Here is a 458136-nt window from a genome sequence, read left to right on the forward strand (position 1 = left end):
TGGCGCAGGTGTCGGACTTCTTCCTGCTGCTGATCCACAGCCTGCATGAGGTGGTGTCGGATGTGCGCTCCTTTGCGTTCTCCGGCAACCTGATCGAAGTCAGCGCCGTGCTGGAGAACAACAAGCCGGAAGAGGCGATGAAGCAGATCATGTCCTCCGTGGGCTATGGCTCATCGGACTATGGCCGTTCCTTCGCCGATTTCGAAAAGGATTTTATGAGCGCGGTGACGCCGCAGACCACGGTGATCGTGCTTGGCGACGCCCGCAGCAACAATCTCGATCCGCGCGCCGATATCCTGAAACGGATCGGCGAGCGCTCGAAGCGGCTGGTCTGGCTCAATCCCGAAGGGCGCGTGAGCTGGGGCTTTGGCGATTCCGAGATGCCGCGCTATGCGACCTTCTGCAATGTGGTGCGCCAATGTGCGACGGCGCAGCAGCTGGAGCGCGCGGTGGCGGATATCGTGGCGACCTATCAGTAACTCAATTGTCGTCGCCCGGCTTGACCGGGCGATCCAGTACACACCGACGATAGTGATCATCGCGGGTGCCTGTGTCTACTGGACCACCCGCTTTCGCGGGTGGTGACAGTCCAAGTTTCCGGAGAGAGCTTCACATGACCGCCATCGACACACTCTTCACATCCGCAAAATTCGCTGACGGCACATTGCACGACATCGCCGTCACCGCCGGCCGCATCAGTGCGATTACGCCGAGCGGCAGCGCTTCAGCAGCAGCCGAGACCATCGATCTCGCCGGCACCCTTGTCATCCCGTCCTTTGTCGAGGGCCACATCCATCTCGACACAAGTTTTTATGGCGATGTCTGGCGCCCGCATGTGCCGTATTCCAACGGTTTCAACGTGCAGGAACGCGTCGCCATCCAGGCCGACAACATGGCGAAGGCTGCACCAATGGCAGAGCGGGCAAAAAGCCAGCTCGAGCTCTGCCTCGGCCACGGCAGCACGCGGATGCGCAGCCATGTGATGGTGGATGGATCGGTGGGGCTCAAGTCCCTCGAAACCATCCTCGCCGTGCGCGAGGCACATCGCGATGTCATCGACATCCAGCTCGTTGCCTTCCCGCAGAGCGGCATCCTGCGCAGCCCCGGCACGCCCGATCTGCTCGATGCTGCCTTCGATCTCGGCGCGGATGTCATTGGCGGTCTCGATCCTGGCGGTTTTGATCGCGATGTCGAAAAGCACCTCGATGTCGTGTTCGGTATCGCCGGGCGCCGCGGCGTCGATGTGGATATCCATCTGCATGATCCCTCCATGCTCGGCATTTTCGAGATCGAACAGCTCTGCGCGCGGACGCAGGCGCTGGGCATGCAGGGGCATGTGGCCATCAGCCACGCCTATTCGCTCGGCGATGTCGCGGCGGATGTGGTGCAGCGGACGGCGGCATTGCTGGCGGAGAGCGGCGTCGCCATCATGACCAATGCGCCGGGTGCGCGGCCGTTTCCGCCGGTGAAGCTTCTGCGCGCGGCCGGCGTTACGGTGTTCGGCGGCTGCGACAATATTCGTGACTCCTGGTGGCCTTACGGCGATGGCGACATGCTCGGCCGCGCGATGATGATCGGCTATCGCTCGGGCTTCAACACCGACGAGGACCTGACGCTGGCCTTCGATATCGTGACGGCCGGCGGCGCCAAAGCGCTGCGGCTGGATGATCACGGCCTGCGCGTCGGTGCCAGGGCCGATTTCGTCGCCATCGACGCGCCACATGTGCCGCAGGCGGTGGTCGATTTGCCGAAGCGCCGCGCCGTCTACAAGAACGGCCGGCTGGTGGCGCGGGACGGGGTGATTCTCTGATGTCGTCACCCGGCTTGACCGGGTGACCCAGTAAGCTCTCACGTGAGTGATACGCACAGGCAGCGGTGTCTACTGGGCCACCCGCTTTCGCGGGTGGCGACATGCGAGTGAGAAGGCTTGAATCATCGGCCAGACGCGCTAGGACTGCGGCCGAGAATTTGCTGGCATGCCAGAGACGTTGGAGACCCAAAATGCTTGAAACACCGCGCGCGCGCCGGGGCATGGTGACCTCGCCGCATCATCTGGCGTCGCAGGCCGGCCTCGATGTGCTTAAGGACGGCGGCACCGCCGTGGAAGCCGCGATTGCCACGGCGGCGGCGCTGGCGGTGGTCTATCCGCATATGACCGGTATCGGCGGTGATGGCTTCTGGCTGATCGCCGAGCCCGGCAAGGCGCCGGTGACGGTGGATGCCTGTGGCCGCGCCGGTGCGGCCGTGGATCTCGCTTATTATGCAAAGCACGGTGTTGCGACGATCCCGTTCCGCGGGCCGCTGGCCGCCAACACCGTGGCTGGCACGGTCTCCGGCTGGCAGAAGGCGCTGGATGTCTCAAAACACTGGCAGACGCCGCTGTCGCGTGAGCGCCTGCTGGAAAGCGCGATCTATTATGCGGAAAGTGGCATCGTCGTCACGCGCAGCCAGGCCGAGCTGACCGCCGAGAAATCCGCGGAGCTGAAAGGCCAGCCGAATTTTGCGGCCACCTTCATGCCGAATGGCCTGGCGCCTGCCGAAGGTGATGTGCTGAAACTGCCGGCGCTCGGCGCCACGCTGAAGCGGCTCGCCGCCGATGGGTTCGAGAGCTTCTACAAGGGCAAGTTGGCGGACAGCATTGCCGCCGATCTGGCCAAGGTTGAGTCGCCAGTGACGGCTGCCGATCTGCAGAACCATGAGGCCAGCGAACGCCCGCCGCTGACCACCACCGTGCGCGGCGCGCAGCTGTTCAACATGGCGCCGCCGACCCAAGGTCTGTCTTCGCTGATGATTCTTGCGATGTTCGATCGTCTCGGCGTGACGCAAGCCGAGGGTTTCGATCACATCCACGGCCTCGTGGAGGCCACCAAGCAGGCCTTCATCGTGCGTGACGAGCATGTCGGCGACCCCGATCACATGACCGTCGATCCCGCGACCTTCCTCGATGATGCCAAGCTCGATGAGTTGGCGCGCCACATCGATCGCAAACGCGCCCTGCCATGGCCGCATATCCGCAAGCCTGGCGACACGATCTGGCTCGGTGTCATCGACGGGCAAGGGCGTTCGGTGTCGTTTATCCAGTCGGTCTATTTCGAATTCGGCTCCGGCGTGGTGCTGCCGGAAACCGGCATCTGCTGGCAGAATCGCGGCGCCTCGTTCCGTCTTGCCGAGAGCGGCTGGAATGCACTGAAGCCCGGCCGCAAGCCGTTCCACACGCTCAATCCGGCGATGGCGATTTTCGATGATGGTCGCCGCATGGTGTACGGCAATATGGGCGGCGAGGGGCAGCCGCAGACCCAGTCGGCGGTGTTCTCGCGCTATGGCATGTTCGGCATGCCGCTGCAGCAGGCGGTGACGGCGCCGCGCTGGCTGCTCGGCAAGACCTGGGGTGATGAGAGCGTCACGCTGAAGGTGGAGGATCGCTTCGATCCCGCGCTGATCCAGCAGCTCCGCGATGCCGGCCACGTGGTCGAGGTGCTCGGCAGCTATACCGGCACCATGGGCCATGCCGGCGCCATCGTGCTGCACGAGAACGGCGTGCTCGAAGGCGCGACGGATCCAAGGTCGGATGGCGCGGTGGCGGCGTGGTAAGGTCTGTCGTTGCCCGGCTTGACCGGGCGACCCAGTAGACACGGACCTATCAGATCATCACAGGCGCCTGCGTTTACTTGATCACCCGCTTTCGCGGGTGATGACAAGTGAGCGCGAGGTGCGCTTCGTCCGTCTTAAATGACCATCATCTTCCGCAGCTCCGTCTTGAGGATCTTGCCATTGGCATTCCTCGGCAGCGGCTCCGTCAGAAACGTGATGCTGTCCGGCACCTTGTAGTCGGACAGCCGCTCCGCGCAGTAGCTCCTGATCGCTGCCTCGTCGCCGCCATCGGGACTATAGGCGAACGCATGGACGCGCTCGCCCAGCACCGGATCGGGCTTGCCCACCACCGCGCTCTCGACGATCGCGGGATGATGCGACATCACATTCTCGACTTCGGTGCAGTAGATCTTGAAGCCGGCACGGTTGATCATGTCCTTCTTGCGATCGACCACGCTGACATAGCCCTCCGCATCCATGCGGCCGATATCGCCGGAACGCCAATAGCCTGCGACGAAGCCTGATCGCGTCGCATCGGGATTGTCCCAATAGCCGGGCACGACCATCGCGCCGGCAATCAGCAATTCGCCGTCCTGTCCGCGTGGCACTTCGCGGCCGTCATCATCGGCGATGATGATATGCGCGCCGGTTACGGGGCGGCCGACAGTGTTGATCTTGCCGGCGGGCGAGCCTGGCGGAAACATCGTCGCGGGGGATGTGGTTTCGGTCGATCCATAGGCATTGCAGAGATTGAGTTTTGGCAGCGCCTGAGCGAGACGCTCGATGGTCGCTTCCGGCATCGGCGCGCCGCCGAATCCGGCGATGCGCCAGGCCGACAGGTCGTGGCGCTCGAAATCCGGCTGCAGCAGGCACAGATTATACATCGCCGGCACCATCAGCGTGTAGGTCATGCGCTCGCGCGCCGCGATGGCAAGAAACTCCGGTGCCTTGAAGGCGGGCAGGATCACCAGCGTCCCGGCGACATTGATGGTCGCCAGGATCAGCGCCACGAGGCCGGTGACATGCGAGGCCGGCACCGCCAGCATCGTGACGTCGCCATCGCGCAGGCTGTAGCCATGCTGGAAGTTCAGCACCGAATGGATGATGCTCGCATGGGTCAGCATCGCGCCTTTCGGGTGTCCCGTCGTGCCGGAGGTGTAGAGCAGATAGGCGGTGTCGGCCTGATCAAGCGCGGGAAAGGCCGCGGGAGACGCGTCATTCGTCAGTTCGGTGAATGACGCAGCACGACCGGTTCCGACGACCCATTGCTTGCGCAGATCGGCGCGCGGTGCGGGCAGGTTCACCTCGCAATCACCGTCATAGACCAGCGCCGATGCGCCGCATTGCTGCAGCACATAGTCGATCTCCGGCGCGCGTTGCCGCGTATTGAGCGGGACGACGATCATGCCGGCGCGGGTAGCACCGAGCGCGCAGAAGACGAATTCCAGGCAGTTGCCGAGCAGCATCGCGATGCGCTCGCCTTTTTGGAAACCGGTGGCGATCAAGTTGCGTGCGATGTTGTCAGCGGTGCGATCCAGCTCGGCATAGCTGATACGGCGTGTGCCGAGCACCAGTGCCATGCCGTCCGGCTTGCGCGCGACGGCGGCGCGCAGCATCGCATCGAGATTTGGCGGACGATCGGCGAAGCAACCGACGACGCGGTCGCCATACAGCACCTCATGGCGGATCACGGGTGCGATGTGTTCTGGCATATCCATTCCCTGACATTCTTCTTCCGCCATTATGCTGGCGGTGGAGAGGTCAGGTTAATCAGGCATCAGCCCGTTGCCAACAGCCGGAAGCGCCTAGCGGGCTTCCACCGTCACATGCTGCAATTCATGCACGGCGGCGAGGCGCTGGCGCACCGTTTCGGCGCTTGCAGCGCCGGCAAAGGCGACGATTGCGGCATGCGCGCCGGGGCCGACGCGCCAGACATGCAGGTCGAAAATGCGGGCATCGCCGGGGCGCTCCACCTCGTCGCGGATCTCCTGCTCGAGATGCGGGTCGGAGGTGTCGAGCAGCACGCTGGCGGTGTCGCGCAGCAGATTCCACGACCAGACGGCGATCACGATGCCGCCGACAATGCCCATGACCGGATCGAGCCAGACCCAGCCGAGCATGCTGCCCGCGAGCAGGGCGGCGATGGCCAGCACCGAGGTCAGCGCATCCGCCAGCACATGCATGAAGGCCGAGCGCATATTGTTGTCGTGGTGATGCGCGCCATGGTGATGGTCGTGACCATGTCCGTGGTCATGATGCCCGTGATGGTGGCCACCGCTGAGCAGGATCGCGCTGGCGATGTTCACGATCAGGCCGATGACCGCGATGACCGTCGCTTCACCGAAAGCAACGGTGGATGGATTGAACAGCCGCTGTATGGATTCCCAGGCGATGCCGATGGCGATGATTGCCAGAACGAGCGCCGAGGCAAAGCCGGCGAGGTCACCGACCTTGCCGGTGCCGAAGGTGAAGCGGCGATTATGCGCATTGCGCCGGGCAAAGGCATAGGCGCCGGCGGCCACGGCGAGGGCCACGGCATGGGTCGCCATATGGAAGCCGTCGGCCAGCAGCGCCATGGAGTTGAAGATGGTGCCGGCAACAATCTCGCCGACCATCATCAAAGCCGTGAGCCCCACGACCCACAGCGTGCGGCGCGCATTGGCATCGTGATCGTCGCCCAGGAACACGTGGTCATGGGCGAGGGCGTCGATGTCGCGGGGCATGGTCATGACGGGTCCAGTCGAACAGAATTATAAAATAACCCCCTACCCTATATTGGGGTCAACCGAAAGCCCCCACCCGGACAGAGCCGGGCGGGGAAGTTTACGGGAGAGGCGGAATGGCGATCAGGCCGCAGCGGCCATCACGCGGGGATGGACGATGTGCTCCTTGAGCACCGAACCCGTGGCATCGACCTCGGTGAGCGACACGTCATAGCTCCAGAGATCGGCGAGATGCTGCAACACGCGCTTCGCATCGGCTTCGTTCAGCAGGGCGCCGTTGAGCACCGAATGTTTCAGCATCAGCCGCCGGTCGCCGGCGAGATCGACATCCATCACCTCGATATTGGCGTCGATCAGGCCGACATCATATTGCCGCGACAGCGCGCGGCGCACGCTGCGATAGCCGCGCTCGTTATGGATCGCCTCGACCAGGATGCCGGACGTGTCGGCAGGATCGTCGTGCAGATGGAACATGCGCATCTGGCGCATCAGGCGTGGCGACAGAAACTGGCTGATAAAACTCTCGTCACGGTAATTGGCCCAGACGTCGCGCAGCACGCCCATGACGTCGCCCTTGCCGGCAATGTCCGGAAACCACTCGCGATCCTCGTCCTCGGGCGAGGTCACGATGCGCTCAATATCCTGCATCATGGCGAAGCCGAGGGCGTAGGGGTTGAAGCCCGAAAAATACTTGCTGTCGAAATCGGGCTGGAACACCACATTGGTGTGCGAGCCGAGGAATTCGAGGAAATTGCCGTCGGTGATCTGGCCACGTTCGTGCAGCGCGGTCATGATGCGATAGTGCACGTAGGTCGCGGTGCCCTCGTTCATCACCTTGGTCTGGCCCTGCGGATAGAAATACTGCGCGATGTTGCGGACGATGCGCAGCAATTCACGCTGCCAGGTCTGCAGGCGCGGGGCAGCCTTTTCGAGGAAATAGAGCAGGTTCTCCTGCGGCAGGCCGAGCAGCGCGCGGCGGCGTTCGGCGCTGAGCTCCGTGCGGTTCTTCGAGGGGCCGGTGGGCACCGTGCGCCAGAGATCGTTGAAGGTGGCCTGTTCGTGTTCACGGCGCTCTCGCGCGCGCTTCTCCTCGGCGCGCAGGTCGAGCGACCGCTTGCCGGGATAGCGATCGACGCCATGGGACATCAGGGCGTGCGCCGCATCCAACGTCTGCTCGACGGCGATGCGGCCATGCTTCTCCTCGCATTGCGCCACATAGGATTTGGCGAAATCGAGATAATCCAGGATGCCGTCGGCATCGGTCCACTGCTTGAACAGGTAGTTGTTCTTGAAGAAGTGATTATGGCCGAAGGCCGCATGCGCAATCACCAGCGTCTGCATGGTCGCCGTGTTCTCCTCCATCAGATAGGAGATGCAGGGCGACGAATTGATCACGATCTCGTAGGCCAGCCCCATCAGGCCCTTGCGATAGGACGCTTCCTGATGCGCGAACTGTTTGCCGAACGACCAGTGCTTGTAATAGAGCGGCATGCCGACGGAGGAATAGGCGTCCAGCATCTGCTCGGCTGTGATCACCTCGATCTGGTTCGGATAGACACTGAGGCCGAGATCCTTGAGTGCGATGTCTTCGCAGGCATCATGGATGCGCTGGATTGTCGTGAAGTCCCAGTCGGCGCCCTCGAATAGTCGTTCACTCGCTTTTGAGGAAGTCATGGTGCCACCTCCTTGCCGGTGCGGCGCTGGAACAGATCGTGGAAGACCGGGAAAATCTCGCTGCGGTCGTTCACCTTGCGCATGGAGAGCGGCTCGCCCTCGTTGCGCAGGCGCTGATACAGGGTCCAGAGCGAGGATTCCGACATTTCGAACGGATGGCCGCCGCTCTCGCCGACTTCGAGATAGGCGAAGAATTGCGACGCCGGCAGGATCGCGTCCCGCAGCAGCGCGCCGGTGCGGTCGCTGTCCGCATAGGAGTTGTCACCGTCCGAGGCCTGTGCGGCATAGATGTTCCAGTCGGCCGGACGGAAGCGCGATTGCACGATCTCGTGCATGGTCTCCAGCGCGCTCGACACCAGCGTGCCGCCGGAGGCCGGGCCGTGGAAGAATGTCTGTTCGTCCACTTCCTCGGCACGGTCGGTGTGGCGGATGAAGACGATTTCCACCTTCTTGTAGCGCCGGGTGAGGAAGACATAGAGCAGCATGTAGAATCGCTTGGCGAGATCCTTCATGTGTTCGGACATCGAGCCCGACACGTCCATCAGGCAGAACATGACCGCCTGCGCCACCGGCTTCGGCACCGTCTCGAAGCGGCGATAGCGGATGTCGATGGGATCGATGAACGGGATGCGCTTGATCTTGGATTGAAGCCGCTCGATCTCCGCCAGCAAAACGGAACGGCGCTCGTCGCTGCAGTGTTCGAGTTCGGCCTCCAGCTCGGCGATCGCCTCCGGCCGCGGCCGCTGCAGCGCCACGCGCCGTGCCATGGCGCGGCGCACCGTGCGGCTGACGGAGATGTTCGCCGGCGAGCCCGATGTGGTGTAGCCGGCGCGGCGCAGGCCTTCGTTCTCGACTTCGGCCAGCTTGCGCTTGGAGAGATCGGGCAGTTCGAGATCGTCGAGAAAGATATCGACGAATTCATCGCGGCTGAGCACGAAGCGGAAGGCATCCTCGCCGTCGCCTTCGCCGGCCCCGTTGCCGCCGCCGCCCTTCGATTGCGGCCGCTGCAGGATATCGCCTTCGACGAATTTCTTGTTGCCGGGGAGGACCCGGTCGCGCACGCCGCCTTCGGTGTGGAAACGTGGCTCATTCATGCCGTCGAGCGGGATGGAGACTTCGCCACCTTCCAGGACATCCTTGATGTCGCGGTCCTGGGAGGCTTTCTTCACCGCACCCTGCACCAAATTCTTGGCTCGCCGCAAAAACCGTTGCCGGTTTTCCAGGCTCTTGCCTTGTGGGTTCAGGCGCCGATCGACGATATGCATGGCCGCGTGGGTCCTTGTGTATCCTTCAGTCGATTTCCGTCATTGCGAGCGCAGCGAAGCAATCCAGTCTTCCTTCACTTCTGGCCTTCTGGATTGCTTCGTCGCTACGCTCCTCGCAATGACGGAGTTACGTTGTCACTAGCCCGCCTGTTTCACCCGCATGTACCATTCGACGAGACGGCGCACCTGGCGTTCGGTGTAGCCGCGATCGACCATGCGGGCGACGAAGTCGTCATGCTTCTTCTCGGTCTCGCCATCCTTCTTCGATCCGAACGAGATCACCGGCAAGAGATCCTCGACCTGCGAGAAGATGCGCTTCTCGATGACTTCGCGGATCTTCTCGTAAGAGGTCCAGGTCGGGTTCTTGCCGCCGTTATGCGCCCGCGAGCGCAGCGAGAACTTGACGACCTCGTTGCGGAAGTCCTTCGGGTTCGCGATCCCCGCAGGCTTCTCGATCTTGCTCAGTTCCTGATTGAGCAGGTCGCGATCCATCATCTGGCCGGTGTCGGGATCCTTGAAGTCCTGATCCTCGATCCAGGCATCGGCATAATCGACATAACGGTCGAACAGGTTCTGGCCGTAATCGGCGTAGGATTCGAGATAGGCCTTCTGGATCTCGTGGCCGATGAATTCGGCATAACGCGGCACCAGCTCGGCCTTGATGAATTCGAGATAGCGCTTCTCGACTTCGTCGGGCAGCTGTTCGCGCCGGATCGCCTGTTCCAGCGTGTACATCAGATGCACGGGATCGGCACCGACCTCCAGCGTGTCATGGTTGAAGGTCGCGGCCAGGATCTTGAACGCGAAGCGCGTCGAGATGCCGTCCATGCCTTCGTCAACACCGGCGGCGTCCTTGTATTCCTGGACGCTGCGCGCTTTCGGATCGCTTTCCTTCAGGCTTTCGCCGTCATAGACGCGCATCTTCGCAAAGGTGGTCGAGTTCTCGTGCTTGCGCAGGCGCGACATCACCGAGAAGCGAGCGAGCGTTTCCAAGGTTGCCGGCGCGCAAGGCGCGGTGGCGAGTTCGGAGCTCGAGATCAGCTTCTCGTAGATCTTCTGTTCTTCCGCGACGCGCAGGCAATACGGCACCTTGATCACGCAGATGCGGTCGATGAAGGCTTCGTTGTTCTTGTTGGTCTTGAAACTCTGCCACTCGGATTCATTCGAGTGGGCGAGGATCACGCCCGTGAACGGGATCGCGCCGATATTTTCGGTGCCGATATAGTTGCCTTCCTGCGTCGCCGTGAGCAGCGGATGCAGCATCTTGATCGGCGCCTTGAACATTTCGACGAATTCGAGCACGCCCTGATTGGCGCGGTTGAGGCCGCCGGAATAGGAATAGGCGTCGGGATCGTTCTGGGCATAGGTCTCGAGCTTGCGGATATCCACCTTGCCAACCAGCGAGGAGATGTCCTGGTTGTTCTCGTCACCCGGTTCAGTCTTGGCGATGCCGATCTGACGCAACCGCGACGGCTGGATGCGCGCGACACGGAATTGCGAGATGTCGCCGCCGTAAGCCTCCAGGCGCTTGTAGCACCACGGGCTCATCAGGCCGGTGAGACGCCGGCGCGGAATGCCGTATTTCTCTTCGATCATCGGGCCGAGCTGATCGGGATCGAACAGCGCGAGCGGGCTTTCGAAGACGGGCGAGAGTTCATCGCCGGCCTTCAGCACATAGATGGGATGCACTTCCATCAGCTGCTTCAGGCGTTCGGCGAGCGACGACTTGCCGCCGCCGACCGGGCCGAGCAGATAGAGGATCTGCTTGCGCTCTTCGAGGCCCTGCGCCGCATGGCGGAAGAAGGCGACGATACGCTCGATCGTGTCTTCCATGCCATGGAAGCCGGCAAAGGCCGGATATGACCTAATGGTACGGTTCAAAAAAATACGGCCAAGGCGGGAGTCCTTGGCCGTGTCGATCATCTCAGGCTCACCGATCGCAGCAAGTAATCGCTCGGCTGCGTTCGCGTATTTCATGGGGTCGCCGCGGCAGGACTCCAGATATTCGGACATCGACATGTCCGTCTGGCTCCGGGCCTCGAAGGTTCGAGCGAACGCATTGAACAGAGAATCGTTATACATTGATCCCTCTCTCCTTTGGTCGTCGGCCGTCCTGTTGTTCGCGATCCTATTTCGTGGTAACGGGACGCGTCTCGTGATCGCGACTCAACATCAGCACTATCAGTCTCAAGGACACATCCTGGTCCGAGATCGTGCAATGCAATCGGCGTGCAAAGCGCGACTCATCTTCAGGCACATGCTTATAAGTTAGGCGAGATTCGCTGGCTCTCAAGGCCCGCGCAAGCATTTGTGCGCGCTGTGACTCGAACGACACAAAACGGTCGCAAGTCGAAAATGCTTCTGATGACGTGCGAAGGCGCGCGATATTCGCCGCGTAATGAAGCGTTAATGTAGATGAACGCGGTTAGTTCCGGTCGCCGGGCAGCACCGGAATCGGCGCAACCTCGATGCCCTCATCGATCAGAGAGCGCGCTTCTTCCAGCGAGGCCTCGCCATAGATCGGCCGATGCTCCTTGTCACCATAATGCATGGCGCGCGCTTCGGTCGGAAAGCTTTCGCCGACATTGTCGGCATTGCTGGTGATGTGGTCGCGCAATTCCTTGAGCTTGGCGCGCAGTTCGACTTCCTGCGGCGCCATCATCAAAGGCGCATTATCGGCTGGCGCCGCCGGTGCCACGACCTCCTGCTGCCGCTGGTTACGCTTGCGGCCGATCTGCGGGGCCATGATGGCCTTCTCGACCTTCGCCGAGCCACATTGCGGGCAGGTCACCAGCTTGCGCTTCACCTGGGAATCGTAAGCGCCGGAGCTCTGGAACCAGCTTTCAAAAGCGTGGCCCTTGTCGCAGCGCAGATTGTAACGGATCATGTCGCGTCACGCACCAGATGCAGATGGGCGGGGCCGGCCTTGGCATCATGGATGCCGAAGCGGCGGCCATGCTGCAGCGACGGCACGGTGTTGCGTGCCTCGGCGACCTTTGCGGGATCGATCTCGGCGATGATGAAGCCGGGATCGGTGCCCTTGGCTTCGGCGATCACCACGCCCCAGGGATCGACGATCAGCGAATGGCCATAGGTCGAGCGCTTGTTCTCATGCGTGCCACCCTGGGCGGCTGCGAAGACGTAAGCGCCGTTCTCGATGGCGCGGGCGCGCAGCAGCGTGTGCCAATGCGCTTCGCCTGTCTTCTGCGTGAAGGCCGAAGGCACGGTGAGAAATATCGCGCCGGATTCCGCTAGCGCACGATAAAGCGCAGGGAAACGAACGTCGTAGCAGATGGTAATGCCGATGCGGCCCCAGGGCAGATCGGAGATCACGGCCGTTTCGCCCGGCTGGTAGTTGGCGGATTCACGATAGGTCTCGCCGTTCGGCAAATCGATGTCGAACATGTGAATCTTGTCGTAGGTGGCGAGGATGCTGCCATCGGGCGCGATGAAGAACGCGCGGTTGGCGGCGCGCTCGGGCGTCGCCTGCACGGCCATGGAGCCGATATGCAGATAGATGCCGAGTTCGGCAGCCAGTGCGCGATACGCCTTCAGCGACTCGTCATCGTCTTGCGTGCGCAGATGCTCGAACAGGCCGGCGCGGCCGGTCTGCATCATGTTGGTGACTTCGGGCGTCTGCACGTAATTCGCGCCGGCAAGGGCGGCTTCGCGGATCAGGTGGCGGCCCTGTTCGAGGCTTTCGCGCGGCACGAGGCCGGTGCGCATTTGCACCATGGCGGCGACGAATGTCTGCTTTTGCTCGCTCATGCGCTTGCTCCTTCGCCTGCGATCATGCCGTCCAGCTTGCCTTCGCGGTCGAGGGCATAGAGGTCGTCACAGCCGCCCACATGCGTGCCGCCGATGAAGATCTGCGGGAAGGTCGCGCCGGGGCGGGTGCGGTCGAACATCTCCTGCCGCAGGTTCGGATCGGTCGCGGTGTCGAAATGGGTGAACTCGACCTTCTTGCGCTGGAGCAGCGAGATGGCGGCGCTGCAATAGCCACAGCCGGGGCGGGTATAGATCTCGATGGCAGCGGCCATGCCAGGCACTCCAGGGCTTCACAGAAAGACGGCGTCACAGAATTGTGTCACAAGATTATATGGGACCGGCATGGGCCTCCACAACCCGGGCGAAGACCAGCAGGTCCACCTGGGACGCCTTGGCCCGCAGCAGCGCGCGGGCGCAGGCGTCGGACGTGGCACCCGAGGTCAGGACGTCATCGATCAGGACGACCCGGCGGCCCTGGACCTGATGCCGGCGCTCCGGCGGCACCTTGAACGCGCCTTGCACATTGGTCGCGCGCTGGGCGCGTGACAGGCCGATCTGGTGCTCGGTGGGGCGAACACGGCGCAGGGCATCTTTTGCCACAGGCACGCCGCTGGCGCGGCCGATCGCCTGCGCCAGCGCGCCGGACTGGTTGAAACGTCTGCTGAAGGCGCGGCGCCAGTGCAGCGGGACCGGTACGATCACATCGGCTTGATCGAGCAGCTCATGACCGGCGCGCGCCATCCAGCGGCCCATGGTGGGGGCGAGATCGGTGCGGTCGTGATATTTCAGATGATGCACGAGGGTGCGCGCCACCTCGTCATAGCGCACAGCGGCGCGCGCGCGAAAATAGGCCGGCGGCGCGGCGATCGCCTGCATGGACAGGATGTCGGGTCCGGGATCGTAGACGAAGGGAATGCCGAGCCGGCTGCAAAAGGGTGGCGCGATGAAGGAAAGCTGACTCCAGCACGCCGCACAGACACCGTCGCCGGCGACCGGTTCCCGGCAGGCCACGCATTGCATGGGGAGCGCGATGTCGAGCGCAAGGCGGGCGGATCGGGTGATGGCGCGCTGGCAATAGTGAAGCGCGCCGCGCAGGCGCGCGGGCAGGGACCACGGTGCTGATGCTTCGCTGTCCATGGATGGAGGTTATTTCGGCTTTTTCCTTTGCTCAAGCACTCCTCCGTCCCTCATCCTGAGGAGCCGCGAAGCGGCGTCTCGAAGGATGGCCGCAAGCTCGAGCCAGGCCAGCTCATGGTTCGAGACGCGCGCAGGCGCGCTCCTCACAATGAGGGGCGGGAGTGTGGGATTGCCCCTCATGCCGCCAGAGCGTACCAAGCGCGCCATGAACCAGCCGCACGCCGCCCCGATCCTGTTTGACCGCACGCTTCTGCGCGCACGGCAGGCGCGCGCGTTGAGGCAGGGCGCCGAGACCTTCCTGCTCGATCGTGTCACCGAGGACATGAGCGATCGCCTGCAGGCGGTGTTGCGGCAGTTCAGCAACGGTGCCGATATCGCGACACCTGGCTACGGGCTTGCTGATGCGCTCAAGGATCGCGTCGCTTCGCTCGCGCATGTCGATGTGCCCGACGATGAAAGCCGTGGCCTCGGCCTCGCGCCGGCCTCGCTCGATCTCGCGGTGTCCGCGCTCGGTCTGCATCTCGTTAATGATCTGCCCGGCGTGATGGCGCAGGTGCGGCGCGCGTTGAAGCCCGACGGCTTCTGGCTCGCAGCGCTGCTCGGCGGCGATACGCTGACTGAATTGCGGCAATCCTTCGCGGCGGCCGAGGCCGAGCTCGACGACGGCATCTCGCCGCGTATCGCGCCGATGGCCGATCTGCGCGATGTCGGTGCGCTGTTGCAGCGGACCGGCTTCGCGCTCCCTGTCACCGATGTCGATCGTGTGGTGGTACGCTACAGCAGCGCCTTCGCGCTGATGCAGGATCTCCGCCGCATGGGCGCGACCAATATCCTCAACGAGCGCCGCCGCACGCCGCTGCGCCGCGCGACGCTGCTGCGCATGGCGCAGATTTACAGCGAGCGCTTTGCCGATCCCGATGGGCGCATCCGCGCGACCTTCGATATCATCTGGCTGTCCGGCTGGGCGCCGCATGAAAGCCAGCAGAAGCCGCTGAAGCCGGGATCGGCAAAAGCGAGTCTGGCGGATGCGGTGAGGGGGATGAAGCCGTAGGTGCGTCGTAGGATGGGTTGAGCGCAGGCGCGTTAGCGCCGGAGCGATAACCCATCAGCGGAGCCTGCCGCGCCCGCGGAACAGCATGGGTTTTCGCTTCGCTCAACCCATCCTACAAGCGCCTACAGCAACCCCGTCAAATGCGGGATCAGCGGAATATCCGCGGCCGGCATCGGATAGTCGCGCAGCTGGTTCGGCCGCACCCATTTGAGGTTCTGGCCTTCCTTCGAGATTGCAAGGCCTTCCCAGCGCCGGCAGATATAAAGCGGCATCAGCAGATGAAAGTCGTCATAGGCATGGCTGGCGAAGGTGAGTGGCGCCAGGCACGCTTCCTTCACCGTGATGCCGAGTTCTTCGTGCAGTTCGCGGATCAGCGCCGCTTCCGGCCGTTCGCCGGGCTCCAGCTTGCCGCCGGGAAATTCCCAGAGGCCAGCCAGCGTCTTGCCTTCCGGCCGCTGTGCGATGAGCACGCGGCCGTCGGCATCGATCAATGCGGCGGCGACGACGAGGACGAGCTTCACGACCGGTAGTCGCCATTGATGGCGATGTATTCCTTGGTGAGATCGCAGGTCAGCACGCGGTCGCGGGCCTTGCCGAGACCGAGGGCGACCTTGATCTGGATCTTGTCGTTCTTCATCGCATTCGACACTTCGGTCTCGTCATAGGACGGATCGCGCGCACCGGATTTGGCGACGCGGATGCCGTTGAACGAGATCGACAGCTTGTCGCGATCGGCGCGCTCGCCCGCCTTGCCGACGGCCATCACCACGCGGCCCCAATTGGCGTCTTCGCCGGCGACCGCCGTCTTCACCAGCGGCGAATTGGCGATGGACATGGCGATTTTCCGCGCAGCGACCTTGGTGGTGGCGCCTTCGACGACGACCTCGATCAGCTTGCGAGCGCCTTCGCCGTCACGCGCGGTCTGCTCGGCGAGATCGGCCAGCAGCGTCTGCAGCGCCTTCACGAACGGTTTCAGCCGGATATCGCTGGCCTTGGTGATCTTTGGCGCGCCCTGGGCGGCCGCCGCGCCGGTGGCGAACATCATCAGCGTGTCGGAGGTCGAGGTATCGCCATCGACGGTGATGGCGTTGAACGTATCGGTGACGCCAGCCTTCAGCAGTGCCTGCAAGGCCGGCGCGGCGATCGGCGCATCGGTGAAGACGAAGGACAGCATCGTCGCCATGTCCGGCGCAATCATGCCGGAGCCCTTGGCGATGCCATTGATGGTGACCTTCGCCTTGCCGAGCTTCACCGTGGCGGTGGCGACCTTCGGGTAGGTGTCGGTGGTCATGATCGCCTTGGCGGCGTCCATCCATGCGTCCGGCGTCGCCGTCTCGGCGAGGTCAGCCAGCACGCCGTTGAACTTGGTGGCGTCGAGCGGTTCGCCGATCACGCCGGTGGAAGCGAGGAAGATCTCGTTCGGCTTGCAGCCGACGGCTTTCGCCGCGATGTCGCCGGTGAGTTTTGTCGAGGTCTTGCCGGTCTTGCCGGTGAAGGCATTGGCGTTGCCGGAATTCACCACCAGCGCTTGCGCCTTGCCGCCCTTCAGCACCGCACGGCACCATTCCACCGGGGCCGACGGGCACTTCGATGTGGTGAACACGCCGGCCGCCGTCGTGCCCTTGTCCATCACTGCCAGCAGCACATCGGTGCGGCCCTTGTAGCGGATGCCAGCGGCAGCGGTGCCGAGGCGAACGCCTGCGATCGGCGGCAGCGTCGGAACATGGGTGGGAGCAAGGGGCGAAACGGGGGACGGTTTGGCCATGGGCGCTTTCAGCTTTCAGTCAAAGATGACGCGCTCTCTATCATCTCTCGTACGCACGTGGGAGAGGCGATTGCCGTCATCTCCCTGTCATCTTGCATCGGGCGTTTGAGCGCTATGGATAGTGCTCGGCCTGCATGGTTCGAGACGCCCGCGTTGCGCGCTTCTCACCATGAGGGTCTTCTATCGCATCACTCTCTGCCCTCATCCTGAGGAGCGCGTATTGAAGGATGACCGAGGCATGCACGTGCTCAGCCCGGGCCGAATTTGAAGCGGCCATCGTCTTCGAGGAACGGGCCGCTGCGCATATAGAGCTGGCCGTTTTCGCCGATGAAGAACAGCGTGTTCTTTGGCACCTTCTTCGCACCCTTGAGCAGGAACTTGGCGTTGTTGGTGCCCATGCGATAGGCGAAGGTCTTGCCGGTGGCGTCATAGCCATAGCCCATGTCCGGCGTCAGCACCCAGGGCACTGCGCCCGAGGCCGGCGCTTGTGCGTGGGCAGGCACGGTGAAAGCTGCGGCTGCGATCATGGCAATGGCGAGCAAGGTGGAAGCGCGCGCAGACATCCGAAATCTCCATTGAAAGAGCTGGCAGGTCTCATCGATGCATCCTGCAGCTGTGCTCTGAACAAATCACGAACGCATGCGCGTCGTCAACAAGGCGCGTGATCTGGATCAATTTGCCATTTCGCGCGCGCTGCGACACGACTATCTTTCACCACAAGGCGATGCCGGTGCGATGGCCGCGGCGATGGGGATGATTCGAATGCGTGGTGTCTGCAAAGGAATGTTTGTCGCTGGCCTGATGGCGCTCGCGCCCGGGATCGCGCAGGCCGACGAGTTCAAGCTCAGCCAGAACCAGCGCATTTCCTGCGGCCGCGGGCTTGCGCCGGGCAAGCTCTCGACGGCGACGTGCCGTTCCTATGCGTATCTGTTCAATGCCACCACGTCGGAATATTTCCGCTGCAGCGTCTCGCTGTCGATGACCCGCGATGCCAAGGAAGTCATCAACGTCCAGACCGATGGCAGCTGCAGCAAGAAGGCGCGGATCTTCGATACGGATGGCGCCTATTCCTTCGATGTCGCGGAAACCGAGCCGCCGAACACGAATTCGTTTTTTGGCACCGGCGGCGTGGCGCTGTGGGTCAGCGACGACAAGGCGCGGAAACTGCGCGGCTGCGTGACGATCCCGTCGGGTATTGGTCCCGACGTGTCACGCTGCGTGGATATGAAGCTGGACTAGCCGGCGCGATTGCGCCGGCCATCCGGGTCACGGTTACTCCGGCTTGATGCCGGCGAACTGGGCGACCTTGGTCCATTTCTCGATTTCCGACTGGATGAACGCATCCATCTCGGCCGGCGTGCCACCGACCGGATCGGCACCGAGCTTGATCATGCGGGCCTTGCCATCGTCCGACTTGACGAACTTGTCGATCGAGGCACTGAGCTTTCCAACGATCTCCTTCGATGTCTTGGCAGGTGCTGCGACGGTGAACCAGGAGGCTGCGTCGTAGCCCGGGACGCCGGCTTCGGCGATCGACGGAAGGTCCTTCATCGGCTCCCAGCGCTTGGCGGTGGAGACGGCCAGTGCGCGGATCTGGTTGCCTTCTGCAAAGGTCTGCGCGGCGGGCAGGTTGTCGATCATCACATGGACGCGGCCGCCGATCAGGTCGGTCAGGGCCGGCGCGCTGCCCTTGTACGGCACATGGGTCAGCTTGACGCCCGTCATCGACTTGAACAATTCGGTGGCGAGATGCGCGGTGGTGCCGAGACCCGGCGAGGCATAGAAATATTCGTCCGGCTTGGCCTTGGCCAGGTCGATGAATTCCTTCACCGACTTCGCCGGCATCGAATTGGTCACCGACATCAGGTTCGGCACCTTGGCCAGCACGGATACCGATGCGAGGTCCTTGCCCGGATCGAACGGCATGTTCTTGAACACGAGCTTGTTGGTCGCGTGCACGCCAGGCGCACCGACCAGGAATGTGTAGCCGTCGCCTTCCGCCTTGGCGACGAAGTCGGCTGCGATATTGCCGCCGGCACCGGCCTTGTTCTCGACGATGAATTGCTGGCCGTATTCTTCGCTCAGCTTCTGCGCAACGACGCGTGCGAGAATGTCGGTGGTGCCGCCAGCGGCGAAGGTGACGACGAACTTGACCGGTTTGGTCGGCCATTCGGCTGCGCTGGCACGACGGCCGATCAGCGGCAGGGTGCCGAGAGCGGCAGCGCCGCCGAGAATGACGGAACGGCGGGACGGAAAGCGGGTCGGCGAAGTCATTTCAAAGTCCTCTGCATGGACGGACTGGCACATGCGTCAGCGTGCCATCCGGAAGGCGATGTGGTGATGCTGGGTGTCAACAGCCGGCGATCGGTAGTCATCCGGCGATGGGATGTGGCTGCGAAGCGCAGTTGATGCCCTGAAAGTCTGCCGAACGCGCAGGCCCTGTCTTAACTCCCGATCATGTGCTCGTTCTTTGCAGAACGCGTTGCAGCAAAGGTAATCCGCTGCACGGAATGTTACCAGTGCAATGCAACACCATCCTTAAGCAATTGGCACTACACGCGCGTGACTGCGTCCGAAGGTCGCGTTCTCAGTGTCCGCTGGACGAACGTGCTGCGTGGACATGACATTTGGATAGTCGTCAGCGCGGAAACACGATCACCGGCTTGCCGACATTGCCGCGCGTCATCAGCTGCTCGAGCACCCATGGGGCTTCGTCGAGCGGGTAGGTCGCTGTCGGCCGCGGGGTGATCTTGCCGCTGCTCACGAGGTCGGCCAGACGCTGCATCACGGGTGCTGCATCGGCGGGGTTGTTGCGCACATAGCCGCCCCAGTCGACGCCGACGATGGACGACCGCTTCAACAGCGGCAGGTTCAGCGGAATGCGCGGGATCTCGCCGCCGGCAAAGCCGACCACGAGGTGGCGGCCGCCGGGGGAGAGGCAGCGGAACGCCGTCTCCGACCAGGCGCCGCCGACGGGATCGTAGATGACGGTGAGCGGGCGCCCGGCCAGTTCAGTTTCGAGGGTCTTGCGCCAGTCAGGCTGGCTGTAATTGACGGTGAGATCGGCGCCGCGTGCGCGGCAGGAGGCGAGCTTGTCGTCGGATGATGCCGCAGCGGCGACGGTCGCACCGAGCCCCTTGGCGATGTCGATCGCCGCGAGGCCGACGCCGCCGGATGCGCCGAGCACAAGCACCGTCTCGCCTGCGCGCAACTGGCCGCAAGTCTCCAGCCCGTAGAGGCCGGTGCAGTAGTTGAGCAATGCCGACGCGGCGGCGTCCGAGCTGAAGCCATCGGGCAGCTGCATGCAGGACGTCGCCGGCACGGCGATCTGCTCCGCCAGTCCGCCGTTCGGCGACAATGCGGTGACACGCTGTCCCATGAGTTCTGGTGAGACGTCGCTGCCGATCGCGATGATCAATCCGGCGACCTCGCTGCCGGGAATGAACGGCAGCGGCTTCTTGACCTGATAGCCGCCACGCACATGCAGCGCATCGACATAGCCGAGGCCGGCGGCCTCGACCTGAATGATCACCTCGCCGGCACTAGCGCTCGGCGCCGGCACATCGGTCAGGACCAGATCGCGGGGATCGCCATAGGCATTGCAGACGATCGCCCGCATGCCGTCACTCCGGCTTGATGCCGGCGAACTGGGCGACCTTGCCCCACTTCTCGGTTTCCGACTGCACGAAGGCATCCATCTCGGCCGGCGAGCCGCCGACGGGATCAGCACCGAGCTTGATCAGGCGCGCCTTGCCGTCTTCCGACTTGATGTATTTGTCGGTGGAGGCATTGAGCTTGGCGACGATGTCCTTCGGCGTCTTGGCCGGAGAGGTGATCGTGAACCACGACGCCGCGTCGTAACCGGGAACGCCGGCTTCGGCGATGGTCGGGATGTCCTTCATCGGCTCCCAGCGCTTGGCGGTGGAGACGGCGAGCGGGCGGATCTGGTTGCCCTCGGCGAAAGGCTGCGCGGCCGGCAGGTTGTCGATCATCACATGGACGCGGCCGCCGATCAGGTCGGTCAGCGCGGGCGCACTGCCGCGGAACGGCACATGCGTGAGCTTCACGCCGGTCATCGACTTGAACAGTTCGGTGGACAGATGCGCGGTCGAGCCGAGGCCCGGTGTGCCGTAGAAATATTCGTCGGGTTTTGCTTTCGCGAGCGCGATGAATTCCTGCACCGATTTGGCGGGCAGCGAATTGGTCACCGACATCAGGTTCGGCACCTTCGCGATGATGATGACCGACGAGAAGTCCTTCACCTGATCATAGGTCATGTTCTTGAACACGAACTTGTTGATCGCATGCGTGCCCGGCGTGCCGACCAGGAATGTGTAGCCGTCGCCCTCGGCCTTGGCGACGAAGTCCGCGGCAATGTTGCCGCCGGCGCCGGTCTTGTTCTCGACGATGAACTGCTGGCCATATTCTTCAGACATCTTCTGCGCGACGAGGCGCGCGAGAATGTCGGTGGTGCCGCCGGCGGAAAACGGCACGATGAATTTCACGGGCTTGGTGGGCCATTCGGCCGCACTGGCGCGACGGCTGACCAGTGGCAGGGTGCCGAGAGCAGCAGCGCCGCCGATAATGACAGAGCGGCGGGACGGAAAGCGAATCGAAGACGACATGTCCAACAGTCCTTTGCGATCGAGTCCCTGCGGGACGATTTGCGCGCAAGCTACGCTGCAGTCCCACAGGTTGCTACAGTAATAGCGTACCATCCTTAAGCATTAGGTACTAACGCGGATGACCTGCGCCGTTCGGCCGCGTCTCCGGCATCAGCATGATGAACAGCACGAGCCCAATCGCTGCGACGCCGGCGAGCGTGAGGAATGCAGCGCTATAGCCTGCAACGACGATGATGACACCTGCGACGAAAGTACTAAGCGCGCCACCGAGTCCTGCGGCCGTGGCGATGGCGCCCTGGCTGACATTGAAATGGCCGGTGCCTTGCGTGAGATCGGCGACGATCAGCGGAAACAGCGCGCCATAGATTCCGGCGCCGACGCCGTCGAGCAATTGCACACCGACCAGCCAGTAGGGATTGTCGCTGAGCGGATAGAGCGCGCCGCGCAGGATCAGCACGGCAAGCGCGCAGGCAAACATCGGCTTGCGCCCCCAATTGTCCGCCTGGCGGCCAACCACGATGGCGACCGGGACCATCACGAGCTGCGCCGCGACGATGCAGATCGACATCAGCGTCGTGCCGAGTTCGTTGTTCACCAGCGCGAGTTTCTGTCCGACCAGCGGCAGCATCGCAGCATTCGAGAAATGAAACAGCACGGTGGCGGCGGCGAAGACCAGCAACGGCTTGCAGGTGAGCAGCACGCGAAAGCCTGATGGCTGATCGTCGCTCGGAGCGTCCGGCGGTTCGAGGTCGTGCAGGCCGCGGGCGACCTGATGGTCGATGGCATCGGCAGGGATCGCCAGCATCGCAGCAACGCTGGCCAGGGCCATCGCCGCCATCAGCCAGAACACGACGACTGGGCCGAAGAAGTAAGCCAGGCCCCCGGCCAATGCGGCAGCGACGGCATTGCCCGCATGGTTGAACGCCTCGTTGCGGCCGATGCGCCGGGCAAAGGCGCGGGGGCCGACGATGCCGAGCGTGATCGCCGCCAGCGCCGGTGCGAAAATCGCAGCCGCAATGCCGGTCAATGCCTGGGTGGTCGCGACGAAAAGGAAGCCGGGATAGAGCGGCAGCACCACGGAGCCGATCGTGACGATGATGGCTGCGATGATCACGGCGGCGCGCTTGGCCGTCGTCTTGTCAATGAACGCGCCTGCCGGTGTCTGCGCCAAGATACCGGCGATGGCCGCCACGGACATCACGGCACCGATCGAGGCTTCATCCCATTTCTGCACGGTAAGCAGATAGATCGCGAGATAGGGGCCGAGTCCGTCGCGGACATCGGCGAGGAAGAAGTTGAGTGCGTCGAGCGGATGCTTGGTCGTCTCGTTGGCGGAATGCACGGGATGGCCTCACGGCACATGAGGTGCCCGGCAGGAAACATGGCGGTGGGGATTCTGGTTCCGCGGTAAAACGAACTCAACCGTCATTGCGAGGAGCGCAGCGACGAAGCAATCCAGAAAGCCAAGAGAAGGAAGAGCTGGATTGCTTCGCTTCGCTCGTAATGACGGTTGAGCCAACCTGTAAGCCAAAACAAAAGCCGCGATGTTTTCACATCGCGGCTTCCAGTCAGGTCGTACGAGCCAGTCTTACTTGCCGATGCCCTTTTCCTTGAAATATTTCAGGGCACCTGGATGGAACGGCACCGGCGAGCGCTCCTGGATCTGGTTGTCGAGCGAGAAGCTCTCGGCTTCCTTGTGCACGGCGACGATGTCGGCCTTCTTTTCCACCAGCGTCTTGACGATGTTGTAGGCGTCGTCGTCCTTCATCTTGTCGTTGGTGACGATGATGTTCCAGACTTCGGTATTGGCGTTGTCCTTCTCCATGCCGGGATAGATGCTCTTGCTGATCGTTGAAGCCGAATACAGCTTGCCATATTTAGCGTTCATCTTGTCGGCGAGTTCGGCGTGGTCGATCATCTTGATCTTCATGCCCGGCGTCGCGGCAAGGTCGGTCACCGCTGCTGTCGGCACGCCGCCGACCCAGAAGAAGGCGTCGATCTTGCGGTCCTTGATGGCGTTGACGCTTTCGGCGACGCCAAGACGCTCGCGCTTCAGGTCCTTGTCCTTGTCGAGGCCGCCGGCCTCGATGACGCGGAACGCCATCACTTCGGTGGCGCTGCCGGGCGAGCCCGTGGAGACGCGCTTGCCCTTGAGGTCCGAGAATTTCTCGATGCCGGTACCTTCCACCGTCACCACATGCATGCGGTTCGGATAGACGACGAGCAGGGTCTGCAACGGCACCTTGCCGCTCTTGAACTTGTCCTCACCCTTGAAGGCGTCGAGCGCGGCATCCGCCATGCTGAAGCCGAGTTCGCTCTGGCCCGAGGCGATCAGCTTGAGGTTATCGACGGAACCGCCGGTGACTTCCGCCGTGGCCTGGGTGTTCGGCAGGGCCTTCGACAGCACATTGGCGATGGCGCCGCCGAGCGGATAATAGACGCCGCCGGTACCGCCGGTGCCGATGGCAATGGTCTTCTGCTGGGCGATGGCTGCACCCGCGAGACCTGCGGTGGCGACCAGGGCCACGGCGATGGTCGATTTCTTGAAACGCTTGAACATGATTTTTCCTCTCCTCCAGTTTTTCATGATGTCGCGGTGATCACTTCACCGCGCCGACTTCCTTGAGATATTTGAGCGTGCCGGGATGATACGGCGCCGGCGACTCCGCGGCCGTCTGCGTGGCGAGATTGATGTTCTCGGCTTCTTTATGGACGGCGACGAGATCGGCCTTGTTCTCGAAGATCGCCTTGGTGATCGCATAGGCCGTCTCGTCCGACATCTTGTCGGTGGCCATGATCTGGTTCCAGGCGGCAAAGCCCTTGCTGTCGGTGGTCTGGCCGGGATAGCTGCCGGCCTTGATCACGCTCGGTGCAAAGATCTGCCCGTATTTCTTGACGATCGGCTCCAGCAGATAGTCGATGTCGATCAGCTTGATATGAACGCCCGGCGTGGCTGCGAGATCGACCACCGCGGCGGTCGGCACGCCGCCGCCCCAGAAGAAGGCGTCGATCTTGCGGTCTTTCAACGCTGCAGCGGATTCCGCGACGGACAGGCGCTCGCGCTTGACGTCCTTGTCCTTGTCGAGGCCGGCCGCTTCCAGCAGGCGGAAAGTCTGCGCCTCTGACGCCGAACCCGGCGCGCCGCCGGAGATGCGCTTGCCCTTGAGGTCGGCGAATGTCTCGATCCCGGTGCCGGCGATGGTCACCACATGCACGGGGCTGGAATAGACGGCGACGATGGTGCGCAGCGGCACCGGCTTCTTGAATTTCTGCTCGCCCTTGATGGCGTCGGAGGCGACATCGCCGGTCATGAAGCCGAGATCGGCTTGTCCGCTTTCCAGCAGCTTGATGTTATCGACGCTGCCGCCCGTCACTTCGCCGGTGGCCTGGGTGTGCGGGAGTTTCTTGGACAGCAGGTTCGCAAGGCCGCCGCCGAGCGGATAGAAGATGCCGCCGGTGCCGCCGGTCGCAATCGCGATGGTCTTTTCTTGCGCCGTTGCAGGATTCGCTATGCTGGCGATGCCGAGCAGAGCGAATCCGAGAGCCGTCCATTTCATCGTTGCACTCCCAGAAGTTGGCGGCGCTGCTTATCTGCAGCGTCCGCTGGTCTTGTTTTTCTTGTCGTCTCCTATGCCGTCACTGGCTGGGTGCGCGTGCGCATCTGCCAGAGCAGGACGCCGAGACCGATGATCAGGCCTGGCAAGAATGTGTAGCTGATGTCGCGGCCGATGATGCTTTCGATGATCGCCTCGATCAGGCTCGGAAACACCAGCAGCAATCCCGATAGCAGAAGCAACCCGCGCTCGATCGGCGTATTTTGTCGCAGACCCCAGTTCTGCGCGCAGGCCGCGAGCGCCAGCAGGCCGCAGGTGGTCTTGAAGGTGATCTCGACGATGTCCACCCACGAGCCGCCCTTGGGGATCGACAGCAGCAGGCCGACGCCCTGGGGATCGCAGACGAAGACGAATGGCACCAGGAAGGCCGGCAGCGTGTACTTCCAGGATTGCAGCGTGGTGCGATAGGGGTCGCCGCCGGTAATTGCGGCGGCTGCGAAAGGCGACAATGCGGTCGGCGGCGAGACTTCCGACAGCACGGCGTAATAGAAGATGAACATGTGCGCGGCGTAATCGGGCACGCCGAGCTTGATCAGCGCAGGGGCCGCGATCACGGCGCAGATGATGTAGGACGCGGTCACCGGCACCGCGAGGCCGATGATCCAGACGATCAGCGCCGTATACAGCGCCGTCAGTAACAGGCTGCCGCCGGCATAGGCGATGACGATGGAGGAGAATTTCAGGCCAAGCCCGGTGAGCGTGACGACGCCGACCACGATGCCGGCGCAGGCGCAGGTCGTGGCGGCGTTCAGCGCGCCGATCGAGCCTTCCGACAGCGCCTTCACCAGCTTCTTCGGCATCAGAGCCGTGTCCTTGCGCAGGAAGCTCAAGGCAAAGGTGACGACGATTGCGTAAAACACCGACAGCGCGGGCGAGAAGCCGATCACCATGAAGACGACGACGGCCAGCAGCGAGATGAAGTGGAAGCCGTAGCGCTTGGTCATGGTGCCGAGGCCAAGCTCGGGCGTGATATTGACGTTCTTCGCGCCAAAGCGCTTGGCGTCGATCTCCACCATGATCAGCAGCGACAGGTAGTAGAGAATGGTCGGGATGGTCGCCATCCAGATCACGTCGAGATAGCTGATCTTGAGGAATTCAGCGATCAGGAACGCGGCAGCGCCCAGCACCGGCGGCGACAGGATGGCGCCAAGACCACCGGCCGCGAGCAGGCCGCCCGCGGCATTCTTCTCGAAACCAGCCTTTTTCAGCATCGGCGCGGCCACGGTGCCGATCATGACGGTGGTGGCGACGCCGGAGCCCGACGGGCCGCCGAGCAGGAACGACGACAGCACCACGGTGCGGCCTGCCGCATTGGGCTTGTTGCCCATCAGCGCCAGCGAGAAATCGATGAAGAACTTTCCGGCGCCGGATTGCGCGAGGAACGCGCCATAGATCGTGAACAGGATGATCAGCGTCGCCGAGACGTCCACCGCAACGCCAAAAATGCCTTCCAGCGTGATGAAGAGATGGCCGACCAGGCGCGGCAGGTCATAGCCGCGATGGGTCCAGGGCGCCGGCAGATGCGGGCCGAGCATGGCATAGGCGATGAAGAAGATGGAGACGACCGGCATGATCCAGCCGGTGGTGCGGCGCGTCGCTTCCAGCAGCAGCAGGATGAAGACGACGCCGACGATCACGTCCATCCGGTCGGGCAGGGTGGCGCGGTCGGTAAAATCCTCGCCGCCCCACAGCGCATAGACGATGGTGGCAATGGCGATGATGCCGGGCAGGATGTCCCACCAGCGCAGACGGTCACGGAACCGCTTGGCGACGGGGAACAGCAGGAAGGCGAGGATCAGCGTGAAGGCGACATGGATGTAGCGCAATTCCTGCGTCGGCACGATCGCATAGGCGGCATAGAGGTGGAACAGGCTCATGCTCACGGCGATGCCGGTGCAGATCAGGCCGGCCCAGCCGACCAGCCGGTTGGCCGCGCCTTCCTCGGCTTCGATCAGCTCCTCGACCTTCTGCATCGTCGCGTCGGAGACAATCTCCGCCTCGACGATTTTGTTGACATCGGTCGCGTGCGCTTTGTCGTCAGCCATGTTTCTTCCCTCGGGATTTTCCCGCGAGCCGGATTTGCCGGCCTTATTAGTTTTAATGCGCCGCATTCATGCCGTTTTGACCGGCTGGCGCAAGGGCTTACCGCTGAAACTTTCGTCGGCTTGCGGGGCCTCGCGTGCGTTGCGGCGATGTGCGGATTGACCACTCGTTGTGCACGGTCCACCCTTTGAACGATGACATATCGAACCACAGGAAACCGACGCTGCATTGCAGCGCTAGCGGTTATGTTCGCCCTGTGGGCAGCGCCGGCGCGCGCCGAGCCGATCGCCGTGCTCACCGGCGGCAGTTCGGGCGTCTACTATCCGCTCGGTGTCAGCATCGCGATGGTCTATGCGGATATCCCTGGCGCCAAGGTGCTGGTGGAGACAACCGATGGTTCGGTCGAGAACCTGATGCGGCTGCAGCAGGGCACTGGCCAAGTCGCCTTCGCGCTCGGCGACGCGCTGATGTCCGGCTGGCGCGGCGATGCCGAGGCGGGTTTTGCCGGCAAGCTGGATCGCCTGCGCGTCATCGGCGCGCTCTATCCGAACTACATCCAGATTGTCGCGACCAAGGCGAGCGGCATTCGGTCGCTCGCGGACCTGAAGGACAAGAGCCTGGCCGTCGGGGCGGAGAAATCGGGCACCGAGCTTGAGGCCCGCGCGATCTTCAAGGCGGCAGGCATGAGTTTCAAATTGCTCAAGCGTGTCGAGACGATCCCCTTTGCGGAATCCACCAAACAGATGATCGAGAACAAGCTCGATGCCTCGCTGCAATCCGCCGGCCTCGGGGTCACATCGATCAAGGAACTGACTGACAACAGCGACACGGTGCTGGTACCGGTCCCGTCATCGGTGGTGAGAAAACTCGGCGCGCCGTTTCGCTCTGCCACCATTCCGGCGGACACCTATCGCGGTCAGACAAAGCCGGTGCCGACTGCGTCGGTGATGAACTATCTGGTGACCAGCACGGCTGTGAGCGATGAACTCGCCTATCAGATGACGAAAGGCCTGTTCGATGCGGTGGATGAACTTGCCGTTGCCCATCGTGCCGGCCATGAGATCAAGCTCGCCACGGCGGTGAGCCGCAGCCCGGTGCCGCTGCATCCGGGCGCGCTGCGCTATTATCGCGAGAAGGGCCTGATCAAGTAATGCGACTGCCGATCTATTTTATTGCTGCCATCTATCTGCTCAGCTCATTCAATGCCAATGCGGCTGTCGATACCGATCCGGAGACGCCGCCGGTGCCGAAGGTCGATACGGCGCCATGCTTCGCGGCGATCGCGGCCGTCGATGACGACAGGATCATTGCCATTTGTGGTGACCTAATCAGCAACGAGAAAGTGGCAATGGCCGACCGCCTGAAGGCAGCGAGTGCACGTGGCGCCGCCTATGCGCGCAAGGATCAGCTCGACCCGGCCATCGCCGATTACGATTCGGCGCTGAAGATCGATCTGTCACGGCCCGACCTGCTCAATGCCCGCGGCGAATTGCTGCGCAAGAAGGGGGACCGCCCGCGCGCCATCCGCGATTTTGGCGCGGCGATGAAATTGGATCCGCAGAATGAGGCGGTGCGCGCCAATTACAAGGCGCTGGCGCAGGAAATCGAGCGCATGGGCGCGAAGATGTCGGTGCAGCCACAACCAAAGGCGCCCTTGAAATAGCTGCGCATCGCGTGACAATCAGGAGGCAATAACCCCGGTATCGATAACGGGGACGGGAGAGACGCCATGACGACCAGCCGCTATCACGAGGTGCACGCCCAGTCGCTGTCCGATCCGGAGCGCTTCTGGGGCGAGGCCGCCCAGGCGATCGACTGGATCAAGCCGGCGGATAAGGTGTTTGACCCCACGCAGGGCCTCTATGGCCGCTGGTTCGCCGGTGGCGTGCTGAACACCTGCTATAATGCCCTGGATCGCCACATCCCGGACCGCGCCGATCAGGTCGCGCTGATCCACGATTCGCCGCTGACCGGCGAGATCCGCAAATTCACCTATGCCGAGTTGCTGCACGAGACCCAGGTGCTCGGTGCGATCCTGCAGGAGCACGGTGTCGGCAAGGGCGATCGCGTCATTCTCTATATGCCGATGGTGCCGGAAGCCGTGGTCGCCATGCTGGCCTGCGCGCGCATCGGCGCGGTGCATTCGGTGGTGTTCGGCGGCTTTGCGGCCAAGGAACTCGCGACACGCATCGACGATGCGCGGCCAAAACTGATCCTCTCGGCGAGCTGCGGCATCGAGCCCGGTCGCATCGTGCAGTACAAGCCGCTGCTCGATGAAGCGATTGCGCTCTCCAGCGCGAAGCCGGGCGGCTGCATCATCCTGCAGCGGCCGCAGCAGCGCTGCGATCTTGTCGCGGGTCGCGATCACGATTGGACGGAGCTGCGCGAGAAGGCGATCGCTGCGAAAAAATCGGCCGATTGCGTGCCGGTGCAGGCCACCGATCCGCTCTATATCCTCTACACGTCAGGTACGACCGGGAAACCGAAAGGCGTCGTGCGCGACAATGGCGGACATGCGGTCGCACTCGCCTGGTCGATGCAGAATCTCTACGGCGTGAAACCCGGCGAGGTCTGGTGGTGCGGCTCCGATATCGGCTGGGTGGTCGGCCACAGCTACATCATCTATGCGCCTCTGTTTCATGGCGCGACCTCGATCATTTATGAGGGCAAGCCGGTGGGCACGCCCGATGCCGGTGCGTTCTGGCGTGTCATCTCCGAGCACAAGGCCGTCGCCTTCTTCACGGCGCCGACCGCCTTCCGCGCCATCCGCAAGGACGATCCCGACGGCGCTTTCATCCGCAAATACGATCTGTCGCATTTCCGCACGCTGTTCCTCGCCGGCGAACGCGCCGATCCGCCGACGGTGGACTGGGCCGAGAAGCAGCTGAAAGTGCCGGTGATCGATCACTGGTGGCAGACCGAGACCGGCTGGTGCATCGCCGGCAATCCGGTCGGCCTGGGTCAGCTGCCGGTCAAGCACGGCTCGCCGACGGTGCCGATGCCCGGCTACAAGATCGAGGTGGTGGATGAAGCCGCAAAGCCGGTGCCTGCGGGCACCATGGGCTCCATCGTCATCAAGCTGCCGATGCCGCCGGCCTGTTTGCCCACGCTGTGGGAGCAGGATGCGCGCTGCAAGGAAGCCTATTTCAACGAATTCCCCGGCTACTACAAAACCTCGGATGCCGGTTATCTCGATGAGGACGGCTATGTCTATGTGATGGGCCGCACCGACGACATCATCAATGTCGCGGGGCATCGGCTTTCCACCGGCGGCATGGAAGAGATTCTCGCCTCGCATCCCGACGTTGCCGAATGCGCGGTGCTGGGCATCAAGGACAACATCAAGGGCGAGGTGCCCTGTGGTTTCCTGGTGCTGAAGGCCGGCGTCGATCGCTCCAATGCCGAGATCGAAAAGGAAGTCGTGGCCCTGGTGCGCGACAAGCTCGGCCCCGTCGCCGCCTTCAAGCTCGCCATCGCGGTGACGCGTCTGCCGAAGACGCGGTCCGGAAAAATCCTGCGCGGCACCATCAAGAAGATCGCAGATGGCGAGACCTGGACCATGCCGGCGACCATCGAGGATCCCAAGGCGCTGGACGAGATCGGCGTAGCGCTCGCTGGTAGGATGGGTTGAGCGAAGCGATACCCATCGCCCCGAATGCCTGAGCGTGCGGTAATGGGTATCACTCCGGCGCTTCGCGCCTCCGCTCAACCCATCCTACGGCCCCACCTTACAATCCCCGCATTTCGCGCTAAACAGGCGCCACATTGCCGACAGGATTTTTGCATGCGCCTCGCTCCGACATCCCTCATCGCCCTGACGCTCGCCGCAACCCTGCTTGGCGCCTGCGCGCGACGCTCCGATGTGCCGATGTCGAGCATGGGCGATGATGACGATGCGGTCTGCCGCGCCAATGGCGTCGCCGTTGGCTCGCCGGAATATTCGGCCTGCCGCAAGGATCGCGACGTCCAGCGCAGCAACGCCATCGCCCGCGCCGATCGCAAGCAGCGCGATCTCGGCGAATACATGCTGAACAATCCGAACCGGCCGTGACGCTCTCCCCCTCATCCTGAGGAGCGGCCGCAGGCCGCGTCTCGAAGGATGGCATCGAGCTCCGACAGCTCATGGTTCGAGACGGCGCCGAAGAGGCGCCTCCTCACCATGAGGGCGGAGTAGGGCAACTGCTCCTTGATATCCCTCAATTCCGTGTGTCCCTCCTGCAACGCCTCCGCGCGCAGTCGCTGAGCTGCGCCGTTGCTTTGAGCGACATCAACGTCTGCATCAGCCAGGTGTCGTCTTTCGCGTAGACCGACGGTGGGATCATTCACCCGAGTCAATTCGAAAGTTGGGGCGCTCTGCCATGAAGACGATCTGGACCACGATGTCGCTGCTGCTGGCGGCGACGGCCATCACCGGCATTTCCACAGCCAGCCACGCAGCCGATCTGGCCGCCGTGAAGCCGATCTACAAGGCGCCGGTGGTGGAAGCCTGGAATCCCTGGATGATCCGCCTGCGCGTGCTCGGCGTGATCCCGGAAAATGGCGGTCACGTCAATCAGGTCGCCGGCTCCAGCCTGAAGACCTCGGATCAGGTCATCCCCGAGCTCGACATCACCTATTTCTTCACCAAGAATCTCGCCGCCGAAATCATCCTTGGCGTCACCAAGCACAGCGTGTCAGGCTCCGATGCACTGGCCGGCGTCGATGTGGGCAAGTCCTGGCTGCTGCCGCCGACCCTCACCTTCCAGTATCACTTCACCGAACTCGGCACGTTCAAGCCCTATATCGGCGCCGGTGTGAACTACACCTGGTTCTTCAGCCAGTCGGCTGCCGGCGGCACGGTGATCGAGAGCCACCTGAAGGATTCGGCAGCGCCCGTCCTGCAATTCGGCTTCGACTACATGATCGACAAGCACTGGGGCTGGAACGTCGACGTCAAGAAGCTGTGGCTGCGCCCGAACTGGGAAGGCACGCTGGCTAACGGCACGCCCATCACCGGCCAGGTCAAGCTCGATCCATGGCTGATCGGCACCGGCATCACCTACAAGTTCTGATTTTTCGTTCTCTGTGTGACTGAAGGGCCGACGCAAGTCGGCCCTTCGTTTTGTGGCTGACATGGTTGCTTTCCGCGCCCGCATCCTGTTGGGTCGCCGCCAATACTATCGCACCATCAGGAAGAGATTATGGATATCAAGGTCAGGGATTCGAACGGCGCGCTGCTCGCGGAAGGCGACACCGTCACGCTCATCAAGGACCTCAAGCTGAAAGGCTCGTCCACGGTGCTGAAGCGCGGCACGGTGATCAAGAACATTCACTTGACGGACAACGAAGACGAAATCGAAGGCCGCACCGACAAGGTGAAGGGCCTGGTGCTGCGCGTGGAGTTTTTGAAGAAGGCGTGAGAAGCGCGTCTTTTCCCTCCCCCAAGCCGCGAAGCGGCGCAGCGGGGAGGGTGGCGCGAGCGAAGCGAGTGACGGGTGGGGTGCCCCACGTGAGGTTCTTTGTGGTGAGAGACCCCACCCGTCTCGAAGCTCGCTGAACGCTCGCATCGATCCACCCTCCCCGCTGCGCTGCTTTGCGGCTTGGGGGAGGGATAAGAAAGCGCTGCGCCGACAATCATCCAACAAAAAACGCGGCGAGTTTCCCCGCCGCGTTCTGCATTCCCAGCAATCGCTTGCACTTATTCTTCGTCGTCCGCGCGCTTGCCGCCGCCGATGCCCTTCAGCTTGGCGAACACGGCATCCACATTGAGGTCGTCGTCGCCGCGTTCGGCGCCTTCGTACTCTTCCTTGCGGGTGGTTTCCGAGGCCGGCAGCAGCGTGGCGCCGCCATAGGCCTGCTGGTCCAGCGGCTTTTCCTTGGCCGCGCGCTGCACTTCGAAGTCGAGTTCGATCTGCGAGCACAGGCCGAGGGTCACCGGATCCATCGGGGTCAGGGTCTGCGCGTTCCAGTGGGTGCGGTCGCGGATCGAGGCGATCGTCGTCTTGGTGGTGCCGACAAGGCGCATGATCTGGGCGTCCTTGAGTTCCGGATGGTTGCGGACCAGCCACAGGATGGCGCTCGGGCGCTCGTGGCGGCGCGACACCGGGGTATAGCGCGGGCCCTTCTTCTTGGCGGCCGGCGGCAGCACCACCTTGCTCTCTTCGAGCTTCAGGCGGTAATTCGCGTCGCCTTCGCCGCGCTCGATCTCGTCGCGGGTCAGCTGGCCGTTCGAAATCGGATCCATGCCCTTGATGCCCTGGGCGGCGTCGCCATCGGCAATGGCGCGGACTTCGAGCACATGCATCTTGGTGAAATCGGCGACCTGTTCGAAGGTCAGCGCGGTGTTGTCCACCAGCCACACGGCCGTCGCCTTTGGCATCAGCGGGGCATTGCTCATGGCAAATCTCCTTTGCGCTTCGCCCACCTCTTTGGGAGGCGAAGCCGTCTGGTCATCGGTGATGACGGGGAATTAGCCTTCTATATAAGCTGCGCCGGGCCGACCGCGCAATGGCGGACGTTTCGGCCTTGACAGCGCCGTAAACCGGCCCCAAGTCCTTATGCAGACAAGCTCTTTGGCTGATTTTCGTCAATTTGACTGCGCGCGCCTGTTTTCAGGCGCCCAATTCTCCAAATCAAGGCACATGGATCGCCCCGATATGACCAAACCGGCCCTGAAAATCGTTCTTTGCTCGCCGCGCGGCTTCTGCGCCGGTGTGGTGCGGGCAATCGATACGGTGGAACGCGCATTGGCCATCCATGGTGCGCCGGTCTATGTCCGCCACGAGATCGTGCATAACAAATATGTCGTGGACAGCCTGAAGACCAAGGGCGCCATTTTCGTCGAGGAACTCGCCGAGATTCCGGACAATACTACCGCTCCAGTCGTGTTCTCCGCCCATGGCGTGCCGAAGTCGGTTCCCGAGGATGCCCGCCAGCGCAATTTCTTCTCGCTCGATGCGACCTGCCCGCTGGTGACCAAGGTGCACCGCGAGGCCGCCATCCACTTCAAGCGCGGCCGCGAGATCCTGCTGATCGGTCATTCGCATCACCCGGAGGTGGTCGGCACCGTCGGCCAGCTGCCGCCGGGCGCTGTCGAGCTGATCGAGACCGCCGAGGATGCCCAGACCTTCCAGCCGAAGAATCCGGACAATCTGGCTTTCGTCACCCAGACCACGCTGTCGATCGACGACACCGCCGAAATCGTGGCCGTGCTCAAGGAGCGCTTCCCGAACATCAACGGCCCGCACAAGGAAGACATCTGCTACGCCACCACCAACCGCCAGCTCGCGGTGAAGAAGGTGGCGCCGGTGGTGGACGCCCTGATCGTGGTCGGCGCGCCGAACTCGTCGAATTCCCAGCGGCTGCGCGAAGTCGCCGAACGCGAAGGCTGCCGCGTGTCGGTGCTGGCGCAGCGCGCCAGCGATCTCGACTGGAGCATGTTCGAAGGCATCACCAGCCTCGGCATCACCGCGGGCGCTTCGGCGCCGGAAGTGATCGTCGAGGAAATCATGGACGCCTTCGCGCAGCGCTACACGCTGAATGTGGAGACGGTGTCGGCTGCCGAGGAGAACGAGTTCTTCCCGCTGCCGCGCTCGCTGCGTCCCGAAGCCGCCGCTTGATGCGATGGCGGTTTACACCGACGTCGCCAATGACGATCTCGCAGACTTCCTGAAGCAATACGACATCGGCGACCTGCTCTCCTACAAGGGCATCGCCGAAGGCGTCGAGAATTCCAACTACCTGCTGCACACCTCGAAGGGCGCGTATATCCTCACGCTCTATGAGAAGCGCGTGGCGCTGGACGACCTGCCGTATTTCCTCGGCCTGATGGCGCATCTGTGCGCGCGCGGCGTCAACTGCCCGCAACCGCAGGAGACCCATGATGGCGCGGTGTATTCATCGCTGGCGGGCCGTCCAGCCGCGATCATCAACTTCCTCGAAGGCATGTGGCCGCGCCGGCCGACGGCGGTGCATTGCGCCGGTGTCGGCGATGCGCTGGCCCGCATGCATGTGGCGGGGGCTGATTTCCCGCTCAGGCGCGCGAATAATCTCTCGGTGGAAGGCTGGCGGCATCTGCTCGATCTCGCAGCCCCACGCGCCGATACGGTGCAGCCGGGTCTGCGCGCCTTTCTCGAGACCGAGCTTGCCGATCTCGCCGCGCAGTGGCCGAGCGATCTGCCGGACGGCGTGATCCATGCCGACCTGTTTCCGGACAATGTCTTCTTCCTCGGCGACAATCTGTCGGGCCTGATCGACTTCCCGTTCTCCTGCAACGACATGCTGGCTTACGACGTGGCGATCTGCCTGAACGCCTGGTGCTTCGAGCCGGACCTGTCCTTCAATGCCACCAAGGCCCGCGCATTGCTGAATGCCTATAACAAGGTGCGCCCGCTCACGGATGCCGAGCAGGCGGCCTTCCCGCTGCTCGCGCGCGGCTCGGCGATCCGCTTCCTGCTGACGCGGCTGGTGGATTTCCTCAACGTGCCGGAAGGCGCCTTCGTGAAGCCGAAGGATCCGCTGGAATATGTCCGCAAGCTGCGTTTTCATCAGGCGGTGAAGAGCATGGCCGATTACGGCCTTGAGACTGCGGGACAGCCTGCGTGAGCACACAGCCGGTTACGATCTATACGGACGGCGCCTGTTCAGGAAATCCCGGCCCCGGCGGCTGGGGCGCGATCCTGCGTTTCGGCGATGCGGAGAAAGAGCTGAAGGGCGGCGAGGCGCATACGACCAATAATCGGATGGAGCTGATGGCGGCCATTTCCGCGCTGGAAGCGCTGAAGAAACCTTGCAGCGTCGATCTCCACACCGACAGCCAGTATCTGCGCAACGGCATCATGAGCTGGATTCACGGCTGGAAGCGCAATGGCTGGAAGACCGCCGACAAGAAGCCGGTGAAGAATGTCGATCTCTGGCAGCGGCTGGATGCAGCGCTGCATACGCATGAGATCCGCTGGCACTGGGTCAAGGGCCATGCCGGCCATGCCGAGAACGAACGCGCGGATCAACTGGCGCGGGATGGCCTGGCGGAAGCTCGGACGAAGAAGTGAGTTTGGGGCGCTCACGCGCCCGTTACTCCGATCATCACCGGCACTCTAACTGTCATCGCCCGCGAAAGCGGGCGATCCAGTAAACGCAATCGTCACAGATTATCACTGCCGCCGGTGTCTACTGGGTCACCCGGTCAAGCCGGGTGACGACAGTCAATGCGTTGCTGTGAACCTCAGCTTACAGCTGCCCCAGCAGCGTATCGCCGCCCGAGACTTCGACCTTGCCCGGTGCCGGCTCGAGATTGAGCTTGGTCACCTTGCCGTCTTCCACCAGCATCGAATAGCGCTTGGAGCGGATGCCGAGGCCGTTGCCGGAAGCGTCGAGGTCGAGGCCGATGGCCTTGGCGAATTCGGCATTGCCGTCGGCCAGGAACACGGCTTCGTCGCGGAGATCCGTGTCCTTCTTCCAGGCATTCATCACGAACGCATCGTTCACCGAGGTGATGGCGATGGTGTCGACGCCCTTGCCCTTGATGGCATAGGCATTGAGGAAGATGCTTGGCAGATGCATCTTGTGGCAGGTGCCGGTATAGGCGCCGGGCACCGCGAACAGCGCCACTTTCTTGCCCTTGAAGATGTCGTCGGTGGATTTCACCACCGGACCTTCCTCGGTCATCACGCGAAACTTGGTCTCGGGCAGCTTGTCGCCGACTTGAATGCTCATGGTCGTTGTCTCCGGATGTGGAGAGGGATGTTTAGACCGGGCGGATGACGCGGGCAATATGAGGGCGCTGCTCAACCATACTCCGCCCTCATCCTGAGGAGCCGCGCAGCGGCGTCTCGAAGGATGGCGGCAGCCTCCGCGCCAGGCCATTCATGGTTCGAGACGGCGCTACGCGCCTCCTCACCATGAGGGCTGAGTTTGGTGGCCGCCCGCCAATTACCCCTTGAACCCGCCCGCATCGAGAAACGCCTCCTCCTCGGCCGTCGTTTTGCGCCCGAGCACCGCATTCCGATGCGGGAAACGCCCGAACCTGCGGATGATGTCCGCATGGATATCCGCGAATTTCAGATTGTCGGCCTCGCCGCTGGCCCGGAAGAGGGCGCAGCAATGCTCCTGGTCGGCGAGGTCCTCCGAATGCATCAGCGGCATATAGACGAACTGGCGCAGCAAGGGATCGACGCGATCGCCGACGCCGCGCGCGATGGCACGCTTGGCCAGGGCACAGGCCGCCGCATCGGTGGCGAAGGCGCGGGGATCGTTGCGGAAGAGATTGCGGGGGAACTGGTCGAGCACGATGATCAGCGCCAGCGTGCCGTTGTCGCTGTCTTCCCAGGAGGCGAGCGCACCATCGCGGGCGGCTTCATAGGTGGCAAGGAAGCGCGTCCTGATCTCGGCGTCGAAGGCGTCGTTTTTCGTGTACCAGCGGTCCCAGCCGGCGTCGGTCCAGAAGGTGATGATGTCGGCGGGAGAGGTCATGCAAAACTCGAAGCGTAGGATGGGTTGAGCGTCTTCGCGATACCCATCACCGCCTGCGCGAGGGGTGATGGGTATCGCTTCGCTCAACCCATCCTACAATCTTGTCAAGCCGCAGCCTCCTGCTTCTTCTCGTCGCGGAGTTCGCGGCGCAGGATCTTGCCGACATTGGTCTTGGGCAGCGCGTCGCGGAATTCGATCTGCTTCGGCACCTTGTAGTTGGTGAGCTGCGTGCCGCAGAACTTGATGAGCTCCTCGGCGGTCAGCTTCGGATCCTTCTTCACCACGAAGGCCTTCACGGCTTCGGTGGTCTTCGCATCCGCCACGCCGATGACGGCACATTCCATCACGCCGGGATGGCTGGCGATCACGTCCTCGACCTCGTTCGGATAGACGTTGAAGCCGGAGACCAGCACCATGTCCTTCTTGCGGTCGATGATCTTGGTAAAGCCATCGGCATCCATGATGCCGATATCGCCGGTGCGGAAATAGCCGTCGGCGGTCATCACCTTGGCGGTCTCGTCCGGCCTGTTCCAGTAGCCGATCATCACCTGCGGGCCCTTGGCGCAGATCTCGCCGGGTTCGCCGAGCGGCACGGCGTTGCCGTCATCGTCGCGGATCGAGATATAGGTCGAGGACACCGGCAGGCCGATGGTGCCGGTGAACTGGTCGATGTCGGCGGGGTTGCAGGTCAGCGTCGGTGAGGTCTCGGAGAGACCATAGCCTTCGGCCACCAGGCAGCCGGTCATCTTCTGCCACTTCTCGGCCACCGCGCGCTGTACGGCCATGCCGCCGCCGTTGGAGATCTTCAGCTTGGAGAAATCCACTTCGTCGAAGCCCGGTGAATTCAGCAGGCCGTTATAGAGCGTGTTGACGGCCGGGAAGCTGTTGACCTGATACTTCTTCAATTCCTTGATGAAGCCCGGCATGTCGCGCGGATTGGGGATCAGGAGGTTGACACCGCCGGCGCGCACCGCGAGCAGGAAGCAGGCCGTCAGCGCGAAGATATGATAGAGCGGCAGCGCGCAAACGATGAAGAGCTGGTCCACATGCGGCGGCTTGCGGATCGCCGGCTGCAGCCAGGCGTCGTTCTGCAGCATGTTGGCGATGATGTTGCGATGGAGCAGCGTTGCACCCTTGGAGACGCCGGTGGTGCCGCCGGTATATTGCAGGAAGGCGACATCGTCCGGGCCCAGCGTCGGCTTGCTCAGCTTCATGCTGCGGCCGGCCGAGACCGCATCGTTGAAAGCGACCGCGCCGGGCAGGCTGAAAGCCGGCACCATCTTCTTGACGCGGCGGACCACCAGATTCACGATCATGCCCTTGAAGCCGAGCATGTCGCCCATGCTGGCGACGATCACATGCTTGACCTGGGTCTTCGCGATCACCTGCTGCACGACGGAGGCAAAATTCTCCAGCACGATAATGGCTTCAGCGCCGCTGTCCTTCAGCTGGTGCTCGAGCTCGCGCGGCGTATAGAGCGGGTTCACATTGACGGCGGCATAGCCGGCGCGCAGCACGGCGCAGGTGGCCACCGGATAGTTCAAGACATTGGGCATCATCAGCGCGACGCGGGCGCCCTTGGGCATGCCCTTGCTCTGCAGATAGGCGCCGAGCGCCACCGAATGCTCGTCGAGCTCACCATAGGTGATCGACTTGTCCATGCAGATGAAAGCCTTGCGGTCGCGGAATTTCGCAAAGCTTTCTTCCAGCAGCGCCACCAGCGACGGATATTGCGCGGTGTCGATATCGGCAGGCACGCCGGCCGGATAGTGCTTGAGCCAGATGCGCTCCATGACATTCCCCCTCGAACATTTGTTGGTTGCGCGAAGTATTGAGCAGATCACGCAGCCAAGGCAAGTCGCGTTGCAGCACGGATGCGCAAGGCATCGCGCGCCGGGGGATCAACGCACGGGAGTGGTTAAAGTTAGTGCTACGAAAGTATCGAATTCGCCCCATGCTGATCCTCATCCCGAGGAGCCGCGCAGCGGCGTCTCGAAGGATGGCTGCGGACGCAGGAGCTTCACTAGCTCATGGTTCGAGACGGCGCTGCGCGCCTCCTCACCATGAGGGACGGTGTGTGCCTCAGCTGCGCGGTGTTGTCGCAGCGGGCTTGGCTTCGCCGGTGGTGGCGGGCTTCGGTGCTGGCTTGGCCGCGGCCGGCTTCGGCTTGGCGGGGGCAGTTGCCGCAGCTGAGGCCGGCTTGGCTGCGGGCTTCGCAGCCGGCTTTGGCGCAGCTGCATCAGGCTTGGCTGCCGCCTGCTTCGGTGCAGCCGGCTTCGCCGCAGGTTTTGCAGCGGCTGCAGCCGTCGGCTTGGCGTCCTTCTCGGCCGCGGCATCCGGCTTCTTGGCCGCAGTCTTGGTGCCCTTCTTCGGCTTGGCCTTCGGGGTCTGCTTGGCTTCTTCCACCGCATTGGCGGCGATCAGGTCGGCGCCGGTTTTCTTCGGTCCGGTATAGACGATGACCGGCTCGGCTGGCGCCGCCGCGGCGGACACCATGTCTTCGGGGCGCAGCGTCGGCGGCTGCAGGCCGCCAGCGAAGAACGACAGCGCGGCGGAGCTCGAGGCTTCGCTGCTCGCCACGGCATCCTCGTCGCTGATCGGGCCCTGGCGCTTGCGCTTCGGGCCGCACATCTCGTCGCGCAGGTTCGGCGGCGCGGCATCGATCGGCGCCATGGCATCGACGGTTCCGAGCGCAGGCTTCAGCCAGGTCAGGCCGCCATTGCTGGTGCCGAAGCCGGCTTCCAGCAGTTGGGCTGCCTTCACGGCGCGGGCATGGCCCGACGTCGAGCCGAGCACGACGGCGATCAGGCGCTTGTTGCCGCGGGTGGCGGAGGCCACGAGATTATAGCCGGAGGCGCAGATGAAGCCGGTCTTGAAACCGTCGGCACCGGGATAACGGCCGATCAGCTTGTTGAAATTCGGCGTGACGCGGCGGCCGAACTTCATCGCCGGGATATGCATGAAGTATTCGTATTCCGGCAGGTCGCGGATCACGGCACGGGCGAGGATCACGAGGTCGCGCGCCGAGGTCACCTGTTCGTCGGCGGGCAGGCCGTTCGGATTGACGTAGTGGGTCTGCGTCATGCCGAGGCGCTGGGCATTGGAATTCATCATGCCGGAGAAGCCGTCGATAGAGCCGCCGACGCCTTCGGCCAGCACGACGGCCATGTCATTGGCCGACTTCACCATCATCATGGTGAGCGCATTCTCGACGGTCACCTGCGTGCCGGCCTTGAAGCCCATCTTGGAAGGGGACTCGGCGGCAGCGACCGGCGACACGGTGAGTACGGAGTCGAGACGAAGACGTCCCTCCTTCACGGCCTTCAGCGTCACATAGGCGGTCATGATCTTGGTGACGGATGCGGGATGCCACGGATAGGTGGCGTTCTCGGCCTGCAGCACCTTGCCGCTGTCGACTTCCACCACCAGCGTCGCTTCGGCGCTCGCCGTGCGCGGCGTTGCGATGGGCGCGGCAAGTACCACCGCGAGGGCGAGACATTTAAACGCGCGGGGCGCTGCGAAGGAAAACTGCACTATCCGGTTCCGGTCCTTGGCGGCCGCCTGCCGTGCCAGAGCACCGCGCGCAGCAAGTTTTGGAGGTGAGGGACGTTCGACAATCAGTTGGCCGTCACGCAGTGATGACAGCAAACCTATACCGGCCAGACGCATCAGAACAGTGGCGAGGAGGTTAAATCCGTGAGGAAGTGGGCCAAATTGGGGAGCGCACTCCTGTCGTCACCCGGCCGTGCGCGCAATTGCGCGCTAGGACCGGGTGACCCAGTAAACACCGCCGTCTGTGTCTACTGGGTCGCCCGGTCAAGCCGGGCGACGACAATCGTTGCGCCTATTACAGCCCCGCATCGGCTTTCGCCTGCTCCTGCACCATGAACTGCGCCTTCGCCAGCGAGGCAAAATATCCGTCCTGCGCCACCAGTTCATCGAAAGTTCCCGCTTCGGTCACGCGGCCGTTCTCGAATACCAGAATGCGCGTGGCATTGCGGATGGTCGACAGCCGATGCGCGATCACGAAGGTGGTGCGGCCCTTCATCACTTCATCGAGAGCGAGATTGAGTTTCGCCTCGGTCACCGCATCCAGCGCCGATGTCGCCTCGTCCAGGATCAGGATAGGCGGGTCCTTCAGCAATGCCCGCGCGATCGAGAGCCGCTGGCGTTCGCCGCCGGACAGCATGCGGCCGCGTTCGCCGGCATTGGTGTCAAAGCCGTTGTCGCTGCGGGTGATGAAGTCCAGCGCCTGGGCGCGTTCGGCGGCGATCCGCAGTTCCTCGTCGGTGGCATCCGGCTTGCCGACGCGCAGGTTCTCCGCGATCGAGCGGTTGAACAGCAGCGCTTCCTGAAACACCACGCCTATGTTCCGGCGCAGGCCTGAGAGCGTCAGCGCCCGCACATCCATGCCATCAATGCTGATGATGCCGGATTGCGGATCAAAGGCGCGATGCAGCAGCGCAATCGCCGTCGACTTGCCGGCGCCGGTGGAGCCGACCAGCGCGATGGTCTGGCCGGGGAGGGCGGTGAAGGAGAGATCGGCGATCGCCGGTCGCTTGCCGTCATAGGAGAACGACACATCCTTGAATTCGACCAGCCCCTGCAGGCGACCGGGATCCATGGCATCGATGCGGTCGCGCACGGCAGGCACGGCGTCGAGCACATTCATGAATTCGCGCAGGCGCGGCGCTTCCATGAACACGCTGTTGATGAAGGCCACCACCTGTTCGAGGCGCTGGATCAGCATGGTCGCGAAGGACACGAACATCACGATCTCGCCGACGGTGGTGAGGCCCTGCTGATGCAGCGCGATGCCGACGGTGAAAATCGCCAGCACGGTGATCGTCGTTGACGCACGCGTCATCACCGAGACGATGGCCCACCATGACAGCACGGGCATCTGGGCGGCGAGGAGCTGGCTGGAGACACCGCGCAGGCTCGAGACCTCCGCTTCGATGCGGGTAAAACTTTGCACCAAAGCGACATTGCTTAACGAATCCGAGGCACGGGCGGAGAGGTCGCCATAATGCTCCTCGACCTCGGTCTGCATGCCCGATGTCTTGCGCACCACCAATGTGGTGAGGATGGTGAACACCACGCATAGGATCATCAGCAGCGCAGCCAGCCGCCAGTTTAGATAGACCGACAACGGCAGCAGCACCACGAGCGAGACGATCGATGCAAAATGCTCGCGGAAGAAGCTGAGCCAGACGCGCCATAGCGCGTCGGTGCCGGCCAGCATCACTTTCATCAGGCGGCCGGAATGGGTGCCGGTGTGGAAGGTGAGCGGCAGTTGCATGATGTGTTCGAAATAATCGGTCAGCACCGCCTGGCGCTGCCGATGCGCGAGCCGATCGGCATGCAGTGCGACGATGGCGCCGCAGAGAATGGTGAACAGGCCAAAGCCGACCCAGGCGGCAAGCAGCGGCCATGGGGAGTTCTGCGCCGAGGCGGGCTCCGAGCTCTTGGTCAGCACATCGATGATGCGGCCGAACAATACAGGTTCTGCAAATTGCGCGCAGGCCAGCAGCAGATTGGCGACGGCCAGAAACCAGGCCAGGCGTTTTTCCTTGCCGAGCAGGTCCAGCACGCGGATGTAGATTTTGATCATGGAGGTCCAGTAGGATGGGTATCGCTGCGCTCAACCCATCTTACGGCTTTGTCATCACCCGCGAAAGCGGGTGATCCAGTAAACACCGTCGTGCGTGATTATCGCAGGCGACAATGTTTACTGGATCGCCCGGTCAAGCCGGGCGATGACAAGCAGCGCCTGTTCAATCGACCTTGCGCCCGTCCGCATCCGGCAGAAACGCCGTATCGAACACATCCGCCGCCGTCGGCCGCTTGCGGAACGTAAAATCTTCCGCAATTGCACTCAGCGAGGCGTCGAAACGCGCGGCATCGATGCCGCCGAGGCCGTCGCGCTTCACGTCGTCGGTGAGGATGTTGTCGCCAATGGCGATCTTCAGCCGAAGCAGTTCGAGCTCGCGCGTGCCGCCATCCATCTGGGTCATCACCGCGTCGATCGCCCTGTCTGGCTCGCGGATCGTCTGTCGCGTGCCTTCGGTGATGGCGCGGACGAAGCGCTTCACCACATCCGGTCGTGCTGCCGCGAATTTCGGATTGACGATCACCGCGAGGCCGTAAGCGGCGCAGCCGAATTCGGCGAAGCGAAACACCGCGAGATCATCGGCCGGCACGCCGCGGTCGCGCAGGTTGACGGCGGAGAGATAGGAGAAGCCGGTCACGGCGTCGACCTGGCCGGCGGAGAGCATCGGCTCGCGCACCGCGGGGCTTATCTTCTCCTGCTTCACCGCCGACAGCTTGATGCCATTTCTCTTGGCCAGCGACGGCCACAGCCGGATCGTCAGATCGCCTTCGGCAACACCGAGCGTGCGACCTTCCAGGCTGCCGAGCGAAATCACGCCGCGGCTTTTGCGCGCGACCACGGCATAGGGCGCGCGGTTGAGCAGCACGAAGGCAGCCTTGATCGGCAGCGCATCGGGATCGGCGCGATAGCGGATCAGCGCATTGAAATCGGCAACCGCGATGTCGGTGGTGCCGGCAGCGACGCGCGTGATCGTGTCCTTGGAGCCGGTTGCGACCTGGAGTGCGACATTGAGATTCTCGGCGCGATAGAGGCCTCGCGTCGCGGCCAGCACGAAGGGCGCGGCGATCGCGTCAACGGGGCGATCCAGCGTGAACTGGATGGTCGCATTGGGGGCTTCTTCAGCCGCATGCAGGAAAGGTGCGTGAAAAGCCGTAACGCCGAGCGCACCTATCCCCTGAATGAGAGTCCGGCGGGAGATGGGCACTGATCTGGGCATCGGCATATCGAACTAACAATACGGAAGGGCAGTTCATCCACCCGGTATGTTCGCTTGAAGGCACCAGGCTGCGACATCTTGCGCCTCTAAAAGACGCTTCACAACCTGAATGGGAGATGAGCGCCTTTATTTGGACACTGGTCGTTCAGCTCCCGTTGGGGTTGGGGAACTCAATATGCCCAGCGTGGTTGATGATGCAGCGGCCCAAGGGGCCAGAGACCACGGAGGTCATTCAGATGCTCGCACGTCGTTCACTCAAGACTACCGGTCGCACCATCGCACTCGCGGCCGCTGCTGCCATGACGATTTCAGCTGTCGCGCCGACCGGCGCATTCGCGGCACCGGCGAATAATACGCCGGCCAAGGCCACCACCCATCACGGCTCCAGCGATGCGACCGAGTTCAGTTCGCGTCGTCGTCACTATCGCGGCGGCGGCAATGCTGCCGGCCTCGCGGCTTTCGGCGCCGTCGTCGGTACCATTGGTGCGATCGCGGCGGCCAATAGCGGCCCGCGCTACTATGACAGCTACGGCTATGGTGGCGGCCCCGTCTATTATAGCAGCCCCGGCTATGGTTACGGCGGCGGCTATTATGGCGGCCCGTATCGCGGCTATGGCGGCGGTCACGGCTACGACAATTCGCGCCGCATGACCTGGTAAAACGGTCGCATCCCGAACTCATAATCGCCGGTCGCCTTACGCGGCCGGCGATTTGCGTTAACTCAACTGTTGCAGCTTTTCGCTAGTTTAGTTGCATGAGTGATTCGCTCGACCGGCTTTATCAGTCTGTCCTCGCGGCCAGGGATCTCGACCCTGCGACATCGCGTACGGCAAAGCTGTTTCAGCAGGGACGGGAGAAGATCGCGAAGAAGCTGGCCGAGGAGGCTGTCGAAGTCGTGATCGACGCCGTGGCTGGCCGGCCGGATGCGGTGATCCGCGAAAGTGCCGATCTCCTCTACAATCTGACCGTTCTCTGGGCTGCTGCTGGTGTGCGTCCTGAACAGGTCTGGTTCGAAATGACCCGCCGTGAGCGTATGATGGGCATCGCCGAGAAATTGCCGAAGCCGCCCAAAGCGGCAAAATCGCGCAGCGGCAGCCGGCGACCGATTGACGCGCTGGAAGATCGCATCCGCAAACTCGGCTGATCGCGCGCGGGTTCCTGTCGCAGGGCCGTCATCAATCAAGCATGGACAAATCGTCGTCGGGGTGGTTCATCGCGGACCATGCTCAGACGTATGTATGATTGGTGCATCGACGCCGCTCACAAGCCCTATGCCCTCTGGATTCTGGGCATCGTGTCGTTCGCGGAAAGTTCGTTCTTTCCGGTGCCGCCCGATGTGATGCTGATCCCGATGGCACTGGCGCGGCCGAACAAGGCCTGGCTCTATGCCGGCATCTGCACGATCACGTCTGTGGCCGGTGGTGTGGTCGGATATCTGATCGGTCATCTGCTCTATGACAGCGTCGGCCAGTGGGTGATCCAGTTCTACGGCTATGGCGACAAGGTCGAAGCCTTCCGCGCTGGTTACGCCGAATATGGCGCCTGGATCATTCTGCTGAAGGGCCTGACCCCGATCCCCTACAAGCTGGTGACGATCACCTCGGGCTTCGCCAATTACAACATCTGGATGTTCATCGGCCTGTCGATCATCGCCCGCGGTGCGCGCTTCTACGTGGTCGCGATCCTGATGAATCGCTACGGCGTCTGGATCCGCGAAACCATCGAGAAGCGCCTCGGCCTCTGGGTCGGCCTCGCGGTCGGTCTCGTCGTGCTCGGCTTCATCGTCGCTTTCCGCTTGTTCTAATCCGCGATGGACTTCCCCCGGCAAGGGTGCCGGGGTACGTTTCCGGACATGTCCATGCCTGCGAATCCGCTGCGGTCCGATTTGCGCGTCGCCATCGTGGCGATGACGCTGGTTTTGCTACCGGCTTCGGCCTGGTCGCAAGCCATGCAGCAGCAGACCTTGCCGCAGCAGAAATCCATCGTCATCCAGGTCGCGCCGGCCCCGGCAACCCAGGCGCCGCCACCTCCGGCAGCCCTCTCGCCGGCCCCGATGGCCCAGCAGGCCCCGCCGCCTGCACCGGTGGAGCGGGAAAACCCCGGTCTTTTCAACGAGATCAACAAGCTCTTCAAAGATACGCCGTCGCTGGTCCCGTCCTGGTCGCTGCCCTCGCTCGGGACCAACAACCTCAATACGGTGGTGAAAGGCCGCGTGGTCTGTCCGCTGGCCGCCAATGGCGCGCCGGATTGCAAGGCGGCCTCCGACAAGCTCTGCCAGAGCAAGGGCTATAAAGAAGGCAAGAGCCTCGATACCGACGCTGCGCAGACCTGTTCGCCGAAAGCGATGATCCCCGGCCGGCAGCCAGAGCCGGGCGATTGCCGGACCGATAATTACGTCACTCAGGCCATGTGCCAGTAGGCTTATTCCGCCACATGGTGCCGCAAGTCTGCCTCCGTGTTGCCTCAACAGATTTGCCTTGTCGGCGTCCTTTCTGGCATGTTTGCGCTGCATCACCGGCCCCGTTTTGCGGGCCGTTTTCATAAGAAACGTGTTCGAGGAATTCTCCCCAATGTCCATGCCGGCTTTGTTCAAGAACCGCCTGTCGCTGCCCGTGATCGGCTCCCCGCTGTTCATCATTTCGGGGCCCGATCTCGTGATCGCGCAGTGCAAGGCCGGCATCGTCGGCTCGTTTCCCGCGCTGAATGCGCGCCCGGCAGCGCTGCTCGACGAATGGCTGCACCGGATCAAGGAAGAACTCGCCGCCCACGACAAGGCAAATCCGGATCGCCCGTCGGCGCCGTTCGCGGTCAATCAGATCGTCCACAAGTCCAACAACCGCCTCGATCAGGATCTGGCGCTGTGCGAGAAGCACAAGGTGCCGATGATCATCACATCGCTCGGCGCGCGTGAAGAGCTGAACCAGGCGGCCCATGGCTGGGGCGGCATCGTGTTTCACGACGTCATCAACCAGCGCTTCGCGCACAAGGCCATCGAGAAGGGGGCCGATGGCCTCATCCTCGTCGCTGCCGGCGCAGGCGGACATGCCGGCGAACTCTCGCCGCTCGCTTTCGTTGCCGAAACGCGCGCGTGGTTCGATGGCCCGATCGCGCTTTCGGGCGCCATCGGCAATGGCCGTGCCGTCAAGGCGGCGCGCGTGCTGGGGGCCGACTTCGCCTATATCGGCTCGGCCTTCATCGCCACCGAAGAAGCCAATGCGGTGCAGGGCTACAAGGACATGATCGCGGGCTCGGCTGCGGAAGACATCGTCTATTCCAACCTCTTTACCGGCGTGCATGGCAACTATCTGAAGCCGTCCATCGTCGCCGCCGGCATGGACCCGGACAATCTGCCGGTCTCCGACCCCTCCGCGATGAATTTCGGCACGGATGCGTCGGGTGAGCGCGCGAAGCCGAAGGCCTGGAAGGAAATCTGGGGCAGCGGCCAGGGCATCGGCAGCGTCAAGAAGGTCGTGCCGGTGGCCGAGCTCGTGGCGCGCCTGAAGAAGGAATATGACGAAGCGATCGATCCGGCACTGTGAGCCTGGGGCTTGTAGGGTGGGCAAAGCGCAGCGTGCCCACCATCGCGCGCTGATCATTTGATGGTGGGCACGGCGCAAGGGCGCCTTTGCCCACCCTGCGGGAAATCCCATGGACGCCATCTACCGTATTGACGGCAATCACGTCATCTCCAGCCCACATGCCGCCGGCCCGTGGAATCCGCATATGCAGCACGGCTCGGCGCCATCGGCGCTGGTGACGTGGCTCGCGGAGCAGTTGCCGACGTCATCGCCGATGGCGGTGTCGCGCGTCACCATCGACCTGATGCGGCCGGTCCCGGTGGCACCGCTCACTTACGAGATCGAGGTGCTGCGCGAGGGTCGCAAGATCCAGCTCGTCGGCATCCGCCTGCTGTCGAACGGCACCGTGGTCACCAATGCGACGGTGCTCAAGGTGCGCGTGGACGAACAGCCTCTGCCGGCTGATATCCAGGACGCACCGCTCACGGTGCCGCTCCCGGACGCACCTGGCCTGTCAGAGCCGAAAGACCACAGCAGCGCCTTCGTCTCCGGGATGAGCATCCGCGCCGTCCATGGCGGCTTCCTCAAGCTCGGGCCGGGCGCGATCTGGTATCGCGCCAACCGGGCGATCGTCGAGGGACAGCCGATCTCGCAGGCCATGCGCGCGGTCATCGCGTCGGATTTCAGCAATGGCTCGTCCTCGGTACTCAGCTTCAAGGACTGGATGTTCATGAATGCCGATCTCACGGTGTCGCTGGCGCGACAGCCGGTCGGCGACTGGATCCTGCTGGATTCCGAAAGCTGGATCGGTCCGGACGGCAGCGGCCTGGCTGCGTCCAAGCTGGCCGATAAAAATGGCTACTTCGGTAGGGCGGTACAGACGCTCGTGATCGAACGCCGTTAGGGTGACGCAACCTGCTTGCGTGTTACAGTCGCGCAATTGGAACCCGGCTGATCCAGCCGGGTTATTATTCGTTGCGCTGACGTATGGGTAATCATGATGGTTGATAGGGCGAAAACCGGCATCTGGGGATTGGACGACATCCTCAGCGGTGGTCTTTCCAAAGGACACATATTCCTGCTGGAAGGCGCTCCCGGTACCGGTAAGACCACCGTGGCGCTGCAATTTTTGCTTGAAGGCGCGCGGAACGGCGAAAAGGGGCTCTACATCACCCTGTCCGAGACCGAAGAGGAATTGCGCGATGGCGCTGCCTCCCATGGCTGGGATATCGACGGCAAGATCGACGTGTTCGAATTGCTGCCGCCGGAAAGCCTGCTCGATGAAGAGCAGCAGCAAAGCCTTCTATATTCATCTGATCTCGAGCTTGGCGAAACCACCCGGCAAATCTTCGACGCCGTGGAGCGCCTGAAGCCTGCACGGCTTGTGCTCGACAGTCTGTCGGAAATCCGACTCCTGGCACAGAGTTCGCTGCGCTATCGACGCCAGATCCTGGCCATCAAACATTACTTTGCGCGCTATGCCACGACTGTGATGTTGCTGGACGACCTGACGGCTGAAGTCGCCGACAAAACCGTTCACAGCGTTGCCCATGGTGTGTTTCGGTTGGAAGAACTCGCGCCGGACTATGGCGCCGAACGCCGCCGGGTGCGTGTGATCAAATATCGCGGTTCGAAATTTCGCGGCGGCTTCCACGATGCGACGATTACGCATGGCGGCTTGAACGTCTTTCCGCGACTTGTTGCATCCGAGCATAAAATCGGGCTCGTGCGCGTCACGCAATCGACGGGAAATCATGAACTCGACTCTCTGCTCGGTGGCGGTATCGAGAACGGATCGAGTACACTCGTGCTTGGCCCGGCCGGCACAGGCAAGTCGTTGCTGACCATCGTCAATATGCTGGAGGCGATCAAGCGCGGCGGGAAGGCGGCTTTCTTTGCCTTCGACGAAGAGCTTGGCCTGTTGTTCAATCGCATGCTGAAAATGGGCATCGATCTCGCGGCGCTGCAGAAAAGCGGGCAGCTCATCATCGAGCAGGTCGATGCGGCCGAACTGTCGCCAGGCGAATTTGCGCATCGTGTGCGCAGGCAGGTCGATGAGAAGGATATCAAGACGGTCGTGATCGACAGCCTCAACGGCTACCAGGCGGCCATGCCGCACGAGAACTCGCTGGTTCTCCATATCCATGAGCTTCTGCAATATCTGAACCGCCGCGGCGCATCGACCTTTGTGACGGTCGCGCAGCATGGTCTGGTCGGCGACATGAAGGCGCCGGTTGATGTCACTTATCTCGCCGATACCGTCATCCTGCTGCGCTACTTCGAGGCATTCGGCTCCGTGCGTCGCGCCATTTCCATTATCAAGAAGCGCACCGGCTCGCATGAAGCGACCATTCGCGAATATCGGATCGATAATCGTGGGCTCACCATCGGAGAGCCGTTGACGTCATTCCATGGGGTGCTGCGCGGCGTGCCGAGTTATTCCGGCAATACGCTGATGATGGAAGAAGAGAAGTCGTGAAGCCCGGCCGTTCATCCGAACGAGCGGTCATTCTGGCGCCAAATGGAAGAGACGCGACCGTTGCGGAAGCTCTAATCCGCGAGGCCGGCTATTTCGCGACGGTGTGTGCTGACTTTGCCCAGCTCGTCAGTGAGGTTGAGTCCGGTGCGGGCATCGCCGTCATTGCCGATGAAGCGATCAAGAGCGTCAATCTGCGCGACCTCGATCGCTGGCTGCACAATCAGCCGGTCTGGTCCGACTTTCCGATCGTGCTGCTGACGCGGCAGGGCGGAGGGCCCGAGCGCAATCCGGATGCGGCCCGGCTGCGCCAGGTGTTCGGTAATGTCACTTTTCTCGAACGACCGTTTCATCCGACCACGCTGATCAGCCTGGTCGGCTCTGCCGTGCGCGGGCGTCGTCGCCAGTACCAGACGCGCGAAATCCTTGAAGATCTGAGCGACAGCCAGGCGCAGTTGCAGACCGCACTCGATGCGGGGCGCCTCGGCACGCTTGAACTTCATTTGCCCGAATTGCGCCTCGAAGTCTCGGAGACCACCAAAGCCTGCTTTGGCAGGCAGCCGCATGACAGTTTCACATTCGCCGAGTTGCAGGCCTCCATCCATCCGGAAGATCGCGCGCAGCGTCAGCGCGCACTCGACGCAACGCTGACGGATGGTGTCGATTACAATGTCGAATATCGCTGCGTCTGGGCCGATGGATCGGTACATTGGGTGGAGACGCGGGCGCGCATCGTGCGCGGGCCGGATGGTCGGCCGAAAACGCTGGTTGGCGTGTCCGTGGACATCACCACCCGCAAGACCGCGGATATCGAGCGTGACAAGCTCTTCAATCAGCTCACCTTCGAGCGCGCCGCACTGGCCGAACTGACCGCGACGCTGGAACAGCGCGTCGAGGAACGCACTGTCGAGCTGGTGAAGGAATCCGCAGCACGCGAACGTGCGCAGGAACAGCTGCGCCAGGCGCAGAAGATGGAGACCATCGGCCAGCTCACCGGCGGCGTGGCCCATGACTTCAACAATCTGCTGATGGCTGTGATGGGCAATCTCGAATTGCTGCGCAAGCGAATGCCGGATGATCCGCGCCTGAAGCGTCTGGTGGATGGGGCCATGCAAGGCGCCGAACGCGGCGCTTCGCTGACGCAACGCCTGCTCGCTTTCGCGCGCCAGCAGGATCTGCGTGCAGAAGCTGTTGATCTCGGTACGCTGGTGCGTGGCATGAGCGATCTGCTCGACCGTTCGCTTGGGCCGCGCATTGCGCTTGAATTCGATATTCCGGAAGGCCTGCCGCCCGCGCGGATCGACGCCAATCAGCTCGAACTGGCGATCCTCAATCTCGTCATCAATGCACGTGATGCGATGGAAGATGGCGGCGCCATCGCCATCAAGCTCGCCAGCCACTCCATCAAGCGCGGTGTCGGCGCCTTGAAAGCGGGTGACTATCTCAAGGTCTCGATCATCGACAATGGCGAAGGCATGTCGCCGGAGACGTTGAAAAAGGCCATCGAGCCATTCTTCTCGACCAAGCCGGTCGGCAAGGGCACCGGGCTCGGCCTGTCGATGGTGCACGGCCTCGCCGAGCAACTCGGCGGCACGCTCGAACTCACCAGCAAGGTCGGGCAGGGCACCACGGCCACGCTGATCGTGCCGGCCACGACGGCCGCGCCTGTCATCACCGAGGAAGTCGAGCCGGAACGGCAGGAAGCACGGTCGGCCGTGATCCTGTTCGTCGACGACGATCCGCTGATCGCCATGTCCACGGCAGAAATGCTGGAGGATCTCGGGCACAAGGTCATTCCCGCCAATTCCGGCCGCGATGCGCTGGACATCCTGCGCAGCGCGCAGCCGATCGACCTGATGATGACCGATCACATGATGCCGGGCATGACCGGGATCGAACTCGCGGCGCAATCGCGTGAAGTGCGACCGATGCTGCCGATCCTGCTGGCGACCGGCTATGCCGATCTGCCAGAAGGCGCCCATCTCGATCTGCCGCGGCTGGCGAAGCCCTATCATCAGGACCAGTTGCGAGATCGGCTGGAGCAATTGCTGGGCTGATCGGGAGCAAGGACGGATTGTGCATAGTCAGCTTCGCACAATCCCCGTCGGCATATCCTGACTATGCCAGCCCGGTGTCTGCTCCCTCCGGGAATCGTTAATCGCAATTGCAGCAGATTAACGTTCCGCTAACTGGCGTTAACGCACCATTGGGAGCAGCTGATTCGACCCAATTGCGGGACCGACCATGAATAGCGATATCCGTTTGCCCCGGACTCCGTCCACGCTCGACGACATTCGCGCCCGCGTCGCCACGGCTTTCAGCCGCAGTTTTCTCTGCCGCGGCGTCCAGTTCGACGTGATCTCGACGCCACGCCTCGGCCAGGGTGCCAACTGGACCATCAGCATGCAGCAGGTGGGGCCGGATGCGCTGTGGGAAGCTTCCGAGATCGTGTCCGATATTCAGGACGCCTATTACCTCCTGGACAAATACAGCATTCTGTCACACGCCGCCTGAACCGGTGGTCGGCCGTCTTCGGGCGGTATGGTTAGGCCTTAATTAATCTCCATTTGTGAGGAGGATGGCCACGGGGGCTGGCACACGCCTCCGGGACATCGCGAACGGAGACTGGCTTGACGCGCACGCTGACCTTTCTGGTCCTGGGCTGCCTGTTGCTGACCGGCGTCGCCGTGGCCAGCATTCTGGGCCGCGACAGCGTGCCGGTGTTGTCGTCATCCGATGTCGCGCAGAGCACGGTGCCGGTATCACGCGGGCCCGTCGCCAATCGCGAGGGCAAGAAGGATCGGCTGCCCGCTGCGATGATGGCATCGCTGGCGCCCGCCGACGCGGGGCCGGCCGCGGACCAGTTGCGCCAGGCCTTCGCCACCGAAGGAACGGTCGACCTGCCGCAGAATGCGACCACCTTGCCGCCGATCGTGGTGCCGCAGCCGAATCCACGGGCCAAGGCGGCTGCAGCCAAGAATGCCGGCCACAAGAACTACACGCTGCTCAGCGATGCGCAGATTGCAGCGATCAAGGGCCGTCTTAACCTGACGGCGTCGCAGGAGCCGCATTGGCCGGATATCGAGATCGCGCTGCGGGCCATCGCCCGGAAGATGCATGACAGCAAGCCTGCCGCCGGCAATGCGCCGCCGATCGACCCGGACAGCACCGAAGTTCAGCAGTTGAAGGCTGCCGCAATGCCGTTGCTGTTCAAGCTGCGTGAAGACCAGAAGCGCGAAGTGCGTGCGCTGGCCCGGATCATCGGGCTGGAAAAGGTCGCGGCGGCCATCTAGGCGCTACCAAATTACCAATTACATGTGCGCTTCGGTCGCGACATGACAGATTGTCGCGGATGTCATCCGCGCTTCGCACACGGCATGCAGAACTTAACGCCTGTTAACTGCAGGGGCGTTGCATGACCGATTTCACACTCAACCAACCTATTTCAGGATCCGGTTCAATCGAGCCGGCATCGCGGCCCAATCTCGACAAGGGCTTCAATCCGCTCGCCCTGATCCTGTTTCTGGGTGTTCTGGCCGGCGGCCTGCTGTTCGTTGCCTACAGCATCTATGCGGATGTCTCGGCGACCGGCACGCGCGTCACCAGCTATCTGCCCTACATCCTGCTGTTCGTGGCACTGCTGATCGCGCTCGGCTTCGAATTCGTCAACGGCTTTCACGACACCGCCAATGCGGTGGCGACGGTGATCTACACCCATTCGCTGAAGCCCGAGATCGCGGTGGTCTGGTCGGGCTTCTTCAACTTCCTCGGCGTGCTGTTCTCCTCGGGGGCGGTGGCGTTCGGCATCGTCTCGCTGCTGCCGGTCGAGCTCATTCTGCAGGTTGGCTCATCCGCCGGCTTCGCGATGGTGTTCGCTCTGCTCATTGCCGCGATCATCTGGAATCTTGGCACCTGGTATCTCGGCTTGCCGGCATCCTCCTCGCATACGCTGATCGGTTCGATCATCGGCGTCGGCATTGCCAATGCGCTGATGCGTGGCCGCGATGGTACGTCGGGCGTGGACTGGAGCAAGGCGACCGAAATCGGCTACGCGCTGCTGCTGTCGCCGCTATTTGGCTTCGCCTGTGCCGCGATCCTGTTGCTGGTGCTGAAATTCCTGGTGCGCAACAAGGCGCTTTACGAAGCGCCGGAAGGCAACAAGGCGCCGCCGCTGTGGATCCGCGGCATCCTGATCGCCACCTGTACCGGCGTGTCCTTCGCGCATGGTTCGAATGACGGCCAGAAGGGCATGGGCCTGATCATGCTGGTGCTGATCGGCACCGTGCCGACCGCCTATGCGCTGAACCGGGCGCTGCCGGAATCGCGCATCGAGCAATTCCAGCAGACATCGCTGAAGGCGTCGCAGGTGATCGCCGCCAAGGGCGCCGGCCACAGCGTGATCGGCGATCCGCGCCCGGCCGTGACGCAATATGTGGCTGCTCGCAAGATCACCGAGGGTACCTATCCATCGCTGGCGGTGCTGGTGAAAGATGTCGGCGATCAGGTCCGCACCTATGGCACCCTCGACAAGGTGCCGGCGGAGAAGGTCGGCAACACCCGCAACGACATGTATCTGACTTCGGAAGCGATCCGCTTCCTGATGAAGGACAAGGAGAACGACCTCAGCAAGGACGATGTCGCAACTCTCAATGCCTATAAAGGCTCGCTGGATGCAGCGACAAAATTCATCCCGGACTGGGTGAAGATCGCCGTCGCCATCGCTCTTGGCCTTGGCACCATGGTGGGCTGGAAGCGCATCGTCGTCACCGTCGGCGAAAAGATTGGCAAGACGCATCTCACCTATGCGCAGGGTGCGTCCGCCGAACTCGTGGCCGCTGCGACCATTGGTGCGGCCGATGTGTTCGGTCTGCCGGTCTCGACCACGCATGTGCTGTCGTCGGGCGTTGCCGGCACCATGGCGGCCAATGGCTCGGGCCTGCAGATGGCGACCATCCGCAACCTGCTGATGGCCTGGGTGCTGACGCTGCCTTGCGCCATCGCGCTGTCGGCGGCGCTGTATTTCATCTTCGCCCACATCTTCTGAGCCGTGCGTGCGGATGCGTCGCCTTGTGGCGGCGCATCCGCGCATGACGCGGGATCGCTGTCATCCGGCCTTCAAATCCGTCATGCAGAGATCGGCGTCCTTTCACTCGCAATTTGTTGATTCATCGATGTCGTTAGACACGTCCATTTTCGCGACCCAGACGGGCGCCCCGGCGCCGGACGATGCCATTCCCGGACTTGTCTGGGCTTTTCGCATCCATGCGGATGGCCGGCCCGAGGCGCTGCCGATCGATCGGGGCATCGACGTCACCCGCGACGGGCTGCTCTGGCTGCATTTCAATCTCGCCGATGCGCGTGCCTTGCAGTGGATCGCGCACGCGCCGCTGCAGGCGCCGGACGCAGCGCGCGCCTTGCTGTTGTCGAAGGACAGTTTTCAGCAACTGCATACGGCCGATGACACCGTCTATGGCGTCATCTCGGACCTGCTGCGCGAGATCCATGATGTCGATGACGACACCGGTTATCTGCGCTTCGCCATGACCGAGCACCTGCTGATCAGCGGTCGGCATCATGCGCTGTGTGCGGTGGATGCCACGCGGCGCTCGCTCGAACAGGGCCTGAAGATCGACAGCATGGCGGCGCTGTTCGAGACCATCATCGAGAATGTCGCCGATACCATGGACGGCGTCGCCGATAAGCTTGCACTTGCGCTCGACGAAGTCGAGGAACAGGTCGTGTCCGGCGAGTCCCGCCACCTGCTGCAAACGCTCGGCCGGCAGCGCCGCACCTGCGTGCGTCTGCATCGTCAGCTGTCGGGCCTGCGACTTGTCTTCCAGCGCTTCGAGCAAAAGGGGGGCGTCGATCTCAAACCGACGCTGCAGCTGCGTGCGGGCAAGCTGGCACAGCGCCTGGACGGTCTCGATCGCATTATCGTCGAACTGCGCGAGCGCAGCCGGTTGCTGCAGGAAGAGCTGCATCTGCAGATCGCCGAAAGCGGCAATGAAGCACTGCGGGTGCTGTCCGTGCTCACGGCCCTGCTGATGCCGCCGACGCTGGCGGCCGGCATCTTCGGCATGAACATTAAGGCAATGCCGCTGGTCGATGGCGACAATGGCTTCATCTGGGTGTGTGCAATTCTGATGCTGTCCTCGGCGACCGCCTATTTCATCATGAAGCGCATCGGCATCATCAGGTAAGCGTCATGCTCAGCGTGTTGCGAAGCTGGATGCCGCGCGTTGTGAAAGCCGTCGCTGGCCTTGCGGTCTGCTGCAGCATGCAGCTGTCCTCCGCGCATGGCGGCGACTGGCGCGATGGCGGGCTCAAAGCGCTCAACGAACGCCTTGATGACTGGGGCGTGGCATTCTCTGCGGCCTATATCGGCGAGACGCTGGGGAATGCGTCGGGCGGCATCCGGCGCGGTACCATTTATGACGGGCGCCTCGATCTCGGCGTGGATGTCGATCTCGACCGCGCTGTGGGCTGGCAGGGCGCGACCTTCCACGGCAACGTTTTCCAGATTCACGGTCAGGGCCTGTCGCGCGACTATATCGGCAATCTCATGCTGGTCAGCGGCATCGAGGCGCTGCCATCGACGCGGCTCTACGAATTCTGGATCGAGCAGTCGCTGCTCGGCGGACGACTCTTCGTGAAGGTCGGCCAGCAACCGTCGGACACGGAATTCATCGACAGCAAATATGATGACATCTTCGTCAATTCCGCCCTCGGCTGGCCCGGCATCACCGGCGTGATCCTGCCGGCGGGCGGACCGTCCCCGCCGCTCGCGGTGCCGGGCGTGCGCGTGAAGGCACTGTTGTCCGATGCCTTCACCGCCTATCTCGCGGTGTTCAATGGCAGCGCGGGCGCGCCGGGGCCGGACGATCCGCAGCGGACCAATCCGAACGGTCTCGCTTTTCGCGTCAATGATCCGCCATGGGTAATCGGGCAGCTGCGTTACAATTATCGCATCGGCGCATCCGGCTTGCCCGGCGCGATCACTGGTGGCGGCTGGTATCATTTCGATGAGTTCGACGACGAGCGCTGGACGGCGCAGGGCCTCTCCCAGGCCGATCCGCTGGGGTCAGGCGAGCCGCTGATGCGGCGTGGCAATCGCGGCATCTTCGCTGTCTACGAACAGCGGCTCGCTTTCAGCGACCTCGGCCGCGACAAGGGGATCGGTTTCTTCGCGCGGGCGTCGTTCAGCCCGTCGGATCGCAACCTGATCAGCTTCTATCTCGATGGTGGCATCCAGGTCTCGGGCTTCTCGGCCGCGCGCCCCGATGACCGTTTCGGCATCGCCATGACCTATGGACGGATCTCGGACGGCGCCCGCGGGTTCGATCGCGATGTGCAGCGCTTTACTGGCATTCAAACGCCGATCCGCGATTTCGAAGCCGTGTTCGAGGCGACCTACATCGCCATGGCAGCGCCGGGCGTCGCGGTGCAGCCGGTGTTTCAATATGTGATCCATCCCGGCGGCGGTGTCGTGAATCCGAACGATCCGACACAGACGCAACGAATCAAGGACGCTGCAGTGTTTGGCGTCCGCACGACGATCACATTCTAGCGCAGAGCCCCCTCACCCGGATCGCAAGGGCGATCCGACCTCTCCCCGGTGGGGAGAGGTGATCTGAGCGTCGATGCGACTATCAAACACTGGGTTTAATTTGACGCTCGATCTTCACCTCTCCCCACCGGGGAGAGGTCGCCGCGTCTTCGCGGCGGGTGAGGGGGCTCTTACTTCACGCCACCGCTGCAGGCGCTTCGACGAGGCCAGCGGCCGCCTCCGCAATCATTCGATACGACTTCAGCCGCTTCGGATGCTCATAGACGTCCGACACGATCATCAACTCGTCCGCCTTCGTCTCTTCCACCAGCGCCGCGATGCCTGCGCGGACCGTCTCCTTCGAGCCGATGATGGCACGCCGCAGCATGCCCATGGCCTGCATCTTCTCGGCCGGCGACCAATAGGTCTCGATATCGTCGATGGGCGGCTGGCTCAGGCCGCGGGTGCCGCGGAACATGTTGGTGAAGGACATCTGCTGCGTGGTCCACAGTCGCTTGGCCTCCGCATCGGTATCGGCCGCGATGATGTTCACGCCGACCATCGTGTGCGGTTTGGCCAACTGCTCCGACGGCTCGAAATGCGTGCGATAGATCTCGAGCGCCTGTAGCAGCATCTCGGGCGCAAAATGCGAGGCAAACGCATAGGGCAGGCCGAGCACGGCGGCGAGCTGGGCGCCATAATTGCTGGAGCCGAGAATCCACAGCGGCACATTGGTGCCGGCGGCGGGCACGGCTTGCAGTCGCTGGTTGGGGCCGGCCTCTGCAAAATAGGCCTGCAGCTCCTGCACATCCTGCGGGAAATTGTCGGAATTCTGCAGCGAGCGGCGCAGCGCCCGCATGGTCATCTGGTCGGTGCCGGGGGCGCGGCCGAGGCCGAGATCGATACGGCCGGGGAACAGCCGATCCAGGGTGCCGAACTGCTCGGCGATCACGATCGGCGCATGGTTCGGCAGCATGATGCCGCCGGCGCCGACACGGATTGTCGTCGTCCCTGCCGCGATATGGGCGATGACCACCGATGTGGCGGCAGAGGCAATGCCGATCATGTTGTGATGCTCGGCCACCCAGAAACGCTGGTAGCCCCACTGCTCCGCATGACCGGCCAGATCCCTCGAATTGTCCAGCGCGCCGCGCGCATTGGTGTCTTCGGTAACGCGGACGAGATCGAGGATCGACAAGGCGGTCATGGGCAGGCTCCAGTTGGACCCGACATCTATGCATTCGCATCTATTTGCGCCACCGCGCAGGACGCAGGACCGCCTTGACAAAGCGATCGTCAGATATGTAATGTTATAACATAACATAATCGACGGCGCTCATGGAAATCGACACACCCCACTGCTTCGCCGCCCTCAACAGGCTGTTTGATCTCGATGCGAAAACTCCCCGTCACAGTGCTGTCCGGCTTCCTCGGGGCTGGAAAAACCACTTTGCTCAATCACATCCTGAACAATCGCCACGAGCTGAAAGTGGCAGTGATTGTGAACGACATGAGCGAAGTGAACATCGATGCGGATCTGGTGAGGGATGGCGGTGCCAATCTTTCGCGGACGGATGAGAAACTGGTCGAGATGACCAACGGCTGCATCTGCTGCACGCTGCGCGATGACCTGCTGAAGGAAGTGCGCGCGCTGGCCGAAGGCGGACGCTACGACTACCTGCTGATCGAATCCACGGGCATCGCCGAGCCGCTGCCAGTGGCGGCGACCTTCGATTTTCGTGACGAGAACGGCGACAGTCTCTCCGATGTGGCGAAGCTCGACACCATGGTGACCGTGGTCGATGCCGTGAATCTGCTGAAGGACTATTCGTCGACGGATTTCCTCGAGGATCGCGGCGAAGCGCTCGACAATGATCAGCGACGGTTAGTCGATCTGCTGGTGGAGCAGATCGAGTTTGCGGATGTCGTCGTGCTCAACAAGGTCAATGACGCGACCCCCGCCCAATGCGATGCCGCGCGAAAGATTATCTGCGCACTGAATCCGGAAGCGGAGATCGTCGAGGCGCAATTTGCCGATGTGCCGTTCGATCGCGTGCTCGATACCGGGTTGTTCGACTTCGAGCGGGCGCAACAGCATCCGCTCTGGTACAAGGAGCTCTATGGCTTTGCCGATCATGTGCCGGAGACCGAAGAATACGGCGTCAGCAATTTCGTCTATCGCGCAAGGCAGCCGTTCGATCCCGCGAAGTTCCAGGCGTTCCTGCGCGAGAGCTGGGGCGGGGTAATCCGCAGCAAGGGCCATTTCTGGCTGGCGACGCGACCGCAATGGGTCGGCGAACTCAGCCAGGCCGGCGCCATCGTGCGCACCGAAGGCATGGGCTTCTGGTGGGCCAATATCCCGGCGGAGCGCTGGCCGAACGATCCCACCTGGCGGCAGTCGCTGAAGAAGAACTGGAACGATATCTATGGCGATCGCCGCCAGGAGATCGTCTTCATCGGCACAGGAATGGACGAAGCTGGTCTACGCAGCCGACTCGATGCGTGCCTGGTGGACGGCAAGCCCGGCATGGAGATCAACGAATGGGCCAAGCTGCCTGATCCGTTTCCGACGTGGAAACGTGCAGACGAGATGGAACTGGCGTGAGACTTGTCGGGCGCGCGAAGCGCGCCCGATGATAAACTCAGCGTAATCCGCCGCGGAGTTTCGGCTATGAACCTCGGCCGGCGGATTACGGCTTCGGCTCATCCGCCCGACGATCAAAGCCCGGCGTGAAAGTTGCGCACGATCGCTGCGCATTCTTCCGGTTTTTCCATCTGCATGAAATGCGATGCGTCATCGATGGTTGCGAAGTCGAAGCCGCCATCGCGCGCAAAAGCGCTTTCGATCGCGATGAACGGGCTGGTGCCGGTCATCGGTTGCCCGGCCACGAGCTGCACGGGGATCTCGATCTTGCACATCCGCTCCCACGCGCCTTGAAGATCCTGCATCGCGAAAATGCTCGCTTCGAATTCGCGTGCACAGGCGAGTTCATAGAGCTGCTTGTCAGCGTTCCAGCGCAGCGTCGATGCCGCGAGCGCCTGCAGGCCTGCATCGTCCACGCCGGCGAAAGCCGAGCTGCGGCGATAGGAGTTGAACAGCTCTTCGACGGCGTTGAACTCGAAGCGGCGTTTGATGGTGCGATCGGCCAGCCGGTTGTTGTCCGCACGAAAGAGCTGGAACTCGGGATAGTGGCTGGGCGGTGTGGCCGGCGGCTCGAAGCCCACGATGCCGATCCAGGGCGAGTCATATTCGGAGGCGTGCAGCAGCGTCGTCAGTGCGCTCATGGAGTGAAAGGCGCCGAGGCTCGGAGCTGCGCCGATCTCGCGCGTGATGCCCTGCATGATCGCATCATAGTCGCGGACCAGTTGGCGCCAGACGTTTGCAACCGGCTTGGTGAACGGGCTGCTGCGGCCGTGATGGCGGAAGTCGAACACGACCGTCTCGTAATCCGGAATGAATAGCCGCCAGAAACTCTGGAAAGCGTCCGCCGCAAGGCCGTTGCCGTGGCTGCTGATCACGCGCGGGTTGTTGCCGGATTTTTGGCCATAGACACGGACGCTGGCGGTGGCGCCATCTTCGAGCTGAACGTCGAATGCATGCTTCGCGGCGGGGAGGGCCGGGGCCGTTGGCGCGTCAGTCATTTACCGGAGAGTCCGTCATTTCGGGGAGAGACGGGCCGTCTTACCTAGCGCGGCAGTGCGGTTCAAGCCGTCGGGCGCAGGATGGCGACACGGCCATCGAGCGGGATCGTGGCAATGCCATTCGTCACCGGTATGCGCTGCGAACCATTGCCGTCATTGGGGCGGTTGAGAACAAGCGAGGCGATGCGGCTATCGACGGCAATTTCCACCGGGAGCATCGGAACATTGATGTCTTCCGCCGCGGCGACATCCCAGCAGCGCACCGCGCGCCAGACCACGAGGATCGGCCGCCCCTGGGCATCCTGAAGTGCGAGATGTTTCAGTTCGAGCGAGCGCGTCGCCACGCGCAGAAGCTGGCTGTCATTGGTGCGCCGTGCGCCCTGCAGGGCAATCAGCAGGCTGCGGATCGCGTAATAGCTCGGCTTCGGCGTGCCGTCATTGCGGAGCAGCCCCCAGTGATGCTCGCCTTCATTGGGATCGGTGCCGCCGTCCCAGAATTCGTAGATGAAGGTGCGTAGAATACCGAGACGGAAATTGTTGAGCAGCATGCGCGGAAAATAGATGCCCGCGGCGACCTCACCGACACCGGCACTGCCGGGCTTCACCACATTGCAATAGCCGATTTCGGTGACGAGCGCAGGCGCGCCGGCCTTGAAGGCGTCGCGCATGTTCTGAAGATACCAGGAGACGGCGGCGTAGTCGTCGGTGGTCTCCGGCTCCTGTGCCTTCTGCACATAGGAGTGGATCGCGACGGCATCGCTATATTGCGCAGCGCCGCGTATCAGCGCCACATCTGCGGGCTTCCAGTTCAGCACGCTCGGCGATATCAGCGGCAATTGCTCGGCGCTGTAGCGTGAACGCAGCGCGCGATGCACCTCGCGCTGATAGTCGACGACGACATTGCTCCAGCCGGGCTTTGCCAGCGGCAGCGACATGAACCACGGGCTGTCGCCTTCGTTCTGTCCCTCGATGCTGGTGATGCGCTGGATGCCGAGCGCATCGATATAGGCCATCATCTCCGGCACCGTGTTGGTGGCGGGCGATACCAGAATATTGAACAGGATATTCGAGCGCTCGTTCAGCAGCCGCCAGCGGGCGAGGTCATTGCTCGGCCGCAATTCGTCGCGGAGATGGCGGATGCCTGATGTCGCCAGCAGATCGTGAAAGCGATCGAAATTGGAAGCGTAGGGCTCGCTGCTGATATGGACATTGACACCTACGCTGTCGGTAAACAGATCCGATGGTCCGGGAAGCGGTGCGGCGGCGGCCGACCATGGCTGCAGCAGCACGGCCGCAGCACCATTTGCAAGAAATGCTCGCCGATCGAGCATGGTCATCTCGGCCTCCCGATGGGTCGGTCTCGTCGGGCCAACGCATCAGAAACGGGCAGTGCAATCAAGGCGTGGTAGGGATTGCTGTTAACGGCGGGACGCGCGATGCGCTGCCTGCCGTGAATTGGTACCCTTGGCTGGCGCGTCTCGCTCCCTGCGGAACCGCTCGCCTTTGATTTGACCGCTTTTTCGCCGCCATGCTAGGCGCCATCAGCACAATCCGCGCGGTTTAAGCCGCTTTCGACCTCCCCGGCAGCGATTATGCATTTGCTTAATCGCAAACGCGTGATAACGCTGATCCCAGTTCAAAGGGAAACTGAAGATGGCTATCGGCACAGTTAAGTGGTTCAACAGCACCAAGGGTTTCGGCTTCATCGCACCGGATGAAGGTGGTGCTGACGTATTCGTTCACATCAGCGCAGTTGAACGCGCTGGCCTCGGTACGCTGAACGAAAACCAGAAGATCAGCTACGAAATCGTCGCCGACCGCCGTTCGGGCAAGTCGTCTGCCGATAATCTCCGCGCGATGTAAGCGGACGAAGCTACGAAGCATACAAACGGCTGCACCGTTTTATGAAAGCCCGCCTTAACTGGCGGGTTTTTCTTTTGCCGGCGCAAGCGCTGAACAGACATGCGTGTAGGCCACCACGTCGTGGATTGTGCAGGGCCGCACGATTGAAATGACGATAGCCGCAGACATTCAGGGGCTTGCAAGCCTGAATTGGTGCGCCACTCAGAACAAATCTGCGAACACTTATGTGATTGAAATTACTGTTTAATTTTGTATCGAAACTTATTGCTGGCTGACTGTCACCTTCGGTCGGAAATTAGTAGGTTTTGAGCACAGACGCCGCGGAATTAATAGAGAGCGCGCAAGGATGCTCGTGCGTCAGCTTTAGGATCGCATGGATTGATGCTATAGTGGGCGCTGTGTGGACGTCATAAGTTAGCCAAACCGAAGCAGATGGATCTGTTACGTTTGGGCCGAAATGGACCGCCGACCAAAGCACTCGGTTAGGAAGGCGTCGAGCATGACGTGAGCCCGGATCATCAATTGGCAATCATGCGCGACATCGCGCGTTGAAAGCGATAGGAGATCGTATCCCGTGAAACGTGCCGTCCCGCTTTGACGACCTTACGCCCGCCGACCCAGACATCTTCCGCCCGGGCCCTGGCGGCGAATATCCACGAGTCTAGGAGTGTATCGCCGTCGAGGTCGAGGTTGTCCGCAGAAGCCAGATGAACGAGGTCGGCGGCTTGGCCGACATCGATCCCTGCTTCAACACCCAGCGCTCTTGCTCCGCCCGAAAGAGCTTCTCCGAACAGGGCTGCCGCGGTAGATTTCCCGGGGTCGGTCAGCACATTTCGCGATCGTCTCGTTAGACGTTGCGAATACTCGAGTTGCCGCAATTCATCACCGATACCGATGAGTACATTAGAGTCCGATCCCACTCCAAAAGTTCCGCCAGCGGCTCGATAGTCGGCGGCGGGGAAGAAGCCGTCTCCCAGATTTGCTTCTGTTACCGGGCAGAGCCCTGCAACGGCTCCACTGGATGCGAGGGCGCTGGTCTCGTCCGGTGTCATGTGAGTCGCGTGGATCAAGCACCAGCGTCTATCCACGGGGACGTGCTCGAACAACCATGAGATCGGTCGCCGCCCGGACCACGCGACGCAGTCCTCGATTTCCTTGACCTGTTCTGCGATGTGCATGTGGATCGGTCCTGTCTCGGCAAGGGCTATCACGGCCGCAAGTTCCTCCGGAGTCACCGCTCGGAGGCTGTGTGGGGCAACGCCAAGGGTAGCTCCTGGCAAATTTCGCATTATAGCGCGACATCGATCGAACAGATTCGCGAAGTCGTCGATCGAGTTGACGAAACGTCTTTGCCCCTCAGTCGGGGCGGTGCCGCCGAAGTTTGCATGAGCGTAGAAGACGGGGAGCAATGTTAAAGCTATACCTGTGCGTTCCGCTGCCGCTCCGATCCGATCGGCCATCTCCGCGAGATCGTCATATCGGTGACCGTTTTTATCGTGATGAAGATAGTGGAATTCGCCAACGCGCGTAAAGCCCGCCTCAAGCATTTCCATATAAAGTTGCGCAGCAACACTTTCCGCATCGTCCGGCGTCATTCGCAAAGCGAAGTGATACATCACCTGGCGCCAACTCCAGAATGTGTCTTCAGCGGGGCCACGGATTTCGGCAAGGCCTGCCATGCCTCTCTGAAATGCGTGGCTATGAACGTTCGACATGCCAGGGATTAGATAGCCCACACGGTCATCGTTCGCGTCAGGGGGCGCACCGGTCGAAACGGAAGAGATCCTTCCTGAATCGAACGTCAACCTCACGTCCCTGACCCAGCCGCTTCGAAGTAAGGCTTGCTTTGCGTGTATGGAAGTCGGCACGAGAATTCCTTCGCTGTTGCTTCAGGTCTAATATGTCTATACATACTGTCGGTGCCTCTGTATAGCTCACTCAGGGGCTTAGGGAGATTTTTGATGTCTCAAGGAAGCGAAGCGTCATCCGACATCCGAGTCTGGCACAACGCAACGGTTGCAACGTTGGCAGAGGGTGGTCGTGGAATCGGCATGATTGCCAACGCGGCTGTGGCGGTGCGGGCAGGGCGCATTACCTTCGTCGGTGAAGCCGACGTGCTGCCTGGGTGCTTCGACGAGGTTGAGCGGATCGATTGCGGTGGTCGGCTGATTACGCCAGGTCTTATCGACTGCCATACTCACTTAGTCTACGGCGGGGATAGATCCCATGAGTTTGAACTCCGGTTGGCGGGAGCTTCTTACGAGGAGGTTTCCCGTGCAGGCGGAGGGATCATGTCGTCCGTGACAGCGTTGCGGGCTGCGTCGGAGGATCAGCTCGTCGAGCAGACGCTGCCGAGGGTCGATGCCTTGCTCGCCGAGGGGGTGACAACGATCGAGATCAAGTCTGGCTATGGCCTCGACGTCGCGAACGAGGTGAAGGCGCTTCGTGCGGCGCGTAAAATCGGCGGTCAGCGCGACGTTACGATTCGTACGACGTTCCTGGGCGCGCATGCGTTGCCATTGGAAATGAATGGCGACAAAGCCGCTTATGTCGCCAAGGTGGTCAACGAGATGTTGCCCGCCGTTGCTTCCGAGAATCTTGCCGATGCGGTGGACGGTTTTTGCGAAAGCATTGCTTTCTCCCCAGAGGAGATTGCGAGGGTTTTCGATGCTGCCAAAGCTTGCGGTTTGCCGGTGAAGTTGCACGCGGATCAGCTTTCGAATCTGGGAGGCGCTGCGCTTGCGGCTTCCTACGGAGCCCTCTCGGCCGATCATCTTGAATATACTGACGAGATTGGCGCCTCGAAGATGGCGCGTGCAGGCACGGTGGCGGTCCTCTTGCCGGGTGCATTCTACTTTATTCGCGAAACCAAAAAGCCTCCGATCGAGACCTTCCGGCGCCATGGCGTTCGGCTTGCGCTGGCAACGGACAGCAATCCCGGCACGTCACCGCTAACCTCTCTACTGCTGACTATGAACTTGGCTGCAACACTCTTTGAAATGACGGTGGATGAATGTTTGGCAGGTGTTACGCGCGAAGCGGCGAGGGCTCTGGGAATGCTTTCGTCCGTAGGTACGATCGAGGTCGGGAAATGGGCTGATCTCGCGATCTGGAACGTCAACCGTCCAGCCGAACTCGTTTATCGTATGGGTTTCAACCCGTTGCATGCACGGGTGCGTCGCGGCGAGTTTTCACCGATCATCGTCAAATGAAATAGGAAATCAGATCAGTGTCTGTCGTCGAGACCGTGCAGGGGGCGTCTCCAGTCATTCTTGGATTTCCTCACACCGGAACAGAGATCCCCGCAGAAATCTATGCGCGCCTCAACGAGACGGGGCGTATGTTAGCCGATACAGATTGGCACATCCACAAGCTCTATGCCAATCTGCTACCGGGGGCGTCGACCGTGCGAGCGACGTTCCATCGATACGTGATCGATGCAAACCGCGATCCCGACGGGACGAGCCTATATCCTGGTCAAAATACGACCGGTCTCGTTCCGCTCACGGATTTCGATGGAAATGCAATCTGGATTTCCGGGCAGGAGCCTGGGGCGCGGGATATCACGCAGCGCCTGAACAACTATCACGCTCCATACCATCGTGCCCTGTCCGAGGAGGTCGCACGTGTGCATGCGAAGCATGGCATCGCGGTGTTGTACGATTGCCATTCTATCCGATCACGCATTCCCTTCCTGTTCGACGGGTGCCTCCCGGATTTTAATGTTGGCACAGACAGCGGAAGGTCCTGCTTTAAGGAGTTGGAGGTGGCGGTTTGCTCCGTCACAAATCTCACAGAGGAACTCACCAGCACGTTGAATGGGCGTTTCAAAGGTGGATGGACGACGCGCCGATATGGGCGCCCTGCCGATGGCATTCATGCCATCCAGATGGAACTCTCTCAAATCAGCCATTTGAAATCAGAAGCTGCGCCCTTCGCGCTTGACGCGTTGAAGGTCGAGCGTCTGCGTGTCCCTCTCAAGGCTATCCTTGAGAAGATCGAACAACTCGCACTTGCTGCCGTATCAAAGTCCAAGGAGTGAAACCCAATGATTGATCCTCGTCACAACACTCGCGATGTTCGCGCTCCGACAGGAACGGAATTGACAGCCAAGAGCTGGCTCACCGAGGCTCCTCTGCGGATGCTCATGAATAATCTGGATAGAGACGTCGCTGAGAACCCTAACGAGCTCGTCGTATACGGGGGCATTGGCCGAGCTGCACGGACCTGGGACGATTTCGACCGTATTGTCGCATCACTGCGGTCATTGGATGAAGATCAAACCCTACTCGTTCAGTCGGGCAGGCCCGTGGGCGTATTTCGCACGCATAAAGATGCACCGCGGGTACTGATAGCAAACTCAAATCTTGTCCCGCACTGGGCAACCTGGGAACATTTCAACGAGTTAGACCGAAAGGGGCTCATGATGTACGGTCAGATGACCGCTGGATCATGGATCTATATTGGTAGTCAGGGGATTGTGCAGGGGACCTACGAGACGTTCGTAGAGGCCGGTCGACGACACTATGGCGGTGATCTCAAGGGACGCTGGGTGCTCACCGGAGGCTTAGGCGGAATGGGCGGCGCGCAGCCTCTCGCTGCCGTGATGGCGGGGGCATCCTGCCTCGCCGTCGAATGCAATCCGGAATCGATCGATTTTCGTTTGCGTACCCGATATCTCGATGAGAAGGCATCTACGCTGGACGAAGCGATGGACATCATCGCTCGATGGACCAGTAGAGGTGAGGCGAAATCTGTCGGTCTTCTCGGAAACTGCGCGGACGTATTTCCGGAAATGGTGCGGCGTGGCATCCGGCCGAGCATGGTGACTGACCAGACATCCGCTCATGATCCGGTAAACGGGTATCTGCCTAAGGGGTGGAGCCTTAACGAATGGCGCGAAAAGAGAGTGACGCATCCGAAGGATGTCGAACGCGCGGCGCGAGCATCAATGCGCGATCAAGTCGAGGCGATGCTTTCATTCCACGCCCAGGGCGTGCCGACATTCGACTATGGAAACAACATTCGCCAAGTCGCGAAGGAAGAAGGACTTGAGGGAGCGTTCTCGTTTCCCGGCTTCGTACCAGCCTACATTCGTCCGCTCTTCTGTCGCGGAATCGGTCCTTTTCGATGGGCCGCGCTTTCGGGCGATCCCGAGGACATCTACAAGACGGATGCAAAGGTAAAGGAGTTGCTGCCTGACCATAAGCATCTCCATAATTGGCTCGACATGGCCCGGGAGCGCATCGCGTTCCAGGGGTTGCCAGCGCGGATCTGCTGGGTCGGTCTTGGTGATCGCCATCGTCTCGGCTTGGCGTTCAACGAGATGGTCCGAAACGGGGAGCTGAAGGCCCCGGTCGTTATCGGCCGCGATCATTTGGACTCCGGGTCCGTTGCATCTCCCAACCGGGAAACAGAAGCCATGAAGGATGGTTCGGATGCGGTTTCAGACTGGCCCTTGCTGAACGCTCTCCTTAACACAGCTTCTGGAGCTACCTGGGTTTCGCTTCATCATGGCGGCGGCGTCGGTATGGGATTCTCGCAACACTCGGGCGTTGTGATCTGTGCCGACGGCACTGACGATGCTGCGGCTCGCCTTGAGCGTGTTCTTTGGAATGATCCGGCTACCGGCGTTATGAGACATGCAGACGCAGGATACGAAACAGCGATCGACTGCGCGAGGGAGCAGGATTTGCGACTTCCATCGGTGTTCAGAAGCTAGTTCTTCGCTTCGCTAAGCATTCTTCGAGGATGCGATGCTCTAAAATGGGCGGCACGTTCGAGGGAACGCGCTGCCCATTTGCTGCGTAAAACATCAAGCGAAAAGTTGCGGGCAGAGGGTGCGCGTCATCGAATAAGTATTGTTTTGGCTTGCTGCCAATACAGCTAGCGATCGTCGCATCGCCTGAGAACCGCCGAAGCTGCGAAAACTTTAGCCAGTAAGCGCCTCCTTTTTGTACTGCACTGCAGTAGATAACGTCTCTTGGAGAACGATCCGACGAAAATATTCGCTTGAATTCTCAGAGTGACCGTACGAGCATGTCTATACATATTAGAAAAACGGATTCCTGGGATCACGAATGAAGAAGGAAGGAAATGTCATGGGAAACCTCGACAGAGCGTGTGATCACACGTTCTTTCAACAGAACGGTCTAACGGTCCAATGCAGATACTGATATCCGGATTGGCGATCGGCTGTGTTTATGCGCTGATCGCGCTTGCTCTCGTCTTGGTTTACAAGGCGACCGATGTGGTGAACTTCGCGCAGGGCGAGATCGCCATGTTCGGAGCCTTCATCGCATGGATGCTTTGCACCCGCTTCGGCCTCTCCGTTTGGCTCGTTCTAGCCCTTGCTCTTCCGATCGGCGCAGTCATTGGCATCGTTACTGAGCGAGTGGCAATTCGTCCGCTTGCGAAATCGTCGCCCTTGACGGCCTTGATCGCTACGATCGGTCTTTGGATGATCTTTCACTACGGCGCGGGCTGGCTCTGGGGATTCGACCCGTTCCGATTTCCTTCGTTGCTCAGCGACACTCCAATGCAGATCGCAGGGGCGCGGCTAAGCGGAAACAGCGTTGCTATCGCAGCAGTCACCATCGTTCTGCTTGTTGTGCTCTACATTTTCTTTGAACATTCACGCGAGGGCATCGCAATGCGTGCCGCAAGCATGAATCAGCGCGCGGCACGACTGATGGGTGTGAAGACCAAGAATGTTTCGGCTTGGTCGTGGGGAATGGCAGGCGCGATCGGTATGATCGCCGGAATCCTGTTGGCGCCGATCACTTTCGTCGATGTTGATATGATGTCTCAGGCATTGATCAAGGCGATTGCAGGTGCGGTTCTCGGGGGAATGACATCGTTGCCCGGGGCGGCCATCGGTGGGCTGACGATCGGGATCATTGAAACCATCGGCGGTGCCTACGTGTCGTCCGAGTTCAAGGATGTTTTCGCATTCTTTGTGATCATCGCGGTCTTGATGGTCAGACCCGAAGGGCTTTTCGGAAAGCCCGCAATCAAGAAGGTCTGATATGAATCGCTCTAGTATTATCGCCATTGCAATATTGGCTTTCGCTGCCGTCCTGCCACTTTTTGGGAAATCGTACATCGCCTTCGTTCTCGGTAGCGCGGCGCTCTACTTCATCGTTGCGGTATCGCTCAACGTGCTCGTTGGCTTGAGCGGGCAGGTTTCGATCGGACATGCGGCTTTTTGGGCTTTGGGGGCCTATGGTTCCGCGTTGGTCGTGACCAAGTTGGGACTGCCATTCTGGATCGGAATCGCGGCGGGCACGCTGATATCGACGATCTTCGGAATTGCAGTCGCGATACCTGCGCTCCGTATTCAAGGACACTATCTGGCAATTGCCACGCTGGCTTTCGCGCTCTTCATCGAGAAAGTCCTTCATGAATGGGAGGGATTAACGGGAGGCCGCGCCGGCATCTTCGTTCCGAGACCGTCGCTATTCGGATATCAACTCTCCAGCGATCGCGACTATTACTGGCTTCTGCTGATTGTCTGTGCGTTAGTCGCGTTTATTGCTAGTAACCTTCAACGCTCCCAAACGGGTCGCGCCTTGCAGGCCCTGCGCATGAGCCCCACGGCCGCACAGTCTTGTGGCATCGATCGACGAAGGGCGATGATTGTCGTCTTCGGCATCAGCGCGGCATTGTGTGGTTTGTCGGGGGCGCTCTATGCCCATTTCATCGGATACCTGAGCGCGTCGACGTTCTCGTTGGAGACTTCCCTTTCATTCATCACGATGGTCGTGATCGGTGGGACCGGAAGCATCGCAGGGGCTCTCATGGCGGGACTGTTTTTGGCCATTGCGCCGGAAGTTTTGCGAGGATTCGGTACGTTGCAGATGGTGATCTACGGTGTGCTGCTGCTTCTTTGCGTGATCTTTTTGCCGCGCGGTCTGGCGAGTCTACCTTCCGTGATACGGGCGCGACTGCGGTCAAAGCAGCTCAATAAGGCAGTGCGATGACTAGTCTTCGACTTGAAAAACTGTCCATCATGTTTGGCGGATTGCCAGCGCTGCAAGATGTCTCCCTGACGGTCGATGCAGGCCAGATCGTTGGTCTCATCGGCCCGAATGGAGCCGGTAAAAGCACGCTTTTGAACGCTACTTGCGGAATCTATAAGCCGACGTCTGGGACTGCCTCCTTCGGAGATCGTGATCTCTCAAGAGTTGCTCCGCACGAACTCCCTGAACTAGGCATCGCGCGAACTTTCCAGAATCTCGAACTCTTTGGTGAGTTAACGGCACGAGAGAATGTGCAGGTTGGCTGTGACTTCCGTTTCAAGAGTTCGCTTTTATCGGATCTCTTTGGCGTGGCGTCGAAAAGCCCAACAACATCCGACGCATCGCGGGTCGTGGACGAGATGCTTGCCCGGTTTGATCTAACGGACGTGGCCAGCGAGCCCGCTGCTACACTTTCATACGGGATACAGAAGCGTATAGAAATGGCCCGGGCGCTTGTGGCGCAACCCAAGCTGATACTTCTGGATGAGCCCGCCGCGGGTGCAAACCCAACTGAGAGCAAAGTCCTGGGAGAACAAATCAAGCGATTGCGTGAAGAGATGGGAATCTCGGTCCTGCTAATCGAGCATGACATGCCGCTCGTCATGGGCGTTTGCGATCATGTGGTTGTCCTTGATCATGGGACCAAGATCTTTGAAGGCAGTCCTTCTGAGGTCGCCAAGGCTCCTGCTGTTGTTGAAGCCTATCTCGGAGAGGAGCCGGACAATGCTGGCCATTGAGGGTCTTTCCGTACGATACGGTGGCGTTTCGGCACTTCGAGATGTCAGCTTCAAAATCGAAGCTGGAACCATTTCGTGCCTACTCGGCTCAAATGGTGCCGGCAAGACGACGCTCCTTAATGCCGTCATGGGAGTGGCAGATCAGCAAGCCGGCAAACTCGTCTGGGAAGGCAAGCCTATCGAAAGACTCCCGACGGAGAAAATCGTGTCGTCCGGAATAGCGCTCGTGCCGGAAGGTCGCCAGTTGTTCGGCGATCTGACTGTTGGCGAGAATCTCAGGATGGGGGCGTTCCTGCGAAGAGACGTCTCGCCTAAGGACTACGACGAGATATTCGATCTGTTTCCACGTCTCGCGGAGAGACGAAGTCAACTCGCCAAAACGTTGTCTGGTGGTGAACAGCAGATGGTCGCAATTGGGAGGGCGTTGATGTCCAAGCCTCGTCTGTTGCTGCTCGACGAGCCTTCGCTCGGGCTGGCTCCGATCCTCGTGCGTGAAGTAATGCGCCTGATCACAACCATTCATGCCCGAGGCGTGACTGTATTCGTGGTCGAGCAAAATGCCAGGCAAGCTCTGGCAATTTCTAGTGTCGCGCATGTTTTGGAGAAGGGGCGCCTTGTGGCGTCGGGGCTTGCAGCCGACATCGCAAACAATCCCGCAGTCAGAACGGCCTATCTCGGCGCGAACGCTCACTAGACGTAACCTCGAAAGGAACGAGCACTATGAAGATGACTAGAATCGCCTTGGGCTTGATCGGTGCGGTTGGGCTTTGTTCGCCGGCTTTGGCAGAGAATGGAGTAACCAAGGACGAGATTGTGATCGGCGCGTTCTTGCCGCTTCAAAGCGGTCTGGCGGCAGGCGCAGCTCAGGTGCGTGATGGTGCTTTGGCATATGCTCAGCACATCAACGACCAGGGTGGTATAAACGGCCGCAAGATTAAGTGGCTCACCGAAAACGACTCCTACAACCCACAGCAGGCGGTTGCGGCGACGCGCAAGCTCGTTGACCGCGACGAAATCTTTGCAGTTGTCTCGCCGCTCGGGACCGTAACGGCTATGGCGGTGCTTCCCTATCTCGTCCAGAAGAATATTCCCATGATCGGCCCCGTCGTCGGCAGCCCTAAGCTATTGGAGCCGACTGACCGTGTTGTCTTCGGGGTTCTGCCGAGTGGCGTCACTCGCGGCAAGGCAGTTGCCCAGCATGCGGTCGAGGAAATGAAAGGTAAGTCGATAGCTGTGTTCTCGCAGAACGATGACTTTGGAAAAGATGTCCGTGATGGGGCCGTCGAGTATTTGAAATCCAAGGGAATGTCGATCGCAGCAGAGGCAAGCTACGCTCCAAATGATGCCGACATGAGCAGTCAGGTCGCAAAGCTTCGGGCAGCGAATCCCGACGTCGTGGTTCTTGCAGGCATTCCCAAGCCGCTCTCGCTATTCATCAACGAGGCAGCAAAGCAAGGCTGGAAGCCAAAGTATGTTGGCCCATCCCAACTCACAGACCCGCTTATGGTTGAGCTATCCGGCGATAATGTAAACGGTACCGAGATCATTTATGATGTCGCGCTTCAGAATAGCCCTGCGGCCAGTGAAGCTAACGCCATTCTGGCAAAATACGCGCCACAGACACGGCCAGGATACTTTGCGTATAACGGCATGATCGGGATGATGCTGTTCGCAGAAGCCGTGAAACGCGCAGGCACAGAGCCGACTCGGGAAAAGGTGATAACCGAATTGGAGAAGCTTCAGCAATTCAAGAGCGGTATTTTCCCTCCTATCTCTTATGCTCCCAATAACCACGCAGGCGTGAAGACGTTCGGCGTTGCCAAATGGGAAAACGGCAAGTTGGAGATGGTGAAGGGCTGGTGAGCCGAGCGACGTATTGACGGGAGCGGGGCGGCGCTCGTTGCGCTGCCCCTGATCTTGGCTGAATCTTACTGTTGTGGCGCGCTTTCCGCTTCTAGTACCTGCTAGATGCGGCGGTGATGCTGTGGCGGATGTCTTCGCCTGTATCTCGTATTGACGCGCCGGTTCATCGGTTCGCGGCAAACCTTTCCAATCCTTTATGTTGGTATACTTTCACGGCGAAGGATCTCCGCGCGAACTAACCTCGCACGATCGATACCATCTTCAGTTTCAAGTTACGCGTTCTCAGGTCGATGATAGCTTCATCGTAGGACGACCATATCGACATTCCTGAGATCCGCCGGACCGCGCTCATGCGCTAGAGCGATCACACGGTCATGGCAGGTATATTCGATATGTGTATGCCGAGTGTGGCCGGTGAGGTTTCGCCACTTTCAATGCGGAAGTTATGGCGCGTTGTATGACCGCGGAGCTGAAAGCATGCCACATTCTCTAAGGGATTTATCGAATAGAGTGGTTCTTAGCGGGGTGTGACGGCTCGGCGGATCGTCTGAGAGGCGCTGGCAATCTGAGCGCCGACCTGATCGTTCTTACTGCTTAAAACCGCCGATGCGCCCCGCGAGCCACGCTTGCGCCGATGAGATCAGAGCTTTTGGCATCAAAACTTGGTGGAGATACTCGCGCTCACGGTTAGGGCTCTGGACTTCGACGCTTCCGTGCAGCATTTTCGAACGGATAGACCTCAGGGCGCATGCTACCAGCTGCCTGTATTTGAATGAAAGCAAGGATATTCTAGATGGCCCCCAGGCGTACTGCGGCAGCAGGAAAGACGCATTCGCGGTCGTCCACAGGGGTTCTCCTCTATCAGCGGATCCGGCGTGACATCGAATCCAAGATACTGTCCGGGGATTGGCGGCCCGGATACAAGATCCCCTTCGAAAAGGACCTGATGGCGAAGTACGATTGTTCGCGCATGACCGTGAACAAGGTGCTTGCGGGGCTGGCGGCAGAGGGGCTGATCGAGCGGCGGCGCCGTGCAGGAAGTTTCGTTGCCCGACCACGGGTTCAGTCTGCCGTTCTGGAAATTCCCGACCTTAGGGAGGTTGTCGAGCTGCGTGGCGAGAAATATCGATACAGTCTTGCAGACGTCAAAAAGCGGGTCGCCAGTCGCGCCGACCGGACATGGCTCGGCGTTACTGTGAAGGCACCCGTGCTTCAGGTCACGTGCCGGCACGAAGCTGGCGAACAACCTTTTGCGTTCGAAGATCGTCTGATCAATCTCGTTGCCGTACCCGAGGCTTCGAACGAGGATTTCTCGCTGGTCCCGCCCAGCGCGTGGCTGGTAAGCCACGTTCCATGGACGCAGGCAGAACATCGAATCTCCGCAGTCAATGCCGATGCGGCCATGGCGAGCGAACTCAATGTCCCGGTTGGTTCCGCATGCTTGGTGATAGAGAGATGGACATGGCGAAACGGAGAGCCGATCACAGCTGTTCGTTTGACGCATCCCGGCAATCTGTTCGACCTCGTTGCGCGTTTTACGCCCTCAAGTGTCGATCGACGTAAGGCTGCAGCATAGTTCGACTTTCTGTGCCTGATGCAGGGAGGTCGCCATCCTCGGATCTTTGCGAGTGCGAGAACGTGGGTCTTGAGACCTCAGGTTCCTTCTTGCACGCTTTTCCTCAGGTAGCGGATTCTAAGCCCTCGCGGGCTTGGTGGCTTTGGAACTAGGCTGCCATTTTCAGGGGCCGGACAAGTTGACGTATTACCTGGCGGGTTGGCTCCAGAGCGGGCACCTATCGCCCCACTGTGTCGCGGGCGAAATCAACAAGGTAGTCGTTTAGCTTAATAGAGAACTTTTCGGCAGCGGCGGTGTCTTGGTCGATAATCGCATGCAATATCGCCATATGTAGCCGCCGGCCGGCGTCGATCTCTTTCCGCTCATCGACCACATGGCTGATCCAGAAGCGCCGTGAGAGACCCTGCAACGGTCCCATCGCGGCTGCAAGATAGTCATTTCGCGCCCCTTTGACGATAAGATCGTGCGTGCCCTGAACCGTCTCGATATAGGCCCTCATTGCAAAGCTACCCTCTGTGAGGAGGGCCTTCATCTCGACCATACTGCGTCGGTCAGCCTCGGTTGCGCGTCGGCAAGCCAACTGCACGGCGAGGGCTTCCAAGACCCGCCTTGTCTCAAGCAGGCGAAACTGCGCTTCGACAGAAATCGGAGGTACAAGGACGCCCTTATTTGGATGGATCTCGACCATCCTATTGCGGGAGAGTTGCTGTAACGCTTCTCGAATAGGCGTTCGGCCCAACCCTATCTGGTCCATCAGCATAGCTTCGGACACGAGCGAGCCGGGTGCGATCTCGCCGAACAGGATCATGTCCTCAATTGCCCGATACGCACGGGCCGTTTTTCCGATCTCAGTCATCTTTGAGTTTCCGACTCACCCCACTGGTTGGCGCGCCGCATCTTGTAGCCGAACGGACGCGCAATGCCTCTGATCTTGACAACCGATATATCGATTGCATATCGATATATCGGTTGGTTCGAATTTGCACTGATAGCCGTCGGATCAAAATGACAATGTACAGCGGACCCGATAGGCGCCGCGTAGTGGAGATGGTTCGATGAAGTATTGCCCCGGGTCGGATAAGTCACCGCTGCCGTTCAGCCCGTTCAAGAGCTGCACGGTGCCGCGACCCATCGGCTGGCTTTCCAGCATTAGTCCGGAAGGAGAGGAGAATTTGGCGCCTTATAGCCAGTGGCAGAACCTCACCTTCGATCCGCCCATGGTCATGTTCTCTGCGAACCAATATCCCGACGGGCGGCGCAAGGACACTGTTCTCAATGCTGAACGGACCGGTTGGTTCGTGTGGAATATGGCGACTTGGGCGTTACGTGAGGCAGTAAACCGTAGTGCGATGGCTTTGCCACCGCATGAGAGCGAGTTCGACGTCGCTGGGGTTACGAAGAAGTATGCGGACTTGGCGCGGGTCCCGATGGTGGCCGAGAGCCCCGTGCATTTCGAGTGTCGCTATTTGAGTACGCACCGACTGGCGGGCAACTCGAATGTCGGGACTATCGACATCGTCTTTGCGCGCGTTGAGAAAATTCACATCGACGATAACTTTATCACAGCGGACGGTCGTCTTGACATCCCCGCCATCCAGCCGATCGCGAGGTTGGGATATTTCGATTACACTGTTGTCCGCGAGGTGTTCGAGATGCGTGTGCCGGAGGCCGATGGTGACGCGCAAGCCGGATTAGAAGGTCGCGCGGGCTGATTTTTCGTTTCATAAGCTTCTAAAATGGAGGAATGATCGATGGACCAGCGTTATTTACGCCCCGCTAGACCGAACGTTTGAGGTCTATGTTGGCGTCAGGGGGGCGTCCCGGGCGTTGTTGTCTTGGCCACGGATATTCACGACAATTTCTATGAAGGTGCGGCTGGGCGGCGTTCAATTAACGCGGCGCAGCCCATGAAACAATGACCGGCGTTGCCGCGTGTTCACTTTCCGGACAACCTATTTCACCTACCTCAAGATCACTGACTATGGTTGGTCGTAACCGTCGATGGTGCTGGATAATTTGTCGCGCTACATAGCAGCATGGAGCCTGGCCCCACCATGTGTGCGTTCGACGTAACGGCCAAATTGGATCAAACCCTGGCAGCATCGGCCTGCATTGCGCCGCCGTTGTGCCTCGACCGAGGCTGCTGAGCGACAATGACGCATCGTATGTTGAAAGTGGTCCGGCTGACTGGCTGAAGGACCAGGGCAGACGGCATGTTCGGGGAGCACCGTATCACCCGCAAACTCAAGGTAAGATCGAGCAGCAGTACCAAATCCTGAAGAGCCGAATCTTGCTCGAAAACTGCTAATAACCCTGAGGTCTCGAACGAGAGATCGTATCCTTCGTCGAGCATTACAATCACGACCACTATCATGTGAGCATTGAGAACGCCAAACCGGCCGACTTCTACTTCGACAGAGCCGAGGCGATCCTCATAAAACGCCTGTGGATCGCACTACCTGCCATCGCAAACTGGCGCCTGCAGACCGCTTAAGCTCCACCCCGCGATCCGTAGCGATAACAAAATCGCTGTTTTCAGATAGCCTTTGCAGCGAGGGCTTACGAGGATGTGTAGTGTGCCGGGAAATTCTGACGGCAGACGTTGGCCAGCCAACGAGTCGGGGAGATCAATTTTGAATCAGTATATCCCTTACGCCTAATCATATCCGAAACACGCGCAACCGTTGCTTTCCCTTTGCCGGTACTTTTCGTCCACTCGCTGAATCAATTTTAATTAAACCGTAAGCATTACAGATGCACAGGTGTGCCAAATTTTAAGTGGATCTTTTTGTGGTACTTGTTCTGGCCCTGTATGGTACTCTTGTGTATACGCCTTAAGGGCGTGTTCTTGAAAGTTGCCCGTCTTGACGGCACAGGCAATTCGCATGTTGCGAAACAGACGTGCGGTGTTGCTTTATCGTGACGGGCGGGGAGACGACTACGGGAAGGATGCGGCTACTTGCGCTAATGCTAAGTAATATCAGAGCACCTGACATCCTGCCAACAAGCCCTGACTTCGCACATGCGAGATCTGAACGAGTGGCCGATCGGTTAATCACCGCCTAGGGAGCTTTGTGGCGGCGGTACATCCCGTACGCCAAACCGGCGGCATGCGACGCCAGCTATTCGGCTGTCGCCCTTCCGTACCGCATAATCAAGGTTGAGCCTGAACGGACGCTGCCATATCGCTTATCCCAAGTGCCAGTGCAACAGACTGCTTCTGATGTGGTATGGACGATGGGCTGCGCAGAATCAGCGGAAGCTGCACTGCTGGGGACCGCATGAGATCATCGAAGCAAAAGTCGGAACCGGATATTTCCAAGGAGCAGGTCGCCGCGGCTGAGGCCGAAATTTTGGAACAGTCCAAAAGAATCGACTTCTATTTAACCGAGTATTCCATCGAGATACTTGCTCAAAAGATGCGCGACGGGGAGTACGTGGTCCCGAATTACCAGCGTGAATACACGTGGGAGGCAGACCGAAAGTCTCGTTTCATTGAGTCGGTGTTGATGGGACTACCGATCCCGTTTCTATTCTTTTGGGAAATGCCAGATGGGAGGCTTGAAGTCGTGGACGGGTCGCAACGGCTCCGTACACTGGCCGAATTCGTTCTTGAAGGATTGAGGCTTGGGGATCTGGAATCATTGCCAGCTGTTTCTCAATTCAAATTCGAAGATCTTCCCGAGTCACGTCAGCGTAAAATCAAGAACCGATCGATCCGAGGCATCGTTCTCAACGAGCTGGCCGATGAGCAAGCCAGGTTCGACATGTTCGAGCGAATCAACACCGGAAGTAAAGTCGCGAATAAAGCAGAGGTTCGAAGGGGCGCTCTCGCAGGCCCGTTCATGAAGCTCGTCATTGAACTTGCGAGCTTGCAGGAGTTCGCCGCACTCGCTCCAATGTCGGCCAAGTTGAAGGCTGAGCGCGAGAACGAGGAGCTCGTCGTGCGTTTCTTCGCCTACGGCGATGGTCTCGAAGGTTACAAGGACCGGCCATCCGAATTCCTCTTCAAGTATGCCAAGAAGATGAATGCTGCCTTCGCGGCCGACGACGGTCTTGCGGATATCTATAGGCAGCGATTTATCGAGATGCTGAAATTCGTGAAAGCTACTTTTCCGTTTGGCTTTCGACGCATCGAAAAAGGAACTGCTACGCCGCGCGCCCGTTTCGAGGCCATCGCGCTTGGAAGTCACCTTGCCATCAACGCGGCCCCTAATCTCCGAACGAATCCACCGGACACCAGCGGGTGGCTCGGCGAGAAGGAATTTTCCGACATTACTGGTGGCGACGGCGCCAACGCCAAAGGTCGGCTGGAGCGACGAATGACTTTCGTGCGCGACCGATTGCTTGGAGTCGAGTGATGGAAGAGCTTGGCGCCGCTTTCACGGAACGACATAGGGAAATCGAGGCCTATCTCGAACTCTTGGAGAATATAGAAAAAGAAGCTCAGTCTGGGCCCCCTCGTTTAGGGGAGGCTGGCGCCCTGATCACCACTCAACAACAACGAATTCTCTACTCTGGCGTATTTCTGCAGTTGTACAATCTCGTCGAAGCTACGATCGTGAAATGTCTAGATGGCGTTACCGATGCTGCTCTGAAGCAAGGCTCTTGGAAACCTGGGGACCTGACTATCGAACTTCGAAAAGAATGGGTCCGTGTCCTAGCTCGAACGCACGTAGATCTGAACTATGAGCATCGCTTAGAGAGCGCCCTCATTCTTTGCGACCACCTCGTAAGCGCACTGCCGGTCCCAGGCTTCGAAGTCGAAAAAGGCGGTGGGGGCAATTGGGACGATCAGGCAATCGAGCAGATAGCCAAGCGATTAGGATTCGCTCTGCAGGTGCGACCCGAGGTCTACAGCGCAGTTAAGCGCAAGTTTCGTGACGATCTCGGTTGCCTTCAGTTAGTCAAGAAATTCCGAAATCAGTTGGCCCATGGAAGCATCTCATTCGCCGAGTGCGGCGAGAATGTCACTGTCAGCGAATTGCGAGACATGACCAATCGAACGGTAGCCTACCTGAGCGACGTAGTGCAGACTTTTCGGGCCTTCATCGCCGACCATGGCTATGTCATCGAAGCCCGACGGCCGCAGGCAGTCACCGCATGACGAACAAATCGAAGTCTCCCTCGGTGTCATCGATCACGGCCGTTGACCTGTTCTGCGGCGCCGGTGGCCTTACGCACGGCCTCATGAAGGGTGGAATCAAGGTCGTCGCGGGCATTGATGTCGATAAGTCGTGCCGCTACCCCTACGAAAAAAACAATATGGCACGCTTTCTAGAGCGAGACATCAAGTCGTTACCCGGGACCGAAATTATCGAGCTGTTCGCGGGAGCTACGACCACCCTCTTGGCAGGATGTGCTCCTTGCCAACCTTTTTCGACGTATAGCCGCAGCGGCCGGAAGCACGGCGACGACTCTCAGTGGGCCCTCGTTGCCTCTTTCGGTCGCTTGATACGCGAGGTTCGGCCAGACCTTGTCACCATGGAGAATGTGCCATCCTTGGAAGCTCACCCGGTTTTCCAGCAGTTTCTTCGTAATCTGAAGGGCTACCAAGTCTCCTACGCGACCGTCGAATGCTCTAAAATTGGGATACCGCAAACACGAAAGCGGTTTGTCCTCGTTGCATCGAAACTCGACGGTCCCGAGCTGTCCATTCCAGTGAACGATCGACGCAAGACAGTCACCGTCCGGAAGGCCATTTCAAGCCTTCCGGCATTGGCTGCTGGCGAAGCAGATAGCCGCGACCCACTGCATGTTGCCTGCCGGCTCAGCAACTTGAATTTGAAGCGCATTAGAGCATCGAAACCGGGCGGTACTTGGCGCGATTGGCAGCCTTCACTGCGAGCTGCGTGTCACCGCAAATCTTCTGGTGAGACTTATCCGAGCGTGTATGGCCGCATGGAGTGGGACGAACCGGCGCCGACGATGACGACGCAGTGCTTTGGATATGGGAATGGCAGATTTGGACACCCGGAACAGGATCGCGCCATCACGCTGCGCGAGGCAGCGATGTTGCAGACTTTTCCGCGCGAGTACGTTTTTGCCCCCCCTGGACGAAAAGTCTCCTTTAGTCACATGGGCCGATTGATAGGCAACGCGGTCCCCGTCCGTCTTGGAGAACTCATCGCTAGGGCCTTCGTAGAACACGTCGGTGGCGTTGGGCTATAGAGTGGCGAGCCGACAGCCTGTCCGAGAAGCAATCGCTCCGGCCCGTTCGGAGCTCATGTCTCGAGTCCGTGGCAAGAACACGAAGCCTGAAATAGTTGTCAGGCAGACTGCGCACCGGCTCGGTTTCAGATTCCGATTGCATCGCCGAGATCTGCCTGGTTCACCAGATCTCGTCTTCCCAAGCCGAAAGAAGGTGATCTTCGTTCACGGGTGCTTTTGGCACCGGCACTCGGGATGTTCGAAAGCTTCCACTCCTAAGACACGAACCGATTTTTGGATCACAAAATTCGAAGCAAACGTTCGGAGAGATTCGCGCTCGATTGAGGCACTCGAAGCCCTTGGTTGGAAAGTTTGCGTCATTTGGGAATGCGAAACCTCAGACTATCACTTGCTTGAGTTCAAGTTGAAGGCGTTTCTTGGCAAAAGTTCATCTTGCAGAACTTCGAGCAATCAAAAAACTCTCGGACATCGAAATAAAACTCTCGGACATCGAAATAGAGGCTTGTAAACGCAACCTTTGCTCAATCCCGTCGATCATGTCACCACACTCGCATCCGGCTTCCCAGCTGTCAGAGCATTGATCCAGGCGAGGCAAAGGTCACGACTGCGATAGCTGCCCCACTGCTCGGTTTCTTCCTTTTCGACAATCGGAAAGGTTGAGTAAATGTACGCAATGTCTTCACGACTTCGCGTCGGATGGGCAGGATCGAATACGCCGTAGAGTATAAAGTACAGCGCATCAAGTTTGGCGCGCAGTGTCAGGCGGCGTTCTTCGTCCCAGCCAAACGGAGATTTCACTTTGCCAGCAGTATCGACATAGCCGAGATCGCGTGCAAACGGAGCCAAATCGTCAGCCGTGTAACTCAGTTCCAGAACCGACTCGCGGACAATCTCGGCGGCCGATTTGGCGCCGAACGTTCGGTCGTAAGCAGGTAACGGAACCACGGGAAGCTGCTCCAGAAGATACCACGCCAGGTGATTGCCGTGAACCTTCTGCCGCGCCAGATAGTCGAGAACAACGCAGTTGAGATTCGCGAGCATTAACGGAGCGAGCTCAACATATGCGGGGGCGACACTCCCTTTGGCGGGAAATAATACAGGCAATGTGTGGCCTGCACCAAAGCGAGGGATGATGGTGCTGATCGTGGTGCGAGCGTTCGTCACAGAGGTAACGTCCTTGAGTGACAGACACCAGTCGGTTGGCGCATCCCACCCTGTTTCCGATGATCGGACCCAATAGCGCGGAGTGGGTTGCCGTGCTGGGTCGCGGTGATCCTCAACGCTCAGGTCTGCTCCCTGCCCAGATCGAAAAATGTTCGCTTCAGCTAAGACAATATCTGACGCCCGATGGTCGAACGCTTGCACCATCTTGCCTTCGTAGAGTGGCACCCACTCTCCTGTCGCCGATTGAAAACGATTGCCGCCAACAAGCCACGCGCCTTCGTCGCCTTCGAGTTCGCCTCGCGTCCGAAACCGTCCGCTATCGTTAGCCATATCTAGCATCCGGACATAACGAACCGGCCAAACGGCATCAGTGGCCTCACGATTCGCCAAGACGGGTACCCGTGCATAAATTTGCGAAGTGATCTCCTTATCGCGCCGCGAGCGGAATATTGGGGCCGTTCCGCTGTTCGGATTGATCCTACCAATCTCCTCGGCGGTGACTGGAAATACGCGATCATCATTATTAATTTCGGCCAAGTCTCGGATGAAAAATCCAAAGGAAGCGCTCTCGAAGCGCTTGTTTGCACCCCCAGCAACATATGCGCAGAACTTGAAGCGGTAGTAGACGTCAGGGAAGAATAGGCTGCCGTCATAACGACGGTTGAAAAAATCAATGATGCAATGCAACTGCTTATCGTTCGTTACTTTACGAAAAAAGGCGGACGAGCTCTGATCTGATGCGAGACCTGATGGGATTAACAGCCCAACCATTCCGCCTGACTTTACCAGTGCATGGGCGCGCTCGACGAAAAGCGAATTGAGATTGGTGTCGCCTCCGGACAGCAACGGGTAGTGGCCCGATTTTCTTGCCATCCGCGCGGTATCAGACGCACGCGCATCAGCATGAGTGAAATCGTCCCACAGTGGGTCGCAATCTGTTTTGAGCCTTGCAATCAGCTTTTGTCGATCCGACGCTCGCGGAGCTAATGCGATTTCGGGCCGGCGTGCCGCGAACCATTCCACTTGTTGTAGCTTGATCCGATCCCACGGTGGATTACCGACGACGGCGTCAAATCCGCCATCGCGTTCCTTGTCTGACCAGTTGCTCCAAACGCCGGGAAAGCTGATCTGCCAATTCAGGAACCGTTCCTCGGCAATCAAGGCACGAGCGCGGTTCCAGATTGTAGTGAATGCCGTAACTTCCTCAGGTTTTGCGAGGCCTGGCTCAGGAGCCTTACGGCCGCGTGCTATGGGGATTGGATCGCCGAATCGCCCGTCGAGCCACAGGCGGACAAGCGCTTTGTCTTCTTTGGACTTCAGGCCGAGCCAATCCAGGGCGTGAATGAAGTTGACGAATCCGTCGAGTTCACCGGTCATCAACTCGACGTCGGCATACATGGCTGCCGACCGATGCGCCTCGGCGATCTCAACGTCGGTCAGCGCTTCGATAGTTTTCATTGCTTCCGCTGAACGCTGCGCGTTTCTGAGCGCCTCGTTATAAAAAAGCTCGCCTCCAGAGGCGGCTTTGTCGATGGCGTCGCGGACCCACAGGCCAAACAAGCTGTCGCCCGCATGGAGATGATGATCGATGAATGAAAGCGGAGCACCGACTGTAAAGGTGTGCAGCCATAGAGCGACCTTGGCGAGTTCGACTGCCATCGGGTTCTTGTCTACACCGTAGACACAGCGTTTGAGCACCATGCGCCGGACGATATGGCGGTCATCGAGTTGTTGCTCGTCGATTGTCCATTTCGCCGCTCGCGCGTTTTTCAGAATGGTGGTCCGAATATCCTCGATCTTATCCGCGAGAGGTGAGACGTAATGTATGTCAACGCCGAGCGCGGCGGCTTCGGCCATTGCATCAAGCACCTGATCGGCCAACATATCGACCAGAGTTACAAGGAAGTGCCCCGAGCCCATTGCTGGATCGCAGACACGAAGCGAGAGGACAGCATTAGCCGGATCGACGTCGCGTAATGTCCGCCGTCGATAATCCTCAGAATCCGCAGGATCGAGACCGCCTAGTGCTAACCGGAATGCGTCACGGCGTTCCGAGACTAGAGGCAGAAGCGTCTTATCGAGGATGAATCCAACTAATTCATCAGGCGTGTAGTAACTTCCTGTATTTTTCCGCGCGAACAGATTGGGGCGTACGACGAGAGAGCCTGCCGGGTCCCGAACCAATTCAAATTCTAGCAAGCGCTCGTAAATTGAGCCGAGTTGCTGAACCGAGAGGTCTCGGTAGTTGATATAGCGGCGCTCTCCCGAAGATCGTTCATAAGACAAAGCATCAAGAGCTGGTGCCATAACGCTATCGGGAACACGCGCATTTGTAAGCAGTGGCGTACTTGCTGTGGCAAACAAGCCGCCATTGTAGGGCGGAATTCCAACGGAACTATCGCCTTTGTCAATAATCCGAGACAGATCGGAAATATGAGACCAGACGCGCGCTGCCGAAGTGGAGAACGGATCGCCATTCGTGACACGCTGGCCAATCTCAGATCGCAAGGGACGCAAAGCATAGTCGTCGTATCGTGTATCGCTAACTGGGAGAAGGTCACGGTCCTCTGCATAAAGCAAGAATAGCAAGCGATAGAGCAGTACCAACGCAGCGTCTCGGACCTCCCCCAAAGAAGCATCTGGAGTAGAATTGGCGATGGCGGTAGCCAAGCTAGGGAAGACGGATTCAAATACCAATTTCGATAGACTGGCGGCAACACGTTCTTCGTAAAATGCGGCTTCGGCACGCGCTCGATCGTGGAAGGAATGCTGATCGGACCCCTCACGCAGAAATGCCTCGCGCCCAAAGATAACGGCGAAGACCCGAAGCCAATGATCGCGAACTTCGGCATCAGCGGAGAGATCGCCGTCCTCCAATCCCAGCACTCGACCGAGATCTATCTCGAGAAACTCTTCGGATATTGACCGCGCACCAGCCCAATACAACCGCCAACGTGTGCCATTTGTCAGAATGCCCCAGCGCAACGCACCAGCGGAAAGGTCGTCGATCCGACGCAAGTAACGCAACATCTGGGTGGAAGGCGCAGTCGTTTCATCTCGGCCGGATGCACGATCAAGAGGACGTGACCAGCGCTTGCTCTCGACTACCGCTAGGCCGTGAGCGTAACGTCGCCATTGTTCGCCTTGAGTATTGGCGACCGCCTTTGCCGCAGCGTCGGCAAACAGCAAGCCGTCGGGAACATCGTCCCGGCCCGAAACGGTGAGATTCTGTTGACGGAGAGAGTCGGTCCAACCGAGTAGCCTCAAGACAGGCCAGATGAAATCGTCCTCTGTCTGGCTTTCGTTTGTCTTGTGGCTTTTTGGAAATGCAACCGCAATCTCATCGAGCCGAGCGCGCAATCCGGCAACGTCCACGGCACGATATGATGGCGTCGCACTAATCGCTTCGACAAGATAGTCGACGGTAAACAGCGAACCCGAAATAAAAACAGTCGAATCAGTCAATTGCCACCCCCGGCGATGGCAATCCGATCACCGATCGGACCATCCATAAACGCTATCTCCGATGCGACCAGTATAAGATTCCGTCACGAGTTTCAGCCAGAAACCGAGTTACTCACGATTTCCGTTCATGCGCTAGATTGGGGCCGCTGATGCCCTCCGACGAGGTATTTTGGGCTGACTTTTGGATCTTTGAAATAAAATTTCACAAGTGCGCGGTGGTTTGTGCCCCTCATGAAGGTGCTTGGATTATTGGTCACGACGCAGATGCCCGTCCTCCGCAACGCGCTTGAAAAACGCTCTGCCCTGTTGCGCGCATGGAGGGCCATCCGCAAGCTTTCAGCAATGATCATCCGAGACCGCATCTAGGATGCGCCGCAATCTTCCCTCGTGTCCCGCGGGCACGTCTTCGGTAGTTTTCCGACACATGTGGGAGGTGCTACCAACGTCTTCTCGAACGGTCATGGAGACCTGCACGGCATTATCGCGGTAGATGGCCGGCTCAGGAGCCGAGCACTGGACGCCGCGGAGCAGACGGCTGACGAAGGCAGCGCCAATACGTCGAGTCGCGCGCCCGCCTCATCGCGAAGGCCCCCACACCGCGCTGCCGAAGTCGCCGCTACCGATATTGCTTGACGAGGCCAGGGGCATCAGCTCGTTTGACTAGTGCGCCGATCTTGGCCCCGGCCTCGTTAGGGGACCGCATGTCGAGCATACACCGCGTCGCGCAATGATCGTTGACAACCCTCAGCTTATTCAGACCGCCCGACGCCTCGTCACGGGCTAAAGACGACCGCTAAAATTCAGCGTCGTAAAACGCCGGCCGTGCTATGGGCTGCGTCGCGGCGGGCAGATATTCTGACAAGAAGATTTCTTTTCTTTCGTTCAGGTTGTCTGGCCAAGTAAAGTTTGGATGATTTATCTCTTCCAAGACGATTTCAAGCAGTGCGACAAGCTGCTTGCAGTTCTCTTTATTCAGGTCTCGTTCGGCCAATCCACTCCATGGAACCATCCGCATTAGAGCCGCCACCTCGTGGAATCTATCGACGAGGCCAACGTATGGTTCAGAGGCTATGTCAGCGACTTCCTTATTCCAGAGCGGCTGAATTACTTCCGTGCCATCCTCTTTCTGCGCAGATGGGTACGCCGCATCCAGAATTTGAAACATGATAAGATGTCCAGCGCGATTCAATCGTGGATCGCCGTAGAACTCGATGCGCAGCAGCATGTTGACGAGCGTGCTGCCCTGCAGTTCGGTCTGCTCTTCCCGAAATTCTTCCAAACTAGCGCCGAAAAAGGAGCGCTCATAGGCAGACATTGTTTCAGACGCAGCTGCGAGCAACGGGGGCGCTAGACGACAGAAGACGTCGTCACGGAGCAACTTTTTCGTCACGATCTTTTCTATCAGCGCTGCGCACGTTTTATACGTTCCAATTGAAGATGCTTCGCTCAAAAACTCCTTTTTGAGAAGTTCAACGAGAATCTCCTGCGCGCGGCGAGGCAACAGATTATTCCGGTGCAATTCACATTGCTGTTCGATGACGACACCGAGTTCAGAGTAAATCTCCGACCTCAACGGACGTCTGTCACCCTCGATACGTTCAACGAATTTTTGTAACGCGATCATCGTCGTCTATCCCCCACGCTCACAGCCGCCATGTCTAAGAAGCAGTTCTCACCAATTGATCTGTCGGTCAGATAAAATATTAATTATCTCAAAAATGACTGCTTGACCTGCTGCCATCGAACCGCGTCAATCCCGAATAATGAAATCACCTCAAAAGGTGGACCGCGCTATATTATCCTCTAATTGGCTTCAAGTTTTTGTCGCTCTTCGCGTTTCTCTGGCTGCATCTGCAGAGGTTTAATTCGGTCGAGATCGTGTAATGCCGAATTCATCTATATCAATGTCGTGATTTGGGGCTTTGTCTGCTGATTGCGTTTCATTTCGGACCGATGTGTATATTGTTGTCATGAGAATCGATCTCAAACGTTTGCGCGGTGATGCGAAGCGGCTGCAGGCTGCGCGCGTCGCCTCGCCCCAAGGGAGGGGCAAGACTGGCGCAACTCAAATCATCCGGGACAACTTCGACGAACTTGAGCGCCTTCACAATTTGGAAGGGGTCACTTGGGCTGAACTTGCAAGCTGCCTTGCAGCACAGGGGGTGACCCAGGGAGAAGGCCAGCCATTGACGGGCAGGCGGCTGACCGCCTTGATGCATAACATCAGAGTCCGGGCGACAAAGCTGAATGTAAAGAAGTCGTCCCAAGATCAGGCAGATAATTCGCCCGAAAGTTTGCGAAGGGGCAGTCGTTCTGTCCAAAAATCGGTGTCCTTAAGCCCGGAAATGGCTAGGGCGACCGGAATGCGAACGCCTGACCCAGTCATCAGCGAAGATGAAATTCGCCGGGCAGAATTGGCCAAGCACGCTCATCTCCTCCGAAAGCGCTGACTCTACGCCGTGGCGTTTCGGCAATTGGTCTGCAATCTGGCAGGCTCCTCCCCTGTAAAGCTCCTCCTCGCCTGACGGACCGCCCAATGGTTGCGCGTATTCGTTCAGTTGCCCAGGAGGATCTCATATGCCACGCCTTTTGCTCGTTGCCCAAGAAACTGGCGGTGTCGGTAAATCGACCCTGACCCGCGGTGTTGCGGAAGCCGTCCCCGACGCTCCGATCCTCGAACTTGAGTCTTCACCGCGGATCCTCGAATACGACCACGGCAAGACCAAGGGCGTGAAGCGCGTGTCGCATTTCCCGGTTCGGGCTGACCGCGCATCCATCGACCGGACAGGCGGCCAGGCCGCCCGAGCTGAGTTCGATGCGCCGATCAACGCCATGGTCGCGGCTGAGTTGCCGACGATCATCGACGTTGGGGCGAATACCGCTTCGTCTCTGTTGGCGTCGTTCGATGACGAGTTCGTCGCGAGCATCGCGGATACCGGGCTCGAGATGGCGCTCGTCGTCGTGGTCACCGCCAATGCCTCCGCGTTGACCGATGGCGCCAAACTGCTGGCTTCGTCGAAGCGGTGGGCCAAGGCACGCTTCGTGGTCGAGAATAAGCTGCGCGGCGACGTCGATCAGGCAATGCTGAAGCGCGTCGCGGATGGTGCTGGGGTGACGGTGTTGCCGAAGTTCGAATTCGAACCGCGCACGCTGGCCTTCTTGCAGGCTACGGGGCTGTACGCCATCCCGCAACTCAAGACGGCCGATTTCCAGAAGGAGTACGGCTTCAACCAGGCGCGTCGCATGGTCAATGACCTGAAGGGCTTCCGCCTGTCCGTCATGGAAGCGGTCCGGCCTGCAGCAACTTGGCTCGCGTCATGAGCCAGCGTCTTGCAACCTTGCGCACGCGATTTCGGGAAGCGAAGGCTGATGCCGACGCCTCCAGTCGCGCGGTCCGCCGGGCAAGCGCCGCAAAGCTCGCTGAGCTTCTGGCTTTGCCCGACGCGGAAGCGCGTCTGGCCGGTCTTAAGGATCCAGCGTTGCTTCCTTACGATCGCAAGGTTCTGGAGAACGCCATCGCGGACGTGCTGCCGCGACGGCGTATCCAGCTGCCTCGCTCGGCAAGGCAATTCATCCGATCCGGCCTCCGCCATGTCTGTTACCGGTGGCAAGGCTTGGTGATTTGCGCCCTGATCGCAATCCCTCTCACCGTGATCGGCAGCTCTGCTGTTCGGAACACCGGCGTCGCGAAGGTGTACTTCGATCGCCCATTCGACTTCGAATGGACCTTTCCCGACGGTCATTCGCAAGTTTACCGCCTGCCGGTTGGCACCGCCGTTCTCGTAATGGGCCGGAACGCCGCGGGAGATGTCCGCCTTCGATTTTGGTCCGCCAAGGACGGGCATGGCGAGACCGTTATGCCGGCCGCCGTCTACGCTCAATTCGCAATATCCAACGCAGAGTAACTCAGATGTTCTGGAAAGTCTTCGTGCCGTTGACCATCGCGGCCTTCGTTTTTGGTTTCCCCATCGCAGAATTCATGGTGCATGGCTTCAACGCTTCGTTGTGGCCGAATACCATACATTCTCCTTCGGTCTGGTTCAGCGCGATGGTGCAAAGCTATGGCTTGGATTGCCTCCTGGCTTATCGCGACATGGCGATCGGCCAGACCAAAGCTTTGGGGCCGTACGGCCGGATTGCCTTTGCGAGCATATTCGCAGGACCGGCCGTGGCGCTCGTCACCTGCTTTATCCCGAATTACGGACCGCGTCGCGATCCCTACGGCACCTATGGCAATGCCCGGTGGGCAACCCGCCAGGAACGGCGCCAGATGAACATCGGAGTGGAGCTCGGGCTCGACCCGGTGACTACGCGGCCGATCCGGGTTACGACCGAGAGCCACATCGTGACCATAGCGCCGCCGCGCACCGGCAAGACGTCGGGTCTGCTGATTCCTAACCTCGTCGTTCCTGACAATAACGGTTGGAACGGTCCCGCCATCGTCATCGATCCGAAGGGAGAAGCCTACCGTGCCGTCGTCGCGCGTCGCAAAGCGCTCGGACGGACGGTGCGCTGCCTCGATCCCATCGGCATCGTCGGCGGCACGGATAGCTGGAATCCGCTTGCGAACATGAATCCGAAGAATATTCTGCATTTGCAGCGCATCGCCCGAGCTCTGCTGCCCGAATACGTCGCGGGTGAATCGGTTTATTTCCAGAACCGCGCGGTCGCTGTGATCGTCGGTGCGTTTCTCGTGGCGCATTCCAGAAACCGCGCCAATCCGGCGACGGCTGGCTGGCTGCTGGCGAATCTTACGGTCTTCGAGAAGTATCTCAAACCCTTGAAAGGAGACGCAGCGGCGGCCGCGAGGTCCGTGCTTGAAATGGATCCGAAAGGCCGGGACTCGATCGTATCAACGGCCGCCCAGGCGTTCAGTTGGTGTACCGATCCTCGGCTGCAACGCCTCACCCATACCAGCACGTTCTCGATGTCGGACATCACGGCCGGGGACATGGACCTGTTCATCACGTTGCCCGCCGAGGATATGAAGACTCTTACTCCGCTCATGCGATGGCTGCTCTGTGAGCTTTTCACCGCTGTCCGGCGTCACCGTGCACGCGAGCCGATCATGTGTTTCATCGACGAAGCTGCGACGCTCGGCCGATTCGAGGAACTGCTGATCGCTGCTGGCGAACTGCCCGGCCAGAATCTGCGGCTGTGGACGTTCTGGCAAAGCCGGAGTCAGATCATCGAGGTCAACGGAACGGAAGGTGCCAAAACTCTTCTCAATACCGCAGAGTTCACCACATATTCCGATCTGCCATTGATCGATCCGGACGAGCGTGAACTTCTTTCGCGGTCGATCGGAAATTACACGCTGATGGAGGCAACCGAAACCACGGAGAATAACGCCGGCACGACAACCCGCGCCTTCCAGCCAAAGGGGGTACGCCTCTTGACAGACGATGGGGTTGGTCAGCTTCCGTCGACAGATCTTATCGTGTTCCCGAACAGCAAGCGATACGTCAAGCGCCCCATGATCATCCGCAAAACCAGACATGATGACACGCGGCTGATGGGATATGTCGTGTCTCAGCGACGGTAACGTCTGGCACGCGTCCGTACGTTGGCCAATCGCTGGGACCATATAAGTCGCGTACAGCATCGAAGAGGTGTCTAGACGCGGTTCTATATAATCAATTCCGCCCAACCTTACAGCTTCGAGCGGACAAAGCGTTTGCGCGAAGAGGGGTTTAGCCACGGTTCACATGGATCGAATTTATTCAGCGGGATGGCCGGGGTGGCAGGTCCGCGCGAGCTTCGGGCCTGATCGCCGCCGGATTTTATCCGTAGCTTGCCCTAACGGTCATCTTTTTGAGGGGCATCATCGAATAAATCCTTCATGCGACACCCGAGCGCCTTCGCCATAGCGTCCAGGAGGAGAAGGCTCGGATTGGCCCGTGCATTCTCGATGAGGGAAACAGCACTCTGCTCGACGTCGAGATGCGCTGCCAAATCATCCTGCGTCAAACCGCGGCGTTTCCGCGTACGTTTTACGTTCAAAGCAAGAAGTTTCGCGGCTGGAGCGTCGCGCTGGGGGAATCGGTCTTTGAAAGTCGTTCGCGGCATCGCCGGAAAATCCAGGCAACGTCCAATTTGAACCATCGGATTAATCCGATATTTATGCAGGTCTCCTATTGTCTCCTGAGCCACAGGGGGAAAACATGGGTCTCTACCGGTTCTCCGGCACGATCACGCGGCTTGGACAGTGCGAATTCACGAACGACTACGAAATCTACGCCTATGTAGAGATTGCCACCTCAAGCGGTGGCCGCCAGATGATCAAGAAAGTCGCAGTTTTCGCGGACATCGCGGCGTGTCTCTTTCAAGGTCTGGAAGGGGATTTCTACTTTGACGATGTCTTCGTTCCGGGGCGCCGGGCGCACTGTCAGTTGTGGGGGATAAGAAGCGCCGAACGGGCGGTTATCGATGGCGTAAACCTGCGTGTCAGCATGATGCGCCTCAATCTTCTTTGCGGGGTTCTGTTCACGCCCGTTTTCGGCGCCGGGACGTTGCGCCTGGCCGCAGGGATCGGGCAAATGATGTCCATCCTGAATGGCTCGGCGGACCGCCCCAAGTTCTTCGAAAGCACGTTGGAGCAGTTCGGATCTCCGGGACAGAATCTTGCCGGTGATCTTTGCAAACGCCGCCTTGTTGCGGATGCCTCGCAATGAGAAAACTGCCACTTGCTGTATCGGCGTTGCTTCTGTCTGCTATTGGTGTGCAGGCCGGAGCTGGCCAGCGATACACCACAACACAAGGACCAGCTTGCAGAGACGTCTCGCGGAAGCACATGACATTGCGCGTATGCCCAGGAGCGGGTGGGTATGAGGTGACATTGGCCGACGAAGGCAACGTGGCCGCCGTCACCTTCACGCGGGCTGGACATGATCGCACCAATGGACCGACAGCCGCCTGGCGTGCAGCGGGGGACGTCTTCGGAAAGCTGATTGAATGGCGTATCGGTCGTGACGGTCGGCCTTATGCGGCGATCCTTCGCACGTGGGAGAGCGGCGATCGAGATGAGCCGATTGCGTTTCTGAGAGTGTTTGCGTTGAACGCCACTCTGGCCTGTGAATATGGAAAGGTAATGGGCAGCCGATCCAACGCTAACGCGGAAGCGGCATGGTTGTCCGATCAAGCAGCGCGGCATGATTGCTCTAAACCGCCACCCGAGACGTTCGCAGTAACGAGAGACGTGCTTATGCCGAAGCACGGACACCAAGAGAAGCTGCGCTATGAGAACGCCGAGTTGACGCCTATGTTCGTCAAGACGTTCTGAAAAAAGCCGCGGAACGTTACGAAATCGTTGCGGGCTCACCGATCGTGACATCCTGGTCCTGTAGTGGTCACATACGCGGAGCAAGAGCGTAGCATTCCGTGTTTCGAAAGTTTGTTCGTCAGGGTGCGCTCTGGCACCCTGACGAACATTACGCCGATTGGCTCACGGCACGGGCGGCAGCGGTGGCATTATGCCCTTCAGGCTCATCCGCCAGAGCTTCATCGGTTTTGGCAGACCTGGCGTGTACACGACCATGACAGCGGTGCGTGTCGCAACCACCTGTTCACAGATCGGAAACAGGCTTTCCGCTATACCCAGTCGGTTGGCTACGTTCTCGACCATGGTGATCCAGGTTCCGCGGGTCGTGAGACACACGCTGGCCGACTTTGAGACGTCGCATCCCTCAAGGATACGACACGCGTCGTCGATAGTGAGGATATGCCAGCCGGTCTCTTCGATAGCCTTGATGACCACCAATGCGTGCGAGCTCGGTGGCTTCCTGTTCCCCGCGAGCAAGATCGCTCCATGCGCCGCAAAGGTGACGGGAGCGAATGGACATGGTTCGAAGGTTGCCAAATCCCTCGCACTTACACGTACTAACGGCATGCCTCCGTCAGTGGAGAGGGCCCGGTATTCCGCAAGATTGATCCCCGGGAACCCTGCGTAGCCCAAGTTGATCAGATAGCAGTGCGGATAGCGGTCGAGCATCTGGCGCGCCACGGAGGTTGACGAACGGTGATGCCGTGCCTGCCGCACGTTGCGGATGGCGCGTGCCCACGGGGCAGCCTGAATGGAATTCGCACCCCCGGCGAGGCGCGTTTGCGCGGTGCCAAGGAGAGCTGTCAGATGTTGAAGAATAGTCATGGCCGATTTCCTTTGCCTCACGACCGCTTAATTGTGGTCGTGAGCGCAAAGTGCGGAATTTACCGGATCCATGTTGCAGGCCAATTAGACGTCAGCCAGCGCTTGTCGTTTGGAATGTAGTGACCTTCACCACAAGAGAGGGCGGAAGCGCCGAAGCAACAGTTTCTCTCCATCGACCATTTGCGGGTAATTCGTAAAATCAACAGTCAGATTGATCCCGTCTTCTCCTTGTCCAATCCCGAATCTCGGGTCTATCGCGGCATCGGCGCTGTCAGGCTTTTTCGTTCGCGAGGTAATGACCGTGTTGTAATAGAGCGGCGGGACCCGCACCGATGCGTGTGATGCGATCGCCTGCTGCGCAAGGTCACGAAGCCGATCCTCGCCGACAAGCAGGTCAGTCAAGTAGTAGATCTGGCTATAGATTTTCTCGAGGTGCGGAATGTCCTCTCTGATGACGGCATGCCCCGGATTGGTCGATAAGCAGGCTGCCAATGTGACGGCTATCTCGGGAGACATTTCGTCGCAGGCTCCACGAGCAAAATAGCCGAACCAGGCAGCTAGATCGAAAAGGTCGGATAACGGCTCGAACTCGCTGTAAAGTGTGACAGGGTTGATCCCGCCATACAGCGCCAAAACGAAGCACCCCCACAGGTTCAGATCGTAGTCCGCACCGTAGTCTAAACGTGCCTTGGTACCCGGGCCCATCGGCAGGCCGTCCGCCACGCGATAACGAGCGGTCTCCCGTGTGATGCGGTGCACAGCGAGCGCTCGCAGGTGTCCCCGGCGCAAGACGCTGATGACGGGAAGTTCGCGGTCGGCAACCTCATGATAGCTGAAGCGCCCATAAAGCTGCTCGTAGCAAAGAAGCTCGGCCGCCGCCTGCGCGCGGATTTCCTTTGGGGTCAAGCCAAACCATACTTTCGCATCCGCGCGCCCAGCCGTACGTATATGTTCAGTCGTCACTTCCTGTTCGCGTTCCTCTCGGATCTCAGGTGCGCCGTATTGATTGCTGGCTTCCGTGAAAGCTGCTTCCACAGTGGCGAGCTCAACATTCTCCAGTTGGTCGCGTTCCGCTGCATTGGCTTGCGTCCATGTGTCGGCATCACGATTGGCTCGGAACCTGGCCATCTGTAGCACGCGACTTGTCCGGACGCATTGTGCGTATAAGGCGGTCCTCAATGTGCCGACAACCAGACCCTGACTTGGAGGACCTTTCTGACCCTTGTCTCCGTGCGCCGGGACAACGGCGATCCAGTCACCACGCTCGAAGCCCGCTCGCTGGGTCTCGTCAAGCATCACGCCATACGTAATAAGCTGAAATTCTGTGACCGCATGGAAGTCTTTGCGATGCCACGCCGCGAGAGTGTCCTCATCCGTCTGCAGCGGAGCACCGAATTTCGCGTTATAGTAAACGATAGGGATCTGCTTGAGGCTGAAGCGGTCGCGAATCACGTGAATGCGAGCGATTGCGCCGTCCTTGTGCATCGATGCGAGACGCTCTTCCCCGAGATAAATCCTTGCTGCGTTACGGTTTCCAAAAACGTCCGGCCGTCCAAATGACATTTCTTACCCTTTTTGCTCAAGCAGGAGATCTGCTTAGCGGGTGAGCCGTTTCGAAGCCGAGAACTGCGCTCGCTTGTATTGAGTTAAATCCGTTCTTCTTAGCGTCGGGACAATTCGCCCGGCGAGCCCAATCCCTCTCTCTCTATTTGGCCTGCAACGCGCAGCGATCTCGGCCCCTACCAACGCCCCCTTCGATGGAGGCGGATATGGTTGCGACAATCGCGGCTGGCACGACGGCAAGGTATTACAGCAAGCAGTCGGAATATTACTTGGGTGGCGGCGAGCCCGCAGGCCGCTGGATTTCGTCGACCAATGATTTCGGCGTGAAGCATGGTGCCGAGATCGATAATTCTTTGTTCGAACGCTTGCACGCCTCGCTGGATATGGATGGGCAGCCATTGTTGTCGAATACAGGCGACAAGGAAAAGCGTGTCGGTGGCATCGACCTGACGTTATCGGCACCAAAATCGGTCTCGGTCGCTTTTGCGCTTGCTGATCAGGAGACACGGCGCGCTATCGAGAATGCTCAATACGAAGCCTGTGTCGCCACGATCGCGTTTCTGGAAAGAAATTCGAGTTTCTGCCGCCGCGGGAAGAATGGCCATCGTCTCGAAAAGGCAAATCTGACGGTGGCCTCATTCCAGCATGGCGAGGGGCGCCCGGTCGAACATGGCGACGGCAAAGTCTATTCAGATCCGAATTTGCATACCCATGCAATTTTATTAAACTTTTCGCTCCGTGAAGATGGCAGCGTTGGCGCACTCGATGCGCGGCATCTCTTTGCCCATAAAATGGCAGCCGGAGCTATCTATCATCTATCATTGTCGACAAATTTACAAAAAATTGGATTTGAAATCGGTAGTGTGGGGAAGAACGGCACGTTCGAAATCGTTGTGCCGCAAGATCGTAATGGCGGTGAGGATTCACTGTCGGCCAATTTCGTTGCTCTACAGCGCCACTTCTCGGCACGGCGCCAAGAGATCGAACAGGCGATCGAAGCAGAAGGACTATCCACCGCGGACGCGCCGGCGCTGGCCGCAGCCATCGCTCTTGGGACGCGCTCATCGAAAAGCGAAGAGCGCCCGCGAGATCGTTTCGAATTATGGGCTGAAGAGTCCGCTCCGTTTCTGGACGCAGAGCGGCTCATTGCCGACCTGCGTACCACCAGGGGGCGGGATCTGCAGGAGCAAGAGAGTCAGATTGCTGAATGTGTCGCTCAGATCCCCTCGCTTCTGACAGAGCATGAAAGCGTTTTTGAGCGGCGTCATCTCTATGCCGCCGTCGCGACCTCGCTGGTCGGTACTGGTGCGGATGCGGCGCGGGTTGAACAAGAGGTTGAACGCCTTGTCGAAGTTCGGCAGATCGTCGAGTTGGGACGAGATGCCCTGCAACAGCCGGTCTATTCCACTCCCGAGCAAATTCTCGTCGAACGCAAGTTGGTCGCTGTGACCGAGCGACTCATGCATGAACATCGGGCTGCGCCTGATCGTAAGCGCGTACTTCAACTGTGTCGCGCGCACGGATTGTCGGCGGAGCAAACGCATGCAGCACAGATTGCAACAAGCTCGGCGGCCATTGCGGTTATCGAGGGCGCCGCTGGAGCTGGGAAATCGACGACACTTGCTGCAATCGTAGAGGCTTATTCGGAGCTTGATGCTGCCGGACCTTCGCTAACGACAGCTCGGCGGGTGATCGGTACGAGCCAGTCCTGGAAGGTTGCGAGGGAGTTGCAGAAACTGGGTATCGAAGCGATGGCAACGGACGCTTGGCTCGCGCGAACGAAAGAGCCGTTTCTCGACGCGAATACCGTTCTCGTGGTGGATGAAGCGGGTCTGCTCTCGTCACGACAGATGCTGGCAATTACCGAGAGGGCGGCGGAGGCACGCGCCAAGGTCGTAATTGTCGGCGATCGCGAGCAGCTCCAGGCCGTCGGTGCTGGCCCGGGCCTATCGATCGTTGCGGGTGTGACAGGGACGACCCGTGTCGATACCATCGTGCGACAGCGCAAGGCCTGGATGCGGACGGCGGTGACGGATTTTGCCAAAGGTCGTGCCAAGCAGGGATTGGCGGCGTTTGAGGAACGCGGGCTGCTCAACCTGGTGGCGGGCGAGCGGGCGACCGTCACGCGTGTTATCGATGCCTGGGAAAAGTCTCGCCGAGAGGCGCCGGATGGTTCTGTCTTGCTTATCGCCAAGACGAATGCACAAGTCCGCGCCCTAAATGACGAAGTCCGTATTCGCTTGAAGCGTGACGGGGTAATCTCCACCGAAGACATCAAGGTGGCGGCAGTGACGCCATCGGGCCACGGCCAGACGCTGGGATTCGCAGTGGGCGATCAGATCCGCTTCCTGGTTCGACACGACCGCCTGTCGGTCATCAATGGCACCACGGCCGCGATCACGCATATCGACGGTATGGACACGCAAGATCCGATCCTTCATGTGGCGATCGCGGGGCGGCAGGCGAGCTTCCAAGTCTCGGAACTTGCCGATGAGCACGGCAGAGCGCGTATCGGGCACGCTTATAGCACGACCATTTATGGGTCGCAGGGCCTGACGACGGATCGCGCCTTCGTCTGGGCGGGTTCAGCAATGACCCGTAACGAAGCATATGTCGCCTTCTCCCGCCAGCGCGATCACCTCGAGATATTTGCCGATCTCCGCGAAATCGACGCACAGGCCCGTCTTGACTTGCCATTGTCGGAACGGCTGCAGGCAAAGATTACGCCTGAACATCGCCTGGAATGGTTTGCGGCTCGCTTATCACGCCTCCAGGTCAAGACTTGCACACTCGATCCCACCCTCGATCTCGCAGTGCGTGCGGGCGAACGGCCGCTTGAGCGCAATATGGCATCGGCGTATGAGCGCGGCTAAGGGGCTTTTTGGGCTGAGAGCGCTCGCGCCCCTCGGCGGCGGCGATCGTCGCCGCTTGCCTCAAGCGGAAAGAGCAAGCAACTTTACGACAAGCTCTTTGTACGCTGTGGCCATTAATGCTCAATGCTCGCTTGAACGCGGCAAGCCTCTTTATTTGGTCTGCAACCTGATTCTGCCAGGAGCAATACAGATGACCTCCTTCGATGGAGGTTTCCGTGGCTGCGACAATCGCATCCCATACAACAGCGAGTGGACATATCGGGCAGTGCGGAGATCATCCGGACAGCCATGAAATCGCGCGCATTGGGATCTCTTCGAAGAGCAGCTTTGTCCATCACGGGGCGCAGCATGCGGTCGGCGAGAGCGATATTTGTGCTCTGGTCCGCCGAGCGCCGACCACGGAGGTCGGCCATGGCTAAGCCGCGCATCAAAAAGGTGCGGTTGCGTCCCCGGGCCGCGACTGGTGCCAAATCGGCGGCGCCACCGCCGGACGCAACACAGGCCAAGGAGTTGAGGACGCGTGCAGCCTCCAGCGCCTTACGGCCTTCCGACCCTGAGTTTTGGATCGTGATCAATGAGGTCATGGATCCGCCGCCCATCGTGCCGGCCGAGCTCGACGCCATCGAGCGTTATTTCTCGGCCGTGCTCGATGACGTCTTCGGTTCGCCTCGCAAGATGTCACTTTGACCAACGAAAGAGGAACATGCGATGCCCACACATGATAATGCTCCCGCTCGTGTAAGCGATCACTTCATCAAACTGATTGCCGAAATTGCCGTCGAGGCAGCGCTTGCGCTTATGCAGCAAGCAATGGAGGCGACTGCCAACGGGACTGATTTCACTCTGGATCCGGAAAGGCGCTTCAAGGTTGTCGGCCGCTTGCCGTTCATTCGCGAACTCCAGCAGCTCTCCGAAGAGCAGCGTCACGATCTTTTCGTGTATGGCTTCCGAAGCAATCCGCATGACGCGCAGGCCGATTTCGAGCGGCTATTGATCGAAGAGAACGGTCGCTTGCGCAAAGCCTTCCGTGACCGCTGGAAGGTGGTCGCACAGGAAAGTCCACACCGAAGGTGAGAGCATCTTAACCGTGCGAGGGCGGCTGAGCAAAGTACTACTTCCCCCGATTCCCTCGTATGGTTAGACTCATTTCTGTAACGTGTAAGAAAGCTCCGACATGGCCCGCAAAAATCTGCAGATCGAAACATCGTCACATGAGGCCAGTCAGCCGCGTCGCAATGTGCTCATCTACATCCGTGTCTCGACCGAGAAGCAGTCGAACAATCTCCTGAGCCTTGATTCTCAGGAGACGAGTTTGCTCACGCGTTGCAAGCGCGATGGCGATCATATCGCCGGCATCTTCCGCGAGGAAGGCGAGACGGCCACGAATATGCGGCGCCCCGCATTCGAGCAGATGATCGCGCGTGCAACCGACGGGACGCGCACGATCGATGCCATCCTCGTCTATTCGTTCTCGAGAGCCTTCCGGAATCAGGTAGAGCAGGAGCTCACGGTTCAAACGCTACGCAAGCACAAGGTCGAGTTGATTTCGCATGCCGAGCCGCTTGCGAAGGATGACACCGGCGACATGTTCAGGAAGTTCATCGGCATCGTCAACGAATACCAGTCCAAAGAGACGGGCCGTTCCACGATGCGGACGATGAAGGCCAATGCGCAGCTCGGCTATTCAAACGGAGGTATCATCCCTTACGGCTACAAGTCGGTCGCTGCGGAAATTATCGGCAGCAAGCAGAAGAAGAAGCTCGCTGTCGAGCCTGTCGAAGCGGAGGTGGTGATCCGCGCCTTCGATCTGGCCAAAAATGGCGATGGCACGAGCGGTCCGCTGGGAACCAAGAAGATTGCGGAATGGCTGAATGGGCGCGGCTATCGCTCGCGCAACGGAGCGTTGTTCGGAACAGGAACCATCCATGAAATGCTGACCCGCCGCGCTTACACCGGCGTGCGCAACTTCAATGAATTCGACCGGAGAAATGACGGCGAGCGCAAGGCTCCCTCCGAAATCATCGAATACGAAATTCCCGTCATCGTCGATCAGGCGACCTTCGAGGCGGTCCAGGCTTTGCTGGTGTCCCGTCGCCCGAAATCCCGTGGCCCCCGTCTGGCGTCCGCGCCATCCCTGCTGGGCGGGCTCGTCCGCTGCGACTGCGCTCAGTCCTGTGCGCTAACGACCGCGACCGGTACCTCTCGGACCGGTGTCATCTACAGCTATTACAAGTGCACCCACGCCATCAAAAAGGGACAGCACAAACAAGGCAGCGGAGCATCCTGCAGTAATCGCAAGATTGCCCGCCCGGTGATCGAGAAGCTCGTGGTAGAGGCCCTTCTGGATCAGCTTCTACAGCCAGAACGGGTCGCATCCATCCTGACAACCTTAAAGGCCCGCCGTGACGATCGCCAGGCAACTGCTGATCGCCGCCTGGTCGAGCTCGCCCGTCAGGTGACCGACGCTGAGGAGCGCCTCTCCCGCCTCTATGCTTCGATCGAGGCGGGGACGATCGATGGCACCGACCCGACCCTGAGGGACCGCGTATCCACACTCAAAACGACCCGGGACCGGGCTCGCGAAGCACTCGACTATACCAGGAAATCCAGCGCCGTGCCGATCGAGATCGATCCTGTGGCTATCGATCGTTTCACTCGCCTGATGCGTGAGCAGCTCGTGTCCGGCGATGTGGCGGCCAGGAAAGCGTATCTGAGCGCGATCGTGGACGCCATCATTGTCACGGATCGCACCATCCGCATTATCGGTTCGAACGACAATATCATGGCCACGCTAGGCCCTGACGGCCAACCGCGGACTCTGGTTCGTAAGTCTGTTCAGGAATGGTGCCCCTGGCCGGGATCGAACCAGCACTCCTTTCGGAACTCGATTTTGAGTCGAGCGCGTCTACCAATTCCACCACAGGGGCCATCGGACGCCGGATGCCAGCGCCGCGAAGTGGGCGGAATATAACCGGGACGATCCGCGGGTCAACCGATGAATGGGCGGGAGAAGGCGCTCCGCACAGCCGGTGTGATGCCGCCAGTGTGATCCCTGATGTCTCGACAGTCCTGCGGGCCCGCGATAGGACGCGATGACCACCCAGGAGAGCCATGTGACCGCCGTTTCCTCCTCACCCGCTTCGTTGTCTGGCTCGAACCCCGCATTGACCTCAGCGGTTGCAGTGGCTGTCATCGCCGTTGCCACGATCGCAGGCGCCTGGTTCTTCCAGTTGGTGCTCGATATCCGCCCGTGCCCGCTCTGCCTCGAACAGCGTTATGCCTATTATCTGTCGATCCCGCTGGCCGTGCTGGTGGCGATCGCCGCCGCGCGCGGTGCGCCGCGGGGCGTGCTGGTCGCGGGTCTTGTGGTCCTGGCGCTGGCGGCGCTCGCCAATGCTGTGCTTGGCGGCTACCACGCCGGCGTGGAATGGAAGTTCTGGCAGGGGCCGACGGATTGCTCCGGGCCGATCGTCGATTTCGGCAAGGCCGGTGGCCTGCTGCAACAGCTCGACACCGTGAAGGTGATTCGCTGCGACGATGTGCAGTGGCGTTTTCTCGGCCTGTCGCTGGCCGGCTACAATGTGCTGATCTCGCTATTGATGGGCGCCATCGCCCTGTGGGGCGCAGGCAAGGCCGTGCGGCGCTGATCCGCCGGCGGCCCTGCCCGTCGCTTGGCTTACCAGCGATAGCGCAGCGTGCCGATCACCGTGCGTCCCTGGCTGAGATAGCAATACCCGGCATTGCAGACAGCAACCTGCTCGTCGGCAACATTGTTGGCATTGATCGACGCCTGGTAGCCCGCAAACTTCGGCCCCAGCTTGGCGAAATCGTAACGCGCCGCCAGATCGAACAGCGTATAGCCGCTATTGCGTGAGGTGTTGTCGTTCGTGGTCCAGGTCGAGTCGACGAAGCGGACACCGGCGCCGAGACCGAGGCCTTCGAGCGGGCCGTTCAGGAAGGTGTAGTTGATCCAGCTCGATGCCATGTTCTTCGGCGTCACCGCCGGCGTCTTGCCGAGTTCCGAAGCGATGGTCGTCTGGGTGATTTGCGCGTCGGAATAGGTGTAGGTCGTGACCGTCTCGAGCTCCGGCGTGATGCGCGCACGGCCTTCGAACTCGAAGCCCTGAACGCGGATCTCGCCCACCGACGCGTAGTATTGGACGCCGTTGAAGACGCCGGCCAGCTTGGCGGCGTTCTTCTCCTTGAGGTCATAGACCGATGCGGTGAGCAGCACGTCCGGCTGCGGCTGATACTTGATGCCGCCTTCGATCTGCTCGCCCTCGGCAGGTGCCAGCAGGGTGTTGTTGATGCCGAGATTGGTGACGGGCTGGAACGAGGTGGCATAGCTCACATAGGGTGCGATGCCGTTGTCGAAGTGATAGAGCAGGCCGGCGCTGTAGGTGAATGCGCTATCGCTTTGCTGGCCGGTGACGGCGCCTGTCAGGGCGTTGCTTTGTGTGCGATCAGCCCAGTCCTGGCGGCCGCTGATCGACAGGTGCCAGTTTCCGAGGCGCATCTGGTCCTGCAGATAGACACCCACCTGGTCCTGCTTGGTACGCGTGTCGGACGCATAGGCGGGGGTCGTGCCGGTCAGGCCGTAGACCGGGTTGAGAATGTTGAGGGCATAGCTCGGATCCACGCTGCCGAAGCCTAGCTTGAAGTTATACGTATTCTGGTCGTAGTTCACGCCGAACAGGGTCTTGTGAACGATCGGGCCGGTGGTGAAATCCGCCTGCAAGGTATTGTCGGTCTGGATGCTGTGCTGGTCGTCGCCGATCGAAACCGCATAGCGGTCGAAGGTCGTCGCGGTGGGGGTCGCAAAGCTGCCGGCGAGATAGCGGGTCTCCGCATGCAGCGTGTTGAAGCGCGTGTGCTGGCGGAACGTGAAGACGTCGTTGAGATGATGCTCCAGCTTGTAGCCGACCTGGGCCTGCTCGACGCGCATATAGTCGTATTTCGGATCGCTGGTGCGCAGCTTCACCGTCTCGCCATTGATCTTCAGCAACGCATTGTCGCGATTGATCATCGCCACGCTGCCGTCGGTCTCGTCCTTCTGCACCAGCGCATAGGCGGTGAAGGTGGTGTCGAGATTCGGTCGCCAGGTGATCGAGGGGGCGAGCATCAGACGCTGGTCGGCGATATCGTAATTGGTGTCGCCGCCGCGGCCGAGGCCGACCAGGCGGAACAGCAGCGACTTGTCTGGATTGGCGCCGCCGACATCGAACGCGGTTTGCATGCGGCCATAGGTGCCGGCCTGCAGATGGATTTCGTTGACCTGGTTGTCGACAGGCAGTTTGGAGCGGCGATCGATGAGGCCGCCGGGCACCGACTGACCGTAGAGCACGGCAGCCGGCCCCTTGATCACCTCGATGCTGCTCAACTGGAATGGCTCGGTGCGATAGGCCGCGAAGCTGCTGGCGTGCTGGCGCAGTCCGTCGCGGTAGTCGCCGAAAGTGACGGCCGGAAAGCCGCGCAGCATGATCGAATCGAAGCGCGGATCGAAGCCGAAGGTGCCGGTGGCGACGCCCGCGGTGTAACGCACGGCTTCGACGACATTGCTGACGCCGCGATCATCGAGCTCCTTTCGATCGATCACGCTGATCGAGCGTGGCGTATCGATCAAAGGGGTATCGGTCTTCGATCCCGAACTCGCGGTGCCGGCCACATAACCGTAATTGCCGGCATAGGCGCGCTCATTGATGGAGGGGACGGGTGCAGGCTGAACTGCGGCGGGACGCGCGGCAGCGCGTCGGGTTGCACGCGTGGCCGTGCGCGAGGACGTGGTCGTGGTGTTGCGTGCACGCTGCTGCGGCTTGGGTGCATCGACGGTGACGGCGGGCAGGGTCGACTGCGCTGATGCCTGTTGCGGAAGGTCGATCGCCAAAGCGATGAGGCTGACCGTACAAAGCAGCGTCGCCTGCTTGGTGGCTTTTCCGATGGCGAGATTCATGACCGTTCCTTAATGCGAGTCTGGATCTCGGAGCGTCTAGCTGGATCGATTTGGTATCGCGACACCGCGGGCCATGGAATTGGTCTAAGCTGCATTGTGAGGGCGATATTTCGCCGACGGCGTTGCGCATTTCACACAGCGAGCTGTGGATGGCGCCGCGATCATGTCGCGATGTGTCTGCGGCCGCCGTGATCAGGCGACTGACCTAGTCGTCGATGTCGTCCTGTGCCTTGCCGAACAGATGCACGATGCCGGGTGTGACGATCGACACATAGATGAAACGCGACAGATGATGCGCGCCGACGAAGATCGGATCGATGTGTAGTGTCAGCGCCAAGGCCAGCATGGCGTCCATCGCACCCGGCGCGAAAGCGACCACGACATCGCTGAGTTTCACATTGGTTGTCAGTGCAATGATGGTCACGAACACTGCCGAGATGACGATGGCGACCGAGAACGATCCAAGCGCAGCCCAGACATGGCTGAGGATCGTGCGCGGCGAGATCTTTCCGAAGCGCGAACCGATCAGGGTGCCGATGCCGACCAGCGCCGCGATATAGGCCCATTGCGGCAGCGTGCCATGGATGGCGCCGGTGCCGTGCAGCACCGACGACGCCATCATCGCGCCGAACATCCAGCTGGCCGGGAACCGGATCCACTTCATGACCAGCGAAACGACGACGGCCGCTGCGGCGAGTTCGAGCAAAGCCAGCGGTGTCGCCTCCGGTCCCCGCGACGGCAGCGGGCCGTGCCCCATCAGCCCGGTGGCGGCGAGCAGCATCGGCACCATGCCGGTGAGGATGATGACGCGAAAAATCTGCACCACGGCGATGCCCGCCACGTCGGCATTGCGCTCGGTGGCCAGCATGATGATCTGCGACAGCGCGCCGGGGCTGCCCGCCAGCAGCGCCGACGTGCGATCCCAGCCGTGGACGCGCTGCAGATAGATGCTGCTGCCGAAGGTGGCGCAGAACGTCGCCAGCGCCAGCAATGCGATGGTCACCGGATAGGCGGCGAGATTATGCACCATCTCCGGCGACACCATCGAGCCCAGCGACAGGCCCAGCGTCATCAGGATCACATGGGCAAGCGGTTGCGGCAGGCCGACGGGACGGCCGCCAATGCCATAGGCGGCGACCGCCACCATGGCGCCGGAGATCAGCCCGCCCGGCAACTCTGCCCAATAGAACAGCGCACCGCCGATCGTGCCGACGATCAGCGTTTCGATGGTGGTGCGGATCTGGAGGAGGCTGGGAAAAGCGATGTGCGGGGACATTCGGCGGCGGCTCGAGGAATTCGCTTTATGGCAAAGTCCGTGGCTGACGACAAATGCAACTCGGTCTACCTGTCCTTCGCCCGGCGCGGCGGCTGAACGGGACGTGAATGAACTACACTTGACTGTCACGATAAAATTTTCGCCGGACACCGCGATGTCATTGCGATGGGCAGCCGCTGGGCTAGGATAGTTCCGTCATTCTCGTATCCAGGGAGAACACGACATGACCAAACACACCGCAATTGCCAGTGCCTTCGTAATATGCGGAATGGCGCTGTTGGCTTCGCCGGCCAGCGCGCTCACCGCCGCAGAATGCAGTGCAAAATATCAGGCGGCGAAGACCGCCGGCACGCTCAATGGCCAGAAATGGAATGACTTCCGCAAGGCCGAATGCGGCGCTACGGCCGCGGCCGCACCACCTGCCACGACAGCGGCTGCGGCTCCAGCCGAAGCCAAACCGGCAGCCGCGCCCAAGGTTGCTGCAGCTCCGGCAGCGGCACCCGCCGCTCCGTCCGGCCCGGCGACTTTCCCCACGGCGATCGATCCGAAATACGCCAAGGAGACCGCCGGCAAGCAGCGGCTGCACACTTGCGTGGACCAGTACAACGCCAACAAGACCGGCAATGCCAATGGCGGCCTGAAGTGGATCCAGAAGGGCGGCGGCTATTACAGCGAATGCACCAAGCGCCTGAAGGGCGCCGCGTAATCAGACCTGCTGTGCAGCTCGGCTGATCGACATATTCCGCTCCGCGGGCGATAACGCCTCGTTACCCCCGCGGAGCCATCATGATTGCCAGTCTTTGTCTGATCCTGCTGTGCCAGCTCGCCGGCGAGATCGTCGTGCGCAGTCTGGCCTGGCCGATCCCCGGTCCCGTTTTCGGGATGCTGCTGCTGTTCACCCTGTTGCTGCTGCGCGACCGTGCGGCTCTGTTCGCGATCGGCCCGCTGCAAGGCGGCGGCGTCGAGACGGCGTCGAAGGGGTTGCTCGCGCATCTGTCGCTGATGTTCATTCCCGCGGGCGTCGGCGTGGTGCAGCGTCTCGATCTGCTCGCCGAACATGGCGCCGCCATCGCGGGCGTGCTGGTGATCTCCGTCGTCATCACGCTGCTGGTCACCGTCGGCACGTTTCTGGTCATCAGCCGGATGATGACGCGGGGCCGGCAGGCGTCATGACCGGCAATCCGTTCGCGCTCTGGGTTTATCTCTCCCAGCAACCGCTGCTGTGGCTGACGGTGACGTTGTTCGTCTATGCCTCGGCGGACGCGCTATCGCTGGCGACAGGCCGGCATCCCTTCGCCAATCCCGTCTTCCACTCCATGTGGATACTCGCCGTCTTCCTGCTGCTGACGGGCACGTCCTACACCACCTATTTCAGCGGAGCGCAATTCGTCCATTTCCTGCTCGGCCCGGCTACGGTGGCGCTGGCTGTCCCGCTTTATGAGAACCGCAAGACGGTGCTGGCCGCCATCGTGCCGATGCTCGGGGCGCTGGTGGTCGGCTGTATCACCGCCATCGTCTCGGTGGTGGCGCTGGCGAAGGCGTTCGGCCTGCCCGACAAGATCACGCTGTCGCTGGCGCCGAAATCGGTCACTGCCGGCGTGGCCATGGGCATCAGCGAATCCCTTGGCGCCGATGCATCGCTGACGGCCGTCTCCGTGGTGCTCACCGGCATCATGGGCGCCATCATCGTCACGCCGATGATGAACCGGATGCGCATCACCGATTATCGTGCCCGCGGCTTTGCGGTGGGCCTTGCCTCGCATGGCATCGGCGTTGCACGGGCGTTTCAGGTCGATGCCATGGCCGGGGTGTTCGCCGGCATCGCCATGAGCCTGAATGCGCTCGTCACCTCGCTGCTGGTGCCGATTGCGGTCACGCTGCTGGTGCGTTGAGCGCACACGAAAATTCACAAACCGCTGAACCATGCGCTTCCCTGCATGGAGGTGCGGGAAAAACGCCACTAAGGTCGCGGCCGTAGCAATCGCGAATCGGCGGATCATGATCACGGTGATGCAAGGCGTGCTGGGGCTGGGCTCCGGTGCACTGGTGGGGTTTTCACTCGGCCTCGTCGGTGGCGGCGGGTCGATCCTCGCCGTGCCGTTGATGGTCTATGTGGTCGGCGTCAACAATCCGCATGTGGCCATCGGCACCAGCGCCATCGCGGTCGCTGCCAATGCGGCGATCAATCTCGGCAATCACGCACGCGGTGGCAATGTGCATTGGTCCTGCGCGCTGGTGTTTGCGGGAGCGGGCATCGTCGGTGCGCTCGGCGGCTCCATCCTCGGCAAGCAGATGGACGGGCAGAACCTGCTGGCGTGGTTCGCCGTGCTGATGCTGATGATCGCGCTTCTGATGCTGAAGACCCGGTCGCGCCTCGGCGAACATCGCGTGGCGATCAGCTCGGCCAATACGCCGGCGCTGCTGGGGCTTGGGCTGGTGACCGGCACCTTGTCCGGCTTTTTCGGCATCGGCGGCGGCTTCCTGATCGTGCCGGCCCTGATGCTGGCGACTGGTATGTCGATCATGAGCGCGATTTCGTCGTCCCTCGTGGCCGTCACCGCCTTTGGCCTCACGACGGCGCTGAGTTATGCGTGGTCGGGGCTGATTTCCTGGACGCTGGCGCTGGTGTTCATCATCGGCGGCATCGTCGGCGGGCTGGCCGGAACCGCAACGGCGCGGTCGCTGTCGGTCCGGCGCGGGGCGCTGAACGTCGTTTTTGCGATTATCATTATCCTCGTGGCGCTCTATATGTTGGCCCGCAATATCTATGTGACGTGACGATTGGCGCATGATGCGTCTGCGGAGAACATCATGAGCCACCGTAACTTCCCCACGTTCCAGCCGACGCGCCGGGCCGCGCTTGGCCTGTTTGGCGGCGCCATGCTGCTTGGCGCCAATGGTCGTGCCATGGCGGCAGCGGGCGCCGATGAGGACGACGAAGTTCTCAAGGAATCCCTGGTGCTGCGCGATCCCGATATTCCGGCCTCGGGCAATCCCAAGGGCGATGTCACCATCATCGAATATTTCGACTATCAGTGCCCGTATTGCCGCAAGCTGGCGCCGGATCTTCGCGCCGTGGTGAAAGAAGACGGCAATGTCCGGCTCGTCTCGAAAGACTGGGCGATCCTCGGACCGGTCTCGGTCTATTCCGCCGGCCTCGTGCTGGCCACGCGCTACCAGAACAAGTTCATCGAGGCGCAGGACGCGCTGATCAGCCTCAACACCAAGCTGACCGAACAGGTCGCGCGCGACACGCTGGCCAAGGCCGGCATCGATATCGATCGCATGCTGGCGGATCTGGCGACCAACAAGGACACCATCGCCGCCAAGCTCAAGCAGATCGACAAGCAGGCGACCGCGTTCGGTTTCCGCGGCACGCCATCCTTCATCGTCGGCAAATTCCGTATTCCCGGCCCGATCAGCAAGGAGCATTTCAAGCTCGCGATCGCCGATGCGCGCAAGGCGGCGGCCGAGAAGAAGTAACAAAGAAAAACGCTCCCGTTCGAAAACGGGAGCGTTTTTGAAAGCCGGCTTTAACCGGTCTGATTGATCCCTCTTACGTTTCCTCCGCAGCCCGGCCTACGACTTCATCTGTGCCGTCAGCTTGGCCCAGTCTTCCTTGGTCCGCGTCTTCAGGGCTTCCCAATTGGTCTGGGCCACATCCCAGTTCACGATGGTGCGACGCTCCTGCGCGGTCTGGCCATTGGCCACCGTCGACGTTGCCATCGAGTCGTGCATATAGACGCCAATGCCCAGGATCAGCGCACCCAAGATCATTCCGAACAACGTCCGCATGACAAAAATCTCCATTGAGCCCCGACAACGCGGTGGGAAAGGCTTTGGTTCCGCGGGAGGCAGCCACATACTCCACCCCTCATCCTGAGGAGCGGCCTTCGGCCGCGTCTCGAAGGATGGCAGCGCGCTCCGAGCCAGGCAGCTCATGGTTCGAGACGCGCGTAAGAACGCGCTCCTCACCATGAGGGACGGAGAACGGGTGGGATTGATCTCGGACTGTCCTCATGATGATCCTTCAATCACCATGACCATCCATCTCTCCGATCAATCCGTTCTTGAAGACGCCATCCGGCAATTGGTGAATGACGATCCGCGCCTGAAGCCGATCCTCGCCAAGTCCGGCATGCCGGCGCTGCGCCAGCGCGCGCCGGGTTTTGAGGGACTGGCGCAGATCGTCTGCGGGCAGCAGGTCTCCGTCGCCGCTGCGACTGCCATCTGGGGACGGGTGTCGGCCGCCTATGTGCCGTTCGATCATCACGCGATCCGCAAGGCGCGCACCGATCGGCTCGGCCGGCTCGGTTTGTCCGCGGCAAAGATCAAGACCCTGAAGGCGATCGCCAGAGAGTTGGTCGATGCGCGCCTCAATCTCGATGTGCTCGCGGAAGAAGACGCCGATGCCGCGCATAACACGCTCATCGCGCTGCACGGCATCGGGCCGTGGACGGCGGATGTGTATCTCCTCTTCTGCCTCGGCCATGGCGATGCCTGGCCGGCCGGCGATGTCGCCTTGCAGGAAGCGATCAAGGTCGGCCTCGGACTGCAGGAACGCCCGACCGTCAAGCAAATGGCGTCGCTCGCCGAACCCTGGCGTCCGCTGCGTGGCGCAGCCGCGCATCTGTGGTGGGCCTATTATCACGCGATCAAGAAGCGCGAGGGCGTGATCGCGGGCGCATGAAACGCGGTTTGAAACGAACGTCGTTTTAAACACTGCGCCTGTCGCAAAACGGACATCGCCTGTGGTGAGACTTCTCGCAAAGAGGAGCCAGGGATGGACACGATCAAGCAATTCAATGTCAGCAAAGCCGATCTTGCGACAACATCGCTGATGGAAGCGCCGCTGCCATCGCGCGGCACGTTGCCAGAAGATGGGCTGTTGGTGAAAGTCGATCGCTTCGCTTTCACCGCCAACAATATCACTTACGCCATGCTCGGCGATGCCATGAAATACTGGCAGCTGTTTCCTGCGCCGGATGGCTTCGGCAATATCCCGGTCTGGGGCTTTGGCGAGGTCGTCGCCTCGAAACATCCGCAAATGGAGGAAGGAGAACGCCTGTTCGGCTATTTCCCGATGGCGACGCATCTGGTGATCGAGGCCGCGGATGTCAGCAAACGTGGTCTGCGCGATCGTGCCGTGCATCGGCAAAACGTCGCGCCTGTTTACAATGTCTATGCGCGCGTGAGCGACAATCCTGCCTTCACAGGTCGGAATGGCGACTACCAGGCGCTGCTGCGCGCGCTGTTCATGTTGTCCTTCCTCGTCGATGATTATCTGGCAGAGGCGGAGTTCTTCGGCGCCAGGCAAGTGATCCTGTCGAGCGCCTCCAGCAAAACGGCGTTCGGTCTTGCGCATCTGCTGCACAGCAAGCGTCAACCGGTCCGTGTTATCGGTCTGACGTCGCCGGGCAATGCCGACTTCACGGCCTCGCTTGGCCGCTACCACGAGGTCGTGCCCTATGATCGCATCGACACTCTGCCGCAGGAACAGGTGACGGCCTTTGTCGATATGGCCGGCAATGCCGATCTGAGTGGACGGCTGCATCGGCATTTCGGCGATCGTCTCGTCTATAGCGGCCGTGTCGGCATGACCCATCAGGACATGACCGACGCCGGCGATCTTCCCGGTGCAAAACCATCATGGTTCTTCGCGCCGGATCAGATCCGCAAGCGCGCCAAGGAGTGGGGCCCCGGCGGCATCGACCAGCGTTTTGGCGCGGCCTGGGCCGGCTTCGTGCCGATGCTCGAGACATCCCTGACCATCGTCGAGGGATTTGGCGTGGACGCCGTCGAGCGGATCTATCGCGAAACGCTGGCCGGGCGAGTCTCGCCAAGCGAGGGCCATATGCTGTCGCTGTTCGCGCGCTGATACGCGCTCACATTTCGCCGAGGGCTTCGCGCCGTCGCTGTTCGGATTCTTCCGCATAGCGGCGCGTGGCGTGTGCTTCCGACAGCGTGCCGACCACGCGATGGCTCTCGGCTTCGACAACTGCGAGCGATTCCGCTTCGTTGCCTTCGAACACCACCATGGCGTCGCGGATGTTCATTTCGGGATGCAGCACCACGTTGCGGCAATGCAGCAGGCTGTCGAGCCGGAAGGCGGCGACGTCAGGCGAATGCGCCTCCGGTACGTTGGCGAGGCCGACATAGCTGCCTTCAGAATCCACGACGACGACTTGGTTCTTCGATCCCAGTGGAAATTTCGCGCGGAATTCATCGAGCGGCATGGTGGATTCCACCATGGAAATATCCGGCCGCATCAGGCGCTGCACGGTGAGATCGCGGATCCAACCGATATCAGCGGCGGAACGTATGGTCTCGCCGCGCAGATGCAGGCGCCAGGTGGCGAAGGAATAGCCGAACAATTCGCGGGTGATCTGCGTGGAGATGATCACGGCCACCAGCACAGCTGTCGTGAGCCAGAGATTGCCGGTGGATTCCAGCGCGATGAAGCTCATGGTCAGCGGGCCGCCGATCACCGAGGCCGAGAGGGCGCTCATGCCGATGATCGTATAGATGTTCGGATCGAGATTGAGCTCCGGCCACAGGATGTTCAGGCCGGTGGCGAACAGATGGCCGCCCAGCGCGCCGATGAACAGCGAGGCGAAGAACAGGCCGCCGCGAAATCCGGTGCCCAGCGAGATGATCGAGGCAATGGTTTTCAGGATCATCACGAAGGCGACCAGCGCGATCGGATAGGCCGTCATGCCGCCGAAATGCAGCGCGCCATGGCCGGATGCCATCACCTGGGGTGTCAGCAGCGCCAGCGCGCCGACGCCAAGCCCGCCGAGCGCCGGGCGCAAAGGCGGCCACAGCTTGATCTTGGCGAGGAGCCATTCGCACCAGGTGACCACGCGCATGATGCCGATGCCATAGGTCGCCGCGCAGATGCCGAGCAAAGCGGCGACGGCGAGGTCCTGCCCCTGCACATCGCCGAATCGGCCGGCGACGACGCCAAGCGTCAGCGGCGAGAAGGAGTGCGCCACGAAATAGCCGGTCACGGCGGCAACGCCCACCGGCATCAGGCTGGCGGAACTGTAGGCGCCGATCACCAGTTCGAAGGCGTAGAAGGCACCCGCGAGAGGCGCGCCAAAGGCGCCGGCAATGGCGGCAGCGGCACCGCAGCCCACCAGCACGCGCTGGTCCGCCCGGCGCAGATGAAACGCGCGGCCGATGGAGGCGCCGAGCCCGCTGGCGAGCTGGGTGTAACCGGCCTCCAGCCCCACCGAGGCACCGACACCGCTCGACCATACCGTCTGCAGCGAGACGATGATGCTGCCGCGAAACGACATGCGGCCGCCATACAGCGCATTGGCCTCGATCGGATCGATCTCGCGCGCCGGCCGCCAGCGCATCAGCAGCAAAAAGGCGATGCCGAGCACCAGTCCGCCAAGGGTGGGAACCAGAAGAGCCCGGACCGGATCGATCCAGTACTGGCTCGACAGCCGCTGGCCCCATTCCAGATTGAACAAAAGGGCGTGCAGCACGCTCACCATGGCGCTCATGGCCGCCACCACGAGGCCCCCGATCACGCCGATCATCGCCGCCAGCAGCGCTAGGCTGGTTTCATGCGCGCGGACAAAGACGCGCAGCCATTGTGGGGCCTCAAGATATCGTGACGAAGTGACCATCAGGCAGCGTCCGGACGTGGCAAGCCTCGAGCAAGGCACGCGTCCCGCGCCTAGCGGCAGCCCTCTCGTGAGGCCACCCGATGTAGCGGAAAAAGCCGGGATTGCGGCATGCTTTTGCGGAGGGGATAGACCAGAGCTATGCCCTTCACAACCCTGTCACGCTGCCTGTAGTATGTGAAACACAGGCTGCTTCGCGCAGTCGAATTGTGGAGTCAGGAGCGTTACTTGAACGCACATGTCTCGCAAGGCGGCTGGCCGGTTCTTGTACTCAATGCGGACTTCCGGCCGCTGAGCTATTATCCTTTATCGCTTTGGTCGTGGCAGGACGCGGTCAAGGCGGTGTTTCTCGACCGTGTGAATATCGTAGCGCTCTACGATCACGCGGTACGAAGCCCGTCGGCCGATTTTCAGCTGCCCAGTGTGGTGTCGTTGAAGTCGTTCGTGAAGCCGACGACTCATCCTGCCTTCACGCGCTTCAATGTGTTCCTGCGCGATCGCTTCTCTTGCCAGTATTGCAACTCGCGCGATGATCTCACTTTCGATCACATCATCCCGCGCTCCAAGGGCGGCCAGACGACTTGGGAGAATGTCGTCGCAGCCTGCTCGCCGTGCAATCTGCGGAAAGGCAACCTGACCACGCACCAGGCCGGGATGTTCCCGCGCCAGACCGCCTTCGCGCCCACGGTGCATCAACTGCATCGCAACGGCCGGCTGTTTCCGCCGAACTATCTGCATGAAAGCTGGCTGGATTATCTCTATTGGGATACGGAGCTGGATCCGTAGCAGCGTGATGCGTTGCCATCTACCGATATGCGCTACGCTGTCTACTTCGAATCGAAGTCTTTGCGCGAATACGCATCTACCGAATAACTGATGCAGAAGATCTTGCGCATGCGTTTGTCGCAAAAATGGAAGCGCGCAGCTAACTACCAGTCCACATCGACTTGTCTTTGTGTGGTAAATAATCGCCATAAGTAACGAAGCATTGATACCGATTGTCGGTGATCTCTTCGCGTTAGGAACGTCGATAATCTCGCGCGCTTTAATCCGCCTGTCGCACTCATGCGATCGGGTTCGGAGCAAGGCCATGCGGTCCAGCATTCATAACATTCATCGCGCATTTTTCGCAGGCGTGGCCCTGGCGGCGCTCGGCGCAGCGACAGGCGCGAGCGCGCAAGGCATTCGCCTGCCGTCGATCGGCATCAATGCCGGGAGCCTTGGCGTCAATGTCGGCAGCGTGGGTGTCGGGCCGGGTGGTGTGAGTGTCGGCTCGACCGGCGTGGCCGTCGGCGGCGCCAATGTTGGTGTCGGCAGTGTTGGCGTCGGTGCGGGCGGTGTCAGTGTCGGTGGTGTCGGCGTCAATGCGGGCAGTGTCGGTGTGGGTGTTGGCAATGTCGGCGTGGGTGCGGGCGGCGTTGGTGTCGGTGGCGTGGGCGCGAATGTCGGCAGCGTGGGCGTTGGTGTCGGCAATGTCGGTGTCGGTGCTTCTGGCATCGGTGTCAGCGGTGTGGCGGTCCAGGCTGGCAGTCTCGGCGCCGGCGTCGGCGGCAGCGGAGTCGATGCAACGGGTGTTCGCGTCGGCGCAGGTCCGGTCAGCAGCGGCAGCGGATTTGGCGGCGGTGCCGGTTTCTTTTCGGGCGGCGCCCAGATGGGCGATGGCGGCGGAGCCCGGCCGCAAACGGGTCTCTATGCAGGCGAATCGATCTATCTCAGTCCACGCCAGGCACGCGCGGCAGCGCGCGCGGCGCGTGCGGCCGAGATCTCGGTGGGGCGATCGCGCACGACCAGCGCCCGCGGCGAACGTCCGCTCGTCGGGGCCAATGCGCTGAGCGCAGGTTCCACCACGCGCGGCCGTCTCGCCAATGTCAATGTCCTGAACCGTAACGGCAGCAAGGCAGCGCCGGAGGGCAGTCGCGCGCCGCTGGCCGCAGTCAATGTCGGCAATGCGGCGCCGGGATCGCGGGGATCGCTCGCGACAGTGAATGCGCTCAACGGTCAACGGGCCTCTTCGGGAGCTGGTGGGCAAAGCGCTGTTACCGCCAATGTACTGAACGCAAAACCTGGTCCGTCAGGCGGGCTTGCCACGGTGAACGCGCTGAATGGCGCGGGCACACCATCTGCCGGCACGGGCAGCGGTAGCGCCGTGACGGCCAATGTTCTGAATGCGACCCCGGGTCCGTCGGGAGGTGTGGCAACGGTGAACGCATTGAATGGCGCAGGCACCGGATCTGGCACACCATCCGCCGGCACGGGCGGCAGCAGAAGTGCCATCACGGCCAATGTGTTGAACGCGACACCTGGCCCGTCCGGCGGGATTGCGACGGTGAATGCGCTGAATGGGGCGGGCGCTGGCACGCCGTCCACGAGCGCAGGCAGCAGCAGCGGAGCAGTCGCCGCCAATGTCCTGAACGCAACGCCCGGTCCATCCGGTGGACTCGCCACGGTGAACGCCTTGAATGGTGCCGGGGCGAGCACCCCATCGACGGGGACCGGCAGCGGCACGGGATCGCGCAGTCTCGTCTCGGCCAGCGTGCTGAATGCAACGCCGGGATCATCGGGCGGTCTGGCAAGCGTCAATGCGCTGAACGGCGCGGCGCCGGCTGCCGGCTCGCCATCGGGCGGGCCAAGTGGCGATGGCGGAGCGCTCGCGGCGAATGTGCTGAATGCCGGATCTGGCCCGTCGGGGACGCTCGGCACCGTCAATATCGGCAATGGCAATGCGGGCGGTGGAACGACGTCGGGAACACCGGCGTCGGGCGGCGGCGTGGCTGCCAATGTGCTGAATGCGGGCTCTGGTCCGTCCGGTACGTTGGCGACGTTGAATATTCTCAATGGCGGCGGAGGTGGAGGCAGCAATCCACCGGGCGGCAATCCTCCCGGGGGCAATCCTCCGGGTGGGAATCCGCCGGGCAGCAACCCTCCTGGCACCAATCCGCCCGGTAACAATCCGCCCGGCGGTTCGCCGGGCGATGGTGGCCCGACCGCCGGTGGTCCGGGCAACGGAGGCAACAACGTCGCGAACAATAACGGAAATGGTGGCGGCGGCGGTGGTGGCAGCATCGCCATCGGCGGCTTCACCTCGCTGATCGCCGGTGACGGCAACAGTGATGCCGCCGCCAATCGCTGTGTCGCCATCCTGCGCGAGCCGGCCCTTTATCGCCGCAGCATTCTCACCCAGTGTCGCAAGCTGGTTGATCGCATCCGCGGCAAACAGGCCGCATCGACGCGCTGAATAGACAACTGCGCGAGAAGGCCGCTGTCGAGCGGCCTTCTCTTTGCGCGATCAGAACTTGCCGTTCGCCGAGACCAGATACAGGTTGCGATAGTAAGACAGCGCACCGACGCCTGCAGACCAGCCGCCGGTCGGGTCGTAGTTCACGCGGCGATAGTCGAAGCCGAAGCTCAACTGGTCGGTCGGGAAATATTTCACCGAGGCGAGCGGGCTGACCGTGCGATCGATGCGTCCGCCTGCGGCTGTGCCGAGATATTCATCCACCACGAACGACGCGCCGGCACCGACGACGAGATTGGGCATCAGCCTGTAATCCAGCCTCCCGCTCACCGACGACTGGATCGCGCTGACGCAGGATGCGCCCGACGAGCACGCCGCTGCATTGACGCCGAGCGTCGTCGGGCCGATCACGCCGAGACTGAGCGCGGATTCCTTCGCCTCGCGCCGGCCTTCGATGGTGCCGGTGAGTTGGTCGGTGAACAGGAAAGCCAGCGACGCGCCATAGGTCCAGCTCGAGATGTTCTGGAAGCTGATGCCGCTATAGGCCTGGCTCATATAGCCGGCCCAGACCTCGCCTTTGATCCGCGCATTCGGCCCCTGCTCGAACAGCACGCCGCCGACCGTGCGATACCCGGTCGAATCGAAGATGCCGACCTTCCAGTCGCGCCGATTGCCCGCAGCCTCCATGAACACGCTGGTCTGCGGTGCCACGACATAGCCGAGCCGGCCATTGACGACGCTGATGACGCCCTCGGCATAGCTGAGGTCGATATTGATGTCGCCGATGGTCGGATCCTTATAGGCCACCGCAGAGCCGGCGACCCCGACCGATGTCCACCAGCGATCAAAACGCTTGTTGAGCGCGAGCGAGCCCGCGCCTTGGTCATAAGCGATCGGCGCATCGAATGCGGTGCTGAGCAGAAAGCCGCCGGGCCCGACGATCTCCGACGTGCCACGTTCGAGATGGCCGCGAATGTAGCGGGCATTGCCGATCACCTGCGTGTCACTGTCAGGCATGACAGTAAACGTGCCGCCGACCGAGCCGTTCAGCTGGTCTTCGGAATTGTATTTCACGTAGCGCCGCCCTTCGACATAGCCATCGATGCCGACGCCATAGCCGCTGCCTTGCTTGACCCAGGAGAACTCCGGACGCCCGATGAAAACAGTATCGGAAAATCGCTGGGTCCGTCCCGCAAACACGTTGTCGTCATACATGGTCGCTGCTGTGACTCCGAGCCGCAGCGTGCCGTCGGCGAAGTCGTGTCCCTTATAGGGCGCCGTCGCTGCTGGTGTGGCGATCACCGTGCCATCGAATGGCCGCGATGCGGCGCTCGGCTGCATGTTGGGTTGCTGGCGGCCTTGTCCGGCAATGCTGCTGTCGCTGCCGCGCAGGCCGAGTGCAGCGGAATTGTCGATGCTTTGTGCGAGCGCGGGGGTGACGACCACGGCCAACGACAACACGAACAAGGCCGAACGCATGACTGATACTCCACGCCGCTGCGCTGCGGCTGCCGCGTCATCCGCCAGGCGCCGCAGCAGTACTCACTGATGCGAGCACCAGAAAACAGAATCAAAGCCAATGAAGCCTTTCGCCAGTTTGCGAATAATTTTATGGATCGATCAGAATTCGCTCGCAGGCGTGCGCAACTACCTATGCCAAGCGACAAGCGACCGGACCGGAGGAAATGATGAGCGACAGAATGGTCGATGACATCGTGGCTGTGCTGCCGCCATTGCTGCAGGGGCTGGAAGCACTGCAATTCGTCGCGCGCAATCTGCATCCGCCGGCTTTCGATGCCGTGATGGAAGCCGTCGGCCAGCCCGAGCTCGCGCTGCAAGCGGCGCGCGAAAATCTCGGCGCATGGCCGGAAGACTTTGCTGAGCTGCGCCATCATCTCGATGCGGCAAGTGATGCAGTTCTCGCCGGCGTCGCAGGCCTTCGCATCGCGCAGCAACCCGGCGGCGATATCACGACGGTGTTCCGGGCGCTGCGCCATGCACCGCGCGCGCAGGAGGCGCTCTATGCGACGGTGGCGCGGTTGCCGCCGGTCAGCAGCTTCTTTCTTCCGGCGGAGCTACGCGAGGATGTTGCTTTGGCCGAGCGGCTGGCCCAGCCGGCCGCGGAAGGCACCGGCGTCATTCATGGCGGCGAGCCCGGTGCGCGCGGCAGCTTCGCGCTTTATGTGCCTGAAACCTACACGCCCGATCGCGCCTGGCCGCTGGTGGTCGCGCTGCATGGTGGCAGCGGCAATGGCCGCGCGTTTCTCTGGAGCTGGCTCGCCGATGCCCGCGCCCGCGGCGCGATCCTGATTGCGCCGACGGCCGTCGGCAACACATGGGCGCTAATGGGCGACGATCCCGACACGCCCAATATTACGCGCGTCCTCGACATCGTACAGTCGCGCTACAATATCGATACCTCGCGCCAACTCCTCACCGGCATGAGCGATGGCGGCACCTTCTGCCATGTCAGCGGCCTGCGCGCTGATTCGCCCTTCACGCATCTCGCCCCGGTCTCCGCGACCTTTCATCCCCTCATGGCGCAGTTCGCCGATGCCGATCGCCTGCGCGGCCTGCCGATCCATCTCACCCACGGGCGTCTGGATTGGATGTTTCCGGTGCAGACTGCACGCGACGCGCGAGATGCGCTCACCGTGGCGGGCGCAAATGTCACCTATCGCGAGCTCGACGATCTCAGCCACTGCTATCCGCGCGAGATCAATTCCGTGCTGCTCGATTGGCTGGATGGTGGTTAGACTGTGATTCGGGTCCAGCGCCGGACTTTTGCATCGCCGATCGGTTCCTATATGCTCGCAAGGCGGGCGATACGGACGAGGAGATTTGGATGCCGTCATTGACCGAATGGAAAGTGCCGCAGGGCGTGCAGCCGCGCGCGGAGGATTTCGGTTTCGATCTCGATCGCGCGCTCGATGCGGTGGTCGGCCTCCATTGCATCATTCCCGAAGATGCCTTCACGGCGGAAACGCTGGGCACCGAGCGCGCCGGCAACGGCGTGCTGATCGATGACGGTCTCATCCTCACCATCGGCTATCTGATTACCGAAGCCGAGACCATCTGGGTTCATCTCGGCGATGGCAATGTCGTGCCGGGCACCGTGCTTGGCGTCGATCAGGAATCCGGTTTCGGCCTGGTCCAGGTGCTTGGCGATATCGATGTCGCCCCCCTCAAGCTCGGCAGTTCCAGCGCGGCGAAATTCGGCGATCGGGTCCTGATCGGCGGCGCCGGCGGGCGGACCCGCTCGGTCGCAGGCAAGATCGCCGCGGTGCAGGAATTTGCCGGCTATTGGGAATATCTCATCGACGACGCCTTCTTTACGCATCCGGCGCATCCGAACTGGGGCGGTGCGGCACTCATCGATAGCAAGGGTGAATTGATCGGCATCGGCTCTCTGCAGATCGAGCGCGAGCATGCCGGGCAGAACGAGCATCTCAACATGATCGTGCCCATCGATTTGCTGAAGCCGGTGCTGGAAGACCTCCGCAAATTCGGCCGCGTCAACAAGCCGCCACGGCCATGGCTGGGGCTCTATGCAGCCGAGGTCGAGGACAAGGTGGTGGTGGTCGGCATTGCCAAGAGGGGCCCGGCGGCACGCGCCGAGCTCAGGACGGGCGACGTCATCCTCGCCGTCAATGGTGAAGAGGTTCGTGACTCCGCCGAATTTTACCGCGCGCTGTGGGATCTCGGCACGGCCGGCTGCGACGTCCCGCTCACGCTCTATCGGGGCGGTGATACCTTCGATGTGGAACTCGTCTCGACCGATCGTGTCCGAATGTTAAAGGCGCCGCGGCTACATTGAGGCTGGCAGGGGGCTGTTCGAAAGTGACCGATCAGCCTTTTGTTGTGTAGCTAATTGATCGGATTTCGTGCAGCATCGGTGCCATCGACGGCCGTTCGCGTGGCGGATGAAGCGATTGTGACTGCACTGCAGTTAGCTATCGTTGCAAGCTATCGAGAAAAGACAAATAGTTTGAAACAGACGTGCCTGTGATTCGTATTTGAGTCCGCGTTCTTGAATTTCGCAACGAGCTATTTCGTCTTCATGGTCGCCGGAAGAGCGCCATGCTCTATAGAGGTCTAAGATGTCGCATCGTCGGCACGGCAATGACAATATCCGCACCAGCCATCTCAAATGCGATCGCTGCCGCACGCGTATCAAGCTCAAGGCGATCGATCAGTTCGACGGCTTCGAGACGCGTTCGTTCTCATGCGATCATTGCGGTGCTGTCAAACTTGTCCGCGTCGACCAGCCATTGCCGCTATGGCAGCAGCGAGTCGGCGATCACACCAGCTGCTGACCGGCATCAGTCGATCGGGACCGCGCTGCCGCGATCCCGATCAGCACGCGATTAGTGTGCGTGACCTCCGCCCGCCGGGGGCGATGCACCGACCGCGTTGACGTCGAGATCGATATCGACCTTCCCCGCCTTTTCGAATTGCAGCTGCGCCTTCACCTTGTCGCCTTTGGTGAACGGCTTCTTCAGGTCCATCAGCATCAGGTGATAGCCGCCGGGCTCCAGCTTCACGGTGGCGCCGGGCTTGATCTCCAACCCGTCATTGAGCGGGCGCATGCGCATCACGCCATCGGTCACGCTCATCTCATGCACCTCGATGCGGCTGCCGCCGGCGAACGAGCCGCCAAGGAGCTTGTCGCTCGTCTTGCCGTTATTGGTGATGGTGAGATAGCCGCCCGCCACCTTGGCGGCTGGCGGCGTCGCGCGCGTCCATGGCACAGAGATCATCAGGTCGCCCGCATGCACCATGCCGGCCATTTGCGCCATCGCATCCTTCGGCGACGCGGCGGCAAGGCGCACCGCGGGCGCCGGTGATTTCAGGCTGTGCGAATCCTGCCCTGCGGCCGGGATCTGCGCCCAGTCCTCCGAGCCGTTCTCGCAGGTCTGGAGCGTCGGCAGATAGAGCGGCGCATCGGCTTTCAGCGATGCCGGCAGATAGGCCGAGAACACGAACTCGTCATAGAAATCGTTGTCGAGCTTGCCTGTCCACGAAATCTGCTTGATTCCTTCGGACGCCTTCTTGCCATGCATGAAGTCGTAGCTCTGTGCATACGGCCCCTTCTTGGTCTCGATCAGCCAGCCCGGCTTCGGCATCGGCTTCACCGCGATCATCCCTTCGGGGATCTGCACGGTGATCTTGGTCGTCGGCGAGGCGCCGCAGCCATGCGGCACGGCGAGCACAGCGCGATAGGAACCGCCGACGGTGGCCGTACCGCTCTGCACGAAGACATGAGCGGAGGCGGGCATGGCGGCCGTGCCGAGTGCAGCAACGAGCAACAGCGAGTGATTGATCATGGAATGTCCTTTCGCGAATGGCAGTCTAGCGTGAATCGTCATGGTCACCACCTCGCTTTGATGCCGGCATAGATGGCGCGGCCGGTGCCGGGTTCAAACAATGTCGCGTTTGCCGTCGCCTGGTTGATGATGCTGGCCGAGGCGATGTAGCGGGTATCGAGAATGTTGCGCGCCTCGATATAGCCGGAATAAGTGCCGCCATTGTCGACGCCGGCTTTCAGGCCGAGCAGCGCGTAAGGCTCGGTCTTCAGCGTGTTGGCGCTGTCGACATAATAGGATTCCGGCACCCATTCGACATTAGGGCCGAGATAGAAACCATTGGCATGCTTGTAGAGCAGCTCTGCCCGCAGATAGTGCCGCGGCGCGCCCGGCAGCACGTTGTTGCCGTAGATCGCATCATTGTCGAAGCGGAAGTCGTTCAGCGTATAGGCCATGTTGAGCCACAGCCGGTCCGGCTGCGGCCCCGCATCGAACATGCCCTTCAGCACCGCGATGCCGAGACCGGCCTCGATGCCCTGATGGATCGTGCGGTCGGCATTCGAGACGTTGCAGCTGCCATTCGAACTATACAGGCACTGTAATTCGTCGGAGATATTGGCGCGGTAGCCGGTGAGTTCCCAGGTGAGGTCGGGACGCCGGCCGCGGGTGCCGATCTCATAGGTCGTCGCGCGCTGCGGGCGGATGCTGGTGAAGGGAATAACCGGATTGCCGGTACCGGAGACGCTTTCACCGAAACTCGGCAATTCGGCACTACGCGAGACATTCGCATAGGCCTGCCAGGTCGGATCGATATTCCACAACACGCCGCCCTTCGGGCTCCACAGGTTGAACTCCGTTTCGCCGGAGCCGGTGCCCAGCAACATCTCCCGCTTGCGCGTGGCATAGAGGAACTGCGTGCCGCCGATCAGCGCGACATTCGGCAGCACATAGAACGAGTTCTCGGCATAGACGGAAGTGTTCTCCGAACGGTCGATCGACGAATAAGTGAGCGCGCCACGCTGCCCGGCCAGATTGACATACTGCTTGTTGTCGATGCGGCCGTTGATGAGGTTGACGCCAGCGACGAACACGTTGCGATAGCCGCCGATCTCGCGATCGTCGGTGGCGCGCGCGAAGCCGCCATAGTCCTGATAGCTGTAGTCGAGATAGGCGAAGATCGGATGCATCAAATGCCGGTCGACGCCGAACACGCCGATATCGATAGTGGTGTTGTCGAGCCGGATCGTCGTCTTGTTGGCAAGGCGCACGGTATCGATATTGCGCTGGTAGTCGTTGGTCAGGTTGCCCGCTGCGGCTGTCTGCGGCGAATTCAGTGCGGAGGTCTTGCTCACCGAACCGGGGATGCGCTGCTGCACGGTGTTGGCGTTGAGATAGAAGCGGGTCTCGAAATCCGGCGAGAACTGGTAGCCGACATTGCCGCTCACGCGGGTGGCATTGCCATAGCTGTGATCACGATAGCCGTCCGACGATTGGGTCGATGCGGTGATGAAACCATCCCATTGCCCGTTGGCACCGCCCGTCGATGCCTGCAGGCGGCGGAAACCGAACGCGCCCATGTCGAGCGAGACGGCGTTCAGCCAGGGATCACGCCCGGTCGGCGTCACGAAATTGATGGCGCCGCCCAGCGAATTGGCGCCAAAGCGCAGCGCGTTGCCGCCCTTGAACACCTCGACATATTTATAGGCGGTGGGGTCGATCTCCTGGAAATCGCCGTAGCCGTCGGCGGTGTTGATCGGGATACCGTCCATATAGAGCTGCACGCCGCGCAGATGGGTGTTGCGCGACAGTCCGGAGCCGCGGATCGACAGACGGGTGTCATCGCCCCATTTCGGCTGCGCGATCACGCCGGGCACGTAATCGAGGATATCCTTGATGGTGTTCGACGGCGTCGAATTCTTCCATTGATCCGCGGTCACCAGCGCAACGCCACCCGGAGTCTGCTGGATCTGGCGCAGCGCCTGTTGCGCGGTGAGCACCGTCAGGGAGCCCGGCACAGCGGCAGCGCTGGCTGCCGGCGTTGCGACAGGCGCGGCGATGCTGCGTGCCGCGCGGGCATTGGGCGTGGTCTGGCGCGGCTTGCGTGGGGTCGCGCGCTGTTGTGCGGGCGCGTCAACAGTGACTGCGGGCAGCGACGTGAACGGGGCCGATTGGGCCGACACCACGCTCGGCAAGAGCGTGGCCGCGGATGCGAGTATGGCGCCGCGCAGCCGCATGGAAACGGAGTGCATGAGGTGAAACTCCACCGGAATTGAACTGAGCACGCAGGCGCAATGCGCTGCGTTAGGCGTCGTAGGGACGTCAGCTCAGCTGCGGCGGTGCGCGGGCCCGGTGGTCGGAAGTTGCCTGTTTGGCGACGACGCGCGCATCAGGCGTGGCAATCGGCGCGATCGCAATCGCGACGCGCGAGACGGAGATAATTGCGACAGAGGGCGGCGCGCCCGGCGCGTGGGTGCCCACGCAGATCGGGCAATGCACCGCCGGCGCAGTGGTCTTGCCGCTGCCGTCCGGCGTGGCGGCGAGATCGGGATGCGTGAGACACAGCTCGAGAGCCGCAGCCTGCGCCGCTGGCGGGATCGACGCCAGCACGAGGCTCGACAGCACCACATTGAGCACAAGCGCGTAGACCGCGGCCAAAGAAGCCACGGCGCCGAACCAGCCTTTGCGCGATCCATATGTCACGGGTGCAATCCTCACCCCATGGTTAGCATGAGGGAGGGAACTGTCAAAGGTGGTGGATCAAACGCGGCCGAGAATGCGTCCCTCATGGTGAGGAGGCACGGCAGCGCCGTCTCGAACCATGAGATGGCTTGGCTCCGAGCTTGTGGCCATCCTTCGAGACGCCGCTGCGCGGCTCCTCAGGATGAGGGCGGAATGTCACAGCACCACGATCCCGGAATGCTTCGCCTTGTCATCCGGCTCCACATGGATGGTGATCAGCGCCTCGCCGATCTCGGCACGGATCGCCTGTTCCAGATTGTCGCAGATGTCGTGGGCGGCGCTCACGGTGGTGGATCCTGCCACCACGAGGTGGAAATCGATAAAGGTCATGCTGCCGGCACGGCGGGTGCGCAGATCATGCGCCTCGATGGCGCCGACCGCATGGGCCGAAATGGTCTGCTTGATGGTGGCCAGCATCGCCGGCTCCAACGCTTCGTCCATCAATCCGCTGAGCGATTCCTTCATCAGCCCCCAGCCCGCCCACAGGATGTTGAGCGCCACGAGGGCCGCGAGGATCGGATCAAGCACCGCGATGCCCGAGAGTGCCGCGACGGCAACACCGGCCAGCACGCCGAGCGAGGACACCACATCGGTCATGAGATGGCGGCCATCGGCGATCAGCGCCGGTGAGCGCCGCGCCCGGCCGCGATTGATGAGCAGCGAGGCCCAGCTCAGATTGATCACGGTGGCCACGCCATTGATGGCGAGCCCGAGCCACGGCGTATCGAGCTGGCGCGGCGCGAGATAGGAGAAATAAGCCTCGCGCAAAATGAGGATCGCCGCGAGCACGATCAGTACGCCTTCGAGCACGGCCGAGAAATACTCGGCCTTGTGGTGCCCGTAGGGATGTTCGTCGTCGGCCGGTTTCGCGCTCAGGCTGATCGCCAGATAGGCGACGATCGCCGTCACCACATTGACGATGCTCTCGATCGCATCCGACAGCAGCGCCACGCTGCCGGTGAGATGATAGGCCCAGTATTTCAAACCGAGCACGATCAAGCCAATAGCAATGCTGCCTTGCGCAAGATTGCGAACGCTTGTCATGTGAAAGTCTCGTTGTGATTGGAAGTGCGGCGGCGGCGCGGCTGTCCTCTAGACTGCGCGCCGGGTTGATGCAAGTCATGACAAGCAGCTGCAAGTGCCTCGCATTATGATGCGCAAGACAGAAGTGTAGTAGCCGTAGGATGGGTTGAGCGGAGGCGCGGCAGCGCCGGAGCGACAACCCATCTGCGGAGGTTGCGGCGGGCGATGGTCTGCATGGGTTTTCGCTCCGCTCAACCCATCCTACGGCTGCGCATTGATGACGTTCGCTCGCGTCATCCGACCCCCTGTCTCCATTCACAGCCTGAGATCGCCCCGCCTCTGTGGCGCTCTCGTCACAGCCATCCGCAAAATGGCCCCTGAGGCCGGTTCCATCGCCAGATGACGCGCTGTTGAGCCTGGAATGCCAAACGCGCCCTGTATGACCAGTACGTCGCCCCGATCGGGCGAGGTGAAGACGGGAATGGAAATGACAGGTTTGGGTGGAGCGCGCTGGCCGCGTCTCGTGGCGCTCTTGGTTTTGCCGGCTTTGCTGGCGGGGTGCGCCGGCAGCGGCGGAATGATGTCTGCGGGCCTTGGTGGTTCGTCCTCGAAATATGCCGAAGTGATCGACGGTGGCCACACGCTGCCGGCCATCGATGTCTCCGGCATCGATCCGGCCATGCTGCGCCAGCGCGTCGATTATCGCACGCGCGAGCCGGCCGGCACCGTCGTGGTCGATACGGCCGCGCGTCATCTCTATCTCGTCGAAGGCGATGGCAAGGCGATGCGCTATGGCATCGGCGTCGGCAAGGCCGGCCTCGCTTTCGCGGGCAGCGCCACCATCAAGCGCAAGGCGGAATGGCCGCACTGGAGCCCGACCGAAAACATGATGAACCGCGAGCCGGCGCGTTATCGCCATCTCGCCAGCGGCATGGCCGGCGGCATCGAAAATCCGCTCGGTCCGCGCGCGATGTATCTCTATCAGGGCGACCGCGACACCATGTTCCGCATCCACGGCACGACGGAGCCCGAGACCATCGGCACCGCCGTCTCCAGCGGCTGCATCCGGCTGATGAACCAGGACGTCGTCGATCTCTACAACCGCGTGAAGATCGGCAGCCGCGTGGTGGTGATCCAGGGCGGACGCGCGGCGGAGTCGTAAGAGCAGAATATTCCCGATCGGGACGATCCCGGGATTTGTTCCCGATCGGGATTTTTATTGATAATTGTCCGTTCGAGCCATCAACTGCTTGAACGATGATATCCGCACACCCTGTCTTCCGCTTCGCGCCCAGCCCGAATGGCTATCTCCATCTCGGCCATGCCTATTCGGCGTTGCTGAACTTCTATCTCGCCCGGCAGGCCGATGGTCGCCTGCTGCTGCGAATCGAAGATATCGATGTCACGCGGTGCCGGCCGGAATACGAACAGGCGATCTATGACGATCTCGCCTGGCTCGGCATTGCTTGGGAAACACCGGCGCGCCGGCAGTCCGACCATCTCGATGTTTATATTGCTGCATGCGACCGGTTGGCGGCGATGGGGTTGCTCTATCCCAGTTTCGAAAGCCGCGCCGAGATCGCGCGGCTGGTTGCGGCAGAGGAAGCGAAAGGCTCGTGGCCGCGCGATCCTGATGGCGCGCCGATCTATCCAGGCGCCGGGAAGTCTTTGTCGGCGACAGAGGTCACGGCGCTGAAGCGATCCGGCGCGCCGATGGCGCTGCGGCTCGATATGGCCGAAGCCATCAGGCGTGTCGGCGCGCTGTTCTGGCAGGAACGCGGCACCGGGCCGGACGGCGAGACCGGCGCTGTTGCCGCGCATCCGGAAGTCTGGGGTGATGTCATCCTTGCCCGCAAGGAAGTGCCCACCAGCTATCACCTCTCGGTGGTGATCGACGACGCGTTGCAGGGCGTGACCGATGTGGTGCGCGGTCAGGACCTGTTCTGGTCCACCAGCGTGCATCGCTTGTTGCAGGAGCTGCTCGGCCTGCCGGTGCCCGCCTATCGCCACCATGCGCTGCTGCGCGACGAGACGGGGGCGAAACTCGCGAAATCACTCGCCTCCACCAGCCTGCGCGAATTGCGCGCGGAAGGTGCCTCGCCTGTCGATATTCGCCGTCTGGTCGGACTGCCGTCACATCCGTGACCCCGGTAAGGTTATCCAGACGTCGCTGGGGCCGGTGGCGTGACTCCGCCCCGCCCAGCATGCCATGCTGCGCAAGACGAGTGGGCATCCAATGGCGCTGACATCGCGCGCACCGCGCAAACCGCGGAAGCGTAGCACGACAATCGCAAAGCCGAAGACCGTGAAGGGGCGCGTTGCCAAGAAGGTTGCGCGCAAGCCACGCATTGCGCCGGCGGCGATGCGCGCGGATGCCATGGTCGAGCAGGCGCTGGCGATGTTCGCCCATGAGGTGCGCACGCCGCTCACCGGCATTCTCGCGGTCAGCGATCTGCTCGCCACCTCCGAACTCTCCGAACGCGAGCGGCGCTGGGTTGAAACCATCAAGACCGGCGCCGAACATCTCGCCGGCCTCGCGACCCTGTTCGTCGATGCCGCGCGAAGCCACAAGGCCGGGCTCGACCTGCGGCAGGATTTCTTCGACCTGCGCACGCTGACGCGGGCCGTTGGTGATTCGCTGGCTGGCCGCGCGACGGCGAAGGGGCTGCAGGCTGTCGTTACCATTTCAGACAAGCTGCCGAATTTCGCCGTCGGTGATCCCGTTCGGCTGCGTGCGGCGCTGGAAAACCTGATCGACAATGCGGTGAAATTCACAGAGCGCGGCAATGTCACGCTGAAGGTCGCGCCGGTCCGCATCGCCGGCAAGATTGGTGTGTCCTTCGCGGTGTCCGATTCGGGCATAGGCCTGACGCTGGCGGAAACCAAAAAACTGTTCCGGCCATTCTCGCAGGCGAATGTCTCCATCGCCGCGCGTTTCGGCGGCGCCGGGCTCGGCCTGTTCTCGGTCCGGCAATTGGCCAAGGCCATGGGCGGCGATGTCGCGGCCACCCAGCGCCGCGGTGGCGGCACCACCTTTACGCTCACTGTGGCGTTGGATCAGGTGCGCGGTGAGATTGCGCTGATGGCGCAATCGGTGGAGGAAATGGCGGCCGCCGAGGCGCTGCGGATCCTCAGCGTCGAGGATAATCCGTTCGGCCGTGTGGTGCTGAACGCCATTCTCACCGAGCTCGGCCACAACGCCGAATTCATCGGCCGCGGCGAGGATGCCGCCACGCGCGTGTCGCAGGGCGAATTCGATGCGGTGCTGATGGATATGGTGCTGCCCGATATCAGCGGCGTCGAAGCGATCCGGCAGATCCGCGCGCTGACGAAGCCACATGGCAAGATCGCCATCATCGGCGTCTCCGGACGTGGCGAGGACGAGGCGGCAGCGCGTCAGGCCGGCGCCGATAGTTTCCTGGTCAAGCCGGTTTCCCCGCGGGCTCTAGCGACTGCGCTTCTTGCTGCGAAACGCCGTGTGGCAGTTTTGAGCGAATGATTGCAGCATTCAGCGCGCCGCCGAACACGAAGATCGCTGAGATGAAATACAAAAACACCAACGCGATGATGACCGAGGCGAGGCCCGCATACATCGTCACGTAATTGGTGGCGAAGCGCGCGAGATAGAGACCGAAGCCGATGCCCGAAGCCAATGAGGCCAGCATCGTGAAGATGATGCCCGGCAGGATCTGCAGCAATGTGCGTCGCCCCGCCGGCAGCCAGGTGTGCAGGATCACCAGCGCGATGATCATCGCCACGATGGTGATGCCGTAGCGCGCCACCGTCAGCAGCCGCTCATTGCTCTCGATCACGAGTGGCACATAGCGGCGCACGATTTCCAGCACCAGCGGGCCGAGCACGATCAGGAAGGCGAGCAGCAGCGCGGTGACGGCAGCGATCAGCGTGTAGCCGATGGATTCCAGCCGTAGCCAATACCAGCGCCGCGGCTCGATCACCGAATAAGCGCGGTTCAGCGCCACGCGCAGGCTCTCGACGCCATTGGAGGCGAAATAGACGGCGAGGACGAGGCCAATGGTCAACGCGTCGCCGCGCGTGGTCGTCAGCACATCGTGAATCTGGGATGACAGCGCGCCGGCCACCTGATCAGGCCAGACCTCCAGCAGCAGGTTCACCGCCTGGTCGGCGAGGTCCTTGGAGCCGAAAAAGCCGGCGAGGGAAGCCAGCACGATCAGGAACGGAAACAGCGCCATCAGCGTGGAGAGCGCGATATGGCTGGCAATCGCCCAGCCGTCATCGGCCAGAAAACGGTAAAAGGCGTCGAGGCCGATATCGAAGGCGATGCGTATCTGCCTCACAGTCCACCTGGTCAGAGCCTTCGCCACATCGGCCGGCCGCGCGCGAGCTTCGGATATATAACGCGCAAAAGCCAGAACGTTGCATAAACGCTGTCGCGTAGGATGGGTTGAGCGCAGCGATACCCATCACCACCAGCGCGCGAGGTGATGGGTATCGCTGCGCTCAACCCATCCTACGACACCGCATCGGCTGGCAAATCATCGTCGTATTTCCTACATTCTCCCAAGCAATCCACCGTGTCAGGACTCCCGCATGACCATTCACCAGCGTCCCATCTCCATCGATCCCGTGAAGCTCGACCGACTCGCAGAAGTCGCCGTCAAAGTCGGGCTGCAACTGGCGCCGGGGCAGGATTTGCTGCTGACAGCGCCTGCCGCGGCGCTACCGCTGGTGCGCAAGATTGCCGAGTACGCCTACAAGGCCGGCGCCGGTCTCGTCACGCCGTTCTTCTCCGACGAGGAAATGACGCTGGCCCGTTATCGCTATGGCCATGACGACACTTTCGACCGTGCCGCCGGCTGGCTCTATGAGGGCATGGCGAAAGCGCTCGGCAACAACACCGCGCGCCTCGCCATTGTCGGTGATAATCCGATGCTGCTGTCGAATGAGGATCCGGCCAAAGTCTCGCGCGCCAGCAAGGCCAATTCCATCGCTTATCAGCCGGCACTGCAGAAGATCGCGGGCTTCGACATCAACTGGAACATCATTGCCTATCCCACGCTGTCCTGGGCCAAGCAGGTCTTCCCGAACGATGAAGACGACGTCGCCGTCATGAAACTGGCCGATGCGATCTTTGCCGCCTCGCGCTTGGACAATGCCGACCCGATCGGCGCATGGACCAGGCACAACGCGGCCCTGCGCACCCGCACCGACTGGCTGAACGGCCAGCGCTTTCACGCGCTGCATTTCAAGGGGCCAGGCACCGATCTCGTGGTCGGCCTTGCCGATGGCCACGAATGGGAAGGCGGCGCCTCCACGGCGAAGAACGGCATCATCTGCAATGCCAATATCCCGACCGAAGAAGTCTTCACCACCCCGCATGCCGCGCGTGTGAACGGCCATGTGCGCTCGACCAAGCCGCTGTCCTATCAGGGGACGCTGATCGAGGACATCGCAGTGCGCTTCGAGGAGGGCAAGATCGTCGAAGCCAAGGCCTCGCGCGGCGAGGCGGTGCTGAACAAGGTGCTCGACACCGACGAAGGCTCGCGCCGTCTCGGCGAAGTGGCCTTGGTGCCGCATTCGTCTCCGATCTCGGCGAGCGGGCTGTTGTTCTACAACACGCTGTTCGACGAGAACGCCGCCTGCCACATCGCGCTCGGCCAGTGCTATTCGAAATGCTTCGCTGGTGGCGACAAGCTGACGCCCGAACAGATCGCGGCCCAGGGCGGCAACAAGAGCTTCATCCATATCGACTGGATGATCGGCTCCGGCGAGATCGATATCGACGGTGTCCACGCCGATGGCCGCCGCGTCCCGGTATTCCGCAAGGGCGAGTGGGCCTGACCAAACGCGCAATGGCGGGGATGATGGCTGCGGCTTTGCGCTAAAGCTATGCTATTGTCCCTGCCTCAAGGCTGCCGCTGGGGTGCCGCAAGTTTGCCGCAGGATTTCGTCGCAAAATGCCCATCCAAGGCCGCGATTTCTATCCGAATATTCTCGTCTTCTACGACTTCGGGCAGTTGATGGACCCGGCGCATTATGCGCCGCTGCCCGACGACTGGATCATTGGCGTTGCGGATATCATCGATTCCACCAGGGCCATCGCCGAGCAGCGCTACAAGACCGTGAACATGGCCGGTGCTGCTGTGATCGCCGCGATCACCAACGCGCTGGAAGGTCGTGAATTCCCCTTCGTTTTCGGCGGTGACGGCGCCAGTTTTGCGATATCGCCGGACGATCTCGATCGCGCCCGTGACGCGCTCGCAGCGACGGCGACATGGGTGAAGGCAGATCTCGATCTCAGTATGCGCGTGGCCCTGGTGCCTGTGGCTGATATTCGCGCGCAGGGTCTCGATGTCCGCGTCGCGCGCTTCGCACCGTCCAAGAATGTCGCCTATGCGATGTTCGCCGGTGGCGGTCTAGGCTGGGCAGAAACAGCGATGAAGCGCGGTGACTATGCCGTGACGCCGGCGCCCGGTGGCAGTTATCCCGATCTCACCGGTCTGTCGTGCCGTTTCGAGGAAATGCCGTCCGCGCACGGGCTGATCCTCTCCGTGCTGATCGTGCCCCGGCCATCTGACGATCCGTCCGCATTTCGCCGCGTGATCGAGGACATCATCGCGCTGGTCGAACGCAGCCCGGATGCGGCGCGACCGGTGCCTGCGCGCGGGCCGGGCATCGCATGGCCGCCGCAGGGCATGGAGCTGGAAGTGCGCGCCGGGCGCGGCGCGCGCTCGCGGGCATGGTTTCGGCTCTGGGTGATGACGCGGACATTGTTTGGCTATGTGCTGATCCGCTTCGGCATCAGCTGCGCCGGCTTCGTGCCGCAGCTCTATGTGCGGCAGCTGGTCGAGAATTCAGATTTTCGCAAGTATGACGACGGGCTGCGGATGGTTCTGGATTGCACGCCGGAGCTCGAGCGTGAACTCGCGCAGCGTCTGTCGCAAGCCGCATCTGAAGGGGCGATACGTTACGGCCTGCACCGACAGGACGCAGCAATGATGACGTGCTTTACGCCGTCAGCCTTGCGTAGCGATCATGTGCATTTCATCGATGGTGCGCGGGGCGGCTATGCCTCCGCGGCCACGGCACTGAAGGCGATGCCCGCCTGATCAGCGACCGACGCGGGTCCAGTTCTCGCCGCCGCAGAGGGCGCCGACGCAGCCTTCGACCTTCAGCGTATCGGGGCCGGCCAGCGACACATTGCTGGCATAGTAGCGGCCGTCATCGGCGTTGTAGATCTGGCCCGACCACGCATTCTGCGCGGTCGGCTTCATGCCGAAGAACAGGTGCACGCCGATCATCGAGCGCGTTGCGAGCTTCGGATCGGGATTCTTGTCGTCGATCGGTGCCTTGCCGGTGCGCGGATCGATCTTGTCACGCAATGAGACGATGGTGCCGCAGAGTTGGGAGCCGCATTTATGGACGCGCACATTGGCGTCGCCTGCCTGGGTCTGCCACACGCCGCTGACATCGCCAGACTGTGCCTGCGCTGAGGTGGCGAGTGCGACACCCAGCAATGCGGTCATGACGGCGGTGCGGATGGACATGCAGTTCTCCTCGGATCAGGCGGCTTGCATAACAAGAAAACGGATTCGCGCAATTGCCGTGAGACGCCAGGGTAAAGCGAAATTGTCGCAATTACCGAGATTTGATCGGGATATGGGTGAGGTCACCACGGCAGGCCGCACAGATCCAGGTCCCCCTCATGGGGTGCGCGCTTCAGATAATAGACCAGCGGCTGCAGCGCGTCGAAGCGGATGCGTTCGCCTTTCTGTTCCGCGAACACCTCGCCCATGAAGGGCTTCCAGTTGCGGCTTGTATAGAAGCCGGCCATTTCTGGAGCGCAGAACAGCAGTGCGAAATCGTTCGAACGCTCGTCGCGCAGCGTATGCAGCGCGGCGTCGATGGCTACGCTGGCAAGGCCCTGGCGCTGGAAATCCGGATGCGTGACCACGCCGCCGATGCCGCCGATCCGGATCTTGCGCTCCCGCCAGATGCCTTCGCGACGATACAGCCCGACATGGCAGACCGGCTGCTCGTCAGCCTCGACGATCACGCGCAGGTCGGCATGTGCGAATTCGACATTTCCCCAGGAGAGCTGGGCAACTGTTTCCGGCGGCCAGACGAGGTCAAACAGCGGCTTGACGCGTGGCCAGGCCGGATCTCCCGTCACGATCTCAATTTCGATGCTCATTTTCGCCGATGACCCCTGCGTCCGGTGCAGGCTTATAGAACGGTGTATGGGTGGAAACTTATCGAATCCGGTGCTTATGTGAGAATAATCTTCTACAAACTCAAGGGCTACGGAATGACCGAGGCGGAGCTTACCAAGTATCAGCGCTGGGCGATTTTGGCCGGCGCGGCGACGTTGCTCAGCCTGGCCATGGGCATGCGCCAGAGCTTTGGCCTCTTCCAGCCGTCGATCCTGCGCGACACTGCCATCACGACCGCCGATTTCTCGCTGGCGACAGCGCTTCAGAACGTGATGTGGGGCATCTCGCAGCCCTTCGTCGGCGCCATTGCCGATCGGTTTGGCGCGCGTTGGGTGATGATTTCAGGCGTTTTCATCTATGCGGCCGGCCTCGTTTTCATGCTGTTCGCCACCACGCCCCTGTATTTTACGCTCGGTGCAGGCTTGTGTGTCGGTCTGGCGCTGTCCTGCACGGCCTCGAGCATGACGATGACCGTCGCTTCGCGTTCGGTGTCGGCGGCCAAGCGTAGCGTCACCATGGGCGCGGTTTCGGCGGCTGGTTCGCTCGGCCTCGTCGTCGCATCGCCACTCGCACAAACGCTGATTTCCACCGCCGGCTGGCAGGTGGCGCTGATCGGCTTCCTCGGCCTCGCGGCGGTCATGATTCCGGCAGCTTTGCTCGCCGGTCAGTCCGACAAGATCGAACGTGCCCCGAGCGATGAACTGCCGCAGTCGCTTGGCGAGGTCGTGCAATCTGCGCTCGGCCATTCCGGCTATATCGTGCTGGCGCTGTCGTTCTTCGTGTGTGGCCTGCAGCTGGTGTTCATCACCACGCATCTGCCGAATTATCTCGCCACCTGCGGCCTTGATCCGTCGCTCGGCGCAACCGCGCTGGCCATGGTGGGCCTTTTCAATGTGTTCGGCTCCTATGCCTTCGGCTGGCTCGGTGGCCGTTATCCGAAGCAGATTTTGCTCGGCGGAATTTACATCGCGCGGTCATTCGCGCTCGCCGCGTATTTCTATTTCCCGGCGACACCGACCACGACACTCGTTTTTGCGGCAGTCCTTGGCTCGCTCTGGCTCGGCGTCGTGCCGCTGGTGAATGGCCTTGTCGCGCAGCTGTTCGGCCTGCGTTACATGGCAACGCTGACCGGCATCGCCTTCCTCAGCCATCAGGCCGGCTCGTTCATGGGCGCCTGGGGCGGCGGGATGATCTTTTCGCATCTCGGCACTTACGATCGTGCATGGCAAGCGGCCGTCATCATCGGCCTGATCGCAGGCTGCTTCCAGATGCTGATGAATGTGAAGCCGCCGGTGCGGCGTGATGCCGTCCCGTCGGTGGTGCCGAGCGCCGCCTGAATGAAATGAGAGGGTGGGCGAGAGAACGGGAACCTTCTATAAAGGTTCCCGTTAAGCCAACTCTCCCATTAACGTGGACCTTGACCCCATGACCTTCACGCTTCCCGATCTGCCCTACGCTCATGACGCGCTCGCGCCGTATATGTCGAAGGAAACCTTGGAATTCCATCACGATAAGCACCATCAGGCTTACGTGACCAATGGCAACAACCTGCTGAAGGGCACCGAATTCGAGGGCAAGTCGCTCGAAGAGATCGTGAAGGGCTCGTTCGGCAAGAACGCCGCGCTCTTCAACAATGCCGGACAGCACTACAACCATCTCCATTTCTGGAACTGGATGAAGCCGAATGGTGGCGGTGACAAGCTGCCGGGCCGTCTGGCCAAGAAGATCGACGAGGATCTCGGCGGTCTCGACAAGTTCAAGGCTGATTTCGCAGCCGCCGGTGCCGGCCAGTTCGGTTCGGGCTGGGCCTGGCTCGCCGTCAAGAACGGCAAGCTCGAAATCTCAAAGACCCCGAACGGCGAAAACCCGCTGGTGCACGGCGCGACCCCGATCCTCGGCGTCGATGTCTGGGAGCACTCATACTACATCGACTACCGCAACCGTCGCCCCGATTACCTCAAGGCGTTCGTCGATTCGCTCGTCAACTGGGACTATGTGGACGAGCTGTACGGCAAGGCCGGCGTCTGATCGCTTTCGCGTCTGTGACGCAGGGAAGGGCGGTAGCGAAAGCTGCCGCCCTTTTTCGTGGCTTTCTCGCTCTTTTGGCCGTCATTGCGAGGAGCATCGCGACAAAGCGATCCAGTCTTCGCTTGCGGCCTTCTGGATTGCTTCGCTACGCTCGCAATGACGAAGCGCTACGATCAATCAAGGCAGCCCATCAAAATGCAATACGCACTGGTGTTCATCGGCGGCGGCCTCGGTGCCACGCTCCGTCACCTCATCAACCTCACTTGCGCCCGTTGCATGGCGCCCGGCTTTCCGTGGGGCACCTTCATCATCAACGTCACCGGCTCTACCGTGATGGGCCTGATCGCCGGCTATCTCGCTTTCAAGGGCGAAGCCTCGCAGCCCTGGCGGCTGTTTCTGATGACCGGCATCCTGGGCGGTTACACGACCTTTTCTGCCTTTTCGCTCGATGCCGCGCTCCTTTATGAGCGCGGCGAGCTTGGCCTCGCGCTGGCCTATGTGCTCGGCTCCGTCGTGCTCTCGATTGCCGGCCTGTTTGCCGGTTTGGCTCTGGTTCGCCACTTCGCCTGACCTCGGCTTGCGCTACGTTATAATATAACATAGATTGAGGACATGGCGTTTTTGAGCGCCTTGTTTTCATTGGCGTTTCCGGTCCGGCCTCCATGGCGCATGCGCATTCCCACGATCACGGCCATCACCATGGTCACGACCACAGCCATGGTCACGCGCATGGCCATGCCCATCACAGCCATGATCCATTGGCCCCGCATCCCGCCCAGCCGTCGCCCTGGTCGATCCTGCGCATGTCGCTGCCCGGCCGGCTCGCAGCGGCACTGGCCGTCTCCGCAGCGCTGTGGGCGGTGGTTTTGCTGGCGATGAGGCCATCATGACGGCGCAGCTGACCTTTCGCGACGTCACCCTTGGCTATGACCGCCATCCGGCCGTGCATCACCTCAATGGCGACGTCACCCAGGGCGCGTTACTGGCCGTGGTCGGGCCGAACGGCGCCGGCAAGTCCACGCTGTTTCGCGGCATTGTCGGCATTCTGAAGCCGCTGGCGGGCAAGATCACGCTCGGCGATATCAAGCAACGCGACATCGCCTATCTCCCGCAGAGCGTCGATATCGATCGCACTTTCCCGATCTCAGTGTTCGATTTTGTCGGCACCGGCCTGTGGCGCACCACAGGAATCTTCGGAGGCCTCGGCAGGAAAGCGCGCGATCAGATCGCGCAGGCGCTGGCGGCCGTCGGCCTTAACGGATTCGAGAATCGCAATATCGGCACGCTGTCCGGCGGGCAAATGCAGCGCATGCTGTTTGCGCGCGTGCTGTTGCAGGATGCGGATGTCATCGTGCTCGATGAGCCATTCAATGCCATCGATGCCAAGACCACGATGGATTTGATCGCACTGGTGCAGCGTTGGCATGGCGAGCAGCGCACGGTGCTGGCGGCCTTGCACGACATGGAGATGGTGCGCGCCTATTTCCCGCAAACACTGCTGCTCGCGCGTGGCGCGGTGGCCTGGGGCAAGACGGCTGACGTGCTGACATCCGATAATCTCACCGAAGCCCGTCGCATGTGCGAAGCCTTCGACGACACCGCCGGCACTTGCGTTGCCGATCACGAGCGATCGCAGGCGGCGTAATTATGCTCTACGACGCGCTGATCGCGCCTTTCCTCGATTTCGAATTCATGCGCCGCGCGCTGGCCGGCGTGATCGCGCTGGCCCTCGGTGGTGCGCCGATCGGCGTGTTCCTGATGCTGCGCCGGATGAGCCTTGTCGGCGATGCCATGGCGCATGCCATCCTGCCGGGTGCGGCCATCGGCTTCCTGTTCTCCGGCCTGAGCCTGTTCGCCATGACCTTCGGCGGATTGATCGCAGGATTCTCCGTGGCACTGCTCGCTGGCCTGTTGTCGCGCGTTACCGTGATCAAGGAAGATGCCTCGCTTGCGGCGTTTTATCTGATCTCGCTCGCTGTCGGCGTCACCATCGTTTCCATGCGCGGCACCAATATCGATCTGTTGCATGTGCTGTTCGGCAACATTCTCGCGCTCGATGATCAGACACTGCTGGTGATCGCCTTCAATGCGACCATCACGCTGGTGGTGATGGCGGTGATCTATCGCCCGCTGGTGATCGAATGCGTTGATCCGATTTTCCTGCGGACTGTTTCTCGCGCTGGTGCCCCGGCGCATCTCGCTTTCCTCGCGCTCGTTGTCGTCAATCTCGTCAACGGTTTTCATGCGCTCGGCACGCTGCTCGCGGTTGGGTTGATGATTCTGCCCGCCGGCATTGCACGATTCTGGTCGCGGGACATCACCGGCATGATGCTGATCTCCGTCGCGAGCGCGATGATTTCCGGCTATGGCGGCCTCGTGCTCTCGTTCCAGACCAAGGTGCCGTCCGGCCCCGCAATCATCCTCGTGGCCGCGGTTCTGTACGTGTTTTCAGTGTTTTTCGGCAGCGTGTCCGGACTGCTCAGACAGCTGTTTCCGGGACGACATCTTGAGGCGTGATTGTGATGTCCTTGCGTAATTCCTGCGGCGTTGCATTTGGCGCCATGCTGCTGCTCGTCTCGTCGATGACGCCGTCGTGGTCGCAGGACAAGATTAACGTTGTCGCCAGTTTCTCCATCCTGGGTGACTTCGTGCGCAGCGTCGGCGGCGAGCGGGTCGCTGTGACCACGCTGGTCGGCCCCAATGGCGATGCGCATGTCTACACACCGACGCCGGCCGATGCGAAAACCATCACCTCGGCCAGGCTCGTCTTCGTGAATGGCCTCGGCTTCGAAGGCTGGCTGCCGCGGCTGGTGAAGTCCGCGGGCGGCAAGGCGACCGTCGTCACGGCGACGCAAGGCATCAAGCCGCGCGAGGCGGAAGAGGGGGGCCATGATCACGGCGGCACGCATGACCACGGGCATGATGATCCGCATGCCTGGCAGTCGGTCGCCAATGCCAAGATCTATGTCGCGAATATCCGTGATGCCCTGGCCAAGGCCGATCCCGCTGGGGCAGATGCCTACAAGGCCAATGCCGAGACATATCTGGGTGAGCTGACCAAACTGGAAGCCGATGTGAAGGCGGCCGTAGCCGCCATTCCCGAGGCCCAGCGCAAGGTGATTTCGACCCATGACGCTTTCGGCTATTTCGCGGCCGCCTACGGCATCCAGTTCATCGCGCCGCAGGGTGTCTCCACCGAATCCGAGGCGTCGGCGCGCGATGTGGCCCGCATCATCACCCAGATACGCAAGGCGAAAATCCCGGCCGTGTTTCTGGAAAATGTGAGCGATCCCCGGCTGATCCGCCGGATTGCCGCCGAGACCGGTGCAAAGATCGGCGGAACGCTGTATTCGGACAGCCTGACCGCCGAAAACGGCGATGCACCCACTTACATTGCCATGGTCAGGCACAATATAAGGACGCTGGCGGGCGCGCTGACCCCATAGAGGCGCCCCCAGCCCTCATCCTGAGGAGCCCGCTCTTGCGGGCGTCCCGAAGGATGGCGGCTCTTTCCAATTCTCTTCACCCTTCGAGACGCGCGCAACGGCGCGCTCCTCAGGGCGAGGGCTGTGCCTGGAGCCATACGAATGACGACTGCCGCTTCCTCAAAAATTCCCGTGACCGTGCTGACCGGCTATCTCGGTGCCGGCAAGACCACGTTGCTGAACCGCATTCTCACGGAGAATCACGGCAAGAAATACGCCGTCATCGTCAATGAATTCGGCGAGATCGGTATCGACAACGACCTCATCATCGGTGCCGATGAGGAAGTGTTCGAGATGAACAATGGCTGCGTCTGCTGCACCGTGCGCGGCGATCTCGTGCGCATTCTCGAAGGCCTGATGAAGCGCAAGGGCAAGTTCGACGCCATCATCGTCGAGACGACTGGTTTGGCCGATCCCGCCCCGGTGGCGCAGACCTTCTTCGTCGATGAAGACGTGCAGGCCAATGCGCGGCTCGACGCCGTCGTCACCGTGGCCGATGCCAAGTGGCTGAGCGACCGCCTCAAGGACGCGCCGGAAGCGAAGAACCAGATCGCCTTTGCCGATGTCATCGTGCTCAACAAGACCGATCTCGTCACGCCGCCCGAGCTCGCGGAAGTCGAAGCCCGCATCCGCGCGATCAATCCCTACGCAAAACTGCATCGCACCACGCGCGCACAGGTGAAGCTGGAAGACGTGCTCGATCGCGGCGCGTTCGATCTTGATCGCATCCTGGAGATCGAACCGGCCTTCCTTGAGGCCGACGATCACGATCACCACCACCATGATCACGACCACGGCCACGATCATCACCATCATCACGGCCATGACCACGGCCTGAAGCACTATCACGACGAGGACATGCAGTCGCTGTCGCTGCGCACCGACAAGGCGCTCGATCCTTCGACCTTCATGCCCTGGCTGCAGGATCTGATGGCCAAGGAAGGCGGCAAGATCCTGCGCTCCAAGGGCATCATCTCCTTCACCGGCGATGACGAGCGCTATGTGTTCCAGGGTGTCCACATGATGCTGGAAGGCGATCACCAGCGGCCGTGGAAGGATGACGAGAAGCGCGAAAGCCGCCTCGTCTTCATCGGTCGTGAATTGCCCGAGCAGATGATCCGCGACGGCTTCGAACGCTGCATTCCTGCCTGATGTCCGATTTCAATCCGCTCAAGGAGCAAGAGTCGATCGTCTCGGTCACCGATCGCGTGGTCGGCGTGACGATCGGTGCCGCCGTTTCCGCGGTGCATTTCCTCGGCGACAAGGCCGCCTTCGTCGGCGCCGAGGAGAAGGTCACGCTGGTGGATCAGGCCGGCACTGCATCGCCCGTCGATGTCGCCTTTGGCGGCATTCTGTGCTCGACCTCGGACGGCAGGCGCGTCGTCATGGGCTCCGACGACGGCAAGGTGCTGGTGCTCGATCACGATGGCGCGGTTTCGACCTTCGCCACCGATGCCAAGCGGCGCTGGATCGACAATGTCGCGCTGCATCCCGATGGCGCCGTGGCCTGGTCGGCCGGCAAGACGGCGTTCGTTCAGGCGCCGAAGGGCGAGGTGAAAAGTTTCGATGTGCCGACCACCGTGGGCGGCCTCGCTTTTGCGCCCAAGGGGATGCGGCTCGGCATCGCGCATTATAATGGCGTGACGCTGTGGTTTCCCAACATGGCCGGCAGCGCCGAAGTGCTGGAATGGCAGGGCTCGCATCTCGGCGTCACCTTCAGCCCGGACAACAAATTCATCGTCACGGCGATGCATGAGCCAGCATTGCATGGCTGGCGCCTCGCCGACGGCAAGCATATGCGCATGACCGGCTATCCCGCCCGCGTGCGCTCGATCGCCTGGACGGCCGGCGGCAAGGGTCTTGCGACGTCCGGCGCCGATACGGTGATCGTGTGGCCGTTCACCACCAAGGACGGCCCGATGGGCAAGGAGCCGGCGATGCTGGCACCGCTGCAGGCGAAGGTGACCGCCGTCGCCTGTCACCCTAAACAAGACATCCTTGCTTGCGGTTACAGCAACGGCACAGTGCTGATGGTCCGCCTCGTCGATGGCGCGGAGATTCTGGTTCGCGCCAACAAGGGCGAGCCGGTGACGGCGCTGGCCTGGAATGCGCGCGGCTCGCTGCTGGCCTTTGCGGATCAGCAGGGCGATGCGGGGCTCTTGGCGGTGTAGTGCAAGTGTGATCTGATCGAGCCATTGGTCCGAAAGCTGTTCAGGTCGCACCGTACTCCATTTGCAGGATCTCCAATGCTCAAAGCTGCTTCCGCCGTGTTTGCCGCCACGATGATGTTGCTGCCTGCTTTGGCTGCCGCCCAGGGCACCCAGAACCCGAACAGCAACAACCGGCCCAATGGCGTCGGCACCAATGCCCAGTCCGATCCGATGGGCGGCGCGTTCCGTGGCACTGGCACGCCGACTTTCGGCACCAGCCCCGGAATGGGATCTGACAACCGGCAGCAGCGCCGCAACTGATCGCGCAAGTGTCGATGCCATCGATCTCGATCGTTGGTTGTCATCCGCCTGTCATCTCCTGTACGCATGAGACCTCATGCGCTTTCTCACCACTTTCCAGACCCTGGACTTCCTCGATACGCTGCTGAGCCTGGCCGCGGCCTTTGTGCTGGGCACGCTGATCGGGGCCGAGCGGCAATATCGCCAGCGCACCGCGGGCCTGCGCACCAATGTACTGGTGGCTGTGAGTGCTGCGGCTTTCGTTGATCTCGCCATGAAGCTCGATGGCTCCGGCGGCGCGGTGCGCGTCATCGCCTATGTCGTGTCCGGCATCGGCTTTCTCGGCGCCGGCGTGATCATGAAGGAGGGTACCAATGTCCGCGGCCTGAATACGGCGGCGACCTTGTGGAGCTCGGCCGCCGTCGGCTCCTGTGCCGGCGCGGATATGATCGCGCAGGCGATCGCGCTGACGGTGTTCGTGCTGGCCGGCAACACGCTGCTGCGGCCGCTGGTCAATGCAATCAATCGTACGCCGCTCGATGCCCGGTCGTCGGAAGTGACTTATTACGTCCGCCTCACGGTAGTTCCCGATGCGGTGTCCGAGATGCGCGAGCGGCTGCAGGAGGCGCTCGAGGCAGCCAGCTATCCGGTCGGCGATGTGGAGGTGGAGGAGCTCAGCGAGACGCAGCGCGAGATCGTTGCTACGCTGGTCTCCACCGCGGTCGATCCGAAGGAACTCGATGCGGTGTTGGTGAAGCTCGAGAGCCATGCCGGCGTGCGCAATGCCACCTGGGATTCCAGCACCAAGGAATAGCGGCGTTTTCGCGCGGGAACTTTTGCTCCGCCGCCACCGTTGTCACCGCAAATGAACCTGCGGTGGACGCCATGATCTCGATGAATGCGCAACTGTTCCGGACTCGCCTTGCGATCGCTACGCTGGTGGTGATGACAGGCGCAGGGATATCGACATCGGCGCTGGCACGTCTCACTCTGGATCCACCAAAGTCCCGCATGGCCCAGGCGACGCCGCCGTTGCAGTCAACGCCTGGCGCCGAAAGCAAGCCGGCCGCGCCCGCAGAGCCTTCGACCACCGGACAGCGGCCCCAGGAGACACCGCCACAGCCTGCGCGGCCCGATGCCGATGCCAAGGATGCCGGTGCAAAGCCTGCGTTGCCGCCTGCACCTGCCGAGAAAACCGCGCCGCCGATTCCGGCGAAATAACAGTCTCGATCCCTCATGGTGCGGAGGCGCGCAGCGCCGTCTCGAACCATGAGTTGATTGCGCTTTGCAGCCATCCTTCGAGACGTGCGCTTCGCGCACTCCTCAGGATGAGGGCGGAGCTTGGGGGGCCGCGGGCCACTTTTCGTCTCGCAAGCTTCATGCAGCATCGTCATAGTACCCTCAACGTCACTGCTTGACTTTGGGGGCTGCCATGAAGATCGACGACATCCGGCGCAACGCCTATTCGATGCCGCTGACCAATCCGTCATTTCCGCGCGGGCCGTATCGGTTCTTCAACCGCGAATATTTCATCATCACCTATCGCACCGATCCGGAAGCGCTGGCTGCCGTGGTGCCCGAGCCGCTCCAGGTCACCGACGCGATCGTCAAATACGAGTTCATTCGCATGCCGGATTCGACCGGCTTTGGTGACTACACCGAGACTGGGCAGGCGATTCCTGTGCGCCTTGATGGGGTCGATGGCGTCTACATTCACTCGATGTATCTCGATGACGATGCGCCGATTGCCGGTGGTCGCGAATTGTGGGGATTTCCAAAGAAGCGCGCGACGCCGAAGATTGTCGTGGAGAGCGATGTGCTGGTCGGCACGCTGCATTACGGTTCAGTGCTGTGTGCATCCGGCACGATGGGATACAAGCACAGCCAGGCAGATCATGACGCCGTCATGCACGCGCTGACGGTGCCGAATTTCATTCTGAAGATCATCCCGCATGTGGATGGCAGCCCACGCATCTGCGAACTGGTGCGCTATCACCTCGAAGATATCGTGTTGAAAGAGGCCTGGTCGGGGCCGGCGGCGCTCGGTCTGTTTCCACATGCGCTTGCGGACGTGGCGCGGTTGCCGGTGCGCGAGATCGTCTCGGCGTTGCATTTCAAATGCGATCTGACGCTGGGTCTCGGCGAAGTGGCGTTCGATTATCTGGCGACGTGATTGCGCTCGGACAGTAGTGCTCCCTCCCCCAAGCCGCAAAGCGGCGCAGCGGAGAGGGCGGGGCCGCGCCGCGGCGAAGCTCGACGAGCGAAAGCCGGGTGGGGCGCCCCGCGCGACCTCAGAGGTTGGGGAAGCCCCTCACCCGTCTCGAACGCTGCACGTTCGATCCACCCTCCCCACGGCGCGTGGCTGCGCCACGCTTGGGGGAGGGAGAAAAAGACAGCAATTTTTCTTCACCTCATTCGTCAACACAATCTTCACCACTCTCGTTACGCCGCGGTTTACTGCGTTTTTCGAATGCTGCGCGCGCATCAAAGCACCACTTGCATGTGGTGTCGCTGCATCGGTGATTAACCGCGCGGCAACTTTGATTGCTTACTAACGAAACAGATCGAAATGTACGGAAATGCTGTTGCAGCCGCGCAGATCGATGCTGGTGTAAGTGTTGCGTGAGCGTATCGGATGTCAGTATTGCGTATCGGGCCGAAGGGCGCGCAGCGTGCGCTCTTCGGTCTCGGCCTCTGCATCTTTGCGATGGCCCCGACCGAGTCAGGCTATCAGGATATTGCGTCGCTGCTCGCGCGTCAGCCGGGCGTCACCGAGCGCTGGCAGCAGCGCAATTATGCCTCCGCCGTCTCCTCGATTCATGTCGCGACCTTCTCGTTCGGCCGTCCGGTCGGCACCTCGTCGCGCCCATTGCTGCAACTCGCCAGCTTCGACACCAATGACATCACCGGCACGGTGACGCGCAATCCCCTGATGCAGTCGCCGCGCCGCTATGAGGCCGCCGATTTTCCGAAAGTGGATCGCACGCTGAAGGGCGATCGTCTCGCCACCTTCAAGCCCGCGGACGATATGTCCGACGATCCGGCAGGTGATTCCTTCCGTGACAACTCGTCGGTGAAGGGGGCCAAGACCGCCGATCGCATGCCATCCGCGCAGCACGCCCCGCTCGATCCCGAACTCGACGAAGCCCTGCATGCGCCACCATTGGCACAATATTCCAATGGCGCGCCGGTGCAGCCGACGGAAGATGCTTCGCCCGAGGCGGCTGTGATTCCGGTCGAACCGGCGCCCTCCAAAGACGGTTTCTCGGTGAAGACCGCGAGCCTGTTTTTCGGTGCGTCATCGCTTGGTGAAGCCGCCGGCACGATGGAACAGTGGCAGCCCGGCGAAGAGCCGATGATCGTCACGCCGGGTTTCGCTCAACCCGTTGATCCCGACATGAAGAAGACGGCTGCCTTGCCGCAGCCGGCCGATAAGCCCGTCGCTGGCGAAAGCATCGCTAAGAAGGGCGAGGTCAATAACGACTATCATGGCAAGACCCCGGCCCAGCGCCTGAACCTCACGGGCGCTGCCCGTGACAAGCAGGAGAAGTGCCTGGCCGAAGCCGTCTATTTCGAAGCCCGCGGCGAAGCCGTGCGCGGCCAGATCGCGGTGGCGCAGGTGGTGATGAACCGTACCTTCTCCGGCTTCTATCCGACCACGCCCTGCGGCGTCGTCTATCAGAACAAGCATCGCCGCCTGGCTTGCCAGTTCACCTTTGCCTGCGACGGCATTCCGGACGTCGTGCGCGAGCCCGATATGTGGGAGCGCGCCCGCAAGATCGCGGCGGCGACGCTGGATGGCCGGCTGTGGTTGCCGGAAGTCGGCAAGTCCACGCATTACCATGCCTATTGGGTGCATCCGTCCTGGGTGCGCGAAATGAAGAAAATGTACAAAACCGGCGTCCATTCCTTCTACCGTCCGCGCAAATGGGGCGATGGCAGCGATGCGCCGAGCTGGGGAACAGCGGCGCAGACCGCTGAAATCTCCAGGAAACTGGCCGAGACCAAGCCGTAGGATCCGACTTTACCTCCAAGCCTGCAAAAGGCGGCGCCATGCCCGGCGCCGCCTTTTTGGCGTTTCGACATCTCACCTGTCATTCCCGCGAAAGCGCGGATCCAGTACACACTGGCCTTGCGTTTCAATCACAAATGCCGGTGTTTACTGGATCGCCCGGTCAAGCCGGGCGACGACAGCTTGGCCAGGCGCTGTCGTGAATCGCACATCTGATCCGCACGAATATCAACCGATCGGTGGTTGGATTATCATGCGGATGCATTTATCTCTGCGGAACCTCAAATTGAGGACGGGGGACATGACATGGCAGCCATCGACAGCATATCGCGACCAAATCTCGGCTGGCGCACGCCCCTGGTGATCGTGATCTGCGGATCGCTGATCGGCATGCTGACCTTCGGCCCGCGCTCCAGCGTCGGCTTCTTCGTGCAGCCGTTCAGCCAGGAATATGGCTGGGGCCGCGATGTATTCGCGCTGGCCTTCGCCGTGCAGAACCTGCTCTGGGGCATCGGCCAGCCTTTTGCCGGCGCCGTGGCCGACAAGTTCGGCAGCGTGCGCGTGATCTGCATCGGTGCGCTCATGTATGCGGCCGGCCTGCTGATGATGCGTTATTCCACGACGCCCCTCGAATTGAATCTGAGCGCCGGTCTCCTGATCGGCTTTGGTCTCTCCGGCTGTTCGTTCAATCTCGTCCTGTCCGCCTTCGGCAAGCTGATGCCGCCGGAATGGCGCGGCATCGCGCTCGGCGCCGGCACGGCGGCCGGTTCGTTCGGCCAGTTCATTTTCGCCCCTTTCACGGTGGCGATGATCGACAATACCGGCTGGCAGGCGACGCTGACGACGTTCGGTTTCCTGATGCTGCTGGTGGTGCCGTTGGCCATGGTGCTGGCGACACCGAAGGCAGATGCTGCGAGCGCTGCGACGCCGGTGCCGGAGCAGTCCTTCAAGCACGCGCTGATCGAAGCCTTCGGCCATCGCTCCTATGTGCTGCTGGTGATCGGCTTCTTCACCTGCGGATTCCAGCTTGCATTCATCACCATGCATCTGCCCGCTTACCTGATCGATCGCGGCCTGCCGGCGGCGGTGGGCGGCTGGGTCATCGCCATCATCGGCCTGTTCAACATCATCGGCTCGCTCACGGTCGGCTATGTGCAGGGCAAGCTGCCGAAGCGCTACATTCTTTCCTTCATCTATTTTACCCGCGCGCTGGCCACGGTGGCCTTCATCATGCTGCCGCTGACGACGACGTCGGCGCTGGTGTTTGGCGCCATCAGCGGTCTCGCCTGGCTCTCCACGGTGCCGCCGACATCGAGCCTGGTGTCGCTGATGTTCGGCACCCGCTGGCTGGCGACGCTGTATGGGTTTGCGTTCTTCAGCCATCAGGTCGGTGGCTTCCTGGGCGCCTGGCTCGGCGGCATCGTGTTCGACAAATTCGGGTCCTACACGCCGATCTGGTGGCTCTCGGTGCTGTTCGGCGTGCTGTCGGCGCTGATCAATCTGCCGATCGTGGAAAAGCCCGTGGTCCGCGCGGTTGCGCAGCCGGCGTGATGGGGTTAGGGGTCCTTGCTTCACCTCTCCCCACCGGGGAGAGGTCGACCGGCGAAGCCGGGCGGGAGAGGGGGAGCCACAAGCTCCGTCGGAGTGTATGGCTCCCCCTCTCCCTGACCCTCTCCCCGTTGGGGAGAGGGGACATTGACGCCGGTGCAAAAGCAAAAAAGGAGACGCGCATTGTCCTCGTTCAAAGCGATCCGGATCGATAAGGCGGACAAAGGCACCACGGCTGCGCTCGTGCAGTTCGACGAAGCCGAACTGATGGAAGGTGACGTCACCGTCCGCGTCGAGTGGTCCACGCTGAACTACAAGGATGGTCTCGCGCTCACCGGCAAATCGCCGGTGGTGCGGCGTTTCCCGATGATCGCCGGCATCGATTTCGCAGGCACGGTCGAATCCTCCACCAATCCGAACTGGAAAGCCGGCGACAAGGTGATCGGCAATGGCTGGGGCATGGGCGAAACCCATCTCGGCGCTTATGCCGAGAAGGCTCGCGTCAAAGGCGATTGGCTGGTGCGTCTGCCCGACGGCATCAGCGCGCGCGATGCCATGGCGATCGGCACGGCCGGCTACACCGCCATGCTGTCGGTGCTGGCGCTGGAGAATCATGGGCTGAAGCCTGCGGACGGTCCGGTGGTCGTCACCGGCGCCGCCGGCGGTGTCGGCTCGGTGGCCATCGCCGTGCTGTCGAAGCTCGGCTACCACGTCATCGCCTCCACGGGCCGCACCTCGGAAGAGGGCTATCTGAAGGGCCTCGGTGCTGCAGAAATCATCGATCGCAACGAGCTCTCCGCGCCTGGCAAGCCGCTGGCGAAAGAGCGCTGGGCGGGCGGTGTCGACAGCGTCGGCTCGACCACGCTGGCGAACCTTCTGGCCTCGACCAAATATCGCGGCGCCATCGCTGCCTGCGGCCTGGCCGGCGGCATGGACCTGCCATCGTCGGTTGCGCCTTTCATTTTGCGCGGCGTGTGTCTTCTCGGCATCGATTCCGTGATGGCCCCGATCGAGTTGCGCAAGGCGGCCTGGACGCGGCTGTCCACCGATCTTGATTCAGGAAAACTTGCTGAAATTACTCAGGAAATCGCGCTGGATCAGGTGATCGAGGCTGGCGCCAGGGTGCTGGCAGGTCAGGTCCGCGGCCGAATCGTGGTAAAGATCGGCTAAACCACGTTCAGACTTTACCAACCATCCTGCTCCATTGTTGCCGCAGTTGGTATGGTAAGCAGCGGGTAAAGACATCTGGCGGTCACACGTGGTGACCTCGGGCACGTCTCGTGATGATCCGCGCTCGGTTGTTTCGGAGTATCCCATGGTTGCGCGTTATGTGTTGGGGGCGGTGCTTGCCACGACGGTGGTGACGGCACCGGCATTTGCCGGCCAGAAGATGAATGCCGAGGAGGCACGAAAATTCGTGTCCGGCAGGGTCTTCGCATTCGCCTGTAATGACGGCACCCGCGGCGCAGGCCGCATTTTCGACGATGGCGGTGCAGCCGGCGCGGTGCAGTTCTCGGGCACCGCTGCTGCACGCAATATGCGCGTGCCCGGCAATACGCTGCAGGTTCGCGGCCAGAACATCTGCGCGTCGCTCAAGGGCATGCCCTTCGAACCGTGTTTCGATCTGGAAAAGAAGGACGAGCGCAGCTTTCGTGGCTCGGTCACTGTGCTCGGCTTCACCGGCTATTGCGATTTCCGCCATCAGGGCCGCGGCCAGATGCTGATGGCCCGCTCGCTGTCGCAGCCGCGCACCATGCGCACCCGTTCGGCCGATGCGTCGGCTGGCGGCGAGACGGTCACCCGCGTCTCCACCCCGCGCGTCGAGAGCAGCAAGCTCGATCCGGTGACCACGACCGGTGCCGTGAAGTCCGAGCCCGCCAAGAGCGAGCCGGCCAAGACCGAGGCGATGGAACTGCGCAAGTCCACGGATTGAGCTTCGGCTGTCATCCCCGCGAAAGCGGGGATCCAGTAAACTCCGAACTCTCGGCTTCATCACACGCGTCAGTGTCTACTGGATCGCCCGGTCAAGCCGGGCGACGACAGTAAGTGGTATTTTCCAACGGCCTCGGATCGTGAGATCCGGGGCCGTTTGCATTAGGGCGCTGTTCACCAGGCGCGCAGCCCTCACCACAGCGTGATCGCCGCGATGCACAATATCGATTGCAGCCTAATCGATAGCATCCTATCTAATATCCATGCCCCCCACCACTCCACATGTGCAGGCCGAGCTCGGCCTGCTTGTCGCGCGTTTGGCCAGGGTCTGGCGCCGCAAAGCGGATCAGACCCTGGCGGCGCATGGTCTGTCCGAAGCAACGGCTCATCCGTTGCTGATCCTGTCGCGCGGCGGGCGCGAGAATGTGCGCCAGGGCGTGCTGGCCGAGGAAATGGGTCTCGAAGGCCCGTCGGTGGTGCGCCTCATCGATCTGCTCGCCGCCGAAGGCCTGGTCGAGCGCCGCGAGGATCCGACCGATCGTCGCGCTAAGGTGCTGCATCTCACCGAACTCGGCGAAGCCAAGGCCGAGGAGATCAGGCGCGTGATGCGTCGGACACGCGCCGAGCTGATGACAGGCATTTCTGCGGACGAGCTCGCGATCACCTTCGATGTTCTGAGCCGCATCGAACAATCCGCGCATCGCCTCTATGAGGCTGCGCTGGAAACGGATAGCGCGTCATGAGCACCGCCGCTGACCGGCTGCCCTTCCTTGAGCGCCACGCCGATATCATTTTTTCCGTAAAGACCTTCATCGCCGCCATGGCGGCGCTGCTGATCGGCTTTGCCGCCGATCTGCCGCGGCCTTACTGGGCGCTGGCGACCGTCTACATCACCTCGCAGCCGCTCGCCGGAGCTACGCGCTCGAAGGCGCTGTATCGCGTCATCGGCACGCTGATCGGCGCCGCGGCGAGCATCGCGCTTGTGCCCAATCTCGTCAATTCGCCGGAACTCCTCAGTCTCGCCATCGCGGCCTGGGTCGGCATCTGCCTCTATGTCTCGCTGCTCGATCGCACGCCGCGCAGCTACATGTTCATGCTCGCCGGCTATACCTGCGCGCTGATCGCTTTCCCCTCGGTCTCCGAACCCGCTGCCATCTTCGATACCGCCGTGGCGCGCAGCCAGGAAATCATTATCGGCATCCTGTGTGCGACCGTGGCATCCACGGTGCTGCTGCCGCGCAGCGTCGGCCCGGCTGTCGCCGCGCGTGTCGATGGCTGGCTCAAAGGTGCGCGCAAGCTGAGCAAGGATGTTCTGGCCGGCCGCAGTGCGGATCAGGCCGTTCGCGATCTGCGCCTGAAGCTCGCTGCCGATGCGGTCGATCTGGATGGTCTTGCCGATCATCTCGCATTCGATCGCAGCGTCGGCCGCGAGACCGTCCATTGGATGCGCGCGCTGCGCGTTCGCATGCTCACCTTCCTGCCGGCATTGTCCTCGCTCGGCGATCGCATCGATGCGCTGGGTCCGGACGCGCGCAGCAGGCATCCGCTGCTCATCGCGCTGCTCGATGATGTCGCGCAGTGGATCGGAAATGACGATCTCGATCGTGAGCCGGCCGAGCGCCTGCGTGAGCGCATTGCCGTGCAGCGACCTGCGCTCAATGCCACGTCGCCATGGACCGAGATCATCGTTGCCAGCCTGTTGATGCGGCTGCGCGAACTCGTCGATATCTCCGCGGATTGCCGCATCCTCAATCAGGCGATTGCCAGCGGCGAGCGGCCTGCTGGTGCGAAGCTCGTGTTCCAGCCGGATGGCGGCGTCGCACCGGCGCGCTACCGCGATCCCGGCATGGCGTTGTGGTCTTCCGCGGGCGCGTTCGTCACCATTCTGGTGTGCTGCGCGTTCTGGATTTTGACCGGGTGGACGGACGGTGCCACGGCGCCGATGATGGCGGCGATCGGCTGCTCGTTCTTTGCCAGCATGGATGATCCCTCGGTGGGCCTGCGCGGCTTCGTCAAATGGACGCTGGTCGCCATCGTGATCATCGCGGCCTATCTGTTCGCCATCCTGCCGGCCATCAGCAATGTGGAAGTCCTGATCTTTGTGCTGGCACCGGCCTTTCTGGTGTTCGGCTATCTGATCGCGCGTCCGGCCACCTTCTTCATCGGCATGCTGCTGGCTGCCAATACGGCGACCATGATGGCGCTGCAGGAAACCTACAGCGCCGATTTCGCGTCCTTCGCCAATTCCAGCATCGCGCTCTTTGTCGGCATCGAGCTTTCGGCCATCTCGATCCGGCTGATCCGCTCGGTCGGTTCGGAATGGAGCGTGCGCCGCCTGATGCGCCGCGGCTGGATCGCCATCGCGGAAGCTGCCGAAGGCCGCGGCAATCGCGACCGCGCAGCCTTTGCCGGCGTGATGCTCAACCGCATCGGTGTGCTGGCGCCACGTCTGCTCGCGCTGCAAGGCTCGGATCTGCGCCAGATCGACAATCTGCGTGAGCTGCGTGTCGGCCTCAATGTCGTCGATCTCAGGCGTGCCCGGCATCATCTGTCGTGGCGAACGCTGGGCGCCATCGATGCCATGCTCGATGAACTCGCACAGAGTTTTCGCAGGCATGATGGCACGGCGATGCCGGATGCCTTGCTAGCGCGTGTCGATCACGCCATGGCCGCAGCCATCGACGAACACGGCGCGGGACGTACCGATGCGCTGATCGGCCTGGTCGGCATTCGCCGCGGCTTGTTTCCAGATGCGCCCGATTATCAACCCGAAGCCATCGACCATGTCGGGAGTGTTGCCGCATGAAGTATCAGATCGATCTGTTCGGCGTGCTATTGCCCTCGCTGATGCTGTGGCTGGTGATCACCTACGCCATTGGTGCGCTGTTGCGCCCGCTGCTCGAACGCGCCGGCGTCTATCGCTTCGTCTGGCATCGCGCGCTGTTTGATCTCGCCCTTTACGTCTGCCTGCTTGGCGGCGTCGTCTATCTCACGTCCGGATTACTGTCATGAAGACCATTGCTGCATTCATTCGCCGTTTTGCCGTCACTGCGCTGATGGTCATCGCCGCCCTCGCCGTCGGGCGCTATCTCTGGGTCTATTACATGGACGCGCCGTGGACGCGTGATGGCCGCGTGCGCGCCGATGTGGTCACCGTGGCGCCGGATGTCTCCGGCTTTGCGACAGAGATTCTGGTCAAGGACAATCAGGCCGTTCAGCGCGGCGATGTGTTGATGCGGATCGACCGCGCGCGTTTCGCGCTGGCGCTGCAGACGGCGGATGCCGTCGTCGCCGGCCGCAAGGCGACGCTGGAGCAGGCCGATCTCGATCTCAAGCGCTACAACGATCTCACCACGGCCGCGGTCTCGCAGCAGAAGAAGGAACAGGTGGTCGCCACGCAGCAGCTGGCGGAGGCATCCTATGATCAGGCCGTGGCCGATCGCGGCGTGGCGCAGCTCAATCTCGATCGCGCCGAAATCCGCGCACCTGTGTCAGGCCGGATCAGCAATATGGATCTGCGGCCAGGCACCTATGTTACGGCAGGTAAAGGCGTGATGGCGTTGATCGATACGTCCAGCCTGCATGTGGATGGCTATTTCGAAGAAACGAAACTGTCGCGCATTCATGTCGGCGATCCCGTGCGCGTCCACCTGATGGGCGACAGCCATGAGCTCACCGGCCGTGTCGAAAGCATCGCTGCCGGCATCGAGGATCGCGATCGTGGCCAGGGCAGCAACCTGCTCGCCAATGTCACGCCGACCTTCAGCTGGGTGCGCCTGGCACAGCGCGTGCCGGTGCGGATCGCACTGGACGCCGTGCCCGACAGCGCGACGCTGGTGGCAGGGCGAACGGCCACGGTGGAAATCCTACCGGGCAGGGACACGACGGTCGCCAAGGTGAAGTAACGCTCAGGCGCTTGCGTTAGGCGCCAGCGCCGTCAGCCTGATCGTATCGAACCGCGCGCGGATCTCGCGCGGTGTCGCACCAAAGCGCTTCTTGAAGGTGCGGTTGAAATAAGACAGATCGCCGAATCCGACTTCGAAGGCGATGGCGCTGACGCTGCGCTCGGTGCGATGGCCGTCGCGCAGCATCTGGAAGGCACGCTCCAGTCGCCGTTCCAGCAGATAATCCGAAAAGGTGCGACCCTCCGCTTCGAACAGCTTCTGGAAATAGCGTGTCGTCACGCCATGGGTGGTCGCGAGCTGTTCGAGCGACAGATTCTGGCCGAGGCTCGCCTCGATGTCCGCCTTCAGCGACAGCAGCGAGATAGCCGGGCGATCCGGCCGCCGCGCCGTCAATTTCGCGGGTGCCTCGGCTTCCGCAATCATGGTGGCGACGAGGCCGCTCATATAATCGACGGCGAGGCCAGCCAGCGCTGCGGAGTTCATCGGCAGCAATCCGCGCATCACGGCGGCTGCGTAATGTCCGAGCGCGATCAGGCCGCCATTGTCGTGGGGGATGTGCCGCATGTCGCTGCGGGCCTCGCATGCGATCAGCAGGCAGTCGACGCGGCTGACATCATTCATCAGGAAGGTGGCGGCGCGACTGGCATCGAGCACGATGGCTTCGCGCTGCATGCAGGTCTGGCGCTGGCCGCCTTGCTCGACGGTCACGATGCCATCGGATGGGCGGACGATCAGAAGATCGTTGGTGTCGTCGTCACTGGCGATGTCGCGAATGTCCCAGCGCGGCGCGGGATCGAAGCATGACATCAGGCCGAGATGCGGCTGCATCTGCAGGATCGCCTTGGACTGGAACGGCGCCGCGCGAAACGAGCCGAGGGAATCGCGCTGCACCGTCTTCCACGGCAGCCGCGCTTCGAGCGGCTGGCGCAGGTGATCGTCGATGTCGTCGGCGACGAGCCAGAGCGGCACAAATGGGCAGTCGGGTGCAGCCTCGGCGCAAGACGGCGACTGCAACTGATGCCGCTTTGCCACAGCACCAGATCCAAATCGGTTCGTTCGCTCCAGTCCGACTATCAAGTCACCGAGTCCAAGTCTTGCGCGTGAGCCGTGAAGTATTGCTGCGGATGAAGATAGACGGATTGCGCAGACGTAAGAAGCGTAAAGCCACTGATGGAATTTACATTGATTCCAAAGTGAGGCTGACCATGGTCGATTGACCCGCTCGCTTGCTGCCGTGAGACGTCTCCACGATCGAACGGAAGAGCCCGAGCATCATGCGCACCAGCAAATACCTTCTCATCCCGGCCATCGGACTCATCGCGACCCAGGCAAGCGCGCAGCAGCGCGCGCCGGTGGCGCTCGAGGAGATCACCGTAACCGCAGCGCGCGCCGAGCGCGCGATCTCGGATATCCCGCAGACGGTGCAGGTGGTGCAGCGACAGGAGATCGAGGAACAGCTCAAGCAGACGGGCAGCGCCTCGGCTGTGCTGGCCAAGCTGTTGCCGGGCTTCTCGGTGTCCAACCAGACGATTTCCGGCGCCTCGGAAAGCTATCGCGGCCGCGACCTGCTGGTGCTGATGGACGGCGTGCCGCTGACGACGCCGCTGCGCGATGTGTCGCGCATCCTGTCGCTGATCGATCTGAATTCCATCGAGCGGATCGAACTCGTCGCCGGTGCATCCAGCCTCTATGGCGCGGGCGCCACGGGCGGCACCGTCAATTTTATCACCAAGAAGGCGCAGGAAGGTGGCCCCCGCGTCAGCGTCAACACGGCGCTGCGCAGCTTCACCGCCGATGTCGGCGGCTCCTTGGCGCCGGAAGTGTCCGCGACGGTCAGCGGCAAGGGCGTCAATGGCATCGATTACCTGTTCGTCGGCAGTGGCCGTGGCGCGCAGAAGACCTATGACGGTGCGGGTCGTGAGCTTCCATCGGACGGCATGCTCGGGCAGGGCGGCGGCGATCGCTTTGTCAGCGGAAACTTCCTGGGCAAGGTCGGCTACGACTTCGACGGCGGCAAGCGCATCGAGGCTTCGATCGCGCAGTTCTATCTCGACCAGACGCCGCGCTACCTCACCAATTATGCCGGCGCCTATGCGCAGCCGGATTTCACAAAGCCCTATACCGGCCAGAGCGTGCTGGAAGACACCCGCACCATCCAGTTGCGCTATAGCGACAGCAACTTCATCCTCGGCAATCTGAGCGTGGTCGGCTTCTATAACGACATCAAGAAGCGCTTCAATTACTCGGAATTCTCCTACCCCTATAATTCGCTGGTCTATTATTCCGGCAATCCCCTGAGCCCGACGAGCCCGGCCAACCAGACCACGCTGTATTCCGAGCGCGGCGGCATGAACCTGTCGATCGATACGCCGCTCGACAGGATCTGGAACGGCGCCCGCATCACCTGGGGCACCGACGTCGTTCACGACAAGACCTGGCAGACCCTCACCGACGGCCGCGATGTCTTCACGCCGCTCACCCAGGTGACGACCGCCGGCTTCGCGCTGGCGCAGGTGCCGGTCACCGATCGTCTCACCGTGCGTGGCGGTGTGCGCTACGAGCATTTCGATCTCAGCGTGAACAATTTCCAGCGGCCGACGGCCTATGCGCAGACGCCGATCGGCGCCAGTGTGGTGGCGCTGGTGCTGCCGCAGCTCAATGTCATCGGCGGCGAGTACGAATATGCCTCGCCGACCTACAATCTCGGTGCCACCTTCAAGCTGGCGCCGCAGATCGAGATGTTCGGCGGCTTCTCGCAGGGCTATGCGCTGCCCGATGTCGGCGCCTATACCCGCCGCGCCGGCCTGTCCTCCACCGCCTATGCCTGTACGCTGGCCGTGCCGAACTGCCTGACGCCGGCGCGCCAGACCATCAGCTTCACCTCGATCGCGCCGGAGCCGCAGATCGTCAACAATTACGAACTCGGCATTCGCGGCGGCAACGGCCCCTACAAGGGCAGCATCACCGGCTTCGTTTCCACCTCGGAAAAGGGCGTGACCTTCGATCCCGTCACCAACCTGATCTCGCAGCAGAAGGAAATGATTTACGGCGTCGAATATATCGGCGAAATGGCGATCACCTCGAACTTCACCTTCGGCACCACGATCGGTTACAAGGAAGGCCGCTATGACAGCAACAAGGATGGTGTGCTGGATTCATGGCTGCCGAACAACCGCATCGCCACGCCGGTGCGCGGCCTGATCTTCGGCGACTATCGCTTCGACAACGGCATCAAGCTGCGCGTCGAGGGCGAAGGCTGGTCCGGCCGCAACCGCGGCATCAATCTCGCCAACACCACCTATCCGATCGAGGGCGGCTTCACGATGAATGCTGCGCTCAGCGGCCCCGTCTATGGCGGCGAGGCCTATGCGGCGGTCAACAACCTGTTCGATGCCACCGTGCAGAACCCGACCGCGACCTCGGTGCGCAACCTGCCGGTCTATTCATGGGGCCGCACGGTCACTGTTGGTTATCGCAAGACGTTCTAACGATCCGTCATTGCGAGGAGCGAAGCGACGAAGCAATCCAGACGACCCCGCCAAGAAAGATCTGGATTGCTTCGCTGCGCTCGCAATGAAGACTTAGAGACTATCTCGGTCACATTGTCCCAAGGCCACTTCCCAGGGAGTTCGAATTGCTGTCATGGTCGATCTTGAACTAGCAGGCAGCCTGCTGACGCTACGTTTTCTGCCACCCTATGCCGACACCGACGAGCGCGATTATCTGGCCGCGCTGGTGCGGGTCGGCGAGCATGCGCAGCCGTTCGAATTCCTCATTCTGTTCGGCGGTGGCGGGCGCAAGCTGTCCGTGGCTGGCGAACGCGAGCAGGCGCTGTGGTTCAAAGCCACGCGCAAACATGTGTCGGCGCATTGCCGCGCGGTTGCGATCGTGCGTCCGGGAGCCAATGAGAAGATGCAAGAAACCTTTCGCAAGCTGTGGCCGATGCCGCTGGTGGCGATGGAAGACGAGGCCGCCGCGCGCGCCTTCCTCGCCGAACATGGCGGCGTCGCATGAGCACGGTCGCGATCGACGCGCCGGCTGCCGCGCCTGTGATCGGGCGCAGGCGGCTGTTCGTCGTGCTCGCTGGGCTCTATCTCGCGCAGGCGATTCCATCCTATCTGTTCGCCGCGGCGCTGCCGCCGATCATGCGCGAAGCCGGCGTGTCGCGCAGTGAGATCGGCTATCTCAGCCTTTGGTTTCTGCCGCTGCTGCTGAAGTTCTTCTGGGCGCCCTGGGTCGATCGCATCCGTCCCTTCGCACGCGCGCATCGTGCCGGCTGGGTGATCGTCACCCAGACCGGCGTCATTTTCAGCCTGCTGTGCCTGATCCCGCTCGGCTCAACCAATGTCTGGGGCATCATCGCGATCGGCCTTGTCGGCTCGTTCCTGATCTCCACCCAGGACATCGCCACCGACGGCTATGCGGCGAAATATCTGGCGCCGGAAGATCGCCCGATCGGCAATGCGATCCAGGGCGGCTCGGTGGCCTTCGGCGTCGTCATCGGCGGCACGCTCGGGCTGGTGCTGTATTCGTATATCGGCTGGACCGGCATGCTGCTGACCATCGCGGCTTTCTCGCTGATCCCGCTCTTCGCCGCTTTCGCCATGCAGGAGAGCGAAGCTGACGTCATCGACCCCGCCAAGCCACGCCCGTCGATCATGGCGTTCCTGCGCCGGCGCGAGGTGCGCAACATTCTCTGGATCGCGCTGATCTACCGGATGAGCGAAGGCCTCGTGAAGACGATGGAAGGCAGCTATCTCGTCGATGCCGGCGTGCCGCTGGCGCAGATCGGCTATCTCTCCGGCGGCGCTGCGACGACAGCCGGCTTGGCCGGCGCGGCGGGCGCGGCCTGGCTGCTGCATCGTTTCGGCAGCAGCTGGACGCTGGGATTGCTGGGCATCCTGCGCACGGTCTGTTTCGCGCTGTTCACGGCGCATGCGCTCGGCATCATCACCGGCATCCTGCCGATCTTTGGCGCGGCCGGCTTCCAGACGCTGATCCGCTATATGGAGATCGTTGCGCTCTACAGCCTGTTCATGTCGGCGGCATCGAAAGAGCAGCCGGGCACCGATTTCACCATTCTCGCCTGTGCCCAGCTCATCATCTATTTCATCGGCTCGATGCTGTCCGGCCGCATCGCCGATCTCCTCGGCTATGGCACGCTGTTCAGCGTCGCCACGGTGCTGTCGCTGGTCGCGGCGGTGGCGACGATGCGGATCTTGGCGCGGACGAAACCGCGCGCGTAGGATGGGTTGAGCGAAGCGATACCCATCACCACAAACGCCGGAGCACGCGGTGATGGGTATCGCTTCGGCGCTATCGCGCCTGCGCTCAACCCATCCTACAATCGCCCCTAGTTCGACACCGTCAGGTCCTTCGTGAAGCTGCGATCCACTGCCTTGCTGACGTCGATCTGCTTGCTCACGATGCCGTAGCGCGTCGCGCGATCCGACGCTTCCTGAAACTCCTTCACCACGCCGTCATCGATGGCGATCGGCCGTGTGTCCTGTTGCTGATAGGCGCGCAGCAGCACGTCTTCCGGCAGCTTGGTCAGTTCGGCCGTGCTTTTGGCATAGTCCGGCAGGCGTGAACGCGACCACTCACGCGCCTTGTTCAGCCGGTTGAGGAAGTCCGCGATGGCTTCGCGCTTGGTTGCGATGGCCTGATCGGATGCCACGATGAACGTAAGCGTCGGTGTCAGTCCCGCGCCGTCGGTCACCACGCGCGCATTGTCCTTTAGGACTGCATAGGAAATATAGGGCTCCCAGACGGCCCAGCCATCGATCGAACCGGCCACCAATGCGATCTTCGCATCGACCGGGCCGAGCGGCGCGAAGGTGGCGTCGGTGGTCTTGTAACCGCCTTTCTCCAAAGTCGCATTGATCAGGAACTGACCCCAGCCGCCGCGCGTGCCGGCGAGGCGCTTGCCCTTGAGGTCGTCGAGTGTCTTGATCGGTGAGTCATTGCGCACAAGGATCGCCTGCGTGTTCGCATTGGCGCGCACGCCGCCGATCGCCTTGATCGGCGAGCCATTGGCGTACACCGTCAGGAACGACAGGTCGCCGGTATGGCCGACATCGAGCGCACCGGCATTGATGGCTTCGAGGATCGGTGCCGCGGCAGGGAATTCCGACCACTGAATCTTGTAGGGCAGGTCCTTGGCCTGGCCGGAGAATTCCAGCAGCGAGCGGTTGCCGCCCTTCTGGTCGCCGATGCGCAGCACGATCGGGTCGGCGGCGAAGGCGGAGCCAGCCAGTGTTGCGCTGAACGCGGTGGCGATGAGGGTGGAAAACAGGCGGCGGGTCATGGAAGCGTCGGTCATGGCGGCGGTGCTTTTCTCTGCTGCGACAATCGCGTCAAAGCTACGACCGGGCCCGCGCCAGTCAATGAAATGGCTGGCTGAATGATCGCGCGATCAGGCAAGGAACCTATCGCCGTCTCGGCAGGTTTTGGAAGGAATGCGTTTGCGGCCCGTTCTGGCGCCGGCGGCGCATTGTTCCGCGTCGTCAAATAGCCATCTCTGTGAGGCGAAATGAGGCGAGCATCGGTCTGATGAGATCGATAAATTTGTAGTTGCCCGGCAGCCGGGCCGGGAGCATTTTCACGTGGCGTCGGTACTTCAGTTGATTTCGTCGCTGACCGTCGGCGGCGCCGAGCGCCTGCTGATCAATTTTGCGGCCAGCTGCACGCCGGGAGCAGGCGTTCCGCAGGTCTTCGTCATCATCAATGATCGCATTCATCCGGATTTCGAGGCCGAGCTCACGGCGTCAGGCCACCCCGTCTATTTCCTCCGCCGCGCGCCCGGCAATCGCAATCCCCGCATTATCCTGACGCTGCTGAACATCATCCGCCGCCACGATATCCGCGCCATTCATGCCCATGACAGCGGCGCCAAGCATTTTGCGATGCTGAGCAAGCTGTATCGGCCGATGAGTGTCGGCACCACGATCCACAATACGGGCATCGTGCAGACATGGGACCGGGTCAAGCTGCGGTTGCATCAGCGCTTCGTCGACTGGAATATCGCGATCTCCGCGGCCGTCGAGCGCGAATGCGCAAGCGTGCATTTGAAGCGGTTGTTCAAGGTGCATAATGGCATTCCGCTGCAGCCCTTCCGCGCCATCGATCGCGAGCGGGTGGTCGGCACGCCGCTGCGTCTCGTCAATGTCGCGCGCATCTATCCGAAGCAGAAGGGGCAGGACATCCTGATCAAGGCGCTGGCGATCTGTGTGGCGCGCGGTCTTGATGTCCGTTGCGATTTCGTCGGTAGTCCGCCGGAAGGCGATAGCGCCACGATAGGCAGCCTGAAGGCGCTGACCATTGCCGAGGGCGTATCCGATCGCATCCGCTTTCTCTGCGGCCGCACCGATGTGCGTGGGCCGCTGGCTGAAGCGGATATGTTCGTATTGCCATCGCGCTTCGAAGGTTTTGGCCTCGTGCTGCTGGAGGCCATGGCCGCGGGCTTGCCGGTGATCGCCGCCGATGTCGATGGCCCCGCCGAATTGCTGGTGGACGGCGCCAACGGCGTCAAATTCGCGGTCGGCGATGTGCAGGATCTCGCCGACAAGATCATGGCGCTGGCCGCGCGGCCCGATGTCGCCACGCGGCTGGCGGCGACCGGGCGAAATTTCGTCACCGAATTCGACATCGCCAATATGCGCGATCAGTATTTCGCGATCTATGCGCAGATGATGAAAGTAAGCTGACGTCGTATAGGAAGCGTGGAAGGACCGCGGCCATCCTGCGAGACGCCGCTGCGCGGCTGCTCGGGATGAGGGGAGAGTCGAACGCTAGAGAAGACCCTCATGGTGAGGAGCCCGCAAAGCGGGCGTTTCGAACCATGCAGGCCAGGCACTATCCCCGTCCCTCAATCGCCACGTTCCCCCTTCCGCGCCCGCTTGCCGCCGTCTGATAGTTTCTCCGCCAGGAAATCCAGCAATACCTCGACACGCGCGGGACGCGGGCCGCCCGGCGGCGTCACCAGATAGACGCCGCTCAGGGTTTGCGACCAGTCGTCGAGCACGGTTTCCAGCTCGCCACGCGCGATCGCCTCGCCGACGATGAAATCCGGCAGGCCGCCGATGCCGAGGCCTGCGATCAGCGCCGGCATCACGGCCTCGCCATTATTCACGTGCAGCGGGCCCGAGGGCCGCACGCTCACGAGATCACCGGCGTCATTGGTGAAATGCCAGACGCCGGGCGTGGTGAGATAGGTGTAGCCGAAGCATTTGTGGTCGGCGAGTTCGGACGGATGCGTCGGTCGGCCATATCTGGCGAAATACGATGGTGCCGCCACCACATAGCGCTTCACGCCGCAGAGCCGCCGCGCGATCAGCGAGGAGTCCGGCAAGGATGCGATGCGGATCGCGGCGTCATAGCCTTCGCCGATCAGGTCCACCGTCGCATCGCTGAGATTGAGGTCGATAGAGACGTCGGGATAGCGGGCCAGGAATTCCGGCAGCAGCGGCGCAATGGTGCCGGTGCCATAGGTCATCGGCGCCGCCAGCCGCACCAGCCCGCGCGGGCTGGATGATTGCGCCAGCGCCTCGTTCTCCAGCGCCTCGCCATCGGCCAGCAATTGCGTCGCCTTGATCGCCAGGGTCCGGCCCGCATCGGTCAGCGCCAGCCGCCGCGAGGTGCGGTTGAACAGCCGTGCACCCAGACGGTCCTCGAGCCGGCTCACGGCCTTGGAGACCGTGGCCTTGGACAGGGTCAGCTCGGTCGCTGCCGCAGCGAAGGACTGCAGCTCGACGACCTTGGCGAAAATCGCCAGCGCTTCGAAATCGGGGAGTTTTGACATCAAATCCGGAAACGATGAGTTTCGATCGTTTCTATTTATGCATCAAATCGGCAGGCGTATCTAGATGCCAATCCGCCGTCATTGTCAGGCGCCAACGGCTCTACGAAGCAACGGCCCCTCGCAATGACGGTTCGGGATCACACAGGAGACTTCCCATGACCAAAGTGCTCGTCCTTTATTATTCCGCCTACGGCCATATCGAAACCATGGCCAATGCCGTGGCTGAAGGTGCCCGCGAAGCCGGCGCCACTGTCGACATCAAGCGCGTGCCCGAACTGGTGCCCGCCGACGTCGCCAAGGCATCCTATTACAAGCTCGATCAGGCCGCCCCGATCGCAACCATCGACGATCTCGCCAATTACGACGCGATCATTGTCGGCACCGGCACCCGCTTCGGCCGCATGGCCTCGCAGATGGCGAACTTCCTCGATCAGGCCGGCGGTCTCTGGGCCAAGGGCGCATTGAACGGCAAGGTCGGTGGCGCGTTCACCTCGACCGCGACCCAGCATGGCGGCCAGGAGACGACGCTGTTCAGCATCATCACCAACCTCCTGCATTTCGGCATCACGATCGTGGGCCTCAATTACGGCTTCCAGGGCCAGATGAAGCTCGATGAAGTCACCGGCGGCTCGCCTTATGGCGCGACGACCCTGACCGGCGGCGACGGCAGCCGCCAGCCGAGCGAGAATGAACTCGCCGGCGCCCGCTATCAGGGCAAGGCGATTGCCGAAGCCGCGAAGAAGCTGCACGGCTGATTTTGTAGGATGGGTTGAGCGAAGGCGCGAAGCGCCGCAGCGATAACCCATCAGCGGAGCCTGCCGCATCGACGGACTGATGGGTTTTCGCTCCGCTCAACCCATCCTACGCTTCCGACACCTTCACCGCGCGCTTTCTCTGGAAAGCGCGCGGCGTCCGACGTAACGTCGGGCCATGTCGACATCCGCCAGCCCCGTGCCAGCCCTTAGCATCCGCATCGACCTCGATCCCGAGGGCCGCATCGGGCCGGGCAAGGTCCAGCTTCTCGAAAACATCCAGGCGACGGGGTCGATCTCCGCCGCCGGGCGCGCCATGGAGATGTCCTACAAGCGCGCCTGGGATCTGGTGGACGAGCTCAACCGCATCTGCGGCCAGGCCGCCGTGGAGCGCCAGACCGGCGGCAAGAATGGCGGCGGCGCGATCCTCACGCCATTTGGCGAAAATCTCGTCAGCCGTTACCGCGCGATCGAAAAAGCCGCAGCAGTGGCAGCGCGCAAGGAACTGCTGGCGCTCAAGAAGGACATCAAGCGCAAGGCGCGCTGACCGTAGGGCGGATGAGCGCAGCGTCATCCGCCGCGGAGTTTCAGTTACGCAATCGGCCGGCGGATGACGGCTTCGCCTCATCCGCCCTACGGTCGCTATATCCTGTCAGATATACCGATCCGTGCCAGCAATCGGCCTTTTGAATGCCGCCATTCTGCAATAGGATCATCCAATCCCGTGCAGGATGTCCCGATGTTCGACTCCCAATGCGATCTGGCTGCTCTGGTCTATGAGACCGACCAGGACCCCGACACCGTGCTGCATGATTTTGCGGCCAGTCTCGGCCGGCAGGGCATCCGTGCCGTCGGCCTGGTCCAGCTCGGCCATCGCGAAGTCGATGTGCCCAAGCTCAATGCCGTGATGCTGCATAGCGGCGAGCAGGTGCGGCTGTTTCAGGATCTCGGTCCGGGCGCTAAGGGGTGCAAGCTCGATGTCGGCCAGTTGCTCGATGCCGGCAGCCGGGTGGCCGATGCCATCGATGCCGGCGCCGATCTCGTCATCATCAACCGCTTCGGCAAGCAGGAGCGCGAAGGCAAAGGCCTCGCTTATCTGATCGAGCGCGCGCTGTCCGGCGATATCCCCGTGGTGATCGCCGTCCCGGCGCACCGGTTCAATGAATGGATCGCCTTTGCCGATGGCATGAGCGTGAAACTGCCATGCGCGCGCGAGGCGCTGGACGCCTGGTGGCTGAAGGTGTCGAGCCGTGGCGGCACGGTGCCGGAGCCGGTGCAGCAGAGTTTTTGCGCGGTGGTGAAGTAGGCGCTTCACCTCTCCTGTCATCGCCCGGCTTGACCGGGCGATCCAGTAAACTCAGAAGCCGCTGTGTCTACTGGGTCACCCGGTCAAGCCGGGTGACGACAATAGAGCCTGTCTTTTCCCACCCAAATCCCCTCCCTTCGCAGCGCACGCGCATTGCACTTTGGTTCGACGTGCGCTTGCATGTGTCCGCTTGTCGCAGTCGCATCCTGATGCTAGATGTCAGGTCATCGTACAACTTTCCGGCCGCGCGCCGGGAGGCGGCACGGCACAATCGACCTCGAAAACGGGGCGACCAAGAATAACGGCGCAACTGCCGATCTAAAAAGACCATCGGGAAATCAGGGAGGATTTCGTCCATGAATAGAAGAGAGGTCGTCAAAGGTGGCCTGGCCGCGCTCGCGGCTGGCACCGTGGGACTCGGCGGCGCAGCGCCCGCACTGGCGCAGAGCAAGATGGTGCTCAAGGCGTCCGACGTTCACCCGCTCGGCTATCCCACGGTGGAATCCGTGGTGCGCATGGGCAAGAAGCTGGAGGCCGCCACCAATGGCCGGCTCAGCGTCCAGATGTTCCCCTCCATGCAGCTCGGCGGCGAGAAGGAAGCCATCGAGCAGGCCCAGGTCGGCGCGCTGCAGATCGCGCGCATCTCGGTCGGCGCGGTGGGTCCCGTGGTGGACGACGTCAATGTCTTCAACATGCCGTTCGTGTTCCGCGACTCCAAGCATATGGAAGCCGTGCTCGACGGCGAGATCGGCGACGAGCTGCTCAACAAGATCACGGCGAATGACAAGACCAAGCTTGTCGCGCTCGGCTGGATGAATGCGGGCTCGCGCAACATCTACAACAGCAAGCGCCCGGTGAAGGCGCTGGCGGACTTGAAGGGTCTCAAGATCCGCATGATCGGCAATCCGCTGTTCATCGACACGATGAATGCGCTGGGCGGCAATGGCGTCGCCATGGGCTTCGACCAGGTGTTCAGCGCCATGCAGACCGGCGTTGTCGATGGCGCCGAGAACAATCTGCCGTCCTTCGTGGCGCAGAACCACTATCAGGTCGCCAAATACTTCTCGATGACCGAGCATCTCATCATTCCCGAACTGCTGGTGTTCTCGAAGGCATCGTGGATGAAGCTGACGCCGGAGGATCAGGCGCTGCTGAAGAAGGTCGGCCGCGAGGCGCAGCTCGAACAGCGCGCGCTCTGGTACGAGGCGGAAGCCAAGGCGCTGGAGAAGATGAAGGAAGTCGGCACCGACATCGTCACCTCCGTCGACAAGGCGCCGTTCCGCGAGGCGGTGAAGCCGGTGTGGGACAAGTATGGCGCGAAATATGCGGACATGACGAAGCGCATTGCGGCGGTGAGTTAGCTCTGCCTGTCGTCCCCGCGAAAGCGGGGACCCATAACCTCCGACGACGTGGTTGAAACAGCCAGCCACCTCGACGGCATTCTAAGCGGCTCCCCGGTGTCTATGGATCCCCGCTTTCGCGGGGATGACAACGGAGAGTCAGTTGCCGAGGTTTCATGTCCGACACAGTGTCAAAGCTTCCAATGTCTCGCGACCAATCCACTGAAACGGCGCGCGGTCCCGCGCTCGCCTTTCGCCGCGCCATGAACGCCCTCTACTGGACCGGCGCGGTCATTTCCTGCATCGCGCTGGTGCTGATCTCCTTCATCATCCCCTGGGCGGTCTATACCCGCTACATCCTCAACAGCGCGGCGTCCTGGCCGGAGCCGCTTGCGGTGCTGCTCACGGTCGCTGTCACCTTTATCGGTGCCGCGAACTGCTACCGCCAGCGCATTCACATGAACATGACGGTGGGCACCAATCTGCTGCCCCCGAAAGCGCGCGTGGTCGCAGCCTTCATCAGCGAGTTGCTGATGGCCGCCATGGCGCTGTTCATGCTGGTCTGGGGCGGGGCGCTGGTGGAGACGACCTGGGGCAATTCGGTCGATGAATTCCCCTGGCTGTCGGTGGGCATCACCTATCTGCCGATCCCGGTGTCCGGCGCGATGATGCTGCTCTTCGTCATCGAGCGCCTCACCATCGGCCCGCCGCCCCAGGATGGCAGTGATGCGCATGTGCCGCTGGATTGAAGTGTTTTTCCTTCACCTCTCCCCGCCGGGGAGAGGTCGCCGCGTCTTCGCGGCGGGTGAGGGGCTTCCACAAGCGCGGTCGCCCGTGGCGCCCCCTCACCCTAACCCTCTCCCCGGAGGGGAGAGGGAACCTGCCTGAGCTCTTTGCGACTTGAGGACTCCGTCAATGGATATCGCCGTTCTTCTGCTCAGCATGTGTCTGTTCTTCGCCATCGGCATGCCGATCGCCTTCGCGCTGGCGCTGGCGGCGCTGGTCGGCGCGCTGTGGATCGATCTCCCCGTCGAAGCCGTGATGCAGCAGCTCTCATCCGGTGTCGGCAAGGTGTCGATGCTCACGGTGCCATTCTTCGTCCTCGCCGGCGCCATCATGGCCGAAGGCGGCATGGCCAAGCGCCTGGTCGATTTCGCCGCCGTCGTCATCGGCTTCACCCGCATCCGCGGCGGCCTCTCGCAGGTGAACATCCTCGCCACCACCATCATGTCCGGCATCTCCGGCTCGTCGGTGGCGGATACATCCGCGATCGGCTCGGTGATGATCCCGCAAATGGCCAAGCAGGGCTATCCGCGCGTCTTTGCCACCAATGTCACCATCTCCGCCTCGGTGCAGGCCATCATGGTGCCGCCCAGCCATAATGCCGTGATCTATTCGCTGGCCACCGGCGGCGTGGTGTCGATCACCAGTCTCTTCCTCGCGGGCATCGTGCCGGGCCTGCTGCTCGGCTTCGCCATCATGCTGCTGTGCCTGTATTTCGCCTATCGCGACGGTCATCCGAAAGGCGAGCCGGTGCCATTGAGGCAGGCGCTCAAAATGCTGGCCGATGCCACCTGGGGCATCATCACGCTGATCATCGTGCTCGGCGGGATTCTCACCGGCATCTTCACGCCGATCGAGGCCGGCGCCGTCGCCTGCGTGTGGGCGTTCTTCGTCACCATGTTCATCTATCGCGACTACAAATGGTCGGAATTGCCGATGCTGACCTATCGCACGCTGCAGACCGTGGCGATGGTGCTCACATTGGTCGCGACAGCCTCCTGCTTCGGCTATGTCGCTGCCTTGATGCAGATGCCGGCCAAGATGACCGACTTCTTCGTCGCCATCTCATCGAACAAATATGTGCTGCTGATGTGGCTCAACATCATGCTGCTGATCCTCGGCACGGCACTCGATCTCGCGCCGCTGCTGCTGATCTGCACGCCCATCCTGCTGCCGGTGGTGAAGAGCTTCGGCATCGATCCCGTACATTTCGGCATCATCATGCTGCTCAATCTCGGCATCGGCCTGCTGACCCCGCCGGTCGGCACCACGCTGTTTGTCGGCTGCGCCATCGGCAAGGTGTCGGTGGACGAGGTGATGCGCGGCATCTGGCCGTTCTACTGGGTGATGTTCGCCGTTCTGATGCTGGTGACCTATGTGCCATGGTTCTCGATGGCACTGCCGCATGCGTTTGGGTTCAGGTGAGCCCCACGCACCGCCCCTCATCCTGAGGAGCGCGCAACGCGCGCGTCTCGAAGGATGGTCGCGGAGCTCCTCATCTCATGGTTCGAGACGCGCGCAAGGGCGCGCTCCTCACCATGAGGGTGAGGGCGGAGGTCGCTGCTATCCCACCTCATCCGCCAGCTGCTTATACCGCGCCTTGCCATTCACCAGATGCCGCCGCATCGCCTCGCGCGCCTTGCGTGGCGAGCGCTCGGTGATGGCATCGACGATCATCTGATGCTCTTTCTCGATGCTTTCGAGATAGCGCGTCTGCAGCTCGGCCTTGCCGTCGAAGGTGCGGATGCTCTGCCGCGGAATGATCAACCCGCCCAAAAATTCCAGAAAGCCGACGAAACGCGAATTCTGCGTGCCGACAGCGATGGCATAATGAAAATCGAAATCTTCCTTGATCGCACGGTCGCCCTTGGCGATGGCGCGGGTGAAGACATTGGCCGCTTTGGCGATCACCTTGATCTGCGCCGCCGTGGCGCGCTCGCTGGCAATCGCTGCAGCTTCCATCTCCACCGCCGTGCGCAGTTCGAGGATCTCGATCACGCTGTCCAGCGATCCCAGGCCCTCGGGATCGATGGCATAAGGCTGCTGGCTGGCATCATTGTTGACAAAGGCGCCGGCGCCCTGTCGTGTGGTGACGAGGCCGCGGGCGCGCAGCGCCGAGATGGCCTCCCGCACCACCGTGCGGCTGACGCCCATGGCGGTCATCATCGCCTGCTCGGTCGGCAGCCGCGCACCAGCCTGCAGATGGCCGTCGGTGATTTGGGCTGCGATGCGCTCGACCACTTCCTCGGTGCGGCGGCGCACGGGGTTGAGCGGACGCAGCAAACCAGGTCGCGTCGATCCGCCACCGTTCTTGCGTGCAGAATGCTTAATTTGTCCGGTCATCGTACAACCGGGCTATCACTGCCCAGGATTGTGCGCAAGTTTGCACGCTGCCGCATCGCGGCATCAGGCCTCTTCCAGCTCGTGGAGCTTGAGATCGCATTCCACCCAGGCGCCATGGATGGCAAAGCGCTGGAACGGCGAGTCCGGCACCGGTGTCTGCAGCGGCGCCAGGAACTGCGCATCCGCAGGGCTGCGCAGATGAAACTGCACATGGTGCGCGGCCAGCGCATTGCGCGACAGCCAGACCACGCCGGAAAACAGCTCGATCAGCAACTGGCCATAGGTATCCGCGCCGGCGATCCCGAGGTCGTAGGTTGGCGAGATCGTCATGAAGCGGGCGCGCAGCACCGGGCCTTCGAATTTCGGCATCAGCAATTTGCTGACCTGGCAGAAGGCGCGCGGTTCGGCGCCGTCATAAAGGCCGTACAACGAGCCTTTGCCGCTTTGCACGAGGGGATCGAGTGCTGCGAAAGCGCCAAGCGCATAGGTCGAGAAATCCTCCTCGACGGCTTCGGCAGCCTTGCGCCAGTGCGATTTCAGTTTCGCCCAGCTGCGATCGGCATCGCTGATCGGCAACAGCCGCATTCCGCCCTCCCAGGTCGGCATCATGCGCGACCGGGTCGGGAGTTTAGGTAAATACCTTCAAGAATTGGATAACGCGGAGATGCTTCGTTTGCGGGCCACACGCAGCAAGCGTGGGGCCCGGCGATTGCTGGACGTCAGACGCCAGCGGTGCTCAGGCCGGCCGCGGCGGCGGCGATCATGGCGCCGAAAATCCGCCAGGTGCGGGACGTCTTGGAGGTCGAAGCCTTGGTCTTGTTGCGCATCGGTCAAGTTCCACTCAGCGGCTTTTGTGCCGCCATCCCCGGAAAATCGGGGTCCCCGCCGTCGAAGTCGAGGGGGCTGGAAAAATAGCAATGCGCGTCCTGCCAGGGGGCTCACGGGCAGCGGCTTTATTCTTTGTCGTTGTAGTGAGGCAGCTAGTTTCTTCTCGGCCATTGGCCGCTGCCGTAGGGGGGATTGAGCGCAGGCGCGCGGCGCCGGCGAAAACCCATCGGCCGATCCTGTCGCCCGAAGAGGTGGTGGGTTTTCGCTCCGCTCAAGCCGCCCTGCGGCCGGGCGCCTCTATGCCTCGGGCTCTGCCGGTGCCTGGGCCACATCGACCTAGGTTGCCCCGGTCAGTTCCGCCATGCGTTCCGGGGTGACGCGAACCGAGCTGTTGATCGAGCCCGCCGCCGGCCACACCTCGGCATATTCCTGCAGCGACACGTCGCAATAGACCTGCAGCGGCGTGGCCAGGCCGAACGGGCAGACCCCGCCAACGGGATGGCCTGTCAGCGCCACAACCTCCTCAGCGCCCAGCATGCGCGGCTTGCCGCCCAATGCCTCGCGCGCCTTCTTGTTGTCGAGCCGCGCGGTGCCTTTGGTGACCACCAGCACGACGCGATCGCCGACGCGGACCGATAGCGTCTTGGCAATCTGCCCAGGCTCGACACCCAGTGCTTCGGCGGCGAGGGCCACGGTGGCGGAGCTTTTGTCGGTGACGAGGATCGTGAGATCAGGCGCCTTGGCGGCAAGATCGGCGCGGACGGATTCGAGGGACATAAGGAGATTTACGCTGCGTCGTGATGATCTGGTTGCGGAGAGATGGCGACGGCGCCGCGATGCAGCACCACTGCGCCGAGCAGGCCGACGCCGAGGCAATACAACATGCCTTGGGTGACCTGCGAGATATGGCTGTTGAACAGAGAGCCGACGACGGTCATCGCGAAAATCCCGAGGCCCATGGCGCTGGCGAAATCGCGCCCGCACAGCAGCCAGAAATGCGCGGCCCACATGGCCAGCAGGATCGCACCGCCGATCAGGCCGACCTGAAGCGTGGTGTGCAGAAACTGGTTGTGCGGGTCGGCCACGGCCTCGCCATAAGGCGACGGGCGCGTGGCTTCCAGGCTCTGATACAGCGGCCGGATGCTGCCGGTGCCGTGGCCGAGCAGAGGGGCCTGCTTCACGAATTCAGAAGCCTTGCTCCAGAAATCGATGCGCGATGCGGTCGAGACATTCTTTGTCTCGGTACCGGCGGTCACATCGGTTGCCATTTCGTTGAAACGCGATTTCGCACCCGGCGACATTGCGAGCGTGGCGGCCACGATTGCGATGATCGGAAGACCGACGATGAACGCCGTTCGCCATCCGCCGATGGTGATGACGAGGATCGCGACCATGGTAAAGGCCACCAGCATGCCGGTCTTCGACACATAGATCAGGAAGATATTGGCGAAGAACAGCAGCGCCAGCAGACCAAGCGCGATCGCGCGACGGCGATCGCCATCCGTCCAGACACGCCTTGCGCCAAGAGCGAGGCCAAGGGCGCAAATCGCAAAGCATTCGCTCTGCACCGCATTGTCCTTGAATGGCACGCCGATCGACTTGAACCAGCTCCATGGGCCAGTCGGCCAGAGCAGATATGCGTAGGACAAAGCGAGGACCACAAGGCAGGAGGCCAGAAATCCGTAGCCGATATGCAGCGCCTGCTTCTCCGTGAAGGCCGTCGCCAGCAGCAGCGGGATCAGCAGCAGCTTGGCGTAAGGGCCGACCCATTTGACCGCATCGTCGAGCGGCAGCATGGACCACAGCACGCCGACCAGGATCAGCGCGAACAGAGCGACCGGCAGCGAGGATGCCGGCCGTCTGATGGTGGCGAGGAAGCGCGCGCGATCGAGCGTCAGCAGCGCCAGTACGGCGAAGACGGACACCCCGATCGCCTGTCCGCTGGTGGAGAAGGGCAGGAAGAAGGCGGTGGCGATAGCAGCGATCTGCCTTGAGGCAGCAAGCTTTTCAGGCAGATCGGCTTTCGTCATATACCCAGTAGTTTCCGTGCGTTGTTCTTCAAGACCTTCGGACGCACCTCGTCGCGAATGTCGAGCTTGGCAAAATCGGCCATCCAGCGGTCCGGCATGATCACCGGCCAGTCGGAGCCGAACAACATCTTATCCTGAAGAATGGAATTGATATAGCGCACCAGGATCGGTGGGAAATATTTCGGCGACCAGCCGGAGAGGTCGATATACACGTTGGGCTTGTGGGTCGCCACCGACAAAGCTTCCTCCTGCCAGGGGAAGGACGGATGCGCGAGAATGATCTTCATGTCGGGAAAATCCACCGCGACATCGTCCATATACATCGGGTTGGAATATTTCAGCCGCATCCCCATGCCGCCCGGCATGCCCGAGCCGACGCCGGTCTGCCCGGTGTGGAACAGCGCAATGGCGCCGCCGTCCTGGATCGCTTCATAGAGCGGATAGGCCATGCGGTCATTGGCATAGAAGCCCTGCATGGTCGGGTGGAATTTGAAGCCCTTCACGCCGTATTCCGAGATCAGCTTGCGCGCCTCGCGCACACCGAGCTTACCCTTGTGCGGATCGATCGAGGCGAACGGGATCAGCACGTCAGCGTTTTGCTGGGCGATCTCCAGCATCTCGTAATTGTTGTAGCGGCGGAAGCCGGTCTCGCGCTCGGCATCGACGGGGAAGATCACGGCGGCGATTTTCTTGGCGCGATAATAGGCGGCGGTTTCCTCCACGGTCGGCGGATGCTTGTGCGGTGATTTGAAATACTCCGCCATCCGCGCCTGGAAATCGTCATAGCCATCATCGGCGTGGCAACCGCAGGGCTCCTCCGCATGGGTGTGGATGTCGATGGCGACGAGGTCGTCGGGATTGAGCAGCTTCATGGCCGTGCGCTTCCTGGAATTTTTGTCGTTGTGGTTGACTGGTCAATTAGCAAAGCGGCGGGAGCAAAGGAAGGTGAGGAAGCCACACACTCTCTTTGTCATCGCCCAGCTCCCATTGTCATCGCCCGGCTCGACCGGGCGATCCAGTAAACGAGGAAGCAGCCGTGTGTACTGGGTCACCCGGTCGAGCCGGGTGACGACAAAAGGAGAAGCCCTGCGACAACATCGCCCGGTTGACCCGTGTCACTTAGTGACATAAGTTCTTGTCACTAAGTGACACAACGAGATCCCGCCAATGCCCTCCGACCGCGAAGATCCGCGCCTGACGGTCTCCCGCCACGCCGCCGAACTGTTTCTCGAACGCGGCGTCGCGGCGACCAGTGGCGATGACATCGCGGCCGCCGCCGGTCTCTCGAAACGCACCGTCTGGCGATACTTCCGCTCAAAGGAGAGTGCCGTGGAACCGCTTTTTGCCGTCTCTTCCCTGCGCTTTGCCAACCAGCTCAGCGCATGGCCGCTCGATGTCTCCATCGAGACCTATCTGCATGCGGTGGTCCGCCCGCAGGACCAGACCCCGCGGGAAATCGCCGATGACGTTCTCGCCGTGCGCCTCGTCGCGCTGTTGCCGAAGGAGCCGGCGCTACGCTCGGCCTGGCTGATGTCCTGCCACGCCGCCGAGGAAACCATCATCGAGATGGTGGCGCGGCGGACAAAGCGATGGAGCACGGATTTCGACGTTCGCCTCTGTGGCGCAGCAGTGATGACGGCGCTGCGCATCGTCGATGAAGATATCGCAACCGCGGCGATCACCGATCGTCGCGCCTTCACGCTGCCGGAGGTGATCGACCGGATGGCTGAAGCGATACGCACCGCAAGCACCTTGCCGATCTGCGATCCCGTCGAGGCCTAGATCGGCCGACCACCAAGTCGCCATCTGTTTTCGTCAACCAACGGAGTCCCTCCCGATGGCATCAGCATTCGCGTATCCAAAAACCCGCCGCCTCGATCTCGTCGAAGAGCATTTTGGCCAACAGGTCGCCGATCCCTATCGCTGGCTGGAGGAAGATGTGCGCAACGACGCCGAGGTCGCCGCATGGGCCAGGACGCAGAACGACGTCACCCAAAGCTATCTCGCGACGCTGCCAGGCCGTGACATCTTCAAATCCCGCCTGCAAAAACTGTTCGATCATGAGCGCGTCAGCCCACCCTGGGCACGCGGCGGCCGCTATGTCTACACGCGCCAGACCGGCCTGCAGAACCAGCCAGTGCTGGTGATGCGCCACGGCCTCGAAGGCGCCGAGCGCGTGCTGATCGATCCCAATGACTGGTCGTCCGACGGCACCACGGCCCTGGGCGAATGGGCGATCTCCGATGACGGCGCGCTGATCGCCTATACGATCCAGCAGGCCGGCACCGACTGGCGCACCATCAAGGTGTTCGATGTGCACGCGCGTGAGATCCTCGCCGATGAAGTCACGCGCGCACGCTTCATGACCATCGCCTGGACGAAGGATCGCAGCGGCTTCTTCTATTCGCGCTATCCCGATGCCGCCGACGATGAGACCTCGCAGGCCGGCGTGCAGAACCACGCGGTCTATTATCATGCACTCGGCACATCACAGGCCAAGGACCGTTTGGTTTATGCGACACCGGATCAGCCGCACCTGATCAATATCGGCTACACCACCGACGACGGCCGCTATCTCGTGCTGATGTCCACGCCTGGGCCGGGCGCCAATGCGCTTGCGATTATCGATCTCGACGATCCCGTTTGGACGCCACGCCAGTTGATCACGGAGATCGACTCCGACTGGATGATCTACGGTAATGTCGGCACCAAACTCTTCATCGGCACCAACAAGGGCGCCGAGCGCAAGAAGATCGTGTCCGCGGATCTCGCGCAGCCTGAACTCGTGTTCGAAGACGTCGTCCCCGAGCAGGACGCGACGCTGGGCTACGCCGCGCTGCTCGGCGGCAAGCTGCTGGCCACCTATCTCGTCGATGCCAAGGCCGAGATGCGTCGCTATGCCCTCGACGGCACGTTCGAAGGCACGATCGATCTGCCCGGCATCGGCACCGTTGGCGGCTTCCGCGGCGAGCAGGACAGCAATGAGGTGTTCTTCGTCTTCACCAGCTACAATATCCCCACCACGATCTATCGCTACGACGTTGCGAACAACACCACCTATGTCTGGGCCAGGCCCGATGCCGGTATCGATCTCGATCGCATTAATGTCGAACAGCGCTTCTATCCGTCGAAGGACGGCACCCGTATTCCGATGTTCATCATCCGCCGCAGGGATGTCGTCGGTCCGGCGCCGACCCTGCTCTACGCCTATGGCGGCTTCGGCATTAGCATGATCCCGTTCTATGCGCCGACCCAGATGGCCTGGGTGGAGCGGGGCGGCGTCTCCGTCGTCGCAAATATCCGCGGTGGCGGCGAATATGGAAAATCATGGCACGACGCCGGCCGCTTTGCGAACCGGCAGAACGCCTTCGATGATTTCATCGCGGCCGGCGAATATCTCAAGGCCGAAGGCATCACGTCGCCCGACGGTCTTGCGATCCAGGGCGAGTCCAATGGCGGCCTGCTGATGGGCGCCGTCACCAATCAGCGGCCGGATTTGTTCGCTGCAGTGCTGCCCGGTGTCGGCGTGATGGACATGCTGCGCTTTCCGCTCTTCACCGGCGGCAAGATGTGGATGGAGGATTTTGGCGATCCCCGGCAAGACAAACATTTCCAAGCACTGCGCAGCTACTCGCCCTATCACAATGTGGAGTCAGGCAAGGACTATCCCGCGATCCTTGTCACGACGGCGGATACCGATGATCGCGTCATCCCCGGCCACAGTTTCAAATATGTCGCGGCGCTGCAGGCGGCGGATATCGGCGACAGACCGCATCTCCTCCGCGTCGAAACCCGCGCGGGACATGGTGCGGGCAAGCCTACGGACAAAGTGATCGATGAGACCGCCGATCAATGGGCCTTCATCGCGCATTGGACGGGATTACATGTGCGCCAACCGTAGGGCGGATGAGGCGAAGCCGTCATCCGCCGCGGCGTTTCAACCATGCAATCGGCCGGCGGATTACGCTTCGCTCATCCGCCCTACGCCGCGCGCGCCGTCGATGAACAACCGCCACGCCTTCTCGAAATATGCATCCTGCGCATCGCTCGACGCGTAGGTCGTGCTGCCCAGCATCGCACCGATCATCGGACCGACCGCGATGCTGTTGATCAGATGCGTTGCGAGAAACGCAACATCGCCGGGCCCGATCTCCCCCGCCTCCTGCGCTGCGCGCAGCAGGGCGAACAGCCGGTCCATGATCGGGTCCACCGTCCGGTTCGCCGCCGATTGCCCCACCACCAGCGCTTCGCTGAAAGCGATGCGCTTGAACGCCACCAGGGTCGGATCGAGATTGACCTCCAGCAGCCAGCGCGCAGCGGCGCGCAGTTGCTGCATCACGTCGCCGGTGGCTTCAGCCATGGCGGTCTGGAAATGCGCCTCGGTCTGCACCCGCGCATGCGCCACCACGCCTTCGAACAAAGCGAGCTTGGACGGATAGCGCCGATACACCGTGTCCTTGCCGACGCCGCAGGCCGCCACGACCTGCTCCACCGAGGTCGCCGCAAAGCCCTGCTGCGCGAACAGCCGCGACGCCGTCTCGATGATGTGCAGCGATTTGGCCTCCACATCGCCTTTGCGCGGGCGTCCGCCTCTGGATGGTGTCGATGCAGCCGGCATTCACGTCCTTCGTGTTTCGAGCAATTCCAATCTCAGATTTGCCCAGTCTTGGCAATCAATCTGGACAGGACGGTCCCGTCCCGTTTATTTGTCGCACCCATTGGCGGTTGGGGCTACGGGGAATTCGAATGGGAAGCGAACACAAGGTCATCGTCGGCGCGGCGATTGCCGCGGCTCTGATCAGCAGTCCGGATGCCGTGGCGCAGACGACTCGCGACCCGTCGGTATCGCTTCCCGCTGTCACCGTGCAGTCGCCGGAGCGTCGCGCCGCACGACCCGCCGCCTCCCGCCGCACAGCCCAGCGTGGCACGCCGCGCGTTGCAGCCCGCGCCCCCACAGCCACGGTGCCTGTCGTGCAGCCGGTGAGCGCCACCAATACGTCCGATCGCTATCTCGACAAGAGCTCCGGCACCGCCACCAAAACCGACACGCCCGTGTTGGAAACGTCGCAGTCGATCTCCACCGTGACGCGCCGGCAGATGGACGACCAGAATGTCCAGACCGTCGGCAATGCGCTGCGCTACACCGCCGGCGTCATCTCCGATGCCGACACCAACGCGCGCTATGACTCGATTTTCATGCGCGGCTTTGGCTCGTTCGGCCTCACCACCAGTTATGTCAGCTATCTCGACGGCCTGAAGCTGCCACGCGGCCAGGCCTTCGCCGTCGCCTCCATCGATCCGTTCCTGCTCGATCGTGTTGATGTGCTGAAAGGCCCCTCGGCAACACTGTACGGCCAGAGCAGCCCCGGCGGCCTCGTCAACATGATCAGCCGCATGCCGAGCGCCACGCCCTTCAACGAATTCCGCGTCGAAGGCGGCACCTATGGTCGCGTGCAGGCGGGCCTCACCAGTCAGGGCAAGCTCGATCAGGAAGGCCACTGGCTCTACAGCCTCACCGCCATCGGCCGCCAGTCCGGCACGCGCTATGACGGAGTCGATGAGCAGCGCGTTGCCGTCGCCCCCGCCATCACCTGGGCGCCGGACATGGACACGCGCCTGACCATCCAGAGCTACTATCAGAACGATCCGCAGGGCGGCTACTTCAACTCGATCTATGCGAAGTCGCTCGCGCCCGCGCAATATCGGCCTTATCTCAACTCGAAGCTCAATGTAGGCGATCCCTCATTCGATCACTTCAAGCGCGAGCAATATGGCGTCGGCTATCAGTTCGACAAACGCTTGAATGACGTGGTCAGCCTGTATTCGACCCTGCGCTACGGCCATGTGCAGACCGATTTCCAGTCGCTGCAGATGAATGCGCCGATGACCGCGACCGGCCAGTTGCCGCGCTGGGGCATCCGCTCGCTGGAGGATGTCGATAACCTCGCCGCCGACAACCGCCTGCAATTCGATTTCGGCACCGGCGCCCTGCAGCACAAGCTCGTCACCGGCGTCGACTATCAGGAGACGCGCAGCAACTGGATCTATCAGATCGGCGGCGCCACGGCGCTCGACGTGGTCAATCCCGTCTACGGCCAGCCAGTCGGTCCGTTCGCGACTTTCATCAATAACGGCCAGACCCTGTCCCAGGCCGGCCTCTATGCGCAGGACCAGATCAGCCTCGGCGGCTGGCGCGCCACGCTCGGCGTGCGCCACGACTGGGCTGATCAGACCACCGACAACCGCCTTGCGACATCGCGCGCCACCCAGTCCGATGCCAAGACCACCTATCGCGCCGGATTGCTGTATCGCTTCGACAACGGCGTTGCGCCCTATGTGAGCTATGCCACCTCGTTCGAGCCGGTGTCCGGCGTCAGCGCCAACGGCCTGCCTTTCGTGCCGACCACCGGCGAGCAATATGAGGCCGGCGTCAAATATCAGCCGACCTTCCTGCCGATCCTGCTCACCGCCGCGGTGTTCGATATCCGCCAGCAGAATGTGCAGTCGCCGTCATCGACGCCTGGCTTCTTCGTCCAGCAGGGCGAGGTGCGCTCCACCGGTGTGGAGCTGGAAGCACGCGGCAATATCACCGATAGCCTTGAACTCGTCGGCGCACTGACCTTCCTCGACACGCGCGTGACCAAATCCACGGATGCGCTGCTGCTCGGCATGCGTCCGCAGGCCGTGCCGGATTTCTATGGTTCGGCCTGGGCAAACTACACCTTCCGCACCGGTCCGGTGACGGGCCTGACTGTCGGTGCCGGTGTCCGCCATGTCGGCGCGACCTTCGGCGACGATTACAACACATTGCAGACGGCAGCCTATACGGTTGCGGACCTCGCGCTGAAATATGAACTCGGCAATCTCAATCGCACGCTGAACGGCGCGGCGCTGACACTCAACGTCAACAACCTGTTCGACAAGGAATATTATTCGAGCTGCTCGTCGGGCTTCTATTGCCAATACGCCAACCGCCGCACGGTGCTGGCAGGGCTGCGGTATCGGTGGTGATGCGTTCTACTTGTCGTCACCCGGCTCGACCGGGTGACCCGGTAAACTCAGGTGCAGCGGTGTCTACTGGATCGCCCGGCCAAGCCGGGCGACGACAGGCAGAGATGTCTGTGCCCTCATGACCCCGCGCACCATCCGCATCTGGTCATGGCTGCATCGCTGGACCAGCCTTATCTGCACGCTGTTCGCGCTGATGCTCTGCATCACCGGTCTGCCCTTGATCTTCAAGGATGAGCTCGGCCCAGACCTCAAGTTAGAGGCCACCACCACAGCGCCGGGTACAGCCTCCATCGACCACATCATCGCGCGTGCCAAGGCTGCGCGTCCAGGGCAGGTCGTGCCCTATCTGTTTTACGACCGCGACCACCCCATCGTGAAAGTGCCGACATCGCCGTTGATGACCACCGATCCCGGCGACTTCCACTATCAGGTGTTCGACACCCGCACCGGCCGGCAGATCGAGGTGCCGCAGCCCAATGAGGGCTTTCTCTACATCATGCTGCGGCTGCATCTCGATCTGTTCGCCGGTATCGGCGGCACGTTGTTTCTCGGCTTCATGGGCCTGTTGCTGTGCATCGCCATCGTCTCCGGTGTCGTGCTCTATGGCCCGTTCACGCGCCGGCTGGATTTCGGCGCTATCAGACGCGGCAAGCCGCAGCGCACATGGCTCGATCTGCACAATCTGCTCGGCATCGGCACGCTCGCCTGGTTCGCCGTCGTCAGCTTCACCGGCGTGATCAACACGCTGGCGGCGCCTATCGAGCTTGCATGGCAGGCCAATCAGCTTGTCGAGATGGCCGCCCAGGCTAAGCCTGCCGAGGATCCCACGAAGCGCGCCCGCATCGACGACGTGCTGCGCGAAGTCCGCACCGCTGTGCCCGGCATGAATGTGATGACCGTCGCTTTCCCCGGCACGCCGTTTGCGACGCCATCACATGTCGCGATCTTCCTCACCGGCAACACGCCGATCACCAGCCGCATCCTCAAGCCCGCATTGGCCGATGCGACCACCGGGCAGATCGTCTCGGTGCGCGACATGCCCTGGTATGCGACAGCCCTCTTCATGTCGCAGCCACTCCACTTCGGCGACTATGGCGGCCTGCCGCTGAAGATCATCTGGGCGCTGCTGGATGTGGTGACCATCGTTGTGCTGATCAGCGGCTTGTATCTGTGGTGGGCAAAGCGCCGGCGGCGCCGCTCGACCGGCACGACGATCGCCGGATTACAGGCGGCAGCGCGATGAGCAGCTTCACGCGACAATGGCTGTGGCCGATCGTGTTGGCGATGGTAACCGTGTTCGGCCTGCTCGCAGCCTTGGTCGGCGAGGGCGGCATCTGGTGGGCGCTGAGCTGGTTGCTGCTCGCCGTAACATTGCTGGTGATCGTGTATTATCTGACCGCAGCGAGGCGCACTCGACCATAGGGCAGGTCGCACGACGTAACACGTCCCACGTCCTGAACGTTGTCGCGTGAGCGCTCAAGCAGCTTGCGTCAGGGCCCTCTCGACGGCCTCTGGATCCCGATCGATGATTGTCAGATAGGCACGGGTCGTCTGATCCGGCGAATAGCGACCTTGCTCCCAGTCACGGAGGCTCGCCAGATTGATCGCGTAGCGGATGCTGAATTCTTCCTGCGTCAATCCTCGGCGCGCGCGGATTGCTTTCACGTCGATCTCCGGCGGCACAAATGTCTTGTAGGTGGCGGGATCAGCTTCGCCACGTGCGATGGATCGCCCTTCCTTTGCGGCCTTGATCAGTCTTTTGCCGAGGGTGCTCATATGTCTGACTTTCCATAGTACTGAAGTGACAGCATGCACGCTGTCCTGATGGTCATGAGCCACCGTGCATTTCGCTGATCCTGGCTTCAACGCCGTTTCGATAGTCGTCCGCATAGCCGGCCAGCGTGCGCTTCAATTCATTGCGTTCCGCCTTGCTCAGGTTCGCGCTCTCTCCCTTGTTGATGAGTGCGAGCAAGAGAATGGGGATATCGTCGCCGGCAAAATAATGCACAGTTCGGTAGCCACCGCTCTTGCCCTTGCCTCTGCCTGCAAACCGCATCTTGCGAGCGCCACCAGTCCCTTCGATCGCGTCACCGCCAAGCGGGTTCTTCGCAATCTCCGAAATCATGATCTCACGCTCGTCATCCGGCAGACCGGCGGCTTTGGTATCCGCTGGAAATGTCGGCGTCTGGATGACGGCGTGCATGCGATGTTTATACGGGTTTCCCGTACTTATATCAAGTGGCGCCTAACGAGACTGATCGCGTTGGGCGCTGCTGCGTGCCTTTGCTCCGTCTGAGCGAACGTATCACCCCGCCTGCGACGCCTGCATGCAGATATCCTGCGCGGTCCGTCGCAGCGGCACGAGATACTTCTCCTTCGCCTGCTCCTCGCTCAGCGTCCCCGAGATCGTGTTGATGCTGATCGCGGCCACCACGCGGCCGGCTTGGTCGCGCACGGGCACGGCGATGCCGCAGATCGCGGGATCCAGTTCGCCGTCGATCCAGCCATAGCCGTCACGGTCCACGCGGATGAGTTCGCGCTCCAGTGCAGCGGGGTCGGTGACGGTGCGCGCGGTGATCTGCTCGAAGACGGTGGTGGCGAGATAGTCCGCGCGCTTGTCGGCCGGCAGTGCTGCCAGCAGCACGCGGCCGAGCGAGACGACATTGGCGGGCAGGCGGCTGCCGACGGCGAGATTGGCGGAGAGAATCCGCCGGGCGGGCAGGCGCAGCGCATAGACGATTTCGGTCTCGTCCAGCACCGCCAGCGCGCAGGATTCGCCGGTTTCGTTGCGGAGATCTTCCAGCGCGCGCTGGGCATAGCCCCAATAGGGCAGCGCGTTGAGATAGGACAGGCCGAGGCCGAGCGCGCGCGGGCGCAGGCTGAAATAGCGGCCATCGGCCTCGCAATATTTCATCACCACCAGTGTCGCTAGCATTCGCCGGGCTGTGGCGCGGCTGAGGCCGGCGGTTGCCGCGACTTCCGAGAGCGTGTGGCGCCCCGGCGCCTTGCCCAATGCTTCGACCGTCGCAAGGCCACGCGCGATCGCGCGGACGAAACCATCACTCTCTTTAGCCACGTCGTGTCCCCTCAGCCCGCTTTGCAGGGCAATCGAATTCGCATAAAAATCATTCGCAAAATGAATAAAAAGTTCGCCTGATGAACATTATGGGAGCCAGCGCCATGGTGCAAGCGCAAGATTTTGAAACCGATTTCTGGAAAGACGCGAATTTACGGAAGGTCTGGGACGAGATCGTCCCCGGAGTCCCCCGCAAAACGCTGCCTTATCTGCTGACCAAGGAAGCGATCCAGTTGTATTGCCGCTCGGTCGGTGAAGATCATCCACTGTACTTCGATGAAGCTTACGCGAAGGCGTCGCCCTGGAAGGGGCTGATCGCGCCGCCGTCGATTCACATCCTGCTGATGTTTTCCTGCACGCCGACCGACGACTGGATGCGCACGCCCGGCACCGTGAATGCCGGCCAGAGCTGGAGCTACAACATCCCCGCGCGGCCGGGCGACACCATCACGCTGCAGGCCCGTGCGCTCGACAAATTCATCAAGCGCGAACGGCTGTTCGTCGTGCACGACAACGTGTTCTTCAATCAGCACGGCGACGTCATTTGTTCTGGCCGTGGCCAGACCATTCGTCCGATGTGACGGAGACGATTCATGAGCATGAATTTTGAATCACTGAACGCCGGCGACACCATCGACGGGCCGAGCTTTGCAGTTTCGCGCGAGTCGATCCGCCTGTTCTGCGACGGCTCGCTCGATTACAATCCGCTGCATCTCGACGACGACTATATGAAGAACGCGTTCGGCAAGACCAATTTCGGCGGCATCATCATGCATGGCATGAACAATTTCGGGCTGATCACCCGCATGCTGACCGACTGGGCCTATCCGGCCGGTGCGATTCATCGGCGGCTGGAGACGCGCTGGGTCAAGCCGGTGAAGCCCGGCGATACGATCAGGCCCGAGGGCATCATCAAGGCCAAGCAGGTGACGCACAAATCACGCTGGGTGCTGATCGATGTGCTGGTCAAGAACCAGATTGGTGAGAAGGTCGCCACCGGCGAGGCCATGGTGGAGTTTCCGACCGCATCCTGATTGTTCTATACTCCGATCGATTTGAAGTGACAGCCTTGCACCATGGTGTGCGGCTAGCGTTATGCGTCATTCAATAGTGAATCGATGTTGGAGGACGAATTGACATTGCTCACCAGACGCGCGCTGGCGGTGATGGCCTTTGCCTGCATCGGTGTTTCGGTTGCGCAGGCACAGACCATTCCCGGCAATCAGGTGAAGATCGTCGTGCCGTTCCCGGCCGGCGGCACCACCGACATCCTTGCGCGCTTCGTTGCGCAATATCTCGGCGACAAGCTCGGCGCGACGGTGATCGTCGAGAACCGTCCGGGCGCATCGGGCACCATCGGCTCCGACATGGTGGCGAAGTCGCCGCCGGATGGCAGCGTGGTGCTGATCACGGCCACGCATCACGTGATCAATCCCAGCCTGCGCAAGAGCCTGCCATACGACACGCAAAAGGATTTCTCGCCGATCGCCGTGGTGGCAACGGCGCCGAATGCATTATGTGTGGCGAAGGATTTTCCGGCGAAGACGGTGGCCGAACTGATCGCGATGGCGAAGGCGCAGCCGGGCACATTGTCGTTCGGCTCCTCCGGCATCGGTGGCGCCAATCATCTGTCCGGCGAATTGTTCGAACAGATGGCCGGCGTCAATATCGAGCACATTCCCTATAAGGGCGCAGCTCCCGCGATGAACGATCTGATCGGCGGCCACATCCCGATCATGTTCGATACGCTGCCAACGGTGCTCCCCGCAGCCCAGGCCGGCAATATCCGCGTGCTCGCGGTCACGAGCCTGCAGCGCGCGGCGTCGCTGCCCGATGTGCCGACCCTCGACGAGGCCGGCGTGAAGGGGTTTGAGGCGACCTCGTGGTTCGGCATGTATATGCCGCAAGCGAACGGCAACCCGATCTACAGCAAACTGGTCGCGGCGATGCAGGAGATCCTGGCGGCGCCGTCCACCCGCGAAAAGTTCGCCACGCAGGGCGTTGAGCCCGGCAAGCGAACAGGGCGTGAATTCGCCGCCTTCGTGGATTCGGAGATCACCAAATGGAGCGCGGTGGTGAAGGCCGCAAACGTGCCGCAAGAATGACGCTGTGTTGCCGCACCGAATTTGGCGCGTGACGCGATAAATGGCTGCAAATGTCCCCCGTAGGGGCCGCGATTTTGCCCGTTCCGATTGACAGTGGGATCGGTGGTGGCTAGAAACCGCGGGTCCCGGGCGGCTCGGCTGCCAGCGGGTTAAAGCCCATTTTCGCTGATTTTGGAGCCTGCAACGCGCGGCTTTTGAAGTCACGATCGCAAGTACTCAGGATTGACCGATGAAAGTCCGTAACTCGTTGAAGTCGCTGCGCGCTCGCCACCGCGACAACCGCCTGGTCCGCCGCAAGGGCCGCGTTTACGTGATCAACAAGACCCAGCGCCGCTTCAAGGCTCGTCAGGGCTAAGTTGTTGCTCGGCTGGCATTTTGCTGGCTGACGTCACGATATCACAGGTCTTTGACGCGCTGCCGCTTTGCAGCGCGTTTTTTCGTGTCTAGACTTCACGAATGGCATCGCGAGTCCGGACCACAGGCTTTGGCGTTCTGCTCACCACCCTTTTGGTGGCAGGACCGGCGTTCGCGCAGGTCAAGGATCCCAAGTCGGTCCAGCCCAGCACGCCAAAGGCCATCCCCCAAGCCCCTGAAAAGCTTCCGAAAATCGGTGCGGACAAAGTCCGCGGGCTGGATTTTCTGTTCGGCGCGCTGAAGGCCGCGCCGGATGAAGCCAGCGCCAAACATGTGGAAGGTCGAATCTGGGCGCAGTGGTCGCAAACCCAAAGCGACACCGCGGCTTTGCTGATGACCCGCGCGAAAACGGCGCTGGATGCCAAGCAGATCGACGTTTCGGTGAAATTGCTCAGCGCTGTCATCAAGTTAAAGCCCGATTACATCGAGGGCTGGAACCGGCGTGCGACGCTGTATTACCTGCAAAACGACTACACCCGCGCGCTTGAGGACATCGAGCAGGTGCTGGCGCGCGAGCCCCGGCATTTCGGGGCACTGGCCGGTCTCGGCATGATCATGCAGGAATTCGGCGATGATAAGCGGGCCTTAGAGGCCTATCGCAAGGCCCTCGCCGTCAATCCGCATCTCGAAAAGGTACCGGATTTAGTTAAATCGCTGACCGAAAAGGTCGAAGGCCGCGACATCTGACGCGTCCCGCCCAGCGCAGCTCTGCCGTGCTTTAGCAGTTTTTCGCACCATTCGGCGCCAGGAACCAAACTTCCGACACATGACATGGGCGAAAAGGGCGCTTTCCAGGATTCTGTGAAGGGGCCCGTTTTGGCGAAGAAGTCTTTCCCGCTTTTCGCATTGCTATGTCTTTTGCTGGTTGCGCCTTTCAGCGCGCCTGCGCTGGCGCAGAAGGCCGACGCGCCGGCGGCTGCCGCAGCACCGACACTGACGCCCGAGCAGGCCAAGGCGGCGCTGGAGACGCTGCAAAACGATGCCAAGCGCAAGGAGATGATCGACACGCTGCAGGCGATCGCGCAGGCGAAGCCCGCAGAGCCCGAGAAGAAGCCCGCGATCCCGCTCGATGCCGACAGTCTTGGCGCGCAGCTGCTGGTGACGATTGCGGACCAGCTTGGTGACATCTCGCGTGAAATCTCGTCCGCGGTGCAATCGGTCACCCGCTTTCCGGCGCTTTGGTACTGGCTGCAAAGCGCGGCCAACGATCCCGACACCTATCATCTGCTGTTCGACATCGCCTGGAAGCTGGTTGTCGTGTTCGGTGGCGCGCTTGCGGCCGAGTGGCTCGTGGTCTGGCTGCTGCGCAGGCCACAGGCGGCGCTCGAGGCACGCATTCCGTTTATCGCGCGCGCTCCTTCGGCATTGATCGAACGCTCCGATCCGCCATCATCGACGGCGGATGTCACCGAGGTGCCTGACCTCAACACGCGCCGGCGCAGCCTGACTCGCGCCTGGCAATCGCTGCTGCGGCTGCCGTATGTGATCGGCCGATTGTTGCTCGAATTGTTCCCGATCTTCGTCTTCACCGGCACCGTCTCGTTGCTGCTCGGCACGCAGATCGGTGACGCCGGCACCACGCGTCTCGCGATCCTCGCGATCGTGAACTCTTACATCGTGGCACGCGCCATCGTCTGCGGCATGCGCGCCTTGTTTGGCCCGCTCGCTTTGTTCCGGGTGAAGGAAGAGACGGCGGCCTATCTCGAAATCTGGACGCGCCGCATTGTCGGCGTCGGCGCCACCGGCATCGCCATTGCCAATGTTGCACTGATGATGGGCCTGTATCGCTCCGCCCATCTCGCGCTGATCAAGCTGGTGATGCTGGTCGTGCATATGTTCGTGGTCGTGATCATCCTGCAGTGTCGCAAGCCGGTGGCCGATGCGCTGCGTGGTCCGGTCGGTGCGACCGGTTTCCTGAATGGCATGCGCAACCGTTTTGCGAGCCTCTGGCATGTATTCGGCATCGTCATCGTGATGGCCGCCTGGGGCATCTGGGCGCTCAACATCCGCAACGGCTATGCACTGCTGCTGCAATATATTGTTGGCACCGTGATCGTCGTGCTGATCACGCGCCTGGTCTCGATGATGGCGCTCAGCCTGATCGACCGCGGCTTCCGTATCAAGCCGGAAGTCCTGAAGCGCTTTCCGGGACTGGAGACACGCGCCAATCGCTATCTGCCGCTGCTACGCAAGGTGGTCGCTGCCACCATCGCCGTGATCGGCTTTGTCGCTTTGCTGGAAGTCTGGGGCGTCAACGCCATCGTCTGGTTCTATGGGGGCCAGATCGGCAGCCGAATGGTCTCTGCCGTCGTCACTGTCGCGATTGCGGCGATCGCTGCAGCCGTGGTGTGGGAAGGCACAAATGCGGTGATGGAGCGTCAGCTCACGTCGCTCACGCGTGATGGCCACTACGCACGCGCGGCGCGGTTGCGCACGTTCCAGCCGATGCTCCGCACCACCTTGCTCGGCGTGATCATTGCGGTGATCGCGCTCACTGTGCTCAGCGAAATCGGCGTCAATGTCGCGCCGCTACTGGCCGGCGCCGGCATTCTCGGCGTCGCCATCGGCTTCGGCTCGCAAAAGCTGGTGCAGGATGTCATCACCGGCCTGTTCCTGCTGCTGGAAAGCACGGTGCAGGTGGGCGACACGGTTGCCGTGTCGGGACTGAGTGGCGTGGTCGAGAACCTGTCGATCCGCACCATTCGCCTGCGCGCGGGTGACGGCTCGGTGCATATCATTCCGTTCAGCGCAGTGACGACCATCACCAATTCAAGCCGCGGCGCCGGCAATGCGGCAGTCGCTGTCAGCGTCGGTTTCAAGGAAGACACCGATCGCGTCGGCGAGATCCTCAAGGAGATCGCGGTCGAGATGCGCAAGGAAGATGCGTTCCGTCCGCTGATGCGCGGCGATCTCGAATTGTGGGGCGTCGACAAAGTCGATGGGTCGATGGCGACGCTCGCGGGTCAGATCCGTTGCACGGATACCGGCCGATGGGCTGTCCAGCGCGAATTCAATCGCCGCATGAAGATGCGCCTGCAGGAAGAGGGAATCGAGATCGCCTCGCCGGGCAGTCAGACGGTGATCATGCAATTGCCGCCGCCGGCGAAGGAAGAGGCTGCGGGCGAGGGTGAGGCGGTCGATTCGAAACAGGAAAAGCGCCGCGCCTGATGCACGGCGATACCGACCAATCGTAGGGCGGATGAGGCGAAGCCGTCATCCGCCGCGGAGTTTCAATTATAAAACCGGCCGGCGGATGACGCTGCGCTTATCCGCCCTACGGACTGGATTGCCCGGTCGAGCCGGGCGATGACAGTAAGAGTAGCATTAAAGCTACCTAATGCACGGCGCCCGTACCGGGACGGATCGCGCCACCGCGAACAGACGCTGCGTAAAGTTGCTGCAATTCCGTCTCGAGCTGTTCGTTGACAAGCAACAGAGCCTTCACGGCGCCGCGCAGATCTCCGTTACAGGTCGACACGATTTCGTCGATATCGGTTTCGATCAGATCGGGCGCCATTTTCATTCTCCACCTTCGATCATTTGCGATCATGGCGGACATTCCGCATCGCGATCGTGGCAATAACCTGCCCAATTGCGTCCTGTTCCTGTGGATAGCGTGGACAGCTCCTGCTGACTTTGTGTCGCAGGCAATGTGGCGAAGGCCCGCGCAAGCCCCATATCCACACTGATATCCCCGCTTTCTTCCGCTTCCGGGTCATTTCGGTGAGAAAAATCGTGCTCATTCTGCTCGCGCTGCTTGTCGTGCCCATCGGCGTATCGGCCGCAAAATATTTTGCGGGCGATCGTTCGGTGAATTGGCAAAGCGCGGATCGCTCCAGCGCGGGCTTGTTGCCGCCGGCTGCAGAACATCCCGACGCACTGGTGCGTGTCTTCGCTGCCCGCACGGTACGTTGGCGCGGTATTTTCGCTGTCCATAGCTGGGTCGTATTCAAGGAGAAGGGCGCAACGCGCTACACGCGCTATGATTATACCGCCTGGGGCGATCCGATTCGTCTCAACGGCTTTGCTGCCGATGGCCGCTGGTTCGGCGATGAGCCGATGGCAATTGCGGCGGCCGAAGGCGCGTCCGCGGAGGCGATGATCCCAAAGATCAAGGCGGCGATCGCCAGCTATTCCTGGCGCGCCGATGGCGACTACCGAGCCTGGCCGGGGCCCAATTCCAATACATTCGTGACGGCCATTCTGGCTGCCGTGCCGGAACTGCAAGTGACGCTACCGCCGACTGCGATCGGCAAGGATTTTCCTTACGCAGGCAATGCGTTCGGCTGGACGCCTTCGGGCACCGGGGTGCGCGCGACGCTTGGCGGCTATCTCGGCCTGACGGTCGGCTGGATCGAGGGCGTGGAGTTGAATGTGCTTGGCGCCGTACTTGGTTTCGACATCAGGCGTCCTGCCATCAAGCTGCCGGGCCTGGGCCGACTTGGAATGGACGCGTGACAGGCTGGGATGCGAAACCTGCCCGGCGCCCATGCGTAGCTGATGCGTGCACAAAATCTCCCGGACATTTTCAATGATCGCCGTCGCGCTGGTTGCCATGCTTGCCGTGTTGGCGCTGGCCACGCAGGTGGGCGTGTTCTTTCTTGAGAGGCAGTATCCGCCGACTGGCCAGTTCTTCGATGTGACGGGTGCGCGCCTGCATGTCCTCGATCTCGGCCCGCGCAATGCGAAGGGGCCGCCGATCGTGCTGGTGCATGGCGCCAGCTCCAATCTCGGTACCATGCGCATGCCGCTCGGCGACATGCTGGCGAACAGGCATCGCGTCATTTTGATTGATCGCCCCGGCCATGGCTGGAGCACGCGCAGCGAGAATCTGTCGCCGGCACTTCAGGCCAAGATGATCGATGATGTGCTCGGTCAGTTGAAGATCGAGCGGGCGATCGTCGTCGTGCATTCGCTGGCCGGTGTGCTCGGCCTGCGCATGGCACTCGATTATCCGCAGCGCGTGGCAGGTCTCGTATCGCTCGCCGGCGTGGCCTATTCCTGGCCAGGTGGTGTCGGCACCTACAATGCTGTGGTGACGACGCCAGTGATCGGGCCGTTGCTGGCCTATACGATCACATTGCCGCTCGGCCTGTTGCTGGCCGAACCCGGCACACGCGGCGTGTTCGCGCCGCAAGCCATGCCGGATGATTACGTGGCCAAAAGCGCGGTGCCGCTGTTGCTGCGGCCGCGCGAATTTCTGGCCAATGCCTGGGATCTGGTGACACTAAAGGCCGCAGTGACCGAGCAGTCGCCACGCTATGGCGAATTGCAGATGCCGGTGGTTGCCATCACCGGCGATGCGGACACCACCGTCTCACCCGAGATTCATTCAAGACGGCTGATTGAGACCGTCTCGAAAGGCAAACTAATTCTCCTGCCGGGCGTTGGTCATATGGTGCAGAATGCGGTGCCGGATCTGGTGGTCGGCGAGATCGAGAAATTGATCTCCGCTGACACAAATCCGACGGCTGCGTCGCGCTAGGATCATATCTGATCGATTTCACAACCAGATGAGGACATGAGCATGACCACGACATTCGGATCGGCCAAATGGCAGGGCGGAATCAAGGACGGCAAGGGATCGATCTCGACCAAGAGCGGTGCGCTCGCGGACTATCCCTACGGCTTCGCCAGCCGCTTCGAGGGCAAGCCCGGCTCCAATCCGGAAGAACTGATCGGCGCCGCACACGCCGCGTGCTTCACCATGGCGCTGTCGCTGATTCTCGGCGAAGCCGGGTTGAAGGCTGATGCGATGGAGACGAAGGCGGATGTCACGCTGGAGAAGCAGGGCGAAGGCTTTGCGATCACCAAAGTCCATCTGACGCTGTCAGCCAAGGTGCCGGGAGCGGATCAGGCGAAGTTCGACGAGCTCACTGCCAAGGCAAAGGCGGGATGTCCGGTGTCGAAGGTGCTGAACGCCGAGATCACGCTGGACGCGAAGCTGGAAGGCTGAGGCTTCTAACCTCTCCCCGTTCTTTACGGGGAGAGGTCGACCCGGCGCAGCCGGGGCGGGTGAGGGGCGGGGCACCAGGCCAGCACCTTGCTCTGAACTATCGATACGAAGAATTTTGTCGGACGGTGTTTGGATCTCTGAGAGATCCGATGGCGCATGCTTGCGGCACGCGCGTGCCATGCCCCTCACCCGCCGCTAAGAAGCGGCGACCTCTCCCCGCAAAGAGCGGGGAGAGGTTAGAAAAAAACTACTCGCCCGTATCGTTCGAACCAACATACGCAATGCGCAGCATGTTGGTCGCGCCCGGCGTGCCCAGCGGCACGCCCGCCACGACGATCACGCGCTGGCCGGCCTTGGCAAATCCATCGCGAAACGCGATGCGTCCTGCGCGGTCCACCATGTCGTCCTGATCCTTCGCATCCTCGGCCACGACGCAATGCACGCCCCACGCGACGGAGAGCTTGCGACCGCCGGCGAGGTTCGGGGTGATGGCGACGATCGGCGGCTTGGGCCGTTCGCGGGCGACGCGCATGGCGGTCGAGCCAGAGCTGGTCCAGCAGATGATCGCCGACAATTCCAGTGTCTCGGCAATCTGCCGCGCAGCATCAGCGATGGCGTCGCCGACGGTGGCTTCGGGGCCGGGGCGCTGCGCCGTGAGTACGCTGCGATAGGTCGGATCGCGTTCGACCTCTTCGCCGATGCGGTTCATGGTCGCGACCGCTTCCACCGGGAATTTTCCGGCGGCGGATTCCGCCGAGAGCATCACGGCATCCGCGCCTTCATAAATGGCGGTGGCGACGTCGGAAACTTCGGCGCGGGTCGGCACCGGGCTCTGGATCATCGATTCCAGCATCTGGGTTGCGACGACCACCGGCTTGCCGGCACGGCGCGCCATGCGGGTCATGCGCTTCTGCAGGCTCGGCACGCGCTCCAGCGGCAATTCGACGCCGAGATCGCCGCGCGCGACCATCAGCGCGTCAGAGGCTTCGAGAATGGAGTCGAGGCGCTCGATCGCCTGCGGCTTTTCGATCTTCGACATGATGGCGGCGCGGCCGCGCACCAAACGCTTGGCTTCGTGCACGTCCTCGGCGCGCTGCACGAAGGAGAGCGCGACCCAGTCGATGCCGGTTTCCAGCGCTGCTTCGAGATCGCTGCGATCCTTCGGCGTCATGGCCGAGACAGGGAGGTCAGTGTCCGGGAGGCTGACGCCCTTGCGGTCCGAGATGCGGCCGCCGACGACGACGCGGGTCACGGCGCGATCGGAGGAGGTCTCCTCGGCGATCAGCTTGAGCTTACCGTCATCGATGAGCAGCGCGTGGCCGGGGCGGAGCGCTGCGAGAATTTCCGGATGCGGCAGGTGCACGCGGGTGCCGTCGCCCGGCTCCGGATTGGAGTCGAGCGTAAAGGCTTCGCCGTTCTTGAGCTGAACACCGCCATCGGCGAAGGCGCCGACACGCAGCTTCGGACCCTGGAGATCGACGAGAATGCCGATCGGGCGGCCATAGCTGCTCTCGACATTGCGGATCGTTTTCACGAGCTCGCGCATCTTGTCATGCGGCGTGTGGCTCATATTGATGCGGAACACGTCGGCGCCGGCCTCGAACAGCTTGCGGATCATCGCGCTGTCGGAGGAGGCGGGGCCGAGCGTGGCCAGAATCTTGATTCGGCGTTGTCGTCTCATGTCGCAGCTCGTCTTATTGCTTGGCCGGCGGAGCGGGAGCCGGCCCGGCGGGGGCATTGCCCGGATTGTTCGGCAAAGCAGGGAAGCCGGCACCCGGTGCCCCCGGAGGCGGTCCTCCAGGACCGGGGCCCGGCAGGCCCGGCAACTTCGGCGGTTGTTCGTTGGTCTCGGTCAGTTGCACCGTCCAGGCCCGCTGTTCACCGGTATCGACTTCGAAGAAGCCTGTCCGGTCAAAACCGCGCGCCAGGCAGTTTTCGGTGCCCTTGATGGTGAATTCCTTATCGCGCGAGCACATGAAGGCCTGACCCGACCATTCACCGCCACGGTCATAGTCAATGGCATAGATGTAATAGTACCGGGCCACCAGAGTTCCACGCAGCAGGGTCTCGCAGGCCCGCGACGAGACGTTCCACCAGCCCTCGGTGGTCCAGCCGTCGGCGTCCTTGTAGCCGAGCGCAATGCCGACCCGGCTCGACGTGTTGTTGCAAAGCCGGAAATCCGCCGCCGCAGGTGTCGCCCACATGCAGGCGAGCATAACCGCCAGAACTGGCAGCAGGCTGGCCCAGCGGATGCGGGTGGAGTGGTGGGGATTCGTGATGATCATTCGCCGTCGATATATATCAGTTCCTTGACGGTTTCGCGTGGCATGACTTGCCTGTCAATGTCAGGAACCGAAAGCGGCGGGATTGCGCAGTTTGCACTGCGTTATGGCGAAATCTGGTAAAGAACCCATCTTACGAGCTTACCGGATCAATGGATGCAGTCATGGCGATCGACGACAAGACACAAACCGAACTGGAGGCCGCAGCGTTCCGCCGGCTGGTGGCGCATCTGCAGGGCCGCACCGACGTCCAGAACATCGACCTGATGAATCTCGCCGGCTTCTGCCGCAACTGCTTGTCGAACTGGCTGAAGGATGCCGCGGACGAGCGGGGCGTCGGGCTAAGCAAGGATGAGAGCCGCGCAGCGGTCTATGGCATGCCTTACGAGGCCTGGAAGCAGCTGCATCAGGGCGAAGCCAAGCCGGACCAGCTTGCGGCTTTTGAGAAGGCGAAGCCGGCGCATTGAGGTGGCCTGCAACCACGGCGCGCCATCAAAGCTGTGGGGGCGCTGTGGATGACATTTCTCGCGGCTTGACCCTGCCGGGCATCGCCGCGAGTGTCGAAATAGAGACAAGTTTTTAAGAGACTGGTGCCCATAACCGGCGCCTCTCGCCCACGACATCACATCCCATCAGTTCAGGAGTTTCCGATGGCCACCAATGCTGCGTCCGTGCTGGACGATCAGGCAACGCATTCTTTCGCCAAGGACCAGCTCAAAGCCATCGTCGAGCGTATCGAGCGTCTTGAGGAAGAGAAGAAGACCATCTCGGACGACATCAAGGATGTCTATGGCGAAGCCAAGGGCAATGGCTACGACGTGAAGGCGCTGCGCACCATCATCCGCATGCGCAAGCAGGACGCCAATGAGCGCGCCGAGCAGGAGACGATTCTCGAAACCTATCTGCAGGCACTCGGGATGCTGTGAGGCTTGAGCCTCGTTCGCTGACTGTCATCCCCGCGAAAGCGGGGACCCAGTAGACACTGACTTTCCGATTTCATTACTGCCGTCGCCGGTTACCGGATCACCCGCTTTCGCGGGTGATGGCAGACGGTACGTGTTGGCAGAGGCGGTGACTAGCGCAGCGATGCAGTCCGCATCGCGAAGCTCGTGGTCACCAGCTTCGCCGTCGCCGAGCCGGTGAACTGATCGCTCACCAGGCCCGCCTGCGGATCATCCGAGAAGCTCATCGCCACCACCGTCTGTGGCTTGGCGAAATGGGCGCGCAGCACGGTGAGATCGCCGTCGCCGATCGATGAGACCGACATCGTCGTCGTCACGCTCGGTGCGACGATCATCGCGCGGGTCCAGATATGGTTTTCTGGAATGTAGGCTGCCGTGAGACGCGTTGAAATCGCCACCGGGCCGGACTGGCCAAGGCTCTTGCCGATCACAGTCGTGACTTCGTTCACGACCATCGAATTCCTGTTCGGCACATTCGGGCGTATGCTGCGCGGGATCGGCGCGCTGGCGGCGACCACATGCGAGCGATCAACCGGCGAGCTGCGCGGCGGCGCATAAGCCAGCGCCTTGGCGAAGGTGGATTCTTTGACGCCCTGTTCCTGCTCGGCAATGCGATCGAGTGCCTGACGGGCGGTGAGGGCGGCAACCTGTTGCGGCGTCGCCTGCTTCGGCTCGGGGATGTCATCCCAGAACCCGCGAGCATTGATGATGTCGCTCGGCGTCTGCGGGCGGCCGTCATTTTTCGGCGCAGCAGTGGCCGGGATCGGCATCTTCGGACGCGGCAGCGGGATGGTCTCGGTGTCAGCCGAGGCGAGCTGCACATTGGCCGCCGGCGGCTTGGCGCGCGGCATCGGCACCGGATCGGCGGATGGCGCAGGCGCAGGCGCAGCCGCAGCGACGACTGTCGGCGCAGGCGTGGGCTTGCTCGGCGCGATCGCTGGTGCTGCTGACTCGTCCTCATCCTCGGACGAGGACTTCCGGCCGAACAGCGAAGCGAGCAGGTTGCCCGGCTTGCTGCTGGCGAGGCTCACGCTGTCGCCGGAGCCGCGCTTCTGGATCTCGGCGGCCGCGAGCTGATAGCCCGGCATGGTGCCGCCGCTGGCTGGCAGATGCACCGTGCGGCCATTCGGGAAAACGCGCTCGAGCTGCGCATAGGTCATGCGCGGCCAGTGGCGCACGCTGCCGGTGTCGAGATGTACGAAAGGCGAGCCGGAGGTCGGATAGAAGCCGACGCCGCCGCGCTGCAGACGCAGGCCGGCGATGCGGACTTTCTCGAGAGCCACGCCTGGAATGAAGAAGTCCATCGCGTGGCCGAGCATGTGCTGGCTGTGGCGCGCCACGCCGGATGAGCGACGGCGCAGCATGGCGTTGGTGGCCGGCGAACGATAGGCGGAAATAATCTGGATCGGCTGCGTGCCATCGACGTCGCGATAGACTTCCCAGACGATGTCGAACAGGCGTCGATCCATCGTGGTCGAGTCCTGGTTGCGCCAGTCGCGCAGGAAGTGATTGAGCTTCTTCAGGCCGTCTTCGTCATAGCGCCCGTTGCGCTTGAAGGTGACGGTGACGCTTTCGCGCGAATGGGTGTGGTAGAATGAGAGGGTGCGTGTTTCACCATTCGCCGTCGCATTATGGACGGAGCTCGCGCTGGCCATCAGCACCAGCGAAGCCAGACCGGCGTTCAAGCCGGCGCGCGAAGGGCGCCATGTTACTCTGCGTGCGAAGCCAAGCGGCACGTCAAACCCACCCAAGTTACTCAAACTCTCTCGTTACCCCGTGTGACGAAAGAGGGTGAATCGAGTCTTAAAACGGGAGGGTTAATCGACATTTACACCCATCCCCCCAAAGTCGGCATTTCTGCCACTGTCAAGATTAACCCGCTGACTATGGCGAAAACTAGCCCTTTGCCGCCTTGCAGGTGGACGATGGTTAATGTTGCAACCGGGCAGAAGGTAAAAAGGGCTCCGTCCGAAGACGAAGCCCTTGATCTATTTGCGTTTTTAAAACGGTTGGCGATTAACGGGTCACGGTCCGGCGATTCTGACCCTGCGCCATCGGCTGCGGCGCCGGATTGCCGCCGCCGAACAGGCGCTCAAAGAAGTTCGGCTCGCTGCTGCGCGAGGAGGCGCCCTCGAAATTCACGCCCTGCGGGATGTTGGCCTTCGGGCGCGCATAGCTCGGCTGGGCGCGGGCAACCACCTGCTCCAGATCCTTGCCCTTGGCGTTCTTCAGGATCGCCAGCATCTGCGAATCGCGGCCGTAGACGTCCCGGCGTGTCTGCAGCTTGCCGGCGTCGTCCACGAAGGCGGTCTGATAGGTGATGTTGACCGGGATCGGCGTCGGGAATTTCAGGTCGATCTCGCTGCGTCCGTACATGCCGCGCACCTTCTCAGGTGAGTAGCGCTCGTTCGGCATGGTGATGTTGAGCAGCGTCGCCGCGTATTGGTCCGGGTTCTGCACGCGCATGCAGCCATGGCTGAAGGCACGCTCCTCGCGCGAGAACAAATTCTTGTCCGGCGTGTCATGCTGATAGACGAGGAACTTGTTCGGGAAGTTGAAGCGGATGCGGCCGAGCGCATTGGCTTCACCGGGCGGCTGCGAGACGTGGATGCTGCCATCCGCGTTGCGCGACAGCTTCAGGCCCATGCGATCGAGCACGGTCGGGTCCTGCTGCAGGGCTGGCAGATATTCGTTGTAGATGATCGAGGGCGGCACATTCCAGGTCGGGTTGACCGTGATGTATTTCATCGTCTCGGTCATCAGCGGGGTGGCGTGCTTGCCGACTTTGCCGACGACGACGCGGGTGGTCCAGACTTGGCCGCCGTTCTGCATCACCTTCAGCGTATAGTCGGGAATGTTCAGCATCACATAGGCGTTGCCGAGCGAGGAGGCGCCGAGCTGGCGGGGCAGCCAGCGCCAGCGCTCCAGGTTGACCAGCAGCGTATCGATCTGCCGATCGCGCTTCGGTGCATTGATGGCGCGCACGGTGGCATCGTCGAGGATGCCGGTGACCTTCACGCCATTGCCCGACTGGAATTTGCGAACGGCTTCGGCGACGTCGGCATCGTATTTGGTGTCATTGGCGTTGGCGACATGAAGACGCGCGCGCACCAGCGGCACGCGGTCATCAGCCATCACGTCGGGGCTCGGATTCTTCTTCGTCGCCTTGACGAATTTCAGCGCCGGACCTTCGGCGATCGGCTGCACCGGCATGTCGCTTTCGCCGCGCAGTTCTGCCAGCTTCGCCTTCAGCTTCTTGTAGCCGTCATGGGGCGGATTGTAGCTGGCAAGCGCAGCGGAGGCGTCCTTGGCCGCCGAGATATTGGCGAGCACCTGGGCCGGATCGGTCGGGTGTTCGGGATACATGATGTCGCCATCGAGCTGCGACCAATGCATGCGGCCGCTTTGCGCCTGACGGGCATAATCGAGCATGCTGGCGGTGAGTTTCAGCTCGGCTTCGGCAAGCGCATCCGGCGTGCTGGCGGCAGTGAAGTCCGGCACCGGATAGTCGGCAGTGTCGAGGCCTTCGCTGCCAGCGTCCTTGAGGCGCGCAATCACGCCCTTGGCGGCGGAGCTGGCGATACCGCCCTGGGTCCAGAGCGGCGCGTAATCGCGGCCGGCATAGAATTTCTCGACGGCCGCGCGCTCGCCCTTGCGATCGAACTGGCGCAGCGCCTTGTTGCCAAGCAGGTCACGCAGTTTATCGGCGACGGGCTGATCGGCAGTGGCGATCGTGGAAGCCGGCTTGGCGATGTCCTTGGCGACATCCTTCGGCGGCTCGGCTGCGGGGGCAACTGGCGCAACGGCGGTTGCGGCCGGTGCCGCGGCAGGCGCTGGCGCGGCCGGAGCAGTCGCAGCCTCGGCGGGCTTGGTCTCTTCGGCAGGCTTCGGTGTCTCGGCGACCTTCGGCACCTCAGTCGATGTCGCGCCGACGGTCTTTTCCGATGCCTTGCTCGCATCGGGGACCGATGCGGTCGTGTCGGTGGTGGTCTCGGCCTTGACGTCGCTCGCGGTGAGCGGCGGGACATTGACAGGCTCGGGGCGCGGCACGGCCGCATCGATGGCGAGTTCGGAGACGCTGTCGCGCGGCGATGCTGTCTGCTGTGCCGCAGCGGCGCCGGCGGAGACCGTCAGGAATGTCGCAGCCACGGCCAGCAGCACGCGGTCGAATCCAGAACGGCTCTTGTTGAGGTCTCGCATTCTCGCTCCTCTCCAGTGAAGCTGCTCCAGTCGTTTGGAACAGTTCTCATCTCATCATCAAAGCTTCGGCTGAAGCACGCGTATGTCGCGATTCAATACGCAGACGATACATCGACCCGCCCCAGGTTCCAGCACCCGGCGAGTTTGTTTCAATACAAACTGACCCCAACCCACATGGTTTGCAACGCCGCAGCCCTAGCCAAGCGCTGCTTTTGACTTCGTGTGTCACCACACCGCAACGGTTCAAGTTCCCCTGCCGCAACAAGGACATGTTCGGTGCGCGCGGGACAATAAATTAAGGCGGCCCCGCGGCAGGCCGTAGCCACGCTGTGCGCTCATGCTGAGGAGGCGCGAAGCGCCGTTTCGAACCATGAGCTGGCTTGGCTCCGAGCTCATGGCCATCCTTCAAGACGCCGCGCGTTGCGCGGCTCCTCAGGATGATAGGGAGAGCGCTGATCAGCTAAGTTTCGTCCGCTGATGCTGCGCTCTTCTCCGAGGCCTCATCGAGCTTCCGATACAGCGTCGAACGCCCGATTTTGAGGCGACGCGCCACTTCCGACATCTGGCCACGGTAATGCGAGATGGCGAAACGGATAATTTCCGATTCCAGCTCGTCCAGCGGCCGGACCTCATGGTCCGATGAAAGCATGCTCAGGCTACCGGCAGCGGCCAGCAGCGGCGCTGCGTCCGGGACCATGGTCGGTGCGCTGGCGTGATAGACGGGCTCGACGATCAACGGGGCGGCCGCGTGGGATTGTATCGAAGCCGACGATGTGGCTTGCGGAAAATCGGCGAGGCCGAGCTGGTCGCCCTCGCTCATGACCACGGCGCGGTACACGGCGTTTTCGAGCTGCCGAATGTTGCCCGGCCAGTCCAACTGGGTGAGCACTGACATGGCCTCGCCCGAAATGCTGGTAATCGGCCGGTTCTCCTCGGCGCAGAACCGCGCCAGGAAGTGACGCAGCAGATGCGGGATATCCTCGCGGCGCGCGCGCAGCGGCGGCACCGTCAGCGGCAGCACGTGCAGGCGGTAGAACAGATCCTCGCGGAAATGGCCGGCTTTGACGAGATCGAGCAGCTGCCGGTTGGTGGCCGAGATGATGCGGACATCGACCTTGACCGGACGGCGCCCGCCGACCGCTTCGACGGAGCCTTCCTGCAGCGCGCGCAGCAGTTTGACCTGGGCGCTCAGCGGCAGTTCGCCGACTTCATCAAGGAAGAGAGTGCCGCCCGAGGCCTCAACGAATTTGCCGGCATGGCGCTCGGTGGCGCCGGTGAACGCGCCCTTCTCGTGGCCGAACAGGATGGACTCGACGAGATTGTCGGGGATGGCGCCGCAATTGACGGCGACGAAGGGCTTGCTGCTCCGCTCGCCGGAGCCATGGATGGCGCGGGCGATGACTTCCTTGCCGACGCCGGATTCGCCTTCGATCAGGACGGGGATCGACGAGGTGGCGGCCTTGCGCGCGGATCGGAGGACGTTCTCCATCGCGGCGCTGCGGGTGACGATGTCGGCGAACGTCAGCTTGCCTTCGCGGGCATGGCGGATGCGCTGCAATTCGCCTTTCAGGGCGCTGGTGTTGAGGGCGTTGCGCAGGCTCACCTGCAAGCGCTCGGCGCTGACCGGCTTGACGACGAAATCATGGGCGCCGGCGCGCATGGCCGAGACGACATTGTCGATGCCGCCATGGGCGGTCTGGACGATGACGGGAATGGTGAGGCCGGCATCGCGGATGCGCTCGAGCACGCCCATGCCATCGAGGCCGGGCATCACGAGATCAAGCAGCAGGGCATCGATGGCCGGAGCATCCGGATCGATCAGGCGCGTTACGGCATCTTCGCCGCTCTCGACCACGATGGCCTCGTAACCGCAGCGCTGAACCATGTTCTCGACAAGGCGGCGCTGAACCGCATCGTCATCGGCAATCAGAATTCGTTCGGCCATGAGTGCTCCGGACGGGCACCCCAAGAATGGAGTGTCCCGAATTGAGCCAAAATGGCGGGCAGAGTTTAATGCTTTGATAATATCCGCAGGGCGGACACGGCAAACCGTGCCCGCCCCCGGGGACTTAGCTCTTTTGCAGATAGGCCGTTGCGTGCGGCCAGACTTCGAGGCCGCCGCGATAGATCATGTCGCCGGCCACATAGAGGATGATGGCGAGGCCGACATAGGCGATCCAGCGGTGCTTCTGCAGCAGTTTAGCGATGAAGCTGGCAGCCAGACCCATCAGCGCGATCGACAGCACCAGGCCGAAGATCAGGATGGTCGGGTGCTCGCGGGCGGCACCGGCGACAGCCAGCACGTTGTCGAGCGACATCGAGACGTCGGCGAGGGTGATCTGCCAGATCGCCTGGCCCATCGTCTTGCGCGGGGCGCTGTCGTCGGCATTCATCTTCTCGATTTCGTCGAGATCATGCTCATGGCCGGCGCGCAGCTCGCTCCACATCTTCCAGCAGACCCACAACAGCAGGAGGCCGCCGGCGAGCAGAAGACCGATGATCTGCAGCAACTGGACAGTGATGCTGGCGAAACCGATACGGAGCAAAGTGGCGGCGATGATGCCGACCAGGATCGCCTTGGCGCGCTGCTCCTTGGGAAGGCCGGCAGCGGCAAGACCGATGACGATGGCGTTGTCACCGGCGAGAACCAGGTCGATCATGATGACCTGGAGCAATGCGGATAGGGCTTCGGGCGTGAACAGTTCCGACATACGGGCCTCTCTGTGTATGAACGTCCAGTCCGACATCACAGCTTGTGAGAGCTGCCAGAGGGGCCCGGTCCAGGACGTCTAAAATGCGGGGACATTCCCGCGGGTTGATCCAGTTGTTAGTCAGGTTGATCCGACAGCGTGACCAAGCGGACCATCTGGTCCGGATCGATCACGATCGAAATGCCGACGCCGATGAAGGTCAGGACGCCGGCGACATCGAGCCAGGCAGCGCGGCGTTTGCGATTGCGCGGAATCAGCGCGCCACCAGCGATCGATGCTGCAAGTGCGAATAGCAAAGTTGCGACAATCGGCGCCAGAGCATCGAGCGAGACAAAAGCGCGCAAGGCGAGGCCGGCGGCCAGGGTCAGGAGCAGAGTTGCGGCAAACAGCTCCTTGACCCCACCCGGGGTGGCGGGCGCATCATTGCGATCCGTGAAGCTGCGATCGGTAAACGCCATGACCGTCTCACTGCGCCTGCAACGTTTTCGTGCGCCTCCAAAGCTGCTACGAAAAGTCGTCAGTTCGGGCAATTCATCTTGAGTAGTTTCGTAAACATGAAACTTGAAAAAGATCAAGACGTTTCAGGCGGCGCGGTCGTGAGCAAAGCCGCGTCACAAACGCGTGCACTGCGGAAAGAAGCGGGCAATTGGCTGAAGGCACGGCGGACCGAGGCGGGGCTGTCGCAGGTCGATCTCGCGGCACGACTGGGCCTCAAATACTACACGTTCATTTCGCAGGTTGAGAACGGCTTCAGCCGGGTGCCGACCGAGACCATGGAAGCCTGGGCGCTTGCCCTGAAGCTCGACCCTGCAGATTTCGCGAAACATTTGCTGGTCTATTACGAGCCGGAATTGCACCGGCTGCTGTTCGGAGCATCCAAATGAACATCGTCGCATTTCGGAAGCCGCAAACGGGCGCCTGGAGCGAGACGGAGCTTTGCACCCTTGGCGAAAGCCTGAATATGGGTCGGCGCGGGGAGGGCTGGGACACCGGTCTGACCGAGTCCGGCGATGCGCAGTTCTATCTGCTCGGGCGCGACGGAGCCTGCACTCTGTGCGTGTCGCGGATCGGCGGGCTCTACGTGCTGGAGGACGGCAAGGGCGTGCTGCTGTTCGAGCATCGCAGCCTGCCATTGGTGGCGATGCATGCCCGCGGCGCGTTGCGGACAACCCGCTGGCCGCTTGTCGCACGGATTGTCATGGTGTGGTGTACGATTCGTCATATGATGAATGACCGGGTCGAGCCGCTCCTGCTTGAGGGTGAAGAGTTGCTTGTCCATGTCGCCCCGCAGCTAGCCGCCTATGTGTGACCGCCGCTGCATCTAGCCGAAAGTTTTCATGCCGAAATCTGTTCCTGCCAAAGCTGCTCGTAAGTCCGTCGCCAAGAAGACCGCTGTTGTGAAGAAGCCGGCTCGCAAGGTCGCGCCGAAGGCTGCGGCCAAATCGCCGGCCGGCAAGCTGCCCGAGTGGAATTTGGCCGATCTCTATACGTCGATCACCGCGCCGGAGATCGCGCGCGATCTCGACAAGATCGATGCGGACTGCGCGGCTTTCGAGGCTGCCTACAAGGGCAAGCTGGCGGAAGAGACGGCGAAGCCGAATGGCGGTGTTTGGCTTGCAGAGGCCGTCCGCAGCTATGAGGCGATCGATGATCTTGCCGGCCGGCTTGGCTCCTATGCCGGCCTCATCCATGCCGGCAACACCGTCGATCCCGCGATTTCGAAATTCTACGGCGATGTCTCCGAACGCATCACCGCCGCTTCGGTGCATCTCCTGTTCTTCGCGCTCGAACTTAACCGCATCGACGACGCGGTGATCGAGCGTGCGATGCAGGCGCCGGAGCTTGGCCACTACCGGCCGTGGATCGAGGACAGCCGCAAGGACAAGCCATATCAGCTCGAAGACCGCGTCGAGCAGCTGTTCCACGAAAAGTCGCAGACCGGCTACGGCGCCTTCAATCGCCTGTTCGACCAGACCATAGCGGGCCTGCGCTTCAAGGTCGGCGGCAAGGAGTTGGCGATCGAGCCGACGCTGACGCTGCTGCAGGATCGCGATGGTGCGAAGCGCAAGGCAGCCGGACAGGCGCTGGCGAATACGTTCAAGGCCAATGAGCGCACCTTTGCGCTGATCACCAACACCTTGTCCAAGGACAAGGAAATTTCCGACCGTTGGCGCGGCTTTCAGGACGTCGCGGATAGCCGCCATCTGAACAACCGCGTCGAACGCGAAGTCGTCGATGCGCTGGTGACCTCGGTGCGTGCAGCTTACCCGAAACTGTCGCATCGCTATTATCAGCTCAAGGCAAAATGGTTCGGCAAGAAGAAGCTGCCGCATTGGGATCGCAACGCGCCGCTGCCTTTCGCGCCGACCGGCAGCATTCCGTGGTCCGACGCGCAGGACATGGTGCTGACCGCCTATGGTGCGTTTTCCCCAGAGATGGCGGGCATTGCCAAACGTTTCTTCACCGATCGCTGGATCGATGCGCCCGTCCGGCCGGGCAAGGCGCCTGGCGCTTTTTCGCATCCGACCACGCCCTCGGCTCATCCCTATGTGCTGATGAATTACCAGGGCAAGCCGCGCGATGTGATGACGCTGGCTCATGAACTCGGTCATGGCGTGCATCAGGTGCTGGCCGCCAAGAACGGTGCACTGATGGCACCGACGCCGCTGACGCTCGCCGAGACGGCCTCGGTGTTCGGCGAGATGCTGACCTTCAAGCGGCTGCTTGCCCAGACCAAGAGCGCCAAGCAGCGTCAGGCGCTGCTCGCCGGCAAGGTCGAGGACATGATCAATACGGTGGTCCGGCAGATCGCGTTCTATTCATTCGAGCGCGCGGTCCATACCGAACGCCGCAATGGCGAACTCACCGCCGAGCGGATCGGCCAGCTATGGCTGAGCGTGCAGACCGAGAGCCTGGGTCCGGCGATCGAGATCAAGCCGGGCTACGAAAATTTCTGGATGTATATCCCGCACTTCATCCATTCGCCGTTCTATGTCTACGCCTATGCCTTCGGCGACTGCCTCGTGAACTCGCTCTATGCGGTTTACGAGCATGCGCAGGAAGGCTTTGCCGAGCGCTATCTCGCGATGCTCGCAGCCGGCGGGACGAAGCACTATTCCGAACTACTTGCGCCGTTTGGCCTCGACGCGAAGGACCCGACCTTCTGGGACGGCGGCCTGTCGGTCATCGCAGGGATGATCGATGAGCTTGAAGCTATGGGATAAGGCAGCCTGCAATTTCATTGGGCAAATGCCGGCTGGTGGGTGAAACATCCACCGGCCTGATGCACTGCATCATTCAAACATTGCCTTGGCATGCCAACAGCCGTTGCCGTCCAAATCCAATTGCGCTAATTCCGTGGCAACAGATCATAATAGGGCGGGAGAGACTGAATGGCTGATCATAGCGAAGTTGCCTACACCACCGCGGATGGCAACGATTACCCCGCCCATGAGCAGACCTATGAAGGTTTCCTCGTGCTCGTGAAGTGGGGGACGATCTCCGTCGTGGCGATCGTCGCACTGATGGGCATCTTCCTCACCTGATCCTGCCTTTTGCCGCAGCGCCGCGGCGTTCATCCCTGCCCTGATTGCCCACGCGCGGCGCGATGCCGCCGGAGGACCCATGAAGATTGCCGTTGCCAAGGAAATCGATCCGCTCGAACCGCGCGTTGCGGTCTCGCCGGACACGATCAAGAAGTTCAAAGCGCTTGGTGCCGAAGTGGCAATCGAGCCGGGTGCCGGCATCAAATCGGGCCTGCCGGATACCGAATATACGGCTGTCGGCGCGACCATCGCTGCTGATGCAGTGAAGGACGCTGATATCGTCATCAAGGTGAAGCGTCCAGAAGCCTCCGAGCTCGCGAACTACAAGCGCGGTGCGCTGGTGATCGCGATCATGGACCCCTATGGCAATGAAGCCGCGCTGAAGACCATTGCTGATGCCGGCGTGTCCGCCTTTGCCATGGAACTGATGCCGCGCATCACCCGTGCGCAGGTGATGGACGTGCTGTCGTCGCAGGCCAATCTCGCCGGCTACCGTGCCGTCATCGAGGCTGCCGAATATTTCGGCCGTGCTTTCCCGATGATGATGACTGCGGCCGGCACCATTCCGGCGGCAAAAGTGTTCGTGATGGGCGTCGGCGTTGCCGGCCTGCAGGCGATCGCCACTGCGCGCCGTCTCGGCGCTGTTGTGACCGCGACCGACGTGCGCCCCGCCACCAAGGAGCAGGTCGAAAGCCTCGGCGCAAAGTTCCTGGCCGTCGAAGACGACGAGTTCAAGAACGCGCAGACCGCCGGCGGTTACGCCAAGGAAATGTCGAAAGAGTATCAGGCCAAGCAGGCCGCGCTCACCGCCGAACATATTAAGAAGCAGGACATCATCATCACGACAGCGCTGATTCCGGGCCGTCCGGCGCCGCGTCTGGTCACCGCCGAGATGGTCGCCTCCATGAAGCCCGGCTCGGTGCTGGTTGATCTCGCCGTCGAGCGCGGCGGCAATGTCGAGGGCGTCAAGGCTGGCGAAGTCGCTGACGTCAATGGCATCAAGATCGTCGGCTTCACCAATGTGGCCGGCCGTGTTGCTGCTTCCGCTTCGAGCCTCTATGCGCGCAACCTGTTCTCCTTCATCGAAACGCTGGTGAATAAGGAGACCAAGGCGCTCGCGGTAAACTGGGACGACGAACTGGTGAAGGCCACCGCGCTGACTCATGACGGCGCCGTCATCCATCCGAATTTCCAGCCGAAGACTGCTTAAGGAGACCCATCATGGATCATGCTTCGCTGGTTTCTCCTTTCGTTTTTCAGCTTTCTATTTTCGTGCTCGCGGTGTTCGTCGGCTATTTCGTGGTGTGGTCGGTGACCCCCGCGTTGCATACGCCGCTGATGTCCGTGACCAACGCGATCTCCTCGGTGATCGTGGTCGGCGCGCTGCTCGCGGTGGGCGTCAAGCTGGCCGGCAGCGGCGGCGTGCTCGCCCGTGGCTTCGGCTTCGTGGCGCTGATCTTTGCCTGCGTGAATATCTTTGGCGGCTTCCTGGTCACCCAGCGCATGCTCGCGATGTACAAGAAGAAATCCAAGTGAACGGCGCATCTCGCGATCACACTGACAACGGGGCTCTGAGATGAACGCCAATCTGTCTGCACTTCTGTATCTTGTTGCCGGCGTGCTCTTCATCATGTCGCTGCGCGGCCTGTCGAGCCCGGCCTCGAGTCGCCAGGGCAACTTTTTCGGCATGGTCGGCATGGCCATCGCCGTCGGTACCACGCTGGCCGCGCATCCGCCGGCCGATGCGCTGGGCTGGATACTGGTCATCCTCGGCATTGCCATCGGCGGCGGCATCGGTGCCGTCATCGCCAAGCGCGTGCCGATGACCTCGATGCCGGAACTGGTCGCCGCCTTCCACTCGCTGGTCGGCATGGCCGCGGTGCTGGTCGCCGCCGGTGCCTTCTACGCGCCGGAAGCTTTCGGCATTCTCGATCCTGCGACGAACAAAATCGTGGCTGCGAGCCTTGTCGAAATGTCGCTCGGCGTCGCCATCGGCGCGCTGACCTTCACCGGCTCGGTGATCGCTTTCGCAAAACTGTCTGGTCGCATGAGCGGCGCACCGATCATCCTGCCGGCGCGCCACATCATCAATATCGTGCTCGGCCTGGCATTGATCTTCTTCATCTACGGCCTTGTGCATTCGGGCTCGGCGATCGACTTCTGGATCGTCACCGTGCTCGCTCTGGCGCTCGGTGCCCTGCTGATCATCCCGATCGGCGGCGCCGACATGCCGGTCGTGATCTCGATGCTGAATTCCTATTCGGGCTGGGCGGCGGCCGGCATCGGCTTCACGCTGGGCAATTCGGCACTGATCATCACCGGCGCGCTGGTGGGCTCGTCTGGCGCGATCCTGTCCTACATCATGTGCCACGCGATGAACCGCTCCTTCATCTCGGTCATCCTCGGCGGCTTCGGTGGCGAGAGCGCTGTCGCCGGTGGCGGTTCGGGTGAGCAGAAGCCGGCCAAGCTCGGTTCGGCGGATGATGCGGCCTTCATCATGAAGAACGCGCAGAAGGTCATCATCGTGCCTGGCTACGGCATGGCGGTGGCGCAGGCCCAGCACGCGCTGCGCGAAATGGCCGACACGCTGAAGAAGGAAGGCGTCGAGGTGAAATACGCCATCCACCCGGTCGCGGGCCGCATGCCAGGCCACATGAACGTGCTGCTGGCGGAGGCCAATGTGCCTTACGATGAGGTGTTCGAACTCGAGGACATCAATTCGGAATTCGCCCAGGCCGACATCGCTTTCGTCATCGGCGCCAATGACGTCACCAATCCCGCGGCCGAGGACGACAAGACCTCGCCGATCTACGGCATGCCGGTGCTGCAGGTCTGGAAGGCCGGCACGGTCATGTTTATCAAGCGCTCGCTGGCTTCGGGCTATGCCGGCATCGACAACCCGCTGTTCTATCGCGACAACACCATGATGCTGCTGGGCGACGCGAAGAAGGTCACGGAGAACATCGTCAAGGCGATGTGATCATTCTCGATCCCACAAGGGCTCCGCCCCTCATTCTGGGGAGCCCAGTAGCGGCGTCTCGAAGGATGGCTGCAAGCGCGGCGCCAGGCCAGCTCATGGTTCGAGACGCGCGCGAAGAGGCGCGCTCCTCACCATGAGGGACGGAGTGGAATGAAAATGCCCGGCGACAAGCCGGGCATTTTTGTCTGGCGCAGCAGTCTCTTGCCCTCATCCTGAGGAGCCGCGTAGCGGCGTCTCGAAGGATGGCCGCAAGCGCGGAGCCCCGCCAGCTCATGGTTCGAGACGCGCGCGAAGAGGCGCGCTCCTCACCATGAGGGACGGAGTGGAATGCGAATGACCGGCGACAAGCCGGGCATTTTTGTTTGGGGCAGCAATCTCGCCCTCATCCTGAGGAGCCGCGTAGCGGCGTCTCGAAGGATGGCCGCAAGCGCGGCGCCAGGCCAGCTCATGGTTCGGGACGCGCGCGAAGAGGCGCGCTCCTCACCATGAGGGACGGAGTAGAATGAGAGTGCCCGGCGACAAGCCGGGCATTCTTGTTCGGCGCAGCAATCTCTTGCCCTCATCCTGAGGAGCCGCGTAGCGGCGTCTCGAAGGATGGCTGCAAGGGCGGAGCCCCGCCAGCTCATGGTTCGGGACGCGCGCGAAGAGGCGCGCTCCTCACCATGAGGAACGGAGTGGAATGCGAATGCCCGGCGACAAGCCGGGCATTTTTGTTTGGCGCAGCAATCTCTTGTCCTCATCCTGAGGAGCGGGCGTCTTCGACCGCGTCTCGAAGGATGGAGCCGGAGCCCCGCCAGCGCATGGTTCGAGGAGCACGCCAAGTGCCGCGCTCCTCAGCAAGAAGACGCTGCAGGGCTCAGCCCGTCGCTTCCTCTTTCGGCATCCTGTGCAGTGCGCACAGCTTGTTGCCATCCGGATCTCGCAGATAGGCCAGATACATCTTCACGCCGCCTTCGCGGATGCCGGGCGGCTCTTCGCAGGTCGTCGCGCCATTGGCGATGCCGGTGGCGTGCCAGGCGTCAGCCTCTTCTTTCGACTTGGCCAGGAAGCCGATGGTACCGCCATTGGCGGGGGTCGCCGGCTTGCCGTCGATCGGCTTCGATACCGAGAAAGTCCCGGTCTTGGTGCGGTAGAAGATGCGGTGGCGATCAACCACGGCGGGCTCGACGCCCAGTGTGCCGAGCAGCTTGTCGTAGAAGGCTTTTGCCTTTTCCAGGTCGTTGGTGCCGATCATGACGTGCGAAAACATCTCGTTCGCTCCCTTTGTTCTTTTTCGAACTCACCACACGGTGATGCCCGACTATAAGCAAGGCGTGTGATGGTTGGCGAGTGGGGTCAGCTTGACGCAGCCCTGCAACCTGACGCCGGGGTCGGCATTGTCATATGTTGCCCCTCCCGTTTCTCGAATCCCTCAGGTTATTGCGCGATGTCTGCACACCCCGTGCCCCGTTCGTCATGGATGTTTCCGGCTGCGGCCGCGGCATTCGTTGCTGTCACCGGAGCGCTGGGCATAGGCTTCACGCCGTCCGCGTTTGGCCTCGTCTTCGCAGTTGTTCTGCTGGCGATCCTGTTCGGGACGGTCTTCGCGGCCGTGCACCATGCCGAGGTCATCGCCCACAAGATCGGCGAGCCCTATGGGACGCTGCTGCTGACCCTGTCCGTTATCATCATCGAGGTGGCCGTCATCGCCACCATCATGATCGGCGACAAGTCGGCCCCGACACTCGCGCGCGACACCGTGTTCGCCGTGGTCATGATCGTCTGCAACGGTATGGTGGGCCTCTGCATCCTCGCGGGTGGGCTGCGCTACAGCGAGCAGGAATTCCAGGTCTCGGGCGCCAAGATCTATCTCAGCGTGCTGATCGTGCTCTCCACCATCACGCTGATCCTGCCGAATTACACGCTGACCACGCCCGGTCCGTTGTTCTCTGCCCTGCAGCTGGCGTTCGTCAGCGTCGTTACCATGATCCTGTATGGCCTGTTTCTTTACACACAGACCGTGCTGCACCGGGATTACTTCATCAATGACGATGAAGACGATGACGGCGAGCCACCGAAACATTCGATCACCATGAACGCCGTTCTGCTGGTGGTCGCGCTGGTCAGCGTTGTGGCGCTCGCCAAATCATTCTCGGTGGTCGTCGATGCCGGCGGTGCCGCCATCGGCGCGCCGGCAGCCTTTACCGGCATTGTCGTGGCCTTGCTCGTTCTGATGCCAGAAGGCGTCGCGGCATTTACCGCGGCACGCCACAACAAGCTGCAGAAGAGCATCAATCTCTCGCTGGGATCGGCGCTCGCCACCATCAGCCTGACCATCCCGGCGGTCGCTTTGGTCGCGACGCTGCTCGGCCAGCCGCTGGTGCTCGGCCTGCCGCCGAGCGAGACCACGCTGCTGATCATGACATTCGCCATCAGCATGCTGACATTCGCCACGGGCGTGACGAACATCCTGTTCGGCATGGTGCACATGCTGGTCTTTGCTGTATTCCTGCTGACGGTATTCGCACCGTAATCAAGGAAGCCCAGATGCTCGCTGCCCAGTCTGACGTCCAGCAGGACACGCCCGAAGTTCGCGTCACCGAATGGCGCCTGGCGCCGGGGGCAGCAACCGGCCACCACACCCATGGCATGGACTATGTGATCGTGCCGGTCACCACCAGCACGATGACCATCGTCGCGCCCGACGGCACCCGCTCGGCCTCCAACATCGTCGCCGGCAAGTCCTATTTCCGGAAAGCGGGCGTCGAGCATGACGTGCTCAACGAGACCGACAAGGAAATCGTCTTCCTGGAAGTCGAGATCAAGCAGAAGTAGGGGCGTAGTCGCAGGACGGGTTGAGCGAAGCGATACCCGTCACGGCCGGGCGCCTGCGGTGATGGGTATCGCTGACGCCCAACCCATCCTACGAGACCGCGCTGTCATCTTCCGAAACATTCGCGCGCGACGGATTGGAACTTGCCTTTGATCCGTCGCGATTGATCCCTGAATCAGCCTCAAATTTCCAGCATGTACCAGCCGGGGAATGAGGCCGGGTTCATGCTGAAGAAATATCTCTCGAAATTCACTATCGATATTTTGCCGTCGGTTTTTGCGACGGTCGTCGGCGCCTACATCGTCAATTACTACATCATCCCGAAAGCGCGTGAGGATCGCCCGCCTGCGGCCACCGCTACTACTGTTTCTGCCAAGCCGCCGGAAGCGTCCCAGGTGAAGCCTGTAGATGCCAAGCCGGCCGAGACCTCCACCGATGTGGTGGATGCGCCCGAGCAGCCTGCGCCGGCACCTGCCAGGAAGCCGGTCGAGAAGGCCAGCACTGAGAAAGCCGACAAGGCCGCCGAATCGCGTCGCCATACGCCTGCCCGTGAAAAGGCCGTCGCTAAAGCCGAGCCGACAGTGGTCGTTCCCGCGCCGACGCCGGTTCTCGCCACTGTCGGCACCGCGCCTGCAGGCGATGCCAATGATCTCGCACGTGCCGCCATCGAGCGGCTGAGCCGTGGCGAGAAGGCGGAGGCGCCCCGCGCGCCTGAAGTCACACGTGCACCCGAGCGTACCGCGTCAGCACAGCCGCAGACCGCGCCAATCGTCCTGCAGCCGCCGGTCCAGCAGGCGCAGCCGATGCAGCAACTGCCGCCGCCGATCGTTGTCTCAACTCCGAATATCGAGAATCCGCAAGCAGCCGATCGCGCCGAGCCATCGCGCGGTCCGCGCCCGCCCGGCAGCGTCCCCGTTCCGATTCGCGGCGACATGCAGGCGAATGCAGACGATCGCGGTGGCCGCACCAATGTCGTTGAGGACGTGCTGAGCGGCGCCAAGTCGATGTTCGACAAGGTCATCCCACGGTCGTTCGAGCGGTAGGGGCTAACCCGCCCGTCCGCCGTTTCGCGTCATGCCGTTGCGTGCGGCATCGTCGTCCGGCCGCAGCAGCACGGCGCGGCTGAATGAATCCGCTGCTTTCTCGCGATTGCCGAGTTTCTCATAGATATTGCCGCGGGTGATCCAGATCTGCGCATTGCCCGGCGCCACGCTGGAGGCTTCGTCAAGGTCTGCAGCGGCTTCCTGGTTCTTACCGAGCGCGAGATAGCATTGCGCGCGGCCGAGCAGGGGATCCGCTTGCTGCGGCGTCAGGCCATTGGCCGAGGTGAAATCGGCGATCGCGAATTCGTATTTCTGTTCGGACTGATACAGCAGGCCGCGCTGATAGAAGGCCTGCGCGCTGGATGGATCCAGATCGATCGCCGTATTGTAGGCTGCGAGCGCTTCACGGCTTTGGCCGGCTTGCGCAAGACTGGCGCCGCGTGCCGCCTGCACCTTGGCCTCCTGCGGATTGGCCTTGGTCGTAAGGCTGCGTGTCTGCGGCGCGGCAGCGGCGGTCGCTTTCGGTTCGTCCTTGTCGGAGCCGGGCGAAAGCGATGCGAGATTGAACGAACAGCCGCTCACGCACAGGCCCGTCAGTAGCAGAGCCAGCGCGAAGGAGGTGCGCTTGCCGATGCAGGATGGCGATGTGGTCGGCCGTGGGTCCATGCAGGGCAAATCTCTCGCAACATCGATGCGGATTCCTACCGCGTCAGCCGGCGAATTGCATCCGGACAAAGCGGCGCGCTTTTGTTCATGAGCGCAAAAAAATAACGCGGGCTTGAGGCCCGCGTTATCGAAATCGAATGTCTGTTGCTTAGCGAGCCGGACGCGGCGCGCCGGCACCTGGGCCGCCAGCACCGGGACGGCCACCGCGCTCGCCGCCGGGGCCAGCGCCGAACACCGGCTTCGGCTTCATCGGCAGCAGGCCTTCGCGCTGCAGCTTCTTGCGGGCGAGCTTGCGTGCACGGCGCACGGCTTCAGCCTTTTCGCGGGCCTTCTTCTCAGAGGGCTTCTCGTAGTGACCGCGGAGCTTCATCTCGCGGAAAATGCCCTCGCGCTGCATCTTCTTCTTCAGCGCCTTGAGAGCCTGGTCAACATTGTTATCGCGAACGAGAACCTGCACGCGGCATCCTCTTCTTCAATCGGATCGGAATTTCCGGAATTTCGGGTAAGTTAAAGGGCCGACGAAGGCCATGCCCTTAACCTGTAAGGGCGCTCATGTATCAGACGAAATAGTGAATGTCCACCTCGCGCCGCGGCAATTAGATCGATTTTGCCGCGGAAAATCGCAGGTTTCTGCATGGCCTGTGGGGAAAAACCGGACGGGTTCCGGACCTCTCAGGCCGGAACGGCGTCCGCAGCCTCAAACCTGCGGTTTGACCTCGACCACGTGGCCCATCTTGCGGCCGGGGCGGGGCGAGCCCTTTCCGTAAAGATGCACGGTCGCGCCGGGGACCGTCAGCCATTTCGGATAATCGAGGATGTCGTCGCCGATCAGGTTGGTCATGGTGACCTGTCCGTGACGCACCGGCTTGCCGAGCGGCCAGCCGGCAATGGCGCGGATATGCTGCTCGAATTGCGACACCGAGGCGCCGTCCAGCGTCCAGTGGCCGGAATTGTGCACGCGCGGAGCGATCTCGTTGACCACCAGCGTTGGGCCGTCCTTGCCCGGCACGACGAACAATTCGACGGCGAAGGTGCCGACATAACCGAGCGCGGTGCCGATCTTTTCCGCGATCTCGCGGGCCTTGGCAGCGAGTGCATCGGGAATGCGAGCGGGCGCGTAGGAGAATTTCAGGATGTGATCGCGGTGCTCGTTTTCGGTGACGTCGAAGCTCTCGACATTGCCGTCGGCGCTGCGGGCGGCAATCACCGAGACTTCGCGCTCGAAAGGTACGAAGGCTTCAAGAATAGCTTCCTTGGTGCCGAGATCGTCCCAGACCTGATCGAGATCGTCGCCTTCGCGGATCATCGCCTGGCCCTTGCCGTCATAGCCGAAACGGCGTGTCTTGATGACCGCGGGCAGGCCGAGCTTCTTCACAGCGTCGCGCAATTCGCCGGCGCTGGACACGCCGGCATAGCCGGCGGTGGCGATGCCAAGGCCGGTGACGAAGTCCTTTTCCACGAGGCGATCCTGCGTTGTCTGCAGAATGCTCTGTGCCGGCAAAACAGGACGTCGCGCATCGAGGATCAGCGCAGTCGCAGCAGGCACATTCTCGAATTCATAGGTGATGACGTCGCAATCATTCGCGAACAGTTCGAGCGCTTCGACATCGGCATATTCGGCACAAGTCGCGTTCTGCACCACATCAAACGCTGGTGAATCCGGATCTGGCGAAAACACCTGGCACTTCAGACCAAGCCGCGCAGCAGCAAGCGCGAGCATACGGCCGAGCTGGCCGCCACCGAGAATGCCGATCGTGTCGCCGGGCTTCAGCACTTTGATCGCAGGAGCCATTACGCCGCGCCTTCCGGCTTCTCGGCCACGGCATCGGTCTGAGCCTTGCGCCAGGCCTTGAGGCGGGTCGCGAGGGCATCGTCATGCAAAGCAAGCACGGAGGCTGCGAGCAGCGCTGCATTGATCGCGCCGGGCTTTCCGATGGCCAGCGTTCCGACTGGAATACCGCCGGGCATCTGCACGATCGAATAAAGGGAATCGACGCCCGACAGCGCCTTGGATTCAACGGGCACGCCGAATACCGGCAGCTCCGTCAGCGCGGCGGCCATGCCCGGCAGATGCGCCGCACCACCGGCGCCGGCGATGATGATCTGGAATCCGGCCGCTTTGGCGCCTTTCGCGAAAGCCACCAGCCGGTCGGGCGTGCGATGCGCCGAAACGATGCGGGTATCATGGGCAATGCCCAGCGCCGTCAGGGTTTCGGCGGCGTGGCGCATGGTTTCCCAGTCGGACTGGCTTCCCATGATAATGGCGACGGGCGCGGGCATTCCGTGATTTCTTTCGCGAATCCAGAAGGATAGCTGGAAATACCAAAATTCGCCCCCTGCCGGGCAGGGAGCGTCGAACGAATAATCGCGTCAATGATGACGGGACAGCCTTGTAACAAATCCGATGCAAAAGAAAACCCGACGGACGGGCACTGCTCGACTGCATTTGGCGCAGTTTGGCGAGATTTCAGCGCTAATCGGTGCGGCAGCACAGCGGCAGACTTGCGGCGATTATGCGGCAGCGTTTTTCAGGCCGGGTGGCGCACGTGACTCGTTGTCTCAGGCAATGATGTCGGGGGTAATCTGATCCGAGATCACCGAGATGCGATCGCGCAATTGCAGCTTGCGCTTTTTCAGCCGCTGCAACTGTAACAGATCGGGTGCGGGCGATCGCTGCAAGGCATCGATGGCGGCGTCGAGGTCGCGGTGTTCTTGCTGCAATCGGGCCAATTCGGCAGGGAGTTCGCGATCTTCGTCGTCGTTCATGATCTTCGCTGAATCTTCGCTGACCTGGCCCGCCACCGAACGGGCGGGAATCCTCAACACAACTATCGCCGGTGGGCGCGCACCACGCAAGCCGGACGGTTCCGACATTTTTGCACTGCATTCGTTACGATTCGTTTTTCACGATGTGCGGAGCGCGGCGGTACAATTTTCAAGACCCATCGACAGATGTCCACTGTCATGTAGACTTCATCGTCCAACCGAATCCGAAATGTGGTTTCTCAACCTACCGAGGAGTTTCGAATGGCACTTCAGGCGCATCTGGTCGAACTGGAACGCAAGCACAAGGTTCTCGAAACCGAACTCCACGATGCCTTGCTGCATCTCTCCACGGATGATCTTCGCATCGTGGAACTCAAGCGCCGGAAACTGATGGTCAAGGACGAGATCGAACGCCTTCGACAGACCCGCGCAACACTCCACTGACATTCCCCAAACCACGCCTGACATGATGCCTCATTCCATGGCGTTGTCAGGTCTGCGTGTCCGCATCGCGCAATCATGATGCGATACGCCTCCGCCTTGCGACGAAGCCATCTGAGAGTATGGTTGGACCAGATTGCTTCGGACGCAGGCGCGGATCTTCAAGCGCATCATGACTGCGCTCAGACCCCCGCCACCTCCGCCACATAATCCGCGATCGCCAGCGACGACGTCAGCCCCGGTGACTCGATGCCGAACAGGTTGATCAGGCCGGGCACGCCATGCAGCTGCGGGCCCTGGATCATGAAGTCCTGTGTTGCGACGGCCGGCGGCACGATCTTCGGTCGCATGCCGGAATAGCTGGGCATCAAGGCGCCATCCGGCAGCGAGGGCCAGTAGCGGCGGATGGCGGGATAGAACTTCTCCCCGCGCGCAGGATCGACTTCGTAGTCGATGTGATCGACCCATTCCACATCGGGGCCGAAACGCGCCTGGCCGGCGAGATCGAGCGTGAGATGCACGCCGAGGCCGCCGGGCTCGGGCACGGGATAGATCAGGCGCGAGAAAGGTGCCTTTGCATTACAGCTAAAATAACAACCTTTGGCGAGATAGGCCGGCGGGATCAGATCCAGCGGCATGCCTTCGAGCAGGCGTGCGATCATCGTCGCTGACAAGCCGGCGGAGTTGATCAGCATGTCGCAGCCGAGCACCATCGGCGCATCGCCGCCGACTTCCACTTCGAACCCGTCTGCCGTCACGCGGCCGCGCTCGAAGGGCGCGAGGAAGGCGAAGGCGGCGCCGGCAGCTTCGGCCTCGCCGCGTAGCGACAGCATATAAGAATGGCTGTCGATGATCCCTGTGGAAGGCGACAGCAGGGCGCCTTCGCAGGCCAGCGCCGGCTCCAGCGCGCGCGCTTCATCGCCCGACAGCACCTGCATGTCGGCAACGCCATTGGCTTCAGCATGGGCCTTGATCGAGGCGAGCTTGGCCATTTCCTCCGGCCGGGTCGCGACGATCAGCTTGCCGCAATTGCTGTGCGGGATGCCGCGGCTGCGGCAGTAATCATAGAGCTTGTGCTTGCCCTCGACGCAGAGCTTCGCCATCAGGCTGCCGGCGGCATAATAGATGCCGGCATGGATCACTTCGCTGTTGCGCGAGGAGGTGACGGTGCCGATGGCATCGGCGGCTTCGAGCACGATGACTTCGCGGCCAGCTTCGGCCAGTCGGCGGGCGATGGCGAGGCCTACGACGCCAGCGCCGACGACGACGCATTCAACCCTGTCCATTCGCTCCAGCCCCGTGTTGTCCTGCGATCCCGCATTTTAGCAAATTATTAAGCATCGCAGCTATTTACCCATCAATTCGGCAATTTGGTCAGGCTGCATTCAGACGCATTTACCTGATCCCAATACCTGGAATTGAAGACTTGCACTCTGCGAATACGCGGGTGCGCAATGACTGGCAAGATCGAGCAAGTGACGAAGAGGGCGATCGGGTGCGTCAGCGCCGCCGCTTGGCTCTTCGCCACGCCTGGCCGGGCGATCGCCGAAGACGTCACCGCCGTCACGCAGAGCGCCGATCCCTATTTCATCTGGCATGTCGTCATCGGCGGACTGGTCGTCGGTGCCTTCACCACGGCGATCGTGTTCTGGGTCGCATCGGCCTTGCGCAGCGTCCAGCGCCAGCAGCAGCAACGCAATGAATTCGTCGGCTCCGCGCTCAATCATCTCGGCCAGGGCATCGTCATGCTCGATGCGCAGAAGCGCGTCGTCTTCTGCAATGATCGTTACCTCGAGATCTACAGGCTTGCGCGAGCCGATATCACCCGCGGGATGACCGGGCCCGGTCTCCGTGAGTTGCGCCGCCAGCGCGGCTCGGCCGACGTGAATGAGGATATCCATTTCGACAAGGCGTTGTCGTCGGGAGGCTATGTCGCTGAGCTGCCCGGTGAGCAATTCGTCCATGTGAAGTTCAATCGCCTGCCCAATGGCGGCTGGATCGGCATTCACGAGGACTGCACGCAGCAGCGCCTGATGCAGGATGAACTGGCGAGCACCAAGCAGTTCCAGCAGACCGTGCTGGATAATATCCCGGTTTCGCTGATGGTGCAGGAAGTGGCCACCGGCCGCTATCTGTTCGCCAATCGCAATTCCGAGGTGATCCTCGGCCGCCGTCGCGAAGATGCGATCGGCAAGACCGTGCCCGATATGCTGCGGCCGGAAGAGGCCAGGATCATCGTGGCGCGCGATCAGGCCGCTATCAATAGCCGGACGCCCATTGCCGAAGAACACCCGATTTCGACACGCGACGGGCTGCGCCTGTTCCTCACCCGCCGTGTCACCGTGATGGATGAAGACGGTGAGCCGCAATATCTCATCAAGACCCATGAAGACGTCACCGACCGCCGCCAGACCGAGGCGCGGATGGCGCATATGGCCTATCACGATGGCCTCACCGATCTGCCGAACCGCGCGGCCTTCCTGCAGGCGCTGACGCAGATGATTGATGCCTGCACCGAGGCTTCGGAAGAATTTGCGGTGCTGTCGATCGATCTCGACGGCCTCAAGGAGATCAACGACGTCTTCGGTCACGCCATTGGCGACAGGTTGCTGAAGGACGTGTCGCGCCGGATCGAGGCTGCGGTCGGCGGCGGCGTCGTCGCCCGTCTCGGCGGCGACGAATTCGGCGTCATCATCGACGGCGCGCAGCCGAAGGTGGGACAGGCACTGGCTGAGCGCATTGCGGCCTCACTGGCCGAGCCGTTCCCGATCGACGGCAAATCCGTGCGTATCGCGGTCACCACGGGTCTCTCGCTGTTTCCGCGCGATGGCGGCGATGCGGCGGCGTTGCTGGCCAATTCCGGGGCGGCCTTGTTCCGTGCCAAATCGCGCTCGCGTGGATCGATCAGCGTGTTCGAGCCGGAAATGGATCGCCAGTTGCGCGACCGTCGCGTGCTGCATCAGGATCTGTCGACGGCCATCCGCAATGGCGAATTGTCGCTGCATTACCAGCCGCAGGCGCGTGCCAGCGAGAATGTGCTGGATGCCGACATCACCGGCTTCGAGGCGCTGGCACGCTGGATCCATCCGACCCGCGGCTTCGTCTCGCCGGCCGATTTCATTCCGCTGGCGGAAGAAAGCGGCCTGATCGTCGAGATGGGCGAATGGATCTTGCGCCAGGCGTGTCGCGAGGCGGCGTCATGGACGGTGCCGCTGCAGGTCGCCGTCAATCTCTCGCCCGCGCAATTCATGCGCGGCGACGTGGTGGGTGTCGTGCATGCGATCCTGCTGGAGACGGGCCTCGCGCCCGGCCGGCTGGAGCTGGAAATCACCGAAGGCGTGCTGATCGAGGATTTTGACCGCGGTCTCGCCTTGCTGCGCCGGCTGAAGGCGCTCGGTGTGCGCATCTCCATGGACGATTTCGGCTCCGGCTATTCGTCGCTGACCTACTTGCAGGCCTTCCCGTTCGACAAGATCAAGATCGACCGCGCTTTCGTCATGCATCTCGGCCGCAATCCGCAATCGGCCGCCATCGTCAAGGCGGTGATCAATCTCGGCCATGGTCTCGATGTGTCCATCGTCGCCGAGGGCGTCGAGACGCAGGAGCAGCTGACGTTCCTCGCCAATGAGGGTTGCGACGGCGTGCAGGGCTATTTCATCGGTCGCCCCGCGCCGATTGCCCAATATGCCTCGCTGGTGGGCAAAGCGACGGGTGTGCGCAGGGCTGGATAAGTTGTAGGATGGGTTGAGCGTAGCGATACCCATCACCACCAGCGCCCGGCCGTGATGGGTATCGCTGCGCTCAACCCATCCTACGATCGCGCAATGACGGTGAGTGTTGAGCCCGCCCGGTTCCGCCGCTAGTTTGCGGGCATGACGAATCCTGCCGCCACCATCGATCTCGCGACCGAGGACAATCTCGCCGTCGCCTATCCCACGCCGCTGCTCCGGATCGACGCCGTGTCGAAGCGCTTTGGTGCGCATGCGGCCGTCCATGAGCTCTCGCTCGATATCAAGGAAGGGGAGTTCTTCGCGCTTCTCGGACCATCGGGCTGCGGCAAGACCACGCTGCTGCGCATGCTGGCGGGTTTCGAGACGCCGGACAGCGGCCGCATCGCGCTGAATGGCGAGGACATCGCTGCGGTGCCGCCGCATCAGCGGCCGGTCAATATGATGTTCCAGAACTATGCACTGTTTCCGCATCTCAGCGTGCGCGACAATATCGGCTTCGGGCTGAAAAATGCGGGCCTGACGCGCCCCGGCATCGATGCGCGGGCGGCGCAGATGATCTCGCTGGTCAAGCTGAACGGGCTGGAGAAGCGCAAGCCGCACCAGCTCTCTGGTGGGCAGAAGCAGCGCGTGGCACTGGCGCGCGCATTGGCGCGGCATCCAAAACTGCTGCTGCTCGACGAGCCGCTGGCGGCCCTCGACAAGAAGCTGCGTGAAGAGACGCAGGTCGAGCTGATGCGGCTGCAGCGTCAGCTCGGGCTCACTTTCGTGATCGTGACCCATGATCAGGACGAGGCGATGTCCATGGCGGACCGCATCGGCGTGATGAAGGACGGCGGCCTGCAGCAGGTGGCGACGCCGCGGCAACTTTATGAAGCGCCGGCGTCGCGCTGGGTGGCGGAATTCGTCGGCGACATCAATCTCGTCGAAGGCGATATCCGCGTGCGCGATGGCCATCGGCTGACCGTCGAAGGCCGCGGCACCGGCACGCTGTTTGCGACGCTGCCCAAGGAGCCGATCGATAGTCTCGCGATTTGTGTCGCGATCCGGCCTGAGAAGATCCGACTGTCACGACGTGGGCTGGCGGCGGGACTCAATCACTCCGGGGGCATGAACAGCCTCGAGGGCATGGTCGATGAGGTCGGCTATCTCGGCGGACGCTCGATCTACAAATTGAAGCTCGATCACGGCGCGACCCTGCGCGTGGCTCTGGCGAATACGGCACGGCTCGATGTCGATGCCTATGGGATCGGCGAGCGCGTCACCGCCTGGTTCACGCCGGACGATTGCGTGGTGCTGCCGCGATGAACGCAAAGCGCCTGTTCACTGCACCGGCACGGCGGATGGCGATCCCGCCTTATGTCTGGATGGTGCTGTTCTTCCTGCTGCCCTTCGCCTTCGTGGTGAAGATAAGCCTGTCGCAGACCACATTGGCGCAGCCGCCTTATCTGCCGGTGTTCGGATTGGCCGATGGCTTTGCGGGATTGAAGGATGCGTTTGGCGCGCTGTCTTTCGATAATTTCCGCTCGCTGCTGGCGGACCAGCTTTACATCTCGTCCTATCTCCGCAGCATCATCGTTGCGCTCACCTCGACCTTGCTGTTGCTCATCATCGGCTATCCCATCGCCTATGCGATGGCGCGGCTGCCGGCGCGCTGGCAGGGCATCGCCATGATGCTGGTGATCGTGCCGTTCTGGACCTCGTTCCTGATCCGCATCTATGCCTGGATCAACATCCTGCAGCATGACGGGCTGCTCAACCAGATCCTGATGGCGCTGCATATCGTCAGCGCGCCTGTGGTGTGGCTCTCCACCGATACCGCCATGTATCTCGGCATCGTCTATTCCTATCTGCCCTTCATGATCCTGCCGCTCTACGCCACGCTGGCGAAAGCCGATCCGTCGCTGCTGGAAGCCGCCGCCGATCTTGGCGTATCGCGCTTCGATGCGTTCTGGGTGGTGACGGTGCCGCTGTCCTGGCGCGGCATCTTTGCCGGTGCGCTGCTGTGCTTCATTCCGATCACCGGCGAATTCGTGATCCCGGACCTTTTGGCCGGCTCGGACTCGATGATGATCGGGCAGACGCTGTGGCTGGAATTCTTCACCAACAAGGACTGGCCGCTGGCCTCGGCACTGGCCGTCGTGCTGCTCGCGGTGCTGCTGGTGCCGCTCGTGGTCTATGACCAGGTGCAGCGCCGCCAGCTGGAGCGCCGCTGATGACATCGCATCCGCTGCGCCTGTCGCGCTTCAATCTCGTCTCGCTCGTGCTCGGCTTTGCGTTCCTGTATCTGCCGATCGTCATTCTCGTCATCTATTCGTTCAATGCCTCGCGGCTGGTGACGGTGTGGGGCGGCTGGTCGACGCGCTGGTACACCGAATTCTTCAACGACCGCGCGATGCTGGATGCCGCTTGGATGAGCATCCGCGTCGGCGTTGCCTCGGCGACCTTGGCGACTGTGCTCGGCACGCTGGCGGCCGTGGCGCTGAGCCGCGGCGGCGGCTTTCGCGGGCGTGCTGCCATGTCCGGCATGCTCTATGCGCCGCTGGTGATGCCCGAGGTGATCACCGGCCTGTCGCTGCTGCTGCTGTTCGTCGCCATCGACGCCGGCCGCGGGTTCTGGACGGTGACCATTGCGCATACGACGCTGACTATGTGCTTCGTCACGGTGGTGGTGCAGTCGCGTCTGGCCGCGCTGGATCGCAGCCTGGAGGAAGCTGCGATGGATCTCGGCCGCGATCCGTTTCGCGCGTTCGTCTCGGTGACGCTACCGCTGATCTGGCCAGCGATCGCCGCTGGCTGGATGCTGGCTTTCACCCTGTCGCTGGATGATCTGGTGATCGCGAGTTTCACGACAGGTCCGGGCTCGGCGACCTTGCCGATCAGGATCTATTCGGAGGTGCGCCTGGGCGTGAAGCCGGAGATCAATGCGATCTGCACGCTGATCGTGGGGTTCATCACGGTGCTGATCGTCGCGGCCTCGCTGGCGACGAAACTCTCAAGCAGCAAAGGCGGCAGCGCGGCGCCGCTGTAAAACGCCGTCATTGCGAGCGCAGCGAAGCAATCCAGAAAGCCAAGGGCTGGATTGCTTCGTCGCTGCGCTCCTCGCAATGACGACGGAGGCTAATTCGCCTTCTCAGGCTCCGCTGGCGCTGCGGCTGCGGGAGCCGCCGGCGCCTCGTCCTTCTTCTCCGCATCCGGCTGCAGCGCCTTCGGTGCTGTCGTGAAGCGCTCGATCACCGAACGTACGGCGTCCTTGGTCTTGCGGTCCTTCACGGCATCCAGCAGCGGGGCGGCGCCAGGCGAGCGGCGGATCAGGCTCTCCGGGTCCGGAAAGATCAGCGGATCGTCCCACGGGCCCTGGATGACAAAAGGCAGGTCAAAGCCGCCGGTGCCGTTGGCGGCGGCTTTCAGACTGGCGGTGCCCTTCATGTCGTATTCGCGGGCCGGGACCGAGGCGGTGCCGGTGAGGGTCAGTTTCGAGGCGGGGCCGTCGATGCGGATGTCCTGCGCCGTGGCGATGCCGTCCTGGAATTTCAGTTGCATCACCAAATTGGAGAACGGCGTCGAGCCGGAGCGGAAATTGCCGGCGCCGGAGAGCGGACGGCGCTCCAGACGCTTCAGCAACTGCTCCACATTGAAGCCGGTGATGGCGCCGTCCTGGCCGATCAAGGTGGCGGAGCCGTCAAGGGACTGCGCGAGGCCGAAGGGTGAGGAGCCGGAGGCTTCCAGCATCATGTTCATGGTGCCGCGGCCGGTCAGGCGGGTGACGCCGAACAGGTCGCTGGCGCAGGCGAGCAGATCGACATCGCTGAATTGCACCTGCGCCTTGATGTCGGCGATGGTGTCCGAGCGCGCAATATTGAAGGAGCCGCGGGCGATGCCGCCATAGATCTGCGCTTCGCCCACCGACAGCGCCAGCGTGCCGCCGCGCAGATTGGCGCCGAGTGCCGTGCGGCCGAGCACCGACGATCCGACGGTGACTTTGGCGGCCGACAGGCGCATGTCGAGATCGACGGAGGAGAGGGCATCGAGATCGAACAGCTGGCGGCTCCAGTCGCGCTGGCCGGAGGCGAGCAGGCGGACGGTGGAGACATAAGGTGTGAAGTCGATCGCGCCGGCAGCCAGCGTTGCCTGCAGGGTCTGGCGGCCCGAATTGCTATAGGTCATGACGCCTTCGGCGGTGTTGCCGTCGAGCTCGACATTGACATTGGTCAGCGCAATGGACGGGCCGACCAGGCTGGCGCGCGCTTTGAGGGCAAACCGGCCGAAACCGCCGGAGCCGGGTGGCGCCTGGCCGACCCAGCGCAGCGCATTGCGCAGCGACAGGCTGTCGGCGGTGAGCGTGCCTTCCATCACCAGGCTGGCCTTGTTGGCGATATTGCCGTCGAAAGCGAGCTTGATGGGCGCGCTGGCGAAACGCGCTTTCAGGCCGGAGCGTTCGCCGGCCAGCGCCGCGAGGAAATCGCTGACGCTGAGGCTGGCATCGACGCGCTCGCCGCGCCAGTCGAACTGGCCGGTGGCGGCGAAGGACCGCGAGATCGAGGGCCAGGCCAGCGCGAGGTCGATATCGTTCAGGCGTTCGTGATTATGCGGGTCGCGATAGTCGAGCTGGCCGTCCTGGATGCGGATTTCTGAGAAGGAGAGCTGTTCGCCGCCGGGCTTGGTCTTGCGGGCAATGGATTCGATGAAGGGCGACCAGTTGCTGTCGCCATTGGCCTCGCGGATCACGCGGATGCGCGGGCGCAGCATCACCATGTCGGCGATCTCGAAACGCTGCAGCAGCAGCGGCAACAGGCGCAGATTGGCGGTGAGGACATCCACCGTGAGCGCCGGATCGATGGCGCCGCCATTCTTCAGCCCGACATCGTGAAACGACACATAGCTGCCGGGGAACACGGAAATATCCACGGCGCCGTTGACGACGAAATCGAGCCCGGTGACGCTGCGGATCTGGGCTTCCACGGCATGGCGCAGTGCATCGCGGCTGAGCAGCCACGACATGGCGAACAACCCGATCACGACAACGCCCAGGAGCGCCACGATGGGCATCCCCAGGCGCTTAATTCCTTGGGCTTTCGTCAATGATCTATCCGGGTTTGGCTATTGGTCTAAACGCAGCCGGGGCGCAGCCACATTTGTGCTCGCCCCGTCTCCAAGACCCTCAATTTGATCGGTTTTCTTGACGCTTTCAAGGCCGGAACGCGGGCGAAGGGGTCGCATCCACTGCGATTGACGGGCTTTGAGGTTTGCGCCTAATACTTCGTCGCATTGCGGCATCAGCCGGACCTCCGCACTCTCTTCATCAGGTCGATTTCCCCATGGTCAACAAGGTCTACCCCGACGCCAAATCGGCACTCGACGGCATCCTCAAGGACGGCATGATGATCATGTCGGGCGGCTTCGGCCTCTGCGGCATCGCCGAGGACCTCTCGGACGCGCTGCGCGACAGCGGCGTCAAGGATCTCACGGTGGTCTCCAACAATGCCGGCGTGGACGGCATCGGCCTGTCGCGCCTCCTGGAAACCCGCCAGATCAAGAAGATGATCTCCTCCTATGTGGGTGAGAACAAGCTGTTCGCCCAGCAGTATCTGGCCGGCGAACTGGAACTCGAATTCTCCCCCCAGGGCACCCTGGCCGAACGCATCCGCGCCGGCGGCGCTGGCATTCCGGGCTTCTACACCAAGACCGGCGTCGGCACGCTGATCTCCGAGGGCAAGCCGACGATGGAGTTCGACGGCGAGACCTACATGATGGAGCGTGGCCTGTTCGCGGACATCGCCATCGTCCACGCCTGGAAGGGCGATACCGCCGGCAACCTCGTCTACCGCAAGACCGCGCGCAACTTTAATCCGATGATGGCGACCGCCGCCAAGATCACCATCGCTGAAGTGGAACATCTGGTGCAGCCGGGCGAGATCGATCCGGACCACATCCACACGCCCGGCATTTTCGTGCAGCGCATCGTCGAAGTCGGTACCGGCAAGAAGCGCATCGAAAAAGTCACCTCCCGTCAGCGCCCCGCTTAAGCTTCAGAATTCAGCAGGAGAGCCACAATGGCCTGGACCCGCGATCAGATGGCAGCCCGTGCTGCAAAAGAACTGCGTGACGGTTACTACGTCAACCTCGGCATCGGCATCCCGACCCTGGTGTCGAACTACATTCCGGAAGGCGTGGACGTTCAGCTGCAGAGCGAGAACGGCATGCTTGGCATGGGCCCGTTCCCGTATGAGGGCGAGGAAGATCCCGACCTCATCAATGCCGGCAAGCAGACCGTCACCGAACTGCCGAGCACGAGCTATTTCTCGTCGGCGGATTCGTTCGGCATGGTCCGCGGCGGTCACATCGATCTCTCGATCCTCGGCGCCATGCAGGTGGCCCAGAACGGCGACCTCGCTAACTGGATGATCCCCGGCAAGATGGTGAAGGGCATGGGCGGCGCGATGGATCTCGTCGCCGGCGTCAAGCGCGTCATCGTCGTGATGGAGCACTCGGCCAAGGACGGCGCCAAGCTGCTCAAGAAGTGCGACCTGCCGCTCACCGGCGAGAAGGTGGTCGACATGGTCGTCACCGATCTCGCAGTGTTCACCATCGACAAGCTCGGCGATGGCGGCATGGCGCTGATCGAACTGGCCGATGGCGTGACGCTGGACGAGGTCAAGGAAAAGACCGAAGCCGAATTCCGCGTGGCGCTGAAGAACACGTGATCTGTAGTAAGGTCGTAGGATGGGTTGAGCGCAGGCGCGAAGCGCCGGAGCGACAACCCATCAGCCGAGCTTGCCGCGCTGACGGAATGATGGGTTTTCGCTTCGCTCAACCCATCCTACAATTCTCATGCCCGGCCCGTGCCGGGCATTCGCATATTTGAAGGACATTGCATGAGCGCCCGTCTCGAAGACCGTACCTTCATGCTGCTGCTGATCGCGGTGTCGCTCGCGTTCTTCTGGATCCTGTCGTCCTTCACCAGCGCGATCCTGTGGGGCGTGGTGATGGCGATCATGTTTGCGCCGGTGCATCGGCGCCTGCTCGCGAAGATGCCGAAACATCCAAATTCCGCGGCGCTGCTCACGGTCGGCCTCATCGTCTTCATCGTCATACTGCCGCTTACGCTGGTCGGGGCCTCGCTGGCGCAGGAGGCGGCGGTCGTGTTCGGCAAGATGAAGTCGGGCGAATACAATCTCGGCACGTTCATGCAGCAGATTTTCGATGCGCTGCCGGCCTGGCTCAAGGGCCTGCTCGACCGCTTCGGCATTTCCAGCCTCGGCAATCTGCAGGAAAAGCTGTCCAGCGGGTTGATGCAGGGCAGCCAGTACATCGCCTCGCAGGCGCTGAATATCGGCCAGAGCACGTTCGACTTCATCATCCAGCTCGGCATCATGCTGTATCTGCTGTTCTTCCTGTTCAAGGATGGCGATGCGCTGGCGGCGCGTTTCAAGGATGCGATTCCGCTCCGGCCGTCGCTGCGCGATGACCTGCTGGAAAAATTCACGGTGGTGATCCGTGCCACGGTGAAGGGCGGCATTCTGGTCGCGCTGGCACAGGGCGCGCTGGGCGGTCTGATCTTCTGGGTGCTCGGCATCAGCGCGGCACTGCTCTGGGCGGTTCTGATGGCGTTCCTGTCGTTGCTGCCCGCGGTGGGCGCAGGCCTGGTCTGGATGCCGGTCGCGGTTTATCTGCTGGCGACGGGCTCGGTCGTGAAGGGCATCGTGCTGATCGCCTATGGTTTCCTTGTCATCGGCCTCGTCGATAACATCCTGCGCCCGATGCTGGTGGGCAAGGACACCAAGCTGCCGGATTATCTCATCCTGTTGGCGACCATTGGCGGCATCAATGCGCTGGGGCTGAACGGCTTCGTCGTCGGCCCCGTGATCGCGGCGATGTTCGTGGCGGGCTGGGCGATCTTTGCGAAGTCAAGGAAGGGTGGGGATGTAGGGCGGATTAGCGAAGCGTAATCCGCCGTTCTTTGTCCCATACGCTCGGCCGGCGGATTACGCCTTCGGCTAATCCGCCCTACACCGGCCCCTGCGGCGCGTCGGAAAACCTTGTCAGCCACATCACCGGACCGATGCTCGCCGCAACGATCAGCAGCGCCGCCAGCGCGCCTTCCTCGAAACTGCCGCGGCTCGCATACTGATAGATCGAGGTCGCCAGCGTCTCGACATTGAGCGGACGCAGCAGCAGCGTCGCCGGCAATTCCTTAAGGCAATCGACAAAGACGATGATGGCCGCGCCGAGCAGCGCCGGGCGCAGCAGCGGCAGTTGGATCACACGCAGCGATGTCATCACGGGCGCACCGGCCGCGCGTGCGCTGTCGTCGTAATCGACAGGGATGCGCTCGAAGCCCGTCTTGATGAAGCCGGTTGGCACCGCAAGGAAGCGGATGACGTAAGCGATGACCACGGCAGCGCCGGAACCGACCATCACAAGGCCGGGCGCGGCAAGGCCGAACCAGCGCGCAATGGAGTTGAGGCCGTTATCGATGAACAGAACGGGTGTGAGCAGGCCGAGCGCCAGCACGAGGCCGGGCAGGGCGTAACCCATCTGCGCGACGGCGAAGGAGGCATTGGTGATGCGCGAGGCACGCCAGCGCTGGGCGACCACCACGATCAAGCCGAGCAGCAAAGCGAAACCCGTTGCAATGGCCGCGAGCATGATCGTATGGCCGGCATCGCGCCAGACCGTCGTCTCGTTCGCGAACAGCCCGCGACGGACGCTCTGATGGAGCAGATATAAAAACGGCACGGCGAAGCCGAGCAGCCCGGGCAACAGGCAGGCGGTGAATGCGAGGCAACCGCGCAGTCCATGCAGCGGCGTGCGCGGTGTCAGCCGTGGATTTTCTGCCGAGAGTTCGAAATGGCCTTCGCGGCGCCCAGACCGTTCGATGGCGATCAGCACCGCAACGATGGCCAGCATGAACAGCGAGAGCTGTGCGGCGCCGGCCAGGCTGCCGCGATTGAGCCATGTGGTGAAGACGGAGACGGTGAGGGTGCGCACGCCGAGATACTCGCTGGCGCCGATATCGTTCAGCGTCTCCAGCGCGACGAGGGCGAGGCCGACCGCAAGTGCGGGGCGCGCCATCGGCAGCGAAATACGACGGAAGGTGGTCCAGCGGCTCGCGCCAAGCATCTTGGCGGCTTCCGCAAAGTCGGCGCTGCGATGCTGGAACATGGCGCGGGCGGAGAGATAGACATAGGGATAGAGCACGAGGCCGATGATGAAGATCGCGCCGGGCAGCGAGCGCATCGCTGGCAGCAGTTTTATTGCATCGGGCAGCGGCATGGCGGTGGCCAGCGCGCGGTGGACGAGGCCGAGCGGCTCGAACAGGTCCACATAGACGTAAGCGGCGAGATAGGTCGGGATCGCCAGCGGCAGCGGCAGCAGCCAGAGCAGCAACGTACGGCCGGGGAAATCATGCGCCGAGACCAGCCACGCCGTACCGGCGCCGAGGATGAGCGCGACGATGCCGACGCCGAGGAGCAGGGCGGCGGTGTCGCGCAGCGCCTGAGGCAGGACATAGGCGATCAGATGTTGCCAGAGCTCGGTTTCCGGCTGCAGCGCAAGAACAGCGATACTGATCACAGGCGCCGCGACGAGAACAGCGGTCGCGGCGGCGAGCGTAATGGCGGCGAGTTCGGTCCGGGAAGGTGTCACGCGCGGTTGACGTCGAATGTGTGGCTGGCGCCTACACTCAACCCCTCATGGTGAGGAGCGCGCCACAGGCGCGCGTCTCGAACCATGAGTGTGGGGCACATCCTTCGAGACGCGGCTAAGTAGCCGCTCCTCAGGATGAGGGCGGAGTATGGCTCAATTATCAAAGCCGACCTTGTCCACCAGCGTGGAGGCGGCCTTGCGGTTGGTCGCGATCTTGGCGATCGGCATCGGGTCGGCGTTCAGCTTGCCATAGCCGGCAATGGTCGGATTCACATCCACGCCGGCGCGGATCGGATATTCGTAATTCGTATCCGCATAGATCTTCTGCGCCTGTTCGCCGGCCAGCCAGTCGATCAGCTTCATCGCATTGGCCTTGTTCGGCGCATGCTTGGCGAGCAGCACGCCGGACAGGTTCACATGGGTGCCGCCGCCAGCAAAGGTCGGCAGGATCACCTTGGTGGCTTCGGCCCATGGCTTCTTGTCGGGATCGCTGTTCATCATCAGCGCCCAGTAATAGGTGTTGCCGATGCCGATATCGCATTTGCCGGCCGCGACGTCGCGGGCCTGCTCGCGGTCGCCGCCGGATGGCTTCTGCGCAAGATTGGCCTTCACGCCGCGCAGCCATTCCTCGGCCTTGGTTTCGCCGTGCTTGGTGACATAAGCGGCGAACAACCCGTTATTGTAGATGTGCTGGCCGGAGCGGATGCAGATCTTGCCCTTCCACTTCGGATCGGCGAGCTCTTCATAGGTGATCGCGTCCTGCTTCACGCGGTCCCTGGAGGCATAGATCACGCGGGCGCGCATGGAGATGCCGGTCCAGTTGCCATCGGGATCGCGATATTGCGCGGGCACGGTCTTGTCGATCACCTCGGATTTGATCGGCTGCGTGATCTCCGCTTTCACGGCGTCATCGATGCGACCGAGATCGACGGTGAGCAGCACGTCGGCCGGACTGTTGGCGCCTTCGGTCTTGATGCGCTGCTCGAGGCCGGAGGAGGCCGAGATCACGTTGACCTTGACGCCGCTCTCCTTGGTGAACGCGTCAAACAGCGGCTGCACCAGTTTCGTCTCGCGATAGGTGTAGACATTGACCTCGCCGGACGCCTGCGCGGCGGCGGCGCTGACGATGAGAGCGAGGGCTGTCCCGAGGGCATAACGCTTGATCATGGATGGGCTCCGGCAGGGGCGTTGCAATGGACTGATGACGTAGCGCAGCGCGCGCAGTTGCGTCAGTGACGCAACGTCGCGCCGCGCTGTTAGAATGATTCAAAATAGCAGGGGCCGCAGGTACGAAATACCTGCGGCCCCTGTGTCGTGTTTAGAAGCTGGCGGTGACCGACGCGCGGAAGGCGCGGGGCGAGCCGGGCGTGATGTTGTTCGGTGCATCCGCTGTGGCGAAATAGCGGGTGTCGAACAGGTTCTCGATGTTCAGCTGACCGCGCCAGGTCTTGTCGAGGCGGAAGTAAATCGCCGCGTCGACGCGGGTGAAGGCCTTGAGGTTCACCGTGTCATCCGAGGTGGCGAAGAAGTTGTCGTAATGGATGACGCCGAGGCCGGCGCCCCACATCTCGGTGAACTGATACTTATTCCACATGGTGAACGTGTTGTAGGGCACCAGACCGACGCGATTGCCGGCGACGATGGTGGCCGACGACGCATCGACGATGCGCGAGTCCGTGTAAGCGTAACCGCCCGTCACCTGCCACTGGTCGGTGAGATAGCCGGTCAGGCTGAGCTCGGCGCCCTTGGTGTTGGTCTTGCCGAAGGCGACGACCAGGCCGTTCTGGATGAAGCGCTGGTTTTCACGATCGAGGTCATAGACTGCAACAGCTGCCTGCAGGCGCGGGTTGATGTCCCACTTCACGCCGACTTCGTTGTTGATGAACTTCTCCGGCACGGTGACGGCGAGGCCCGGCGTCAGCGACGAGAACTGGTCGCCGGCGCTCGGCAGGTAGGAGATGCTGTAGCTGCCATAGACCGAGACATTGTCCACCGGCTTCACGATGACGCCGGCGCGCGGCGAGACGAGATTGTCGGTGCGGCTGTCGCGGGTGCCGCCGGGATTGAGATTGGTGGCCGTCAGATCGAAGCGGTCATAGCGCACGCCGCCGATGAATTGCAGGTAGCGATTGAACTCGATCTGGTCCTGGACATAGACCGAGGCGAGGTTGAGCGTCGCAGTGGCGTTGTTGTCGGAGGCGTTATTGTGCGGGAAGATCCACGGCGCGAAGGTCGTCGGGTTCGATGCCGGCACCAGGAGCGTGGAGGCGCCGCCATTGATCGTGCCGCTATTGCGCAGGCTGAACGTGTTCTGCTGGCCGAATTCGGTGCCGAACGTGATGGTGTGCTTGATCGGGCCGGTATGGGTCCGATAGGTCCAGTCGGTCTGGTTGAACAGGTTCTCGCGCTGGACGAGATTGTTATAGGCCGAGATCGACGCGATGCCACCGGGGGTCACGAATGTGCCGGTGGTCGGGAAAACGTTCTGGTAGAACTTGTCGTAATTGGCATAACGCGACGAGTTCTTCACCGTCAGGCCGTTGTTGAAGTCGTGGTCGATCACCGCATTGGCGATATGCACGTCCTGCTTTGAATAGCTCTGGTCGGGATTGCCGAAGAAGGTCGAGGGGCTGGTGTTCACCGGTACGGTCGGGCGTGCGGGCGTCGGCGCCGGCACGGTGCCCTGGGCCGGAATGCCGCGATCGGCGGTGCGGTCGTCGTGCAGATATTCGTAGCTCAGCTTGACGCTGGTGTCTTCGCCGCGGACCGTCATCGTCGGGTTGATGCCGTAACGCTCCAGATGCAGGAAATCGCGGTAGGAGCCGGAATTCTCGTACATCGCATTGATGCGCGCCGCGACGTTCTCGTTGACGGCACCGCCGGTATCCACCGTGACGCGCTTGTTGTCGAACGAGCCGCCCTGCACGGTGACTTCGCGGATCGAAACGCCGTCGGCCTCCTTCTGCACGCGATTGATGACGCCACCGCCGCCGCCGCGGCCGAAGATCATGGCATTCGGGCCCTTCAAGACCTCGATGCGCTGGGTGTTATAGAGATCGCGGAAATACTGCACGTCGTCGCGGACGCCGTCGATGAAGAAGTCGGCATTGGTGCGCTGGCCGCGGATCACCACGTCGTCGCGATTGCCTTCGCCCTGATGCGGCACCACACCCGGTACGTAGCGAATGGCTTCACCGATGCTGCGGAAGTCCTGGTCGCGGATGAATTCCTTGGTCAGCACCGACACCGACTGCGGCACGTTCACCAGCGGGGTGTTGGTCTTGGTGCCTGACGAAATGCTGGTGGTGATGTAGCCAACCTGGCCGGTGCGGGCATCCTGGCTGCGCACGCTGAGCGGCTGGGCGACGACCGGCGCGGTTTGCACTGCACGCTGGGTGCGGGCAGCGCGGTTGGTCGCGGCGCGCTTCGGCTGGGCGCGACGCACGCGGGCGCCGGGCGCCTCGACCTGAACCGGAGGCAGCGAAGCGGCGGGCGCCGCGCTCTGCGCGATCGCCGTCTCCGTGATGCACAGGCTTGCAGCCAGCACAGCGGCTGCACTCGTGGAGATCAAAAATGCCCTGTGTGCACGGAGGCCGTGGCCCCCGATCTTGGTCTGGTCAGTCATATCGATAACGCCCCTGAATTCTCTTGCGCCGTCCGCGACGGCGAATGGCCGCGTTTCTCCCCGGAAACACGCGGACACACTTGCGGTCCGGAAAATTAGGGGCGAATTAGATGGCGATTAGAATTACTCGAAGTGCGATTGATGGCGCCGGGCGTGTTGCGCCTGCGTCACCATTCGTACGGAGCGGATTGAAATCGCTCTAAACATCGGTCTATTGGCTGTCGGCTGCGGAATGAACCGGCCTGCACCGGCGTTCGTATTGTCGAGCGCGCATCCATCATCGGCGGGACGTCTCGTTTCACTGCGCGCTCGCTTCGACTTTTGTATAGCCCTCCATTGCCAAGGCGACATTTCGAATCATGCGGGTCCTGTTGATTGAAGACGATGCGATGCTTGGCAAGGCGCTGGTGCGCGGGTTGAGCGAGAACGGCATGACCGTCGACTGGACGCGCAATGGTGTCGATGGTTTTGCAGCACTGGATCGCTCCGACTATGCGATGGCGCTGATCGACATCGGTCTGCCGAAAATGTCCGGGCTCGATGTGCTGAAATCCAAGCGCCAGGCGGGGCTGATGACGCCGGCACTGATCATCACGGCGCGCGATGGCGTGTCCGACATGGTCGCCGGGCTCGATCTCGGTGCCGATGATTACATCGTCAAGCCATTCGAGCTGCCCTTGCTGCTGGCCCGGATGCGCGCCGTGATGCGCCGCACCAATGGCCGCGCACAGTCGCTGATGACGGCGGGCGACATCACGCTCGATCCATCGACCCAGGTGGCGACGTTCCGGGACGTCAAGCATCTGCTGTCGGTCCGCGAATTTGCCGTGCTCAACGCGCTGATGGAGCGTCCGGGTCAGATTCTTTCGCGCAGCCAGATCGAGGGTCGAATCTATGGCTGGGGCGAGGAGGTGCAGAGCAATGCAGTTGATGTCGTGATCCACGGGCTGCGCAAGAAATTCGGCAAGGAGATCGTGCGCAATGTGCGCGGCGCCGGCTGGACCGTGACCAAGGAGGGAGCATGACCTCGCTGCGCAAGACTGTGATGAACCATGTCACGGGTCTCCTGATGGTTATCGGCGTGGCTGCGGCTGTGACGTCGTATTATTTCGTCAAATATGAAGTGAACAGTTTTCAGGACAATGCGCTGCACGAGGTGGCGATGGCTGCAGGCATGGTGTTCCGTCACGATATCGAGCCGCGGATCGATGCCGAGTTGGAAGATCAGCTCGTGATTCAGATGTGGGATGAGGCGCACGCGCCTTTGCATCACTCCGGCCCGTCAGTCGATATCCCGCTCCAGCCCGAGCTCGGCTATTCCGATGTTACTGCCGGCGGCGAGCGCTGGCGGGTGTTCCGATCGCGCGACGGCGGTCACGCCATCCAGGTCTCGCAGCGCTGGAGCGCGCGCGAGGAAGTGGCAGCCTATGCGGCGGCCGGCGCGTCGGTGCCGCTGATCGCGGCGATCCCCATTGCGTGGCTGTTGATCTCCTGGGCCGTTAAACGTGTGCTGTCGGGGCTTGGCAAGCTCTCATCGGAGATCGGCGAACGCAGTGCCGACGCCAAGGATGCGCTCGGCTTGCAGGGCGTTCCGCTCGAAGTGGTTCCCTTGGTCACTGCCATGAATTCACTGATCGAACGGCATCAGACGGCATTGGAGACACAGCGTCGTTTCGTCTCGGATGCCGCGCATGAATTGCGCACGCCGCTTGCCGCCTTGCAGATCCAGATCGATAATCTGCGGGCGCGCGAGCTGAGTGGCCCGTCGCGCGAGATCGCGCAGGATCTGCTCGACGGCATCCGCCGCGCATCCTATTCGGTCAATCAATTGATGACATTGGTGCGCGCCGATGCGTCGATCGAGAGCGACGCGGAGACCGTGGATGCGCAGGACCTGATCGGACTGATCGCCTCCGGCTTTGCGCCGGTGGCGGAGGCGAAGGGCGTGACGCTGACAGTGGTGCCGCAGCCGGGCTGCGACCTCCATGTGCGTGCCGACGATCTCCGCCTGATCCTGTCCAATCTGATCGACAACGCCGTGCGCTATACGCGGGCGGGCGGCACGGTCAGCATTGGCACACAGAGGTTCGACGATCGCCTTGTCATCGAGGTGCTCGACACCGGCTGTGGTATTCCCGAGACCGCGATCCCGCATCTGTATGATCGCTTCTTCCGGGCTGCACCGGTGGATATCGATGGCACCGGTCTTGGGCTTGCGATTGCCAGGAGTGCGGCGGACCGTAGTGGCTTCACCTTGACCGTCGAAAACCGCGGGGACGTGACCGGTGTCCGCGGGCAGGTGGCAATCCAGCTCAGTGCGATGCCGAGCGAGGCGCTGGCCCCGAAGGCTGCCTAGTTCTTTCCGACGGCGCGCTTGTCTTCGCCCGGCACCGTCTCCGCCAATGCGCGCAGCACATCGGGCTCGCGCAACACGATGCGCTGGCGGTCGCTGTCGATCAGGCCGCGCTGCTCCCAATTGCTGAGGGTGCGGCTGACCGTGAAGATGGTGGCGCCGGTCATTTCGGCGATGTCCTGCCGGCTGAGCGGGAAGTCGATGGCGATGCCGTGCTCGTTCTTGCGGCCGGATTGATCGGCGAGTCGCAGCAGGGCATGGGCGATGCGCTGCTCCACCTGCTCGGTGGACATCTCGACCACGCGGCTGTGCGCTTCCTGCAGCCGCCCGCCGACGGTCTTCAACGTGTTGGCAGCGAGAAGCGGATACTGGGCGGTGAGCCGTGCCCAGGCAGTCACGGGCCAGGACAGCACCACGCTATCCTCCACGGCGGTCGCCGTCGCGGGATATTGCATGAGGCCGATCGCCTGGGCGACGCCAAAAATCTCGCCGCTGGAGACATAACGCACGATCACCTGCTCGCCGGCCGGTGTCATCTTGGCAGCGCGGATATGGCCGTGGAGCAGGAGGAAGAAGGAATGCACCTCTCCGCCCTGTTCGAACGCGGTCTTGTTCCTGGCGATCCTGAGTGAATGGGCATCGCGCAGGATCGTCTCGCAGGCGTTCGTGTCGAGACCCGCGAAGAGCGGCAGATGTGCAACCAGTGAAGGATCGATCGACATGGCTCTCGGTCTCGTGTGCTCACCTTCTAGACCGCGCCCGTTGACGGCGATCAAGCAGAAGTTTGCGCTATAGCAATGAGGGGCTGCCAGCCGGCGCCTATTTTCCAGCATCCCGCTGACTGTGCGGGTAACTGGAGAAAGTCCGATGCGCAAGGCTGTCATGCTTGCAACCGCCGCTGTCCTGATCTCGCTTGCAGGCGCCGCCGCGGCTGCGGAAGTCGAGGTCAAGATGCTCAACAAGGGATCCGATGGCACCGCCATGGTGTTCGAGCCGGCGCTGGTCAAAGTACAGCCGGGTGATAGCGTGAAATTCGTTGCCACCGACAAGACGCATATGGCCGAATCCATCAAGGGCATGATGCCGGCCGACGCCGCGCCATTTGCCGGCAAGATGAACCAGGATGTCGTCGTGACCTTCGAGAAACCGGGCGCCTACGGGATCAAGTGCATGCCGCATTACGGCATGGGCATGGTGGCGCTGGTGATCGTCGGCACGCCAGCCAATCTGGACGAGGCGAAAGCCGTGACACATCCGGGCAAAGCCAAGCCGGCTTTTGCTGCGCTGCTCGAGAAGGCTGCTGCGAAGTAACAGATCCATGAGGAGGTGACGATGTCATCGCGTCTCCGTGCCATCGCCGATACGCCATTGTTCTCGGCCGGATTCCGGCCGTTCTTCCTGCTCGGCGCGCTCTATGCGGGCCTGTCGATTCTGGTCTGGATACCGGCGTTTCACGGTCGGCTCGAGATTGCATCGGTCTTCGTGGCGCGGGACTGGCATATCCATGAGATGCTGTATGGCTTCCTGCCGGCCGTGGTGACAGGCTTCCTGTTCACCGCTATCCCGAACTGGACCGGACGATTGCCGATCCGCGGCCTGCCGCTGCTCGGTCTCGTGCTGCTGTGGATCGCGGGGCGTCTCGTCGTCACCTTCTCCGCACATACCGGGTGGCTCATCGCCATGCTGGTCGATACCAGTTTTCTGGCACTGGTCGTCTTCGCCGCCGCGCGCGAAATCGCGGCGGGCAAGAACTGGCGCAATCTGGCGGTGGTGGGCATCGTCAGTTGCCTGCTGATCGGCAATGTCGCGTTTCATCTTGAAGCGCGTTACGTCGTGATGGCCGATATCAGTATCCGTATCGGCGTCGCCGTTGTCGTGCTGCTGATTTCGCTGATCGGCGGCCGCATCATTCCAAGCTTCACGCGCAACTGGCTGGTGCGGGAAAATCCGGGGCGGCTGCCGGTGCCGTTTGCGCGCTTCGACAAGATGACGCTCGTCATGAGCGCGGCTGCACTGCTGCTGTGGATCGCACGCCCACTCGATGTCGTGACGGCCCTGTTCCTCGGTGTCGCGGGCCTGCTGCATATCGTACGCGTCGCGCGCTGGGCCGGCGATCGCACGCTGCGCCAAGGGCTGCTGCTGATCCTTCACATTGGTTATGCCTTCGTGCCGATCGGCTTCCTGCTCGCTGCGTCCGCCTATGCCTACGACTTGCCTGCCAGCGCGGGGCTGCATGCGTGGATGGCGGGCGCGGCCGGTGTGATGACGCTGGCGGTCATGAGCCGCGCAACGCTCGGCCATACCGGACAGGCGTTACATGCATCGAAGGCGACAATGCTGATCTATGCGATGATTATTCTGGCGGCGTTGCTGCGGATCGGCGCGGTGCTGATGCCGGGCCATGTGCCGTTGCTGCACACCGCAGCACTTGCCTGGGCACTGGCGTTTATCGGCTTCGCGGTCGTCTATGGGCCGGTGTTGATCGGGTATCGGAAGCGGCGCAGGGCCGTAGGGCGGATTAGCGAAGCGTAATCCGCCGCCCTTCGTCCCATGCGTTCGGCCGGCGGATTACGCCTTCGGCTAATCCGCCCTACGGCCTATGCATTGATCGCCGAACTCGCGGCATTCGAGAACACCACTTCGATCAGCGTACCGGAACTCGGCGCGCTCTTGATCTGGAAGCGCGCGTGATTGGCTTCCACCAGCGCCTTGGTCAGCGACAGGCTGACGCCGGCGCTCTCCGTATCGCTCGGGCCGGAGCTGCGGAACGGCTCCAGTGCCGCCGCCACTTCGTTCTCGTTCAGCCCATGGCCGGTATCGCGCACGCGCAACACCACGTCGCCCTGGTCGGACAGCGCGGTGGAGACGATCACCTGTCCGCCGGCATTGGCGAGGTGGATCGAATTGCCGATCAGGTTGAGCGTGATCTGACGGAGCGCGCGGGCATCCGCCACGATGGTCGGCAGCAGATGCGACAGCGACGTGCGGATGATGATGCGGCTGCGATTGGCCTGCGGCTGCATGACTGCGACGCATTGCTCCACCATCTCGTTGAGATTCTGCGTGGAGAAAGCGAGATCGATCTTGCCGGTCTCGATGCGCGAGAGATCGAGCAGGTCGTTGACGATGGCAATGACGCGCTCGCCGGAGGTGCGGATGTCGCGCAGATATTCGCCGTAACGTTCATTGCCGAGCGGGCCGAAACGCTGGTCGATCATCACATCGGCAAAGCCGATGATGGCGTTCAGCGGCGTCCGCACCTCGTGGCTGATGCGCGCGAGCACATCGGCCTTCGCGGTGGCCGAACGATCGGCCTGGCGACGCGCGTTGAGCAGTTCGGTTTCGGTCTTCTTGATCTGGGTCAGATCGCGGAACACGGCGAAGAAATTCGGGCCGGCTGCGCGCGTGCGGCCGATGATCATGGACAGCGGCACGAGCCCACCGGCGCGCACCTGGCCAAGTGCCTCGCGGCCGTGATCGAGCAGGCTGGCGGCGCCGGCCTGTTTCACGCTGTCGAGATAATCGGCGACGTTGCGGCGGCTCTCATGGGCGAACAGGTCCACCACATTGCGCTGGGTGAGCAGTTCGCCGTCATAGCCGAACAGCGCTTCCGCGCTGCGGTTACAGGAGTTGATATTGCCTTCGGCATCGAACATCACGACGCCCTCGGCCATGGTGTCGAGGATCGCCGCGAGATCTTCCGCATCGATATGGCCGGCGGGCAGAGGTTCTGCGACCACGGGCTCTGGCGTGGCAACAGGTGCCGCTGGCTCGGCCTTTGTCGGCGCGAAGATCAGCGCATGGGCGGGCTCGTCGTTCCAGTTGATCGCATGCAGCCGCGCCGATGCCGGTGCGCGCAGGGCGCCATCGCCGGCCTTGTCATTGGCCGAGATCGTCACCGTCGTGCCGCCATCGGAGGCGCTCGACGTCGTTGAGACGTCCGGCTCCACCTGCAGCGTGTCGAGGCCGCCGGCGTCTTCCAGCGCGGCGAGCGTCGGATAATTCATGTGAGCCAGGAAAGCGGGATTGGCATAGATCAGACGATCGAGGCGATAGATCAGCACACCCGCCGGCATCAGATCGAGCAGCATGCGGTCGCGCCCCATCTCGCCGCGCGGGGCGGCGGGCGGCGTGGTCAGCCAGGCCGCTGCGGCTTCGCCTTCGTTCTCTGAGGGATCGAGCGGTTGATCGGCTGCCACAGAAGGTGCAGCGATCAGGCCGGTCTCCGATTCCAGGCGCGCCGAAAGCTGGCGTGCGAGTTCGTTGAAGGCGCTGTTCTCGCCCGGCGACAAGGCCGGCGATTTCGGGTCGCCTGGTCGGAACTGAACAACGTTTTCGGGGGGCTGCACGGTGGGGATCGCTTCGTTTGTTGAGATCGGTTCTGTCGGTGTCGGCTCTTGGATGTTGTCGTCGGGTGGAGTGATGAGTTCGTCGATGACGTCGTCCACCGGGCCGGCCTGTGCCATGTCGGCGGAGAGCGGCCGTGGCGGTGGATCGTTTGGCGGCGGATCGTTCGGCTTGGCGTGTCGCCGTTCGATCAGCCGGTTCATGCCATCGAGATCGCGGCAGATGCCGAAGCCGCGATAGCCCGCGGGCTGCCGGTTTCGATCCTGCAACGGCAATCCGGACAATTCGACGGCAAGCCGGCCGCCATCATCCACCGGCCACAGCAGCGTCACGCCGCTCCAGGTCTGCCGGGTCGCCAGCGCCTGGGCGAAGCGATGATCGGGATCGAGGGTGAATTCAGCGGAAATGTCGCTCCACTTGCGGCCGGACAGCGCCGCCGCATGCGGGCCGATCAGCTGTTTGAAGTCGCCATCGTCGATGCTGAATGTATCGTCGGCATCGAGTTGCCAGACAAAGCGCAGCGGCATGGTGCGTGGTGCAATCGTCAATGCGTCAGGCGCAGGCTGAGGGACGATGCTTTGCACCGGAGCAGGATCCGTTGCGGCGGGCTCGGGCTCTGCGGCCTGAGGAGCTACAAACAGGTCTTCATGCGTATCGTCGTGATGATCTTCGTGCGCCTGTCCTGCAGGTGCGAGTTCAGGGTCGACTTCGACGACGTCTGTCAACGAAACGGCTATGGGTGTCGGTGCCTCGATCTCCTGATGCGGCGCTTCTGCCGCCAGTTCTTCCTCGCTCGGCGCCGGGTGCACCGCGCCCGGTGCGATCAGTGCGACGAGGCCGACATCGCTGCCGCTGCCGACGCGCTGCAGCACCATGCGGCCGAAGCCGATCGGCGTTTCCGCGCGGCCATCCTTCAACGCGTGATCGCGCGCATCGTTGAGACCGGCGTCATTGAGGTTACGGAAACCGAGCAGCGCGCGCGCGGTGTCGCTGGCGCCGACAAACAGGCCGTCGCGCGCAAAGGCGGCGATCGGCGTGTCGATGCCATCGGTGAGATTCTGCAGCCGCTCCATCAGCGGCATGCCGCGGCCGGCAACGGTGTCGGCGGCGATGACGAGCAGGCCGGCTTCGCCATCGGCAAAATCCAGCCGCGTGCAGGCGCAGGTCATCAGCCCGCCAAGCGAAGCTCCGAACCCACGCAGCCGTTCGAGGCGCGTGGTGTCGCTCACCTGCATGCGATGTGCGAGCTGTGCGATCTGGCGACGATGCGCATCGGCGGCGCCGAATTCGCGCGCGGCGAGTTCAGCCGCATTGCGCGCGCCAAACAGTTTTGCGCCGACCGGGTTCGCCCACAGCACCTTGGTGCCATCGAGCGACCACAGCCAGACCGGCTGGGCGCTGATGGCATGCATGGCGAGCCGCGCATCCCCCACACCCCGCAACTGACTTTTCGCACTGCTCATTGGCACTTCATGGCTGAGTCGCCTGGGGTCTGCCTCGGTCGAACGGTATTATCCGGCGGGCAAACGGCAACATGCTTAATACTTCGTTAGTATCGCGCGCGGGCGCAGCGAGGTCCATGTCTGCGGGCGCTTCCCACAGGCCTAAGCGACAACAACGTTAATTTGAGGCCCGGGTTCTTGATCAAGTTCTTGAGGGTGCTGAACCAATCGCCGCAGCCCGGCATTGAATGTTGCAAAAGCATGACAAAGGTTCACGATGGCCGCGGCCATGACTGCGCGTTGCGTCATAACGGCGATGCCAAGCGTGGCTAGGCTGCGAGTGGATGCACGAAGGCGAGGCTGTATGGGTCTCGTCCGTGACCAGGGAGAGGGACATGACCGAGAACAAGTTCGAATTTCCGAAAGAAATGCGTGCGATGGCCGAGGCCAGCTTCGATCAGGCCCGTCAGGCCTTCGAGAAGTTCGTGTCGAGCGCCCATAGCGCTGCCGCCACCATCGAAACCCGCGGTGAAAGCGCGCGAGCGAGCGCCAAGGATGTGAGCGCGAAAGCCATCAGCTACGCCGAGCAGAACGTGGCAGCTTCGCTCGATCACGCCCAGAAATTGCTGCAGGCCAAGGATCTCGGCGACGTCATGCGCCTGCAGAGCGAATATGTGCAGAACCAGATGAAGTCTCTGGCCGAACAGGCGAGCGAGATGGGCCAGATCGTGAGTCGCGCGGCGATGGAAGCAGCGCAGCCTAAAAGCTAAAGCTAAAAACTGAAGCCAAAAACTGAAGCCAGGAGTTGAGTTGGCAGCCGGTCCGCTTATTCCGGTTGCTGGTATAAAACTGGGCAATTTCGGTATCTGACTACAATTTTTAATTGAGCGCGCAGTCGTTCCATGACGATTGCGCGTTCTTTTTTGACCACTTATGCATTATTGCATCGCAATATTCTGTTGCATTGCACAAAACAGACATGATATTGCTGTAACTACGTTCAGACGCCGCCCAGATTTAAGGCGGCATGCGATGCTTCCCGCTGGTCCGTTTTCGGCAACGATGCCGTTCTCCGACCCGCGGTCTGTGACTTCACCCCATTGTTGTTTGTTACGAAGGATGCACGTTATGGCCGACCAGATCGATCCGTTCTCCTCTTCCGTTATCCCGTTCCAGCTGCCGGAGCAGGTCCGCGCTTTCGCCGAAAAGGGCGTCAGCCAGGCTCGCGAAGGCTATGCCAAGTTCAAGGATGCGGCCGAGACCCACAACAGCACCGTGGAAGCCGTGTTCAACACCGCGACCAAGGGCGCTGCTGAAGTGTCGACGACCCTGCTCGACATTGCCAAGACCAACACCAATGCCGGCTTCGATTTCGCCCAGTCGCTGATCGGCGTGAAATCGCCGTCGCAGGCGTTCGAGCTGTGGTCGGGCTTTGCCAAGAGCCAGTTCGAGGTCCTCACCGGCCAGTCGAAGCAGCTCGCCGAGCTCAGCCAGAAGATCGCGTCGGAGACCGCCGAGCCGATCAAGACCGGCGCCAACAAGCTGTTCCAGCCCGCTGCCTAAGTGCTGCGACTGATGTAAGCATCGAAAACCCGGGCCTTTGGCTCGGGTTTTTTTGCGCTTAATTCCCGCATCGCGGCTTGCCAAAGCGAAGCGTTGCACCTAGTTTCCCGCCTGTTCGGGCACCCCTGTTTCGGGGCCGGCAAGATGCAGTTGTAGCTCAGTTGGTTAGAGCGCCTGTTTGTGGAGCAGGAGGTCGCTGGTTCGAGGCCAGCCAACTGTACCATGCATCAAAATTAACCTTTAGTATCAGACTGATACCGGTCGACTTCGGGCAGTCGCGCGGCCACAATGAGCCGGCGTCCCGAACTCCCGTGGTTGTATGGCCGTGCTGCGTCATTCCTGCAAACATTTGAGCGTTTAGAACCGTCACGGCGTTTTTTGCCGGGCATGGGGCGTTGTTGCTTCCGCTCTATTTTTGTTGGTTTTTTCATGCTGCCTTTTGATCTCGAGCGAATTTCTTCGTCTCTTGCGACAGCCGCCATCGATCCGGCCAGTTGGTCCAAAGCCCTTGAGGATGTTGCTGCAGCGACGAATTCGCGGGGCGCGATCCTGCTGCCGGTCGTGGGGGCTCTTCCACTGATGTGGAATACGCCGTCACTGGATCAATCGGTCGAACTCTATGTCAGCGGCGGCTGGTTCAATCGAGACGAGCGCTATCTCGGCATGCAAACATTTCTCAAAACCGGTGTCATTACCGATGATGACTGCATGCCGGCCGAGGCCCGCAAGAAGTCTGCCTTCTATCAGGAGTTCATCCAGCGCAGCGGATTGCGGGAATTCGCCGGCGTTCGGATAGGACGCGGCGATCACGTCTGGAATATGAGCCTGCAACGCACGGCAGGCTCGGAGCCATATTCGGAGCAGGAGCTGTCGTTTCTGGCAAAACTGTCCGATCAGCTCGACGTGGTCGTGAAAACAAGCCAAGCGCTGCATTTGCAAAAAGGGCTGTCCGCTCTCGATGCCTTTGCGTTTTCGAGTCAGGCTGCACTGCTGCTCGACCGAGCGGGCAAAGTCGTATCCGTCAACGCCACCGCGCAGGCCATTCTCGGTGACGATCTGCAGATTACAGGCGGACGGCTGGTTTCGCCTGTGCCGCAAGCGGCGGAGCGGTTGAATGGTCTGTTCAGGGATCTGTTCTGGCAGATGAAGAGTGCCCTGGTGCCCCCGCTCGTGCTTGCAAAGCGGAATGGGGGACGGTTGATCATCTATGCGATGCGGCTCCCCGGCATGGCGGATTCGCCACTGACAGCATTCCATTCGATTCTGGTGATCGCCGATAGCGACGCCATGCAGCCACCGTCCGCCGCAACCTTGCGTCTGGTCTATGATCTCACCCCGGCTGAGGCGCGGTTGGCAATGGCGCTGGGAAGTGGAACGGACCTTGCCGCCTATGCGGCAACCGCGGATGTCTCGAAGGAAACGGTTCGCAATCAGCTGAAGGCCGTGTTCGGGAAAGTGGGAGTCAGCCGGCAAGCCGAGCTGGCAGCCGTATTGTCGGCGCTGATCCCAGGCCGCTGAACCGGTCCGGCTACGACCACCACGAGCCGTCCGGAAATCTGGGCCAGCTCGACGGCGCCAAGCGGGCAACGGTCAGACGCTGCGCCCAGTAACGGGCCTCGTTCTCCCAAAACATCCGACTTTCGGCTTCGATCTTGGCCCGCTGCAGGCAGAACCCGCGCATGGCCTGATAGTAGGTCGCATCATCCACGAACACCTCCATCTGTGTCGTGGAAGGCTAGCGCTGGCATCGAAATCGTCGTGACCCGATTGGGTTACGCAACGCAAAAACGGAGCCGGTTTTTAATTCCGGAACCGCGGTGCCTTGCTCCACGTTTGCTCACAAACGGAGGAGGGCGCCATGGCGACGATCGAGATCAGCGATACCGGGATTGCGGTCATGTGCGACATCGCCCGCACGGCCGGATTCGACCTTGATGCCAACAAGCAGGCGGTGGTGGAGCGGCTGATCTCCCAGGGGCTGGTCGCCGAGACCGGAAAGCACGAGCCCGATCCCAAATACGAGGTGACTGCGAAAGGGCAGCGCGAACTCGATGCGCGTGGTGTCGGCGTCAACGAGGCGTGAGGTTTTCAGCCATTCGGGCAGAGTGTGGCCGTGACGCCGTCGCTGACCGCCTTTGTCCAGATCGCCGCGCCGCTCGCGCTCAGGTGAACGCCATCGCTGGTGAATCCCCTCGGCAGGGCCGGCATGGCGATGAGCGAGGCGCCGGCTTCGCGGGCGATGTCGGGCAAGGCAGCGTTGTAGCCGTCGATAATAGGCTGCGTGCGATGGCCGACTTCCTTGCCGGTTTCCAGCGGTGTCACTGCGACGATGGTCAGGCGCGACGTCATCGTCTTCAGCGCCGTCAGCAGTGCTGCGTAATTCTTGCTGTAGCTCTCGACGCTGTCCATGGTCTCCGCATCGTTGATGCCGAGTGAGACGACGATCAGCGCCGCCTTCTTGTCGCCGATGGCTTTCTTCAGCATGCCGTCGAGGCCGCTCGATGTGGCGGAGCCATCAATGCCGGCATTGATCACCGGGCGCTTGCAGAGCGAGCGGGGCAATTGCGCCTGACGCACGATGCTGTCACCGAGCACGATCACGGGATCCTTAGCATCCTTCAGCGCCGACTTGATCAGCAGCGGGCGCGGCGGCGCGCTTTTCTCGCTTTTCGGCCAGACGATCCAGACGCAGAGGAGCAGCGAAGCAATAATGCCGATGCGAACGCCGTTCATGCGACAGCTGCCGTGTATGTCCGTCCTGCGATCATCGTTCCGGGAAACCGTGTGAGACAAGGATGGTCAGCAGAAACTACAGGAACGCCGGCAATACAAGCCCGCCCGGTGCGGCATCCATGCCGCAGGCCACCGGCTGCTTGCCAAGTTGGCGCCGGTCGCCGACACTTCCCGCACAATCATCAGGGAGGATGCGATGTCCGGGAGCGCGAAGGCGACACTGTTGGTGGTGATGCTGATGGCGGGATGCGGCGCCGCGCATGCACAGGGCTACACTGCCAATGAGCAGGCGCTATGTACCGACGATGCCTTCAGGCTGTGTAGCTCGGCTATACCCGATGTCGATCGCGTCACCGCCTGCATGGTGCGCAAACAGGCGCAGTTGAGCCCCGGCTGCGCACAGTTCTTCCGGCCGGTGCCAGCGAGCGCGCGCAAGGCGACAGCCAAGCCGCGCAAGACGAACGCCGCGAAGCGTGCGAATTAAGTCTTTCTCCGCCGTTGCGATGAACCCGTGACAAACTGACACGTTGGGAGCAAAGCAGGGCGTCACATCTCCCTGCTTTGAGGAGACGCGCTTGAACGATACCGATATCGACTACAAAGCCGAGATCGACCGGCATTTTCTCTGGTTCGAGACAAAACTGCCCGCAGGGCCGGCGCGCTTCGTGAGCTGGCTGCGCAAGCCATCCTCGCGCCTCGTCCGTTTTCCATTGGCTATTTTGCTGGTGATCGGTGGCATTTTCAGCATCCTGCCGGTTCTCGGGCTCTGGATGCTGCCGCTCGGACTCATTCTGATAGCTCAGGATATTCCGCCATTGCAAAAGCCGGTGGCGCAGCTTCTCGGCTGGATGGAGCGAAAATGGCTGGAGCGGCAGGCCGCGAAAGCAGAAAAACGGTCACAAACAGAGCAAGCTTCGCAAAAGCATCCTCAGGCTAAGTAACATTTAGAAATGATAGTTGGATGCGACAATGTGGCGGCAAGCGTACTAACAATGACTCACTTTTAGCGCTGTTGCGCCGCACTCTGTGACTCAAAAGCCAACATTTGAGGAAATACAGTCAGATAAATCTATCGCCGGCAAAGTTTTGGCTTTAACGAATCAGAGGACTGATTCATTTTCGCCGCCGGGGTCAATCTGGAGGCCAACATATGAACGTGATTGTTTTCGCTTCGCGTAAAGGCGGTTCAGGAAAGAGCACTCTGGCTGCTCATCTTGCCGCGCAAGTCCATAAGCCCAATAAGCCGTGCTTGCTGATCGATGCCGATCCGCAGGGTTCGCTCACTCTGTGGCACAAGCTGCGCGGAACAAATGAACCCGCGCTGAAGGTCGCCAATCGCAGCGTTTCCGAAATCATCGCTGCTGCAAAGCGCGATGGCGTCGAATGGGTGTTCATCGATACGCCGCCAAATACGTCCGCCGTCGTCGATGATGCCATCAAGAATGCGACCATGGTGATCATCCCGGCGCGTCCCGGCGTGTTCGACGTCGATGCCGTGCAGGCAACGATTCAGTCCTGCCGTGCGGCCCGCAAGCCCTATGCGGTGGTCCTCAACGGCGCTCCGGCTCGTCGCGATACGAGTGAAAGCCGCATCGTGTCGCTCGCCCGTGAAGCACTCGCCAAGTTCAAGGCGCCGGTGTGGTCGGGGCAGATCACCAATCGTGCGGATTTGCTGCTCGCTCTCGCCGAAGGCGAAGGCGCCCGCGAATATTCTGCGGATGGTCGTGCGGCCAACGAGATCGGCAAGCTGTGGACGGCGATCGAGCGTTCGATCAAGGCCATTCGCGGTCAGGCATCAGCCAACGGCGCAATGCACAAGCAGGCGGCGTAAACCATCCGTGACTGAGACTTCAGAAAAACGCGCGGCATGCCGCGCGTTTTTTGTCGTCTGATGTCGGCTAGGCAACCCGGACGTCGTCGGTCATATCGGCCAGTGACGGCTGCAGCGTGATGCCCTCGGTCACATGCACGAAGTGATCGATGGTCGCCGGCTTGCCGAGCAGATAGCCCTGCACCTCGTCGCATTTCTCGTCATGCAGGAATTGAAGCTCGGCTTCTGTCTCGACGCCTTCGGCCAGCACCGGCAGGCCCAGCCCGCGGCCAAGCCCGACCACGGCACGGACGATGGTTGCTGCCTGGCCGTTATTGTTCACCGACTTGATGAACGAGCCGTCGATCTTGATCTTGTCGAACGGGAAGGCGCGCAGATTCGACAGTGACGAATAGCCCGTGCCGAAATCGTCCATGGCGATACGGACGCCGAGCGCCTTGATCCGCCGCAGCGCCGACAGCGCGCGGTTGAGGTCGCGGACCAGCGCCGTTTCGGTGATTTCGATTTCCAGCCGGGCAGGCGGCAGGCCGGTTTCGAGCAGGATCTGATGGACCATGGGCACGAAATTGTCGTGATAGATCTGCACCGCCGAGACATTGACCGCGATTGTCAGTGGCTGCTTCCAGGTCGCAGCTTCCGCACAGGCGGTCCGCATCACCCATTCGCCGATTTCCAGGATCGCGCCGGTGTCTTCTGCGATCGGAATGAAGATCGCAGGTGACACCGAGCCGCGGGTCGGGTGGGTCCATCGCAGCAGCGCCTCGAAGCCGATCACCGTGCCGCGCTGCATGCCTTCCTGCGGCTGGTAGACGAGGTTCATCTGGCCACTCGCGACGGCACCGCGCAGGTCATGCTCCAGCATGCGGCGGTCGCGCACTGCGTCGCCCATGCCAGTCTCATAGAAGCGATAATTGGCACGACCGTCGGTCTTGGCGCGGTACAGTGCCGTGTCCGCATGGGCCAGGGCGGCTTCGCGGTCGTTGGCGTCGTCGGGATAAAGCGCGATGCCGATGCTGGTCGAGACGCTGCCGAGTTCGGATGCATCGTCGCGGTCTCGCAATATTGCGAGCACGCGCTGGGCCATCTTTTCCGCCGCAGCGTTGTGCCGGATGTTGGGCATGAGGATTGCGAATTCGTCGCCGCCGAGACGGGCCATCACCTGGCTATCGTCGAGCAGGCTGCTGACGCGCGCTGCGATGGTCTGCAAGACCTTGTCGCCGGCAGCGTGCCCGAACAGGTCGTTGACCTCCTTGAAGCGATCAAGGTCGAGGCACAGCACCGCATGCTTGCGCCCTGGCTGCATGTTCGCGATCTCGTTGTCCACGCGATCGTTGAAATGGCTGCGATTGGGCAGGCCGGTGAGTGCGTCGTGATGGGCGAGGAAGCGGATGTGCTGCTCGGCCTCCTTGCGCGCGCGCAGGTCGCGCACCGCGATCACCTGATGCGGCCGACCGGCAAAGTCGATCTGGCGCAGGATGAGCTCCACCGGAACGGCGATGCCGTGATGTGGGCGCAGATTGGCCTCGACCGGCAGATCTGGTCTTGCAAGGAGGGCTGCACGCGGCAGGTCGTCGGGGAAACATTCATCCAGGCTTTCGCCGATGAAGCTCTCCGCAGAAGCGCAAGCCAGCGCTGCAAAACTGTGATTGACGGTAACGATGGTGTCGCCGTCGCAAACGATCAGGCCTTCGATTGCGGCATTGGCCAGGCCGAGCATGCGGTCGGCTTCGAGATCGGTACGCCGATGATCGCGAATGTCGAGCACGATGCCGGCCACAGTCAGGCCGATGATGGCGAATGAGATCAATGCCACGCCGAGTGCGAGCCAGCCGGCCGGCACGGACAGTTCGGAGACGACAATGCTCGGATCCGGCACGATGGTGACGGCGCTCATCGCGGTGAAATGATGGCTGCAGATCGCAAGCGTCAGCAGTAGCGCGCCGCCGATCCGCCATGCCTGGGTGTCGCGACCCAGGCCAACGGGAAGTGCCAGTGCGCCCAGCACGGCGCCGGCCACGATCGATGCGATCACCAAAGTGACGTCCCAGTGCATCGCCGCCTGAACTTCAAAGGCCGCCATGCCCGTGTAGTGCATCGCCGCGATGCCGCCAGCGACGACGGCGCCGCCGATGGCGGGGGCCGCGCGAAAATTGGGGATCAGCGCGATGGCGAGGCCGGCCCCGGTGAGCAGGATCGCCGCGACCAGCGACACCGCCGTGAGGACGATATTGTAGCCGCTCGGAATACCTGGCGAAAACGCCAGCATGGCGACGAAATGCGTGGCCCAGATGCCGAAACCCGTCGAGATGGCGGAGACCCCGAGCCAGAGGTAGCGCATCCCGCTTTTCGCGTTGCGTGCATGGCGGAGCAGGTTGATGGCGGTAATCGATGCGATCGCGCAGATAATGGCTGCAAGGCCAACGAGACGAAGATCGTGGGCATAGGCGATGCAGTTATAGATCGTAAGCATGAAACGCATACCGCAGGTGAAATTCCAAACCTGCACGCGACGCTACATATAAGTATGTAAGGACACGTAAATACCTAGCGGCTCCCGTGTGTCCGCCAGCAGACTCTTTCGTATGTGGTGGGTAAGGCCACACGGCAATCGATGTGGTTGCTGGCGATCTCTACGTGTGTATGAAAACGGGTCTGATCCCTGCGGGCAAAGCTGGTAACCCGGCGTCAACCGTGCTCGCAAAGTCGCAGTGCACCATCCTTGCGCCTTATCGATCGGCGCGGCTCACGACATCCATCAGCTCGGCGATCTTGCGGCGCTGATCGGCCTTGTCGCCGGACGAGATCGCGTGCTCGACGCAATGGGCCACGTGATCGCGCAGGATCTCTTCCTCTACGCGGCGCAATGCGGCACGAGCCGCCGCGATCTGCGTGACCACATCAATGCAATAGCGATCGTCCTCGACCATACCGGCAAGGCCGCGCACCTGGCCTTCGATCCGTTTGAGGCGTTTTAAACAGGACGTCTTGATCTCTTGGCGCATGGGGCTCATATACCCCCCAAGGGTATATGTTTCAAGAGGCGACGACGTGACCGAAACGACGCATCCACACGCCCATGGCGGGCACGATCACACCCACGGTTCGTGCTGCTCCCATGGCGATCACGCGCCAGCGCCGGAGAAGGTGCTGGATGTCGTCTGCGGCATGACGGTCGATCCGGCCACGGCCAAGCAGCGCTTCTCCTATAAGGGGCAGGGTTACTTCTTCTGCGGGGCGCGTTGCCGCGAGCGCTTCTCTGCCGATCCCGAAAGCTTCCTGAAGCCGCGCGAGCCGGCGCCGCCGATGCCGGCGGGCACGATATATATCTGTCCGATGGATCCGGAAATCCGCCAGGAAGGGCCGGGCACCTGCCCGATCTGCGGCATGGCACTGGAGCCCGAGACGGTTTCGCTCGACGACGGCCCCGATCCCGAACTGATCGACATGACCCGGCGGTTCTGGATCGCGCTGGCGCTGACACTGCCGGTGTTCGTGCTCGAAATGGGCAGCCATCTCGGCCTGATGCAACTGGTGCCGCAGGCGACGTCGAACTGGATTTCCTTCGCGCTGGCGACGCCGGTGGTGCTGTGGGCGGGCGCGCCGTTCTTCGTACGCGGCTGGCGGTCGGTCGTGTCCGGCAATCTCAACATGTTCACGCTGATTGCCATGGGAACGGGCGTGGCGTGGATCTATAGCGTCGTCGCGACGCTAGCGCCCGGCGTGTTTCCAGCCGCGTTTCGCGATCATCACGGCGCCGTCGCCGTTTATTTCGAAGCGGCTGCCGTTATCACCGTGCTGGTCCTGCTGGGCCAGGTGCTTGAGTTGCGCGCGCGTAACCAGACCTCCGGGGCGATCCGTGCTCTGCTCGGTCTTGCGCCGAAAACGGCGCGTCGCATCGGGCCATCGGGCGACGAGGACATTTCCTTCGACGACATCCGCATCGGCGATGTGCTGCGCGTGCGGCCGGGCGAGAAGATCCCGGTGGACGGCGTGGTGCGCGATGGCCGCTCGTCGGTGGATGAATCCATGGTGACCGGCGAGTCGATGCCCGTCACCAAGCAGAAGGGCGATCGCGTCATTGGCGGCACCGTCAATCAGAGCGGCGGTCTCGTGTTCAAGGCGGACAAAGTTGGCCGCGATACGATGCTGTCGCGCATTGTCGACATGGTCGCCAAGGCGCAGCGTTCGCGGGCTCCGATCCAGCGGCTGGCCGATCGCGTGGCTGGCTGGTTCGTGCCGCTGGTGCTTGCGGCGGCGGTGATTGCCTTTGTGGTATGGGCACTGCTCGGGCCGGAGCCACGGCTGACTTACGCGCTCGTTGCGGCCGTCACGGTGCTGATCATCGCGTGCCCGTGTGCGCTTGGTCTTGCAACGCCGATGTCGATCATGGTTGGCGTTGGACGCGGCGCACATGCCGGCATCCTGGTGCGTGATGCCGAGGCGCTGGAGCGGCTGGAAAGCATCGATACGATCGTGATCGACAAGACCGGCACGCTGACCGAGGGCAAGCCGACATTGGTGGGCATCACGCCGGTGGATGGCGGTGATGAAGCGGCGCTGCTGCAACTCGCCGCCAGCGTCGAGCGCGCGAGCGAACATCCGCTGGCGCTGGCGATTGTGGCCGCCGCCAAGCAGCGCGAGATCGTCTTGAAGGATGTGGTGGATTTCGCTTCGCCTTCAGGTAAGGGCGCGTCGGGCGTGATCGATAGCAAGCGTGTCGCGCTTGGCAATGCTATGCTGATGGGCGAGCTCGGTGTCGATACCACGCGCTGCGATGCGACGGCCGAGACGGCACGTCAGCAAGGCGCAACGGCGATCTTCGTGGCCATCGACAGCGCGGTTGCCGGCGTCATGGCGATCGCTGATCCGGTGAAGCCCTCCGCACGTGAGACGCTCGACAAGTTACGCGCTGAAGGACTTCGCGTCGTGATGCTCACGGGCGACAATCGCACCACGGCCGAAGCCGTGGCGAAAACGCTGGGCATCGATGATGTCGAGGCTGGCGTGCTGCCGGAGCGAAAGAGCGATGTCGTCACGCGTCTGCGCGGTGAGGGACGCCGCGTCGCTATGGTCGGCGATGGTGTCAACGACGCGCCGGCGCTCGCCGCTGCGGATGTCGGTATCGCAATGGGCACGGGCACTGACGTCGCCATCGAAAGCGCTGGCGTCACGCTGCTGACCGGCGATCTCGCAGGACTCGTGCGTGCACGTCATCTGTCGCGGGCGACGATGAGCAACATCCGCCAGAACCTGGCCTTTGCGTTCATCTACAATGCCGCGGGCGTGCCGATCGCGGCCGGAATTCTGTATCCGGTATTCGGAATCCTGCTGTCGCCGATGATTGGCGCTGCCGCGATGGCGCTGTCATCGGTGAGTGTGATCGGCAATGCGTTGCGCTTGGCGAAGACGCGATTGGACTGAGGCAACCACACACGTTCCGTCATCCTGGGTGCCGGCGTGCAGCGCCGGCCTCGAAGGATGGTGTGGCGCACGTGGCCGCATCCTTCGAGGCTCGCTCTGCGAGCGAACACCTCAGGATGACGATGTTTGAGTTTGTTGCTGAGCTCAGCACACAAAAAAAAGCCGGCCTCTTGCGAGTCCGGCTCTGAGGTATTGGCCTTTGAGAGGCCGACACAATCACCTTCCAAGAGGGATAACTGAGACCCGCACCACTGGAGGAGGGGGACAAATGCGCGGCACGAGCCTCAGCGTTTGAATAGTATGATCCCCGCAGATGCTCTGCAGCAACGCATGACTTGTCATGTCAGACATGCCGCTAGCGTGGACATGCCTGACCTCACAAAAATGCGGCCGCTTTCATTTGCGGGTTACGATGGCCAGCGCTGCGCCTTGCTGACGATGAAGTCGCGGAATACCTGCACACGGGCGACAGTCTTCAGCTCTTCCGGATAGACAAAATACGTGTCGAGCTGAATTGAATCCGACTCGCTGAAGAGCTGAACGAGGCGGTCGTTTTCTTCCACCAGATAGTCCGGCAATGCTGCGATGCCGAGGCCCTGCTGGCAGGCGCGCATCAGGCCCAGGATGTTGTTGACCTTGAAGTAAGCCTCGCGCGGGCCGTTGCCATTGCGGCCGGCATCGATCAGCCAGCTGCGGTTCTGCAGGTGCGGTGACACCTGCGCGTCGCTCAGCATGATGATGCGGTGGCCGTCGAGTTCATCGAGCGTACGCGGCGTGCCGAAATGCTTGATATATTCCGGCGCGCAATAGGCGTGGAAGCCCATGGCGAATAGCTTGCGCTGGATCAGGTCCGGCTGGGTCGGCTTGCGGGTGCGGATCGCTACATCGGCCTCGCGCATCGAGAGGTCGAGTTCCTCATCGGTGACGATCAGCGAGATGCGGATTTCCGGATAAAGTGCTGTGAATTCGCCGAGGCGGGGGATCAGCCAGTTGATGCCGACGCCGGGGGTGGTGGTGACCTTGAGGTCGCCGCTCGGCCGCTCGCGGCTGTCGGTGAGTTTTGCGCGTGCCGCCTGCAGCTGCATGAACACGTCATGGGCGGTGCGGAACAGGAGGTCACCCTGTTCGGTGAGGATCAGGCCGCGGGCATGGCGGTGGAACAGCGAGACCGCCAGTTCCTGCTCCAGCGCGGAGACCTGGCGGGACACCGCCGACTGAGACAGCCCGAGCTGCTCCCCTGCATGCGTGAAGCTTCCCGCTTCCGCCGCCGCGTGAAACACCTTGAGCTTATCCCAATCCATATCCGTAGATCCGTTGCGGGTTCGTGGCATTGATTATTCGGCGGCTATGCGGTCATGGGCGTGAGCCGCAATGAAACGTTCGGCTTCGAGCGCGGCCATGCAGCCCATGCCGGCGGCCGTGACTGCCTGGCGATAGGTTTCGTCGGCGACGTCGCCTGCAGCGAACACGCCGGGCACCGACGTCGCGGTGGAATTGGCAGCAACCTCGACATAGCCGGAGGGCTTCAATTTGAGCTGGCCTTTGACCAGTTCGGTCGCAGGTGCATGACCGATAGCGATGAAGACGCCGTCGGCGGGTACGTCCGTGGTTTCGCCGGTTTTCACGTTCTTCAACCGTACATGCGTGACCTTGGCCGGCGCTTGCGTGCCGCAGATCTCGTCGATGGCGCTGTCCCACACGACCTTGATCTTGGGGTGCTTGAACAGGCGATCCTGCAGGATGCGCTCGGCGCGGAAATGGTCGCGGCGATGCACGATGGTCACCTGCGAGGCGAAATTGGTCAGGAATAGCGCTTCCTCGACCGCGGTGTTGCCGCCGCCGACCACGATTACTTCCTTGCCGCGATAGAAGAAGCCATCGCAGGTGGCGCAGGCCGAGACGCCGCCGCCCTGGAAGGCGTCTTCGGAGGGCAGGCCGAGCCAGCGCGCCTGGGCGCCGGTGGCAAGGATCACAGTGTCGGCAATGTAGGTGTCGCCGGAATCACAGGTCAGCCGGAACGGGCGCTGCGACAGGTCGAGGTCGGTGACCAGATCGGTGACAATCTTGGTGCCGACGTGATGCGCCTGCTTTTCCATCTGCTCCATCAGCCACGGCCCCTGAACCACATCCGCAAAACCCGGATAGTTCTCGACATCGGTCGTGATGGTGAGCTGGCCGCCGGGCTGGATGCCCTGGATCAGGACCGGCTCGAGCATGGCACGGGCGGCATAGATGGCAGCAGTATAGCCGGCCGGGCCCGAGCCGATGATGACGACTTTGGCGTGAGTGGTGGCGGCCATGGTCAAGTCCCCTTCCGCAGGGCAGTTACGTCAATGCTGGTGCGAAATGTGCCGGCGAAACGGTCGCAGCGGCGCGAAGTCGTTGAAAGGAATTCTAGAATATCTGGTGAGCTATGCAAGAATTGCAATTCGGACTCCCAGATTTTCCCCCGGAGACGCTTAATTTCCGCAGTGCACGCGCAATAAAATTGCGCAACTCGAGCGTCTTGCGCTAGACAGACTGCGAAGAAGACATGCTTCGAATACCAGCAGGACCCGGCGTGCCGAAAAGCCTCGACGAAATCGATCTCAAAATCCTTGCCGAGATTCAGGCCGACGGCCGAATCACCAATGTGGAACTCGCCAAACGGGTCGGCATCTCGCCGCCCCCCTGCTTGCGCCGGGTTCGGGCGCTGGAGGAGGCCGGCTATATCCAGGGCTATCGTGGTCTGCTCGATCCGCGAAAGCTGGGCTTCGACGTCACGGTGTTCGCTTCGGTGCATCTGTCCAGCCAGGCCGATGCCGATCTCAAGGCGTTCGAGGATTTCGTCCGCAAGGAGCCGCTGGTGCGTGAGTGCTGGATGCTGTCCGGCGAGATCGACTTCATCCTGAAATGCGTCGCGCCGGACATGGCGACCTTTCAGGTCTTCGTCAGCCAACTGACCGCAGCGCCCCATGTCCGCAATGTGCGTACGTCGCTCGTGCTGCACAATTCGAAATTCGAGGCGGCGGTGCCGCTGGAATTGAAAGACGCGGATTGACTTCTTTTCCGTCCCCGGAGCGAAGCGAATGGGGATCGAAGCGAGCGTCGAGACGGGTGGCTGTCTCCCACACTCTGACGTCACGGGGGGGGCCCCCACCCCCTATCGGCGGACCCTCCCCACGCGACGACGCGGGGGAGGGAAAGCAAATTACTTCTTCATTGCCGCATCTGCGCTGACCGGGCCGCCGCCGGCGGTCGCGATGTAGAGGCAGGTGAAGCACAGCGCGATGGCCAGCGTGCCGCCGTTCAGCAGCGGCAGGAACACCGGGTCGGCACCCTTGAACATGTGGCCGATGAAATAGGCGCACGCCATCTGGCCGGACAGGATGAACGCGACCGGGCGGGTGAACAGGCCGAGCAGCAGCAGTGCACCGCCGACGAGTTCGATGGTGCCGGCCACCGTGATCAGCGGCGGGATATTAGCAAAATACGGTACGACCGGAAATTTGAAGATCTTGGCGATGCCGTATTGCAGCAGCACGAGGCCGGTGATGAAGCGCAACAGGCTGAGTGCGTAAGGCTGAAATTTCGAGAAAGTCTGGTCCATGTCATTAGTCCCCCTGTGAATGACGGATCACTTCTAGCATCGGAACTACACAAGTCATCGGTCACTCTCATGTGAGAAACGCCGTGATCCCGAGAATTATTCCAGCTTTGTGTGATCCAGGTCACGGCGCGAAAGGCAGCGTTCTGCCTGATCTGCCTGCAGGTCACCGGTCCGCGTTGATCTTCACCTTGATCGGTTGCGGCATGTCTTTGGCAGGTGCGGGCAGGATCAGGCCCGGGGGGAAATCCGGACCAGCTATCGCATTGGCGGCGGGGGTGTTGGACGCTTCGGTGACGCGTGTGCGTATCACGCGTCCATTCGGATCGATCCAGACTTCGACGTACAGGTCCGACCTGAACTTGAACTTGTCGCGGTTGGCGCGGAGATGTCTTTCGATGCGCCGATGAGTCTCGATCGCATAGGCACCCCATGACGATGCGACCGGCCGGATGGGCTCGGACGATGGCGCGCTTGATCGAGTTTCGAAGGCCAGCGGCACAGGCATGTCGGTCGCCGGTGTTTGGGCCATGGAGGTGCAGCTGAAAGTCATTACGAGGGCGATCATTCCGACCGGTGCCGCCCTGTCGATCGTCCTGTGAGATCGGTAGTCCATGGCGGGGGTGCATCCTCTGGGTGCGCTCGCTGTCTTACTATGGTACCGAGGTTGCGCAAGGCTGACGCCAGCTTTCGGAAGGGCCGTCAGCATTAAAAAAGCCGCGCTGTGAGCGCGGCTTTTGATCGGTCGGCAGGTTGCAGAGCAGGCTGACTCAGCGCCATTCCACCTTGGCGATCTCATAAGCCTTCGAGCCGCCAGGCGCGATCACTTCGACGGAGGTACCCTTGCTCTTGCCGATCAGCGCACGCGCCAGCGGCGAGGTGATCGAGATGCGGCCCTTCTTCGCATCGGCTTCGGGCTCGCCAACGATCTGCCAGACCGTCTTCTTCTCGGTGTCCTCATCGATCAGCGTCACGGTGGCGCCGAACTTGATGGTGTCGCCCGAGAGCTTGCTGATATCGATGATGTCCGCGCGCGCGAGCTTGTCTTCGATCTCGCTGATGCGGCCTTCGTTATGCGACTGCTCTTCCTTCGCCGCGTGATATTCGGCGTTTTCGGACAGGTCGCCATGGGAGCGCGCCTCGGCAATCGCCTCGATGATGCGCGGACGGTGCTCCGTCTGGCGCTCCTTCAACTCGACTTCGAGGGCAGCGAAACCGCCGGCGGTCATCGGGACCTTCTCAACCATTCTCTTCGTCCTTTAACGTCATGCCGCACGCTGGCGCGTGCGACGAAACTCTTCAGTCCGTGAAATCGGCCTGCAGGGATATGCGGGGCTGTCCTCGCAGCCGGCGCAGATGCAGGATTCAGGCGCCGAAACAGAACCTGTTCATGACCGGCTGGTTCCGGCCATGACCCGTTCTTGACCAACCTCAATCCGGATTGCCGCGCCGGTTAAAGTCAGACTTCGGAAAAGTAGCTCTGCAATGTGCGAACCTCAAGGTCGCCGTCCATATTGGCACGGACACCCTGGGCAGCCGCCACGGCACCCGAAAGAGTGGTGTAATACGGCACTTTATGCAAGAGGGCAGCCCGCCGCAGCGAGCGGCTGTCGGCCAGTGCCTGCGGTCCGTCGGTGGTGTTGAGCACCAGCTGGATCTCGCCATTGGTGATGGCGTCCACGATATGCGGACGGCCTTCCAGCACCTTGTTGATCTTCTCGGCAGCGACGCCGTTATCGACCAGGAAGCGCTGGGTGCCACCGGTGGCAACCACCTTGAAGCCGCTGGAGGCCAGCAGCTTCACCGCATCGAGGATGCGGGTCTTGTCGTTTTCGCGGACCGAGACGAACACCGTGCCCTTGCGTGGCACGCGGGTGCCGCCGCCAAGCTGGCTTTTGGCGAAAGCGATCTCGAACGAGCTGTCGATGCCCATCACTTCGCCGGTGGAGCGCATCTCCGGGCCGAGCACCGTATCGACGCCGGGGAAGCGGGCGAACGGGAAGACCGACTCCTTGACGCCGACATGGTTCAGCTTGCGCTTGGTCAGCTTGAAATCGGCGAGTTTTTCGCCGGCCATGATGCGCGCCGCGATCTTGGCAACGGGCATGCCCATCACCTTGGCAACGAAGGGCACCGTGCGCGAGGCGCGCGGATTGACTTCGAGCACGTAGACGTCGCCATCCTTGATGGCGAACTGAACGTTCATGAGGCCGACCACGTCGAGGCCGAGCGCCATTTCTCGGGTCTGGCGCTCAAGTTCGGCGATCATCGCATCATCGAGCGAATGCGGCGGCAGCGAGCAGGCGGAGTCACCGGAGTGAATGCCGGCCTCTTCGATATGCTCCATGATGCCAACGACGAACGTGTCCTTGCCATCCGACAGGCAATCCACGTCCACTTCGATGGCATCTGCCAGATAGCGATCGAACAACAGCGGATTGGTGCCGAGCACGGTGTTGATCTGGCCGGTCTTGTCGTTCGGATAACGCGCCTTGACGTCGCCAGGCACCAGCTCCGGCAGCGTGCCGAGCAGGTAGTCGCCGAGCTGGCTTTCCTCGCGGATGATCTGCATCGCGCGGCCACCCAGCACGTAAGACGGGCGAACTACCAGCGGCAGGCCGAGATCGGCGGCGACGAGACGTGCCTGCTCGACTGAATAGGCAATGCCATTCTTGGGCTGCTTGAGCTTGAGCTTGTCGAGGATGCGCTTGAAGCGATCGCGGTCCTCGGCGAGGTCGATGGCATCCGGCGAAGTACCGAGGATCGGCACATCGGCGGCTTCCAGCGCACGCGCCAGCTTCAACGGGGTCTGGCCGCCGAACTGGACGATCACGCCATGCAGCGTGCCGTTCTGGCGCTCGGTATCGATGATCTCGAGCACGTCTTCCGCGGTGAGCGGTTCGAAATAGAGGCGATCCGCAGTGTCATAGTCGGTCGACACGGTTTCCGGATTGCAGTTGACCATGATGGTCTCGTAGCCGGCATCCGCCAGCGCGAAACAGGCGTGGCAGCAGCAATAGTCGAACTCGATGCCCTGGCCGATGCGGTTCGGACCGCCGCCAAGGATGATGACCTTGTTCTTGTCCGACGGCTGGCTCTCATCGGCGAAGGTGCCGGCGAAAGACGACTCATAGGTCGAATACATGTAGGCCGTGGGCGAGGCGAATTCGGCGGCGCAGGTGTCGATGCGCTTGAATACCGGACGCACATTCAGCGAGCGGCGCAGCGCCTTCACTTCCGCATCGGTCTTGCCGGCGAGTACCGCGAGGCGCGCATCCGAGAAGCCCATGGCCTTGAGCGAGCGCATGCCGAAAGCATGCGTCGGCAGACCGTTGGCCTTTACCTTGGCTTCCATCTCCACGATGCCGCGCATCTGGGCGAGGAACCACGGGTCGATCTTGCAGGAATTGAAGATTTCTTCATCGGTCCAGCCGAGGCGCATGGCCTGGCCGACCTGCAGGATGCGGTCGGGCGTCGGCGTGCCCAGGGCCGCGCGGATGGCGTTCTTGTCGTCGCCGCGGCCGAGGTCCTCGATCTCGATTTCGTCGAGGCCGGTGAGGCCAGTCTCGAGACCACGCAGCGCCTTTTGCAGCGATTCCTGGAACGTGCGGCCGATGGCCATGACTTCGCCGACCGACTTCATCGAGGTGGTCAGCGTGCGCGAGGCGCCGGGGAATTTCTCGAAGGCGAAACGCGGGATCTTGGTGACGACGTAGTCGATGGTCGGCTCGAACGACGCCGGGGTTGCACCGCCGGTGATGTCGTTGGCGATTTCGTCGAGCGTGTAGCCGACGGCGAGCTTGGCCGCGACCTTGGCGATCGGGAAGCCGGTGGCCTTGGACGCCAGCGCCGAGGAGCGCGACACGCGCGGGTTCATTTCGATCACGACCATGCGGCCGTCGGCAGGATTGACGCCGAACTGCACGTTGGAGCCGCCGGTTTCGACGCCGATCTCGCGCAGCACCGCCAGCGAGGCGTCGCGCATGATCTGGTATTCTTTATCGGTCAGCGTCAGCGCCGGTGCGACAGTGATGCTGTCGCCGGTATGCACGCCCATCGGATCGAGATTCTCGATCGAGCAGATGATGATGCAGTTGTCCTTTTTATCGCGGACGACTTCCATCTCGTACTCTTTCCAGCCGAGCACGGATTCTTCGATCAGCACTTCGTTGGTCGGAGAGGCATCAAGACCACGCTCGATGATGTCCAAAAACTCTTCGCGATTATAGGCGATGCCGCCGCCCGTGCCGCCCATGGTGAAGGACGGACGGATGATCGCGGGCAGGCCAATCTCGGACAGTGCCATCAGCGCTTGGCCGAGGGCATGCTCCTGATAGCGCTTGCGGCGGTCGCCTTCGTGCAGCACCCACTGGCGCTCATGCTCGGCCAGCGCGTCGCCGGTCAGCTTCTCGCGCTCGGCATTGTGCCTGTCGCGATACTGCTTCTTGAGGTCCGAGGCATTGGCAAGACGCGACTTCGGCGTCTCCAGGCCAATCTTGGTCATCGCCTCGCGAAACAGTTGGCGGTCTTCCGCCTTGTCGATGGCTTCGGCGGTGGCGCCGATCATCTCGACGTCGAATTTCTCCAGCGTGCCCTGCTTGCGTAGCGACAGCGCGCAGTTCAGCGCGGTCTGGCCGCCCATGGTCGGCAGCAGCGCGAAGCCGCCGGGAATGACGTGGCGTTCCTTCTCGATGATCTTGGCGACGATCTCCGGCGTGATCGGCTCGATATAGGTCGCGTCTGCCAGATCCGGATCGGTCATGATCGTGGCCGGATTGGAATTCACGAGAACGACGCGATAGCCCTCTTCCTTCAATGCCTTGACGGCTTGCGTGCCCGAATAGTCGAACTCGCAGGCCTGGCCGATCACGATAGGACCGGCGCCAATGATCAGGATGGTGGATATGTCGGTGCGTTTTGGCATTACGTCTCGCGGTGGTGACAAATCGGCACAAAAAAAGGGCGCGCAGTCGCGCGTCCCTCGGGCCCGGGCGCCAGACCAGTGGTTGATCCTCGCGCGCGGCTGTCTTTAGACCAGTATAACGGGGCAGGGAAGGCTTTTGAAGATGCCGTCAACTGTTGATGTCGTCCCCGCGAAAGCGGGGGACCCATAACCGCCGCAGTAACGGTCGAAACGCGACAGGTGCGATTTTCTGGCCAACCACGCGGACGGTGGTTCTGGATCCCCGCTTTCGCGGGGACGGGGGTTGGAGGCCCAGCCTGGACTTGAACCAGGATATGAGGCGATGCACTCGCCCCCGCGTAGACATTTCCGCCACCGGGCCGTTCACACTGTGATCGATCACAGACGCTTGATCTACCAGCAGTTTTGCAAAGGTTCGCTTAACCCTAACGTTTCAAATCTTAATTAACCGATCGGTTGCGCGAGGAAGGTCATGCGGGCCTGGTTGTGCCCAATATTGATCTTTGCGCGAGAGGCTCGGTATCCCGCTGCCTCAAGCTTCGCAAGCATGTCGGCTGCGCCATAATGCTTCAGACCGAGCGTTGTCCTTAACTGTCGGTAATCAGACAGCGCGGTTTTGACCAGACTGACCAGCGCGTCCCACAGGAAGCCGTGTTTGGCGGCGAGTCGCAGCAGCGCCATGACATCGGTCATCATGCCGAGATCCGGCGGCAGGATGTCGCCGACCACCAGTTGACCGTCCGGCTTCAGAAGGCGCTTCACCACGGCAAAGGCGTCTTCGAGTTGGGCCAGGGTCATGTATTGGGCCACCGAATTCATGATGGCGAGATCAACCGAACCCGCGGGCAGGTCGCGGAGTTCCTCGAGCGAATGCACGGCGATTTTCGTATTGGTCGCAAAGCGGGCCGCCACCCGGCTGCGCACCTTCGGCGCCGGTTCGGCCAGGATCAGTTTGGCGCAGGCCTCGGTGACCTTGCTCGCCGACAATGCTTCGCCGCAGGCATAGTCGAGGACGGTGGCGTCTTTTGACGGGATATATCCGGTGATGTCGCGGGCGATCAGTTCGAAATGAACGTCACGATGCAATTTGCTGGCGTAAATCGTGTGGGTGGAATCGTAATAATCGATCCAATCTTCCATGCGGCAGCCGGCCCTTCCTTGTTCCCGCTTGGGGAACCCCTACATTCACTCTGCGTTTAAACCGTCTAGAGCGTTTTCCGGCGAGTTGGAAACGGTCTTTCACCCCAAGGACCTTGAACGGCCTCTTGAACGCTGCGGAGTAAGTGACAGGACGGACGTCCAAGACAGTGGGCCCTTCGTCGCAGACATTCGCACGTGATCATCACCCCAACCGAAACACGGCAACCCGCCGAGCCGCAAACCCCAGCGTTTAAAGGAAGGTCTTTCTCGTGAGCACCAAATCGAAAATCGCCGCCGATCTGAACACCCCCACCGATCTCGCCGCCGATGGCGTGGAGAAGGTGACCAAGGCGCTGAACGGCCTCGTTGCCGACGCCTTTGCGCTCTATCTGAAAACCAAGAATTTCCACTGGCACATTTCGGGCCGCCACTTCCGCGACTATCACCTGCTGCTCGACGAGCATGCGGACCAGATCTTTGCGACCACCGACCCGCTCGCCGAGCGCGTGCGCAAGATCGGCGGCCGGACCGTGCATTCGATCGGCGAGATCGCCAAGCTGCAGTCAGTCAAGGACAACAACGAAGATTACGTGCCGCCAATCGAGATGCTGCACGAGCTGATGGAAGACAACAAGAAGATGGCCGCAGCCCTGCGCAAGGCGCACAAAGTGTGCGACGATGCCGATGATGTCGCCAGCGCGAGCCTGCTGGAAAACTATATCGACGACACCGAGCGCCGCACCTGGTTCCTGTTCGAAGCCAGCCGCCAGGAAGGCGCGAACGAGAAGTAAGTGAAGCTGTCTTAGGGCGGGCGAGCGAAGCGTCATCCGCCGCGGAGTTTCATCTGTGAACTCGGCGGGCGGATGACGCTTCGCTCATCCGCCCTACGATTCTTCGTTACTTCGGCAATTCAAACACCAGACACGTCGTCGTCGCATGTGCGAGCAGACGTCCCTTGTCGTCGGTAATACGCGCTTCTGCCGTTCCTGCGCGACGACCGACATTCAGCACCTTGCCCTCCGTCCGCACGGTGCCCGACGTCTCGCTCATACCGCGGATAAAACTGATCTTGAATTCCAGCGTGGTGTAGCCCGAGCCTTGCGGCAGCGTCGAATGCACCGCGAGGCCCATCGCGGAATCCAGCAGGATCGCCGCGTAACCGCCATGCACCGAGCCGATCGGATTGTAGTGCCGGATGCCGGGAATGCTGTGCATCACCACATGGCCGTGATCAGCGGTGCAATCGAACGGCCCGACATTCTCCATGATCGGCGGCTGCGGCAGTTCACCGGCGAATATCTTTCTTACGAAATCGAGGCCCGACATCGAGGCGAGAACTGTCGGGGAGACGACGCCGTAAGGTGAGGCTTGATCGGTCATGGCGTTTCCTGTTTTGTGATGATGGGTATCATACAAAAAGAAGCGGCGTGCGCCAGCCTGTAGGCTGGGCAAAGGAGCGCTGCGACATGCCCACCACCAAGTGCCGTGACCGCGGTGGTGGACACGCTGCGCTTTGCCCGCCCTACAGCCCAAGCCTTCATTGCGAGGAGCGTAGCGACGAGGCAATCCAGAAAATAAAAAGCGCAGCGAAGCTGGATTGCTTCGCTGCGCTCGCAATGACGATTGAGGAACCTGCGTGTCTTACGACGCCTTCTTCGCCCGCATCAAATCCGCGAATCGCTTGAACAGATAGTGCGAGTCCTGCGGGCCGGGTGACGCTTCCGGGTGATACTGCACGGAGAACACCGGCTTGCCCTCGATCTCGATGCCGCAATTCGACCCGTCGAACAGCGAGATATGAGTCTGTTTGGCGCCCTTCGGCAGCGTCGCCTCGTCCACGGCAAAGCCGTGATTCATGGAGGTGATCTCGACCTTGCCGGTGGTCTCGTCCTTGACCGGATGATTGGCGCCGTGATGGCCCTGATGCATCTTCTTGGTCTTGGCGCCGACGGCGAGGCCGAGCATCTGGTGACCGAGGCAGATGCCGAAGGTCGGCAGGCCGGAATCGATCACCTGCTTGATGACCGGGACGGCATATTTACCGGTCTCGGCGGGATCGCCGGGGCCGTTCGACAGGAATACGCCATCCGGCTTCAGCGCCAGAATGTCTTCCGCCGACGTCGTGGCGGGCACCACGGTGATCTTGCAGCCTTCGCCGGCAAGCAGGCGCAGGATGTTGCGCTTGATGCCATAATCGATGGCGACCACGTTGAATTCCGGCTTGTCCTGGCGGCCAAAACCTTCGTTCCAGACCCAGGGGGTCTGGTCCCAGTCGAAGCGCTGGCCGGAGGTGACCATGGGCACCAGGTCCATGCCTTCGAGGCCGGGCCATTCGCGCGCTTCTTCCTTCAGCCCGTGCAGGTCGAACTGGCCGTCCTTCGCATGGGCGATGACGGCGTTCGGCATGCCCTTGGAGCGGATCAGCGCGGTGAGGGCGCGGGTATCGATGCCGGAGATGCCGATAATGCCGCGCGCTTTCAGCCAGGCGTCGAGATGGCGTGACGAGCGGAAATTCGACGGGTCGGTAATCGCCGAGCGCAGGATCACGCCGCGCGCGCCGGGCGTCGCCGCCATGTTCACCGTCTCGATATCCTCGTCATTGGTGCCGACATTGCCAATGTGAGGGAAGGTGAAGGTGATCAGCTGGCCGGCATAGGAGGGATCGGTGAGGATCTCTTCATAGCCGGTCATGGCGGTGTTGAAGCAGACTTCACCGACGGCCTGGCCTTCCGCGCCGAGGCCGAAGCCTTCCAGCACGGTGCCATCGGCGAGCACGAGGAGCGCGGTCGGTTTGTGGTCCGGCCAGGCTGAGGATGTTTCTGTGGGGGTCATGAGAGGACTACATAGTCCGGCCGCTTTGCGGCGTCAAAGCCTGTGAGCAGGGATTCACATGCGCCTCCGCGGTGGGGCAGCAGGGGACGAGACACATAAACAATAGTTATTGGGTCATAATCACTCGAAACTGCGACAGATCGCTTGCCGGAACTGCCAATCACCGTTAGCAAGCTGCAATTCCGCCATATTTCCGGATGTTTCCGTGCTGCTTGACTACTTTGCCGCGAAGGCCCTGCAGTCGGATACCAGTCCGGCGCGCTGGCGACGCCCCTTTCTGACATGGCTCGACGGCATCGAGAAGGGCTGGGCGATCCCACTCCTGATCGCCGGTTTTGCCGCGGCGTGGTGGCTGTTTCTCATCGTCGCCTATCAGAGCGGCGACCTCCATGCCGACGCGCTGGAAACCTGGACCCTCGGGCGGGATTTTGCCTGGGGCAATGCCAAGCATCCGCCGCTGATGGGCTGGGTGGCCTGGCTGTGGACCCGGGTTTTTCCGCTCACCGACTGGTCGTTCCAGTTGCTGTCCATGACCAATGCGGCTGTGGCCCTGTTTGCGGTCGACCTGATTGCGCGCCGGTTCGTGCGCGGCGATGCCCGTGCGGTCGTGCTGATGCTGTTGATGCTGACGCCGGTCTATCAATTCTACGCCCAGCGTTTCAACGCCAATACGGTGCTGCTGGCGATCTGGCCGCTCGCCGTCTATTGCCATTTGCGCTCGTTCGAGACGCGCGCGGTCGGCTGGTCGATCGCGGCCGGCGTGTTCGCAGCGCTGGCCATGCTCGGCAAATATTATTCGGTGTTTTTGATCGCCAGTTTCGCGCTGGCCACCTTCGTGCATCCGCAGCGCGCGGCCTATTTCAAGTCGTGGGCGCCGTGGCTGTCCACGCTCGCAGGTCTGGTCGTGCTCGGTCCGCATCTGCACTGGTTGGCCATGAATGACGGCGAGACTCTGACCTATCCGCTGAAGCAGCAGGGTGGCTTCGGCCTGCGTCATTCGCTTGGCGAAGCGACCATGTTCGTGCTCGGCATCGGCGCGGCACTGGCCATTCCGGCGATCGCCTGGATCCTGTCGGCAGGGCAACGGCTCAGCCGTTTCACTGCCGATTTCCGGGCGATGCCGCCAGGACTGGTTCTGTTATTCTGGGTGTTCGTCGGCACGCTCGTGCTGCCGCCGGTCACAGCCATCGCGCTCGGCACCAACATGCCCTCGCTCTGGGCCGCGCAGGGGCTGTTCCTGCCGGTGGTGCTGATCGTCTGCGGTGCCAGCTATGTGCTGGAGCGCTTCTTCATCGTCAATCTCGCCACATGGGTGGCAGGGATTGCGATCATTGCCGTGGTGGTGGCCGCGCCCATACATGCGATCCAGCGCAACAGTGTCAGCCCCAACGAGCGAACTTATTATCGCCTCGCGGCGCTCGAACTGACAAAACGCTGGCGTCAGGCGACGGACGTCCCGATGGTTCAGGTCAGCGGCGACGACGGTCTGGCATTTGCCACCGCCTTCTACAGCCCCGACCATCCGCGCTACAGCCGTCCGTTCCGTCTTCAATATAGCTGGGGGATGCCCCCGCCAACCACGCTCTCGCGCGGATGGGTTGGCGCCTGTTTCGCGTCCGATTCGGCCTGCATGGACTGGATGGCGAAAGTGTCCGCCATCGAGAGCCGGAACATTCGTGTCAATTTCGATGTCCAGCCGACGCTGTGGGGCACCTCCGGCATTCCGACCACGATTGCGGCCCTGATGGTGCTGCCACGCGGGCCGCAGACCGGGGGGCCGGCTGATCTCCGTAGCGACGCCGCCGAGGAATTTAGCTCCAAACGTCGCCAGCCCGCGCAGTGATGTGCTGCCTGCCGTTCCGCGGGCGTGTTGTGCCGCCCCGGCAAAGCGCTTAGATCGTCCCAGCAGAAATTCGGGCGCCCGAGAGGCCGCCGCTAAGGAGACGCAAATGCTGCGCGAAAGCATCAACACCGCCGTCAAGGAGGCCATGAAGGCCAAGGACGAACGCAAGCTGTCCACCCTGCGCATGGTCAATGCCGCCATCAAGAATGCCGATATCGATGCCCGCGGCCAAAGCAAGCCGCCGCTCTCCGATGGCGATCTGCTCAGCCTGCTGCAGAAGATGATCAAGCAGCGCCAGGAGTCGGTGGAGCTCTATGAGAAGGGCGGCCGCCCCGAACTCGCCGCCGGCGAGCACGAGGAGATCGCCGTGATCACCGCCTATCTGCCGCAGCAGATGTCGGAAGACGAAACCAAGGCTGCCATCGCCGCGGAGATCACCGAACTCGGTGCCGCCGGCATGAAAGACATGGGCAAGGTGATTGCTGCGCTGAAGGCGAAATATGCCGGTCAGATGGATTTCGGCAAAGCCAGCGGTCTGGTGAAAGCCGCGCTGAACGGATGATTTTTCTTAACCTCTCCCCGTCCTCTTGCGGGGAGAGGTCGCCGCGTCTTCGCGGCGGGTGAGGGGCACGGCACGCGGCTGCCATATACGCGGGCTCTCGGATCGATGAAGCGCTAGTTGCTTTCCTTCAGCGCCACCTCGATGGTCATCGCCACACCCTCGATATTCGATAATATGTCGTTATTCCAAAACCGCAGCACGCGATAACCTTGCTCGCGCAAATATCGATCGCGCACCACGTCGCGTTTCGAATCCAGATGCTGTCCGCCGTCTGCTTCGACGACCAGCATCTTCTCCCGGCACACAAAGTCGCAGATGTGATGCCCGATCGGCTCCTTGCGCACGAGCTTGAAGCCCGCGATCTGACGATTGCGCAGGGCATTCCAGAGTTTCGTTTCAGTGTCAGTGGAATTGGCGCGAAGTTCGCGCGATTTGAGGGTTTTGAGTATGCGGCTCCGCATGTGCCATGCCCCTCACCCGGATTGCATCTTCGATGCAATCCGACCTCTCCCCGCGCAAGATGCGGGGAGAGGTTAAGAAACGTCAAGCGGCCGCGGTCGGTAGCGTATATTCCTTGAACTGATCGCGCAGCGCCGTCTTCAGGATCTTGCCCGTCGCCGTATGCGGGATCGCATCGACGAACACCACGTCGTCCGGCATCCACCACTTCGCGATCTTGCCATCCATGTATTTGAGCAGGTCCTCGCGCGATATCTGCTGGTCCGGCTTCAGCTGCACGATCAGCAGCGGGCGCTCGTCCCACTTCGGATGGAAGACGCCGATCACGGCCGCTTCCGCCACCTGCGGATGGCCGACCGCGAGATTTTCCAGATCGATCGATGAGATCCATTCGCCGCCGGACTTGATGACGTCCTTGGAGCGATCAGTGATCCGCATATAGCCGTAGGCGTCAATGGTCGCGACGTCGCCGGTGTCGAAATAGCCTTCGTCGTCGAGGATGTTCTTGTCGACGCGGAAGTAGCCCTTGGCGACGGCCGGGCCGCGCACGAGCAGTCGGCCGAACGTCTTGCCGTCATGCGGGATCAGCTTGCCGTTGTCATCGACCAGCTTCATCTCGACCATGAAGGGCGAGAAGCCTTGGGTCTGCAGGATGTCGAATTTCTCGGCGCCATCGAGATCCTTATACTGGCCTTGCAGCGTGCACACGGTGCCGAGCGGTGACATTTCCGTCATGCCCCAGGCATGGCGCGGCTCGATGCCCATATTCGCAAAGGTCTCGATCATCGAGCGCGGCATCGCCGAGCCGCCGCAGACAACGACCTTGAGATCGGGCAGGGTCAGCTTTTCCTTCTGCATATATTGCAGCAGCATGAGCCACACCGTCGGCACGCCGGCAGTGTAGGTCACCTTCTCGGTGCTCATCAGCTCGTAGATCGATGCGCCATCCATCTTGGCGCCGGGCATGACCAGCTTGGTGCCCATGGAGGGCGCCGAGAAGGCGATGCCCCAGCTATTGGCGTGGAATAGCGGCACCACCGGCAGCATCGTGTCCTTCGATGTGGTGCCGAGCGAGTCGCCATTATTCGCCATCAGCGCATGCAGCACATTGGAGCGGTGCGAATACAGCACGCCCTTCGGATCACCCGTCGTGCCCGATGTGTAGCACATGGCAGCGGCAGTGTTTTCGTCGAACTCTTTCCACTGGAAGTCTCCATCGACCTCGTTGATCCAGTCTTCATAGGCCACCGCGTTCTTCAGTGTGGTCTGCGGCATATGCGCTTTGTCGGTGAAGACGATGTAGCGCTCGACGCTCGGGAGCTGGTCGGCGATCTTTTCCAGGACCGGAATGAAGGTCAGGTCGGTCATAACGATGCGGTCCTGCGCATGGTTGATGATCCAGGCAATTTGATCCGGGAACAGGCGTGGGTTCACCGTGTGGCAGATGGCGCCGATGCCCATGATGCCATACCAGGATTCGAGATGGCGCCAGGTGTTCCAGGCAATGGTGGCGACGCGGTCGCCGAGCACGATGCCTTCCTTGTCGAGACGCTGCGCGACTTTCAGCGAGCGCTTTCGGATCTCGCCGTAAGTGGTGCGGTGGATCGGCCCTTCCACGGAGCGGGTCACGACCTCGCGCTCACCGTGGTTCTTTGCTGCGTGATCGATGATCCGATGACACAACAGGGGCCAGTCTTGCATCAAGCCGCGCATTCTCGTTCCTCCGCATTTCTGTTCTGCTCGCGACTCCTCTAAGGAACCGCAGCGCCCAAGATGGGTTGGCCCATCACTGGGGAATTAGGTCTTGCCATGAAGTCTAGCGCGGGGAAAGCGGCCGGAAAATCGACTTTTGGTCTATCCCGCTGCGGCCAAACGACAATCGGAGCAGTGCTGACATTGCTCATGATTTCGGCAGTGCCGGCAGACGCCTATCTCACCACCACACGTGTCCCGTTGCCCAAGGCGCGCCCTGCTGACGCGCCGGCGCCACCAGCAGACGCCGGGCCGGCCGAAAAGCCGGATCAGCCCGCGGAGAAGACGGCCGCCGAGCCGAAGCCGCCGGAACCGCCGCCGCCTTCGGCCTGCCGGCTCGCACTTACCGAAGATATCGCCATCGCGCCGAGCATCCCTGACATCAAGGGGCCGGGCGCCTGCGGTGGCCCCGATATGGTCCGGCTCGAGGCTGTGGTGCTGGCGGACAAGACGCGCGTGCCGCTCAAGCCTGCGGCCACCATGCGCTGTACGATGGCGACGGCCGTGGCAGATTGGCTGCGTACCGACATGGTGGCGCTGGCGGGCTCGCTGAAAACGAAGCTGGTAGAGCTCGACAATTTCGATTCCTTCAACTGCCGCGGCCGCAACCGGGTGCAGGGCGCCAAACTGTCCGAGCATGGCCGCGCCAATGCGCTCGATATTCGCGGTTTCAAGCTGGCCAATGGTGAGTCGATCGCACTGACCGAGCGCGCGACGCCGCGCGTCTTGCGCGAAACGGTGCTGCTGTCGCTATGCTCGCGTTTTCCCACCGTGCTCGGGCCGGGCTCGGACGGTTATCATGAAGACCATATCCATTTCGATCTCGCCGAGCGCCGCGGCAATTATCGCATCTGCCAATGGGACGTCTGGGATGCCTGGCCGCAAGTCGCGCCCTTGATGCCGGCCCCGCGCCCGGCCGAAGCGCCGCCGCGCGAGGTCGTGGCGAAAGAGGGGACGCCGCTCAGACGAAGCCAGTAGAGCCACCTCCGGAGGCACAAGCCGAACCGGAGCATGAGCACGTCGAGGAGGCGAAGCCGGAAGAGCCAAAGGCGCAACCGGCGCCAAAAGCAAAGGTGAAAGCCAAGAAGCCGCGCAAGCAACGTGCACAGGCGCCATTTCCGTTAAATTTGTTGCGATAATGGAGCGGATAGCTGTCGCAAAGAGCTTGTGGCCATCCTTCGAGACGCGACCAAGAGGCCGCTCCTCAGGATGAGGGGGTGAGTTTGCGGCGCCGTAGGAGACCCTCATGGTGAGGAGCCCGCGAAGCGGGCGTCTCGAACGATGCAGGCCGAGCAATCTCCTCAACAGCGTTCAGCAATATACGAGAACCCCTAGCGCCAGGGACTGTTTGGATCGTCTTCCAAATCATAGAGCTCACGCAGATGGACGCTGAGCTCCATCAACCTGTCACGAAAGGGTGTATGTGCGGCGTCGGAATAGCCGACGGTGATGCGCCAGCTGCCGTCAAGCGGATAGATGATCAGCCGCACATTCGCGGGCCACGGCCCCATGCTTTGGAAGCTGGTCTCCCGAAAGATCTTTTCGAGTTCGGCGGCACTCTTCTTCGGCTTCCACATCACGGTGAACAAATCCAACTTGCCGGGCATGGCATCGTGGCGGCCATGCACTAGGTGGTCACTTATTGGAATGGTTCTAATCAGATGTAAACTGCTCGTTTTGGCGCGGGGCACCAAGCAGCGGCGCTCCGCTTCTCCCTCCCCCAAGCCGCAAAGCGGCGCAGCGCGGAGGGGGGCACGAGCCTGACGAAGCGAAGCCTCGTTATGGCGAGTGACGGGTGGGGTGTTTCAACAAACTCGCACGTCACGTGGGGAGAGACCCCACCCTGCCCCTCCCCGCTGCGCCGCTTTGCGGCTTGGGGGAGGGGACACTCCGGCCTGAGTTTACCCAACAAAAAAGCGCCGGTTGCCCGACGCTTTCTCAATTCCGATTTTGTTCGCCTTAGTACGGCGTACCGCCGCCGCCCTGCAGCGCCAGCTTCGAGTTGTACGGCGAGTCACCCGCCTTCGGCTCGAGCACCACAACCAGTGCACCCGGCTTGACGCGGCTATAGAGGTCGATGACGTCCTCATTGGTCATGCGGATGCAGCCCGAGGAGATCGAGGCACCGATATATTCCGGCTGGTTGGTGCCGTGAATGCGGAACAGCGTGTCCTTGTTGCCCTGATAGAGATACAGCGCGCGGGCGCCGAGCGGATTGTCCACGCCGCCGGGCACCTGGGCCGGCAGGCCCTCGATGCGGGCATGGATGTCCTTGGTCGGTGTCCACTTCGGCCATTCAGCCATGTTGCCGACGCGGGCGACGCCCGAGAAGGCGAGGGCTTCTTCACCCACGGTTACGCCGTAGCGGATGGCCTTGCCGCCGTCCTGCACGAAATAGAGATAGTGGTTGTCGGAATCGACCACGATCGAGCCCGGAAGCTCCTTGCGATGGAAGTCGACGATGGCGCGGCGGAACGGCTCGGCCGGCTTCACATTGGCGTATTTCGCCTTGGCGAGCTGGGCGCGGTCATTCGGCTTGATGCTCGAGTCCGGCGCCGGCTGATACATGGCGGTGGTCGTGTTGCACGCCGACAGCATAAGGCCGGCCGCGACGATCAAACCCAGTCGAATCTTGAGAGACATAACTTTGTTCCAGTTGCTAGGCCCGGACGTGTGTTACGTCCCGAGAATAGGGCCCCAAACGCCACGATTCCGTTAAGCGCAGTATCGCTGAATTCTCCCCTGATTCCAGCGGCGAGATGCGCGCTGCAGCATGCGGGTTGTGACCTGTGTCATATTTGCCGCAGAAATTTCCCAGCTGTGGGCAAGGTTTACGCATTCTCACGGTTTGCTCCCCAAGCTGTGATCGGCGGAGCACATGTTCGGCTGGTTGAGCGGCGCTGCACTGCCGATGACGTTTCGCGCATGCGCGGGGGTTGGCGCGGTGCAAGAAGGCTGTCATGAGGGCTGCATCCGTGTCGGGCATGGTCGCCCTCCCGCCGATTCGGTCTGGGCCGTCGTTTCGGCGGATCCCTTCAATTTGCATCTTCAACCATTGCGGAGTTGCCATGCTGGCTGTCTTCACCCCCGTCGATCACGCCCTCCGGAAATCCGAGCCGACCGATCTGTCGAGTTTGCCGGACAATGCGGTGTGGATCGACATGGTGAAGCCGTCGCCGGGCGAGGACAAGGCGGTGGAGAAGCTCGCCGGGGTCGAGATCCCGACCCGCGAGGATATGCAGGAGATCGAGATCTCCAGCCGGCTCTACATCGAGAACGGCGCCCGCTACATGACCGCCAGCTTGATGTGCGGTTCCGACACCGAGAATCCGCGCGTCACCGCCGTCACCTTCATCCTCACCCGCCAGCGCCTTGTTACGGTGCGCTACGACACGCCGCGCCCCTTCGCTTCGGTGGAACTGAAGCTCGGCCGCACCGCGCCGTCCAATGCCAATGGCGAGACGGTGCTGCTCGAACTGCTCGACGCCGTGATCGACCGCGCCGCCGATATTCTGGAACGTGTCGGCGCCGATATCGACCAGGTGAGCCACGATATTTTCGAGCCGGATGAGTCCCAGCGCACCGGCCATGCCAAACGCTATTCGGAAATCCTGATCGCCATCGGCCGCAAGGGCGACCTGACCTCGAAAGTGCGTGAAAGCCTGGTCTCGATCGGCCGCCTCGTCACTTTCGTCACGGCGGAAGCGGACGGCGTGAAATGGTCGAAGGACATCCGTGCGCAGCTCAAGACCATGCAGCGCGACGTCGTCTCGCTGACCGATCACGCGTCCTATCTGTCGAGCAAGATCACCTTCACGCTGGATGCCATGCTCGGTGTCGTCAATCTCGAGCAGAACAACATCATCAAGCTGTTTTCGGTGATGGCCGTGGTGCTGATGCCGCCGACCCTGATCGCGTCGGTCTATGGCATGAACTTCAAGCTGATGCCGGAACTGCAATGGGATTTCGGTTATCCCATGGCTGTCATGATGATGGTCTGCGCGGCGGTGGTTCCGTATCTCTTCTTCAAGTGGAAGAAGTGGCTGTAGCTGGAGCCGCGTCTCGTTTCCGGGTCAGAACACCGATTGCGCGCTGCGCGAGATCGAGAAGCCGTGGCGGTCGGCATTCAAGCAGGTCACGCCTGATTGTTCCGATTTGCAGGTAAAACCGTCGCGCTGGAAGGTCTGGCCGTAAGCCAGCACGGGCAGCTTCGAGTCCATGATGGTGTCGCCATGGCAGATGCGAATGCCGCTTTGGCCGGTCTTGCTGATCTCGAAGGCGCGGCCCCATTCCAGTTCGCAATCCTTGGGCTTCGGCACGCTGACCGTCGCCTCCATGATGTCGCATCGGATGTCGGCATTCTTGCCATCGGCGAAATATTGGCAGGCGATATTCTTGGAGGGTGACAGGAAACCGGAGGGCGCGCTCTGCGCGAGGGCGGGCAGCGGAGCGATGAGGAGCGCAACAGCAAGCAGCGGTGATTTCATTGCAAGAGACTTTCCGGACGAGGCATTGCAGCGCCAGTCTAGTCGGTCTCGTTTCACAAACCTATGACCGCACGCGCGCCGAAGCCCGTGGTTTCCCTCCCCGGAGCGAAGCGAATGGGGAGGGGCCACCGATAGGGGGGCTCTCCCCACGATAGGGCGGAGTTTGGGGCAGCACCCCACCCGTCTCGATGCTCGCTGAACGCTCGCACCGGTCCACCCTCCCCACGGCGCGGCTTCGCCGCTTGGGGGAGGGATAAAAGGACGCTTACTTCGCGCCCACAGCCTTGCCGCGATACATCAGATGCACCGCGCAATTGCAGCCGGGCGGATGCGAGGCGATGTCGGCTGGCGTCTCGTCATTGGCCGGCGTCTGCGCAGCCAATTTGTCGGCAGCTGCTTTCTCCTGTGCGACGGCACCCGGAATATAATTCAGGATCGGCGCAAGCCAGCGCTCGACCTCGGTCACATCCATGCCCTTGCGCGCGGCATAATCTTCCGCCTGATCGCGCTCGATCTTGCCGACGCCGAAATAGTAGCTCTCGGGATGGCTGAAATAGAGACCGGACACCGACGAACCCGGCCACATCGCATAGCTCTCGGTGAGCGACACACCGGCCGTGTTCTCCGCATCGAGCAGCCTGAACAGCGTTGCCTTCTCGGTGTGGTCGGGCTGTGCGGGATAGCCAGGTGCTGGACGAATGCCCTGATATTTTTCCAGGATCAGGTCATCGACCGAGACATCCTCGTCCGGCGCATAGGCCCAGAACTCCTTGCGCACGCGCTCATGCATGCGTTCGGCAAAGGCTTCGGCGAGACGATCGGCCAGCGCCTTGCACAGGATCGACGAGTAATCGTCGTTGGCGTTCTTGAAGCGATCGGCGATGACGTCCTCACCAATGCCGGCAGTGACGACGAAGGCGCCGATATAGTCGGCCACGCCCGTATCCTTCGGTGCGATGAAATCCGACAGCGCGGCATTGAAGCGGCCCTCGCGCTTCACCAACTGCTGTCGCAGCGTGTGCAGCGTTTCGATCTCGGCCTTGCGGCTGTCATCGGCATAGACGCGGATGTCGTCGCCCACGGCATTCGCCGGCCAGAAGCCGACCGTCGCCTTCGCAGTGAACCACTTCTCGTCGACGATCTGCTTCAGCATTTTCTGCGCATCGGCATAGAGCGAGGTGGCGACTTCGCCGACGACGCTGTCAGTCAGGATGCCCGGGAAACGTCCGGCCAGTTCCCAGGTCTGGAAGAACGGCGTCCAGTCGATATAGCGCGCCAGCTCTTCCAGCGAGTAATCGCTGAATGTCTTGATGCCGAGGAAGGTCGGCTTGCGCACGGTCTTGCTGAAATCCGCCACATGCGCATTGGCCCGCGCGGTTGCAAGCGACAGCCGCTTCTTGTCCTGCTGCGCCTTGAAATGTGCCGCCGAAATCTTGGCATAATCGGCGCGGACGTCGGCTGCGTAAGCCGCGCGCTTCTCCGGCGACAGCAGCGATGACGCGACACCGACCGCGCGGCTGGCATCGTTCACATGCACGACGGCGCCGGCACGGTAGTTCGGATCGATCTTCACGGCCGTATGCACACGGCTGGTCGTCGCGCCGCCGATCAGGAGCGGCATCTGCATGCCCTGACGCTCCATTTCGCCGGCGAGGAAGGTCATCTCATCCAGCGAGGGTGTGATCAGGCCCGAGAGACCGATGATATCTGCGCCTTCGGCCTTGGCGGTTTCGATGATCTTTGCGGCCGGCACCATGACGCCGAGATCGATCACCTCGAAATTGTTGCACTGGAGCACGATGCCGACGATGTTCTTGCCGATGTCGTGGACATCCCCCTTCACGGTGGCGAGCACGATCTTGCCGGCATTCTTGCGGCCGTCGCCGGCGATGCCCGCAGCGAGATTGTCGGCCTTTTCCTTCTCCATGAACGGCATCAGATAGGCGACCGCCTGCTTCATCACGCGGGCGGATTTCACCACCTGCGGCAGGAACATCTTGCCGTCGCCGAACAAGTCGCCCACGACATTCATGCCTGCCATCAACGGGCCTTCGATCACATGCAGCGGGCGCGCGACGGTGAGGCGTGCAGCTTCGGTGTCCTCGTCGATATATTGCGTGATGCCGTGAACGAGCGCGTGGCTAAGGCGCTTCTCCACCGGCCATTCGCGCCAGGACAGATCCTGCTCCTTGGCCTGCTTGGTCTGGCCACGGAATTTCTCGGCCAGCTCCAGCAGCCGTTCGCCGGCGCCGGGATCACGGTTGAGGATGGTATCCTCGCAGACCTGGCGCAATTCCGGATCGATGTCGTCATAGACGATCATCTGACCGGCATTGACGATGCCCATGTCCATGCCGGCCTTGATGGCGTGATACAGGAACACGGAGTGCATGGCTTCGCGCACCGGCTCGTTGCCGCGGAACGAGAAGGAGAGGTTGGAAACGCCGCCGGAAATATGCGCATGCGGCAGGTTCTGGCGGATCCAGCGCGTCGCCTCGATGAAGTCGACGCCGTAATTGTTGTGCTCTTCCAGGCCGGTGGCGATGGCGAACACATTGGGGTCGAAGATGATGTCTTCCGGCGGGAAATCCAGTTCCTTGACCAGGATGTCGTAGGCGCGCTTGCAGATCTCGATCTTGCGCTCATAGGTGTCGGCCTGGCCGACCTCGTCGAAGGCCATCACGACCACCGCGGCGCCGTGGCGCTGCGCGATCCTGGCCTCGTGGATGAATTTCTCGATGCCTTCCTTCATGGAGATCGAATTGACGATCGGCTTGCCCTGCACGCATTTCAGGCCGGCCTCGATCACGTGGAACTTCGACGAGTCCACCATCACGGGGACGCGCGCGATATCCGGTTCGGAGGCGACGAGGTTCAGGAACTCGACCATCGCCTTCTCGGAATCGAGCAGGCCCTCATCCATATTGACGTCGATGACCTGCGCGCCGTTCTCGACCTGATCGCGCGCCACCTGCAGTGCGGCGGCATAGTCGCCTTCGGTGATCAGGCGGCGGAATTTCGCCGATCCGGTGACATTGGTGCGCTCGCCCACATTGACGAACGGGATCGACGCCGCCAATTCGAACGGCTCGAGGCCGGAGAGGCGCAGCAGTGGCGCGATCTCGGGGACCGCGCGCGGCTTGTGCGGGGCGACGGCTTTGGCAATGGCAGCGATATGCGCGGGCGTCGTGCCGCAGCAGCCGCCGACGATATTGACGAGGCCGCTGGCCGCGAATTCGCCGACGAGGCCAGCCATGAATTCCGGGCTCTCGTCATACTGGCCGAATTCATTGGGCAGGCCGGCATTCGGATAGGCGCAGACCAGCGTGTCGGCGACGCGGCCGATATCGGCGATATGCGCGCGCAGGTCTTCGGCGCCGAGCGCGCAGTTGAAGCCGATGGTGGCGGGCCGCGCATGCTTGACCGAATTCCAGAATGCTTCCGGCATCTGGCCCGACAGCAGGCGTCCGGATTTGTCAGTGATGGTGCCGGAGATCATGATCGGCACGTCGATGTCGCGCGCCTCGCAGATTTCCGCAATGGCATAGAGCGCCGCCTTGGCGTTCAGCGTGTCGAAGATGGTCTCGACCAGCAGCAGATCGGCGCCGCCGTCGAGCAGGCCGTTGATCTGCTCGCTATAGGCGATACGCAGATCGTCGAAGGTCACGGCGCGATAGCCCGGATTGGCGACATCCGGCGAGATCGAGGCGGTGCGGTTGGTCGGGCCGATGGCACCGGCGACAAAACGCGGGCGGCCGTCCTCCGCTTCCACCTTGATGGCGGCGTTCTTGGCGAGGCGCGCGCCGTCGCGGCTCATCTCGTAAGCGAGATCGGCCATGTCATAATCGGCCTGCGCGATCGAGGTCGAGGAGAAGGTGTTGGTGGCGACGATGTCGGCGCCGGCGCGCAGATAGTCCGCGTGGATGTTTTCGATCGCGTCCGGCTGGGTCAGGATCAACAGGTCGTTGTTGCCTTTGACGTCGCGATGAAAATCCTTGAACCGCTCGCTGCGGAACGCGGCTTCATCGAACATCAGGCCCTGGATCACGGTGCCCATGGCGCCGTCGAGCACGAGGATGCGCTCGGAGGCGGCTTTGAGCAGGGCGGCACGCTTCGGTGATACTGGCACGGTCATGATTTTATGCAGCCTTGCGCGCGCCGTTCGGGCGGAAGCCCAGAAGATGACTGATCGCGAAGACCAAATCGGCGCGGTTCATGGTGTAAAAGTGAAAGTCGTTGACGCCGGCCTTGGCGAGTTTCTGCACCTGGCCTGCGACCACGGTGGCCGCAACCAGCTTGCGGGTTTCGGCATCGTCGTCGAGCCCGTCGAATTTCTCGGCCAGCCAGGCCGGCACGGTGGTGCCGGCACGGGTGACGAAATTGCGCGCCTGCTTGAAATTGTGCATCGGCATGATGCCGGGCAGCACCGGGATCGTGATGCCGCGGGCGCGCACCTTGTCGAGATAACGGAAGTAAAGATCGTTGTCGAAGAACACCTGGGTGATGGCGCGCGTCGCGCCGGCATCGACCTTGGCCTGCAGGGTGTCGATATCAGCGCTGAAGTCGGCGCTCTCCGGATGCTTTTCCGGATAGGCGGAAACGGTGACGTCGATGTCCGAATAGCGCTCACGGATGCTGGCGACGAGATCGGCGCATGTCTGGTAGCCATCCGGATGCGCCACATATTGGGTGCCGATGCCAGTGGTCGGGTCGCCGCGCAAGGCCACGATGTGGCGGACGCCGGCGTCGTGATAGCGGGCCACGACATCGTCGATTTCGCTCTTCGGCGCACCCACGCAGGTCAGGTGCGCGGCCGGCGTCAGGTTGGTTTCCTTCAGCAGGCGGACGATGGTGGCGTGGGTGCGCTCGCGGGTCGAGCCGCCGGCCCCATAGGTCACTGACACGAAGGAGGGGGAGAGGGGCGCCAGACGCTCAATCGTCTCCCACAGCGTGCGGTCCATCTCCTCGGTCTTCGGCGGGAAGAACTCGAAGGAGATATTCGGAAGGTTAGGGGTGGCCGGGGTCGTCTCGGTCATCTCGAACTCCACCGCCGCGACTGGCGGCACCGGTTGCTGGGTCGTCACAGGCTGTTTGGCTGCACTGCACAAAATATGCTGATGTGCAGGAATTAAATAGCCCATCGCAAAGCCATATAGGGTGGGAAATGGCCCATTGTGTCTACGGAGGATGGGTTTGGCTCGCCCGTTGAAATATGAGTGGGCAGGCTAGTGACGCCAGTCTAACGATTCTTGATTCTAGTTAATCATCTGAAATAATTAGGAAGTTATGCAATTTTGGTGGCGTGTTAGCCTTACGCTGTCGGTGGGCAATTAATTGCGTGATTTGCGAGGCCTTAATTTTCGCCCATTGACGATGGCGTGCTCGGGCCCGCCCGTCACGCTTGCTGTCCCGTCCCCACGCATTAGCCTGCCGGTATGATCCCGCTCTCCATTCTCGACCTGTCGGTCGTCACAACAGGCACGTCGCCCTCAAAGGCGCTGCGCAACAGCATCGATCTTGCCAGACATGCGGATGGCCTCGGCTATGTCCGCTACTGGCTGGCCGAGCATCACAATCTGGCGTCCGTCGCGAGCCCCGCGCCGGAAATCATGATCGGCCAGATCGCAGCCGTGACGTCGCGGATTCGCGTTGGCTCCGGCGGCGTGATGCTGCCGAACCATGCACCGCTGATGGTGGCCGAGCGCTTCAAGATGCTGGAGGCGCTGTTTCCCGGCCGCATCGATCTCGGCCTCGGCCGTGCGCCAGGAACCGATGGCGCAACAGCCTATGCGCTGCGCAATCGCCTGGCCGGTCGCGAAGGCGACGACTTCCTCGAGCGGCTCAGCGAATTGCTGCTGTGGGAGACGCGGCGCTTTCCGGAAAACCATCCCTACAGCAATGTCGTCGCCATGCCGAACGATGTGCCGCTGCCGCCGATCTGGCTGCTCGGCTCCAGCGATTTCAGCTCCGATCTCGCAGCGCAAGTCGGGATGGGCTTTGCCTTTGCCCACCATTTCGCATCTCACGACGCGGCTGATGCGATGGTGCATTATCGGGCCCGCTTCAAGAGCTCGTCGTGGCTGCAGGCGCCGCAGGCGATTCTGGCGGTCGCCGTGATTTGCGCCGAGACTGATGACGAAGCCGAGCGGCTCGCGTCATCCGCCGATCTCAACCGCCTGCGCCGCGACCGCGGCGAATACGCGCCGCTGCCGAGTGTCGAGGAAGCGCTGGCCTATCCCTATAGCGATGCGGAGAAGACCAAGATCGCGCGCAATCGCGCGCGCCTGTTCGTTGGCAGTCCGACGACGGTGCGCGAAAAGTTGCAGCCGCTGATCGGACAATGCCAGCCCGATGAACTGATGGTCGTCACCGCGATGTATGATCATGACGCGCGCAAGCGATCCTACAGCCTGCTGGCGGAGGCATTCGCGTAGCGAAAAATCGCATGATGCGATGTCGGAACGAGCTGATGGCAATCGTCCTTGAGGCGGCGCCACCAAGAACCAGAGAATGATCCATGCTCTATGCAATCCTCGCTTATCACGTCGAAGAGGTCGTCGTGTCCTGGACTCCCGATCAGGACACGAACGTGATGGCCAATCTTCACGAAATCCACGAGCGGCTGACGGATGACGGCACGATGGGGCCAGCTGCGCGACTCGGCGGCACCAAGGGCGCGTTCACTTTGCGCGGCCCCGGCGCAGGTGTGATCATCGATGGGCCGTTTGCCGAGACCAAGGAGCAGTTACTGGGCTTCTATGTCGTGGATTGCGCGACGCGCGAGGCCGTGATCGCTGTCGCACGTGATCTGCGGAAGGTGAATCCGTCAGCGGTGTATGAAATCCGGCCGGTGCAGCTATTCCTGCCCGGCGCGGCGAAAGAGGCAACGCATGCGCTATCGGATCATGTGCGCGGGAATTCGTAGGATGGGTTGAGCGGAGCGAAAACCCATCCTTCCGTTATTGCGGCGGGCTCCGCCGATGGGTTTTCGCGAAGACGCTCAACCCATCCTACATCTCAGCCCTGCTGCTCGCCAAAAGTCTGACGGAACGGATGTGCGGGATACACGCCCACGATCCTGAATTCGCGCGAGAAGAACTTTAGCTCTTCCAGCGCGAAAGCCAGATTGCGGTCATCTGGATGACCGTCGACATCCGCATAGAACTGCGTGGCGAAGAATTCACCATCGACCATGTAGCTTTCCAGCTTGGTCATGTTGACGCCGTTGGTCGCAAAGCCGCCAAGCGCCTTGTAGAGCGCGGCGGGGATGTTACGCACGCGAAATACGAAAGAGGTGACCAGCGGCTCCTTGCCTTGATCGGCCCATTGGGCGTCTTTCGACAATATCACGAAGCGCGTCGTATTGTGGCTTTCGTCCTCGACGTCTTCGGCCAGAATATCCAGGCCGTAGATCTCGGCGGCGAGGCGCGGGGCCAGCGAGCCGCAGCTCTTGTCGCCGCGTTCGGCGACGATGCGTGCGGAGCCGGCCGTGTCGGCGGCGACGATCGAGCGGACCCCCAGTTTGCGGATCAGGCGGCGGCACTGTCCGAGCGCATGGACGTGGCTCTCGATGGTCTTGAGATCCTCGATCTTCGCGCCGCGTGGCGCCATCAACTGGTGATGGATCGGGATGAACCATTCGCCGATGATATGGAGGCCCGACGCCGGCAGCAGGTGATGGATATCGGCAACGCGGCCGGCGATCGAATTCTCGATCGGGATCATGCCAAGATCGGCCTCGCCGGACGAGATCGCCGCGAGCGCATCCTCAAAGGTTGCACAGGGCAGTGGCTCGGCGTGCGGAAACGCCTCGGCGATCGCGTTATGGGAATTGGCGCCGGGCTCGCCCTGGAAGGCGATTTTCATCGGAATGGTCATGGCGGGCCTTGTATCAGTCGCTCAGGTTTTTGCCAGCAGCCAGCAGCCGGCGGGCGGTTTCGAGGTCGTGGGGCGTATCGACGCCGAGCGGGACGGACTGCACGATGGCGGCGTCGATCCGCATGCCGGCTTCCAGCGCACGCAGCTGTTCCAGCTTTTCGCGCTGCTCCAGCGTCGAGGGCGGGAGTTTCACGAAGCCTTCGAGCGCGGTGCGGCGATAGGCATAGAGCCCGATGTGGTGATAGCGCGGGCCATCGCCATACGGTGCGGTGGCGCGGGTGAAATACAGCGCCCGCAACCGGTTGGTGCCAGCCGGCGAGCCGATCAGCTTCACCACGTTCGGATTGGTGTGTTCTTCATCCTTGCGGATTTCCGCGACCAGTGTCGCGATATCGACCTTGGGATCGTCCAGTACGCGCACGGCGGCGGCAATGTCGCCCGGCGGAATGGTGGGCAGGTCCCCCTGGACGTTGACGACGGTTTGGACCGTCCCGGTCGGGTCGAGCCTGCCGAGCGCCTCAAAGATCCGGTCCGAGCCCGACGGATGGTCCGATGAGGTCATGACCGCCTCGAAACCATGGGCGGTCACCGCATCGGCGATCTCGGCGGTATCGGTGGCAATGGCCACGCGCCCGATGGCGGCCTCGGCTGCGCGGCGGGCCACATGCACGATCATCGGCAGGCCGGCGATGTCCAGCAACGGTTTGCCGGGCAGGCGGGTCGCGGCCATTCGGGCAGGAATGAGCACCAGGGTGCGAGGGTCGGTCATGTTTGATTGGCTTGGCAAAATCGGCTCGAATTCCGTCTCTCGGACCTGGAAAACCATGATGTAGATCAAGGGCAAGCCGGACGGCGCGGCGTTTATACGGGTTGCCAGAACTAGGGCAAACCGTTATCTCGATTGGACAGGCTCTAAACAGCCTGCAGACGTGATTCATGGGCGCGTCGAGGCCGTGGGAGCGGCCTTCCAATGACCTGAAACGGGCGTGGGGCTTACGGAATATGGACTCTTTCGAACTCAACAAGATCATGGGCGCCATCCTCGGCACCTGCCTCGTGCTGATGGCGACGAACTTCACCGCCCAGGCGGTGTTCGCGCCCAAGCACATGGAAAAGCCCGGTTACGACATCGCCGTGAAGGAAGAGGCTGCCGGTGGCGGCGCCAAGGCTGCGGCCGCGCCCTCCGAACCCATCGAAAAACTGCTGCAGACCGCCTCGGTGGAAAAGGGCGCGACGGCCGCCAAGAAGTGCGCCTCGTGCCACACCTTCGAGAAGAACGGCCCGAACCGCGTCGGCCCCAATCTCTATGGTGTCATCAATGACCATGTCGGCCAGGGCCGCAACGGCTTCAACTTCTCCGCGGCCATGAAGGCCAAAGGCGGCAGCTGGGGCTTTGAGGAGCTGAACAAGTTCATCTCCAATCCGAAGGGCGCCGTGCCCGGCACCGCGATGGGCTTCGCCGGCATCCAGAAGGACAGCGAGCGCGCCGACCTGATCGCCTATCTGGCGACGCTGGCCGACACGCCGGTGCCGCTGCCGACGGCTGCCAAGTAGAACAAACGCACCGCGTTTTCGTCACATTCGAACCGTCACGGCCGGGCCATCAGCCCGGCCGTTGTCGTTTGGCGCATTACCAAAGCTTAAGCGGGACGTTTGGCCGCAACGCGTTAGGATGCAAGCAAGGCGTCGGGTGGTATCTTGCGGAAAAGCCGGCATAATCGGTCGAACCCTCGCCTCATATGACCGTTCTACTCAATTGCTCCGGTTCACAGGATTCAGCACATTGACGATCTCCCGACGCCGCCTTCTGAAGACCTCCGCTTTCGCCGCCCTCACCCCCGTGCTCGGCGGGATCGGCAGTCTCCCGGTGATCGGAGCAGCCTCCGCTCAACCGGCCGCAGCAGGCGCCGCGGAATGGCGGCATGCGCTGTCGCTGTTTGGCGAGATCAAATATCCCGCGAACTTTAAGCGCTTCGATTACGTCAATCCGGATGCGCCGAAGGGCGGCAGCGTGCGGCAGATCGCGGTCGGCACGTTTGACAATTTCAACATTGCGGTCGCCGGTGTGAAGGGCAACATCGCCGGCGCCGTTGGCCTGATCTACGAATCCCTGACCACGGCATCGCTGGACGAAGTCTCGACCGAATATGGCCTGCTCGCCGAATCCGTCAGTCACCCCGAGGACTATTCCTGGGTGACGTATCGCCTGCGTGCCGAAGCCAAGTGGCATGACGGCAAGCCGGTGACGCCCGACGACGTCATCTTCTCACTGGAGGCCTTCAAGAAATATTCGCCGCAATATGCCGGCTATTATCGCCATGTGGTGAAGGCCGAGAAGGCCGGCGAGCGCGACGTGAAATTCACCTTCGACGGGCCCGGTAATCGCGAATTGCCGCAGATCGTCGGCCAGCTCACGGTGCTGCCGAAGCACTGGTGGGAAGGCACCAATGCCTCCGGCCAGAAGCGCGACATCGGCAGCACGACGCTCGAATTGCCGCTCGGCAGCGCGCCCTATCGCATCAAGGATTTTGCGGCCGGCCGCAATGTCGTGGTTGAGCGCGTCAAGGACTATTGGGGCGCCAAGCTCGCCGTGAATGTCGGCAAGCACAATTTCGATGAGATCCGCTACGAATATTTCCGCGACGGCACGGTGGCGCTCGAAGCGTTCAAGGGCGATCAGGTCGATTGGCGCACCGAGAACAGCGCGAAGAACTGGGCGACCGCCTATGACTTCCCCGCTGCCAACGAAAAGCGCGTGATCCTCGAAGAGTTCACCAACCGCTCCTCCGGCGTGATGCAGGGCTTTGCGCTGAACATCCGTCGCGACAAGTTCAAGGACGCGCGTGTTCGCCGCGCGCTCAACTATGCGTTCGATTTCGAGGAGATGAACAAGCAGATCTTCTTCGGTCAGTACAAGCGTATTGGAAGCTATTTCGAAGGCACAGAACTCGCATCGTCCGGCCTGCCGGAAGGCCGCGAGCTCGAGATCCTGGAGACGGTGCGCGCCGATGTGCCGCCGGAGGTCTTCACCAAGCCCTACACCAATCCCGTCGGTGGCAATGCCGAAAACGTGCGCGCCAATCTGCGCGAGGCGACGCAGTTGCTGAAGGCGGCTGGTTACGAAATCCGTGATCGCAAGCTCGTCAATGCCAAGACCGGCGCACCATTCGAGATCGAATTGCTCGGTGAAGACCCAAGCTCCGAACGTATCGCTTTGTTCTTCAAGCCGTCGCTGGAGCGACTCGGCATTGGCGTGAACGTGCGCACCATCGATGCGACACAGTACGAGAACAGGCTGCGCAGCTGGGATTTCGATGTCGTCGTATCGGTGTGGGGGCAGTCGCTGTCGCCCGGCAACGAGCAGCGCGAATATTGGGGCTCGTCGGCTGCCGATCAGGCCGGGTCGCGTAATATCGTCGGCATCAAGGATGCAGCCATCGACAAGCTGATCGAACGCGTGATCTTCACCAAGGACCGCGCCGATCTGGTTGCCGCAACCAAGGCGCTGGACCGCGTGCTGCTGTGGAATCACTTCGTCGTTCCACAATTCACCTACAGCAAGGTTCGCACTGCGCGTTGGGATCGCTTTGGGCGGCCACCCGAGCCACCGAAATATGGCCAGTCCGGCTTCCCGACCATCTGGTGGTGGGATGCCGCGAAGGCAGCGAAGACGGGCGGTCGCTCTTGAGGAGGCTGTCGCGCATGGCGCAGCTCAATCGTCGGCACGTGCTCGGCCTTGGTCTCGGCGCGATCGCTGCGACGCGTTTCAGCCCGGCGCTTGCGCAAGGTGCGAGCGAGGCGCATGGCATGTCGGCCTTCGGCGATCTGAAATATCCGGCCGACTTCCCGCATTTCGACTATGTGAATGTGAAGGCGCCAAAAGGCGGGGTGTTCTCGACCATCCCGTCGGTCAAGGCTTTCAATCAGTCGTTCCAGACGTTCAATTCGCTGAATGCCTATGTGCTGAAGGGCGATGGCGCGCAGGGGATGGGGCTGACCTTCACCGCGCTGATGGCTCGCGCCGTCGACGAGCCCGATGCCATGTATGGGCTTGCAGCCAGGTCCGTGCAGATCTCCGCGGATGCCCTGACATATCGTTTTGCCGTGCGCCCGGAAGCGCGCTTCCACGACGGCAGCAAGCTGACAGCGAGGGATGCAGCCTGGTCGCTGACGACGTTGAAGGAAAAGGGCCATCCGATCATCACGCAGCAGATGCGCGATGTCGCGAAGATCGAGGCCACCGACGACGCCACGCTGGTGGTAACTTTTGCAGAGAAGCGTGGCCGCGACGTGCCGCTCTTTGTCGCCAGCATGCCGATCTTTTCGCAAGCCTATTATGCCAAGCGCGCCTTCGATGAATCGACGCTGGATACGCCGACTGGCAGCGGTCCTTACAAGGTTGGGCGCTTCGAGGTTGGGCGCTTCATCGAATTCGATCGCGTCAAGGATTGGTGGGGCGCGGATCTGCCCGTCAGTCGCGGCCTCAATAATTTCGACACGGTGCGCTTCGATTTCTACCGCGACCGCGATGTCGCTTTCGAAGGGTTCACGGGGCGCAATTATCTGTTTCGCGAAGAATTCACGTCACGCATCTGGAATACGCGTTACGATTTCCCCGCCATCAAGGACGGGCGCGTCAAGCAGGAGATCCTGCCTGATGATCGTCCGTCCGGGGCGCAGGGCTGGTTCATCAATACGCGCCGCGCCAAGTTTCAGGATCCGCGCGTGCGCGAGGCGCTGGGCAATGCGTTCGATTTCGAATGGACCAACAAGTCCATCATGTATGGCGCCTATGAGCGCACGGTCTCGCCATTCCAGAACTCCGACCTGATGGCGACCGGCGCGCCGTCGCCGGAAGAACTTGTTCTGCTCGAGCCGTTCCGCGGTAAGGTGCCGGCCGAAGTGTTCGGCAATCCCTATCTGCCGCCGGTGTCTGACGGTTCGGGTCAGGATCGCACGCTGCTGCGCAGGGCGATCCAGTTGCTGAACGACGCCGGCTGCGTGATGAAGGACGGCAAGCGCATGACAGCGCAAGGCGAGCCGTTCAAGATCGAGTTCCTGCTCGATGAGCCCAACTTCCAGGCTCATCATATGCCTTACATCAAGAATCTCGGCACGCTGGGTATTGAGGCCAACTTGCGCCTCGTCGATCCCGTGCAAGAGCAAGCGCGACGCAATGATTTCGATTTCGACATGACGATCGAGCGTTTCAGTTTTTCCACCGTGCCCGGAGATTCGCTCCGTCCGTTTTTCACGGCGCAAGCGGCGACCACCAAAGGCTCGAAGAATCTGTCGGGCATTTCCGATCCCGTGATCGATGCGCTGATTGAGCACGTGATCGCAGCGGAGAGCCGCGCCAAGCTGGTTTTCGCGGCACGTGCACTCGACCGCGTGATCCGCGCTGGTCGCTACTGGGTGCCGCAATGGTATTCGAGCAAGCACCGGCTGGCTTATTGGGATGTGTTCAAGCATCCCGCGCAGCTTCCCAAATATCTCGACATGATCGCGCCCGATCTCTGGTGGGCTGCGGACAACAAGACGGCGACCGAGCAGGCCAAATAGAATGACCGCATATATCGCACGCCGCGTGCTGCTCATGTTTCCCACTTTGCTGGGGATCCTGCTGGTGTCCTTCGTCGTGGTGCAATTCGCGCCCGGCGGTCCCGTCGAGCGCGTCATTGCGCAGATGAGTGGCGCCGACACCGGCGCTTCGCGCGCGACAGGAGGTTCATCCGGCGGCGACTTCGGTAATCGCGCCCAGCCGGGCGCGGGCGCTGATGCCGTGAACTCGAAATATCGCGGCGCGCAGGGCCTCGATCCCGCTTTCATCAAGAATCTCGAAAAGCAGTTTGGCTTCGACAAGCCGGCACCCGAGCGATTTCTGCTGATGGTGTGGAATTATGTTCGCTTCGATTTCGGCAAGAGCTATTTTCGCGATACGTCGGTGGTGCAGCTGATCAAGGAGAAGCTGCCGGTCTCGATGTCGCTCGGAATCTGGATGATGCTGATCAGTTACCTCATCTCGATCCCGCTCGGCATCCGCAAGGCGGTGCAGGATGGGACGCGCTTCGATACCTGGACCTCGGCGATCATCATCATCGGCTTTGCGATCCCGGGCTTCCTGTTCGCAATCCTGCTGATCATCCTGTTCGCGGGAGGCTCGTTCTGGAGCATCTTCCCGCTGCGCGGCCTCACATCGGACGGCTGGAGCCAGTTTCCGTGGTACTGGAAGATCATCGATTACTTCTGGCACATCACGCTGCCGCTGGTGGCCATGGGGCTCAGCGCTTTCGCCACCACGACGCTGCTGACCAAGAACTCGTTCCTGGATGAAATCCGCAAGCAATATGTGATGACGGCGCGTGCCAAAGGCTGCACCGAACGGCAAGTGCTCTACGGCCATGTGTTCCGCAACGCGATGCTGATCGTCATTGCCGGTTTCCCCGGCGCCTTCATCGGCGCATTCTTTTCCGGCGCGCTGCTGATCGAGACGATCTTCTCGCTGGATGGGCTCGGTCTGCTCGGTTTCGAGAGCGTGCTCAATCGTGATTATCCCGTGGTGTTCGGCACGCTGTTCATCTTCTCGCTGATGGGATTGGTCGTGGGCCTGATCTCCGATCTGGCTTATATGTGGGTCGATCCGCGGATTGATTTCGAGGCGCGGGAAGTCTGATGACCGTCACAGCACCCATGCCCGTCGAATCCACCACGCAGACGCCGCTCGGCGAAGCCGTGCCACCGTCGCGTCGCCCGCTCGGCCTGTCGCCGCTCAACAAGCGCCGCTGGCAGAATTTCAAGGCCAACCGGCGCGGCTACTGGTCGCTCTGGATCTTCTCGGCCCTGTTCCTGATCTCGCTCTTCGCAGAGCTGATCGCCAATGATCGTCCGTTCCTGATCAAGTTCGATGGCAAGCTCTATTTTCCCTCGGTCGTCACCTATTCGGAAACGACCTTCGGGGGCGACTTCGAAACCGCTGCCGATTATCGCGATCCCTTCCTGCAAAAACTGATCGCTGAGAAGGGCGGCAGCGTCTATTGGCCGTTGATCCGCTATTCCTACGACACCCATAATCTTGACCTGCCGACGCCGGCGCCGTCGAAGCCGACCTGGATGCTCACCGAAGAGCAATGCAAGCCGGTGGTCGAGAAGAAGGGCCTGAAGGGTTGCAGCGATCTCGAATATAACTGGCTCGGCACCGACGATCAGGGCCGCGATGTTGTCGCGCGTTTGATCTATGGCTTCCGCATCTCCGTTTTGTTCGGCCTCACGCTGACGATCCTGTCCTCGATCATCGGCATCGCGGCAGGCGGCGTGCAAGGCTATTTCGGCGGCTGGGTCGATCTCGCCTTCCAGCGGTTTATCGAGATATGGAGCTCGATTCCCTCGCTCTATCTGCTGCTGATTCTGTCGGCAGTGCTGGTGCCGGGTTTCTTCGTGCTCCTTGGCATCCTGCTGTTGTTCTCGTGGGTGTCGCTGGTCGGCCTCGTCCGCGCCGAATTCCTGCGCGGCCGCAATTTCGAATATGTCACCGCCGCCCGTGCCCTCGGCGTCTCTAATCGCAGCATCATGGTCAGGCACCTGCTGCCCAACGCCATGGTCGCCACCATGACGTTCCTGCCATTCATCGTGTCGTCGTCAGTGATGACCCTGACAGCGCTGGATTTCCTCGGCTTTGGCCTCCCGCCTGGTTCGCCATCGCTCGGCGAGTTGCTGTCGCAAGGCAAGGCCAATGTGCAGGCGCCTTGGCTCGGCTTCACGGGCTTCTTTGCAGTGGCGATCATGTTGTCGCTGTTGATCTTCATCGGCGAAGCGGTGCGCGACGCTTTCGACCCGCGCAAGACGTTCAGGTAGGGCTGCGATATGGACGCCATCAATCAGCCACTGCTCGACGTTCGGGATCTGTCTGTCGCCTTCCATCAGGGCGGCAACACGTCAGTTGCTGTCAACAAAGTCTCTTTCGACATCAAGCGGGGCGAATGCGTTGCGCTGGTCGGCGAGTCCGGATCGGGCAAATCCGTCAGTGCACTGTCGATCCTGAAGCTATTGCCTTACCCGATGGCCTCGCATCCATCGGGCGGCATTCGCTTCAAGGGGCACGAGTTGCTCGGCATGTCTGAGAACGACATCCGCGCCATCCGCGGCAACGATATCTCGATTATCTTTCAGGAACCGATGACCTCGCTCAATCCGCTGCACACGATCGGTGCGCAGATTGGTGAAATCCTGCAGCTCCATAACGGCATGCGCGGCGCGAAAGCGAAGGCGCGGGTGATCGAATTGCTGACCCAGGTCGGCATTCCCGATCCCGAGACGCGGCTCGGCAGTTATCCGCATCAGCTGTCCGGCGGCCAACGCCAGCGCGTGATGATCGCCATGGCGCTTGCCAATGAGCCGGACCTCCTCATTGCTGATGAGCCGACCACTGCGCTCGATGTCACCGTGCAGGCACAGATCCTCGCGCTGCTCGCCGATATTCGCCAGCGCCTCGGGATGAGCCTGCTGTTCATCACCCATGATCTCGGCATCGTTCGCCGGATCGCCGAGCGCGTCTGCGTGATGAAGAATGGCGAGATCGTCGAACAGGGGCCTGTCGAACAGGTTTTCACTTCGCCGCAGCATCCCTACACCAAGGCATTGCTCGCCGCCGAGCCGAAACCGGATCCGGCGCCGCCGCAGCCTGATGCGCCGGTGGTGATGTCCACCGATGATCTGAAGGTGTGGTTTCCCATCAAGCGCGGCTTGTTGCGCAAGACCATCGGTCATGTGAAGGCGGTCGATGGCGTCAGCGTCAAGATCCGCAAGGGCGAGACGCTCGGCGTCGTCGGCGAATCCGGCTCGGGAAAGACGACCCTTGGCCTTGCGCTGCTACGCCTGATCTCGTCGCAGGGGCCGATCGTATTTCTCGGCAAGGATATCCAGGGCCTGCAGTTCAAGCAGATGCGGCCGTTTCGGCGCGACATGCAGATCGTGTTCCAGGATCCTTTTGGTGCACTCAGCCCGCGCATGTCGGTCGGCGACATCATTGCCGAAGGGCTCACGGTGCATCAGCGCGAACTGTCCGACGACGAGCGCGAGGCGCGCGTGGTCAAAGCGCTCGTGGATGTCGGCCTCGATCCGGCGACGCGCTTCCGCTATCCGCATGAATTCTCCGGCGGCCAGCGCCAGCGCATCTCGATTGCGCGCGCCGTGGTGCTGGAGCCGAACTTCGTGGTGCTGGACGAGCCAACCAGCGCACTCGACATGCTGTTCCAGGCGCAGATGGTCGATCTCCTGCGCGAGCTGCAGCGCAAGCGTGACCTGACCTACATGTTCATCTCCCACGATCTCCGCGTCGTCGCCTCGCTGGCGAGCCATCTGATCGTGATGCGCCATGGCAAGGTGGTGGAAGAAGGACCCGCCGCCGAACTCTTCAAGAATCCGAAATCCGACTACACCCGCGCGCTGTTTGCCGCCGCCTTCCGCATCGAGGCGGTGCCGGGCGGCGCGGCGGCGCAATAACGCCATGGCTGTCGAAGACAAAAGTGCGATCGCCGACCGCGTGATGGATGTCGCGGTCTCGCCGCCGGTCACGGTGGCGAAAGGCTATCTGCCTTACGAGCGTTATGACGTGGCGATCATTCGCGACGACGACGAGACGCTGCGACAGCAGCGCGACGTGTTGCGGGCCGGCCGGGTTGCAGCTGTGCTTCCCGTCGATCTTCGCCGCGGCGAAATCGTTCTGCTCCGCCAGTTCCGCTTGCCCGCGCATCTGGCCACGGGGCGCGGCGAGATGGTCGAGATCGTTGCCGGCCGCGTCGATGGCGATGAGAGCGCCATCGCGGCTGCTGCTCGGGAATGCCATGAGGAAATCGGTGTTGCGCCGGATCGCTTGATCGAACTCTATAGCGTGTTGCCGACGCCGGGCATCACCGATGAATTCGTCACGTTCTTCCTCGGTTTCATTGATAGCAGCAAAGTGCCGTTGCGCGGCGGTCTTGCCGATGAGCACGAAGACACCCGCCCGTTTATCGTTACGATCGATGCCGCCATCGCTGCCCTCGATCAGGGGCAGATCTTCAACGGATTGATGGTCAGCGCCCTGCAATGGCTGGCGTTGCACCGGGATCGCTTGCAGGATTATTGCGAACGGGCGGTCAGTCCAGCCGCTTGATGCTCGTCACGTCGCTGCCGGTCGCGGCGATCCGTGCGATGGCGCTCTTGGTGTCCTCGATCGCCGTCATCATGTGATGCGCATTGGCATGTACGATCGTATCGGCATCGCGGACGATGGCGACATGACCTTTCCAGAAAATCAGGTCGCCGCGCTTGAGGCTTTGCATCTCGGTTGCGTTCAGAGCACGTCCGAGCCCGCTCTCCTGCATATCGCTGTCGCGCGGGCAGCCGGTGCCCGCAGCTGTGAGCGCAATCTGCACGAGGCCGGAGCAGTCGATGCCGAGGCTGCTCTTGCCACCCCACAGATAGGGCGTGCCGACAAAGCGTTCGGCCACGGCGACGAAATCTGACTCGACGAATGAGAGTTCGGTCACATGCTGCTTCGGAATGTGATGGCCATTGCTGGCCACAGCGAAGGCATCGGTCATTTTAACAATGGAGAGGTGCGCCCCCAGCGGCAGCGTATCCATTGGCGGAATTTTGATCGACGGACCGGGAAAGGCGAATGTGCGCAGTGCCGTCACCTTGTGCGTCGGCGCAGGACTGGGCGGATACAGTGCAAGATCGGAGATCCAGCCCACATAACCATCGGCATTGAGCTGTCCCCAGGCCCAGCCTTCCTCATTGCGGTCATAGATCGTGAATCGTTCTCCGCGCAGCGCCTGCGTATCCAGCATTGCGCCAGCGAATGGATCGCGCCGCACCGAGGTGACGCCATCGGAGATCTCGCATTCCTCGCCGGTCACGAATCGTGCGGATTCGACCTTGCCTTCGAGATATTTTGCGGCGACATCCGGCCGCGCGGGCGTCAGGCGCTTATCCATAGCGCTGGCTCAGCAGAGCATAGATCGCACGCGCAGCCTGGCATTCGCCGCCTTCGGGGCGCGCCGGCTTGGCCGAGGGCGTCCAGCCATAGATGTCCACATGCAGCCAGCTCTTTGCCGATTCGACGAAGCGCTGCAGGAACAGCGCGCAGGTGATCGAGCCGGCAAACCCGCCCGACGGTGCGTTGTTGATATTGGCGACTTTCGAATCCAGCCACGCGTCATAGGGCGCCCAGAGCGGCAATCGCCATAGCGGATCATTCTGCTCCTTTGCAGAGCGTGCGACATCGAGGGCGAGGTCTTCATCATTGGTGTAGAATGGCGGTAGCTCCGGCCCCAGTGCGACGCGTGCAGCACCAGTGAGCGTGCCGAGATCGATCAGCAGATCCGGTTTCTCTTCGTCGGCGAGCGCCAATGCATCGGCGAGCACGAGACGGCCTTCGGCATCGGTGTTGCCGATTTCAACCGTCGGGCCTTTACGAGACTTGAAGACATCGAGCGGGCGGAAGGCATTGCCGGCGACGGCGTTCTCCACCGCCGGGATCAACACGCGTAACCGCACCTTCAGCTTCGCATCCATGATCATCAGCGCGAGCGCGAGGACATTGGCGGCGCCACCCATGTCCTTCTTCATGATCAGCATGCCCGACGACGGCTTGAGATCGAGGCCGCCGGTGTCGAAGCAGACGCCTTTGCCGACCAGCGTCACTTTCGGATGTGCCGGATCGCCCCAGGAAAAATCGATCAGGCGTGGCGCGCGAGTCGAGGCCATGCCGACCGCGTGGATGAGCGGGAAATTCTGGGTGACGAGATCGTCGCCGGTGATGCAGTTGAAATTGGCGCCGAACCGGGTGGCGAGGTCCTTCGCTGCCTGCGCCAGTTCTTCGGGGCCCATGTCGTTGGAAGGCGTGTTGATCAGATCGCGTGCCAGGGCCGCGGCTTCGGCCATGCGGCTGATTTCGGCGATGTCGATATCGGTCGGTGGCACCAGCTTCACCTTTGGGGCTTCATTGGTGCGATAGCGGCCGAAGCGATAGCTGCCGAGGGCGAAAGCGAGGACCGCGAGGCGTGTATCATGGGGCGCATTGGCGAAGCGGTAGCTGCCGGCTGGCAGCAATCCCGGCAGCGTGCCGGGCCGGAACAAGTCGCGATGCGTCGCGCCTGCATCTTCAAGCCCGAACAGCACCTGTGCGATCGCGCCATCCACATCGGGCAGAGCGAGCCAAGCGCCGGGCTTGCCGCTGAAGCCATTCGCGGTGGCAAACGCCTTCGCGGCGGCGGGCAGCGTCGCCAAGATCTCCGGCCATGTGCTCTTGGTCACGAACGTGATCGGGATCGCAGGCTTGGTCGGGGAGGCGTCGAAGGCTAAATGCATGACTTGGCTCGCAACTGAAGGGAGGGCCGTTATGCGGCCGCACGCGTCAAGAGGTGGTAACCGGGGATATGGCACCGGATGGTCCGATTAACCAGCCATTAGGGTTAACACTCTATTGCTGGCGCATTCGGTTCGTCCGTTCGCATCATCGTTGAGTCAAAGTGCCATGCGTCAGCCCTTCTGTCTTGCGCGGTTTCTCGCGACTGCGGCCACCACGGCAATTCTGGCCGCAGGCCTCGCCGGCTGCAAGACGACCGGCCTGTCGGATGTCACCGGTTCCGTGAGCCCGCGCGCTGAAGCGCCGCCTCCGGTGAGCCAGGCTGCCGATCCACGCGACATCGAGGCTTATGGCGAGCGCTTCCGCGCCAATCCGCGCGATCCGGACGTGGCGTTACGCTATGGCCAGGCGCTGCGCGCCAATGGCCAGCGCGCCCAAGCTGTTTCGGTATTCGAACAGGCAACGCTCAACAATCCCGGCAACAAGGCGCTGGTGGCTGGCTACGGCCGCGCCCTTGCTGATGCCGGCAGCTTCGAACGTGCTTTCGAGGTGCTCGGCACGGCGCACACACCGGCCAATCCGGATTGGCGGATTCTGTCGGCGCAGGGCGCTGCCCTGGATCAGATGGCCCGTCACGACGAAGCCCGTCGCTATTATGCCAATGCGTTGAAGATCCGGCCCGAGGAGCCTTCGGTACTGTCGAATCTCGGCCTGTCCTATATGCTGTCGAAGGATCTGCCCCAGGCTGAGGCTGCGCTGCGTCGTGCGCAACAGGGACGCGGCAATGTCGATCCGCGCGTGCGGCAGAATCTTGGTCTCGTTGTCGGTCTGCAGGGCCGCTTCAGCGAAGCCGAAACCATCGTGCGCGCCGATCTGCCGCCGGACGAAGCGGCGGCCAATGTGGCTTATCTCAAGCAGATGCTGAACAATCGTGGCGGAGCTAAGTTCAGCGGCCAGGACGACGCGAAGCGCTCGTAAGCGCTTCATCGTTACTGCATTGCCGCGACCTTGATGCCGGTCGGTCCGAGAATGACCACGAACAGCACCGGCAGGAAGAACAGTATCATCGGCACGGTGAGCTTCGGCGGCAGCGCTGCGGCCTTCTTCTCCGCTTCGTTCATGCGCATGTCGCGGTTTTCCTGGGCCATCACGCGCAAGCTCTGGCCGAGCGGCGTGCCGTAGCGCTCCGATTGCATCAGCGCGAGACAGACCGACTTCACGCCTTCGAGCCCGGTGCGCTTGGCGAGATTCTCGTACGCCACCTTGCGGTCCTGCAGATAGGACAGTTCTGCCGTGGTCAGCGTGAATTCTTCGGCGAGGGCCACCGATTGCGAAGCGATCTCGATGGAGACGCGGCGGAATGCGACTTCGATGGACATGCCGGATTCGATACAGATCAGCAGCAGATCGAGCGCATCAGGAAACGCACGGCGGATCGAGAGCTGGCGCTTGGTGATGGCATTCTTGAGGAAGATCATCGGTGCCTGCATGCCGAACCAGGCGGCGCCGACGCACATGCCGATCTTGATGGGTAGCGATTGCTCCATCCGCGAGATCACGAACACATATAGAACCGCCATGACCAGAAAGACGATCGGCGTGACGAGGCGGAAAAACAGGAAGGTGACATAAGGCGCCTGGCCGCGATAGCCGGCCATCACCAGCTTGTCGAGCGCAGCCTCCTGCGCCAGCCATTTGGTCAGGTTGAAATCACTGACGACCTTGGAGACGAGTTGCTTCGGCGTCTGCCGCAGCGACACTTTTCCGCTATTGGCCAGGCGATCGCGCTCGCGCTGGCGCAGCCGCTCGCGTTCGCTGGCGACAGCTTTCATCCGCTTGGTGAGGCCGTCGCTGACGAACAGCGGCACCAGCAGCGTATAGGCAGTGGCCGTCACGGCAATGGCCGCCATGAGCATCATCATGAAGCGGGTGTCGTGCAGCTTTGCGATCAGCAGATCAACCATGTTGCACCATCAGAAATCGAAATTGATCATCTTCTTCATGACGAAGATGCCGCAGGACATCCACACCACGCAGCCCGCCAGCATCAGGCGGCCGGTTTCATGAGTCCACAGCAGCGAGATGTAGTCGGGCGTGCTCATATAGACGAGCAGCATCACGATCGGTGGCAGCGAGCCGATGATGCCGGCGGACGCCTTGGCTTCCATCGACATCGCCTGGATCTTCTCTTTCATCTTCTTGCGGTCTCGCAGCACCTTTGACAGGTTGCCGAGCGCTTCCGACAGGTTGCCGCCGGACTTTTGCTGGATCGCGATCACGATGCCGAAGAAATTGGCCTCGGGCAGCGGCATGCGTTCGTAGAGGCGTGCGCAGGCCTCGCCCAGCGGCATGCCGATGGTCTGGGTTTCGATGATGGCGTTGAACTCGCTGCGCAGCGGCTCCGGCGCATCGGCGGCCACGACTTTCAGCGAATCGAACAGCGGCAGGCCGGCCTTGATGCCGCGCACGACGACGTCCACGGCATCGGGCAGCGCCTTCAGGAAAGCATCTTCGCGGCGCTTCTTGAGGAAGCCGAGCACCCAGCGCGGCAGGCCGAAGCCAGCCGCAAAAGCGAGACCGGCGCCGGCCAGCAGGCCGCCGCCGAACATCACGGTCATCGCGAATGCAAACAGGCCCAGGATGCCGGAGATGACGAGAAATTTCTGCTCGCTCCAGTCAAGCCCGGCCTGGGTGATGCGGATCCCCAGTGGAACCTTGCTCTTTTCCTTGTTGCGGGCTTCGACTTCTTTCAGCGACGTTTCGACCTGATCGCGCTTGGAGCGCTGCGCGCGATCGGCGGAGCGGATCTTCGGCTCCGGCCGCGCGATCGAGGAGCGGCGCTCCTCGGCTTTCTTTTCGCCGGACAGCTGCGGATAGAGGAAGACCCATGCGAGTCCTCCGACCGCGACGGTGGCCATGAAGGCCAAAGCGAGCGCCTGCATGTTCATCGGCTGCTCCTCTAGATATTCGCAGCGACTTCGGCGGCATCGAGTGCCGCGGCGAGCCGCTTTTCTTCACCGTAATAGCGTGCACGCTCCCAGAATTTCGGCCGGCCGATGCCGGTCGAGCGATGACGGCCGATGATGCCGCCATTGGCGTCCTCACCGACGATGTCATAGAGGAACACGTCCTGGGTGATGATGGTGTCGCCTTCCATCCCCATCACCTCGGTGATGTGCGTGATGCGGCGCGAGCCGTCGCGCAGGCGGGCGGCCTGCACGATGACGTCGATAGAGGCGCAGATCATCTCGCGGATGGTGCGCGAGGGCAGCGAGAAGCCGCCCATGGTGATCATGGATTCGCAGCGCGACAGCGCTTCGCGCGGATTGTTGGCGTGCAGCGTGCCCATCGAGCCGTCATGGCCGGTGTTCATGGCCTGCAGAAGGTCGAACGCTTCCGGGCCGCGGACTTCGCCGACGATGATCCGCTCGGGGCGCATACGCAGGCAGTTGCGGACGAGCTCGCGCATGGTCACCTGGCCCTCGCCTTCGATATTCGGCGGGCGGGTTTCGAGGCGCACCACATGCGGCTGCTGCAGCTGCAGTTCCGCGGCGTCCTCGCAGGTGATGACGCGCTCGTCTTCGTCGATATAGTTGGTCAGGCAGTTCAGCAGCGTGGTCTTGCCGGAGCCGGTACCGCCGGAGATCAGGACGTTACAGCGCACGCGGCCGATGATCTGCAGGATCTGCGCGCCTTCCGGCGAGATGGCGCCGAATTTGACCAGCTGATCGAGGGTCAGCTTGTCTTTCTTGAACTTACGAATGGTCAGCGCAGGACCATCGATCGCCAGCGGCGGGACGATGGCGTTGACGCGTGAGCCATCGGCAAGACGGGCGTCACAGATCGGCGAGGATTCATCGACGCGGCGGCCGACCTGGCTGACGATGCGCTGGCAGATGTTCAGCAGCTGCTGATTGTCGCGGAAGCGGATGCCGGTCTTCTGGATGCGGCCGGCGACTTCGATGAACACCGTGCCGGCGCCGTTGACCATGATGTCGGCGATGTCGTCGCGCGCCAGCAGCGGCTCGAGTGGGCCATAGCCGAGCACGTCGTTGCAGATATCGTCGAGCAGTTCTTCCTGCTCGGCGATCGACATCACGATGTTCTTGATCGCGATGATCTCGTTGACGATGTCGCGGATTTCCTCGCGCGCGGATTCGCCATCGAGCTTGGCGAGCTGCGCAAGGTCGATCGCTTCGATCAGCGCGCCGAAGATGGTCGCCTTGACCTGATAATAATTGTCGGAGCGACGCTCGGCGACCGGCGGCGCAGGCGCGCGCGCCGGCGACAGCGGCGGGGACGCGACGGCAGGCGCAGGCGCTACGCTCGGCGCTGCCGGCGGAGGGCTGGGCCGAGGCGCACGAAGATCGGGCTCTGTTCCACTACGCTTACCAAACACGACTCAACTCCTTGCAGGTCGTCACTTCGACCGCAACTTCTCCAGCAGCGGGGCGAGGAAGGATCCTCGCGGCTTTTTCGTCTCGCCGCGGCCGGTGAGCCGTTGGGCGATCTGCAGGAACATCTCGGTGGTGCGATGATTGGCGGAAACTTCCGCAATCATCTGTCCGTTATTGGCAGCAGCGCCAAAAATCTGCGGCTCGAACGGGATCGTCGCAATCGGCGGCGTCTCGATGGCCTTGGCGAATTCAGCCGCGCTGATTTCCGGGCGCTTCGGCACGCCGACCTGGTTGAGGCAATAGAGCGGCGGCCGATCATTCGGCCGCGCGGCCTTGATCAGGTCATACATGTTCTTGGTGTTGCGCAGATTGGCGAGATCCGGCGAAGCGACGATGAGAATGTCGTCGGCGCCGATCAGCGCACGCTTGGTCCAGCCGGTCCATTGATGCGGCACGTCGAGCACGATGCAGGGCATGGTCGAGCGCAGCGTGTCGAAGATCGAATCGAACGCCTCGGTGCCGAAATCATAGACGCGCTCCAGCGTCGCCGGCGCAGCCAGCAGGCTGAGATGGTCGGTGCATTTCGACAGCAGGCGGTCGATGAAGGCGGTGTCGATACGGTCGGGCGAGAATACCGCATCCGCAATGCCCTGCGGCGGATCCTGGTTGTAATCGAGGCCGGCGGTGCCGAAGGCAAGATCGAGATCGGCGACGACCGAATCCAGTGCCAGATCGCGCGCGATCGCCCAGGCGACGTTATGCGCGATGGTGGATGCACCGACGCCGCCCTTGGCGCCGACCACGGCGATGATCCGGCCGACAGCCTTGGCTTCAGGGGCCGAGAACAGGCCACAGATTGAACGGACGACGTCGATGGTCACGACCGGCGCGATCACGTAATCGCTGACGCCGCGGCGCACCAGCTCGCGATACAGCGTGACGTCATTGACCTTGCCGATCACGATGACACGCGTGCCGGCATCGCAGACGGTGGCGAGATGGTCGAGCCCGCCGAGAATATCGGTGCGCGGCTCGGCTTCGAGCAGGATCACATTCGGCGTCGGCGCCGTGCGATAGGCCTCGATGGCGGCGGCCATGCCGCCCATCTGGATCTTGAGATGGGTCTTGCCCAGCCGGCGGTCTTCACCGGCGGCCTGCACGGCGGCGGCGGTTTCGACGGTTTCGCAGAATGCCTGGATCGAGACCCGGGGCGCTGGCGCGATATGCTCGTCCGCGGCCGTGGTCGGCGTGGCGGAGGGCAGTTCGTCGTCGGTCTTTTGCGCGTAACTGATCATTGGCCCACGCTGCTGATCTTGCCCTTATCCGCATCGGGATAAGTGGTGGCTGTGCCCTGGCCCTGGCGATACTTGTCGAGACCGAAGGTGCGGCGCGCGGCGTAGACAGGCGTCTCAGCGCGCGGTTGCACCAGATCGGACGGATTCGACACCATGGCCGCGAGATTGCGCTGCGAGGCGCAACCGAGATTGTAGTAAGGCCGGTTCGACATATAGCTCTTGTTCTTGATCGAGGCGCTGAGATCCTCCGGCCAGGTGCCGCAGGGACCAGCGGTCGCTCCGATCAGGGGATAGCCCACGCGGATCGTCGCGAACTGGCGTGGGTCGTTCGGCGTATAGTTGCGGCTCGCGATGGCATTCGGTGGCACGCCGGCGGCAGCGAGCAGCGAATAGACTTCGCGCCTGGAATCCTGCGCAGCGCGCGCGTTCGGCGTCTGCGCCGGCACCTCGACGGTGATCACGCCGGTGCCTTCGCGCAACCAGTTCTGTCCGAGGGCGATGACGTCGGCGCGCTGCGGCGCCGTCAGGCCGCCGCGGAAGCTGCCGACAAACACGTCGATGCTGTGCAGCCGCTCTTCCACCACGATCGGGTGGCGCTGGCGATAGTCGAAAGGAACACTTGTTGCGAGGTCATCCTGTGCAACGGTCTTGCAACCGCCGAGCGCGGCGGTGACACCGACGATTGCGGTCAGGATGGCGAGGCGTGAGTTTCTTTTGCTCTGGGTCATCTGTTTTCCCGCCTCAATCCGTGATGAAGCCGAAGGCGCCGCGATAGCCGCGGGCCGGCTCGGGCTTGCGGCCCGGTACGCCATAGATGCGATTGACGGTGCCGAGGAAGTCCGCCTGCGGATCGGACGCATCGACGAAGCCGTCATCCGGCCGCGACAGGTCTTTCTGCGCCACGGCGCGGACCACGTAAGGGGTCACGATCACCATCAGCTCGGTATTGTTGTTGACATAGTCGCGGCTCTTGAACAGCGCACCGAGCACCGGCACCTGTGCCATGCCGGGCAGGCCGCTCATCGCCTGCTTGGTCTGCTGCTTGATCAAGCCCGCCATGGCCATCGAACCGCCCGACGGAATCTCGAGCGTGGTATCGGCGCGGTTGGTCTTGATCGCGGGGATTTGCGTGCCGCTGATGGTGACCGAGTTTTCCTGCGACAGTTCCGAGACTTCGGTGGAGACGCGCAGGCTGATGCGGCCCTCGCTCAGCACCACCGGCGTGAAGCCGAGCGAGATACCGAACTTTTTGAAGGAGATCGAAACGGTACAGATACGGGTGGTGGGATCGCAGGTATTGCCGCCTGGGATCGGGAATTCACCACCCGCTAGGAAGTTTGCGGTTTCACCCGAAATCGCGGTCAGGCTCGGTTCGGCCAGCGTGCGGATGACGCCGGCATTCTCCATCGCCTTTAATGTTGCGGTGATTGATGGGCCGCTGCCGAAAGAGGCAGCAATCGAATTGCCATCGACCAGGGTCTTGCCGCTGGCTGTGAACGGATTGGTGTTGTTGAAATTGACGACCGAGGTGCCGTAGCTCAGCTTGCCCGACAGATCGACGCCGAGCTGCTTGACGATGTTGCGCTGAACTTCTGCGACCGTCACCTTGAGCATCACCTGGTCGCGGCCGCGCACCGAGATGTTGTTGACCACCTTGTCCATGCCGCCGGCAAGCCGCGCGGCGAGATCGGCAGCCTGCTGGGCCTCGACCTGGCTGGCGGCCGAGCCCATCAGCATGATGCCGTCGCCGAGACCTTCGACGCGGATATCAGCGGTCGGCATTGTTTGCTTCAGCGCGGCACGGATGCCGTTGAGATCGCGTGTCACTGCGATGTCGTAGGCAGCAATCTGCTGGCCGGCGCTATCGAAGAAGATGATATTGGTCTGGCCGACAGTGGCGCCGATGATGTAGGCACGTTGGGCCGAGCGAACCACCGCATTGGCAATCTTCGGATCGGCGACGAGCACGTCCTTCACGTCGCGCGGCAGGTCGATCACCACCGACTTCCCGATGCCCAGCGGCAGGAAGCGTGCGTTCAGCTGCCCCGCACCTGCAGCCTGGTCGAAGCTACGATCTGCCGCATCGGCGACAGGCAGCGCAGAGCCGAGCGTCAGCGCGGCGATGGCTGTCACCGAGAGCGCGCGTGCCATCAGGCTCCGCATCGATCCGCTCGTGGTTGTCATCGGCTTCATCGTCTGCGCCCTCGTCACTTCGTGACCGTCGCGGTCGACGAAACGCCGTACCGGACGATGTTGATGGTGCTACCGCGGCGGCGGGTAGCGGGATCCTCGCTGGGTGTTTCCGGCGCGTTGGCGTCGGCAAGCGCGCGCAGCGCGAGCGAAAGCGTGCCGCTCTGGCGGGCGCGTGCCAGCAATTCAGCCTGTTCCGGCTTCAATTCGAGCGTCGCGGTCTTGCCGACGACGTTGTTCTGCCCGTCCTTCTCCTTCGGCGCCTGATCGATGGCGAGCACGCGGATATTGCTGAGAATGATCTCGGACATCACATTGTCGGCGCCACCGCTGTCGGGGCCCTTGTCGCGCTTGGACAGGATCACATCGACGCGGTCATTCGGGAGGATGAAGCCGCCTGCACCGGTTTCCGGTGAGATTTCAGTGGAAACGGCGCGCATGCCCGAGGGCAGCACGGCGGCCATGAAGCCGGAGCCATTGGCACGCACGAGCTTCGCTTCTCGGATGGGTTCACCTGCGATGAAAGGCGAGCGCGCAATCGCGCCGGCCATCTGCGTCATCGCTTCAGGGCGTGTGTTGCGGGCGATCACATTGGCGCTGGCGGCGCTGCTCGGCCACGACTGCCACTGCATGTCGTCCGGGCCGATCGGCTGGCCCAGCGCGATATCGCCCTTGGCGACGAGGACGTCGGTGGTGGGGAGTTGTGCGACCTGCGGAGGAGGGGGCGGAGCGTCCGATGAGCTGGCGAGGTATAGCGCCACGCTGCCAGCACCGAGTGCAATGGCGAGGACCACAATACGTGCGGTATTCATACGCTTCACTTTCCACATTACGCTGCGACGCAGGCGCCGCTGTAGGGTGGAGTTGAGCAGTTATTCGTCAAAGCATGGTTAATGAGCGGTATCTAAATCGAGTTAACGATTTCTGGTCGGTATCAACCTAACGCGAGGCGGCTGAGATCGACGGCTTTGATCCACTGGGTTTCCGGATAGACCAGCAGCGCGCCGAGCGCGAGTGCGACGCCATAAGGGATGCCGCTGTCCTTGTGATGCAGGCGCAGCAGCCATTCCTGACGGCTCAGCGGGGACGGCAGCGGCCATTGCCTGGCCTGCAGCAGCAGCAGCGTCAGCGCGCCACCGAACAGCGACGCATAGACGAGATATTCCAGCAGGTGATCGAAGCCGAACCACAGTCCGGCGCAAGCGGCGAGCTTGGCGTCGCCGCCGCCGATCCAGCCGAACGAGAAACATGCGAAGGCGATGACCAATACGAGGCCGCCTGCGCCGAGATGCAGCAGGGCCGTGGAGGAGCTCATGCCGCCGAAAAAGGCGAGAAAGGCGAAGCCGGCGATCAGCAGCATCGAGATCCGGTTCGAGATCGTCATCGTGAAGAGGTCGCTGATCGCGGCATAGGCCATCAGGCCTGGAAACAGCAGGAGACGCGTCAAATCGAGGATCATGGCTTTAACGGTCCGTGCGGCAACGACGGCAAAGCGTAGCCTGCAGAAATGAATAATCGGAAAACAAGAGATTGTTTACCAAACCGCCGCGATCCGCACGATCACGGCAGCCAGCGCCAGCACGAGCGCGATACAGACAAGTCCGGCGGGCTCGCGCAGCGACATCTCGATCGCGTCGAGCAAGGGGCGTTGGGTCGCATTGTGTCTCATCGGCACGGCCTGGTACGCATATTGAAACTGTCCAACAAAAAAGGCTCCGGAAATCCGGAGCCTTTCTTGCAATCACGCCTCGAGCTTACTTCAGCGAGGTGTTGATCGAGCTGAACTTGCCGTTCAGGTTGGTGCCGAGGCCGTTGACGACGGCGATGATGGCGAGCGAGATGCCGGCAGCGATCAGGCCGTATTCGATCGCGGTGGCGCCAGACTCATCCTTCAGAAAACGCGAAACGAGGTTCTTCATAATACAAAACTCCATATGTGCACGTGGCTGTCGATCTTAGATGCCTGGTCTCCCCGGCGTTCTCAGCACCGTGACCATGTGCAGACCCTAGAAGTTTCGGATTGCAGTGCGGTTAATTCGATTGATGAAAGTCGATAGCATTTGTCTCTTCTTGTGCACGGTAAATGTCTACTTAAGACCATTCTAGAATGACTTAGGTGTCATCACACCACGCTTTCCCAACTTGGTTTATCGGTCCTTAAGTATGCGCCGGTAACTCTGAGGCGAGAAAACTGGTGAGATTCGAAAATGTCTTCATTGCCCATGGAAGTGCTGCACATGTTCGGCGACACCCTTCTGAAGGTGGTGCCGATCACGATCGCTATCGCTCTGGTCTTCACGGTGCTCACGCATTTCTGGGCATGCAATCCTGGCAAGCCCTGGTGGCGCAAGACCGAGATCGTCACCGACATCTGCTATTGGTTCTTCGTTCCGTTGATGACACGGGTGGTCCGCATCGGCCTTCTCGTGCTAGGAGCGGCCGTGGTGTTCAACATCCACGATCCGGACGAGCTGATCGCCTTTTACGAAAATGGCCACGGGCCGTTGGCGCAATTGCCGCTCTGGGTGCAGGCGATCCTGTTCCTCGTGGTCTCGGACTTCCTGCTCTACTGGTTCCACCGCATGTATCACGGCGGCGAGTTCTGGAAGTACCACGCCATCCATCATTCGTCGGAAGAAGTCGACTGGATCTCGGCGGCGCGCTTCCACCCGGTCAATCTCTTCCTTGGTACGGTCGCCGTCGATGTGGTGCTGCTGATGGCTGGCATCTCGCCCAACATCATGCTGTGGGTCGGTCCGTTCACGACGTTCCACTCGGCCTTCGTCCACGCCAATCTGAACTGGACCCTCGGGCCGTTCAAATATGTCCTCGCCACCCCGGTCTTTCACCGCTGGCATCACACTTCGCTGGAGCAGGGCGGCAATACGAATTTCGCCGGCACTTTTCCGCTCTGGGACATCCTGTTCGGCACGTTTCGGATGCCGGAGGGTGTGCTGCCGGACAATTACGGTGTTGATGGCGAGCCGCTGCCGAAGGAAATCGGAGGCCAATTGGCCTATCCGTTCCGGCAATTGAGCTCTGCAGCCAAGCAATAATGTGATCGAGCCCGGCGCCTTCGCCGGGCTTCGTCGTTAGGGACGACGCAATCGATACCGTCGTTTCCTGTTCCTTCACCAATTAACGGCACATTTGCCATGTCGGGCGCCGGCACCGCTGCGTATCTGCTTAGGCCGGCTCGTATCGTCCCGGAGTACAGGATGTCTTTTCTTTCGTTGCGTAGCCGCGCCTCTGCGGCCTTGATGATGCGGGCGCTCGCCGCCGGTCTCGTTCTCTTCCCCGTTGCCGGCCTGCCGGCGGCTGCCAATGACATGATCTCGGTCAATGTCGATCAGGCCAAGCTGGTCAAATTCCCCGAAAAGATCGCCACCATCGTGATCGGCAATCCGCTGATCGCCGATGTCACGCTGCAGCCAGGCGGCATGGTCGTGGTGACCGGCAAGGGCTATGGCGCCACCAATGTGATCGCGCTGGATCGTGCCGGCTCGGTTTTGATGGACCGCGTGGTGCAGGTGGAAGGGCCAACGGACAAGGTGGTCACCGTCTATCGCGGCACCGCGCGCGAGTCGTATAGCTGCACGCCCAATTGCGAGCGCCGTGTCACGCTGGGTGATGCGGAAAACTACTTCAAGTCGACCATGGATCAGGCCGGCGCCATCGGCGGGCAGGCGGCGACCACGGGGGCTGCAAGCGGCACGCCTGGCAAGGTCAACTGATTTCGCATGACGTTGTGTAGCCGCGCGAGAACGCGCGGCTCCATTGCCGTGACGGACATGGTTAAGCGATTGTTAACGGATCGGTCCATGTTGTCGCGATCCGGCGAAACACTTCTACAATCAGTTTTCGCTACAGCCTGACGGTAGATATTTCCATCCCGTCCGGATTCTGCAGATGCTGATACCGATCATTTCCTTTGTCGCCGTGATGAAACGGTTGCGATCTTTCCGGCGAAGCCAGGATGGTTCAGCCGCGGTCGAATTTGCGATGATTGCGCCGATGTTCTTCGCGCTGATCTTCGCTGTCATGGAAACCGGCATGGTGTTCATGGCCGGGCAGGTCCTGGAGACCGGCGTGGAGGATGGCGCGCGGCTCGTCTATACCAGCACCAGCGCCAGCGCGACCGATTTCAAGGCGGCGATCTGCGGCCGCGTCTCGGTGCTGATGGACTGCACGAAGCTCGATGTCGATGTCCGCTCCTTTGATCCCGGCGCGACGATCACCATCAATGATCCGATCGATGCCAGCGGCAAATATGTCTCCAACGGTTTCGTCTACCAGCCGCCGGCCTATTCTTCGAGCGGTCCGACCAGCAAGACGGTGGTTGTCCGCGCCTTCTATCAATGGCCGCTCTATGTGACGGGCCTCGGCTACAATATCGCGAATATCGATCGCGGTACGACGACGAACAAGCGGTTGCTCGCGGCGACCGCCGCGCTTGGCCCGCAGTAGCGAGAGGATCACGGGATGCCCATACTCGCTATTGCGCGCAAGCTACGATATCGCGCCGCCTCTCTGCGGCGTGATGACAGCGGCATCGCGGCGATCGAATTCGCCATGATCGCGCCAATGCTGGTGCTGATGCTGTTCGGCATCACCGATGTCGCAAATTATTTTGCGGTCGATCGCAAGGTCAGCCAGATCGCACAGACTGTTTCGGATCTCACCTCTCGCTACACGACGGTGCAGGAAAGTGATGTCACGAACTTCTTCACAGTCGCTGGCGCCATCGTGAATCCCTACGACAAGAACGCGTTGAAGACGACGATTCACCAGGTCTATCTGGATCCGAGCAGCAAGACGGCAAAGGTCGTGTGGAGCCGCGGCAGCGTGCCGCTCTCGAAGAATTCCGTTTATTCGGTGCCGGCCGGGCTCGTCAGCAAGGATGCGTCGGGCAACTGGTTGGCGAACCAGTATCTGATCGTCGGCGACGTCAAATATAATTATGTGCCGACCATCGGCTGGGTGCTGTCGAAAACGGGCATCACGGCGTCTGAGATTGCTTTCACCAAACCCAGGCAGATGACATGCGTGATGCTGGGCTCGACCTGCACGCCGAGCGGCGGCTGATCGCGACGATCGTCACGCGAAAGAGTTTCCGAAGAATGGGTTCGCCAAATAAGAAAGGCCGCGTCCGGGGACGCGGCCTTTCAAATTTTGCACGATCATCTGCAAGCGGCTGCTTGCGGAAAATCGTTAGCCGGCTGCGCGGAGGTTATCCGCCGACGACTTGCCCGAACGGCGATCGGCCACGATTTCGTAGCTGATCTTCTGGCCTTCGCGCAGCGTGCCGAGACCAGCGCGTTCGACGGCGCTGATGTGCACGAACACGTCGTTCCCGCCTTCGTCCGGCTGAATGAAGCCATAACCCTTGGTGGCGTTAAACCACTTCACGGTTCCCATGCTCACGAGGTAGTCCCTTCTCAAAGATAGTAGTAGTAACCCACGCCCTGGACGCAGGTTGGTTGGCATCGAATTTTTGGAAGGGTCGTCAGTCTAGACCGGCTGCACCGGGGTATAGAGAAGTCGTCCGGCCGAAAATCGATAGCAGTTACATTAGGGGAAGCTATTCCCTAAGACAATCCAGCCGCGCACGATTTTTTGATAGTATACGAATAAGCGAATGCGCCCCCGGTCCCGCGCATGACGAGTAGGTCATGCGCGGCGAGGGTCTATATTGCAGTGCGAACTGTCGACAGAAATAAAAGTCCGGACGCTTTAGCGGCGGCGGAAATTGCCGCGCGGCGGGCCTGACCGCGGCGGGCCGCCACCTGGACGTTCGTCCTTGTGACGGAAGATCAGTCGGCCCTTTTCCAGATCATAGGGCGACATCTCGATCGTCACGCGGTCGCCCGCCAGCGTCTTGATGCGGTTCTTCTTCATCTTGCCCGCCGTGTAGGCAATGATTTCGTGTCCGGCATCCAGCTGCACGCGATAGCGTGCATCTGGAAGGATTTCGGTCACCAGTCCTTCGAACTGGATCAGCTCTTCTTTAGCCATTCATTAGCTCCAGATCGGTCAGCGCTTAGCGCGGACGCTGGCTGCGGTTAGGGGTGGTGTTAGGTCGGCTCGGCCGATGAAGGAAGGCAACGCCTTGCATGCTTCCTTCTTTTCCAGCGGCTCCGCCCTGCTGGGCGGGACGTGGCTTCGACTCGTGCCGTGCATTTTCATGCCTTACGTTCTCGTGCCTTGGTCCGCTCTCGGTCCGCGCATGATCGCGGTTCGGTTGCGATGCGCCGCCACCGCCGCCGGGGCGGCGCCGATTGCGCGCGTTCTTGTTGCCGGGGGCTCCGTCCTGGCGATGAGCGTGCTGGGCGGGGCGACCGTTGCGCTGACCACCGCGATTCTGGGAAGGCGGCGGACCCACGTCATTCTTGCCGGGGGTGCGACGGTCTTCCTTCGGAAGCGCAACGCGGATCAGCTTTTCGATATCGCGCAGATACGCCATTTCCTCGCCGGCGCAAAGCGAGATTGCGATGCCTTCGGCGCCTGCACGGGCCGTACGGCCGATCCGGTGGACATAGGTTTCCGGCACGTTCGGCAGGTCGAAATTCACCACATGGGTGATGCCGTCGACGTCGATGCCGCGGGCGGCAATGTCGGTGGCGACCAGGGTGCGGACTTCGCCGGTGCGGAATTGGGCCAGCGTGCGCTCACGATGGTTCTGCGACTTGTTGCCGTGGATGGCGGCAGCAGCGATGCCGGCGCGCTCGAGGCCCTTCACGACCTTGTCGGCGCCGTGCTTGGTGCGGGTGAACACCAGCGCGCGGTTGACCTGTTCGGTCTTGAGGATGTGCGACAGGATCGAGGGCTTGGCCGAGTGATCGACCAGCAGGATCTTCTGGGTGATGCGCTCGACGGTCGAGGACACCGGGGTCACGGCGACGCGGGCCGGGTCGCGGAGCATGTGCTCGGCGAGATCGGCGATATCCTTCGGCATGGTGGCCGAGAAGAACAGCGTCTGGCGCTTGATCGGGAGCTTGGCGACAACCTTACGGATGTCGTTGATGAAGCCCATGTCGAGCATGCGGTCGGCCTCGTCGAGGACGAGGAATTCCACCATGTTGAGCTTCAGCGCATTGCCCTGCACGAGGTCGAGCAGGCGGCCCGGGGTCGCGACGAGGACGTCCACGCCCTGCATCAGCGAACGGACCTGGCGGCCCATCGGCACGCCGCCGATCGCCAGCGCCGAGGACAGGTTCATGTGGCGGCCATAGGCATTGAAGCTGTCGAGGATCTGGCCGGACAGTTCGCGGGTCGGGCTCAGCACCAGCACGCGGCAGGTCTTGGGCTGCGGCTTGACGCGGTGTTCGAGCAGGCGATGAAGAATAGGGAGTGCGAAAGAAGCGGTCTTGCCGGTGCCGGTCTGGGCGATGCCGATCACGTCCTTGCCGGTGATGGCAATGGGGATGGTCTGGGCCTGGATCGGGGTCGGCGTGGTGTAGTTTTCTTCCTTGAGCGCACGGGTAATGGGATCGGCGAGGCCGAATTCCTGAAAGGTGGTCAAAAGATGTGTCTTTCCATAAAGGCGTATCGCACCCGGCCGATATGCCAGAGCGGCAATATCAGAGGCGCACGCGAGTGTGTCTTGGGGACACCCGCGTGTTTGGGGCGTCATTCTGGTTAGCTGAAAGAGGCAAGCCAGAAACCGCTGGTGCTCTGGACGTCAGAGTGAGGCGGGATCAGAACACGCGGCTCGCAAGGACCCGATGATTCTCAAGGTCGTATCGGATCATATGGAACACGATCCAGGCTTATTCAAGGTGAAACCGTCGCGAGCCGGAACGATGACAAAATGCCGCTGCGAGAAATTTAGACAGTTACCGACTTTTGCACTCGTTTTAATCTGCTTGCCGCGGGTGTGATCAAAAATTTTGCACATAAAATAAGCTAGCTGATTTTGTGATCATGACGGCGATTTAAAATGATGCAGACTTACCAATAACTTAACGAGTAAAAGGTCGCTGGCACACTTCTTGCGATTCCTTGGACGTCCGGCCGTGGGGCCGTTCGCAGTGAATTTCGTCTGCGTCCAGGGAGAGACCGCACATGATCCGCCACTTCACCAATTCATTTTCCAAGCCGCTATCCCGGCGCAGCGTCATGGCTGCAGCTGCCGGGCTGGCGCTCGGCCTGTCGGCTGTGTCCGCAGCCCGGGCCGCCGACGACACCATCAAGGTCGGCGTGCTGCATTCGCTGTCCGGTACCATGGCCATTTCCGAGACCACGCTGAAGGACACCGTCCTGTTCATGATCGATGAGCAGAACAAGAAGGGTGGCGTGCTCGGCAAGAAGCTGGAAGCCGTCGTTGTCGATCCCGCCTCGAACTGGCCGCTGTTCGCCGAAAAAGCCCGCGAGCTGATCACCAAGGACAAGGTCGCCGTCGTGTTCGGCTGCTGGACCTCGGTGTCCCGCAAGTCGGTGCTCCCCGTGTTCAAGGAGCTCAACAACATCCTGTTCTACCCCGTGCAATATGAGGGCGAAGAGTCCGAGCGCAACGTGTTCTACACCGGCGCCGCTCCGAACCAGCAGGCGATCCCGGCGGTCGATTACCTGATGAAGGACGAGAAAGTGAAGCGCTGGGTGCTGGCCGGCACCGACTACGTCTATCCGCGCACCACCAACAAGATCCTGGAAGCCTACTTGAAGTCGAAGGGCGTCAAGCAGGAAGACATCATGATCAACTACACGCCGTTCGGTCATTCCGATTGGCAGACGATCGTGGCCGACATCAAGAAGTTCGGCTCGGCTGGCAAGAAGACCGCGGTGGTCTCGACCATCAATGGCGACGCCAACGTTCCATTCTACAAGGAGCTCGGCAACCAGGGCATCAAGGCGACCGACATTCCGGTGGTGGCATTCTCGGTGGGTGAAGAAGAACTCGCTGGCATCGACACCAAGCCGCTGCTCGGCCATCTCGCTGCCTGGAACTACTTCCAGTCCATCAAGGATCCGGAGAACGAGAAGTTCATCAAGTCCTGGCAGGCCTATACCAAGAACCCGAAGCGCGTGACCAACGACCCGATGGAAGCCACCGTGATCGGCTTCAACATGTGGGTGAAGGCGGTGGAGAAGGCCAAGTCCATCGAAGCCGACAAGGTCATCGACACCCTGCCGGGCATCGAGGCCAAGAACCTCACCGGCGGCACCTCGAAGATGCTGCCGAACCACCACATCACCAAGCCGGTCTTTATTGGCGAGATCAAGGGCAACGGCCAGTTCGACGTGGTCTGGAAGACCCCGGCGCTGGTGGCTGGCGATGCCTGGTCGAAGGAGCTTGATGGCTCCAAGGACCTGATCGGCGACTGGGTCGGCAAGAAGTGCGGCAACTACAACACCAAGACCAACAAGTGCGGCGGTCAGGGTTCGTAAGTTCGGTCGCTACATCCCCGTCATTGCGAGGAGCGTAGCGACGAAGCAATCCAGTTCTGCCTTTGCTTTGCTTTCTGGATTGCTTCGCTGCGCTCGCAATGACGACACGTTTTCCTCCCGAGACTGGAGAAGGCGGTTTACCGCCGCCTTCTCCCCCTTTTTCCCGCCGGGGACTTTAGAGTGATCCATCTCTTTGAACGCTGCCGCGCGATTGCGCTCGCCTGCCTGCTTCTGGCCGCGACCGCCATTCCCGCACTGGCCGGTCCTTTCGAGGATGCCGTCGCCAAATTCGCCAATGACGATTTTTCCGATACGGACGAAGCCGTCGGCATCATCGCCACATCGGGCAATCCGCAGGCCTTCGCGATCATTAGCGCGCTGCAGGAAGGCCGGCTGTTTGCCGACGCCGACAGCAAGAAGGTCTATGTCACCGGCGCCGACGGCAAAAGCGCCGATGCCGCGACTGGCACCGCCGTCTCCGAAGTCCCATCCGGCGCCGCCGCGGTCCGCCTGAACAACCGTCTCCGCCGCAATATCGAATCCGCCCTCGGCGGCCTGACCCTGATGTCGCCCGATCCCGCCAAGCGGATCGCCTCGGCGCAGTCGGTGTTCAAAAGCCACGAGACCGCGATGCTGCCGGTGATCGACACGGCGCTGGAGAAGGAAACCAACAAGGCCGCAAAGCTGGCCTTCACCGAGGCTCGCGCCGCCATCATCCTGTTCAAGGAAGACGCGACCGAAGCCGAGAAGATCGCTGCGATTGCCGTGATCAAGGCCCGCGCCGATCAGGACGCGCTCGCGATCCTCACCGGCCTGCCGGCCGACCAGACCGTCGGCGTCACCCGCACCGCCGCCAGCGCCATCACCGCCATCAACAGCCGCCAGACCCTGTGGTCGATCGGCCAGAATGCCTGGTATGGCCTGTCGCTCGGTTCCGTGCTGCTGCTCGCCGCCATCGGCCTCGCCATCACCTTCGGCGTCATGGGCGTCATCAATATGGCCCATGGCGAGATGGTGATGATCGGCGCCTATGTCACCTTCGTGGTGCAGGACATCATCCGCACCTCCTATCCCGGCCTGTTCGACTATTCGCTGCTGATGGCCGTGCCGCTCGCCTTCCTCACCGCCGGCATCCTCGGCATCATCATCGAGCGCACCATCATCCGCTTTCTCTATGGCCGCCCGCTGGAGACGCTGCTCGCCACATGGGGGCTGTCGCTGGTGCTGCAGCAGGCGATCCGCACCATGTTCGGTCCGACCAACCGCGAGGTCGGCAATCCCTCCTGGATGTCCGGCGCTTTCGAACTGGGCCAGATCACCATCACCTATAACCGCCTATGGATCCTCTGCTTCACGCTCGCCGTGTTCGTGATCCTGCTGGCCATGCTGCGCTACACCGCCATGGGCCTGGAAATGCGGGCCGTGACCCAGAACCGTCGCATGGCGGCCTCCATGGGCATCGCGACCTCGCGTGTCGATGCGCTGACCTTCGGTCTCGGCTCCGGCATTGCGGGCATCGCAGGCGTGGCGCTATCGCAGATCGACAATGTCTCGCCCAATCTCGGCCAGAGCTACATCATCGATTCATTCATGGTCGTGGTGTTCGGCGGGGTCGGCAATCTCTGGGGCACGCTGGTCGGCGCGCTCTCGCTCGGCATCGCGAATAAGTTTCTCGAGCCGGTCGCTGGTGCCGTGCTCGGCAAGATCGCCATTCTGGTGCTGATCATCCTGTTCATCCAGAAACGCCCGCGCGGCCTGTTCGCACTCAAGGGCAGGGCGATCGAAGCATGATGATGTTGAACCCCATGCTTCGCAGCATCCACAAAACTCCATCCCTCATCCTGAGGAGCCGCGCAGCGGCGTCTCGAAGGATGGCCCCACACTCCCCCGTGGTTCGAGACGGCGCTGAAGAAGCGTCTCCTCACCATGAGGGTCTCGGTGTGTGTGGCTCGATCCAGAGGGTTTGCCCATGACCCCGTATTTCCTCACCCGCACCCTTGATCGCAGCGCGACCATCTTCATCCTGATTGTCGCCGCCGTCGGCATCGTTTTGCCGCTGCTCAATCTGCTGCTGCCGGCGGATTCGCCGCTGCAGGTGCCGACCTATCTGATCTCGCTATTCGGCAAATATGTCTGCTACGCCATCCTCGCGCTCTCCATCGATCTGATCTGGGGCTATTGCGGCATTCTCTCGCTCGGCCACGGCGCCTTCTTCGCGCTCGGCGGCTATGCCATGGGCATGTATCTGATGCGCCAGATCGGCGCCCGTGGCGTCTATGGCAATCCGGTGCTGCCGGATTTCATGGTGTTCCTGAACTACAAGGCGCTGCCCTGGTACTGGTACGGCTTTGACATGTTCTGGTTCGCCGCGTTGATGGTGCTTGTGGTGCCGGGCCTGCTCGCCTTTGCCTTCGGTTGGCTCGCCTTCCGCTCGCGCGTCACCGGCGTGTATCTGTCCATCATCACCCAGGCGATGACCTATGCCCTGCTGCTCGCCTTCTTCCGCAACGACTTCGGCTTCGGCGGCAATAACGGCCTGACAGATTTCAAGGACATTCTGGGCTTCGCCATCCAGACCGACGGCACGCGCGCCGCCTTGTTTTCGCTCAGTTGTCTCGCTTTGATCGGCGCTTTCGTCCTGTGCCGCGCGATCGTCACCTCAAAGCTCGGCAAGGTGCTGATCGCGGTGCGCGATGCGGAATCGCGGACGCGCTTCCTCGGCTATCGCGTCGAGAGCTATAAGCTGTTCGTGTTCACGCTGTCGGCCTGCATGGCCGGTGTCGCCGGCGCGCTCTATGTGCCGCAGGTCGGCATCATCAATCCCGGCGAATTCGCGCCGGGCAATTCCATCGAAGCCGTCATCTGGGTCGCCGTCGGTGGCCGCGGCACATTGGTCGGCGCTGCTCTGGGCGCTGTCGTGGTGAACTATGCCAAGACGTTCTTCACGTCGGGCGCGCTCGCGCCGTACTGGCTGTTCATGCTGGGCGCGCTGTTCATCCTGGTGACACTGCTGCTGCCCAAGGGCATCATCGGCACCATCAATGCCTGGCAGGACGGTCGCAAGGCACGTGACACCGCAAATGCCGACAGCGCCGCCGCGGAAGATGGCATCATCAAACCCGATCTGGAGAAGGCATGATGGTGTCAGCCGAACTCACCGCGGTCGATCCGCAGGTCGCCGCCCGCGAGGCCGAGGCGCGCCAGAAGCGCATCACCTCCGCGCAGCTCTATCTCGACGGCGTGCATGTCTCCTTCGATGGCTTCCACGCCATCAACAATCTCTCGATGGTGCTCGCCCCCGGCGAGATGCGGGCCATCATCGGCCCCAACGGCGCCGGCAAGACCACGATGATGGACATCATCACCGGCAAGACCAAGCCGGACGAGGGTGATGTCTATTTCGATGGTGTGCACGACCTCACGCTGCTGGACGAAACCGAAATCGCCAAACTCGGCATCGGCCGCAAATTCCAGAAACCGACGGTGTTCGAGAGCCAGACCATCCAGGACAATCTGTTGCTGGCGCTGAATGTCGATCACAGCGTGCGTGGCACCCTGTTCTGGCGCGGCAGCCGGAACGAGGCCGAGCGCATCGACAAGGTGCTGGAGACCATCCGCCTCACCGATGCCCGCGATCGTCTGGCCGGCAATCTCTCCCATGGCCAGAAGCAATGGCTGGAGATCGGCATGTTGCTGGCGCAGGATCCAAAGGTGCTGCTGGTGGACGAGCCCGTGGCGGGCATGACCGATGTGGAAACCCATCAGACCGCTGAATTGCTGAAGGCCATCAATCGCGACAACAAGACGGTGATGGTGGTCGAGCACGACATGACCTTCGTGCGCGAACTCGGCGTCAAGGTCACCTGCCTGCATGAAGGCACGGTGCTGGCCGAAGGCACCATCGACGATGTGTCGACCAATGACCGTGTGGTCGAAGTCTATCTGGGGCGGTGACGATGTGCGCCACACCCACAGTTGTCATCGCCCGCGAAAGCGGGCGATCCAGTAGACACTGGCCCCGGTGCTTGAACCGAGACGCCGAGGTGTACTGGGTCCCCCGCTTTCGCGGAGGACGACAGGCAGAGATGAGGTTACCATGCTGAACGTCGACAATATCAGCCTTCATTACGGCGCCGCCCAGGCGCTACGCGGCGTCACCGTGGCGGCGGAGCCCGGCAAGGTCACCTGCGTGCTCGGCCGCAACGGCGTCGGCAAGACGTCGCTGCTCCGCGCCATGGTCGGCCAGCAGGCGATCTCCGGTGGCTCCATCACCTTCGACGGGCAGGATATCTCGAAGCTCAAGCCATTCGAGCGCGCCCGCCGCGGCATCTCTTTTGTCCCGCAGGGCCGCGAGATCTTTCCGCTCCTCACCGTCGAGGAAAATCTCAAGACCGGTTACGCCCCGCTGAAGCGCGCCGATCGCAACATTCCAGATGACGTGTTCTCGCTATTCCCCGTGCTGCAATCCATGCTCGGCCGCCGCGGCGGCGATCTCTCCGGCGGCCAGCAGCAGCAGCTGGCCATCGGCCGCGCGCTGGTGATGCGGCCAAAGCTGCTGCTGCTCGACGAGCCCACCGAAGGCATCCAGCCCTCGATCATCAAGGATATCGGCCGCGCCATCTCCTATCTGCGCTCGCTCGGTACCATCGCCATCGTGCTGGTCGAGCAATATCTCGACTTCGCCTGCGAACTCGGCGACAATTTCGCCGTGATGGACCGCGGCGCGGTGAAATACAGCTGCGACCGCGCCAATCTCGATCCCGCCGAGATCAGCCGCCAGATGGCGCTGTAAGGCGCTGTCGCTGGAGACTTTATGCAGGACGCCCTCGCTTCATCCGCGAGCTTTGCCGCCAACCGCGCCCGCGGTGCGGTGGCGTTCGACGTGCATCTTGTCGATGGCCGCACGCGCCGTCGCCAGCTCCATGAATCCGGGTCACTCCGTGTCCGCTTTCCCTCGCCGGAGGATGACGGGCTCACTTCGATGTTCGTCAATACGGCCGGCGGCGCCGCCGGTGGCGATCGCTTCGATATCGATATCACCGCAGGCGAGGGCACCCGCCTCACGCTGTCGACGGCCGCCGCCGAGAAAGTCTATCGCTCCCACGGGCCGGCTGCCGAGATCAACATCTCGTTGCGCGCCGGAGCTGGTGCCCATCTGAGCTGGCTGCCGCAGGAGACGATCCTGTTCGATCAGGCCCGCACCACGCGCAGCATCGATATCGATCTGGCCGATAGCGCCTCGCTGCTCCTGTGCGAGATCGTCGTGTTCGGCCGCACCGCCATGGGCGAGATGATGCGTACGGGCTCCTTCATTGATCGCTGGCGCCTGCGCCGCGGCGGGCGGCTGGTGTTTGCCGAAAATGTCCGCCTCGATGGTGACATCGGCGCGAAACTGGCCGCGCCCGCAATCGCCAATGGCGGCCTTGCGATCGCGACTGCACTGATCGTGCCTGGCGATGAGGCACTGCTGGAACGGCTGCGTGCCGTTGCCGAGCAGGCCGGCACGGAAGTCGGCGTCTCCTGCTGGAACGGATTTGCAATGGTCCGCATCTGTGCGCAAGATGCCGCCAAATTACGGGCCGACATGATGGCGCTGCTGTCGCAATCGGGTGCGATGCTGCCGCGCATGTGGCTGAACTAAAGCTCAGGAAATTGCGATGAACCTGTCCCCTCGCGAGAAAGACAAGCTCTTGATCTCCATGGCCGCCATCGTGGCGCGCCGCAGGCTGGAGCGCGGCGTCAAGCTGAACCATCCCGAAGCGATCGCCATCATTTCCGATTTCATCGTCGAAGGCGCCCGCGATGGTCGCACGGTGGCCGAGCTGATGAAGGCCGGCGCCGAAGTCATCACGCGCGCCCAGTGCATGGATGGCATCGCCGAGATGATCCACGACATTCAGGTCGAGGCGACGTTCCCCGATGGGACGAAGCTCGTCACCGTCCACGAACCCATTCGTTGAGGCCCAGCATGATCCCCGGCGAACTCTTCATCCAGGACGGCGAGATTGAGCTCAATGCCGGCCGCAAGGCGATCACGCTCACGGTGTCGAACACTGGCGACCGGCCGATCCAGGTCGGCTCGCACTATCATTTCTCCGAGACCAATCCCGCGCTGAAATTCGACCGCAAGAAAGCGCGCGGCATGCGTCTCGATATCGCTGCCGGCACGGCGGTGCGTTTTGAGCCCGGCCAGTCCCGCGACGTGCAACTGGTCGAGCTCGCCGGCAAACGCACGGTCTATGGTTTTCGCGGCGATGTGATGGGGAAGCTCTGAGATGCCCGTAAAGATCAAGCGCTCCGTCTATGCCGACATGTTCGGCCCCACCACCGGCGACAAGGTGCGGCTGGCGGACACCGATCTCATCATCGAGGTGGAGAAGGACTTCACCATCTATGGCGAGGAAGTGAAGTTCGGCGGCGGCAAGGTGATCCGCGACGGCATGGGCCAGTCGCAGGCGACGCGGGCGCAGGGCGCGGTAGACACAGTCATCACCAATGCGCTGATCGTCGATCACTGGGGCATCGTGAAGGCCGACGTCGCCATCAAGGATGGCATGGTCCATGCGATCGGGAAGGCCGGCAATCCCGATATCCAGCCCGGCGTCACCATCAATGTCGGTCCCGGCACCGATGTCATCGCGGGCGAGGGAAAGATACTCACCGCCGGCGGTTTCGACAGCCATATCCATTTCATCTGCCCGCAGCAGATCGAGCATGCGCTGATGAGTGGCGTCACCTCGATGCTCGGCGGCGGTACGGGCCCGTCGCATGGCACCTTTGCCACCACCTGTACGCCGGGCCCGTGGCACATCGCGCGGATGATCCAGTCCTTCGATGCCTTCCCGGTCAATCTCGGCATTTCCGGCAAGGGCAACGCGGCCAAGCCTGCGGCACTGGTGGAGATGATCAAGGCCGGCGCCTGTGCGCTCAAGCTGCATGAGGACTGGGGCACCACGCCGGCCGCCATCGACAACTGCCTCAGCGTCGCCGACGACTATGACATCCAGGTGATGCTGCATTCCGACACGCTGAATGAGTCCGGCTTTGTCGAAGATACGGTCAAGGCCTTCAAGGGCCGCACGATCCATGCCTTCCACACCGAAGGCGCCGGTGGTGGCCATGCGCCGGACATCATCAAGATCGCCGGCCTCAAGAACGTCTTGCCGTCATCGACCAATCCGACCCGGCCGTTCACGCGCAACACCATCGACGAGCATCTCGACATGCTGATGGTGTGCCACCACCTCGATCCGTCGATTGCGGAAGATCTCGCTTTTGCCGAAAGCCGCATCCGCAAGGAAACGATCGCGGCGGAAGACATCCTGCACGATCTCGGTGCGCTCTCGATGATGTCGTCGGACAGCCAGGCCATGGGCCGGCTGGGTGAGGTCATCATCCGCACCTGGCAGACCGCCGACAAGATGAAAAAGCAACGCGGTTCTTTGAAGGAAGAGAAGGGCAGCAACGACAATTTCCGCGTCAAGCGCTACATCGCCAAATACACCATCAATCCGGCCATCGCCCACGGCGTCTCAAAGCTCATCGGCTCGGTCGAGAAGGGCAAGATGGCCGATCTCGTGCTGTGGTCGCCGGCCTTCTTCGGCGTGAAGCCCGATCTCGTCATCAAGGGCGGCTCGATCGTGGCAGCCCCCATGGGCGATCCCAACGCGTCCATCCCCACGCCGCAGCCGGTGCATTACCAGCCGATGTTCGGCGCCTTCGGTCGCGCGGTGACGCAGTCGTCAGTGGTGTTCACCTCGGGCGCGGCCGCGGCTTCGGGGCTTGCGAAGAAGCTCGGTATCCAGAAATCTTTCTACGCCGTGGAAAATGTCCGTAGTGGCATCTCTAAGAAGAGCATGATCCATAACGGCGCCACGCCAAAGATCGAGGTGGATCCCGAGACCTATGAGGTGCGTGCAGATGGTGAGCTTCTGACCTGCGAGCCGGCCGAGGTTCTGCCGATGGCGCAGCGCTATTTTATGTATTAGCCGTCATTGCGAGGAGCGAAGCGACGAGGCAATCCAGTCCGTCGCTTTCCGGATTGCTTCGCTGCGCTCGCAATGACGATGGAGATGGCCTAATGTCCCGCCCGGCATCCTTAGCCACAACAATAAACCGGGAGGACTCCCCTTGATCTACGTAATCGCCACGCTGTCCGTGAAACCCGAAGCCCGCGCCGAACTGATCGAAGCTGCCAAGGCCTGCATCGAAGCCACCCGCAAGGAGCCGGGCAATATCGCCTATGATCTCCATGAGAGCGTCACCGATCCGACCCGCATGGTGTTTGTCGAGCAGTGGGACAATGCTGAAGCCCTGGTGCCACACCGGACCCAGGAGCACATGAAGACCTTTGGCCGTGTTGCGGTCAAATGCTTCGCCGCGCCGCCGAAGATCGAAATCATCACGCCCGCCGACGTGGTCGTGCGTTAAACCATACGAGAGACTTCATGATCCGCGCGACCACAGTCAGAGGCCAATATCACTGGATCGATGCGGCGGTGGATACCGTCGTGCTCGATTTCGATGACCGTCATCGCCGTCGCATGGCGATGACGGGGACGCGCGGACTGGAATTCCTGCTTGATCTCGAAACCGCCGTCGCCTTGCGCGGCGGCGATGCGCTGATGCTGGAAGACGGCCGCCTCATTGAGGTGGTCGCAGCGCCCGAGCCGCTGATCGAGATCCGGGGCACCGATCCCGGTCATCTCGTGCGGCTCGCCTGGCATCTCGGCAATCGTCATCTGCCGACACAGATCATGGCGAAGGGGCTTCGCATCCGTCGCGATCATGTCATCGAGGAGATGGTGAAGGGCCTCGGCGCCCGCGTCATCGAGATCGAGGCACCGTTCGATCCCGAAGGCGGCGCCTATGCCGCGCCGCATGAAGCTCCGCACGCCCATGGCCATGGTCACGACCACAGCAGTTGTGGTCACGATCATCACGGCCACGCCCACGGTAAGCACGATCAAGCGCATGACCATGGCCATGTGCATGATGAGCATTGCGGGCATGATCACGGTCACGTCCATGACGAACATTGTGGTCACGATCACGGGCATTCCCATGCTCATGGCCACAAGTAAGCCGATCGACGACACGTCATTGGCTGATCCGATGCAACTCCCCGCCGATGACGGCGCGGCGCTGTATCGGCTGATGACATGGCTGTCGCCGTCTTTCCCTGTCGGCGCGTTCTCCTATTCCAGCGGAATCGAATGGGCGGTGGAGGCTGGTGACATCACCAATGCTGCCTCGCTGCAGCACTGGCTGTCCGCGATGCTGTCCGACGGCGGCGGCTTCTGCGATGGCGTCTTCCTCGCGCATATCCATCGCGCGGCGATGACAGGCGACGACAAGGCATTGCGTGATGTCGCCGAACTCGCCAGCGCTTTTGCGCCATCGAAAGAGCGACTCCTTGAGACCTCCACACAAGGCAAGGCCTTCATCGAGATTTCGCTGAATGCATGGCCACATGAGGCTCTGCAGCAGCTCATCGCCGCCTGCGATGGTCCCATCGTCTATCCCGTCGCGGTCGGCCTCGTCAGCGCCGCGCATGGATTGCCGCTGGCGCCGACGATGCACGCGTTCTTCCACGCGGTCGTCTCGAACTGGATTTCTGCCGGCGCGCGTCTCGTGCCGCTCGGCCAGACCGATAGCCAGCGTATGCTTGCGGCGTTGGAGCCCGTCGTGGTCGCCACCGGTCATCGCGCCATGACGGCATCGCTCGAGGATCTCGGCAGCGCGACCTTCCGCGCAGACATCGCCAGCATGCGGCACGAGACGCAATATACGCGGCTGTTCCGATCATGATGGTGATTGCCAGGCATTCGTCTGTCGTCACCCGGCTCGACCGGGTGACCCAGTACACTCTGGCACTTGTGTTATATCACCGGAGCCGGTGTCTACTGGATCCCCGCTTTCGCGGGGATGACAGTCGGAGCTTTGACATCGCTACGCCACTTCCTCTCAACCCAGCGAGCAACTGACATGTCCACCTCTCACGGTCCTCTCCGCGTCGGCATTGGTGGTCCGGTCGGCTCCGGCAAGACGGCGCTGATGGATCTGCTCTGCAAGACCATGCGCGAGCGCTATGACATCGCGGCCATCACCAATGACATCTACACCAAGTGGGATGCCGAATATCTCGTGCGTTCCGGCTCGCTGACGCCGGATCGCATCGCCGGCGTCGAAACCGGCGGCTGCCCGCATACGGCGATCCGCGAAGATGCCTCGATGAATCTCGCCGCCATCGCCGACATGCGCGCGAAATTTCCCAACCTCGATCTCGTGCTGGTCGAATCCGGCGGCGACAATCTGGCCGCGACTTTCTCGCCGGAGCTCGCCGATATCACGATCTACGTCATCGATGTCTCGGCCGGTGACAAGATCCCCTCCAAGGGCGGTCCCGGCATTACGCGCTCCGACCTCCTCGTCATCAACAAGGTCGATCTCGCGCCTTATGTCGGCGCATCCCTGGAAAAGATGGATACCGACGCCAGGCGCATGCGCGGCACCCGGCCATTCGTCATGACCAATATGAAGATCCAGTCCGGGCTCGATACCATTATTGCCTTTATCGAGGCCAAGGGCGGGCTCAAGGCAAAGGCCGTCGCCTGACTACGCGCATAAGTTGGCGTCGCGACACGCAGGGATTGCGCTGTGAGCAATCTCTTAAGCCTGTTTGCGGCCATGGCGCGGACGTGTAAGAAAGTTCCATATTTCGGGAACCAATTCGTCCCATCGTGATTGGCATACTCCTAGGCCGCTGAACCGGCAGTATTTCTCACATTCCGAGTGGGCGCGTGGTCCGGCTGGGTTTCATTATCGCTTTACTGGCACTGATCGGGGTCGGCTTGTCCGGCTTCGCGGCCTATCGCGTGCACGATCAGGAACTGGCGATCGAAAACATCGCGCTGGCGCGCGGGGTCGATATCCATGCCAGCCTGGTGCAGGAGCGCCTGACCGAGCGCGAATTGCTCGCGCGTGTCGCCGCCGGCCTGTTCAAGTCGCCCACGGTGATGAAAGCGGACATGCTGAAGCCGCTGCGGGCGTCGATCTATGCGTTCAAGACCGATTTCGTCATTGCCGCCTGGATCGCGCGCCTGCAGCCGAATGAATTCGCCGGTGCCGCTGCTGATCTGGCCGCGGCCGGCTATCGCAATCCGACCATCCGCAATTTCGACGACAAGCCGCTTGATGCCGAGATGCGCGACAAGACGCTCGACGTCTTGATGGATCTCGAGCCGCGCAATTCGGTGACCGAGGGCTTTGCCGGACGCGCGCTCAACAATTCACGCGTCATGGGCCCGACGATCACCCGCGCCAATGATGAAGGCCGTCCGGTCGCCTCGGATCCGACGCCGCTGCAGCGGGAGAATGGACCGCTCGGTGTCGTTCTGGTGACGCCGGTGCTGCCGGAAGGCTCATCCACCGCGGCAGGCTTCGTCTCGTTCTCGTACGAACTCGGCTCGTTGATGCTGGCCAATGACGAAATGTCATTGTTCTCGGTGGCTTTGAAAGATCCGCGCGTGCCCGATGGCGAGATCGTGGCTGATGACGACGGCAGCGTCCGAGCGCGCCCGCTGGTCGCCAATGGTCCGTCGCTTGCGATCCTGCGCACCGTCAGTTTCGGCGGCCGCGATTGGTCGCTCGGTTACTATCCGAAGATGGACACCGATCTGCGCGCGCGCCGCACGGCCATGTTTGTCGGCGGCCTGGGTCTTGCGCTCACCGCCATCATCTGCGGCATGTTCGCTTATGTGTCCTACAGCAATATCCGCCTCCGTCGCGAGGTGGAGATGCGGATCGGCTTCGAGCGTCGCCTCACCGATGTGATCGACGAGCTCAATCATCGTGTGAAGAATATTCTGGCGGTGATCCAGTCCATCGTCACGCGCACGCTGCGCCATGGCTCGGATATGGATAGCGCGCGCGATCTGCTGATCGGTCGCATTCACGCGATGTCGCATGTGGTGTCGCTGCTCAGCGAGAGCCAGTGGCAGGGCGTGCCGCTGAAGGGCCTGTTCGAAGCCCGCGCCATTCCGCATGCGGATCGGATCGCAGTGGAAGGGCCGGACATCAGCGTCAGTTCACGTGCAGCACAGAGCCTCGCGCTGCTGTTCTTCGAGCTTGCCTCGCATTCGGACGAAGGCCTGTCGCTGGTCGGCAAGCATCCGAACATCGTCGCCCATTGGGAGATCATCCCCGGCGACAATGGCGGCCAATTCCATTTCCGCTGGGAGGAGTTCAACACCAGCGAGAAGACGCGGCGCAGCGATTCAGACTTCGGCGTGGTGCTGCTGGATCGCGTCGCCCCGGAAGCGCTCGGCGGTAAGGCGAAGCGCTATTTCACCGAAGTCTCTTATGTCTATGAACTCACCGCGCCGCTGGAGACGGTGATCGACATGACCGAGCGCGGTCGCACGGAAGCGCTGGCAAGGCCGGTGCGGTAGTATCGATCTCCGGATGTCATCACCCGCGAAAGCGGGTGATCCAGTAAACACCGTTTTTCCGTCTCGATCTTTCTTGCCAGCGTTTACTGGATCGCCCGGTCAAGCCGGGCGATGACAGCAGTTTGGAAGGCAACGTGCCAACAAAAAAGCGGCCGCCTGACGCGACCGCTTTTAGTTGATCGGATTCAACTTCAGGCCTAGCCGCCCGAGCCGCCGATGACGGCACGCACTGTATCGTCCGGGCCGAAATCTTCCGCGCCATCCACATAGAGCAGTGCGCTGAGCTTGGAGCGCGCGCGGTTGACGCGGCTCTTGATGGTGCCGACGGCGCAGCCGCAGATCGTGGCCGCGTCTTCGTAGGAGAAGCCCGATGCACCCACCAGGATGAGCGCTTCGCGCTGGTCCTGCGGCAGCTTTTCGAGCGCGCCGCGAAACTCCTCGAATTCCAGATGCGCATTTTGCGCCGGCTGGGTCTTCAGGGTCTTGGCATAACTGCCATCGGCATCTTCCACCTCGCGGCGGCGTTTGCGATAGTCGGAGCGAAACAGGTTGCGCAGGATGGTGAACAACCATGCCGGCAAATTCGAGCCGACCTGAAAGCTGTCGATATTCGCCAGCGCGCGCAGCAGTGTTTCCTGCACGAGATCGTCGGCACGATCGCCGTTGCCCGAAAGCGAGATGGCGAAGGCGCGCAAACTCGGAACTGACGCCAGAATATCGTCACGGAGTTCATTTGTGAGAGGCATTATTCCCCTCCTTCTTTTTTGCCGGCATCACCGGCGAGCTGGGCCTGGGCATCCGCCCCGTCCAGTTTTCGAATCATGTCCGCGAACCGGTCCGGCACCCCTTGGCGCACGACGTCGTCATACATCGCGCGAAGCTGGTGCCCGATCCGGGACTGAATTTCGGCGTTCAATCCGCCCTTAGGCTTCACATCTTTCATGACCCGTTCCACATTCCCCAGAAGATCTTGCCCCTGGTTTTTGAGAAATTTTCTTGATTTTTGAAGCCTTTGCGGCGTTTCTTGCCATTCTAACGGGGAGCGCCGCTGAAAGTTCCGGAGCGATGGAACTTTTCTCGGTGGCAGGCGTAGACTGGTCGTAATCAGGCGCCGGGGCGCATGACGGTACCTCTTGACCGCGTAACGGCAAGAGACCGCGCTAAGAACAGGATTGGAGTGGGGATGTCCCGATCACAGCTCGTTGCTGAACATTTGCCGCTGTTGCGGCGCTATGCCCGTGCGCTCACGGGTAACCAGGCATCCGGCGACGCCTATGTCGGCGCCATGCTGGAAGCGCTGCTGCAGGATGGTTCGCTGCTTGACGAGCGTCATGGCGCGCGCGCCGGCCTGTTCCGTCTGTTCACGCAGATCTGGAATTCGGTGGCGATGAATGACGACGCCGAAGTGGTGCCGGTGCAGGCGTCGGAGAAACGGATCTCCAACATCACGCCGCTGCCGCGTCAGGCGTTCCTGCTGCTGTCGCTCGAAGGTTTCTCGGAAGAGGAAGTCGCCTTCGTTCTTGACGTCGAAGTCTCGGAAGTGCGCGCGCTGGCCGACACCGCCGGCCGCGAAATGGCGGCGGAGATTGCCACCGACGTCCTCATCATCGAGGACGAAACCTTCATCGCCATGGACATCGAAAGCCTGGTGAAGAATCTCGGCCACAATGTCATCGGCGTTGCCCGCACCCATGCGGATGCCATCGCGCTGGCACAGAACAAGAAGCCTGGTTTGATCCTCGCCGACATCCAGCTCGCCGATGGTTCGTCGGGTCTCGATGCGGTGAACGAGCTGCTGCGCACGTTTGAAGTGCCGGTGGTGTTCATCACTGCCTATCCGGAGCGCTTCCTCACCGGCGAACGTCCCGAGCCGGCCTTCCTGATCTCGAAACCGTTCCAGCCGGCGATGGTGTCGGCGGTGGCGAGCCAGGCGCTGTTCTTCCAGCGCAACTCGAAGAACCGCGCCAAGGCGTCGTAAGCGCACCTTCAATCAGGACGAAAACGGCCGGCGATATCGCCGGCCGTTTTTTGTGATCACGTGGGCTTGTACCCCACCGCATCCATCACCTTCTGCCACTGCACCATGTCGCTGTTCAGCCGCTCGGTGAATTGCTTCGGCGTCGATGTCTCGACCTCCAGCCCAAGCTCGGCCATCCGCTTTTTGATCTCCGGCAGCTCCAGCACCGGCCGCAATTCATTGCCCCAGGTCTCGACGATGTTCGGCGGCGTCCCCGCTGGCGCAAAGAAGGCGTACCAGCCTGACAACTGCAAATTGGGAAAGCCGAGGCTCGTGCCTGTCGGCAGCTCCGGCGCCGATGCGGTCGGCCGGCTGCCCGATGTCACGAGAATCTTCACCACGCCCTGGCGATGATGATCGATGAAGTCAGTGATCGATCCGCAGCCGCCGGTGATGTGCCCGCCCTGCAGATCCGACACCAGCGGCGCTGCGCCGCGATAGGCCACGGCTTCGAGCGGGCGGCCGACGGCCTGGCCGATCATCAACCCGAAGAAATGCGTGCTCGATCCCATCGCCGTGGAGCCGAACGACGCCCGTGTCGGATTCTTCTTCAGCCACTCCACATATTCCGCCAGCGTGTTGACGCCGATGGTCGGCGACACGCAATAGACGGTCTGCAGCGTCCCGGCCATGGTGATCGGCGCCATGTCGGCCTGCGGGTCGAATGGCACATTCACCATCGAGAGTTTTTGCATCACGGTGGCGGAGGGCATGTAGCAGATCACGCTGCCATCGGTCGGGCTGCTCTTGAGCGTGGCGCCCGCGACCGTGCCGGATGCGCCGACCTTGTTTTCGATCACGATATTCCGCCCGGTGCGCTGCCGCAGCGGTTCGGCAATCAGCCGCGCCATCACATCGGTACCGCCGCCGGCAGGAAAGCCGACCAGCAGCCGGATGGGTTTGTCGGGAAGGGCGGTCTGGGCGCGGAGTATTTGCGGTGCGAATAGCGCGGATGCACCGAGGATCAGAGACGTTCGACGCGTGATGGTCTTGCTCATCATAGTCCTCCCGTTTGTTTTTATGATTGCCGCCCGCGCGTCTATTGCAGTGCGAAGGCGTGCGCAGTCGCAGTCTCTTGCTGCGATCTTCGCGATCGGAGGCTAGCGAGTGCAGCCTGTGCGAACAAGCGTCGTCGTGGCGCGGATTGGCCGCAGGCGTCATCCCCCTACGGTCGCAAAATTCCGTATGAAGCGTCAGGTTGAGTTTTTGGCTTTATTACAAATCAAATCTCGAAACTGGAATTCATTCAACACGATCGAATTGAAGCGTCCGCGCATGGACGCGCCATAGCCCTTGCTGCAAACACGCAAAATACCTTTTGCGTGTTTGGTGGGCTGAAGAGATCATGAGTGAAGACAAGAACCTGCGGCGTCGTCTTGCTGCCGACCCCTTTGACGTGTTTCGGCGCGTGCCTCTGCTGGGGCGCATCATGATCGCCGTTCGCGATGAAGGTGTCGTGCTCGAGCGCATCGGAGTCGTCGAGCGGGTCGAGCGCGATGGCAGCATGCTGTTCACCGTTGGCAAGGCGCATGACAGCGAGATCGATATCAGCCGGGTCTCGGCCGTCGTCGTCGATTATTCCAGCCAGATGAAAGGCAAGGTGCTGCCGCGCATCGAATTCCAGGATGCATCCGGGAAGATCATCTTCAGTGTCGTCGGCCTTGAAGGCGCAGATCCCTTCGATGCCGGCCTGAAGATTTTTGAAGGCGCCGGCGTGCCACCATTATTGAAGCCCGCAGGCGGTGATGAACCCGCCAAGCTCGATGCAGCCGATGCCGGCATGCAGCCACTGAAGGCGGCGCGCGAAGCCGAAGCGGAGATCACCATCGAGATGCAGCGCCCCGGCGTCACCCAGCGCTGGCGCGGCCTGGTGCCGGAAATCAATCCGGCCATGGGTTTCGTCAACATCATCACATCCGACTTCCATCTTCATCTGCGCGGCGGCGATGTGAAGCATTGGCAACGCAGCGCGCCTGCGGCGAATGGCACTGTCGAACTGACCGCGATGGATGCCGGCAATGCGTCGCTCGGTCTCTTCCTGCGTGGTCCCGCCAACGCATTCGGTGCGGCGTGACGGACGCGACGACGCAGTTCGCTCACCCGCGCGCCAGCTGGCTCGATCCCGCCGACGGACGTATCCGCGACGAGCGCGAGCTGTTGACCGCGATGGCGGACAGGCAGGTCGTGCTGCTCGGTGAAACTCACTCGGTCCTCGAAATCCATCGCTGGCAATTGCATGTGGCCACGGTGCTGCGCTTCTTGCGCCCGCATATCGCCGTGGGATTCGAGATGTTTCCACGCCGGGTTCAGCCCGTGCTCGATGAATGGATCGAAGGCGGGCTCAGCACCGCGGCGTTCCTCGACAAAGTGGAGTGGGGCGCAGTCTGGGGCTTCGATGCGGAGCTCTATCTGCCGCTGTTTCATTTTTGTCGTCGCCATCGCGTCCCGATGCTGGCGCTGAATTGTCATCGCCCGCTGGTGACACGCGTCGGCAAGGACGGCTGGGACGCCGTGCCGGAGGACGAGCGCGACGGTCTCACGCCATCGGCTCCGGCCACGCTGGCCTATCGCCGCTATCTCGCCGGGCTGCGCTTCGATCGTCCTGCCACGGGCGAGGTCGATCCATCCCTTGTCACAGATCGCTTCATTCGTGCGCAGCAGACATGGGATCGCGCCTTTGCCTGCAACATCGCGAAAGCGCTCGACGTCGCCGATCCCCCTCTGGTGATCGGCATCATCGGCCGTGGCCATCTCGAATACGGCCATGGCACGCCGTATCAGCTGCGCGATCTCGGCGTCTCTTCCATCGGCGTGTTGTTGCCCACGGCGCGCGATCACCACGATGCCGCTTCGATGGTGGGGCTTGGTGATGCCGTGTTTCGGCTGGATGAGCCCGAGCCGGAAATCGTGCCGCCCGGAATGGCGCAGATGATCGCCGGTGCCCGTCGGAAAGCTGCGAATACTTAGATCAAGAATAAGTATAGAAAAGTATCTGTATGTATTCTTGCTCCAAATAAGTCTGATATAGGTCAATATTGAGGCGATATATTTGACTCTGTGACTACTTATTTCGAAAAGCCGGCATCGAATACCTAGATTGATGCCGGGGGTTATATGAGGATCAGAAATTCAACGCAGAAGATCGCCAGGCGCGGAACTGCACTACTTGCGATGTCATTGCCCTGGATGCTCGCTGGCACTGCTTATGCGCAAAGCTCGGATGAGCAGAAGCGCCAGCAGGCAGCGGAGCGGATCGCGGCCAGCTACGGCGTGATGCTCGACGAAGTCAGTGTCTATGCCGATCGTAACGCCCGCCAGGTGCTGAACCTGCCGCAGAATGTCACCGTCATCGGCCGCAAGGAGCTGGACGAGCGCATGGTCCGCGATGTGCAGGATCTCGTGCGCTATGAGCCGGGCATCACTGTCGGCAAAACCACGTCATCGGTGGATCCGTTCGGCAATCTTGCCGGCTTCACCATCCGCGGCGTGTCCAACAACCGCGTGCAGATGCTGATCGATGGCACCCGCGTGATCGAGAGCATCGTGGATGGCAATCGCGATTTCATCGACATGTCGAATCTCAAGGCCGTGGAAATCATGCGCGGTCCGGCCGGCGTGATGTGGGGCGCCGATGCGCTCGGCGGCGTGGTGGCCTTCGTCACCAAGGATCCCGAGGATTATCTCAAGGGCCGCAACTTTGGCGGCCAGCTCGATACGACCTATGATTCCTACGACAAGAGCTGGGTGAAGACCGGCACCACCGCGTTCCGGTTCGGCGACTTCGCCGCAATGATCAGCGCGTCGCAGCGCAGCTACAGCGAAGGCACGCTGTCCAAGGCACGCGCCGATGGTGGCATCTATGGCTGTCCGCGGCCCGCGGAAGCGATCCGCTGCAACCAGCTCAACCCGCTCGATGGCGATGATGTCAGCGTATTGAACAAGCTGGTCTGGACGCCGGACAACCAGAACGAGGTGAAATTCACCGCCGACTTCTTGCGCAAGAATGCGGATGTCGATCAGCGGCTGGATCTCGGCCTGCAATCGACAGGCATCACCAATCTCAGCTATTTGCGCAACCAGATCCAGAGCCGTGAACGCTATACGCTGGCGCACAAATACACGCCGAATGCCGGCTGGATTGATCAGATCAAATGGCAGGTCTCGCATTCGGATCAGGAGCGTTACTTCACAGGCGATCGCCGGCGGCGTCTCGCCAATGGTCAGTTCGACAAGCTCGATTTCCTGCTGGACTACAAGGAGCGGTTCACCGAAGGCGATCTCCAGTTCAATTCGTCCTTCGACACGCCATGGGCTCGCCATGCCTTCACCTATGGTGTCTATGCCAGCGTCGCCGAGACCGACTATCAGCGCCGCGATACGACGACCAATCTGAACACCGGCGTGGTCACCGTCGCCAATGCCGGCGGTTTCAATTTCGCGAATGCGACCACCACGCGTATCGACGGTTTCATTCAGGACGAAATCTCGCTGCTGAACGATCGCTGGAAACTGACGCCCGGCGTTCGTTACGCGACCTATCACCTCGATCCCCGGCCGGACCCGTTCTACCGGGCTGTGACAGGCAAGGAGCCACGCGAGGTCCAGAGCGAAAAACTGGTCAAGCAGTTTGGCTCGGTGTTCAAGCTCGACGAGAATTTCTCGGTGGTCGGCCGTTATGCGGAAGGCTTCAAGATGCCGACCTCGCAACAGCTCTACACGTCGTTGCCGGGTGGTGCTGGCACCAATATGGATCTGGTGCCGAACCCCACGCTGCGGCCTGAAGAGGTCAAGAGCTATGAAATCGGCCTGCGCGGCCAGTTCCAGCAGGGCTTCTTCACCGTCACGGTGTTCAAGTCCGACTACACCGATTTCATCCAGAATTTCGTCAACACGCCGAGCGTCAATTTCCCCGGCCTGTTCGATCTGACCTATGCCAATCTGTCGAAGGTGAATCTGCTCGGTTTCGAATTCGCGACCGAATATCACTTCACCGATTACTGGAGCGCCAATCTCGCGGTCGCGTATACCCAGGGCACCCAGAAGGCGACGGCGACCAGCGCGGAGACCGCCTTCGACGGAACGACGCCGTTCTCCGGTGTGATGGGCGTGCGCTACAATGATCGCCCGAACGGCTTCGATGCGCAGTTGCTTTCGACCTGGTCGGCCGGCGCATTGTCGCGCAGCGATCCCACCTATTATCGCCCGGACAGCTACATCGTGTTCGATGCGATCGTCGGCTATCGGCCGCAGATGGCGCCGGGCCTGACGCTGCGTGCCTCGGTCCTCAATATCGGCGATACCCGCTATTTCCCGTCGCTCACGGGCAACACCACCTACACGAACACGGCGTCGGCAGCTGTTGCCATGGGTAATCCGATCGAACTGCGCACGGCTCCGGGCCGGACGTTCAAGCTGGGTGCCAGCTACGCGTTCTGATCGATCGACTGACAGTATGAGCCGGAGCGGGCAAGCGAGCTCGCTCCGGCTTCGCCATTACAGACGCACTGGGAGCGGATCCACGTCATGCGCGATATTCTGAAGCAAATCTGGCGTTTCGTCTGGATCGCCTCCACTGGGCCGGGACGTTACTTGAGCCTGTTCCTGCTTGCTGTGATCATCGCGTGTCAGCTCGCAGCCATTCAGGTGACGCTGCGTCAGGTGCAGTGGAGCGCGGATTTCTTCAACGCGCTGCAGAAGATCGACGGGCCCGCCGCCATCACCCAGATCGGCGTCTTCGCCATTCTGGTCTGCATCTCGGCCAGCCTCTATCTGATCGCGCGCTACTGCAAGCGCCTGCTGCAATTTCGCTGGCGGCAGCGATTGTCGGAAACATTGCTGCATCGCTGGACTGTCGGCAAAGCCTACTGGTTCCTGCATCCGAGCCTGCGCTCGGACCACAGCATCGACAATCCCGACCAGCGCATCGCCGAAGATTGCAGCATGTTCCCGGAATTCATCCTTGGCGGCGTGGATGGCGTCGGCCGCACCGGCGTGCTCGATTTCATCATGAGCCTGATCGGGCTCGTCTCCTATGTCATGCTGCTGTGGCAGCTCTCGACCTTCGCATTGCAGGTCTCGCTGTTCGGGGTCGATATCGAGATCCCGCGCTACATGGTCTGGGCCGCGCCGATCTATGTGCTGCTGTCCACCGTGCTCACCCATCTGCTTGGTCGCCAGCTGCCGGGCCTGTTGATGGAGGAGCAGCGGCGCGAGGCGGACTTTCGCTTCGCACTGGTCAACCTGCGCGAAAACGCGTCGGCCATCGCATTGTCGCATGGTGATGCAGCCGACCGGAAGGTGATCGCGCGCCGGTTCGACGATCTGTTCGGCGTCTGGCGTCGCGTCATCCGCCGCGAATTCATCTATGGCATGTTCACGCGTCCGTATTTCCAGAGCGTGCTGCGCATTCCCACATTCCTGGCGCTCCCCGCATTTCTCGCCGGCAAGATCACGCTGGGCGGCCTGACGCAGCTCGCGGCAGCCTTCGGCAATGTCGTGACCACGCTGTCCTGGCTGATCTTCAACTATAAATTCATGTCCGACCTGGTCGCGACCACGCGCCGTCTACAGGGCTTTATGACGGCCACCGACGGTGCGGCGCATCCGGCCGGATCGCTGCAACGGCAGGTCTCTGCGGGGACTGACCTCGACATCCGCGATCTACATATCCGCGCCCCTGATGGCCGAACCTTGCTGGAGATCCCGGCGCTGTCCGTTGCACAAGGCGAAACCGTATGGCTGAGCGGCGCCTCGGGCCTCGGCAAGAGCACGCTGATCAAGGCGCTCGCCGGCCTGTGGCCGCAGACCGATGGCCGCATCACGCTGCCCGCGGGCCATCTCGTCTTCATGCCGCAGCAGGTCTATATGCCGCTGGGATCATTGCACGATGCCGCGGTCTATCCCGCCGATCCCGGCAGCGTTGCCGCGGAGACGGTGGAGCGGTTGCTCCGCGCGGTCGGCCTCGGCGCCCGGCTCGATGCGGGCGATGACAATGCGAACGGTCTGTCGGTCGGCGAGCAGCAGCGCCTCGCCATCGTCCGTCTAATCGTGGCGGAACCCGACTGGGTGTTCGCCGACGAGGCAACGAGCGCGCTCGATCTGGAGACCGAATGCAATGTGATGGCCCTGCTGCGCAGCGAGCTGCCGCAGGCGACCATCGTGCTGATCGCCCACCGCAGCCCGCAGGGATTTGGACATATCCGCCGCATCCAGCTCGGCGAGGGCGGCCCGGTGCCGGACGGCGAGCCGGCCTGGGAGCCGCGTCTCAGCGTTGGCTGATGGCGCGGTGAATGCAGGCGGTGAGGTCGGAGGCCTCGAACGGCTTGCCGAGCACGCACAGCTCGCTGCCAAGGCGCTGGCGCACCTGCTGCTCGGATGCGGCGGTGATGAAGATCACCGGCGTCGTGTCCCGGCCCGCCCGCATCGCCTCATAGAGATCGATGCCGGTCATGCCCGGCATCTCCACATCGGTAACGACGCACGACACCCGCGTCCCCGCGGCGAGGAAGGCCTGCGCGGACTCGAAACTTGCAACCGCGAATCCCAGCGAGCGCAGCAGGCTTTCGAGGCTGCGGCGGACCGAAGCAGAGTCGTCGATGATCGCGATGGATTGGTCTGATGGCAACGTCATCTTCACCCGGCGGCTGTGACAGCGACCCCAGTGTCGAGCCGTTTCGAGAGTGTATGTGCCAAAATCCGCGGGCCTGCGGAATCATACTGTGGTTTATCGGGCGGTACCGGGGGCCGGTTTGATGCCCATCGCCTCGGCCATTTTGACCAGGGAGGCGAAAGACCGTGCCTCCATCTTCTTCATCATCTTGCCGCGATGGATTTTCACGGTGATCTCGCTGAGCACGAGTTTGGCCGCAATCTGCTTGTTCAGCAGCCCCGCGGTCGCCAATCCCAATATCTCGCTCTCGCGCGGGCTGAGCGTCGCATAGCGCGCCTTGATGTCGGCGATGCTGTCACGCGCCTCGCGCGCCACCCTATCGCGCTCGACGGCGCCGGCCACCGCATCCAGCATCTCCTGGTCGCGAAACGGCTTTGGCAGGAAGTCCACCGCACCCGCCTTCATGGCGCGCACGGTCATCGGCACATCCGCATGGCCGGTCATGAACACGATCGGCACCGCCTTGCCGAGATCGGCAAGCTTCTTCTGGAAATCCAGCCCGCTGACGATGGGCAGCCGGATGTCCAGGACCAGGCAACTCGCCCGCTCGAGATCGTCGCTCTCCAGCAATTCCACTGCGGAAGCGGCATGCGCCACCTCATAGCCCACCGAACGCAGCAGGCTGCCCACCGCGGTGCGGATGGCGGCTTCGTCATCGACGATGACGACCAAAGGTGCTTCCTGGTCTTTAGGCAACGGCCACGGATCCTGTTTCGTCCGCCGTCGGTATCATGAAATGGAAGCTGGTTCCACCTTCGGGGCGCCGCTCCGCCCAGATGCGCCCGCGATGGGTCTCGATGATCGAGCGTGAGATCGACAGGCCGATGCCCATGCCCTCGCTCTTGGTGGTGAAGAACGGCGCGAACAGCCGTTGCATGTTGTCGTCCGAGATTCCCGCACCACTGTCGCTGACAGTGACGCGGATGCCGCCCTGGGCTTCGAATGCCGTCTGGATGCGTAGCTGTCGTGATGCAGAGCCCGTCATGGCGTGCATGGCATTGTTGACCAGATTCATCGTCACTTGCTGCAATTGCACGCCGTCACCGGAGATGTCGGGCAAGCCCGGCGCCAGATCGAGCGTCACGGCGATCTCCTGATCGGCGAGATCGCGCCGCGCCATCGCATGCACCTGGGAGACGATGTCGTTGAGATCGACCGGGCTGCGGGTGAATTCGCCTTTCACCGACAGCGAGCGCAGCCGCTGGATGATCTCGGCGGCCCGGCGGCCTTCATGCACGGTTTCCTCGATGCAGGTGCGCACCTCGTCGAGATCGGGCTCGTCGCGTCCGAGCCAGCGCAGCGCCGCTTCGCCATTGGTGACAACGGCCGCGAGCGGCTGATTGACCTCGTGCCCGATCGACGCCGTCAGCGCGCCCAGCGTGGCGATGCGCGACACCCGCGTCAGTTCGGCCGCACTCTGCTGCAGCGCCTGCTCGGCTGTGATCTGCGCCGTGACATCGAGCGCGCTGATCAGCACCGAACGTGTGCGATCGCTTGGGAAGGTCGCGGTGATGATGATGTCGCGGCGCGAGCCATCGGTGGCGCGCAGTGCGCTCTCCATCGTGTAGGAGGTCTGGCCATCCAGATAAGCGAGCAGGATCTCGCGGAATGCCACCTGCGATTCCGGCACGCGTGCCGCTTCCCATGAAGCCGGTGCATGCGCCTCGCTGAGATCGCCGATCAGGAAGCGCGCGGCGTCATTGGCGTCGATGGTCCGCAGGCTCAGCAGGCAGCGCTTGAGGAAGTCCTCGTTGCGCGTCAGGTGCTCGCGCAACTGCGGCAATCCCTGCGCGAGGATCGGCGCACAGATCTCGGCCGCCGGCGTATAGTCCTGCTCCCACACGGCAACGCTCGTGCTCTGGAAGATGTTGCGATAGCGCTCCTCGCTGCGGCGAAGCTTGGCATCGGCCATGCGGATCTGCACGCAGAGCAGGGCGGCGATGGCGATGGCCAGCACGCTGACCACACAGCGCAGCAGCGGGCCTTCCTCGGTGTCGTGGGCGTGCCCGATCAGATAGCCGGCGATGGTCAGGATCACGCAGCCGATAGCGATCAGCACGATGCCTTTGAGATTTGAAAACCGCAGCGACATCAGCAGCACGACGATATAGAGCGCAGCGACCGCGATGCCGAGCGGGCTGAACACGTCGAAGGCGAAGATCACGGCGGTGAGGATGGCCGTCGTCACCATCATGATGGTGCGCGTTGGTCCATGGGCCTCTTCGAGGCTCGTGACGCCCGCAAAGCGACGTTCGGACATGGGCGGATGGGCTGTCGGCGCGGGCATCGTTGCGTCCATAAACCTTGGTATAGGCGGTGCTAACTTTCGTTTCCTGAATTGCTATCCAGGTAGAATAGTCGGCCCCGCCAAAATCACTCACCTTCGACCCATCGAAACAACGGCGTTTCGACTGCATCGAAGGAGAGATCGACATGCTTCTCAATTCTCAGCCTGATCACGTCAACTGGACATCAGTCGAGGCGACCCGCAATGTCGCGAATTCTATGGCGCTGTCGCAACTCCTGCTAGACGCGCAGCGGGCCATCGGCTCCGATACAGGTGCGGCGCTTCGCTGCATCGAGCAGGCGGTGACACTGCTCGGCAAGCCTGCGGCGGAGCCCGTATCGGCCCCGGCCCGCGGTGGTCTGGCTCGCTGGCAGATCGAGAAGATCAAGCGTCACATTGAATCGAATCTGGACGACACGATCCAGGTGGCAGATCTGGCCAGCATCGCGCGTCTCAGCGCCGGCTACTTTTCGAATGCTTTTAAAGTGAGCTTCGGCCAGTCGCCCCATGCCTATATCGTCGCCCGCCGGCTCGATCGCGCCAAGGCGTTGATGATCTCCAGCGAGCTGTCGCTTTGCGCCATTGCCTTCGATTGCGGTTTCTCCGATCAGGCGCATCTGTGCCGTCAATTCCGCCGCGCCACCGGCGCCAGCCCGAATGCCTGGCGCCGCAGCCAGTGCAACCATGCCGCGCAGGCGCCGGCCCAGCTGCAAGCGGCGTGATCGTCATGGATCAGCCAGCTTCGACCACGGAGGTGCCGCAGCCGCATGCAGGCGCGGTGTGGCTGCGCCTTGCGCCATCCATCGTGGCCATCGCCATCGCGCTGTCCTGCGTCGTGGTGGCGGCGCTGAGCTGGGATCGCTGGACCGGCGAGTGGCCGATCCAGGCCACCGACGATGCGTATGTGCGCGCGCAGATGACACAGCTGAGCAGCCGCGTATCCGGCGCCGTGAAGGCGGTGCCGGTGGATGATTTCCAGCATGTGAAGGCCGGTGATCTCCTGCTGCAGATCGATCCCGCGGATTATCTCGCCCAGGTCGCTCAGGCCGAAGCCAGCAAGGCTGCCGCCGCGGCCACGCTCGCCAATCTCGCCAACCAGATCGATGCACAAAAGGCACTGGCGGCGCAGGCCGAGGCGCAGCATGTCTCGGCCGTGGCGCTCGCCGTCGAGGCCGGGCAGGAGCAGCAACGCCAGCAGGCGCTGGTGCAGACCCAGTCCGGCACTGTCCAGAAGCTGCAGCAGGCCACGGCCGCCTATGACAAGGCCCAGGCCGATGTGAAAGCCAGCGACGCCGTCATTTCCGCGCAGAACCGGCAGCTCGCCGTCTTGCAAGGCACGCGGCAACAGCATGTGGCCGAATTGCAAGGCGCAGGTGCCGCGCTCCAGGCTGCGCAGTTGCGCCTTGGCTATACGCGCATCACCGCCCCTTTCGATGGTGTCGTCAGCGAGCGGCAGGTGCAGCCGGGCAATTACGTCAATATCGGCAGCAATCTCATCGCCGTGGTGCCGCTGCCGAAAGTCTATGTGATCGCGAACTACAAGGAGACGCAGCTGCGCCGCGTGCGTCCGGGACAGCGCGTCGATATCGAGGCGGACACGTTTTCTGGCAACAAGCTCGCCGGCTATGTGGAGCGCATCGCGCCGGCCTCGGGTTCGCAATTCGCATTGCTGCCGCCGGACAATGCGACCGGCAATTTCACCAAGGTCGTGCAGCGCATTCCCGTCCGCATCCGCTTCGACGACAAGCAGCCGCTGGTGGATCGCCTGCTGCCCGGCATGTCGGTCACCACCCGCATTCATGTCACCGATGCGGACGAGTCCGATGGCGCAAAGTAACGCCATCGAGTCCGGGCCGGTCTCCACCGGCGCCCTCGCGCCGCGACCGATCTTCGCCGTCGGTGCCGTGCTGCTCGGCTCGTTCCTGGCGAATTTCGACAGCCGGCTGTTTCTCGTGGCGCTGCCCGATCTGCGCGGCGCCTTCTCGCTTGGCTTCGACCAGGCATCCTGGCTCGGCACCGCAACCACGGCCATGCAGATCCTGATCGCGCCCGCGGTGGCATGGCTCGCCACCGCCTTTGGCCTGCGCCGCGTGCTCGGCATTCCCAGTCTCGTCTATGCGACCGTCTCGCTGCTGATGCCGCTGATGCAGGATTACAGCACGCTGATGGCGCTCAACATCCTGCGCGGGCTGCTGCTCGGCACCTTCGTGCCGGCGACGCTGATGATCATCTTCCGGAATCTGCCCATGCGCTGGTGGCTGCCGGCCATCGCCATCTACGGCATCCGTGTCGGCTTCAGCCTCAATTTCGGCGTCGCCATGGTCGGCTTCTACGAGTCGCAGTGGGGCTGGCAGTGGCTGTTCTGGCAGGATGTGGTGATCGCGCCATTGATGGGCCTGTTCGTCTATCTCGGCACGCCGGCCGAACCGATCGATCGCGCACTGGTCCGCAATGCGGATTGGGGCGGCATGCTGCTGCTCGGCGCCGGCATGGCGATGATCTATGCCGGGCTCGATCAGGGCAACCGGCTCGACTGGTTCTCGTCGGGCACGGTCACCGTGCTGCTCGGCGGCGGCGCATTGCTCGCGGTGCTGTTCCTGATCAACGAGGCGGTGGTCGCCCATCCCTGGGCCGAAGCCCGCGTGATCCTGTCGCGCAATATCGGGCTCAACTTGGTGATGATCGTGCTCTATGCGCTCACCGGTCTCTCCAATGCAGCGCTGGTGCCGAACTTCCTGCTCGGCATCGCCGGGCTGCGTGCGGAGCAGATCGGTCCGCTGTTCCTGTTCGCGGCGGCTCTGCCGATGCTGATCATGCTGCCACTATCGATCATCGTGGTGCGCATCATTGATGCCCGCTACGTGTTGATGATCGGGCTGCTGGCTTTCTTCGCGGCCGGATTACTCGGCACGCGCCTCACGCATGAATGGGCCGCAGTCAATTTCATTCCGCTGCTGTTGCTGCAGGCGGTCGGCCAGACCTTCTCATTGCTGCCGATCATTCTCATCACGCTTGCGAATTCCAATCCGCAGCACGCCACCGCGTTCGCCGCCTATATCCAGGTGGTGCGTCTTGGCGGCGCGGAGATCGGCGTCGCACTGATGGCCACCTGGCTGCGGGTGCGCGAGCAGGTTCACTCGAATTTGCTCGGCCAGCACGTCGCAAATGGCAGCAACCATGTCACCGATCTGCTGGCGCGTCTCACCGCAGGCTTCACGCCGCATGGTGTGGGCGAGGCCGGTGGCCGCGCGATGGCGACGCTCGCGGGCCTCGTGCAGCGCGAGGCCAATGTGCTCGCTTACATCGACGGCTTCTGGCTCACCACCTGGTGCGCGGTTGTCGCATTGATCGTGCTCGCCGGCATCACGGCGGCCCCTCCCGGACCATTCTCGCCGCACAGCCAGAACCGCTGACGGCATCGCATCGCCACGCGCAAGGAGCCCGCGATGAATCCGTTTCTGTTCGATGTGATCATCACCTTCGTCGCTGGCTTCCTCGATGCGGTCGGCGTCACCTATCTGTCCGGCATCTTCGTCTCCTTCATGAGCGGCAACAGCATCGGCTTCGGGATCGCCGTCGCGCATGGGCGCACGGCGGTGGCGATCCCGATCGCATCGGCGATCACGAGTTTCGTCGTGGGGGCCTTCATCGGCTCGCTGATCGCGCAGCGGCGCATATCGGCGACGATGATCGTGTTGATGCTCGAAGTCGCGATGATTGTCCTGTCCATCTTTCTGGTCGGCGAGATCAACGGCTTCATCGCGCTGCTTCCCGTCTGTCTGGCCATGGGCATGCAGAATGCGATTCCGCGCCCGGTGTCCGGCATTGCCATCGGCCGCAGTTTTGTCACCGGCGAATTGTTCGGCATCGGTCATTCGCTGGCGTTCGCATTGCAGGATCGCCGCCAGTTCAGGCAAGCCGCACTTCATGCGGCGTCATGGCTCACCATCGTGCTCGGCGCGATCAGCGGTGCCGTATCGCTCGCGCAATTCGGACTGGCGCCATGTCTCGGTGCCTGTGCCGTGGTGTTGTTCGCGCTTATGGCCATCGATGCCTGCGCGCAATTTGCGGCACTCCGCAAGATCATCAAGGTGCCCCCGCGATAGCACCACGCATTTCGCCAAATCGGCATCCGGCGATCCAATCATTCCGGCTACGGCGTCGCTAATTTCTCACCATACACAACAGGAGGCTTCCATGAAGGCGACGACCAATCTCTCATTCCGCTATCAGCTGGAAAAGCAGACGCCCCGCACCAGTTCCGGTGGCACCACCCGCGGCGCGTCGGTGCATGAATTCCCGGCCAGCATCGGCATTGCCGGCGTCTCCATGCGCCTCGAGCCCGGTTCGATGCGCGAGTTGCACTGGCATGCGAATGCGGCTGAGTGGGGCTATGTGATTTCCGGCCGCTGCCGCACCACGCTGCTTAATCCCGATGGCTCGTCGGAGATCGACGTGTTCGGTCCCGGCGACATCTGGTATTTCCCGCGCGGCTGGGGTCATTCGATCCAGAGCATCGGTCCGGGCGAGTGTCACTTCGTTCTGATTTTCGACAATGGCGATTTTTCCGAAGATCACACCTTCAGCATCACCGACTGGCTTGCGCATACGCCGCAATCCGTCGTCTCGCAAAATCTCGGCATCGATGCCGACAAGCTGAAGGCCTGGCCGAAGGGCGAAGCCTATTTTGCCGCAGGCTCCGTGCCGAACGAGCGCTCATGGGATGCCGCCGTGCGAAAATATCCCGAGCTCGTCAGCGCCCACCGCTATCCGCTCTTGGCACAGCAGCCGCGCCAGATCGCCGGTGGCGGCGTGCAATATATTGCCTCGGTGAAGGAATTCCCGATCTCCACCACCATGGCCGGCTCGGTGCTCGAAATCGAACCCGGCGCAATGCGCGAACTGCATTGGCATCCGAATGCCGATGAATGGCAGTACTATCTCACGGGTACGGCCGAGATGGCCGTCTTCCTCGCCGAAGGTCAGGTTGTCACCGAGCAGTTCGAGGCAGGCGATGCCGGCTACGCGCCGATGGGCTCGGGCCACTACATCAAGAATACCGGCAGTGATGTGCTGCGTGTGCTGATCGGCTTCAACAGCGGGCAGTACCAGTCCAACGATCTCAGCGCCTGGCTCTCGACCAACCCGCCGGATGTGCTGGCCACCAATCTCGGCCTGTCGCGTGACGTCGTGAAAGACCTGCCGCATGGCGAAGCGATCATCGTCGCCGATACGAACCAGCGCGACGTCATCCGATAATTTGATGGGATGAAAAAGAATGCGAGGCGCAGCCGGCATCACCACGGCTACGCCCCGCGTCGCCGGTCTTTGGGGCAGGGGGACGACCGGCTGTCTTGATGACGCCGGCGCGCGAAAAGCGTTCCGCGGAACCCAAAATATTTAAAGCACGGTTAAGTGAACGCCAGTCGTGAACCTCAGGGCTTGACTGACGTTCTAATGCCATAGCGCCACGCGCAGACGTGGGCAGGGTTAGCGTCACACAGAGCGTTACAGCGAGGCTCAGATGTCAAAGATGTCCAGTCTGGTCTTGGGTTTGGTCAGCGGTGCTGCCATGTTCGGCGCCATCCAGTACGCCTCCGGTAACGATCTTTCGGGCAGCAGCCTCCGTGGCACGCTGACAGACCGCGATACCGCCATCTCGACCGCCTCGTTCACGCCCGCCGTCAATCGCACCGCCAAGGGCGATCGTGACACCACCCCTGCCAAGCTTGATGCCGGACAGACGCTGTCCTTCCAGGTCCACGGCCTGACCGATACGTCGGTGCTGCTCCGTCTGGCCGGTCCCGCCCCGAAGGCTCAACAGGACAAACCGGCGAGCACCAAGGCCATCCCCGTCGATACCAAGCCGCGCAAGGCCACGGTGGCCTGCGAGCCGCCGGTCAGCATGCTCACCGAAGTCGCGCGTTCGTTGCAGCCGGGCCGCTGCGTGACCTGACGTCTTGAGGCAAGCCTTGCCGCTGGGCTGCCACAGAGTTGCCGCAAGAAATCTCGGAAAATCAGTCGCCGGCAGCCTCATCGGGGCCGTCGGCGCTGTCGTCTTCATCTTCGTCCGAAGAAGTGCTGCGGTTCGCCATATAGCCCACCGCGACGCCCACCAACGCCAGCAATGGTACGAGCTTTTTCAATCCGACCGCGCGCGCGATCTGGATTCCCGTTGCGACCATCATGGGGTCGATCAGCGGCGCACTGGCGGCAGCCCGTGCCGCGGCACGGGCCGCCGCAGCGGCCCGCTCACGTGCGCGCTTTTGCTTGATGGCATAAACCTGCGCGAAAATGCCGGCGACGACCAGGAAAATGCCTGCAATCGCAAGGCAGGCGGTGATCGCGCCATAGGCCTGCAGCACGGCAATGAAAATGGCGGCGCAGGCAAAGCCCAGCGCGATGAAGCCGGCGAAACCTGCGATCGCCACCAGCGACGTCATGCGCAGGCTGGCGCCGGTCGAGTGTTTGAGATCGTCGATGTAACGCTGCAGCATCAAAGCCCCCGGATCGATTGCTTTATCATAAAGAAAACCGGCGGCGCCTTGCGGCCCCGCCAGTGTCGTATGTCACGATTGTCGGCGCCGTGGTTAACGCTTGCGCCACGCCATGCCGATCAACACGCCGAGGCCGAGTGCCAGACCGACACTGGCCAGCGGACGCTGGGTGATGCTGTCTTCCAGCGTCTCTTCCAGTGATGACGCGGCGTCATAGGCGGCGCTGCCGCGTTCGCGCAGGTCGTCATAAATAGCGCTGCCACGATCCTGCAGGTCGGAATACACGTCATCGGCACGCGAGCGCGCTTCCTTGACGCCGCGGCGGGCCTGCTTGCCGGCCTGGCCGGTAAAGGCATTGAGGGCGTCGGTGATCTGGTCGGTGAGGGCGGAGACGTCGTTTTTCACGGCAGCAAGATCCTTCTGCAGGCGGCTATAGGTTGCTTTGTCCGTTAGTTTCTTCAATTCGCTCAAGGCATCGTCGTCGGACATGCGAAGCTCCCTTAGAAACCAGAACCGGAATTGCAGCAGAAACGCGCCGTCAGATCGTAAGTTCCATCGATAAACCCGGATTACTCCTGCGGCAACTGGGGCGAATTGAGCGGCATCAAATGCTCTTTCAGGATCAGCCCGACGATCAGGATCGGCGCCGCGAGGAAGCCGCCCATGGGTCCCCACAGCCAGGTCCAGAAAGCGAGGCCGATGAATACGGCCAGCGCATTCAGCTGCAGCCGGCGGCCGATAATGGTGGGCGTAATGAAGTGGCCCTCCATGAAGGTGAGCCCGACAAACAATGCCGCAGCAATCAGGCCGGCGCCGAGTGTGGAGGCCGAGATGATGCCCACCACCACCAGGATCACGAACATCACCACCGGGCCGATAATAGGAAAGTAATTTAGCGTTGCCGCCAAGGCACCGAGGCCTGCCGGATTGGGCATGCCGGTAGCGGCGCAGATGATGCCGGTGCCGATGCCGACCCCGAAATTGATCACCGTCACCATGATCAGGTAATCGCCGAGCCGGGTTTCGATGGCATTGAGAATGCGCAGCGTGCGCAGTCGCCATTCGTGATCGGCGAAATTCATCACCATCGCGCGGCGCAAGTCCTTCCAGCTCGCGATAAAGAGCACGAGCGTCGCGAAGAACAGCAGGAATTCGGTGAAGGTCGGGGAGAGGAATTCGACCGTAGGCTGCACCCACTCGATCTTCGGCAGTTTGAACTGCGTATTGGCCAGCGGTTCGGCGTCGCCGAACAGTCCCTGAATCTGATGCCACAGCGCCAGCGGCCGATCGAGGATCTGCAGCTTATCCTTGAGCCGCGCGCCGAGCTCGGGAAGGCGGTCGCTCCATTCCATCAGCGGCGCCGAGATCAAACCAATGATGAACACCGCGACCGCACCAACCGCTAGCACGATGAGCACCGACGATACCGAGCGTGGGATGCGGCGCTTTTCGAGAAAGCTCGCAGCCGGTGACAGCATGGTGCCGACGATAAAAGCTGTGACGACGGGAAGAAAGAACGCCTTGGCGAAATACAGCACCACCATCACGGTGATGACCAGCAGCGACACCAGCGCAAAGGCCACGACTTCGGCGCGCCGGATCACCGGCGGCTGTTCGATGCTGCTTTCGGAAACGGGAGTGCCCGGAGGCTTTTCAGGGAAAGCGCGGACCTTACTCATGATCTGTCACGGCACGCCGCCTCCATTGGTGAAGCGCAAATTGCAGCTCCACAAGGATCGCCCGACAACACGGGACTACCTTACAAGTTCCGTCGCGAAAGCGTGATGGTCGCTTGGTTGACAAATCGCTGTTGTGATGAACCCGCGACGGAACCAGTGCGACCGAGATGATGTTATCCGCGCGTCAATCACACGGGGCAGTCACATGTCAGACGCATCTTCTCGCAAGCTTTCGCTCCGCAGCGTTGGCGCGTTTGCGCTTGTCGCGGCCATGTCCCTCGCGCCATGCTTGATGACCAGCGCATCGGCGCAGGTCATGAGCTATGCGCCGACATCGCAGGATGGCTTCCTCGAAGATAGCATCATGGTCACGCCGGAGCAGCAGCAGGATGCCGCGTCCTACGTGATGCCGGAGCGCCTGCGTCGTACCGAAGTCAGCTATGCGAGCAATCAGGCGCCGGGCACGATCGTGATCGATACCGGCAATACCCAGCTCTATTACATCCTCGGCAACAACCGCGCGATCCGTTACGGCGTCGGCGTTGGCCGGGAAGGTTTTACCTGGGCTGGCACCGAGACGGTGACGCGGAAGGCGGAATGGCCGGATTGGCACCCGCCGGTCGAGATGATCCGCCGCCAGCCATATCTGCCGCGCTTCATGGCCGGCGGCCCCGGTAATCCGCTCGGCGCGCGCGCGATGTATCTCGGCTCCAGCATCTATCGCATCCACGGCACCAACGATCCCACCACGATCGGGAAATTCGTGTCGTCGGGGTGCATCCGTCTGACCAATGAAGATGTGCAGGACCTTTTCAGCCGCGTGAACGTTGGCACCAAAGTCGTTGTATTGCCGAAGTCGGGTGTATCGCGCGAAATCGCACGCAACGCACCGACCTCGCGGACAGTGACATCCGCGCAGCCGCTACGGGTGCAGGCGACGGGACAGCAGGCCATGAACCTCTCGGCGTCGTCGCTGTACTGAGTTCGAGACGGATCATTTGAAAGTTGGAGGGCCGGGCCCCATGACCCCTATGTCGGGACGACGGCTCTTCGGAGCAGCTGCATTGGCGTTCGGCGTAGTTGTCGTCGCCATCCCTGCTGCTCACGCACAAGATTTCTTCTCTGAATTGTTCGGCGGTATCGCGCGCGGTCGTATGCCGAGCATGCAGATGCCGTTCGACGACGGTCCGCCGATGCGGGCCGAGCGACCACGTGTTGCCGGCGGTGGCGCGCAGGCTTATTGCGTGCGGACCTGCGATGGCCGCTATTTCCCGATTACGGCGAATGATAGCCAGAGCCGGGCCGCCTCATGCAACAGCTTCTGCCCTGCGAGCAAGACTGAGATCGTCTATGGTAGCAGCATCGATCATGCAGCGACCGAGAATGGCAAATCCTATTCGGAGCTGCCGAATGCCTTCAAGTTCAGGAACGAGATCGTGGCAGGCTGTACCTGCAACGGAAAAGACCAATTCGGTCTCGCGCAGGTCAAGATCGAAGATGATCCGACCTTGCGAAAGGGCGATATCGTGGCCGGTGCGGATGGGCTGAGATCGGTAACCCGTACTGACAAACGCGGTGCTTCGCTCAACATGACACCGGTCCCGGCCTCGGTGAGCGCAAAGTATGAGCGGGTGCCGGTTGTGGCGCGGGAGTAAATTGTCGCCTTGAATGTCGCTCGGCTTGACCGGGCGATCCAATAGACATCGGCGATCGTGATTGATCTCTTCGGCAGTGTGTCCTGGAACGCCCGCTTTCGCGGGCGATGACAGTTCGGACGTGTTTTACGCCGCCCGGATCTTTCCGATAAAATCTGTCACCTGCGATCCCAGCTGGCGCGTCTGTGTTGCCAGCGTTTTAGACGCCATTTTCACGTCCTGTGCCGCTGCACCGGCTGCATCGGCATCGGCGCTGACGCCGGTGATGTTGTCTGAAACATTGCGTGTGCCATCCGCAGCCTGCTGGGTTGAACGCGTGATCTCCTGCGTGGCAGCGCCTTGCTCTTCGACGGCCGCAGCAATCGCCGTGGCGACCTCGTTGACCTCACCGATGATGCCGCCGATGGCCTTGATAGCCTCGATGGCGTCATTGGCTACGCGCTGGATGTCCGCGATCTGCTCGGAAATGTCGTCGGTGGCCTTGGCGGTCTGGCTGGCCAGCGATTTCACCTCAGAGGCGACCACGGCGAAGCCACGGCCGGCCTCGCCCGCGCGTGCGGCCTCGATGGTGGCATTGAGCGCCAGCAGGTTGGTCTGCGAGGCGATATCGTTGATCAGGCCGACCACTTCGCCGATGCGGTTCGCGCTCGCTGCGAGGCCCTGCACGGTGGTGTCGGTCTGCTGCGCCTGGTTTACCGCGCGGCTGGCAATGCCGGCCGCATGCGATGCCTGGCGACTGATATCGTTGATGGACGTGCTGAGCTCCTCGGCGGCAGCGGCGACGTTCTGAACATTCGCCGAGGCGTCGCTGGAGGCACGCGCGGCATCCTGCACGCGCGCATTGGTCTGGCTGGAGACAGCAGCCATGCCGTCTGATGTCGTATTCATCTGGTCGGAGGCGCTGCCCAGGGTGCCGAGCGTGTCCTGCATCTGGACTTCGAACTGGCCGATATATTGCTCGATCGCCTGCTGACGGTTCACGGTCTGCGCGTTCCGCTCGCGTTCCTGCCGCTCGATGTCAGCCTTCTCGATGGCCTGTTGTTTGAAGGTTTCGAGGGCGCCGGCGAGCGCGCCGATTTCATCATGACGATCCTTGTAGCCGGACTCGACAGCGAGATCGCCGCCGGCGACTTTCAGCATGGCATCGCGAATATGATTGAGCGGCACGATGACCCGACGCGTCACGGCGAGCATGCTGGCCACGGCAACTGCGATAGCGATCAAGAGGAGCGCGGCTTGCACGAACAGCGCGCGCTGCGCGACGCTAATCTGATCGACGGCGCGCTCGGTGGCGAGATCGAGCGCGCGTTCGGCGACGATCACCGCAGTGCTCATGCGTTCGACGGAATATGGGCTCCAGGCGAGAGCGGACATTTCCGGCTTGGTGCCATTGGCGAGGGCTTCGACAAGGCCGTCACGCAGCTTCAGCAGAGCGGGATCGAAATAGGTCTTCTTGGCCGTATCCATTGCAGCGCTGAGCGTCGGCGGCATCTTCATGCCCGTGGTTGCCAGATCGAGTGCGGTCCATGCGACCTCCGTGCCGCCGGCCAGCTTGGCATAGGTTCTTTGACCATCCGCCGGCAGCTTGCCATTGCCAAGCGAGGTGGTGATCAGGACCGACGCTTCGCCGGCGGTCTGACGCAGCAGCCAGGCCATCTGCTTGATGGAGAGCAGTTGATCGATGACCGCGTCGCTATTGTTGACGGCGCCTGAGAGCACCGATGAAATCTTGTCCAGCACTGGCAGCAGCGCGTCGTTATTGGTCGCATAGTCCTTGGCGAGCGTCGGGCGGCGGTCGGCCTTCGGCTTGTTCATGGCCTCCCAGGATTCCGCTTGAAGTTTCGCCAGCTCATCGACGAGGCGGGATGCTTGCGGCAGCAGCGTAGCCTTGTTCTCGAAATCGATATTGGCCAGCACCTGAACCGACTTCTGCATCGCCGGCAGTTCGGCGTCGCGGATAGCACGCGCATATTTTGCGAAATCGGGCTGCATGATGCTGTCTGCATTCAGCGAACGAACCGTCGATGCGCGGTCAGCGCGCAGATTATGCATAGCCTTGAAGATGTATCCGGAAGCTTCGGCAATCGAAGATATGCGATTGGCAGTCTGCAGTCGTTGCCATGACGTCCAGGCGCCGGATGCGAGCACGACCACGACGCAGGCCGCCATCACGGCAATCACTGATTTCAGCAAAGTGGAAACGCTTAAACGATTCATCGCAATGTCCTCAGTCAATGCGATGACCTAGCCGCAGAAAGGTAAAAATTTCTTGCAGCGCAATATGCGGCCGTTCCGCACATGGAACCCAAAGCCGGCTTTTGCGTTCTCATCTGTAGTGGTGCTGCTCAATCGCACTCATCTGCGCGTTGTTGCGCGATGTCATGATTTCAAGCTGGGGAACTACAAATGGGCATACTTATCAGCGCTTTGATCACGTTTCTCGTCGTCATCCTGATTTTGTATTTGATCAACATGCTACCGCTCGACGGTCGCGCCAAGCAGATCTGCCGTGTGATCGTCATCATTCTCGGTGTGATTTCGCTGCTGAAATATATTGCGGTGTTTTAGGGGCGCGCTGTCATCGCCCGGCCTGACCGGGCGATCCATTAGACACTAGCGACCGTGTTTACTGGATCACCCGCTTTCGCGGATGATGACAAGCTAAGGGCAACAAAAAAGCCCCGGTGCGAACCGGGGCTTTTGCTATTTGGTGATCCGTCGATCAGCCCGCCGCCTTCGCCTCGCGGCGGCGTGCCGTCAAAATATACTCCGTATAGCCGTTCGGCTGCGTACGTCCTTCAAAGATCAAATCGCAGGCAGCCTTGAACGCGACGCCGTCGAAGCCGGGCGCCATGTTCTTGTAGATCGCGTCGCCCTTGTTCTGCTCGTCGACCACCACGGCCATGCGCTTCAGCGATTCCATCACCTGATCCTTGGTGATGACGCCCTGATGCAGCCAGTTGGCGAGATGCTGGGCTGAGATGCGCAGCGTGGCACGGTCTTCCATCAGGCCGACACCGTGGATGTCCGGCACCTTGGAGCAGCCGACGCCCTGGTCGATCCAGCGCACCACATAACCGAGGATGCCCTGGCAGTTGTTGTCGATCTCCTGCTTCACATCGTCCGGCGCCCAGTTCGACTGCGACACCGGGATGGTGAGGATGTCGCTGAGCTTGCCGCGGGCACCGCCCTTGGCGAGTTCTTTCTGCCGTTCAATCACGCCGACCTGATGATAGTGCAGGGCATGCAGCGTCGCGGCGGTGGGCGACGGCACCCAGGCGGTGGTGGCGCCGGCCTGCGGGTGGCCGATCTTCTGGGTCAGCATGTCGGCCATCTTGTCCGGCGCGGCCCACATGCCCTTGCCGATCTGCGCGTGGCCGGGCAGGCCATCGAGCAGGCCCGTGTCCACGTTCCACTCTTCATAGGCCTTGATCCAGGGCGTGGCCTTCATGTCGTTCTTGCGGATCATCGGACCCGCTTCCATCGACGTGTGGATCTCGTCGCCGGTGCGGTCGAGGAAGCCGGTATTGATGAACATGATGCGCTTCGACGCATTCTGGATGCAGGCCTTGAGATTCACCGTGGTGCGGCGCTCCTCATCCATGATGCCGACCTTCATCGTATTCTCAGGCAGCGACAGCATCTTTTCGACGCGACCGAAGATCTCGCAGGTGAAGGCGACTTCGTCCGGGCCGTGCATCTTCGGCTTGACGATATAGATCGAGCCGGTGCGCGAGTTGCGCAAGCTACCGGTGCTCTTGACGTCGTGGATGCCGATCAGGCCGGCCACGGCAGCGTCGAGCAGGCCTTCCGGGATTTCCTCGCCCTTGCTGTCGAGCACAGCGTCGGTGAACATGTGGTGGCCGACATTGCGCATCAGCATCAGGCTGCGGCCATGCAGCGTGAGGTCCTTGCCCGATGGCGTCTTGTAGGTGCGATCGGCGTTCAGCGCGCGGGTCAGCGTCTTGCCGCCCTTGTCGAAGTCGGCCGAGAGCGTGCCGTTCATCAGGCCGAGGGTGTTGCGATAGACCAGCACCTTGTCGTCGGCGTCCACGGTGGCGACGCTGTCTTCCATGTCCAGAATGGTGGAGACGGCGGCTTCCATCAGCATGTCCGACACGCCGGCTGGATCGTCCTTGCCGATTGGGCTCGCGCGATCGATCTGCACTTCGATATGCAGGCCGTTATTGACGAGCAGGATTGCATTGGGCGCTGCGTGGTCGCCGAGATAGCCGGCGAGCTGGGCTTCGTTCTTCAGCGCGGTGAGATTGCCGCTCTTGAGCTTGGCCGAAAGCTGGCCGGACACGATGCTATAGCCGGTCACGTCTGTATGGCTGCCGGTGGCGAGAGGGGCGGCGGAATCGAGGAAGGCCTTTGCCTTCGCGATCACCTTGTCGCCGCGGGCCTTGTTGTAGCCCTTGCCGCCTTCGCTCGGATCCTGCGGGATCGCATCGGTGCCGTAGAAGGCGTCATACAGGCTGCCCCAGCGCGCATTGGCTGCATTGAGGGCGTAGCGCGCATTGGTCAGCGGGACGACGAGCTGCGGACCACAGATCTGGCCGATTTCCTCGTCCACATTGGTGGTCTCGACCGTCTTGGTCGCGGGCTCGGGGAGGAGGTAGCCGATCTCTTTCAGGAATGCGGTATAGGCGGCGAGGTCGAACGCCTTGCCCTTGTTGGCGCGGTGCCAGTCGTCGATCCTGGCCTGCAGGGTGTCGCGGATCTTCAGCAATTCGCGGTTCTTCGGGCCGAGATCGTTGATGATGCCGGCCAGGCCGGCCCAGAATGCATCGGGCGCGATCCCCGTCTTCGGGGCGGCTTCCTTGGCGATGAAGTCGTACAGAACAGGGGCGATCTGCAGACCATGGGCGTCGATGCGTTTCATGATGCGTTTCTCTCGGGCAGGCGGCAATTAAGCTCTGATTTTGGGATTATGCAGACGAAGACTGCCGAAAGAACGGCGGCCTTGGGACGTTTTAGCGCCAAGCATGGGGGCGGGATAGCCCCCCGCGATTGCTGCTATGGTTGGGGGAGAAGGCCGAAAAAATCAGTGCCCGGGCGCGCGGCCGTGCGTATCCGGCGAGAACCGTTCCAGGATCACCTTGATCAGGATGGTGAACAGCGCCACGGCGGTCAGCATGGTCGCGGCGGCAAAGGCACCGGCGACATTGTAGTCCTGATACAAAAGCTCAATCTGTAGCGGCAGCGTGGTGGTCTGGCCGCGGACATTGCCCGACACCACCGAAACTGCACCGAATTCACCCATCACCCGGGCGTTGCACAGGATCGCGCCATAGAGCACGGCCCAGCGGACATTGGGCAGCGTGACTTTGATGAAGGTCGCAAAGCCGGAGGCGCCGAGCGTCACTGCGGCTTCTTCCTCGTCGGTGCCCTGCACCTGCATCAACGGGATCAGTTCGCGCGCGACAAAGGGCGCGGTGACGAACATGGAGGCCAGCACGATGGCCGGCGTGGCGAACATCACCTTGATGCCGAGGATCTCGATGATCGGGCCGAACAGGCCGGTGGTGCCATAGACGAAGAGGTATGCGACGCCGGCGACGATGGGCGAGATCGAATAGGGCAGCTCGATCAGCGCGATCAGCAGCGTGCGGCCGGGGAAGGTGAACTTGGTCACGCTCCATGCGGCGGCGAGGCCGAACAGGATGTTGACCGGCACGGCGATCAGCGCGGCGATGACGGTCAGGAAGATCGCGTGCTGGGTGCCGGGCTCGGCCAGATTGCGGAAGAACACTGCGATGCCCTGCGACAGCGCGGAGGAGAAGATCAGTGCCAATGGCGCGATCAGCACCAGCAGCGTCAGCACGAGGACGACGCCGAGCACCACGCGGCGCGCCACAGGTCCGGCACCGACCGGCGTCACCATCCATGCGCCATTGCTGCGCTTGTCGGCCATCACGCGTCTCCCCGGCCGAGATAGCGCAGGTTCCAGGCCTGTACGGCATTGGTGATGATCAGCATGGTGAAGGCCATGGCCAGCATCACCACGGCGATCGCCGCGGCGGCTTCGTAATTGTATTCTTCAAGGCGGATGTAAGTGAGCAGCGCCACGATCTCGGTCTTCATCGGCTGGTTGCCGGCAATGAATATCACTGCGCCGAATTCACCGAGGCTGCGCGCGAAGGACAGTGAGCAGCCCGCGAGGAAGGCCGGGAAGATCGCAGGGAAAATCACGCGCCACAGGATCTGCAGATCGCTGGCGCCGAGCGAGCGGCCGGCTTCCTCCACGTCGGTGCCCAGATCCTCGATCACCGGCTGCACCGTGCGCACCACGAAAGGGATGCTGGTGAAGGCCATCGCAATGGCAATGCCGAGCGGCGTGTAGGCGACCTGGATGCCGAGTTCGGCCAGCGGCGCGCCGAACCAGCCATTCTTGGACAGGAGTGCGGTCAGCGCGAGACCGGCGACGGCGGTGGGGAGAGCGAAGGGCACATCGACCAGCGCATCGAGGATGCGCTTGCCGGGGAACTGGTAGCGCGCCAGCACCCAGGCCAGCAGCAGGCCATAGACCGCGTTGAAGGCGGTAGCGGCGGCGGCCATGGTGACGGTGACGCGGATGGCCGACAGCGTGCGCGGCGACGACAGGATGCCCCAGAGCTGCGTCAGCCCGACGTCGGACGCCTTCAGGATCAGCGCGCACAGCGGCAGCAGGACGATGACCCCGAGATAAAGCAGGGTGATGCCGAGCGAGAGCCTGAAACCTGGAATGACGCTACGTCGCAAAGGAAGGTCCGTGGGTGAAGCTGTTTGCGCGCTTCATAGACGATTTGCGGGGAAATGGAATGCGAGGGGCGTTCCATTCTCAAACTGTCATCGCCCGGCCTGGCGCGCAATTGCGCGCTTGGACCGGGCGATCCAGTACACTCTGAAGCTGCGGTGTTTACTGGGTCACCCGGTCAAGCCGGGTGACGACAGTCGGCGCCTTATTTACCGCCGAACAGCTGATCCAGCTTTGCGCCGGCATTGAGATGCTCGGCGTTCAGCTTGTCCCAGCCGCCGAACTCGTCCTCGACGCGATACAGTTTGACGTCCGGGAACTTGTCCTTGTTCTTGGCCATCAGGTCCTTGTCGACCACGCGGTTATAGCCCTTGAGCTCAATGGCCTGGCCTTCCGGCGAATACAGGAATTCGAGATAGGCCGTCGCCAGTGCCTTGGTGCCGTGCTTGTCGGCATATTTATCGACCACGGTGACCGGGAATTCGGCGAGCACGCTGGTCGGCGGCACCACGGATTCCACCTTGTCCTTGCCGACGAGGTCGCGGATCGACGCGGTTTCGGCCTCGAAGGTGATCAGCACGTCGCCGGTGCCGCGCTCCACGAAAGTCGTGGTCGCTGCACGGCCGCCGGTGTCGAACACCGGGACATTGGCGAACAGCTTCTTGATGAAGTCATCAGCCTTGTCGGCGCCGTACTTGTTCTTCGCGAAGGCATAGGCAGCCAGATAGGTGTAGCGCGCATTGCCCGAGGTTTTCGGGTTCGGGAAGATCACCTGCACGCCCGGCTTCACCAGATCGTCCCAGTCCTTGATATTCTTCGGATTGCCCGCGCGTACCAGGAAGGCCGGCAGCGAGTAATAAGGCGACGAATTGTTCGGCAACCGCTTGGCCCAGTCGGCCGGGATCAGCTTGCCGCGATCATGCAGCACCTGCACGTCGGTGACCTGGTTGAAGGTGACGATATCCGCCTCGAGCCCTTCGAGGATCGAGCGCGCCTGGCGCGACGAGCCGTTATGCGACTGATTGATGGTGATGTCCTGACCGGTCTTGGCCTTCCACTGCTTGATGAAAGCGGCATTGATCTCGACATAAAGCTCGCGCGCGATGTCGTAGGACACGTTGAGCAGGGTGGTCGGCGTCTGCGCCTGAGCGGGCGCGGTGACGCCCACGGCGAGAAGGCCGAGGCCGGCGGCGAAAGTGGTCAAAAGGCGGTTCACGAATAGTCCCCTGCGTTGAGCGGATCGGTGATGGATAGCTGCGGCACTTTGTCCGCCGGGCGGTCCGAAATCTGCCCTGCAACGATCGTGTGCGGTTGCGCGTTTTACTGCAGCAACCCGCTGATGCGATCGTCCGAGAGAAGAACCATCTCCGGCATCTGGTGTTCGAGAGTAAAAAGTTCTACAATTAGAACGGCTCAAAGAAGAAAAAATCTTCTCTTTGCGTGCTGTAATCGAGAGATATATAGAATATAATTCCAGTCAACCCCGAAGTTCGGGGCGTCGGAGTTTGCATGCGCTTTCTGCCTGTCTTCCTGGACTTGCAGGCCGGACCGATCCTTTTGATCGGTGCCGGTGAGCTCGTGCGCGCCAAATTGCGGTTGCTGCTGGCAGCCCATGCGCGCATCCGCTGGCATGCGACCGATGGCGATCGCGACCTCGCCGGGCTCGATGCCGCAGCTGTCGATGCGATCGAATTTGCCGAGGGGAATCCGCTCAGTGCGGACCTGACCGGTGTCATCGCCGTGATGTGCGCAGGCGCCGGCGATCTCGGGCCGATGATGGCTGAGCGCGCCAGGGCGGTGGGATTACCCGTCAATGTGATGGACGATCTCGCCAACTCCACATTCATATTTCCGGCCATCGTCGATCGCGGCGATGTAGTCGTGGCTGTCGGCACTGGCGGGACATCGCCAGTGGTGGCGCGGCGTGTGCGCGAGATGATCGAGAGCGTGCTGCCGGCGCGCATCGGCGATCTCGCGACCTTCATCGGGCGCTGGCGCAAATCGATCAATGACAGGATTTCCGAGGCGCCGCTGCGCCGCCGCTTCTGGGAGCGCGTGGTCGATGGCGACATCGGCGCCAAGGTTCTGGCCGGTCGCGGTAGCGAGGCCGAGCAGGCGCTTGGTGCGATCAGCGATCTCGCGGCCTTCGCCGGTGCCTCGCAGACGGGTGCGAAGGGGCATGTCACTCTGGTCGGCGCCGGTCCCGGCGATCCCGATCTGCTCACCATCAAGGCGCTGCGCGCGCTGCAGGATGCCGACGTCGTTTTCTATGACGAACTGGTGTCGTCCGAAATTCTCGATCGCATCCGCCGTGACGCGTCACGCGTGCCGGTGGGGCGCCGTATCGGCAAGCCCGGCATCGGGCAGGATGCCACTAACAAGCTGCTCGTTGAGGCCGCGCAAGCCGGCCAGCGCGCGGTGCGTCTCAAGGGCGGCGATCCCTTCATTTTTGGCCGTGGCGGCGAGGAGATCGAATATCTCCGCGATGCCGGCGTGTCCTACTCCGTCATTCCCGGTATCACGGCTGGTCTCGGCGCTGCTGCGATGTTCGAGACCCCGCTCACCTATCGCGGCGAGGCGCTGCGCATCACGTTCCTGACCGCGCACAAAGAGAAGGACGCCGACAAGGTCGACTGGTCCGTGCTCACAGACGTGAAGATGACCGTGGTCGTCTATATGGGCATGACGGCGGCGCCGGCGATCCGCGAAGGCCTCATCAAGGCCGGCCGCTCGCCGCAGACGCCGGTCGGCGTATTCGCGCGCGTAACACGGCCCGATGCGCAGGCGGCTGTCGGCACGCTCGACAATCTCCCCTCGCTGGTCGCGCAGATCGATGGCGGCCCGGCCGTTCTCATCATCGGCGATGTCGTGGCGCATTCCGCGCCATGGCGCGCCGCCAATATCAACGCCTTCGTCTCTGACATTTTGGTAGCTGCCGAATGACCTCTCCCCTGCAACAGAAAATCAAGATCGCCGGTCCTTCAGTGGTGACAGCCAACCGCACCTGGGATGGCATCGTCATCTATCGCGATACCAAGGAGGGCTGGACAGATGATCTTGCCCAGGCGGCCATCGTGCGCACGGCCGATGATGCGCGTGCGCTGCTTGCCGAATCCGCCGCCGATGATGTCGGCGCCATCGGCCCCTATATCGCCCCGGTGATCGTCAAGGACGACGGCGCCGTCGAGCCCGGCAATTTGCGCGAACGCATTCGCCGCCAGGGCGTCACCATCGATCTGCCGATCTCGGCCTGAAAGTTCTCGACATGTATGCTTATGATGAAATCGATCGCACGCTCGTCAACGAGCGTGTCGCCGAATTCCGCGATCAGGTGAAGCGTCGTCTCTCCGGCGAACTCACCGAAGACGAATTCAAGATGCTGCGCCTGATGAATGGCGTCTATCTGCAGCTCCACGCCTATATGCTGCGCGTCGCCATTCCCTATGGCACGCTGTCATCGCCGCAATTGCGCAAGATGGCCCATGTGGCGCGTAAGTATGACCGCGGCTACGGCCACTTCACCACGCGGCAGAATATCCAGTTCAACTGGATCAAGTTGTCCGACCTGCCGGACGCGCTGGAAGATCTTGCTTCCGTCGGTATCCACGCGATGCAGACCTCGGGCAATTGCGTGCGCAATGTCACCACTGATCAGTGGGCCGGCGTCGCGCCGGGCGAGGTCGAGGATCCACGCATCTGGGCGGAATTGCTGCGGCAATATTCGACCATGCATCCGGAATTCACGTATCTTCCACGCAAATTCAAGATCGCCATCACGGCGTCTGATCATGATCGCGCGGCGATCAAGGTCCACGATATCGGTTTGCGGATTCTCAAGAACGAATCTGGCGAGACCGGCTTCGAAGTGCTGGTTGGCGGCGGTCTCGGCCGCACGCCCTTCATCGGCAAGGTGATCAAGCCCTTCGTGCATGGCGCCGACATCCTCAGCTATGTGGAGTCGATCCTGCGCGTCTACAATCAGTATGGCCGCCGCGATAATATCTACAAAGCGCGCATCAAGATCCTCGTTCATGAACTCGGTATCGAGAAGTTCTCTGCCGAGGTGGAGGAAGAATGGCAGGCGATGCGTCACAGCGCGCTGCAGCTCGATGACGAGATCGTCGCCGATATCCGCTCGCGCTTCCAGTATCCCGGTTATCAAACCCTGTCCGACACACCGGACGAGCTGAAAGCGGCATCCGCCGATCCGCAATTCGAACGCTGGCTGAAGAACTCCGTCGCGGCCCATCAGCACCCGGGCTATTCAATCGTTACACTGTCGTTGAAGCCGATCGGTGGTCCGCCCGGCGATGCCACGGCCGAGCAGATGGATGCCATCGCCGATCTCGCAGACAAATATTCGTTCGGCGAGATCCGTGTCGGCCATGAGCAGAACCTGGCGCTGCCGAATGTCGCCAAGCGCGATCTGCCGGCGCTGTGGCGACAGCTCGACAAGCTCCAGCTGGCGACGCCGAACGTCAATCTGATCACCGATATTATCGCGTGCCCCGGCCTTGATTATTGCTCACTGGCCAATGCGCGCGCGATCCCGGTGGCGCAGGAGCTGACGCGGCGCTTCGCCAATCACGACCTTGCGGACATGATTGGCCGGCTGCACATCAATATTTCCGGCTGTATCAATGCCTGCGGCCATCATCATGTCGGCCATATCGGCATCCTCGGCGTCGAAAAGAACAACGAGGAATTCTACCAGATCACGATCGGCGGCCGTGCTGATGAAGGTGCTGTGGTCGGAACGTTGATCGGCCCTGCGGTGCCTTATGATGACGTGGCCAATGTGATCGAGGACATCGTCGAATCCTATCTGGCGCTGCGGGCGCGGCCGGATGAATTGTTTTACCAGACCGTCGAACGTCTCGGCGTCGAGCCGTTCAAGGAGCGCGTTTATGCCACTCGTTAAGAAGGGCGCGATCGTTGCGGACAGCTTTACGCATGCGGTGGATGACAGCGAGATTCCGGTTGAGGGCGCAGCGCTGATCCCGGCGGTACGGTTTCTGGCCGATCCAGAAGCGCTCGTGGCGCGTAACAGCCCGACCGGCGTGATCTGGCCGAACAACCGCGATCTCGACGAGCTCGTGCCCTATCTCGACAAACTTGCGGTGGTGGCGCTGGTGTTTCCGACCTTCCGTGATGGTCGCGCCTATAGCCAGGCGCGGTTGCTGCGCGAGCGTTATGGTTACAAGGGCGAGCTACGCGCGACCGGGCAGGTGCTGCGCGACCAGTTTGTGCTGATGCTGCGCGCGGGTTTCGATGCTTTCGAGGTGAAGAAGGACGCAGACGCGGAAGCGTTTGCCGCCACGGTGAAACGCTACACCGTGTTCTATCAACCGACAGGCGATGGCCGCATCACCGCGCTGCATCGACGCATGCAAGCACGGCACGCGGAGAGCGCGCGCTGACGTCAATCAAGACCGACGGAATGCCGCATCCCAAATGCGGCAAATCCGTGGGAGATTGCTGCCGTCACTGTAGAAACATTGAAATGTGGTTTCGTTGACTTCGACCTGGTTGTTCACGATTTTGTCCGCCTTGCCCGAAAGCATTTGAGTCTTTCGGTTCACGGAGATCCCACATGGTTCGTCGCATCGTTCCCGTTCTCGCTGGTCTGCTCTGGGCGAGTTCTGCCCTTGCCGCTGACGTCTCGCTGCTCAACGTCTCCTATGATCCGACCCGTGAACTCTATGTCGAGTTCAACAAGGCGTTTGCTACGGCCTATCAGAAGGACAGCGGCAAGAGCGTCGAAATCAAGCAGTCCCATGGCGGCTCGGGTTCGCAAGCGCGTTCGGTGATTGACGGACTGCAAGCCGATGTGGTGACGCTGGCGCTGGCCTATGACATCGATGCCATCGCGGGCAAGAAGCTGATCGCCGAAGACTGGCAGAAGAAATTGCCGCAGAACGCGGCGCCCTACACCTCGACCATCGTGTTCCTTGTCCGCAAGGGCAATCCCAAGGGCATCAAGGACTGGAACGACCTGCTCAAATCGGGAGTCAGCGTGATCACGCCGAACCCGAAGACGTCCGGTGGCGCGCGCTGGAACTATCTGGCGGCGTGGGGCTATGCGCTCAAGAAGTTCGGATCGGAAGACCAGGCGAAGAAGTTCGTTGGCGATCTCTACAAGAACGTCCCGGTGCTCGATACCGGTGCGCGCGGCTCTACCGTGACTTTCGTCGAGCGCGGCGTCGGCGACGTTCTGCTCGCCTGGGAAAACGAGGCGTTCCTTGCGCAGAAGGAATTTGGTAAAGACAAGTTCGAAATCGTCGCCCCGCCGCTGTCGATCCTGGCTGAGCCGCCGGTCGCGGTGGTCGATGCCGTCGCCGACAAGAAGGGCACCCGCGCCGCTGCGGAAGCCTATCTGAAATACTGGTACACCAAGGAAGGACAGGAGATTGCCGCTCGCAACTTCTATCGTCCGCGCGATGCCGACATCGCGAAGAAGTATGAGACCTCGTTTGCCAAGGTGGACCTCTTTACCATCGACGACGTGTTCGGCGGCTGGACCAAGGCACAGAAGACTCACTTCGCCGAAGGTGGCGTGTTCGATCAGATCTACAAGAACTGATCGTAGCGTCGATATACAGGGGGCAGCGTGAGCGCGGCTAAACAACGACGCACGCTGCCGGGATTCGGGCTCACCATGGGCCTGACCCTGACCTGGCTGTCGATCATCGTGCTGATCCCGCTGGCAGCGTTGGTGCTCAAGACATTCGAACTCTCGTTCGAGCAGTTCTGGGGCATCCTCACCAGCCGACGGACATTGAACGCGCTGAAGACGTCGTTCGGAATCGCGTTCCTCGCTGCGATCGTCAACCTGATCGCTGGCATGGTGATCGTCTGGGCACTGACGCGCTATCGCTTTCCCGGCCGGCGCATCTTCGATGCGATCGTCGATATCCCCTTTGCGCTTCCGACCGCCGTGGCCGGCGTCGCCTTGACCTCGCTGTTTGCACAGAAGGGCTGGCTCGGTGCGCCGCTTGCCGAACTCGGCATCAAGGTGGCGTTCACCCCGATCGGTATCTTCGTCGCCATGGTCTTCATCGGGATTCCTTTCGTGGTGCGCACGGTGCAGCCGGTGCTGCAGGATCTCGACAAGGAAATCGAGGAGGCCGCCTCCAGCCTTGGCGCCAGCCGCTGGCAGACGGTGTGGCGCGTGATCCTGCCGAGCCTGCTGCCGGCGATGCTCACCGGCTTCGCGCTCGCTTTCGCACGCGCTGTCGGCGAATACGGTTCGGTGATCTTCATCGCCGGCAACCTGCCCAATATTTCCGAAATCGCGCCGCTCCTCATCGTGATTCGGTTGTCTGAATTCCGCTATGCCGACGCGACGGCGATCGCCGTCGTCATGCTGCTCGCCTCCTTCATCGTCATCTTCGCGATCAACCGCATCCAGCGCTGGTCGCAGAGCCGCATGGTGTAGTCTCAAAGCCGCATGTCGATTTTACCGCCCCCATCCCGCCCCTCCGCCGCGCGCAGCCCGACGCTGACCGAGCCGCGCTGGATTCGTGCCATTATCATCACGCTGGCGATCCTGTTCCTGATCGTCTTTGTCGTGCTGCCGCTGGTGCTGGTGTTCAGCCAGGCATTTTCACGCGGCGCCGAGGCCTATCTTCGCGCCATCACCGACTCCGAGGCGCAAGCTGCGATCCGGCTGACGCTGCTGGTCGCCGCCATCTCCGTTAGTCTCAATATGGTATTCGGCCTGATCGCCGCATGGGCCATCGCCAAATTCGAATTTCCCGGCAAGACCGTGCTGATCTCGCTGGTCGATCTGCCATTCTCCGTGTCGCCTGTGATCTCCGGCCTCGTCTTCGTGCTGCTGTTTGGCGGGCAGGGCTATTTCGGTCCGTGGCTGCAGAGCCACGGCATCCAGATCCTGTTCGCGGTGCCGGGCATCGTGCTGGCGACGACCTTCGTGACATTCCCCTTCGTCGTGCGGGCGCTGATCCCGCTGATGCAGGAACAAGGCACCTCCGAGGAGGAGGCCGCGATCTCGCTCGGTGCCTCCGGTCTGGCCACGTTCTTCCGCGTCACATTGCCCAATATCAAATGGGGCGTGCTGTATGGCGTCCTGCTCTGCAATGCGCGCGCGATGGGCGAATTCGGCGCGGTTGCGGTGGTTTCCGGCCATATCCGCGGCGAAACCAACACCATGCCGCTGCTGGTGGAAATTCTCTATAACGAGTATCAGTTCATGGCTGCGTTCGCGGTCGCATCGCTGCTCGCCATGCTGGCGCTGATCACGCTGGCGGCGAAAGCGATCCTCGAACGGCATCTGGATCAAGGACAACCGACCCGTGGCGATTGAAGTCAAAAACATTGTCAAGAAATTCGGCAGCTTTACTGCCCTCGACGGCGTCGATCTGAAGGTCGCCGATGGCGAATTGCTGGCACTGCTCGGGCCATCGGGCTCGGGCAAGACGACACTGCTGCGCATCATTGCGGGTCTAGACTGGCCTGACGCCGGTGAAGTGAAGTTCGACGGTCAGGATGCGCTGGAGCGCGGCGCCGGCGAGCGCAATGTCGGCTTTGTGTTTCAGCACTACGCCCTGTTCCGCCATATGAGCGTGTTCGAGAACGTTGCCTTCGGCCTGCGCGTGCAGCCGCGCAAGATCCGCAAGAGCGAGACGCAGATCCGCGCCCGCGTGAAGGAGCTGCTCGATCTCGTGCAGCTCGATTGGCTCGCAGATCGCTATCCGAGCCAGCTCTCCGGCGGCCAGCGCCAGCGCATCGCGCTGGCTCGCGCGCTTGCCATCGAGCCGCGTATCCTGCTGCTCGACGAGCCTTTCGGTGCGCTCGACGCGAAAGTTCGCAAGGAGTTGCGCCAGTGGCTGCGCACGCTGCATGAGGAAATTCACGTCACCTCGATCTTCGTCACCCATGACCAGGAAGAAGCGCTCGAAGTTGCCAACCGCGTGGTGGTGATGGACAAGGGCAAGATCGAACAGATCGGCACGCCCGGCGATGTCTATGACAATCCGGCTACGGCGTTCGTGCATTCCTTCATCGGTGAGTCCATCGTCTTGCCGGTCGACGTGCGCGAAGGGCAGGTGAAGCTCGGCCATCGCCCGCTGAATATCGATGCCGGGAGCGCCGTCGGGCCATCGAAACTCTTCGTGCGTCGTCATGACATGCAAGTGGGGCCGGTGGGCGAGGGCGCCCTCGAAGGCGTCGTGCGTCGCGTTCGTACCTTCGGCCCGATCCAGCGTGCTGATATCGCGCTGAATGGCGATGACACGCTGGTCGAAATCGATGCACCGCGCGATCGTCCGCTGACCACCGGCGACACCATCAGTCTGCAACCGCGACGCTACCGGATTTTTGCCGGGCAATAGAGCAATCTTCTTTCCTCTCCGTTCACCATTCAGCCACTGTTCCTGTGCAACAACGGCCCCTCGATTTGAGGGGATTGCCGATGAAGCGGATGGCTTTGGCCAGTCTGGGTATGGTGTTGCTGGCGGGCTGCGGAACCACCGTGGAGCAGGCGCCTGATCAGCCGACCATGTATCTGTCGATGGCCAATGGCGGTGCCAAGCTGGATCCGCAGGCTGCTGCCTCGATGATCTCGCTCTATCGCCAGAACAACGGCCTCGGCCCCGTGGTGGTCGATCCCGCATTGATGGCGCTGGCGGAGGATCAGTCCACCGCCATGGCGAAGAAGAACAAGCTCGATCATGACGTGAAGGCGCCGCTTGCCAAGCGGCTCAATGCCGGTGGCTATCCTGCAACCGTGGCGGTCGAAAACGTCTCGGCCGGTTATCACACCCTGGCAGAAGCCTTCTCGGGCTGGCGCGACTCGCCGCCGCACCGCGCCAATATGCTGAAATCGGGTGTCACAAAACTCGGCATTGCCGCGATCTATGCTCCCAACACCAAGTACAAGGTGTTCTGGACCATGATCCTGGCCTCGACGGACAAATAGTCCCGTCGCATGTGATGGCTTCCTTGTGATGCTGCTCTGCAGCATCGGCAATTGACGCCACGAGGCCAGCGGGCCACGGTGCCGGTTCCCTCGCATCAGCGATCTCGGGTGGCTCACAGACATGTCCGCATCTTCGACCGATCAGGCAGCCAAAAAGCCGTCCCAAGCCAAACGTGTCTTGGTGCTGCAGGGCGGCGGCGCCTTGGGCTCCTATCAGGCTGGCGCCTATGAGGCGCTCTGCCATCATGATTTCGAGCCGGAATGGGTCGCCGGCATTTCGATTGGTGCGATCAACGCCGCCATCATCGCCGGCAATGAGCGTGAGAAACGCGTGCCCCGGCTGAAGGAATTCTGGGAGATGGCGGCGGCGCCCGTGCCGTGGAGCCCACTCCTGCCTGGTGATCGTGCGCGCACCTATTTCAACGAAGCGGGTGCAGCGGTGATCGCCGCCTTCGGCGTTCCCGGCTTTTTCGTGCCGCGTCTCCCGCCCGCGCCGCTATGGCCGCCGGGCAGCCCGCAGTCGCTGAGCTATTACGATACGGCACCGCTGAAGGCGACGCTGGAGCGGCTGGTGGATTTCGATCGCATCAACGACTGCAAAACGCGCCTCAGCGTCGGCGCCGTCAGCGTCACCACCGGCAACTTCACCTATTTCGACAACGAGCTCTTCAAGGCCAAAGGCAAGAAGATCGGCCCCGAACACATCATGGCGTCCGGCGCCTTGCCGCCCGGCTTTCCGTCGGTGGAGATCGACGGCGAGCATTTCTGGGACGGCGGCATCGCCTCCAACACGCCGCTTGATTTCGTGCTCGACGATGTGGCCAGCGATCTCCTGATCTTTCAGGTCGATCTGTTCAGCGCGCGCGGATTGTTGCCGCAGTCCATCCTGGATGCGCAGGAGCGCGAGAAGGACATCCGCTTCTCAAGCCGGACGCGCATGAACACTGACAAGAACAAGCGCATCCACAATATCCGCAAGGCGCTGCGCGATCTGATCGGCAAGTTGCCGGAGGAACTCAAGCAGGACCCGTCGGTGGCGCTGCTGTCGGACGCCGCCAAGGAAAACACCGTCACGGTGATCCACCTGATCTATACGAGCAAGGTCTACGAGTCGTCGTCGAAGGACTACAATTTCGCGCATATCAACATGGTCGAGCACTGGGGCTGCGGCGAGCGCGATGTGTTCCTCTCGATGCGCCACAAGGACTGGTTCGAGGGGCCGCAGCCAGGTGAATCCATGGTCACCCACGCGCTGACGCCCGACGATTACAACGAGCTTCCTCTCCATCTGATCAAATCCAACAGGAGTAAGTGAATGACCAATCTCACAGGCAAGACCGCGGTCGTGACCGGTTCGACCAGCGGCATCGGCCTCGCTTATGCGCGCGCTTTCGCCAGCGCCGGCGCCAATGTCGTGATCAATGGCATGGGCGCGCCCGCCGATATCGAGAAGGAACGCGCGGCGATCGAAAGCGATTACAAGGTCAAGGCGATCCATTCGCCGGCCGACATGACCAAGCCCGCCGAGATCGCCGAGATGATCGCGCTCGGCGAGAAGACGTTTGGCGCGGTGGATATTCTTGTCAACAATGCCGGCATTCAGTTCGTTTCGCCGATCGAGGATTTCCCGATCGAGAAATGGGACGCGATCATCGCCATCAATCTGTCATCGGCCTTCCACGGTATCCGCGCCGTTGTGCCGGGCATGAAGAAGCGCGGCTGGGGCCGTATCATCAACACGGCCTCGGCGCATTCGCTGGTCGCCTCGCCGTTCAAGTCGGCCTATGTCTCGGCCAAGCACGGCATCGCCGGTCTCACCAAGACCGTGGCGCTGGAAGTCGCCACCCACAAGATCACCTGCAACTGCATCTCGCCCGGCTATGTCTGGACGCCGCTGGTGGAAAAGCAGATTCCCGACACGATGAAGGCGCGCGGGCTGACCAAGGAGCAGGTCATCAACGATGTGCTGCTGGAAGCGCAGCCGACCAAGGAGTTCGTGACCTCGGAGCAGGTGGCGGCGCTGGCGCTATTCCTGTGCGGCGACGAAGCGGCGCAGATCACGGGCACGAACCTCTCGATCGATGGCGGGTGGACGGCAGCTTAAGCCGCGAAGTTCGATCCTTACCTCTCCCCGCATCTTGCGCGGGGAGAGGTCGACACGCGAGGCTCACTGGCCTTTCACCAAGTGCAGTCTCTCGGCTCGCTCAGTTCTGCAAGTCCGATCCGATAGTTCAGAACAATAGGCTGGCCGTGTGCCATGCCCCTCACCCGGCGCGAAGGCGCGCCGACCTCTCCCCGCGCAAGATGCGGGGAGAGGTTAAGAGGAGCGCTTCCCAAACGCCAGTACATGCAGCCCGAGCCGCTGGCGCACGATCCAGAACAGCAGCACAGTCTCAAACGTCAGCGCAATCGAGGTCGCTGCTGCGGCACCATGACCACCGAAATGCGGGATCAGCAGCAGGCACAGCACCAGGTTCATCACAAAGGCCGACGCATAGGCCAGCGCGCAGGCGTTCTGGTGGCCGAGCATGTTGAGCAGACGCTCCATCGGCCCGATCGCTGCGCGCACGACGAGGCCGATAGCAGCGATGAACATGATGTCATAGCCCGCCGTAAATTGCGGTCCGAACAGCCACAACAACGGCTTGCCAAACGCCAGCAGCACCAGCGTCGCCGCGAGCGATGGCCAGAACGTCCACTTGATGGAATGCATCACATAGGCGGCGAGCCGTTCCTTGTCACCGGTGGCGTGATACTCGGTGAAGCGATGGGCTGTGGTCGCCGACATCGCGTAGTGAATGAACGATACCAGTGCGAGCGTCTTAACCACGGCGAAATAGACGCCGACCTCCTCGGACGACACAAAGCGTTCGAGCACCAGCACGTCGGTGTAGGACAGCAGCAGATAAAAGCTCTCGACCAGCAGGATCGGCAGCGAAACTTTCAACCAGCCGCGATAGTCATGTTGCTTCGGTCCGGCTTCCACATGCGCGCCAAGCCGCCGGTTCAGCACGATCATCTGGCCGATCATCGCAAGCCAAACTGCTGCGGCACTCGCTCCCATCGCTACGACTGCGCCGAGTTGAAGACCGAGCGCAAAGGCGCCGGCGGTGAAGCCGATGATCAGGCCCTGCCGCACGATGAATTGCGGCATCAGGCCGAGCCGCATCCAGTCATGTGAACGCGCGATGCCATCTTGGGTATTGGCAACCACGAAAGCCGGAAGCGTGAGGCAGCCGAGATAGAGCGGCACAACGGTGTTGGCGTCGATCCAGGGCGACAGCAGCTTCACCAGGCCGGCGAGCAACAGCGCGACCGCCCCAGAAGCGAGGCCGGTGAACCACCGGCTGCCGGAGAGGAAGCCCCGCAGCAAGGCGTGATCACCGCTCAGGCGATATTCCGGAATGATCTTTTGCGCCGAGGCGGCGATGCCGAAATCGAGCATGGAGCCGAGCAGCAGCACCCAGGTCCAGACATAGACATAGACGCCGTAGTCGCCGGAGCCCATCCAGCGGGCGAGCAGGATCTGCGAGAAATAGGCAAGGCCTGCGGAAATGACGCGAATGAGGAAGATGGTGCCGGCCAGCCTGCGTGTCAGCGAGGCTTCGCCAGAGCCAGAGAACAGGCCGCGGAGACGGGCCATGAGCCCGGCCGGTGGCGTTGATTGTGCGGGGTCGGCATCCATCACGGCCACGACGGGCTCCTCCGCCGCAGGAAGGCGGCGAAGGTTTCGCGTAGCAGGGAGACGTTAATTTCGGGTGGCAGCCTCTACGGCAGCGTCACATTGTACTCATAGGCCTTGTCGGTCCCAACCAGCGTCAGCTTCAGCGTAGCGCCATCCGCGGTCGCGCCGGAGGGTAGGCCGTCGAGTTCAAAGCTGAACCGCTTCACACCTGCAGGGCTGTGCTTGTCGAGCTTCGGGATCGGCAGCGCCCAGTCCGCTGTCGGCCCCTCGGCATAGAGATTCGGCGTCTTGCCTTCGGGGGCCGTCACATCAACCAATACATTTTTACCTTCGCGCTTCACGTCGCGTACGGTGAGTGGGTTGTTGTCGCCGATAGTCGCAGGCTTCGGGACGGTATCGAGGGCGGCCGTCAATGCGCCATCCTCGGTGGACGCCACGCTGGTGAAGGCCAGCTCGGCACTGGCTTCGACCGGAATGCAGATCTTTTCGCACACCGCGTAGGAGATCGCAGCGCGGACCACGACCGGCTTACCCGCATCCTTGGCCACCACGCGCATCGGCAGCAGCACCTGCTTTTCGTAGCCGAGCGACTCGCCACCGGCGCCATCGTCGAATTTTACCGGGGCCGGCCAGAGAATTGTGACGCTGTCGAGATTGTCGGATTTCGAGAAATCGAAGCGCGGCGGTACACCGGAATCGCCGGGATTGCGCCAGTAGGTATGCCAGCCCGACTGCAACTGGATTGCAATCCCGCCGAGCATGACCGGACCACTACGCGAGCCTGCCACAAGCCTGATCTGCGAATGACTGTCTGTCTGCCAGGGCGACGCGTCGTTGGCATGCGCCGCTGGAGAGGCCAGCAAGAGGCCGAAAGCGCAGGCAGCGACAATGTGATGCGGAACCGAAACGATCATCAGACGTCCTTACAAGGGTAGCCTGTCATAACCCCAAACCTAACTTAAGCTATTGAACTGCTTGTGATGCCGTTCTGCTGTGCGCCGCCGAAGGCGGATTGACAGCAACCGGCCTCGATATCAGGATGAACGAATAACATGAGAGCGCCTTGCTGATGGAACCCACTCGCAAGCGAAGCCGTAAGAGCCCCGCCAAATCCCGCCCAGTCAGCCTGGGTGCCGTGGATGACGCTGGCAGCTATCTCGATGGCCAGCTCCTCATTGCGATGCCGGTGATGGACGACGAGCGCTTCGCGCGTTCGGTGATTTATGTCTGTGCTCATTCGTCAGAAGGGGCCATGGGCATCATTGTCAATCGTCGGGCCGGCAGCATCGACTTCCCTGAACTGCTGGCGCAACTCGAGATCATCGACGACGCCGACAATATCAAACTCCCGGAAAGCGCCGAAAGCATGAAAGTGCTGAAGGGGGGGCCCGTGGAGACGGGGCGGGGCTTTGTGCTGCATTCCAGCGATTTCTTCATCGATGATGCGACACTGCCGATCGATGATGGCATCTGCCTGACGGCGACCGTCGACATTCTGCGCGCCATCGCCAATGGCGGCGGGCCGAAGCACGCCATTCTCGCGCTTGGCTATGCCGGATGGGCACCGGGCCAGCTCGAGGACGAGATCCAGGGCAATGGCTGGCTACATTGCGCGGCCGACGATGACCTGATCTTCGGCACCGATATCGACGAAAAGTATATGCGCGCGCTGCAGAAGATCGGCGTCGCACCGGGCACGCTGTCGGCCGAAGCCGGGCACGCCTGACATTCAGCGCACAGCTGGAATCAGCGCGCAGGCGACATTGATTGTCGTCAGCTGCGGGCCTTCCATCTCCACGCACGGCCGTGCCACATCGATCACCAATCCATAAGTCGCCAATGCTTCGTTGCGCGGCGGTCTTCCCTTGATATGCATGGCCCAGACTCCGCCTGGCAGCGGCATAGTCATGGCCTCGCGGATGCGGCGATCAAACTTGCCGTTCGGCATGATCGGCATGGCGATGTCTGCGAGTTGATAGAAGCGCGAGCCCGCCGGTAGGAACGGCGCCATCACGGCGAGCGGCTTGTCGAGCAGTAAATAGGTGGCGGCTTGCTTCAGCTCGGCCGGAATGGCCGGCCGATACGGCGTCGACCACGGCCTTCGCCACCAGTCAGCGGGCTGCAGCCATAGCGCCGCACCGATCGCGATGGTGAGGCTTGCAAGCCCGGCAAACCGGACGGACAAGCCGAAGGCACTGCAGCAGCGCAGCAGGATTATCACGATCAGCGGCGCGATCAGCAGTTCGAGCGCCACGATGTAGCGATGGATCGCAAACAGGGCCAACCACAGGGCATAGGCGGCAGCGAAGAACAGGATCAGCTGCCATTCGCGCCGCGAGAACAATGTTCGCCCAGCCTTGAGGTGGGCAGCGATCGTGAGCGGGATCAGCAGCATGAGGATCGCGAAGCGCGCGTCACGGAACGGGAATTCCGAACTCCGGTAATCGCCCATCAGCCAATAAAACGGATAGGCCAGACCGTCGAGAAAACTGCGCGGAATGAATTGGCGATCGAGGATCGTCACTGACGGCAGTTCGGGCGATGGAAACAGGCCGGCCAGTAGTGGAAACAGCGGATTACCGAATTCCCGCCACAGCATCAGGCCCCAGGCGCCGCCGCCGAGCAAGGTGCCGATCGCGCCGCCGATGGCGAGATAGATCATCGCCGGCAGCGGGCGCGAGGCGGCCAATGCTGCTGCGCCGAGGCCGATGGCGAACACGATATTGGTGAGCTTGAGCCCGAGTGCGAGGCCGATCAAAAGGCCGGCGCCGATATAGGGCCATGGCCGGACATCGTCGTGCGCCAGTATAAGGATCAGGCCGGCGATGATCGGGATGGCGGTGAGAATATCGGCGAAGCTGGTGCCGGTTTCCGAAAGCGTCATCGGGCCGGACGCGGCCAGCAGCAAGATGGCTGCGATGCTCATGACACTCGCCGCATTGCCGAGCACGCAACGCGCCAGCCAGTAGATCAGCGCAAGATTGAGCCCGTGCACGGCGCCCATGATCATGCCGGCAGCAATCGGCGGCAGCATTTCGCGCAGATAGTACCAGGGGAAATAGATATAGGCGTTGAAATAGGTCTGAAAGCCCGGCGGAACCACGTCGTGGTCGTAGCGGCCGTTCAGCAAAGCCCAGACATTGTAGTGGTGATAGTTCTGCCAATCCCAGTTGACGTCTTCACCGGCAAAGCCGGCATAGGCCGCCCCGAGCGCCATGCTGCACGCGATGACAACAAAGGACACCAGCCATCTAGGATGCACACGCGCGGAGAGCGCGACAGGCCGCGGCCCATCGATGCCGATGATTGTCACGAAATCCCCCCGCAGCTCATGGATGAGTGCAGGAAGCTACCTACGCGCGTGCCATTAAGGATCTGCTAAGGTGATTGCGTGAACGGGACGGCGCTTTGCCGCATCCGGGCAATGCTTTGGCCGGCGCGTTTATCAGCTCGCCGTTTCCAACCGTTCTTCCGTCAGCAACCGCATCGCCGCATCGGCGTCCATCGGTTCGCCGAATGCGAAGCCCTGGGCGTATTCGCAGCCGAGCTGATACAGCTCCACCGCATCCGAATCCGTCTCGACGCCTTCGGCGACGACATCCATGCCGAGGTCGTGGGCCATGGCGATGATCGATTTCAGGATCACCGGACGAGTACCGCGCGAGGTGGTGCGGACGAAGGACTGGTCGATCTTCAGCGTGTCGAACGGGAAACGCTGCAGATAGGACAGCGACGAATGGCCGGTGCCGAAATCGTCGAGCGATAGGCCAGTGCCGAGTTCGCGGATCCGCTGCAGCATCTGGGCGGCGTGTTCCGGATTCTCCATCACCAGCGACTCTGTCAGCTCCAGCTTGAGCGTGCCGCGGGCGACCGAGGAGCGCGACAGCACGGTGCGGATGTCGTGCAGGAGATCGTGGCGCAGCAGCTGGCGTGAGGAGACATTGACGCTGGCAAAGATCGGATCGCGCGCACGCATGGCGCGCTGCCAGATCGCGAGCTGGCGCGCGGTCTGGTCGAGCACGAACATGCCGAGATCGATAATCAGGCCGATCTCTTCGGCAATCGCAATGAATTCCACCGGCGACATGCGGCCGAGTTTTGGATGATCCCAACGCGCCAACGCTTCGAAACCGGCGATGGAGCGATCCTCGAGACGCACGATCGGTTGATACAGGATGGTGATTTCCTGTCGCTCGATGGCGCGGCGGAGTTCGGATTCCAGTGTCAGACGATCGGTCTTGCGGGCGCGCATGGCCGGCTTGTAGACGTCGATGCGATCGCCGCCGATGCGCTTGGAGTGATACATCGCAAGCTCGGCATCCTTGATCAGCTCATCGGTGACAGGCGTTGTCGGATCAGACAGCGCGAGACCGATGGATGCCGTAAGGAAGATCTCACGGTCGTTGAAGGCGATCGGTGCGCGGATCGTCTTGCGGATCGTCTCGGCGAAAGCGGTGATCTTGGCCGAGTCCTGCTCGGACATCAGGATCAGGCCGAACTGATCGCCGGCGATGCGGGCCAGCGTGTCCTGCGGCTTGAGAATACGGGTGAGGCGGCGTGCCAGCGTCAGAAGGATGGAGTCGCCTACCGCGATGCCGACGGAGTCGTTCACCTGTTTGAAGCGATCAAGATCGATCACCATGATCGTCGGCTTCAAATTCGGCATGGTCTTGGCGAAATTGGCCAAAGCGTTCAGGCGGTCAATGAAGAGCTTCCGGTTCGGGAGGCCGGTGAGATTGTCATGGACCGAGTCGTGCAGCATGCGCTCCTCGGCATTCTTGCTCTCGGTGACATCGGTGAGCGTGCCGACCACGCGGGTTACTTCGCCATCGGAGCCGACTACCGGGCGCGCCTTCAGCGCGAACCACATGAAGTGGCCGTCGGGCGTGCGCAAGCGGAAATCCTGCACGAGACGGCCGCGGCGCTGATCCAGCACGCTGTCGAGGGCGGCGCGGAAACGATCCTGATCGAGCGGGTGGAGGATTTCGAGCCAGTCGGAAGCCGGGCCTTCCAGCGTGCCGCGTTTGAGTCCCAGCAGGGCTTCCGTCTCGGCGCTGGTGAAGACTTTGTCGGCGGAGACGTCCCAGTCCCAGATCAGGTCGCCCGAGCCGGTCAGGGCCAGCGCGCGGCGCTCGACGTCGGAGACGATGCCATTGCTGGCGCCGCCGCCAGCGAAAGCGTGCTGCATCACCGTGAACCCGATCAGCATCACGATGAGCACGAGGCCGCCGAGCAAAGCCGGGCCCACGATATCATTGGTGACGGCGCCACCAACGGCCATGCCCGATGCGACCACCCACACCACCAGCAGGAACCAGGTCGGGATCAGCAATACCGCGCGGTCGAAGCCATGGGTCGAGAGATAGAGGATCAAGCCGAAGCCGACGAAGGCGATCAGCACCAGCGAGATGCGCGCGATGCCTGATGCGACCGCGGGATCAAACAGCGCGAGACCGACCAGCGAGCCGAGGAAGACGAGCCAGGCCAGCGTGATATGCGAATAGCGTACATGCCAGCGGTTGAGATTGAGATAGGCGAACAGGAACACCAGCAGCGTTGCGGCCAATATCGCTTCGCCCGAAGCGCGCCAGACGCGCTCGGCGCCTTGCGACATGTCGAGCACTTTGCCCCAGAAGCCGAAATCGACCCCGATATAGACCAGCACGGCCCAGGCCAGCGCCGCGGCGGCGGGGAACATGATGCTGCCCTTCACCACGAACAGGATCGTCAGCACCAGCGCCAGCAAGCCGGAAATGCCGATGACGATGCCTTGATACAGCGTGAAGGAATTGACCTTGTCCTTGTAGGACTCCGGATCCCACAGGTAGAGCTGCGGCAGCTTGTCGGTACGTAGCTCAGCGACGAAGGTAATGACGGCGCCGGGATCGAGCGTGACGCGGAATACGTCCGCGGTGGCGCTGTCCTGCCGTTCCGGGCGATCGCCGGTGGACGGCGTGATCGTGGCGATGCGCGAAAGGCCAAGGTCCGGCCACAGCAGGCCCGAATTCACCATGCGGTAATGCGGCGCGACGATCAGGCGATCGAGCTGGTCGTCGGTGTTGTTGGCGAGCGCGAACACGACCCAGTTCTGGCCGCCTTCGCGGCCGCGCACTTCGACGCGGCGGACGATGCCGTCGGTGCCGGGCGCGGTGGACACCTGGATCCTGTCGGTCTCGCTATGCTGGAAATCGAGAACGCCGGTGAGATCGATGGCAGGCGCGTCGCCGCGGACGCTGACAGCATCAACCGCGCGCGCAGGAGCCGCGGCAACCATCATCATGAGGCTGAGCGCAAAGGGCGCAAGCCACCTGACCAAACGCATTGTCATGTTCCGCGATCACCAATCCGTGGACCGCGCCATCGCCCCGCGCGTGTCATTTATCGAAGGCTCGATAAATGACACGAAAGCATAACAAATCAAAGGGTTTAACACTCTTCTCCAGCGCTAAACCTGCAACACAATTTTGCCAATATGTGCGCTGGTTTCCATTCGCTGATGGGCGTCGGCGGCCTTCTCCAGCGGGAAAGTGCTGTCCATCAAGGGCTTGACCTTGCCAGCCTGGAGCAATGGCAGAACCTTGGCCTCGATGGCCGACACCATGGCGGCCTTGGCCTCATTGGTCCGCGGGCGCAGGGTCGAGCCGGTATAATGCAGCCGTTTTACCATGATCTTGGCGGGGTTGATGGTCGCCTTGGGGCCGTTCAGCACGGCGATCTGGACGATCCGGCCATCGACGGCGGCGGCGTCGAAGTTCTTGTCCACATAGTCGCCGCCGACCATGTCGAGGATCAGCTCGACGCCGGCCTTGTTGGTGATGTCCTTCACCCGCTCGACGAAATCATCGGTCTTGTAATTGATCGCATGATCGGCACCGAGCTTGAGGCAGGCATCCGCCTTGTCCTGGGAGCCGACGGTGACGATCACCTTGGCGCCGAAAGCCTTGGCGAGCTGGATCGCCATGGTGCCGATGCCGGACGAGCCGCCATGGATCAGCAGGGTTTCACCGGCGGTGAGGCCGCCACGCTCGAACACATTGTGCCAGACGGTCATCAGCGTTTCGGCGGTGGCGCCGGCTTCCAGCATGGAGAAGCCTTCGGGCACCGGCATCGCCTGGGCGTCCTGTGCGATACAATATTGCGCATAGCCGCCGCCGGCGACCAGCGACATCACCTTGTCACCGAGCTTGTGCTTGGTGGCGCCATCACCGAGCGCAACCACGGTGCCTGCGATTTCGAGGCCGGGCAGGTCGCTGGCGCCGGGCGGCGGCGGATAGCTGCCGGAACGCTGCGCCACGTCCGGACGGTTGACGCCGGCAGCGCCCACCTTGACCAGGATTTCACCGGGGCCGGGCTTGGGCACATCGCGGGTTTCCGGGATCAGGACCTCGGGGCCGCCCGGCTTGCTGATGGCGACGACGGTCATTTGCGCGGGCAGCTGTTCCATGATTTGTCCTTGCGGGTGATGAGGTGGTCCCACTGATTAGTGAGCCTCGGTGGGACTGGCAACCGGCGGATGCGTGTAGCCTGGGTGGAGCAGAGCGTAACCCGGCTACCGGTGCTTCAACTGGCTCGACATGTCCGGATTGCGATGCGCTTTGTCCGGGCTACGATTCTGGAGATGACGATGGCGATCCAAGATGACGAACGGCCGAAGAAGCAGGTCGGTCACGAGATCGGGCAGGACCTCTCGCAATTGTCTGTGGAAGAATTGGCGGCCCGGATCGAATTGTTGAACGGGGAGATCGCCCGTTTGCAGTCGAGCATGAACCTGAAGCGCGCCACGCGCGATGCGGCGGACCGGTTCTTCAAGTCGTGATGATTTTCTGAAACGACAATTTCCACTCCGCCCTCATCCTGAGGAGCACGCATCGCGCGCGTCTCGAAGGAGGGCGTCGAATTCCGGAGCCAAGCCATCTCATGGTTCGAGACGGCGCTTTGCGCCTCCTAATCATGAAGAGTGCGTGTTTATTGCGCCAACTATCAATCACACATCCGCGAGCGTCCCATTTCGGTACATGTTTCCACGCTGCGATAGCTAACAAATCCCCACAGATTTACGTGCAATTAAGCTTTCTCGCATATTACTCAAATTGTCCTTGTTTGGACACCGAGTGGCTCCTGTCCACTCTGTTTGACGCCTCCCTGTTATCAACTTTAAAGCCGCCGGAAACGGCGGCTCTTTTTTTGGCGTCACGCGCGCTCGCGCATTTAAACCATAAACCTTTCTTTAATTTTTCGGCCGCTGGACTCTCGGCGTTCCCTACGCAATGATTTGTTCATCATAAGACGACCGGCCAAAGAGTCGGTTGCTCAATCAATTGCGTGAGGCGTTAACCATGACGGATCGTCTGCAGAGCGAACCTGCTCTCGTCCAGTTCAGCGAGCGGCTGACCAACTCCGCCGCCTTCGGTGTGCTGTTCCGTGAGGGCATGGACCTCGTGGAAGAAACCGCCGCTTATCTCGATGGCATCGGCCGCACCGAAGCCAAGGCACTGGATCGTTCGGTGAGTCTCACTTATGCGACCGAAAGCATGCGCCTCACCACCCGCCTGATGCAGCTCGCTTCGTGGCTGCTGCTGCACCGCGCGGTGAAGGAGGGCGAAATGACGCTGTCGCAGGCCAATCGCGAAAAGACCAAGGTCAAGCTCAGCGCCGCGGATCCAAGCCCGGAAGACATGCTCTTGAAGCTGCCGGAACAGCTGCAGGTCCTGATCGCGCGTTCGATGACCCTGCAGACCAAGGTGCGTCGTCTCGACACAAATATTCACGCTGCCTCAGAGCCAGCACCGATCGGCAATCCGCTGATGCCGCAGCTCAACCGTCTGCGGGCTGCGTTCGAGCGCTGAAATATTGCTCAGCCGTAGGGCGGATCAGCCGAAGGCGCAATCCGCCGGCCGAGCACGTAGCTGAAACTCCGCGGCGCATTACGCTTCGCTAATCGGCCCTACGGTTCATCGAAATTTTACGCCCCTCTCTCCCGCTCATGCGCTAGACATGGACCGGCAGAGCAGGGGCTTTTTTCATGGCTGACGACATCAGGGCATTGACCGGCGTGCGTGGCGTCGCTGCTGCGGTGATTGTCGTCTATCATTTCGGTGACGTGCAGCTCGCCACCGGCGGCACCGGCTCGTTCTTCCGCATCCCCTACGGCTATCTGCTGGTGGACATGTTCTTCATGCTGTCCGGCTATGTGATGGCGCTGAACTATCGCGAGACGTTCCAGCATCTCACCGGCAAGGTGTTTGCCAATTTCATGCTGAAGCGCGTGGCGCGCTTGTATCCCGCTTATTTCGTCATTGGCCTGTTCTATGTCGCCAAGATCGCAGCCGACCTCTCCGGCGAAAAGCTCGGCATGTATTCGGCATGGGACTGGTTCGGCAATCTGTTCATGCTGTCCGGCTGGGGTCTTTATATTTTTCCGATCATCGGCGTGGCCTGGGCCGCAAGCGCGGAGATGGGCTCCTATCTGCTGTTGCCATTCTTGATGCCATGGACGCAGAGCAGGCATCGATGGATCGCGCTGCTCGCGGTGGTCGCCGCACTTGTCGGCATCTATGCGGTGAGCATCACGGGCCGTGGATCGGGCGGGCCGCTCGATGTGGTCAATGGCAATTCGCTGTATCCGATGTTGCGCGCCGTGTGCGGCTTCGCGCTTGGCCTCGTCATCTTCCGATTTGGATATCTCGTCGACCGCCTGTCGGCGTCGGTGCAGGACATGCTCGTGATCGCGCTCCCGCTCGCCATCATCGCTGTCGGTATCGCCGATGCCAGCGATCGCCTGATGTATCTGCTCTACATTCCGCTGGTCGCCGTGCTGTCGCGCGACGGCCGGATGGCGCAGCTGCTGTTCGGCAATGCGCTGGTCTACCGGCTCGGCATCATCTCCTATTCGATCTATCTCATCCACCCGCTCTTTGTGAGTTTTGCCATCCGCACCTGGCGACTGAATGGTCAGCAGGAGTGGGTCTATATCGCCGCCTCGCTGGTCGCCTTTGCCGTCATTCTGGTGCTGGCGGAGCTCAGCTACCGGCTGGTGGAGATGCCGGGCCGCCGGGCGCTGGTGAGCCTGTTCTCGCCGAGGCGGCCGGCTGTTGGGTCCTCATGACGCGCCGCCGTCACACCCTGTTGAGCGCCACCGATACCTTCGGGCCATTCTTGATGGTCTGGTAGACGACGCAGTAGCGCTCGGTGAGCTTGAGCAGCAGGTCGAGCTTGTCCTGTGGCGCGTCGGTCTCGACGTCGAAGCGGAGGCGGATTTCGGCGAAGCCGACCGGGGCTTCCTTATCGACGCCCAGCGTGCCGCGGAAATCAAGATCGCCTTCGGCAACGACATTGCCGGACTTCAAAGGAATCTCGACGGCGGTAGCGACGGATTTCAGTGTGACGCCCGCACAGGCGACGAGCGCTTCCAGAAGCATGTCGCCGGAGCAGAGTTCGAGGCCGGAGCCGCCCGTCGCCGGATGCAGGCCGGCGGCGGCGATCTGCCGGCCGGTTTCGACCTTGCAGGCGATGCCGTCATTGTCGATGGAGCCCTTGGCTTTCAGCGTGATGAAGGCGGCCTGCGGATCGGTCTTGTAGCGTTCCTTGATCGGCGCCTGGGTGGCGCGGAGCGTTGCGGCGTCCATGATGTCTCTCCCTGCGATTTATTAGTTGCAGCTTTTAGTCGTGCAGCGTGACGATGTCACCACCAGGCGCCGACGGCCTCGGCAGGGGGCTGATCTGGCACGTTGCGATCGAGCGAACGATCGAGTGCCGTCAGCACGCGTTTCTTCACGGCATCAAACAACGGCGAAGCGCGATCTCGCGGTCGGGCAAGGCCGACATCGATTTCGGCAAACAGTCTTCCCGGGCGCGGCCGCATGACCAGCACGCGATCGGCAAGCACCACGGCTTCATCCACATCGTGGGTGACGAGGATCAACGTTGGCCGCGTATCGGCCCACAGGTCGAGCAGATGATCCTGCAGATCACGTCGCGTAAAGGCGTCGAGGGCGGAGAACGGTTCGTCGAGCAACAACACTTCCGGCTGCGGCACCAAGGCGCGGGCGATGGCGACGCGTTGCGCCTGACCGCCGGAGAGTTCGCGCGGCCACGCTTTTGCCTTGTCGGACAGGCCGACGCGGGCCAGCGCTTGATCGACCTTCTCGCGGCGTTCGGATGTGGGCAGGTGGGCGAGGCCAAAACCGATATTGTCGGCGACGTTCAGCCAGGGGAGCAGCCGCGGCTCCTGGAAGATGATGCCGATCTTTTCGTGCGGCGCGGCGATGTTGATGTCGTCGATCCGGATCGTGCCATTGGAAGCGCGGTCGAGCCCTGCGACAGCGCGCAGCAACGTGGACTTGCCACATCCGGAGCCGCCGATGATGGCGATGATCTCGCCCTGCGGGATGCGTGCGTTGAAGCGCTCCAGCGCATGGACGCCGTTGGGATAGGTCTTGCCGACATGGTCGAGGGTCAGCATCAGGTTTCTCCACCCGGACGGAAGGAGTCCTGCCAGCGCAGCAGGGGCGCGGTGAGGCGCTCGATCAGCCAGTCGGTGGTCTTGCCGAGCAGCGCGAAGATGGTGATGGCGGCGAGGATCTGCGCGGGTTTGCCAAGCTGCTGGCCGTCGATCAGGAGATAGCCGAGCCCTTCGGAGGCGCCCATGAATTCGGCGGCGACTACGAACATCCAGCCGAGCCCGAGGCCGACGCGCAGCGCGACGACATAGGCCGGCAGCACCGCTGGCAGCAGGATGCGGCGGATCATGGCGGGTCCGGAGAGGCGGAACGTGCGGCCGACCTCGACGATCTTGCGATCGACCGAGAGGATGGCGCCCATTACGCCGAGATAGACAGGGAAGAACACGCCGACGGCAATGAGGGCTACTTTCGAGGTCTCGAAGATGCCGAGCCAGAGGATGAAGAGCGGCACCCAGGCGATGGAGGGAATGGCGCGCAATGCCTGGATCGAGGGATCGAGCAGGCGGCGGGCGATGCCCCAATAGCCGGAGACGGCGCCGAGCAGCGTGCCGGCGATGACGCCGAAGCCGAAGCCGGCGGCCACGCGGAATAGCGTGGTGGTGACGTGCTTGGAGAGCTCACCGCTGCGGGCGAGGTCGGCGATGGTGGCAAGCACACGCGAGGGCGGCGGCACCAGGCGGCCGTTCGACCAGCCGGCCCAGACAGCTGCCTCCCATGCGATTGCGAGGGCGAGCGGGACGACAATGCCGAGCAGGGGACGCACGAAGCGCTGCCAGCTCCGATCGGGCACGAGCTGCTCGCCCGGCTCGGCGTGTTCAATGGCGGGTGTTTCCAGCGTCATGGTCATGGGTGGCGGCGATCTCGCAGGGCTGTTTGCATCCTCTCCATGTCATCCCCGCGGAAGCGGGGATCCATACACACTGGAGAGATAGTCAGAACGCCGTGGTCGAAATCCCGTTTCAACTACGGCGTCGGAGGTTACGGGTCCCCGCTTTCGCGGGGACGACAACAGAGAGCCATCGCTGGCTGCACAGCTCAGCTCTTCGGCAACGGGATCTGGTCGTCGATCAGCGCATCCACCGTCGCCTTCACGTCCACCTTGGCGTCGATCACGCCCGCCTGCTGCAATGCGAGGCCTGCGGCGAGGATCGACTCGCGCTGCGGCGCGCCGATGCGGCTGTGGGTGAGCTCGGTGCGCTCCTTGAGCTGCTTGTCGACCACGGCTTCAGGAAGCTTGGTGACGCCGATAAAAGCCTTCTTCAGCTCCGGATAATTCTCCAGCGAATATTTTCGCGCGTCTTCATAGACGGCGAGTACGCGGCGGGCCGCGTCCGGATAGTCCTTCAAAAACTGCTCGCGCACATTCAGGATGCCCCAGGTATTGGCCTCGGGCTTGCGGAAGAACAGTTTTGCGCCGTCCTCGACCTCGGCCTGCGCCATCATCGGATCGAGGCCGGCCCATGCATCGACATCGCCGCGGATCAAAGCGGCCTTGCCGTCGGCATGCTGCAGCAGCACCGGGGTGATGTCCTTGTCGGTGAGTTTGGCGTCGAGCAGCGCGCGCACCAGGAAGATGTGCGGGTCGGTGCCGCGGGTCACCGCGACGCGCTTGCCCTTGAGATCGGCGACGGAGGCGATCCTGGAGTCCTTGGTCGTCACCAGCGCGGTCCATTCCGGCCGCGAATAGACATAGACCGACTTGATCGGATTGCCGTTGATCTTGGCGACCAATGCGGCCGAGCCGGCAGTGGAGCCGAAATCGATCGAGCCGGCATTGAGGAATTCGAGCGCCTTGTTGGAGCCCGCCGATTGCACCCAGGTGATCTTGATGCCGTCCTTGGCGAATTCCTTCTCGAGCAGGCCGTTCTGCTTGAGGATGATGGAGACCGGATTATAGGTCGCCCAGTCGAGCCGGATTTCCTTGAGCGGATCGGCGGCAAACGCAGTGGCGGGCAGCAGTGCTGCACCGGCAATCAAACCGGCGACAGCGCGCCGTGATAGGCTGGACATTCGAATCTCCCCTGACATGACATGCGTTCTGCGTGCCAACAACATCCGTTCAACGCGCCGGGAGCGCCCGGACATCATCGCGCTGCAATGCAAAAACTATGTGTAATTTCAATTGCTTATGTTCTTTCGTCAACGAGAAGATATGGCGTGCCAGAGCGCTCGCTTTGAGGATGCCGTTTCTTCGATTGCGCAAATGGCAGCATGAACTAACTGTTGGATGACAATCACCGTGACAGCGCTTGCGCCGTCCGATATCCGGGATGCCTATGGACAGTGCTGCGCTGAAGACCGAGACGGCCCCCGAAGTGAAATTCGATACCGTGCGGATCGCCGCCGAGATCGACGCGCTCGCCGCGGAGCATCGCGGCAAGAGCGACCTGTTTCGCGCTGCACTGGCAAAGCTCCTCAAAGCCGAATTGATGACGGCGCGCGAGGCGGCCGAGGCGGTGCTTCTGAAGGACCGCCACGGCCGGCGCTGCGCCGAGCGGCTCTGCGACGTGCAGGACGACATTATCCGCCTGCTGTTCAACGCGGCGATCAAGCACCTCTATCACGCGCCGCTGCCGTCGAGCGGCGAGCGCATGTCGGTGGTCTCCACCGGCGGCTATGGCCGCGGCCTGATGGCGCCGGAGTCGGACATCGATCTGTTGTTCGTGCTGCCCTACAAGCAGACCGCCTGGGGCGAGCAGGTCGCCGAAGTCATTCTCTATTGCCTGTGGGACATGGGGCTGAAGGTCGGCCATGCCACGCGCTCGGTGGATGAGTCGATCCGTCAGGCGCGGGGCGATATGACCATCCGCACGGCGATCCTCGAGACACGCTTCCTTGCCGGCGACAAGGCGCTGTACGACGAACTCGTCACGCGTTTCGATGAGGAAGTGGTGCAGGGCACTGCGGCCGAATTTGTCGCTGCCAAACTCGCCGAGCGCGAAGAGCGGCATCGCCGCGGCGGGCAGTCGCGCTATCTGGTCGAGCCGAATGTTAAAGACGGCAAAGGCGGTTTGCGCGATCTGCACACGGTGTTCTGGATCGCGAAATATGTCTATCGCGTGCGCGACAGCAAGGAGCTGGTGGCGCGTGGCGTGTTCGATGCGCAGGAGTACCGTACCTTCAAGCGCTGCGAAGACTTCTTGTGGTCGGTCCGCTGCAATATCCATTTCTTGACTAAGCGGCCGGAAGAGCGGCTGTCCTTCGATCTGCAGCGCGAGATCGCACAGCGGCTGGGCTATACCTCGCATCCCGGCATGCAGGACGTCGAGCGCTTCATGAAACACTACTTCCTGATCGCCAAGGAAGTTGGTGACCTCACGGCGATCCTATGCGCCAAGCTGGAAGACCAGCAGGCTAAGCCGGCGCCGGCGCTGACGCGCATGATGGCCAAGCTGCGGCCGGAGACCAAGCGTCGCCGCGTCCCTGGCAGCGATGCCTTCATCATCGACAACAACCGCATCAATCTTGCAGCACCCGATGTCTTCAAGGAAGATCCGGTCAATCTGCTGCGGTTCTTCCGCCTGGCGCAGAAGAACAATCTCGCCTTCCATCCCGATGCGATGCGCACGGCGACGCGCTCGCTGCGGCTGATCACCCAGGAAGTGCGCGAGGACGCGGAAGCCAACAAGATCTTCATGGAGATCCTGACCTCGGACAATGCCGAGATCGTGCTGCGGCGGATGAACGAGACTGGCGTGCTCGGCCACTTCATCCGCGCCTTCGGCCGCATCGTCTCCATGATGCAGTTCAATATGTATCACCACTATACGGTGGACGAGCATCTCATCCGCTGCATCGGCATCCTTCAGGAGATCGAGCGCGGCGGCAATGAAGAGTTCGCGCTGGCGTCGGACCTGATGCGCAAGATCCGCCCGGAGCATCGTGCGGTGATCTATGTCACCGTGCTGCTGCACGACATCGCCAAGGGGCGGCCGGAGGATCATTCGATCGCTGGCGCCAAAGTGGCGCGGCGACTGTGTCCGCGTCTCGGCTTCAATGCGGGCGATACCGATCTTGTCGCGTGGCTGATCGAGGAACATCTCACGATGTCCACGGTGGCGCAATCGCGCGACCTGTCAGACACCAAGACCATCGAGAATTTTGCGGCTGTCGTGCAATCGGTCGAGCAGATGAAGCTGCTGACGATTTTGACCACGGCCGATATTCGCGGCGTCGGGCCAGGAGTCTGGAACGGCTGGAAGGCGCAGCTGCTGCGCACGCTGTATTACGAGACCGAGCCGGTGCTCACCGGCGGCTTCTCGGAAGTGAACCGCGCCCAGCGCATCGCTGGCGCGCAGGCGGAATTCCGCCGCGCCTTCACCGAATGGCCGGAGACGCAGCTCAGTTCCTACATTTCGCGGCACTATCCCGCTTACTGGCTTAAGGTCGATATCGAACGCAAGATACGTCATGCACGTTTCCTGCAGGCGAGCGAAGAGGCCGGCCACAAGCTGGCGATCAATGTCGGCTTCGACGAAGCCCGGGGCGTGACCGAGCTGACGATCCTGGCCGTCGATCATCCCTGGCTGCTGTCGATCATCGCCGGCGCTTGCGCCGCGGCGGGCGCAAATATCGTCGATGCGCAGATCTACACGACTACCGATGGACGTGCGCTCGATACGATCGCCATCTCGCGCGAATACGACCGCGATGACGACGAAGGCCGCCGTGCGACGCGGATCGGCGACATGATCGAGGACGTGCTGGAAGGCAAGGTGCGGCTGCCTGAGACGGTAGCGAAGCGCGCGTCGTCGAATTCGTCGAAGAAGGCTGCGCTGAGGGCCTTTACGGTCGAGCCGGAAGTGATCGTCAACAATCAGTGGTCGGATCGCTATACGGTGATCGAAGTCTCGGGTCTCGATCGTCCGGGCTTGTTGTATCAACTCACTACGGCGATCTCGAAGCTGAACCTGAACATCGCCTCGGCCCATGTGGCGACCTTCGGCGAGCGCGCGCGTGACGTGTTCTATGTGACCGATCTGCTCGGCGCGCAAATCACGGCGCCCACGCGGCAGGCTGCAATCAAGCGGGCGCTGATCCATCTGTTGGCGAATAGCGAGGCGGCGGAAAAGCCGGCGGCTTAACTCCATCCTCATCCTGAGGAGCCGCGGAGCTTCGTCTCGAAGGATGGTGGTACACGCTGGAGCGCAGCCAGCTCATGGTTCGAGACGGCGCTTCGCGCCTCCTCACCATGAGGGGCTGAGTGTCACGCCACGTCCACACCCTCATGCCGCAGCAGCCAGCGCTTGCGCTCGATGCCGCCGCCATAGCCGGTAAGGGCGCCATTGGCGCCGATCAGTCGATGGCAGGGGATGACGACGCTCAAAGGATTCGATCCATTGGCGTGACCGACGGCGCGCATCGCTGCCGGTGAGCCGAGTTGCGCCGCAAGGGCGCCGTAGCTGAGCGTCGTGCCCGCCGGAATCTTCCGCAATGCTGTCCAGACATTGCTCTGAAATGTCGTACCAGGGATGTGGCACGGGATCGTGTCGAGTTGAGCGAGATCGCCGCCGAAATAGCGCGTCAACGCCTGACGAATCGATTTCGGGGCTGGCGTATCCACAAGCGGTGCCGCGCTGAGATAGCGGCGCAGCGAGGTATTGAGGCGCTCTTCGTAGTCTGTCCAGTCGAGCGCACACAGTGCGCCATCTGCATTCGTCACCAAAAGTGCCGTGCCGATCGGTGTGTCCAGTCGGTCGAGATGCATCGGTGTCACGGGCTTTGCCATCGGATCGGCTCATTGCATGAAAAAGCCGACCGTAGCTTGCCACGGTCGGCGGGTCGTCCCGATTTCCGATGCAGACTTATTCGCTCTTCGGCTCGTGCGACATGCGCTCGAGGCGGTCCTGCATCTCTTTCATCTGGCGGCGCAGGTCGTCGATATTGTCGCCGCCACCAGCTGCCGGCTCCGGTGCTTTTTCCGGCTCCGCTGCAGCGCCGCCGCGCGGGGGCACGAACGGCTTGAACATGGAGAAGGTCTGCTGAAACAGCTCCATGTTGCGCCTAACGGTTTCTTCCAGCGGTGCGAACGGCGTCATCGAAAACGTGTTCGTCATCTGCTTGCGGAATTTCTCCTGATCGCGCGTCAGCGAATCGATCGACTGTTCGAGATATTTCGGCACGACCATCTGCATGCTGTCGCCATAGAAGCGGATCAGCTGGCGCAGGAACGTGGTCGGCAGCAGATTCTGGCCGGCCTTGTTTTCCTGTTCGAAAATGATCTGTGCCAGCACCTGGCGGGTGATGTCGTCGCCGCTCTTGGCGTCGTAGACGAGAAAATCCTCGCCGTCCTTCACCATGGCGGCAAGGTCTTCCAGCGTCACATACGTGCTCGTTCCGGTATTATAGAGCCGACGGTTCGCGTATTTCTTGATGGTGGTGGGTTGATCTGATTTCGCCATGGCTCACTTACCTACCGGGAACAGGAAACCTTTCGGCACCGCGCCAAAAAGGCCAATCGGATTGGGTGGTCGAACAACGCAATGCAATAAAGTAAGCACTTTCAAACTGCCTCGGCTACCGTTTTGTGCGTCACGGTTAAAATCGCGGCATCTTTGTGCTATGCAATGCGACATTGGTGCCAATTTTGTTGCGCTGCGGCCGAAAATACCCGCAGGTTCAATTGACACATCGCTACCAGTTTTAAGAGGATGCGCGCCTTGCGGCTTAGCCGTTCTGGCGTGATCAAAGTCGAACAGGCCCACTTTCAAAACAACAAAACAGGAGATGTCCCATGTCAGACGATGTCGTGATCGTCAGCGCTGCCCGCACACCAGTCGGTAGCTTCAACGGCGCTTTCGCAACCACGCCCGCACATGATCTCGGTGCGATTGCCATCAAGGCTGCGCTCGAGCGTGCGAAGCTTGATCCGGCCCGCGTCTCCGAAGTCATCATGGGCCAAATCCTTACCGCGGCGCAGGGGCAGAACCCGGCGCGCCAGGCTGCGATCGCTGCCGGTCTTCCGGTCGAGACCTCGGCCTGGGGCGTCAACATGCTGTGCGGCTCCGGCCTGCGTACCGTGGCACTCGGCTATCAGGCGCTGATGAATGGTGACTCCGAGATCGTTATCGCCGGCGGCCAGGAATCCATGAGCATGGCCCCGCATGCGCAGTATCTGCGCGGCGGCGTGAAGATGGGCTCGACCGAGCTGGTCGACACCATGATCAAGGACGGTCTGTGGGATGCCTTCAACGGCTATCACATGGGCAACACCGCCGAGAACGTGGCCAAGCAGTTCCAGATCACCCGCCAGCAGCAGGACGAATTCGCCGTCGCGTCGCAGCAGAAGGCGGAAGCCGCGCAGAAGGCCGGTAAGTTCAAGGACGAGATCGTTCCGGTGACCATCAAGGGCCGCAAGGGCGATACCATCGTCGACACCGACGAATATCCGCGCCATGGCGCCACCATCGAAGCCATGGCCAAGCTGCGCCCGGCCTTCGACAAGGAAGGCACCGTCACCGCGGGTTCGGCTTCGGGCATCAATGACGGCGCTGCCGCCGTGGTGCTGATGACAGCCAAGCAGGCCGCCAAGGAAGGCCTCACCCCGCTCGCCCGCATCGTGTCGTGGGGCCAGGCCGGCGTCGATCCGAAGATCATGGGCACAGGCCCGATCCCGGCATCGCGTGCCGCGCTGAAGAAGGCTGGCTGGTCGATCAACGATCTCGACCTGATCGAAGCGAATGAGGCTTTCGCAGCGCAGGCTTGTGCGGTGAACAAGGATCTCGGCTGGGATACATCCAAGGTCAACGTCAATGGCGGCGCGATTGCCATCGGCCATCCGGTCGGTGCGTCAGGCGCACGCGTTCTCGTGACGCTGCTGCATGAAATGCAGAAGCGCGATTCGAAGAAGGGCCTCGCCACGCTGTGCATCGGCGGCGGCATGGGCATCGCGATGTGCATTGCACGCGACTAAAAGGGCAGCACGCGCGCTGAAAATGTCAGCGCGCGATTGCACTGCACACAGCGATTGACGTTGCATCGTCGATCAAATCAAAACGCCCGGCGCAATGCGTCGGGCGTTTTTTCTTGATGTTCATCCTATCGCCAGCTTAACTCGCTACTATAATTTCGAAGTGATTTTGTGGAGGGAACGATCATGGCGCGCGTGGCAGTGGTGACGGGTGGAACACGGGGCATCGGCGCAGCCATCAGCAAGGCTTTGAAGGACGCGGGTTACAAAGTCGCCGCCACCTATGCCGGCAATGACGCCGCCGCCGAGAAATTCAAGAGCGAGACCGGCATCCCCGTCTACAAATGGGACGTGGCATCGTTCGAGGCCTGTGCCGACGGTATCAAGAAGGTCGAGGCTGACCTTGGGCCAGTCGATGTGCTGGTCAACAATGCCGGGATCACCAAGGATGGCGCGTTTCACAAGATGACGCCGGAGTCCTGGCACGCGGTGGTGAACACCAATCTGGGCTCGCTGTTCAACATGACCAAGCCCGTCATCGACGGCATGCGCGCGCGGAAGTTCGGCCGCGTCATCAATATCTCGTCGATCAACGGCCAGAAGGGCCAGTTCGGCCAGGTCAACTACTCCGCCGCCAAGGCCGGCGATATCGGCTTCACCAAGGCGCTGGCGCTGGAGAACGCCAAGCTCGGCATCACTGTGAACGTGATCTGCCCGGGCTATATTAACACCGAAATGGTGCAGGCCGTGCCGAAGGACGTGCTGGAAAAGAGCATTTTGCCGCTGATCCCCGTCGGTCGTCTCGGCGAGCCGGAGGAAATCGCCCGCGCCGTGCTGTTTCTCGCTGCAGATGAGGCTGGTTTCGTCACCGGCTCGACGCTGACGGTGAATGGCGGACAGTATCACGCGTAAGCTGAAACACGCTCTATCCTCATCCTGAGCAGTCCACCCTTGCGGGCGTCTCATAGGATGTGCATGCATCTCATGGTTCGAGACGGCCGCTGAAGAAGCGGCCTCCTCACCATGAGGGCCGGAACTGGCCTGCGACACAGGGCCATGATGACCTCCCGCACTGCCACGCTCGTCGGCCTCACTGCCATTCTGATGTGGTCGTTGCTGTCCGTCATGACGGTGGCATCAGGCCGCATGCCGCCGTTTCAATTGACCGCCATGACCTTCGCCATCGGTGCGCTGGCGGCGGCGCTCAGCTGGATCTGGCGCCCCGACGCGATTCGCGCGCTCCGGCAATCGCCGCTGACCTGGGCGGTCGGTGTCGGCGGCCTGTTCGGCTATCACGCGCTGTATTTCATCGCATTGCGCTTCGCGCCGCCGGCTGAGGCCGGATTGCTGAATTATCTCTGGCCGCTGCTGATCGTGTTGTTTTCATCGCTGCTGCCCGGGGAGCGTCTCTACCCGCATCACATGCTCGGCGCGCTGCTCGGCCTTGCCGGCACCGTGCTGCTGCTCTGGGGCAATGTCTCGTTGGATTTTTCGTCCGGCCATGCCGGCGGATATCTGGCGGCTTTCTGCGCCGCCTTCGTCTGGGCGGGCTATTCGGTGATGTCGCGGCGGCTCAAGGCGGTGCCGACCGATGCAGTGGCGGGATTCTGTTTTGCCACGGCCGTGCTCGCCGCTATCACGCATCTCGCCATCGAGACGACGATCTGGCCCGAGACAGTGCTGCAATGGCTGTCGGTCATCGCGCTCGGCGTGGGCCCGGTCGGCGCGGCGTTCTACACCTGGGACATCGGCATGAAACGCGGCGATATCCGCGTGCTGGGTGCAGCCTCCTATGCGACGCCGCTGCTATCGACCGGTTTCCTGATCCTGGCGGGCTTTGCGCAGGCAAGCGCCAATATCGCGCTGGCCGCCGCATTGATCGCCGGCGGCGGGCTGATCGCGGCCAGGGATATGTTCTGGCGGCGCAACTCCTAACCCTCATGGTGAGGAGGCGCGAAGCGCCGTCTCGAACCATGAGATGCCCGGCTCTGCGTGTGCGGCCATCCTTCGAAACGCGGCTCCGCGGCTGCTCAGGATGAGGGGAGAGTGCGCGGTGCTAGCCGCCCGGCTCCCAGCCCTTCGGCGCCAGTTCAAACGTCGCAAAGTCAAATCCTGGCGCCACCGTGCAGCCGACCAGAGTCCAGTCGCCGGTCGTCGATGCCGCCTGCCAGGCATGCGGCGGCACTATGCCTTGCGGCTGTTGGCCTGCTGCGAGATCCGGGCCCAGCGTGATCGCGCGCTGTCCGTTGTCGTCCGCGATCTCCAGCATCAGGGGCGCGCCGGCGTGATAGTGCCAGATCTCCACCGCATCGATACGATGCCAGTGCGATCGTTCGCCGGACGCCAGCAGGAAATAGATCGCTGTCGATGCCGCACGGCCATCGGCATCCGGACGGGCATCGCGAAACGTTTCCCGGTAATGCCCACCTTCCGGGTGCGGTTGCAGGCCGAGCGTTGCGATGATGTCGGCTGCGGTCGGCATCGTCACGACTTGTTCTTGCGCTCGCGCAACTCGCTGAACACGTCGTCCTCGCTATAGCCTTTGAGGCGCACGGCGGCGGCGATAGCGGGATCATCGGCGCGCAGGAACACATTGGTCTGCTTTTCCAGGCCGAGCAGCACGGGAATGGTCGGCTTGCCGGCTGCGCGCAGCTGCGTCACCTCATCGGAGCGCTTCTTCAGCGCCTCGTTATTGGCGTCGATGCCGAGGCAGAATTTCATGTTGGATGCGGTGTATTCATGGCCGCAATAGACACGGTAGTCGTCGGGCAACATGCGCAGCTTCTTCAGCGACTGCCACATCATCGGATAGGTGCCCTCGAACACCCGGCCACAACCGCCCGAGAACAGCGTGTCCGCAGAGAAGAGCGCCAGCTCGCTGTCGAACACGTAGCAGATGTGGTCCAGCGTATGGCCAGGCGTTTCAAACACACGCGCCACCAGCGCGCCGACCTGCACGGTGTCGCCTTCCGCGACACGGACATCCACATGCGGGATAGGAGTGCCCTGGTCGTGCGGCGCGGTCACCTTGCAGCCATAGGTCTTTTTCAGTTCGGCGATGCCACCGACATGGTCGGCATGATGATGGGTGACCAGAATATCGGTGAGCTTCCAGCCCTCGCGCTGCAGCACCTTCATAATGGGGCCGGCTTCGGGGGCGTCGATGGCCGCCGTCTTCAGGCTTTGCGGATCATGGATCAAATAGCCGAAATTGTCGGACAGGCAGGGGAACACGCGAATTTCAGCAGCCATGGTAACTCCGTTGACGTCTCTTGGACGCGCCCGCATCGCGGGGCGCGTGTCGTGATTGGCAGCGTTTTGCGCCTAGCGCGGCGGCGTCACGCATTGCCGTGAAGGTTGCTCGCCAATCTGCAGCGTAATCGTGGTCGTGCCCTTGCCGGCGATCAGGATATTGCCTTCGCCGTAACGAAAGCCCGAGCCGGAGCGCAGGATCGGCATGCGCAGCGATTCGCCATTGGGGTAGAATAATGTGATCGATTTGCCGCCAGAATTGTAATCCACCGAGATCTTGCTGCCGCCAGGCAGCGCTGGGTTGCACAGATAATCGACGGTCGCGGGGTTGGCGCGGGCCGGCAGCGCCGCCATCATCACAGCGGCCATGATCGCCGCTATTCCCGCGGATTTTTGAAGTCGCCGTGACACCATGCCGGTTCTCCAGGATTCTCGCCATGCAAGCTAGCCGCAGCCTGACGGGTTTTGTCAATTGCGCGCGCTCTGCGCCGCCATGTCGCCGACATAGAGCGTTAAGGTTGCGCCAAGCAATTCGCGATTTGAGGGATCGTGCACCAGATGTGGCATGGTAGAACGTATTCATGACCATTGATGTGATCGATCTCCGGGATTTCTATTCCCGCCGCCTCGGCATCGTGGCGCGGCGGCTGATCAATCGTGGCATCAAGGCGCATTGGCCCGATGCCGAAGGCCAGCGCGTGCTGGGCATCGGCTATCCCACGCCCTATCTCGGCCTGTTCCGGGAGAATGCCGAGCGCTGCATCGCGTTTATGCCAGCGGCGCAGGGGGTGCTGAAATGGCCCACGGCGAAGCCGGCCTTGGCCACCCTGGTGGATGAGATGTCGCTGCCGCTACCGGATGCGGCGGTGGACCGGATCATCCTCGTCCATGCGCTGGAAATCTCCGATGATCCCGAGGGCTTGTTGCGCGAAGTCTGGCGCGTGCTCGCCCCGTCCGGGAAGATGATCGCGATCATTCCGAATCGGCGTGGCGTGTGGACGCGCTCGGATTCGACGCCGTTCGGCCATGGCCGACCCTATTCGCGCTCGCAGATCACGCAGCTATTGCGGCAGACCTGGTTCACGCCGACCGCCTGGAGCGAGGCGCTGTTCATGCCGCCGGTCGGCATGGGTTGGTTTCTGCGCTCGGCGCTGATGTGGGAGCGCTTTGGCGCAGCGCTGTCGATGCCGTTTGCGGGGCTGCATATCGTCGAGGCCAGCAAACAGGTCTATCGCGCGCTCCCGGCGAAACGGGAACGGGCAAAACTTATTCCGGCGCTGCAGCCGGTGCTGGTGCCGAGTTCCGGGATGCGACGGGACAGTCAAGAATAGAAAACTCCGTCATTGCGAGGAGCCTCTTGGCGACGAAGCAATCCAGACCTTGCTTTGTGGCCCTCTGGATTGCTTCGTCGCTGCGCTCCTCGCAATGACGATCGGGGTCGATCAATCCTCGATCGACTTCTCGCTGGTGTCTGCCTTGCCGCGCGTCCAGTAACCAGCCGCCTTGGTCCACGACTTGTTGTGGCCGCGGGTGCCGGTGACATAGAGGCGCAGTTGGCGCGCAACCTGCGCTTCGGCGGCAATCCAGACAAAGCCTTCGCCTTGCGGGAAGGCGTAGCTTTCAAGTGCCGCCTGCAACTGAGCTGCATCGTCGCTCTTGGCGTCACGCGCGATCCATTGCGACGACCAATCGGCCTTCGTCGCAATGTTCTGCGCTTCACCGATGACAAAGCTCGCAACTGGTACACCCGGCCGTAGTTCTTCGAGCCGTCGTCCGATGGCGGGGAGTGCAGTCTCGTCGCCGATCAGGAGATACCAGTCGAAATCGTCCGGGATCACGGCGGAGCCGCGTGGGCCCCCGATTTGCAAGGTGTCACCGACCTTGGCGCTGGTTGCCCATGCCGTCGCAGGGCCTGCTTCGTGAAGGGCAAAGTCGAGGACGAGCGTGTTGTGCGCTGTGTCGAAGCTGCGCGGGGTGTATTCGCGCATTTCAGGCGTGTCGCCACTTCCCGGAAAGATCAGTTTGACGTGATCGTCGAATGACGCGCTGACGAAGTCGTGCAGCTCCGGTGAGGTCAGCGTGATGCGCTGCATCTGCGGGGTGAGGCGCTCGGTGGCGGAAACAGTGAGAAGGCGTCGGCGCAACTCGTGGCGGACGCGGGTAATTTCATGCTTGGTCAAGAAGGTGCAATCCATGGAGTGAAATCGAGGCAAGGCCTATGTGGCAATGATCCGGTTTCGCGCCAAGGCCGTCTCTTTAGAGACGCTCGACATTTCACGTTTCGCTTTATTGCTCGGCCAGCGGATGCAGGTCGCGGACCAGGCTCTTGAGCCGCTCTTCCACCACATGGGTGTAGATCTGGGTCGTCGAGATATCGGTATGGCCGAGCAGGGTCTGCACGATGCGCAGATCGGCGCCGTTGTGCAGCAGATGGCTGGCAAAGGCATGGCGCAGCACATGCGGTGATACCAGCCGCGGCGCGATGCCAGAGGCACTGGCGAGATCCTTCAGGTCGCGGGCGAAATGCTGGCGGGTGAGATGGCCGCTTTCGCCGGACGACGGAAACAGCCATTTTGACGTGGCACCTTTCTTCTCGCCCTTCTGCGTTTCGGCCATCACGGCAAGATACTCTGCCATGGCCGTCTTCGCCGTCTCATTCAACGGCACCAGCCGTTCCTTGTTACCCTTGCCGCGCACCACGATCATACGTGCATCGCGCCGCGCGGCCGTGATGGGCAGCGAGACCAGTTCGGAGACGCGGAGACCGGTGGCGTAGAGCACCTCCAGCAGGCAATAGAGCCGCGCATGGCGCAGCCGCTGCGGCAGCGTGGCCTCGGTGCTCTGGGCCATGCTGCGGCCCTGCACCAGCATGCGATCGACATCGGCGATCGACAGCACCTTTGGCAGGCTGCGGCCGCGCTTGGGGCCGGACAGGATGGCGGCGGGATCGTCGGTACGGATGTTCTCGCTCAGCATGAAGCGAAACAGGTGGCGCAGGGCGGACAGCCGGCGCGCCACGGTGGTCGATTTGAAGCCGCGATCGTCGAGGTCCTCAAGATAGTCGCGCAGCAACTGGGTATCGGCCGAACCGAAGCTGGATTTGGCACGGGCCGCGAACTCGGAAAAATCCTCGAGATCCCGGCGATATGCGTCGAGGGTGTTCGCGCCGGCGCCTTGCTCGGCGGCGAGCATGTCGAGGAACAGGGCGGACAGGCGGGCGTCGGACGGGATGCTCATGCGTGGGCCTCGAAGTGGACGCGCGGTTCTTTCCCTCCCCAAGCGGCACAGCCGCGCAGTGGGGAGGGTGGCGCGAAGCGCCGGGTGGGGCGCCCCACGTGACATCGGAGCGTGGGGCAGTCCCACCCTGACCCTCCCCGCTGCGCTTCGCTTGGGGGAGGGGACACGACGAGCGTGCCTAAACCCTATCCGCTATTTCTTGAGAAATTTGTCCGGCTGGACCGTGATCGTCATGTCCCGCGGCTTCGGATTGACGAAATTCGCCAGAGCGAAGATGGCGCCATAGATCACCCCGCCGATGACAGCGACGACCGTCAGGAAGCGGAACAGGCTGGGCATGGCTCGGGAACTCGGCGGATGGGGCGATTCGGGGCCGCCCGCGGTGGTCACCACGTTCGGATACAGATTGCACGAGGTGCTGGCAACGCTGCCTTCGGGGGTAGTATAAATGACAGGAATGGGGCAAATCGCTGCGATCCAGTGTCGCCCACTGATTTTACGAGTGTTTTTCTGATGTCCGAGACCGTTCTGCCAGCTCTGGCCGGCGCCACCCAGGAGGCCGCGATCGTCGCGGCGCTGGGCCGGCGCGCCGTGGTGCTGGTGGGCATGATGGGGGCGGGCAAGTCGACCATCGGCCGCCGCATGGCGATGCGGCTGCGGCTGCCCTTCATCGATGCCGACCACGAGATCGAGGCTGCAGCCGGCATGTCGATCCCGGATATTTTCGAGGTTCATGGCGAGCCGCATTTCCGCGACGGCGAGGCGCGGGTGATCGCGCGGTTGCTGGAGGGCGGGCCGATCCTGCTGGCCACGGGCGGCGGCGCCTTCATGCGCGATGACACCCGCCAGCGCATCCATGACAAGGCGATCTCGCTCTGGCTCAAGGCCGATGCGGATGTGATCCTGCGCCGGGTCAAGAAGCGCGAGAATCGTCCGCTGCTGAAGACGCCGGATCCGGCCGGCACCATCGCACGGCTGATCGAGGCGCGGCATCCGTTCTACGAACAGACCGACATCACCATCGATTCCCGCGACGTGCCGCACGAGAAGATCGTCGATGAGGCGATCGTGGCGCTGCATGAGCACCTGTTCCGCCCGCATACGGCATCCGCACTGCCGACCCCGGCCGGCGATCCCCTGAGCCCGAGTTTATGACCGCACCGCTGAAGAACGCCGATCTGATCACCGTCAATGTGGGATTGGGCGAACGCGCCTATGACATTGTCATCGGCCGCAACGTGTTGCCGTCTCTCGGCGCGCGCATCGCTGCGTTGCGGCCAGGCGCGCGCACGGCGATCGTCACCGACAAGACGGTCGCAAAACACTGGCTGAAGGGGACGGAAGAGTCGCTGGCTGCAGCCGGTATCCCGACTTCGCATATTGCAGTCGAGGAAGGCGAGGGCTCGAAGAGCTATGCCGGCCTCGAAACCGTGTCCGAAGCGCTGGTCGCTGCGAGGATCGAGCGCAACGATCTGGTGATCGCATTGGGTGGCGGCGTGGTCGGCGATCTCGCCGGCTTCGCAGCCTCGATCCTGCGTCGCGGCGTTGATTTCGTGCAGGTGCCGACATCGCTGCTGGCTCAGGTGGACTCGTCGGTTGGCGGCAAGACCGGTATCAACTCGCCGCAGGGCAAGAACCTGATCGGAGCCTTCCATCAGCCGTTGCTGGTGGTGGCGGACACGGCTGTGCTCGATACGCTGTCACCGCGCCAGTTCCGCGCCGGCTATGCGGAAGTCGCCAAATATGGCGTGCTCGGCGACGCCGCGTTCTTCGACTGGCTCGAAGCCAATCATGCTGACATCGTTCGCGGCGGTTCGGCGCGTGAACATGCCATCGCCACCTCATGTCGCGCCAAGGCCGGCGTGGTGTCGCGCGACGAGCGCGAGAATGGCGAGCGCGCGCTGCTCAATCTCGGTCATACCTTCGGTCATGCGCTGGAAGCCGTTACCGGTTTCTCCGATCGACTCTATCATGGCGAAGGTGTCTCCATCGGCATGGTGCTGGCCGCCGAATTCTCGGCGCAGCTTGGCATGATCGCGGTTGACGATGCTGCGCGCGTTGAACGCCATCTCATCGATGCCGGTCTGCCGACGCGTTTGCAGGACATTGCCGGCTTCACGCAGGAAGGTCTCGCGGACGCGGACCGGCTGATGGCGCTGATGGCGCAGGACAAGAAGGTGAAGCGCGGCAAGCTGACCTTCATTTTGCTCGAGGCCATCGGTCAGGCTGTCATCGCCAATGATGTCGATCCTGCTACGGTGCGCGACTTCCTGCATCGGAAGCTGACAGCGTAGAGTTTTTCTTTCCCGGGGTCGTCATTGCGAGCGTAGCGAAGCAATCCAGTCTTTCTTCGCCGCACTCTGGATTGCTTCGTCGCTGCGCTCCTCGCAATGACGAATAATTACGGAAGTTCCATGAGTTCGATCACCGTCAATATCCTGCTCGCTGTCTTCCTGCTCGCGGCCAATGCCTTCTATGTGGCTGCGGAATTCGCGCTGGTGAAAAGCCGCGGTTTTCGCGTCAAGGCGATGGCCGAGCGCAACAGTTTTGGCGCGCATCTGCTGCAGCGGATGATGAACAATATCGAGCCCTATCTCGCCTGCTGCCAGCTCGGCATCACCATGGCCTCGCTCGGCCTCGGCTGGGTGGGCGAGCCGACGGTGGCTGCATTGCTCAAGCCGGTGCTCGATCCGCTCGGCATGTCAGAATCGGCGCTGCACTTCACCTCGTTTCTGACAGGATTCCTCGTCTTCTCGTCATTGCATATCGTGATCGGCGAGCAGGTGCCGAAGACGCTGGCGATCCGCCAGCCCGAGCCGGTGTCGCAATGGATCGCCTATCCACTCTATGTCTCCTATATCGTTTTCTTTCCGTTGAACTGGTTGCTCAACGCGGCTTCGCGCGGCGTACTGTCGATGATCGGCGTCAAGGAAGCGTCGCCCCATGAGATTCTCACCGGCGTCGAAATCGAGGGGCTTGTCGGTCAGTCCGCCGAACATGGTGGCATCGAGAGCGGCGAGGCCGAATATCTGCAGAACGTGTTTCGGTTCGGCGAACTCGCCGTCTCCGACGTGATGGTCCATCGCACGGCGATGACCATGCTGAATGCCGATCTTCCGTCGGAAGAACTGGTGCGTGAGGTGCTCTCCACCGAATACACCCGCATTCCGCTGTGGCGCGAGAAGCCGGAAAACATCGTCGGAGTCCTGCATGCGAAGGATCTGCTCCGTGCAATCCGCGCCGCCGAAGGTGATACGTCGAAAATTGATGTTGCCTCCATCGCATCGCCGCCGTGGTTCGTGCCGGAGATGCGGCCGCTATCAGATCAGCTGAAGGCCTTCCGCCGCCGCAAGACACACTTCGCCCTCGTCGTCGATGAATATGGCGAAGTGGAAGGCATGGTGACGCTGGAAGACATCCTCGAGGAAATCGTCGGCGATATTTCCGACGAACATGACGACGTCGTCGCCGGCGTGCGCGCGCAGGCGGATGGCTCCGTGGTGGTGGATGGCTCGGTGCCGATCCGCGATCTCAACCGTGTGATGGATTGGCATCTGCCGGATGATGAGGCGGTGACGGTGGCCGGTCTCGTGATTCACGAGGCACGCTCGATCCCGGAGCGCGGCCAGAGTTTTACCTTCTACAACTTCCGCTTCCGCGTATTGCGCCGTGAGCGCAACCGGATCACGGCGCTGCGTATCGGTCCGGTGCCGGTCGAACCGCAGCAAGTGCCGGAAAAGAAGCGGCGCGCGGGTGCTTCGTTCTAACCCGGTCCGGTTCTTGCTTTTGAACCTGTGAATGCCGCGCGATGCGCGGGACAACGGGAGCGAGCGATGAACAAGTCTGTGCGATGGGCGTGCGTGCTGGCCGGTCTACTACTGTCGTCTGCGGCCGATGCCGACATCTATCCGTCAAAGCCGATCAAGGCGGTCAATCCTTTCGGAGCGGGTAGTGCCGGAGACGTCGTCCCGCGGCTGTTCTTCGAGCGCCTGAGCGCCGAACTCGGACAGCCGATCGTGATTGAAAACCGTGTCGGTGCCGGTGGTTCGGTCGGTACCGGTGCCGTGGCGAAGAGCGATCCGGATGGATACACGCTGCTGTCGCAGACCAATGCGATCGCAATCGCACCAGCCATTTTCAACAATCTCACATACGACACCACGAAGGATCTCACCTCGGTGGTGATGATCGGCTATGCGGCGAATGTGATGATCGTGCCGAATGAACGGCCGTGGAAGACCGTGCAGGACTTTCTCGCCGCGGCGAAGGTCAAGGGCACAGTGATCAATTACGGCTCGGTGGGCGTGGGCAGCGCCGTGCATATCAGTTCGGAAAAGTTTCGTGCGGCTGCCGGCTTCCAGGCGACGCATATCCCCTATCGCGGGGGCTCCGAAGTCATCACGGATATTATCGGTGGGCGCATCGATTTTTATTTCTGCCCGATCGCCACGGCCCTGCCGCTGATCCGCGAGGGGCAGGTGCGTGCATTGGTGGTGTCAACGCCGACACGTGCGCGCGATCTGCCTGAGGTGCCGACGCCCCTCGATGCCGGCCTCAAGGATGCCGATAGTTCGATCTGGTTCGGCGTCTTCGTGCCGTCGAAGACACCGCCGGCCATCGTCGAGAAGCTCTATCAGTCCGGGACCAAGGTACTCAATGCGCCGGAGACCCAGGCCAGCCTGAAGAAGATCGGCATCGAGCCGATGCCCCTGAAGTCGGCCGAGATGGATGCGCTGCTCGCCCGCGAGATTTTGGCCAACAAGGAATTGCTCAAGGGCGAGGCCGCAAAGTGACGGTGTGAAAGGCTCCCCGCGCGGTCTGCTTCTTGCATTGTATGCAAGATTGACCCGAAGATCGGGCTGCCGTCCAACCGGACGGCAGGATTGGAGCGCGTGATGAGAACGTTTCTGCGATGGTCCTGTGTCCTGACGAGCGTATTGCTGTGCTCGGCAGCCCAGGCCGAAACCAACTGGCCGAACCGGCTGATCAAGGCCGTCATTCCCTTCGGGCCGGGCAGCGCGACCGACGTGGTGCCGCGGATTTTCTTTGAACGGCTCGGGCCCGAACTGGGCCAGACCATCGTCGTCGAAAACCGCGTGGGTGGCGGCGGCGCCGTCGGGACCGCAGCGGTCGCGAAGGCCGAGCCTGATGGTTACACGGTGCTGGCGCATTCTTCGGCCCTGGCGATTACGCCGGCCATCAATGCGAACCTGCCCTACGACACGACAAAAGACTTGTCGTCTGTGATCATGATCGGGGCGAGCCCGCAGATCATGATCATTCCAAAGGATCGGCCGTGGAAGACGGTGGATGATTTCCTGAAGGATGCCAAGGCCAAGGGTTCGTCGATCAATTTCGGTTCGGTCGGCATCGGCAGCGCCGTGCATATCAGCGCCGAGAAATTCCGCCGGGCTGGCAACTTCGAGGCAACCCACATTCCCTATCGCGGCGGGCCGGAAGTGATCGCCGACATTCTCGGCGGGCGCATCGATTTCTACTTCTGTCCGGCGGCGACGGCCTTGCCGCTCATCCGCGAAGGGCAGGTACGTGCCCTTGTTGTCTCGACAGAGAAGCGTTCGGCTGAGTTGCCCGATGTGCCGTCGTTGGCCGAAGTGGGGCTCAAGGATGGCGTGAGCGATAGCTGGATCGGCGTATTCGTGCCGTCGAAGACGCCGCGCGAGATCGTGGACAAGATGCGCGATGCGGGCCTGAAAGTGTTGGCCAAGCCGGAGATGCAGGCGGCACTGAAGAAGATCGGCGTCGAACCGGTGCCGATGACGACGAAGGAGATGGACGACATGGTGGCGAAGGAAGTCGCCGCCAATCTCGTGCTGCTCAAGACAGAAAAATAGCGTGTTGTCCGGATGGAGCGCTGCTCCATCCGGACTGTCGGGCGGCTGTCAGGCCTCGATATCCATGCGAACGAGAATGCGCTCGGCGCTGTCGTTCCAGACATCCATCTTCACGATCTTGCCGTCGCGCACCACGAAGCGATCGACATAGCGATTGCCTTCGAAGGTGGTGCCGTCGTGCCATTCGCCATACAGCGTGCCGGTGTTGTAGACGACCGTCTCGCCGTCACCAGGCGCCACGTCGGTACGCTCCATCTTCTTCTTCACCCATTTGTAGCGCATGGCGTTAAAGGCGGTGGCGTCGCGCGGGTGCTTGAACTTGCGGCCGCCTGTGAATGTGATGTCCACATCGGCCGACATGAAGGTCCCGGCGGTTTCGGGATCTGGGATCATTGACGCGACCAGAAAGCGCTCGACCAATGCGGCGTCGTCGGTAAGGGGCGCGGTTGCTGATGGTTGCGACATCGGTTGTCTCCTGAAATCGAGGCTGGCGACATCCTAGCAAAGCAAGGAATAGATTGCATTCATTGGGCGTCCTAAATTGTATGCACTTCGTCCTGTAGCAGCCTGAAAAATGGGCGCCTCTAGCCGCTTGAAGTTCAATATCCCTTTAAATTTCAATCGATTGTGGCCTGTCCTGATCGCATGCGCATTGGCGTATCTCTTGCTTTCGGCTACACCGGGTCGGCCGTGAGATGGCCCACCGCGTGCCTTCAGGAGCCTCCATGACGTTCGACCTTATTCTACGCAATGCCCGCATCGTGGATCGGCCGGAAAGCCCTCTCGATATCGGCATCAAGGATGGCCGCTTCGCCGCCATCGAGGTCGGATTGCCCAGGGGCGAAGCGCCGGATCAGAACCTGCACGGCCGGTTGGTGCTGCCGGGCTTTGTCGAAACCCATCTGCATCTCGACAAATCTTGCCTGCTCGGCCGCTGCAATTGCGACAGCGGAACGGTGCAGGAAGCGGTGGCGGAGGTCGCCAAGGCCAAACGTGATTTCACCGAGGAAGACGTCTATCGCCGCGCCGCGCGCACGCTGGAAAAGGCGATCAGCCACGGTACCAATCTGATGCGCACCCATGTGGAGGTCGATCCGCGCGTTGGCCTCACCAGCTTTCGCGCGCTCAAAAAATTGAAGCAGGATTATGCCTGGGCGATTGATCTGCAGCTTTGCGTCTTTCCGCAGGAGGGACTGCTCGACGATCCCGGCTGCGAGGAGGTGATGCTGCAGGCGCTGCGCGAGGGTGCCGATGTGGTCGGCGGCGTGCCTTATCTGGACCGGGATGCCCATGGTCAGATCGCCAAAATTTTCCAAATGGCGCGGGAGTTCGACGTCGATATCGACTTCCATCTCGATTTCGATCTCGATCCTGCGCATGCCAATTTCGGCGAAGTGTGTCGTCAGGCCCAAGCCACCGGCTGGGGCGGCCGTGTCGCCATCGGCCATGCGACAAAACTCTCGGCGATGCCGCGTGCGGATTTCGAAGCTGCCGCGCGTCGGCTGGCTGATGCCGGCGTTGCCGTCACCGTATTACCGGCAACAGATCTGTTTCTCACTGGCCGTGATCACGATCATAACGTGCCGCGCGGCGTCACGCCGGCGCATCGCTTGCGGGCGCTTGGTGTGACGGCGAATATCTCCACCAACAATGTGCTGAATCCCTTCACGCCATTCGGCGACGTGTCGTTGATCCGCATGATCAATCTCTATGCCAATGTCGCGCAGATCGGCCGCACCGAGGAACTTGCCGCTTGCCTCGACATGGTGACGTCGGAATCGGCTCGGCTGCTGAACACGAAGGACTACGGCATTGCCGTCGGCCATTCGGCCGATCTCGTGGTGCTGGATTGCGAGACCAAGGCCGAGGCGGTATGCGAGATCGCGCAGCCGGTGTTCGGCTTCAAGAACGGGATCCGCACCTTCGTCAGGCCGGCTGCAAGCCTGCTGAAGCCGGTTTGATAAGGAACTACCGATGCCGACCAACGATACACTTGGCGCTTTTGTGGACCATGGCCGCATCGAGGTGCAGCCGACGCGAGAAGGTGCGCTAACGGGGCTGACCTTTGCCCTGAAGGACGTGTTCGATCTCGCCGGCGTGCCGACCGCGGCTGGCAATCCGGAATGGCTGGCGACGCATCCGGTGCCGACACAATCCACGCCCGCGGCCGATCGTCTGCTTGGTGCCGGCGCGAAGCTTGTCGGCAAGACGCATACGGACGAATTGGCGTGGAGCCTCAATGGCGAGAACGCGCATTACGGCACGCCGGTGAATCCGGCCGCGCCCGGCCGCATTCCCGGTGGTTCGTCGAGCGGTTCGGCCGCGGCGACGGCGGGCGGGCTCGTTGATTTCGCCATCGGCTCCGACACTGGCGGTTCGGTGCGTTTGCCCGCGAGCTATTGCGGCATCTATGGCATCCGCACCACCCATGGCCGTATTCCGCTTGATGGCGCCGTGCCGCTGGCGCCGAGTTATGATGTGCTCGGCTGGTTTGCGCGATCGCCCGAATTGATGCTGAAGGTCGGCAATGTGTTGCTCGATCGCGTCCGTGCGCCGCGCAAGCCGAAGAAACTGCTCATTGCGCGTGATCTGTTTGCTGCGGTGGATGTGACAGTGCGCGATGCACTGCAGCCGGCGGTCGATCGCCTGATCGCACTGGTGGGGAGCAGCGAAGAGGTCGATGTCATCGGTGGCGAACGCGACGCGTGGCGCAATGCGTTTCGCGTGTTGCAGTCGGAAGAAGCCTGGGCGGTGCAGGGCGAATGGATCACGGCGGTGAAGCCGTCATTCGGCCCCGGCGTAAAAGAGCGCTTTGCTGCGGCGGCGGTGATGGATCCGGCCGAGATCGCAGCGGCCAAACCGTTGCGTCAGTCCATCATCAACAGGATCAACGTACTGCTCGCGGATGACGCGATCCTCGTGCTGCCGACGGCACCGGGCATTGCACCGCTGCGACAGACGCCCGATGCAGTGCTCGATGTCTTCCGCGCGCGTGCGATCGAGCTGCTCTGTGTCGCCGGCCATGCCGGCACGCCGCAACTGTCGATGCCGGTGGCAACACTGGATGGTTGCCCGATCGGCCTGTCAATTATGGCCGCACGCGATTGCGACGAGGATCTGCTGTCGCTGGCGGTGGAGTTGGGCAAGGTCTGACGACCTCTCCGATGTCATCCCCGCGAAAGCGGGGATCCATAGACACCGTCGTCGTGTCGAATGATTGGCCTCTCGGTTCAGCGTGCCAGACCTCTTCGGAGGTCATGGGTCCCCGCTCCGCGCACGCCTTCGCGTGCTAGGCGGGGACGACAGGGGCATTACCGCCCCTTGCCATTTCCCTTTTCCGCCGCCCTGCGCATCGCTTCCGCAAATGCACCGCCGCCCGCTTCCGGCTTGCCGGGCGCGCGCGACGTCATGTTGCGTTCGCTGAAACGCGGTCCGCGATCAGCCTTCGGGCGATCTTCCTTGGCGCCGATCGGATCGTCCATGCGGAGCGACAGCGCGATGCGTTTGCGATCGACCTCGACCTCCAGCACCTTCACCTTGACGATATCGCCAGGCTTCACCACCTCGCGCGGATCCTTGATGAAGGTCCTGGACATCGCCGAGATGTGGATCAGGCCATCCTGATGCACGCCGACATCGACGAAGGCGCCGAAGGCGGCCACGTTGGTGACTGTGCCTTCGAGGATCATGCCGGGCTTGAGGTCCGACACCTTCTCGACACCTTCCATGAACACCGCAGCCTTGAAGGCGGGGCGGGGATCGCGGCCGGGCTTTTCGAGTTCTTTCAGGATGTCGGTGACCGTCGGCAGACCAAACGTATCATCGACAAAGCTCTTCGGTTGCACTTTTCGCAACACCTCGGCATTGCCGATCAGCGCGTGGATATCGCTCTTGGTGGCTTCGAGAATCTTGCGCACCAGCGGATAGGCTTCCGGATGCACGCCGGATTTATCGAGCGGATCTTCACTGTCATTGATGCGCAGGAAGCCGGCGCATTGTTCGAAGGCCTTTGGGCCGAGACGGGGCACATCCTTCAGTCCCTTGCGCGACTTGAACGGGCCGTTGGCATCGCGGTGCTGCACGATGCTCTGGGCGAGGCCGGAGCCGATGCCCGACACGCGCGCCAGCAGAGGGGCAGATGCGGTGTTGAGATCAACGCCGACGCCATTCACGCAGTCTTCAACGACCGCATCGAGCGAGCGGGCGAGCTTGCTCTCGCCGAGATCGTGCTGGTATTGGCCGACGCCGATCGCCTTCGGATCGATCTTCACCAGCTCCGCCAGCGGGTCCTGCAGGCGGCGCGCAATGGAGACGGCGCCGCGCAGCGTCACGTCGAGCTCGGGCAGTTCTTCCGATGCGAAGGCCGAGGCCGAATAGACCGACGCGCCGGCTTCCGACACCACGATCTTTGTCATCTTCAGATCCGGCAGCAGCTTGAGCAGATCACTCGCCAGCTTGTCGGTCTCGCGCGAGGCGGTGCCGTTGCCGATGGCGATCAGTTCGACCTTGTGCTGCACGGCCAGCTTGCCGAGCGTCGCCAGGGCCGCATCCCACTGCCGTTGCGGCTCATGCGGGAAGATCGCCGTCGTCGCGACGACCTTGCCGGTGGCATCGATGATCGCGGTCTTCACGCCCGAGCGGAAACCGGGATCGAGCCCCATGGTAACGCGCGCACCGGCGGGGGCTGCGAGCAGGAGATCGCGCAGGTTGGAGGCGAACACGCGCACGCCTTCCTCTTCCGCCGAGGTCCACAGCCGCATGCGCAGATCGATATTTAGATGCACCTGGATCTTTGTGCGCCAGGCCCAGCGCACGGTGTCGGTCAGCCACTTGTCGCCGGGGCGGCCTTTGTCCGACACGCCGACGCGCTGCATGATCTTCATTTCATACGAGCTTGGCGTGGTTGATGGCACCGGCACGGCTGGCACCGGCTCGGGCTGCATCGCGAGATCCAGCACTTCTTCCTTCTCGCCGCGGAACAGTGCCAGCACGCGATGCGACGGCAGCTTGTGCAGCGGCTCGGAGAAATCGAAATAGTCCTTGAACTTCTCGCCCTCGGCCTTCTTGCCGTCGCGCACCTTCGAGGCCATCACGCCATTCGACCACATCTGCTCGCGCAGCGCGCCGATGAGATCGGCGTCTTCGGCAAAGCGCTCGACAAGGATCGCGCGCGCGCCATCGAGTGCGGCGGTGACGTCGGCGACCTGCTTGTCGGCATCGACATAGGCTTCGGCCATCACCTTCGGATCGTTCTGCGGCTCGGCGAGCAGCACATCGGCCAGCGGCATCAGGCCGGCTTCCTTGGCGATCTCCGCCTTGGTGCGGCGCTTCGGCTTGAACGGCAGATAGATGTCTTCGAGGCGGCCCTTGGTGTCGGCAGTCATGATGGCGGTCTCGACGGTGGCATCGAGCTTGCCCTGTTCGCGCACCGATTCCAGGATCACCTTGCGGCGGTCTTCCAGCTCGCGCAGATAGGTCAGGCGTTCTTCCAGCGTGCGCAGCTGCGCGTCGTCGAGACCGCCGGTGATTTCCTTGCGGTAGCGCGCGACGAACGGCACGGTTGCACCTCCGTCCAGCAGTTCCACCGTCGCCGCGACCTGCTGTTCGCGCACGCCAAGTTCGTCTGCGATCTTTAGATTGATGTTTGCCACGCGTAGCCATTCCTTCGAAAGTCTGTGGCGGTCATCCCGCCGTCGTAACCGCGTTATTGACCGGCATTCGGCGATTCATCAACCCCGATCGCGGCGGCAGAATGTTCTGTGGATCGCCTGTTCCGCTTTGAAAATGCTTCCGGATTTCCGGATGATTGCGTGCCTTGCAGCTATGCGGCTGTGCAAAAATATAGTGCTGGATCGTCTGCCGCGAACTGTGTAGACGGACGCTCCTTTTGGAGCGGTCATGTCGATTTGCGGTCTGGATTTTGGAACGTCGAACACGACGCTCGGCACCATCAACAATGACGTCCCGGTTCTGGCTGCGCTGGAGGATGCGCATGTCACGATTCCGAGCGCCATTTTCTACAAGGCCGATAGCGGCGCCTTTATCGGGCGCAAGGCGATGGAAGCCTATGTGGAGGGCGTCTCCGGCCGCCTGATGCGCAGCCTGAAATCGGTGCTCGGCACCTCGCTGATCGACGAGACCACGCGGGTCGGGCGCGAGCGCATCGGATTTCGCAGCGTCATCGGCAATTACATCGGCGCCGTGAAGCGCCGTGCGGAAGCAGCATCCGGCGTTGAATTGCACAAGGTTGTGCACGGCCGCCCCGTGTTCTTCGTCGACGACAATCCGGCCGGCGACCGCAAGGCCGAGGATGTGCTGCTCGGCATCGCCAAGGACATCGGCTTTACCGACGTCTCGTTCCAGTTCGAGCCGATCGCGGCGGCGCTGGATTACGAACGCCAGATCAAGTCGGAAGAGATTGCGCTGATCGCCGATATCGGCGGCGGTACGTCGGATTTCTCCATCGTGCGCCTGTCTCCGGAGCGGCACCGCCATGCCGATCGCAAGGACGACATTCTTGCCAATGACGGCGTGCGCATCGGCGGCACCGATTTCGATCGGCATCTGAGCCTCGGCGTCGTGATGCCGCTGCTCGGCTATCGCTCGGCAATGAAGCGTGCGGGCCTCGACGTGCCGTCGGGCTATTTCCACGACCTTGCCACCTGGTCGAGCATCAACCGGATGTATGATTCCAAGGTGATGAACGAGATCCGGCAGGTGCGCTTCGAGGCTCAGCAGCCGGAATTGCTGGACCGTCTTGTGCGCGTGCTGGAGGAGCAGCGCGGTCACACCCTGGCGATGGAGGTGGAGGGGGCCAAGATCGGTCTGTCCGACAGTCCGAAATCGAGCATTCCGCTGAGCTGGCTGGAGCCAGGCCTCAAGGCCGGCATGGCACGCAAGGAACTCGTCAGCCATACTCAGACGTTGGCCGATCGCATCCATGCGCGGATCGGCATCTGTCTCGCGCAGGCGAAACTGAAGCCGGAGAATATCGACGCGGTATTCCTGACCGGTGGCTCGGTGCAGCTTGCGCATGTCCGCAAGGCGATCCTCGGCGCGCTTCCGGCCGCGCGCGCCATCGATGGCGATACCTTTGGCGCCGTCGGCAAGGGGCTGACCATCGAGGCCAACAGGCGTTACGGCTAATTCGCCGCCTGTGGCTCATGGGGCACAGGGCCTGTCGAAAGCTTGCTGCCACCGGCATATGCCGGTTATCGAACTCGCCGCAAATCTCGCAATGATTCCGCCAAAGCCGTTTTGGGCTGTGCTTTGGGGAATTCGACATGAAACAGTTTCTGGTCGCCGCTTGTCTGGTGGCCTCCATCGCTGCGTCCGCTCAGGCCGCCGATCTGGCACCACGGCCCTATACGAAGGCGCCGGCCTATGTCGCGCCTATCTATAACTGGACCGGCTTTTATGCGGGCGCGAATGTCGGCTACGGCTGGGGCGGCCGCAGCGGCAATGTCACGGGCAATAGCGCTAATCTCAATGGCTCCGTGGGCCCGCTGGAATTCTACACCGACGCTTTCGGCAACAAACATGACGGTGTGTTCGGCGGTGGCCAGATCGGCTACAATTATCAAGTGAGCCAATATGTGTTCGGTTTGGAAACCGATATTCAGTGGGCCGATCAGCGCAGCAATACGTTCCTGTCGCGACCGACGCCATTTCTCGGTAACTCATTTCTTGCTGATCACACGCAGTCAGCATCCGATCGTGTGAAGTGGTTCGGCACGGTGCGTGCCCGCGCCGGCTTCACGCCGGTCTCCACTTTGCTGCTCTATGTCACCGGTGGTCTGGCCTATGGCGAAACCGAGAGCAGTGTCACCAATACGTTCCCTGCCTTGCCGAACGTGTTCCCCATCGTGACCGGGCGACCGGCTTACGCCAATGCGGGATCGGTGAGCGGCACCAGTGTCGGCTGGGCCGCAGGCGCCGGCGCGGAATGGATGTTTGCCGCCAACTGGTCGGTGAAAGCGGAGTACCTGCATGTCGATCTCGGCAGCACCAGCCTCACTCTGGTCGATCGCTTCGATCCGACCACTTTCCAGACCTATGGATTCCGGCACCAGCAGGACACGGTGCGCGTCGGCATCAATTACAAGTTTGGCGGCTAGGCGGTCCTAGAAAGCCAGTCGCGCGGTTCTGAAATTCCCTTGGGGCTGGCAGCGATGCCGGCCCTGTTTGCTTGTGGACCGTCCTTTCTGGCGCTGCACCGAACCTCGTCCCGATAGCAAGACCCGTTGCCAGCCGGGGTGTTGGCGGCTAAACGGCTCACATTCAAAAATGTGCGGCCAAAGGTCGCTGCGAACATTAGGCTACTGGGAGCGAACAATGAGCCAGACCACCATCGGCACGCGTGCAGAGCAGAGCGCGAAGACCGATCTCGAAACATCGACCATCCGTGCCATCTCATGGCGGTTGATCCCGTTTCTGATCCTGGCTTACTTCCTCGCCTATCTCGACCGCGTCAATCTCGGCTTCGCCGCGCTGACCATGAACGCCGATCTGAACTTCTCGCCCACGGTGTTCGCCTGGGGCGCCGGTATCTTCTTCATCGGCTATTTCATCTTTGAGGTGCCCAGCAATATCGCGCTGGAAAAATTCGGCGCCAGCCGCTGGATCGCGCGCATCATGGTGAGCTGGGGCATCATCTCGGCGCTGATGGCGATCGTCAGCGGCTCCACCAGCTTCTATGTGCTGCGCTTCCTGCTCGGCGTCGCCGAAGCCGGCTTCTTCCCCGGCATCATTCTGTATCTGACCTACTGGTATCCGGCCGAGTATCGCGCCCGCTTCCTCGCGGCCTTCGCCATTGCCGTGCCGGTCTCCACCGTGATCGGCGCGCCGATCTCCGGCATGCTGCTCGGGCTCGATGGCATGATGGGCCTGAAGGGCTGGCAGTGGCTGTTCATCATCGAGGGCATTCCTTCGGTGCTGCTTGGCATCGTCACCTGGTTCTATCTCACCGATAAACCGGCCAAGGCGGACTGGCTGACGCCGGACCAGAAGATGTGGCTGGCGGACAAGCTGGAGAGCGAGCGCACCGTCAAGGAAAGCGCGCATGGCATGTCGCTCGGCCAGGCGCTGACCTCGCCAAAAGTGCTGATGCTCAGCGTGATCTATTTCGGCTTTGTCGCAGCACTCTATGGTATGCAGTTCTGGCTGCCGCAGATCGTCAAAGCCTTCGGCTTCACCAATGTGCAGACCGGCTTCGTCACGGCGATCCCCTATGCCTTCGGCTCCGTCGCGATGATCCTGTGGGCGCGCCATTCGGATCGGACGCACGAACGCGTCTGGCACGTAGGCCTGCCGTTGCTGCTGATCGCCGTGGCGCTCGCCGCGTCGGGTGTCGTCACCAATCCTACGGTGACCATGGTCATGCTGACGGTCGCCGCCATCGGCGTGTTCTGCACCTTCGCACTGTTCTGGACGCTGCCGACGGCATGGCTCAGCGGCACCGCTGCGGCCGGTGCCATCGCCATGATCAATTCCATCGGCAATCTTGCAGGCTTTGGCGGGCCGTATCTGATCGGTTTCGTGAAGGAAGCCACCGGCAGCACCTCGACAGGGCTTCTCGTGCTGGCGGCGATGCCGCTGATCGCGGGCATCCTTGTGCTGGCCGGCAATCACGGCACGGCGACGGAATTCGCTGCTGCCGGCAAGGCACCCCAGCCGGGCAAGTAATTCGCCTGTGCTTTCAGTCTGTTCGAAACGCCGGGGCGCTCTGCTCCGGCGTTTTTCATTGCGCGATCGTACAGAGATGATGGCGAGTTTGTGATCAATGACGAATATTGACAATCGTCAGTGATCATCCTTAGTTTGACTTACGTCATTCAAAGGAAACTCCCATGTTCCGCGCTTCTCTGTCCGGCGTCATCCGTAAACCGGCCGTCGCAGCCTTGCTGCTGGTCCCAGCGCTCGGTCTGGCCGGTTGCGGCAAGAAGACCGAGGCCGAAGCGAAGCCGACGCGGCCGGTTCTGGTCACCACCGTGCAGTACCAGCCGGAATCGCCGTCACGCAGTTTCGTCGGCACCATCCGGCCCCGCATCGAGACCGATATCGGCTTCCGCGTCACCGGTAAGGTCGCCAAGCGCCTCGTCGAGGTCGGACAGACCGTCCAGATCGGCCAGCCGCTCGGCACCCTGGATGAAGTCGATCTGAAGCTGCAGGCCGAGCAGGCCGCCGCCGAACTCAGCGCCGCGACCGGTGTGCTGGCCCAGGCCAGCGCCGCCGAGGGGCGGGCCAATGAGTTGAAGATCAAGGGCTGGGCCACCCAGGCGCAACTCGATCAGGCCAAGGCTTCCGGTGACGAGGCCCGCGCCCGCCTCAACCGCGCCGAACGCCAGGTCGAGCTCACCAAGAACAGCCTCTCCTACGCGACGCTTGTCGCCGACACCGCCGGTGTGGTCACCGCCACCCTGATCGACCCCGGCCAGGTCATCTCTGCCGGCCAGGCCGCGATCCGTGTCGCGCGCTTTGCCGAGAAGGAAGCCGTGATCGCCATTCCGGAAACGCTGGTCGGCCGCGCCAAGGATGGCAATGCCACCGTCAATCTGTGGTCGGAGCCCGGCAAGACCTATCAGGCCAAGCTGCGCGAGATCGCCCCGAATGCCGATATGGCCACGCGGACTTATCTGGCCAAATTCTCGCTGCCCGAAGCCGACGACAAGGTCGCGCTTGGCATGACCGCGACGCTGACGCTCGCGGATCCGAAGACCGAGCGCATCGCGCGCGTCCCGTTGTCTGCCCTTTTCAGCCAGGGCAACCAGTCCTCGCTCTACACCGTGAATGACAGCGGCGACATCACGCTGCGTCCGGTCAAGGTGAAGACCTATGAAAGCGCCGACGCGATCATCACCGGCGGTGTCGATGACGGCGCCAAGGTCGTCACGCTCGGCGTGCAGAAACTCGATCCCGCGCAAAAGGTGCGCGTGGTCTCGGCCCTGTCGTTCTAAGCAAACATAAAAGGACGAAGCCGATGCATCGCTTCAACCTCTCGGCCTGGGCCGTTGCGCATCCCACTTTGATCCTGTTCATGATCATTGCGCTGGGCTTTGCCGGCTTCTTCTCCTACGAAAAGCTCGGCCGCGCCGAAGATCCGTTCTTCACCGTCAAGGTGGTGAACGTCACTGCGATCTGGCCGGGCGCGACCGCCAAGGAGATGCAGGAGCAGGTCGCAGATCCCATCGAAAAGAAGATGCAGGAGCTGCCTTACTTCGACAAGGTCCAGACCTATTCGAAGCCGTCCTTTACCGCACTGCAGGTGTCGTTCAAGGACAACGCGCCGCCGAAGGATGTGCCGTATCTCTTCTATCTGCTGCGCAAGAAGCTTGCGGACGTGCAGGGCAGCCTGCCGACGGGCCTGATCGGTCCCACCGTCAATGACGAATTCAGCGACGTCGATTCCATCCTCTACATGATGACCGGCGACGGCGCCGACTTCGCGCAGATGAAGAAAGTCGCGGAAGGCCTGCGCCAGCGCCTGCTCAAGGTCGATGGCGTCACCAAGGTCAATCTCTATGGCACCCAGGACGAGCGCATCTTCGTCGAGTTCTCGCACGCCAAACTGGCGACGCTCGGCATCACCACGCAGGCGCTGTTCGACTCCCTTGCCAAGCAGAATTCCATCACGCCCGCCGGCACCGTCGAGACCTCGTCGCAGCGGGTGCCGTTGCGCGTCACCGGCGCGCTAGATGGCGTCAAGGCTGTCGCCTCGACTCCGGTGGAGAGCAATGGCCGCACCTTCCGTCTGGGCGACATCGCCAATGTGACCCATGGCTTCGTCGATCCGCCGGATTTCCAGATCCAGCAAAAGGGCAAGCCGGCGCTCGGCATCGGCGTTGTCACCGCCAAGGGCGCCAACATTCTCCAGCTCGGCGAGAATGTGAAGAAGGCCGCCGACAGCTTTATGGCCGCCGTGCCGCAGGGCATCGAGATCGAGCAGATCGCCGATCAGCCACATGTTGTTGAGGAAGCGGTCGGCGAATTCACGCGCTCTTTCGTCGAGGCGCTGGCCATCGTGCTGTTCGTGAGCTTCCTCGCGCTCGGCTGGCGCACCGGTATCGTCGTGGCGCTGTCGGTGCCACTGGTGCTCGGCATCGTCTTCATGGTGATGAATGCGATCTCGCTCGATCTGCACCGCATCTCGCTCGGTGCGCTGATCATCTCGCTCGGCCTGCTCGTCGATGACGCCATCATTGCAGTCGAAATGATGGTGGTGAAGATGGAGCAGGGCTGGGACCGCGTGCGCGCGGCGTCCTTCGCCTGGGAATCCACCGCCTTCCCGATGCTCACCGGCACGCTGGTGACGGCCGCTGGCTTCCTGCCCATCGGGTTCGCCAATTCAGCGGTCGGTGAATATGCCGGCAGCATCTTCTGGGTCGTTGCCATTTCGCTGGTGGCGTCGTGGTTCGTGGCCGTGATCTTCACGCCCTATATCGGCGTCAAGCTGTTGCCGAACATGGCGGCCCATGGTGCCGCGCATCACGATCCGCATGCGATCTACGAAACGCGCATGTATCGCATTCTGCGAAGCGTGGTGCAGTGGTGCGTGAACCATCGCATCAAGGTTGTCGTCGCGACTGTCGGCATTTTCTTTGCCTCGGTGGTCGGCTTCGGTCATGTCCAGCAGCAGTTCTTCCCGCTGTCCGAACGGCCCGAACTGTTCTTCCAGCTGCGTCTGCCGGAAGGCACCGCCTTCGACGTCACCAAGAAGTCGGTGCAGAAGGCGGAGACGCTGCTCAAGGACGACAAGGACATCGCCACCTATACGTCCTATGTCGGCCGCGGCTCGCCGCGCTTCTGGCTCGGCCTCAATCCGCAATTGCCCAATGAGGCCTTCGCCGAGATCGTGATCGTCTCGAAGAATGTCGAGGCGCGCGAGCGCATCAAGACCAAGATCGAGAAGGCGGTGGCGGACGGCCAGCTCAGCGAGGCCCGCGTGCGCGTCGATCGCTTCAATTTCGGCCCGCCGGTCGGCTTCCCCGTCCAGTTCCGCGTGATCGGCCCGGACACCGCGAAGGTGCGCGATATCGCCTACAAGGTGCGCGACGTCATGCGCGCCAATCCGAACATCATGGAGGCGCAGCTCGATTGGAACGAGCAGTCGCCTTACCTCAAGCTCGTCGTCGATCAGGACCGCGCCCGCGCGCTCGGTCTCACGCCGCAGGATGTCTCGCAGTCGCTGGCGCTGCTGATCTCCGGCACGACGGTCACCACCATCCGTGACGGTATCGAAAAGGTCGCCGTCGTCGCCCGTGCCGTGCCGTCGGAGCGTCTCGATCTCGGCAAGGTCGGCGATCTCACCATCATCGCACGCAATGGCGTTGCGGTGCCGCTGACCCAGGTGGCGAATATCGAATATTCGCATGAGGAGCCGATCCTGTGGCGGCGTAACCGCGACATGGCGATCACCGTGCGCAGCGACGTCGCCGATGGCGTGCAGCCGCCGGATGTCACCAACCAGATCTGGCCGCAGCTGCAGCAGATCCGCGACAATCTCGAACCGGCCTATCGCATCGAGATCGGCGGCGCGGTGGAGGAGAGCAACAAGGGCAATGCCTCAATCGCGCTGCTCTTCCCGCTGATGATGATCGTGATGCTGACGCTGCTGATGATCCAGCTGCAAAGCTTCTCGCGGCTCATCCTGGTGTTCCTGACGGCGCCGCTCGGCATCATCGGCGCGTCATTGGCGCTCAATGTCGCCGGCAAGCCGTTCGGCTTCGTCGCGCTGCTGGGCCTGATCGCGCTGGCCGGCATGATCATGCGCAACGCGGTCATTCTCGTCGATCAGATCGAGACCGACGTGGCGCATGGTCTGACCCGCGCCGAGGCGATCGTCGAGGCGACGGTGCGCCGTGCGCGTCCGGTGGTGCTCACTGCGCTGGCGGCGATCCTGGCGATGATTCCGCTGTCACGCTCGGCCTTCTGGGGCCCGATGGCGGTCACCATCATGGGCGGTCTGTTCGTCGCGACCTTCCTCACGCTGCTCTATCTGCCCGGCCTCTATGCGCTGTGGTTCAGGAAGAGCCTCGATGAGCGCGGTCCCGGTGAAGATACCGAGCATCATGCGCCGCAGCATCACGACAAACAGCTCGCCTTTCCGCTTGCCGCTGCTGCCGAATAAGAAGATAGCTTGCTCAAGATGACGCTTGTTTCCGACCATACCGAAACCGACGATATGCGCACCCGGATCGAGGTGACGGCTGAAAAGCTGTTCCGCGAACTGGGCTATCAGAAGACCACTGTCGCTGATATCGCGAAACTGCTGCGGATGTCGCCGGCCAATGTCTATCGCTTCTTCGACTCCAAGAAGTCGATCATTTCGGCCGTAGCCAGGCGGCTGATGGGGGAAGTCGAGGTTGCAGCAACGGCCATCGTGGCCAAGCCGCAGCCGGCATCACAACGGATGCGCGAGTTACTGGTCACGATCCACCAGATGAACACCGAGCGCTATGTCGGCGATGCGAAGCTGCATGAAATGGTGTCGATCGCCATGGAAGAGAGCTGGGACGTCTGCCTCGCCCATATCGAATGCGTGACCGGGGCCATCGGCCAGGTGATCGCCGATGGCGCCGCATCCGGCGAATTTCACGCACCGGATGTACCTCTGGCCGCCATGTGCGTCTGTGCGGCGATGATCCGCTATTTCCATCCCCAGATGATCGTCGAGGCTGCCGACAAGCCTGGTCCCTCCATCGACCAGATGGTCGACTTCGTCCTTGCCGGGCTGGCACCGCGGGGCTAGACCTCGAAGCGTCGGTCAATAAAGGGATATCCCGTGAGCGCTTTCGAACTTCACAGCTACGAGCCCCGCAACGGACATGGTCTGAAGCACGATCCCTTCAACGCCATCATCGCGCCGCGTCCGATCGGCTGGGTCTCGACCAAGGGCGCCGATGGCCGCGTCAATCTCGCGCCCTACAGCTTTTTCAACGGCTTCAACTACAAGCCGCCGCTGATCGGCTTCTCCAGCATGGGCATCAAGCACTCCACCCGCAACGCGCAGGAAACCGGCGAATTCGTCTGGAATCTGGCAACCATTGATCTGGCTCAGCAGATGAACGCCACGGCCGCCCATGTCGATGCGGATGTGAACGAATTCGAGGTGGCCGGCCTCACCCCGGTGCCCAGTACGCTGGTGAGCGTTCCGCGCGTCGGCGAGGCGCGTGTCTCCTTCGAATGCAAGGTCACCGAGATCATCGAGCTGAAGCGTGCCGATGGCCAGTCCGCCAATGCCTTCCTCACCATGGGCGAAGTGGTGGCGGTCCATATCGACAAGACCCTGATCGTGGATGGCGTGTACCGCACGGCCCTGGCCAGCCCGATCGTCCGCGCCGGCCGCCAGGGCGATTATTTCACGGTCCAGGACAAGGACCTGTTTGAGATGATCCGGCCGGATTGACACTCGGTGTCGTCCCCGCGAAAGCGGGGACCCATACCCTCCGAAGATCTGATCGAAACGCTGTCGTCGCCACCTGAACCGATAACTGTGCCGACGGTGTCTATGGGTCCCCGCCTTCGCGGGGACGACCGGTCGCGCGACCTCCTGCCACGCAGCCTCCATTCGCCATGATGGAACCGATGCGGTATCCTCACCGTTATCGATGGCTCAATGCTGGCCAATTTCGCTTAAATTTCAATGCGAAAGCTAAGCTGAATCCAACGCCGTCCCGCTAGAGCGAATGCCCTTGAGTGGCCCGTCTTCCGCCCGGAAGCCCGGCCGCGCCGATGAAGAGGACTTCCCATGAGCTCCCCAAGCCTGCGCAAGGACTACCTCACCAGGCCGATCTTCGGCTGGGCCAAGGGCGTGCTGCCGACGATGTCGGACACCGAGCGCGAGGCGCTGGAGGCCGGCGACGTCTGGTGGGATGCGGATCTGTTCACCGGCAATCCCGATTGGGACAAGCTGCTCACGGTGGCGCCTGCCACGCTGACGGCGGAAGAGCAGGCCTTCATGACCGGGCCTGTCGATCGTCTCTGCGAGATGATCGATGACTGGAAGATCAATTGGGAGTTGCGCGACCTGCCACCGGAGGTCTGGGATTTCATCAAGCGCGAAAAATTCTTCGGCATGATCATCCCAAAGGAATTTGGCGGTCTCGGCTTCTCGCCCTATGCCCATTCGGAAGTGGTGCGCAAGATTTCGTCGCGCTCGGTGGTCGCTGCCGTCACCGTAATGGTGCCTAATTCATTGGGCCCCGGCGAACTGCTGATGAAATTCGGCACCGACGAACAGCGCCAGCGCTGGCTGCCGCGTCTCGCCGACGGCCGCGACATTCCCTGCTTCGGTCTCACCAGTCCGGAAGCCGGCTCCGATGCCGCGTCGATGATCGACAGCGGCATCATCTGCAAGGGCACCTTTGACGGCCAGGACGTGCTCGGCCTGCGCCTCAATTGGCACAAGCGCTACATCACCCTCGGCCCCGTCGCGACGCTGATCGGTCTCGCTTTCAAGGCCTATGACCCCGATCATCTCGTCGGCGATCAGGACGAGCTCGGCATCACGGTCGCGCTGATCCCGCACGATCTTCCCGGCGTCGAGATCGGCAAGCGCCATTTGCCGTCGATGCAGGTGTTCCAGAACGGCCCGAACTGGGGCCGCGATGTCTTCATCCCGCTCGATTACATTATCGGCGGGCAGGAGCGGCTCGGGCAGGGCTGGAAGATGCTGATGTCGGCGCTCGCCGCTGGCCGCGGCATCTCGCTGCCGTCGCTCTCCGCGGCCGGCGCCGCTTATGCCGCGCGCACCACCGGCGCCTATGCCCGCATCCGCGAGCAATTCAACATCTCGATCTCGAAATTCGAAGGCATCGAGGAGCCGCTCGCCCGCATCGCCGGCACCGCCTATCTGCTCGACGCCGCGCGACGCCTGACATCGGCGGCGCTCAATCAGGGCCATCACCCCGCAGTCATCTCTGGCATCATGAAGCTGCATGCCACCGAGCGCATGCGCACTGTTATCGACGACGCCATGGACATCCACGCGGGCAAGGCCGTCATCGATGGCCCGCAGAATTACATGGGCAATCTCTATCGCGCGGTGCCGGTGGGCATCACGGTGGAGGGCGCCAATATCCTGACGCGTAATCTGATCGTGTTCGGGCAGGGCGCCATCCGCGCGCATCCCTATCTGCTACAGGAGATGAATGCCCTCAGCGATCCCGACAAGAAGAAGGGGCTCGACGCCTTCGACACCGCATTCTGGAAACATGTGGGCCATAGCGTCACCACGCTGTTCCGCGCCTGGGGCCGCAGCTGGACCGGCGGCGCTTTTGCGCCCGCGCCGGATGCGGGTGCCGCCACCCAGTTTTATCGCCAGCTGTCGCGCTATTCGTCGGCCTTCGCGCTCTGCGCCGACATGGCGCTGCTGACGCTGGGCGGCGCGCTGAAGCGCAAGGAGATGTTGTCGGCGCGCTTCGGCGATATTCTCTCCGAGCTCTATCTGCTCTCGGCCGCGCTGAAACGCTGGGAGGATGAAGGCCGCCAGCAGGATGATCTGCCGGCGCTCGAATGGTGCATGGCGACGGGCTTCAAGACCATCGAGAACCGCTTTGCTGAAATCCTCGCCAATCTGCCGAACCGCTTCGTTGCCGCGATCCTGAAATTCGTGGTGCAGCCGTTCGGTGCGTCGGTGCTCGGCCCGTCGGACCGCGTTGTGCATCGCTGCGCCCAGATGATTCTGGAGCCCTCGGCCACACGCGACCGGCTGACGCCGGACCTTGCGCATGTGGATGACGATCGCGGCCTGGCACGGCTGGAAAAGGCCTTCAAACTGGTGACATCCACTGACGATATTGCCAAACGCATCCGAACCGCGAAACTGAAGGACTGGAAGCAGGCCGTGGCGCAGGGTGTGATTACCCAAGCGGAAGGCGAGCGGCTGGAAGCTGCGCGCGAGGCCGCCAGACTGGTGATCGAGGTGGACGATTTCGCGCCGGAAGATCTGTCGCCACTGGCCAAGAAGTCGGACAACGTGCATCAGTTCTTCCAGGAACTTGGTGACCAGCGAGCAGCATCCTGATGGCAAGACCAGTCTATATCGTCGATGGCAGCCGGACGCCGTTCCTGAAGGCGCGCAGCGGGCCCGGCCCGTTCACGCCGGTTGATCTTGCTGTGCAATGTGGTCGCCCGCTATTGGCACGGCAGCCTTTTGCGGCGAACGCTTTCGATCAGGTCATCCTCGGCTGTGTTAATGTCATTGCGGACGAGATGAACCCTGCCCGTGTTGCTGCGCTCCGGCTCGGCATGGGCGAGCGCATGGTGGCCTTCACCGTGCAGATCAATTGCGGCTCCGGCATGCAGTCGATCGACACCGGCTATCGCTATATCCGCGAGGGCAACGCCGATCTCATTCTTGCCGGTGGCGCCGAAGCGCTCAGCCACGCGCCATTGGTCTGGCCGCAGAATGGCGTGCGCTGGTTTGCCGGCCTCGCAATGGCCAAGGGACCGCTTGCCAAGCTCGCTGCCTTTGCCAAGGCGCGGCCCGCTTATTTCAAGCCGGTGATCGGCCTCGAGCGCGGCCTCACCGATCCCATCACCGATCTCAATATGGGCCAGACCGCCGAGAAGGTCGGGCATCTGTTCGGCATCACGCGTTTGCAGGCCGATGCCTATGCCTCCGAGAGCCACAAGCGTCTTGCGCGTGCGCAGGAGAATGGCTGGCTGAAAGGCGAGGTCGAGACTGCCTTCGATCGCAAGGGCAAGTTCTACGATCACGACGATGGCGTGCGGCCGGATTCCTCGGCCGACAAGCTCGCGATGCTGAAGCCGGTCTTCGAGCGGCCATGGGGCCAGGTCACCGCCGGCAATTCCAGCCAGATCACCGATGGCGCGTCCTGGGTGATCCTCGCCTCCGAAGAAGCCGTGGTGAAACACAAGCTCACGCCCAAGGCTGTCATCCTCGATAGCCAGTGGTCGGCGCTCGATCCCTCGATCATGGGTCTCGGCCCCGTGCTGTCGTCGCATGACCTGCTCAAGCGCAACAACATGACCATTCACGACATCGAGACCTGGGAATTGAACGAAGCCTTCGCCACCCAGGTGCTTGGCTGCCTGGCCGCGTGGAAGGACGAGCAGTTCTGCCGCGAGGTGCTCGGTCTCGATGGCGCGGCCGGCGAAATCGACCGTGCCAAGCTGAATGTCGATGGCGGTGCTATCAGCCTTGGCCATCCCGTCGGCACGTCCGGCAACCGCATCGTGCTGCATCTCGTCAATGCCATGAAGCGGCTCGGCACCCGGCGCGGCATCGCCACCGAATGTATCGGTGGCGGGCTCGGTGGTGCGATGTTGATCGAGACGGTGTGAGGCGCGTCATGGACAGCAGAATTTTGGACGCCCTCAAGGACCGTGCGCTCGAACTCGGGCCTACTCCTGACACGAGCGACACCTATCGCAATTTCAAGCTGACCCGCGATGCCGATGGCGTGGCGTGGCTTCTGTTTGACCGAGCAGAGTCCAGCGCGAATACGCTATCAGAAGAAGTACTGCTGGAATTCGACATGGTGCTGACGGCGCTGGAAACCCAGCGTCCCACCGGCATCGTCATCCGCTCGGCAAAGATGTCGGGCTTCATCGCCGGCGCCGACATCAATGAATTCCGCGGCAGCGATGCCGGCGCCATCGAGGCCCAGATCGCGCGTGCGCATGCCGTGGTCGATCGCCTCGAGGCGTTGAAGATCCCGACGGTCGCCGTCATCCACGGCTTCTGTCTCGGCGGCGGTCTCGAAATCGCACTGGCATGCCAGATGCGCATCGCCATCGATGGCGCGCGCTTCGGCTTCCCCGAAGTAATGCTCGGTTTGCATCCCGGCCTTGGCGGCACCGCACGCTTCACGCATCTGGTCTCGCCGCTGCAGGCGATGCCGATGATGCTCACCGGCAAGACCATCGATGCCCGCAAGGCGAAAGCCATCGGCCTCGTCGATGCCGTCACCGAAGAACGCCATGTCCGCAATGCGGTGAAGGAAGCCGTGTTCGGCCGCCTCAAGCGGGCAAAGCCGTCGCCGCTGATCCCGCTGCTGAACTTCTCTCCGGTGCGCGGCATTCTCGCCTCGCGCATGGTGGCGGAGGCTGCCAAGCAGGCGCCGCGAGAACATTATCCCGCGCCTTACGCGCTGATCGATCTGTGGGAAAAACATGGCGGCGACCGTGCCGCGATGCTCAAGGCCGAGCAGGGCTCTTTCGCCCGGCTGATGGTGACGACCACCGCGCAGAATCTGATCCGCGTGTTCTTCCTGCGCGAGACGATGAAGAAGCTCGCCGGTGAGGGCGATGGTGGCATCAACCATGTCCATGTCATCGGCGCCGGCGCCATGGGTGGCGATATCGCGGCCTGGTGCGCGCATCAGGGCCTGCGCGTCACACTTGCCGACATGAAGGCGGAGCCGCTCGCCAGCGCCATCAAGCGCGCTGCCGATCTCTATGCGAAGATCATCCGCAAGCGCACCGATCAGCGCGATACACTGGATCGCCTGATCCCGGATCTCGACGGCGAGGGCGTGCGTGGCGCCGATCTCATCATCGAGGCGGTGTCCGAGAAGCTCGAGCTCAAGCAGAAGGTCTATGCCGCGCTCGAGCCGCGCATGAAACCGGATGCGATTCTCGCCACCAATACGTCGAGCATTCCGCTGCAGGACCTGCGATCGTCGCTGGCCCATCCCGGCCGCTTCCTCGGCCTGCATTTCTTCAATCCGGTGTCGCGGCTGCAACTGGTCGAGGTCGTCAGCCATGACGGCGTTGATCAGGACGTGCTGAAGCGCGCCACGGCTTTTGTCGGCGCCATCGATCGCCTGCCGCTGCCGGTGAAGTCGTCGCCGGGCTTCCTGGTCAATCGTGCACTCACGCCCTACATGCTGGAAGCGATGATGCTGCTCGACGAGAAGGTCGAGAAGGAAACCATCGACGCCGCCGCCGAACAATTCGGCATGCCCATGGGCCCGATCGAACTGGCCGATCAGGTCGGCCTCGATATCTGCATGGCCGTCGGCGACATGCTGCGCTCGAAATTCGGCGACCTGCTGCCGCCGACTCCCGCCTGGTTGCGCGAGAAGGTCAATCGCGGCGAACTCGGCAAGAAGACCGGCAAGGGCTTCTATACGTGGCGCGACGGCAAGGCCGAGAAGAGCTCGGCCGCTGCCGCTACCGCACGGCCGTCGCAGGAGATGATCGACCGTCTGGTGCTGCCGATCTCCAATGTCTGCGTCGCCTGCCTGCGGGAAGGCATCGTGGACGATCCCGATGTGGTCGATGGCGCCATGATCTTCGGCACCGGCTACGCCCCGTTCCGCGGCGGCCCTCTAAACTATGCCCGCTCGCGTGGCCCCGATAATGTCGCCGCCACGCTGCGCACGCTGGCCGCGAAATACGGCGACCGTTTCGCGCCGGACGAGGGCTGGGACACCTTCTCCTAATGACTCAACTTCAGGCACTCACTGCTCATGACTGAATCAACGAATCAGCCCGCCACCGGTCTCGGCACCGAACCCACCGGCGACCTGACCATCCGCACCGTCGCGATGCCGGCGGACACCAATGCCAATGGCGATATTTTCGGCGGCTGGCTGCTCAGCCAGATGGACCTTGGCGGCGGCATGGCAGCAGCCAAGGTCGCCAAGACCCGCACCGTTACGGTCGCGATCGAGGCGATGACCTTCCGCAAGGCCGTGCATGTGGGCGATGTCGTCTCCGTGCATGCCAATCTCGTGCGCATGGGCCGCACATCATTGACGCTGCATATCGAGGCCTGGGTGCTTCGCCGCAACGAAAGCGCCCCGATCCTGGTCACCGACGGCAATTTCACCTTCGTGTCCATCGACGAAAACGGCCGTCCGCAGGTGATCCAGAAGCCGGATGCGACGATTACGGCATAGGAATTCTAAAGAGCGCCGGGAACGATTTACCACCGTCCCGGTTAGTGGCCCGGAATATGCAAAGCGTATTCGCGAAACGGCGTATCGCGAAAGGGGCCGCCATGTCAGACACCTATATTATCGAAGTCTCGTCGCAGGCAGCCGGCATCGTGGTTCGCGATCCCGGCGGTTTTCGCTTTTTTGCCGCGTCTCACAAGTTCAACGGGATGGATGGCCAGATTTTCCGCAATGCGCGTGAGGCCGAGCGGGCTGCATTCCAGTTCGCTCAGGGCACGCCGGTCGCGGCGACAGCTGCGTAAGCACTGAACAGAGTTGTTATAACTCCGTCATGGCCGGGCCTGTCCCGGCCATCCACGCCTTCCTGCGACTGCCGCCAAGACGTGCGTGCCCGGGTATGACGAGCCAAGTTGACCCGCATCGCCAACATCACCACCATGGAATCATTCCATGAGGTGCTGATGTGACTGCCGGGCTTCCCCATCGCCAATCCGAAATTCTCAATCACGCCCGCGCCTTTGGCCGCGTGATGGTTGATGACCTGGTCCGCCGTTTCGAAGTCTCGGCTCAGACCATCCGCAAGGACCTCAACGATCTCTGCGACCAGCGGCTGCTGACGCGTATCCATGGCGGCGCCATCGTCGCCTCGGGCACGGAAAATCTTGCTTATGAAGCCCGCCGCTTCGTCGCTGCCGATGAAAAGAAGGCGATCGGTGCTGCCGCTGCGGCCGAGATTCCCAACGGCTCGTCGCTCTTTATCAATATCGGCACCACCACCGAGGAAGTCGCGGCGGCCCTGACCGATCACGAGAACCTGCTGGTCATCACCAACAATCTCAATGTGGCGATGATGCTGTACCGCCATCCGCATATCGAGGTGATCGTCGCCGGCGGCACGGTGCGCCGCGCAGATGGCGCGGTGATCGGCTCGACAGCCATCAAGCTGATCGGCCAGTTCAAGGTCGATTACGCCATCATCGGCGCCTCGGCGATCGACGAGGAGGGTGCGCTGCTCGATTTCGACTATCGCGAGGTGCAGGCGGCGCAGGCGATCATCGCAAATGCCCGCAGCGTCATGCTGGTCTGCGACAGCACAAAGCTGCGCCGCAGCGCCGCGGTGCGCATCGCGCATGTCAGCCAGATCCACACGTTCGTGACCGATACGGCTCTGCCGCCGGCGTTGCAGGAGATCTGCAGGAGCCGGGGGGTGAAGGTGATTGAGGCGCTGCCGGGCGCCGAGGATGAGGAGGCTTAACCTCTCCCCGCTCTGCGCGGGGAGAGGTCGCCGCGTCTTCGCGGCGGGTGAGGGGCGGGGCACACGGCCTGCCCAGACATGCCGGTCTCGCCCAGAGTTATTGCCCAAGATGTGGAAAGGCCGTGCCTGGCCCCTCACCCGATCGGCTCCGCTGCGCTCCGCCGCTCGACCTCTCCCCGCGCAGAGCGGGGAGAGGTTACGCGCGCCGTGGCGACGTGCGGAGACTTGTCTACAACCTCCAATCCCCATTGCTTTCGTTTTAACTTGTGATTTAATCCGAAACGAAAGCCAAATCGCTGAAAGCGAAGGTGGCGCGTCCATGTGAGGCGCCAGACTGTTGGCGCAGAGGGGAAGCCGGGTGGGTCAGATCTACGACCTCGCAATCATTGGTGGCGGTGTGAACGGTTGCGGGATCGCCCGCGATGCGGTCGGCCGCGGCAATTCCGTGTTTCTCTGCGAGATGAAGGATCTGGCCTCGGGCACCTCGAGCTGGTCCACCAAGCTGATCCATGGCGGCCTGCGCTATCTCGAATATTACGATTTCAAGCTGGTCCGCCACGCGCTGCTGGAGCGCGAGGTGTTGTGGGCGATTGCGCCGCATATCATCCGCCCGCTGCGCTTCGTGCTGCCGCATCACGCAGGTCTGCGGCCGGCCTGGCTGCTGCGCCTGGGCCTGTTCCTCTACGACCATATCGGCGGCCGCAAATTGCTGCCGGCCACGCGCACGCTCGATCTCGACAAGGACGAGACCGGAAAGCCGCTGACCCCCGGCCGCTTCCATCGCGGCTTTGAATATTCCGATTGCTTCGTCGACGACGCCCGCCTGGTCGTCCTCACCGCCCGCGATGCCGCCGATCGCGGCGCCGATATCCGTACCCGCTGCCGCGCTGTGGAGATCCGTCAGGCCGATGGCATCTGGCAGGTCACCGTCGAGAACGTGCTCACCCATGAGCGCGAGACCATCAGCGCGCGCACGCTGGTCAATGCCGGCGGGCCGTGGGTGGAGAATGTGCTGGCAACAGGCGCCGGGGTGAACGCAAAAGCGAAGGTGCGGCTTGTGCAGGGCTCGCACATCATCGTGCCGAAGCTTTATGCGCATGATCGCGCCTACATCTTCCAGAATGCCGATGGCCGCATCGTCTTCGCGATCCCGTATCAGAACGACTTTACGCTGATCGGCACCACCGATGTTGACTACCACGGCGATCCCGCCGACGTGAAAATCACGCCGGACGAGATCGCCTATCTCTGCAGCTCGGTCAGCGAATATTTCGCCAGGCCCGTGCTCGCCGATGATGTGGTCTGGACCTATGCCGGCGTGCGCCCGCTCTATGACGACGGCGCCAGCGATGCCAAGGCCGCGACGCGCGATTACGTGCTCGAACTCGATCTGCCCGGCGGCACGCCGCTGCTCTCGATCTATGGCGGCAAGATCACCACCTATCGCCGTCTCGCCGAGGAAGCGCTGGAAAAGCTCGCGCCTTACCTCAAGGGCACGAAGGCCAAAGAAGGCTGGACGGCGCATGCGGCGCTGCCCGGCGGCGATTTTGATGTCTCGTCGGTGGAAGCGCTGACGGCCGAAATTCGCCGCGATTATCCATTTCTGAGTGCTGCGCATGCGAACCGTCTCGTCCATGCTTACGGCACCCGTGCTGCAAAGCTTCTCGCGCATGCGAAGTCTGCCGCCGATCTCGGCCGCGACTTCGGCGCCACATTGACCGAGCGCGAGGTGCGCTATCTGATGGCCCATGAATGGGCCGTGAGCGCCGAGGACATTGTCTGGCGGCGCTCCAAGCTCGGCCTGCGATTGTCAGGGGAGGAGATCGTGGCGCTCGACGCATGGCTCTCTGCGAACCGAGATGACAGCGTCGCCGCACAGGCGGAGGCGCGTCCATGAGTGTAACGCTCGATCACGTCTCGCAGATGGTGGATGGCATCACGACCATCCGCGATGTCTCGCTCACTTTGGAGCGCGGCAGCCTCAGCGTGCTGCTCGGGCCGACACTGGCCGGCAAGACCTCGATCATGCGTCTGCTCGCCGGCCTCGACAAGCCCGCCCAGGGCCGCGTGCTGGTGGACGGCAAGGACGTCACCGGCATCGACATCCGCAAGCGTTCGGTGGCGATGGTCTATCAGCAGTTCATCAACTACCCCTCGCTCACCGTCTATGAGAACATCGCCTCGCCGCTGCGCGTGCAGGGCAAACCGAAAGCCGAGATCGAGCCGCGCGTACGTGAGGCCGCGGCGCTGCTCAAGCTCGAGCCGTATCTGAAGCGCACGCCGCTGCAGCTCTCCGGTGGCCAGCAGCAGCGCACCGCGATTGCGCGTGCGCTGGTGAAGGGCGCCGATCTCGTTCTGCTCGACGAGCCGCTCGCCAATCTCGATTACAAGCTCCGCGAAGAGCTGCGCACTGAACTGCCAAAGATCTTCGAGGCCTCCGGCGCGATCTTCGTCTATGCGACCACGGAACCGTCCGAAGCGCTGCTGCTTGGCGGCAGCACACTGTGCCTGTGGGAAGGCAAGGTGTTGCAGCATGGCGTGACCTCAAAGGTCTATCGTCATCCGGAAACGCTGAAGGTCGCCGAGGTGTTTTCCGATCCGCCGCTCAATCTGGTCGCGATCGAGAAGAAGGACGGACAGGTGCATTACGCCGGCGGCGCCAATGCGCCGGCCGCCGGCCTTTATGCGTCGCTCGCTGACGGCGCCTATCGCGTCGGGTTTCGCGCGCATCAGCTCGAAGTCGCCAATGGCATTGCCGGCCGTCACGCCTTTCCGGCCGAAGTCACGGTCACCGAAATCACCGGCTCGGAGAGCTTTGTGCATCTGAAGCGCGATGCGTCGAACTGGGTGGCCGTGCTGCAGGGCGTGCATGAATTCCAGCCCGGCCACATGCTCGACGCCGTGCTCGATCCCGCCAATCTGTTTGTCTTCGACGGCAGCGACCGTTTGGTCGCCGCTCCCGGCATGGCGAAGGGAGCGTAACATGGCCCGCATCGATCTCGTCGATCTCGCGCAATCCTATAGCGGCAACGATGCCGATCCGGAATCGTTTGCGCTGAAGCCGATCTCCATGACCTGGCGGCAGGGTGGCGCCTATGCGCTGCTCGGGCCATCGGGCTGCGGCAAGACCACGCTGCTCAACATGATCTCCGGCATCGTCACGCCGACCCGCGGCCAGATCCTGTTCGACGGCGTGGACATCACCCCGCTGCCAACCCAGAAGCGCAACATCGCGCAGGTGTTCCAGTTTCCGGTGATCTACGACACCATGACGGTGGGCGAGAATCTCGCTTTCCCGCTCAAAAACCGCGGCATGCCGAAGCCGCAGATCGATGCCCGCGTCGCCGAGATCGGCGAGCTGCTCGATCTCACGCCCTGGCTCAACCGCAAGGCGACGCGGCTGACGCCGGATGCCAAGCAGAAGATCTCGCTCGGCCGCGGGCTCGTTCGCAACGACGTCGCCGCCGTTCTGTTCGACGAGCCGCTGACGGTGATCGATCCCGCACTGAAATGGGAGCTGCGCTCGAAGCTGAAGGCGCTGCACCGCGCGCTCGATCTCACCATGATCTATGTGACCCATGACCAGACCGAGGCGCTGACCTTTGCCGATACGGTGGTCGTCATGCATGACGGCCGCGTCGTGCAATCCGGCACGCCGCAGGAATTGTTCGACAAGCCCGCGCATACCTTTGTCGGCTATTTCATCGGCTCGCCCGGCATGAACATCGTGCCGGCGGAAGTTAGCGGCCGGCAGGCGCGCATCGGGGGCCATGTCATCGGGCTGAACCGCAGCTATGACGAGCTGCCGCCGAACCAGAAGATCGAAATCGGCATCCGTCCCGAATTCGTCCATGTAGTGACACCGGCGCCGGAACTGCTCACCGCACAGATCGAGCGTATCGACGATCTCGGCCGCATCCGCTTCGCACGTGTCCGCATCGGCGGCGTCAAATTCGCGGCCCGCGTGCCCGATGGATTCTCGCCGGATGGTGATGATGTCGGGCTGGTGTTCGATCCCGCACGGGTGCACGTTTATGCCGACAGCCGCCTCATCGAAGGGGCCCAGTGATGGACAAGACCGTCAACAACAAGGCCTGGTTTCTCGTCCTGCCGGTGTTCCTCATCGTTGCCTTCTCGGCAATCCTGCCGCTGATGACGGTGGTGAACTATTCGGTGCAGGACACCTTCGGCAACAACCAGTTCTTCTGGAATGGCGTCGGCTGGTTCAAGGAATTGCTCGATCCGTCCAGCGATCTCGGTGGACGCTTCCTCGCCTCGCTCGGCCGCAACCTCCTGTTCTCCGCCATCATTCTCGCCATCGAAGTGCCGCTCGGCATTATCGTCGCCTTGTCGATGCCGCGCGATGGCTGGCGGGTGGCTGCCTGTCTCGTCATCCTCGCGCTGCCGCTGCTGATTCCATGGAATGTGGTCGGCACCATCTGGCAGATCTTTGGTCGCCCCGATATCGGCCTGCTTGGTTACACCCTTAATCACATGGGCTTCGACTACAATTACGTGTCGAACGAGTTCGATGCCTGGGCGACCGTCATCGTGATGGATGTCTGGCACTGGACCAGCCTTGTCGCGCTGCTGTGCTATGCCGGCCTGAAGTCGATTCCCGACGCCTACTACCAGGCGGCGCAGATCGATGGTGCCTCGCGCTGGGCGGTGTTCCGCGCCATCCAGCTGCCGAAGCTGAACCGCGTGCTGCTGATCGGCGTGCTGCTGCGCTTCATGGACAGTTTCATGATCTATACCGAGCCCTTCGTCGTCACCGGCGGTGGACCCGGCAATTCCACGACCTTCGTCTCCATCGAGCTCGTCAAGATCGCGCTCGGCCAGTTCGATCTCGGCAAGGCCGCGGCTCTGTCGCTGGTCTACAACATCATCGTGCTGATCGTCTGCTGGGTGTTCTACACCGTGATGACCAATGCCGGCACCGATCGCAAGGCGGAGGGCACGGCATGAACAATTCCATCCCCGGCCGTCGCATCATCCTGACGCTGTTTTTGATCTTCCTGCTGCTGCCGATCTATTGGCTGGTCAATATGAGCTTCAAGGAGAATGGCGAGATCGTCTCGACCATGACCCTGTGGCCGCACCGGCCGACGCTCGACAACTACATCCGCATTTTTACCGATGAGAGCTGGTATTCCGGCTATATCAATTCGCTGAAATACGTCGTCATCAACACCGTGTTGTCGATCAGTTTTGCGTTGCCGGCGGCCTATGCCTTCTCGCGCTATCGCTTCCTCGGCGACAAGCACCTGTTCTTCTGGCTGCTGTCGAACCGCATGGCCCCGCCGGCCGTGTTTGCATTGCCTTTCTTCAATCTCTATTCGGCGGTCGGCCTGTTCGATACGCCATGGGCGGTGGCGCTGGCGCATTGCCTGTTCAATGTGCCGCTGGCGGTGTGGATTCTCGAAGGCTTTGTCTCGGGCGTGCCGCGGGAGATCGACGAGACAGCCTTCCTCGATGGCTATTCGTTTCCAAAATTCTTCGTGAAAATCCTGATGCCGCTGATTGCTTCGGGCATCGGCGTCGCCGCGTTCTTCTGCTTCATGTTCTCCTGGGTCGAGCTTTTGCTCGCGCGCACGCTGACCTCGGTGAATGCCAAGCCGATCTCGGCGATCATGACGCGCACGGTGTCGGCCTCGGGGATGGATTGGGGGTTGCTGGCGGCAGCAGGCGTGCTCACCATCATCCCCGGCGCGCTCGTCATCTGGTTCGTCCGCAACTACATCGCGCGCGGTTTTGCGCTGGGACGGGTGTGATGATGAAGGCCACACACACCGCACTTTCGGTCACCTCTCCCCACCGGGGAGAGGTCGCGCGCTCTTGCGCGCGGGAGAGGGGGAGCCACAAACGCCGACCTCACGTGTGGCGCCCCCTCTCCCTAACCCTCCCCCCGGTGGGGGGAGGGGACCTTGCGGCGCGCTTGGTTTCTAAAGCGGCAAGAGCGGAGGCGTAAGATGGATCACATCGCCTGGATGGCCTGGACGCCGCCGACCGCGATCTTCTTTGCGGCCATCGCGCTCATGCTCGCAACCATGACCGTGCTCGCCGTGCGTTATCCCGAAGCCGAGCGCGTCGGCATTCTCCGCATTCCGACCACGCGCGGCGATCGCCTGTTCCTGTCGCTGATCGCGGCCGCTGTGATCCATCTCCTGTGGATCGCCTTCATCGGCTCCGATCCGGTCGCCACGCTGCCCATCGGCGAGGAAGGTTTTGAAGTCTCGAATCTCTGGTTCGCGACATTGATTTCGCTGGCCGCGGCGGTGGGAATTTTCCGCACCGTCTGACCAGTCTGGACTGCAGGCACGGGATAACCCGGCCTGAACATATGGGAGGAAGTTATGAGGCACCTGTCTAAGCAGGCCCGTCGTCCGACGCGCCACATCATGATGACCAGCGCCGCCGCGCTGATGGCCGCGAGCGCGCTGCTCGCCGTCCCCGCCAAGGCGGATGACGCCACGATCCAGAAGTGGATCGACAGCGAATTCCAGCCCTCGACGCTGTCGAAGGAAGAACAGCTCAAGGAGCTGCAGTGGTACGAAAAGGCGGCCGCCCCCTTCAAGGGCATGGAGATCAATGTCGTCTCCGAAACCATCACCACGCATGAATATGAATCGCGCACGCTCGCCAAAGCGTTTTCCGAGATCACCGGTATCAAGCTGAAGCATGACCTGATCCAGGAAGGCGACGTGGTCGAGAAGCTGCAGACGCAGATGCAGTCCGGCAAGAACGTCTATGACGGCTGGATTAACGACTCCGATCTGATCGGCACGCATTTCCGCTACGGCCAGACCATCCCGCTCACCGACTACATGAGTGGCGAAGGCAAGGATGTCACCAGCCCCTCGCTGGACATCAAGGATTTCATCGGCACGTCGTTCACGACAGGGCCGGATAAAAAGATGTATCAACTGCCCGACCAGCAGTTCGCCAATGTCTATTGGTTCCGGTATGACTGGTTCACCAATGCCGAGTACAAGTCCAAGTTCAAGGCCAAGTATGGCTACGATCTCGGCGTGCCGGTGAACTGGTCGGCCTATGAAGACATAGCCGAATTCTTCACCAACGACATCAAGACGATCGATGGCGTCAAGGTGTTCGGCCATATGGACTATGGCAAGAAGGACCCGTCGCTCGGCTGGCGCTTCACCGATGCGTGGCTCTCCATGGCCGGCAATGGCGACAAGGGCCTGCCGAATGGTCTGCCCGTCGATGAATGGGGCATCCGCATGGAAGGCTGCCGTCCGGTCGGCTCATCGATCGAGCGCGGCGGCGATACCAATGGTCCGGCGGCGGTCTATTCGATCGTGAAATATCTCGACTGGATGAAGAAATATGCTCCGCCGCAGGCGCAGGGCATGACCTTCTCGGAGTCGGGTCCGGTGCCGGCGCAAGGCAATGTCGCCCAGCAGATGTTCTGGTACACCGCCTTCACCGCCGACATGGTGAAGCCCGGCCTTCCGGTGATGAATGCGGATGGCACGCCGAAATGGCGCATGGCGCCGTCACCGCATGGTGCCTATTGGAAGGAAGGCATGAAGCTCGGCTACCAGGACGTGGGCTCGGGCACGCTGCTCAAGTCGACGCCGCCGGATCGCCGCAAGGCCGCCTGGCTCTACCTGCAGTTCATCACCTCGAAGTCGGTGTCGCTGAAGAAGAGCCATGTCGGTCTCACCTTCATCCGCGAAAGCGATATCTGGGACAAGTCGTTCACTGAACGTGCGCCAAAGCTTGGCGGTCTGATCGAGTTCTATCGCTCGCCGGCCCGCGTGCAGTGGTCGCCCACCGGCAACAACATCCCGGACTATCCGAAGCTGGCGCAGCTGTGGTGGCAGAACATCGGCGATGCCTCGTCCGGTGCGAAGACGCCGCAGCAGGCGATGGACTCGCTGGCCGCAGCCCAGGACTCGGTGCTGGAGCGTCTCGAGCGGTCGAAGGTGCAGGGCGAATGCGGTCCGAAGCTGAACAAGAAGGAGACCGCGGAGTTCTGGTACAACAAGTCCGCGAAGGACGGCAACATCGCGCCGCAGCGCAAGCTGGCGAATGAGAAGCCGAAGGGCGAGACGGTGGATTACGACACGCTGATCAAGTCGTGGCCCGCCACCCCGCCGCAGAAGCGCGCGTCGGCGAACTAGGCTCCATCCCTAACCTCTCCCCGCCTGCGGGGAGAGGTCGTCCGGCGAAGCCGGGCGGGTGAGGGGGCTCTTCCCTTGCTCCGTGCTTGCGGAGAGCCCCCTCATCCGTTGTCGCTTCGCGCCGACACCTTCTCCCCGCAGGCGGGGAGAAGGCACGACCTCACTTCTTCCCCAGTGCCTTCCTTGCAATGCTCGCCGCAAACAGCGGCGTCTCGCGGCTGTTGTGATCGCCGCCGGCAGCCTGCCGCGCTGCAGCCGCCTGCTCGAATGGCTGGCCATGCTCCGCAATAAACGCCATGAACGCATCTGTCGGATGGCAAGTGACGCGATTGGTGTAGCGCGTGCGACCGCCATCCAGCGGCTCCGCGATCAATTCCCAGATCACATTCACCTGCGTGCGCCCGCTTGCGGTGAACACATCCGAAATCGAATTCATCCTGCAATAGGTCGGCGTCGCCTCCTCGGCCACATAGTGCTGGATCACCAGCCCCGCGCCGATCTGCTCCACATTGATCGACATCCGCCGTCCGTCATCGGTGCTGGTCGTGCCCGCAGAGATATGGTCGGGCGGGCAGCAGCGTTGATATTCCGCCTCCGGCAGGTTGAACAGCCAGTCGGCGATATCGATCTTGTCGATGGCGACGTCGATGTCGCTCGAAAAAGCGGATTGGGAGAGGATCTGATCGAGGAGGATTTTCATGGCGATGTCCTTTGCAGTGGCTGTCTGCCAGCTGTCATTCGACGGGAACGACGCCATTGTTGTCGCAGCACGACGCGCGCGGCTCCATCACGCGAGAGCGTGCCTTGAGCATGCTTGCGTTTGCGCGGTCTGAACGAAGGTATATGCGCTCTCGCGCCGCATGCGCAGGAATGTGCAAGACAGCCGGGCTACAGGACTGTGCCTTACGGCAGCAACAGGATTTTGCCAAAATGCTCGGCGCGCTGCAGATAGCGATGCGCCTCGCCGGCGTCGCTCAGCGCAAAGGTCCGATCGATGATCGGCGTCAGCTCGCGCTTCACCAGCGCCGGCATCCATCGCTCGGCAAAGCGACTGACCATGTTGCGCTTCTCCTGCAGCGACACGGATTTCATCACGGTGCCCTCGATCCGCAACCGCTTGAAGAGAACGAGATCCAGCGGAAGCGTTCCTTGTGCTCCGCCGGAAATGCCGATCTGGATCAGGCGTCCGCCGGGACGGAGCGAGCGGATGTTGCGTTCGAGATAGGGGGCGCCGACGAAGTCCACGATCACATCGACGCCGGGCTCGCTCGGTAACTGCGCGATGACCTCGTCGAATTGCTCGCTGCGATAGTCGATCGCGCGATGAACGCCGAGCGATAGCAGTCTGTCACGCTTGGCGTCGCTGCTGGTGGTGATGACGGCACCAGCTCCGGCCAGAACAGCGAGCTGCACCGCCGCCGATCCGACACCGCCACCGGCGCCGTGGATCAGCGCGCGTTCGCCTTCCTGCAGGCGGCCGAGATGAAACAGCGCCTGATGGGCGGTGACAAAAGCTTCAGGGATCGCTGCGGCTTCGATATCCGTCAGCCAGTCCGGCACGGGCATCGCGAGGCCGGCATCCAGGCGCGCCAGCTCGGCATAACCGCCGCCACCGGTGATGCCCATCACACGGTCGCCCGGCTTATATGTCGTGACCGCGTCGCCGACGGCGATGACAGCGCCTGCAATTTCAAGACCGGTCAGATCGGAATCGCCGAAATTCGGTTGCTTGCCGTATTTGCCGAGCCGGTAGTTGACGTCAGCCTGGTTGATGCCGGCCGCAGCCACACGCACGATGAGGTCGTTCGACCGCGCGACCGGCGAGGGGACATCGACATAGCGCAACACCTCCGGTCCGCCAAAGTCATCGAAGGCAGCGGCCTTCATGGAGATGGGATAGGTGGATTGCGTCATGTTGAACCTGATTGCGATAGGCGCATCGTTTCACGAGTGAGTACGACATGATGGCGTGCGCCGAAAATTGCAAACAAAAAGCCGGGAGCGATCCCGGCCTCTTCATTGTGGCTAGCCATCTGCTTCAATCTCATCTGTCATCACCCGCGAAAGCGGGTGATCCCGTAAACCGAGGCGCCAGTATTCTTGCCGAGCTGCCGGTGTCTACGGGATCCCCGCTTTCACGGGGATGACAATCAGAGTGTGTGGAGACGCCTGCGTCCTACTTCGCCGCTGCCAGCGTGGGATAATCCGTATAGCCCTTCGCGCCGCCGCCATAGAAGGTCGCCTTGTCAGGCTCGTTCAGCGGTGCGCCGGCCTTGAGGCGCTCGACCAGGTCCGGATTTGAAATGAACGGCTTGCCGAAGGCGATCAGGTCGGCGGCATCGGCTGCCAGTACCTTCTCCGCCAGCGCAAAGTCAAAGCCGTTATTGGCGATATACGTCCCGCCAAAGCGCTTGCGCAGGCTGGCATAGTCGAACGGGGCGTTGTCGCGCGGGCCGCCGGTGGCGCCTTCCACCACATGCAGATAGACCAGCTTCTCGGCGCTGAGCCCGTCGGTGATGTGGTCGAACAGCTTTTGCGCATCGGTGTCGATGGCGGCGTCATTGGCGGGCGTCACCGGCGAGATGCGGATGCCGGTCTTGTCGCTGCCGATTTCCTTCGCGATGGCGGCTGCCACTTCGAGGATCAGCTTTGAGCGGTTCTCGATCGAGCCACCATAGGCATCGGTGCGCTTGTTGGTGCTCGCGCGAGCGAATTGCTCGAGCAGATAGCCATTGGCCGCATGAATCTCGACGCCGTCGAAGCCGGCTTCAACCGCGTTCTTTGCGGCGCGCTTGTAGTCGTCGATCAGGCCGGGAATTTCCGCAAGCTCGAGCGCGCGCGGTTCGGAGACGTCGGTGAAGGTGTTGTTGACGAAGGTCTTGGTCTTTGCCGCGATTGCCGAGGCCGAGACCGGCTTGCCGCCATTCGGCTGCAGGCTGGTATGCGAGATACGACCCACATGCCAGAGCTGGATGAAGATGTGGCCGCCCTTGGCGTGCACGGCATCGGTGACTGTCTTCCAGCCGGCGACCTGCTCCGGGGTGTAGATGCCCGGCGTGTCCTGATAGCCCTGGCCCTGCTGCGAGATCTGGCTCGCTTCGGTGATCAGCAGGCCGGCACTGGCGCGCTGGCTGTAATATTCGGCGGCCAGCGGGCCGGGCACGAAACCGGGCAGCGCGCGGTTGCGCGTCAGCGGTGCCATCGCGGTCCGGTTGGTCAGCGTGAGTTTGCCAAGCTTGTAGGGCTCGAAGAGTTTGGACGTGCTCATCAGGAAAGCTCCGGAAGGGGATCGATGAAGATGGAATTGCGCATTGCGGCGGGCTTTAGCAAGGCAACTGCGGGCGCACGGGTGGCGAAAGAATGTTCACGCTGAATGGATGCGGATCGCGCAATGGGTGTGTCGCGATCAAGGCTGCGAGCACTGGATTGTCCTCCCCGCATCACCGCTCAATTTGCGCCGAGGAAGTCGCGCTTGCCAATCTCGACACCGTTATGTCGCAGAATGCCGTGGGCAATGGTGACGTGGAAGTAGAAGTTCGGCAGGTTGAAGCTGGTCAGGAACTGCTGGCCCGACATGGTGGTGGTCTTGCCGGCGCCGATCGGGAAGGTGACGTCGCGGGAGTCGGCGCCCTCGAATTGCGCGGGCGTAAAGCCCTTCACATAGTCGACGGCCCTGGCAATCCGCGCTTTCAGTTCAGCGAATGTCGTTTCGGTGTCGGGCACCGAGAGTGGTTCGTTCTGGGTCAATCTTGCGCAGCCACGCATGGCCTGGTCGCAGGCAGTCTGCACCTGTTTGGTCAGTGGCAGCATGTCCGGAAAAAGCCGCGCGCTGAGCAGGACCTGGGGGTCGATTTTCCTGGCCGCCGCATGGGCTTCCGCCTTGTCGAGAATGGCGGACAGGCTGCCGAGCATCTGCAGATAGGCGGGAACGGCGGAATCGTAGAATGACATGAGGCTTCTCTGTGATGCGGGTCAACTTCGCAGCGGCGGAAACAAGAAAGATGCTGCTGCATGGACTTGGGGCGCGGTTGAGGGAATTCAACCGCCCCGGTATCATAAAAGAGAAGAAATTTGTCGTGGCTGTACACTCTCTTGTCATCTGTCGTCCCCCGCGGAAGCGGGCGATCCAGTAGACACTGACGATATTAATTAAGCCGCGAAGGTCGATGTTTACTGGATCGCCCGGTCAAGCCGGGCGATGACAGGTTACCGCCCGGATTTCAGCGCCCCCAGCAGCTCCGCCGTCGGCCAGGAATCCGCCGGTAATCCGAATTTCACCTGCATCGCCTTCACCGCGGTGCGGCTTTGCTGGCCGAGGATGCCATCCACCTTGCCGACATTGAAGCCGCGCCTGGCCAGCAATTGCTGCAATTCACGCAGCTCGTTATGCGACAGCTGTGCAACCGGCGCCGAAGGCTGGCGCATCTTGGAGGCCCCGGCAATGCGCGTCGCGAGATAGGCCGCCGTCGTGGAATAGATCAGCGAGTTATTCCATTCGGTGTAAGCCGCAAAATTCGCATAGGCCAGGAAGGCCGGGCCATGCCGGCCCATCGGCAGCAGCAGCGAAGCCGGCATGTCGTCATTGGGCAGCGGCCGGCCATCGGGATAGCTGACACCGAGCGACGCCCATTTGGCGCGCGGCAGTTTCACGGTGAGGTCAGCCTGATCCCATGGAAGGTTCTCGCCGACACGCACTTCCTGCAGCCACGGCTCGCCACGGCGCCATTTCAACCCGGTGGAAATGTAATGCGCGGTGGAGCCGATCACATCTGCGGGGCTACGCAACAGGTTGCGATGGCCGTCGCCGTCATAGTCGACGGCATAATTGAAGTAGTGCGTCGGTAGAAACTGCGTCTGGCCGAGTTCGCCGGCCCATGATCCGATCATCTCGGCCGGCGCCAGATCGCCGCGATCGATGATCTTCAGCGCTGCAATCGTCTCGTCCTGAAACATTCTTGAACGCCGGCAATCATAGGCCAGCGACACCAGCGAGCGCAGCGTCTGCAGATTGCCCATCTGCACGCCAAAATCGCTTTCCAGCGCCCAGAATGCCGCGATCACCGCCGGCGGCACGCCATATTCCTTCTCGGCACGCGCGAAGGCGGCGGCATGTTGCTTGATCTTGAGCTGCCCGTTCTGCATCCGGTAATCCGCCGCCATGCGTCCGGCAAATTGCGTGAACAGCTGCCCGAACACCTTTTGCCCACGGTCGCGATTGACGATGCCCTGGTCATAGACGAGGTAAGGCGCGGCTTCCGCCATCGCCCGCTGCGAGACACCGGCAGCGACGGCTTGCTGCTTCAGTCCTGCGAGAAACTGATCAAAACTCTGCCCGCCATGGCAGGATGCGCCGCGCTGGGCGGAGGCCGGGGAGGTGAGGATCGTGAAGCTTGCGATGAGAAGTGCCGTAAATCTGGCAATCATCAGAAGTCCAGGCATTGCAATCCCCACACGTCATGCCCGGGCCTGACCCGGGCATCCATCTTTGCTGCATGCACTAACCATCAAGATGGATGGCCGGGTCAAGCCCGGCCATGACCAAGCGACACGTCATCCGCGAAAATGTGACTCTGTCCCGTCCGCCCGTTAGTCTCCGGCGGCTTCGCACTGTGAGAGGGGATGACGGTTTGGATTTCCGGCAGTTACGTTACGCGCTATCGGTGTCGAAAGAGCGCAGTTTCACGCGCGCGGCCAAGCGGCTCAATATTTCGCAGTCCGCCGTCAGCGAACAGGTGCGCCTGCTGGAGGAGGAGATCGGCTTCGACCTGTTCACGCGCACCCCGCGCGGCATCGAGGCGACGGATCGTGGCCGCACGTTCCTGTATGAATCCGAGCGCGTGGTCGGCGACCTGCTCAGCCTGTCGGACACGGCGCGGCGGCTGCGCGGCGCCAAGCTGGATACGCTGACCATCGCCATGGGATCGGGCATGGCGCAGCTCTTCATCCCGCGGCTGTTCCAGGATCTGCACAAGAAGCTCCCGGATGTGCAGCTCAATATCCAGACCACGCCGACCCGCGCGATCTTCACCGAGCTGCATGAAGAACGCATCGATGCCGGCCTTGCGATCGAGTCCGATCCGGAACGGCTGCCTTCCGGTCTCGTATTCGATCGGCTGGCCGATGCGGAGATGGCGCTGATCGTACCGGTGAAACATGCATTGGCGCGCAGCAAGCAGCCGGTCGATATCGGCCGCCTGATTGCCGAGCCCTTCATCATGAGCGAATTGTCGGTCGGCTATGGCCCGGTGGTGATGTCGCTGTTCACCGATCTCGGCATGAAGCCGAATATCCGTGCGGTGGTGGACAATATCGAGACCATCAAGATCATCGTGCAATCCGGTGGCGGCCTTGCCGTCGTGCCGCGCCCCTGCGTGGCCAATGAAGTGGCGCTCGGCCAGTTGAAGGCGATGGCGATCGCGCCGGCGCGCAATGTCGCCTTCAGCTTCTATCGCCGCCGCCAGCCGATGTCGCGGCGCAAGGAGAGCGCATTGCAGACCGTGCTGGAGATGCTGAAGCAGTCTTGAGCGAGCCATCTGATTTTCCGATAGGTGTATCGGTAATCGGTTTTTGACTTGGAAGCAGCCGCCGACGGATGCTGGGGCACGTTCACACGGAATGGTGCGCCAATGTCCCAGCTCTCGACCCCCCGTTTTCGGATCGGCATCGATACAGGCGGCACCTTCACCGACATCGTGTCCGTCGATATGGAGTCCGGCGCGACCCAGGTCACCAAGGTGTCGAGCACGCCGGGCAATCCCGGTATCGCGCTGGTCCGCGGCGTCAATGCCATCCTTGAAGCCCATGGTGCCACCCATGAGGATGTCGCTGGTCTCGCCCATGGCACCACGGTCGCCACCAATGCCTTGCTGCAGGGCGCGATCGACTCGCTCGGCCTGATCGTCAATACCGGCTTCCGGCATATTCTGGAGATCGCGCGTCAGTCGGTGCCGGATGGCTATGGCAATTCGTATTTCTGGGTGAAGCCCGATCGCATCGTGCCGCTGCAATTCGTCCGCGAGGTCACCGGGCGCCTCGATTTCAAGGGCAATGAACTCAAGCCGCTCGACGAGGACAGCGTCCGCGCTGCCGCACGCTTCTTTCGCGCCAGGAACATCCGCTCCATCGGCATCTGCCTGCTGCATGCCTATGCCAATGACGCCCATGAGCGCCGCGTCGCCGCAATCGTCGCCGAGGAGTATCCGGAGGCGACGCTGTCGCTGTCCTGCGAGGTGCTGCCCGAATATCGCGAATATGAGCGCGCGGTCACCACGCTGGTGGACGCTTACGTCAAGCCGTATATGGACCGCTATCTCAAGCGCGTGCATGACGAGCTCGGCCGGGGCCTGCAGGACAAGCCGTTTCTGGTGATGCAGTCGAGCGGTGGCGTCGCCAGCGCCGAGCAGGTGGTGCGTAAGCCGATCACCACCGCGCTCTCGGGACCAGCGGCCGGCGCGCTCGGCAGCGCCGTCATTGCCGAGATCGCGGGCTTCCCCGATCTGGTCACCCTCGATGCCGGCGGCACCTCCACCGATCTCTGCCTGATCGAAGGCGCAAAACCGCAGATCACCAATGGCGGTTCGGTCGGCCCGTTCCCGGTGCGCATCCCGATGATCGATATCGAGACCATCGGCACCGGCGGTGGCTCCATCGCCTGGCTCAGTCGCGAAGGCCATCTCAAGGTCGGCCCGCGCAGCGCCGGCGCCGATCCCGGTCCGATGTGTTACCCCAATGGCGGCCCGGAGCCGACGATCACCGATGCCAATCTCGTGCTCGGTCGGCTGCCGGCAGCCTTGATCGGCGGCGGCATCACGCTGAATGTCGCGCGCGCCCGCGAAGGCATCGCGGCGTTGGCCGCACGATTGCCCGGCAATATGAGCGTCGAGCAGCTCGCCTCGGGCATCATCGAGATCGCCAATTGGAGCCAGGCCAATGCGATCCGCCAGATGACGATCCAGCGCGGCATCGATCCGCGCACCTTCGGCCTGCTGTCCTTCGGCGGTGCCGGGCCCGTGCAGTCCGCCGCGGTGATGGATCTGCTCGGCATGAAGGCCTGCATCGTGCCGCCCAATCCCGGCAATCTCTCCGCCTTTGGCCTGCTGGCGGTGGATTGGCGCACCGATCACATGGTCACCAAGGTGATGCATGAAGATGCCATCGATCTCGCCGATATCGCGGCGCGCTATGCCACGCTCGAGGGCGAGGCGACCGCCACGCTCAAACGCGACGGCATCGATCCCGCGCGCATCCGGATCGTGCGCGAGGCCGATATCCGCTATGCCGGCCAGTCCATGGAAGTGCGCGTGCCCGCGCCGTCGGGCGCCATCGATGCGGCCTTCTTGAAAGGGCTGGTCGACAGTTTCAACGCCGCCCACCGCAAGACCTTTGGCTATGACTATGCCGGCCGGCAGAAGATCGAGCTGGTCAATCTGTGCGTCTCCGGCTTTGGCGTGATCGATCGTCCGTCGCTGCCGAAGCTGGCGGCGCGCGCCGGCAATCCGGCGGCGCAATCGAGCCGCCCGGTCTATTTCGGCAGCGCCTTCCGCGACACGCCGGTCTATGACCGCGCCGCGCTGCCGCCGGGCGGGCGGGTGCTCGGCCCCGCCATCGTCGAGGAATTCGGCTCCACCACGGTGGTGTTCCCGTATCAGAGCGTCGAGGTCGATCCGCACGGCATTCTCGTCATTCGTCCGGTATCGGCAAAGGAGTCGGTGTGATGAACAAGCACAGCAAGCATCCATGGCCCACGGCCCCGCAGACCGATGCTACGATGGTCGATCCCATCGTGCTGCAGATCGTCGAGGGCACGCTGAATTCCATCGAGGCCGAGATCGAATATGCCATCGAGCGCACGGCGCGCTCGCCGATGATCCGCGAGGCGCATGATTATCGTGTCGGCCTGTTCGACAAATATTGCCGCAAGCTCACCGGCCGCTCCTATTCGGCCATGCCCAATGCCGTGGTGCGCGACTTTCCGCCGGAGACCATGAAGCCCGGCGACGTGTTCCTGATGAACGACACCTATCTCACCGAAGGCTCCATCGGTCATCTCCCCGATGTCTGCAGCACGGTCCCGGTGTTTCATGACGGCGAGGTGGTCGCCTATATCCAGGCCTTCGGTCATCACGACGACGTCGGCGGACGCGTGCCCGGCTCGATGCCCGGCACCGCCGCCACCGTGTTCGAGGAAGGCATCGCCATCCCGCCGGTGAAGATCTATAGCGAGGGCGTGCGCAACGAGGCGGTATTTACCATCATCCGCCGCAACACCCGCGTGCCCGAAATGCTGTCGGCGGATCTCGACAGCGAGGTGCAGGCCTGCCTGATGGGCGCGCGTCGCATGGCCGGCCTGTTCGAGCGTTTCGGTCGCGCGCAGGTCGAACTCTGCTTCCAGGCCATTCTCGACAAATGCCGCGATATCTTTCGCGACGAACTACTCAGCAAGATCGCCGATGGCGACTATGCCTGGGAAGACTATGTCGAACACGACGGTATCACCGATCCGAAGCTGCACAAGATCGCGATCAAGATGACCAAGAAGGATGGCAAGCTCATCCTCGATTTCAACGGCACCGATCCGCAATCCACCGGGCCGATCAACTGGCCCATCGACTATGCCGATGGTGCTTTCCTGATCAAATGGATCGCGCCGGTGCTGCGCAATCTTGCCGATACGCCTGAGCGCGCGGCAGAGATCCACGTCAATGAAGGCGTCTGCGATGTGTTCGAGATCATCTTCCCGCCCAAGGGCACGCTGATCACGCCGGAATGGCCGGCAGCGACCAATGCGCGCTCCTTCGTGCTGCTGCGCAGCCTCGGCCTGCTCGGCGGCGTCGTCGCGCAGGCCGTCGATGGCCGCATGCCTGCGGATCAGGAGACGATCCGCTATACCGGATTCTACGGCAAGGACCTCGAGGGCAAGTCATTCCTGTCGCGCGAGGTGCTCGGCGGCGGTTCGGGCGGTCGCTATTATGCCGATGGCAGCGACGTCATCCACATCGTGCCGGACTCGCGCAATCAGCCAGCAGAATTCACCGAAACCAAGTTTCCCTATCTCGTCGAGAAGCTCGCGCTCTCGACCGACTCAGGCGGTGTCGGCTATCGCCGCGGCGGCCAGGGCTACGAGAAACATTATCGCATGCTGGTCGATTGCCGCACCATCGTCACCGCCGATCGCGTCCGTCTCGGCTGCTATGGCGTCAAGGGTGGCAAGGCCGGGCAGCCGTTCTGCGTCACCGTCGATCTCGCAGGCGAAGCGCGCGATCTCGGCGGGCTCGTGGATGGCGATCCCGTTTTGAAAGGCCAGGTCGTCCGCGTGGTCACCACCGGCGGCGGCGGATGGGGCGATCCGCTCGATCGTGAGGTTGAACTGGTACAGCGCGACCTGATCGAAGGACGCGTATCGCCGGACAGCGCGCTGCGCGATTACGGCGTTGTCTTTGTGGCCGGCGACGATCCCGACGAGCCGCAAGTGGACATGGCTGCGACGGACCGCACTCGCATGGACCTCAGGAGCAAGCGCACCGCCGCGCTTCCGATGATCGATCGTGGCGAAGGCTATGAGAAGATGTTGCGTGGCGAACACCGGCCGCGCATGCGCTGATACCCGGCTCCGTGTGAGACGGAGGCGGCACGATACTTGCTCGTTAGAACGCAGAAAAGGCCCTGGAATTTCGGGGCGGGATCACAGCGGCGAGGGGGCTCGCTCGCGACACAGGAGATCGACGGATGAATGCGCTGAAGCGTTTGATGTTGACGGCAGTTGCGTGGGTTGCCGTGGCCGGTAGCGCGATCCCGATGGCATCCGCCATGGACAAGGTCGCCGTCGGCGTGTTTCCGCTCAGTTCGTCGCTGCCCTATTTCGTCGCGGTCGAGAAGGGCTTCTTCAAGGAGCAGAATATCGAACCGGACATGACCAAGCTGATGGGCGGCCCGGCTAATGTCGCCGCCATGATCACCGGTCAGATCGAGGTGTCCGCGGTGCTGGTGACGCTGGAAGGTCTCAACGCCAATATCAAGAAGCCGGGCGTCGCCATGTATATCGCGCTCAACAGCCAGACGCCCCAATACAAGATGGAACAGTTCGTTGTCCGCAACGGTGTCAAGGCTGAGAAGATTTCCGATCTGAAAGGCATGAAGCTGCTGTCCGCGCCGGGGCCGGCAAATGTCAACACCGCCAAAGGTGTCCTTGCCAAGAATGGTCTGAAGGACGGTGACTACACCATCGATCAGCTCGACATGGGCCAGCACGTCAATGCGATGCAGGCGGGAAGTTTTGATGGCGGTTATACGCTTGAGCCGAATGCCTCGATGATGATCAAGGCCGGCGTGGCGCGCACGCTGGAGGCTGGCGTGATCTCCACCTACATCCTCGGGGATGCCAAGGCTGACGCCTTTGCTGCCGGCTGTGCCATTACCAGCGACTTCATCCAGAAACGCCCGGATGTCGCCAAGCGCTTCGCGATGGCCTGGGCCAAGGCAATCGACTACATCAAGACCAATCCTGATGATGCGCGCAAATATCTCGTCAAGAACACGCTCACGCCGGAAAATGTCATCGATATGGTCGCGATGCTCGGCTACACGATGGCCAAGGACATGACGCCCGGCCAGGTCGGCGATCTGCAGAAGCTGGCCGATTTCGGCGTGTCGATCGGCGTCGTGCCGGAGAAGGTCGACGTCACCAAATATCTCTATAAATATTGATCGCCAGTTGGATATCATGCCGAGTGCCGCAATGACCGAACTTCCGGCGAATGCCCGCGAGGCATTGCGGCGCACGGCTCCTCATGTGACCATTCGTGGGCTGAGCAAGCGCTTCCCCGATGCTGTCATCTACGACAACTTCGATTTCGACATTCCGCGCGGCCAGCTGATGTCGGTGTTCGGGCCCAATGGCTGCGGCAAGAGCACGCTGATCAACATGATCGCGGGGCTTTATCCGATGGACCGTGGCGAGATCCTGTTCGATGGCCAGCCGCTCAACAAGATCAATTTCGGCTATGTGTTCCAGAACTATCGCGAGGCCATGTTTCCCTGGCTGCGTGCTTTCGACAATATCGCCTATCCGCTAAAGGTGCGCGGCGTGCCGAAGGCCGAGCGCATCCGCAGGGTCGAGAAGATTGTCGCCAATCTCAACGTCAAGATCGATCTCAATCTCTATCCCTATTACATGTCCGGCGGCCAGCAGCAGCTCGTCTCCATCATGCGTGCGCTGGTGGTGGATCCCGAGATCCTGTTTCTCGACGAGCCGTTCTCTGCACTCGACTATGAAATGACGCTGTTCATGCGCGAGCAGCTGCAGCGCGTCTTCATGGAGACGGCAACCACCACCGTGCTGGTGTCGCATGATCTGGAGGAGGCGGTCTATCTGTCCGATCGTATCCTGTTGCTTTCGCGTCATCCCGCCCGCGTGGTCGAATTCGTGCCCTATGATGCGCCGCGCCCGCGCAGCGACAGGACGATGATCGAGCCGGATTTCATCAGCACCAAGGCGCATTGTCTCGAAATCTTCCAGCGCGAAGTCCGCAAGGGGTGATGCGATGCTGAAGCGCCTCGAATTCCTGTTGCCGCTGATCGGTGTCGCCGGCCTGCTCGCGGTCTGGTCGCTGGTGGCATGGCTGAAGATCGTCGATCCCGTATTGCTGCCATCGCCATCGGCGACCTTCAAGGCGCTGTGGAACGGGATGAGTCACGGCAAGCTCGGCCTCGATTTCATCAAGACCGTGCAGCGCACGATCTACTCGACGGTGATCGCAGCAATCGTCGCCATTCCGCTTGGCATCCTGCTGGGCTCTTCGGAAAAGCTCTATCGCTCGGTGGAATTCGTGATCGACTTCTTCCGCTCGACGCCGGCCTCGGCGATGTTCCCGCTGTTCCTCGTCCTGTTCGGTGTCGGCGATCGCACCAAGATCGCAGTGGCGGCGTTTGGCGCGGCCTTGGTGATCCTGTTCAACGTCGCCTATGGCGTCATGAATGCGCGCAAGACCCGCATCCTGGCTGCGCGCGTGATGGGGGCCTCGCGCATCCGCGTGCTGTGGGACGTGATGCTGCTGGAGTCGCTGCCGCAGACCTTTGTCGGCTTGCGCAATGGCGTCTCGCTGGCACTCGTGATCGTCGTGGTGGCCGAGATGTTCATCGGCTCCACAGATGGCCTTGGCCAGCGCGTGTTCGAGGCGCAGCAGCTGATCGAGATGCCGGACATGTATGCCGCGATCTTCGCAGCCGGCGCCCTCGGCTACGGCCTCAATCTCTTGTTCCTGACCATCGAACGCCGCTTCGTGCACTGGTCTGGGAGGTGATCGTGCGCCTCACACTTCCCGTGCATTGCTGAACGCAAAGCTCGACACCCGCCGCGTATTCTCATCCAGAATCAGCGTTCGCGTGATCGGCGGCTCCGCGCGCTGGCTGCAATTCTCTCGTTCGCACAGGCGGCAGTTCACGCCGATCGGCGTGCCCTCGACCTTCTCCAGATCCATGCCCGCCGAGTAAACCAGTTTGCTCGCATGGCGGATCTCGCAACCGAGCCCGATGGCGAAGCGCGGCTGCTGGTGCGGATGCGGCGCCGGCGAGCGGCGCAGCGTCTGCGCGATGGAGAAATAGCGATTGCCGTCCGGCAGCTCGATCACCTGGCGCAGCAGCCGGTCCGGCGTGTCGAAGGTGGAGTGCACATTCCAGAGCGGGCAGGTGCCGCCGAATTTCGAGAACGGGAACGTGCCCGATGAGAACCGCTTCGAGACATTGCCGGCATTGTCCACGCGCAGCATGAAGAACGGCACGCCGCGCGCATTCGGCCGCTGCAGCGTGGTGAGGCGATGGCAGATCGGCTCGAAGCCGACATTGAAACGCTGGCCGAGCACCTGCATGTCATAGCTCAGCGCCTCCGCCGCCGCATGAAACGCCGCATAAGGCATCAGCACGGCCGCGGCATAGTAATTTGCCAGCGTGATGCGATAGAGCCGGCGCTGCGTATCGGCCAGCGGACCGGCGCGGCCGACGATGCTTTCGAAATGCGACGAGCATTCGACGAGCCCGATCTGGAAAGCGACCTGGAAGGCCCGGCCGGGCGCATCCACCATTTCCGAGATCAGCAATTGCCGCCGATGCCGGTCGAACCGCCGCAGCGTCTCGCGCATCACATCCACCGGCATGATGCGGGTCACGATCGAGTATTTGTCCCGCAGCCGCGCGCTCAGCGCTGCAAACAGATCCTGCGACGGCACATTGATCTCGTCGCGAAGAGTCTCCGCTGCCGTCTCCAGCTCCGGAAAATAATTCCGGTTGGCCTCGATCAGATCGCGCACCCGCTCGATTGGATTGCCTTCATAGGATGCGCCGTCATGGCGATCCGCCATCTGTGCCGCCACCATCGTCTCGCCGCGCCGCGCTTCGGTGTAGGCCGCGTAAAGCCGCTGCAGCGAATGCGTGACGCCGGGGCAGAGCTCGGCGAGATCGCGCAATTCCTGTTTCGGCAGATCGATCTGCCGAAACAGCGGATCGGAAAAAATCTCGTTGAGCTCGGCAAAGAAGCGATCTTCATCCGCGGTGGCGAGATCGCGCAGATCGAGGTCGTAGGTTTCTGCCAAACGCAACAAAAGCTGGGCCGTCACCGGCCGCTGGTTGCGCTCGATCAGGTTGATGTAGCTCGGGGAAATGCCGAGCCCCTCGGCCATCTGCGTCTGCGACAGGCCGAGCTGCTGCCGAATCCGCCGGAAACGGGGGCCTACGAACAGCTTCTTGTTGGTCTCGGATGCCATTATTTACAATCGTGACATTATGACATTTGTGACAAGTGATGATGTTACATCGCATCACCATTCAAACACAAGCCATATAGCCATTTTCCCGAGTTTGTCGTTATCTCTCCACACGGTGACTGCAGCGCGCATGTCACGAATGTAAGAGAAATACGAGCAGGAGAACGACATGTCACAGGGCAACAGCAATTTCTGGGTCATCGGCGGCGAGTTCGGTTCGATGAATTTTCATAAGCTGGTCGAGGGTTCCGCCCAGGTTCAGGGCCCGTTCAAGACCCGCAAGCAGGCCGAGGAAGCCTGGAAGTCGGTTTCGGAAGAGAACCGCCACCGCGCCGGCGTTCGCTTCTCCATCGTGGAAGAGCCGAGCCGCCAGGTCGCCTAAGCGCCTGATTGCTTGCCTCTGAGCGGCCGCAGAGCCGCCGCAAGTCTGCCTCAACGGAAACGCTCAAATCTGGTCTGTGGCCCCATCCGGAAAATCCGGCTGGGGCCGCAGTGCGTTTGACGGCAAGTCTCTGGAAACTAACGGCCTTTCCGCCGCTTATGGTTACTGATAGGTTAATTTACCGGCGTGCGGCAGTCTTGAGGCGGAGTTGAGATGGTTGTGGCAAATGGTGCAGCGAACGACGCCCAGCCCAAGCGGCTGCGCGATGCCCTCCGTCAGGCGCGTATCGAAGCGGCCGACCGCACCGGCGTCGTGGTCGATCTGCGCGATGCCGAGGTCGCCCGGCTCGAGATTCTCAACGAAGCACTCGATCCGCTGTTCAGCGAAATCCCGCACGATATCGAACTGTTCGATCGCGGCATCAGCCAGGGCGATACCCCGCGGCTGTGGATCGACATGATCGCCCATGTGGTGATGGGCCGCGACAAGCGCAGCTATCGCCTGGTGCAGGACAGCCGCTTCGGTCGCAAGGTGTTGGCCGAATCACATGATGTGCAGGCGATGGTGAAAGCCGTCACCGATTACATCGCACGCCGCATGATCGAGCGCGAACATGCGCTGGAAACCGCCGTGCCGCCGCAGGAGGCGAAGCCGGTGCCCGTGGTGAAACAGCGCAGCCGATTCTGGCCGTTTGTGTTCGGGATTGTTGTTGGCGTGGTCGGGCTGTTCGCGCTGGCGCTGTTCGTCGCGACGCGCGGGCAGTGACCTGTAGGATGGGTTGAGCGTAGCGATACCCATCACCGCCTGCGCCCGGTCGTGATGGGTATCGCTGCGCTCAACCCATCCCACCAACTACACCAGCATCTCCCGCTTCAGCTCATGTACCATATTGCCGTCGCCAAAGCCGCGCACCGTCTGTTCGCAGCGCCAGCGTTCGCCGTCCCGTTCAATCGCAAACAGATTGTAGGCCGCTGCCGGCTTGTGGCCATGCGCGAGCGATGAGGCGGACGGCACGCCGATCGCCGGGATACGGCGCTGCGGGCCTTCCAACCACATGGTCGAATGGATGTGATCATGGCCCTGCAGGATCAGCTCGACGCCATGCTGTTTGAGCAGCGCCTGCAATGCATCGGAATCGGTCAGGCGCTTCATCCATTTCTCCGACCGCAGCGGATGATGGATCAGCAGCACGCGAAACAGATGTGTGTCGGCAAGGCTTGCCAGCAGGCGATCGAGCGCCTCAAGCTGGGCGTCGCCGAGCCAACCGGTGGCCATGAAAGGCGCCGTTGGCACGCTCGATGAGACGCCGATCAGCGCGACCGGCTCGCGAATGCGCAAGTAAGGAAACGTTGCCACGCTGGCGTCGTCACTCCGCATGTAATCGCCAAACGTCTCAACGAATGTCTCCGCTGCGCCTTTCACATACGCATCGTGATTACCGGGCACCAGCGAGACGTGGTCCGGTTTGCCGACCACTTCGATCCATCGTCGCGCGCGCGGAAATTCGGCGGCCAGCGCCAGATTGACGAGATCGCCGGTCACGGCGATGTGGTCCGGTGCCTGCGCCTGCATGTCGGCGACCAGCACATCGAGCATGTCGCGGCGGTGATACTGATGCCGGTTGCGCTTCCAGTTGACATAGCCAAGCACGCGCTGGCTCATCAGCTCGCGCCATTCCGGCTCGGGCATCGGCGGCACATGCGGGTCGGACAGATGTGCGAGGGTGAATGCGGTCATGGTTTGCGTATCGTGTGTGACGGCAAATTGCATCCCTCATCCCGAGGAGCCGCGAAGCGGCATCTCGAAGGATGTCCACACGTCCGGAGGCTGGCGATCTCATGGTTCGAGACGCGCGCAAGGGCGCGCTCCTCACCATGAGGGATTGAGCTGGCGATGAGTTTGTTGTGCGGTGGCAATGCGTTCACCTGTGAAACCCTGTCCGTTTTTGGCAAGGTGACGGCGATGACGCAAGGACCAAGCCGCGTGCCCCGATTCGGACGAATGAAATGACCACGCCGACCTTGCGCCAGCGGCTGGAGCCAACCCTCCGCAAGTTCATCCATCTGTATTTCCGCTTTGCCCGCGGTATGACGCTCGGCGTGCGCGCGGTGGTTGTCGATGCCGATAAACGCGTGTTCCTGGTCCGGCACACTTATGTCACCGGCTGGTATCTGCCCGGCGGCGGCGTCGAGGTCGGCCAGACCTTTCGCGAAGCGCTGGAGATGGAGCTGCGCGAGGAGGGGCGGATCGAGGTTACCGGCGAGCCGGTGCTGCATGGCGCGTTCCTCAACAGCCATGTCTCGATCCGCGATCATGTGGTGGTCTATATCGTCCGTAGTTTCCATCAGGACCGCCCTCCGGAGCCGAATAGCGAGATCGCCGAAACCGGCTTCTTCGCGCTGGATGCGCTGCCGCCGGACACCACCGAGGGAACGCGCCAGCGGCTGGCGGAAATCTTCGACGGCCAGCCCGTGATCCCGACCTGGCGGGTCAAGGCGTGATCAGCCGGGTCATGGACCGCGCCGCCGCCAGATGCTATCCCGCGGGCCGACATGAGTGACCTCGACCTGATCATCGCGGCGGAAACCGCCAATGACGCCCAGCCGATCGAACGCCTGGTAGCCCGCACCTTCGGCCCCGGCCGTTTCGTGCTGTCCGCCTATCGCCTGCGCGAACATGTGAGCCATCTGCTCGATCTGTCCTTCACGGCGCGCATCGGCACGCTGCTGGTGGGGTCGATCCGGCAATTGCCGATCTGCGTCGGCGATACGCCAGCCTTGCTGCTCGGCCCGTTGACGGTCGAGCCACCCTTCCGCAGCCGCGGCGTTGGCCGCAAGCTGCTGGACCGCGCCATCAACGACGCGCGGGCCAAGGGGCACAAGCTGATCGTGCTGGTCGGCGACGAGCCCTATTACAGCCGCGTCGGCTTCAAGGCGATCCCGAAGGGCAATGTGACCATGCCCGGTCCGGTGGACCAGAAGCGTCTGCTGGTGCTTGAACTGGTCGATGGCGCCGCGGAAGGACTTGCGGGCGCTGTGCGTCCGGACTGGAACGCAGCGAAGTAACATCTCGCTCTCACTGTCATCGCCCGGCTTGACCGGGCGATCCAGTAATCGGTGAGAGTGATGTCTATCACTAGCTTATGCGTCTACTGGGTTACCCGCTTTCGCGGGTAACGACAGTAGAGCGTGTCGCCTTAGAACTTCACCGTCGCAAACGCCCGTACATTCAGCCCCGGCTGCAGCACGTTGTCCTTGTTGTAGGACACCGAGTAACGGATGTTCTCGTTCAGCAGGTTGTTGCCGACGAGGCCCACCGTCATTTCCTTCGCACCATAGATGCGCGGATCCAGCAGCGTCTTGTAGCTGACTTCGGCCTTCAGCAGGTTGTAGCCATTGGTCGGCGTCTCCGCGACATCGGAGATGTCGTTCTGCGCAAACGCATGCAGCATGTTGATGCGGGCGAACCAGTTCACGTCGCGCCAGAACAGGCCGCCACCCGCGCGCACCGGCGGGATGCGCGGCACATTGCTGCCATCGGCAAAGGTGGCACGCACCACATCGGCCTGGCCCTCGACACCGAAGGTGCCGCTGCCGAGTTGCGTCACATCGATCTGGGTCTGGAATTCGCCGCCGCGGAAGGTGGCGTCACGCTGGGTATAGATCGCCTGGTTCAGCTCCATGCCGGCGCCGATCATGCAGGCACCGCCTTCGCAGGTGTTGCCAGTGAGGTGGCGATAGATGAAGCCCTGATACTGCGTGTAGTAGCCGGTGAGTTCGAATCGCACCGGCCCTGCAGCGCGGCGCAGGCCCACTTCCACCGACTTCGCCGTCTCGATGCCGAGATTCGGATTGCCGATATCGAACGTCCCGGTGGCATCATGGCCACCGCGTGAAAACAGTTCGGCCGGCTTCGGTGCGCGCTCGGTATATTGCGCCGTCACGCTGGCCGAGAGGCCGCCCCATGGCAGGTCCTGGATCAGGCCGATGCTGCCGCTCTTCGGCGTGAAGGACTTGTTGATGCCGATCGCCGGACCGATCGAAGTCGGATCGGCATCGGTGTCGAATTCGTTGGGGATGAAGCTCGGTGCCGAGCCCGACAGCTCCACATGCTCGACGCGGCCGGCGATCTGTGCGCGCGTCCAGTCCGTGAACTTCAGCTCGTTGAACACATAACCCGCGACCTTGGTATTCCGGTTTGGATCGAACAGGCCATTGGTCGGGCTGCCGATGCCTTCGGGGCTTGGCGCGGTCAGCTCCTGGTGGCTCGCCTGAATACCAAAGGCGGTGGTGACAGCCGCGAAGCCGGCATTGAAGGGCATCATCTGCACTTCGACGCGGCCTTCCTGCTCCTTGTTGGTGAAGGTCTGGTGCACATGCGGCGCGCCTCCGCCACCTTCCTCCAGGCCGATTTCGTCATGCTTGTAGTCGGTCGCGCCGGCCCAGAAACGTATCGCTTCGATCGCTGCGGCATCCGGGCGATATTCACCCTTCATCGTGACCTTGGTCTGCTCGCCGACGATGCGCGTCTGCTGCTGCGCGCCTTCGACGCCGGGAATGCCGTAATTGGCCCGGTTATGCGTGATCGCTGCGCCGACATAGCCGCCATCGAAGAAATACGAGCCGCCGAGCGATGCACCGCCGCTCTGCGCCGCGGTGTTGTTTTGTCGGCCGTTGAAGGCGATGCCGGGCTCGGCATAGGGATAGGACGGCACATTGTAGTCGCCGACCTTGTTGCCATAGACGTCGGCATGCATGGCGAAATTGCCGCCGCCGGCATCCAGCAGGATGCCGCCATCGACACCGCGCGATGCTGAATTGATCGAGGTGCGGACTTCGGCATTCATGCAGCCCGGTGCTGCGAGACCGGCGGCAGGCGCCTTGGCGGGCAGGCCGTAGCTCATGAAGGGGGCTGCGACGGCGCAATTCGGCAGCGCGTCGGGAATGCGGTTGTTGGAGGCCGAGACCACGCCGCCGATGGACTGCGAACCGTAGCGCAGCGTTGCCGGGCCGCGGATCACCTCGACCTGATTGGCGGCGAAGGGATCGACCGGGACGAAGTGATCTTCGCCGAGATCGGATGCACCGCTGCTCGAGATGCCATTCTCGACGATGCCGACGCGATTGACGTCGAGGCCGCGAATGATCGGCCGGCTCGCCGAGCCGGGCGCATAGCCCGAGGTGGCGATGCCGGGCTTGTTGGCGAGGAGATCGCCGAGCGACGTGGCGCCGGAGCGGCGGATCTCGTCATTCGGCACCACGGTGACGGTGGCGAACTGGTCGGTGACGATGGGCAGCACGCCCTGCGGCGGCGCGCTCGCGGCGACGGGCTCCGCTTCCACCGGCACTTGCGCGCGGTTCGGCGCGGTGCGGGTCACATGGGTGTGGCCCTGCGGATGCGCGACCGGTTTGCGGCGCACGATCGGGCTCGGCGCGGTGACTTCCACGGCGGGGAGCTGCGTCTGCGCATGCGCGAAAGTGGGGAGGCTGCTGCATCCGATGACGGCGGTGGAGCCGAGCAGGAGAGCGCGCGTGAAGGAGATGGGCATGGGTTGGTCCTGACTTCACCGGCCGCGCATGGTTGCGCTGGAGCCGATGATCGCGGTGATGCGAAATTCACGTGGGTGGTGCCGAACGGACGGAATCCGGGCGGCGTTGGTCACAGGTGAAGTCAGATGCTTGGCGGTCCGCGTGGCTGCGGGGCGCCGCTGATGGATTCGAGATGGTTGAACTCGGCCTTGATGGCCGCGTAGGCGATGTCCGTGGCGCCCGGCAGCAGCAGGATCGGCGGTGCTGAGAACAACGCCGTGCCGGCCATCGCCATGACCGCGCAGATATCGCAGGGCACGCCGACGCGATGCTGCTGGTGGTGATCAATGTCCGGCGTCGATGGCGCCTGAATCTGCGTGATCGTCGACGCACCAATGGGCGCCGCATGGATGTCATCGAGATGGATGTGGCCGAGCGACAGGACGATCTGCACCGCCAGCGCGAACAGCGCCAGCTTTGCTCCATTCCTGATATGATCGCGAAACCACTTCATGCCCAAAGGCGCCCCGACAGCGGATGGCGGAGAGGTCAGCCAATACCGATGTTATAATGTAACATCGCGCGGTGAGGGGCGGAGTGTCAACGGGCGGAGGTGGGCTGGGTGTGGAAGGCTGTCGCGCTGTGGGATTTGCGCAACGTTCCGAGAGACCACCACACATTCGACCCTCATCCTGAGGAGCCGCGCAGCGGCGTCTCGAAGGATGGCGGCGAAGCTCAAGAGCCAGGCCATCTCATGGTTCGAGACGCGCGCAAGGGCGCGCTCCTCACCATGAGGAGTGGAGCGTGGTGCTTACCTGCTCTCCCTTAGCCACGTTGCGGCGAACGCGCCCAGCAGCAGCAACAGCCCGATCAGTCCGGCAAACATCGGCAGCACGCCCACGCCGCGCACCACGCTGGCGTCGCGCATGTGGACGCCCATCCAGCCATCGCCGCGGAATGTCGCACCGGATCGCACCGGCACCACGCGCGGCATGTCGAGGCCCGCGCCGTCGTTCAGCCGCCGTGCATCGCCACCGCTCGCCTGCGCCAGCGGGCGCAGCATCTCGGTGGTCGAGGTCACTTCCGAAAACTCCTTCGGATTGACCGGGCCGACATTGATCAGCGCCTTCAGCGTACCATCGCTGGCCTGCCAGAGGCCGAGTTCGTCTGCCGGCGTGGTCGCGCGCCACTGGCCGGGCTCGCCCGCGCTCAGCGTGAGCTCCCGCGTCTTGCCGGATGGGGAGGTGACGGTGACCGGCGCTACGGTGTCGCCCATGGTCTGGCGCAGCACCACCAGATCCTTGTTCGCGGTCTGCAGCTTCAGCGCTTCCTCTTCGAGATCCGGTTGCTTCATCAGCCAGTGCGACATCCGCCGGAGCAGATCGAGATGCGGCCCGCCGCCTTCATAGCCGCGCGCCCATAGCCAGATGTGATCCGACAGCAGCAGCGCCACGCGGCCTTCGCCGGAGCGCGACAGCAGCAGCAGCGGCTTGCCATCGGCCCCGGTCATCACCGGTGGCGTCGTGGTGTTACGTGTCTCGACCGTGCGGAAGAAGCGGCTCCACTTCGGTGGCTCGGAATTGGCGCCTTCGAGGCCGCGGGTCACCGGATGGCGTTTGCCGACATCCGAGAGATGCGCATAGAACGGTTTTTCGCTGACCCCTACCGGTTCGGCGGGCAGCACCGAATCCAGCGGCGTGCGCCAGATCGAGGTGCTCGACGCATAATCCGGTCCGGCCGAGACCAGCACCGCGCCACCATTCCTGACATAGCGCGCGATATTGTCGAAATAGGCGATCGGCAGCACGCCCTGGCGGGCATAGCGATCGAAAATAATCAGCTGGAATTCGTGGATCTTCTGCTGGAACAGTTCACGGGTCGGGAAGGCGATCAGCGAGAGTTCGTTGATCGGCGTGCCGTCCTGCTTCTCCGGCGGGCGCAGAATGGTGAAGTGCACGAGATCGATGGAGGCATCGGACTTCAGCAGGTTGCGCCAGGTGCGTTCGCCGGAATGCGGCTCGCCGGAGACCAGCAGCACGCGCAGTTTGTCGCGCACGCCATCGATGGCCACCACGGCGCGGTTGTTGACGAGGGTGAGTTCGTTGTCGATGGGCGAGGCCTCGATCTCGACGATGTTCGGGCCGGCATGTTTGATATCGACATCGACGGTCACGGTCTGGCCGGACACCATCTGGCGTTCGCCGATGGTGTCGCCATCGCGGCGGATGACCACGCGGGCGCGCTCATTGCTGACGCCCTGGTCATCGAGCCGGAAGGTGACCTTCTGCGACTGGCCGACAATGCCGAAGCGCGGCGCCGCGGTGATGGCAATGCGGCGGTCGCGCTCGTCCTTGCGGCCGGTGATCAGCGCATGCAGGGGCGCATTGAAGCCGAGGCCGGCGAGATTGGCGGGAATGTCATGCACCCGGCCGTCGGTGATCAGGAACGCGCCGGCAACGCGATCGGTGGGCACGTCGGACAGCGCGGATGACAGCGCGCCAAACAGCTTTGTGCCATCGGTCTCGCCATCGGCCTGACCGGCCTCGACGGTGCGGACCTCGAGGCCCTTCACCTGCTTGAGGCGATCGACGAGCTGTTTCTGCGCCTCTTCGGTCTCTTTGGTCCGCTCGCCGAAGGACTGGCTCGGGCTCTTGTCGATCACGACAGCGGCGACGGAGGACAGCGGCTCGCGTTCCTCGCTGGTGAAGGAGGGATTGGCGAGCGCCAGCAGGATCAGCGCCAGCGCCGCGACACGGATGGCCGCACCGCGCGCACGGCCGAGCAGCAGCAAGGCCGCGATGACGACGATGGCCGCGAGGCCGATCCAGAGGACGAGCGTCGGGACGAGGGGCGTGAAGGCGATGCCGTATTGCATTTAGCGTCTTTCTCCATCGTCATTGCGAGGAGCGTAGCGACGAAGCAATCCAGAGGCCGCGGGCGAAGACTGGATTGCTTCGTCGCAAGATGCTCCTCGCAATGACGGCTGAGCAATTCGGTGCAACTTCATCATTGCCCCAGCCGCTCGATCAGCGCCGGAGCATGCACCTGATCCGCCTTGTAATTGCCGGTCAGCGTGTACATCACGATATTGACGCCGGCGCGGAAGGCGAATTCGCGCTGGCGGGGTTCGCCGGGGACCATCGGCAGCATCGGCTGGCCGTCCGGGCGCATTGCCCAGGCACCGGCAAAATCGTTCGAGGTGATGATGATCGGCGACACGCCATCACCGCCGCGGGCCGGACGCGACGCAGCTTCATCGGTGTCCTCGCGTGGCAGCGCCTCCACCCAGGTCGGGCCGGAATTGAAACGGCCGGGGAAATCGCTGAGCAGGAAGAACGTTTTTGTCAGCACATGCGCCGGCGGCACCGGCTCGAGTTCGGGCACGTCAAGCGACGACAGGATCGTGCGCAGCGTCTGCATGCCCGGCGTCTGCGACTCGCCATTCGGCCCGGCCGGCGCCTCGACGGCATCGCGGGTATCGAACAGTACGGTGCCGCCCTGCTTCATATAGGCATCGATACGGTTGAGAGCTTCCTGCGCTGGCTTCGGCGCACCGGGGATGATGGGCCAGTAGATCAGCGGGAAGAAGGAGAGTTCATCCTTCGCAGGATCGATGCCGATCGGCTCGCCGGCTTCCAGCGCGGTGCGCTGGGCGAGAAACAGCGTGAGGCCGGTGAGGCCGGATTTCACGATGCCATCCACATCGGCATTGCCGGTAATCACATAAGCCAGACGCGTCTGCGACACTGCCTTGACGGCGAAATCGTCGCTGGCCTGATCGGCGCGCAGCTGCGTCGGCATGCCGGTGACCGCACCCAGCGCGAGCGCCATGGCGAGCACGGTCGATACCGCACGGCGGCGGAACAGCGAGGCGATGGCGCCCCCGAGCAGTGCGACGATGATCGCATCGATCAGGAACAGGGCGAGCGCGGTGGAGAGCAGGATGCCACGCAGGTCGCGCGGCTCGGCATTGGTGTAGCTGGCGCGATTGGCCTTGAGGGCAGAGAAGTCCAGCGGTGCGATCCGATCTGCAGAAGCAAGGGCATTGACGGCGAGCGGGCCGTCGGCGGGGCCGTAGAGGCCGGGCGGATGTTCTGACGTCGCGCGGTCACGATAATCGGCCGACAGCGGCTTCGCCGTCGACGGCGGCGGGCCGAAGGCGCCAAAGCCATCGAGCGTGCGCAGTGGTGCGACCGTTTCAGTGCCGGTCTCGCCGGCGACACCGGCGCCGGGCGTGGACGTATAGCCTGAGATATCGACGACCCTGCGCAGCATCTCCACGAAGGTGCCAGACAAAGGCAGGTCCGACCAGCGCATATCGGCACTGACATGGAACAGCGAGACGAGGCCCTTGCCGCGGCGTTCGCCGGTGACCAGCGGCGTGCCGTCTTCCAGCGTCGCCCAGCTCTTCGAGGCCAACGCCGCATTCGGCTCGGCCAGCACCTGACGATTGACCGTGATGTCCTTCGGCACCGGCAGGCCGGCGAACGGACCATCGGCCGCGAAAGCCGAGAGATGCTGCGGCTTCTCCCAGGTCAGCGAGCCGCCGAGATTGCGGTCACCGCGGCGAAGCTTCACTGGCACCAGATCGTCTTCGGCCTGCGCGAGGCGCGGGCCGGCAAAACGCACCAGCACGCCGCCATTGTCGATCCAGGCATTGAGGCGTTCGCGGATTTCCGGCGACAGCGTGCCGACATCGGCGAGCACGATCATCGGCAGTTTCTGGTCGAGGAACTGCGTGATCGCCTGCTGCGGTGCGCCGCGGTCGCCCTGGCGCACATCGGCGAAGGGGGCGAGCGCGCGGGTGAGATAGAAGGTCGAGGCCAGCAGCGGCTGTGCGGTGTCGGCGGTGGTTCCCGAGACGATGCCGATGGCGCGGCGGCGCCAGCGCTTGTCGAGCAATTGCACGGCGCCGGCGGAACGTTCCCCGGAAATTTCGAGCCGGGCAATGTCGTTGCGCAGTTCGACGGGGAGCTCGAAGGACGCGTCCGTCTCGCGATCGTTCGGCGTGAACAGGAACTTTGCTTCGCCAACCGGCGAGCCCTTGGCATCGAGGCCGCGCACGATGCCTGCATCAGGACCGCCAGCGCTGGCGCGCAGCACTTTGACAGTCATCTTGGCTGCAGCGTTTTCCGCAGCAACGAGCGCATGCGCGGGTGCCGCGCCGCCGTCATAGATGGTCAGCGTGCGGTCGCCGATGGTCCTGGTGAGGCCTTGCGTGAAATCGCTGCCGCGGCCGGTATCGACGCCATCGGACAGCCAGACGATCTCGCTGTCGCCGGTGGCGCGCAGGAAGCGCTCCAGCACCGGCAGCGCATCGACGCGGTCGATGGAATAGGGTTTTGGCGCGAGCTGGCGCAGCGCCACGCGCGCCGTACCACCCGGCAAAATGGTGATGTCGCGCGCCGGCTCCGACAGCGGCACGAGGGCGACGCCGCGGCGGTTGTTGTCGGCATTGGCGATGAGTTCATCGGCGGCGCGCACGCGGGCGTCCCAGCTTGCAGCGGCGGACCAGCCGTCATCGAGCAGGATGGTGAGCGGTGCGGTGGAGGCGGTGGGACCGTTCTGCGGATTCCAGATCGGGCCGGCCGCGGCGAAAATGATCAGCGCGGCGGCGAGCAGACGCAGCAGCGTCAGCCACCAGGGTGAGCGCGACGGCGTTTCTTCCTTGGGCGTGATGTCGAACAGCAGCCGTGTTGGCGGGAAGGCGATGCGCTGCGGGCGCGGCGGCGTCACGCGCAGCAGATACCACAGCACCGGCAGGCTGATCAGGCCGAGCAGCATCAAGGGCTGGGCGAATGCGAGCGGGAAGCCACCGATCATGCCGAGCGCCCCACCTTGACCATGCTGCCGCCTGCCGCGCGATTGACCGCCATGCCTGCATGCAGGAACAGCAGCAATTCGGCAGCGGAACGATCCGTCGTATGCGTCGAGAACAACCAGCCGAGCTTGCCGGTTTCGCTGCGGATTTCATCGCGATGCGCGGCGACGCGCGCGACGTAATCCTCGGCCCACATCTGCGCACGGCCGGCCGTGATCACGTTGCCGCTTTCCGGCTCGACGAATTCGACGCGGCCGGAATAAGGGAAGGTTTCTTCCGCGGGATCGACGATCTGCACGACGGTGCCATGGGCACCTGCAGACGACAGACCCGCCAGCATCGTCTTGATCTCTGACATCGGCGACCAGAAATCGCCGAGCACCACGACTTCTGACAGTGCCGACGGCACGAAGGTCGGCGGCAGGCTGTCACGGCCTGTCGTGTCATGCAGCATCGCCTGCGCCATCTTGTCGATGACACTGCGGCTGGAGGTCGGATTCATCAGGCCGGGCACGCCGACGCGTTCGCCGCCGGAGACCAGTAGTTCTGCCAGAGCAAAGGTGACGATCAGCGCGCGTTCAAGCTTCGAGTCACGCGCACCCTTCGAGGCAAACGCCATCGACAGCGAGCGATCCGGCCACAGCCAGATCGTATGCGCTGCTTCCCATTCCTGCTCGCGCACATAGAGATGATCGTCACGCGCGGAACGGCGCCAGTCCACATTCTGCGACGGTTCGCCGGAGACGAAGCGCCGATACTGCCAGAAGCTTTCGCCATGCCCCGCGCGGCGACGGCCATGCAAACCGTGGATCACGGTCGCTGCAATGCGCCGCGCTTCCAGCACCAGACGCGGAAGTGACGCGGCGAGCGAACGGCTTTCGCCATCGGCGCGGCGGACTGCGGTGATCTCTTGTGTGGCGTGGTCCGGCGCTGCGGCCATCAACCAATCCGTGACTTGAGCTGGGCGATCACATCGGCAACGGTGCGGCCTTCGGCGCGCGCGGAGAAGGTCAGCGCCATACGATGCTTCAGGATCGGTTCGGCGAGGTCGAGCACGTCATCGATGGACGGCGCGAGGCGGCCATCGAGCAGCGCGCGCGCACGCACCGCCAGCATCAGCGATTGCGAGGCGCGCGGACCGGGACCCCAGGCGATGAGTTTGGATGCATCGCCGGCATCGGGGCCGGGACGCGCCGAGCGCACCAAGGTGAGGATCGCTTCGACCACGCTGTCACCCACCGGCAAACGGCGTACCAGACGCTGCGCGGTGAGCAGCGTCTCCACATTCACTGCGGCCTTGGCGATGGTTTCCTCGGCGCCGGTGGTTTCGAACAGGATGCGGCGCTCCGCATCGCGATCGGGGTAATCGACGTCGATTTCCATCAGGAAACGGTCGAGCTGCGCTTCCGGCAGCGGATAGGTGCCTTCCTGCTCCAGCGGATTCTGCGTGGCCAGCACGTGGAACGGCTTCGGCAGATCATGCCGCGCGCCGGCGACGGTGATGTGCTGTTCCTGCATCGCCTGCAGCAATGCGGACTGCGTGCGAGGGCTCGCGCGGTTGATTTCGTCGGCCATCAGGAGCTGGGCAAACACCGGACCCGAGATGAAGCGGAACGAACGCTTGCCGGCGACGCTCTCGTCCAGCACTTCGGCGCCGAGAATGTCGGATGGCATCAGGTCGGGCGTGAACTGGATGCGCTTGGCGTCGAGGCCGAGCGTGGTGCCGAGGGTTTCGACGAGCTTGGTCTTGGCAAGGCCAGGGACGCCGATCAGCAGCGCATGGCCGCCGGACAGGATGGTCACCAGTGTGTTTTCCACCACGCGGTCCTGGCCGAAGATGACGGTCGCAATGGCTTCCTTGGCCGCGCGCATCTGGCCGGCCACCTGTTCCGCGGAGCGAACGATCACGTCTTCGAGTTTCTCGACACTGTCGGCGGCCATCAACTGCTCCTTCGGGTGAAACCGGATCGTCTCATTATTCCACGAACCTGATGCTAGACTTTAGCGAAGGCCATGTATTTGTTGAATTAAACTATCCCCACAATATCCGGATGCCGCTATGAACCGCATCACGTTGTGGCGAGTTGGAAATACGTGTTGCACGTTTCAAGACGTGCATAGGTCGTGCCAGAATGCTGGTGGTAAAGTCAGGGCAAACAATGGCGAAGCAAGGGCAGCAAACGGCGCAGGGACTGGATGGTTTGGCCGCCGCGGCAAAGGATGGCGCCAAAGAAGGCAAGGGTTTGCCGCCCGTCCACCTGTGGAATCCGGATTTCTGCGGCGATCTCGACATGCGAATCGCTTCGGACGGTACGTGGTTCTATTTGGGCACCCCGATCGGCCGGCCCGCGCTGGTGCGCTTGTTCTCCACGATTCTGAAGCGGGAAGACGGCAAATACTTTCTTGTCACGCCGGTGGAGAAAGTCGGCATCACCGTGGACGACGCGCCGTTTCTCGCCGTCGAGATGCAGAAGGAGCAGGATGGGTCCGGCATCGTGCTCAAATTCCGCACCAATGTGGATGACTGGGTCACCTGCGACGCCGATCACAAGCTGCGTTTCGAGCAAGCCGAGGATGGCGGTCTCACGCCCTATCTCCATGTGCGCGCCGATCTGTGGGCCAAGGTGACGCGGGCGATCTATTACGATCTTGTTGACATGGGCGAGGAGCGGATGGTCGATGGCGCCGACATGTTCGGCATCGCCTCGTCTGGCGCGTTTTTTGCGATGGCGGATGCCGAGCAAGTCAGGCAAGCTACGTAAGATTGTATTCGAGAGGCGGGATTGACGAATTCGATGCTGAAGACGGAAGCGCCCGCCGGCGTGGACTCGGCTGTGATGGATTCCGCCGAGTTCTTTGCGCGCGCCAAAGCGCGGCTGTCATTTGATGTGCCACCCGGGCTCAACGACGCCGCGATCATCCCGACCACCGGCGATGCCGGCAATGATCGCATGATTCAGATCGTGGCCCAGGAGCGGCCGATTCGCCCCGCGGCTGTGTTGATCGGCATCGTCGAGCACGAGCAGCCGACGGTGCTGCTCACCCAACGCTCCGCCCATCTCAATGATCATGCCGGCCAGATCTCGTTTCCCGGCGGCAAGATCGATCCCGGCGATGCCTCCCCGCTCGATGCAGCGCTTCGCGAGGCGGAAGAGGAAGTCGGGCTCGATCGCTCGTTCGTCGATCCCATCGGCTATCTCGATCTCTATGCCACCGGCTTCGGCTTTCGCATTCTGCCGACGGTGGCC

Annotated in this window: 418 protein-coding genes, 3 tRNA genes and 1 pseudogene (2 of these 422 only partly in view); 256 read left to right on the plus strand and 166 right to left on the minus strand. The window is 62.0% G+C overall.

Features of this window, described 5'->3' with window-relative positions; genetic code table 11:
* From AC1RQ5_RS05645 to AC1RQ5_RS05655, 3 genes are all read left to right on the plus strand, one after another.
* Window positions 1-479, plus strand: partial view of a VWA domain-containing protein gene (locus tag AC1RQ5_RS05645; RefSeq protein WP_493197542.1) — the final stretch only. It extends 919 nt beyond the left edge of the window; only the last 479 of its 1398 coding nucleotides appear in the window; its start codon lies off the left edge, out of view; it ends in the stop codon at window positions 477-479.
* 134 nt (window positions 480-613) lie between these two features.
* Window positions 614-1810, plus strand: a complete 1197-nt coding sequence (locus AC1RQ5_RS05650; RefSeq protein WP_493197544.1) for an amidohydrolase family protein — start codon at window positions 614-616, stop codon at window positions 1808-1810.
* Window positions 1811-2001: 191 nt separating this feature from the next.
* On the plus strand, window positions 2002-3591 hold the full coding sequence (locus tag AC1RQ5_RS05655) for a gamma-glutamyltransferase family protein (protein ID WP_493197546.1): 1590 nt from the start codon (window positions 2002-2004) through the stop codon (window positions 3589-3591).
* Window positions 3592-3725: 134 nt separating this feature from the next.
* On the opposite strand, the gene AC1RQ5_RS05660 is transcribed toward AC1RQ5_RS05655, so the two are convergent.
* The 9 genes from AC1RQ5_RS05660 to AC1RQ5_RS05700 form a co-directional block, all read right to left on the minus strand.
* Entirely contained in the window at window positions 3726-5303 is a 1578-nt protein-coding gene (locus AC1RQ5_RS05660; RefSeq protein WP_493197548.1) for a class I adenylate-forming enzyme family protein, read from the minus strand.
* Window positions 5304-5396: 93 nt separating this feature from the next.
* On the minus strand, window positions 5397-6320 hold the full coding sequence (gene dmeF, locus AC1RQ5_RS05665) for a CDF family Co(II)/Ni(II) efflux transporter DmeF (RefSeq protein WP_398475157.1): 924 nt from the start codon (window positions 6318-6320) through the stop codon (window positions 5397-5399).
* 117 nt (window positions 6321-6437) lie between these two features.
* The gene (locus tag AC1RQ5_RS05670; protein WP_493197551.1) at window positions 6438-7988 is read right to left on the minus strand and encodes a SpoVR family protein; all 1551 of its coding nucleotides are present in this window, start codon (window positions 7986-7988) and stop codon (window positions 6438-6440) included.
* A complete protein-coding gene (locus tag AC1RQ5_RS05675) occupies window positions 7985-9253 on the minus strand; it encodes a YeaH/YhbH family protein (protein ID WP_493197553.1) in 1269 nt (422 codons plus the stop codon). Before AC1RQ5_RS05675 ends, AC1RQ5_RS05670 begins: the two co-directional genes overlap by 4 nt.
* A 138-nt stretch (window positions 9254-9391) precedes the next feature.
* Window positions 9392-11335 carry a PrkA family serine protein kinase gene (locus AC1RQ5_RS05680; protein WP_398475150.1) on the minus strand — a complete coding sequence of 648 codons (1944 nt, stop codon included), beginning with the start codon at window positions 11333-11335 and terminating at the stop codon, window positions 9392-9394.
* Between the two features lie 343 nt (window positions 11336-11678).
* Window positions 11679-12140, minus strand: a complete 462-nt coding sequence (locus AC1RQ5_RS05685) for a DUF1178 family protein (RefSeq protein ID WP_493197555.1) — start codon at window positions 12138-12140, stop codon at window positions 11679-11681.
* On the minus strand, window positions 12137-13021 hold the full coding sequence (locus AC1RQ5_RS05690) for a carbon-nitrogen hydrolase family protein (RefSeq protein WP_398475146.1): 885 nt from the start codon (window positions 13019-13021) through the stop codon (window positions 12137-12139). The genes AC1RQ5_RS05685 and AC1RQ5_RS05690 overlap by 4 nt, the downstream gene beginning before the upstream one ends.
* Window positions 13018-13293, minus strand: a complete 276-nt coding sequence (gene grxC / locus AC1RQ5_RS05695; RefSeq protein ID WP_398475144.1) for a glutaredoxin 3 — start codon at window positions 13291-13293, stop codon at window positions 13018-13020. Before grxC ends, AC1RQ5_RS05690 begins: the two co-directional genes overlap by 4 nt.
* Window positions 13294-13348: 55 nt before the next feature.
* Entirely contained in the window at window positions 13349-14158 is an 810-nt protein-coding gene (locus AC1RQ5_RS05700; RefSeq protein WP_398475142.1) for a ComF family protein, read from the minus strand.
* 178 nt (window positions 14159-14336) lie between these two features.
* On the opposite strand from AC1RQ5_RS05700, the gene AC1RQ5_RS05705 reads away from it, so the two are divergent.
* Window positions 14337-15209 carry a methyltransferase domain-containing protein gene (locus AC1RQ5_RS05705; protein WP_493197557.1) on the plus strand — a complete coding sequence of 291 codons (873 nt, stop codon included), beginning with the start codon at window positions 14337-14339 and terminating at the stop codon, window positions 15207-15209.
* Between the two features lie 122 nt (window positions 15210-15331).
* Here AC1RQ5_RS05705 and AC1RQ5_RS05710 read toward each other — a convergent pair whose 3' ends face one another.
* The 3 genes from AC1RQ5_RS05710 to AC1RQ5_RS05720 form a co-directional block, all read right to left on the minus strand.
* Entirely contained in the window at window positions 15332-15730 is a 399-nt protein-coding gene (locus AC1RQ5_RS05710) for a (deoxy)nucleoside triphosphate pyrophosphohydrolase (protein ID WP_398475138.1), read from the minus strand.
* Window positions 15727-16974 (minus strand): bifunctional glutamate N-acetyltransferase/amino-acid acetyltransferase ArgJ, encoded by a 1248-nt coding sequence (gene argJ, locus AC1RQ5_RS05715; RefSeq protein ID WP_398475136.1) that lies wholly within the window; start codon window positions 16972-16974, stop codon window positions 15727-15729. Before argJ ends, AC1RQ5_RS05710 begins: the two co-directional genes overlap by 4 nt.
* Window positions 16975-17222: 248 nt before the next feature.
* Window positions 17223-17537: a hypothetical protein gene (locus AC1RQ5_RS05720; protein ID WP_398475134.1), complete on the minus strand. Its 315-nt coding sequence runs from the start codon at window positions 17535-17537 to the stop codon at window positions 17223-17225.
* 190 nt (window positions 17538-17727) lie between these two features.
* Here AC1RQ5_RS05720 and AC1RQ5_RS05725 point away from each other — a divergent pair, with 190 nt between their 5' ends.
* Window positions 17728-18213: a hypothetical protein gene (locus AC1RQ5_RS05725; RefSeq protein WP_493203320.1), complete on the plus strand. Its 486-nt coding sequence runs from the start codon at window positions 17728-17730 to the stop codon at window positions 18211-18213.
* Between the two features lie 33 nt (window positions 18214-18246).
* Here the strand turns inward: AC1RQ5_RS05725 and AC1RQ5_RS05730 are convergent, their stop codons facing one another.
* The 7 genes from AC1RQ5_RS05730 to AC1RQ5_RS05760 all read right to left on the minus strand — a co-directional run bounded on the left by AC1RQ5_RS05730 (window position 18247) and on the right by AC1RQ5_RS05760 (window position 27258).
* Window positions 18247-19248, minus strand: coding sequence for a Bug family tripartite tricarboxylate transporter substrate binding protein (locus AC1RQ5_RS05730; protein ID WP_398475130.1), 1002 nt, complete (start codon window positions 19246-19248; stop codon window positions 18247-18249).
* 364 nt (window positions 19249-19612) lie between these two features.
* A complete protein-coding gene (locus AC1RQ5_RS05735) occupies window positions 19613-20593 on the minus strand; it encodes an NADPH:quinone oxidoreductase family protein (protein ID WP_493197559.1) in 981 nt (326 codons plus the stop codon).
* Window positions 20594-20597: 4 nt separating this feature from the next.
* A complete protein-coding gene (locus tag AC1RQ5_RS05740) occupies window positions 20598-21599 on the minus strand; it encodes a Bug family tripartite tricarboxylate transporter substrate binding protein (RefSeq protein WP_493197561.1) in 1002 nt (333 codons plus the stop codon).
* 109 nt (window positions 21600-21708) lie between these two features.
* Complete coding sequence (locus tag AC1RQ5_RS05745) at window positions 21709-22941, minus strand: MFS transporter (RefSeq protein ID WP_493197563.1); 1233 nt, start codon at window positions 22939-22941, stop codon at window positions 21709-21711.
* Window positions 22942-23187: 246 nt separating this feature from the next.
* Window positions 23188-24159 (minus strand): TAXI family TRAP transporter solute-binding subunit, encoded by a 972-nt coding sequence (locus tag AC1RQ5_RS05750; RefSeq protein ID WP_493197565.1) that lies wholly within the window; start codon window positions 24157-24159, stop codon window positions 23188-23190.
* A gap of 40 nt (window positions 24160-24199) precedes the next feature.
* Entirely contained in the window at window positions 24200-25156 is a 957-nt protein-coding gene (locus AC1RQ5_RS05755) for a TAXI family TRAP transporter solute-binding subunit (protein WP_493197567.1), read from the minus strand.
* A 71-nt stretch (window positions 25157-25227) separates the two neighbouring features.
* Window positions 25228-27258, minus strand: a complete 2031-nt coding sequence (locus tag AC1RQ5_RS05760) for a TRAP transporter permease (RefSeq protein WP_493197569.1) — start codon at window positions 27256-27258, stop codon at window positions 25228-25230.
* 192 nt (window positions 27259-27450) lie between these two features.
* Here AC1RQ5_RS05760 and AC1RQ5_RS05765 point away from each other — a divergent pair, with 192 nt between their 5' ends.
* The 6 genes from AC1RQ5_RS05765 (at window position 27451) to AC1RQ5_RS05790 (ending at window position 32655) form a co-directional block, all read left to right on the plus strand.
* Complete coding sequence (locus AC1RQ5_RS05765; protein WP_493197571.1) at window positions 27451-28407, plus strand: TAXI family TRAP transporter solute-binding subunit; 957 nt, start codon at window positions 27451-27453, stop codon at window positions 28405-28407.
* Window positions 28407-28919, plus strand: coding sequence for a tetratricopeptide repeat protein (locus AC1RQ5_RS05770; RefSeq protein ID WP_493197573.1), 513 nt, complete (start codon window positions 28407-28409; stop codon window positions 28917-28919). Before AC1RQ5_RS05765 ends, AC1RQ5_RS05770 begins: the two co-directional genes overlap by 1 nt.
* A gap of 66 nt (window positions 28920-28985) precedes the next feature.
* The gene (locus tag AC1RQ5_RS05775; protein WP_493197575.1) at window positions 28986-30887 is read left to right on the plus strand and encodes a propionyl-CoA synthetase; all 1902 of its coding nucleotides are present in this window, start codon (window positions 28986-28988) and stop codon (window positions 30885-30887) included.
* Window positions 30888-31040: 153 nt separating this feature from the next.
* Window positions 31041-31307: a hypothetical protein gene (locus AC1RQ5_RS05780; protein WP_398475112.1), complete on the plus strand. Its 267-nt coding sequence runs from the start codon at window positions 31041-31043 to the stop codon at window positions 31305-31307.
* A 328-nt stretch (window positions 31308-31635) separates the two neighbouring features.
* The gene (locus AC1RQ5_RS05785) at window positions 31636-32307 is read left to right on the plus strand and encodes an OmpW/AlkL family protein (RefSeq protein ID WP_493203322.1); all 672 of its coding nucleotides are present in this window, start codon (window positions 31636-31638) and stop codon (window positions 32305-32307) included.
* 129 nt (window positions 32308-32436) lie between these two features.
* Window positions 32437-32655 (plus strand): alkylphosphonate utilization protein, encoded by a 219-nt coding sequence (locus AC1RQ5_RS05790; protein WP_299806192.1) that lies wholly within the window; start codon window positions 32437-32439, stop codon window positions 32653-32655.
* A 278-nt stretch (window positions 32656-32933) separates the two neighbouring features.
* Here AC1RQ5_RS05790 and AC1RQ5_RS05795 read toward each other — a convergent pair whose 3' ends face one another.
* Entirely contained in the window at window positions 32934-33632 is a 699-nt protein-coding gene (locus AC1RQ5_RS05795) for a DUF1013 domain-containing protein (RefSeq protein WP_398475105.1), read from the minus strand.
* A 259-nt stretch (window positions 33633-33891) separates the two neighbouring features.
* On the opposite strand from AC1RQ5_RS05795, the gene ispH reads away from it, so the two are divergent.
* From ispH to rnhA, 3 genes are read left to right on the plus strand one after another with little or no spacing between them, the layout of a single operon-like run.
* Window positions 33892-34854 carry a 4-hydroxy-3-methylbut-2-enyl diphosphate reductase gene (gene ispH, locus AC1RQ5_RS05800; protein ID WP_398475103.1) on the plus strand — a complete coding sequence of 321 codons (963 nt, stop codon included), beginning with the start codon at window positions 33892-33894 and terminating at the stop codon, window positions 34852-34854.
* Between the two features lie 4 nt (window positions 34855-34858).
* Window positions 34859-35839, plus strand: a complete 981-nt coding sequence (locus tag AC1RQ5_RS05805; RefSeq protein ID WP_493197578.1) for a homoserine kinase — start codon at window positions 34859-34861, stop codon at window positions 35837-35839.
* The gene (gene rnhA / locus AC1RQ5_RS05810) at window positions 35836-36285 is read left to right on the plus strand and encodes a ribonuclease HI (protein ID WP_398475099.1); all 450 of its coding nucleotides are present in this window, start codon (window positions 35836-35838) and stop codon (window positions 36283-36285) included. The genes AC1RQ5_RS05805 and rnhA overlap by 4 nt, the downstream gene beginning before the upstream one ends.
* A 178-nt stretch (window positions 36286-36463) precedes the next feature.
* Here the strand turns inward: rnhA and AC1RQ5_RS05815 are convergent, their stop codons facing one another.
* From AC1RQ5_RS05815 to AC1RQ5_RS05840, 6 genes are all read right to left on the minus strand, one after another.
* Entirely contained in the window at window positions 36464-36949 is a 486-nt protein-coding gene (locus tag AC1RQ5_RS05815) for a peroxiredoxin (protein ID WP_211910427.1), read from the minus strand.
* Window positions 36950-37165: 216 nt separating this feature from the next.
* Window positions 37166-37705, minus strand: coding sequence for a DUF924 family protein (locus tag AC1RQ5_RS05820; protein WP_493203324.1), 540 nt, complete (start codon window positions 37703-37705; stop codon window positions 37166-37168).
* A gap of 104 nt (window positions 37706-37809) precedes the next feature.
* On the minus strand, window positions 37810-39498 hold the full coding sequence (locus AC1RQ5_RS05825) for a long-chain fatty acid--CoA ligase (RefSeq protein WP_493197581.1): 1689 nt from the start codon (window positions 39496-39498) through the stop codon (window positions 37810-37812).
* 289 nt (window positions 39499-39787) lie between these two features.
* On the minus strand, window positions 39788-41242 hold the full coding sequence (locus AC1RQ5_RS05830) for a D-alanyl-D-alanine carboxypeptidase family protein (protein WP_493203326.1): 1455 nt from the start codon (window positions 41240-41242) through the stop codon (window positions 39788-39790).
* 310 nt (window positions 41243-41552) lie between these two features.
* Complete coding sequence (locus AC1RQ5_RS05835) at window positions 41553-43319, minus strand: glucan ABC transporter ATP-binding protein/ permease (protein WP_493197583.1); 1767 nt, start codon at window positions 43317-43319, stop codon at window positions 41553-41555.
* A 163-nt stretch (window positions 43320-43482) separates the two neighbouring features.
* Entirely contained in the window at window positions 43483-44535 is a 1053-nt protein-coding gene (locus AC1RQ5_RS05840; protein ID WP_398475087.1) for an ABC transporter substrate-binding protein, read from the minus strand.
* A gap of 236 nt (window positions 44536-44771) precedes the next feature.
* Here AC1RQ5_RS05840 and AC1RQ5_RS05845 point away from each other — a divergent pair, with 236 nt between their 5' ends.
* The 13 genes from AC1RQ5_RS05845 to AC1RQ5_RS05905 all read left to right on the plus strand — a co-directional run bounded on the left by AC1RQ5_RS05845 (window position 44772) and on the right by AC1RQ5_RS05905 (window position 58096).
* Window positions 44772-45194: a hypothetical protein gene (locus tag AC1RQ5_RS05845; protein WP_493197585.1), complete on the plus strand. Its 423-nt coding sequence runs from the start codon at window positions 44772-44774 to the stop codon at window positions 45192-45194.
* 95 nt (window positions 45195-45289) lie between these two features.
* Window positions 45290-45679, plus strand: a complete 390-nt coding sequence (hisE, locus tag AC1RQ5_RS05850) for a phosphoribosyl-ATP diphosphatase (RefSeq protein ID WP_493197587.1) — start codon at window positions 45290-45292, stop codon at window positions 45677-45679.
* A 78-nt stretch (window positions 45680-45757) separates the two neighbouring features.
* Window positions 45758-46339, plus strand: coding sequence for a YqaA family protein (locus AC1RQ5_RS05855; RefSeq protein ID WP_493197589.1), 582 nt, complete (start codon window positions 45758-45760; stop codon window positions 46337-46339).
* A 54-nt stretch (window positions 46340-46393) separates the two neighbouring features.
* Window positions 46394-46954 (plus strand): hypothetical protein, encoded by a 561-nt coding sequence (locus tag AC1RQ5_RS05860; RefSeq protein WP_493197590.1) that lies wholly within the window; start codon window positions 46394-46396, stop codon window positions 46952-46954.
* A gap of 151 nt (window positions 46955-47105) precedes the next feature.
* Window positions 47106-48074 carry an NAD(P)H-dependent flavin oxidoreductase gene (locus AC1RQ5_RS05865; RefSeq protein WP_493197591.1) on the plus strand — a complete coding sequence of 323 codons (969 nt, stop codon included), beginning with the start codon at window positions 47106-47108 and terminating at the stop codon, window positions 48072-48074.
* A gap of 109 nt (window positions 48075-48183) precedes the next feature.
* Window positions 48184-48957, plus strand: coding sequence for a thioesterase family protein (locus AC1RQ5_RS05870; RefSeq protein ID WP_398475075.1), 774 nt, complete (start codon window positions 48184-48186; stop codon window positions 48955-48957).
* A gap of 93 nt (window positions 48958-49050) precedes the next feature.
* Window positions 49051-50532: an ATPase domain-containing protein gene (locus tag AC1RQ5_RS05875; protein ID WP_398475073.1), complete on the plus strand. Its 1482-nt coding sequence runs from the start codon at window positions 49051-49053 to the stop codon at window positions 50530-50532.
* Window positions 50529-52586, plus strand: a complete 2058-nt coding sequence (locus tag AC1RQ5_RS05880; RefSeq protein ID WP_493197594.1) for a hybrid sensor histidine kinase/response regulator — start codon at window positions 50529-50531, stop codon at window positions 52584-52586. The genes AC1RQ5_RS05875 and AC1RQ5_RS05880 overlap by 4 nt, the downstream gene beginning before the upstream one ends.
* A 187-nt stretch (window positions 52587-52773) precedes the next feature.
* Entirely contained in the window at window positions 52774-53043 is a 270-nt protein-coding gene (locus AC1RQ5_RS05885) for a hypothetical protein (protein ID WP_398475069.1), read from the plus strand.
* A gap of 116 nt (window positions 53044-53159) precedes the next feature.
* A complete protein-coding gene (locus AC1RQ5_RS05890; RefSeq protein ID WP_493197596.1) occupies window positions 53160-53822 on the plus strand; it encodes a hypothetical protein in 663 nt (220 codons plus the stop codon).
* A gap of 122 nt (window positions 53823-53944) precedes the next feature.
* Window positions 53945-55573 carry an inorganic phosphate transporter gene (locus tag AC1RQ5_RS05895; RefSeq protein ID WP_493197597.1) on the plus strand — a complete coding sequence of 543 codons (1629 nt, stop codon included), beginning with the start codon at window positions 53945-53947 and terminating at the stop codon, window positions 55571-55573.
* Between the two features lie 127 nt (window positions 55574-55700).
* Window positions 55701-56729 carry a transporter gene (locus AC1RQ5_RS05900; RefSeq protein WP_493197599.1) on the plus strand — a complete coding sequence of 343 codons (1029 nt, stop codon included), beginning with the start codon at window positions 55701-55703 and terminating at the stop codon, window positions 56727-56729.
* A 5-nt stretch (window positions 56730-56734) separates the two neighbouring features.
* Window positions 56735-58096: a carbohydrate porin gene (locus tag AC1RQ5_RS05905; RefSeq protein WP_398475061.1), complete on the plus strand. Its 1362-nt coding sequence runs from the start codon at window positions 56735-56737 to the stop codon at window positions 58094-58096.
* Window positions 58097-58271: 175 nt separating this feature from the next.
* Here the strand turns inward: AC1RQ5_RS05905 and AC1RQ5_RS05910 are convergent, their stop codons facing one another.
* The gene (locus AC1RQ5_RS05910) at window positions 58272-59282 is read right to left on the minus strand and encodes an LLM class flavin-dependent oxidoreductase (protein ID WP_493197600.1); all 1011 of its coding nucleotides are present in this window, start codon (window positions 59280-59282) and stop codon (window positions 58272-58274) included.
* Window positions 59283-59468: 186 nt separating this feature from the next.
* Between AC1RQ5_RS05910 and zigA the strand changes: the two genes are divergently transcribed.
* Complete coding sequence (zigA, locus tag AC1RQ5_RS05915) at window positions 59469-60680, plus strand: zinc metallochaperone GTPase ZigA (protein ID WP_493197602.1); 1212 nt, start codon at window positions 59469-59471, stop codon at window positions 60678-60680.
* Window positions 60681-60793: 113 nt separating this feature from the next.
* On the opposite strand, the gene AC1RQ5_RS05920 is transcribed toward zigA, so the two are convergent.
* Together AC1RQ5_RS05920 and AC1RQ5_RS05925 are read right to left on the minus strand one after the other, a co-directional pair.
* Entirely contained in the window at window positions 60794-61717 is a 924-nt protein-coding gene (locus AC1RQ5_RS05920; RefSeq protein ID WP_493197604.1) for an alpha/beta fold hydrolase, read from the minus strand.
* A 62-nt stretch (window positions 61718-61779) separates the two neighbouring features.
* Window positions 61780-63054 (minus strand): hypothetical protein, encoded by a 1275-nt coding sequence (locus AC1RQ5_RS05925; protein ID WP_493197605.1) that lies wholly within the window; start codon window positions 63052-63054, stop codon window positions 61780-61782.
* Between the two features lie 316 nt (window positions 63055-63370).
* Between AC1RQ5_RS05925 and AC1RQ5_RS05930 the strand changes: the two genes are divergently transcribed.
* Complete coding sequence (locus AC1RQ5_RS05930) at window positions 63371-63580, plus strand: cold-shock protein (protein ID WP_398475051.1); 210 nt, start codon at window positions 63371-63373, stop codon at window positions 63578-63580.
* 518 nt (window positions 63581-64098) lie between these two features.
* On the opposite strand, the gene AC1RQ5_RS05935 is transcribed toward AC1RQ5_RS05930, so the two are convergent.
* The gene (locus AC1RQ5_RS05935; protein WP_493188558.1) at window positions 64099-65448 is read right to left on the minus strand and encodes a formimidoylglutamate deiminase; all 1350 of its coding nucleotides are present in this window, start codon (window positions 65446-65448) and stop codon (window positions 64099-64101) included.
* A 93-nt stretch (window positions 65449-65541) separates the two neighbouring features.
* Here AC1RQ5_RS05935 and hutI point away from each other — a divergent pair, with 93 nt between their 5' ends.
* The 9 genes from hutI (at window position 65542) to hutC (ending at window position 75777) form a co-directional block, all read left to right on the plus strand.
* Window positions 65542-66792: an imidazolonepropionase gene (gene hutI, locus AC1RQ5_RS05940; protein WP_493188559.1), complete on the plus strand. Its 1251-nt coding sequence runs from the start codon at window positions 65542-65544 to the stop codon at window positions 66790-66792.
* Between the two features lie 17 nt (window positions 66793-66809).
* Window positions 66810-67622: an N-formylglutamate deformylase gene (hutG, locus tag AC1RQ5_RS05945; protein ID WP_493188560.1), complete on the plus strand. Its 813-nt coding sequence runs from the start codon at window positions 66810-66812 to the stop codon at window positions 67620-67622.
* A gap of 6 nt (window positions 67623-67628) precedes the next feature.
* On the plus strand, window positions 67629-69302 hold the full coding sequence (gene hutU, locus AC1RQ5_RS05950; protein ID WP_493188561.1) for a urocanate hydratase: 1674 nt from the start codon (window positions 67629-67631) through the stop codon (window positions 69300-69302).
* Between the two features lie 462 nt (window positions 69303-69764).
* A complete protein-coding gene (locus AC1RQ5_RS05955) occupies window positions 69765-70607 on the plus strand; it encodes a branched-chain amino acid ABC transporter permease (protein ID WP_493188562.1) in 843 nt (280 codons plus the stop codon).
* A gap of 1 nt (window position 70608) precedes the next feature.
* On the plus strand, window positions 70609-71562 hold the full coding sequence (locus tag AC1RQ5_RS05960) for a branched-chain amino acid ABC transporter permease (protein ID WP_493188563.1): 954 nt from the start codon (window positions 70609-70611) through the stop codon (window positions 71560-71562).
* Complete coding sequence (locus tag AC1RQ5_RS05965; protein ID WP_493188564.1) at window positions 71559-72338, plus strand: ABC transporter ATP-binding protein; 780 nt, start codon at window positions 71559-71561, stop codon at window positions 72336-72338. The genes AC1RQ5_RS05960 and AC1RQ5_RS05965 overlap by 4 nt, the downstream gene beginning before the upstream one ends.
* Window positions 72325-73032, plus strand: a complete 708-nt coding sequence (locus tag AC1RQ5_RS05970) for an ABC transporter ATP-binding protein (RefSeq protein ID WP_493188565.1) — start codon at window positions 72325-72327, stop codon at window positions 73030-73032. The genes AC1RQ5_RS05965 and AC1RQ5_RS05970 overlap by 14 nt, the downstream gene beginning before the upstream one ends.
* A gap of 26 nt (window positions 73033-73058) precedes the next feature.
* Window positions 73059-74201, plus strand: coding sequence for an ABC transporter substrate-binding protein (locus tag AC1RQ5_RS05975; protein WP_493188566.1), 1143 nt, complete (start codon window positions 73059-73061; stop codon window positions 74199-74201).
* A gap of 793 nt (window positions 74202-74994) precedes the next feature.
* The gene (gene hutC, locus AC1RQ5_RS05980; protein WP_493188567.1) at window positions 74995-75777 is read left to right on the plus strand and encodes a histidine utilization transcriptional repressor HutC; all 783 of its coding nucleotides are present in this window, start codon (window positions 74995-74997) and stop codon (window positions 75775-75777) included.
* Window positions 75778-75994: 217 nt separating this feature from the next.
* Here the strand turns inward: hutC and AC1RQ5_RS05985 are convergent, their stop codons facing one another.
* Complete coding sequence (locus tag AC1RQ5_RS05985; RefSeq protein WP_493188568.1) at window positions 75995-76633, minus strand: GntR family transcriptional regulator; 639 nt, start codon at window positions 76631-76633, stop codon at window positions 75995-75997.
* Between the two features lie 199 nt (window positions 76634-76832).
* On the opposite strand from AC1RQ5_RS05985, the gene AC1RQ5_RS05990 reads away from it, so the two are divergent.
* The 5 genes from AC1RQ5_RS05990 (at window position 76833) to AC1RQ5_RS06010 (ending at window position 82456) form a co-directional block, all read left to right on the plus strand.
* Window positions 76833-77489 carry a flavin reductase family protein gene (locus AC1RQ5_RS05990; protein ID WP_493188569.1) on the plus strand — a complete coding sequence of 219 codons (657 nt, stop codon included), beginning with the start codon at window positions 76833-76835 and terminating at the stop codon, window positions 77487-77489.
* Between the two features lie 1569 nt (window positions 77490-79058).
* Entirely contained in the window at window positions 79059-80138 is a 1080-nt protein-coding gene (locus tag AC1RQ5_RS05995) for a DUF262 domain-containing protein (RefSeq protein ID WP_493197610.1), read from the plus strand.
* Window positions 80138-80884 (plus strand): MAE_28990/MAE_18760 family HEPN-like nuclease, encoded by a 747-nt coding sequence (locus AC1RQ5_RS06000; RefSeq protein ID WP_493197612.1) that lies wholly within the window; start codon window positions 80138-80140, stop codon window positions 80882-80884. The genes AC1RQ5_RS05995 and AC1RQ5_RS06000 overlap by 1 nt, the downstream gene beginning before the upstream one ends.
* On the plus strand, window positions 80881-81948 hold the full coding sequence (locus AC1RQ5_RS06005; protein ID WP_493197614.1) for a DNA cytosine methyltransferase: 1068 nt from the start codon (window positions 80881-80883) through the stop codon (window positions 81946-81948). The genes AC1RQ5_RS06000 and AC1RQ5_RS06005 overlap by 4 nt, the downstream gene beginning before the upstream one ends.
* 1 nt (window position 81949) lies before the next feature.
* Window positions 81950-82456 (plus strand): very short patch repair endonuclease, encoded by a 507-nt coding sequence (locus AC1RQ5_RS06010; protein ID WP_493203328.1) that lies wholly within the window; start codon window positions 81950-81952, stop codon window positions 82454-82456.
* Between the two features lie 26 nt (window positions 82457-82482).
* On the opposite strand, the gene AC1RQ5_RS06015 is transcribed toward AC1RQ5_RS06010, so the two are convergent.
* Both AC1RQ5_RS06015 and AC1RQ5_RS06020 read right to left on the minus strand, forming a co-directional pair.
* Window positions 82483-86577, minus strand: coding sequence for an Eco57I restriction-modification methylase domain-containing protein (locus tag AC1RQ5_RS06015; RefSeq protein WP_493197615.1), 4095 nt, complete (start codon window positions 86575-86577; stop codon window positions 82483-82485).
* Between the two features lie 793 nt (window positions 86578-87370).
* A complete protein-coding gene (locus tag AC1RQ5_RS06020) occupies window positions 87371-88201 on the minus strand; it encodes a hypothetical protein (RefSeq protein WP_493197617.1) in 831 nt (276 codons plus the stop codon).
* A 331-nt stretch (window positions 88202-88532) separates the two neighbouring features.
* On the opposite strand from AC1RQ5_RS06020, the gene AC1RQ5_RS06025 reads away from it, so the two are divergent.
* The 4 genes from AC1RQ5_RS06025 to AC1RQ5_RS06040 all read left to right on the plus strand — a co-directional run bounded on the left by AC1RQ5_RS06025 (window position 88533) and on the right by AC1RQ5_RS06040 (window position 92122).
* On the plus strand, window positions 88533-89027 hold the full coding sequence (locus tag AC1RQ5_RS06025) for a hypothetical protein (RefSeq protein ID WP_493197619.1): 495 nt from the start codon (window positions 88533-88535) through the stop codon (window positions 89025-89027).
* A 127-nt stretch (window positions 89028-89154) separates the two neighbouring features.
* Window positions 89155-89898 carry a P-loop NTPase family protein gene (locus tag AC1RQ5_RS06030; RefSeq protein WP_493197621.1) on the plus strand — a complete coding sequence of 248 codons (744 nt, stop codon included), beginning with the start codon at window positions 89155-89157 and terminating at the stop codon, window positions 89896-89898.
* Window positions 89895-90482: a hypothetical protein gene (locus tag AC1RQ5_RS06035; RefSeq protein ID WP_493197623.1), complete on the plus strand. Its 588-nt coding sequence runs from the start codon at window positions 89895-89897 to the stop codon at window positions 90480-90482. Before AC1RQ5_RS06030 ends, AC1RQ5_RS06035 begins: the two co-directional genes overlap by 4 nt.
* Before the next feature lie 5 nt (window positions 90483-90487).
* A complete protein-coding gene (locus AC1RQ5_RS06040) occupies window positions 90488-92122 on the plus strand; it encodes a type IV secretory system conjugative DNA transfer family protein (RefSeq protein ID WP_493197625.1) in 1635 nt (544 codons plus the stop codon).
* A gap of 254 nt (window positions 92123-92376) precedes the next feature.
* On the opposite strand, the gene AC1RQ5_RS06045 is transcribed toward AC1RQ5_RS06040, so the two are convergent.
* Entirely contained in the window at window positions 92377-92682 is a 306-nt protein-coding gene (locus AC1RQ5_RS06045) for a helix-turn-helix transcriptional regulator (RefSeq protein WP_493197627.1), read from the minus strand.
* A 59-nt stretch (window positions 92683-92741) separates the two neighbouring features.
* On the opposite strand from AC1RQ5_RS06045, the gene AC1RQ5_RS06050 reads away from it, so the two are divergent.
* Window positions 92742-93251, plus strand: a complete 510-nt coding sequence (locus AC1RQ5_RS06050; protein WP_493197629.1) for a hypothetical protein — start codon at window positions 92742-92744, stop codon at window positions 93249-93251.
* A 164-nt stretch (window positions 93252-93415) separates the two neighbouring features.
* A complete protein-coding gene (locus AC1RQ5_RS06055) occupies window positions 93416-93859 on the plus strand; it encodes a hypothetical protein (protein WP_493197631.1) in 444 nt (147 codons plus the stop codon).
* Window positions 93860-94021: 162 nt separating this feature from the next.
* On the opposite strand, the gene AC1RQ5_RS06060 is transcribed toward AC1RQ5_RS06055, so the two are convergent.
* Together AC1RQ5_RS06060 and AC1RQ5_RS06065 are read right to left on the minus strand one after the other, a co-directional pair.
* Window positions 94022-94723: a hypothetical protein gene (locus AC1RQ5_RS06060; protein ID WP_493197633.1), complete on the minus strand. Its 702-nt coding sequence runs from the start codon at window positions 94721-94723 to the stop codon at window positions 94022-94024.
* 126 nt (window positions 94724-94849) lie between these two features.
* Window positions 94850-96286, minus strand: a complete 1437-nt coding sequence (locus tag AC1RQ5_RS06065; RefSeq protein ID WP_493197635.1) for a hypothetical protein — start codon at window positions 96284-96286, stop codon at window positions 94850-94852.
* A gap of 206 nt (window positions 96287-96492) precedes the next feature.
* Between AC1RQ5_RS06065 and mobF the strand changes: the two genes are divergently transcribed.
* The 4 genes and pseudogenes from mobF to AC1RQ5_RS06085 all read left to right on the plus strand — a co-directional run.
* Complete coding sequence (gene mobF / locus AC1RQ5_RS06070) at window positions 96493-99159, plus strand: MobF family relaxase (RefSeq protein ID WP_493197637.1); 2667 nt, start codon at window positions 96493-96495, stop codon at window positions 99157-99159.
* Window positions 99160-99570: 411 nt separating this feature from the next.
* Window positions 99571-99846 (plus strand): hypothetical protein, encoded by a 276-nt coding sequence (locus tag AC1RQ5_RS06075; protein ID WP_493197639.1) that lies wholly within the window; start codon window positions 99571-99573, stop codon window positions 99844-99846.
* 21 nt (window positions 99847-99867) lie between these two features.
* Window positions 99868-100233 carry a hypothetical protein gene (locus tag AC1RQ5_RS06080; RefSeq protein ID WP_493197641.1) on the plus strand — a complete coding sequence of 122 codons (366 nt, stop codon included), beginning with the start codon at window positions 99868-99870 and terminating at the stop codon, window positions 100231-100233.
* Window positions 100234-100333: 100 nt separating this feature from the next.
* Window positions 100334-101488, plus strand: a pseudogene (locus tag AC1RQ5_RS06085) (recombinase family protein); the annotation flags it as partial.
* 513 nt (window positions 101489-102001) lie between these two features.
* Here AC1RQ5_RS06085 and AC1RQ5_RS06090 read toward each other — a convergent pair.
* Window positions 102002-102086, minus strand: a tRNA-Leu gene (locus AC1RQ5_RS06090).
* 165 nt (window positions 102087-102251) lie between these two features.
* On the opposite strand from AC1RQ5_RS06090, the gene AC1RQ5_RS06095 reads away from it, so the two are divergent.
* Window positions 102252-102806 (plus strand): disulfide bond formation protein B, encoded by a 555-nt coding sequence (locus AC1RQ5_RS06095; protein WP_493197643.1) that lies wholly within the window; start codon window positions 102252-102254, stop codon window positions 102804-102806.
* A gap of 29 nt (window positions 102807-102835) precedes the next feature.
* Here AC1RQ5_RS06095 and AC1RQ5_RS06100 read toward each other — a convergent pair whose 3' ends face one another.
* Window positions 102836-105109, minus strand: a complete 2274-nt coding sequence (locus AC1RQ5_RS06100; RefSeq protein ID WP_493197645.1) for a TonB-dependent siderophore receptor — start codon at window positions 105107-105109, stop codon at window positions 102836-102838.
* A gap of 205 nt (window positions 105110-105314) precedes the next feature.
* Window positions 105315-106385: an AbrB family transcriptional regulator gene (locus AC1RQ5_RS06105; RefSeq protein WP_493197647.1), complete on the minus strand. Its 1071-nt coding sequence runs from the start codon at window positions 106383-106385 to the stop codon at window positions 105315-105317.
* Window positions 106386-106608: 223 nt separating this feature from the next.
* Here AC1RQ5_RS06105 and AC1RQ5_RS06110 point away from each other — a divergent pair, with 223 nt between their 5' ends.
* The 5 genes from AC1RQ5_RS06110 to AC1RQ5_RS06130 all read left to right on the plus strand — a co-directional run bounded on the left by AC1RQ5_RS06110 (window position 106609) and on the right by AC1RQ5_RS06130 (window position 109868).
* Window positions 106609-107091 carry a hypothetical protein gene (locus tag AC1RQ5_RS06110; protein ID WP_493197649.1) on the plus strand — a complete coding sequence of 161 codons (483 nt, stop codon included), beginning with the start codon at window positions 106609-106611 and terminating at the stop codon, window positions 107089-107091.
* Window positions 107092-107171: 80 nt separating this feature from the next.
* Entirely contained in the window at window positions 107172-107558 is a 387-nt protein-coding gene (locus tag AC1RQ5_RS06115; protein ID WP_493197651.1) for a CidA/LrgA family protein, read from the plus strand.
* Entirely contained in the window at window positions 107555-108277 is a 723-nt protein-coding gene (locus AC1RQ5_RS06120; protein ID WP_398475039.1) for an LrgB family protein, read from the plus strand. The genes AC1RQ5_RS06115 and AC1RQ5_RS06120 overlap by 4 nt, the downstream gene beginning before the upstream one ends.
* A 106-nt stretch (window positions 108278-108383) precedes the next feature.
* Window positions 108384-109163 (plus strand): sulfite exporter TauE/SafE family protein, encoded by a 780-nt coding sequence (locus AC1RQ5_RS06125; RefSeq protein WP_398475037.1) that lies wholly within the window; start codon window positions 108384-108386, stop codon window positions 109161-109163.
* Window positions 109164-109196: 33 nt separating this feature from the next.
* Window positions 109197-109868: a DsbA family protein gene (locus AC1RQ5_RS06130; RefSeq protein ID WP_493197653.1), complete on the plus strand. Its 672-nt coding sequence runs from the start codon at window positions 109197-109199 to the stop codon at window positions 109866-109868.
* 96 nt (window positions 109869-109964) lie between these two features.
* On the opposite strand, the gene AC1RQ5_RS06135 is transcribed toward AC1RQ5_RS06130, so the two are convergent.
* On the minus strand, window positions 109965-110180 hold the full coding sequence (locus tag AC1RQ5_RS06135; protein WP_398475033.1) for a hypothetical protein: 216 nt from the start codon (window positions 110178-110180) through the stop codon (window positions 109965-109967).
* A gap of 244 nt (window positions 110181-110424) precedes the next feature.
* Here AC1RQ5_RS06135 and AC1RQ5_RS06140 point away from each other — a divergent pair, with 244 nt between their 5' ends.
* Both AC1RQ5_RS06140 and AC1RQ5_RS06145 read left to right on the plus strand, forming a co-directional pair.
* Window positions 110425-111075 carry a DNA-3-methyladenine glycosylase family protein gene (locus AC1RQ5_RS06140; protein ID WP_493197654.1) on the plus strand — a complete coding sequence of 217 codons (651 nt, stop codon included), beginning with the start codon at window positions 110425-110427 and terminating at the stop codon, window positions 111073-111075.
* 93 nt (window positions 111076-111168) lie between these two features.
* Window positions 111169-112263: a DUF2855 family protein gene (locus tag AC1RQ5_RS06145; protein WP_493197656.1), complete on the plus strand. Its 1095-nt coding sequence runs from the start codon at window positions 111169-111171 to the stop codon at window positions 112261-112263.
* Between the two features lie 7 nt (window positions 112264-112270).
* Here AC1RQ5_RS06145 and AC1RQ5_RS06150 read toward each other — a convergent pair whose 3' ends face one another.
* Window positions 112271-114025, minus strand: coding sequence for a chloride channel protein (locus AC1RQ5_RS06150; protein ID WP_398475027.1), 1755 nt, complete (start codon window positions 114023-114025; stop codon window positions 112271-112273).
* Window positions 114026-114250: 225 nt separating this feature from the next.
* Between AC1RQ5_RS06150 and AC1RQ5_RS06155 the strand changes: the two genes are divergently transcribed.
* On the plus strand, window positions 114251-114808 hold the full coding sequence (locus AC1RQ5_RS06155; protein WP_398475025.1) for an HNH endonuclease: 558 nt from the start codon (window positions 114251-114253) through the stop codon (window positions 114806-114808).
* 304 nt (window positions 114809-115112) lie between these two features.
* Window positions 115113-117257, plus strand: a complete 2145-nt coding sequence (locus AC1RQ5_RS06160) for a hypothetical protein (protein ID WP_493197658.1) — start codon at window positions 115113-115115, stop codon at window positions 117255-117257.
* A gap of 51 nt (window positions 117258-117308) precedes the next feature.
* Here AC1RQ5_RS06160 and AC1RQ5_RS06165 read toward each other — a convergent pair whose 3' ends face one another.
* The gene (locus AC1RQ5_RS06165) at window positions 117309-118736 is read right to left on the minus strand and encodes an outer membrane beta-barrel protein (protein ID WP_493197660.1); all 1428 of its coding nucleotides are present in this window, start codon (window positions 118734-118736) and stop codon (window positions 117309-117311) included.
* Between the two features lie 209 nt (window positions 118737-118945).
* Here AC1RQ5_RS06165 and AC1RQ5_RS06170 point away from each other — a divergent pair, with 209 nt between their 5' ends.
* The 3 genes from AC1RQ5_RS06170 to AC1RQ5_RS06180 all read left to right on the plus strand — a co-directional run bounded on the left by AC1RQ5_RS06170 (window position 118946) and on the right by AC1RQ5_RS06180 (window position 121573).
* Entirely contained in the window at window positions 118946-120013 is a 1068-nt protein-coding gene (locus AC1RQ5_RS06170; protein WP_493197662.1) for a carboxylesterase family protein, read from the plus strand.
* An 89-nt stretch (window positions 120014-120102) separates the two neighbouring features.
* A complete protein-coding gene (locus AC1RQ5_RS06175; RefSeq protein ID WP_398475017.1) occupies window positions 120103-121074 on the plus strand; it encodes a S1C family serine protease in 972 nt (323 codons plus the stop codon).
* 283 nt (window positions 121075-121357) lie between these two features.
* Complete coding sequence (locus AC1RQ5_RS06180) at window positions 121358-121573, plus strand: hypothetical protein (protein ID WP_398475015.1); 216 nt, start codon at window positions 121358-121360, stop codon at window positions 121571-121573.
* Window positions 121574-121624: 51 nt separating this feature from the next.
* On the opposite strand, the gene AC1RQ5_RS06185 is transcribed toward AC1RQ5_RS06180, so the two are convergent.
* The 4 genes from AC1RQ5_RS06185 to AC1RQ5_RS06200 form a co-directional block, all read right to left on the minus strand.
* Window positions 121625-122584, minus strand: coding sequence for a DUF1775 domain-containing protein (locus AC1RQ5_RS06185; RefSeq protein ID WP_493197664.1), 960 nt, complete (start codon window positions 122582-122584; stop codon window positions 121625-121627).
* 44 nt (window positions 122585-122628) lie between these two features.
* Window positions 122629-124812 carry a TonB-dependent receptor family protein gene (locus AC1RQ5_RS06190; RefSeq protein WP_493197666.1) on the minus strand — a complete coding sequence of 728 codons (2184 nt, stop codon included), beginning with the start codon at window positions 124810-124812 and terminating at the stop codon, window positions 122629-122631.
* A gap of 70 nt (window positions 124813-124882) precedes the next feature.
* Window positions 124883-125263 carry a DUF2946 family protein gene (locus tag AC1RQ5_RS06195; protein ID WP_493197667.1) on the minus strand — a complete coding sequence of 127 codons (381 nt, stop codon included), beginning with the start codon at window positions 125261-125263 and terminating at the stop codon, window positions 124883-124885.
* 195 nt (window positions 125264-125458) lie between these two features.
* Window positions 125459-126346: a cation diffusion facilitator family transporter gene (locus tag AC1RQ5_RS06200; protein WP_398475006.1), complete on the minus strand. Its 888-nt coding sequence runs from the start codon at window positions 126344-126346 to the stop codon at window positions 125459-125461.
* Window positions 126347-126905: 559 nt separating this feature from the next.
* Between AC1RQ5_RS06200 and AC1RQ5_RS06205 the strand changes: the two genes are divergently transcribed.
* The 3 genes from AC1RQ5_RS06205 to AC1RQ5_RS06215 all read left to right on the plus strand — a co-directional run bounded on the left by AC1RQ5_RS06205 (window position 126906) and on the right by AC1RQ5_RS06215 (window position 129824).
* Window positions 126906-127487, plus strand: a complete 582-nt coding sequence (locus AC1RQ5_RS06205; RefSeq protein ID WP_398475203.1) for a L,D-transpeptidase — start codon at window positions 126906-126908, stop codon at window positions 127485-127487.
* A gap of 95 nt (window positions 127488-127582) precedes the next feature.
* Window positions 127583-128470, plus strand: coding sequence for a tRNA glutamyl-Q(34) synthetase GluQRS (gene gluQRS, locus AC1RQ5_RS06210; RefSeq protein ID WP_493197670.1), 888 nt, complete (start codon window positions 127583-127585; stop codon window positions 128468-128470).
* A 91-nt stretch (window positions 128471-128561) separates the two neighbouring features.
* The gene (locus AC1RQ5_RS06215; protein WP_493197672.1) at window positions 128562-129824 is read left to right on the plus strand and encodes an ATP-binding protein; all 1263 of its coding nucleotides are present in this window, start codon (window positions 128562-128564) and stop codon (window positions 129822-129824) included.
* On the opposite strand, the gene AC1RQ5_RS06220 is transcribed toward AC1RQ5_RS06215, so the two are convergent.
* Complete coding sequence (locus AC1RQ5_RS06220; RefSeq protein WP_493197674.1) at window positions 129748-130641, minus strand: YihY/virulence factor BrkB family protein; 894 nt, start codon at window positions 130639-130641, stop codon at window positions 129748-129750. The two genes, AC1RQ5_RS06215 and AC1RQ5_RS06220, sit on opposite strands and share 77 nt — an antisense overlap.
* 253 nt (window positions 130642-130894) lie before the next feature.
* On the opposite strand from AC1RQ5_RS06220, the gene AC1RQ5_RS06225 reads away from it, so the two are divergent.
* Both AC1RQ5_RS06225 and AC1RQ5_RS06230 read left to right on the plus strand, forming a co-directional pair.
* A complete protein-coding gene (locus AC1RQ5_RS06225; protein WP_493197675.1) occupies window positions 130895-132145 on the plus strand; it encodes an aminopeptidase in 1251 nt (416 codons plus the stop codon).
* A gap of 116 nt (window positions 132146-132261) precedes the next feature.
* Entirely contained in the window at window positions 132262-133413 is a 1152-nt protein-coding gene (locus tag AC1RQ5_RS06230; protein WP_493197677.1) for a DUF3095 domain-containing protein, read from the plus strand.
* Here AC1RQ5_RS06230 and AC1RQ5_RS06235 read toward each other — a convergent pair whose 3' ends face one another.
* On the minus strand, window positions 133414-133851 hold the full coding sequence (locus tag AC1RQ5_RS06235; protein ID WP_398484922.1) for a DUF2147 domain-containing protein: 438 nt from the start codon (window positions 133849-133851) through the stop codon (window positions 133414-133416).
* A gap of 122 nt (window positions 133852-133973) precedes the next feature.
* Window positions 133974-134498, minus strand: coding sequence for a GNAT family N-acetyltransferase (locus AC1RQ5_RS06240; RefSeq protein ID WP_493197680.1), 525 nt, complete (start codon window positions 134496-134498; stop codon window positions 133974-133976).
* 114 nt (window positions 134499-134612) lie between these two features.
* On the opposite strand from AC1RQ5_RS06240, the gene AC1RQ5_RS06245 reads away from it, so the two are divergent.
* The 21 genes from AC1RQ5_RS06245 (at window position 134613) to AC1RQ5_RS06345 (ending at window position 153877) form a co-directional block, all read left to right on the plus strand.
* The gene (locus AC1RQ5_RS06245) at window positions 134613-135854 is read left to right on the plus strand and encodes an MFS transporter (RefSeq protein ID WP_493197681.1); all 1242 of its coding nucleotides are present in this window, start codon (window positions 134613-134615) and stop codon (window positions 135852-135854) included.
* An 88-nt stretch (window positions 135855-135942) separates the two neighbouring features.
* Window positions 135943-136545, plus strand: a complete 603-nt coding sequence (locus tag AC1RQ5_RS06250) for a superoxide dismutase (protein ID WP_493197683.1) — start codon at window positions 135943-135945, stop codon at window positions 136543-136545.
* Between the two features lie 195 nt (window positions 136546-136740).
* Complete coding sequence (gene crcB, locus AC1RQ5_RS06255) at window positions 136741-137115, plus strand: fluoride efflux transporter CrcB (protein WP_398483270.1); 375 nt, start codon at window positions 136741-136743, stop codon at window positions 137113-137115.
* A gap of 92 nt (window positions 137116-137207) precedes the next feature.
* Window positions 137208-137435, plus strand: coding sequence for a hypothetical protein (locus AC1RQ5_RS06260; RefSeq protein ID WP_493197685.1), 228 nt, complete (start codon window positions 137208-137210; stop codon window positions 137433-137435).
* Window positions 137432-138190, plus strand: a complete 759-nt coding sequence (locus AC1RQ5_RS06265; protein ID WP_493197687.1) for a metal ABC transporter ATP-binding protein — start codon at window positions 137432-137434, stop codon at window positions 138188-138190. Before AC1RQ5_RS06260 ends, AC1RQ5_RS06265 begins: the two co-directional genes overlap by 4 nt.
* Before the next feature lie 2 nt (window positions 138191-138192).
* Window positions 138193-139062, plus strand: coding sequence for a metal ABC transporter permease (locus AC1RQ5_RS06270; protein ID WP_493197689.1), 870 nt, complete (start codon window positions 138193-138195; stop codon window positions 139060-139062).
* A 44-nt stretch (window positions 139063-139106) separates the two neighbouring features.
* Complete coding sequence (locus AC1RQ5_RS06275) at window positions 139107-139991, plus strand: metal ABC transporter substrate-binding protein (RefSeq protein WP_493203332.1); 885 nt, start codon at window positions 139107-139109, stop codon at window positions 139989-139991.
* 141 nt (window positions 139992-140132) lie between these two features.
* Entirely contained in the window at window positions 140133-141182 is a 1050-nt protein-coding gene (locus AC1RQ5_RS06280) for a CobW family GTP-binding protein (RefSeq protein ID WP_493197691.1), read from the plus strand.
* Window positions 141182-142201: a WD40 repeat domain-containing protein gene (locus AC1RQ5_RS06285; protein ID WP_493197692.1), complete on the plus strand. Its 1020-nt coding sequence runs from the start codon at window positions 141182-141184 to the stop codon at window positions 142199-142201. The genes AC1RQ5_RS06280 and AC1RQ5_RS06285 overlap by 1 nt, the downstream gene beginning before the upstream one ends.
* Before the next feature lie 75 nt (window positions 142202-142276).
* Window positions 142277-142501: a hypothetical protein gene (locus AC1RQ5_RS06290; RefSeq protein WP_493197694.1), complete on the plus strand. Its 225-nt coding sequence runs from the start codon at window positions 142277-142279 to the stop codon at window positions 142499-142501.
* Between the two features lie 76 nt (window positions 142502-142577).
* Window positions 142578-143294 (plus strand): MgtC/SapB family protein, encoded by a 717-nt coding sequence (locus tag AC1RQ5_RS06295; RefSeq protein WP_493197696.1) that lies wholly within the window; start codon window positions 142578-142580, stop codon window positions 143292-143294.
* Window positions 143295-143365: 71 nt separating this feature from the next.
* Window positions 143366-143701, plus strand: a complete 336-nt coding sequence (locus tag AC1RQ5_RS06300; protein WP_493197698.1) for a hypothetical protein — start codon at window positions 143366-143368, stop codon at window positions 143699-143701.
* A 211-nt stretch (window positions 143702-143912) separates the two neighbouring features.
* Window positions 143913-144653 (plus strand): acetoacetate decarboxylase, encoded by a 741-nt coding sequence (locus tag AC1RQ5_RS06305; RefSeq protein ID WP_398483286.1) that lies wholly within the window; start codon window positions 143913-143915, stop codon window positions 144651-144653.
* 462 nt (window positions 144654-145115) lie between these two features.
* Entirely contained in the window at window positions 145116-146495 is a 1380-nt protein-coding gene (locus AC1RQ5_RS06310) for a cell wall hydrolase (protein ID WP_493197699.1), read from the plus strand.
* Window positions 146496-146798: 303 nt separating this feature from the next.
* The gene (locus AC1RQ5_RS06315) at window positions 146799-148043 is read left to right on the plus strand and encodes an MFS transporter (RefSeq protein ID WP_493197700.1); all 1245 of its coding nucleotides are present in this window, start codon (window positions 146799-146801) and stop codon (window positions 148041-148043) included.
* A 180-nt stretch (window positions 148044-148223) separates the two neighbouring features.
* Entirely contained in the window at window positions 148224-149210 is a 987-nt protein-coding gene (acuI, locus tag AC1RQ5_RS06320; RefSeq protein WP_493197701.1) for an acrylyl-CoA reductase (NADPH), read from the plus strand.
* A gap of 145 nt (window positions 149211-149355) precedes the next feature.
* Complete coding sequence (locus tag AC1RQ5_RS06325) at window positions 149356-149973, plus strand: hypothetical protein (protein WP_398483294.1); 618 nt, start codon at window positions 149356-149358, stop codon at window positions 149971-149973.
* A 262-nt stretch (window positions 149974-150235) separates the two neighbouring features.
* Window positions 150236-150715 (plus strand): MarR family winged helix-turn-helix transcriptional regulator, encoded by a 480-nt coding sequence (locus tag AC1RQ5_RS06330; protein ID WP_398483296.1) that lies wholly within the window; start codon window positions 150236-150238, stop codon window positions 150713-150715.
* The gene (locus AC1RQ5_RS06335) at window positions 150712-152778 is read left to right on the plus strand and encodes an FUSC family protein (protein WP_493197703.1); all 2067 of its coding nucleotides are present in this window, start codon (window positions 150712-150714) and stop codon (window positions 152776-152778) included. The genes AC1RQ5_RS06330 and AC1RQ5_RS06335 overlap by 4 nt, the downstream gene beginning before the upstream one ends.
* Complete coding sequence (locus AC1RQ5_RS06340) at window positions 152775-152984, plus strand: DUF1656 domain-containing protein (protein ID WP_398483301.1); 210 nt, start codon at window positions 152775-152777, stop codon at window positions 152982-152984. The genes AC1RQ5_RS06335 and AC1RQ5_RS06340 overlap by 4 nt, the downstream gene beginning before the upstream one ends.
* The gene (locus AC1RQ5_RS06345; RefSeq protein WP_493197705.1) at window positions 152981-153877 is read left to right on the plus strand and encodes an efflux RND transporter periplasmic adaptor subunit; all 897 of its coding nucleotides are present in this window, start codon (window positions 152981-152983) and stop codon (window positions 153875-153877) included. The genes AC1RQ5_RS06340 and AC1RQ5_RS06345 overlap by 4 nt, the downstream gene beginning before the upstream one ends.
* Window positions 153878-153880: 3 nt before the next feature.
* Here the strand turns inward: AC1RQ5_RS06345 and AC1RQ5_RS06350 are convergent, their stop codons facing one another.
* Window positions 153881-154909, minus strand: coding sequence for a helix-turn-helix transcriptional regulator (locus tag AC1RQ5_RS06350; RefSeq protein ID WP_493197706.1), 1029 nt, complete (start codon window positions 154907-154909; stop codon window positions 153881-153883).
* Between the two features lie 242 nt (window positions 154910-155151).
* Between AC1RQ5_RS06350 and AC1RQ5_RS06355 the strand changes: the two genes are divergently transcribed.
* The 3 genes from AC1RQ5_RS06355 to AC1RQ5_RS06365 all read left to right on the plus strand — a co-directional run bounded on the left by AC1RQ5_RS06355 (window position 155152) and on the right by AC1RQ5_RS06365 (window position 159123).
* A complete protein-coding gene (locus AC1RQ5_RS06355) occupies window positions 155152-157365 on the plus strand; it encodes a TonB-dependent receptor (protein WP_493197707.1) in 2214 nt (737 codons plus the stop codon).
* A 154-nt stretch (window positions 157366-157519) separates the two neighbouring features.
* Window positions 157520-157891, plus strand: a complete 372-nt coding sequence (locus AC1RQ5_RS06360) for a hypothetical protein (RefSeq protein WP_493197709.1) — start codon at window positions 157520-157522, stop codon at window positions 157889-157891.
* Window positions 157888-159123 (plus strand): MFS transporter, encoded by a 1236-nt coding sequence (locus AC1RQ5_RS06365; protein WP_493197711.1) that lies wholly within the window; start codon window positions 157888-157890, stop codon window positions 159121-159123. Before AC1RQ5_RS06360 ends, AC1RQ5_RS06365 begins: the two co-directional genes overlap by 4 nt.
* Window positions 159124-159230: 107 nt before the next feature.
* Here the strand turns inward: AC1RQ5_RS06365 and AC1RQ5_RS06370 are convergent, their stop codons facing one another.
* On the minus strand, window positions 159231-160199 hold the full coding sequence (locus AC1RQ5_RS06370; RefSeq protein WP_493197713.1) for an ABC transporter substrate-binding protein: 969 nt from the start codon (window positions 160197-160199) through the stop codon (window positions 159231-159233).
* A gap of 283 nt (window positions 160200-160482) precedes the next feature.
* Between AC1RQ5_RS06370 and AC1RQ5_RS06375 the strand changes: the two genes are divergently transcribed.
* The gene (locus AC1RQ5_RS06375; protein ID WP_493197714.1) at window positions 160483-161583 is read left to right on the plus strand and encodes a glycosyltransferase; all 1101 of its coding nucleotides are present in this window, start codon (window positions 160483-160485) and stop codon (window positions 161581-161583) included.
* A 161-nt stretch (window positions 161584-161744) separates the two neighbouring features.
* On the opposite strand, the gene AC1RQ5_RS06380 is transcribed toward AC1RQ5_RS06375, so the two are convergent.
* Window positions 161745-162677: a LysR family transcriptional regulator gene (locus tag AC1RQ5_RS06380; RefSeq protein ID WP_493197716.1), complete on the minus strand. Its 933-nt coding sequence runs from the start codon at window positions 162675-162677 to the stop codon at window positions 161745-161747.
* Window positions 162678-162832: 155 nt separating this feature from the next.
* Between AC1RQ5_RS06380 and wrbA the strand changes: the two genes are divergently transcribed.
* The 6 genes from wrbA to AC1RQ5_RS06410 all read left to right on the plus strand — a co-directional run bounded on the left by wrbA (window position 162833) and on the right by AC1RQ5_RS06410 (window position 168283).
* A complete protein-coding gene (gene wrbA, locus AC1RQ5_RS06385; protein WP_398484335.1) occupies window positions 162833-163432 on the plus strand; it encodes an NAD(P)H:quinone oxidoreductase in 600 nt (199 codons plus the stop codon).
* A 175-nt stretch (window positions 163433-163607) separates the two neighbouring features.
* Window positions 163608-163976: a winged helix-turn-helix domain-containing protein gene (locus AC1RQ5_RS06390; protein ID WP_493197718.1), complete on the plus strand. Its 369-nt coding sequence runs from the start codon at window positions 163608-163610 to the stop codon at window positions 163974-163976.
* 192 nt (window positions 163977-164168) lie between these two features.
* Window positions 164169-164735 (plus strand): DUF2478 domain-containing protein, encoded by a 567-nt coding sequence (locus AC1RQ5_RS06395; protein ID WP_493197719.1) that lies wholly within the window; start codon window positions 164169-164171, stop codon window positions 164733-164735.
* A 356-nt stretch (window positions 164736-165091) separates the two neighbouring features.
* On the plus strand, window positions 165092-166096 hold the full coding sequence (locus AC1RQ5_RS06400) for a TRAP transporter substrate-binding protein (protein WP_493197721.1): 1005 nt from the start codon (window positions 165092-165094) through the stop codon (window positions 166094-166096).
* A 182-nt stretch (window positions 166097-166278) separates the two neighbouring features.
* Window positions 166279-166824: a TRAP transporter small permease gene (locus tag AC1RQ5_RS06405; RefSeq protein ID WP_493197723.1), complete on the plus strand. Its 546-nt coding sequence runs from the start codon at window positions 166279-166281 to the stop codon at window positions 166822-166824.
* 166 nt (window positions 166825-166990) lie between these two features.
* A complete protein-coding gene (locus tag AC1RQ5_RS06410) occupies window positions 166991-168283 on the plus strand; it encodes a TRAP transporter large permease (protein WP_493197725.1) in 1293 nt (430 codons plus the stop codon).
* A gap of 138 nt (window positions 168284-168421) precedes the next feature.
* On the opposite strand, the gene AC1RQ5_RS06415 is transcribed toward AC1RQ5_RS06410, so the two are convergent.
* From AC1RQ5_RS06415 to AC1RQ5_RS06435, 5 genes are all read right to left on the minus strand, one after another.
* On the minus strand, window positions 168422-169201 hold the full coding sequence (locus AC1RQ5_RS06415) for a FadR/GntR family transcriptional regulator (RefSeq protein ID WP_493197727.1): 780 nt from the start codon (window positions 169199-169201) through the stop codon (window positions 168422-168424).
* A gap of 63 nt (window positions 169202-169264) precedes the next feature.
* Window positions 169265-169786: a hypothetical protein gene (locus AC1RQ5_RS06420; protein WP_398474787.1), complete on the minus strand. Its 522-nt coding sequence runs from the start codon at window positions 169784-169786 to the stop codon at window positions 169265-169267.
* Between the two features lie 579 nt (window positions 169787-170365).
* Window positions 170366-170806, minus strand: coding sequence for a YbaK/EbsC family protein (locus AC1RQ5_RS06425; protein WP_493197729.1), 441 nt, complete (start codon window positions 170804-170806; stop codon window positions 170366-170368).
* Between the two features lie 8 nt (window positions 170807-170814).
* Window positions 170815-172059, minus strand: coding sequence for an O-antigen ligase family protein (locus AC1RQ5_RS06430; protein WP_493197731.1), 1245 nt, complete (start codon window positions 172057-172059; stop codon window positions 170815-170817).
* Window positions 172056-172931, minus strand: a complete 876-nt coding sequence (locus AC1RQ5_RS06435; protein WP_493197732.1) for an amidohydrolase family protein — start codon at window positions 172929-172931, stop codon at window positions 172056-172058. Before AC1RQ5_RS06435 ends, AC1RQ5_RS06430 begins: the two co-directional genes overlap by 4 nt.
* Before the next feature lie 295 nt (window positions 172932-173226).
* On the opposite strand from AC1RQ5_RS06435, the gene AC1RQ5_RS06440 reads away from it, so the two are divergent.
* On the plus strand, window positions 173227-173841 hold the full coding sequence (locus tag AC1RQ5_RS06440) for a TetR/AcrR family transcriptional regulator (protein WP_493197733.1): 615 nt from the start codon (window positions 173227-173229) through the stop codon (window positions 173839-173841).
* A gap of 55 nt (window positions 173842-173896) precedes the next feature.
* The gene (locus tag AC1RQ5_RS06445; RefSeq protein WP_493197734.1) at window positions 173897-175960 is read left to right on the plus strand and encodes a prolyl oligopeptidase family serine peptidase; all 2064 of its coding nucleotides are present in this window, start codon (window positions 173897-173899) and stop codon (window positions 175958-175960) included.
* Between the two features lie 60 nt (window positions 175961-176020).
* Here the strand turns inward: AC1RQ5_RS06445 and AC1RQ5_RS06450 are convergent, their stop codons facing one another.
* Window positions 176021-176677, minus strand: a complete 657-nt coding sequence (locus tag AC1RQ5_RS06450; RefSeq protein ID WP_398474799.1) for a TetR/AcrR family transcriptional regulator — start codon at window positions 176675-176677, stop codon at window positions 176021-176023.
* Between the two features lie 128 nt (window positions 176678-176805).
* Here AC1RQ5_RS06450 and AC1RQ5_RS06455 point away from each other — a divergent pair, with 128 nt between their 5' ends.
* The 3 genes from AC1RQ5_RS06455 (at window position 176806) to AC1RQ5_RS06465 (ending at window position 180492) form a co-directional block, all read left to right on the plus strand.
* Complete coding sequence (locus AC1RQ5_RS06455; RefSeq protein ID WP_493197736.1) at window positions 176806-179070, plus strand: TonB-dependent siderophore receptor; 2265 nt, start codon at window positions 176806-176808, stop codon at window positions 179068-179070.
* A gap of 118 nt (window positions 179071-179188) precedes the next feature.
* Window positions 179189-180313 (plus strand): PepSY-associated TM helix domain-containing protein, encoded by a 1125-nt coding sequence (locus AC1RQ5_RS06460; protein WP_493197738.1) that lies wholly within the window; start codon window positions 179189-179191, stop codon window positions 180311-180313.
* The gene (locus AC1RQ5_RS06465) at window positions 180310-180492 is read left to right on the plus strand and encodes a hypothetical protein (protein WP_493197740.1); all 183 of its coding nucleotides are present in this window, start codon (window positions 180310-180312) and stop codon (window positions 180490-180492) included. The genes AC1RQ5_RS06460 and AC1RQ5_RS06465 overlap by 4 nt, the downstream gene beginning before the upstream one ends.
* A 54-nt stretch (window positions 180493-180546) precedes the next feature.
* Here the strand turns inward: AC1RQ5_RS06465 and AC1RQ5_RS06470 are convergent, their stop codons facing one another.
* From AC1RQ5_RS06470 to AC1RQ5_RS06480, 3 genes are all read right to left on the minus strand, one after another.
* Window positions 180547-180846 carry a helix-turn-helix domain-containing protein gene (locus AC1RQ5_RS06470; protein ID WP_493197742.1) on the minus strand — a complete coding sequence of 100 codons (300 nt, stop codon included), beginning with the start codon at window positions 180844-180846 and terminating at the stop codon, window positions 180547-180549.
* Between the two features lie 52 nt (window positions 180847-180898).
* The gene (locus AC1RQ5_RS06475; protein ID WP_493197744.1) at window positions 180899-181273 is read right to left on the minus strand and encodes a type II toxin-antitoxin system RelE/ParE family toxin; all 375 of its coding nucleotides are present in this window, start codon (window positions 181271-181273) and stop codon (window positions 180899-180901) included.
* Window positions 181274-181375: 102 nt separating this feature from the next.
* A complete protein-coding gene (locus tag AC1RQ5_RS06480) occupies window positions 181376-182146 on the minus strand; it encodes an IclR family transcriptional regulator domain-containing protein (RefSeq protein ID WP_493197746.1) in 771 nt (256 codons plus the stop codon).
* Window positions 182147-182250: 104 nt separating this feature from the next.
* Here AC1RQ5_RS06480 and AC1RQ5_RS06485 point away from each other — a divergent pair, with 104 nt between their 5' ends.
* The 6 genes from AC1RQ5_RS06485 to AC1RQ5_RS06510 all read left to right on the plus strand — a co-directional run bounded on the left by AC1RQ5_RS06485 (window position 182251) and on the right by AC1RQ5_RS06510 (window position 187833).
* Entirely contained in the window at window positions 182251-182727 is a 477-nt protein-coding gene (locus AC1RQ5_RS06485; protein ID WP_398474810.1) for a MaoC family dehydratase, read from the plus strand.
* A gap of 12 nt (window positions 182728-182739) precedes the next feature.
* Window positions 182740-183180 carry a MaoC family dehydratase gene (locus tag AC1RQ5_RS06490; RefSeq protein WP_398474812.1) on the plus strand — a complete coding sequence of 147 codons (441 nt, stop codon included), beginning with the start codon at window positions 182740-182742 and terminating at the stop codon, window positions 183178-183180.
* Between the two features lie 132 nt (window positions 183181-183312).
* Entirely contained in the window at window positions 183313-184251 is a 939-nt protein-coding gene (locus AC1RQ5_RS06495; protein WP_493203333.1) for a tripartite tricarboxylate transporter substrate binding protein, read from the plus strand.
* 229 nt (window positions 184252-184480) lie between these two features.
* Window positions 184481-184606, plus strand: a complete 126-nt coding sequence (gene ykgO, locus AC1RQ5_RS06500) for a type B 50S ribosomal protein L36 (protein WP_011509735.1) — start codon at window positions 184481-184483, stop codon at window positions 184604-184606.
* 101 nt (window positions 184607-184707) lie between these two features.
* A complete protein-coding gene (locus tag AC1RQ5_RS06505) occupies window positions 184708-185352 on the plus strand; it encodes a tetratricopeptide repeat protein (RefSeq protein WP_493197749.1) in 645 nt (214 codons plus the stop codon).
* Window positions 185353-185436: 84 nt separating this feature from the next.
* Window positions 185437-187833: a mechanosensitive ion channel domain-containing protein gene (locus AC1RQ5_RS06510; RefSeq protein WP_493197751.1), complete on the plus strand. Its 2397-nt coding sequence runs from the start codon at window positions 185437-185439 to the stop codon at window positions 187831-187833.
* Window positions 187834-187999: 166 nt separating this feature from the next.
* Here AC1RQ5_RS06510 and AC1RQ5_RS06515 read toward each other — a convergent pair whose 3' ends face one another.
* A complete protein-coding gene (locus tag AC1RQ5_RS06515; RefSeq protein ID WP_398472507.1) occupies window positions 188000-188182 on the minus strand; it encodes a hypothetical protein in 183 nt (60 codons plus the stop codon).
* 218 nt (window positions 188183-188400) lie between these two features.
* Here AC1RQ5_RS06515 and AC1RQ5_RS06520 point away from each other — a divergent pair, with 218 nt between their 5' ends.
* The 3 genes from AC1RQ5_RS06520 to AC1RQ5_RS06530 all read left to right on the plus strand — a co-directional run bounded on the left by AC1RQ5_RS06520 (window position 188401) and on the right by AC1RQ5_RS06530 (window position 190621).
* Window positions 188401-189123 carry a DUF3750 domain-containing protein gene (locus tag AC1RQ5_RS06520; protein ID WP_493197753.1) on the plus strand — a complete coding sequence of 241 codons (723 nt, stop codon included), beginning with the start codon at window positions 188401-188403 and terminating at the stop codon, window positions 189121-189123.
* 73 nt (window positions 189124-189196) lie between these two features.
* A complete protein-coding gene (locus AC1RQ5_RS06525; RefSeq protein WP_493197755.1) occupies window positions 189197-190150 on the plus strand; it encodes an alpha/beta fold hydrolase in 954 nt (317 codons plus the stop codon).
* Between the two features lie 42 nt (window positions 190151-190192).
* The gene (locus AC1RQ5_RS06530) at window positions 190193-190621 is read left to right on the plus strand and encodes an OsmC family protein (protein WP_398474823.1); all 429 of its coding nucleotides are present in this window, start codon (window positions 190193-190195) and stop codon (window positions 190619-190621) included.
* Window positions 190622-190868: 247 nt separating this feature from the next.
* Here the strand turns inward: AC1RQ5_RS06530 and pyk are convergent, their stop codons facing one another.
* Entirely contained in the window at window positions 190869-192302 is a 1434-nt protein-coding gene (pyk, locus tag AC1RQ5_RS06535; RefSeq protein ID WP_493197757.1) for a pyruvate kinase, read from the minus strand.
* A gap of 13 nt (window positions 192303-192315) precedes the next feature.
* A complete protein-coding gene (locus AC1RQ5_RS06540) occupies window positions 192316-192906 on the minus strand; it encodes a DUF1036 domain-containing protein (RefSeq protein WP_493197759.1) in 591 nt (196 codons plus the stop codon).
* A gap of 161 nt (window positions 192907-193067) precedes the next feature.
* Here AC1RQ5_RS06540 and AC1RQ5_RS06545 point away from each other — a divergent pair, with 161 nt between their 5' ends.
* A complete protein-coding gene (locus AC1RQ5_RS06545; protein ID WP_493197760.1) occupies window positions 193068-193370 on the plus strand; it encodes a DUF1244 domain-containing protein in 303 nt (100 codons plus the stop codon).
* Window positions 193371-193553: 183 nt separating this feature from the next.
* Window positions 193554-193829, plus strand: coding sequence for a DUF2312 domain-containing protein (locus AC1RQ5_RS06550; RefSeq protein ID WP_211910252.1), 276 nt, complete (start codon window positions 193554-193556; stop codon window positions 193827-193829).
* Between the two features lie 149 nt (window positions 193830-193978).
* Here the strand turns inward: AC1RQ5_RS06550 and mepK are convergent, their stop codons facing one another.
* From mepK to AC1RQ5_RS06575, 5 genes are all read right to left on the minus strand, one after another.
* Entirely contained in the window at window positions 193979-195616 is a 1638-nt protein-coding gene (gene mepK / locus AC1RQ5_RS06555) for a peptidoglycan L,D-endopeptidase MepK (RefSeq protein WP_493203334.1), read from the minus strand.
* Between the two features lie 265 nt (window positions 195617-195881).
* Window positions 195882-198065 carry a L,D-transpeptidase family protein gene (locus AC1RQ5_RS06560; protein ID WP_493197762.1) on the minus strand — a complete coding sequence of 728 codons (2184 nt, stop codon included), beginning with the start codon at window positions 198063-198065 and terminating at the stop codon, window positions 195882-195884.
* 460 nt (window positions 198066-198525) lie between these two features.
* The gene (locus AC1RQ5_RS06565) at window positions 198526-200010 is read right to left on the minus strand and encodes a sigma-54-dependent transcriptional regulator (protein ID WP_398474833.1); all 1485 of its coding nucleotides are present in this window, start codon (window positions 200008-200010) and stop codon (window positions 198526-198528) included.
* 124 nt (window positions 200011-200134) lie between these two features.
* Window positions 200135-200776, minus strand: coding sequence for a TerC family protein (locus AC1RQ5_RS06570; protein ID WP_398474835.1), 642 nt, complete (start codon window positions 200774-200776; stop codon window positions 200135-200137).
* 116 nt (window positions 200777-200892) lie between these two features.
* Window positions 200893-201351, minus strand: a complete 459-nt coding sequence (locus tag AC1RQ5_RS06575; protein WP_398474837.1) for a hypothetical protein — start codon at window positions 201349-201351, stop codon at window positions 200893-200895.
* A 21-nt stretch (window positions 201352-201372) separates the two neighbouring features.
* Here AC1RQ5_RS06575 and AC1RQ5_RS06580 point away from each other — a divergent pair, with 21 nt between their 5' ends.
* The 7 genes from AC1RQ5_RS06580 to AC1RQ5_RS06610 all read left to right on the plus strand — a co-directional run bounded on the left by AC1RQ5_RS06580 (window position 201373) and on the right by AC1RQ5_RS06610 (window position 207301).
* The gene (locus tag AC1RQ5_RS06580; protein ID WP_493197765.1) at window positions 201373-201660 is read left to right on the plus strand and encodes a helix-turn-helix domain-containing protein; all 288 of its coding nucleotides are present in this window, start codon (window positions 201373-201375) and stop codon (window positions 201658-201660) included.
* Entirely contained in the window at window positions 201657-202085 is a 429-nt protein-coding gene (locus tag AC1RQ5_RS06585; RefSeq protein ID WP_398474841.1) for a hypothetical protein, read from the plus strand. The genes AC1RQ5_RS06580 and AC1RQ5_RS06585 overlap by 4 nt, the downstream gene beginning before the upstream one ends.
* Before the next feature lie 28 nt (window positions 202086-202113).
* Window positions 202114-204000, plus strand: coding sequence for a M3 family oligoendopeptidase (locus AC1RQ5_RS06590; RefSeq protein WP_493197767.1), 1887 nt, complete (start codon window positions 202114-202116; stop codon window positions 203998-204000).
* A gap of 168 nt (window positions 204001-204168) precedes the next feature.
* Window positions 204169-204321 (plus strand): aa3-type cytochrome c oxidase subunit IV, encoded by a 153-nt coding sequence (locus AC1RQ5_RS06595; RefSeq protein ID WP_211910240.1) that lies wholly within the window; start codon window positions 204169-204171, stop codon window positions 204319-204321.
* Window positions 204322-204400: 79 nt separating this feature from the next.
* The gene (locus AC1RQ5_RS06600) at window positions 204401-205531 is read left to right on the plus strand and encodes a Re/Si-specific NAD(P)(+) transhydrogenase subunit alpha (protein ID WP_493197769.1); all 1131 of its coding nucleotides are present in this window, start codon (window positions 204401-204403) and stop codon (window positions 205529-205531) included.
* Window positions 205532-205542: 11 nt separating this feature from the next.
* A complete protein-coding gene (locus tag AC1RQ5_RS06605) occupies window positions 205543-205857 on the plus strand; it encodes a proton-translocating transhydrogenase family protein (protein WP_092145745.1) in 315 nt (104 codons plus the stop codon).
* A gap of 40 nt (window positions 205858-205897) precedes the next feature.
* Window positions 205898-207301 (plus strand): NAD(P)(+) transhydrogenase (Re/Si-specific) subunit beta, encoded by a 1404-nt coding sequence (locus tag AC1RQ5_RS06610; protein ID WP_398474848.1) that lies wholly within the window; start codon window positions 205898-205900, stop codon window positions 207299-207301.
* 856 nt (window positions 207302-208157) lie between these two features.
* Here the strand turns inward: AC1RQ5_RS06610 and AC1RQ5_RS06615 are convergent.
* Complete coding sequence (locus tag AC1RQ5_RS06615) at window positions 208158-208550, minus strand: VOC family protein (RefSeq protein ID WP_398474850.1); 393 nt, start codon at window positions 208548-208550, stop codon at window positions 208158-208160.
* A gap of 177 nt (window positions 208551-208727) precedes the next feature.
* Here AC1RQ5_RS06615 and AC1RQ5_RS06620 point away from each other — a divergent pair, with 177 nt between their 5' ends.
* The 3 genes from AC1RQ5_RS06620 (at window position 208728) to AC1RQ5_RS06630 (ending at window position 211156) form a co-directional block, all read left to right on the plus strand.
* Window positions 208728-209813: a calcium:cation antiporter gene (locus tag AC1RQ5_RS06620; RefSeq protein WP_398474852.1), complete on the plus strand. Its 1086-nt coding sequence runs from the start codon at window positions 208728-208730 to the stop codon at window positions 209811-209813.
* Between the two features lie 14 nt (window positions 209814-209827).
* A complete protein-coding gene (locus AC1RQ5_RS06625) occupies window positions 209828-210115 on the plus strand; it encodes a cupin domain-containing protein (protein ID WP_398474854.1) in 288 nt (95 codons plus the stop codon).
* Window positions 210116-210337: 222 nt separating this feature from the next.
* Window positions 210338-211156: a hypothetical protein gene (locus AC1RQ5_RS06630; protein WP_493197772.1), complete on the plus strand. Its 819-nt coding sequence runs from the start codon at window positions 210338-210340 to the stop codon at window positions 211154-211156.
* 3 nt (window positions 211157-211159) lie between these two features.
* Here AC1RQ5_RS06630 and AC1RQ5_RS06635 read toward each other — a convergent pair whose 3' ends face one another.
* The 5 genes from AC1RQ5_RS06635 to AC1RQ5_RS06655 all read right to left on the minus strand — a co-directional run bounded on the left by AC1RQ5_RS06635 (window position 211160) and on the right by AC1RQ5_RS06655 (window position 214588).
* Window positions 211160-211822, minus strand: coding sequence for a tetratricopeptide repeat protein (locus tag AC1RQ5_RS06635; protein ID WP_493197774.1), 663 nt, complete (start codon window positions 211820-211822; stop codon window positions 211160-211162).
* Window positions 211823-211970: 148 nt separating this feature from the next.
* A complete protein-coding gene (gene rpsU, locus AC1RQ5_RS06640; protein ID WP_398474860.1) occupies window positions 211971-212279 on the minus strand; it encodes a 30S ribosomal protein S21 in 309 nt (102 codons plus the stop codon).
* 240 nt (window positions 212280-212519) lie between these two features.
* Complete coding sequence (locus AC1RQ5_RS06645) at window positions 212520-213614, minus strand: 5-(carboxyamino)imidazole ribonucleotide synthase (protein ID WP_493197775.1); 1095 nt, start codon at window positions 213612-213614, stop codon at window positions 212520-212522.
* Window positions 213614-214102 carry a 5-(carboxyamino)imidazole ribonucleotide mutase gene (gene purE / locus AC1RQ5_RS06650; RefSeq protein ID WP_398474864.1) on the minus strand — a complete coding sequence of 163 codons (489 nt, stop codon included), beginning with the start codon at window positions 214100-214102 and terminating at the stop codon, window positions 213614-213616. Before purE ends, AC1RQ5_RS06645 begins: the two co-directional genes overlap by 1 nt.
* Window positions 214103-214381: 279 nt before the next feature.
* Window positions 214382-214588 (minus strand): YdcH family protein, encoded by a 207-nt coding sequence (locus tag AC1RQ5_RS06655; protein WP_233023067.1) that lies wholly within the window; start codon window positions 214586-214588, stop codon window positions 214382-214384.
* 261 nt (window positions 214589-214849) lie between these two features.
* Between AC1RQ5_RS06655 and AC1RQ5_RS06660 the strand changes: the two genes are divergently transcribed.
* On the plus strand, window positions 214850-215032 hold the full coding sequence (locus AC1RQ5_RS06660; RefSeq protein ID WP_398474866.1) for a YdcH family protein: 183 nt from the start codon (window positions 214850-214852) through the stop codon (window positions 215030-215032).
* 179 nt (window positions 215033-215211) lie between these two features.
* Here AC1RQ5_RS06660 and AC1RQ5_RS06665 read toward each other — a convergent pair whose 3' ends face one another.
* Window positions 215212-216315, minus strand: coding sequence for an NAD(P)/FAD-dependent oxidoreductase (locus tag AC1RQ5_RS06665; protein ID WP_493197777.1), 1104 nt, complete (start codon window positions 216313-216315; stop codon window positions 215212-215214).
* Between the two features lie 168 nt (window positions 216316-216483).
* Between AC1RQ5_RS06665 and AC1RQ5_RS06670 the strand changes: the two genes are divergently transcribed.
* The 4 genes from AC1RQ5_RS06670 to AC1RQ5_RS06685 all read left to right on the plus strand — a co-directional run bounded on the left by AC1RQ5_RS06670 (window position 216484) and on the right by AC1RQ5_RS06685 (window position 221788).
* A complete protein-coding gene (locus AC1RQ5_RS06670; RefSeq protein WP_398474874.1) occupies window positions 216484-218760 on the plus strand; it encodes a putative bifunctional diguanylate cyclase/phosphodiesterase in 2277 nt (758 codons plus the stop codon).
* Between the two features lie 141 nt (window positions 218761-218901).
* Entirely contained in the window at window positions 218902-220065 is a 1164-nt protein-coding gene (locus tag AC1RQ5_RS06675) for an ABC transporter ATP-binding protein (protein ID WP_493197779.1), read from the plus strand.
* Window positions 220062-220973: an ABC transporter permease gene (locus AC1RQ5_RS06680; RefSeq protein WP_493197781.1), complete on the plus strand. Its 912-nt coding sequence runs from the start codon at window positions 220062-220064 to the stop codon at window positions 220971-220973. The genes AC1RQ5_RS06675 and AC1RQ5_RS06680 overlap by 4 nt, the downstream gene beginning before the upstream one ends.
* Window positions 220973-221788 (plus strand): ABC transporter permease, encoded by an 816-nt coding sequence (locus AC1RQ5_RS06685; protein WP_493197782.1) that lies wholly within the window; start codon window positions 220973-220975, stop codon window positions 221786-221788. The genes AC1RQ5_RS06680 and AC1RQ5_RS06685 overlap by 1 nt, the downstream gene beginning before the upstream one ends.
* An 89-nt stretch (window positions 221789-221877) precedes the next feature.
* Here the strand turns inward: AC1RQ5_RS06685 and AC1RQ5_RS06690 are convergent, their stop codons facing one another.
* Window positions 221878-223806 carry an AsmA family protein gene (locus AC1RQ5_RS06690; protein WP_493203336.1) on the minus strand — a complete coding sequence of 643 codons (1929 nt, stop codon included), beginning with the start codon at window positions 223804-223806 and terminating at the stop codon, window positions 221878-221880.
* 269 nt (window positions 223807-224075) lie between these two features.
* Between AC1RQ5_RS06690 and AC1RQ5_RS06695 the strand changes: the two genes are divergently transcribed.
* From AC1RQ5_RS06695 to AC1RQ5_RS06705, 3 genes are all read left to right on the plus strand, one after another.
* Window positions 224076-224783 (plus strand): CoA transferase subunit A, encoded by a 708-nt coding sequence (locus AC1RQ5_RS06695; RefSeq protein WP_398474882.1) that lies wholly within the window; start codon window positions 224076-224078, stop codon window positions 224781-224783.
* Between the two features lie 27 nt (window positions 224784-224810).
* The gene (locus tag AC1RQ5_RS06700) at window positions 224811-225461 is read left to right on the plus strand and encodes a CoA transferase subunit B (protein ID WP_493197784.1); all 651 of its coding nucleotides are present in this window, start codon (window positions 224811-224813) and stop codon (window positions 225459-225461) included.
* A 171-nt stretch (window positions 225462-225632) separates the two neighbouring features.
* Window positions 225633-226706, plus strand: a complete 1074-nt coding sequence (locus AC1RQ5_RS06705) for an AI-2E family transporter (RefSeq protein WP_493197785.1) — start codon at window positions 225633-225635, stop codon at window positions 226704-226706.
* 58 nt (window positions 226707-226764) lie between these two features.
* Here AC1RQ5_RS06705 and AC1RQ5_RS06710 read toward each other — a convergent pair whose 3' ends face one another.
* The 3 genes from AC1RQ5_RS06710 to AC1RQ5_RS06720 all read right to left on the minus strand — a co-directional run bounded on the left by AC1RQ5_RS06710 (window position 226765) and on the right by AC1RQ5_RS06720 (window position 232030).
* The gene (locus AC1RQ5_RS06710; protein WP_493197787.1) at window positions 226765-228405 is read right to left on the minus strand and encodes an ABC transporter permease; all 1641 of its coding nucleotides are present in this window, start codon (window positions 228403-228405) and stop codon (window positions 226765-226767) included.
* Window positions 228406-228558: 153 nt separating this feature from the next.
* On the minus strand, window positions 228559-229572 hold the full coding sequence (locus tag AC1RQ5_RS06715) for a Fe(3+) ABC transporter substrate-binding protein (RefSeq protein ID WP_493197789.1): 1014 nt from the start codon (window positions 229570-229572) through the stop codon (window positions 228559-228561).
* Between the two features lie 151 nt (window positions 229573-229723).
* Window positions 229724-232030, minus strand: a complete 2307-nt coding sequence (locus AC1RQ5_RS06720) for a TonB-dependent receptor (RefSeq protein WP_493197790.1) — start codon at window positions 232028-232030, stop codon at window positions 229724-229726.
* A gap of 359 nt (window positions 232031-232389) precedes the next feature.
* Here AC1RQ5_RS06720 and AC1RQ5_RS06725 point away from each other — a divergent pair, with 359 nt between their 5' ends.
* Together AC1RQ5_RS06725 and AC1RQ5_RS06730 are read left to right on the plus strand one after the other, a co-directional pair.
* Window positions 232390-233055: a response regulator gene (locus AC1RQ5_RS06725; RefSeq protein ID WP_398474894.1), complete on the plus strand. Its 666-nt coding sequence runs from the start codon at window positions 232390-232392 to the stop codon at window positions 233053-233055.
* On the plus strand, window positions 233052-234386 hold the full coding sequence (locus tag AC1RQ5_RS06730) for an ATP-binding protein (RefSeq protein WP_493197792.1): 1335 nt from the start codon (window positions 233052-233054) through the stop codon (window positions 234384-234386). Before AC1RQ5_RS06725 ends, AC1RQ5_RS06730 begins: the two co-directional genes overlap by 4 nt.
* Here the strand turns inward: AC1RQ5_RS06730 and AC1RQ5_RS06735 are convergent.
* Entirely contained in the window at window positions 234383-235105 is a 723-nt protein-coding gene (locus AC1RQ5_RS06735) for a Crp/Fnr family transcriptional regulator (RefSeq protein ID WP_493197793.1), read from the minus strand. The two genes, AC1RQ5_RS06730 and AC1RQ5_RS06735, sit on opposite strands and share 4 nt — an antisense overlap.
* Before the next feature lie 145 nt (window positions 235106-235250).
* On the opposite strand from AC1RQ5_RS06735, the gene AC1RQ5_RS06740 reads away from it, so the two are divergent.
* Entirely contained in the window at window positions 235251-235694 is a 444-nt protein-coding gene (locus AC1RQ5_RS06740; RefSeq protein WP_493197794.1) for a pseudoazurin, read from the plus strand.
* A 21-nt stretch (window positions 235695-235715) separates the two neighbouring features.
* Window positions 235716-236915, plus strand: coding sequence for an NnrS family protein (locus AC1RQ5_RS06745; RefSeq protein ID WP_493197796.1), 1200 nt, complete (start codon window positions 235716-235718; stop codon window positions 236913-236915).
* A 65-nt stretch (window positions 236916-236980) separates the two neighbouring features.
* Here AC1RQ5_RS06745 and AC1RQ5_RS06750 read toward each other — a convergent pair whose 3' ends face one another.
* Window positions 236981-240193, minus strand: a complete 3213-nt coding sequence (locus tag AC1RQ5_RS06750) for a PAS domain-containing protein (protein WP_493197798.1) — start codon at window positions 240191-240193, stop codon at window positions 236981-236983.
* Between the two features lie 374 nt (window positions 240194-240567).
* On the opposite strand from AC1RQ5_RS06750, the gene AC1RQ5_RS06755 reads away from it, so the two are divergent.
* From AC1RQ5_RS06755 to AC1RQ5_RS06770, 4 genes are all read left to right on the plus strand, one after another.
* On the plus strand, window positions 240568-240942 hold the full coding sequence (locus tag AC1RQ5_RS06755; protein ID WP_398474906.1) for a phasin: 375 nt from the start codon (window positions 240568-240570) through the stop codon (window positions 240940-240942).
* Window positions 240943-241300: 358 nt separating this feature from the next.
* The gene (locus AC1RQ5_RS06760) at window positions 241301-241735 is read left to right on the plus strand and encodes a phasin (RefSeq protein ID WP_493197799.1); all 435 of its coding nucleotides are present in this window, start codon (window positions 241301-241303) and stop codon (window positions 241733-241735) included.
* 146 nt (window positions 241736-241881) lie between these two features.
* Window positions 241882-241958, plus strand: a tRNA-His gene (locus AC1RQ5_RS06765).
* Window positions 241959-242023: 65 nt separating this feature from the next.
* Complete coding sequence (locus AC1RQ5_RS06770; RefSeq protein ID WP_493197800.1) at window positions 242024-243253, plus strand: helix-turn-helix transcriptional regulator; 1230 nt, start codon at window positions 242024-242026, stop codon at window positions 243251-243253.
* Between the two features lie 10 nt (window positions 243254-243263).
* Here the strand turns inward: AC1RQ5_RS06770 and AC1RQ5_RS06775 are convergent, their stop codons facing one another.
* The gene (locus tag AC1RQ5_RS06775; RefSeq protein ID WP_398474912.1) at window positions 243264-243443 is read right to left on the minus strand and encodes a hypothetical protein; all 180 of its coding nucleotides are present in this window, start codon (window positions 243441-243443) and stop codon (window positions 243264-243266) included.
* 150 nt (window positions 243444-243593) lie between these two features.
* On the opposite strand from AC1RQ5_RS06775, the gene AC1RQ5_RS06780 reads away from it, so the two are divergent.
* A complete protein-coding gene (locus AC1RQ5_RS06780; protein ID WP_398474914.1) occupies window positions 243594-243818 on the plus strand; it encodes a hypothetical protein in 225 nt (74 codons plus the stop codon).
* Between the two features lie 5 nt (window positions 243819-243823).
* On the opposite strand, the gene AC1RQ5_RS06785 is transcribed toward AC1RQ5_RS06780, so the two are convergent.
* Entirely contained in the window at window positions 243824-244468 is a 645-nt protein-coding gene (locus AC1RQ5_RS06785; RefSeq protein ID WP_493197802.1) for an SGNH/GDSL hydrolase family protein, read from the minus strand.
* A 196-nt stretch (window positions 244469-244664) separates the two neighbouring features.
* Between AC1RQ5_RS06785 and AC1RQ5_RS06790 the strand changes: the two genes are divergently transcribed.
* The 3 genes from AC1RQ5_RS06790 to AC1RQ5_RS06800 all read left to right on the plus strand — a co-directional run bounded on the left by AC1RQ5_RS06790 (window position 244665) and on the right by AC1RQ5_RS06800 (window position 246299).
* Window positions 244665-244952: a hypothetical protein gene (locus AC1RQ5_RS06790; protein ID WP_398474918.1), complete on the plus strand. Its 288-nt coding sequence runs from the start codon at window positions 244665-244667 to the stop codon at window positions 244950-244952.
* Between the two features lie 91 nt (window positions 244953-245043).
* Window positions 245044-245409, plus strand: coding sequence for a hypothetical protein (locus AC1RQ5_RS06795; RefSeq protein WP_493197804.1), 366 nt, complete (start codon window positions 245044-245046; stop codon window positions 245407-245409).
* 209 nt (window positions 245410-245618) lie between these two features.
* Entirely contained in the window at window positions 245619-246299 is a 681-nt protein-coding gene (locus tag AC1RQ5_RS06800) for an AAA family ATPase (RefSeq protein WP_398474922.1), read from the plus strand.
* Window positions 246300-246366: 67 nt separating this feature from the next.
* Here AC1RQ5_RS06800 and AC1RQ5_RS06805 read toward each other — a convergent pair whose 3' ends face one another.
* Together AC1RQ5_RS06805 and AC1RQ5_RS06810 are read right to left on the minus strand one after the other, a co-directional pair.
* On the minus strand, window positions 246367-248769 hold the full coding sequence (locus AC1RQ5_RS06805) for a bifunctional diguanylate cyclase/phosphodiesterase (protein ID WP_493197806.1): 2403 nt from the start codon (window positions 248767-248769) through the stop codon (window positions 246367-246369).
* 256 nt (window positions 248770-249025) lie between these two features.
* The gene (locus AC1RQ5_RS06810) at window positions 249026-249301 is read right to left on the minus strand and encodes a metal-sensitive transcriptional regulator (RefSeq protein ID WP_493197808.1); all 276 of its coding nucleotides are present in this window, start codon (window positions 249299-249301) and stop codon (window positions 249026-249028) included.
* A gap of 46 nt (window positions 249302-249347) precedes the next feature.
* On the opposite strand from AC1RQ5_RS06810, the gene AC1RQ5_RS06815 reads away from it, so the two are divergent.
* Window positions 249348-251720: a heavy metal translocating P-type ATPase gene (locus AC1RQ5_RS06815; RefSeq protein ID WP_493197809.1), complete on the plus strand. Its 2373-nt coding sequence runs from the start codon at window positions 249348-249350 to the stop codon at window positions 251718-251720.
* Window positions 251721-252127: 407 nt separating this feature from the next.
* On the opposite strand, the gene AC1RQ5_RS06820 is transcribed toward AC1RQ5_RS06815, so the two are convergent.
* Window positions 252128-253051 (minus strand): LysR family transcriptional regulator, encoded by a 924-nt coding sequence (locus AC1RQ5_RS06820; RefSeq protein WP_398474926.1) that lies wholly within the window; start codon window positions 253049-253051, stop codon window positions 252128-252130.
* 3 nt (window positions 253052-253054) lie between these two features.
* A complete protein-coding gene (gene trxB / locus AC1RQ5_RS06825; RefSeq protein ID WP_493197811.1) occupies window positions 253055-254020 on the minus strand; it encodes a thioredoxin-disulfide reductase in 966 nt (321 codons plus the stop codon).
* Window positions 254021-254280: 260 nt separating this feature from the next.
* Here trxB and AC1RQ5_RS06830 point away from each other — a divergent pair, with 260 nt between their 5' ends.
* Window positions 254281-254760, plus strand: coding sequence for an Lrp/AsnC family transcriptional regulator (locus tag AC1RQ5_RS06830; RefSeq protein WP_398474996.1), 480 nt, complete (start codon window positions 254281-254283; stop codon window positions 254758-254760).
* Window positions 254761-254910: 150 nt separating this feature from the next.
* On the opposite strand, the gene AC1RQ5_RS06835 is transcribed toward AC1RQ5_RS06830, so the two are convergent.
* From AC1RQ5_RS06835 to AC1RQ5_RS06860, 6 genes are all read right to left on the minus strand, one after another.
* Entirely contained in the window at window positions 254911-255309 is a 399-nt protein-coding gene (locus AC1RQ5_RS06835; RefSeq protein WP_493197813.1) for a DoxX family protein, read from the minus strand.
* Between the two features lie 163 nt (window positions 255310-255472).
* A complete protein-coding gene (locus AC1RQ5_RS06840; RefSeq protein WP_493197814.1) occupies window positions 255473-255922 on the minus strand; it encodes an energy transducer TonB in 450 nt (149 codons plus the stop codon).
* A 154-nt stretch (window positions 255923-256076) separates the two neighbouring features.
* Window positions 256077-256553, minus strand: a complete 477-nt coding sequence (gene greA / locus AC1RQ5_RS06845; protein ID WP_398474935.1) for a transcription elongation factor GreA — start codon at window positions 256551-256553, stop codon at window positions 256077-256079.
* A gap of 212 nt (window positions 256554-256765) precedes the next feature.
* A complete protein-coding gene (gene carB / locus AC1RQ5_RS06850; protein WP_493197816.1) occupies window positions 256766-260230 on the minus strand; it encodes a carbamoyl-phosphate synthase large subunit in 3465 nt (1154 codons plus the stop codon).
* A gap of 284 nt (window positions 260231-260514) precedes the next feature.
* Window positions 260515-260591, minus strand: a tRNA-Ala gene (locus AC1RQ5_RS06855).
* An 83-nt stretch (window positions 260592-260674) separates the two neighbouring features.
* A complete protein-coding gene (locus AC1RQ5_RS06860; RefSeq protein WP_493197818.1) occupies window positions 260675-261370 on the minus strand; it encodes a class I SAM-dependent methyltransferase in 696 nt (231 codons plus the stop codon).
* Between the two features lie 269 nt (window positions 261371-261639).
* On the opposite strand from AC1RQ5_RS06860, the gene AC1RQ5_RS06865 reads away from it, so the two are divergent.
* Window positions 261640-262161, plus strand: coding sequence for a Dps family protein (locus tag AC1RQ5_RS06865; RefSeq protein WP_493197819.1), 522 nt, complete (start codon window positions 261640-261642; stop codon window positions 262159-262161).
* Between the two features lie 106 nt (window positions 262162-262267).
* On the opposite strand, the gene AC1RQ5_RS06870 is transcribed toward AC1RQ5_RS06865, so the two are convergent.
* Together AC1RQ5_RS06870 and carA are read right to left on the minus strand one after the other, a co-directional pair.
* Window positions 262268-262750: a PaaI family thioesterase gene (locus AC1RQ5_RS06870; protein WP_493197821.1), complete on the minus strand. Its 483-nt coding sequence runs from the start codon at window positions 262748-262750 to the stop codon at window positions 262268-262270.
* Between the two features lie 261 nt (window positions 262751-263011).
* Window positions 263012-264202: a glutamine-hydrolyzing carbamoyl-phosphate synthase small subunit gene (carA, locus tag AC1RQ5_RS06875; RefSeq protein WP_493197822.1), complete on the minus strand. Its 1191-nt coding sequence runs from the start codon at window positions 264200-264202 to the stop codon at window positions 263012-263014.
* Window positions 264203-264407: 205 nt separating this feature from the next.
* Here carA and AC1RQ5_RS06880 point away from each other — a divergent pair, with 205 nt between their 5' ends.
* Complete coding sequence (locus AC1RQ5_RS06880) at window positions 264408-266045, plus strand: glycosyltransferase family 39 protein (RefSeq protein WP_493197824.1); 1638 nt, start codon at window positions 264408-264410, stop codon at window positions 266043-266045.
* Window positions 266046-266151: 106 nt separating this feature from the next.
* On the plus strand, window positions 266152-266607 hold the full coding sequence (locus AC1RQ5_RS06885; RefSeq protein ID WP_493197825.1) for a GatB/YqeY domain-containing protein: 456 nt from the start codon (window positions 266152-266154) through the stop codon (window positions 266605-266607).
* A 113-nt stretch (window positions 266608-266720) separates the two neighbouring features.
* Here AC1RQ5_RS06885 and AC1RQ5_RS06890 read toward each other — a convergent pair whose 3' ends face one another.
* Window positions 266721-267068: an endonuclease domain-containing protein gene (locus tag AC1RQ5_RS06890; protein ID WP_493197827.1), complete on the minus strand. Its 348-nt coding sequence runs from the start codon at window positions 267066-267068 to the stop codon at window positions 266721-266723.
* Between the two features lie 82 nt (window positions 267069-267150).
* Window positions 267151-268779 carry a fatty-acid--CoA ligase gene (locus AC1RQ5_RS06895; protein WP_398474954.1) on the minus strand — a complete coding sequence of 543 codons (1629 nt, stop codon included), beginning with the start codon at window positions 268777-268779 and terminating at the stop codon, window positions 267151-267153.
* Between the two features lie 174 nt (window positions 268780-268953).
* On the opposite strand from AC1RQ5_RS06895, the gene AC1RQ5_RS06900 reads away from it, so the two are divergent.
* A complete protein-coding gene (locus AC1RQ5_RS06900; protein ID WP_493197828.1) occupies window positions 268954-269796 on the plus strand; it encodes an extensin family protein in 843 nt (280 codons plus the stop codon).
* Window positions 269797-270149: 353 nt separating this feature from the next.
* On the opposite strand, the gene AC1RQ5_RS06905 is transcribed toward AC1RQ5_RS06900, so the two are convergent.
* Window positions 270150-270446 carry a hypothetical protein gene (locus AC1RQ5_RS06905; protein ID WP_493197830.1) on the minus strand — a complete coding sequence of 99 codons (297 nt, stop codon included), beginning with the start codon at window positions 270444-270446 and terminating at the stop codon, window positions 270150-270152.
* Between the two features lie 331 nt (window positions 270447-270777).
* Window positions 270778-271461: a L,D-transpeptidase gene (locus AC1RQ5_RS06910; RefSeq protein ID WP_398474960.1), complete on the minus strand. Its 684-nt coding sequence runs from the start codon at window positions 271459-271461 to the stop codon at window positions 270778-270780.
* Window positions 271462-271886: 425 nt separating this feature from the next.
* Between AC1RQ5_RS06910 and AC1RQ5_RS06915 the strand changes: the two genes are divergently transcribed.
* On the plus strand, window positions 271887-272867 hold the full coding sequence (locus AC1RQ5_RS06915; protein WP_493197831.1) for a magnesium transporter CorA family protein: 981 nt from the start codon (window positions 271887-271889) through the stop codon (window positions 272865-272867).
* Window positions 272868-272891: 24 nt separating this feature from the next.
* Here AC1RQ5_RS06915 and AC1RQ5_RS06920 read toward each other — a convergent pair whose 3' ends face one another.
* The 3 genes from AC1RQ5_RS06920 to metF all read right to left on the minus strand — a co-directional run bounded on the left by AC1RQ5_RS06920 (window position 272892) and on the right by metF (window position 278341).
* Window positions 272892-273305, minus strand: a complete 414-nt coding sequence (locus AC1RQ5_RS06920; protein ID WP_493197833.1) for a DUF6636 domain-containing protein — start codon at window positions 273303-273305, stop codon at window positions 272892-272894.
* A gap of 265 nt (window positions 273306-273570) precedes the next feature.
* A complete protein-coding gene (gene metH / locus AC1RQ5_RS06925; protein ID WP_493197835.1) occupies window positions 273571-277440 on the minus strand; it encodes a methionine synthase in 3870 nt (1289 codons plus the stop codon).
* Window positions 277441-277444: 4 nt separating this feature from the next.
* On the minus strand, window positions 277445-278341 hold the full coding sequence (gene metF, locus AC1RQ5_RS06930; RefSeq protein WP_493197837.1) for a methylenetetrahydrofolate reductase [NAD(P)H]: 897 nt from the start codon (window positions 278339-278341) through the stop codon (window positions 277445-277447).
* Between the two features lie 399 nt (window positions 278342-278740).
* Between metF and AC1RQ5_RS06935 the strand changes: the two genes are divergently transcribed.
* Entirely contained in the window at window positions 278741-279739 is a 999-nt protein-coding gene (locus tag AC1RQ5_RS06935; protein ID WP_493197839.1) for an LLM class flavin-dependent oxidoreductase, read from the plus strand.
* 83 nt (window positions 279740-279822) lie between these two features.
* Window positions 279823-280230 (plus strand): YciI family protein, encoded by a 408-nt coding sequence (locus AC1RQ5_RS06940; protein ID WP_493197841.1) that lies wholly within the window; start codon window positions 279823-279825, stop codon window positions 280228-280230.
* A gap of 92 nt (window positions 280231-280322) precedes the next feature.
* Here AC1RQ5_RS06940 and AC1RQ5_RS06945 read toward each other — a convergent pair whose 3' ends face one another.
* Together AC1RQ5_RS06945 and AC1RQ5_RS06950 are read right to left on the minus strand one after the other, a co-directional pair.
* Entirely contained in the window at window positions 280323-281183 is an 861-nt protein-coding gene (locus tag AC1RQ5_RS06945) for a prephenate dehydratase (protein ID WP_493197843.1), read from the minus strand.
* 13 nt (window positions 281184-281196) lie between these two features.
* Entirely contained in the window at window positions 281197-281952 is a 756-nt protein-coding gene (locus AC1RQ5_RS06950; RefSeq protein ID WP_493197844.1) for a 3-deoxy-manno-octulosonate cytidylyltransferase, read from the minus strand.
* Between the two features lie 233 nt (window positions 281953-282185).
* Between AC1RQ5_RS06950 and AC1RQ5_RS06955 the strand changes: the two genes are divergently transcribed.
* The 7 genes from AC1RQ5_RS06955 (at window position 282186) to AC1RQ5_RS06985 (ending at window position 291333) form a co-directional block, all read left to right on the plus strand.
* Window positions 282186-282737 (plus strand): c-type cytochrome, encoded by a 552-nt coding sequence (locus AC1RQ5_RS06955; protein ID WP_493197846.1) that lies wholly within the window; start codon window positions 282186-282188, stop codon window positions 282735-282737.
* Window positions 282738-282966: 229 nt separating this feature from the next.
* Window positions 282967-284871, plus strand: coding sequence for an extracellular solute-binding protein (locus AC1RQ5_RS06960; protein ID WP_493197847.1), 1905 nt, complete (start codon window positions 282967-282969; stop codon window positions 284869-284871).
* 14 nt (window positions 284872-284885) lie between these two features.
* The gene (locus AC1RQ5_RS06965) at window positions 284886-286745 is read left to right on the plus strand and encodes an extracellular solute-binding protein (protein WP_493197849.1); all 1860 of its coding nucleotides are present in this window, start codon (window positions 284886-284888) and stop codon (window positions 286743-286745) included.
* 1 nt (window position 286746) lies between these two features.
* The gene (locus AC1RQ5_RS06970; RefSeq protein ID WP_493197851.1) at window positions 286747-287856 is read left to right on the plus strand and encodes a microcin C ABC transporter permease YejB; all 1110 of its coding nucleotides are present in this window, start codon (window positions 286747-286749) and stop codon (window positions 287854-287856) included.
* Window positions 287856-289034, plus strand: coding sequence for an ABC transporter permease (locus tag AC1RQ5_RS06975; RefSeq protein WP_493197853.1), 1179 nt, complete (start codon window positions 287856-287858; stop codon window positions 289032-289034). The genes AC1RQ5_RS06970 and AC1RQ5_RS06975 overlap by 1 nt, the downstream gene beginning before the upstream one ends.
* A gap of 9 nt (window positions 289035-289043) precedes the next feature.
* Window positions 289044-290681, plus strand: coding sequence for an ABC transporter ATP-binding protein (locus AC1RQ5_RS06980; RefSeq protein ID WP_493197854.1), 1638 nt, complete (start codon window positions 289044-289046; stop codon window positions 290679-290681).
* A 4-nt stretch (window positions 290682-290685) separates the two neighbouring features.
* Entirely contained in the window at window positions 290686-291333 is a 648-nt protein-coding gene (locus AC1RQ5_RS06985; protein ID WP_493197856.1) for an NUDIX domain-containing protein, read from the plus strand.
* Here AC1RQ5_RS06985 and AC1RQ5_RS06990 read toward each other — a convergent pair.
* Both AC1RQ5_RS06990 and AC1RQ5_RS06995 read right to left on the minus strand, forming a co-directional pair.
* Entirely contained in the window at window positions 291317-292159 is an 843-nt protein-coding gene (locus AC1RQ5_RS06990; RefSeq protein WP_493197858.1) for a C40 family peptidase, read from the minus strand. The two genes, AC1RQ5_RS06985 and AC1RQ5_RS06990, sit on opposite strands and share 17 nt — an antisense overlap.
* Window positions 292152-293534 (minus strand): leucyl aminopeptidase family protein, encoded by a 1383-nt coding sequence (locus tag AC1RQ5_RS06995; RefSeq protein ID WP_493197859.1) that lies wholly within the window; start codon window positions 293532-293534, stop codon window positions 292152-292154. Before AC1RQ5_RS06995 ends, AC1RQ5_RS06990 begins: the two co-directional genes overlap by 8 nt.
* A gap of 166 nt (window positions 293535-293700) precedes the next feature.
* Here AC1RQ5_RS06995 and AC1RQ5_RS07000 point away from each other — a divergent pair, with 166 nt between their 5' ends.
* On the plus strand, window positions 293701-294510 hold the full coding sequence (locus AC1RQ5_RS07000) for a tetratricopeptide repeat protein (protein ID WP_398480069.1): 810 nt from the start codon (window positions 293701-293703) through the stop codon (window positions 294508-294510).
* A gap of 11 nt (window positions 294511-294521) precedes the next feature.
* Here AC1RQ5_RS07000 and AC1RQ5_RS07005 read toward each other — a convergent pair whose 3' ends face one another.
* From AC1RQ5_RS07005 to AC1RQ5_RS07050, 10 genes are all read right to left on the minus strand, one after another.
* On the minus strand, window positions 294522-295496 hold the full coding sequence (locus tag AC1RQ5_RS07005; RefSeq protein ID WP_398480071.1) for a type II secretion system F family protein: 975 nt from the start codon (window positions 295494-295496) through the stop codon (window positions 294522-294524).
* Window positions 295497-295505: 9 nt separating this feature from the next.
* Entirely contained in the window at window positions 295506-296480 is a 975-nt protein-coding gene (locus AC1RQ5_RS07010) for a type II secretion system F family protein (RefSeq protein ID WP_398480073.1), read from the minus strand.
* An 11-nt stretch (window positions 296481-296491) separates the two neighbouring features.
* The gene (locus AC1RQ5_RS07015; RefSeq protein ID WP_398480075.1) at window positions 296492-297931 is read right to left on the minus strand and encodes a TadA family conjugal transfer-associated ATPase; all 1440 of its coding nucleotides are present in this window, start codon (window positions 297929-297931) and stop codon (window positions 296492-296494) included.
* 21 nt (window positions 297932-297952) lie between these two features.
* Window positions 297953-299224 (minus strand): CpaE/TadZ family protein, encoded by a 1272-nt coding sequence (locus AC1RQ5_RS07020; protein ID WP_398480077.1) that lies wholly within the window; start codon window positions 299222-299224, stop codon window positions 297953-297955.
* Window positions 299221-299952: a CpaD family pilus assembly protein gene (locus tag AC1RQ5_RS07025; RefSeq protein ID WP_493197861.1), complete on the minus strand. Its 732-nt coding sequence runs from the start codon at window positions 299950-299952 to the stop codon at window positions 299221-299223. Before AC1RQ5_RS07025 ends, AC1RQ5_RS07020 begins: the two co-directional genes overlap by 4 nt.
* 13 nt (window positions 299953-299965) lie before the next feature.
* The gene (locus AC1RQ5_RS07030) at window positions 299966-301408 is read right to left on the minus strand and encodes a type II and III secretion system protein family protein (RefSeq protein WP_398480081.1); all 1443 of its coding nucleotides are present in this window, start codon (window positions 301406-301408) and stop codon (window positions 299966-299968) included.
* A 23-nt stretch (window positions 301409-301431) separates the two neighbouring features.
* The gene (gene cpaB / locus AC1RQ5_RS07035; RefSeq protein WP_398480084.1) at window positions 301432-302226 is read right to left on the minus strand and encodes a Flp pilus assembly protein CpaB; all 795 of its coding nucleotides are present in this window, start codon (window positions 302224-302226) and stop codon (window positions 301432-301434) included.
* Between the two features lie 122 nt (window positions 302227-302348).
* Window positions 302349-302873, minus strand: a complete 525-nt coding sequence (locus AC1RQ5_RS07040) for an A24 family peptidase (protein ID WP_398480086.1) — start codon at window positions 302871-302873, stop codon at window positions 302349-302351.
* Between the two features lie 75 nt (window positions 302874-302948).
* Window positions 302949-303083: a hypothetical protein gene (locus AC1RQ5_RS07045; protein ID WP_493197863.1), complete on the minus strand. Its 135-nt coding sequence runs from the start codon at window positions 303081-303083 to the stop codon at window positions 302949-302951.
* Between the two features lie 85 nt (window positions 303084-303168).
* Window positions 303169-303333, minus strand: a complete 165-nt coding sequence (locus tag AC1RQ5_RS07050) for a Flp family type IVb pilin (RefSeq protein WP_398480090.1) — start codon at window positions 303331-303333, stop codon at window positions 303169-303171.
* A 288-nt stretch (window positions 303334-303621) separates the two neighbouring features.
* On the opposite strand from AC1RQ5_RS07050, the gene AC1RQ5_RS07055 reads away from it, so the two are divergent.
* From AC1RQ5_RS07055 to AC1RQ5_RS07070, 4 genes are all read left to right on the plus strand, one after another.
* Window positions 303622-304470: a sterol desaturase family protein gene (locus AC1RQ5_RS07055; RefSeq protein WP_493197865.1), complete on the plus strand. Its 849-nt coding sequence runs from the start codon at window positions 303622-303624 to the stop codon at window positions 304468-304470.
* 162 nt (window positions 304471-304632) lie between these two features.
* On the plus strand, window positions 304633-305148 hold the full coding sequence (locus AC1RQ5_RS07060) for a pilus assembly protein N-terminal domain-containing protein (protein ID WP_398480094.1): 516 nt from the start codon (window positions 304633-304635) through the stop codon (window positions 305146-305148).
* 175 nt (window positions 305149-305323) lie between these two features.
* Window positions 305324-305881, plus strand: a complete 558-nt coding sequence (locus tag AC1RQ5_RS07065) for a TadE/TadG family type IV pilus assembly protein (protein WP_493197867.1) — start codon at window positions 305324-305326, stop codon at window positions 305879-305881.
* 15 nt (window positions 305882-305896) lie between these two features.
* Complete coding sequence (locus AC1RQ5_RS07070) at window positions 305897-306499, plus strand: TadE/TadG family type IV pilus assembly protein (RefSeq protein WP_398480098.1); 603 nt, start codon at window positions 305897-305899, stop codon at window positions 306497-306499.
* Between the two features lie 126 nt (window positions 306500-306625).
* Here AC1RQ5_RS07070 and AC1RQ5_RS07075 read toward each other — a convergent pair whose 3' ends face one another.
* The 3 genes from AC1RQ5_RS07075 to AC1RQ5_RS07085 form a co-directional block, all read right to left on the minus strand.
* The gene (locus AC1RQ5_RS07075; RefSeq protein ID WP_016842648.1) at window positions 306626-306838 is read right to left on the minus strand and encodes a cold-shock protein; all 213 of its coding nucleotides are present in this window, start codon (window positions 306836-306838) and stop codon (window positions 306626-306628) included.
* Window positions 306839-307147: 309 nt separating this feature from the next.
* On the minus strand, window positions 307148-307429 hold the full coding sequence (gene infA, locus AC1RQ5_RS07080; RefSeq protein ID WP_211910085.1) for a translation initiation factor IF-1: 282 nt from the start codon (window positions 307427-307429) through the stop codon (window positions 307148-307150).
* A 25-nt stretch (window positions 307430-307454) separates the two neighbouring features.
* The gene (locus AC1RQ5_RS07085) at window positions 307455-308936 is read right to left on the minus strand and encodes a DEAD/DEAH box helicase (protein ID WP_398480100.1); all 1482 of its coding nucleotides are present in this window, start codon (window positions 308934-308936) and stop codon (window positions 307455-307457) included.
* A 542-nt stretch (window positions 308937-309478) separates the two neighbouring features.
* Here AC1RQ5_RS07085 and urtA point away from each other — a divergent pair.
* The 14 genes from urtA to AC1RQ5_RS07155 all read left to right on the plus strand — a co-directional run bounded on the left by urtA (window position 309479) and on the right by AC1RQ5_RS07155 (window position 323253).
* On the plus strand, window positions 309479-310801 hold the full coding sequence (urtA, locus tag AC1RQ5_RS07090) for an urea ABC transporter substrate-binding protein (RefSeq protein ID WP_398480102.1): 1323 nt from the start codon (window positions 309479-309481) through the stop codon (window positions 310799-310801).
* A gap of 180 nt (window positions 310802-310981) precedes the next feature.
* Window positions 310982-312592: an urea ABC transporter permease subunit UrtB gene (gene urtB, locus AC1RQ5_RS07095; protein WP_493197870.1), complete on the plus strand. Its 1611-nt coding sequence runs from the start codon at window positions 310982-310984 to the stop codon at window positions 312590-312592.
* A gap of 178 nt (window positions 312593-312770) precedes the next feature.
* A complete protein-coding gene (gene urtC, locus AC1RQ5_RS07100) occupies window positions 312771-313940 on the plus strand; it encodes an urea ABC transporter permease subunit UrtC (RefSeq protein ID WP_493197871.1) in 1170 nt (389 codons plus the stop codon).
* 71 nt (window positions 313941-314011) lie between these two features.
* Window positions 314012-314755, plus strand: coding sequence for an urea ABC transporter ATP-binding protein UrtD (urtD, locus tag AC1RQ5_RS07105; RefSeq protein ID WP_493203338.1), 744 nt, complete (start codon window positions 314012-314014; stop codon window positions 314753-314755).
* A 142-nt stretch (window positions 314756-314897) separates the two neighbouring features.
* Entirely contained in the window at window positions 314898-315593 is a 696-nt protein-coding gene (urtE, locus tag AC1RQ5_RS07110) for an urea ABC transporter ATP-binding subunit UrtE (RefSeq protein ID WP_398480110.1), read from the plus strand.
* A 21-nt stretch (window positions 315594-315614) separates the two neighbouring features.
* Entirely contained in the window at window positions 315615-316442 is an 828-nt protein-coding gene (locus tag AC1RQ5_RS07115; RefSeq protein ID WP_493197873.1) for an urease accessory protein UreD, read from the plus strand.
* Between the two features lie 16 nt (window positions 316443-316458).
* Window positions 316459-316761, plus strand: coding sequence for an urease subunit gamma (locus tag AC1RQ5_RS07120; RefSeq protein ID WP_295849216.1), 303 nt, complete (start codon window positions 316459-316461; stop codon window positions 316759-316761).
* A gap of 8 nt (window positions 316762-316769) precedes the next feature.
* Complete coding sequence (locus AC1RQ5_RS07125; RefSeq protein WP_493197874.1) at window positions 316770-317075, plus strand: urease subunit beta; 306 nt, start codon at window positions 316770-316772, stop codon at window positions 317073-317075.
* 1 nt (window position 317076) lies between these two features.
* On the plus strand, window positions 317077-318789 hold the full coding sequence (gene ureC, locus AC1RQ5_RS07130; RefSeq protein WP_493197876.1) for an urease subunit alpha: 1713 nt from the start codon (window positions 317077-317079) through the stop codon (window positions 318787-318789).
* Between the two features lie 142 nt (window positions 318790-318931).
* Entirely contained in the window at window positions 318932-319231 is a 300-nt protein-coding gene (locus AC1RQ5_RS07135; RefSeq protein ID WP_493197878.1) for a putative quinol monooxygenase, read from the plus strand.
* 17 nt (window positions 319232-319248) lie between these two features.
* Window positions 319249-319884: an urease accessory protein UreE gene (locus AC1RQ5_RS07140; RefSeq protein ID WP_493197880.1), complete on the plus strand. Its 636-nt coding sequence runs from the start codon at window positions 319249-319251 to the stop codon at window positions 319882-319884.
* On the plus strand, window positions 319865-320611 hold the full coding sequence (locus AC1RQ5_RS07145) for an urease accessory protein UreF (protein ID WP_493203340.1): 747 nt from the start codon (window positions 319865-319867) through the stop codon (window positions 320609-320611). Before AC1RQ5_RS07140 ends, AC1RQ5_RS07145 begins: the two co-directional genes overlap by 20 nt.
* A gap of 177 nt (window positions 320612-320788) precedes the next feature.
* Window positions 320789-321418, plus strand: a complete 630-nt coding sequence (gene ureG, locus AC1RQ5_RS07150) for an urease accessory protein UreG (protein WP_493197882.1) — start codon at window positions 320789-320791, stop codon at window positions 321416-321418.
* Window positions 321419-321603: 185 nt separating this feature from the next.
* A complete protein-coding gene (locus tag AC1RQ5_RS07155) occupies window positions 321604-323253 on the plus strand; it encodes a CHASE domain-containing protein (RefSeq protein WP_493197884.1) in 1650 nt (549 codons plus the stop codon).
* A gap of 197 nt (window positions 323254-323450) precedes the next feature.
* On the opposite strand, the gene AC1RQ5_RS07160 is transcribed toward AC1RQ5_RS07155, so the two are convergent.
* Window positions 323451-323999: a sigma-70 family RNA polymerase sigma factor gene (locus AC1RQ5_RS07160; RefSeq protein ID WP_398480132.1), complete on the minus strand. Its 549-nt coding sequence runs from the start codon at window positions 323997-323999 to the stop codon at window positions 323451-323453.
* Window positions 323999-324196 carry a NepR family anti-sigma factor gene (locus AC1RQ5_RS07165; RefSeq protein ID WP_493197886.1) on the minus strand — a complete coding sequence of 66 codons (198 nt, stop codon included), beginning with the start codon at window positions 324194-324196 and terminating at the stop codon, window positions 323999-324001. Before AC1RQ5_RS07165 ends, AC1RQ5_RS07160 begins: the two co-directional genes overlap by 1 nt.
* A gap of 240 nt (window positions 324197-324436) precedes the next feature.
* Here AC1RQ5_RS07165 and AC1RQ5_RS07170 point away from each other — a divergent pair, with 240 nt between their 5' ends.
* Window positions 324437-325231, plus strand: a complete 795-nt coding sequence (locus tag AC1RQ5_RS07170; RefSeq protein WP_493197888.1) for a response regulator — start codon at window positions 324437-324439, stop codon at window positions 325229-325231.
* Between the two features lie 56 nt (window positions 325232-325287).
* Here the strand turns inward: AC1RQ5_RS07170 and AC1RQ5_RS07175 are convergent, their stop codons facing one another.
* Window positions 325288-326268 (minus strand): Bug family tripartite tricarboxylate transporter substrate binding protein, encoded by a 981-nt coding sequence (locus AC1RQ5_RS07175; protein ID WP_398480138.1) that lies wholly within the window; start codon window positions 326266-326268, stop codon window positions 325288-325290.
* Between the two features lie 347 nt (window positions 326269-326615).
* Here AC1RQ5_RS07175 and AC1RQ5_RS07180 point away from each other — a divergent pair, with 347 nt between their 5' ends.
* The 4 genes from AC1RQ5_RS07180 (at window position 326616) to AC1RQ5_RS07195 (ending at window position 332548) form a co-directional block, all read left to right on the plus strand.
* Window positions 326616-327344, plus strand: a complete 729-nt coding sequence (locus AC1RQ5_RS07180) for a hypothetical protein (protein ID WP_493197890.1) — start codon at window positions 326616-326618, stop codon at window positions 327342-327344.
* Window positions 327341-328237, plus strand: coding sequence for a ChaN family lipoprotein (locus AC1RQ5_RS07185; protein WP_493197891.1), 897 nt, complete (start codon window positions 327341-327343; stop codon window positions 328235-328237). The genes AC1RQ5_RS07180 and AC1RQ5_RS07185 overlap by 4 nt, the downstream gene beginning before the upstream one ends.
* Before the next feature lie 204 nt (window positions 328238-328441).
* Window positions 328442-330706: a TonB-dependent hemoglobin/transferrin/lactoferrin family receptor gene (locus AC1RQ5_RS07190; protein ID WP_493197893.1), complete on the plus strand. Its 2265-nt coding sequence runs from the start codon at window positions 328442-328444 to the stop codon at window positions 330704-330706.
* A gap of 87 nt (window positions 330707-330793) precedes the next feature.
* A complete protein-coding gene (locus AC1RQ5_RS07195; RefSeq protein WP_493197895.1) occupies window positions 330794-332548 on the plus strand; it encodes an ABC transporter ATP-binding protein/permease in 1755 nt (584 codons plus the stop codon).
* Here the strand turns inward: AC1RQ5_RS07195 and AC1RQ5_RS07200 are convergent.
* The 3 genes from AC1RQ5_RS07200 to AC1RQ5_RS07210 form a co-directional block, all read right to left on the minus strand.
* Window positions 332535-332894: a response regulator transcription factor gene (locus tag AC1RQ5_RS07200; RefSeq protein ID WP_493197897.1), complete on the minus strand. Its 360-nt coding sequence runs from the start codon at window positions 332892-332894 to the stop codon at window positions 332535-332537. The genes AC1RQ5_RS07195 and AC1RQ5_RS07200 overlap by 14 nt on opposite strands.
* A 99-nt stretch (window positions 332895-332993) precedes the next feature.
* Window positions 332994-333635, minus strand: a complete 642-nt coding sequence (locus AC1RQ5_RS07205) for a response regulator transcription factor (RefSeq protein WP_493197899.1) — start codon at window positions 333633-333635, stop codon at window positions 332994-332996.
* Window positions 333628-335226, minus strand: coding sequence for an ATP-binding protein (locus tag AC1RQ5_RS07210; protein WP_493197901.1), 1599 nt, complete (start codon window positions 335224-335226; stop codon window positions 333628-333630). Before AC1RQ5_RS07210 ends, AC1RQ5_RS07205 begins: the two co-directional genes overlap by 8 nt.
* Before the next feature lie 146 nt (window positions 335227-335372).
* On the opposite strand from AC1RQ5_RS07210, the gene AC1RQ5_RS07215 reads away from it, so the two are divergent.
* The 6 genes from AC1RQ5_RS07215 to AC1RQ5_RS07240 all read left to right on the plus strand — a co-directional run bounded on the left by AC1RQ5_RS07215 (window position 335373) and on the right by AC1RQ5_RS07240 (window position 341182).
* Window positions 335373-335948 carry a helix-turn-helix domain-containing protein gene (locus tag AC1RQ5_RS07215; RefSeq protein ID WP_493197903.1) on the plus strand — a complete coding sequence of 192 codons (576 nt, stop codon included), beginning with the start codon at window positions 335373-335375 and terminating at the stop codon, window positions 335946-335948.
* 5 nt (window positions 335949-335953) lie between these two features.
* Window positions 335954-337063 (plus strand): HlyD family secretion protein, encoded by a 1110-nt coding sequence (locus AC1RQ5_RS07220; RefSeq protein WP_493197905.1) that lies wholly within the window; start codon window positions 335954-335956, stop codon window positions 337061-337063.
* Window positions 337050-338639 (plus strand): MFS transporter, encoded by a 1590-nt coding sequence (locus AC1RQ5_RS07225; protein ID WP_493197906.1) that lies wholly within the window; start codon window positions 337050-337052, stop codon window positions 338637-338639. The genes AC1RQ5_RS07220 and AC1RQ5_RS07225 overlap by 14 nt, the downstream gene beginning before the upstream one ends.
* 33 nt (window positions 338640-338672) lie before the next feature.
* Entirely contained in the window at window positions 338673-339332 is a 660-nt protein-coding gene (locus AC1RQ5_RS07230) for a YoaK family protein (RefSeq protein WP_493197908.1), read from the plus strand.
* A gap of 91 nt (window positions 339333-339423) precedes the next feature.
* Complete coding sequence (locus AC1RQ5_RS07235; RefSeq protein WP_493197909.1) at window positions 339424-340485, plus strand: cupin domain-containing protein; 1062 nt, start codon at window positions 339424-339426, stop codon at window positions 340483-340485.
* A gap of 265 nt (window positions 340486-340750) precedes the next feature.
* On the plus strand, window positions 340751-341182 hold the full coding sequence (locus AC1RQ5_RS07240; protein WP_493197911.1) for a hypothetical protein: 432 nt from the start codon (window positions 340751-340753) through the stop codon (window positions 341180-341182).
* Window positions 341183-341243: 61 nt separating this feature from the next.
* On the opposite strand, the gene AC1RQ5_RS07245 is transcribed toward AC1RQ5_RS07240, so the two are convergent.
* From AC1RQ5_RS07245 to AC1RQ5_RS07255, 3 genes are all read right to left on the minus strand, one after another.
* Window positions 341244-341723: a hypothetical protein gene (locus AC1RQ5_RS07245; protein ID WP_493197913.1), complete on the minus strand. Its 480-nt coding sequence runs from the start codon at window positions 341721-341723 to the stop codon at window positions 341244-341246.
* A 93-nt stretch (window positions 341724-341816) separates the two neighbouring features.
* Entirely contained in the window at window positions 341817-342212 is a 396-nt protein-coding gene (locus AC1RQ5_RS07250; RefSeq protein ID WP_398475440.1) for an ElaB/YgaM/YqjD family protein, read from the minus strand.
* Window positions 342213-342292: 80 nt separating this feature from the next.
* A complete protein-coding gene (locus AC1RQ5_RS07255) occupies window positions 342293-343402 on the minus strand; it encodes an AI-2E family transporter (RefSeq protein WP_493197916.1) in 1110 nt (369 codons plus the stop codon).
* Window positions 343403-343607: 205 nt separating this feature from the next.
* Here AC1RQ5_RS07255 and AC1RQ5_RS07260 point away from each other — a divergent pair, with 205 nt between their 5' ends.
* On the plus strand, window positions 343608-344384 hold the full coding sequence (locus AC1RQ5_RS07260; RefSeq protein ID WP_493197918.1) for a L,D-transpeptidase: 777 nt from the start codon (window positions 343608-343610) through the stop codon (window positions 344382-344384).
* A 49-nt stretch (window positions 344385-344433) separates the two neighbouring features.
* Window positions 344434-345057 carry a DUF2865 domain-containing protein gene (locus tag AC1RQ5_RS07265; protein ID WP_398475603.1) on the plus strand — a complete coding sequence of 208 codons (624 nt, stop codon included), beginning with the start codon at window positions 344434-344436 and terminating at the stop codon, window positions 345055-345057.
* Between the two features lie 126 nt (window positions 345058-345183).
* Here the strand turns inward: AC1RQ5_RS07265 and AC1RQ5_RS07270 are convergent, their stop codons facing one another.
* Complete coding sequence (locus AC1RQ5_RS07270) at window positions 345184-347274, minus strand: methyl-accepting chemotaxis protein (RefSeq protein WP_493197920.1); 2091 nt, start codon at window positions 347272-347274, stop codon at window positions 345184-345186.
* A gap of 189 nt (window positions 347275-347463) precedes the next feature.
* On the opposite strand from AC1RQ5_RS07270, the gene AC1RQ5_RS07275 reads away from it, so the two are divergent.
* On the plus strand, window positions 347464-347625 hold the full coding sequence (locus AC1RQ5_RS07275; RefSeq protein WP_398475448.1) for a Thivi_2564 family membrane protein: 162 nt from the start codon (window positions 347464-347466) through the stop codon (window positions 347623-347625).
* A 154-nt stretch (window positions 347626-347779) separates the two neighbouring features.
* On the opposite strand, the gene AC1RQ5_RS07280 is transcribed toward AC1RQ5_RS07275, so the two are convergent.
* From AC1RQ5_RS07280 to cysP, 4 genes are all read right to left on the minus strand, one after another.
* Window positions 347780-349942, minus strand: coding sequence for a malate synthase G (locus AC1RQ5_RS07280; protein ID WP_493197922.1), 2163 nt, complete (start codon window positions 349940-349942; stop codon window positions 347780-347782).
* A 162-nt stretch (window positions 349943-350104) separates the two neighbouring features.
* Window positions 350105-350974: a sulfate ABC transporter permease subunit CysW gene (gene cysW, locus AC1RQ5_RS07285; RefSeq protein ID WP_493197924.1), complete on the minus strand. Its 870-nt coding sequence runs from the start codon at window positions 350972-350974 to the stop codon at window positions 350105-350107.
* Window positions 350974-351801 (minus strand): sulfate ABC transporter permease subunit CysT, encoded by an 828-nt coding sequence (gene cysT, locus AC1RQ5_RS07290; RefSeq protein ID WP_398475454.1) that lies wholly within the window; start codon window positions 351799-351801, stop codon window positions 350974-350976. The genes cysW (AC1RQ5_RS07285) and cysT (AC1RQ5_RS07290) overlap by 1 nt, the downstream gene beginning before the upstream one ends.
* Window positions 351802-352001: 200 nt before the next feature.
* On the minus strand, window positions 352002-353012 hold the full coding sequence (gene cysP / locus AC1RQ5_RS07295; protein WP_398475456.1) for a thiosulfate ABC transporter substrate-binding protein CysP: 1011 nt from the start codon (window positions 353010-353012) through the stop codon (window positions 352002-352004).
* A gap of 293 nt (window positions 353013-353305) precedes the next feature.
* On the opposite strand from cysP, the gene cysG reads away from it, so the two are divergent.
* From cysG to AC1RQ5_RS07350, 11 genes are all read left to right on the plus strand, one after another.
* Window positions 353306-354739 carry a siroheme synthase CysG gene (gene cysG, locus AC1RQ5_RS07300; RefSeq protein ID WP_493197926.1) on the plus strand — a complete coding sequence of 478 codons (1434 nt, stop codon included), beginning with the start codon at window positions 353306-353308 and terminating at the stop codon, window positions 354737-354739.
* Window positions 354736-355050, plus strand: coding sequence for a DUF2849 domain-containing protein (locus AC1RQ5_RS07305; RefSeq protein WP_493197928.1), 315 nt, complete (start codon window positions 354736-354738; stop codon window positions 355048-355050). Before cysG ends, AC1RQ5_RS07305 begins: the two co-directional genes overlap by 4 nt.
* An 11-nt stretch (window positions 355051-355061) precedes the next feature.
* Window positions 355062-356717 carry a nitrite/sulfite reductase gene (locus AC1RQ5_RS07310; protein ID WP_493197930.1) on the plus strand — a complete coding sequence of 552 codons (1656 nt, stop codon included), beginning with the start codon at window positions 355062-355064 and terminating at the stop codon, window positions 356715-356717.
* A complete protein-coding gene (locus AC1RQ5_RS07315) occupies window positions 356704-357216 on the plus strand; it encodes a DUF934 domain-containing protein (RefSeq protein ID WP_398475465.1) in 513 nt (170 codons plus the stop codon). The genes AC1RQ5_RS07310 and AC1RQ5_RS07315 overlap by 14 nt, the downstream gene beginning before the upstream one ends.
* Before the next feature lie 173 nt (window positions 357217-357389).
* Entirely contained in the window at window positions 357390-358379 is a 990-nt protein-coding gene (locus tag AC1RQ5_RS07320) for a sulfate ABC transporter substrate-binding protein (RefSeq protein ID WP_493197931.1), read from the plus strand.
* 27 nt (window positions 358380-358406) lie between these two features.
* The gene (gene cysT / locus AC1RQ5_RS07325) at window positions 358407-359234 is read left to right on the plus strand and encodes a sulfate ABC transporter permease subunit CysT (protein WP_398475469.1); all 828 of its coding nucleotides are present in this window, start codon (window positions 358407-358409) and stop codon (window positions 359232-359234) included.
* Window positions 359235-359246: 12 nt separating this feature from the next.
* The gene (cysW, locus tag AC1RQ5_RS07330) at window positions 359247-360122 is read left to right on the plus strand and encodes a sulfate ABC transporter permease subunit CysW (RefSeq protein ID WP_398475471.1); all 876 of its coding nucleotides are present in this window, start codon (window positions 359247-359249) and stop codon (window positions 360120-360122) included.
* Window positions 360112-361149, plus strand: coding sequence for a sulfate/molybdate ABC transporter ATP-binding protein (locus AC1RQ5_RS07335; RefSeq protein ID WP_493197934.1), 1038 nt, complete (start codon window positions 360112-360114; stop codon window positions 361147-361149). Before cysW (AC1RQ5_RS07330) ends, AC1RQ5_RS07335 begins: the two co-directional genes overlap by 11 nt.
* An 80-nt stretch (window positions 361150-361229) precedes the next feature.
* On the plus strand, window positions 361230-361736 hold the full coding sequence (locus AC1RQ5_RS07340; protein WP_398475478.1) for a CAP domain-containing protein: 507 nt from the start codon (window positions 361230-361232) through the stop codon (window positions 361734-361736).
* 121 nt (window positions 361737-361857) lie between these two features.
* Entirely contained in the window at window positions 361858-363051 is a 1194-nt protein-coding gene (locus tag AC1RQ5_RS07345; RefSeq protein WP_493197935.1) for a DUF3734 domain-containing protein, read from the plus strand.
* Window positions 363052-363840, plus strand: a complete 789-nt coding sequence (locus AC1RQ5_RS07350) for a 3-hydroxybutyrate dehydrogenase (RefSeq protein WP_493197937.1) — start codon at window positions 363052-363054, stop codon at window positions 363838-363840.
* 213 nt (window positions 363841-364053) lie between these two features.
* Here the strand turns inward: AC1RQ5_RS07350 and AC1RQ5_RS07355 are convergent, their stop codons facing one another.
* Together AC1RQ5_RS07355 and AC1RQ5_RS07360 are read right to left on the minus strand one after the other, a co-directional pair.
* A complete protein-coding gene (locus AC1RQ5_RS07355) occupies window positions 364054-365430 on the minus strand; it encodes a flippase (RefSeq protein WP_493197939.1) in 1377 nt (458 codons plus the stop codon).
* Window positions 365431-365504: 74 nt separating this feature from the next.
* A complete protein-coding gene (locus AC1RQ5_RS07360; protein ID WP_493197941.1) occupies window positions 365505-366335 on the minus strand; it encodes a protein-disulfide reductase DsbD domain-containing protein in 831 nt (276 codons plus the stop codon).
* Window positions 366336-366490: 155 nt separating this feature from the next.
* Between AC1RQ5_RS07360 and AC1RQ5_RS07365 the strand changes: the two genes are divergently transcribed.
* Window positions 366491-367147 carry a YqgE/AlgH family protein gene (locus tag AC1RQ5_RS07365; protein WP_398475489.1) on the plus strand — a complete coding sequence of 219 codons (657 nt, stop codon included), beginning with the start codon at window positions 366491-366493 and terminating at the stop codon, window positions 367145-367147.
* Between the two features lie 3 nt (window positions 367148-367150).
* Here AC1RQ5_RS07365 and AC1RQ5_RS07370 read toward each other — a convergent pair whose 3' ends face one another.
* The 3 genes from AC1RQ5_RS07370 to AC1RQ5_RS07380 all read right to left on the minus strand — a co-directional run bounded on the left by AC1RQ5_RS07370 (window position 367151) and on the right by AC1RQ5_RS07380 (window position 372865).
* Window positions 367151-368734, minus strand: coding sequence for a glycosyltransferase 87 family protein (locus AC1RQ5_RS07370; protein ID WP_493197943.1), 1584 nt, complete (start codon window positions 368732-368734; stop codon window positions 367151-367153).
* Window positions 368735-368866: 132 nt separating this feature from the next.
* Window positions 368867-371743, minus strand: a complete 2877-nt coding sequence (locus AC1RQ5_RS07375; RefSeq protein WP_398475493.1) for an EAL domain-containing protein — start codon at window positions 371741-371743, stop codon at window positions 368867-368869.
* 123 nt (window positions 371744-371866) lie between these two features.
* Window positions 371867-372865, minus strand: a complete 999-nt coding sequence (locus AC1RQ5_RS07380; RefSeq protein ID WP_493197944.1) for an NAD(P)H-quinone oxidoreductase — start codon at window positions 372863-372865, stop codon at window positions 371867-371869.
* A gap of 180 nt (window positions 372866-373045) precedes the next feature.
* On the opposite strand from AC1RQ5_RS07380, the gene AC1RQ5_RS07385 reads away from it, so the two are divergent.
* The 3 genes from AC1RQ5_RS07385 (at window position 373046) to AC1RQ5_RS07395 (ending at window position 375526) form a co-directional block, all read left to right on the plus strand.
* Window positions 373046-373237, plus strand: coding sequence for a DUF1192 domain-containing protein (locus tag AC1RQ5_RS07385; RefSeq protein ID WP_398475605.1), 192 nt, complete (start codon window positions 373046-373048; stop codon window positions 373235-373237).
* Window positions 373238-373757: 520 nt separating this feature from the next.
* Window positions 373758-374267, plus strand: a complete 510-nt coding sequence (gene rcdA, locus AC1RQ5_RS07390) for a protease adaptor protein RcdA (protein ID WP_493197945.1) — start codon at window positions 373758-373760, stop codon at window positions 374265-374267.
* 176 nt (window positions 374268-374443) lie between these two features.
* The gene (locus AC1RQ5_RS07395) at window positions 374444-375526 is read left to right on the plus strand and encodes an acyltransferase family protein (protein WP_493197947.1); all 1083 of its coding nucleotides are present in this window, start codon (window positions 374444-374446) and stop codon (window positions 375524-375526) included.
* 10 nt (window positions 375527-375536) lie between these two features.
* Here AC1RQ5_RS07395 and AC1RQ5_RS07400 read toward each other — a convergent pair whose 3' ends face one another.
* The 4 genes from AC1RQ5_RS07400 to AC1RQ5_RS07415 form a co-directional block, all read right to left on the minus strand.
* On the minus strand, window positions 375537-376046 hold the full coding sequence (locus tag AC1RQ5_RS07400) for an OsmC family protein (RefSeq protein ID WP_493197948.1): 510 nt from the start codon (window positions 376044-376046) through the stop codon (window positions 375537-375539).
* Between the two features lie 56 nt (window positions 376047-376102).
* Complete coding sequence (locus AC1RQ5_RS07405; protein WP_493197950.1) at window positions 376103-376882, minus strand: ABC transporter ATP-binding protein; 780 nt, start codon at window positions 376880-376882, stop codon at window positions 376103-376105.
* Complete coding sequence (locus AC1RQ5_RS07410) at window positions 376882-377730, minus strand: ABC transporter permease (RefSeq protein WP_493197952.1); 849 nt, start codon at window positions 377728-377730, stop codon at window positions 376882-376884. The genes AC1RQ5_RS07405 and AC1RQ5_RS07410 overlap by 1 nt, the downstream gene beginning before the upstream one ends.
* A 188-nt stretch (window positions 377731-377918) precedes the next feature.
* On the minus strand, window positions 377919-378893 hold the full coding sequence (locus tag AC1RQ5_RS07415; RefSeq protein WP_493197954.1) for an aliphatic sulfonate ABC transporter substrate-binding protein: 975 nt from the start codon (window positions 378891-378893) through the stop codon (window positions 377919-377921).
* A 266-nt stretch (window positions 378894-379159) separates the two neighbouring features.
* On the opposite strand from AC1RQ5_RS07415, the gene AC1RQ5_RS07420 reads away from it, so the two are divergent.
* The gene (locus tag AC1RQ5_RS07420) at window positions 379160-381967 is read left to right on the plus strand and encodes a [protein-PII] uridylyltransferase (protein WP_493203342.1); all 2808 of its coding nucleotides are present in this window, start codon (window positions 379160-379162) and stop codon (window positions 381965-381967) included.
* 122 nt (window positions 381968-382089) lie between these two features.
* Here the strand turns inward: AC1RQ5_RS07420 and AC1RQ5_RS07425 are convergent, their stop codons facing one another.
* Window positions 382090-382611, minus strand: coding sequence for a methylated-DNA--[protein]-cysteine S-methyltransferase (locus tag AC1RQ5_RS07425; protein ID WP_493197956.1), 522 nt, complete (start codon window positions 382609-382611; stop codon window positions 382090-382092).
* Window positions 382612-382687: 76 nt separating this feature from the next.
* Window positions 382688-383284, minus strand: coding sequence for a polyhydroxyalkanoate synthesis repressor PhaR (gene phaR / locus AC1RQ5_RS07430; RefSeq protein ID WP_398475511.1), 597 nt, complete (start codon window positions 383282-383284; stop codon window positions 382688-382690).
* A 332-nt stretch (window positions 383285-383616) separates the two neighbouring features.
* On the opposite strand from phaR, the gene AC1RQ5_RS07435 reads away from it, so the two are divergent.
* From AC1RQ5_RS07435 to yddG, 3 genes are all read left to right on the plus strand, one after another.
* Window positions 383617-384795, plus strand: a complete 1179-nt coding sequence (locus AC1RQ5_RS07435) for an acetyl-CoA C-acetyltransferase (RefSeq protein WP_398475514.1) — start codon at window positions 383617-383619, stop codon at window positions 384793-384795.
* A 183-nt stretch (window positions 384796-384978) separates the two neighbouring features.
* Window positions 384979-385704 (plus strand): acetoacetyl-CoA reductase, encoded by a 726-nt coding sequence (gene phbB / locus AC1RQ5_RS07440; protein WP_398475516.1) that lies wholly within the window; start codon window positions 384979-384981, stop codon window positions 385702-385704.
* A 147-nt stretch (window positions 385705-385851) separates the two neighbouring features.
* On the plus strand, window positions 385852-386727 hold the full coding sequence (gene yddG / locus AC1RQ5_RS07445) for an aromatic amino acid exporter YddG (protein ID WP_493203344.1): 876 nt from the start codon (window positions 385852-385854) through the stop codon (window positions 386725-386727).
* A gap of 121 nt (window positions 386728-386848) precedes the next feature.
* On the opposite strand, the gene AC1RQ5_RS07450 is transcribed toward yddG, so the two are convergent.
* The 3 genes from AC1RQ5_RS07450 to AC1RQ5_RS07460 form a co-directional block, all read right to left on the minus strand.
* Window positions 386849-387274, minus strand: a complete 426-nt coding sequence (locus AC1RQ5_RS07450) for a cupin domain-containing protein (protein ID WP_493203345.1) — start codon at window positions 387272-387274, stop codon at window positions 386849-386851.
* 2 nt (window positions 387275-387276) lie between these two features.
* Window positions 387277-388044 carry a hydroxyacylglutathione hydrolase gene (gloB, locus tag AC1RQ5_RS07455; RefSeq protein ID WP_398475519.1) on the minus strand — a complete coding sequence of 256 codons (768 nt, stop codon included), beginning with the start codon at window positions 388042-388044 and terminating at the stop codon, window positions 387277-387279.
* A gap of 72 nt (window positions 388045-388116) precedes the next feature.
* On the minus strand, window positions 388117-388413 hold the full coding sequence (locus AC1RQ5_RS07460) for an MliC family protein (protein ID WP_493197958.1): 297 nt from the start codon (window positions 388411-388413) through the stop codon (window positions 388117-388119).
* Window positions 388414-388625: 212 nt separating this feature from the next.
* Here AC1RQ5_RS07460 and AC1RQ5_RS07465 point away from each other — a divergent pair, with 212 nt between their 5' ends.
* The gene (locus tag AC1RQ5_RS07465) at window positions 388626-389375 is read left to right on the plus strand and encodes a methyltransferase domain-containing protein (protein WP_493197960.1); all 750 of its coding nucleotides are present in this window, start codon (window positions 388626-388628) and stop codon (window positions 389373-389375) included.
* Between the two features lie 111 nt (window positions 389376-389486).
* On the opposite strand, the gene AC1RQ5_RS07470 is transcribed toward AC1RQ5_RS07465, so the two are convergent.
* The 3 genes from AC1RQ5_RS07470 to AC1RQ5_RS07480 form a co-directional block, all read right to left on the minus strand.
* Window positions 389487-390224: a siderophore-interacting protein gene (locus AC1RQ5_RS07470; protein ID WP_493197961.1), complete on the minus strand. Its 738-nt coding sequence runs from the start codon at window positions 390222-390224 to the stop codon at window positions 389487-389489.
* A gap of 106 nt (window positions 390225-390330) precedes the next feature.
* Window positions 390331-391281: a site-specific tyrosine recombinase XerD gene (xerD, locus tag AC1RQ5_RS07475; RefSeq protein ID WP_398475525.1), complete on the minus strand. Its 951-nt coding sequence runs from the start codon at window positions 391279-391281 to the stop codon at window positions 390331-390333.
* Window positions 391282-391473: 192 nt separating this feature from the next.
* A complete protein-coding gene (locus tag AC1RQ5_RS07480; protein ID WP_398475527.1) occupies window positions 391474-391620 on the minus strand; it encodes a histidine kinase in 147 nt (48 codons plus the stop codon).
* Between the two features lie 174 nt (window positions 391621-391794).
* Here AC1RQ5_RS07480 and AC1RQ5_RS07485 point away from each other — a divergent pair, with 174 nt between their 5' ends.
* From AC1RQ5_RS07485 to AC1RQ5_RS07505, 5 genes are all read left to right on the plus strand, one after another.
* On the plus strand, window positions 391795-392436 hold the full coding sequence (locus AC1RQ5_RS07485; RefSeq protein ID WP_398475529.1) for a shikimate kinase: 642 nt from the start codon (window positions 391795-391797) through the stop codon (window positions 392434-392436).
* The gene (gene aroB / locus AC1RQ5_RS07490) at window positions 392433-393575 is read left to right on the plus strand and encodes a 3-dehydroquinate synthase (protein ID WP_493197964.1); all 1143 of its coding nucleotides are present in this window, start codon (window positions 392433-392435) and stop codon (window positions 393573-393575) included. The genes AC1RQ5_RS07485 and aroB overlap by 4 nt, the downstream gene beginning before the upstream one ends.
* 120 nt (window positions 393576-393695) lie before the next feature.
* Window positions 393696-395048 (plus strand): hemolysin family protein, encoded by a 1353-nt coding sequence (locus AC1RQ5_RS07495; RefSeq protein WP_493197966.1) that lies wholly within the window; start codon window positions 393696-393698, stop codon window positions 395046-395048.
* Window positions 395049-395114: 66 nt separating this feature from the next.
* Window positions 395115-396074, plus strand: a complete 960-nt coding sequence (locus AC1RQ5_RS07500) for a Bug family tripartite tricarboxylate transporter substrate binding protein (RefSeq protein WP_493197968.1) — start codon at window positions 395115-395117, stop codon at window positions 396072-396074.
* A gap of 102 nt (window positions 396075-396176) precedes the next feature.
* Complete coding sequence (locus AC1RQ5_RS07505) at window positions 396177-397133, plus strand: Bug family tripartite tricarboxylate transporter substrate binding protein (protein WP_493197970.1); 957 nt, start codon at window positions 396177-396179, stop codon at window positions 397131-397133.
* A gap of 48 nt (window positions 397134-397181) precedes the next feature.
* Here AC1RQ5_RS07505 and AC1RQ5_RS07510 read toward each other — a convergent pair whose 3' ends face one another.
* Entirely contained in the window at window positions 397182-397598 is a 417-nt protein-coding gene (locus AC1RQ5_RS07510) for a nuclear transport factor 2-like protein (RefSeq protein ID WP_398475536.1), read from the minus strand.
* Window positions 397599-397858: 260 nt separating this feature from the next.
* Here AC1RQ5_RS07510 and AC1RQ5_RS07515 point away from each other — a divergent pair, with 260 nt between their 5' ends.
* A complete protein-coding gene (locus tag AC1RQ5_RS07515; protein ID WP_493197972.1) occupies window positions 397859-399094 on the plus strand; it encodes an amidohydrolase family protein in 1236 nt (411 codons plus the stop codon).
* 13 nt (window positions 399095-399107) lie between these two features.
* On the plus strand, window positions 399108-400286 hold the full coding sequence (locus AC1RQ5_RS07520) for an amidase (protein ID WP_493197974.1): 1179 nt from the start codon (window positions 399108-399110) through the stop codon (window positions 400284-400286).
* A 158-nt stretch (window positions 400287-400444) separates the two neighbouring features.
* Here the strand turns inward: AC1RQ5_RS07520 and AC1RQ5_RS07525 are convergent, their stop codons facing one another.
* Complete coding sequence (locus tag AC1RQ5_RS07525; RefSeq protein ID WP_493197975.1) at window positions 400445-402784, minus strand: Tex family protein; 2340 nt, start codon at window positions 402782-402784, stop codon at window positions 400445-400447.
* 247 nt (window positions 402785-403031) lie between these two features.
* On the opposite strand from AC1RQ5_RS07525, the gene AC1RQ5_RS07530 reads away from it, so the two are divergent.
* From AC1RQ5_RS07530 to AC1RQ5_RS07625, 20 genes are all read left to right on the plus strand, one after another.
* Entirely contained in the window at window positions 403032-404279 is a 1248-nt protein-coding gene (locus tag AC1RQ5_RS07530) for an Hsp70 family protein (RefSeq protein WP_493197977.1), read from the plus strand.
* Window positions 404280-404416: 137 nt separating this feature from the next.
* Window positions 404417-405250 (plus strand): outer membrane protein, encoded by an 834-nt coding sequence (locus AC1RQ5_RS07535; RefSeq protein WP_493197979.1) that lies wholly within the window; start codon window positions 404417-404419, stop codon window positions 405248-405250.
* Window positions 405251-405467: 217 nt separating this feature from the next.
* On the plus strand, window positions 405468-406817 hold the full coding sequence (locus AC1RQ5_RS07540) for an MFS transporter (RefSeq protein ID WP_493197981.1): 1350 nt from the start codon (window positions 405468-405470) through the stop codon (window positions 406815-406817).
* A gap of 164 nt (window positions 406818-406981) precedes the next feature.
* Complete coding sequence (locus tag AC1RQ5_RS07545; protein ID WP_493197983.1) at window positions 406982-408088, plus strand: efflux RND transporter periplasmic adaptor subunit; 1107 nt, start codon at window positions 406982-406984, stop codon at window positions 408086-408088.
* A 23-nt stretch (window positions 408089-408111) separates the two neighbouring features.
* Window positions 408112-411258 (plus strand): efflux RND transporter permease subunit, encoded by a 3147-nt coding sequence (locus AC1RQ5_RS07550; protein ID WP_493197985.1) that lies wholly within the window; start codon window positions 408112-408114, stop codon window positions 411256-411258.
* Between the two features lie 18 nt (window positions 411259-411276).
* Window positions 411277-411879: a TetR/AcrR family transcriptional regulator gene (locus tag AC1RQ5_RS07555; RefSeq protein WP_398475555.1), complete on the plus strand. Its 603-nt coding sequence runs from the start codon at window positions 411277-411279 to the stop codon at window positions 411877-411879.
* Between the two features lie 33 nt (window positions 411880-411912).
* Window positions 411913-412536 (plus strand): flavin reductase family protein, encoded by a 624-nt coding sequence (locus AC1RQ5_RS07560; protein ID WP_493197987.1) that lies wholly within the window; start codon window positions 411913-411915, stop codon window positions 412534-412536.
* Between the two features lie 342 nt (window positions 412537-412878).
* Window positions 412879-415155, plus strand: a complete 2277-nt coding sequence (locus tag AC1RQ5_RS07565; protein ID WP_493197989.1) for an acyl-CoA dehydrogenase — start codon at window positions 412879-412881, stop codon at window positions 415153-415155.
* A complete protein-coding gene (locus AC1RQ5_RS07570; protein ID WP_493197991.1) occupies window positions 415155-416438 on the plus strand; it encodes an acetyl-CoA C-acetyltransferase in 1284 nt (427 codons plus the stop codon). Before AC1RQ5_RS07565 ends, AC1RQ5_RS07570 begins: the two co-directional genes overlap by 1 nt.
* Window positions 416439-416446: 8 nt before the next feature.
* Window positions 416447-418543 (plus strand): 3-hydroxyacyl-CoA dehydrogenase NAD-binding domain-containing protein, encoded by a 2097-nt coding sequence (locus AC1RQ5_RS07575; protein ID WP_493197993.1) that lies wholly within the window; start codon window positions 416447-416449, stop codon window positions 418541-418543.
* Between the two features lie 27 nt (window positions 418544-418570).
* Window positions 418571-419002: an acyl-CoA thioesterase gene (locus AC1RQ5_RS07580; RefSeq protein WP_398475565.1), complete on the plus strand. Its 432-nt coding sequence runs from the start codon at window positions 418571-418573 to the stop codon at window positions 419000-419002.
* Between the two features lie 101 nt (window positions 419003-419103).
* Window positions 419104-419301, plus strand: coding sequence for a hypothetical protein (locus AC1RQ5_RS07585; RefSeq protein ID WP_398475567.1), 198 nt, complete (start codon window positions 419104-419106; stop codon window positions 419299-419301).
* Between the two features lie 161 nt (window positions 419302-419462).
* Window positions 419463-420254, plus strand: a complete 792-nt coding sequence (locus AC1RQ5_RS07590) for a DeoR/GlpR family DNA-binding transcription regulator (RefSeq protein ID WP_493197996.1) — start codon at window positions 419463-419465, stop codon at window positions 420252-420254.
* Window positions 420255-420612: 358 nt separating this feature from the next.
* Window positions 420613-422151: a glycerol-3-phosphate dehydrogenase gene (gene glpD, locus AC1RQ5_RS07595; protein WP_493197998.1), complete on the plus strand. Its 1539-nt coding sequence runs from the start codon at window positions 420613-420615 to the stop codon at window positions 422149-422151.
* Window positions 422148-423236: an ABC transporter ATP-binding protein gene (locus AC1RQ5_RS07600; RefSeq protein ID WP_493198000.1), complete on the plus strand. Its 1089-nt coding sequence runs from the start codon at window positions 422148-422150 to the stop codon at window positions 423234-423236. The genes glpD and AC1RQ5_RS07600 overlap by 4 nt, the downstream gene beginning before the upstream one ends.
* A gap of 1 nt (window position 423237) precedes the next feature.
* Window positions 423238-424323, plus strand: coding sequence for an ABC transporter ATP-binding protein (locus AC1RQ5_RS07605; protein WP_493198002.1), 1086 nt, complete (start codon window positions 423238-423240; stop codon window positions 424321-424323).
* Window positions 424323-425222, plus strand: coding sequence for a carbohydrate ABC transporter permease (locus tag AC1RQ5_RS07610; RefSeq protein WP_493198004.1), 900 nt, complete (start codon window positions 424323-424325; stop codon window positions 425220-425222). The genes AC1RQ5_RS07605 and AC1RQ5_RS07610 overlap by 1 nt, the downstream gene beginning before the upstream one ends.
* Window positions 425219-426028, plus strand: coding sequence for a carbohydrate ABC transporter permease (locus tag AC1RQ5_RS07615; protein ID WP_398475580.1), 810 nt, complete (start codon window positions 425219-425221; stop codon window positions 426026-426028). The genes AC1RQ5_RS07610 and AC1RQ5_RS07615 overlap by 4 nt, the downstream gene beginning before the upstream one ends.
* A gap of 198 nt (window positions 426029-426226) precedes the next feature.
* Window positions 426227-426556, plus strand: a complete 330-nt coding sequence (locus AC1RQ5_RS07620; RefSeq protein WP_493198006.1) for a DUF2160 domain-containing protein — start codon at window positions 426227-426229, stop codon at window positions 426554-426556.
* Window positions 426557-426658: 102 nt separating this feature from the next.
* Window positions 426659-428404, plus strand: a complete 1746-nt coding sequence (locus tag AC1RQ5_RS07625; RefSeq protein ID WP_398475614.1) for an ABC transporter substrate-binding protein — start codon at window positions 426659-426661, stop codon at window positions 428402-428404.
* Window positions 428405-428564: 160 nt separating this feature from the next.
* On the opposite strand, the gene AC1RQ5_RS07630 is transcribed toward AC1RQ5_RS07625, so the two are convergent.
* From AC1RQ5_RS07630 to AC1RQ5_RS07650, 5 genes are all read right to left on the minus strand, one after another.
* Window positions 428565-429104 (minus strand): hypothetical protein, encoded by a 540-nt coding sequence (locus tag AC1RQ5_RS07630; RefSeq protein WP_493198008.1) that lies wholly within the window; start codon window positions 429102-429104, stop codon window positions 428565-428567.
* A 203-nt stretch (window positions 429105-429307) separates the two neighbouring features.
* Window positions 429308-430318 (minus strand): NAD(P)H-quinone oxidoreductase, encoded by a 1011-nt coding sequence (locus tag AC1RQ5_RS07635; RefSeq protein WP_493198010.1) that lies wholly within the window; start codon window positions 430316-430318, stop codon window positions 429308-429310.
* A gap of 262 nt (window positions 430319-430580) precedes the next feature.
* Window positions 430581-431672: an alkene reductase gene (locus tag AC1RQ5_RS07640; RefSeq protein WP_493198012.1), complete on the minus strand. Its 1092-nt coding sequence runs from the start codon at window positions 431670-431672 to the stop codon at window positions 430581-430583.
* Window positions 431673-431851: 179 nt separating this feature from the next.
* Window positions 431852-432355, minus strand: a complete 504-nt coding sequence (locus AC1RQ5_RS07645) for a DUF1993 domain-containing protein (protein WP_398475590.1) — start codon at window positions 432353-432355, stop codon at window positions 431852-431854.
* A gap of 255 nt (window positions 432356-432610) precedes the next feature.
* Entirely contained in the window at window positions 432611-433828 is a 1218-nt protein-coding gene (locus tag AC1RQ5_RS07650; protein ID WP_493198015.1) for a lytic murein transglycosylase, read from the minus strand.
* Between the two features lie 203 nt (window positions 433829-434031).
* Between AC1RQ5_RS07650 and AC1RQ5_RS07655 the strand changes: the two genes are divergently transcribed.
* From AC1RQ5_RS07655 to AC1RQ5_RS07680, 6 genes are all read left to right on the plus strand, one after another.
* Window positions 434032-434928 carry a LysR family transcriptional regulator gene (locus AC1RQ5_RS07655; RefSeq protein WP_398475597.1) on the plus strand — a complete coding sequence of 299 codons (897 nt, stop codon included), beginning with the start codon at window positions 434032-434034 and terminating at the stop codon, window positions 434926-434928.
* Window positions 434929-435030: 102 nt separating this feature from the next.
* Entirely contained in the window at window positions 435031-437118 is a 2088-nt protein-coding gene (locus AC1RQ5_RS07660) for a hydantoinase/oxoprolinase family protein (protein WP_493198017.1), read from the plus strand.
* A complete protein-coding gene (locus tag AC1RQ5_RS07665) occupies window positions 437118-439004 on the plus strand; it encodes a hydantoinase B/oxoprolinase family protein (protein ID WP_493198018.1) in 1887 nt (628 codons plus the stop codon). Before AC1RQ5_RS07660 ends, AC1RQ5_RS07665 begins: the two co-directional genes overlap by 1 nt.
* A 125-nt stretch (window positions 439005-439129) precedes the next feature.
* Window positions 439130-440107: an ABC transporter substrate-binding protein gene (locus AC1RQ5_RS07670; RefSeq protein WP_493198020.1), complete on the plus strand. Its 978-nt coding sequence runs from the start codon at window positions 439130-439132 to the stop codon at window positions 440105-440107.
* Window positions 440108-440138: 31 nt separating this feature from the next.
* Window positions 440139-440939: an ABC transporter ATP-binding protein gene (locus AC1RQ5_RS07675; RefSeq protein WP_493198022.1), complete on the plus strand. Its 801-nt coding sequence runs from the start codon at window positions 440139-440141 to the stop codon at window positions 440937-440939.
* A 4-nt stretch (window positions 440940-440943) separates the two neighbouring features.
* Window positions 440944-441702, plus strand: a complete 759-nt coding sequence (locus AC1RQ5_RS07680; RefSeq protein ID WP_398484845.1) for an ABC transporter permease — start codon at window positions 440944-440946, stop codon at window positions 441700-441702.
* 9 nt (window positions 441703-441711) lie between these two features.
* Here AC1RQ5_RS07680 and AC1RQ5_RS07685 read toward each other — a convergent pair whose 3' ends face one another.
* A complete protein-coding gene (locus AC1RQ5_RS07685) occupies window positions 441712-443157 on the minus strand; it encodes a helix-turn-helix domain-containing protein (protein ID WP_493198024.1) in 1446 nt (481 codons plus the stop codon).
* A gap of 169 nt (window positions 443158-443326) precedes the next feature.
* On the opposite strand from AC1RQ5_RS07685, the gene AC1RQ5_RS07690 reads away from it, so the two are divergent.
* Complete coding sequence (locus AC1RQ5_RS07690) at window positions 443327-443539, plus strand: DUF4170 domain-containing protein (protein WP_398481938.1); 213 nt, start codon at window positions 443327-443329, stop codon at window positions 443537-443539.
* Between the two features lie 213 nt (window positions 443540-443752).
* Window positions 443753-444304 carry a hypothetical protein gene (locus tag AC1RQ5_RS07695; RefSeq protein WP_493198026.1) on the plus strand — a complete coding sequence of 184 codons (552 nt, stop codon included), beginning with the start codon at window positions 443753-443755 and terminating at the stop codon, window positions 444302-444304.
* A gap of 87 nt (window positions 444305-444391) precedes the next feature.
* On the opposite strand, the gene AC1RQ5_RS07700 is transcribed toward AC1RQ5_RS07695, so the two are convergent.
* On the minus strand, window positions 444392-445276 hold the full coding sequence (locus tag AC1RQ5_RS07700; protein WP_493198028.1) for a metallophosphoesterase family protein: 885 nt from the start codon (window positions 445274-445276) through the stop codon (window positions 444392-444394).
* 269 nt (window positions 445277-445545) lie between these two features.
* Here AC1RQ5_RS07700 and AC1RQ5_RS07705 point away from each other — a divergent pair, with 269 nt between their 5' ends.
* Together AC1RQ5_RS07705 and AC1RQ5_RS07710 are read left to right on the plus strand one after the other, a co-directional pair.
* Window positions 445546-446040: an NUDIX domain-containing protein gene (locus AC1RQ5_RS07705; RefSeq protein WP_398481945.1), complete on the plus strand. Its 495-nt coding sequence runs from the start codon at window positions 445546-445548 to the stop codon at window positions 446038-446040.
* Window positions 446041-446091: 51 nt separating this feature from the next.
* Window positions 446092-446604: a GNAT family N-acetyltransferase gene (locus AC1RQ5_RS07710; protein ID WP_493198030.1), complete on the plus strand. Its 513-nt coding sequence runs from the start codon at window positions 446092-446094 to the stop codon at window positions 446602-446604.
* A 131-nt stretch (window positions 446605-446735) separates the two neighbouring features.
* Here AC1RQ5_RS07710 and AC1RQ5_RS07715 read toward each other — a convergent pair whose 3' ends face one another.
* From AC1RQ5_RS07715 to AC1RQ5_RS07740, 6 genes are all read right to left on the minus strand, one after another.
* A complete protein-coding gene (locus AC1RQ5_RS07715) occupies window positions 446736-449087 on the minus strand; it encodes a TonB-dependent receptor (protein WP_493198032.1) in 2352 nt (783 codons plus the stop codon).
* A gap of 122 nt (window positions 449088-449209) precedes the next feature.
* Window positions 449210-449581: a DUF2946 domain-containing protein gene (locus AC1RQ5_RS07720; RefSeq protein ID WP_493198034.1), complete on the minus strand. Its 372-nt coding sequence runs from the start codon at window positions 449579-449581 to the stop codon at window positions 449210-449212.
* 297 nt (window positions 449582-449878) lie between these two features.
* Window positions 449879-451942 (minus strand): hypothetical protein, encoded by a 2064-nt coding sequence (locus AC1RQ5_RS07725; RefSeq protein ID WP_493198036.1) that lies wholly within the window; start codon window positions 451940-451942, stop codon window positions 449879-449881.
* Between the two features lie 131 nt (window positions 451943-452073).
* Window positions 452074-454887, minus strand: a complete 2814-nt coding sequence (locus AC1RQ5_RS07730; protein WP_493203347.1) for a DUF4159 domain-containing protein — start codon at window positions 454885-454887, stop codon at window positions 452074-452076.
* Complete coding sequence (locus AC1RQ5_RS07735; RefSeq protein ID WP_493198038.1) at window positions 454887-455828, minus strand: DUF58 domain-containing protein; 942 nt, start codon at window positions 455826-455828, stop codon at window positions 454887-454889. Before AC1RQ5_RS07735 ends, AC1RQ5_RS07730 begins: the two co-directional genes overlap by 1 nt.
* Window positions 455828-456829 (minus strand): AAA family ATPase, encoded by a 1002-nt coding sequence (locus AC1RQ5_RS07740; RefSeq protein ID WP_398481957.1) that lies wholly within the window; start codon window positions 456827-456829, stop codon window positions 455828-455830. Before AC1RQ5_RS07740 ends, AC1RQ5_RS07735 begins: the two co-directional genes overlap by 1 nt.
* Before the next feature lie 218 nt (window positions 456830-457047).
* Between AC1RQ5_RS07740 and AC1RQ5_RS07745 the strand changes: the two genes are divergently transcribed.
* Together AC1RQ5_RS07745 and AC1RQ5_RS07750 are read left to right on the plus strand one after the other, a co-directional pair.
* Window positions 457048-457650 (plus strand): DUF1285 domain-containing protein, encoded by a 603-nt coding sequence (locus tag AC1RQ5_RS07745; RefSeq protein ID WP_493198040.1) that lies wholly within the window; start codon window positions 457048-457050, stop codon window positions 457648-457650.
* A gap of 75 nt (window positions 457651-457725) precedes the next feature.
* Window positions 457726-458136, plus strand: partial view of a CoA pyrophosphatase gene (locus AC1RQ5_RS07750; protein ID WP_398481991.1) — the 5' portion only. Its footprint extends 225 nt past the window's final position; only the first 411 of its 636 coding nucleotides appear in the window; the start codon lies at window positions 457726-457728; its stop codon lies beyond the right edge, outside the window.

It is taken from the genome of Tardiphaga sp. GW821-FHT12E02, assembly GCF_058807155.1.

Bases quoted from the DNA above. Each gene is read 5' to 3' on its own strand.
- AC1RQ5_RS05650 (WP_493197544.1), top strand. From the start codon at position 614: ATGACCGCCATCGACACACTCTTCACATCCGCAAAATTCGCTGACGGC.
- AC1RQ5_RS05655 (WP_493197546.1), top strand. From the start codon at position 2,002: ATGCTTGAAACACCGCGCGCGCGCCGGGGCATGGTGACCTCGCCGCAT.
- AC1RQ5_RS05660 (WP_493197548.1), bottom strand. From the start codon at position 5,303: ATGCCAGAACACATCGCACCCGTGATCCGCCATGAGGTGCTGTATGGC.
- dmeF (WP_398475157.1), bottom strand. From the start codon at position 6,320: ATGACCATGCCCCGCGACATCGACGCCCTCGCCCATGACCACGTGTTC.
- AC1RQ5_RS05670 (WP_493197551.1), bottom strand. From the start codon at position 7,988: ATGACTTCCTCAAAAGCGAGTGAACGACTATTCGAGGGCGCCGACTGG.
- AC1RQ5_RS05675 (WP_493197553.1), bottom strand. From the start codon at position 9,253: ATGCATATCGTCGATCGGCGCCTGAACCCACAAGGCAAGAGCCTGGAA.
- AC1RQ5_RS05680 (WP_398475150.1), bottom strand. From the start codon at position 11,335: ATGTATAACGATTCTCTGTTCAATGCGTTCGCTCGAACCTTCGAGGCC.
- AC1RQ5_RS05685 (WP_493197555.1), bottom strand. From the start codon at position 12,140: ATGATCCGTTACAATCTGCGCTGCGACAAGGGCCACGCTTTTGAAAGC.
- AC1RQ5_RS05690 (WP_398475146.1), bottom strand. From the start codon at position 13,021: ATGAGCGAGCAAAAGCAGACATTCGTCGCCGCCATGGTGCAAATGCGC.
- grxC (WP_398475144.1), bottom strand. From the start codon at position 13,293: ATGGCCGCTGCCATCGAGATCTATACCCGCCCCGGCTGTGGCTATTGC.
- AC1RQ5_RS05700 (WP_398475142.1), bottom strand. From the start codon at position 14,158: ATGGACAGCGAAGCATCAGCACCGTGGTCCCTGCCCGCGCGCCTGCGC.
- AC1RQ5_RS05705 (WP_493197557.1), top strand. From the start codon at position 14,337: ATGCCGCCAGAGCGTACCAAGCGCGCCATGAACCAGCCGCACGCCGCC.
- argJ (WP_398475136.1), bottom strand. From the start codon at position 16,974: ATGGCCAAACCGTCCCCCGTTTCGCCCCTTGCTCCCACCCATGTTCCG.
- AC1RQ5_RS05720 (WP_398475134.1), bottom strand. From the start codon at position 17,537: ATGTCTGCGCGCGCTTCCACCTTGCTCGCCATTGCCATGATCGCAGCC.
- AC1RQ5_RS05725 (WP_493203320.1), top strand. From the start codon at position 17,728: ATGATTCGAATGCGTGGTGTCTGCAAAGGAATGTTTGTCGCTGGCCTG.
- AC1RQ5_RS05730 (WP_398475130.1), bottom strand. From the start codon at position 19,248: ATGACTTCGCCGACCCGCTTTCCGTCCCGCCGTTCCGTCATTCTCGGC.
- AC1RQ5_RS05735 (WP_493197559.1), bottom strand. From the start codon at position 20,593: ATGCGGGCGATCGTCTGCAATGCCTATGGCGATCCCCGCGATCTGGTC.
- AC1RQ5_RS05740 (WP_493197561.1), bottom strand. From the start codon at position 21,599: ATGTCGTCTTCGATTCGCTTTCCGTCCCGCCGCTCTGTCATTATCGGC.
- AC1RQ5_RS05750 (WP_493197565.1), bottom strand. From the start codon at position 24,159: ATGTTCAAGCGTTTCAAGAAATCGACCATCGCCGTGGCCCTGGTCGCC.
- AC1RQ5_RS05755 (WP_493197567.1), bottom strand. From the start codon at position 25,156: ATGAAATGGACGGCTCTCGGATTCGCTCTGCTCGGCATCGCCAGCATA.
- AC1RQ5_RS05760 (WP_493197569.1), bottom strand. From the start codon at position 27,258: ATGGCTGACGACAAAGCGCACGCGACCGATGTCAACAAAATCGTCGAG.
- AC1RQ5_RS05765 (WP_493197571.1), top strand. From the start codon at position 27,451: ATGACATATCGAACCACAGGAAACCGACGCTGCATTGCAGCGCTAGCG.
- AC1RQ5_RS05770 (WP_493197573.1), top strand. From the start codon at position 28,407: ATGCGACTGCCGATCTATTTTATTGCTGCCATCTATCTGCTCAGCTCA.
- AC1RQ5_RS05775 (WP_493197575.1), top strand. From the start codon at position 28,986: ATGACGACCAGCCGCTATCACGAGGTGCACGCCCAGTCGCTGTCCGAT.
- AC1RQ5_RS05780 (WP_398475112.1), top strand. From the start codon at position 31,041: ATGCGCCTCGCTCCGACATCCCTCATCGCCCTGACGCTCGCCGCAACC.
- AC1RQ5_RS05785 (WP_493203322.1), top strand. From the start codon at position 31,636: ATGTCGCTGCTGCTGGCGGCGACGGCCATCACCGGCATTTCCACAGCC.
- AC1RQ5_RS05790 (WP_299806192.1), top strand. From the start codon at position 32,437: ATGGATATCAAGGTCAGGGATTCGAACGGCGCGCTGCTCGCGGAAGGC.
- AC1RQ5_RS05795 (WP_398475105.1), bottom strand. From the start codon at position 33,632: ATGAGCAATGCCCCGCTGATGCCAAAGGCGACGGCCGTGTGGCTGGTG.
- ispH (WP_398475103.1), top strand. From the start codon at position 33,892: ATGACCAAACCGGCCCTGAAAATCGTTCTTTGCTCGCCGCGCGGCTTC.
- AC1RQ5_RS05805 (WP_493197578.1), top strand. From the start codon at position 34,859: ATGGCGGTTTACACCGACGTCGCCAATGACGATCTCGCAGACTTCCTG.
- AC1RQ5_RS05815 (WP_211910427.1), bottom strand. From the start codon at position 36,949: ATGAGCATTCAAGTCGGCGACAAGCTGCCCGAGACCAAGTTTCGCGTG.
- AC1RQ5_RS05820 (WP_493203324.1), bottom strand. From the start codon at position 37,705: ATGACCTCTCCCGCCGACATCATCACCTTCTGGACCGACGCCGGCTGG.
- AC1RQ5_RS05825 (WP_493197581.1), bottom strand. From the start codon at position 39,498: ATGGAGCGCATCTGGCTCAAGCACTATCCGGCCGGCGTGCCTGCCGAT.
- AC1RQ5_RS05835 (WP_493197583.1), bottom strand. From the start codon at position 43,319: ATGATCAAAATCTACATCCGCGTGCTGGACCTGCTCGGCAAGGAAAAA.
- AC1RQ5_RS05840 (WP_398475087.1), bottom strand. From the start codon at position 44,535: ATGCCCAGATCAGTGCCCATCTCCCGCCGGACTCTCATTCAGGGGATA.
- AC1RQ5_RS05845 (WP_493197585.1), top strand. From the start codon at position 44,772: ATGCTCGCACGTCGTTCACTCAAGACTACCGGTCGCACCATCGCACTC.
- hisE (WP_493197587.1), top strand. From the start codon at position 45,290: ATGAGTGATTCGCTCGACCGGCTTTATCAGTCTGTCCTCGCGGCCAGG.
- AC1RQ5_RS05855 (WP_493197589.1), top strand. From the start codon at position 45,758: ATGCTCAGACGTATGTATGATTGGTGCATCGACGCCGCTCACAAGCCC.
- AC1RQ5_RS05860 (WP_493197590.1), top strand. From the start codon at position 46,394: ATGCCTGCGAATCCGCTGCGGTCCGATTTGCGCGTCGCCATCGTGGCG.
- AC1RQ5_RS05865 (WP_493197591.1), top strand. From the start codon at position 47,106: ATGTCCATGCCGGCTTTGTTCAAGAACCGCCTGTCGCTGCCCGTGATC.
- AC1RQ5_RS05870 (WP_398475075.1), top strand. From the start codon at position 48,184: ATGGACGCCATCTACCGTATTGACGGCAATCACGTCATCTCCAGCCCA.
- AC1RQ5_RS05875 (WP_398475073.1), top strand. From the start codon at position 49,051: ATGATGGTTGATAGGGCGAAAACCGGCATCTGGGGATTGGACGACATC.
- AC1RQ5_RS05885 (WP_398475069.1), top strand. From the start codon at position 52,774: ATGAATAGCGATATCCGTTTGCCCCGGACTCCGTCCACGCTCGACGAC.
- AC1RQ5_RS05895 (WP_493197597.1), top strand. From the start codon at position 53,945: ATGACCGATTTCACACTCAACCAACCTATTTCAGGATCCGGTTCAATC.
- AC1RQ5_RS05900 (WP_493197599.1), top strand. From the start codon at position 55,701: ATGTCGTTAGACACGTCCATTTTCGCGACCCAGACGGGCGCCCCGGCG.
- AC1RQ5_RS05905 (WP_398475061.1), top strand. From the start codon at position 56,735: ATGCTCAGCGTGTTGCGAAGCTGGATGCCGCGCGTTGTGAAAGCCGTC.
- AC1RQ5_RS05910 (WP_493197600.1), bottom strand. From the start codon at position 59,282: ATGACCGCCTTGTCGATCCTCGATCTCGTCCGCGTTACCGAAGACACC.
- zigA (WP_493197602.1), top strand. From the start codon at position 59,469: ATGCGAAAACTCCCCGTCACAGTGCTGTCCGGCTTCCTCGGGGCTGGA.
- AC1RQ5_RS05920 (WP_493197604.1), bottom strand. From the start codon at position 61,717: ATGACTGACGCGCCAACGGCCCCGGCCCTCCCCGCCGCGAAGCATGCA.
- AC1RQ5_RS05925 (WP_493197605.1), bottom strand. From the start codon at position 63,054: ATGACCATGCTCGATCGGCGAGCATTTCTTGCAAATGGTGCTGCGGCC.
- AC1RQ5_RS05930 (WP_398475051.1), top strand. From the start codon at position 63,371: ATGGCTATCGGCACAGTTAAGTGGTTCAACAGCACCAAGGGTTTCGGC.
- hutI (WP_493188559.1), top strand. From the start codon at position 65,542: ATGTCTCAAGGAAGCGAAGCGTCATCCGACATCCGAGTCTGGCACAAC.
- hutU (WP_493188561.1), top strand. From the start codon at position 67,629: ATGATTGATCCTCGTCACAACACTCGCGATGTTCGCGCTCCGACAGGA.
- AC1RQ5_RS05960 (WP_493188563.1), top strand. From the start codon at position 70,609: ATGAATCGCTCTAGTATTATCGCCATTGCAATATTGGCTTTCGCTGCC.
- AC1RQ5_RS05965 (WP_493188564.1), top strand. From the start codon at position 71,559: ATGACTAGTCTTCGACTTGAAAAACTGTCCATCATGTTTGGCGGATTG.
- AC1RQ5_RS05970 (WP_493188565.1), top strand. From the start codon at position 72,325: ATGCTGGCCATTGAGGGTCTTTCCGTACGATACGGTGGCGTTTCGGCA.
- AC1RQ5_RS05975 (WP_493188566.1), top strand. From the start codon at position 73,059: ATGAAGATGACTAGAATCGCCTTGGGCTTGATCGGTGCGGTTGGGCTT.
- hutC (WP_493188567.1), top strand. From the start codon at position 74,995: ATGGCCCCCAGGCGTACTGCGGCAGCAGGAAAGACGCATTCGCGGTCG.
- AC1RQ5_RS05985 (WP_493188568.1), bottom strand. From the start codon at position 76,633: ATGACTGAGATCGGAAAAACGGCCCGTGCGTATCGGGCAATTGAGGAC.
- AC1RQ5_RS05990 (WP_493188569.1), top strand. From the start codon at position 76,833: ATGAAGTATTGCCCCGGGTCGGATAAGTCACCGCTGCCGTTCAGCCCG.
- AC1RQ5_RS05995 (WP_493197610.1), top strand. From the start codon at position 79,059: ATGAGATCATCGAAGCAAAAGTCGGAACCGGATATTTCCAAGGAGCAG.
- AC1RQ5_RS06000 (WP_493197612.1), top strand. From the start codon at position 80,138: ATGGAAGAGCTTGGCGCCGCTTTCACGGAACGACATAGGGAAATCGAG.
- AC1RQ5_RS06005 (WP_493197614.1), top strand. From the start codon at position 80,881: ATGACGAACAAATCGAAGTCTCCCTCGGTGTCATCGATCACGGCCGTT.
- AC1RQ5_RS06020 (WP_493197617.1), bottom strand. From the start codon at position 88,201: ATGATCGCGTTACAAAAATTCGTTGAACGTATCGAGGGTGACAGACGT.
- AC1RQ5_RS06030 (WP_493197621.1), top strand. From the start codon at position 89,155: ATGCCACGCCTTTTGCTCGTTGCCCAAGAAACTGGCGGTGTCGGTAAA.
- AC1RQ5_RS06035 (WP_493197623.1), top strand. From the start codon at position 89,895: ATGAGCCAGCGTCTTGCAACCTTGCGCACGCGATTTCGGGAAGCGAAG.
- AC1RQ5_RS06040 (WP_493197625.1), top strand. From the start codon at position 90,488: ATGTTCTGGAAAGTCTTCGTGCCGTTGACCATCGCGGCCTTCGTTTTT.
- AC1RQ5_RS06045 (WP_493197627.1), bottom strand. From the start codon at position 92,682: ATGGTTCAAATTGGACGTTGCCTGGATTTTCCGGCGATGCCGCGAACG.
- AC1RQ5_RS06050 (WP_493197629.1), top strand. From the start codon at position 92,742: ATGGGTCTCTACCGGTTCTCCGGCACGATCACGCGGCTTGGACAGTGC.
- AC1RQ5_RS06060 (WP_493197633.1), bottom strand. From the start codon at position 94,723: ATGACTATTCTTCAACATCTGACAGCTCTCCTTGGCACCGCGCAAACG.
- AC1RQ5_RS06065 (WP_493197635.1), bottom strand. From the start codon at position 96,286: ATGTCATTTGGACGGCCGGACGTTTTTGGAAACCGTAACGCAGCAAGG.
- mobF (WP_493197637.1), top strand. From the start codon at position 96,493: ATGGTTGCGACAATCGCGGCTGGCACGACGGCAAGGTATTACAGCAAG.
- AC1RQ5_RS06075 (WP_493197639.1), top strand. From the start codon at position 99,571: ATGGCTAAGCCGCGCATCAAAAAGGTGCGGTTGCGTCCCCGGGCCGCG.
- AC1RQ5_RS06080 (WP_493197641.1), top strand. From the start codon at position 99,868: ATGCCCACACATGATAATGCTCCCGCTCGTGTAAGCGATCACTTCATC.
- AC1RQ5_RS06095 (WP_493197643.1), top strand. From the start codon at position 102,252: ATGACCACCCAGGAGAGCCATGTGACCGCCGTTTCCTCCTCACCCGCT.
- AC1RQ5_RS06100 (WP_493197645.1), bottom strand. From the start codon at position 105,109: ATGAATCTCGCCATCGGAAAAGCCACCAAGCAGGCGACGCTGCTTTGT.
- AC1RQ5_RS06105 (WP_493197647.1), bottom strand. From the start codon at position 106,385: ATGTCCCCGCACATCGCTTTTCCCAGCCTCCTCCAGATCCGCACCACC.
- AC1RQ5_RS06110 (WP_493197649.1), top strand. From the start codon at position 106,609: ATGACCAAACACACCGCAATTGCCAGTGCCTTCGTAATATGCGGAATG.
- AC1RQ5_RS06115 (WP_493197651.1), top strand. From the start codon at position 107,172: ATGATTGCCAGTCTTTGTCTGATCCTGCTGTGCCAGCTCGCCGGCGAG.
- AC1RQ5_RS06120 (WP_398475039.1), top strand. From the start codon at position 107,555: ATGACCGGCAATCCGTTCGCGCTCTGGGTTTATCTCTCCCAGCAACCG.
- AC1RQ5_RS06125 (WP_398475037.1), top strand. From the start codon at position 108,384: ATGATCACGGTGATGCAAGGCGTGCTGGGGCTGGGCTCCGGTGCACTG.
- AC1RQ5_RS06130 (WP_493197653.1), top strand. From the start codon at position 109,197: ATGAGCCACCGTAACTTCCCCACGTTCCAGCCGACGCGCCGGGCCGCG.
- AC1RQ5_RS06135 (WP_398475033.1), bottom strand. From the start codon at position 110,180: ATGCGGACGTTGTTCGGAATGATCTTGGGTGCGCTGATCCTGGGCATT.
- AC1RQ5_RS06140 (WP_493197654.1), top strand. From the start codon at position 110,425: ATGACCATCCATCTCTCCGATCAATCCGTTCTTGAAGACGCCATCCGG.
- AC1RQ5_RS06145 (WP_493197656.1), top strand. From the start codon at position 111,169: ATGGACACGATCAAGCAATTCAATGTCAGCAAAGCCGATCTTGCGACA.
- AC1RQ5_RS06150 (WP_398475027.1), bottom strand. From the start codon at position 114,025: ATGGTCACTTCGTCACGATATCTTGAGGCCCCACAATGGCTGCGCGTC.
- AC1RQ5_RS06160 (WP_493197658.1), top strand. From the start codon at position 115,113: ATGCGGTCCAGCATTCATAACATTCATCGCGCATTTTTCGCAGGCGTG.
- AC1RQ5_RS06165 (WP_493197660.1), bottom strand. From the start codon at position 118,736: ATGCGTTCGGCCTTGTTCGTGTTGTCGTTGGCCGTGGTCGTCACCCCC.
- AC1RQ5_RS06170 (WP_493197662.1), top strand. From the start codon at position 118,946: ATGAGCGACAGAATGGTCGATGACATCGTGGCTGTGCTGCCGCCATTG.
- AC1RQ5_RS06175 (WP_398475017.1), top strand. From the start codon at position 120,103: ATGCCGTCATTGACCGAATGGAAAGTGCCGCAGGGCGTGCAGCCGCGC.
- AC1RQ5_RS06180 (WP_398475015.1), top strand. From the start codon at position 121,358: ATGTCGCATCGTCGGCACGGCAATGACAATATCCGCACCAGCCATCTC.
- AC1RQ5_RS06185 (WP_493197664.1), bottom strand. From the start codon at position 122,584: ATGATCAATCACTCGCTGTTGCTCGTTGCTGCACTCGGCACGGCCGCC.
- AC1RQ5_RS06190 (WP_493197666.1), bottom strand. From the start codon at position 124,812: ATGCACTCCGTTTCCATGCGGCTGCGCGGCGCCATACTCGCATCCGCG.
- AC1RQ5_RS06200 (WP_398475006.1), bottom strand. From the start codon at position 126,346: ATGACAAGCGTTCGCAATCTTGCGCAAGGCAGCATTGCTATTGGCTTG.
- AC1RQ5_RS06205 (WP_398475203.1), top strand. From the start codon at position 126,906: ATGTCTGCGGGCCTTGGTGGTTCGTCCTCGAAATATGCCGAAGTGATC.
- gluQRS (WP_493197670.1), top strand. From the start codon at position 127,583: ATGATATCCGCACACCCTGTCTTCCGCTTCGCGCCCAGCCCGAATGGC.
- AC1RQ5_RS06215 (WP_493197672.1), top strand. From the start codon at position 128,562: ATGGCGCTGACATCGCGCGCACCGCGCAAACCGCGGAAGCGTAGCACG.
- AC1RQ5_RS06225 (WP_493197675.1), top strand. From the start codon at position 130,895: ATGACCATTCACCAGCGTCCCATCTCCATCGATCCCGTGAAGCTCGAC.
- AC1RQ5_RS06230 (WP_493197677.1), top strand. From the start codon at position 132,262: ATGCCCATCCAAGGCCGCGATTTCTATCCGAATATTCTCGTCTTCTAC.
- AC1RQ5_RS06235 (WP_398484922.1), bottom strand. From the start codon at position 133,851: ATGTCCATCCGCACCGCCGTCATGACCGCATTGCTGGGTGTCGCACTC.
- AC1RQ5_RS06240 (WP_493197680.1), bottom strand. From the start codon at position 134,498: ATGAGCATCGAAATTGAGATCGTGACGGGAGATCCGGCCTGGCCACGC.
- AC1RQ5_RS06245 (WP_493197681.1), top strand. From the start codon at position 134,613: ATGACCGAGGCGGAGCTTACCAAGTATCAGCGCTGGGCGATTTTGGCC.
- AC1RQ5_RS06250 (WP_493197683.1), top strand. From the start codon at position 135,943: ATGACCTTCACGCTTCCCGATCTGCCCTACGCTCATGACGCGCTCGCG.
- crcB (WP_398483270.1), top strand. From the start codon at position 136,741: ATGCAATACGCACTGGTGTTCATCGGCGGCGGCCTCGGTGCCACGCTC.
- AC1RQ5_RS06260 (WP_493197685.1), top strand. From the start codon at position 137,208: ATGGCGCATGCGCATTCCCACGATCACGGCCATCACCATGGTCACGAC.
- AC1RQ5_RS06265 (WP_493197687.1), top strand. From the start codon at position 137,432: ATGACGGCGCAGCTGACCTTTCGCGACGTCACCCTTGGCTATGACCGC.
- AC1RQ5_RS06270 (WP_493197689.1), top strand. From the start codon at position 138,193: ATGCTCTACGACGCGCTGATCGCGCCTTTCCTCGATTTCGAATTCATG.
- AC1RQ5_RS06275 (WP_493203332.1), top strand. From the start codon at position 139,107: ATGCTGCTGCTCGTCTCGTCGATGACGCCGTCGTGGTCGCAGGACAAG.
- AC1RQ5_RS06280 (WP_493197691.1), top strand. From the start codon at position 140,133: ATGACGACTGCCGCTTCCTCAAAAATTCCCGTGACCGTGCTGACCGGC.
- AC1RQ5_RS06285 (WP_493197692.1), top strand. From the start codon at position 141,182: ATGTCCGATTTCAATCCGCTCAAGGAGCAAGAGTCGATCGTCTCGGTC.
- AC1RQ5_RS06290 (WP_493197694.1), top strand. From the start codon at position 142,277: ATGCTCAAAGCTGCTTCCGCCGTGTTTGCCGCCACGATGATGTTGCTG.
- AC1RQ5_RS06295 (WP_493197696.1), top strand. From the start codon at position 142,578: ATGCGCTTTCTCACCACTTTCCAGACCCTGGACTTCCTCGATACGCTG.
- AC1RQ5_RS06300 (WP_493197698.1), top strand. From the start codon at position 143,366: ATGATCTCGATGAATGCGCAACTGTTCCGGACTCGCCTTGCGATCGCT.
- AC1RQ5_RS06305 (WP_398483286.1), top strand. From the start codon at position 143,913: ATGAAGATCGACGACATCCGGCGCAACGCCTATTCGATGCCGCTGACC.
- AC1RQ5_RS06310 (WP_493197699.1), top strand. From the start codon at position 145,116: ATGTCAGTATTGCGTATCGGGCCGAAGGGCGCGCAGCGTGCGCTCTTC.
- AC1RQ5_RS06315 (WP_493197700.1), top strand. From the start codon at position 146,799: ATGGCAGCCATCGACAGCATATCGCGACCAAATCTCGGCTGGCGCACG.
- AC1RQ5_RS06325 (WP_398483294.1), top strand. From the start codon at position 149,356: ATGGTTGCGCGTTATGTGTTGGGGGCGGTGCTTGCCACGACGGTGGTG.
- AC1RQ5_RS06330 (WP_398483296.1), top strand. From the start codon at position 150,236: ATGCCCCCCACCACTCCACATGTGCAGGCCGAGCTCGGCCTGCTTGTC.
- AC1RQ5_RS06335 (WP_493197703.1), top strand. From the start codon at position 150,712: ATGAGCACCGCCGCTGACCGGCTGCCCTTCCTTGAGCGCCACGCCGAT.
- AC1RQ5_RS06340 (WP_398483301.1), top strand. From the start codon at position 152,775: ATGAAGTATCAGATCGATCTGTTCGGCGTGCTATTGCCCTCGCTGATG.
- AC1RQ5_RS06345 (WP_493197705.1), top strand. From the start codon at position 152,981: ATGAAGACCATTGCTGCATTCATTCGCCGTTTTGCCGTCACTGCGCTG.
- AC1RQ5_RS06355 (WP_493197707.1), top strand. From the start codon at position 155,152: ATGCGCACCAGCAAATACCTTCTCATCCCGGCCATCGGACTCATCGCG.
- AC1RQ5_RS06360 (WP_493197709.1), top strand. From the start codon at position 157,520: ATGGTCGATCTTGAACTAGCAGGCAGCCTGCTGACGCTACGTTTTCTG.
- AC1RQ5_RS06365 (WP_493197711.1), top strand. From the start codon at position 157,888: ATGAGCACGGTCGCGATCGACGCGCCGGCTGCCGCGCCTGTGATCGGG.
- AC1RQ5_RS06370 (WP_493197713.1), bottom strand. From the start codon at position 160,199: ATGACCGACGCTTCCATGACCCGCCGCCTGTTTTCCACCCTCATCGCC.
- AC1RQ5_RS06380 (WP_493197716.1), bottom strand. From the start codon at position 162,677: ATGTCAAAACTCCCCGATTTCGAAGCGCTGGCGATTTTCGCCAAGGTC.
- wrbA (WP_398484335.1), top strand. From the start codon at position 162,833: ATGACCAAAGTGCTCGTCCTTTATTATTCCGCCTACGGCCATATCGAA.
- AC1RQ5_RS06390 (WP_493197718.1), top strand. From the start codon at position 163,608: ATGTCGACATCCGCCAGCCCCGTGCCAGCCCTTAGCATCCGCATCGAC.
- AC1RQ5_RS06395 (WP_493197719.1), top strand. From the start codon at position 164,169: ATGTTCGACTCCCAATGCGATCTGGCTGCTCTGGTCTATGAGACCGAC.
- AC1RQ5_RS06400 (WP_493197721.1), top strand. From the start codon at position 165,092: ATGAATAGAAGAGAGGTCGTCAAAGGTGGCCTGGCCGCGCTCGCGGCT.
- AC1RQ5_RS06405 (WP_493197723.1), top strand. From the start codon at position 166,279: ATGTCTCGCGACCAATCCACTGAAACGGCGCGCGGTCCCGCGCTCGCC.
- AC1RQ5_RS06410 (WP_493197725.1), top strand. From the start codon at position 166,991: ATGGATATCGCCGTTCTTCTGCTCAGCATGTGTCTGTTCTTCGCCATC.
- AC1RQ5_RS06415 (WP_493197727.1), bottom strand. From the start codon at position 169,201: ATGACCGGACAAATTAAGCATTCTGCACGCAAGAACGGTGGCGGATCG.
- AC1RQ5_RS06420 (WP_398474787.1), bottom strand. From the start codon at position 169,786: ATGCGGCTGTTGCCGATCAGCGATGCCGATCGCAGCTGGGCGAAACTG.
- AC1RQ5_RS06425 (WP_493197729.1), bottom strand. From the start codon at position 170,806: ATGTCCCTCGAATCCGTCCGCGCCGATCTTGCCGCCAAGGCGCCTGAT.
- AC1RQ5_RS06430 (WP_493197731.1), bottom strand. From the start codon at position 172,059: ATGACGAAAGCCGATCTGCCTGAAAAGCTTGCTGCCTCAAGGCAGATC.
- AC1RQ5_RS06435 (WP_493197732.1), bottom strand. From the start codon at position 172,931: ATGAAGCTGCTCAATCCCGACGACCTCGTCGCCATCGACATCCACACC.
- AC1RQ5_RS06440 (WP_493197733.1), top strand. From the start codon at position 173,227: ATGCCCTCCGACCGCGAAGATCCGCGCCTGACGGTCTCCCGCCACGCC.
- AC1RQ5_RS06445 (WP_493197734.1), top strand. From the start codon at position 173,897: ATGGCATCAGCATTCGCGTATCCAAAAACCCGCCGCCTCGATCTCGTC.
- AC1RQ5_RS06450 (WP_398474799.1), bottom strand. From the start codon at position 176,677: ATGCCGGCTGCATCGACACCATCCAGAGGCGGACGCCCGCGCAAAGGC.
- AC1RQ5_RS06455 (WP_493197736.1), top strand. From the start codon at position 176,806: ATGGGAAGCGAACACAAGGTCATCGTCGGCGCGGCGATTGCCGCGGCT.
- AC1RQ5_RS06460 (WP_493197738.1), top strand. From the start codon at position 179,189: ATGACCCCGCGCACCATCCGCATCTGGTCATGGCTGCATCGCTGGACC.
- AC1RQ5_RS06465 (WP_493197740.1), top strand. From the start codon at position 180,310: ATGAGCAGCTTCACGCGACAATGGCTGTGGCCGATCGTGTTGGCGATG.
- AC1RQ5_RS06470 (WP_493197742.1), bottom strand. From the start codon at position 180,846: ATGAGCACCCTCGGCAAAAGACTGATCAAGGCCGCAAAGGAAGGGCGA.
- AC1RQ5_RS06475 (WP_493197744.1), bottom strand. From the start codon at position 181,273: ATGCACGCCGTCATCCAGACGCCGACATTTCCAGCGGATACCAAAGCC.
- AC1RQ5_RS06485 (WP_398474810.1), top strand. From the start codon at position 182,251: ATGGTGCAAGCGCAAGATTTTGAAACCGATTTCTGGAAAGACGCGAAT.
- AC1RQ5_RS06490 (WP_398474812.1), top strand. From the start codon at position 182,740: ATGAGCATGAATTTTGAATCACTGAACGCCGGCGACACCATCGACGGG.
- AC1RQ5_RS06495 (WP_493203333.1), top strand. From the start codon at position 183,313: ATGGCCTTTGCCTGCATCGGTGTTTCGGTTGCGCAGGCACAGACCATT.
- ykgO (WP_011509735.1), top strand. From the start codon at position 184,481: ATGAAAGTCCGTAACTCGTTGAAGTCGCTGCGCGCTCGCCACCGCGAC.
- AC1RQ5_RS06505 (WP_493197749.1), top strand. From the start codon at position 184,708: ATGGCATCGCGAGTCCGGACCACAGGCTTTGGCGTTCTGCTCACCACC.
- AC1RQ5_RS06510 (WP_493197751.1), top strand. From the start codon at position 185,437: ATGGGCGAAAAGGGCGCTTTCCAGGATTCTGTGAAGGGGCCCGTTTTG.
- AC1RQ5_RS06515 (WP_398472507.1), bottom strand. From the start codon at position 188,182: ATGGCGCCCGATCTGATCGAAACCGATATCGACGAAATCGTGTCGACC.
- AC1RQ5_RS06525 (WP_493197755.1), top strand. From the start codon at position 189,197: ATGATCGCCGTCGCGCTGGTTGCCATGCTTGCCGTGTTGGCGCTGGCC.
- AC1RQ5_RS06530 (WP_398474823.1), top strand. From the start codon at position 190,193: ATGACCACGACATTCGGATCGGCCAAATGGCAGGGCGGAATCAAGGAC.
- pyk (WP_493197757.1), bottom strand. From the start codon at position 192,302: ATGAGACGACAACGCCGAATCAAGATTCTGGCCACGCTCGGCCCCGCC.
- AC1RQ5_RS06540 (WP_493197759.1), bottom strand. From the start codon at position 192,906: ATGATCATCACGAATCCCCACCACTCCACCCGCATCCGCTGGGCCAGC.
- AC1RQ5_RS06545 (WP_493197760.1), top strand. From the start codon at position 193,068: ATGGCGATCGACGACAAGACACAAACCGAACTGGAGGCCGCAGCGTTC.
- AC1RQ5_RS06550 (WP_211910252.1), top strand. From the start codon at position 193,554: ATGGCCACCAATGCTGCGTCCGTGCTGGACGATCAGGCAACGCATTCT.
- AC1RQ5_RS06560 (WP_493197762.1), bottom strand. From the start codon at position 198,065: ATGCGAGACCTCAACAAGAGCCGTTCTGGATTCGACCGCGTGCTGCTG.
- AC1RQ5_RS06565 (WP_398474833.1), bottom strand. From the start codon at position 200,010: ATGGCCGAACGAATTCTGATTGCCGATGACGATGCGGTTCAGCGCCGC.
- AC1RQ5_RS06570 (WP_398474835.1), bottom strand. From the start codon at position 200,776: ATGTCGGAACTGTTCACGCCCGAAGCCCTATCCGCATTGCTCCAGGTC.
- AC1RQ5_RS06585 (WP_398474841.1), top strand. From the start codon at position 201,657: ATGAACATCGTCGCATTTCGGAAGCCGCAAACGGGCGCCTGGAGCGAG.
- AC1RQ5_RS06590 (WP_493197767.1), top strand. From the start codon at position 202,114: ATGCCGAAATCTGTTCCTGCCAAAGCTGCTCGTAAGTCCGTCGCCAAG.
- AC1RQ5_RS06595 (WP_211910240.1), top strand. From the start codon at position 204,169: ATGGCTGATCATAGCGAAGTTGCCTACACCACCGCGGATGGCAACGAT.
- AC1RQ5_RS06600 (WP_493197769.1), top strand. From the start codon at position 204,401: ATGAAGATTGCCGTTGCCAAGGAAATCGATCCGCTCGAACCGCGCGTT.
- AC1RQ5_RS06605 (WP_092145745.1), top strand. From the start codon at position 205,543: ATGGATCATGCTTCGCTGGTTTCTCCTTTCGTTTTTCAGCTTTCTATT.
- AC1RQ5_RS06610 (WP_398474848.1), top strand. From the start codon at position 205,898: ATGAACGCCAATCTGTCTGCACTTCTGTATCTTGTTGCCGGCGTGCTC.
- AC1RQ5_RS06615 (WP_398474850.1), bottom strand. From the start codon at position 208,550: ATGTTTTCGCACGTCATGATCGGCACCAACGACCTGGAAAAGGCAAAA.
- AC1RQ5_RS06620 (WP_398474852.1), top strand. From the start codon at position 208,728: ATGTCTGCACACCCCGTGCCCCGTTCGTCATGGATGTTTCCGGCTGCG.
- AC1RQ5_RS06625 (WP_398474854.1), top strand. From the start codon at position 209,828: ATGCTCGCTGCCCAGTCTGACGTCCAGCAGGACACGCCCGAAGTTCGC.
- AC1RQ5_RS06630 (WP_493197772.1), top strand. From the start codon at position 210,338: ATGCTGAAGAAATATCTCTCGAAATTCACTATCGATATTTTGCCGTCG.
- AC1RQ5_RS06635 (WP_493197774.1), bottom strand. From the start codon at position 211,822: ATGGACCCACGGCCGACCACATCGCCATCCTGCATCGGCAAGCGCACC.
- AC1RQ5_RS06645 (WP_493197775.1), bottom strand. From the start codon at position 213,614: ATGGCTCCTGCGATCAAAGTGCTGAAGCCCGGCGACACGATCGGCATT.
- purE (WP_398474864.1), bottom strand. From the start codon at position 214,102: ATGCCCGCGCCCGTCGCCATTATCATGGGAAGCCAGTCCGACTGGGAA.
- AC1RQ5_RS06655 (WP_233023067.1), bottom strand. From the start codon at position 214,588: ATGAACGACGACGAAGATCGCGAACTCCCTGCCGAATTGGCCCGATTG.
- AC1RQ5_RS06660 (WP_398474866.1), top strand. From the start codon at position 214,850: ATGGCACTTCAGGCGCATCTGGTCGAACTGGAACGCAAGCACAAGGTT.
- AC1RQ5_RS06665 (WP_493197777.1), bottom strand. From the start codon at position 216,315: ATGGACAGGGTTGAATGCGTCGTCGTCGGCGCTGGCGTCGTAGGCCTC.
- AC1RQ5_RS06670 (WP_398474874.1), top strand. From the start codon at position 216,484: ATGACTGGCAAGATCGAGCAAGTGACGAAGAGGGCGATCGGGTGCGTC.
- AC1RQ5_RS06675 (WP_493197779.1), top strand. From the start codon at position 218,902: ATGACGAATCCTGCCGCCACCATCGATCTCGCGACCGAGGACAATCTC.
- AC1RQ5_RS06680 (WP_493197781.1), top strand. From the start codon at position 220,062: ATGAACGCAAAGCGCCTGTTCACTGCACCGGCACGGCGGATGGCGATC.
- AC1RQ5_RS06685 (WP_493197782.1), top strand. From the start codon at position 220,973: ATGACATCGCATCCGCTGCGCCTGTCGCGCTTCAATCTCGTCTCGCTC.
- AC1RQ5_RS06690 (WP_493203336.1), bottom strand. From the start codon at position 223,806: ATGCCCATCGTGGCGCTCCTGGGCGTTGTCGTGATCGGGTTGTTCGCC.
- AC1RQ5_RS06695 (WP_398474882.1), top strand. From the start codon at position 224,076: ATGGTCAACAAGGTCTACCCCGACGCCAAATCGGCACTCGACGGCATC.
- AC1RQ5_RS06700 (WP_493197784.1), top strand. From the start codon at position 224,811: ATGGCCTGGACCCGCGATCAGATGGCAGCCCGTGCTGCAAAAGAACTG.
- AC1RQ5_RS06705 (WP_493197785.1), top strand. From the start codon at position 225,633: ATGAGCGCCCGTCTCGAAGACCGTACCTTCATGCTGCTGCTGATCGCG.
- AC1RQ5_RS06715 (WP_493197789.1), bottom strand. From the start codon at position 229,572: ATGATCAAGCGTTATGCCCTCGGGACAGCCCTCGCTCTCATCGTCAGC.
- AC1RQ5_RS06720 (WP_493197790.1), bottom strand. From the start codon at position 232,030: ATGACTGACCAGACCAAGATCGGGGGCCACGGCCTCCGTGCACACAGG.
- AC1RQ5_RS06725 (WP_398474894.1), top strand. From the start codon at position 232,390: ATGCGGGTCCTGTTGATTGAAGACGATGCGATGCTTGGCAAGGCGCTG.
- AC1RQ5_RS06730 (WP_493197792.1), top strand. From the start codon at position 233,052: ATGACCTCGCTGCGCAAGACTGTGATGAACCATGTCACGGGTCTCCTG.
- AC1RQ5_RS06735 (WP_493197793.1), bottom strand. From the start codon at position 235,105: ATGTCGATCGATCCTTCACTGGTTGCACATCTGCCGCTCTTCGCGGGT.
- AC1RQ5_RS06740 (WP_493197794.1), top strand. From the start codon at position 235,251: ATGCGCAAGGCTGTCATGCTTGCAACCGCCGCTGTCCTGATCTCGCTT.
- AC1RQ5_RS06745 (WP_493197796.1), top strand. From the start codon at position 235,716: ATGTCATCGCGTCTCCGTGCCATCGCCGATACGCCATTGTTCTCGGCC.
- AC1RQ5_RS06750 (WP_493197798.1), bottom strand. From the start codon at position 240,193: ATGAGCAGTGCGAAAAGTCAGTTGCGGGGTGTGGGGGATGCGCGGCTC.
- AC1RQ5_RS06755 (WP_398474906.1), top strand. From the start codon at position 240,568: ATGACCGAGAACAAGTTCGAATTTCCGAAAGAAATGCGTGCGATGGCC.
- AC1RQ5_RS06760 (WP_493197799.1), top strand. From the start codon at position 241,301: ATGGCCGACCAGATCGATCCGTTCTCCTCTTCCGTTATCCCGTTCCAG.
- AC1RQ5_RS06770 (WP_493197800.1), top strand. From the start codon at position 242,024: ATGAGCCGGCGTCCCGAACTCCCGTGGTTGTATGGCCGTGCTGCGTCA.
- AC1RQ5_RS06780 (WP_398474914.1), top strand. From the start codon at position 243,594: ATGGCGACGATCGAGATCAGCGATACCGGGATTGCGGTCATGTGCGAC.
- AC1RQ5_RS06785 (WP_493197802.1), bottom strand. From the start codon at position 244,468: ATGAACGGCGTTCGCATCGGCATTATTGCTTCGCTGCTCCTCTGCGTC.
- AC1RQ5_RS06790 (WP_398474918.1), top strand. From the start codon at position 244,665: ATGTCCGGGAGCGCGAAGGCGACACTGTTGGTGGTGATGCTGATGGCG.
- AC1RQ5_RS06800 (WP_398474922.1), top strand. From the start codon at position 245,619: ATGAACGTGATTGTTTTCGCTTCGCGTAAAGGCGGTTCAGGAAAGAGC.
- AC1RQ5_RS06805 (WP_493197806.1), bottom strand. From the start codon at position 248,769: ATGCTTACGATCTATAACTGCATCGCCTATGCCCACGATCTTCGTCTC.
- AC1RQ5_RS06810 (WP_493197808.1), bottom strand. From the start codon at position 249,301: ATGCGCCAAGAGATCAAGACGTCCTGTTTAAAACGCCTCAAACGGATC.
- AC1RQ5_RS06820 (WP_398474926.1), bottom strand. From the start codon at position 253,051: ATGCCACGAACCCGCAACGGATCTACGGATATGGATTGGGATAAGCTC.
- trxB (WP_493197811.1), bottom strand. From the start codon at position 254,020: ATGGCCGCCACCACTCACGCCAAAGTCGTCATCATCGGCTCGGGCCCG.
- AC1RQ5_RS06835 (WP_493197813.1), bottom strand. From the start codon at position 255,309: ATGGACCAGACTTTCTCGAAATTTCAGCCTTACGCACTCAGCCTGTTG.
- AC1RQ5_RS06840 (WP_493197814.1), bottom strand. From the start codon at position 255,922: ATGGACTACCGATCTCACAGGACGATCGACAGGGCGGCACCGGTCGGA.
- greA (WP_398474935.1), bottom strand. From the start codon at position 256,553: ATGGTTGAGAAGGTCCCGATGACCGCCGGCGGTTTCGCTGCCCTCGAA.
- carB (WP_493197816.1), bottom strand. From the start codon at position 260,230: ATGCCAAAACGCACCGACATATCCACCATCCTGATCATTGGCGCCGGT.
- AC1RQ5_RS06860 (WP_493197818.1), bottom strand. From the start codon at position 261,370: ATGGAAGATTGGATCGATTATTACGATTCCACCCACACGATTTACGCC.
- AC1RQ5_RS06870 (WP_493197821.1), bottom strand. From the start codon at position 262,750: ATGACCGATCAAGCCTCACCTTACGGCGTCGTCTCCCCGACAGTTCTC.
- carA (WP_493197822.1), bottom strand. From the start codon at position 264,202: ATGACCCCCACAGAAACATCCTCAGCCTGGCCGGACCACAAACCGACC.
- AC1RQ5_RS06885 (WP_493197825.1), top strand. From the start codon at position 266,152: ATGCTGCGCGAAAGCATCAACACCGCCGTCAAGGAGGCCATGAAGGCC.
- AC1RQ5_RS06890 (WP_493197827.1), bottom strand. From the start codon at position 267,068: ATGCGGAGCCGCATACTCAAAACCCTCAAATCGCGCGAACTTCGCGCC.
- AC1RQ5_RS06895 (WP_398474954.1), bottom strand. From the start codon at position 268,779: ATGCGCGGCTTGATGCAAGACTGGCCCCTGTTGTGTCATCGGATCATC.
- AC1RQ5_RS06910 (WP_398474960.1), bottom strand. From the start codon at position 271,461: ATGTCTCTCAAGATTCGACTGGGTTTGATCGTCGCGGCCGGCCTTATG.
- AC1RQ5_RS06915 (WP_493197831.1), top strand. From the start codon at position 271,887: ATGCTGGCTGTCTTCACCCCCGTCGATCACGCCCTCCGGAAATCCGAG.
- AC1RQ5_RS06920 (WP_493197833.1), bottom strand. From the start codon at position 273,305: ATGAAATCACCGCTGCTTGCTGTTGCGCTCCTCATCGCTCCGCTGCCC.
- metH (WP_493197835.1), bottom strand. From the start codon at position 277,440: ATGACCGTGCCAGTATCACCGAAGCGTGCCGCCCTGCTCAAAGCCGCC.
- metF (WP_493197837.1), bottom strand. From the start codon at position 278,341: ATGACCGAGACGACCCCGGCCACCCCTAACCTTCCGAATATCTCCTTC.
- AC1RQ5_RS06935 (WP_493197839.1), top strand. From the start codon at position 278,741: ATGATCCCGCTCTCCATTCTCGACCTGTCGGTCGTCACAACAGGCACG.
- AC1RQ5_RS06940 (WP_493197841.1), top strand. From the start codon at position 279,823: ATGCTCTATGCAATCCTCGCTTATCACGTCGAAGAGGTCGTCGTGTCC.
- AC1RQ5_RS06945 (WP_493197843.1), bottom strand. From the start codon at position 281,183: ATGACCATTCCGATGAAAATCGCCTTCCAGGGCGAGCCCGGCGCCAAT.
- AC1RQ5_RS06950 (WP_493197844.1), bottom strand. From the start codon at position 281,952: ATGACCGACCCTCGCACCCTGGTGCTCATTCCTGCCCGAATGGCCGCG.
- AC1RQ5_RS06955 (WP_493197846.1), top strand. From the start codon at position 282,186: ATGGACTCTTTCGAACTCAACAAGATCATGGGCGCCATCCTCGGCACC.
- AC1RQ5_RS06965 (WP_493197849.1), top strand. From the start codon at position 284,886: ATGGCGCAGCTCAATCGTCGGCACGTGCTCGGCCTTGGTCTCGGCGCG.
- AC1RQ5_RS06970 (WP_493197851.1), top strand. From the start codon at position 286,747: ATGACCGCATATATCGCACGCCGCGTGCTGCTCATGTTTCCCACTTTG.
- AC1RQ5_RS06975 (WP_493197853.1), top strand. From the start codon at position 287,856: ATGACCGTCACAGCACCCATGCCCGTCGAATCCACCACGCAGACGCCG.
- AC1RQ5_RS06980 (WP_493197854.1), top strand. From the start codon at position 289,044: ATGGACGCCATCAATCAGCCACTGCTCGACGTTCGGGATCTGTCTGTC.
- AC1RQ5_RS06985 (WP_493197856.1), top strand. From the start codon at position 290,686: ATGGCTGTCGAAGACAAAAGTGCGATCGCCGACCGCGTGATGGATGTC.
- AC1RQ5_RS06990 (WP_493197858.1), bottom strand. From the start codon at position 292,159: ATGGATAAGCGCCTGACGCCCGCGCGGCCGGATGTCGCCGCAAAATAT.
- AC1RQ5_RS06995 (WP_493197859.1), bottom strand. From the start codon at position 293,534: ATGCATTTAGCCTTCGACGCCTCCCCGACCAAGCCTGCGATCCCGATC.
- AC1RQ5_RS07000 (WP_398480069.1), top strand. From the start codon at position 293,701: ATGCGTCAGCCCTTCTGTCTTGCGCGGTTTCTCGCGACTGCGGCCACC.
- AC1RQ5_RS07005 (WP_398480071.1), bottom strand. From the start codon at position 295,496: ATGGTTGATCTGCTGATCGCAAAGCTGCACGACACCCGCTTCATGATG.
- AC1RQ5_RS07010 (WP_398480073.1), bottom strand. From the start codon at position 296,480: ATGAACATGCAGGCGCTCGCTTTGGCCTTCATGGCCACCGTCGCGGTC.
- AC1RQ5_RS07020 (WP_398480077.1), bottom strand. From the start codon at position 299,224: ATGATCAGTTACGCGCAAAAGACCGACGACGAACTGCCCTCCGCCACG.
- AC1RQ5_RS07025 (WP_493197861.1), bottom strand. From the start codon at position 299,952: ATGACCCAGAGCAAAAGAAACTCACGCCTCGCCATCCTGACCGCAATC.
- AC1RQ5_RS07030 (WP_398480081.1), bottom strand. From the start codon at position 301,408: ATGACAACCACGAGCGGATCGATGCGGAGCCTGATGGCACGCGCGCTC.
- cpaB (WP_398480084.1), bottom strand. From the start codon at position 302,226: ATGAATACCGCACGTATTGTGGTCCTCGCCATTGCACTCGGTGCTGGC.
- AC1RQ5_RS07040 (WP_398480086.1), bottom strand. From the start codon at position 302,873: ATGATCCTCGATTTGACGCGTCTCCTGCTGTTTCCAGGCCTGATGGCC.
- AC1RQ5_RS07045 (WP_493197863.1), bottom strand. From the start codon at position 303,083: ATGAGACACAATGCGACCCAACGCCCCTTGCTCGACGCGATCGAGATG.
- AC1RQ5_RS07050 (WP_398480090.1), bottom strand. From the start codon at position 303,333: ATGAAGAACCTCGTTTCGCGTTTTCTGAAGGATGAGTCTGGCGCCACC.
- AC1RQ5_RS07055 (WP_493197865.1), top strand. From the start codon at position 303,622: ATGTCTTCATTGCCCATGGAAGTGCTGCACATGTTCGGCGACACCCTT.
- AC1RQ5_RS07060 (WP_398480094.1), top strand. From the start codon at position 304,633: ATGTCTTTTCTTTCGTTGCGTAGCCGCGCCTCTGCGGCCTTGATGATG.
- AC1RQ5_RS07065 (WP_493197867.1), top strand. From the start codon at position 305,324: ATGCTGATACCGATCATTTCCTTTGTCGCCGTGATGAAACGGTTGCGA.
- AC1RQ5_RS07070 (WP_398480098.1), top strand. From the start codon at position 305,897: ATGCCCATACTCGCTATTGCGCGCAAGCTACGATATCGCGCCGCCTCT.
- infA (WP_211910085.1), bottom strand. From the start codon at position 307,429: ATGGCTAAAGAAGAGCTGATCCAGTTCGAAGGACTGGTGACCGAAATC.
- urtA (WP_398480102.1), top strand. From the start codon at position 309,479: ATGATCCGCCACTTCACCAATTCATTTTCCAAGCCGCTATCCCGGCGC.
- urtC (WP_493197871.1), top strand. From the start codon at position 312,771: ATGACCCCGTATTTCCTCACCCGCACCCTTGATCGCAGCGCGACCATC.
- urtE (WP_398480110.1), top strand. From the start codon at position 314,898: ATGCTGAACGTCGACAATATCAGCCTTCATTACGGCGCCGCCCAGGCG.
- AC1RQ5_RS07115 (WP_493197873.1), top strand. From the start codon at position 315,615: ATGCAGGACGCCCTCGCTTCATCCGCGAGCTTTGCCGCCAACCGCGCC.
- AC1RQ5_RS07120 (WP_295849216.1), top strand. From the start codon at position 316,459: ATGAACCTGTCCCCTCGCGAGAAAGACAAGCTCTTGATCTCCATGGCC.
- AC1RQ5_RS07125 (WP_493197874.1), top strand. From the start codon at position 316,770: ATGATCCCCGGCGAACTCTTCATCCAGGACGGCGAGATTGAGCTCAAT.
- ureC (WP_493197876.1), top strand. From the start codon at position 317,077: ATGCCCGTAAAGATCAAGCGCTCCGTCTATGCCGACATGTTCGGCCCC.
- AC1RQ5_RS07140 (WP_493197880.1), top strand. From the start codon at position 319,249: ATGATCCGCGCGACCACAGTCAGAGGCCAATATCACTGGATCGATGCG.
- AC1RQ5_RS07145 (WP_493203340.1), top strand. From the start codon at position 319,865: ATGCTCATGGCCACAAGTAAGCCGATCGACGACACGTCATTGGCTGAT.
- ureG (WP_493197882.1), top strand. From the start codon at position 320,789: ATGTCCACCTCTCACGGTCCTCTCCGCGTCGGCATTGGTGGTCCGGTC.
- AC1RQ5_RS07160 (WP_398480132.1), bottom strand. From the start codon at position 323,999: ATGCCTCTCACAAATGAACTCCGTGACGATATTCTGGCGTCAGTTCCG.
- AC1RQ5_RS07165 (WP_493197886.1), bottom strand. From the start codon at position 324,196: ATGAAAGATGTGAAGCCTAAGGGCGGATTGAACGCCGAAATTCAGTCC.
- AC1RQ5_RS07170 (WP_493197888.1), top strand. From the start codon at position 324,437: ATGTCCCGATCACAGCTCGTTGCTGAACATTTGCCGCTGTTGCGGCGC.
- AC1RQ5_RS07175 (WP_398480138.1), bottom strand. From the start codon at position 326,268: ATGAGCAAGACCATCACGCGTCGAACGTCTCTGATCCTCGGTGCATCC.
- AC1RQ5_RS07180 (WP_493197890.1), top strand. From the start codon at position 326,616: ATGAGTGAAGACAAGAACCTGCGGCGTCGTCTTGCTGCCGACCCCTTT.
- AC1RQ5_RS07190 (WP_493197893.1), top strand. From the start codon at position 328,442: ATGTCATTGCCCTGGATGCTCGCTGGCACTGCTTATGCGCAAAGCTCG.
- AC1RQ5_RS07195 (WP_493197895.1), top strand. From the start codon at position 330,794: ATGCGCGATATTCTGAAGCAAATCTGGCGTTTCGTCTGGATCGCCTCC.
- AC1RQ5_RS07210 (WP_493197901.1), bottom strand. From the start codon at position 335,226: ATGCCCGCGCCGACAGCCCATCCGCCCATGTCCGAACGTCGCTTTGCG.
- AC1RQ5_RS07215 (WP_493197903.1), top strand. From the start codon at position 335,373: ATGCTTCTCAATTCTCAGCCTGATCACGTCAACTGGACATCAGTCGAG.
- AC1RQ5_RS07220 (WP_493197905.1), top strand. From the start codon at position 335,954: ATGGATCAGCCAGCTTCGACCACGGAGGTGCCGCAGCCGCATGCAGGC.
- AC1RQ5_RS07225 (WP_493197906.1), top strand. From the start codon at position 337,050: ATGGCGCAAAGTAACGCCATCGAGTCCGGGCCGGTCTCCACCGGCGCC.
- AC1RQ5_RS07230 (WP_493197908.1), top strand. From the start codon at position 338,673: ATGAATCCGTTTCTGTTCGATGTGATCATCACCTTCGTCGCTGGCTTC.
- AC1RQ5_RS07235 (WP_493197909.1), top strand. From the start codon at position 339,424: ATGAAGGCGACGACCAATCTCTCATTCCGCTATCAGCTGGAAAAGCAG.
- AC1RQ5_RS07240 (WP_493197911.1), top strand. From the start codon at position 340,751: ATGTCAAAGATGTCCAGTCTGGTCTTGGGTTTGGTCAGCGGTGCTGCC.
- AC1RQ5_RS07245 (WP_493197913.1), bottom strand. From the start codon at position 341,723: ATGCTGCAGCGTTACATCGACGATCTCAAACACTCGACCGGCGCCAGC.
- AC1RQ5_RS07250 (WP_398475440.1), bottom strand. From the start codon at position 342,212: ATGTCCGACGACGATGCCTTGAGCGAATTGAAGAAACTAACGGACAAA.
- AC1RQ5_RS07255 (WP_493197916.1), bottom strand. From the start codon at position 343,402: ATGAGTAAGGTCCGCGCTTTCCCTGAAAAGCCTCCGGGCACTCCCGTT.
- AC1RQ5_RS07260 (WP_493197918.1), top strand. From the start codon at position 343,608: ATGTCAGACGCATCTTCTCGCAAGCTTTCGCTCCGCAGCGTTGGCGCG.
- AC1RQ5_RS07265 (WP_398475603.1), top strand. From the start codon at position 344,434: ATGTCGGGACGACGGCTCTTCGGAGCAGCTGCATTGGCGTTCGGCGTA.
- AC1RQ5_RS07270 (WP_493197920.1), bottom strand. From the start codon at position 347,274: ATGAATCGTTTAAGCGTTTCCACTTTGCTGAAATCAGTGATTGCCGTG.
- AC1RQ5_RS07275 (WP_398475448.1), top strand. From the start codon at position 347,464: ATGGGCATACTTATCAGCGCTTTGATCACGTTTCTCGTCGTCATCCTG.
- AC1RQ5_RS07280 (WP_493197922.1), bottom strand. From the start codon at position 349,942: ATGAAACGCATCGACGCCCATGGTCTGCAGATCGCCCCTGTTCTGTAC.
- cysW (WP_493197924.1), bottom strand. From the start codon at position 350,974: ATGGCCGACAAGCGCAGCAATGGCGCATGGATGGTGACGCCGGTCGGT.
- cysG (WP_493197926.1), top strand. From the start codon at position 353,306: ATGCGCTTTCTGCCTGTCTTCCTGGACTTGCAGGCCGGACCGATCCTT.
- AC1RQ5_RS07305 (WP_493197928.1), top strand. From the start codon at position 354,736: ATGACCTCTCCCCTGCAACAGAAAATCAAGATCGCCGGTCCTTCAGTG.
- AC1RQ5_RS07310 (WP_493197930.1), top strand. From the start codon at position 355,062: ATGTATGCTTATGATGAAATCGATCGCACGCTCGTCAACGAGCGTGTC.
- AC1RQ5_RS07315 (WP_398475465.1), top strand. From the start codon at position 356,704: ATGCCACTCGTTAAGAAGGGCGCGATCGTTGCGGACAGCTTTACGCAT.
- AC1RQ5_RS07320 (WP_493197931.1), top strand. From the start codon at position 357,390: ATGGTTCGTCGCATCGTTCCCGTTCTCGCTGGTCTGCTCTGGGCGAGT.
- cysW (WP_398475471.1), top strand. From the start codon at position 359,247: ATGTCGATTTTACCGCCCCCATCCCGCCCCTCCGCCGCGCGCAGCCCG.
- AC1RQ5_RS07340 (WP_398475478.1), top strand. From the start codon at position 361,230: ATGAAGCGGATGGCTTTGGCCAGTCTGGGTATGGTGTTGCTGGCGGGC.
- AC1RQ5_RS07345 (WP_493197935.1), top strand. From the start codon at position 361,858: ATGTCCGCATCTTCGACCGATCAGGCAGCCAAAAAGCCGTCCCAAGCC.
- AC1RQ5_RS07350 (WP_493197937.1), top strand. From the start codon at position 363,052: ATGACCAATCTCACAGGCAAGACCGCGGTCGTGACCGGTTCGACCAGC.
- AC1RQ5_RS07360 (WP_493197941.1), bottom strand. From the start codon at position 366,335: ATGATCGTTTCGGTTCCGCATCACATTGTCGCTGCCTGCGCTTTCGGC.
- AC1RQ5_RS07365 (WP_398475489.1), top strand. From the start codon at position 366,491: ATGGAACCCACTCGCAAGCGAAGCCGTAAGAGCCCCGCCAAATCCCGC.
- AC1RQ5_RS07375 (WP_398475493.1), bottom strand. From the start codon at position 371,743: ATGCGTTTGGTCAGGTGGCTTGCGCCCTTTGCGCTCAGCCTCATGATG.
- AC1RQ5_RS07380 (WP_493197944.1), bottom strand. From the start codon at position 372,865: ATGGAACAGCTGCCCGCGCAAATGACCGTCGTCGCCATCAGCAAGCCG.
- AC1RQ5_RS07385 (WP_398475605.1), top strand. From the start codon at position 373,046: ATGGCGATCCAAGATGACGAACGGCCGAAGAAGCAGGTCGGTCACGAG.
- rcdA (WP_493197945.1), top strand. From the start codon at position 373,758: ATGACGGATCGTCTGCAGAGCGAACCTGCTCTCGTCCAGTTCAGCGAG.
- AC1RQ5_RS07395 (WP_493197947.1), top strand. From the start codon at position 374,444: ATGGCTGACGACATCAGGGCATTGACCGGCGTGCGTGGCGTCGCTGCT.
- AC1RQ5_RS07400 (WP_493197948.1), bottom strand. From the start codon at position 376,046: ATGGACGCCGCAACGCTCCGCGCCACCCAGGCGCCGATCAAGGAACGC.
- AC1RQ5_RS07405 (WP_493197950.1), bottom strand. From the start codon at position 376,882: ATGCTGACCCTCGACCATGTCGGCAAGACCTATCCCAACGGCGTCCAT.
- AC1RQ5_RS07410 (WP_493197952.1), bottom strand. From the start codon at position 377,730: ATGACCATGACGCTGGAAACACCCGCCATTGAACACGCCGAGCCGGGC.
- AC1RQ5_RS07415 (WP_493197954.1), bottom strand. From the start codon at position 378,893: ATGTCCAGCCTATCACGGCGCGCTGTCGCCGGTTTGATTGCCGGTGCA.
- AC1RQ5_RS07420 (WP_493203342.1), top strand. From the start codon at position 379,160: ATGGACAGTGCTGCGCTGAAGACCGAGACGGCCCCCGAAGTGAAATTC.
- AC1RQ5_RS07425 (WP_493197956.1), bottom strand. From the start codon at position 382,611: ATGGCAAAGCCCGTGACACCGATGCATCTCGACCGACTGGACACACCG.
- phaR (WP_398475511.1), bottom strand. From the start codon at position 383,284: ATGGCGAAATCAGATCAACCCACCACCATCAAGAAATACGCGAACCGT.
- AC1RQ5_RS07435 (WP_398475514.1), top strand. From the start codon at position 383,617: ATGTCAGACGATGTCGTGATCGTCAGCGCTGCCCGCACACCAGTCGGT.
- phbB (WP_398475516.1), top strand. From the start codon at position 384,979: ATGGCGCGCGTGGCAGTGGTGACGGGTGGAACACGGGGCATCGGCGCA.
- yddG (WP_493203344.1), top strand. From the start codon at position 385,852: ATGACCTCCCGCACTGCCACGCTCGTCGGCCTCACTGCCATTCTGATG.
- AC1RQ5_RS07450 (WP_493203345.1), bottom strand. From the start codon at position 387,274: ATGCCGACCGCAGCCGACATCATCGCAACGCTCGGCCTGCAACCGCAC.
- gloB (WP_398475519.1), bottom strand. From the start codon at position 388,044: ATGGCTGCTGAAATTCGCGTGTTCCCCTGCCTGTCCGACAATTTCGGC.
- AC1RQ5_RS07460 (WP_493197958.1), bottom strand. From the start codon at position 388,413: ATGGCCGCTGTGATGATGGCGGCGCTGCCGGCCCGCGCCAACCCCGCG.
- AC1RQ5_RS07465 (WP_493197960.1), top strand. From the start codon at position 388,626: ATGACCATTGATGTGATCGATCTCCGGGATTTCTATTCCCGCCGCCTC.
- xerD (WP_398475525.1), bottom strand. From the start codon at position 391,281: ATGAGCATCCCGTCCGACGCCCGCCTGTCCGCCCTGTTCCTCGACATG.
- AC1RQ5_RS07480 (WP_398475527.1), bottom strand. From the start codon at position 391,620: ATGCCCAGCCTGTTCCGCTTCCTGACGGTCGTCGCTGTCATCGGCGGG.
- AC1RQ5_RS07485 (WP_398475529.1), top strand. From the start codon at position 391,795: ATGTCCGAGACCGTTCTGCCAGCTCTGGCCGGCGCCACCCAGGAGGCC.
- aroB (WP_493197964.1), top strand. From the start codon at position 392,433: ATGACCGCACCGCTGAAGAACGCCGATCTGATCACCGTCAATGTGGGA.
- AC1RQ5_RS07495 (WP_493197966.1), top strand. From the start codon at position 393,696: ATGAGTTCGATCACCGTCAATATCCTGCTCGCTGTCTTCCTGCTCGCG.
- AC1RQ5_RS07500 (WP_493197968.1), top strand. From the start codon at position 395,115: ATGAACAAGTCTGTGCGATGGGCGTGCGTGCTGGCCGGTCTACTACTG.
- AC1RQ5_RS07505 (WP_493197970.1), top strand. From the start codon at position 396,177: ATGAGAACGTTTCTGCGATGGTCCTGTGTCCTGACGAGCGTATTGCTG.
- AC1RQ5_RS07510 (WP_398475536.1), bottom strand. From the start codon at position 397,598: ATGTCGCAACCATCAGCAACCGCGCCCCTTACCGACGACGCCGCATTG.
- AC1RQ5_RS07515 (WP_493197972.1), top strand. From the start codon at position 397,859: ATGACGTTCGACCTTATTCTACGCAATGCCCGCATCGTGGATCGGCCG.
- AC1RQ5_RS07520 (WP_493197974.1), top strand. From the start codon at position 399,108: ATGCCGACCAACGATACACTTGGCGCTTTTGTGGACCATGGCCGCATC.
- AC1RQ5_RS07530 (WP_493197977.1), top strand. From the start codon at position 403,032: ATGTCGATTTGCGGTCTGGATTTTGGAACGTCGAACACGACGCTCGGC.
- AC1RQ5_RS07535 (WP_493197979.1), top strand. From the start codon at position 404,417: ATGAAACAGTTTCTGGTCGCCGCTTGTCTGGTGGCCTCCATCGCTGCG.
- AC1RQ5_RS07540 (WP_493197981.1), top strand. From the start codon at position 405,468: ATGAGCCAGACCACCATCGGCACGCGTGCAGAGCAGAGCGCGAAGACC.
- AC1RQ5_RS07545 (WP_493197983.1), top strand. From the start codon at position 406,982: ATGTTCCGCGCTTCTCTGTCCGGCGTCATCCGTAAACCGGCCGTCGCA.
- AC1RQ5_RS07550 (WP_493197985.1), top strand. From the start codon at position 408,112: ATGCATCGCTTCAACCTCTCGGCCTGGGCCGTTGCGCATCCCACTTTG.
- AC1RQ5_RS07555 (WP_398475555.1), top strand. From the start codon at position 411,277: ATGACGCTTGTTTCCGACCATACCGAAACCGACGATATGCGCACCCGG.
- AC1RQ5_RS07565 (WP_493197989.1), top strand. From the start codon at position 412,879: ATGAGCTCCCCAAGCCTGCGCAAGGACTACCTCACCAGGCCGATCTTC.
- AC1RQ5_RS07570 (WP_493197991.1), top strand. From the start codon at position 415,155: ATGGCAAGACCAGTCTATATCGTCGATGGCAGCCGGACGCCGTTCCTG.
- AC1RQ5_RS07575 (WP_493197993.1), top strand. From the start codon at position 416,447: ATGGACAGCAGAATTTTGGACGCCCTCAAGGACCGTGCGCTCGAACTC.
- AC1RQ5_RS07580 (WP_398475565.1), top strand. From the start codon at position 418,571: ATGACTGAATCAACGAATCAGCCCGCCACCGGTCTCGGCACCGAACCC.
- AC1RQ5_RS07585 (WP_398475567.1), top strand. From the start codon at position 419,104: ATGTCAGACACCTATATTATCGAAGTCTCGTCGCAGGCAGCCGGCATC.
- AC1RQ5_RS07600 (WP_493198000.1), top strand. From the start codon at position 422,148: ATGAGTGTAACGCTCGATCACGTCTCGCAGATGGTGGATGGCATCACG.
- AC1RQ5_RS07605 (WP_493198002.1), top strand. From the start codon at position 423,238: ATGGCCCGCATCGATCTCGTCGATCTCGCGCAATCCTATAGCGGCAAC.
- AC1RQ5_RS07610 (WP_493198004.1), top strand. From the start codon at position 424,323: ATGGACAAGACCGTCAACAACAAGGCCTGGTTTCTCGTCCTGCCGGTG.
- AC1RQ5_RS07615 (WP_398475580.1), top strand. From the start codon at position 425,219: ATGAACAATTCCATCCCCGGCCGTCGCATCATCCTGACGCTGTTTTTG.
- AC1RQ5_RS07620 (WP_493198006.1), top strand. From the start codon at position 426,227: ATGGATCACATCGCCTGGATGGCCTGGACGCCGCCGACCGCGATCTTC.
- AC1RQ5_RS07625 (WP_398475614.1), top strand. From the start codon at position 426,659: ATGACCAGCGCCGCCGCGCTGATGGCCGCGAGCGCGCTGCTCGCCGTC.
- AC1RQ5_RS07630 (WP_493198008.1), bottom strand. From the start codon at position 429,104: ATGAAAATCCTCCTCGATCAGATCCTCTCCCAATCCGCTTTTTCGAGC.
- AC1RQ5_RS07635 (WP_493198010.1), bottom strand. From the start codon at position 430,318: ATGACGCAATCCACCTATCCCATCTCCATGAAGGCCGCTGCCTTCGAT.
- AC1RQ5_RS07640 (WP_493198012.1), bottom strand. From the start codon at position 431,672: ATGAGCACGTCCAAACTCTTCGAGCCCTACAAGCTTGGCAAACTCACG.
- AC1RQ5_RS07645 (WP_398475590.1), bottom strand. From the start codon at position 432,355: ATGTCATTCTACGATTCCGCCGTTCCCGCCTATCTGCAGATGCTCGGC.
- AC1RQ5_RS07650 (WP_493198015.1), bottom strand. From the start codon at position 433,828: ATGATTGCCAGATTTACGGCACTTCTCATCGCAAGCTTCACGATCCTC.
- AC1RQ5_RS07660 (WP_493198017.1), top strand. From the start codon at position 435,031: ATGTCCCAGCTCTCGACCCCCCGTTTTCGGATCGGCATCGATACAGGC.
- AC1RQ5_RS07665 (WP_493198018.1), top strand. From the start codon at position 437,118: ATGAACAAGCACAGCAAGCATCCATGGCCCACGGCCCCGCAGACCGAT.
- AC1RQ5_RS07670 (WP_493198020.1), top strand. From the start codon at position 439,130: ATGAATGCGCTGAAGCGTTTGATGTTGACGGCAGTTGCGTGGGTTGCC.
- AC1RQ5_RS07675 (WP_493198022.1), top strand. From the start codon at position 440,139: ATGACCGAACTTCCGGCGAATGCCCGCGAGGCATTGCGGCGCACGGCT.
- AC1RQ5_RS07680 (WP_398484845.1), top strand. From the start codon at position 440,944: ATGCTGAAGCGCCTCGAATTCCTGTTGCCGCTGATCGGTGTCGCCGGC.
- AC1RQ5_RS07685 (WP_493198024.1), bottom strand. From the start codon at position 443,157: ATGGCATCCGAGACCAACAAGAAGCTGTTCGTAGGCCCCCGTTTCCGG.
- AC1RQ5_RS07690 (WP_398481938.1), top strand. From the start codon at position 443,327: ATGTCACAGGGCAACAGCAATTTCTGGGTCATCGGCGGCGAGTTCGGT.
- AC1RQ5_RS07695 (WP_493198026.1), top strand. From the start codon at position 443,753: ATGGTTGTGGCAAATGGTGCAGCGAACGACGCCCAGCCCAAGCGGCTG.
- AC1RQ5_RS07700 (WP_493198028.1), bottom strand. From the start codon at position 445,276: ATGACCGCATTCACCCTCGCACATCTGTCCGACCCGCATGTGCCGCCG.
- AC1RQ5_RS07705 (WP_398481945.1), top strand. From the start codon at position 445,546: ATGACCACGCCGACCTTGCGCCAGCGGCTGGAGCCAACCCTCCGCAAG.
- AC1RQ5_RS07710 (WP_493198030.1), top strand. From the start codon at position 446,092: ATGAGTGACCTCGACCTGATCATCGCGGCGGAAACCGCCAATGACGCC.
- AC1RQ5_RS07715 (WP_493198032.1), bottom strand. From the start codon at position 449,087: ATGCCCATCTCCTTCACGCGCGCTCTCCTGCTCGGCTCCACCGCCGTC.
- AC1RQ5_RS07720 (WP_493198034.1), bottom strand. From the start codon at position 449,581: ATGAAGTGGTTTCGCGATCATATCAGGAATGGAGCAAAGCTGGCGCTG.
- AC1RQ5_RS07725 (WP_493198036.1), bottom strand. From the start codon at position 451,942: ATGCAATACGGCATCGCCTTCACGCCCCTCGTCCCGACGCTCGTCCTC.
- AC1RQ5_RS07735 (WP_493198038.1), bottom strand. From the start codon at position 455,828: ATGGCCGCAGCGCCGGACCACGCCACACAAGAGATCACCGCAGTCCGC.
- AC1RQ5_RS07740 (WP_398481957.1), bottom strand. From the start codon at position 456,829: ATGGCCGCCGACAGTGTCGAGAAACTCGAAGACGTGATCGTTCGCTCC.
- AC1RQ5_RS07745 (WP_493198040.1), top strand. From the start codon at position 457,048: ATGGCGAAGCAAGGGCAGCAAACGGCGCAGGGACTGGATGGTTTGGCC.